The organism is Amycolatopsis sp. cmx-8-4 (assembly GCF_046548675.1).
In the GTDB taxonomy this organism is placed as follows: domain Bacteria; phylum Actinomycetota; class Actinomycetes; order Mycobacteriales; family Pseudonocardiaceae; genus Amycolatopsis.
This window is the reverse complement of the sequence record NZ_JAEBDZ010000001.1, coordinates 164,660-612,514: the sequence shown is the minus strand read 5'-3', so window position 1 is coordinate 612,514 and position 447,855 is coordinate 164,660. Positions and strand designations below refer to the sequence as shown.

The following is a 447,855-nucleotide window of genomic DNA, read 5'->3' as shown; positions in this document are numbered from 1 at the left end:
GATCGCGATCTTGACGCCGGCGCGGGCCAGGATGCCCGCGGACCGGAGCGTGCGGTTGCGCAGCTCGACCTTGGACTTCGTGGTGAACAGCGGCCCGAGGATGACCGGGACGTCGCGCTCGGCGAGCAGGTCCGCGATCAGGTGGCCTTCGGTGCCGTGGTTGATCACGAGCTTGTAGCCGAACTCGTCGGCGAGGCGGATCGCCGTCACGATGTCGTCCGCGCGGTGGACGTGCTGGTCCCAGTACAGCTCGCCGTCGAGGACCTTGGCCAGGACCTCCTGGGTCAGGTCGACCTCGTGCGGCTTGCCCTCGGCGGCCGCGTGGTCGCGCTTCGCCTGGTAGTTGCGGGCCTTCGTGAACGCCTCGCGCAGGATCGCGGCGACGCCCAGCCGGGTCGACGGCGTCTGCTTCTTGTCGCCGTACACGCGCTTCGGGTTCTCGCCGAGCGCGCTCTTCACGCTGACGCCCTCCGCGAAGACCATGTCGAGGATGCTGCGGCCCCAGGTCTTGACGCCGATGGTCTGGCCACCGATCGGGTTGCCCGACCCGGGCTTGATGACGACGCTCGTGACGCCGCCGGCCAGCGCGTCGTCGAAACCGGGCTCGTACGGGTCGATGCCGTCGATGGCGCGGAACCGGGCGCCGTTCGGGTCGGTCATCTCGTTGGTGTCGTTGCCGGCCCAGCCTTCGCCGTCCTCGTGGACGCCGAGGTGGGCGTGGGCGTCGATGAAGCCGGGCAGCACCCAGGTGCCGGCCGCGTCGACCAGTTCGGCGTCCTCCGGGATGTCGACGTCGGCCTGCGTGCCGACCGCGACGATCTTGCCGTCGTCGATCAGGACCGTGCCGCCGTCGATGGGATCACCGTCGATGGGGACGACATAGCCCCCGACAATTGCCTTCGCCATAGTTCGCCACGCTAACGAACTGGTCCGGGCCGGCGCGAGCCGGGCTCAGCTCGCCAGTAGATCGAACCCGAAACCCGCGACGACCAGCAAGACGCCGATGACGCGCAGCGACCGATCGGGCTGCGGCCCGCGCAGGAGCACCAGCGGCGGCCAGACGAACAAGCCGTAGACGACCAGGGGGAACGCCCGGGCCAGCAGATTCAAGCCGACCGAGATCCCGGCGAAGATGGCCCACAGCGAAAACGGGAGCGTCAGGACGACGAGCAGGATCGGCACCCACCAGTACCAGGGCAGGTCCGGATCGATCGACCGGCCGTCCCACGTCGAGCGGGCCCAGAAGAGCAGCGCGAGCAGCAGGGCCGACCAGATGACCACGATGGTGACCAGAATGCGCTTCACCCGGCGGGTCTCCGCGTCGAGTGGCTCGCGCTTCGGCTCGCCGGGCCGCCCTTCGATGCGCCGCTCCTTCATCTGCTTCGACCGGATGAAGTCGGCGATCAAGTCGCGGTAGGCGGCGCGGAAGATCGCGCGGCTGCGGCGCCGGGTTTCGGCGAGCGTCTGCCGCTGCGCCGCGATCGGCCTCGCCCGCAGCCGCTCGCCCCACCCCGTGATCCGGGCGACGCCCACGATGTCGATGATCGCCGCCAGCCCGCCGGTGAACTGGCCGAGCTTGCCGAACCGGCCCCACCACAGCACCGGCAGGCCCCACAGCCGGAAGCCCGCCACGGACTGGCCGTCGAACCACAGCCCCCAGGCCTGCCAGAACGAGACCGTCCGCACCGGAGCAGCCTACGGAACCCGAGCCTTCTCCAGGTGCACCAATTCGTGGTTGTTCTCGGGCGTCCGGTGCGTCTCGCGGTAGCCGTGCTTCGCGTACATCCCCAGCGGCCCGACGCTCTTCGACCCGGTGAACAGCCGGAACACCGTCACCGCCGCCGGGGCCGCCGCCTCGGCCGAGAGCAGCAGCCCGCTTCCCAGGCCGACACCCTGCCGATCGGGCGCGACGACCAGCCGCGTCACCAGGCCCACGTGACCGGTCACCGTCAGCCGCACCGACGCGAGCAGCCGGCCGTTCTCGCGGAACCCCCACGAGAGGCACGACTCCAACGCCGCCTGCGCCTCCGCAAGGGTCTCCAGCAGCGGTGGCAGGTCGAAGTCGTCGTGCGCGCGGGCTTCGGTGACGTACGCGGCGCGTTGCAGCGTCAGCACTTCACCCGCGTCGGCGACGCCCAGGCGAAGCGGCTTCACTTGACGCGGATGCCCCAGCTGCCGGACCACGACGCCGCCGGCTCCAGCTCGACCAGATCAGTGCCCGTGTTGAGCGCGTCAGCCGGGCAGGTCATCGGCTCGATCGCGACGGCGCGACCGCGGCCGACCAGGTCGTCCGGCGTGAACACCTGCGCCCAGTGGAAGTCCGGGCCGGTCCAGACCAGCAGCTGCTGGTCGCCGTGCGCGAGGACGAAGTGGTGCAGCCCGTCGTCGGCCGTCGTGAGACCGCCGAACGCCGTGTCCAGGTCCACGCCTTCGAGGACGCGCCCGCCGCGGAAGTCGAACTCGGTGCCTTCGACGTCCTGCTCCGGCGCGTACGGCATCTGTTCGTCGCCGAGGTAGGGCCGGACCCGGCTCGCGGGCAGGGTGAGGGTCAGCTCGTCGGTCGGGACGTCGCCGATCCGGAAGTACGGGTGCGTGCCGACGCCGACGCCGATCGGCTGCTCGCCCTCGTTGCGGATCTCGTGGGTGATGGTCAGCTCGCGCGGCGCGAGATCGTAGGTGATCGTCGCGCGCAGCGGCACCGGCCAGCCCGGCTGCACCTCGACGTCGACGGCCAGGGTGATCGACGACTCGGCGTGCTCCAGCAGCTCCCACTCGAGGTGGCGGGTCAGGCCGTGGATAGCGTTGCCGCGCGCCTCCTCGGTGATCTCGAGCTGCTGCTTCTCCCCCTGGAACGTCCACTGGCCGGCCTTGGTCCGGTTCGGCCAGGGCAGCAGCACCTGCCCGGCGCCCTTCGGCGGCTTCGCGTCTTCGGCGAACTCCTCGACGTACGGCACTCCGCCGACTTCGAACGCGCGCAGGCCCGCACCGATCTCGGTGACGACGGCGCGCGCGTTGCCGCGGGTGATCTCGAACTGCTGACCGGTCGGGTTGCCCATGCGGACGACCTTACCGAGGCCGCGGGACGACCTTGATGCCCAGCGCCGCCGCGTCCGCCAGCAGTTCGGCCAGCACCGCGCGTTCCTGCTCGGTCCAGGCCTGCTCGGCCACGTCGACGTCGAGCACCGGTGGAGTCGGCTCGGCGTGCACCGCCGCGGCCAGTGCGGTCAGGAAGTCGCCGGGCCCGTCGTCGAGGCCGAGCAGCGCGAGGACGATGCCGTCGAGTCCGGCGGGGATCCACAGCCGGGGCCCGAGTACCCGGACGAGTGTCCTGACCTGAGCCGAAACGACTACACTCCGTGTACCCAGGTCGCTCTCCCCGACCTCCAGCCCGAGCTCGGCGAGGGCGGCGCGGACGATCTCGACGTCGACCGGATCGGCGCCGTACCGCTCGGCGAACAGGTCTCGTCCGAGACTGCCCGGACCCGCGATGAGCTGGTCAGGGATTGACGAACGCCGACGCAGCATCAGCGTCACGGTGACGCGCCGCCGCGAGCCGGCGGCGGCCCGGGGCAGCGCTCGACGAGCACCACCCGGCAGTGCCACGAACTCGGACTCGCTCACGCTTAGTGATGCTGCTCCGCCGCTACCCGGTCAGACCAGCGACCTCACCCGGATGGCCGCAGCCGAACTTTTCAGCGTTACTCACTAGACCGGTCGTCATAGTTTGAGTTACGGTCGTCCCATGGTTCGCCGCACCGACACGCGGCAGCGGATGCTCGACACCGCTGCCGACCTGTTCCACTCGCAGGGTTACCACGCCACCGGCCTCACCCAGCTGACGACGGCCGGGGGCGCGCCGAAGGGGTCGCTCTACTTCCACTTCCCCGGCGGCAAAGAACAATTGGCCGCCGAAGCCGTCCGGCTGTCGAGCGAACGCACCGGCGGGCTGCTCCGCGCCGTCGTCGCCGACGCCCCGGACGTCGTGACCGCGATCGACCGGGTCGTCGACGCGCTCGCGAACTTCCTCACGGAGTCCGACTTCCAGCGCGGCTGTCCACTCGCGACAGTCGCGTTGGACGCCGCCGCCGAGAGCGAGCCGATCCGCGAAGCCTGCGCGGACGGTTACGCGGACTGGCACGACATCCTCACCGCGTACCTGACCACCCAGGGACTCGGGCAAGAGCGCGCGGACGAGCTGGGCACCATCGTGCTCGCCGCCGTCGAAGGCGGGCTGCTGCTGGCCCGCACCCGCCGCGACGTCGCCCCGCTGCGGGCCGTCGCCGCCCACCTGCACACCACCCTCGAACGGGAGTTCTCCTGATGCGCGTCCACCACCTGAACTGCGGGACCATGCGCCCGCTCGGCGGCCGGCTGGTCGACGGCCGGCCGGGCCTGTTCCGCCGCGCCACCATGGTCTGCCACTGCCTGCTCCTGGAGACGGCCACCGGGCTGGTGCTGGTCGAGACCGGCACCGGCACGCCGGCCGCCGTCGACCGCGAGGCCTGGCTCGGCGCCGGGTTCGTCCGGCAGTCGAACCCGGTCGCGGATCCGGCGCTGCCCGCGATCGCGCAGATCCGGGCGCTCGGCTTCGACCCGGCGGACGTCCGGGGCATCGTGCTGACCCACCTCGATCTCGACCACGCCGGCGGGCTCATCGACTTCCCGTGGGCGCGGGTGCACGTCTACGCCGAGGAGCTGCGCGCCCTGCAGTCGCCGCGTGACGCCGCGGAACGCGGGCGGTACCGGAGGATCCAGTTCAGTCACGGTCCACAATGGACGTCCTATCCGGACACCGGCGAACCGTGGTTCGGCTTCGGCGCCGTCCGGCAGCTGGCCGGCCTGACCGACGAGGTCCTGCTGATCCCGCTCGGCGGCCACACGCGCGGGCACGCCGGCGTCGCCGTCGACACCGGGAGCGGGTGGCTGCTCAACGCGGGCGACTCGTACTTCTTCCACGGCCAGGTCGACCCGGCCGCGCCGCACTGCCCGCCGGGCCTGCAGTGGTTCGAAGGCCGGATGGAGACGGTGAAGGGCGCCAGGCTGGACAATCACGCCCGCCTGCGACAGCTTGTTCAGGAGCACGGCGACGAGGTCACCGTCTTCGCCGCGCACGACGAGACCCAGTTCCTCCGGCTGAGCACCAGGAGCAGCGTATGAAGGTGCACCACTTCAACTGCGGCACGATGCGCCCGGCGGGCGGCAAGCTGCTCGACGGCGAGCCCGGGCTGCTGCGGCGGGCGGAGCTCGTCGCCCACTGCCTGCTGATCGAGACCGGCGACGGCCTGGTGCTGGTCGACACCGGGTTCGGCACCCAGGGTGTCGCCCAGCCCGGCAAGTGGCTGGGCCGGCCGTTCATGGCGATGGTCGGCGCCCGGCTCGCGGCGGCCGAGACGGCGGTCGCGCAGATCGAGGCGCTCGGCCTCGACCCGGCCGACGTCCGCCACATCGTGCCGACCCACCTCGACGTCGACCACGCCGGCGGGCTGGCGGACTTCCCGAACGCGGTGGTGCACGTCCGCGCCGAGGAGCAGCGCGCGGCGACGGCCCCGTCGAACGCGGCCGAGAAGAACCGCTACCGCGCGGCCCAGTTCGCCCACCGTCCACTGTGGAGCACCTACGACGAGACGGGCGAGCCCTGGTTCGGCTTCGACGCGGTCCGGTCGCTGAAGGGCCTGCCGGAGGAGATCCTGCTGGTCCCGCTGACGGGCCACACGCTCGGCCACAGCGGCGTCGCGATCGACACGGGCAACGGCTGGCTCCTGCACGCGGGCGACGCGTACTTCTTCCACGGCCAGCTCGACCCGGTCGCCCCGCACTGCCCGCCGGGCATGACGGCGTTCCAGAACATCGTCCAGACGAAGCGCGACGCCCGCCTGGCCAACCTGGCCCGGCTGCAGGAGCTGGTGAAGGCCCACCAGGACGAGGTGACGGTGTTCTCGGCTCACAGCCCGGTGGAGCTGGCCGCTCTGCGCCGTCGTGAGTGAGCGGGAACCGGATGATCGCCCGCCGCATCTGAGCCGTGGACTTCGGGAGGCTCGATGGCGGGGAAGACTCGGTGGGGCGTCGTGCTGCTCGTCCTGCTGGTGACGGCCTGCGGGAGCGGCCCGCCGCCCGCTCCCGCCGTCGCGCCGGTGGCCCCACCGCTCGATCTCTCCGGGGTGGTGCTGCTCCAGCGCAACCCCGGCCACGACGACGTCGTCTTCGCCGATCCCGCCACCGGCGCGGTGAAGACCACCTTGCCGCTGCCCGGGCGCGACACCTCGCCGACCCGGTTCGACGGGCCGGCCGGCAAGCTCGACCTCGTCTCCCCCGACGGGCAGTACGCCACCCTCGAGTCCGGCGGCGGCGTCGACGTCTTCAAGCTCGACCGCCGCGGGCGGCGCTACGAACGCACCGGCACCGTGGCGGGCTTCCGGAACCCGCGGTTCGGCCCGATGGGCACGAAGCTCTACTTCGACGACGGCAAAGCCGTCTACTCCACCGACTACACGCGGCTCGGCCAGAACACCGAGGAAGCCGGTCTCGTGCCGCCGGACGACCCGCTCGACCAGCGCCTCCAGGCCTGGTGGCCCGACGCGCAGGGCGGGGTGCTGACCTGGAAGGACGTCCGGCGCGCCGGCGGCCTGGCCTACCTGACCGACTCGTCGGGCGCGATCGGCTACGCGACCTACGACGACGCGGGCACGCGCTACTACTTCGTCACCGCGCTCGACGCCGTCACCGTGCTGCTGTACGCCGTCAGCGGCACCGACGCGCATGGCGCGCTCGCCCGGCTGAAGGTCGACGGCGGGGTTCCGCAGGTCACCAAGCTCGTCGACCTCGCGGAGCCGCGGATCGGCAAGGCGGCCGCCGCGCCGGACCGGGCCACCGTCCTCTACCAGACGACGCAGGGCGAGTGGTTCGACTCGCCCACCACGCCGGGCGCGATCACGCGGCCCGCGTTGAAACAGCTGCCGGCGGCCGGGCAGCGGCAGCTCGTCGGCTGGGCCTGAACCCGGAGCTTTCGGGGGTCCGGGTGGCGGAGCCCCCGGCCGGGGCGAAGCCCCGTCACAGCTCAGTTGCTGGCCGCGAGGGCGGCCTTGACCAGCGGCGCGAGCTGCTCCGGCGTCATCTTCGCCGGGCCGGTGTAGTTGATCAGCACCGGCGTCCCGGACACCAGCTCGGCCGCGGCGAGGGTGGCCGTCTTCTGCTCGTCGACGTAGTAGACCGCGCCGTCCGGGAACCCGGCGATGTCCTGGGCGCCCGCCTTGGCCTTCTTGATCGACGCGACCATGTCGGCGGGCTTGGCCTGGCGGCCGTCGTACCGCGTCACCGCGAGCGCGCCCGCGGCCTTGTCGTCGAGCTTGTACTCGCAGGTGCGGGCCTTGCCGCCGCTGGTCGCGTTGTCCTGCACCGGTCCCGGCACCGCCGTGAGGTTGTCCAGGAACAGCGCCTTCGACACGGCCGCGGCCGGCAGCAGCGCGCACGGGTCGAGCGCCGCCGCGGCGGCGTTCGTGCTCGGCTTGGGCGCGGGCGACGACGAGCTGGGCGCCGGCGCCGGCTTGTCCTCGGCGGAGCAGGCGGTCAAAGCGGCAAAAGCGACCAAAGCGACTGCGATACGCATACTTTGCACAGTAGCCGGAAGCGCCCTAAGCCGTCGGCGCCCGGTACCGCCAGAACGCCGGGAGCACCAGCATCGCGGCCAGGACCAGCACGATCACCAGCAATCCGCCGACGGTCGCCGTGACTTCGGTGCCGAACGCGGCGGCGCCCCAGCCGTGGGTGAGGTCGGCGATCCGCGGGCCACCGGCGACGACCACGGTGAACACGCCCTGGAGCCGGCCGCGCATCTCGTCGGTGGTGGCGGTCTGCAGGATCGCCATCCGGTAGACCGCGCTGACCATGTCCGCGGCGCCGGCCGCCGCCATGAAGAGGACCGCGAGCCACAGCGAGTGCGCGAGACCGAACCCGGCGACCGCGGCGCCCCACGCGCAGATCGAGATGACGACCGCGACGCCCTGGCGGTGGATGCGCGTCAGCCAGCCGGAGAACAGCCCGATCACCATCGCGCCCGCGGGCAGCGCGGCGTAGAGCCAGCCGAGCGCCGGGCCGCCGCCGGGCGGGTCGCCGAAGGTGCGTTCGGCCATCTCCGGGATCAGCGCGCGCGGCATGCCGAAGACCATCGCGATGATGTCGGCGACGAACGAGGCCAGCAGGATCTTCTGCCCGGCGAGGTACCGGAAGCCGTCGACGACGTCGCGGACACCGGCGCGCCGCGACGGCCCGTTCAGCGGCGGGATCGACGGCAGCCGCCAGACCGCGAAGAGCGTGATCGTCAGGGCGACGACGTCGATCAGGTAGAGCGTCGAGAGGCCGAGGACGGGGATCAGCGCGCCGGCCATCAGCGGGCCGAACACGGCGCCGAACGTCGACATCGTGCTGCTCAGCGCGTTCGCCGACGGCAGCAGCTCGGGCGGGACGAGCCGGGCGACGACCGCGCCGCGCGTCGGCATGTTGATCGCGAAGAACGCCTGGTTGACGGCCAGCAGGGCGAGCACCAGCCACACCGAGCCGAAGTTCAGGAACGCCTGCAGCCAGAGCAGCGCGGACGTGATCGCGACCCCGACGTTCGTGACGAACAGGAGTTTCCGCCGGTCGACGGCGTCGGCGATGGCGCCGCCCCAGAGCCCGAAGACCAGCAGCGGGACCAGCGCGACGAGCCCGGAAAGGCCGACGTACGCCGACGAGCCGGTGAGGTCGAAGACCTGCTTGGGCACGGCGACGGCGGTCAGCTGGGTGCCGACCGCGGTGACCACAGTGGACAGCCAGAGCCGGCGGAAGGCCGGGATCTTCAGCGGCCGGGTGTCGACGATGATGCGACCGAGGAGCCCGCGGATACCCGTGCGGGGCGGCAAGGTCCCCCGTTGATCACTCACAACCAATGAGCTTAGCTCGGCTAACTATCCCCGGTCGCGTGATTTTCGTCGCCGCGGCCGCGAGCACCCCCCGCCCTCTCCGGGGGTTCGGCCCCGCACCCAGTTTATCGGGGCCGGCCGACCGGAAGTGCGGAAAAGCCACAGCCGGGCCGGGTTGTCCACATCACGGCCCGGCTGTGTACAACCCGGTCAGGGGGCGACGCGCTCGATGTTCCAGCCGTCCTCGTGGCGCATGTAGCGGAGGCGGTCGTGCATGCGGTCTTCGCGGCCCTGCCAGAATTCGACGAGGTCCGGCCGGATCCGCCAGCCGCCCCAGTGCGGCGGGGCCGGGATCCGCTCGACGTCGGCGAAGCGCCGCTCGATGCCGTGCAGCGCGGTCTCCAGGGCGCGGCGCCCGTCGACGACGCGGGACTGCGGGGACGCCCAGGCGCCGAGCTGCGAGCCGCGCGGCCGCTGCGCCCAGTACTCCGCCGTCTCCTTGACGCCGACCTTCTCGACCTCGCCGCGGACGTGGACCTGGCGGTGCAGCGGGTACCAGGGGAAGGTCACCGACGCGTAGCGCGTCGCGGTCAGGTCGTGGCTCTTCGACGAGGTGTAGTTCGTGTAGAACACGACACCTCGTTCGTCGAGGCCCTTGCACAGCACGGTGCGGGACGACGGGCGGCCTTCGGCGTCCGCGGTCGCCAGCACCATCGCGTTGGGTTCGGCGATCCCGGCGGCGACGGCCTGGTTCAGCCAGCCCTGCAACTGGTCGGTCCACGTGGCCGCCAGCGCCGACTCGTCGAACGCGGCGCCGTCGTAGGCGACGCGCATCCCGGGCAGGCGTACCACGGCGTCTTCCACCTTGTCCTCGATCTCCGGCATCATCGCCAAACCTCCGTACCCGGTCGGGGCCCTGACACTTGGGTCCAGGTGACGTTAGGGCCTCGCGAGCTGCAGCGGAACCCACTGAACGGTGACTCCCGACACGACTTCGGCGCCATCAAGCCGTAACCACCCGTCAGCAAGCATTTACGCCCGCGTTACCTCCCGGACCGGGATCGATAAAGGGCGCGCCTATCTTTCGGCCCGTTCCCCACCACCCCCGGAGGCAGGCATGACCGAGATCCTGTCGAACGCCCCAGAAGGCACTCCCGAAACGGCCCCACCGAAACGCCAGTACGCACCACTCGCGGCGAATGAGAACCGCGAGGACTACTCACTGCGCTTCGCCGCTCATTCGTTCCGGAAATGGTCACCGTTCGTGGTCGCGACGACGGCGCTGGGCGGCATCGCCTACCTCGCCGACTTCGCGATCGGCGCCAGCATCGTGCTCTCCTACGGCTTCACCTCCGGGGTGCTGGCGATCCTCGCCGCCGCCGTCGTCATCTTCACGACCGGCGTGCCCATCGCGGCCGCCTGCGCGAAGTCCGGAGTGGACATGGACCTCCTGACCCGCGGAGCCGGCTTCGGCTACTTCGGGTCGACGCTCACTTCGCTCGTCTACGCCAGCTTCACGGTCATCTTCTTCTCGCTCGAAGGCTCGATCATGGGCCAGGCCTTCGAGCTCGCCCTCGGCATCCCGCTGGCCGTCGGCTACCTCCTGGCCACGCTGATCGTCCTGCCGTTCGCGCTCTACGGCATGGGCGCGGTGGCGAAGATGCAGACCTGGACGCAGCCATTGTGGCTCGCCGGCCTGGTGCTGCCGTTCATCGTCGTGCTGGTCCGCGAGCCGGGCCGCTTCGCCGACTTCGCGGCCTTCGGCGGCACGGATGGCGCCGGGTCCGGGTTCTCCGCGATCGGGTTCGGCTTCGGCATGGGTGTCGCCCTGTCGCTGATCGGGCAGATCGGCGAGCAGGCCGACTACCTGCGGTTCATGCCGGAGAAGACGGCGGAGAACAAGCGGGCCTGGTGGGCCGCGGTGCTCGCCGCCGGGCCCGGCTGGGTGATCCTCGGGGCCGCGAAGCAGATCGGGGGCGCGCTGCTGGCGTTCCTCGCACTCGGCGTCGTCGGCGAGACGGCCGCGCTCGAACCGATCGCGCCGTACGTCGAAGCGGTGAAACCGGCCCTCGGGCCGGTCGCGCTGACGTTCGCCGCGCTGTTCGTCGTCGTCTCGCAGATCAAGATCAACACGACCAACGCGTACTCGGGCTCGCTGTCGTTCGCGAACTTCTTCTCCCGCGTGCTGCACAAGCACCCGGGCCGCGTCTGGTACGTGCTGGTGAACTGCGGCATCGCGCTGGCGCTGATGGAGTTCGGCGCGTTCGGGTTCCTGAACAAGATCCTGGGCTTCTACTCGAACGTCGCGATCGCCTGGATCGGCGCGGTGTGCGCGGACCTCGTGATCGCGAAGCCGCTCGAGCTCTCGCCGAAGTACATCGAGTTCAAGCGGGCCTACCTGCACAAGATCAACCCGGTCGGGTTCGGCTCGATGCTCGTCGCCTCGACGGTGTCGATCGCGGCGTACTTCGGGGCCTTCGGGCCGTTCCTGGCCGCGTTCAGCCCGCTGCTGGCGCTGGTCATCGCGATCGTGCTGGTGCCGACGCTGGCCGTCGTGACGCGCGGGAAGTACTACCTGGCCCGGCCGAACACCGTGGCCGGGCCGGAGCAGGACGTCGACCTGCGGGCGACGTACACCTGCTCGGTCTGCGGTGATCCGTACGAACTGCCGGACGTCGCCGACTGCGCGAAGCAGAGCGGGCCGATCTGCTCGCTGTGCTGCACGCTCGACAACAGCTGCCACGACCTGTGCCAGACGACGGGTCCGGTTTCGCTGGGCATTCCCACCGCCCGCCAGGCGTAAAGTCCGTCAAGGCCCGCTCACCGCGTCCGCAGCGGTGAGCGGGCCTTCACGTTGGCCGGGTTCCCCCCGGATCCCCCTCCCGGCTCGACTGTTCCACGTCGGCCGCGGCGGCGCGGTTGCCCTCGATGTCCAAGATCTTTTCCGGCCGCATGATGGCCGACAGCATCATCGCGCGGAACTCCGCGCCGATCTCTTCGACCGGCAGCGGCGGGTCGTGCGCCTGCCATTCGCGCAGCAGCCCGGTGCCCGCCCCGACCAGCGCGATCGCCGTCAGCCGGTAGTCCCGCACGGGCACGACGCCGTGCTCCGCGGCGCGGTTCGCCTCGGCGGCGATGAAGTTCGCCCAGCGGTCGACCCACACCTGGTGCTGCGCCTCCAGCTCGGCACTGACGCCGACCGCTTCGACGTAGTTGAGGCGCGGCATCCGGGGATCCACGGTGACCGTCGCGATGAAGACGTCCAGCAGCTTCGAGATGCGGGTGAGCGCGTCGGCGTCGGCGACCTTGTCGAGCTCCGCGGTGACGTGCGCGAGCGCCAGGCTGTTGATCTGGTCGTGGAGGGTGCGGAGCACGTCCTCCTTGCTCGTGAACTCCTCGTAGAAGTTCCGCGTCGACACGCCGGCCCGCGCGCACACCTCGGTGATCTTGGTGTGCCGGAAACCGGTGGAGGTGAACAGCTCGAGCCCGGCCACGAGCAGCCGTTGACGGCGATCGGCACGACGTTGCTCGGGCGCGACCCCGCCGTACGTGCGAGCCACCGGTTCTCTCCTCCTTCCGAGGGATTGCCAGATCCTACCCGGGTGAGTAAATTGTGAAAATCTTCGTTACCAAAGATCCCGTGGATTCGGCCGCCGCATACGACGCCGAGCCTGCGCGCGCACGGTATCGAGAACGAGCGCATCGCGCTCGCGCAAACGCTTTCGCGGGACCCACGGACCAATCATTCGACAACTTCCGCTCGCCGGGGACGGCGCAGGGGGTCTTCCCCGGCGAGCGGCGGCACGTCCACCACGTTCACCCGAAACTGTCGGCGCCCTCCGTTAGCGTGGAAATCGGGGGCTGCTCAGAACGGCGCCAGCGCCGTGACAGCGTCCGGCGCGAGCGAGGTCGTGAGGGTGCCACCCGCGGCCAGCGGCGTGCGGGACCACCACTCACCGGAGGCCGCCGGAAGTTCCTGGCCACCCACTTCCAAGTCGGTGGCCAGGACCCGGCGGCCCGCCAGGTGGGCCAAGCTAGCGTCCAATGTGGAGTCGCCGATCGTCAGCGTCTGGCGCAGCACCGGCGTCACACCCCGCGTGACCTGCTGTGACGTCGTGAGCGTGCCCGGCTTCTCGTTCGCCCGGCCCAGCACCAGCACCTCGCGCGTGTGCAGATAAGCGTCGTCCGCCAGCGACGCCCGGAACACGGCGGTGTGCCGGGCGCGGGCCGTGATGACCGTCGGCTCCGGCAGGTACTCCAGCCGGCCGCCCTCGGCCACCAAAACCTCCACTGTGGACAGTGAGCCCTCGCCGTGCAGGCCCGGCAGCGCCAAGGTGGCCGCGACGCCGGAGAGCCGCAGGGACGCGCCCGGGCCGACGCGGATGGTCAGCCGGAGGTCGTCGCCGCCCAAGGGGGACGTCGCCGAGTTGACCAGGTGGACCACCGCCGTCCGGCCGCCGCCGCGGCGCGGGAACAGCGTCAACGGCGCCATCGAGCGCAGCTCGCGCAGGATCGTGCGCGAGCCGTCGAAGCACGCCGTCAGCCGGGCGTGGGCCTTCACCCGGCGCGGACCGGGAGCAGCGACCGGACCCAGTCCGCCACCGCCGGCGCATCCGGGGTGTCCACAAGGGACTGCGTGATGACCGGTAGCTCGCCGCGCATCCGGTGCGCGTCCGACGTCATCACGTCCATGTCCGCGCCGACCAGGTGCGCGAGGTCGATCTTGTTGATCACCAGCAGATCCGCCGTCGTGACGCCGGGGCCGCCCTTGCGCGGCACCTTGTCGCCGCCCGCGACGTCGACCACGAACACCTGGCTGTCGGCCAGCCCGCGGCTGAACACCGCGGTCAGGTTGTCGCCGCCGCTCTCGATGATCACCAGGTCCAGCCCGGCGAACTTCTCCTCCAGGCGCTCGACGGCGTCGAGGTTCGCGGTGATGTCGTCGCGGATCGCCGTGTGCGGGCACGCGCCGGTCTGCACCGCCTCGATCCGCTCCGGGTCCAACACCCCAGCCCGCCGCAGGAAGTCCGCGTCCTCGGTCGTGTAGATGTCGTTGGTGACGACGGCGAGGTTCACCTCGTCGCCCAGCGCCCGGCACAGCGCCGCGGTCAGCGCCGTCTTGCCCGAGCCGACCGGGCCGCCGATGCCGATCCGGTACGCGCGCCCGGCCGTCGGCGCGGGGTCGTAGTGGTCGGGTTCGGCGGCCGTCGGGTCGAAGTTGACCTCGTGGAAATGCCCGTGACCGTGGCCTTCAGCTGGCAAAGAGACGCACCTCTTCCTGGTGATGCCGGGCGTGCGCCTCGGCGAACAAATCCAACCCGGGTGACCCGGGAGCAGGCAGTGACGCCGGGTCGTCGCCGGCGACAGCGGCCGCGGTCTCGCACACCGACCGCAGGTCGAGCCGCGCGACGACGGCGTTGACGGCGAACGGGTCCAGCCCCAGCAACCGCACCGCCGCGCTGGCGGGCCCGCTGACCGCCAGGTAGGCCACGGCCATCGCGGCGTCGTAGGGCGCGCCGCCCGCGACGCCGACCAGCGCACCCAGCACGATCGGGTGGTGCGGCCGCGGGGTTTCCTTCACCAAGGCGACGAGCACCGGTGACGGCCAGGAGATCCGCCCGGCCCGCGCGGTCCCCCGCCCCTGCGCCCGCGACGCCTCGCGCTGCGCGAGCGACGGCGTCCGCGCGTCCAGCTCGGCGTCCAACCGGGACCAGTGTCCACTCGCGACGGACCGCGCGGCCGCATGGGCCGACGCCGCCGCGAACACCGCCGCCAGGAAGCCCGCCGTCCGCAACCGTCCGGAAAGGAATCCCGGCAGGTCCCTTTCGGACTTGATCAGTTTGCGCGCGACGGCTTCTTCGAGCCCGCCGCTGTGGACGTGCCCGCCGCCGGGAAAGCGCGAGTCCGCGAGGATGAGTGCCGAAAGGTCCATCAGAACAGGAAGTATCGTTGGGCCATCGGCAGTTCCGTCACCGGCTGCGGCTCGATCAGCTCGCCGTCGACGTGCACCGCGAAGCTGTCCGGCTCGACCCGGACGTCCGGCGTGGCGTCGTTGAGCACCATGTCCGCCTTGGTCCGCGCACGCATGTTCGAGACGGCGACCAGCGGCCGCGTGATCCGGAACGTCTCGCGCAGGTTGCTGTCGAGGGCCTCCGGCGCGACGAAGTGCAGGCTGAGCGCGGCGCCGATGTTGGCGCCGAACATCGGGCGCGCCATCACCGGCTGCGGCGTCGGGATGGACGCGTTCGCGTCGCCCATCGCCGCCCACGCCGGGAACCCGCCCTTCAGGACCACGTGCGGCCGGACACCGAAGAACTTCGGCTCCCACAGCACCAGGTCGGCCAGCTTGCCGACCTCGACCGAGCCGATCTCGGTCTCCATGCCGTGCGCGATGGCCGGGTTGATCGTGTACTTGGCGACGTAACGACGGGCGCGCAGGTTGTCGGCCGCGCCGTCGCCGGGCAGCGCGCCACGACGGCGTTTCATCACGTGCGCGGTCTGCCAGGTCCGGATGATCACCTCGCCGATCCGGCCCATCGCCTGCGAGTCCGAGCTCATCATCGAGATGGCGCCGAGGTCGTGCAGGACGTCCTCGGCCGCGATGGTCGTCGGCCGGATCCGGCTCTCGGCGAAGGCGAGGTCCTCGGGCACCGACGGGTTGAGGTGGTGGCAGACGACCAGCATGTCGAGGTGCTCGTCGAGGGTGTTCGCGGTGTGTGGCCGGGTCGGGTTGGTCGACGACGGCAGCACGTTCGGCAGCGAGACGACCTGGATGATGTCCGGCGCGTGCCCGCCGCCGGCGCCTTCGGTGTGGTACGCGTTGATCGAGCGCCCGCCAATGGCGTCCACAGTGGACTCCAGGAAGCCGGCCTCGTTCAAGGTGTCGGTGTGGATGGCCACCTGGACGCCGGACTCGTCGGCCACGGTGAGGCAGGCGTCGATCGCGGCGGGTGTCGTGCCCCAGTCCTCGTGCAGCTTGAACCCGCCCGCGCCGGCCGCCAGCTGCTCGCGCAGCGCCTCGTGCCGGACGGTGTTCCCCTTGCCCAGCAACAGGACGTTGACCGGGTAACCGTCCATAGCGGACAGCATCCGGCCGAGGTTCCACGCGCCGGGTGTCACGGTGGTGGCCTTCGTGCCCTCGTTCGGCCCGGTGCCGCCACCGACCAAAGTGGTCAGTCCGGCGGCCAGCGCGGTGTCGACGAGCTGCGGGCAGATGAAGTGGACGTGGCAGTCGATGCCGCCCGCGGTGAGGATCTTGCCGTTGCCGGACAGCACTTCCGTCGACGGGCCGATGACGAGCGCGGGGTCGACGCCGTCCATCGTGTCCGGGTTGCCCGCCTTGCCGATCCCGACGATCCGGCCGTCGCGGACGCCGACGTCGGCCTTGACGACACCCCAGTGGTCGAGGATGACGGCCCCGGTGATGATCAGGTCCGGCGCGCCCTCGGCGCGCGTCGCCGTCCCCTGGCCCATCGACTCGCGGATCACCTTGCCGCCGCCGAAGAGGACCTCGTCGCCGGAACCGCCGGGGCCCATCGAGCGGTCTTCGGTGACCTCGATCAGGAGGTCGGTGTCGGCGAGCCGGATCCGGTCGCCGGTGGTCGGGCCGAACAGTTCCGCGTAGCGCTCGCGGTCGATCTGCGGCATTTCAGGCAGCTCCTATGCGTTCTCGGCGGGAGGGAGTACCTCGAACGACCCCGAGAATTCGGACCGCAGCCCCGGCACGCGGCGCGCGCCGGCGAGCGGGACGAGATCGACTTCGCGTTCGACGCCCGGTTCGAACCGCACCGACGTGCCGGCCGGGACGTCGAGCCGGTGCCCGCGGGCGGCGTCATGGTCGAACTCGAGGCCCGGGTTCACGGCCGCGAAGTGGTAGTGCGAGCCGACCTGCACGGGCCGGTCGCCGAGGTTGCGCACGAGCAGCCGGACGCGCGCGCGACCCGGGTTCAGCTCGACCGGTTCGGCACCGGGGATGATCTCGCCTGGACGCATCCGGCTCTTCTCTCAAGTGGGGGTCGTGAGTGCGTAACAGTGTTAGAACACTGTTACGCACTCACGACCGGCGGGCGGTCAGACGATCGGGTCGTGCACGGTCACGAGCTTCGTGCCGTCCGGGAAAGTCGCCTCGACCTGCACGGAGTCGACCATCTCCGGCACGCCGTCGAGGACCTGGGCCCGGCCGAGCACGGTCCGGCCGCTGGCGACCAGCTCGCTGACCGTGCGGCCGTCGCGGGCGCCTTCGAGGACGTGGTCGGTGATCAGCGCGACCGCCTCCGGGTAGTTGAGCCGGACCCCGCGGTCCAGCCGCTTCCGCGCGACGTCCGCCGCCACGTGGATCAGCAGCTTGTCGCGCTCCTGGGGGCTGAGGTGCATCAGTCAGGTCTATCACCCGGACCACAGCCGCGCCCGGTTCGGAAACACAGGATTTACCTGGGGTTCGTCACAGTCCGTGGCGAAGAATTCTCCTGCCGGACGGCTTGGGTGACTGAATCGTTCTCGTAATCGTGACCGAAACCACCACATCTTTCGATTGCCCCCCGGCGATCGAGGGAGCAAGGTCTATCCATCCGTGCGATGGTGCGCGCTTTCCGTGCGTATCCCGTCAGCGCGACCAGCCGGGGAAGAAAGCGCACCGAAAGGTTTCGCGAAACAGTGACTACCTCCACGATCAGCAAGCCACAGCCGTCCGGCCAACCCGACGACGGCTTCCGACCGGGTCTGGAAGGCGTCGTCGCCTTCCACACCGAGATCGCCGAACCCGACCGGGACGGCGGTGCCCTGCGTTACCGCGGCGTCGACATCGAAGACCTCGCCGGGAAGGTGACCTTCGGCGACGTGTGGGGCCTTCTCGTGGACGGCCGGTTCGGCCACGGCCTCCCGCCCGCCGAGCCGTTCCCGCTGCCGGTGCACACCGGTGACGTCCGGGTGGACGTCCAGGCCGCGCTGGCCATGCTCGCCCCGATCTGGGGCTACCGCCCGCTGCTCGACATCACCGACGAAGAGGCCCGTGAGCAGCTGGCCCGCGCCTCGGTGATGGCGCTGTCCTACGTCGCGCAGTCGGCCCGCGGCATCGGCCAGCCGGCCGTCCCGCAGACCCGCGTCGACGAGGCCCACTCGATCACCGAGCGTTTCCTCATCCGCTGGCGCGGCGAGCCGGACCCGGCCCACGTCAAGGCCCTCGACGCCTACTGGGTGTCGGCCGCCGAGCACGGCCTCAACGCGTCCACCTTCACCGCCCGCGTCATCGCCTCGACCGGCGCCGATGTCGCGGCGGCCATGTCCGGCGCGATCGGCGCGATGTCCGGCCCGCTGCACGGCGGCGCTCCGGCCCGCGTGCTGCCGATGATCGAAGAGGTCGAACGCACCGGTGACGCCGCCGGCCTGGTCAAGGGCATCCTCGACCGCAAGGAACGGCTGATGGGCTTCGGCCACCGCGTCTACCGCGCGGAGGACCCGCGGGCCCGCGTGCTGCGGCGCACCTGCCAGGAGCTGGGCGCCGAGCGCTACGAGGTCGCCGCGGCGCTGGAGCAGGCCGCGTTGAAGGAGCTGCGCGAGCGCCGTCCGGATCACCCGATCGAGACGAACGTCGAGTTCTGGGCCGCCGTGATCCTGGACTTCGCGCAGGTCCCGCCGCACATGATGCCGTCGATGTTCAGCTCGGCGCGCACCGCCGGCTGGGCCGCGCACATCCTGGAGCAGAAGCGGACCGGCCGCCTGGTGCGGCCGTCGGCCAAGTACATCGGCCCGGCGCCGCGCACCCCGCAGGACGTCGAAGGCTGGGACCTGGTCACCCAGCACTGACCGCCGTTGTCCGTGAAGGACTCCTTACCGGCTCTTATGGCCGGGAAGGAGTCCTTCACGGCTTTGCGGTGACCTCGTGGGCGGCGGTGGCGGCGAGCATCGCGGTGAGCTGGTCGACGAGCCAGCCGTCCAGGGATTCTCGGGGCACGGTGCGTTCCTGGAGCCAGCTCAGCAGGGCGCCTTCGACGACAGCGGTCCAGCAGCGCAGGGTCAGCAGCGTCAGGGGCGACGGCTCCGTGACGCCGAGCGCGTCGAGGATCAGGGCGACCGCGCGGTTGCGGACCGCGTCGACGGCCGCGTTCGTCTCCGACGTCGCGATCACGGAACCACTGCGCAGCAAGGCGATGTAGCCCGCGCGGTAGTTGTCCGCGACGTCGACCAGGCCGCGGACGGCCGCGCGCAGCCGCGCCTCCGGCGGCCCCTCCTCGAGCCCGGCGAGGCCGTCGATCAGCCCGTCGGTGACCGTGCGCAGCGCCTCCACCTGCAGCTCGCGCAGGTTGGGGAAGTACCGGTAGAACAGCGGCCGCGACACCTCGGCCGCCGCGACGATGTCGTCCACCGTGACCAGTTCCGGCGGCCGCGATCCGAACAGGTCGAGCGCGGCGCGGATCAGGTCGTCGCGACGCGCCTGCGGCGACATCCGCCGCGGCCGGCGTTCGGTCAAGGGGTGACGTCCAGCTTCGCCGCCGCTCGCAGCAGCCCCGGCGTCAGTCGCGAAAGGACCAACGCGACCTTCGACTCCGGAGTGGACGGTGCGATGGCGGTGTCCTTTTCCACCGCTCGCAGGATGTCCTTCGCCACGCCCTCCGGGCCGAACCCGCGCCGCGCGTACAACTTCGAGCTTTCCTTCTGCCGCCGCTGTTGCTCCTCGTCGGACACCCCGACGAACCGCGTGGTGCTGGTGATGTTCGTCTTGACGATGCCCGGGCAGACGGCCGTGACGCCGATGTGGTGCTCGGCCAGCTCGGCGCGCAGGCAGACGCTGAGCGTCAGCACGGCGGACTTCGTGGTGGCGTAAGCGGAAAGGATCTTCGACGGCAGGTAGGCCGCGGCGGACGCCAGGTTGACGATCTGCCCGCCTTCGGCGCGCTCTGCGAGCATCGGCGCGAACGCGCGGCAGCCGTGGATGACACCCCAGAGGTTGACGTCGATGACGCGTTCCCAGTCCTCGACCGACGTGTCGAGGAACGGCCCGGACATGCCGATCCCGGCGTTGTTGACCACGATGTCCGGCACGCCGTGCTCGGCCTTGACCTGCTCGGCGAACCGGTGCACGGCGGGGCCGTCACTGGAGTCCACTGTGTACTCAGCGGCGTCGACCCCCTTGTCCTGCAGGAGTTTCACGGTCTCGGCGGCGGCGTGGGGATCGATGTCGGTGATGACGACGTCGGCGCCCTCGTCGGCGAACGCGAGCGCGGTGGCGCGGCCGATGCCGCTGCCCGCGCCGGTGACGACGACCAGCTGGTGGGCGAACCTGCCTTGTTTCGGTCCGACTTTCGCCTTGCGGAGCGCGCGGCTCTCGGCGCCGTTTTCGGTGTACTCGATCAGCTCGGCGGCCGCGTCCGCGATGACCTTCGGCTTGGCGCGGGTCACCCAGTGCGTCCCGACGATCCGGCGGACCCGCAGGTCAGGAACCCATTCGGCGATCTCGGTCTGCAGCGGCGTCGTGACGAAGGCGTCGCCGGTCGGGGCCAGCACCTGCACCGGGACGTCGGCTCCGCGCGGCACCGGACGGCTCAGCCGGGTGAACATGTTCGCGCGGTACAGCTCGAGGCCGTTGACGCCGTCCTTCGTGCTCGGCTTGGCGGCGCCGGGGTCCATCCGGGCGATCTGCGCGGGCATGATGCCGGTGCGCCAGAGCAGCGGCGGGAGGAACGGGAGCTGGAACGCGAGGATGTACCAGGAGTGCAGGAACTGGGCGAGCGCGTTCTTGATTTTCTTCGGCGACGGGCGGGTCAGCTGCGCGCGAAACCACGCGCCGGCGTGGTCGAGGCTCGGCCCGGAGATCGAGGTGTAGGACGCGACGCGCCCGCGCAGTCCCTCGCCGGTGACGGCGTGCCAAGTCTGGATGGAGCCCCAGTCGTGGGCGAGGAGGTGCACCTCGCCGCTCGGCTGGACGGCGTCGACGACGGCTTTGAGGTCATCGGCCAGCTGGTCCAGCCGGTAGGACGAGCGTCCCGACGGCCTGTCCGATCGCCCGGCACCCCGGACGTCGTAGGTGACGACGCGGTGTTTGCCGCGCAGCTCGGCCTTGACCGGGTCCCACATCGAGCTGTTGTCGGGGTAGCCGTGCACGAGCACAACAGTCGGCCCGTCGTCACGGCCGTCGATGTCGACGGAGAGGCGGACACCGTCGCTGGCGGTCACCCACTTGTGAGGCATTTCGTCATGTTAGACAACTTGTCAACAAGGACGCGACTGATCATTCACCCTTGCGGGGGCTACCGGATGGGCGCCGTTCGTGCATTTCCCTTGTATGACAGCGTTTTTGTGGTTCCACGGGAAACCTTGCACGATCTTGCAAGCCGCCGCGCCGGTTGAAGCGCGAGCGGCCCATCGGCACCACGCCCAGGCCCAGGCCAGAGGCCCAAAACCCAACCCGGCTGACGACTCTGTCCACCGATCGGTGGACAGCCGGATTCAGTCGCGCGTTGGGCGGAATCGACACCTCCGACCACCAAGCTGGACCCATGACCACAGCAGTGAGCGTGCGCGGCCTGCGCAAGCAGTACCCCGGTCACCTCGCGGTGGCCGGGCTGGATCTGGACATCGCCCAAGGTGAGGTGTTCTCCCTGCTCGGACCCAACGGTGCCGGGAAGACCACCACCGTCGAGATCCTCGAAGGCCACCGGCAGCGGACCGGTGGCGAGGTGACCGTGCTCGGTGAGGACCCCGGCAAGGCCGGGCGGGACTGGCGCTCGAAGATCGGCATCGTGCTGCAGACCGCGAACGATGCCGCCGAGCTGAGTGTCGCCGAGACCGTGCACCACTTCGCGAAGTACTACCCGAACCCGCGCGATCCGGACGAGGTGATCGAGAAGGTCGGGCTCACCGAGAAGGCCAAGTCGCGGGTCAAGTCGCTTTCCGGCGGGCAACGGCGGCGCGTCGACGTCGCGCTCGGGATCGTCGGGCGGCCCGAGCTGCTCTTCCTCGACGAGCCGACCACCGGGTTCGACCCCGAGGCTCGGCGGCAGTTCTGGGCGCTGATCAGCGACCTCGCCGGCGAAGGCACGACGATCCTGCTCACCACCCACTACCTCGACGAGGCCGAGGCGCTCGCCGATCGCGTCGCGGTGATCGCGCGTGGGGAGATCGTCGCCCAGGACACGCCGCAGAACCTCGGCGGCCGGGCGAGCGCCGAGGCCACCGTGCGGTGGACCGACGAACGCGGCGAGCACACCGAGCGCACGGCGTACCCGACCAAGCTCGTCAACCAGCTCTCCGCGGGCGGCCGCGAGCTGGGGAACCTCACCGTGACCAGGCCCAGCCTGGAGGACATCTACCTGGACCTGATCGGAGACAAGGCATGACCACCGCGCCCGCCACCCGGAGCCCTCGAACCCTCCCCGGCCCGCTCGCGCTCGGCCTGGCCCGCGGCGGCACCGAGCTGCGGCAGTTCTTCCGGCACAAGGAACAGGTGGTCTTCACCTTCTCCCTGCCCGCGGTGCTGATGATCCTGCTCGGCTCCATCCTGGACGGCCCGACCGCGCTGGCCGGCGTCACGTCGGGGCAGCTGCTCGCCGCCGGGATGATCGGGTCCGGCATCGTCTCGACGTCGTTCAACAGCATCGCCACCGGCGTCGCGGCCGACCGGGAGACCGGCGCGCTCAAGCGGCTGCGCGGCACGCCGATGCCCTCGGCGTCCTACTTCATCGGCAAGATGGTGCTGGTCGCGGTGTCCAGCCTGGCCCAGACCGTGCTGATGGTCGCCGTCAGCACGCTGCTGTTCGGGCTGAAGCTGCCGGCCGATCCGGCGAAGTGGCTGACGCTGCTGTGGGTGTTCGTGCTCGGCATCGTGTCCTGCACGCTGCTCGGGATCGCGCTCAGCTCGCTCGCGAAGTCGACCACCGGCGCGGTGGCCGTGGTGCAGATGCTGTACCTGGTGCTGCAGTTCATCTCCGGCGTGTTCGTCACGCCGATCACGAACCTGCCGAAGATCATGGTGGACATCGCGTCGTTCTTCCCGCTCAAATGGATCTGCCAGGGCTTCCGGTCGGTGTTCCTGCCGGACGGCGCGGTGGGAATGGAGATGGCCGGCTCATGGGAACTGCCTCGGGTGGCGCTGGTGCTGGGGATCTGGTGCGTGGCGGGCCTGGTGCTGGCGCGGCTGAGCTTCCGGTGGACCGACGGGAAGTGAACGACGCCTGGGACCGGTTCAACTGGCTCTGGGAGATCCTCTTCGCGGTCACCTACGTCGCCACGACGGTCCTGGTGCTGCTGGACGAGACCGACCCGGTCCGCGGCACCGTCGCCGTCGGGGCGCTCACCGCGCTCGCGCTGACGTACCTGCTCTGGGGCCGCGGGATCGTCCGGAACGACGAGCACGCGCGGCAGCGGTGGGCGTTCGCCGCCGTGGTCCTGGCCCTGGTCGCGACCGCGGTGCTCGCCAACACGACGGCCAGCTTCGTCCTGTTCATGGCGTGCCCGCTGCTGTTCATGACGCTCGAGTTCCGGCCGGCCGCGGTGCTCACCACGGCGGCGATCCTGCTGAGCCCCGCGTCGGCGATCGCCGACAACGGGCTGCGGGGCCCGGAGCTGCACATCCTGCTGCCGATGACCGCGATCCTCATCGTGTTCGGGGTGCTGGCCGGCAAGTTCATCCTGCACGTCATCGAGGAGAGCCGGGCGCGGGCCGACCTGATCGCCAAGCTCGAGGAGAGCCAGGCGGAAGTCGTGCGGCTGTCCCGGGCGGCGGCGACGGCGGCCGAGCGCGAGCGGCTGGCCCGGGAGATCCACGACACCCTCGCGCAGGGCTTCACCAGCATCGTCACCCTCGCGCAGGCCATCGAGTCCGAAGTGGACACCGACCCGGCGGCGGCGCGGCGGCACGCCGAGCTGGCCGCCCGCACCGCGCGGGAGAACCTCGCCGAAGCCCGCACGATGGTCGCCGCGCTCGCGCCGGACGACCTCACGTCGGGCTCCCTCGTCGACGCCGTCCGCCGGCTGACCGACCGGCTCGGCGACGAGACCGGGCTGACCGTCCGGTACGAAGTGGACAGTGACCTGCCCGCGCTGGCCATGGCCGCGGAGGTGGTCCTGCTGCGCGGGGCGCAGGAGGCGCTGAACAACGTCCGGCGGCACGCGACGGCGGCCGCGGTGCTCGTCCGGCTGTCCCTTGTGGACGACGCCGTCCGGCTGGACGTCCGGGACGACGGCGCCGGCTTCGACCCGGACCGCGCCGCCGGGTTCGGGTTGCGGGGCATGAGGTCCCGCGCGGAACAGGTGGGTGGCACGCTGAGCGTCCGCAGTGGCGCCGACGGCACCGAACTGACCCTGGAGGTCCCCGCGTGATCCGCATCATGCTCGTCGACGACCACCCCGTCGTCCGGGAAGGGCTGCGCGGCATGCTCGAAGCCGAGCCGGACCTGACGGTCGTCGGCGAGGCGGGCTCCGGTGACGAGGCGGTCGCGCTCGACCGCGTCGCGCAGCCGGACGTCGTGCTGATGGACCTGCGGATGCCCGGCCTGGACGGCGTCGGCGCGACCAAACGGATCCTGCGCGAGCAGCCCGGGCGCCGGATCGTCGTGCTGACGACGTACGAGACGGACGCGGACATCCTGCGCGCGGTCGAGGCCGGCGCGTCCGGTTACCTGCTGAAGGACGCGTCCCGCACGGAGCTGGCGAACGCGATCCGCGCGGCGTCGCGCGGTGAGACGGTGCTGGCGCCGTCGGTGGCGGGCAAGCTGGTCAACCGGGTCCGCAACCCGGGGCCCCAGTCGCTCTCGGCGCGCGAGGTGGAGGTGCTGCGCCTGGTCGCGAAGGGCGGCACGAACGCCGACATCGGCCGCGCGCTCCACATCAGCGAGGCGACGGTGAAGACGCACCTGCTGCGGACGTTCGGCAAGCTCGGCGTCTCGGACCGCACGGCCGCGGTGACCACGGCGATGGCCCGGAACCTGCTCACCTGAGCGGCGCGCGGCAGAATGCCAGCATGCTTGAGTCGACCGAACACGCACTGCTCCGCCGGATCGCCCACGAGCAGGCGGCCTGCCGGGCTCCGTCGCTGGTCGCCGCCGTGGTACGTGACGGGGAGATCGTCTGGTCCGGCGGGCGGGGGCGCGTCGGGGACGCGGTCCCCGGCACCGACACCCAGTACCGGCTGGGCTCGATCACCAAGACCCTCGTCGCCACCGCCGTCATGCGGCTGCGCGACGAGGGCCTGCTGGACCTCAACGACCCCCTCGAAAACCACCTCCCGGGCACGCCGTTCGGCGCCGCGACCGTGGCCCAGCTGCTCTCCCACACCTCCGGCCTGACCTCCGAATCGCCCGGCCTGTGGTGGGAACGCACCCCCGGCGCCGACTGGGACGCGCTCGTCGGCAGCCTCGCCGAGGGCGCCACCAAGCACCGCCCGGGCGCGAAGTTCCACTACTCGAACGTCGGGTACGGCGTGCTCGGCGAGCTCATCTCACGCCACCGCGGCAAGGACTGGCTGTCCGTTCTCGACGAGGAGATCCTCGGCCCGCTCGGGATGACCCGCACCACCCCGCACCCGGTCGGCGCGCACGCCGACGGCTTCGCCGTGCACCCCTTCGCCGACGTCCTGCTGCCCGAGCCGCACCCGGACGCCGGCGCGATGGCCCCGGCCGGGCAGCTGTGGTCGACGGTCACCGACCTCGGCCGCTGGACGGCGTTCCTCGGCGGTGACGACGGCGGTGTGCTCAGCCCGGACACCCTCGAGCAGATGCGCACGATGGTCACCGTCGACGACAGCGACGTCTGGACGACCGGCTTCGGGCTCGGCCTGATGCTCGTGCGCTACCGCGGCCGCCGGCTGGCCGGGCACACCGGCTCGATGCCCGGCTTCCTCGCCGTCACGCTGGTCGACCCGGCCACCCGGACCGGCGCGCTGGCGCTCACGAACTCGACGTCCGGGGTCGGCATCACCCAGCTCGCGCTGGACCTGATCACCACGACCGAAGAGCTGGAACCGCACCTGCCCGCGGAGTGGCAGCCGTCCACTGTGGACCCGGCGCTGCTGGCGCTGACCGGGCTCTGGCACTGGGGCCCGACGCCGTACCATCTGCGGATCCAGGGTGACGCGCTCCTGCTGGCCCCGGTCGAGGGGGCCGGCCGCGGCTCGCGCTTCCGCCCGGCCGGCGACGACACGTACGTCGGCCTCGACGGCTACTACTCCGGCGAGACGCTGAAGGTGGGCCGGGACGGCGAAGGCGTCGCGACCCACCTCGACCTCGCGACGTTCGTCTTCACGCGCACGCCGTACGACCCGGCCGCGCCGGTGCCGGGCGGCGTCGACGGCTGGCGCTGACCAGAGGCCCCGCTCACACCCCCAGCCGGGTGAGCGGGGCCTTCAGGCCAGCGCGACCGTCCCCGCGGAGAACGCGACGGCGGCCGCGAACCGGGTGGCGATGCGCTTGCCCTCGCCCCAGTCGAACAGGCCGAACTTCAGGTTGGTCAGGACGGTGAGCGTCGACCCGCCCGCGGCCGGCGTGACCGTCGCGGTGACCTCCTGGCCCCAGCTGAAGAGGGTCATCCCGGTGCGGAAGGACACGAAACCACGCTGGCCCTCGTAGTACGGGCCCTGGCCGCCGACGGCGGCGACGCCGGCGGGGAGTGCGTTCCACAGCACCTCGGGCGGCGCGGGGAAGCTGTGCTGCACAGTCGTCATGACGCGGCAAGGTAGCCCCGGTCAGGGCATCCGGTAACCGTGTTTTTACGGTCACGGCAGCGCGTCCCACTGCCCGGAACAGCGCCGATTCCACATTCCGGACACTCCATCCATGCCCCCGCCACCGCCCTCAACGGAGACGCTTCGCGTCACAGTATTGATTCCGAACCGCTTCGACCTGCTCCGTCCCGACCTGAGAGACTGGCCACATGACCGACGCTGAGTTGACCATCCCCGCAGATCTCAAGCCGGCCGACGGCCGCTTCGGCTGCGGACCGTCGAAGGTCCGCGCCGAGCAGCTGAGCGCCCTGGCGGAGTCCGGTTCCACCTACCTCGGTACGTCACACCGGCAGAAGCCGGTCAAGTCGCTCGTCGGACGCGTCCGGGCCGGGCTGTCCGAGCTGTTCTCGCTCCCCGAGGGCTACGAGGTGATCCTCGGCAACGGCGGTACCACGGCGTTCTGGGACGCGGCCGCGTTCGGCCTGGTGCGCGAGCGCTCGCAGCACTTCACCTACGGCGAGTTCTCCTCGAAGTTCGCCTCCGTCACCAAGGGCGCGCCGTTCCTGGCCGACCCGATCGTCGTCAAGGCCGAAGCGGGCAGCGCGCCCGAGATCGCCTACGAGGCCGGGGCCGACCTGGTCGGCTGGGCGCACAACGAGACGTCGACCGGTGTCGCCGTCCCGGTTCGCCGTCCCGAAGGTTCCGACGGCGCGCTGGTCGCGATCGACGCCACCTCCGGCGCCGGCGGCCTGCCCGTCAAGGCCGAGGACTTCGACGTCTACTACTTCGCGCCGCAGAAGTCGTTCGCCGCGGACGGCGGCCTGTGGATCGCGCTGGCCTCGCCCGCCGCGGTCGAGCGGATCGGCGAGATCGGCGGCGGCGACCGCTGGATCCCGGAGTTCCTGTCGCTGACCACCGCGCTGGACAACTCCCGCAAGGACCAGACGTACAACACCCCGGCCGTGGCCACGCTCTTCCTGCTCGCCGAGCAGATCGAGTGGATGAACGGCCAGGGCGGCCTCGAGTGGACGACCGCGCGCACGAAGGACTCGTCGTCGCGGCTCTACGAATGGGCCGAGACGACCAGCTACACGACGCCGTTCGTGAAGGACCCGGACCTGCGCTCGCAGGTCGTCGGCACGGTGGACTTCGCCGACGAGGTCGACGCCGCCGCGGTGGCGAAGGTGCTGCGCGCCAACGGGATCGTCGACACCGAGCCGTACCGCAAGCTGGGCCGCAACCAGCTGCGCGTCGGCCTGTTCCCGGCCATCGACCCGGACGACATCACGAAGCTCACCCAGAGCATCGAGTACGTCGTCGAGCGCCTGGGCAGCTGACCTAGACGTCCGTGAAGGCCTCCTTACCGGCTCTTACAGCCGGTAAGGAGGCCTTCACGGCTTTCAGGCGAGGTGCGGCGAAGGCCGCGAGGACCAGCAGGGCGAGGCCGAAGAGTTCGTAGGACTCCGTCGCCAGCCACCAGCCGGCCGAGGAGGCCGGGCGCGGGGCGAACCACATCGGCCCCCAGATGAACAGCGTCAGGCCGGCCACGACGACCGCGCCGGCCCACCACGTCACCGCGCGGTCGGTGCGCCAGGACCGGACGCCGTAGTACCCGGCCATGACCAGGATCGGCACGCACCACGTCCAGTGGTGCGTCCAGGAGATCGGCGACACCAGCAGCCCGCCGAGCGCGCACGCGGTCAGCCCGAGCACCGGCTCGGCCGCCCGGACGATCACCACCGCGACCACCGCCATCACGGCGAGCGCGGCCAGCAGCCACACCACGTTCCCGGCGGTTTCCGGCAGCCCCAGCCGCGTCACCAGGCCGCGCAGCGACTGGTTGCCGACGTAGTCGACGCCGCCGATGCGCCCCGCGTCGAAGACGAGCTTCGTCCAGTACGTGAAGGACGCCGACGGCCGGATCAGCCACAGCAGCGCGCCCGCCGCCACGAACCCGGCGACCACCCGCGCGGCCGACTTGAAGTCGCGGCGGAACAGGAAGTAGACGACGAACACCGCCGGCGTCAGCTTGATCGCCGCGGCCACGCCGATCAGCAGGCCCTTCGTCCGCCCGCGCTTGCCGGGCAGCAGGACGTCGAGCACCACCAGGACCATGAGCAGCGCGTTGATCTGCCCGAACCCCAGCGTCGAGCGCACCGGCTCGAGCAGCGCGCCGGCCAGCTGCGCCACGATCGCCACGAGCGCCGCCACCGCGCGGCCGTGGACCTTCGAGGCGTCGGTCAGCGAGCCGTTGAGCGTCGCGACGTAGAGGTAGGCGACGACGCCGGTCGCGAGGATCGAGGCGATGCTGACGAGCTTCATCGTCGCCGCGAACGGCAGCAGCGTGCCCGGCAGGAACACCGCGGCCGCGAACGGCGTGTAGGTGAACGGCAGCAGGATCTGGTGCGACGTCGGCACCCAGGCGTCGTACGGCGAGCCCTGCTGGGCCAGCGCCTTCGCGCCACCCAGGTAGACCTCCAGGTCGAGGCCGTCGAACCGCTTCAGCACGAGTACCAGTACCACGGCGGCGATCTCGAGGGCGACCAGCGCCCCCGCCAGCTTCCGCCCGGACCACTGTGACATCCGGGGCTTCGCCCCGGGCTGGGGGCTCCGCCACCCAGAGCCCCCGAACAGCCGCTCTGCCAGTGTCACGCGTCCCCCTCGAGCCCGGTCTTAGACCGGCCGAGATTACCGGGCGCTCAGCAGCAGCCCCGCACCGGCAAGCCCACTGACCTGCTGTTCGCGCTCGCCAGCGGCTGCTTCGCCGCCGTCTCGGCGTCCGCCAGCATCCGGGTCAGGCGTGCCCGGTCGAGCACGCGGCCGGCTGTGACGACGGTGTCGATCCGGCGGACCGCGCGGATGTCGGTGAGCGGGTTCGCGTCGAGCAGCACCACGTCGGCGACCTTGCCGGGGGTGATCGTGCCCGCGGTGGCCGACCGGCCGAGGAACCGCGCGGCGTCGCGCGTCACCGTCTGCAGCGCCTGCCGCGGCGACAGCCCGGCCTGGACCAGGTAGCCGAGCTCGTCGTGCAGGCTGAAGCCCGGGAAGACGTACGGGTTCAGGCAGTCGGTGCCGCCGAGGACGCCCAGCCCGGCGCGGTGCGCGGCGCCGACGAGCCGCAGCTGCGCCTCGAAGTACGCGTTCTGCTGGGCGATCTGCTCGGCCGTGACCGGCGTGAACATCGGGAGCCGGTCGGCCCAGTAGTCGACGATGTCCTGCGAGACGTACTTGAGCCGCGGGTCGTGCGCGTAGGTCTCGGTCGGGCTCGACATCACGCGGTTGACGGTGAACGTCGGGCTCACCCAGTTGTCCAGCGCCTTGAGCTGGGCGAAGTGGCGCTCCGCGGTGGCCGGGTCGTAGGTCTGGGCCGCCTGCCGGTCGAGGTCGCGGGCGAGGTTGAAGAAGTCGCGCTTCGCGTCCGGGTCGAACGGCGTCGCGTCGAGGCGGGCCAGGAACTCGTCCCGGCGCCGGGACGTGGCGATGGACAGGCCGAAGAGGTGCTCGAAGGTGCGCTGCCCGGCCCTCGCGGCCTCGACCTGGCGCAGCCGGTACGGCCAGTGCCCGGCGAACGGCAGGCCGACGCGGCGGCATTCGTCGGCGATCGCCAGGAACACGTCCTTCGGCAGGTAGAAGTAGACCTTGACGAAGTCGGAGCCCTGCTCGACGGCGGTCCGGACGGCCGCGCGCCCCTCTTCGGGGGTCGCCACCTGCGTGATCGGCGGGCCGAGCAGGGTGACCGGGCCGTCGAGGATCGAGCTGGCCAGCACGACCCGGGGGCCGAGCAGCTCGCCGCGCACGATCTTGTCGCGGGTGGCGCGGTTCTCGTCGTAGCCCTGCATCTCGCGGATGCCGGTGACGCCGTTGGCCAGGAACAGCGGCGGCCACATCTTTTCGTAGTCGATGCCGTGGGCGTGCATGTCCCAGAGACCGGGGACCAGGTACCGGCCGCGGCCGTCGACGATCCGCGCGCCGGCGCGGTGCGGCAGCTCGGCCGCCGGGCCGACCCAGGCGATCCGGTCCCCGACCAGCACGACCGCGGAGTTCGGCCGGGCCGGGGCGTCGGTGCCGTCGACGACGGTGGCGCCGAGCACGACGACGACGTCCGTGCCGGCCGCGGCGGCTTCCTGGGCGAAGAGGGCGGGCGCGACGCCCGCGGCGGCGAGCCCCGCGCCGGCCGTCGCCAGCCAGCGGAGGAAATCACGTCTGTTCGCCTCGACGCGCACCACGGCAGCCGCCCCTTCGATCAACGGATTTGATCGATATTCAACGCCGCGAGCCCGGTCGGGGAATCTTCCACCTTGCTCAATTCCGGTGTAGGGCACACGCGAAGGTGCGACCGAAGCGCCACTTTCGTACCAAAAGTGATCCGAAGACACTTTCGGTACGAAAGTGACGGCTCAGGCGAGCGCCCGCGTCGGGGCGAGCCGCGCCGCGCGGACCGCCGGGTACGCCCCGGCGACCGCCCCGACCAAGGCCGCGACGCCGACCCCGCCGGCCAGCGCGCCGACCGGCAGCACGGCCGGCCAGCCCTGGCTCAGCGCGTAGCCCGCGGTCACCAGTACCCCGGTCACGACGCCGGCCAGCCCGCCGAGCCCGGACAGCAGCACCGATTCGGCCAGGAACTGCCCGCGCACCTGGCGTTTCGTGGCCCCGAGCGCGCGGCGCAGGCCGATCTCGCGCCGCCGCTCCAGCACCGAGATGACCATCGTGTTCGCCACCCCGACGCCGCCGACGAGCAGCGCGACCCCGCCGAGGCCGAGGAACAACGCGCTGTAGGTGTTGTCGGTGAGCTTCTGCGCGGCGAGCGCGTCCGACGGGCGGCGGACCTCGACCTCGTTGGGCGCCTGCGGGTTCAGCGTCGCGCCCAGCACCGACCGCACACCGTCCACTTCGGACTCGTTCGCGCGGACGTACACCGTGGACGGGTGGCCGTCGAAGCCGAGGAGCCGCTCCGCGACGTCCCAGCCGACCAGCACCGACCGCTCGATCTCCGGCGCCAGCGGCATCGGCCCGAGGATCCCGATGACGGTGAACCACTGCGTGCCGATCAGTACCTGCGGCGGCCGTGCAGGGTCGACGTGGTCGATGCCGAGCCGCGCGGCGGCCTGCGCATCGAGCACCGTCACCGGGTAGTTCCGGTTGCCCGGGGCCAGGAACGCCCCCGAGCGGACCTTCCCGCCCAGCACCTCGAGCAGGTCCGGCCGCGCCGCGAAGACGCCGAGCCCGGACGTCTCGTCCACCGGGATCTTGTCGCTGCGCCGCACGCTGGCCGACGTCGTCCCGGTGCCGGTCGCGGCGGTCACCGGCGCGATCCGCTTGGCCATCGCGACGGCGTCGTCCGGCAGGGTCGCGTTGGCCCCGAACAACGTCTGCCCCGGCCCGGCGGTGAGCAGGTTGGTGCCGAGCGCGGCCAGCCGGTCGTGCAGGGCCTGCGCGCCGGACGCCGGGATCGCGAGCACCGCCACCATCGCCGCGACGCCGATCGCGATGCCCAGCGCGGAAAGCACCGCGCGCACGGGCCGCGTCCGCATGCCGTGGGCGCCGAGCGCGACGACGTCCGGTGGCTTGAGCCGGGCCGGCTCGGGCAGCTGGACCTCGGGTGGGGCGATCACCGCGCACCCACCAGACCGGTGTCGAGCCGCAGGTGCCCGTCGAGCAGCTCGATCCGCCGCGGCATGCCCGCGGCGATCTCCCGGTCGTGGGTGATCACCACGATCGTCGTGCCGTCGGCGGACAGCTCGCCGAGCAGCGCGAGCACGGCCGCGCCGGTGGCGGTGTCGAGGTTGCCGGTCGGCTCGTCGGCCAGCAGGATCGCCGGGTCGTTGACGACGGCCCTGGCGATCGCGACGCGCTGGCGTTCCCCGCCCGACAGCTCGCCGGGCCGGTGCCACGCCCGGTGTCCCAGCCCGACGCGGTCGAGGGCCTCCCGGGCCCGCGTGCGCCGCTGCCGCCGCGGCACCCCGGCGTAGAGCAGGCCGGTGCACACGTTGTCCACCGCACTCATCCCTTCGTCGAGGAAGAACTGCTGGAACACGAACCCGATCCAGCGCGACCGCAGCGCCGAGACCTTCCGGTCGGACAGCACGGCGACGTCGTGGCCGCGCAGCTCGACGCGGCCGGTGGACGGCCGGTCGAGCGTGCCCATCAGGTGCAGCAGCGTGGACTTCCCGGACCCGGACGGCCCGACGATCGCCACCATCTCGCCGTCTTCCAGGCTCAGCGAGACGCCGTCGAGCGCGGCGACGCCGCCGGGGTAGGCGCGCGTGACCTCGTGCACGCGCAGGACGGGCGTCACGACGTCGTCACCACCCGCATGCCCGCGGTCAGGCCGCTACCGCTGACCTCGACCTTGCCGCCGCTGAACAGTCCCGTTCGCACGGCGACGAGCCGCCGCTTCCCGTTCTCGTCGACCTCGACGGCGTAACCGCCTTCGGCGAGCGCGAGCAGCGCGCCGACCGGCACCGCGAGCACGCCGGAGTGGACGTCCTTGGTGAACCGGACGGTCGCCGGGGCCGAGTCGAGCGTGCCGGCCACGGCCGGGTCGTCCAGCTGGACGGTCACGGTGATCTTGGGCTTGCCGTCGTCCTGGCCCGCCCCGTCCTTGCCCTCGACCGCGGACTTCCCGACGTCGGTGATCGTGCCCTTCGACGTCTTCCCGTTGATCGTCACGGACGCCTTCGCGCCCTGCTGGGCGAGGTCCTGCTTGGCCGCGTCGAGCTTGACCTGCACCGAGCGGACGGTGCCGCTGGTCTTGAGCACCTCGCCCTGGGCCGGCGAGCCGAGCTTGGCCGACACCGCCGACACCCGCAGCTCACCCGCCGCGAGGACGACGTCGCCCTGGCCGAACGCGCCGGTCTGGTCCAGCCCCAGCGCCTTCTGCCACTTCTTCAGCGCGGCCGCCGTCGCCGACGTGAACTTCTTGTCCGGCGTGCCGAAACCGCCGTACCCGCACGCCTTGAGGTTCTCCTCGAGCTGCTTGACGTCGGCGCCGTCGGCCGCGCCCTGGGCGAGGTCGCGGTAGAACGGCAGCGTGCCGTAGAACAGCGGCACCGGCTTGGCGTCGACGCCGTACACCGCCTGGCAGCGGGTGAGGGTCGCGCCGGCGTCGGGCAGCGACGTGACGGTGCCGGGCTTGCGGCCGGCGACCGAGGACTCCTCGCCGTAGCCGAGGGTGCCGTCGGCCTCCTCTTCCTCGGCGAGGTCGGTCTTGGCCACCTCCGCCGTCTCGACGGGCGGTGGAGCGGCCTCCTGCACCGAGGTGGCGGAGGAGACGCGGGTGAGGATCACGGCGGAGCCGGTGCCCACCACCACGACGAGCACGGCCGCGGCGATGAACCAGCGCGCCCGGCCCCGGCGTCGCGGCCGGGATTCGATCGTCTCGGTCATCGGGCCGGTTCCGCGTGCATCGACATGCCGAGCCCGCACGCCTTCGCGGCGGCCTCGAACTTCGACGGGTCGTCGCCCGGGCCACCCATCCGGGTCGCGCCCTTGCCGCTCGGGTCGGGGTCGGGCATGTCGATGCCGTGGTCCCGCATGCACTTGGCGTCCTTGCGCATCTTGTCCAGCTCTTCGGCGCTGGGCGGCTTCATCTCGCCGCCGTTGGGCATGAGGCTCTTGCAGGCGCTCTGCGCCGCGTCGAGCTTCCCCGCGTCCTTGGCGTCACCCCCGAGCGTGACCGCCATCCCGCCGTCGCCGGCCGGCTTCGGGTCGGGCATGTCGACGCCGTGCTCGCGCATGCACTTGGCGAAGTCGCGCATCTTGTCTTCGTCGCTCTTGTTGTCGGCGGCCTTGGCCGGGGCCGACGAAGACGGCCCCGAGATCGAGGCCACCTTCGACGCGTCGTCCGGCTTGGCCCCGCACCCCGCGAGCAGCACCGCGGCGCCGATCGCCGCGATGAGCGTCAGGCGTGTTCGCATCGGCTCGCTCCCTTCTTCCGGTTCGGTGGCAAGGTCTACGGATCGGGGGATTCCGGCGCGCTAAGCGAAGTCGCTTATGCGGGGCTTATGGCCCGCCTGGGCAGACTGGGTGGGTGCGTGTGCTGGTGGTGGAGGACGAGCGGCTGCTCGCCGACTCGGTCGCGGAGGGGCTTCGCCGCTTCGCGATGGCCGTCGACGTCTGTTACGACGGCGAACAGGCCCTGGAGCGGGTCGGGGTGCACGGCTACGACGTCGTCGTCCTCGACCGCGACCTGCCGAAGGTGCACGGCGACGCGGTGTGCGCCGCCGTCGTCGCGGCGGGCGGCGAGGCGCGGGTGCTGATGCTGACCGCCGCCGCCGACGTCACCGACCGGGTCGCCGGGCTGGGCCTGGGCGCCGACGACTACCTGACCAAGCCGTTCGCGTTCGCCGAGCTGGTCGCCCGGGTGCAGGCGCTGTCCCGGCGCGCGCGGCCGGCGTTGCCGCCGGTGCTGCAGCGCGACGGCGTCGTGCTGGACCTGCCGCGGCACCAGGCCGCGCGCGACGGCCGGTTCCTGCAGCTCTCGCCGAAGGAGTTCGCCGTGCTGGAAGTGCTGATGCGGGCCGAGGGCACGGTGGTGAGCGCCGAGGACCTGCTGGACAAGGCGTGGGACGAGCACGCGGACCCGTTCACCAACGCGGTGCGCGTCGCGGTGATGACGTTGCGCCGCAAGCTCGGCGACCCGCCGGTGATCGAGACCGTGCCCGGCGCCGGCTACCGGTTCGGCACCCCGTGAACGCGCTGTCGGTCCGGACCAAGCTGACCGCCTGGTACGGCGGGCTGTTCCTGCTGGCCGGGCTGGTCCTGGTCGTCATCGACTACCTGCTGGTGCAGGGCACGCTGCCCGACCCGGCCCGGTTCGCGACGGCGTCGCTCGGGGCCGCCGACGCGGCGTACGGGATCCCGGACGACACGGTCCAGGCGCCCGCCGGGATGGCCATCCGGCTGGTCAGCGGGTCGCTGGACGAGTACCGCTCCTCGACGCTGTCCACCCTGGTCGTCAACTCGGCGATCGCGCTCGTGGCGACGACCGCGCTCGCCGTCCTGTTCGGCTGGCTGATGGCCGGGCGGGCGCTGCGGCCGCTGCACGACATCACCTCGGCCGCGCGGCGGCTCGAGGCGGGCAAGCTCGACCGGCGGATCAACCTCGAAGGCCCGCCCGACGAGCTGAAGGAGCTGGCCGACACCTTCGACGGCATGCTCGACCGGCTCGCGGAGTCGTTCGACAGCCAGAAGCGGTTCGTCGCGAACGCCTCCCACGAGCTGCGGACGCCGCTGGCCGTGCAGCGGACGTTGATCGAGGTCGCGATGGCGGACCCCGAAGTCGCGCCCGACCTGCGGAAGCTCGGCACGCACCTGCTGCACACCAACGAGCGCAGCGAGCGGATGATCGAGGGCCTGCTGATCCTGGCCCGCAGCGACCGCGGCCTGACCGCGCGCACGCCGGTCCGGCTCGACCAGGTCGTCGCGGCGGTCGTCCGGGCCACCGCGGCCCAGGCGGAGTCGGCGGGCGTCAAGGTGGAGACCCGCTTCCGCCCGCGCACGGTGGCGGGCGACCCGGTGCTGCTGGAGCGGCTGGTGACGAACCTGGTGGTCAACGCGATCACGTACAACACCCGCGGCGGCTGGGTGTACGTCGAGGTCCGCGGCGACCCGGCCCTGGAGGTCCGCAACTCGGGCCCGGTGGTCCCGCCGGAAGCCGTGCCGACGCTCTTCGAGCCGTTCCGCAGGATCAACGGCGCCGAGCGGACGGGCGACACGCGCAACGCGGGGCTCGGGCTCTCGATCGTCCGTTCGGTCGCCCACGCCCACGGCGGCACCGCCGAGGCCCAGCCGGGCAAGCGCGGCGGGCTCACCGTGACCGTCCGGCTGCCGTCCTGAGCGGGGAACCTCGCGACGTCCCACGCGTCCCAGTAGTCACACCAGTCCCAGAAACCACAGGGCCCAGCGGACTGGGCCAGTCGGAGGAGATTTTGCCGGAACACGCCGAGGCGATCCACTCGATCGTGACTTTGCGTGGTCGGCGTGTCACACGATCGCCGCTGACCTGGGCACGGATGATGCGAGAGTCACAAAGTGAACAGTGGTCCTTTGGGTGATGACTCGGCGCGCCTTGCACGTCAAGCCGACGCGCCGTTCTAACGTGGGCACCCACAACGGTGAAGCATCGGGGAAGGCGAACAATGCGCACGCTGCGAGTGGTCGGGTTGCACGAGGACGGTAAGTCCATCGTGTGCGAAGACCCGGCGAGCCGTACGCAATTCCTCCTCCCGGCCGATGAGAGACTGCGCGCGGCGGCGCGGGGTGACATCACCCGCCTCGGCCAGATCGAAATCGAGTTGGAGAGCCAGATGCGGCCACGCGAGATCCAGGCGCGAATCCGCGCCGGCGAGTCAGTCGAACAAGTCGCGAGCGGCTCCGGGATCCCGGAGCAGCGCGTCGAGCGCTACGCCTACCCCGTCCTGCTCGAGCGGTCGCGCACGGCCGAGCTCGCGCAGAGCGCGCACCCGGTCCGCGAAGACGGCCCGGACGTCCAGACGCTCGGCGAGGTCGTCGCGTACGGCTTCGGCGTGCGCGGGCACGACTACTCCCAGGCCACCTGGGACTCCTGGAAGGGCGACGACGGCCGCTGGGTCGTCGTGCTGCGCTGGAAGGCCGGCCGCTCGGACAACCGCGCGCACTGGGCGTTCGCCCCAGGAGCGCACGGCGGCACGGTGACGGCCCTGGACGAGAACGCCGAGGTCCTGCTCGACCCGAACGCCTACCGTCCGCCCCGGACGGTCCGCGCGCTCAACCCGGCCCGCGACGTGGAGTTCCAGCCGACGCTGGACTCGGTGCCGCCGGAGCACGCCGAGCTGCCGGCCGCCGAGCCGGACCCGGACGACGACACCCGCGAGATCCCCCGCGTCCCGGCCGACCCCGAAGAGGAGACGGCCACCGCGGAGGAACCGGCGCGGCCGAAGGTCAAAAAGAATCACCCGATCGTGCCGTCCTGGGAGGACGTGCTGCTCGGGGTCCGCTCGCAGCGCGGTTAGCCCCAAGCGCCCCAATGTGGCGTTGGGTGCATCCAGCGCACCCAACGCCACATTGGGTGCATCCAGCGCACCCAACGCCACATTGGGTGCATCCAACGCACCCAACGCCACATTGGGGCGTCAGTCGACCAGCGCGGCGAGCGACTTCGGCGCGACCAGGCGGTAGGCCTCGCGCACGATCCGGTCGATCTCGGCCCAGTCGACGTCGACGTCCAGCCGCACCCCCAGCCACCCGCGGTGCCCGACGTACGGCGGCCGGAAGAACCGCTCGGGCTCGGTGCGCACCAGCTCCTCCTGCACCCCGGCCGCCGCCGGGCACCAGAAGGCGAGCCGGCCGTCGGCGTGGTGGTGGTTCGCGAAGCTGACGAAGGTCTTCTTACCGCGCACGAACCACGTCGGCTCGCCGTGGCTGTCCCGCTCGGTCGCCTCCGGCAGCGCGAGACACAACTTCCGCAACGCGTCCAGCTGCTCCATCGCGCCAGTATCCCCGGTGTCAGGCGCCGCTGAAGACGATGACCAGCACGCCGACCCACGCGATCAGCACGCCGCCGGCCGCGCCGTAGGCGGCCCAGCGCAGGATCGGGGTGCGGCGGATCAGCCACAGCGACGGCGCGATCCCGGCCGTCACCACCACCGACGCCACCAGGGCGAGCCAGCTGCTGGTCTCGCGCGCCAGCGTCGTCGCCAGCGCCAGCATCGCCACCACGACCACGGCCGCGATGAACGCGGAGACGATCAGCCCGGTGATCCACGGGGTGGGCTCGCCGGGCGGCCCCGGCGGGCCGAGCACCGTCCGGACCAGCTTGCGGCCGGTTTCGGGCTGGCGCGGCGGCGGCTCGACGACGGTGTCGGCGCCGGTCACCGGGTCCACGAACCGCACGGCCGTGCCCATCACCGCGGCCAGCCGGCCGGCCAGCTGACGGCCGCGCTGCGAGACGACGGAGGCCGCCTCCGCACCTGGGTCGGCGGACACGGCGGAGGCCACCCGCGCCCACTCGTGCAGGGCCTGCGCCAGGTCCCCGCCGATCGCGAGCTTGTACGGATCCACCTCGCGCGCCTGGTCGCCACCGGGTCCGGCCAGCACCGCGCGCTCACCGCGGATCCGCAGCTCCATGGGGTCCTTTCGCGCCGACGGGGTCAGCCGAGAATAGAGATCGCCGTCACCTTAGTCACCCGAGACCAGTTCGTAGAACGCCACGGCGGCGGCCGTCGCGATATTGAGGGAGTCGACTCCGGCGGGCATGGGTATCCGGACCGCGTGATCAGCAGCCGCGAGCGCCGTCTCGGTCAGTCCGGGCCCTTCCGCGCCGAACAGCAGGGCGACCGGACCCGGCGCGTGCTCACGCAGCTCGCGCAGCGGGACCGAGCCCGGCCGCGGGGTGAACGCGGCGATGGCGAACCCACGCGCCCGCAGGTCGTGGAGCCCGCCCGGCCAGTCCGTCAGGTACCCGAAGGGGACGCGCAGGACGTGTCCCATGGACACGCGCACGCTGCGCCGGTACAGCGGGTCGGAGCAGCCAGGGCCGAGCAGCACGCCGTCGACGCCGAGCGCGGCCGCGTTGCGGAAGAGCGCGCCGAGGTTTTCGTGGTCCCCCACGCCTTCCAGCACGGCGATCGTGCCGGCCCCGGCCACGACGCCGGAAACCGTCAGCGGCGCGGGCCGGTCGGCGATCGCGAGGATGCCGCGGTTGAGGTGGAAGCCGACGACGTCGGCCATCACCTCGGCCGAAGTGACGTATTGGGGGGCGTCCGTCCCGGCCAGGTCGTCCGCCAGCTCGGCGAACCGCCGTTCGACGCCCAGCAGCGCGCGCACGGGGTACCGGGACGCCAGCAGCCGCGACACCACGACGGTGCCCTCGGCGATCACGAGTCCCTTGCCACCAGGGCGGTCCGGACGCCGGTCCGCAGTGGACAGGTCGCGGAAGTCGTCGAGTCGCGGGTCATCCCGGTCATCGGTGTGGATCACGGCCATCCGCCCAGTCTGTCATCCGCTTGCCGGGTCGCTCGCTGGTCCGAACGTCCACGCCACTCTGGTACGAACGGGTTCAATTTGCTGTCGGTTAACTCCCGGTGACGGAGAGCACCAGTTTGGCCGCTAGCACGGATTCAACCGCTGTGAAACGGTTATCCGCCGGGAACCTGAAACACGTACTAGTTCCACGCCGACGCGAAGCAGGGATGGTCATGGGGATGGACCTGGCGGCTCAACCGTTCAACACGCTCGATCGAGGACGGTACCGCCGCAAGGTGCAGCGCTGTCTCGACACCTTGGCCCGGATGCTCACCGACGGCAGTTTCTCCTTCCCCCGCAAGAACATCGGCCTCGAGGTGGAGCTGAACCTCGTCGACCGGGAACTGCGGCCGTCGATGACGAACACCGCGGTGCTGGAAGCGCTGGACGACCCGTCGTTCACCACCGAGCTGGGGCAGCACAACCTGGAGCTGAACGTGCCGCCGCGGCCGCTGGCCGGCGATTCCGCGCTCCAGCTGGAAGACGACCTCCGCGCGTACCTGAGCACGGCGTCGGCGAAAGCCGGGGACAACGGGTCGGCGCTGGCCATGATCGGCATCCTGCCGACGTTGAAGCACGAGCACTTCGACCAGAAATGGCTCACCAACAAATCCCGGTACGTCACGCTGAACGACCAGATCTTCGCGGCGCGCGGCGAACGGACCGTGCTGGCGATGGAGGGCGCACCGCTGCCGGGCCAGCAACCGGAACGCCTGCGCAGCTATGCGGAATCCATTCTTCCGGAAGCCGCGTGCACGAGCGTGCAGCTGCACTTGCAGGTGGCGCCGGAAGAGTTCGCCGCCCACTGGAACGCCGCGCAGTGCCTGGCCGGGCTGCAGATCGCGCTCGCCACGAACTCGCCGTTCCTGCTGGGCAAGGCGCTCTGGCAGGAGACGCGCATCCCGCTGTTCCTGCAGGCGACCGACACCCGCCCGGAAGAGCTGAAGAACCAGGGCGTCCGGCCGCGGGTGTGGTTCGGCGAGCGCTGGATCACGTCGATCTTCGACCTGTTCGAGGAGAACGTCCGCTACTTCCCCGGCCTGCTCCCGGAAACCGACGCCGAGGACCCGATCGAGGCGCTCGACGCCGGTCAGGCGCCGAAGCTCACCGAGCTGCGGATGCACAACGGCACCATCTGGCGCTGGAACCGCCCGGTGTACGACGTCGTCGACGGCCTGCCGCACCTGCGCATCGAGAACCGCATCCTGCCCGCCGGCCCGACGGTCGTCGACACCGTGGCGAACGCGGCGTTCTTCTACGGCGCCCAGCGCGCGCTCGCCGAGGCGGAACGCCCGGTGTGGAGCCAGATGTCATTCCAGGCGGCGGAGGAGAACCTGTACGCGGGCGCGCGCCGCGGCTTCGAGGCGCAGCTGTACTGGCCGGGCATCGGCTGGATCCCGCCGGACGAGCTCGCGCTGCGCGTGCTGCTGCCGCTGGCCCACGAGGGGCTGCGCGCCTCCGACGTCTCCGACGAGGCCCGCGAGCGTTATCTCGGGATCATCGAGCAGCGGTGCCTCGCGCGGCGGACCGGGGCGACCTGGCAGCGCGACTTCGTCGTGCACGCGCAGGAGCACGGGCTCGACCGGGAGGCGGCGCTGACCCGGATGCTCGGGCGCTACCTGGAGCTCTCGGAAGCGGGCGAGCCCGTGCACACGTGGCCCGTGGCCGATTAGCCTGGGCCGATGCCGAAGATTCTCGGTGGGTCGCTGGAGGCGCATCGCCGTGAAGTCCGCGCGCGCGTCTTCGACGTCCTGCGCGCCCAGCTGTACGAACGCGGCTTCGACGCGATCTCGCTCACCGGTGTCGCCGCGGCCGCCGGCGTCGGCCGGAGCGCGTTGTACAACCACTTCCCCGACAAGGAGAGCCTGCTCGTCGCCTTCGTCGAGGACGAGGCCGCCCGGTACGTCACCCGGCTGACCGACGCCGTCGAGGCCCAGGCCGACCCGGTGGACCAGCTCGCCACGTTCGTCCGGCTCCAGCTGCGGGTGCTGGCCGAGTACCACATGCCGCCGGGCACGGCGCTCGCGTCGGCGCTGGCTCCCGCGGCGTACCGGCGGATCAGCGCGCACGCCGACCCGATCACCGACCGGCTGCGCGCGATCCTCACCGGCGGCGTCGACCTGGGGCGCTGGCCGGCCGAGGACCCGGACGTCCTGATCGCCATGATCACCGCCGCGCTGGGCAACCGGGCCCTGGTCGAGGGGCCGCCGGAGCAGCGCGACGACGTCGTCGAAGCGGCCGTCCGGTTCGTGCTGCGAGCGGTCGGGACGGCGAAAATTTAGGGTAGCCTTACCGCTGGTTATGGCTTAGGCTCTTTCTGACAGTGTGTCAGATCGATCGCCGGGAGGCCTTCCATGTCGGTGACCACGGACCTCGACACCCGTCCGTTCTCGGCGAGCCTGCGCGCCTCGACGCTGCAGGTGCACGAGAAGGCGAACTACTCGACGTACATGCGCGCGCTGCTGGGCGGCGAGCTGTCCCAGGACGGCTACACCCAGCTGGCGATCCAGTACTACTTCATCTACCGCGCGATCGAGGCGGCCAGTGACCGGATGGCCGGCGACCCGGTCGGCGGCGAGTTCGTCTTCGACGCCCTCCGCCGGCTGCCGAGCCTGGAGCGCGACCTGGCGCACCTGGTCGGCCCGGACTGGCGCTCGACGATCACGCCCCTGGCGTCGACCCGGGCGTACGTCGCGCGCGTCGAAGAGGCGTCCGCGTGGGCCGGCGGCTACGTCGCCCACCACTACACGCGCTACCTGGGCGACATCGCGGGCGGCCAGGCCATCCGCCGCCTGCTGGAGAAGACGTACGACGTCGCCGACGCGGGCACGCTCTTCTACCACTTCGAGGGCATCGGCGGCGCCCCGAAGTTCCGCGACGGCTACCGCGCGAAGCTGGACAACGCGCCCTGGACCGACGCCGAGCGCGCCCGGGTGATCGACGAGACACTGGTGGCGTTCGAGTGCAACGTCGCGGTGTTCGACGAGCTGGCCCAGCGGCTGACCGAGTTCCGCACCGCCTGAATGATCGTCGTCACAGCACCTTGACCTCGACTTAAGTCCAGGTTGCAGGCTCGGTTTCGGGTGGTCCGCCCCCGGGTACGCCACTGTCGAACCGTCGTCCCACGCAGTAACAATCGGGGCTTCGCCCCGAGCCGGGGGCTCCGCCACCCGGACCCCCAAGGGGTGGGACGACGAGCCGCCCCCGCTCGCCGCGAGCGGCCGTGTGCTACTAGGTTCGATACCGGAAACTTGTCGAAGACAGAAGGAGGGCCAATGGCCCGCTACGAGCTCCCCGATCTCGACTACGACTACAGCGCCCTGGCGCCCCACATCTCCGGCGAGATCAACGAGCTGCACCACAGCAAGCACCACGCGACCTACGTCAAGGGCGCGAACGACACCCTCGACAAGATCGCGGAAGCCCGCGACGCCGGGGACTTCGGCGGCATCGTCGGTCTCGAGACGACGCTGGCCTTCAACCTGGCCGGCCACGCCAACCACGTCGTGTGGTGGAAGATCCTGTCGCCGGAAGGCGGCGACAAGCCGACCGGCGAGCTGGCCGCCGCGATCGACGAGGCCTTCGGCTCCTTCGACAAGTTCAAGGCGCAGTTCACCGCCGTGTCGACGACGATCCAGGGCAACGGCTGGGGCGCGCTCTCCTGGGACCCGATCGGCAAGACGCTGATCACCCAGCAGCTGCGCGACCACCACAACAACCTGATCCTGCCGACGGTGCCGATCCTGCTGGTCGACGTCTGGGAGCACGCGTTCTACCTGGACTACAAGAACGTGAAGCCGAAGTACGTCGAGGCCCTGTGGAACATCTTCAACTGGGGCGAGATCAGCAAGCGCTTCGACAACGCCGTCGCCGGCGGCAACGGCCTGCTGCTCGGCTGAGCACGCGGTGCGCGAGCGGGGCCCTCCACAGTGGAGGGCCCCGTTTCCGTTCCGGATGAATTCCCTTGACCTCGAGTGCGGTCGAGGTGTTTGGCTTGGAGCATGGACGTTGACGCGTATCTGGCCCGGCTGGGCGTCGCACGGCCCACGGCGGCCGACCTCGCGACGCTGCGCACCCTGCAGGAACGCCACCTGGCGGCGGTCCCCTTCGAAAACCTGAGCGTCCACCTCGGCGAGCCGATCGAGCTCGCCGAAGAGGCGCTGTTCGCCAAGATCGTCGAGCGGCGCCGCGGCGGGTTCTGCTACGAGCTCAACGGCCTGTTCGCCGCCCTGCTGCGCGAGCTCGGCTACGACGCTTCCCTGCGCGCGGCGCAGGTCTTCCGCCCGGACGGCTCACTCGGCCCGCCCCTTGACCACGCGGCGGTCGTCGTCGAGCTCGACGAGCCGTGGCTGCTCGACGTCGGCTTCGGCCGGTTCTCCCGGCACCCGCTGCGCCTGTCCGGAGTGGACGCGCAAAGCGACCCCGAAGGCGACTTCCTGCTGCTGGACGCGCCGTACGGCGACGTGGACGTGCTCATGGACGGGAAGCCGCAGTACCGCCTGGAACGCCGTCCGCGCCCGCTCGCGGACTTCGTGCCGATGGCCTGGTGGCAGTCGACGTCCCCGGAGTCGCACTTCACGCGTTCGCTGACGTGCTCCCGCCCGACGTCCCAGGGCCGCGTGACGCTCTCGGGCGCCAAGCTGATCGAGACGGTGGACGGCGTCCGCCACGAGGTCCCCCTGACCGGCGACGACGCGATCCGCGCGGCCTACCGGGTGTACTTCGGGATGGCGTTGCAGCGCCTGCCCACGCTCCCGGGTGAGAACCCCTTGACGAGCCCTTCGCTCAGCCCGACACTGCCGTGACCCGCACATGAACGGAGCCCCGGCCTGGGGTTCCCAGGGCCGGGGCTCCGTCCGTTCCCGAACTGACTGCCGCTCCCACCACGAAGCGGACGTGTATGAGGTTAGCCTAACCTCATCTCGCGAGGCAAGAGGTCTCCCAGGGAGACTCGAATCTCACTCGTACGGGTGAGATCCGGTGTGCGAAACCGACGGTTTCTGTCGGGTGCGTGCCCAGCGACGGAACTACTCAGCGAGTCGGGGCACTTACTCACCGTCGATGGCCATGCAGCACAATGCCTCGATGACCGCGCACGTATTCGTCGACGAGACCAAGCGGCCTCGTGTTGCCCGGCCAGCGGCGCCTGCACTTCACCCATGAAAGCGATGGTCGTCGCAAGCGAATCCTCGACGTCGTCGCCGAACTCGCGCCCGTGATCACGATCTACGATGGTTCCGCGTATCCCCGCCGACAGCAGCGCGAAGCATGTCTGGACGGTCTCGTCGCGGACCTGGCGTCAGAGGGAACTCGCATGCTCGTCATCGAGACCGATGAATCGGTCCTCGATCTCGACCGGCGGATCTTCTATCGCTCGTCCCGGCAGCACGGATGTCACGAAACCCTTGAATATCGCCACCATCGAGCACATGAAGAGCCGCTGCTTTCCATTCCGGACGCGATCGCCTGGTGCTGGCAACGCGGCGGGCAATGGAAGATGAGAGCGCGAGACTTCGTCCGGGAAGTGCGGATCGTGTAGCACTCTGGATGCGCGAAACCCGGCCCACCCACCGTCCGGAAGGCTGCCGGGTCCACTTCGCCCGTCTAATGACGAGTGCCCACCAAGTATACCCCAACTACTGCCCAGACGAAGATCGACCACCGGCTGCGCCAACTCGCCGAGAAGCTGATCCCGCCGCTGCTCGGCCGCTAGACCTTCGTCCGCTTCAGCACCCGCAGCCCGAATCCCCGCTGCACCGGCCAGGAGACCCCGCCCCGCCGGATGAGCACGATCGCGCAGACCACCGCGGCCAGCGCCGAGACCGCGCCACCGATGTAAAAGGGAGACCGGCCACCGAACGCCTGCGCCATCCAGCCGACCATCGGGCCGCCGATCGGGTTGCCGCCGATCAGGACCAGCACGTACAGGCCCATCACGCGGCCGCGCATCTCCGGGCTGACCGAGGTCTGCACCAGCGCGTTCGCCGTGTTGAGGAACGTCATCGTGGCGAAGCCGAGCGGGATCAGGCCGAGGCCGAACGTCAGGTAGTTCGGCATGAACGCCGTGATCAGCTCGAACACGCCCAGGAAGAACGCCGAGATCAGCATCAGCCGCACCCGCGGCCGGCCCTTCGTGCCGCGGCGGGCGGACATGATCGCGCCGGTGAAGGTGCCGACCGCGACCAGTGTCGAAAGGAGGCCGTAACCGTCGGCCGCGGTGTGGAAGACGTTGGCCGCGACGATCGGGAGCGAGCTGAAGTACGTGATGCCGAACGTGCTGACGAACAGCACCAGCACCATCACCGTCATCAGGTCCGACCGGCGGCGGACGTACCGCAGACCCTCGGCCAGCTGCCCCTTCTCGCGCGGCATGGCCGCGACGCGGAACAGCTTGTCCGGGTTCATCAGGATCAGCCCGGTGATGACCGCGACCGTGCTGGCCGCGTTGGCGATGAACAGCCAGCCGGTGCCGATCCAGGTGATCGCGAAGCCGGCGATCGCCGGGCCGACGATCCGGGCCATGTTGAAGATCGACGAGTTCAGCGCGACGGCGTTCGCGATCTGGTCCCGCCCGACCATCTCGGCGACGAACGACTGCCGCGTCGGCACTTCGAGCGCCGCCGTGATGCCGAGCGTGAAGCACAGGACGTAGACCTGCCACAGCGCCACGAGCCCGGTCAGGTCGAGCACGCCCAGCACGACGGCCTGGGAACACGCCGCGGCCTGGATCCAGGTCAGCAGCCGCCGTTTGTCGACGCGGTCGGCGAGGACCCCGGCCCAGAGCGAGAGGAACAGCGTCGGCGTGAACTGCAGCGCGACCGCGATGCCGAGGGCGATCGGGTTGTTGCCGCTGAGGGTGAACACCAGCCAGTCCTGGGCGATGCGCTGCATCCAGGTGCCGATGTTCGAGATGACCTGGCCGGTGAAGAACAGCCGGTAGTTGCGGACCCGCAGGGAGGCGAACATGCTGCCGCGGCGCTGGGGCACGGATTCGGACGGCGGTGACGAAGACGGCGGTGATGCCGTGTCCCGGGTAGCAGTGGTCTCGATCTGTCGTTCTGTTTCGCTACCCGTCGTGGTCACCGTGGTTAGTTCCCCGCCATCCTGTCGATGATTTCGGCGGCTTTCGAGAGCACTTCACGCTCTTCGTCACCGAGATCGGCCAATTGCCGGTCCAGCCACGCCTCCCGGACGGAGATGGCCCGCTGAACGTAGGCCAGCCCGCTCTCGGACAACTCGACGATGGCCTGCCGGCCGTCGGTCGGGTGCGGCCGCCGCTCGACGAACTTCATCTCCTCGAGCGCGGCGATCACCCTCGTCATCGAGGGCGGCTGGACGCCTTCCTTCGCGGCGAGCTGACCCGGGGTCAGCGCACCGCACTTGTGCAAGGTGGACAGCGCGGCGACCTGCGTCAACGTCAGATCGTCCCCGACGCGCTGGGCCCGCAGCCGGCGGTTGAGCCGGACCACCGCGAGACGCAGACGGCTCGCCAAGGAGCGTTCGTGCGTGTCGCCGGACATATAGTTAGCATACCTTACGAAACTTCCTTCCTTCAGGTGATCTCCGTCAACCCGCAACCCGGAAGACGGCCGCGCGTCCTTCCCGACGGAGGAACCTGGGGGTCGGATGAACAAGAAACTGGTGGGCACGGCCGTGGTCGGCGCGGCGATCCTGGCCATCGTGGTAGCGCAGTTCTGGAGCGGCGGCGGCGAAGCGCCGGCGGCCGCACCACCGCTGTCGACAGCGGCACCAAGCCCGTCCGCCCAGCCGTCCGTGGCGGAATACGCGTTCCCGGATGTGGCGGACGGCCGCGGCTGGGCGATCCGGATCCCGGTCCCGTCGGGCTGGGCCGTGACCCGTGACAAGGACCGCGCGAGCTACCGCAGCGGCGACCTCCTGCTGGAGACCGACAAGGTGCCGATCACGCAGGAAGACTCCCTGAGCGGGCTGAAGGCCATCGCCGCGAAGACCCACTACGACGGCTCGGTCGTCACGCCCGCCGAAGCCGGTGACATCCCGGACGCGGCGGAATGGGACTACACCTACCTCCGCGACGGCACGCCCGAGCGGGTCGCCGTCGTCGGGCTCGGCGCGGGCGACAGCCTCGTCACGATCCGCTTCGAGGCGCCGCCCGCCGAGTTCGACCGCAACCGCGGCGTCCTGGACGCCGCGATGAAGGTCAGCGCGCCGGGCTGATCAGCTGAACGCCGCCTGGATCGGGCCGACCGCGAAGTACGCGACGAACGCCACCGCGATCACCCACATCAGCGGGTGCACCTGGCGGGCCTTGCCGGTCGCCGCGCGGATCACGACGTAGCTGACGAAGCCGGCGCCGATGCCGTTCGCGATCGAGTACGTGAACGGCATGACGACGATGGTCAGGAACGCCGGCAGCGCGATCGCGTAGTCGGTGAAGTCGATGTCGCGCACCTGCGCCATCAGCATCGCGCCGACCACGACCAGCGCCGGCGCGGCCGCTTCGACCGGCACGACCTGGTAGAGCGGCGTCAGGAACATCGCGGCGATGAACAGCACGCCGGTGACGACGTTCGCCAGGCCCGTCCGGGCGCCTTCGGCGATACCGGCCGCCGATTCGACGAACACCGTGTTCGAGCTGGCCGAACCGAAACCACCGGCCGCGCCCGCGAGGCCCTCGACGAACAGCGCTTTGCCGACGTTGGGCAGCTGGCCGTCCTTCGTGATCAGCCCGGCTTCCTTGCCCAGGCCGGTCATGGTGCCCATGGCGTCGAAGAAGTCGGCCAGCACCAGCGTGAACACCAGCAGGCAGACGGTGATGATCGGCAGCCGCGTCCAGGCGCCGAACGAGACGTCGCCGACGAGCGAGAGGTTCGGCAGGCCGAGCACCTGGTCCGGCAGCGCCGGGTAGCCGAGGTTCCAGCCCTTCGGGTTCGTACCCTTCGACGGCCCGGCCTTGACGATCGCCTCGACCACGATGGCCAGCACCGTCGAGGACAGCACGCCGATCAGGATCGCGCCCTTGACCTTGCGCACCACCAGGATGCCGGTGACCAGCAGGCCGACGACGAACACCGCGGTCGGCCAGGACGCGATCGAGCCGTTGATGCCCAGGCCGACCGGGACGGTGGTGTGCGCGTCGTCCGGCAGCCGCCGGACGAACCCGGCGTCGACCAGGCCGATCAGGCAGATGAAGACGCCGATGCCGACGGCGATCGCGGACTTCAGCGACGCCGGCACCGCCTTGAACACCGCGGTGCGGAAGCCGGTGAGCACGAGCGCCACGATGATGACGCCCTCGATGACGACCAGGCCCATCGCTTCGGGCCAGGTCATCTGCGGGGCGATGGTGACCGCGACCAGGCTGTTGATGCCCAGGCCGGTGGCGATGGCGAACGGGTAGTTCGCGACCAGGCCCATCAGGATCGTCATGACCCCGGCGACCAGCGCGGTGACGGCGGCGACCTGCGGCACCGGCAGGATCCCGCCGAGCAGGTCCTTGTGCGCGGCCGCGTCGTCCGGCGCGAAACTGCCGATGATCAGCGGGTTCAGCACCACGATGTAAGCCATCGTGACGAACGTGACCAGGCCGCCGCGCAGTTCGCGCGGCACGGTCGACCCCCGCTCGGTGATCTTGAAGAACCGGTCCAGTGTGGACGTCCCGGTGCGGGTCGTCTCCTGCTCCGCCATTCGCCTGCCCATTCTCTCGCTGCTGCGGAGTACCCTGCACCTCGTGAGTGATCCGAGCAATCCACCGGAGGTTACGGGCTCGTTGCGGCACACGCCGGAACTGCCCAAGAGGCTGACCGACCTGACGCCGGTGGTGATCGTAGGCACCGCGATCTGGACTGTCGCGCTGGTGGTGCTCTTCTTCACGACTTCGGGGCTGTGGGTGCAGACGGCGCTGGCCGGGTTCGTGCTCGGCTTCGTCGGGCTGGCGATCATCCTGTGGCAGCGCGCCGCCGCCCGCCGCGGCTCGAAGTCGGCGCAGCGGGTCTGAGTTCTCCGGCGCTTACGCCAGCAACGTCCGCGGCGACGGGTCGTCGAGCAGCGCCGTGATGAGGTGCCGGTCCGGCCAGCGCTCGGTCGCCCAGGCGAACGCGCGGGCCAGGCCTTCCGACGTGTCGGCCGCGTGCAGCCGCCCGTCGGACCACCACTGGACGTCGTGCTCGGTGAGCTGGATCGACACGGTCAGCGGGTCGTGCACCAGCACGCCACCTTCCGGCAGCCGGATCCCGAGCTGGTCGGCGACGAGCTTGAGCGCGGGCAGCTCGGCCCACGGCGCGTACTCGCCTTCGGTGATGATCTCGGCGGGGGTGGTGCTCGCCGGCGGCAGGTCGAGCAGGTCCGCCAGCCGCTCGGGCTCGTCGGGCGCGACGACGTACTGGTCCGGTTCGAGCGCCCCGGCGACCCACGGCACGTCCAGGACCAGCGCGTCTTCGACGACGGACCCGTCCGCGGCCCGGACGGCGTCCGGCGGGCCGGGATCGAACCCGGACTCGACGACGGCGTCGTAGGCCCGCGTGGCCAGGCCGGCCGAGATCGTGCGGTCCGGGTCGCCGAGCCGGCGCAGGACGTCCGCCGCCTCGTCCACTGTGGACAGTGTGAGATCCTTGCGCACTCCGGCGATCCGGAGGAGGTCCTCGGTCAGGCCCACGTCGGGGATCTCGTCGTAGAGCCCGGCGAGGTCGGCGTCCGGCAGCCGCCACTCGTTCGGCGCCAGGCCGCCGAGCACGGCGTACTGCGCGATCCACCAGGCGGCGTGCCCGCCGGGCGTGCGCAGCGCGTGCCACGTCTCGGGCCGCGCCGCGAGCAGGCGCAGCGCCGCGGGCCAGGAGTCGTCGGCGACGAGGTCGAGGTCCCGGATCGCGACGAGCGTCGACGGCGGCTCGGCGCGCGCGTCCCACCAGGCTTCCTCGTCCGGCAGGTCGTGGTCGGGTTCGTGCGGCTCGTCGTCGGTCACCAGCGCGAACGAGTCGAGCACGCCGACGGCTTTCAGCGTCCCGTCCGGCCAGTCTTCGGCGAAGTCGTCGTCGAGGACTTCGAGCGTGCCGTCCTCCTCGAAGACCTCTTCGTCGAAGATGTCGATGAGCGGCGACGCCGGGAGCACGAGTTCGTCGGCGCGGCGCCAGGTGTCGGTGGCGGGCAACGCGAGCGCGCTGGTCCACTGTGGAGCGTCGTCCCCGCAGTCGGCGATCAGCCGGAGGACCGCACCGGCGAGCGTCGTCCCGTCCAAACCGGACCGGACGTCTTCGACACTGTGTTCGACGGCGTCGCGCAGCTGGTCGGCGTTGAGCAGCTCACGCGCGTCGGCGTGCTTGGCGCCCAGCCGTTCCAGCAACGGGTGCGACGCCGCGGGGTGCACCAGCCGCAGTCCCGGAATGTCCACATCGGACAGCAGGTCGAGGAGCTCGGCCGAACCGTCGACAAGGAGACTGCCCCGCGCACCGGGCAACGTACGGCCGTCGGAGAGCGGCACGGGCAGACCGTCGAGCCTCGCCGCGGCGAGCGCGTGGGATTCGACGGCGATGTTCAGTGCTTTGTAGACGTCGTGCCACCAGGACGGCTCCCGCGTGGCGCCGGTAAGCGTTTCCAGCACCTCTTCGATGCTGATCACTTGCACAGAAACAGCTTTGAGCGCACTGGCGGGCGGCGCTTCGGCGAGCAGATCGGGCACGACGTCGGTCAGCAACGCGGCCAGCCCGGGCACGTCGACGTCGATCACGCGCGCCTGACGGCCGGAGACCTCCCGGCCGTCCTGAGTGGACAACCACGGCTCGGTGGCGAGCTGCGCCAGCACGTCGTCACGCAGCTGCGCGTCCACAGTGGACTTCGGAAAACCGGGCACGGGCACGAGCGCGAACCGGTGTTCCGGCGGCAGCAGCCGGACCAGGTCGACGTACTCTTTCGCGGCCTTTTCCAGTGCCTGCTTGAGTTCTTCCCCGGGCAGCGCCCGCCGTCGCGACGGCTCGACCGGCACGGGCGCGAGCAGCCGGGCGGGCAGCGAAAGCCCGTCGTCGGTCGGCGTCGGTGCGTGCAGAACGTCTTCTTCGAGCGGAATCGGAGTTCCGTGGTCGTCGACCGGAACCGCCCAGACGACGTCACCGCGATGGGTCAGCCACCGGGTCTTCGTTTCGGGTCCACGAATCTCGACGAGATCGTCGTCCGCGTCGCGAGTCCAAACGCGACCGTCCACATCGGCTTCGGCCAGCCACGGCAGGGCGAGCAGAAGGTCACCGATGTCCTGGCCCAGCTCGTCGAGAAGGGCCTGCCCATCGACGTCGCTGCGCAGCGGCAGCCGGACTTCGGTGTCAAACCCCGCTGGGACAACGGCTTCCACCGGCCACGGCAGCCGCAGAACGGGAACGTCACCCTCGATCCCGGCGGCTTCGCGGGTACGTTCGGCGGAGAAGACGACCCCACCGGCGGTGCTGAGCACCTGCGGCTCATCGGAAACGGTCCGGACGGCGGAAAAGCCGACCCCGAACCGCCCGACGGTGTCCCCGGTCTTGCCGGACGCCCGCAGCGACGCGAGCGAGGCCACGCCCCGGGCGTCGAGCGGAGCACCGGTGTTGGCGAACCGAAGCTGACCGTCCACAAGAGACACTTTGACGCGCCCGGGCGTACCGGCGGCCATCGCGGCATCGGCGGCGTTCTGCGCGAGCTCGACGAAGAGCCGATCCCGATAGGCCCCGACACGCAGATCCCGCTCGACGTTGGTGTCCTCGATAAGCCGGGTGGGCGAGTCCCGCCAGGCGCGCAGGGTCGCCTCCCGAAGCCGCGCGGTACCGAACGGATCGGCACCGGACGGCTCAGCCGCGGGCCCGGTCACCGTTCGCTGCGGTGATCGGTCTCGGTGCCGTCGTGGTGCGCGGCTTCGGTTTCTGTGGCGTCAGCTGCTGCCTCGGTGCCTGCGCTCCCCGCTTCGGCACCCTCGGCCTGAGTCGGCTCGACGACAACCGCATAGGTCACTTCGGCCTGGGCGGGCTGAGCCTTCTGCGGCTCGGCGGTCTCGGTGACAACCGAGTCGGTCAGCACAGCTTCCGGCAGCTCGACCCCGGAACCGTCCGCCATCGGCCCGACAGCGGTGTCGGTCACCTCGGCCTCGGCGGCCACCGGCTCGCCGACCACCACGGACAGCTCGGCGACCGCGGCATCATCGGCCTCGGCCACCTGCGGCTCGGCAGCCACATCGGCCTGGGCCGATTCCGGCACGTCAGCCGCACCGGTCTCGCCCACCGCAGTTTCCTGAGCCTCGGGCGTGGCGTCCGGCAACTCGGCAACATCAACCCGGGCCGGCTCCTGCCCGGAAGCCGCTTCGGCTTCAGAGCCGGCAGCCACGGCCGGCTCGACCTCAGGCACAACCGCCTGAGGCTCGACAGCATGGACCGGCTCCGAAACCTCAGCCTGCTCGGCCACCGGCGCCTCGGGCCCGGCCGCCACGACCGGCTGCTCGTCGACCGCAACGCCTTCGGCCTCGGCCACCTGCGTCTCGGCAACCGCATCGGTCACCGCAGCCTCCGGCGCCTCAGCCTCAGGCGCCTCAGCCTCAGGCACAACCGACTGCGGCTCGGCAGTCGCTTCGGCCTGGATCGGCTCCGAAACCTCAGCCTCCGGCACGGCTTCCGCGACCACCGGCTCAGCTGCAGCCGACTCGGTCCCTGCGGTCACCGGCTCAACCGATTCGGCCTCCGCCGCGACCGGCTCAACCACAACCGGCTCGGCTTCCGCCGTCACCGGCTGTGTCGCCGCCGCCGCTGCGGCCTCGGCCTCCGCTACCTCCAGCTCCACCTCCGCCGGTGACAGGTCAGCCTCCGTCACCGCGGTCTCGGGCTCCGCCGCCGGGGACTCGACCACCTCCGTGGCCTCGACCACCGCGACCGCCTCGACCTCGGCCACCGTCGGGTCCGCGACCGTTCCCTCGGCCCGGTCCGCGGGCGCCGAAACCACCGGAGCGACCGGCGCTTCCGAGGACCCGGCAGCAGCCGGCGTGTCGAACTCCAGCAGCGAGTCGTCGTACACCAGTTCCGCTACCGGGATCGACGATGTCACCTCGACCTCGACCTCAGAGTGCGCTCCACAGCCGTACTCGACGTCGACCACGTGGCCGTCCGCCGGGGCTATGTCGTTCGTGCATGCTCCGAAGCCGCCGCGCAGCGAACCCGCCAGCGGGACGAAGAAACCGCACGTTCCGCACACTCCCGGCGCCGACCGGGCCATGTCCGAGCGGGGGCCGAACTCGCCGTCGTGCCAGCGGGTCGCCGCGTCTTCGCGGCCGAAGCGGGACAGGACGTGGATGCGGCCCAAGCCCGTCTCGCGGGCCACCTCCTCCACCGCCGGGTCGTCCGACTGGAGGTACGCCGGCGCGAGGCGGGGGTCGTTCTCGTCCGTCGGGAAGATGTCGCCGACGCCGAGGTCACCCGCGCGGACGCGGCGCTCCCACGGCACCCACGCCGGCGCGATGCGCGCCTCGGGGCCGGGCACCAGGACGACCTCGCTGACCGTCACCGGCTCGTCGTCGCCCGCCAAGGCGATCGTCACGCACCAGCGCCAGCCGCGGTAGCCGGGTACTTGCGCCTCGAACAGGTGACTCGCCGAGACCGCGTCCTCCCGGCCGGCGCCGACGTGGGCACCGATCTGCTCCTCGGGCGCTTCCGCCAGCACCGCGACACGCGCGAACTCCACCGCATCGGCGAGTTTGCGCTGCACGGAGCCGTCGTCCAGGGTCAGCAGCAGAGTCATGCGGCCAATTGTGCCGCACGCACCCGCGGCGCCCGTGCCAGGCTGTTCTACGTGCGCACGCCGATCCTCACCACGCTGCTGCTGGCCGCCGCGCTCGGCGGCTGCGCGGGCACTCCCGCCACGCCGTCCGGCCCGGAACAACTCACGGTCCAGGTCGTCTCGACGCTGCCGCACGACCCCGCCGCTTTCACCGAAGGCCTCGAGTTCGCGGGCGGCACGCTCTACGAAAGCACCGGCCTCGCCGGCCAGTCGCAGCTGACCGCCGGACCGGCCGGCGGTCCACCCGGCCAACGGGCCACGCTGCCGTCGCCCCTGTTCGGCGAGGGCGTCACGATCGTCGGCCCGACGCTCTGGCAGCTCACCTGGCAGGACGGCTTCGCGATCGAACGCGACACGAAGACGCTCGCCGAGCTGCGGCGGGTGCCGTTCCAGGGCGAGGGCTGGGGGCTGTGTCACCAGGACAACGGCCGGCTGGTGATGAGCAACGGCTCGTCGTGGCTGACCTTCCGCGACCCGCGGACCTTCGCCGTGACCGGCAGTGTCGACGTCGGCCGCGACCAGCTCAACGAACTCGAGTGCGTCGGCGACGACGTCTACGCAAACGTTTGGCACACCGACACCATCCTGCGGATCGACGCCGCCACCGGGCACGTCACCGCGACGATCGACGCAGGTCAGCTGCGTGCACAGGCGAGGGTGACCGACCCGGAAGCCGTGCTCAACGGGATCGCCGCCGTCCCGGGGACCGACGAGTTCCTGCTGGCCGGCAAGCAGTGGCCGGTGACGTTCCGGGTGAGGTTCGTCCCGCCAAAGCACGGATGAGCAGGCGGGACCGGCCTCGGGTAAGGCAGGATTGAGGTGTGGCACTCTTCGGCTCCCGCTCCGGCTCCGACGGCGCACGCACCGGCCGGTCGGATCAGCGCGGCCGGAAGAGCAAGCGACGCTGGACGCCGGAACCGGGCGCGGCCCAGGCCCGCTCCTGGCGGGAGGCCGCGCCGACGCGCGTAGATCGCCCGGCCGCCCCGCCCGCCAACCCCACCCGGGTCGACCGCCCCGCGGCACCGCCGGCGAACCCGACCCGCGTCGAACCCCAGTACGCGGAACGACCTCAGTCGCCTCGGCAAGAGGCACCTCGTCAGGCGCCGCCCCGGCGCGAGCCGCCGGGCGGGTACTACGACCAGGCACCCCGCGTCCCGGACGCGAACGAGGCCCCGACCGCCGCCGCGCCGACGGGGCACCGGCCGCCGCCGCCGCCGCGTGGCGCCCGGCCGTACCCGGCTCACGAGCCGAACCGCACCGACCCGAACCGCACCGAGCGGGTCCGCCGCGAGCCGGCCCCGCCGGGCAGCTTCTACCAGGGCGAACACCACCCCGGCAGCGGTGAGTACGAGCACTACGACACCGGCGGCTACGCGGGTGAGCCGCGCCCGCCCGAGCCCGAACCGGCACCCCGGGAAGAGCCGCGCACTCCCGGCGGCACGCCCAAGCTGCCGAAGAAGATCACCGTCACGCGCGTGGCGGCGATGCGCGGGCGGCAGCTGACCGGCCAGGCCGTCGGCGCCTTCCAGCGCGCGACGAAGGCCGACGGCGCCGAAAAATCCGGCCTCACCTCGCTGACCTACGCCGTGATGCTGAACTACGCCAGCGACGCGGCGATGGCGATCGCGCTGGCCAACACCCTGTTCTTCGCCGCGACCAGCGGCGAGAGCAAGGGCAAGGTGGCGCTCTACCTGCTCATCACGATCGCGCCGTTCGCGCTGGTCGCGCCAGTGATCGGGCCCGCGCTCGACAAGGTGCAGCGCGGCCGCCGGCTGGCGATGTGCGCGTCGTCGGTCGGCCAGGGCCTGATGGCCGTCGTGATGGCGCTGCACTTCGACGACTGGCTGCTCTACCCGGCCGCGCTCGGGATGATGGTGCTCTCGAAGTCGTTCACCGTGCTCAAGGCCGCCGTGACGCCCCGGGTGCTGCCGTCCGAGATCACGCTGTCCAAGACGAACGCCCGGCTGACCACGTTCGGCCTGATCGCCGCGGGCACGTTCGGCGCGCTGGCCAGCGGTATCAACGCCATCACCGGGTCGGCGGGCGCGCTGTGGTTCACCGCGCTGATCTGCGTCGCCGCGGCCGTGCAGTCGATGCGGATCCCGGCCTGGGTCGAGGCGACCGAGGGCGAGGTCCCGACGTCGCTTTCGGCGCACCCGACCGAGAAGAAACGACGTCAGCCGCTGGGCCGCCACATCGTCGTCGCGCTGTGGGGCAACGGCTCGGTGCGCGTGCTCACCGGCTTCCTGATGATGTTCGCCGCGTTCGCGGTGAAGGCCCAGACCGAGGGCACCGGGCACACCCCGTTCATGCAGCTGCTGCTGCTGGGCGTGATCGGCGTCGCGGCCGGGGCCGGCGGGTTCCTCGGCAACGCGCTGGGCTCGCGGCTGAGCTTCGGCTCGCCGGATCAGGTGATCGTCGCGTGCGTGGCGAGCTGTGTGCTGGCCGCGCTGGTGGCGACCGTGCTGCCCGGCCTGGCGACGGCGGCGATCGTCGGCCTGGTCGGCGCGACGGCCAGCGCGCTGGCGAAGATCAGCCTCGACGCCGTGATCCAGGAGGACCTGCCCGAGGAGTCGCGCGCGTCGGCGTTCGGCCGGTCGGAGACCGTGCTGCAGCTGGCGTGGTGCCTCGGTGGCGGCGCCGGCCTGCTGCTGCCGCCGACGTACTGGATCGGCTTCCTGGTGATCACGGTCGTCCTGGCCGTCGGCCTGACCCAGACCTACCTGGTGCGCCGCGGCGGTTCGCTCGTGCCGGGCCTGGGCGGCGACCGCCCGCTGCGCCCCGAGCCGACCGGCAGCTTCCCGGCCCAGGGCCTGCCCGGGGACCCGAGGGCCCGCCGGTAGGCTCCGGCGCATGCGACGTTCCCGGGTGGTGGCCCTGCTTGCGGCCGGTGGGTTCGCGGTGGCCGGCTGCTCGGCGCCCGGCCCGGCCGAGGTCACCTTCTACGCCGACGGCCACACCATCAACACCACGGCGGTGCTGACGTGCGACTACTCGCAGCAGCTCGCGCAGCCGTGCAGCGCCAAGGGCCCGACGCAGACGCTCCGCATCCGGCCGGGCAAGCCGGTGCAGGTCTCGGTGCCCGGCGAGGTCGCGGACGCGCCGTGGCAGATCGTCTACGAGTACGTGACCCCGCAGGGCGAGTTCAAGCAGAGCGACCCGATTCCGTTCACCTCACTGGACCGCTATGCGTACACGGTGACGCCGCCGACGCCCGCCGACCGCATCTCGGCGGTCGACGTCCAGCGGTACACGGCCGTGCTGCGCGCGGACACCGGCGAGTCGGGCCTGCTGCCCAGCGACGTCTGGGGCCTGCGGCTCGACCAGCCGCAGGCCTGATGCCGGCTCAGGGATCCAGGTCCCGGGCGACGGCGCGCATGATCTCGCCGATCTGCTTGGTGTTCTTCTTGTCCGGGTAGCGGTTGCGCCGCAGGTCCGGCTGCACCTTCAGCTCGATCAGCTTGATCATGTCCTCGATCAGGCCGTGCAGCTCCTCGGCCGGGCGGCGACGGGCCTCGGCGACGGACGGCGGCGGGTCGAGCAGCCGGACGGAGAGCGCCTGCGGCCCGCGACGGCCGTCGGCGACGCCGAACTCGAGCCGCTGTCCGGCCTTGAGCCCCTCGATGCCCTGCGGCAGCGCGGCCTTGCGGATGTAGACGTCGGCGCCACCGTCGTCCTGCGTGACGAAACCGAAGCCCTTCTCCACGTCGTACCACTTGACCTTGCCGGTCGGCACTTCCCTCACCAATCCTTCTGCTGTCCCGCTCACGACGAACGCGCCCGGTGGGCGTACCCAGGGCGCGCTCCTGAAAGGGTATCTCGCCACCTGCCCTGGGGAGAAGTCGATACTGTGCCATTGGTTACCAATCCGACGGCAGCCACGGCGTAAACCGGCGCCTCATGCAGATCGGCTGCGGACCGGATCCGCCTACTTTCGGTCGGATTGGCAACGGCGGATACCCTTTGCTCCATGACGACCGCGACAAAGGAGGCCGCCGTGTCCGCCCCCGGTAAACCGTTCCTCATGCGGATCGGCATCGGCCTCTTCGGCCTCGGCATGCTCGCCGTGCTGGCGGTGTTCATCATGTTCGCCGCCGGCCTGGAGAACCTGCCGGTGTGGCTGTCGGCCGCCGCCGGGATCATCACGCCGCTGGGCCTGCTGCTGGGCTTGATCGCGCTGGTCCGCGAGGCGCGCGCCAAGAAATAGGCGTCAGGGCACCACGCTCCCGGCGAAGGTCCGTTCGAACCACTCGGGGAACTCCGTCAGCGAGTCGAACACCACTTCGGCACCCTCGCGCAGCAGCAGGGCGCGGTCGCACGGACCCGTCGTGACGCCGACCGGGATCGCCCCGGCGGCGAGCGCGCCCCGGACGTCGCCGGCGTGATCTCCGACATACACGCGCGCGTCGTGCGTCAGCAGCGCCTCGGCCTTCCGCGTCGACCACAGCTCGCCGACGACCTCGTCGACGTCCAGGCCGAGCGCGTCCACGTGCAGCTGCGCGTTGGGCGCGTACTTGCCGGTGACGACGAGCGTGCGCCCGCCCGCGGCCCGGACCGCGCGCAGCGACTCGGCCGCGCCCGGCAGCGCGACCGTGCTCGGCACGACCATGTCCGGGTACAGCGCGCGGAACCGGTCGATCAGGCCCGGGATGCGTTCCTCGGGCGCCTCGAAGCCGCGCAGGGCGTCGTCGAGCGGCGGGCCGAGGTTGGCCGCGAACGCCGCGCCGTCCAGCGGCAGGCCGGCCTCGACGCCGAGCTTGTTCATCGCCGCCTCCATGCCCGGCCGCGCGTCGATCAGTGTCATGTCGAGGTCGAAGCCCACCGTGATACCCACACCCGCACGGTAACTGCCACCACCGACAAATTTACACAATGACTGATCATGTACAGCGTCTTGACAGTGGAACGATCTGTGTCAAGGTGAAGGTGTGACCAGCTTCACCGACCGGACCAAGGCGTCCCTCCGCGAAGCGCTGCTCGACGCGGCCGGGGACCTGCTGCCGGACCGGGGCTACGCGGCGCTGCGGATGGCCGACGTCGCGGCCCGGGCCGGGGTGAGCAGGCAGACCGTCTACAACGAGTTCGGCAACAAGGCGGCGCTGGCCCAGGCGGTGGCGCTGCGCACCGCGGCGGAGTTCCTCGACGGGATCCGGCAGCGGTTCGAGACGGCGGACGGCCTGCTGGCCGGCATCCACCGCGGCGTCGTCTACACGATCGAGCACGCACGGGAGAACCGCCTGGTCGCGGCGGCGCTCGGGACCGAAGCCGGCGAAGACCTGCTGCCGCTGCTGACCACCAAGGGCGAGCCGATCCTGACCGCGGCCGCCGAACTGGCGGCCGAGCACTACCTCGAACTGGAGCCGGGGCTGTCGGCCGAGTCCGCCGCCCTGCTCGCGGAGACCGTCGTGCGGCTTTCGCTGTCGCACCTCGTGCTCCCGACGCACACGGCGACGGAGGCGGCCGACGCCGTCACCGCCGTCATGGAACCCGCCATCCGGCATTTCGCCCCCTGATCGTCCACAATGGAGTGACACGATGACCGACACGCTCCCGGAGTTGCGGACCGGCTTCTCCTCGCTGCGCAAGGGCGGCCTGAACTGGGACTCGTTCCCGCTGCGGCTGTTCGTCAAGGGCAACAAGAAGTTCTGGAACCCGGCGGACCTCGACTTCAGCCGCGAGCGCGAAGGCTGGGACACGCTCAACCCCGAGCAGCAACGAAGCACGACGTACCTGGTCGCGCAGTTCATCGCGGGTGAGGAAGCCGTCACCGAGGACATCCAGCCGTTCATGCGGGCGATGTCGGCGACCGGCCGGTTCGGCGACGAGATGTACCTGACGCAGTTCTGCTTCGAGGAAGCCAAGCACACGGAAGTGTTCCGGCGCTGGATGGACGCCGTCGGGCTGACCGAGGACCTGCACCCGTACGTCGCCGAAAACCCGCACTACCGCAAGCTGTTCTACGAAGAGCTGCCGCAGTCGTTGCGAGCGCTCGAGGACGATCCCAGCCCGCTCAACCAGATCCGGGCGAGCGTGACGTACAACCACGTCATCGAGGGCAGCCTCGCGCTGACGGGGTACTACTCGTGGCAGCTGATCTGCACCCAGCAGAACATCCTGCCGGGCATGCAGGAACTGGTCCGCCGCATCGGCGACGACGAGCGCCGGCACATGGCGTGGGGCACGTTCACCTGCCGCCGCCACGTCGCCGCGGACGACTCGCTGTGGGACGCGGTGCAGCAGCGGATGGGCGAACTGCTCCCCCACGCGCTCGACATGATCCAGTGGGTGCAGGACCAGTTCGAAGAAGTGCCGTTCGACAACGACCCGGAGGAGATCATCCAGTACGCGGCCGACCGAGCGCAGCGACGGCTGGGCGCGATCGAGTCGGCGCGCGGGATGCCGGTGGAGCAGATCGACCTGGACTACTCGCCGGAGCAGCTGGAGGACACGTTCGGCGAAGAAGACGAGAAGGCGATCGCCGAGGCGGCGGCCGCCGTTTCCTGACGCGCGTGCCGTGAGGGGCACCTTCAGGGCTTATCTGTCCCTGAGGGTGCCCCTCACGGCTTTCAGGCGTGCTTGGCCGCCGCCGCGGACTCCAAGCCCAGCAACGTGATCGACTTCTCGCGCATCTCGACCTTGCGGACCTTGCCCGTCACCGTCATCGGGAACTCCTCGACGATGTGCACGTACCGCGGGATCTTGTAGCGCGCGAGCTTGCCTTCGCAGAACTCACGCACCTTTTCCGAGGTCAACGGCGAAGCGCCTTCGCGCATCTGGACCCACGCCATCAGCTCTTCGCCGTACTTCTCGTCCGGGACGCCGATGACCTGCGCGTCGAGGATGTCCGGGTGCGTGTAGAGGAACTCCTCGATCTCGCGCGGGTACAGGTTCTCGCCGCCGCGGATCACCATGTCCTTGATGCGGCCGGTGATGTTGACGTAGCCGTCGTCGTCCATGACCGCCAGGTCGCCGGTGTGCATCCAGCGGGCCGCGTCGATCGCCTCGGCCGTCTTGTCCGGCTGCTCCCAGTACCCGAGCATCACCGAATACCCGCGCGTGCACAGCTCACCCGGCACGCCGCGCGGCACCGTCAGCCCGGTCTCCGGGTCGACGACCTTGCTCTCCAGGTGCGGCCCGACCCGCCCGACCGTCGAGACGCGGCGCTCGACCGAGTCGTCCGAACGCGTCTGCGTCGACACCGGGGACGTCTCCGTCATGCCGTAGCAAATGGACACCTCGGCCATCCCCATCCGGTCGATGACCTGCTTCATCACCTCGACCGGACACGGCGAGCCCGCCATGATCCCAGTGCGCAGCGACGAGAGGTCGAAGCTCGCGAAGTCCGGGTGGTTCAGCTCGGCGATGAACATCGTCGGCACGCCGTAGAGCGACGTGCACTGCTCGGCGGCGACGGCTTCGAGCGTCGCCTTCGGGTCGAACGCCGGCGCCGGGATGACCATGCACGCGCCGTGGCTGGTGCAGGCCAGGTTGCCCATCACCATGCCGAAGCAGTGGTAGAAGGGAACACATATGCAAATACGATCACTGTGATCGTAGTCACACAACTCGCCGACGAAGAACCCGTTGTTCAGGATGTTGTGGTGGGACAGCGTGGCGCCTTTCGGGAAGCCCGTCGTCCCCGACGTGTACTGGATGTTGATCGGGTCGTCCGGGGACAGCGCCGCTTGCTTCTCGGCCAGTACCGCGGGGTCGCCCTGCCAACCGGCGTCGATCAGGGCCTGCCAGCTCTCGCCACCCAGGATCACGACGTGCTCCAACGCGGCGCATTTCTCCCGGACCTCCTCGACCATGGCCGGGTAGTCCGACGTCTTGAAGGCGTCCGACGCGACCAGCAGCTTCACCCCGGACTGGTTGAGCACGAACTCCAGCTCGTGCGACCGGTAGGCCGGGTTGATGTTGACCAGGATCGCGCCGATCTTCGCGGTGGCGTACTGGACGCAGGTCCACTCCCACCGGTTCGGCGACCAGATCCCCACCCGATCACCCTTGTCGATCCCCCGCGAGAGCAACCCGAGCGCGACGGCGTTCACCTCGGCCGCGAGATCCCGGTAAGTCCACCGGCGGCCGGCGTACCGGTCGACGAGCGCGTCCTGGTCCGGGAACGCGGCCACGGTGCGGTCGAAGTTGTCGCCGATCGTGTCACCCAGGAGCGGGGTGTCGGAGATCCCCGAGGTGTAGCTCGGCAGGGCGGGCGCGTCAGGCATGGTGCCTCCTGAAGTCGGCGATGACTACGGCCGAGTTTAGGAACCGGAGCCCGAAACAGCCAGCTCAGAGCCGGAGCCGACCCAACTCCGGCGCGCCGGCAGGCACGGGTTTCCGGTAGTCCGATCACGCGTACTCGCGACCCGATTGCCGCAACAGCCTCGGCCGTCTCAGGATCGCGGGTGCCCGGGCATGTCGGTCGAATCGTGTCGGTGGTGACCGCTACCTTGACCGCATGCAACTGGTCACCCTGACGGACGTTGACGAAACCGGACTCGAACGCGCGGTGGGAAGCACTTCGTACGCACGGGGGCTCCAGTACGCACAGCAGCGCGCGGTGGTCGCGATGCGCTGGGATACCTCGGAGAACGCGCTGTACGGGGCCGTGCAGGGAACCGGCGTCTATGAAACAACGGCCTATTTCTCCTCCGATGGAGGCTTCGCTCACGGCACGTGCGACTGTCCTGTCGGGTTCAACTGCAAGCATGTCGTGGCCCTCGTGCTCACTGCGGCGGACCCCGCGCGCGCACGGACCCGATCGATGCGGTCACCGACCACGGGCAGGAGCGCAACACCGCGAACGCCGGCCTGGGAGACATCTCTGGGTTCACTCGTGCAGACCCGGCAAGGGTCCACCACGAACCGGCCGAGCGGGACTCCGCTGGCCATTGAACTGACGCTGGCCTCCTCCGCGCGTCCCACGCTGGTGGCCCGGTTGGTGAAGCCGGGTAAGAACACCTGGATCGGCAGTGGCCTGAGCTGGACCAAACTGAGCTCACTGCGGCACCACGGTGACTACCTCACCGCACACGTCAGCCTGCTCCAAGAGCTGTACGTCCTCTACCAGTCGCGGGTAGACGCTTCGCGTCACTACTCCTACGGCGAGGTGAAATCCCTCGACCTGGCCGCATTCGAGAGCCGCCGGCTCTGGCCGTTGCTGGACGAGGCCGACGCGGTCGGCGTTCGGCTGGTGCACGGCAAGAAGCACCTCGGCGAAGTGGAGCGGTACGGCTCCGCCGAGCTCTGCCTGGACGTCACCCAGGGCGAGCGGCCCAAGTCACTCGAGGTCACCCCGGCGATCGGCGTGGACAGCGTCCGCCTCGACGCGGTGGCGATCCGGTTCATCGGCAGCGAGGGCCACGGCCTCGTCTACGTCGATCGCGCGGACGCCGAACGGACACCTGACCCGGGTGACTGGCACCTCCGGCTGGCGCGGCTCACCAACGCCGCACCTCCACAGCTCCAGCAGATGACGCTGGAAAACCAACGCCTGTCCATTCCTGGCACACAGGTGTCGCGCTTCCGCGACGAGTACTACCCGCGGCTGCGCCATCTGGCCACGGTGATCTCGTCGGACGGAGCCTTCACACCACCGGAGATTTCGGACCCCACGCTAGTCCTGCGCGCGTCGTACGGGCCTGGTCACGACCTCGATCTGAAGTGGGAATGGGCGTACGACGTCGGCGATTCCCGGCTACGCGCGCCCCTGCGCCCGGATCCGGCCGGCGGCGGCTACCGGGATCTCGAGCGAGAACGCGCCATCCTGGCCGATCTCGGCATCCCGTTCGATGGGCTCAACCCGATCCGCGCGGACGACAAGCCGACGGCGCCAGCCACCGGTCTGCCCACGCCGACAGCCCCGCACACCGCACTCGGCGGCGTCGACACGATGCGGTTCACCACGGAGATACTGCCGCTGCTGATCGACCGGCCCGCGGTCACCGTCGAGATCGACGGAGAACAGGCCGACTACCGGGAGGCCGGCGACTCGCTGACCATCGGCGTATCGGCCGAAGAAGTCGAGGGGGAACCCGACTGGTTCGGTCTCGGGGTCACGATCTCCGTGGAAGGACACCAGGTCCCGTTCACCGAAGTATTCCTCGCCCTGGCCGGGAACGATTCGCACATGCTGCTCCCCAGCGGTGCCTACTTCTCGCTGGAGAAGCCCGAGCTGCAAGCACTCCGGAAGCTGATCGAGGAGGCCCGGGCACTCCAGGACTCCCCCGGTGGCCCACTCAAGATCAGCCGATTCCAGGTCGGGCTGTGGGACGAACTTGCCGCGCTCGGTGTGGTCGAGCACCAGGCGAAAGCCTGGCGTCTGCAGCTCGCGGGACTACGCTCGATCAGCACGCTCGACTCCACCGAACCGCCGTCGACGCTTGAAGCACACTTGCGTCCCTACCAGCTGGACGGGTTCCGCTGGCTGACGTTTCTGTGGAAGTTCCAGTTGGGCGGCATCCTCGCCGACGACATGGGACTGGGCAAGACACTGCAGACACTGGCGCTGATCTGCCATGCCAAACACGACGATCCCACCATCGCACCGTTCCTCGTCGTCGCGCCGACCAGCGTCGTGTCGAACTGGACGAGCGAAGCCGCGCGCTTCGCCCCGGGGCTGAAAGTAGCGGCGATCTCGGAGACCCAGCGGCGGCGCGGCCAGCCCCTCGACGAAGTCATCGCGGACGCCGACGTCGTGGTCACCTCCTACACGCTGTTCCGGCTCGAGGTCGACGCGTATTCCGAACTGCCGTGGTCAGGGCTGGTTCTCGACGAAGCCCAGTTCACCAAGAACCATCATTCGAAGATCTACCAGTGCGCGCGGACACTTTCAGCGCCGTTCAAGCTCGCCATCACCGGTACACCGATGGAAAACAACCTGATGGAGCTGTGGTCGCTGTTGTCGATCACCGCACCGGGCCTGTTTCCCAATCCCACCCGCTTCGAGCACTACTACGCCCGCCCGATCGAAAAGCGAGGCGAGACCGAACTGCTCACACAATTCCGCCGACGGATCAAACCACTGGTCAAGCGGCGCAGCAAAGAACAGGTGGCCGCCGACCTGCCCGCCAAGCAGGAGCAGATACTCGAAGTGGAACTGCATCCGCGGCACCGGAAGATCTACGAGACTCATCTTCAGCGGGAGCGTCAGAAGATCCTGGGCCTGGTCGACGATCTCAACAAGAACCGGTTCACCATCTTCCGCTCGCTGACCCTGCTGCGCCAGTTGAGCCTGCACGCCGCACTCATCGACGAGAAACACCGGAAAGTCCCCTGCGCCAAAGTCGAAGCGCTGAGTGAACAGCTTCAGGACGTGATCGACGGCGGACATCGAGCCCTGATTTTCAGCCAGTTCACCGGCTTCCTCGACGTCGTGCGCCAGCACCTGGACGCCGAGGGCATCGAGTACTGCTATCTCGACGGCAACACGCGAAACCGGGCCGCCGTACTCGAACAGTTCAAAGACGGATCGGTCCCGGTGTTCCTGATCAGTCTCAAGGCCGGCGGGTTCGGCCTGAACCTGACCGAGGCGGACTACTGCTTCCTGCTGGACCCGTGGTGGAACCCCGCTACCGAAGCGCAGGCGATCGACCGGACCCACCGCATCGGCCAGTCTCGGAACGTCATGGTGTACCGCCTCATCGCCAAGGACACCATCGAGGAGAAAGTGATGGCCCTGAAGGCCAAGAAGGCCGCACTGGTCTCCAGTGTCATGGATGACGGCAACGCGTTCGGCACTACGCTGGACGCTGACGACATTCGCGGCCTGCTCGTCTGAGCATGCTTTCCTTTGATGGCGCGCTTCTGAGGTTTGTCGCGTTTTTTCGTCCTGTGGAACGAGTGTGGGCGTGGTCAGGTCCTGTGGGCTGGCGGGCGTGTGGCGAGGCACAGCTCCACGACGCGTTGCGGTGGTAGGGTCGCTCGCCCCTCATGCTCGAACCTCCTCGGCGACAATCGGAGCCCACCGTCCGGTTAATGAGACCGAAGCAGTGGTAGAAGGGCACCGGGATGCGGACTTTGTCGTATTCGGTGTAGTTGCAGAGCTCGCCGACGAAGTAGCCGTTGTTGAGGATGTTGTGGTGGCTGAGGGTGGCACCCTTCGGGAAGCCGGTCGTGCCCGACGTGTACTGGATGTTGATCGGGTCGTCGGCCGAGAGCGCGGCCTGCTTTGCGGCCAGCGCAGCCGGGTCGCCCCGCCGGCCGGCGTCCATCAGCGCCTGCCGGCTCTCGCCGCCGAGCAGCACGACGTGCTCCAGCCGCGCGCACTTCTCGCGCACTTCCTCGACCATCGCGGGGTAGTCGGACGTCTTGAACTTGTCGGACGCCACCAGCAGCCGGATCCCGGCCTGGTTGAGCACGTACTCCAGCTCGTGCGACCGGTAGGACGGGTTGATGTTGACCAGGATCGCACCGATCTTGGCCGTCGCGTACTGCAGGAACGTCCACTCGGCCCGGTTCGGCGACCAGATGCCGACCCGGTCGCCCTTGCCGATGCCCTGCGCCACCAGGCCCAGCGCCAGCGCGTTCACCTCGGCGGCCAGCTCGCGGTAGGTCCACCGGCGGCCGGCGAACCGGTCGACCAGGGCGTCCCGGTCGCCGTGCGCCGCCACCGTCCGATCGAAGTTGTCGCCGATGGTGTCCCCGAGCAGCGGGACCTCGGAGATCCCCGAGGCGTAGCTCGGCAGGGCGGGCGCGTCAGGCATGGTGCCTCCCGAAGTCTGCGGTGACTGCGACCGCAGTCTAGGAAACCCCAGCTCAGTGCGCCAACGCCGTCGCCTCCTACGCTCCGGGACATGAGCCCGACCCTCACCGGCGTCCACCACCTGAAGTTCCCGGCCGCCGACCTGGCCGCGACGCTCGCCTGGTTCCGCACCGCGCTGGGCGCGGAACGCCTGCCGGACTTCGACCACCGCGATCACGACGGCGTCCTGTTCGGGGTGATCGTGCGGCTGCCGGGTCTCGACGTCCCCGTCGAACTCCGGCAGTGGCCGGAGGCGGCCGAGGCGACCGCGGGGTACGACCCGGTCACGTTCGCCGTGGCCGACCGCGCCGCGCTCGACGTCTGGGTCCGGCACTTCGACGCCGCCGGCGTGACGCACTCGCCCGTCCTGGCCGGCTTCGCCGGTCACCTCGTCGAGCTGCGCACCCCGGACGGCCTGGCGATCCGGCTGTACACGCGGCTGCCGGACGACCCCGCGTCGATCGACATGGACCCGGCGCACACCGACCTCGGCAGCACGTGGCTCGGCAAGTGAGTCCACAGTAGACGGATTCGGCGGATGATCCGCTCCGGGCCCGGGCCGCGTGGGAGGGCCGGCGGATCGCGTTCGGCTACGGCCCGGACGGCGTCCAGGTGGCGCACGTCGACGGTCCCGGCCTGACGCCCGCCGAGGCCGAGCGGCTCGTGCTGTCCGTCGATGAGGCGTACGGCGCCGAGGTGCAGCGCGCGGTGCTCACGCGGCTGAAGGAGCGCGCGGCGCGGTCGGGCATGCGCGTCGAGTCGGAGCGGACCAACGCCGACCAGTCGATCAGCGTCACCCTGGCCGCCACGTCGTGACCGAGGTCAGGGTCGGGCTGATCGAGTTCGGCAAGGCGCTCAACGCCGGCGTCGCCCTGCCCGGCCTCGGCGAGCTGCCCGGCGGCCAGGTGAGCGCGGGCCGGGCGGTCCGCGGCGCCCGCGCGCGGGCGCGGCTGAAGCGGGCCGACCGGATCCTCGCGGACAACCTGCGCCTCGGGATCATGGTGCGGAAGAAGTTCTTCTCCAGCGACGTCGAGCCGGTGACCGACGCGGGGTTCCTGAAGGACGTCTTCGTCGCCGTCGGGCGCACCGACCTCGGGCCCGGCGACGCCCTGGAGCCGTACACGGACGACACGATCGGGCCGGACGCCAGCCGGCACGCGGGCGTCGCCGCGGTGCTCGCGCCGGCGTACGACCAGCTGACGGGCTTCCACGTCCAGGTGCGCCCGGAGCGTGGCGTGCTGCGTTTCGGTGCGTCGACCGGGTTGTTCCGCGGTGGGCGTCCGATGCGGGTGCTGGGCCTCTTCGGCCCGGCCGGGCCGCTGCCGGAGCTGGCGGCCGGGCAGGTGGGCACGGTGCTGCTGGGCTTCCAGTGCGACGTCCCGCCGATGGCCGGCGACGCGCTGACGGCGTACGAAGAGCCGTCTCACGACTACTTGGAACGTCGTGAAGGCACCGCGCACGTCCACGGCGTCAGCGACCTGGGCACCGGCTCGGTCGTGGCCGCGGTCGAGGTGCCGGACGGGCGGACGAACAACCTGCTGACGGTGGGCACGACTTTCAACGAGCGCAGCACGGTCGTTGCGACCGAACTGCGGATCCTGTCGGTGGCGAGGGGCGGCGTTGCGATGCGCACGGCGGCCGGGACGGGCGTGTTCACCCTGGGGCTGGCGACGCGCGAGGTGCGGCAGAACGACATCGTCGAGACGTACGTGCCGGTGGATGTGCCGGTTTTGGCGCCACCGCCGGCCGTTGCTCCGGTGCCGGTGCCGCTCGTGGACGTCGACACGGCGGCCGGGCCGGAGCTGGCGCGGCTCCCGGGGATGACGCCGGAACGGGTGAACGAGGCGCTGGAGCTGCGCCGGCGTCAGGGCGGTTTCGCGGACGTGGAGGCGTTCGGCGTGGCGGTGGGGCTGCGGCCGCACGAGATAGTCCGGCTGCGGGGGCGCGCGACGGCGGGTCAGGTGGCCGGCGTCGCGCAGCGCGAGACGGGCGTGCGGCAGCTGGACATCTGAGCGCCCGGTGGCGGTTCCGCTACGCTCGGCATCGTGCCGGAGGAATTCGCCCTGGGGCTGAACGAGGTCGACGTCGCGGTCCGGCGAACGGGCCTTCCGGCGAACTGGCACCCGTTCGAGATCCGCAGTGCCGGCCACACCCTCGAGGAAAACGCCCGCCTGGCGGCAGCTTCGTGGGACGCCCTTCGCGCTCGCGGGCTGGCGGGGCCGGACAAGCTGGACATCGAGGTCGAGCAGACGCTGCGGTCGTGGACCCAGCCGGAGATCCTGATCATCGTCCGGGCGGCGGAGATAGCGGACGGCAGGCAGGTCCTGTACCGAGCGACGATCGGCCACGGCCTGGGCGTCTACTCGGAACTGGTCACCGGCGGCGTCAACTTCGTCCAGATCCGCCCGGACCACCTGGTCGACGCCCTGATCGGCATCCTCCCCCGCTATAGCCCGGTCCCGTTGCCCCCGGTGACGATCACCCAGCGCACGGGCCAGGCACCGAGCACGCGGGACCGTGACGCGCTGGCCCCGTTCGCGACGTGGCCCCCGCACCGCCACGGCACGTTCGAGCTGTCCACCCGCCACGGCCAAGGCGCCCTCCGCCCCGCGGGAACGGTCACCTTCCTGGATTCGGACGGCGGCCGGTACTTGACCTTCACAGAGCAGTTACCGGGCGACGAAACCCGCCTGCGGTTCGTCCCTTCGGACGGCGGCCACCTGCGAGCGTGGCTGCACGAGCGAATCGCGGAGACGACGGGCCGGTGACCCGCGTCCTCGCGCGGCCGAGCGGCCTACCCGTAGTGTTCAGGTCGTGACCCGATCGAGCTTCGGACGTCGAGCCGCCCTCACCAGCCTGGTCCTGCTCACCCTCGTGGTGAGTGCCTGCGACAGCAAGGTGGGGGGCACCCCGCAGGCCGCGGACACGCCGACGAGCAGCGCACCCACGACCAGCGGCGGGAACAGCAACAACCCGTTCGGGGACATGAAGCCGTGCGCCACGCTTGACGAGCTGCTCCGCGGCCAGGGCTATCCGGCGTCCATTCCGACCGCGGCCGACTCGGCGCGCACCTGCACGACCGTCAAGAAGGTCGGCGACGATTCGATCAGGGTCAGCCTTTCCCTCCACGCCGGTCAGACGATCAACGAGAACATCGCCGATCCGAGCAAGGCATCGAGCGGCACGGTCAACGACCGCGCGGCCGTCCAAGAACGCGAGCCCATCGGCGCGAAGGGCCAGTGCGACGTCAAGATGGAGGTCAAGCCGAAGTCTCGCGCCATCGTCGCGGTGACGCTCGGGGTCGGCACGACGGACCAGGCCTGCACCGACGTGAACGACTTCGCCACCAAATTCGAGCCTATGCTGCCGAAGTAGCCCTGCTCAGAGCTGCAGATCGCGTCACAGCGGTACAGCAGCCAGTGACATGCGGCCCGGTCACTACTACAGTAGCGGTGCGACACAGAGGGTAATCTTGCGCAGCCGCGTCTAGGGAGGGACCGATGGCCACGGGAGCCCAGTTCGGAGGGCCACCTCCCACGCCCCCGGCCGGCGATGCCGGCAACAACTTCCTGTCCGGCCTCCTCGACGTCCCGGTGGACGCGGAGGGCGCGAAGCGGGTCAACGACGGCGCGCAGCAGTTCAAGGCACTCGCCCAGAACGGCGGGTTCGCCATCAACGAAGAAGGCTTGCAGCGCTACCGGACAGTGTGCGACACCTTCATCGACGGCTACAGCGACATCAAAGCCGACCTGCTCGCGCTCGGCCAAGCGGCGAAGATGGGCAACAGCGCCTACGCCAAGGAAGTCGCGACCTTCAACGTCAAGGTGGCCGTGAGCGATCCCGAGTCGCTCGTGCCCAACCTCGAGCTGCTCATCGACGGCTTCAAGCAGGTCAAAGAGGCCCTCACCATCGCTCGGAAGAACTACAGCGAGACCGAGGACGCCCACAGCCAGACCTTCGCCAAGCTTCGCGGGAGCGAGTGACCATGGCTCACGAGCACGCCGGGCATCGGCAGTACGAAAGCGACTTCTACGCCCAGACGCAGCAGAAGCTGCAGCAGAACGTGCACCACTTCGGCGCCGAAGACCAGGGCGACGCTCGGGACGGTGTCACGCCGCAGACGCAGAATCAGGCCGCGCAGTACTCCGTCGAGCAGGGTAAGCAGCTGCTGCACGACCGGGCCACTCGCGGGGATGCGCCCGCGCCGGGGCAGAACTACCCCGCGAGCAGTCATGAAGACCTCTACAACATGGTCCACGAGAACATGAATCCCGGGGATCTGGACGACCGGGGCCGGGTCGCCAACAAGCTCGGCAACTGGCTGGCCGACGTCTCCAACGCCGCGAACGACGCCGTGAACTCCAGCGAAGTGCAATGGCAGGGCTCGGGGGCCGCGCAGGCTCATGGGTTCTTCCAGAACACCGCCACCTACACCGCCGATACGGCCAACGCCGCTCAGCTCAGCTCCAACCGCTACTCGCAGCAGGCGGCCGCCGCTGATTATGCGCAGAAGAACATGCCTGAGCCCACGGGCTTCAACCAGCAGGCCGAGGTCGACAAAGCGACCAAGCAGTACCAGGCCGGTGATCTCATCGGCGGGGCCAACACGATGAACGGCGTCGCCGCGAAGCAGCAGCAGGCCGACGCCGCGCACCAGCAGGCCGTGCAGGTTCTCCAGGGCCTCGACGGCACCTACCACGAGACCGCCAGCACGCAGCCGACCTACTCGCCGCCGCCGCAGCTGGGGTCGAGTGACAGCACCACCGCCAGCGGGTTCCACGGGACCAGCAGCACCAGCTTCAGCGGCACCCCGACCATCGGCGGCTCAGGCGGCACCGGGGGCACCGGTGGCACTGGTGGGACAAGCGGGTTCAGCGGAGTCGGAGCCGGGGGCACCGGCGGGACCAGCGGCAGCTTCGCGCCCCCCGGAGGCACCACGCCTCCCGGGACGACGCCGCCGAGCACCTTCGTGCCGCCCGGGGCCACCAGCGGCACCGGGAACGCCGGTGGCTTCGGCGGCGGCAACTCCGGCTTCCGCGGCGCGCCCGCCGCGAGTGCGTTCCCTCGGATGGGACCCGACGGGCTCGCCATGCCAGGAGGGACGACCGGGGCAGGCGGGGCCGGTGGGGACATCACGCGCGGCAAGTCCGGAGCCGGGCGCGCCGGGAGCGGGTTCGCCGGGTCGCGGGTCTCCGGCGGCGGCGCCACCGGGGGGCCGAAGGAAACCGCGGGCGAAGGCGGCAAGACGGGCGCCAAGGGCACCGGTGAACGGCTCGAGCGCGGCGCGACCGCGGCCGCCGCGGCCAAGGGGAAGGCCGGGGGCGCCGGCGCGGCCGGGGCCGGCGCGGGCAAGAAGAAGGAAGACGACAAGGAACACAAGAACAAGATCCAGCTCGAGGAAGACATCTTCGACCTCAAGCCGGAACGCGGGCCGGACGGCGAGAAGATCGTCCGGCCGACCATCGGGGAGGCCTGACCCCTAAGGGGTTGCCCTGGTGACGCGAGAAAAGCGTCACCACACGGGCCCAAAGGCCCTGGATACAGTGGAAGCATGCGCTTCTTCATCGTCGACGCCTTCACCGGCAAGGCCTTCGCCGGGAACTCCGCCGGGGTCGTGCTCCTCGACGCGCCCGCCGAGCCCGCCTGGATGCAGGCCGTCGCCGCGGAGATGCGGCACTCCGAGACCGCTTTCGTCGTCGTTGGCGGAGACGAAGGCGGAGACACCGGCGAAGGGCCGAAGTCGTTGCGGTGGTTCACGCCGGCGGCCGAAGTCGCCCTGTGCGGGCACGCCACCGTCGCCACCACGCACGTCCTCGGCGGCGAGCAGGTCTACACCACCCTCAGCGGCGAGCTGCGCGCGAAGGCCGCCGACGGCTGGGTCGAGCTGGACTTCCCCTCCGACCCGCCCGCGCCGTCCGACGACGACCTGAGCGCGATCCTGCCCGGCGTCGAGATCGAGCGCACCGGACGCGGCGTCGAGAACCTCTTCGCCGTCCTCCCGGACGCCGAGGCCGTCCGCACCCTCGAGCCCGACCTGAAAGAGCTGAAGGCCACCTGGAAGGGCCGGCTGCTCGTCACGGCCGCGGGTGACGTCGACGGCATCGACTACGTCAGCCGGTTCTTCGGGCCCGGCGTCGGCGTCGACGAAGATCCCGTCACCGGCTCGGCGCACTGCGTCCTGTCGCCGTACTGGTCCGGGCGACTCAGCAAAACCGAGCTCACCGGCGCGCAGGTGTCGGCACGCGGCGGCATCGTCCGGACCCGCCAGGACGGCGACCGGGTCCACCTGTCCGGCCAGGCCGTGACGGTCGTGAGCGGGGAGCTGCACGTCTGATGCGCACGCTGCTGAACATCATCTGGCTCGTGCTGTGCGGCTTCTGGATGGCGCTGGGCTACCTGGCCGCGGGCGTGATCTGCTGCATCCTGATCGTCACGATCCCGTTCGGGCTCGCGTCGTTCCGGATCGCCCGCTACGCGCTCTGGCCGTTCGGCCGCACGGTCGTCGACCGGCGCGACGCGGGCTCGCCGTCCTTCGTCGGCAACGTGATCTGGTTCCTCTTCGCCGGGCTGTGGCTGGCGATCGGGCACGTGTTCACGGGCATCGCGCTGTGCGTCACGCTCATCGGCATCCCGCTGGGCGTGGCGAACTTCAAGATGATCCCGGTGTCCCTGATGCCGCTCGGCAAGGAGATCGTCGAGCTCCCCTGATCACGACTCCGGCTCGTACGGCAGCTTCACCACCAGGCACGGCCCGCCGACGAACAGCCCGCCGTCGACGCCGAGGGCCTTGCCGCCCGCGTAGAGGAACGGGCCCTCGATCTGCGTGGGGTGGATGCCCAGCTGGTCCGCGATGACGCTGTGCCCGTGGATGATGCGCGAGCCGCCCAGTGCGTCCATCAGCTTCTGGGCGTTGTCCTCGCCTTCCGGGCCGCGGAACGCGTAGCGCGTGGTCATGCGGCGCCAGACGTCCCACCACGACTCGATGTCCGAGCCCAGCAGGATCTCGCGGGCGGAGGCGTTGATCGCCTCGACCGAATCCCCCCAGTCGAGGTACTCCAGGGTGTCCGAGTGCAGGAGCAGGTGGTCGGCGGCGAGCGCGGCCAGGGGCCGGGCGGTCAGCCACTCGATGTGCTCCGGGGTCAGCCGGTCCTGGTCCGACAGCAGGCCGCCGTTGATCTCCCAGCTGCGGGCGAAGCTGCGCGGCCCGAAGTCGGACGGCACCGGCTGGTCGCCGAAGTGGTACATGCCCAGCGCGAGGATCTCGTGGTTGCCCAGCAGCGTCTGGACCTGGCCGCCGGCTTCCGCCGCCTGCGCTTCGAGCTGGATGACCAGGTCGATGGCGCCTACGCCGTCCGGCCCGCGGTCGACGAAGTCACCGAGGAACCACAGCTGGTCCTCGCCCCCTGACCAGTTGTCTTCGTCGTCCACCAACCCCTCGGCGCGCAGTGCTTCGGCCAGTTCGTCCCGGTGGCCATGCACGTCGCCCACCACAAATGTGGAGTTGCTCATCCGGTGACGATAAGCCCTGCTCGCGACGGGGTCTCGATCAGCCTTCCCCGAATGGGTCGGCCGTCTTCCCGATCAGGTCGGCGATGGAGTCGAGCACCAGAGTGGGCCGATACGGATAGCGTTCGGCCGACTCCCTGGTGGAGATGCCGGTGAGCACCAGAATCGTCTGCAGCCCGGCTTCGATGCCCGAGTGCACGTCCGTGTCCATCCGGTCGCCGATCATCAGCGTCGACTCCGAATGGGCACCCAATCGGCGCAACGCCGACCGCATCATCAACGGGTTCGGCTTGCCGACGTAGTACGGCGAACGCCCGGTGGCCTTCTCGATCAGTGCCGCGACGGAACCGGTGGCGGGCATCGAGCCCTCGACGCTCGGGCCGGTCGCGTCCGGGTTGGTCGCGATGAACTTCGCGCCGCCCTCGATCAGCCGGATCGCCCGCGTGATGGCGCTGAAGCTGTACGTGCGGGTCTCGCCCAGCACGACGTAGTCCGGGTCGCGCTCGGTCAGGACGTAGCCGACCTCGTGCAGCGCCGTCGTCAGGCCCGCTTCGCCGATGACGTACGCCGTGCCGTTGGGCCGCTGCGACGAGAGGAACTTCGCCGTCGCCAGCGCCGACGTCCAGATCGCCTCTTCGGGGATGTCGAGCCCGGTGCGCTCCAGGCGTGCCCGCAGGTCACGCGGGGTGTAGATCGAGTTGTTCGTCAGCACCAGGAAGCCGATGCCGTTCGCCTTCAGCTCGGCGAGGAACTCGTCGGCCCCGGGAACGAGGTGCTCCTCCTTCACCAGGACGCCGTCCATGTCGGAGAGATACGTCCACCGGCGCTCATCCATGGGCGAAACCTATCACGCGCGCGAGACACCTGCGTTCGCCGACGAAAAGGGTTACAGTGGGAATTGCCGGTATCGCGAGGGGAGTCGCGTACCCGGCCACCGAGGGGGTTCGGGGGAATTCATCGCACACGTCGTCGACGGAAACGTCGTGGCGCAATTCGTCCTGCCCCCGCACCGCGAGGGGGAGAAACGCATGACCGGAATCATCGAGCGCCCGGCGACGACCGGGCCGATCACCGCGCCGAACTGGGGACTCACCAAGTTCCTCGACCCACTGCGCGTTCCACCGGCGCTCCGGCCGCATTCCTGGCGCCACGACGCGATCACCATTCCGATGGTGACGAAGCACCAGCGGCTGCACTCACAATTGCCGCCCAGTACATTGTGGACGTACGCGGGACATTTCCCGGGTCCGACGATCGACGTGCGCACCGGCGAACAACTGCGGATTTCGTGGTCGAACGAAATCGACGGCGAGTTTCCGCTCGTCGCCGTTCAGGGTCCGGTGGCGGACGCGCCGACGAGCCGGCCCGGCCGCGAGCTGGACAAGCCCGGCTACTCGGTCATCGACGGCGTCGCCGACCTGCCGGCGTGGACCGTGGTGCACCTGCACGGCGCCCGGACCAACGCGGGCAACGACGGCTGGGCGCACAACGCCGGTCTGAAGGGCACTTCGCAGCTGACGGAGTACCAGAACGCCCAGCCCGCGATGCCGCTCTGGTACCACGACCACGCGATGGCGATCACGCGCTTCAACGTGCACACCGGCCTCGCCGGGATGTACCTCATCCGCGACGACGAGGAGGACGCGCTCGACCTGCCCCGTGGCGACCACGAGATCCCGCTGATCATCACCGACCGCAACCTCGACACCGACCCGGCGACCGGCGCGCTCACCGGGCAGCTGCTGTTCAAGGTCCCGGTCGTCCCGAACGGCCCGATGATCCCGTTCACCGGCCCGTTCACCCTGGTCAACGGCGTCATCTGGCCGCACCTGGACGTCGAGGCCCGGTGGTACCGCTTCCGGCTGCTCAACGCGGCCAACTCGCGGTTCTACACGCTGAACCTGGTCGACGAGGACAACCGGCCGGTGAATGACGCCGTCCGCCTGATCGGCACCGACGGCGGCCTGCTGCCGGTGCCCGCGGAACTGCCCGCGGCCGGCCTGACCGTCGCCCCGGCCGAGCGCTTCGACGTGCTGATCGACTTCAGCCGCTTCAAGGGCCGCAAGCTCAAGCTGCGCAACGCCGACCCGCGCCTCGGCACGGTCGAGCCGGACCTGATGGAGTTCCGGGTCGACGGCCGCGCGAAGCACGACCCGTTCCGGCTGCCGGCGACGATCTCGACGTCCTACACGCGGCTCGTGCACGGCTCGACGCTGCCGGCGGACCACGACCACGTCTGGGTCGCGCTGCTGCTCAACGCCGAGGGCCACCCCGAGATGTGGGACCTCGAGGAGCTGGCCACCCCCGACCCGGGTGGCGAGGGGATCATCCAGCTCGCCGACCCGGCCGGCCCGCTGCGGACGTTCCGGATGATCGGGAAGATCTTCGACGACACCACCGGCATCTTCATCGACCACGACCGGTGGGCGGTGTGGAACATCCTGCACGTCGCGAACGGCGGGCCCGCGCACCCGATCCACATCCACCTGACGGAGTTCCAGGCGCTCTTCCGGCGGGCCTTCACCACGACGTTCGACCAGGCGTCGGCCCGGACGACCGCGCCGCTCACCGGGTTCACCGACGTCCCGCTGGAGAAGTACGAAGAGGGCTGGAAGGACACGATCATCGTGAACCCGGGCCAGTGGGTGAGCGTGGCCGGGCGGTTCGGCGGTGGCACCGGCGAGTTCATGTACCACTGCCACATCCTCGACCACGAGGACGAAGGCATGATGCGGCCGTTCGTCGTGCACCCGCCGGAGGTGGCGAAGTTCCACGTCCACCCGGGCGGCGGCCACCACCACGACGGCTGACCCCGGCTCCACAGCGCCCCAATGTGGCGTTGGGTGCGTTGGACGCACCCAACGCCACATTGGGTGCGTCAGATGCACCCAACGCCACATTGGGGCGTTAGGTGGTCGCGGCCGGGTGCACGCTGACCGTGGCGGCCTTGACCGACAGCGTCACCGCTGTGCCGGGTTCCAGGGCCAGCTCGGCCACGGCGGCCGGGGTGAGGTCGGCGGTGAGGCCGTGCACCCAGCCGTCACCCTCGGCCCGGACGCGGATCACCGGCCCGTGCGGCTCCAGCGCGGCGACGACGGCGCCGGCGGTGTTGCGCGGGCTCCCCCGGTGCTCGCCGTCGCCGGAGTAGACGGCGACGGCGTTCGGCGGGAACACCGCGACCGCCGGCTCGCCCTGGACCACATCGGGCGCCGGGATGCCGGAGACGACGGCACCCGACGCGGTCCGCAGGCCGTCTTCGACCGCGGTGCCGGCGATCAGGTTGAGGCCGGCGATCCGCGCGGTGAACGCCGTTCGCGGGGCGGACAGCACGTCACGGGTCGGGCCGCGTTCGACGACGCGGCCGTCGTTCATCACCGCGACGTGGTCGGCGAGCGCGAGCGCGTCGAGCGGGTCGTGCGTGACCAGGACGGTCGTCGGCCCGGTCTTCAGCACGCGCCGCAGCAGGCCGCGGATCGCGGGCGCGGCGTCGACGTCGAGGGCGGCGAACGGCTCGTCGAGCAGCAGCAGGTCCGGCTGGGCGGCGAGCGCCCTGGCGATCGCGACGCGCTGGGCCTGCCCGCCGGACAGCTGGCCGGGGCGCCGGTCGGCCAGCTCGACGGCGTCCACTTCGGCCAGCCAGTAATAGGCGAGGTCGCGGGCGGCGCGGCGGTCGGTGCCGGTCGAGCGCGGCGAGAACGCGACGTTGTCCACTGCGGACAGGTGCGGGAAGAGCAGCGCGTCCTGCGAGAGCAGCCCGATGCCACGCCGGTGCGGCGCCAGCTCGGCCAGCGACCGCCCGGCCACGGTGATCTCCGCGGACCGCGGCGCGACCAGCCCGGCGAGGCAGCCGAGCACCGTCGACTTGCCGGAGCCGTTCGGGCCCAGCAGCGCCAGCACCGTCCCGGTGGGCACGTCGAGGTCCACGTCGAGCTCGAACGAACCGCGGACGACCTCGATCCGGGCGGTCAGGCTCATCGCAGCCCGCCTTCCCACGAGCGCGGGCGCGCGACGGCGATCACGACGACCGCCACCACGATCAGCAGCAGCGCGAGCGCCACCGCGCTGTCGACGTCCACTTCGGCCTGCTGGTAGACCTCGAGCGGCAGCGTGCGGGTGACGTCTTCGAGGCTGCCGGCGAAGGTGATCGTCGCGCCGAACTCGCCGAGCGCGCGGGCGAAGCTGAGGACGACGCCAGAGCCGAGCGAGGGCAGCAGCAGCGGCAGGGTGACCCGGCGGAAGACGGTCCACGGCCGCGCGCCGAGCGTCGCGGCGACCTGCTCGTAGCGGTCGCCGGACCCGCGCAGCGCCCCTTCGAGGCTGACCACGAGGAACGGCATCGCGACGAACGTCTGCGCGATGACCACCGCGGTCGTGGTGAACGGCACCGACTCCCCGGTCAGCGTGGTGATCAGCATGCCGAGGAAGCCCTTGCGGCCGAGCAGGTAGAGCAGCGCGAGCCCGCCGACGACCGGGGGCAGCACCAGCGGCAGCAGCACGATCGAGCGCAGCAGGCGGACGCCGGCGAACCGGGCGCGGGCGAGCACGACGGCCAGCGGCACGCCGAGCAGCACGCAGGCCACGGTGGACAGCGCGGCCGTGATCAGCGACAGCCGCAGCGCGTGCAGCGACGACGGCGTGACGATCAGCGCGGGGAACCGCGTGAGGTCGGAGCGCACCAGCAGCCCGACGACGGGGAGCACGACCAGCGCCAGCGCGAGCGTGGCGGGCACGGCGAGCACCCACGGAACCCGTGAACGGCCGGCCGGGGAGCGCCCCGGCCGGCCGTTCACGAGGTGCTCACGCCGCAGGGCCGAACCCGACCTTCGTCAGCTCCGCCTTGCCCTCCGCGCCGAGCACGAACTCGTCGAACTCCTTGGCCAGTGCGCTCTGGCCGCCCTTGACCACGGCGATCGGGTAGCTGTTGATCGCGCCGCTCGCCTCGGGGAAGTCGACCTTGTCGACCTTGCCCGCGGCGGAGGTGGCGTCGGTCACGTAGACCAGGCCCGCGTCGGCGTCCCCGGACTGGACCTTGGCCAGCACCTGCTTGACGTCCTGCTCCTCGCTCTTCGGCTTGAGCGTGACGCCGGTGCTCGTCTCGACCTTCTTCGTCGCCGAGCCGCACGGCACCTGCGGGGCGCAGACCACGACGTTCAGACCGGGCTTGTTCAGGTCTTGAAACGACTTGATGTTCTTGGAATTGCCGGGCGCGACGGCGATGGCGAGCTTGTTCGTGGCGAACACGGTCGGCTGGCCGTCGATCACCCCGCCCTGCACGGCCTTGTCCATGTTGGCCTGGTCGGCGGAGGCGAAGACGTCGGCCTTCGCGCCGTTGGTCAGCTGCTGGACCAGACCGGACGAACCGGCGAAGCTGAACTTCACGGTGACGCCGGAGTGCGCGGCTTCGAACTCCTTGCCGAGCGCGGTGAACGACTCGGTGAGGGACGCGGCGGCGAACACGGTCAGCGTGCCGCCGGCCTCGCCGGTGCCCTTGGGCGCGGGTGCGCTGACCGACGACCCGCCGGGCTGCGTGCTGGGCTCGTCCGAGCTGCTGCACGCGCCCGCGAACAAGGCGACGGCCGCGACGGCAAGAGCGAGGTTCTTCATCGACTTCCTTCCGGTGTCTCCACCACGACAGTGGTCGCCTTGACCACCGCGACCGCGAGCACCCCTGGGCGCAGGCCCAGCTCGCGTACGGCTTCCGTACTCATCAGGGACACCACGCGGTGTGCCCCGCACTGCAGCTCCACCTGGGCCATCACCTTGTCGGCGACGACCTCGGTGACCAGCCCGACGAACTTGTTGCGCGCGGAGCGGCCGACCGTCGACGGATCGTCGGGGCCGCTCGCCTGGGCGCGGGCGAACCCGGCCAGCTGGGCACCGTCCACGACCTTGCGGCCGGCGGCGTCGTCGATGGCGGTCAGCTGGCCCGCGCGCACCCAGCGGCGGACCGTGTCGTCACTGACCCCGAGCAGGCGCGCGGCCTCGGACAACCGAAATTGCGGCATAGCGCAGACATTATCGCCGCAGTTGAGGAAAAGCTACGCGGGGCGCGAATTGTCCATGATCTCGGCGCGCAGCTGTTCGAGCATGACATTCTGATAACGCTCGATGACTTTTCGCTCGGCCGGTGAGAACTGCGCGAGCATCTCGCGAAGCCCGTCGAAGGCCGACTGGAAGAGCGGCGCGTAGCGCTCGACGGCCCCGGGCACGACCTCGACGAGGACCTTGCGCCGGTCCTCCGGATCGCGGACGCGGCGGACCAGCCCGACCTTCTCCAGCCGGTCGATGACACCCGTGACCGCGCCGGTGGACAGCCCCGTGAGCTCGGCGATCCGGCCCGCGGTGAGCGGCCCGGCCGCCTGAGCGACCAGGTCGAGCGTCTTGTGGTCGGTACCGGACAGGCCCATCCGCTCGGCGATCCTGGCGTGCCGGAGTACGGTCAGCGTGCTGCTTTCGCGACCCAATTCCGCGAAGCGGAAGAGTTCCGCTTCCGGGACCTGGTACGGCTTTTCCGTCGTGCTCGACATCACGCGTCCTTCTCCCGGCGTACCGACCGGGGTAGTTCGGCCACTGAACCACTCACTCCGCGAAGTATCCTAGCGATCTCCGCACTTCGCGCGTTCCGGAGTTGGTCCATCCATGCCCCCGCCACCGCCCTCAATGGTGTCGCTTCGCTCCCGGCGTACTCTGGACGTAATGACGGCAGTGGATCTCGGGTTTCCTCGCGTCCCCGGTACACGAGGTTCCTCCCGTGTGCCCAGACCCGAGAACCCACGACTCATCGACACCTTCGGCCGGGTGGCCACCGATCTGCGGGTTTCCCTGACGGATCGGTGCAATCTGCGCTGCACCTACTGCATGCCCGCCGAAGGCCTCGACTGGATGCCGGACGAGGAAGTCCTGACCGACGACGAGCTGGTCCGGCTGATGCGGATCGCCGTCGAGATGCTGGGCGTCACCGACATCCGGCTCACCGGTGGTGAACCGCTGCTGCGGCCGGGCCTCGAGGACCTCGTCGCGCGGATCACGGCGCTCGAGCCGCGGCCCCGGCTGTCCATGACCACCAACGGGATCGGCCTGGCCAAGCGCGCGAAGGACCTCGCGGCCGCCGGCCTGGCCCGGATCAACGTCTCGCTCGACACCGTCGACCCCGCGACCTTCCTCGCGATCACCCGGCGCGACCGGCTCTCGCACGTGCTGGCCGGCATGGCCGCCGCGCGCGACGCCGGGATGACACCGGTCAAGGTCAACGCCGTGCTGATGCGGGGCGTCAACGACACCGAAGCCGTGGCGCTGCTGAAGTTCTGCCTCGCCGAGGGCTACCACCTGCGGTTCATCGAGCAGATGCCGCTGGACGCCCAGCACGGCTGGAACCGCGGCGAGATGATCACCGCGTCGGAGATCCTCGGGATGCTGGGCACGGAGTTCTCGCTGAGCCCGTTCCCGGTGTCGCGCGGCGGGGCGCCGGCCGAGCGCTGGCTGGTCGACGGCGGCCCCGGCGACGTCGGCGTGATCGCGTCGGTGACCCGGCCGTTCTGCTCGGCGTGCGAGCGGACGCGGCTGACCGCGGACGGCGCGGTGCGCTCCTGCCTGTTCAGCAACGACGAGACCGACCTGCGGGCCCTCGTGCGCGGGGGCGCGCGCGATGAAGAGGTCGCGGACGCCTGGCGGGCCACCATGTGGGGCAAGCTCGCGGGACACGAGATCAACGACGCCGGGTTCGCGCAGCCGATCCGGCCGATGAGCGCGATCGGCGGCTGAGATGAGCACCCTGACCATCGTGGTGCGGTACTTCGCGGCGGCGCGCGCCGCCGCCGGTGAAGAAGAGGAGAAGGTGCAGCTGCCTTCGAACGCTTCCGTCGCCGACGCCGTGGCCGAGCTGCGCCGCCTCCACCCGGAGCGGCTGCCGCGGGTCCTGGAGGCCGTCAGCTACCTGCTCGACGGCATCGCGGTCCGCGACCTCACCCGCCGCCTCGAGGACGGCGCCGAGCTGGACGTCCTCCCGCCCTTCGCCGGCGGCTGACCTTCTCCGCTACATAGGGCGCTCTCCTATACATAGGTGCGCCGGCGCTCCGGTACGCGAACCGCCCGTCCGGGCGAGCCACTTCCCCTCCCCCGATAACCGCCGACCGCTCGGGTACGGCAGCCGACCGCTCGCCGACGCGGGTCCGGCGCCCCGGCGTGGCGCCCCGCCGCGGCCGGGCGTTCGCGGGACGCTGAATCCGCGGTCGAACCCACTCCGTCCGGTGACCCGTCTCGCCTGGTCGGACACGGTCCGTCGCCCCCGTCGGCACCCACCGCCCGGACGGACGCCTCCGACCGTGCACGCAAACCCCTCGAACAGGTGGGGCCGGAGTTACTCATGGGGCACCAGAGGCCACTGTCAAGTCTGGCGAACCGCCGGGGGACTCCATAAGATGCGCCCCCCATTCGTGAACCAGGCGGCCCGAAAGGGCCATTCACTGCGCAAAACACGTGATGCAAGCCTCACGATCCGTGCTTTGTCTCGGCAAGGAAACGGACAGATAACGGACCCCTGACCTGCGTAGACACGCCCATCGACGGGGGTTGCGTGCCGTTACTGTGACGTAGGTCACGCCCCGAATAATTTCCGATCACGGTCATCGTTACGTACCGTCGCTAATCGGCTGGCCCCGACCAGTCACGCAACACCGGGAATCCGTAGCGCCTAGCCCTGTCCGACGGATACCCGGACCCATACCCCGAGCGAAAGCATTTCCGGACAGGGACGAGGGGACGAGGACGACGCGTCGTGCGTCGGAGCCGTCCGCCGGTCTGAGAGGGCCGGCGCCAGGACCCCGATCCTGACCCTCAGCACAAGTCTCGTAGGCGCAGGGAAGCCTGAGAAGCATTCAGATGTCTTACCGAGGCAAGCACCGCAAGATGTCCGCTGCCACCCGCACCGTCGCTCGCGTCGCCATCGCGGGCATCGCGGTCGGCGCCCCCCTCGCAATCGCCGCGACCCCCGCGTCGGCGACGAACTGGGACGCTATCGCGCAGTGTGAGAGCGGCGGCAACTGGAGCATCAGCACCGGCAACGGCTACTACGGCGGCCTGCAGTTCACGCAGAGCACCTGGAAGGCCTACGGCGGCACCGGCAGCGCCCAGGGCGCGTCGCGTGACCAGCAGATCGCCGTGGCCGAGCGCGTTCTACAGGGCCAGGGCATCGGCGCCTGGCCGGTCTGCGGCAAGAAGGGCGGCGGCGGTTCGTCGACGGCCCCGCGGACCGCGAAGACCACCACGCCCAAGAAGGTGACTCCCAAGAAGAGCACCCCGGTGGCCCCGAAGCAGGCCGCGGCCCCCAAGCAGGCCGCTGCCCCGTCGGCGACCGGCGTGAGCAGCTCGAACCCGGCCGGTGACTACACCGTCGTGGCGGGCGACACGCTGTCCAAGATCGCCAAGCAGTTCAGCGTCACCGGCGGCTACCAGAAGCTGCAGGACCTGAACGCGAAGTACATCCCGAACGCGGACATGATCCTCGTCGGGCAGAAGATCGCCACCAAGTGACGATCGCGCAGTGATGCGCGGGTCCGGCCTCGAGCCGTGACGCCGGGAACCCTCCACCGCCAATCCCCCGGGCGGTGGAGGGTTCTTGTCATTCGCCCCGGACCCGGCGCGCTTGCGCGAGCTGCAGCCGCTCGCCGCGGCGCAGCAGGTCGATGATGAACACCAGTTCTTCCGCGGAGTACCGCTCGAGCAGCTCACGCCCGGCCCGTTCGACCGGTGCGTAGACCTCTTCCAGCAGGTCCACCGCGTGCGGAGTCAGCTCCACCACCGCCCGGCGCCGATCCTCGGCGTCGGTTTTTCGCGTCAGGTGCCCGGCGTGGATCAGCCGCTGGATCGCCGTCGTCGTCGCGGCCGGGCTCAGTCCGGCCGCCGTGGCCAGCCCGCCGGCCGTCAGCGTGCCCGCCGTCATGACCAGGCCGATGATCCGCAGATCCGTCCGGTTGACGCCGAACGCCGCTGCGGCGGCCTCGTCGACCAGGTCGTCGGCCGCGCCGAAGTCGGCCGCGGCGCGGGTGGCCTCGGTGATCAGCTCGGCCCGGGACGGCAGTTGTTTCGACACTCGAAAGAGTCTACCTTGACGGACAACTCCTTCGATCGTCGAAAGGTTTGCTCTCGTGACGACCCTCCCCGGCTGGCTGCGGCCCGCCAACCGGCTCATCCGCCTGCTGACGCGGGCCGGGCTGCCCCTCGGCACCATCCACGTCCTGACGGTCCCGGGCCGCCGCTCGGGTGCGCCGCGGGCCACGCCGGTCTCCCCGCTGACCGTCGGCGGCCACCGCTACGTCATCGCCGGCCTGCCGGAGTCCGACTGGGCGCGCAACGCCCGCGCCGCGGGCCGCGGTGAGCTCGCGCGCGGCCGCCGGCAGCCGGTGACGCTCACCGAGGTCACCGACCCCGGCCTGCGCCGCGAGGTCGTGCGCGCTTTCCCGCGCGAGGTCCCGCACGGGGTGCCGATGTTCGTCAAGCTGGGCATCGCCTGCGAAGGCGGACCCGGACGAGTTCGCCGCGGCGGCCGACCGGGTCGCGGTCTTCCGGATCGCCCCCGCGGCGGGCTGACCGCACGTCAGGGCGAGTTGACCCACTCGTCCGTGCCGTCGGTGAAGTGCTGGTGCTTCCAGACCGGGAGGCGGGCCTTGACCTCGTCCACCAGCTCCGCGCACGCCGTGAACGCCTGGCCGCGGTGCTCGGCCGCCACCGCGATCGCCAGCGCGACGTCGCCGATCGTCAGCGCGCCGATGCGGTGGCTGACCGCGACCGCCCGGACGCCGGTCCAGCGGGCCGACAGGTCGGCCACGACGTCCGCGATGACCTGGCTCGCGCTCGGGTGCCCCTCGTAGGTCAGGTCGCGGACGCCCTTGCCGCCGTCGTGGTCGCGGACCACGCCGGCGAACGTCACCACCGCGCCCGCCGCGTCGTCCTCGACCAGGCGGGCGTGCTCCTCGGTCGAGAGCGGCTCCGCGGTCACCAGCGCCCGCGCGACGCGGACCGCCGGGCCCGCGGGAACCGCGCGCGGGTGGTCGCCACCGGCCAGCTGGTCGACGGCGTGGTCCAGGATGCCGTCGAGGACACCCAAACCGTCCTTGACGCCGCCGCTGGAGCCCGGGAGGTTCACGACGAGGGTCCTCCCCGCAACCCCGGCCACACCGCGTGAGAGGACCGCTGAGGGCACCTTGGGCAGGCCCGCCGCGCGGATCGCGTCCGCGACGCCCGGCAGCTCGTGGTCCAGGACCGTCTTCGTGACGTCCGGGGTGCGGTCGGTCGGCGAGATCCCGGTGCCGCCGGTGGTGAGCACGACGGCCACGCCGTCGGCCAGCGCGGCCCGCAGCGCCACCCCGACCGGGTCGCCGTCCTCGACCACGACCGGCGCCGGGACGTCGTACCCGCGATCGGCCAGCCAGGCGGCGATCACCGGGCCGGTCTTGTCCTCGTAGATCCCCTTCGCGGCGCGGTTGGACGCCACGATCACCCGCGCAGTGCGCTTCACGGCCGCTCCCAGGTCCCGGTCTTGCCGCCGTCCTTGCGGAGCAGGCGGACCTCGTCCAGCGTCGCCGCCGGATCGACGGCCTTGATCATGTCGTGCACGGTCAGCCCGGCCACGGCCACCGCGGTCAGCGCCTCCATCTCGACGCCGGTGACGTCGGTGGTCTTGGCGGTCGCGCGGATCCGGACCTCGGCCTCGCCCAGCTCGAACTCGACCTTGACCCCGGACAACGCGATCTGGTGGCACAGCGGGATCAGCTCGGGCACCCGCTTGGCGCCCATGATCCCGGCGATCCGCGCGGTGGCCAGCGCGTCACCCTTCGGCAGGCCGTCGGTGGCGAGCAGCCGGAGCACCTCGGCGGTGGTCCGCACGGTGCCGGCCGCGAGCGCGGTGCGCGCGGAGGCGGTCTTGCCGGAGACGTCGACCATCCGGGCGGCGCCGGTCTCGTCGACGTGGCTGAGTTCACTCACCAGCCGAGGCTACTTCCGGGGCCCCCGGCCGGGGGCCCCGGGACGTGCTCAGCGCTCGGCGCGGACGGCCTTGCGCACCGCCTCGGCGACCGCGGGCGCCACCGCGCTGTCGAACACGCTCGGCACGATGAACGACGCGTTGAGCTTGCCGTTGTCGACGACGTCGGCGATCGCGTCGGACGCGGCCAGCAGCATGTCGTCGTCGATGTTGTTGGCGTGCGCGTCGAGCAGGCCGCGGAAGACGCCCGGGAAAGCCAGCACGTTGTTGATCTGGTTCGGGAAGTCGCTGCGGCCGGTCGCGACGACGGCCGCGTGCTGCTGCGCCTCGAGCGGGTCGATCTCCGGGTCCGGGTTGGCCAGCGCGAAGACGACCGCGTCGTCCTTCATGGTCGCGACCTGCTCGGCGCCGAACAGGTTGGGCGCCGAGACGCCGATGAAGACGTCCGCGCCGACCAGGGCCTCGTGCAGGGTGCCGCTGACCTGCTCGGCGTTGGTGTGCGACGCGATCCAGGTCAGGTTGTCGTCGAGGTTGCCGCGCGCGGAGTGGACGATGCCGTCGATGTCCGCGGCGACGATGTCACCCGGGTTCTTGCGCAGCAGCAGCCGGATGATCGCCGAGCCGGCCGCGCCGACGCCGCTGACCACGATCTTGCAGTCCTCGATGTTCTTCTTGACCACGCGCAGCGCGTTGCGCAGCGCGGCGACGACCACGATCGCGGTGCCGTGCTGGTCGTCGTGGAACACCGGGATGTCGAGCTGCTCGCGCAGCCGCTTCTCGATCTCGAAGCAGCGCGGCGCGGCGATGTCCTCGAGGTTGATGCCCGCGTAGACCGGCGCGAGCGCCTTGACGATCATGATGATCTCTTCGGTGTCCTGGGTGTCCAGGCAGACCGGCCAGGCGTCGACGTCGGCGAACTTCTTGAACAGCGCCGCCTTGCCCTCCATCACCGGCAGCGCCGCGGCGGGGCCGATGTTGCCCAGGCCGAGCACGGCGGACCCGTCGGTGACCACCGCGACGGTGTTGCGCTTGATGGTCAGCCGCCGCGCGTCCTCGGGGTTCGCCGCGATCGCCTGGCAGACGCGCGCGACGCCCGGGGTGTAGGCGCGGGAGAGGTCGTCACGGTTGCGGAGCGCGACCTTGGGGGTGACCTCGATCTTGCCGCCGAGGTGGATCAGGAACGTCCGGTCGGAGACCTTGCGGACCTTGACGCCGGGCAGCGAGTCGAGCGTCTGGGTGATGTCGTTCGCGTGGTTCTCCGACAGCGCGTTGGCGCTGATGTCGACCACGATCGAGTCGGAGTGGGACTCCACGACGTCGAACGCGGTCAGCACGCCACCGACGCGCCCGACGGCGGTGGTGAGGTCACCGGCCGCGCTGGACGAGGCCGGGGCCTCGACCCGGACGGTGATCGAATATCCGGGACCGGGAACCGGCATGGCTTACTCCCGCGTGGGAAAGAGGGTTTGGGACGGGAGCGAACCTACTCCCGTGACCGCCCTCACGAGGCGCCGGAACCGGTACTGACCAGTAACGACAGGGTCAGCGGTTGATCTCGGTCTCGGGGTGCACGTAGGGCACCGTGTCGAGCGGGAACGTGAGGTCCCCGAACGGCGACAGCGCGCCCTGGCGGTCCGACGCCAGTTCGGTCACGGGGTGCTCACCGGCCTCGCCCGGCCAGGTCGGGTCGACACCCTTGTGCTTCTTCTCGCCCTTGGCCACAACGTCCTCCCACACAGCCGTACTCGATTCTCGGGGACAGTCTGCCCGAGCCGAGACAGGTCCGGCCAACCGCCCGGTACCCTGGTCCTTCTATGCCCGCGACCTCCTTGGCGGACTGGCTGCGTGCGGAGCCCGACGCCGCACTCGCAGAGCTGCTCCGCACGCGTCGCGACTTGTCGACGCCACCGCCCTCCGACAGCACGGTGCTGGCCACCCGCGCCGGCACCCCGGGCTCGGTCGCGCGCGCCTGCGAAGACCTCGACACGATCACCCTGGCCGTGCTCGAAGCGTGCCTGCTGACCGGCGCGGACCGCGACCCCGTGCCGGTCGAAGACGTCGCGAAGCTGGTCGGCGCCGACATCGCGGCGCCGCTGACCCGACTCCGCGCGCGGGCGCTGGTCTGGGGCTCGGACGACGCGCTGCGCGTGCCGCCCGCGGTCCGGGAGGCGCTCGGGCCGTTCCCGGCCGGGCTGGGCACGTCGTCGCCGGCGCTGGCCGGCGAAGACCTCGAGGCGCGGCTGGCCGAGCTGTCCGACGACGAACGCGGGGTGCTGAACGCGCTGGCCGCGGGCCCGCCGATCGGCCGCACCCGCGACGCGGGGATCGACCTCACGCTGAAGAAGGCCGAAACGCCGGTGCAGAAGCTGCTCGCCCGCGGGCTGCTGCTGCGGCGCGACGACCAGACCGTCGAGCTGCCGATGGAGCTCGGGGTCGCGGTGCGCGGCGGGGTGTTCGGACCGGGCACGCTCACCGAGCCCGAGCTGCCGGTGCACCCGCACCGGGCGTCCACTCTGGACGAAGCCGCGGCCGGTGAGGCGATGGAGTTCCTGCGCCACACCGAATCCCTGCTGCGCGGGTGGTCGGCGGCGCCGCCCCCGGTGCTCAAGTCGGGCGGCCTCGGCGTGCGCGAGCTGAAGAAGCTGGCCAAGGACCTCGAGATCGACGAGACGCAGGCGACGCTGCTGGCCGAGCTGGCCGTCGGGGCCGGGCTCGTCGCCGACAGCGAGGCGAGCGTGCCCGAATGGGTGCCGACGACGCTGACCGACTCCTGGCTCGCGTCGCCGACCGCGCAGCGCTGGATGACGCTCGCGCAGGCGTGGCTCGAGCTGCCGCGGCTGCCCGGGCTCGCCGGCGGCCGCGACGCCAAGGACAAGCCGGTCGCGCCGCTGTCCGAAGAGCTGCGGCGGCCGCTGGCGCCGGTCGCGCGCCGCCGCGTGCTGGCCACGCTGGCGGCCCTGCCCGAGGGCGCCGGGGTGAAGAGCGTCGACGAGCTGGTCGCGGTGCTCGCCTGGCGGGCCCCCCGCCGTGGCGGGCGGCTGCGGGACGAGACGGTGCGCTGGACCATGGCCGAGGCGAGCGCGCTCGGCCTGGTCGGGCTCGGCGGCGTCACGACGGCGACGCGGGCGCTGCTGGCCGACGACCGCCCGGCCGCCGTCGAAGCGATCCTGGACGCGCTGCCCGCGCCGGTGAACCACGTGCTGCTCCAAGCCGACCTCACGGTGGTCGCGCCGGGGCCGCTGGAGCCGGAGCTGGCCACCGAGATGGACGCGGTCGCCGACATCGAGTCGGCCGGCCACGCGACGGTCTACCGGATCACCGAGGGCTCGGTCCGGCGCGCGCTCGACACCGGCCGGACGGCCGACGAGCTGCACGCGCTGTTCAAGGCGAAGTCCGCGACGCCGGTGCCGCAGGGCCTGAGCTACCTGGTCGACGACGTCGCCCGGCGGCACGGCCGGCTGCGCGGCGGGGTCGCGGCGTCGTTCCTGCGGTGCGACGACGAGGCGCTGCTGGCCGAGGTGCTCGCCCACCCGATCGCGGCGGAGCACGACCTGCGGCTGATCGCGCCGACCGTCGTGATCAGCCCGGATCCCCTGCACGAGGTCCTGACCGGCCTGCGCGGCGCCGGGTTCGCCCCGGCCGCGGAGGGCCCGGACGGCCGGGTCGTCGACATCCGCCCCGGCGGCCGGCGGCTGCCGGCGAAGGCCCGCGCGCCCCGGCGCAACCCGGGCGAGCAGGCGGTGCTGACCGAGGACCAGGCGGAGCGGATCGTCTCCAACCTGCGCGCGGGCGACGCGGCCTCGGCGCGGCGCCGGGGTTCGACGGTCAAGGCGCCGGGCGGCGGCGGCGCGGACACGTCGGCGACGCTGGAGCTGCTGTCCCGGGCCACGCTCGAACGCCGTGAGGTCTGGATCGGCTTCGTCGACTCGCGCGGCACCGCCAGCCAGCGCGTCGTCCGCCCGATCCGCGTCGGCGGCGGGATCCTCGAAGGCGACAACAACGAGCGCTACTCCCTGCACCGCATCACCTCGGCGGCGCTGGTCGAGGACTGATCACCCGCGATCCGGTGAATCGGCACCGGACTGCGCGGACGTGGTAAGCCTGGGTCCTTCGGAAGTCAGGGGAGGGACCATGAAGCGAGGAACACGCGTGACCGCGGTGGCCGCGGCGGTGGTGGTCAGCGGGCTGGGGTTCGCCGGGCCGGCAAGCGCCGTCGGACCGCCGGTCTACACGAAGTACGCGGTCCAGGGCACCACGCACGTGGCGAAGCCGGACGCGGACGTGAAGCTCGGGCCGGGGACGGCCGAGATGTACACCGACATCGGGCCGTACACCTACTACGGGACGTTCACGCTGGGGCCGGTGCGGGTCACGAAGGGCGCGGTCAGCGCCACGGTGACGCTCGGCCCGGCCCGGATCGAAGGCTCGTCGTTCGGCGGGTTCACGGGCACCGCGACCTGGCCGGTGCGCGTCTCGGACGTCACGGTCGGCGGCGCCCCCTACGACGTCGGCCCCGCGTGCGGCACCGCGCAGCCGGTGACGACGGAGATCACGTCGGCCGACTTCACGCTCTCGACTGGCGGGCACCTGACGTCGACGTACGCGATCGGCGCCTTCGCGAACTGCGGTGCGGGCACGGCCCTGGTCAACGCGGCGGTCCCGGGGCCGGGCAACACGCTGGCCCTGACCCTCACGCCCTGAGCTACAGGGCCCGCAAGCCCGCCAGGACGCGTTCCATGAAGTCGCGGGACGAGCGGTCGCCCAGGATCAGCTCGGTGTGGTGGACCAGCACCAGCCCGATGTCGGCCATGTCGCCGACCAGCACCTTCACCACGCCCAGCGGCAGCCGCAGGTGCGCGGCGATCTCGGCGATCGACCGCGTGTCGAGGCACAGGTCGCAGATCCGGCGGTGCTCGACCGACCGGACACCGCGGTAGCGGCGGCCGTCGTCGGACGTCGAGACCAGGGCCTCGAGCGCCAGGTTGTGGTCGGACCGGGTACGGCCACCGGTGCGGGTGTAGGGGCGCACCCGCGAGCCGGCCGAAGCCACCGGGACCGGGTTCGCCACGCGTGCGGCGGGCTCGTTCCAGGGGGCCGGTTCGTCGTAGCCGTAGGGCTCGGGCGGCTGCGGGATCCAGCGGGTCTCCGGGTCCGGCGGCGGCGTCCACCCGGCGCGCGGGTCGACCGGCGGGGCCCACGACGGCGCGGGCGCCTGGGCCCGGGGCCGGGACGCGGGCGGGCGCGGGGCCGGCGGCCGGGGCGCGGGCGGGCGCGGGGCCGGGGCGCGGCCCGCGCCACGCGGCGGCGTCCAGGTTTCCAACGGCGGCGGCTCCGGCTCGTAGCGGGGCTCGTCCCGCCATTCCGGCCGGCCGGCGGCGTGACCGCCGTCGTCGTAACCGGAGTGGTAGCCGGAGTCGTAACCGTCGTCCTCGTAGCTGTCGTCCTCGTAGCCGTCGTCGGGGGTCGCCACCGCCGAGGAGCCCCATTCACGGGTGTCCTCGTCGGTGTAGCCCTGCGGGTCCGGCCGCGGCGGAGGCGGCGGCGTCTGCCGCGTCCGGCGCGGCATGATCGTCGACAACGTCGACATGTCGAACTTGCTCGGCGAATCGAAACCCTCGCGCTCGGTGCCGCGGTGCAGTGCGTCCCAGCCGGTGGAGTCCGGATCGTCGAATCCCGAAATCCTCATCGTGTCCTACCCACGCACGCCGCCCTGTAGCTGCGCGCGCAGCTCGGGGGTGATCTGCTGGCCGACCTGCTCGACGAGCAGGGTCATCTCGTACGCGACCGTGCCGATGTCACACGTCGGTGCGGCCAGCACCGCCAGCGACGAGCCGTCCGAAACGGACATCAGGAACAAGTAGCCGCGCTCCATCTCCACTACTGTCTGGTTGACACCGCCCGCCTCGAAACAGCGTGCGGCTCCGTGCGTCAGGCTGAGCAGTCCGGAGGCCACCGCGGACAGCTGCTCGGCGCGCTCCTGGGGCAGTCCCTCCGACGGCGCCAGCAGCAGGCCGTCGGCGGACACCAGCACGGCGTGGGCGGCGCCGGGTACCCGGCGCACGAACTCCGTCATGAGCCAGCCGAACGTGCCATGGCCGGATGCCGTCACCACTACCCCTCCTTGCTCGCGCCGCGCCGCGCGCCGCACACCGGAGTGGCCGGTCGACGGCGCCTCCCTCAAGCGTATTCGCACCGCCGGCGGTGTCGAGTCCGCGACCGGACGGCCGCTGCGCACCCTATGTGTACGCATGCTTGCGCACCGCATTGACCCGGACGGGTCCACGCGTTCGAGCGACACTCCGCGCCGCCGGCGACGATGCGTGGCGACGCGGTGTCCGCGCAGGTCAGCCGGGGTCCGGCCGGTCAAGCGAAACGACCCGGCCGTCGACGGTACCGAACGCGCCGCCCCGAGCACTGCTCCGGACGGCGGCCGCTGCCCCCGAGGTGGGTGAAGCACGTGGAGTTCACTCCAACGGCCGCATCCGGTTCGGGGCGTCATCGAGCTATCCCGCGCGCAACGCCGAATCGTGCGCGATCGCGTGCTGGACGACCGAGATCAGCACCTGCTTGGCGGAGTCGCGCTCGCGCGCGTCACACGCCATGATCGGAACCGACGGCGCGATGGTCAGCGCGTGCCGGACGTCCTCGATCTGGTGGTGCAGCAACCGGTCGAAGCAGTTGATGGCCACGACGTAGGGCAGCTTCCGGTTCTCGAAGAAGTCGATCGACGGGAACGCGTCGGCCAGCCGCCGCGTGTCCACGAGCACGACCGCGCCGATGGCCCCGACCGCCAGGTCGTCCCACATGAACCAGAACCGGTGCTGACCCGGCGTACCGAACACGTACAGCACCAGGTCCGAGTCCAGCGAGATGCGCCCGAAGTCCATCGCCACGGTAGTGGTGGTCTTGTTGGGCGTCGCCGAGGTGTCGTCGTGTCCGACGCTCGCCTCGGTCATCATGGCCTCGGTGGTCAGCGGGTCGATCTCCGAGATCGCCCCGACCATCGTTGTCTTCCCCGAACCGAACCCGCCGGCGACCACGATCTTGGCCGACGAGGTCGGACCCGTCACCTGCGGCGCGTTCGCGTCGGAGTCAAATTCTCCGAAGCCCACTGAGCACCCTTTCCATGAACTCGATACTCGGCCGGTCACCCACGGTCTGGCTGCTGGAGTGCACCAGCACCAGCCCGAGCCCCGCCACGTCACCAATCAACACCCGCACCACACCGAGCGGCAGCCGCAGCAGCGCCGCCACCTCGGCCACCGACCGGGTGTCGAAGCACAGGTCGCAGATCGACCGGTGTTCGGGCACCCGGACCCGGTCGAGCAACCGGCCCTGTTCGCTGGTCGAGATCAACGTCTCGATCGCCAGATCGAGTGTCGCCTTCGTCCGCCCGCGGGTCCGGAAGTACGGCCGGACCAGGCCCGACGTCTCCATCTCCGTCGGCGGCGGTGGCTCGTCGACGTACTCCTGGTGGGCCTGTCGCGGCAGCGCCGCGGCCAGCTCCCCGGAGTCCGGACCCGACGTGTAGTCGCGCTCGCGGTCGTTGCTGTACGCGGCGAAGTCCGCCGCGTCGTACAACGGCCCGCTCGCGCCGCCGAACAGCTCCGAGCCCGGACCGCCGAGCAACCGGTCGCGGTACCCGTTGCTGCCGGGCTCGATGGGCCGGATCGGCTCCTGCCCCGCGTTCGAGTCCGTCAGCCAGTTCGGCGGTTCCCGGACGGGGTCGCTGTCGGAACCCTGGACCCGCCGTTGCCGCCATTCACGGTCGACGCGTTCCCGGAACGACTGCCAGTCCTCCCGGCCGTCGTCCGGCCCCGGCTGCTCGGACCACCCGCCGGAGAAGTCGTCACCGAGCCGGCCATCGCCCCTCAAGCGCCCGTCGTCCACGGCTCTCTCCTCGGTTCCCCGGTCGTCAGCGGCGGACCGCTGCGCCCTGCAGTTGCGCCCGCATCTCCGGTGTCAGCTGCTGGCCGACCCGCTCCACCAGCAGGGTCATCTCGTAGACGACCAAGCCGATGTCACTTTCGGGTGACCCGAGCACCGCGAGACAGGAACCGTCGGAAACCGCCATGAGGAAGAGGAAGCCGTTGGCCATCTCGACCACGGTCTGCGCGACCGTGCCGCCCTCGAACACCTTGGCCGCACCCCGCGCGAGGCTGGTGAGCCCCGACGCGACGGCCGCCAGCTGGTCCGCCCGGTCCTTCGGAAGGCCGCGCGAGGCCGCCAGGAGCAGACCGTCCGCCGACACCACGACCGCGTGGGCCGCGCCGGGCACCCGGTGCACGAAATCCGTGATCAGCCAAGCGAAGCTGCCGGTATTACCCGCCTTGGCCTGCGCGGAGCCACCCGGCTGCGCGGAGCCACCCGGCTGCATTGCACCCGCCCGTGTCACTTTCACTCCTCACTGCTGTCTGTGGTGTTGCCATTCATCGGAAACACACCGTCTTCGTCCGTGCGTTCCTTCAACGCGTGCCGTCCGGACGTGTAGCCACGTTGGAAGCTTGCCATCCGGCTCCGCGCCGTGGACGCCGAGCGGGTGATCACACCCGTTCCGGGCCTCCCACCGGTGTTGTCCGCGAAGTTGTTCTGCGCCGGCGCGTCGGACGAAGGGCTGTTGATCGACCCGGGCACCAGGTAGGCGTTCGGGACGCGCTTGGGCAGCCCGGCCGGGGTGATCTCCTCGTCCTTCGCCTCCAGCAGCGACTGAGCCGCGTTCCAGCCCTCGTCGGAGGCACTGTGCCAGCCGTCGTCGGGCGGGAGCAGCGGGTGCCGCGTCGCCGCGGTCGGCTGCAGCTCGTCGACGCGCTCGGGCTCCGGCTCGCGGTCGCGAACGGGTTCGCGGTCGCGGACGGGCTCACGGTCACGAACGGGCTCCCGCTCGCGAACGGGCTCGCGCTCGGTTTCGTACCGCGGCGCGGGCTCGCGACGAGCCTCGTGCCGTGGCTCGTCGGCCAGCCCGTTGAGCGGCGGCAGCATCGGGTCGGCCGCGGCGTCGGCCTGAGCCGGCACCGGATCGGCCGCGCCCGCTTCGTCGCCCTCACTGAACCAGCGTGACAGCACCGACTGGTAGATGGGCAGCCGCCGGGTGGGTACATCGTCTTCGAGCGCCGACGAGCCGACGTCCGCCACGGGTGGTGGCGGGGGCGGCTCCTCCGGCGGGACGTACTTCGGCTCGCGCTTGGGCAGCACCAGCGGCTGGAACCGGGTGTCCGCGCTGTGGCTGGCCCCGTCGCCGTTCGGCGAAGGCGTCAGCGGCGCGAGGTCCTCGGCCGTCGGCCACGCGGGCGTCTCCGGCTTCGGCAGCTCCGGCGACAGGAACGGTCCTGCCGCACGCCCGCCGCTGACCAGGTCGTCCAGGCTGATCGGCTGGTCCAGCGGGACCAGCCCGCCCTGGTTCGCGACCGGCTCGTGCACCGGCGGGGCCGGTGGCGGCGGGGTGTGGTGGTGCGTCTGCGTCTGTTCGAAGTCGGGCATCGACGGCACCGGGATGCTCGGCATCGACATCGACGTCTCGGACCGGTTCTGCGGCGGCGGCGTCTGGGTCAGCTGCTGGCGCGGCATGCCCGGGCGGAGCTGGGTGAGCAGCTCGGCCGGGACGACGACGCGGGCGATGACGCCGCCTTCGATGTCCTCGTTCTCGCGCAGCCGGACCTCGATGCCGTGGCGCTTGGCGAGCCGCGACACCACGTAGAGGCCCATTCGCCGGGTCACCGACACGTCCAGGTCCGGCGGCTCGGCGAGCCGCGCGTTGACCTCGGCCAGCCGGTCCTCGCCCATCCCGACACCGTGGTCGGTGACCTGGATGGCGAGCGCCTTCCGCCGGGTGACGACGGCCCGCACGATGACCTTCGTCTCCGGCTCGGAGAAGTAGGTCGCGTTGTCGAGCAGCTCGGCGAGGACGTGCACGAGGTCGTGGATCGCGAGGCCCTGGACCGCGACGTCGGGCACGATGCCGACCTCGATCCGGGCGTACTGCTCGATCTCGGACACCGCGGCGCCGATGACGTCGGCGGCGGGCACCGGCTTCGGCACGGACTTGGCCAGGCCGGCGCCGGAAAGCACCAGCAGGGACTCACCGTTGCGCCGCAGCCGCGTGGCCAGGTGGTCGAGCTCGAACAGGCTGGCCAAGTGGTCCGGGTCCTGCTCGTCGGCCTCGAGCCGGTCGATGACGCCGAGCTGGCGTTCCACCAGCCGCTGCGACCGGCGCGAGAGGTTCACGAAGATGCCGTTGACGTTCTCGCGCAGGAGGGCCTGCTCGGCGGCCATCTTGACGGCTTGCTCGTGGACGATGTCGAACGAGCGCGCCACCTCGCCGATCTCGTCGCGCGAATCGACGGGCACGGGCTGGACGGCGCGTTTCGAGGCGCCGACCGGGTCCGGGTCGTCGAGGATGTTCTGCACGGTTTCGGGCAGCCGGGTGTACGCGATGTCCAGCGCGCTCTTCCGCAGCACCCGGAGCGGGCGCAGCATCAGGCGGGCGACGATGAGCATCAGCGCGATCGCGGCGGCCAGCGCGGCGAGCACGATGGCACCGCCGATCCAGGCGGAGTTGACGGCCGCGGTGGCCAGGTCGTCCGCGCGGGTCTTCAGCTGGGCGAGCAGGTTCGACTCGACGGCGTGCAGCTTGTCCGCCGAGACCGTGCTGTCCTTGCTGAGGGTCGAGGGCTCGATGCTCGGCGCCTCACCCAGCTGGGCGGAGGCGAACGCGCTGGTCTGGATCCGCCGGCGGTCGTCGACCTCCGGACCGGAGTAGGTGTCGTTGTAGAGCTGCCGCTGGTCGTCGTCGGCGTTCGCGAGGAACGAGATGACCGAGGCGTCCGCACTGGACGCCGCCGCACGCGTCTGGTCCAGGAGGTCACCGGGGAAGTTCGTGCGGTACGCCGCGATCTGCAGGTCGGCGTCCGCGCGGACGGTGAACTCCTTGGCCTCGCTGATCGCCTGCGTGCTGGTGCCGAGGCGCAGCACGTCCCGGTCGGTGACCGCGGTGGTCACCTCGCGGCCCAGCTCGATCAGCGCGTCGACGATGCCGGAGTACGCCGTCATGACGGTGATGTCCGGCAGGCCGTTCTGCGCGCCGTAGGCCGCACGCAGCGGGCGCAGCGCGTCGAGGCGCTGGATACCGCGGGCGTAGCGGTCGGTCGTGGCCTGGTCGTCGTTCTTCAACGTCGACGCGGCGCCCTTGAGGTCGGTGACCTCGCGGTCGACCTTGGCGATCTGCGCGTCCAGCCCCGTCTGCAGCAACTGGTTGGCGGACGAGATCCGCGCGACGGCCAGCGCACGCTCGTTCTGCAGCTCGTGCACCACCGTGGTGACCTTGACCGCGAACGCGACCTGGTCGGCGGTGCGCTGGAACTCCGCCGCCTGCTGGGCGTCGTCGACCACGCGCAGTGCCCCCAGCACCGACGCGGTCAGAGTAGGGATGATCAGGACCGCGACCAGCTTGGACCGCAGCCGCCAGTCACGCATGCCGGAGAAAAATCCGGACCTCTTCCCCGGATTCGCTCCGGGCGACTGCGCAGGGGTCCCTCCCACCCCCGCGGCGTCTTCGTTCGGCACCGCCGCACCACCATCATCGTTCGTGCTCGTAAAGCCCTGGTCGATCCAGCGCCCGCCGGGGCGCATCACGTTCTCCTCAGCCACTCGTACGCACGCTCCTGGCATACCGGCGCACCGGCCGGTCGGTCGGAGCCCAGCGCGAGACGGTACCCGTACGGGTGAAAAGATCGTCTTCGACGGGGGTGCCCGAACGCCGCCCTCGCGGGCGGAATCGGTTCAGCTGGAGCATCACGGTCGGGTCCCTGCGCTGATCTTGCATCGGTCTATGTCGGCCTATCCCACCGGCGCGGCGGCTCTGCCCGGCCTGGCTGTGGTCTCTACTGCGGGGGCGAATCTCTCAGGAAAAGCACAGCGTGTCCTGGTAGACCAATGTGAGTCTTCTTGATCGGCCATCCAGGGACTCTCTCTCACTACATCGGAGGTTGAAACCTCCCCGCAGGTGCAGAGGGTAGCGAACGGCCGGGGAAGATGTAACCCTCCCGACAACACGCGCAGGATGTTGCACAGCGTTCGCTCAGTCGACGCGCAACTGGTGATCCCTTTTTGCGGATCCGGGTCCTACGCTGGGTGTTCAGCTACGGCGAGTGGAGCAGCGGGTCTAGACCAGAGGCCCAAAGAGTGATGCGCACCACTCGTCCGGGTATTGCTTCTACCCGTTGTGAGCAGGCTGTCACGCTGTCTACAGTGGCCCGCGTGTCTCCGGACAATGAGTCACGCACTTTCACTGGATTCGGTACACCAACCGTCACCTTCGTCAAGGAGCAGGCCTTGCTTGGAAACGCCAGGAGCAGTGGCCGGGTTCGCACTCGCCGTGCCGCGCTCGGGCTCGCCCTCACCGCCGCCGCCGTGACAGCCGCCAGCGGCTGCAGCGCGCTCGGCTCGGACGACTCGAACGCCTCGTCGAACGGGGGTGGCCTGGAGAAGCCGAACATCACGGTTTCGATCCTGCCGACCACCGACCTGGGCCCGTTCTGGCTCGCCCAGGACGGCGGCTACTTCAAGGCCGAGGGCCTCAACGTCAAGTCCGTGATCGCGGCCAGTGGCCAGGCCTCGATGACCAAGTCGATCTCCGGCGAAGCCGACATCGCTCTCTCCACCTATACGCCGTTCTTCATCGCGAAGAGCACCGGTGCCGCCGACATGCAGCTCGTCGCCGACGGTTCCTCCGTGAACGCGAAGAGCAACGCCATCGTCACGGTCCCGAACTCGCCGGTGAAGACCGTCGCCGACCTCGCCGGCAAGCGGATCGCCATCACGGCCAAGAACACGGCTTCCGACCTGCTGACCAAGTCCGTGATGAAGGACCACGGCGTCCCCTCGGACAAGGTCCAGTGGGTCACGCTCGCGCTGCCGAACATCGCGGCCGCGCTGCAGCAGGGCCAGGTCGACGCCGCGTACCTGCCGGAGCCGTTCATCACCCAGGCCGCCAAGAACGTCGGCGCCACCCCGGTGATCGACATCAACACCGGTGCCAGCCAGGACTTCCCCCTGACCGGCTTCGGCGCCCCCAAGAAGTGGGTGCAGGACAACCCGAAGACCCTCGCGGCCTTCCAGCGCGCGATGCAGAAGGCGACCCGCGACGCGATCAACGACCGCTCGAAGATCGAGCCGCTGCTGGTCAAGTACGCGAAGATCGACGAAGACACCGCGAAGCTGCTGACGATCCCCGGTTACGGCTCGATCCTGGACGCCCGCCGCATGCAGCGCGTCCCCGACCTGCTGCTGCAGCTGGGTGCCATCACGACGGCCGTCGATGCCGCGTCGATGATCGCCCCCCAGGCGACTGCCAGCTGACATCGTGACCAGACTGCTCCGCAACCTGACCGGCCTGGTCGGCTTCCTCCTCCTCTGGGAGGTCGTCGTCCAGGTCGGCCTGGTCAGCAAGACGTTCATCCCGCCGCCCAGCGTCGTCCTCGTCACCGTCGGGGAACTGCTCGGCGACGCCTCCTTCATCCGCGACGTCATCGCGACGATGCTCGCCTGGCTGATCGCGATCCTGATCGCCGTGGCCGTCGGCGTGCCCGCCGGCCTGCTGCTGGGCAGCGTCCCGGTGCTGCGCAACGCCACCGCCGCGATCGTCGAGTTCCTCCGCCCGATCCCGGTCGCCGCGCTCATCCCCTTGGTGCTGCTGGTGATCGGCTCCGGCCCGGAGGCGAAGATCACCCTCGCGGTGTACGCCGCCCTGTGGCCGATCATGTTCAACACGATCTACGGGCTCAGCGAGATCGACCCGGTGCTGATGGAGACCGCGCGGGCGTCCGGGACCAGCCGGTTCCGGATCCTCACGTCGGTCGCGCTGCCGTTCACCGCGCCGTTCGTCTTCACCGGCATCCGGCTGTCGGCGACGATCGCGCTGATCGCCGTCGTCAGCACCGAGTTCCTGGCCGGCTCCGAAGTCGGGCTCGGCAACTTCATCCTGGTCTCCAGCACCGGCTCGACCCGGTTCGACCTCGTGCTGGCCGGCACCGTCGTGGCCGGCTTGCTGGGTTACCTCATCAACGAAGGGCTCGAGCAAGTGGGCAAGCGGCTGTTCCGCTGGAGCACCGTGGACCGGGAGGCGATCGCATGACCGCCGCGACCCTGTCCGGCCGCGTCGGCAGGCGCGCCGTCCGCGGCGCCACCGCGGTCCTGCGCAACTGGCTGCTCTTCGCGGTCCTCGTGGTGCTCTGGGAGTTCGCCGCCCGCGCGGGCGGCAGCAAGTTCTTCCCGCCGCCGTCGGAGATCGCGGTCCGCGCCGCGAACCTGTGGTTCACCGGGCCGGCCGACCACCTCTTCCTCACCGACGCGGTGTTCGACAACGTGTTCCCCAGCCTCGGTCACATGCTTGGCGGCTGGGCACTGGCGTCCGTGGTCGGTATCGTCCTCGGGGTGCTGGTCGGCCGGTCTCCGAAGGCGATGGACTACCTCGGGCCGCTGTTCGCCTTCTTCCGCTCGATCCCGCCGCCCACGCTGATCCCGGTGTTCGCGGTGCTGTTCGGGCTGAGCTCGGGCATGCAGGTCGGGTCGATCATCTTCGGCGCGATCTGGCCGGTGCTGCTCAACGCGGTCGACGGCGTCCGCTCGGTCGACCAGGTCAAGGTGGAGACGGCGCGGTCGTTCCGCACGCCCAAGGCGTACTGGATCAGCATGGTCGTGCTCCCCGCGGCGGCGCCGAAGATCTTCGCCGGGCTGCGGGTGAGCCTGTCGATCTCGCTGCTGCTCATGGTGGTCTCCGAGCTGGTGGGAGCCTCCTTCGGTATCGGGCGCTCGCTGCTGAACGCCCAGCAGGACTTCGACTTCCCGTCGATGTGGTCCTGGTTGGTGCTGCTCGGCATCCTCGGCTACGTCTTCAACACGATCTTCCTGGCCGCGGAGCGACGGGTACTGGCGTGGCAGCCGGCCCGCCTCGGCCGCGACTGACGGTGGAAAGGCCCTCAATGTCAACCATGCTCGAAGTGTCCGGTGTCAGTCACCGCTACGGCTCCGGCCCCAAAGCGCACACCGCCGTCGACAAGCTGTCGTTCACCGTCGAGGCCGGGCAGCTGGCCAGCATCGTCGGCCCGTCCGGCTGCGGCAAGTCGACGCTGCTGCGCTGCATCGCCGGGCTGACCCCGCCGACCGACGGCACGGTCAGCCTGCACGGCGACCGCGTCTCGGGCGTGCCGGACGACCTCGCCGTCGTTTTCCAGGACTACAGCCGGTCGCTGTTCCCGTGGCTTTCGGTGCAGAAGAACGTCGAGTTCCCGCTGCGGTGGCGCTCGATCTCCCGGGCCGAGCGCCGCAAGCGGGCCGCCGAGGCGCTGGAGCACGTCGGGCTGTCCGGCGTCGGCGGGAAGTACCCGTGGCAGCTGTCCGGCGGCATGCAGCAGCGGGTGTCGATCGCCCGCGCGCTGGCCAGCCGGCCGTCGCTGCTGCTCATGGACGAGCCGTTCGCCTCGGTCGACGCGCAGACGCGGTTCGAGCTCGAGGACCTGACCCGGCGGGTGCAGCGCGAGCAGGGCGCCACGATCCTCGTCGTCACGCACGACATCGACGAGAGCGTCTACCTGTCCGACCGCGTGCTGGTGCTGTCGAAGTCGCCGGCGTCGATCGTGGCGGACCTGAAGGTGGACCTGCCGGCCGACCGCGACCAGATCGCGACCCGCGAGTCGCTGGAGTTCGTGACGCTGCGCGGTGAAGTGGCGCGGCTGCTGAACGGCGGCACCCCGGAGGAAGCGGCCAAGGCCGCCTCCGACGCCGCCGAATGGGCGCTGGCCGAGCAGGCCAAGGAGCAGCGGGCCAAGGCCCGTCGCTGACCCGGTTTCCGGTCCGTGAATGTCACATCGAGGGACGCTGTGTCCCTCGATGTGACATTCACGGACTTCAGTAGATGGTGGAGTTCTCCGGCACGACCCGGACGTGGACCAGGGTCGGGCGGTCGTCGGCCAAGGCCGCCGTCAACGCCGGGGCCAGGGCGGCCGGCTCGGTGATCGCGATGCCCTGGCAGCCCATGCTCGCCGCCAGTGCCGAGAATTCGATCCCGCCCAGCTGCGTGCCCGGCAGCTTGGAGCCGCCGATCGCGTCGCCGAGGATGCGGACCGCCGCGTACTCGGTGTTGTCCAGGATCACGATCGTCACCGGCAGTTCCTGACGCGCGGCCGTCCAGAGCGCCTGGATGCCGTACATGCTGGAGCCGTCACCGATCACGCCGACGACCTTGCGGTCCGGCCGGGCGATGGCCGCGCCGACCGCGCCCGGGACGCCGTAGCCGAGACTGCCGCTGGCCATCGTGAGGAAGCCGGTGTCGGTCGAGGTGATCGACAGGTGGTCGTGCATCACGCCGCGGTGGCTGGGGGTCTCTTCGACGACGATTGCGTTGTCCGGCAGGACTTCCGCGAGCGTCGCGTAGAAGTACGCCCCGGTGAGCGTGCCGCCGTCCGGCTTCGCGGGCCGCTCACGCGGCGCGGGCGCGGGCCGGCTCGTCTCGCCGACAGCGTCGACGAGCGCGCGGATGCCGAGCTTCAAGGTGGCGCGGATACCGGTGCCTTCGAAGGCCCGCGCGAGGATCTGCTCGTCGTCGCTGACGATGAACAGCGACGGCAGCGGAGCTTCGCCACGGCCGCGCTCGACGTGGTAGGTGAAGGCCGGCGCGCCGAGCACGACGACGAGGTCGTGGGCGGCCAGCTTGTCCGAGATCGCGCCGCGCTCGGGGTCCAGGAACCCTTGGAACAGCGGGTGGTCCTCGGGGAACGAGCACCGGAACGACATCGGCGCGACCCACACACCGGCGTTGACGCGTTCGGCGAGCGCGACGGCCTCCTCGACGGCACCGTCCTGGTCGACAGCCCCGCCGACGACGATCGCGGGCCGTTCGGCGGCGGCGAACGCGGCGGCGAGTTCGGCGACGGCCTCGGGATCCGGCGCGAACCCGCGGATCCGCGGCCGGGAGATGATCGGGCGTTCGGTCGTGACGGTCCAGTCGTCGGCCGGGACGGACACGAAGACCGGACCGGACGGCGCCTGCGTCGCGACGTGATAGGCCCGCGCGAGCGCGGCCGGGACGTCCTCGGCCGTCGCGGGCTCGATCGACCACTTCACGTACGGCTTCGGGAACTCCGGCGCGTCCATCGCGCCGAGGAACGGATCGTGCGGCAACAACGACCGCACCTGCTGCCCGGCGACGATGATCAGCGGCGTCCGGTTCTTGTAGGCGGTGAAGATGCTGCCGAGGCCGTGCCCGACGCCGCCGGCGGAGTGCAGGTTGACCAGCGCGGCCTGACGCGTGGCCTGGGAGTAGGCGTCGGCCATCGCCACGACGGCGGACTCCTGCAGCCCCAGGACGTAGTCGAAGTCGTCCGGCCACTCCGTCAGGAACGGGACCTCGGTGGTGCCGGGGTTGCCGAACACCGTGGTGAGGCCGAGTTCTCGGAGGAGTTCGCGGGTGGCGTCCAGCACCGTGCGCTTGAGCATGCCCCCAGGCTAACCGTTAGCGCTGCGAAAGAAACCACCAAAAGCCGTGAAGGCCTCCTTACCGGCGCTAAGAGCCGGTAAGGAGGCCTTCACGGACCTGCCTGGGTCTACCTGGAGCCTCAGCCGATCAGGCCCGACAGGCCCGAGCCCTTGAACGAGCCCCAGCCGGTCACCTGGTCGTAGCCCGTGCCGGCGGTGAAGCCGGTGGTGCCGTGCAGGGTGTTGTTGCCCGTCGTCACGTCGTGGAAGCCCGTGCCGTACGAGGACCCGTTGCCGATCGAGTAGAACTTCGGGTTCAGGTTGCCCAGGCCGCCGCCGTGGACCTGGTTCTGCAGCGTCGCGAAGGCCGCCCACAGCGGGGCCGCGCCGGACGTGCCCCAGACCGTCTCCCAGGAACCCGCGGTGTAGATGTAGTAGCCCGAGCCGCTGGCCGCGTCCGCCGAGACGTCCGGGACCTTGCGCTTGGTCGTGCTCTGCGCGGACTGCCAGGACGGCGCCGTGAAGACCGTCGAGATGCCGCCGCCGGTCGAGCCGTTGGCCGCGCCGTCGTTCCACGCCTTCTCACTGCTGTAGGCGTTCGACGAGGTCACCGTCAGCTGCGTGCCGCCGACGCCCGTGACGTTCGGGCTGGACGCCGGGAAGTCCACGGCCTTGGCGGTGGAGCCGGTCTGGCGGTAGCAGTCGGTCGTGCCGTCGTCGCCCGCCGCCGCGAAGTACGAGATGCCCTCCGCGGTGCCGGTCGCGATCGCGTTGCTGACGCTGTTCGCCGCGCTCGAACCCTCGGCGGATTCGCAGGCGCCCCAAGAGATCGAGACGACGTTGACCGTGTGGTCCGACGCGATCTTCTGGTACATCGCCAGTTCGCCGGCGCTCGAGTTGGGTGCCTCGTAGACGTAGTCGTTGGCCGCCGCGGCCAGCGCGTGCACGACCTCGATGTCCAGCTCGACCTCGATCTCGCCGTCGCCGGGCGCGGAGTCGTAGTTCGCGCCGCTGACCGGGACCGTTGTCACCGAGCCCGCCGAGAGGCCGTACGTGCTGTCGTACTTGGTGACGTTCGCCTTCTTGTAGCCGTCGAACTCGACGAACCCGACCTTGACGCCGCTGCCGGTCGCCGAGAGACCGCTGGTGCCGTACGCGGTCTTGAGGATCGGCGGGGTGACGGACTTGACGACGTTCGGCTGGGCTTTCGACGCCTGGGACGAGTGCGTCCGCACGGCGTGGTCGTCGAGGCCGACGACGTTCGCCACGACGCCCGAGACGTCCGCGGAGACGGTCGGCGCGGAGTCGTTGGCGAAGAAGTTCCGGCCGGAGACGGTGTCGTGGTAGTTCCCGATCCGGGTGTGGAACGCCGCTTCGAGCTGCGCCGCCGAACCGTGGAACGTGACGGCCTGCCGGTTGCCGGAAACCTCGATCCCGGTGGCCCCCGCCTTCCCGAGGAATGAGACGGCCTTGTCGACGTCGACCTGCGTCGGGCCGAACTCGGCATTGAACTGCGCCGGTGTGAGGAAGTGGTGGTATTGCGGCGAGGCCGGGTTCTGCACATCGGCGAGGAACCTTTCCAGCGCCTGCTGGTTGTGCAGTTTCAGGGAGAGCGCCGCGGTGATCTGCTGGGCCGCGCCGACGTCGCCGGTGCGGGCGCTGTTGACCAGCGGGGCGGCGGAGTCGGCCAGTGTGACCAGGGGTTCCGTCGCCGCGGCGGCCGGGACGGCCACGGCGAGGCCGAGCAACGCCGGCAGCGGCACGGCGGCCGCGACGAGCTTGCGCAAGCGCATGGGAGAATTCCTCTCGGCGGTGGGGACCGGGCCTGCGCGGAATGCTCGCAGCAGGTTGCCAAGGAGCATAAGTCGGCAACCAACCTACTTTTGTTGGTCATTTCGCGGTTCCCATTTTCGTTTTCCGCACCGTTTACCACTTCATGGGAATCCAGTTATTGTCCGAAGTGTCGGGATACCACTCCCGGGCGCCGGCGCGGGTTCCGGCGAAGCCGTTCAAGCCGCCGTCAGGCGCGCCAAGCTCCGCCGGAACGGCCAACACGCCGCCGGGAGCGGCCAACACAGCGCCCGGAGCGGCCAACACGACACCCGGGGCCGCTCCGGCGCGCGTGTTGGCCACTCCGGTCGGCGTGTTGGCCACTCCGGCCCGCGTGTTGGCCACTCCGGCCGGCGTGTTGGCCACTTTGGGGGTTAACGCGGCAGTTCGTCGATCCGCTCGACGATCTCCTGTGCGTGCCCGTCGCCGGCGAACCGGCGGGCCGCCGCCGACAGCGTCCGCAGCCGCTGCCGGGTCCGCGGCGACCGCAGCGCGCCGGCCAGCTCGATGGCCTCCTGCCCGACGCTCGCGGCGACGTCGAGATCGCCGTCCAGCGCGTGCACGGTGGCCAGCCAGATCACCGTCAGGCCCCGGCTGCGCGTCATGTCCGGGCCGTAGCCGGCGATCGCGTCGGTGAGGGCGCGGATCCCGGCGCGGCCGTGCCGGACGTCGACCACCTGGGCCAGCTCGCCGTGCACCGTGCCGATCATCGCCGCCATGTCGTTGTCGCCGAAGAAGGCCGCCCACGGCGACACCTCGGTCTCGTGGGCGGCCGCGAACTCGGCCCGCGCGCGGCGCAGGTACGTCAGCGCGGCGGCGACGTCGGCCTTCTTCGCGTACGCCCACGCCTGGTTGGCCGACAGGATCGCCTGTGCCCGCTGGGACCGCGCCCGCAACGCCGCTTCGCGTCCGCGCGCGAACTCCGCCAAAGCCGCGTCGACCGCGCCGTAGTGCAGGTGCAGCCGTCCGGTGCGGTACCGGATGTTGGCCTGGAGGTCGTCGTTCCCGGCCTCGACGGCCAGTTCCATCGCCCGCGCGAAGGCGGCCAGCGCGGCCGCGGGCCGGTTCTCGTCGAAGCTCGTCCAGCCGGCGAGGTTGTACAGGTCGGCCACGACGGTGCAGAGCCGCACCAGAACGGCGTCCCGCATCGTGCCGGCCAGCAGGTCCGCCGCGGCCGGCAACCGCGCCGCGATCGCCTCGGCGCAGGACCCGCCGCCGTGGCGGTAGTCCCGGGCCCGGAGTTCCGCGACGGCTTCCTCCAGCCGTCGCACGTCGGTGAGACCCACGCGGGCACCGCGCGGGTCCTCCCGGCCGTCACTGCCGGTCATGGCAGCCCTCCGTCTTTCTGGAGAGCCACCGCCCGTGGCAGCTCCCGGTCATTCCCCTCCGGACCACGCCCCGGGTCGCTCCTTCGGGGGGTGGCCACCGGGGAGTACCCCGGTGGCGGTCAGCACCACACCCGTGGCGGTTTCCGCGATCTTGACGACGGCCAGAAGGCCGCCGAGGGCGAGCGAACTGCCGAGCCCCAGGTGGGCGAACTCGTCTTCGGACGTTCCGGTTCCGCGCTGCCGCGGGATCGCGCTGGTCACGATTCGACCTTCCGGGTAGTTCCGGACACACTGGTTCGATATTCGCGGGGAATCAGCCGACCCCAGGCGACGAACACCCACCAGATGGTCGTGTTCTTCGGTTCCTGCTGGCCTGGCCACGAGCTCGTCTTGAACTGAATACGCGCGCACACAGCGCTGCCTCCCGCACTGCAAAACGATTCTTGAACATCGGCCGGATCGCGAAATGCGGGACAACCGTAGCGAGTCGATCTGCTCGAAATCAGCCGCCAACCAGGTCAAAGCCGCGACCTGCGCGTGCAGCCGCACACGCAGGTGACACCCGGCTTTTGCAACGGCGAAATGCGATTTCACCGCGAAAGAACGTGTTTACCGCGCACGCCGGCGCACCCTGCGAATCCCGTAATCATGACTCACGTGACGCGCAGAATTCACAGTTCGATCAGGACTTGACGAGTTCGACCCACGTGCGAACCGATTCAGCGTCGACCGCGAACTGCCAGCCGCCGGGCCGGACCGCGCTGCCGACGTGGAACCCGCGCACGCCGCCCGCGCGCAGGAGGTGGACCTGCTGGGCGCGCAGGCCGCCGCCGACGAGCAGTTCCGGCCCGGTGTCGCGCTGCGCGAGGCGCTGCAGCACGGACAGCCCGCTGCCGACGCCGTTCGGGTGGCCCGCGGCGAGCACCGTGTCGCAGCCCAGCGCCGCGAGCTGGTCGTACGCGCGCAGCGGGTCGCGCGTACGGTCGATGGCACGGTGGAACGTCCAGGGCAGGCCGTCGATCTCCTTGATGAGTGCTTCGCACGCGTCGAGGTCGATTTCGCTGTCGACGTTCAGGAAGCCGAACACGAACTCGCGCGCGCCCGCCTCGATCAGCCGGGCCGTGTCCGCGCGCAGGCCCTCGATGTCCCCGGCGGCGAAGGAACCGTTGTCCCGCAGCATGACCCGGATCGGGAGATCGGTCGCCGACCGCACGTCACGCAGCGTCTCCAGCGAAGGCGTCAGGCCGTCCTGGGCCATGTCCGCGACCAGTTCGAGGCGGTCGGCCCCGCCCGCTTGCGCGCCTTCGGCGTCCGCCGCGTCGAGCGCGATCACTTCCAGCAGGGGCGTCTTCGAGCTCATGCCTCATCCGTTTCACTGGTTCCGGGTGTCTTCTCCCCTCGCGTGCCGCCCTCGCCGGAAGCCGCCCTGCAGGCTCGTCATCCGATCGCGCACCGCTTCCGGGGAAAGCGAGAGTATCGGCCGCTGCTCCGGCACCGCTCCCGGGCTGGCCGCGGCGTCGGCGGGCTGCAGGAACGGCCAGGTGTCCTCGGCGCCGTCCTCCTGCTCCAGCTCCGCGGGCGTCGGCCACTGGTACTCGGGCTCGATCGCGGCGGACGGCTGCGGGGGCACGACGGGCGGGGGCACCGGCGGGAACTGGGGATCGGTGTCCTCGTCGTCGGGGTTCGGCTCGGCGGCCACCGGCACCGGAGCGGGCGGCGGCGGGGGTGGCGGTGGCGGCGGGAGAACGGGCACGGCTTCGCGCGGCGGCAGCCCCGAGGCCAGCGCGTGCCGCGGCTCGGGTCCGTCGGGTCGGGGCTCTTCCGCGATCGGCCGCGGCTCGGCCGGGCGCCGCGGCACCTCGGGCGGCGCGGCGGCGTCGAACCAGCGGGACAGGACGTCGCGGTAGGCGGGCATCCGCTCGGTCGGGGCGTCGAAGTCCAGGTGCGGGTCGGCTTCCGCGGTGGGCCACTCCGGGGCGTGCTCGCGCGCCACCACCGGCGCGCGGCGCGGCGGGCCGGCCTCGATCGACGGCGGCGTCAGCTCTTCCGGCCCCTCGGGCTCCGGTTCCGGCTGCGTGAGCGGGGCCAGCGGCGCGAGCGGCTCGGGTTCCGGGGCGTGCTCGGGCTCGGCGGGCGGCGGGGGCGCGGGCAGGGGCGGCAGCTCGACGATCAGCCCGGTCGGCACCAGCACCGTCGCGACCAGCCCGCTGCCGTGGGCGGCGCTCAGCCGGACGTCGATCCGGTGCCGCTTGGCCAGCGTCGCGACCACGAACAGGCCCATCCGGCGCGACACCTCGACGTCGACGTCCGGTGGGTTCGCCAGGCGCGTGTTGGTGCGGTCGATCTCGGCCTGCGGCATGCCGGCGCCGTGGTCGGTGATCTCGATCTGCCAGTCGCCGTCGTGGGTTTCGGCGCTGGCGACGGTGACCGTGCCGCCGCCAGAGTAGCGCGTCGCGTTCTCCAGCAGCTCCGAAACGACGTGCACGAGGTCGTTGACGGCCTCGCCGCGGACCGCGACCTGCGGCGCCGGGCCGAGCTCGATGCGCTGGTAGTGCTCGACCTCCGAGAGCGCGGCGCCGATGATCTCGTCGGCCGCCACCGCGCCGGCGTCCTCCCGCGCGGAGTCGTGGCCCGACAGGACCAGCAGGTTCTCGCTGTTGCGCCGCATCCGCGTCGCGAGGTGGTCGAGCTCGAACAGCCCGGCGAGGGTGTCCGGGTCCTGCTCGTCGGCCTCCATCCGGTCGAGCACCGAAAGCTGCCGTTCGACGAGGTCCTGGCTCCGCTGCGAGAGGTTGACGAACATCGCGTTGACGTTCTCGCGCAGCATCGCCTGTTCGCCGGCCAGCCGGACGGCTTCGCCGTGCACCGCGTCGAACGCGCGGGCCACCTGGCCGACCTCTTCGCGCGTGAACACCGGGACCGGCGCGACGGCGAGCCGCTTGCGGAGGTTCTCCGGCGCGGGTTCGGGGTCGGTGAGCAGGCCCTGGACCGCAGCGGGCAGCCGGTGCTCGGCGACCTCCAGCGCCGTGCGGCGCAGGATCCGCAAGGGGCGCAACAGGGACCGCGCGATGACGACCGACAGGACGCCGGCGACGAGCAGCACGGCGAGCACCGCCCCGCCGTCCCAGATCGCCGCCGCGCGGGCCTGCGTCGCGAGGGTGTCCGTGCGTTCCTGCAACTGGACCAGCAGCGCCTGCTGCACCTGGTGGGCGAGGTTCACCGTGTGGGTCGCCGAAACGTCCCACTGGTTCGGGTCGAGGCCCGAGAGGTTCTGGCCGTTTTCGGTGCGGGTGAGCGCGGATTCGACCATGTCGTTGCCGATGTCGACGACCAGGCCGATCACCGTGTCGTCGAACATCCGTTGCTGGTCAGGGGTCGCGAAGGTGCGGTAGTCGTTGCGCGCGGCGGCGAGCTCGGCTTCGGCGCCGAGCAGCGCGCGCGTGCGGTCCCGGCTCAGCGTGCCCTCGGCGAGCGCCTCCGCCATCACCGCGCGCTTGACCGACAGCTGGTCCTTGATCCGGGCCAGTGCGTTGCCCGCCAAGCGCAACCGCGCGAGCTCGGGGTCCGAGACGTCGGCGGCGGCGGAGTCGCTGATGTCGAGCAGGCCGGAGATCAGCTCGCTGTAGGAGCGCAGCACGGCGTCGGCGGGGAACGCGGAATGCTCCGCCGAGAACCGGAGACCGCCGAGCACGCGCAGCCGGTCGTCGGTCTGCTGCAGGCTTTCCGCGGCTTTCGCGTCGAGGCGGGGCCGGCTGTCGGCCAGCGTCCGCTCGAACGTCCCGATCGCCTGGTCGACGCGTTTGCGCTGGCCGGCGAGGTCCGCCGTGTCCCCCAAGCGGTTCTGCGCGACGAACCGGACGGTGAGGTCACGCTCGCGCTGGAGCTCGTGGATGGCTTCGGCGACGGTGCTGTCGACGCGGCCGCGGGTCGCGAACTCCGCGAGCTGCTGCGCGTCACGCAGGTCCGTGCTGATCCGCAGGCCGACGAGCGCGATCACGGCCAGCGCGGGAATGAGCAGGACAGCGAAGAGCTTCGTGCCGAGGCGCCAGTTCCGCAATCGCCAGCGGCCGCCGGCCGGACGCGGATCCGCCGCTTCGCCACCCTTGCGGGGACGCTTGTCGCGACGGGTCACCTGGTTTCCTTTTCCACCGCGGGAGGAACCCGCGGACCTACCGACACCTCGAACCTACTGAACGGTAGCCCGCTCGATGAAGATCCGAAAGCCGCGCTGGTGCGATCCGGCCCTGCCCGCGATCGTATGGGGCGCGGACCATACGATCCAGCACGAGAATCAGATTCTCGCGGTAGGTGGCGGTTCATGATCAGACGCGGATGGACGATTCCGCTGGTAGCGGCGCTGCTGGCGACCGCGGGCTGCAGCCTGTTCAATTCCGGTTCGACGGCCGCGCCACCGCCATTGGAACGGACCACTCTGCGTGTCGGTGTGGGCAACGCCATCGACACGGCCCCGCTGCGCATCGCCGTGAACGCCGGGAAGTTCGGCTCGGCGGGCCTGAACGTGCAGCTGGTGGAGCTGGGCGCCGACGACGGGCTGGCCAAGGTCGCGGCCGGTGATCTCGACGTCACGTTCGCCAGTGACATCGCGATGTTCCGCGCCGCGGCGGGCGGGGCGGCGCTGCAGCTCCAGGGCGAGGCGTACACGTCCGGCCCGAACACCATGGCGTTGGTCACGTTGCCGGGTTCCGACTACACGGTGCCGACCGCCAAAAAGGCCCCGGAGATCGCGGTGAACGCACTCGACGACGTCGGCGCGCTCGCCGCGCGCTCGGTGCTGGGCACCGCCGGCGTCGACGTCGCCAAGATCAAGTTCAAGCAGGTGCCGTTCGACCGGATGCCGCAGACGCTCCAAGCGGGCGACGCGGACGCGGCGCTGATGATCGAGCCGTACATCACCCGCGCCGAGAAGGACCTGGGCGCGCACATCCTCGCCGACGGCGCCCGCGGCGCGACCCTCGGCTTCCCGCTGTCCGGCTACGCCGCCGCGAAGCCGTTCGCGCAGGCCAACCCGCGCACGCTCGCGGAGTTCCGCAAGGCCTTGAGCGCGGCCCAGCAGAGCGCGACCGACCCGGCGATCGTCCGCGACTCGCTCCCGAAGTTCTCCGACATCGACACGACGACGGCCGCGCTCATCTCGCTGGGCTCGTACCCGGCGTCGCTCAACGGCATCCGGCTGCAGCGCGTCGCGGACCTGATGCACAACTCGGGCCAGCTGGCCGACCGCCTCGACGTTCAGTCCCTGCTCCCCGACCAGAACACTTATTAGGTTTCGCCGAACTCTGCACTTGGTCTACTTTTGCACTCAGTCTACTTTAGGAGTGCCCATAGACGTCCTTGTGATCGGCGCCGGACCCGCCGGCCTGACGACCGCCGCCGAACTCGCGCTGGCCGGGGTTTCCGTCACGGTCCTGGACCGCCGCGACGGGCCGGGCCTGCCACGGCCGGTCGGCCTGCAGCCGCGGACCGCCGAGCTGCTGGACCTGCGTGGTCTGGACCCGGCCGACCGGACGCTCGAGGGCCCGAGCGGCCACTTCGCCGGGCTGCCGGTCGCGCTCGACCACAGCGTCTGGCGCACCCGCCACCCGCGGGTGCTCAACCGGAGCCAGGACGACGTCGAGGCGATGCTGGCCGAGCACGCCGTCAAGCACGGCGCGGTGCTCCGGCGCGGGTTCGAGGTGACCGCCGTCGAGGCCGACGACGACGGCGTCACCGTCGACGGGCTCCGCGCGCGCTGGCTGGTGGCCTGCGACGGCGCGCACAGCACCGTCCGCAAGCGGCTCGGGCTGCCGTTCCCCGGCCGCACCGAGACCTACGTCGCCACGCTCGCGCACATCCGGCTCGCGGCGGCGTCCGCCCTCGTCCCGCCACGGATGGCGCACTTCAGCGAGGTGACGCGGCAGGCGAACGGCCACTGGGCGATGCTCACCCCGCTCGGCGACGGCACCCACCGGTTCGTCTTCGGCACCACGACGACCCAGCCGGGCCGCGACGCGCCGGTGACCGGCGCTGAGGTCACCGAGGCCCTGACAGCCCTCTACGGCGACGAGACGCGCTTGGGCGAACTCCGCGGCGCATCACGGTTCAACGACGCCACACGGCAGCTGGAGCGCTATCGCCACGGCCGCGTGCTCTTCGCGGGCGACGCCGCGCACATCCACCCGCCGCTCGGCGGCCAGGGGCTCAACCTCGGCGTCCAGGACGCGATGAACCTCGGCTGGAAGCTGGCCGCGACCGTGCGCGGCACGGCGCCGGCCGGGCTGCTCGACAGCTACCACGACGAACGCCACCCGGCCGCGGCCCGGGTGCTGCGGCACACGGCCGCGCAGCGCGTCTTCACGACGCCGGACCGCGGCGAGAACGTCGAGGCGCTGCACGAGATCGTCGTCGACCTGATGCGGACGCCGGACGGGAACCGCTACTTCAGCGGGCTGATGTCCGGGCTCGCCCTGGGCTACCCGGGCGCGCACCGCGTCCCGGACCTCGACCTGACGACGGCGGCCGGCCCGACGCGGCTGTCGGCGCTGCTGCACCGCGGCCGCGGCCTGCTGCTCGACCTCGGCGACCACCCGGAACCGGCCGGCTTCACCGGGCAGGCCGACGTCGTGCACGCGACCACCGCCGACAGCGAGTACCGCGGCCGGCAGCTGCTCGTCCGGCCGGACGGGTACGCCGTCGATCCTGCCGAGCTGGGCCGGTGGTTCGGTTAGATGTTCTCGCCGGTCTGGCGCAGGCAGACGATCCGGCGCGGCGGACCGGTGTACTTCAGGGCCTTCTCGGCGTCGCCGCAGGCTTCTTCGGGGTCCGTGACGCCGTAGCCGGAGACGACCTCGGCGCGCAGCTGCGCCGTCGGGTCGGTGCAGCCGACTTTGGCGACCGCGGCGTCGTCGTCGATGTCGCGCAGGCAGTCGCCGGTGCTGACGTTCAACGCGAGGCAGAGGGTCCGGTCGGTGCCGGAGCCGCTGATCTGGAACCGCACGTAGTCGTCGCTCGCCCCGCAGCTGAACGTCCCGCGGTAGCTGTCGTCCACCTTGAACGTCGCGCTGTTCTCGCCGCAGCCGACGCGGTGGTAGGCGAGCTGCTCGCCGCTCTCGCGCGTCAGGTAGAGGCACTCGCCGTCCGACGGCGGCCCGGCCTGGTGGATCCAGACGATGCTCATCGCCCCCAGCGCGCCCAGCCCCAGCGCGGCGACGACGCACGCGATCAGCGTGATCCGCACCTTCACGCTGAACCAGTGCGGGATCCCCGGCCGCTGCGGCATTCCCGGCATCCCCGGCATTGGCATCCCCGGCATCGGTCCCCCGGGCATCGGGGCCGCCGGCATCGGCACGGACGGCGTCGCGTAGTCCGGCGTCCGGAACGGGTTGTCGTCGGACGGTGGTGTGGTCAACGTGCCCTCCAGTGATCCCCTCGGCATATCGTCCCACCGGCGGACCCGCGAACGGAGCGGGCCGGAGCGAGGCACGTATAACAGTAGTTGTGACTGATGGCCCGCTGATCGTCCAGTCCGACAAGACCGTGCTCCTGGAGGTCGACAACCCCCAGGCCGACGACGCGCGCGTCGCGATCGCGCCGTTCGCCGAGCTCGAACGCGCCCCGGAGCACGTCCACACCTACCGGATCACGCCGCTGGCCTTGTGGAACGCCCGCGCCGCGGGCCACGACGCCGAGCAGGTCGTCGACGCGCTGACGACGTACTCGCGCTTCCCCGTGCCCCAGCCGCTGCTGATCGACGTCGTCGACGTGATGGGCCGCTTCGGGCGGCTGCAGATCGCCAACCACCCCGCGCACGGGCTGGTGATGTCCACCACCGACCGCGCGGTGCTCACCGAGGTCTCGCGCAACAAGAAGATCAGCCCGATGCTGGGCGCGAAGATCGACGACGACACCGTGCTCGTGCACCCGTCCGAGCGCGGGCGGCTCAAGCAGGCGCTGCTCAAGGTCGGCTGGCCGGCCGAGGACCTCGCCGGCTACGTCGACGGCGAAGCGCACCCGATCGCGCTCGACGAGACGGACTGGCAGCTGCGCGACTACCAGCGGATGGCCGCCGAAGCCTTCTGGGCGGGCGGCTCCGGCGTCGTCGTGCTCCCCTGCGGCGCCGGCAAGACCCTGGTCGGCGCGGCCGCCATGGCGAAAGCGCAGGCCACGACGCTGATCCTGGTGACGAACACCGTCGCCGGGCGGCAGTGGAAGCGCGAGCTCATCGCGCGGACGTCGCTGACCGAAGAGGAGATCGGCGAGTACTCCGGCGAGAAGAAGGAAGTCCGGCCGGTCACCATCGCGACGTACCAGGTGGTCACCCGCAAGACCAAGGGCGAGTACCGGCACCTGGAGCTGTTCGACTCGCGCGACTGGGGCCTGGTCGTCTACGACGAGGTCCACCTGCTGCCCGCGCCGGTGTTCCGGATGACCGCGGACCTGCAGTCGCGCCGTCGCCTCGGGCTGACGGCGACGCTGGTGCGCGAAGACGGCCGCGAGGGCGACGTCTTCTCGCTGATCGGGCCGAAGCGCTACGACGTGCCGTGGCGCGACATCGAGGCGCAGGGCTGGATCGCGCCGGCGGAGTGCACCGAGGTTCGCGTGACGCTGACCGACGCCGAGCGCCTCGGCTACGCGACGGCCGAGGCCGACGAGCGCTACAAGCTGGCGGCGACGGCGATGACCAAGACGCCGGTGATCAAGTCGATCGTCGCGAAGCACGCGGGCGAGCCGACCCTGGTCATCGGTGCCTACCTCGACCAGCTGGAGATGCTCGGCGACGAGCTCGACGCGCCGGTGATCCAGGGCTCCACCCGGAACAAGGAGCGCGAGGAGCTGTTCGACAAGTTCCGCCGCGGCGAGATCCGCACGCTCGTCGTGTCGAAGGTGGCGAACTTCTCGATCGACCTGCCCGAGGCGTCGGTGGCGATCCAGATCTCGGGCACGTTCGGCTCCCGGCAGGAGGAAGCCCAGCGGCTCGGCCGGCTCCTGCGGCCCAAGGGCGACGGGCGGCAGGCGCACTTCTACTCGATCGTCTCGCGCGACACGGTCGACACGGAGTACGCGGCGCACCGGCAGCGGTTCCTGGCCGAGCAGGGGTACGCCTACCACATCGTCGACGCGGACGACCTGCTCCGGCCGCTCTGACGCTCAGGGGGCGACCGGAGCGGCGGCCCGCGCCGCCCGGTCCACCTCCGCACACCGCGCCGCCCAGAACGCCTGGTCGCGCCCGCTGTCCGCCGGCGGCGTGCCGTCCAGGTGCTCACGCAGGACGTCGGCGTGCCCGGCGTGCCGGCCGGTCTCGGTGAGCACGTGGACCAGGACGTTGAACAGCTTGACGTCCGGCCGCGGCCACCAGGGCACGTGGCCGGGCGCGTCGATGGGCAGCGCCGCGATCGTCGCGTCGGAGTGCGCCCAGACGCGCCGGTAGCGGCCGATGACGTCCGCGCGCGTCTCGTGCTCGGTCGCCCACATGTCGGTGCCGCGCCGCTCGAGGTCGTCCCACCGCGGGACGGCGTCGGGCGACGGCCGGCCGAAGACCTCGCCGAAGTACCGGGCCTCGCCCACCGCCAGGTGCTTGACCAGGCCGAGCAGGGTGGTCCCGGTGGCGGTCAGCGGGCGCCGGACGTCGTACTCGGACAGCCCGTCGAGCTTCCCGAGCATCTCCTCACGGATCTCTCGCAGGTCGCTGTGCAGGTAGTCCTTCGCGAAGTCGTCGATCACGGGTTCCAGCCTGCACCAACGGGCGCACCCCGCGCGTTCGGCGGTCGGCGCGTCCCCGTTCGGCCCAGTGGATCGTCACAGGAACAACTTCCGCCACAGACGTCTCACTCAGCGCCCTGACCTGCACTTTTCCGGATTCACCCGAACGGATGAGCGGGCCGGACGCTGGAAATTGTCAGACCCTCGAACTACTGTTCGACGAGTACAGCCGAACACAAGTTCGAGGGGACGTCATGACGATCGCACCGCTCCGCCCCGGTACGCCCGCGCCGCCGGTCCAGACCCTGCCACCGGGGGCGTGGCACGGCCGGCTGTGGGTGTCCGACCTGCCGCTGACCCGGCCCGAGCGTTATCTGGGCTGCGTGGCCGAGTTCGAGCGGTCCGGGCTGTGGCCGGTGCTGATCCCGCACGACCAGCGCTTCGCGGCCAACGGCGAGGACTGGATCGACGACCGCGGCCGGCTCGCCCCGGCCGGCCACCGGGTCGCCTCGGCCGACGCGTTGAGCGTGCTCGACCGCTGGTGGGACGGCTCCTGCTGTGACGGCGCCTGCCTGCGCCCCTTCAGCGCGAAGTTCCCCGGGCTGGCCAAGCGCAGCCCGCGCCGGTCCGACCCGCTGGCCGAGGCGGGCAACACGGGCTCGATCCTGGCCACCCGCGCCCCGCACCGGCTCGGCCTGGTCCAGACCGAGCGGCCCGCGGACATCCCGGCCCTGCTGGGCTGGACGGGCATGATCAAGTGCACCGACCAGGTCGCCGAGCTGTCGGCGGTGCTGCGCAGCTGGGAAGAGCGCTTCGGGGCGACGCTGGTGGTGCTGGGCTTCGACGCGATCGAACTGTCGGTGTCGGCCCCACCCCGCAACCAGGCGAGGGCGCTGTCGGTGGCGGCGGAGCACCGGGCGTTCAGCTTGCCGACGTTCGCGGCCCAGCCGGGCAACCTGCGCGAGTACGCGTCGGACCTGGTGCAGGCCCGGCACTGGCGGTTCTCCTGGGCGTGAAACCGAGCAGTGGCAACCGTTCCGGGCACCTCGCCGCCGGATCCTCGTCGCCGCGGCCCGCGCGCCGGGCACGCCCACGGCGGCCCGCGGCCCGCGGGCGCGGCGCGGGTGTCCGGCGTGGGGCGGCGCGATGAGCAAGCGCGTCAAAGGCCCGGTGAGACGGCCGTCCGCGAAGTTGGGTCAGCTGTCCCGGCCGGCGGTCCACCGGTCCGGACGGCGGCCGCAGGGGCGCGTTTGGGCGGCCCGGCGAACGGGCATCACGCACCGCGGGAAGGCGGTGAGAACGATCGCCGAAATCCGGATCGGGACATCGGGGTGGCGTTACCCGCCGTGGCGCGGCGACTTCTACCCGCCGGGCCTGGCGCAGCGCCGCGAGCTCGAATACCTGTCGCGGCAGCTGAACGCGGTCGAGCTCAACGGCTCGTTCTACTCGCTGCAGCGACCGGAGCGCTTCCGCGCGTGGTTCGACGAGACGCCGTCGGACTTCCTCTTCGCGGTGAAGGGCGGCCGCTTCATCACGCACATGAAGCAGCTGCGCGACGTCGAGACCTCGCTGGCCAACTTCTACGCGTCCGGTGTGCTCGCACTCGGCGCGAAGCTGGGGCCGTTCCTCTGGCAGCTACCACCACGGCTCACGTTCGACCCCGACCGCCTCGCGAACTTCTTCGCCCTCCTCCCACGCACCACAACGGACGCGGCCGAGCTGGCGGCGAAGCACGACGACAAGCTGAAGGCGAAGCCGTACTTGGAGCCGGGGAAGCGCAGGCCGTTGCGGCACGCGCTGGAGGTCCGCCACCCGAGCTTCGCGGAGCCCGCGGCGAAGAAGCTGCTGCGGGACCACGGGATCGCCCTGGTGGTCGCCGACACGGCGGGCAAGTGGCCGTTCCTCGAAGACCAGACCGCCGGCTTCGCCTACGTCCGCCTCCACGGCGCCGAGGAGCTGTACGTCAGCGGCTACTCGGACCGGGCCCTGCGCGAGTGGGCGGAGAAGATCCGCACCTGGCACGACGACGGCAAGCGAGACGTCCACGTCTACTTCGACAACGACGCCAAAGTGGAGGCGCCGCGCAACGCGCAGGCCCTCGCCGACCTGCTCGGCGTCGAGCCCGCGAACAAGACAGTGAGTGGACAGTGAGCGCCCCGGTCTTGGATGACAAAGCGGGCGGGACCGCCTCGCGTGCCGCGACTGGGGGTCAGCACGCGAGCGGTCCGCCCGCACGCGCGCAGCCATCCAGCTGACGCAACCGCCGGCACCATCGCGAACCGCGCCGAGCAGGTCCCCGCCGTGAGCAGCACAGCCCACGCCGCTTGCTGACCACTCGCCCTCGCACGGACTTCCGCACCACAGAACCTCGCCAGGCAGTGCCTCCCCCGCCAGGCAGGAGCCCGGTCCACCCGCGGAACTCGGCCGCGCAGTGGCCCCACGCGCAGACGTGCACCACCGTGGCCGAGGAGAACCCCGCCGAGCAGGTGAAGCCGGCCAAGAACTCCGCGCGACGCATCGATAGCGCACGGGCCGCGCCGCCACCGGCCACCGAGCCGCCGCCGCGACCACAGAACCCCGCCCAGCAGGCGACTCCCCGCCGGAAGCGCCTCAGCTCGAAGCGCCCACCAGCGCCGCCAGCTTGGCGCGTACGTCGTCCGCGTCCGGATGGCCCAGCTCCGTCAGCAGCCGCGCCGACCGCACCCAGCACTCCCGGGCCAGCGCCCCGTCCCCGTGCCGCAGGTGGATCGTGCCCAATTGGGACAGCACGTCCGCGGCCTCGTAGTGCTCACCCATGGTGAAGAACATCTCCACCGATTCGCTGATGCACGCGATGCCCTCGGCGAGCCGGCCGAGGCCGAGCAGGGCCAGGCCGCGCGTGTGCTGCGTGAACCGGGTGTCGACCGGGCGGCCGTCCGGGCCGGGGATCGCCAGTGCCGCGTCGGCCAGTTCCAGGGCCTGCTCGTGGTCGCCCATCGACGTGCAGATGTCGCCCAGTGCCCGCAGCACACTCGCCTCGAACGCGCCCATCCCCAGCTCGCGGACGATCTCCAGCGCCCGCATGCCGTGCTCGTACGCCCCGGCGTAGTCGTCCAGGTTGTGCGCCGCCAGCGCCAGGTTGTACTGCGCCCGCGCTTCGCCCTCCCGCGCACCGAGTTCGCGCTGGATCACCAGCACCCGTTCCAGGTAGTGCCGCGACTCGTCGTACTGCCGCACCACGCCGTTGACCACGCCGAGTCCACTGAGGATGCCCGCCTCGCCCGGCCGGTGGCCGCCGTCCCGCGCGGCTTCCAGCGCCACCCCGAACACCGAACGCCAGTCGTCCAGCCGCGAGCGCGTCCCGAAATAACTCTGCAGCAGCCAGGCGAGCTTCCAGCAGACGTCGTCTCGCCGCCGTCGCCGCGCCAGGTGCACCGCGGCGATCAGGTTGCCGGCCTCTTCGTCGAACCAGTCGAGCGCGTCGTGGTACTCGGCGAACGTCAAGCCGCCGAGACCGGCCGGCTCCAGCAGCCGGTAGTAGCGCTCGGGCCGCATCCGCCGGGACGCGTTGAACGCCGACGCCAGGTACCAGCCGAGCAGCCGGTCGAGCGCGGCGTCGCGCTCCTCCGCGGTGTCGACCTGCTCCGCGGCTTCACCCGCGTACGCACGGATCAGGTCGTGGAACTGGTAGCGGCCCGGCCGCGGCTGGGCGAGCAGGTGCGCGGCCGCCAGCGTCGTGAGCACCGGCCGGGTCCGCGTCAGGTCCAGACCGGCGACGGCGGCCGCCGCGGGCACGCTGAAGTCGACGCCGGTGGACAGCCCGAGCAGCCGCAGCAACCGCGCCGCCGACGGCTCGAGTGCCTGGTAGGAGTACGAAAACACCGAACGGATGTTGGTGCCGTCGCCGTCGGCGAGGTCGAACGAGCCGAGCAGGTCGTGCTCGCTTTCGAGGGAGTCGACGAACTCGTCGAGCGGCAGGCCGGGGAACTGCGCCGCCCGCACGGCGAGGATCCGGATCGCCAGCGGCAGCCCGCCGCAGTACCGCACGAACCGTTCGGTCGCCGCCGGGTCGCGCGCCACCCGTTCGAGGCCGATCGTGGACGCGAGCAGCTCGACCGCGTCCTCCGCGCCGAGCTCCGCCAGCGCGACGCGCCGGGCGCCGTGCGTCGCGACCAGAGCCCGCAGCTGCCAGCGGCTGGTGATCAGGACCAGGCAGCCCGGCCCGGGCAGCAGCGGCCGCACCTGTTCCGTGCGGTTGGCGTTGTCGAGGACGATCAGCAGCCGCCGCCCGGCGGTGTGCGTCCGCCAGCTCGCCGCGCGGCCGTCGAGGTCGGCCGGGATCTGCTCGCACGGGACGCCGAGCGCGGTGAGCATCGCCTCCAGCGCCGCCGCCGGCTCGACCGGCTCGCCGGGCCCGTACCCCCGCAGGTTGAGGTGGATCTGCCCGCCGGGGAAGCGGTCGGCGATCTCGTGCGCGAAGTGCACCGCGAGCGTCGTCTTGCCGATGCCGCCCATGCCTTCGACGGACGCGATGGGCGTCGACGCGTCGGCGTCGAGCGCCTCCGGCAGCAGCGCGTGCAACGCCTTGAGGTCGCTCTCGCGGCCGGCGAACGTCCGCGGGTCGGCGGGCAGCTGGTGCGGCACCAGCGGTTCGACGCCGAGGCGGTAGCGCGCGGGTTCGGCGGCGTCGGTGCCGGTCAGGATCGCCTGCCGGGTGCGCTGCAGCGACGGGCCGGGGTCCAGCCCGAGCTCATCGGCCAGCACCCCGCTGATCCGGCGGTGGACGTCCAGCGCCTCGGCCTGGCGGCCCGAGCGGTAGAGCGCGACCATCAGCTGTTCGTGCAGCCGCTCGCGCAGCGGGTTTTCCCTGGTCAGCCGGGTCAGTTCGAGGACGACGGTGCCGTATTCGCCGGCTTCGAGCAGCGCGTCGGCCCACAGTTCGCGCACGCGCAGGCGTTCTTCGGCGAGCTGGCCGGCTTCGTCGCGGTGCAGCGCGTCGGACTCGACGTTCAGCAGCGCCGGGCCGCGCCACTGCGCCAGCGCGTCGGCGAAGTGCGCCGCCGCCTGCCGGCTTTCGCCGCCGTCCAGCGCCGCCTGGCCCCGGGCGGCGAGGGCGCGGAACCGCGACAGGTCGAGCAGGTCGTCGTCGACCTCGATCAGGTAGCCGCCGCTCTCGGTGCGGATCGAGACCTGGTCACCGAGAGCGCGGCGCAGGCGCAGCACGTACGTCTGGAGCGCGCCCTTGGACCGGCGGCGGTCGTCGTTCCACAGCCACCGGCCCAGCTCGTCGACCGGCACGACGCGGTTGGCGCGCAGCAGCAGCCCGGCCAGCACGATCAGCGGCCGGCTCCCCCCGAGCGGCACCGGGCGGCCGTCGGCCGTGACCTCGGCCGGGCCCAGCAGGCGGAAATCGAGGACCACCGGCCCATTCTGTCCGGAAACGCGCAGATCGGCACCCGATCGCGAAACGCGGGACGGTGGCATGATCGGCGTTGATGAAGGTGTACGCGATTCCCCTGCGCAACCGCTTCCGCGGCATCACGGTCCGTGAGGGCGTCCTGCTGCCCGGCCCGGCGGGCTGGGGCGAGTTCTGCCCGTTCGCCGACTACTCGGACGCCGAGAGCCTGCCGTGGCTGCACGCGGCCGTCGAAGCAAGCGAAACGGGCTGGCCGGCGCCGGTCCGCGACCGCGTCGAGGTGAACACGACGGTGCCGGTGGTCGGTCCGGAGAAGGCGTACGAGCTGGTCAGCGCGTCCGGCTGCCGCACGGCCAAGGTGAAGGTCGCGGACCCCCGCTCGTCACTGGCGGACGACTGTGCCCGGGTGGAGGCGGTCCGCGACGCGCTCGGCCCGGGCGGCGCGATCCGCGTCGACGCCAACACGGCGTGGGACGTCGACACCGCGGTCCGCGCGATCGACGACCTCGACAAGGCGGCGGGCGGCCTGGAGTACGCGGAACAGCCGTGCCCGACGATCGACGACCTCGCCGCGGTCCGCCGCCGGGTGTCGGTCCGCATCGCCGCGGACGAGTCGATCCGCCGCGCGGAGGATCCGCTGAAGGTCGCGGTCGCCGGAGCGGCGGACATCGCGGTGCTGAAGGTCTCCCCCCTCGGCGGCGTCCGCCGGGCGCTGGAAGTCGCCGAGGCGTGCGGCTTGCCGTGCGTGGTGTCGTCGGCGGTGGAGACGAGCGTCGGCCTGGCCGCGGGCTTGGCCCTGGCCGGCGCCCTCCCGGAGCTGGAGTTCGCGTGCGGCCTGGGCACGATCTCGTTGCTGGAAGGCGACGTCTGCGCGAACCCGCTGTCCCCTGTGGACGGTTACCTCCCAGTGCCGCGCAGGCCGCCGGAGCCGACAGAGGCGTACGCGGCCTCGGCCGACGTCCAGGCCGCGTGGGAAGCCCGGCTGGCGAGGGTCCGCGGCTTGTCGTGAGTGTTTAGGGCGGTTAGAACCGCCCTAAACACTCACGACCGGTGACCCCGAGGCCGAGTTCAGGGTCGGGATCCGGGCCCTTCCCGATGTGGGCCGGGCCCCCGCCGGGCGAACATTGGTGCATGACGAACAGCGTGTACACCCCGGAAACCAAGAAGGTCCGCCGCAGCCGCACCGACAAGATGCTCACCGGCGTCTGCGGTGGCTGGTCCCAGTACCTCGGCATCGACGCGAACGTGCTGCGCATCGGGCTCGTCGCCGCCGTTTTCCTCTCCGTCGGGATCGCCATCCCGATCTACGTCGCCGCCGCGATTCTGACGCCCGAAGAAGACTCCTGACCGGGGCGGGCGCCGGTTCGCAGGGGGAACCGGTGCCCGCCGGACGATCACGGGGTGTGCCGCCGAACGGCCCGGACGCCAAGGGGACGTCTGCGTGTGCCGTTCGGCGTAGGCGGCTAGGCTGACCGGCCGAAATGCCCTCCGCGAACCCCGTTCGAGGGGTTAGGGTTCGCGGTCGTGGATCAAGGGAACACCGCCGGCCGGACGGCCGCGAAGGTCGTCGTCGGGGTCCTGGGTGGGCTCTACCTGCTCGCCGGACTGGGGCTGACCGCCTTCGCCGCCTTCTTCGCGCTCGCCTTCAACGACACCGGCAGCGCGACCGTCACCAGGACCGTGCTCTACACCGCCGCGGCGGCGGCGATCTGGATCCTGCTCACCGGGATCGGCGCGATCGTCGTCGCGCTGGAAGCGGAAGAAGCGAGCACCGCCTGGCTCGGGGGCCTCGGCGTGCTCGCGCTCGGCGTCGTGATCGTCGGCGCCTTCGCCGTCTGGTTCTTCACCAAGCCGTAGAGGCCATAAGAAAAGCCCGGCCCGCCGAAGCGGACCGGGCTTTCCCGGTGAAGCGACCGAACTCAGAAGTCCATGCCACCCATGCCACCGGACGGGTCGGCGGGAGCGGCCGAAGCCTTCTCCGGCTTGTCCGCCACGACGGCCTCGGTGGTCAGGAACAGCGCCGCGATGGACGCGGCGTTCTGCAGCGCGGAGCGGGTGACCTTCGTCGGGTCCGGCACGCCGGCGGCGAGCAGGTCCTCGTAGACACCCGTGGCGGCGTTCAGGCCGTGACCCTGCGGCAGACCCTTGACCTTCTCCACGACGACGCCGCCTTCGAGGCCGGCGTTGATCGCGATCTGCTTGAGCGGGGCCTCGACGGCCACCTTGACGATGTTGGCACCAGTGGCCTCGTCGCCCTCGAGCTTCAGACCGGCCCAGGCCGCCTCGGCAGCCTGGATGAGAGCGACGCCACCACCGGCGACGATGCCCTCTTCGACGGCGGCCTTGGCGTTGCGCACTGCGTCCTCGATGCGGTGCTTGCGCTCCTTCAGCTCGACCTCGGTCGCGGCGCCGGCCTTGATGACGGCCACGCCGCCGGCCAGCTTCGCCAGACGCTCCTGGAGCTTCTCGCGGTCGTAGTCCGAGTCCGAGTTCTCGATCTCGGCGCGGATCTGGTTGACGCGACCCTGGATCTGGTCGGCGTCGCCCGCACCCTCGACGATGGTCGTCTCGTCCTTGGTGATGACGGCCTTGCGCGCCTTGCCCAGCAGCGACAGGTCGGCGTTCTCCAGCTTGAGGCCGACGTCCTCGCTGATGACCTGGCCACCGGTCAGGATCGCGATGTCCTGCAGGATCGCCTTGCGGCGGTCACCGAAGCCCGGGGCCTTGACGGCGACGGACTTGAAGGTGCCGCGCATCTTGTTGACGATGAGGGTGGCCAGGGCCTCGCCCTCGACGTCCTCGGCGATGATCAGCAGCGGCTTGCCGGACTGGATGACCTTCTCCAGCAGCGGCAGGACGTCCTTGACCGTGGAGATCTTCGAGCCGAAGAGGAGGATGTAGGGGTCCTCCAGCTCGGCTTCCTGACGCTCCGGGTCGGTGACGAAGTAACCCGAGATGTAGCCCTTGTCGAAGCGCATGCCCTCGGTGAGCTCGAGCTCGAGACCGAAGGTGTTGCTCTCCTCGACGGTGACGACGCCTTCCTTGCCGACCTTGTCCAGCGCCTCGGCGATCAGCTCGCCGATGGTGCGGTCAGCGGCCGAGATCGAGGCGGTAGCAGCGATCTGCTCCTTGGTCTCGATCTGGACGGCCATCTTGTGCAGCTGCTCGGTGATGGCCTCGACGGCCGCTTCGATGCCGCGCTTCAGGCTGATCGGGTCGGCTCCGGCCGCGACGTTGCGCAGGCCTTCCTTGACCAGGGCCTGGGCGAGCACGGTGGCGGTGGTGGTGCCGTCACCCGCGACGTCGTCGGTCTTCTTCGCAACTTCCTTGACGAGCTCGGCCCCGATCTTCTCCCACGGGTCGTCGAGCTCGATCTCCTTGGCGATCGAGACGCCGTCGTTGGTGATGGTCGGCGCGCCCCACTTCTTCTCGAGCACGACGTTCCGGCCCCGCGGGCCGAGGGTCACCTTGACGGTGTCGGCGAGGATGTTCAAGCCACGCTCAAGACCGCGGCGGGCGTCCTCGTCGAACGCGATCAGTTTGGCCATTGCGGTGTGGTCCTCCGGTATTGGGCGCCACCGCCGCGCCGAATGCTTTGCAGCGGCGGCAGCAGGACTCTTCCTCGGCCAGGCTCGGTGCCCGCGACGGACGACTGGACCCGAGTGGGGTCAGCCTCACCGTCCCGACCTTCAAGCGCGCGATCGGTGACCGCACGCTTGGCACTCAACGGCGTCGAGTGCCAAGTCCGTGTTTAGCACTCTCGGGGGGAGAGTGCAAGAAGACCTGCTCAGCGCCGCACGATTTCAGGAGCTCGGCTTGATGGAGATCGACGACGGGGGCGCGTTGAGCGAGGACGTCGGGTTGCCCTGGGAGTTGCCCGGGCCGACCGGGATGTTCGGCGCGGTGGTCTGGCTGCCGCCGCCGCTGTCGCCGCCGGTGAACAGGATGATCGCCGTCACGATGACGCCGATCACCACGACCGCGCCGAGCACGATCCAGATCCACTTGGCGTTGCCGCTCTTGGCCTGGTGGAACGCGCCCGCTCCGCCCGCGGGCATCGGGGGGCGCAGGCGCATCGGGTCGCCGGGCGGGCCGTAGCCGGGCGGCGGCCCCTGCGGGGGCATGCCCTGCTGCTGGTAGCCGTACGGGCCCTGCGGCGGCATCCCCTGCGGCGGGCCCTGCTGCGGGTAGCCGTAGCCGGGGGGCGGGCCCTGCGGCGGGCCACCAAGGCCGCCGGGGCCCTGCGGTCCGGGCTGCTGCCCGTAACCGGGCTGCTGCTGTCCTCCGTACGGGTGCACGGGGGCCCCCTCTCCCTGCTGCGGTGCCGTGGTCTGGTGCGGTCCCTGTTGTACCTGACCAGGACGCTGCGGCGCGGGGATTCCACCCGGATTGGTCCCCAGGGACCCGGGCGGCCCGGGCGGGGTGTCCGACGCCGCCTGGGCGCCGAGCGCGCGGCGGGCGGCCGCGACCATCTCGACGCAGCTGGCGTAGCGGTCGGCCGGGCTCTTCGCCATGCCCTTGCGGATGACCTCGTCGATCGCCGGCGGCAGCGCGACGGCGCGGGAGATGGCGGGCGGTTCGCCGTTGAGGTGCCCCTTGATCACCGTCGGCACGTCGCCCTTGAACGGCGGGCTGCCGGTGAGGCAGGCGTAGAGGACGCACGTGAGCGCGTACTGGTCGGTGCGCCCGTCCAGCGGCTCGCCGCGCAGGTGCTCCGGCGCCGCGTACGTGGGCGAGCCGAGGAAGTCGCCGCCGCGGGTGCGGTGGCCGGTCGCGCCGCGGCGCGTCAGCCCGAAGTCGGCGACGTACACGTGCTCGCGCGAGGTCTCCTTCTTCGTCACGAGCACGTTGGCCGGCTTGACGTCCAGGTGGACCAGACCACGGTTGTGCAGGGTGTCGAGCGCGTCCGCGACCTGGTCGAGCATGGTCAGCGTGCGCGAAGGCGCGATCGGGCCGCCGGCGATCAGGCCGGCGAGGTCGCCGCCGTCGACCATGCGCATGGCGATGTAGAGCATCCCGTCGAGCTCGCCGAAGTCGTACAGCGGCACGACGTTGGCGTGGTCGATCGCGGACGTGTTGCGCGCCTCGTCGACGAACCGCTCGCGGAACTCGGCGTCGGTCCCGAGGTGGTCGCCGATGACCTTCAGCGCCACTTTCCGGCCCAGGCGCACGTCGGTGGCCTTGTAGGTCACGCTCATGCCGCCCTTGCCGAGCACTCCGTCGATGCGGTAGTTGCCCAGCCGGCGACCGGTGAGGTCCCCCGACACATCGCCTGTCACGCCCGGCAGCCTAACGCCCCTGGTTCGGCGGCTGCCGGGGGTTGGCCCAACAGGTCAACAGTGGTGGTTACGACACCTTCCGCACGTCGGCCGCCTGGCTTCTGCCGTCCCGGCCGGACTGCACTTCGAACTCGACCCGATCGCCTTCGTCCAAAGTGCGGAATCCGTCAGCCTGAATGGCGGAATAGTGCACGAAGACGTCCGGTCCTTCGGTCGATTCGATGAACCCGTAGCCCTTTTCCGAGTTGAACCATTTGACGGTGCCGACAGTCACGGCGCCCTCCCTCAGCACACAAGGATCCGCTGGCCCAGCGTAGGCCAGCGGCGCGAGTGACAATCACGCTACCGGAATTATTCCCCTCGGCAATGGGCAATTCGTCTGAAGATCACGCACCGGAAAGGCGCCGGTTGCGCGCATGCACGAGCACCGTCCCGGGACCCGCGAAGTCGACCGCCAGTCCTTCCCCGGTGCGCACCGACTGCGGGCCGCCCGGGTCCAGCGCGCGCAGCCGGCACTGCACGGTGTCGGGGTAGGCCAGCAGGTAGTCCGGCCGGACGGTGACCAGCTCGCCCTGGGCGAGCTCGAACGCGTCCACCGGCCCGGGCGCGGCCAGCACGAGCGGCCCGGTTCCACTGTAGTGCTCGAGGAACCCCGCGTCGGCGCCGAAGAGCTGCTGCAGCGGCGTCCAGCCGGGATCGTGGCGGACGGCCGAGGGCCGCACCAGCACGGCCTCGCGGTGCACGGACCAGCCCGTGCCGCCGCGCAGCTCCAGCGGGTAGACGTCGCCGGGGCGCAGCGGCGCGAAGTCGATCCAGCCGCCGTCGGACGGCGCCGTGTACACGGCCATCGTCGCCTTGCCCGCGCGGACGCCGCCGCGTCCCGCCGCCGTCTCGGTGACGCCGAAGCGGCTGGCGAGCAGCGTTTCGGGCACGGCCTGCACGGCCTCGCCCGGGTCGAGCAGCACGCGGGCGACGCCGAAGCCCGGCGTGTGCCGGGTCTGGACGCGCATCAGCGGGACGGGACGTGCGAGATGATCCAGCTGATCAGCGCGGACGGGTTGCGCGTCTGCGTCATGATCTGGCCGGGGCCGACGAAGTCGAAGACGAGGCCTTCACCACTCTTCATGGACTGGATGATGCCGGTCGCGACCTTCCGGATCTGGTATTGCACGGTGTCGGCGTACGCGACGACGTGCCCGGTGTCGACGGTGACCATCTCGCCCGGCTGCAGGGTCATGGTCTCGACCGCGCCGTAGCAGCTGACGAGCAGCTCGCCCTGACCGGTGGCGTGTGTCAAAAAGCCGCCTTCGCCGCCCATCAGGTTCTTCATCCCGCCCCACTTGGTCTCGGTCTGCACGCCGTGCGACGACGCGAGCCAGCAGCCGCGGGTGACGGCCCAGCCGGTGCGGCCGTCGAGCGTGATCGTCTGGATGTCGCCGGGCAGGTTGGCCGCGACGTCGACCCAGCCGCCGTTCTGCGGCGCGGTGAAGGTGGAGATGAAGAAGGACTCACCGGAGAGGAAGGCGCGGCCGAGGCCCTTCATGATGCCGCCCTGCGCCTGGGACTGGACCTGCACGCCGTAGCTGGTGGCCATCATCGCGCCGGACTCCACCTGGCACGGTTCCCCCGGCGCCAGCATCAGCCGGGCGACGGCGAAAGAGGGCTGGTTGCGGACTCGGACCTGCATTGCGTTCTCCCCTAAGCGTGCTCTCAGACGACGCAGAGTCTTGCACGCCGTTCACGAAGGGGGAGGATGGTCCGGTGATCTCCGTCGACGACTACCGGGAGCGGATCACCGCGCTCCTGGGCACCGCTCCCGCGACCGTCCTCCCGCTCGCCGACGCGGCCGGCCTCGTGCTGGCCGAGGACGTGCCGGCGCGGGTTTCCCTGCCACCGTTCGACAACTCCGCGATGGACGGCTACGCGGTCCGCGCCGCGGACGTCGCTTCGGTGCCGGTGACGCTGCCGGTCGCCGACGACATCCCGGCGGGCCGGGTCGACGTCGGCACCCTCGAGCCGGGCACCGCGCACCGGATCATGACCGGCGCGCCGCTGCCGCCGGGCGCGGACGCCGTCGTGATGGTGGAGGACACCGACGGTGGCACGGAGACCGTGACGATCACCGCCGAGGCCCGCGCGGGCGCGCACGTCCGGCGGCTCGGGGAAGACGTCGTCGCCGGGAGCCTCGCGCTGGCCGCCGGGACCGTGCTGGGGCACTCGCACCTGGGGCTGGCCGCTGCGGTCGGGCTGGCCGAGGTGCGCGTGCACCGGCCGCTGCGGGTGCTCGTCGCCTCCACCGGCACCGAGCTGGTCGACGCGCCGGCGCCGCTGCGCCACGGCCAGATCTACGAGTCCAACAGCGTCATGCTGGCGGCGGCGATCCGCGAGCTCGGCTGCGAGGTCGAGGTGGTCCGCAGCGTCGTCGACGACGTCGAGGAGTTCCGCAAGGTCATCGAGCCGAGGCTGGCCGGCGCCGACCTGCTGGTCACCTCCGGCGGTGTCAGCGCCGGCGCGTACGAAGTGGTGAAGGACGCGCTCACCGGGCAGGGCGTCGAGTTCCAGAAGGTCGCGATGCAGCCGGGCGGGCCGCAGGGCAACGGGCGCTGGCACGGCGTGCCGGTCGTGACGCTGCCCGGCAACCCGGTGAGCGTGCTGGTTTCGTTCGAGGCGTTCCTGCGCCCCGCACTGCTGGCCGCGCTCGGCCACACCGTCGTCTCCCGGCGGCGGGTGCGGGCCCGGCTGACCGAGGCGATGAGCTCGCCGCCCGGGCGCCGTCAGTTCCGCCGCGGCGTGTTCACGCTGTCGGAGCGGGAGGTCACCGGGGCCGTCGGGCCGCACGGCGGCCCGGGGTCGCACCTGCTGGCCGCGTTCACCCAGGCCAACTGCCTGATCGTGCTGCCGGAGGACGTCAGCTCGGCTGCGGTTGGCGACGAGGTGGACGTCCTGCTGCTGTGACCGGGAAGTCGCGCAGCTTCCGGAACGGCGCGAGGATCGGGAGCGCGGCGACCAGCACGACGGACGCCACCCACAGCGTCTCGCGGACGCCGATCACCTCGCCGAGCACCCCGCCGAGGACCCCGGCCAGCGGGATCGTCCCGTAGGCGGCGAGCGAGGCGCTCGAAGTGATCCGGCCGAACAGCTCGGGCGGGCAGTACCCCTGCCGGAACGTGGTGGTGAGCACGTTCGACGCGACGACGCCCGCGCAGACGCCGAACACGCCGACGACGAACAGCGACAGCCGCCAGCCCGGTCCGCTCAGGGGCCCGAACACCATCATCGGCGCCGCGGCCACCTCGCACAGCAGGAACGCGCGGGCGGTGCCGAAGCGCGCGCCGAGCCGTCCGGCCAGCGCCGCACCGAGGACCCCGCCCAGCCCGGCCAGCGCCAGGACCAGGCCGACCAGGCCGGGGCCGGCGCCGAGGGTGCGGGACAGGAAGACGATCTGGATGGAGCTGTAGCCGGTCAGCGCGAGGTTGGACACCGCGCCGAACACCATCAGCGAGCGCAGGTACCGGTCGCCGGCGACGAACCGCAGGCCTTCGGCGATCTGGCTGTGCAACGGCGTCCGCTCGACCGGGACGACCGTCTCGCGGACGCGGATCGCCCGCACGCACAGCACGGAGACGCCGAAGCTGACGGCGTCGGCCAGCACCCCGCTGACCGGGCCGAACGCCTGCGCCAGCAACCCCGCCAGGCCGGGCCCGCCGACCTGCGTCGCGGATTCGCTGCCCTGCAGCTTGGAGTTGGCTTCGAGCAGTTCGCCCGCACTGACCAGTGCCGGGAGGTAGGCCCGGTAGGCGAGGGTGAAGAACACCTTCGCGACCCCGCCGAGCAGCGCGGCCACCAGCAGGTACGGCATGGTCAGCACGCCGAGGACGGCGGCGAGGGGGACACTGCCGAACACCGCCATCGACACCGTGTTGCAGGCCAGCATCACCGGCCGCTTCGGCAGCCGGTCGACCCACGCGCCGGCGGGCAGGCCGATCAGCAGCCACGGCAGCCAGGCCACCGCCGTCAGCAGCGCGACCTGGAACGTGGACGCCCCCAGCGTGATCACCGCGACCAGCGGCAACGCCGTGCTCGCGACCATGCTGCCGAGCATGCTGGTGGTCTCGCCGGTCCACAGCAGCCGGAAGCCGCGGTTCCCCCAGAGCCCCTTCACGGCTTGCCCAGCGAAACCCGCGCGGCGAAGAAGACGGGACGGCGCTCGACGCCGTCACCCGGTTCGGTGCGGCTCTCGAACTCGGTCAGCAGCAGCAGGACCCGCTCGTTCAGCTCCTCGAGGTCCGTGACCGACAGCCGCATCCACGTGTCGGTGCTGAACGCCGAGCCGCGCCACGGCTCCGGGTAGGTCTCGCGGTTCGCGATCCACTCGCGCGCGATCGCCGTCTGGTGGTCGAGGGTCAGCACCTCGGCGGCCTCCGCGATCGGGTCGCCCGGGAAGTCCTCGGCCGCCCACCGGATGGTCTTCACCGTGCGCTTCCACCAACGTTCCCGCTGGTCACGGGCCAGTTCGGGCGCCTCCTCGACCAGCTTGGCCGCGGCCAGCACCTTCATGTGGTGGCTGATGTTGCCGACCGCCTGGCCGGTCTTGCCCGCCAGCATCGACGCCGTGGCCGGGCCGTCCAGGTGAAGCAGTTCCATCAGCCGCCGCCGCAGCGGGTGCGACACCGCCGCCAGCACCTTCGAATCCCGGATGTTCCGGACCTCATCGCTCATGACGCACAAGAGTAGTTGTACAAGATTTGTTGTGCAATAGCTCTTGTACGACTGCGCGCGTAAGCTCCCGGCATGGGTTTCGTCGCATGGGTCATCTTCGGCGCGCTCGTCGGCTGGGCGGCCAACCTGGTCGTCGGCGGCCGGGACCGGCGCCGGCAGGGTTGCCTGGTCAGCGTGCTGGTGGGCGTGGTCGGCGCGGCCCTGGGCGGGCTGATCTACCGGCTCGCGACCGGCCAGGCGAAGTCGTTCGACTTCGACTTCCCCAGCTTCGGTGTGGCCATCCTGGGCGCCGTCGTGCTGCTGGCGATCCTGCGGCTCGTCAGCGGGATCGGCCGGCGCTCGGGCGATCGTTCGTAACGTTTGCCGGACGAACCGCGGTCACCACGGCGTCCGCCACTAAAGTGTGTCCTTCGGTGCTTCTTTCAGGCCCTGATTCCGCGGCCGGGTGCATGCGCCGTCGGGGGGTGCATGCACCCGGCTTCGTCTCAGCGCTTCGATGACGACGTCCACCGCGTGGTCCGGGTCGACGAGCGACGGCATCGGCACCTCGGCGATGTCCCGGCGCCACGCGCCGAGCAGCTCGGTGAGCCGAGCATCGGCGGCTTCGCGGCGGTCGGTCATCGGTCCTCACAGGTCTGGCGGGGATGCGCGCGGCAGCGCCCCGAACGGCGTCAACTACCCAGAGTTATCGCAGACTTCGACCTTGCGTTACCGCGAAGCCGGCACTCCCACCCGTGCCGGGGACACCCTCACGGAGGAGCCCGGCGGTACCGGACCAGACCCCCACCAGGGGCAGCGGTAGCGTGGTGGCGCCCGTACGCGGCCGCCGGAACCCCGGCGTCACCCGCCCTCACGACACGAAACCAGGGGACCCGACCATGAGCGGCACCCGGGGAGAATCCGCCGGCAATCCCGTCGCCCACGCCCTCCAGCTCGCCCGCGAGACGCTGCCGCCGATGCACCCGGCCGGTCGCCCGTTCGTGGCGGGCGGCGCGGTCGCGACGCTGGTCGCCCGCCGGTTCTCCAAGCGCCTGGGCGTCCTCGGCGCGCTGACGACCGTGGCGATGGCCGCGTTCTTCCGCGAGCCGAAGCGGGTCCCGCCGTCGCGCGGCGGCGTCGCGCTGGCCTCGGCCGACGGTCTCGTCTCCCTGATCGAGGAAGCCGTCCCGCCCGCCGAGCTCGGCCTGCCCGCCGAGCCGCGGCTGCGCGTGTCGGTGTTCCTCTCGGTGTTCGACGTGCACGTCCAGCGCGTGCCGGCGAACGGCGTGATCGAGCGCGTCGCCTACCGGCCGGGCAAGTTCCTCTCCGCGGACCTGGACAAGGCGAGCGAGGACAACGAACGCAACTCCGTGCTGATGCGCACCGAAGACGGCCACGAGCTCGTCGTCGTGCAGATCGCCGGGCTGGTCGCGCGCCGCATCCTCTGCGAGATCCGCGAGGGCGACAAGGTCGGCGCCGCCGCGACGTACGGCATCATCCGCTTCGGCTCCCGGGTCGACCTCTACCTCCCGCCGGGTTCGCGGGTGCTGGTCGCGAAGGGCCAGCGCACGGTCGGCGGCGAGACGGTGATCGCGGAACTCCCTGCGGCTGTGTCCGATTCGAAGGGCTGACCCATGGTCCGCGTGACCACGACGACCCCCGGCGTGCGGCTGCTGCCGAACGCCATCACCGTGCTGGCGCTCTGCGCCGGCCTGTCGGCGGTGCAGTTCGCGCTGACGAAGAACTACTCGATGGCGATCGCGTCGATCGGCATCGCCGCGGTGCTCGACAGCCTGGACGGCCGGATCGCCCGCCTGCTCGACGCGACGTCGAAGATGGGCGCGGAGCTGGACTCGCTGTCCGACGGCATCTCGTTCGGCGTCGCGCCGGCGCTGGTCATCTACGTGTGGCAGGCCGGCGCCGACCGGATCGGCTGGGTGGCGTCGCTGATCTTCGCCGTCTGCATGATCCTGCGGCTGGCCCGGTTCAACACGCTGCTGGACGACACCGAGCAGCCGCCGTACTCGAGCGAGTTCTTCGTCGGCGTCCCGGCGCCCGCGGGCGGCCTGCTCGCGATGCTGCCGCTGGTCGCGTGGCTGCAGTGGGGCGAGGGCTGGTGGTCGTCGCAGTGGGTCGTGTGGGCGTGGACGATCGCCATCGCGGCCCTGCTGATCAGCCGCATCCCGACGCTGTCGCTGAAGACGGTCAAGGCCCCGGCGAAGGCGATCGCGCCGCTGCTGATCGGCGTCGCCCTGCTGGCGGCGGCGATCATCCAGTTCCCGCTGGTCGCGCTGCTCGTCGCGATGGTCCTGTACCTGGCGCACATCCCGTACTCGGTCTACCGCAGCCGCTGGCTGGCCGCGCACCCCGAGGCCTGGACGGTCCCGCCGCGCGAGCGCCGGGCGATCCGCCGGGCGCGGTCCCAGCGCCGCCTCGGCCTGCGTCCCCCGCTGCGCAGGCGCGTCGCGGGCGCGGCGATGCGCGCCGTCCGCCTCCCCCGCAACGGCGAGTACGTCCGCACCCCCCGAGGCCCCCGCGAGAACGGCTCCGCCAACGGCGACGGCCAGCGCCGCCGCTCCTGGCGCCAGATCGGCCTACGCCGCAAGTAACCGTGTCGTCCTCCCCATCACGCGTGTCGACCCTCCAATCACGCGTGTCGACTCCGCAATCACGTGAGCCGACCCTCCAGGTACGCGAGCCGACCACCCGGGTACGCGATCGCGTGTGATCGAGCGGCCGACACGCGTGATCTAAGGGTCGACACGCGTGATTGGGGCGTCGACACGAGGTGCTAGCCCGTCGAGCCGAGGCCGCCGATCAGCAGGTCCAGCTGGTACTCGAAGTCCTGGACGCAGTCGCCGGACTCCAGCGCGGGCAGGACCCGGTGCAGGCTCGGCAGCTCCGACGGCGTCGCCATCCGACGGAAGTACGCGCCCACCGGTTCCGCCCGTACTGCGGAGGTCCCGGCGCCGGTGCCGGCCGCACCCGTCAGGACCGAGCCGAACAGCATCCCCAGCAACGACCGGTACGCCCGGGCCGTGGCTTCCTCCGACAGGCCCGCGTCGAGCAGCGCGTGCAGCAGCGCGTCGATCACCTTCAACGCCCCCGCCGACCGCGGGTTCGCGTCCTGCGCCGCCAGCGCCCGGACGACGACCGGGTGCCGCGCGAAGCTCGCGTACAACCCGTCGGCCAGCAGCCGGACCCGCGACTCCCACGGCAACGCCGGATCCGGCACGTCCACTTCCTCGAAGACCCGCGCGGTGAGCCCGTCGAGCAGATCGCCCTTGTTCGAGACGTGGTTGTAGAGCGACATCGCCTCGACGCCCACCGCGGCCGCGACCTTGCGCATCGACAGCGCCGCCAGCCCCTGCTCGTCGGCCAGCCGCAGCGCCGCGTCAAGTACTTTCCCACGGTTCAGACCCACACTTACAGTGTAAGTATGGACGCCGAAACCGTGCTCACCACCACCCGATCCGTGCGCCGCAAGCTCGACCTCGACCGCGACGTGCCCCAGGACGTCCTCGACGGCTGCTTGGAGATCGCTCAGCAGGCCCCCGCCGCGGGCAGCATGGCCGCGCAGTTCCGCTGGCTGCTCGTGCGGGACGCGAAAACCAAGGCCGAGATCGCCGCGTACACCCGCGAAACCGCCGAGACGGCGTGGGCGAAGTACGGCCACCTCGTCGAGGAACGCGCCCTCACGTCGGCGCGGCACCTCGTCCGGAACCTCGAACGGGTGCCCGTGCTGGCGATCCCCTGCATGATCGGCCGCCCGCCGGCCGACGCGTTCACGCAGTCCGCGTACTTCGGCTCGGCCTACCCGGCGATCTGGAGCTTCCAGCTGGCGCTGCGCGCCCGCGGCCTCGGCAGCTCGATCTGCGGCTACCACCTGCAGGACCACGAAGCCGACGTCGCCGCCCTGCTCGGCATCCCGGACGGCGTCACACAGATCAGCCTGCTCGCCGTCGCGTACACGACCCAGCGCGACTTCCGCCCGGCGGCGCGACCGGCGGTCCGGGACATCACCTACTTCGACGCGTGGGAGCGCTCCGCATCGCTAGGGTGAACGGCGTGAGCCACCCCCAGATCACGCTGACCGTCCGGCACACGCCGTCCGCGCTGGACACCCGCCGCGGCGTCGTCCGGCTGCACCCCGAAGTCCTCGACGCGCTGGGCCTGCGGGCCTGGGACGCGGTGCACCTGACCGGCGCCCGCGTCAGCGCCGCGCTCGCGGCGCCCGCCGACGAGACCGGCGTGCCGGGGGTGCTGCTCACCGACGACGTCACGATGTCGAACCTCGGCGTCACCGAAGGCGCCGAGGTCGTCGTCGCGCCCGCCGACGTGTCGGCCGCGCGGACGGTGACGGTCGCGGGGTCGCGGCTGGCCAGCGCGTCGGTCAGCCCGCACGTGCTGCGGCTGGCGCTGATCGGCAAGGTCCTGACCATCGGCGACGCGGTTTCGCTGCTGCCGCAGGACCTCGCGCCGCAGCCGGGGTCGGACCCGGCCGGCCTGCGCGGCCAGCTGTCACGCGCCATCGGCGCGACCTGGACGAACGAGCTGCTGACCGTCACGGCGACCGAGCCCGCGGGCACTGTCGCGGTTGGACCGTCCACTGTGGTCGTCTGGCGTGACGGCGCCCGGCCCGCCGCCGAACCCGCCGCGCCGCGGACGGCGACCGCGCTCGTCCGCACCACCGCCGTCACCGCGGCTGAGGAGTGGATCGACGCCGAAATCGTCGAAGACGAGGTCGAGGCCGAGGAGCTCACCGAGCCGGCCGTGGCGGTGGCCGACCTGATCGGCGGCGAAGCGGCCGCGCGCAAGCTGTCCGAGTGGTTCGACCTGGCCTTCCACCGGCCCGAGCTGCTCGCGAAGCTGGGCGCGCCGGCCCACCTCGGCGTGCTGCTGTCCGGGCCGGAGGGCGTCGGCAAGGCGACGCTCGTGCGGTCGGTGGCGCAGGCCGAGAACGTCAAGGTCGTGCCGGTGGCCGCGCCCAACCTCGCGGTGCTGGACCCGAACGTCGCGGTGGCGCGGCTGCGCGAGGCGATCCGCGCCGCGTCCGGCCCGACCGTGCTGCTGATCACCGACGTCGACGCGCTGCTGCCCGCGACCACGCCGCCGCCGGTGGCCACGGTCGTGCTGGAGGAGCTGCGCGCGGCCCTGCGCCGCGACCGCCTCGCCGTGGTCGCGACGACGGCCCGCGCCGAGTCGGCCGACCCGCGGCTGCGGGCCGCGGACCTGCTGGACCGCGAGCTGGGCCTGGCCCTGCCGGACGCGAAGACCCGCCGTGAGCTGCTGAACGTCCTGCTCCGCGACGTCCCGCTGGAGCCGGGCATCGACTGCGGCGCGCTCGCCGAGCGGACGCCGGGGTTCGTCGCGGCGGACCTCATCGCGCTGCGGCGGGACGCGGCACTGCGAGCCGCGCTGCGCCAGCGGGAAGAGGACGAGCCGCGCGTCTCGCAGCAGGACCTGGTGGACGCGCTGGCGACCGTCCGGCCGGTCTCGATGTCCACTTCGGACAACCTGGCCACCGGCGGGCTGACGCTGGACGACGTCGGGAACATGGTCGACGTCAAGCAGTCCCTCACCGAGGCCGTGCTGTGGCCGCTGCGGTACCCGGACTCCTTCGCCCGGCTCGGCGTCGACCCGCCGCGCGGCGTGCTGCTCTACGGGCCGCCCGGTGGCGGCAAGACGTTCCTGGTGCGGGCGCTGGCCGGCACCGGCGCGCTCAACGTGTTCGCCGTCAAGGGCGCCGAGCTGATGGACAAGTGGGTCGGCGAGTCGGAGCGCGCGGTGCGGGAGCTGTTCCGCCGCGCCGCCGAGGCCGCGCCGTCGCTGATCTTCCTGGACGAGATCGACGCGCTGGCCCCGCGCCGCGGCCAGTCGTCGGACTCCGGCGTCGCCGACCGCGTGGTCGCGGCGCTGCTGACCGAGCTCGACGGCGTCGAGCCGATGCGCGAGGTCGTCGTGCTCGGCGCGACGAACCGGCCCGAGCTGGTCGACCCGGCGCTGCTGCGGCCGGGCCGGCTGGAGCGCCGCGTCTACGTGCCGCCGCCGGACGCCGAGGCCCGCACGGCGATCCTGACCGCGACCTCGAAGAACACCCCGCTGGCTTCCGATGTGGACCTGGCCGCGGTGGCGTCCACTCTGGACGGTTACTCGGCGGCCGACTGCGCGGCGCTGATCCGCGAAGCGGCGCTGACGGCGATGCGCGAGTCGCTGGAAGCCCACGAAGTCACCGCGGCCCACCTCGAAACGGCCCGCAAGACGGTCCGGCCGAGCCTGGACCCGGGCCAGCTCGCGGCCCTGGAGGCCTACGCCCACGCCCAGGCCGGGGACTGAAGCCGGAACTCGCGTGATCCGGCCCGGATCCCACGTGATCGGGGCCGGAACTCGTGAGTTCCGGCCCCGATCACGCGAGTTACGTGCTCAAGCACGCGAGTTACGGGTCAGCTGCCCTTGTGGCCTGACTCGTATTCCTTCGTCACGATGATGATCACGCCCGGGCTGGCGCTCTCGATCCCGGGGAAGCGGGGCTCGGCCTTGATCTGGAACTCCTGCGCGAGCTGCTTCGCCGCGGCTTCCTCGTCGGTGCCCGGGCGGTAGAACGCCGTGGTCACCGGGATCGTGCCCTGCGAGTAGTTGCCGACCTCGTTGACGGTCCAGCCGTCACCGCGGAAGTCGCTCGCGGCCCGCTCGGCGAGGTCCTTGATCAGGGAGTTGTTGAAGACCCGGACGGTCACCCACTTGTTGCCCGTCTGCTGGTCGCCGGGCTGACCCGGCTGCCCGGACGTCGGCTGCCCCGGTGTGGGCTGGCCGGGCGTCGGCGACGACGGCGTGGGTGACGTCGGAGGGGTCGTGGACGACGGCGGCGGTGTCGACGGCGAGGTCGGCGGCGACGTCCCGCCCGGCGGCGTGCCGGGCTGGGTGCTGGGCGTACCGCTCGGCCCGGCTTCGTTCGAACCGCCACCACTCAACGCGGAGATCCCGCCGATCACGGCGGCGACGATCGCCACGCCGATCAGCACGACGCCCGCGGCCTTCATCGGCCGGGACATTCCCGAAAACACGCTCATTTCAGCTCGATCCCCAGTCGCCTGGCCCCACGCTTGCGCTGGCGGGCGGCGCGCGTCTTGCGCAGCCGCTTCACCAGCATCGGGTCGGCCTCGATCGCCTCCGGCTTCTCCAGCAGCTTGTTCAGCAGCTGGTAGTAGCGCGTGCTGGAGACTTCGAAGCGCTCACGGATGGCGTTCTCCTTCGCACCGGCATGTCGCCACCACTGGCGCTCGAAAGCGAGGATCTCGACCTCGCGTTCGGTCAGGCCGGGTACGGGCTTCGGCGGCGACGGCTGCGGCTCAGCCATCGACTCCGCGGCGTCCATCCGAGTCCCTCTCAATCGGGCGACATGGTGATCCAGACCTACCTCTTCCGCGGGCGTCATTCAACCACGGATCAGCACGCCGACGTGGGCATCGACATCGGCGCGTCACGGTCTGATGCAGGTCTACCAGAAGGGTCCGACTAAACTGCCCGCTCGTGACCGTCCACGCCATCCGGATCGCCGGCGACCCCGTGCTGCACCACCCGACTCGGGAGATCACCGAGTTCGACGAGAAGCTGCGCGTCCTCACCGACGACATGTTCGAGACGATGTACGAAGCCGAGGGCGTCGGCCTGGCGGCCAACCAGATCGGCCTCGACCTGCGGGTGTTCGTCTACGACTGCCCGGACGACGAGGGCGTGCGCCACAAGGGCGTCGTCGTCAACCCGAAGCTCGAGACGTCGGCGATCCCGGAGACCATGCCGGACCCGGACGACGACTGGGAGGGCTGCCTCTCGGCGCCCGGCGAGTCGTACCCGACGGGCCGCGCGTCGTGGGCGAAGGTGACCGGCTCCGACATCGAAGGCAACCCGATCGAGGTCGAGGGCACCGGTTACTTCGCGCGCTGCCTGCAGCACGAGACCGACCACCTCGACGGCTACCTCTACCTCGACCGGCTCGTCGGGCGCCACGCCCGCGCCGCGAAGAAGATGCTGAAGTCCAACAAGTGGGGCGTCCCGGGCCTGTCGTGGCTGCCGCCACGCACCCCGGAAGACGACGGCGCCGTCATCTGACCCCGGCCCCGAGCGCCCCAATGTGGCGTTGGGTGCGTCCAACGCACCCAATGTGGCGTTCGGTGCGTCCAACGCACCCAACGCCACATTGGGGCGTTTGAGACTCAGCAGCCGAGGAAGTGGCAGCGGACCACGCGGGGCGTTTCGAGCACAGAGCCCGCCTTGACGTCCTGGGCCAGGCGGACGTACTGCGCGTGCGTCCAGGCCAGCGGCGTCGCCGAGGTGTTCGGCGTGCCGGCCGGGAACCCCGTCTGGCCCGACGGCGGGTTCTCGTCCCACACCTGCTCCGGCATGGTCTCCGCCGAGCTGCTCACCCGGCCGAGGTCACGCAGCCGCCGCGCGGCCGAAGACGGCTGGCCCAGCGTCAGTTCGTACTCACCGCGTTCGCCGGCCAGCAGCGGCCACAGCCGGCCGAACGTCGTGCGGCTCTCGGCCGGGAACGTGTAGTCCCACGGTGAGCCGTCCGCCTGCTCGCCGTAGCCGTCCTTCGTGTAGCGGTGCCAGAACTGACCGGTCGGCGTGGTGAACGAGATCTCCTTGTCGGTGACGCGCACGCTGTTGCGGATCACCGGGTCGTCGGCGCGGTAGATGCCGAGGCGCACCAGGTCGAGGAACCCGGCGTCGGTGACCGCGCGCTGGTCCATCGTCACGCTCGAGTTGCCGAGGTTGTACGTCGTCCCGGCGTTGGCGTTGCCGTCCTTGGTGAGCCGCACGAAGTACGGGTCCTTCGAAAGCGGCCCGTTCGTGGTGATCGTCTGCTTCGGCAGGTCGGCCTTGAACTTGTCCGCCGCGGCCAGGTACCTCTTGGCGTCGGCGGCCGCGCCGTTGTGCGACGCGATGTCCGCGGCGCACACCAGCCCGGCGATCACCGAGGCGATGGTCGACGGGGACCAGCCGTCCTGCTCCTCCCAGCGTTCCTGCTGCGTCCACGGCGCCGCCTGGCCGTCAGGACCCTTGTAGGACAACAGGAAATCGGCGGCCTTGCGCACGCCCGGCCAGACGTCGTTGCGGCCGAGCTGCTGGGCGAGCACGATCGGGAAAGCGGTTTCGTCGAGCTGGACCGACGTCCAGTACGGCACCCCGTCGACCCGGCTGTTCTGCGGCATGTGGCCGTCGGCCTGCTGCTGCGTGCCGAACATGTAGGTCACCGCGCGGCTGGCGGCCGCCGTGTCGCCGCCGGCGGCCAGGCCGGTCGCGATCTGGTAGAGGTCGCGCGGCCAGACCAGGTGGTAGGTGCCGGACGGCGACCACTCCGGGTCGTTGTTCCCGAACCGCCACGGCATGCTCGGCGACGCGATGAACGCGCCCGGGTGGTGCTTGTCCTCGCTCGCGGCCAGCGTCAGCATCGACGCTTTGTAGAGGTCGCGCTCGCTGTCGGTCTTCAGCGACGACGGCGGTTTGCTCACCCCGCGCAGGTACTGCTCCCAGCCGCGGTCGTAGGCGCGGGTGATGACGCCGAACCCGCGTCGCTGCGACGCCTGCGCGTTGCCGAGCGCGTCGGCCGCATTCGCGCCCATGCCGAGCGCGAGGGTGACGTGCCGGGTGCGCACGCCGTCGGCCGCGGTCTGCCCGGTGAGCACGACGTTGCCGTTGCCGGCGGTGTCGTAGGTCGCGAGCTTGAACGTCTTCGCGAGCTGGGTGCCGCCGTCGGACACGCCCGCGTAGCCGACGCTCGTGCGCGTGAAGCCGGGCTTCGCGGTGAGGGCGGCGGCGTTGGTGGCGTCCGCCGCGGTGAGCGCGTCCCCCTTGCGGGCGGCCGAGTCGTCGGAGCCGTCGTTGGTCAGGTCCGGGTCGGCGACCGCGTAGAGCTGGTACGGCCGGCCGGTGAGCGACTGGAAGTCGACGTCGACCAGCACGGTCGTCGCGGCCGGGTCGGTGACGTAGGTCTTGCGCAGCCGCCACCGGTGCTGGTCGTCGGTGATGGTCTGCTCGTAGGTCAGGCTGTCGTCGTCGGTCCGCCGGACCTGCTGCGACTTGGCCGTGTTGTCGGCGACGGCGAAGCTGCGGCCGTCGGTGACGACGAAGTTCATCGAGCGGACGCTGGGCGTGGACAGGTCCGGGTAGTAGACCTCGGACAGCTGCCCGCCCTGGAGCGTGAACCAGACGTTGCTGCCGCGATCGTGGGCCGTGCCGAAGCCGGTCTTGTTCGCGGGCAGCCAGCTGGGATGGGCGCCGGGTGCGCCGGGAGCCGTCCCCTGGGCCGCCGCGGTCGCCGGTATGAGTCCGGTGACCAGCAGCCCGGCGAGTGCCGGAACCATGAGTTTGCGCATATCAACCCCACAGTGATGTCGCTTCTGCACCGTTACAGAAGCGACAGGCAGTGTCTCGCCGATTCTTCACGGGCGCATGGTCCGAACCGGTGAACCACTGACCGTCACTGGTCCGGTCACGCCGCCGGTTCACCAGCAGCGAACGGACTTCCGGCCGTTCGCGGCGCACACTTGAAGTACCTGCAACGGTGTAATCGAGGTACTCCATGGACGAGGCGATGGACGCCTACTCGCGCGCGGTCAGCACGGTCGCCAAGACCGTCACCCCGCACGTCGCCGGGGTTCAGCTCGGGCGCGGCAGCGGCTCCGCGGTCGTCTTCGCCGACGACGGCTACCTGCTGACCAACGCCCACGTCGTCGACGGCGAACGCCACGGCGTCGCGACCTTCGCCGACGGCAGCGAAGCCCGCTTCGACGTCGTCGGCGCCGATCCGCTGTCCGATCTCGCCGTGCTGCGGGCGCGGGACGAGACGCCGTCCGCCGCCGTGCTCGGGGACGCCGACCACCTCGTCGTCGGGCAGCTCGTGGTGGCGATCGGCAGTCCGCTCGGGTTCTCCGGGTCGGTGACCGCCGGCGTCGTCAGCGCGCTCGGCCGGGCGCTCCCGGTGCGGCACGGGCGCGCCGGCCGGGTGATCGAGGACGTCATCCAGACCGACGCCGCGCTCAACCCGGGCAACTCCGGCGGCGCGCTCGCCGACTCCGCCTGCCGCGTCGTCGGGATCAACACCGCCGTCGCGGGCGTCGGGCTCGGGCTCGCCGTGCCGATCAACTCGACGACGCGCCGGATCATCGACACGCTCGTCGTCGAAGGCCGGGTGCGGCGGGCGTACCTCGGCGTCGTCGGCGTGCCCGCGCCGCTGCCCGACGACGTCGCCGAGCGCACCGGCCAGGAAGCCGGGCTGCGCGTGCGGGAAGTCGTCTCCGGCGGGCCCGCCGAACGCGCCGGGCTGCGAACGGGTGATCTCGTGCTGACCGTCGGGCGCGCCCGGGTGTCGGACGCGCAGGGCATCCAGCGGCAGCTGTTCGCCGAAGTGATCGGCACCGCACTGCCGATCACCGTGCTGCGCAACGGAGCCATGGTCGACGTCTACGCCACACCGGCCGAACTGGTCGGGTGAGGTGAGCGGACTTGAGTCTGGCGCCCCGGCGTGGCATGGTCGGTGGCACAACACCACAACGCGGGAGCTCGCGCCATGGCGGGCTGAGAGGGTGACTGGGGATTTGTCCCGGGTGTCACCGACCGCATGAACCTGACCGGGTAATGCCGGCGTAGGGAGTGAAAGTCGTTGACAACGCTGGAGAACTCTGCTGCCCAAAAGCGTGACGTCTCCGTCACGACCGGGCCCATCACGGGCTCACACAAGATCTACCACCAGACCGAGTCCGGACTGCGTGTTCCCGCGCGCCGGATCGACCTCTCGAACGGCGAACACTTCGACGTCTACGACACTTCGGGCCCGTACACCGACCCTGAAGCGAACATCGACGTCCACAGTGGACTGCACCGGCTGCGGGCCGGCTGGGCCGACGGCCGGGAGCACAACACGCAGCTCGGCTGGGCCAAACAAGGCGTCGTCACCAGGGAAATGGAGTACATCGCGGCTCGCGAGCGCGTCGAAGCGGAGTTCGTGCGCGCCGAGGTCGCGAGCGGCCGTGCGGTGATCCCGGTCAACCGGCGCCACCCCGAGTCCGAGCCGATGATCATCGGGAAGAACTTCCTGGTGAAGATCAACGCGAACATGGGCAACTCGGCCGTCTGGTCGTCGGTCGAGGAGGAGGTCGACAAGATGGTGTGGGCCACCCGCTGGGGCGCCGACACCATCATGGACCTCTCCACCGGCAAGCGGATCCACGAGACGCGCGAGTGGATCATCCGCAACTCGCCGGTGCCGGTCGGCACCGTGCCGATCTACCAGGCGCTGGAAAAGGTCGACGGGGAACCGGAAAAGCTGTCGTGGGAGGTCTACCGCGACACCATCGTCGAGCAGTGTGAGCAGGGCGTCGACTACGTCACGGTGCACGCCGGTGTGCTGCTGCGCTACATCCCGCTGACCGCGCGGCGCGTCACCGGCATCGTCAGCCGCGGCGGCTCGATCATGGCCGCGTGGTGCCTCGCGCACCACCAAGAGTCCTTTTTGTACACGCACTTCGAGGAACTCTGCGAGCTGTTGCGCCAGTACGACGTCACGTTCTCCCTCGGCGACGGCCTGCGCCCGGGCTCGATCGCCGACGCCAACGACCGCGCGCAGTTCGCCGAGCTGGAAACGCTCGGCGAACTGACGCACCTCGCGCGCTCGCACGACGTCCAGGTGATGATCGAGGGCCCCGGCCACGTGCCGATGCACAAGATCAAGGAGAACGTCGAGCTGGAGGAACGGCTCTGCGGCGAGGCGCCGTTCTACACCCTCGGTCCGCTCACGACGGACATCGCGCCGGCGTACGACCACATCACGTCGGCCATCGGCGCGGCGCAGATCGGCTGGTACGGCACGGCGATGCTGTGTTACGTCACGCCGAAGGAGCACCTCGGCCTGCCGAACCGCGACGACGTCAAGACCGGCGTGATCACGTACAAGATCGCCGCGCACGCCGCCGACCTGGCCAAGGGGCACCAGTACGCGCAGGAGTGGGACGACGAGCTGTCCAAGGCGCGCTTCGAGTTCCGCTGGAACGACCAGTTCAACCTGTCGCTCGACCCGGACACGGCGCGCGCGTTCCACGACGAGACCCTGCCCGCCGAGCCGGCCAAGACCGCGCACTTCTGCTCGATGTGCGGCCCGAAGTTCTGCTCGATGCGGATCACGCAGGACGTCCGCAAGTACGCCGAGGAGCATGGACTGTCCACTGTGGAGGCCATCGAAGCGGGCATGGCCTCGAAGTCGGCGGAGTTCACCGAGTCCGGCGGCCAGGTCTACCTGCCCGTGGTGCAACCGTGACTCCACCCACCGCCCTCACCATCGCCGGATCCGACTCCGGCGGTGGTGCGGGCATCCAGGCGGACCTGCGCACGTTCTTCGCTCATGGTGTCCACGGGCTCGTCGCACTGACCGCCGTAACCGTGCAGAACTCCTTGGGCGTCCAGGGTTTCACCGAGATCCCCGCCGACGTCGTGGCCGCGCAGATCAAGGCCGTGGCGACGGACATGGGCGTCAATGCGGCCAAGACGGGCATGCTGGCGACGGCGGAGATCATCCGAGCGGTGGCCAAAACCCTGGACGAGGTCGGCGGCGACACCCCGCTGGTGGTCGACCCGGTGGCGGCGTCGATGACGGGCCACGCGCTGCTGCGCGAGGACGCCCTGGAGGCGATCCGCACGGAGCTGTTCCCCCGCGCGACGCTGATCACCCCGAACCTGGACGAGGTCCGCCTGCTGACGGGCATCTCGGTGGTTTCTCCCGCATCCCAACGGGAGGCGGCCGAGGCACTACTGGCCTTCGGTTCGCAGTGGGTCCTGGTCAAGGGCGGCCACATGACGGGCAGCACCTGCGTAGACCTGCTGACCGACGGCGACTCGTTCCTGTCGTTGAGCGGCCCCCGCTACGAGACGGAGAACACCCACGGCGGCGGTGACACGTTGGCCTCGGCGATCACGTCGTCGCTGGCGAAGGGAGCCTCGGTCCCGGACGCGGTGACGGCGGGCAAGCGGTTCATCGAGCGCTGCGTCGCGGAGTCCTACCCACTGGGCGCGGGTGTGGGCCCGGTGTCGCCGTTCTGGGTGCTCGGCTCGTCGTGAGTGTTTAGGGCGGTTCTAACCGCCCTAAACACTCACGAGAGCCGCGGCAGACCCACTAACCGCGGGCGAGCACCTGCGGCAGCAGCGTCGTGAGCCCGGTCCAGTCGGACGTGATCACCGACGCGTGCTGCTGTTGAAGCCGCCGCCGGAGGTCGCCGTGACCGGGATGCTCGCCGCCGTCGCCGAACAGGGCTTGAGCCCGCTCGCGGTCGAGATCATCTGGGACGGCGACTCGCGGGGCTGGATCCCCACGCTGTGCGTCGTCGTGGCGCGTCCGGAGTACGAACTGGTCACCCTGGCCAGGTTCGCCGGTCACCTCGGCCGCACGCAGCCGACCGATGAAGAGGCGTCGGAGAAGGGCCAGTCGCTGGCGGCCGCGCTCGACGTTCCGTTCTACTTCCCGCTGCGCGACCGGCCTGACACCGACCAGCCGCACTGGTGGGACCGGCCCGGCGCGTGAACCGGCCCCACCCGTGCGCTCAGCGGGTCGTCAGGTGCGGGGCGTCGACCGCCCAGTACCAGTTGTTGCCCGCCGCGTAGAGGCGCCACGTGTAGCGGGCCGAACGAGCGCCCGCCGGGACCTGCACCGACGCCGTCGTCGGCTGGGACAGGATGTCGCCGCCCCGGTTCGCGGAAGAGGACTCCGGGCCGTACGCCAGGACCGGCTGCTCCGCGCCGCCGTCGAAGGACACCGTCAGGGCGCCGCGCTGGGTGCCGTCCTGGCGGTAGTGCGAGACGAAACCGACGTCCACTGTGGACTTACCGGTCACCGCAAGCGCCGGCGACACCAGCGAAGAGTCGAAGGTCCCCGAAGAAGACGGCGACCCCTTGTCGTCCCACTCGTCGGGGTCCGCCACCGCGAACACGCCCCGGGCGCGCACGTTCGCCTCCCGCTCCTGCCCGGGCGCGGTGCGCGTCCAGAAGTCGTCGTTCGTGAACGCCCAGCCCTGCCACTCCGTGACACCCGCGGGCATGGCCGACGCGTTGCGGACCGTCCAGCCCGACGGCGCGTCGTGCGTCCAGCCGAGCACCGACGCCGGGACGCCCGTTTCGTCCACCCGCGGCTTCAAGACCGCCGAGTCGAACGGATCCGCGGGAAGCGAGCCCAGCGCGTAGCCGTCCAGGGAAAGCGAGATTCCCAGGTGCCGCAACGCCGTCGGCGCGATGTCGACGATCTTCGGCGCCACCGCGGGCGTTCCGGCCGGCACCGCGCCGCCCGCCGCGACCACGAACGTCATGCGCTCCTCGGGGCTGTCGCCACCGTGGCCGCCGGGGCCGGTGTGGCCGTGGTCGGTCGTCAGCATGACCAGCCAGTCTTCGGTGGCGTACGAGGGTCGCGCGCTGATCGCTGCCAGCAGCCGGCCGAGGTACGCGTCGTCCGCGCGCAGGGTCGCCGCGTACTCCGGCGAGTCGGCGCCGTGCGCGTGGCCCGCCTCGTCCGTGTCTCCGAAGTAGACGAACGACGCGTCGGCCTTGTCCTGCTTCAGGTGCTTCTCGGCGTCCGCGGCGATCTGCGGGTCCGTGTTCTCGTAGCCGGCGCTGTCGCCGTCCAGGACGTACTTGCGGTCCTGACCGGTCCGCAGGATCTTGTCGCCGATCGGCTTCCAGTCGACGGCGGCGTACGTGTCGAGCGCTGGGTTCGCCGTCTCGGCGCGCGCCAGCCAGCTCGGGTAGGCGGCCAGGTTGTTGCCGGTGAACGCGTTGTCCTTGACCAGGTGCTTGTCGGGCCAGACGCCGGTGAGGATCGACGACCAGCCGGGCCCGCTGAGCGTCGGCGCCATCCCGCTGCCGTACAGCGAGCTCCGCGACGAGTACCCGCGCTGGACCAGCGCGTGCACGTTCGGCGTGTCGGCGGCGAGGAGCTTGTCGAACCGCGTGCCGTCGAGCCCGATCACCAGCACCTTGGGCGTCTTCGCCGCGCCCTCGGCTACGCCGGTGGCCAGCCCCGCGGCCGCCACCAACGCCGTGACCAGGCAGAACAGTCTCCGCATGAACCCTCCAGGAATTGGTTCGGATGAGTTACCCGGAGGTTAGGGAGTCACGAAGACGAAGAGGTGAACGCGCGGCGAAACCCGGTGAGCCATCAGCGGACCGGCTGCAGCTCCCGGCCGTCGTAGGACTCGCGGGCCGAGCGGATGCGGCCGAAGTTGGCCTGGGACCAGGCGCTCAGCGCGATCAGGTGCGCGCCGACCTCGGCGCCCATGTCCGTGAGCGCGTACTCCACCGATGGCGGTGTCGTCGGGTAGACCGTGCGCGTCAGGAAGCCGTCGCGCTCCAGCTGGCGGAGGTTCTGGGTCAGCATCTTCTGGCTGACGCCGTCGACCGCGCGGCGCAGCTCGCCGAAGCGGTGCGGGCCGCGGGCCAGCGCGCCCAGGACCAGGGCCGTCCACTTGTTGGCCAGCAGGTCCAGCACGTCACGGCACGGGCAGCTGCGGAGGTAGACGTCCCAGGGTCCGTCCTGGTCGCAGGTGGTTTCCATCGGGTACCTACTTTACGAAGAAGTGCCTTCTGGCGAAAAGTGCCTACCCGTCCGAGTATAGGAGCCGACCCCGGAAAGAAGGAGCGAACAGATGCGCATCGTGACCCAGCAGGCACTCGGCGGCCCGGAGGTGCTGACCGTCACCGAAGCACCGCGGCCGGCCCCCGGGCCCACGGAGGTCCTGGTGCGGGTGCACGCCGCCGGGATCAACCCGGTCGACTGGAAGGTGCGCGCCGGCGGCGGGTTCCTCGGCGAGCCGCCGTTCACCGTCGGCTGGGACGTCGCCGGCGTCGTCGAGGAGACCGGCTTCGGCGCCACCGGCGTCCGGCAGGGCGACGAAGTCCTCGGCATGCCCTGGTTCCCGCGCCCGGCCAACGCCTACGCGGAGTACGTCACCGCGCCCTCGCGCCACTTCGTGCGCAAGCCCGCCGGACTCTCGTTCGCCGAGGCCGCCGCGCTGCCGCTGGCCGGGCTGACCGCCTGGCAGGGCCTGGTCGACGTCGGGAACGTCCACAGCGGACAGCGGGTGTTCGTCGACGCCGCCGCGGGCGGGGTCGGGCACCTCGCCGTCCAGATCGCCAAGGCGCGCGGCGCGTACGTGCTCGGCACGGCCAGCGCGGGCAAGCACGACCTGCTGCGTGAACTCGGCGTCGACGAGCCGATCGACTACCACGACGAAGCCGCGACAGCGTCCGATGTGGACGTCTACTTCGGACTCGTCGGCGAGGAGAGCGACCTGCGCTGGCTGCCCGCGATCAAGGAAGGCGGACTGCTGATCGGCGTGCCCAGCGGCGTCGGCGACCGGGTCGAAAAGGCGGCTGCCGAACGGAAAGTGCGGACGGAACGAATCCTCGTCGAACCGGACCGCGGCGGGCTGACCGGCCTCGTCGAGCTGATCGAGGCCGGTCAGCTGAAGGTCCGCGTCGAGCAGACCTTCCCGCTGGAAGACGTGGCGAAGGCGCACGAGCTGGGTGAGTCCGGCCGGGTGGCCGGGAAGCTCGTGCTGACCGTCTAACCCCTGGCGAGCACCTGGGGCAGCACCGTCGTGAGCCCGGTCCAGTCGGACGTGATCACCGACGCGTGCTGCTTCGCCAGGTCGGCGACGCGCTGGTTGGCCTGCTCGACCGTCGGGTTGTGGGCGTCGATGGCCGGCGCGACGTTCTGGCCGTCGGTCATCACGACGTAGTAGTGGTTGGTGTCGTACCAGCCCGGCCCGGTCTGGGTGACCCACGCGTTCGCGTCGCCGTCGAAGACCACGAACCACGGCTTGAGGTCGGCGGTGTACTTGTCGCGCGGGTCACCGCCGGCCGCGCCGTGCACGGTCGGGAAGATGTAGGCGTCGCCGATCCGGCCGGCGTTCTTGAGCCCGACCAGGTAGCGGCCGTACTCGACGTCGGTCTTCAGCGTGTCGGTCGGGTTCTGCTCCTCCACCGTGCCCGGGATGATCTCGGTGATCACCCGGCCCCGCAACGCGTCCACGGACGGCCAGTTGTCCGCCTTGGCCGCGTCGTCGAGCGTGCCGTAGCCGCCGAGCAGCTCCCCCGGGCGGAAGGCGACGCTGCCGAGGTGCGAGCGGAACGTGGCGTCCAGCTCGTCCGGGCCCATGCCGGTGTTGTCCGAGAAGCCGGTCTTCATCTCGAGCTTGAGCGTGAGCGGCGTGTGCCCCGGGTGGGCCGCGAGCCAGATCCGGATGTCGTCGAGGCAGTACTCCAGGTTCTTGTTCTTCCCGCCGGTGTACAGCTGCGCCGCCGACGTCGCCGCGACGCAGTTGTTGCTGTTCCCCAACGGGTTCGAGTGGCTGACCTTCCACTCGTGGGTGAAGAAGTCGGGCCATACGTCGAGCTCGATCAGCGACGAGCCGGCGTCGAGCGCCCTGGCCAGGTAGTCGTAGGCCGCCGGGTCGTACGTGTTGTGCACGCCGACCGTCGTGACGTGGGAGAGCTTCGGGCCGTCCGCATTGGCGGCGGTCGCCCCGGAGAACGTGAGAGCGGCCGTGAGGAGTACCACCGAGAAGAGCTTCATCCAGGCTCCTTCGCCCATACAGTGCCGATGGTTACCAATCCGACAGCAGCCACGGCGGAAACCGGCGCCTCGTGCAGACCGGCTGCGGACCGTATCCGCCTACTTCCTGCCAGATTGGTAACTGGTGAGTAGCCCACACAATGTGCCACCGTGGTGGCCTGTTGATGAAGCAAAAGCGGCCGATTGGCCTAGACCAGAAGTCGGGAAGAGAATGACCACGAGCCCGCCCACCGCGTTGACCATCGCCGGTTCGGACTCCGGCGGCGCCGCCGGTCTGCAAGCGGATCTGCGCACGTTCCTGACCTGCGGCGTCCACGGCCTGGTCGCGGTCACCGCCGTCACGGTGCAGAACACCCTGGGCGTGCACGACCGCGCCGACCTGCCGCCGCACATCGTGGCCGGGCAGATCGAGGCCGTCGCGGCGGACATGGGTGTCGGCGCGGCCAAGACGGGCATGCTGGCGTCCGCGGCGATCATCGACGCCGTCGCGGCGGCGTGCGACAAGGCGGAGATCGGCCGCGACGAGAAGATCCCGTTCGTCGTCGACCCGGTCGCGGCCTCGATGCACGGCCACCCGCTGTTCGACGACGCCGGCCTGCGCGCCCTGCGCGACGAGCTCCTGCCGCGCGCGACGGTGCTCACCCCGAACCTCGACGAGGTCCGGCTGCTGACCGGGATGACGGTGAAGGACCGCGAGGGCATGCACACCGCGGCGGTGGTGCTACACCGGATGGGCCCGCGCTACGTCCTGGTCAAGAGCGGCCACCTGCAGGCGGACCCGGAGTGCGTCGACCTGCTCTTCGACGGCTCGACGTTCGTGGAGCTGCCGGGCGAGCGCTACCCGACCCAGCACACGCACGGCGCGGGCGACACGATGGCGTCGGCGCTGACGGCGGGCCTGGCGAAGGGCATGTCGGTGGTGGAAGCGGCCCGCTACGGCAAGTGGTTCGTGTCCCAGGCGGTCGAGCACGCCTACCCGATGGGCGCCAAGGTCGGGCCGGTCTCGGCCTTCTGGCGGCTGGCACCCGAAGAGCGCTGAGTACCGGCACGACTTGCGGCAACCTGCGCCCGAAGACCCGCCGGTCGCCGCCATTCGCGCACGAAACCCTGCGCTGGGGCGACCGAAACAGGCTGTCCGGCGGCCGGCCCCGAAGATCGCGGGTCACCCGCCGGACCCCGCCCACTCGCCCGGGCCGCGGCCGCGACCTTCCCGCGGTCCGGGCCCGACACCCGGGCAAACCGGTCGCCGGCGCCCGCGCGACACGGCACCGCGCGGGCGCCCGAACCACACCAGCCCCGGCCTTCTGGCGGCTGGCACCCGAAGAGCGCTGAGTACCCGTCCGGTTACCCTTTCCTCGTTTACTGATCCTTGACCACAACGGGGGACGGCCTTGACCGGGCGCGAGCGGGTGGCGAGGTTCCTCGAGGACCGCCGCTTCCAGAACTTCATCATCGCGGTGATCGTGTTCAACGCGGTCACCCTCGGCATGGAGACGTCGACGTCGCTGATCGACGGCTACGGCGGCCTCCTGCACACCCTCGACCACATCGCGCTCGGCATCTTCGTCGCCGAGCTGCTGGCGAAGTTCTACGCCTACCGCGGCGCGTTCTTCCGGGACAACTGGAACGTCTTCGACCTGCTGGTCGTCGGCATCGCGGTGATCCCGGCGACCGGGCCGTTCGCGGTGCTGCGGTCGCTGCGCGTGCTCCGGGTGCTGCGGCTGATCTCCGTCGTGCCGTCGATGCGCAAGGTCGTCTCCGGGCTGCTCGCGGCGATCCCCGGGATGGCGTCGATCGCCGCGCTGCTCGGGCTGATCATCTTCGTCGCGGGGGTGATGGCGACCAAGCTGTTCGGCGTGATCTCGCCGGAGAACTTCGGCGACCTCGGGACGTCGTTGTTCACGTTGTTCCAGGTGATGACCGGCGAGGCGTGGCCGGACATCGCGAAGGAGATCATGCAGCAGGCGCCGATGGCCTGGATCTTCTTCGTCGTCTACATCCTCGTGTCCAGCTTCGCGGTGCTGAACCTCTTCATCGCCGTCGTGGTCAGCGGCATGGAGGACGAGCTGCGCCAAGACATCCGCGAAGAAGAGGCGAAGCAGGCCGCGACGCAGGCCGAAGCGAACCGCGAGATCCTCGAAGAGCTCCGCGCCCTGCGCGCGGAGCTGGCCGAACTACGGCAGAAAGCCGCTTAGCGGTCTTCGTCGGCGATCAGCGCTTCGAGTGCTGGGAGCGCCGTGGTCAGTGCCTCGCGGTGTTCCGGCGACAGCTTGTCGAGCCGCCGGTTCAGCTCCTGGACACGCGTCGACCGGACGCCGGACACGAGCCGCTCGCCCTCTTCGGTGGCCTTCGCCAGCCACGCCCGCCGGTCGACCGGGTCGGACTCGCGGCTGACGTACCCGGCCTCGACCAGGGACGCGATGATCCGCGACATGGTCGCCGCCGCGACACCTTCCTTGGCGGCGAGGTCGCCGAGGCGCAGCTGACCGGCGTGGACCAGCGTCGCGAGCGCGGAGATCGCGCCGTGGCCGGGGCCCGGCACACCGGCCTGGCGCAGTGACCGGGACAGCCTGCCCACGGCGAGGTACAACCTGCCCGAGGTGTCCTGAACCGATGTGGTCACGGCTGGCTCCTTCTGCCCTCACCCGTGCGCGGGTGCGCCGGAAAGTTCCGTCTACCTTACGGGTTGGCGGTGCAGGTTCGGTGTTAAGGCGCTCCGGTTCACCGCGGCGGGCTCGACGCCTGCGCCCAGAAGCGCTGCGGCACCCGCCCAGCGCCGCGGGCCAGCCGCCCGGCGACGACGGCCGACCGCATCGCCGCGGCCATCCGCTCGGGATCACTGGCCCGGGTGACCGCAGTGGACAGCAGGACGGCGTCGCAGCCGAGCTCCATCGCCAGGGTGGCGTCCGACGCGGTGCCGATTCCGGCGTCGAGGATCACCGGGACGCCTGCTCGCGAGACGATCAGCTCGATGTTGTGCGGATTCCGGATCCCGAGGCCGGTGCCGATCGGCGCGCCCAGCGGCATCACGGCGGCGCAGCCGGCCTCCTCCAGGCGCAGCGCGAGCACCGGGTCGTCGTTCGTGTAGACGAACACGGTGAACCCGTCGGCGGCCAGCTGCTCGGCCGCGTCGAGGGTTTCGACGGGGTCCGGGAGCAGCGTCCGGTCGTCCGCGTGGACTTCGAGCTTGATCAGATCGGTACCGAGCGCCTCGCGCGCCAGCCGCGCGGTGAGCACGGCTTCGGCGGCCGTGCGGCAGCCCGCGGTGTTCGGCAGCAGCTCGATCCCGAGGCGCCGGAGCAGTTCCAGGACGCCGGAGCCGCCCTCGGCGTCGACGCGGCGCATGGCGACGGTCGTCAGCTCGGTGCCGGACGCGACCAGCGCCCGTTCGAGCACGGCGAGGTTCGCCGCGCCGCCGGTGCCGATGATCAGCCGTGACGACAGCTTGTGCGTGCCGATGACGAGCGGTGCTTCGTCCACTTCAGCCTCCCTGGACGGCGGTGAGCACGTCGAGCGCCGCGCCCTTGGGCACTGCGGCGGTGGTCCAGTCGCCGCGGCGGACGACGACGCCGTCTACCGCGACGGCGATCCCGGGCCGCTGCCCGCCGGCGGCGTCGAGGACGTCGGCGACGGTCGCGGCGTCCGGGAACTCCGTCCACTTGCCGTTGAGCTTGATCTCCATCACACGTGCTCCTTCTGGTGCAGGCGGGCGGGTGAAGCCGCTTCGACGCCTTCGGGCGGCTTATCGCCTTCGAGCCAGGCGACCACGGCGTCGGCGGTCACCGGGGCCAGCAGCAGGCCGTTGCGGTGGTGCCCGGTCGCGGCGTAGACGCCGTCGTCCAGGACGCCGAGGTACGGCAGCGCGTCACGGCTGCCGGCGCGCAGGCCCGCGGCCGTCTCGACCAGCTCGTACTCGGTGATCGCCGGGAAGACGCGCTCGGCGCCCTCGATCAGCTCGCGGACGCCGCGCGCGGTGACGGCCTGGTCGAAGCCCGCTTCGTACTGCGTCGCGCCGAGAACGAGCTCCTGGTCGCCGCGCGGGACGAGGTAGATCGGCCGGCCTTCGACGACGGCCCGGACGGTCCGCGTCGGCGGCGGCAGGCAGCCGCGGCGCGGTTTCAGCCGGAGGATCTCGCCCTTGAGCGGGCGGACGGCGTCGGCGAGCCGCGGGTGCAGCCGCCCGGTCCAGGCGCCGGCGGCGAGCACGACGGCGTCGGCGTCCGGGATCGTTTCGACGCGTTCGCGGACGAACCGGACTTGGTGGTTGACGCAGGCCGCGTACAGCGCGTTGAGCAGTTTCCGGTTGTCCACGGCCAGGTCGCCGGGTACGTGGAGTCCACTTCGGACGGACGCGACGCCGGGCTCGAGCCGCTTGGCCTCGCGCCCGGTGAGGCGTTCGGCCGCGCGGCCGAGGGAGTGCAGGTAGCCGGCGAGGATGTCGAGGTGCCCGGCGTCGGCGCTGTCGAAGGCGACGACCAGCGTCCCGTGCTCGGCGAGCCCGGGGTCGACGCCTTCTTGACTGAGGTCGCGCGCGAAGCCGGGCCACCGGCGGAGGGACTCTTCGCCGAGGGCGAGGACGTCTTCCTCACCCGGCCAGGCCTCGGTGACCGGGGCGAGCATGCCGCCGGCCAGCCAGGACGCCCCGCCGCGCACGGGTTCGGGGTCGTGGACGGTGACCGCGTGACCTTTCGCGGCCGCGCGCCACGCCGCGGACAGGCCGATCACGCCGGCGCCGACCACGGCCACGGTGTTCGTCATGGGATCACGCTCCCTGCGCCGGCATGACCCGGATCAGGTTCCACGGTCGGAGCGGCAGCTCCCTCTCAGCCCGTGCCTCGGGCTCCCGTGCGGACTCGGCCACCCTACTGTGCCGTTCGTTACCAGTCCAACCACAGTCACGGCCGGATGGCTTTGGTGGCAACGGCACGTACCGCTCGAGGGCCGGCCTGCTTTTGGCCGGACCGGTAACCGGCCAGGTACGGTCGCCGCTATGCCCGCCCTCTCCGGTGACAAGATCCGCGCCCGCCTCGACGCCGCGCGCCTGTACCTGTGCACGGACGCCCGAACGACCCGCGGCGACCTCGCCGCGTTCGCCGACGCGGCACTGTCCGGCGGCGTCGACATCATCCAGCTGCGGGACAAGACCGGCGCTTTGGAAGCCGCCGGCGAGATCGCGGCGCTGGAGGTGCTGGCGGAGGCGTGCGAGCGTCACGGAGCACTGCTCTCGGTGAACGACCGGGCGGACGTGGCGTTGGCGGTCGGCGCGGACGTCCTCCACCTGGGCCAGGACGACATCCCGGTCCCCCTGGCCCGCCGCATCGTGGGCGACGACGTGGTGATCGGCCGCTCGACGCACTCTCTCTCGCAGGCTGCGGCCGCTGCCTCCGAGCCGGGTGTGGACTACTTCTGCACGGGCCCCTGCTGGCCGACGCCGACCAAGCCGGGCCGCTCGGCACCGGGCCTGGACCTGGTCCGTTCCACGGCCGCCGCCGCGGTGTCCCGGCCGTGGTTCGCCATCGGCGGCATCGACGTCCCACGGTTGCCGGAAGTCCTGACGGCGGGGGCGTCGCGGATCGTGGTGGTCCGGGCGATCACGGAGGCGGAGGACCCAGCGGCCGCAGCCCGCGACTTGCGGTCCCACCTCGCCTGACGCTGAAGTCCGTGAAGGCCTCCTTACCGGCCATAAGAGCCGGTAAGGAGGCCTTCACGGCTTTACGGGGTCGGGGTGGCCGCCGCGCCCTGGCTGGTCGGGGGTGCGGCCGAGGTCGTCGGCTTCTGGGAGGTCGTGCTCGGCGTTGTCGGGGTCGTGGTCGGCGTGTCCGACGAGGTCGTCGGTGGGGTGTTCGACTGCGTCGTCGTCGACGACGTGTCCGTCGGTGAGTCCTGGGTGTCGTTCGTCGAGGTCGAGGGCGTCGTCGACGGGGTCGGGGTCGAAGGGCCCGAGCCGCTGCCGAAGATCTTGCCGATGCCCGCGCCCGTGCCGCCCGCCACCTTGCCGCCCGTGGCCGCGTCCACGCTGACCATCGCCAGGATCGCCACCGCGAAGGCCACCACGCTCGTGCCGATGATCAGCGGCCAGCGCAGTTTGCGCAGCCTGCCCGGCTCGTCGTCCGGACCGTCGGTGGGCAGGTCGTCCGGGCGCTTCAGCCGGACCGTGGGCTGCTCGGCCAAGGGCACCTCGACGCCGCCTCGGCGGCGGATCCCCGAAGTCGCCAGCTGCCGGGCCTTCAACGCGGCCGCGCGCGTGCGCTGCAGTGAGCGCAGGTAAACCTCGCCGCCGACCGTGGTGATCACGCTCGCCACGCCCGCGCCGGCCACCGTGCCCGCTACGCCGAGCGTCGACCCCAGCAGCGCCGCCGTCACCGCCGCGAGCGCCGCCGCCATCACCTGCGCGATGCGCAGTCCTGACTTTGCTTCCTTCGTTTCGGAAGTCGCTGCGTTCTCCTTGCTCATGATCCCGATCCGGTAGTAAGTCTTCTCCCCTGTCCAACGTGTAAGGCGCGCGGGAAACTCCCCTCGTTGCCGCAGCGTGAGGAGCGCCACTCCGACTGTCCACAATAGACAGTGCAAATCGCACGGTTTCTTGACATACTCGGCAGATGGAACTGGTGACGATCTCCGACATCGAGGCCGCCGCGAAGCGCGTCGAGGGTGTCGCCGTGCGCACGCCGCTGTTGCTCCAAACGTGGGACCCGCGCAAGTCCTTGTGGCTCAAACCCGAGAGCCTGCAACCGATCGGCGCGTTCAAGGTGCGCGGCGCGTTCAACGCGATCGGCACCCTCGACGACGCGACGCGCGCCCGCGGCGTCATCGCCTACTCGAGCGGCAACCACGCGCAGGCCGTCGCGTACGCGGCACAGTGGTACGGCGTGCCCGCGGTGATCGTCGTGCCGGACGTCGCGCCGCGGATCAAGGTCGAGGCCACCCGCTCGTACGGTGCCGAGGTGATCGAGGTGCCGATCGGCGAACACGAGGCCAAAGCGCACGAACTGGCCGCCGAACGCGGGCTGACCCTCGTCCCGCCCTACGACCACGCGGCGATCATCGCCGGGCAGGGCACCGCGGGCCTGGAGATCGCCGAAGACCTGCCGGACGTCGACGTCGTGCTGGTGCCGGTGAGCGGCGGCGGGCTCGCCGCCGGCGTCGGCACCGCGATCAAGGCGCGCTGCCCGCGGGCGCGGGTCATCGGCGTCGAGCCCGCGCTGGCCGGCGACGCGACCGAGGGCCTGCGGCTGGGCCGCCAGGTCGACTGGCCGATGGCCGACCGCGCCCGCACGATCGCCGACGGCCTGCGCGCGCAGCCGTCCGAGCTGACCTTCGCGCACCTCACGAAGGTCGTCGACGCCATGGTGACGGTCACCGAGGACGAGATCCGCGACGCCGTCCGAACACTTGCGCACAAGGCCCGCCTGGTCGCCGAGCCCAGCGGCGCGGTGACGACGGCGGCCTACCTGCACCACGCGGCCGAGCTGCCCGCCGGCCGCACGGTCGCGATCGTCTCCGGCGGCAACGTCGACCCGGCGCTGTTCGCGGAGATCCTGGCCTGACCCGCTCGGCCCGAGCGCCCCAATGTGGCGTTGGGTGCATCTGACGCACCGAACGCCACATTGGGTGCGTTGGACGCACCCAACGCCACATTGGGGCGCATGGGGCCCGTCAGGAGCCGGCGGCCGGGGCCCCTCGGCGCACGTGCGTCGGCGGGCCCTCGACGCCGCAGCTGAAGCACTCGCCCAGGTGGGGCGACTCGTCGGCGACCGGAGGTGCGGCCGGCGGCGCGGGCGTGGGGGTGGGGGTGGGCGGCGCGAGGACGCCGTTGTGGATGCCGAGCGCGATCAGCCCACCGGCGATGGCCAGGACCGCGCAGATGATCAACGCCGTCCGCCAGCCCGCGGTCAGCGCGACCGGGTCGTTGTACGCCTCGCCGGTCAGCCCGGCCGCGGCGGGTAGCACCGCCACCGCCAGCAGGCCGCCGGAGCGGGCGATCGCGTTGTTGACGCCCGACGCGACGCCGGCGTAGCGGTCCGGGGCCGCGGCGAGCACCGTCGCGGTCACCGGGGCCACCACGGTCGCCAGGCCCAGCCCGAACACGACGACGGCGGGCAGCACGGCCCCGAGGTAGGACGCGCCGGGCGCGATGCGCAGCATCAGCAGCATCCCGATGCCGACGACGATCGGCCCGACCACCAGCTGCGTCCGCGGGCCGATGCGCTGCGCGAGCGCGCCCGAGCGGCCCGAGAGCAGCAGCATGATCACCGTGAGCGGCAGCCCGGCCAGCCCGGCCGCGGTCGGCGAGTAGCCGAGCGAGACCTGCAGCTGCATGACCAGCAGCATCAGCACGCCGCCGAGCGCCGCGTACATGGCGAAGGTCAGCGCGTTGGACAGCGTGAACGTCCGGTCGCGGAACAGCGACGGCGGCACCAGCGGCTCCCGCGAGCGGTGCTGGACGAACACGAACGCGGCCAGCCCCGCGATCCCCAGCACGCCCGCGACCAGCACGATCGGGTCGCCGAGGCCGCGTCCCGGCGCCTCGACCAGCGCGCCGGTGATCCCGGCGAGGCCGATCGCGCCGAGCGCGGCGGCGCCGAAGTCCGGGTGCCCGGTCGCTTCCTCGTCCCGCGACTCGGGCACGAACTTGCGCGCCATGAAGACGACGGCGACCGCGATCGGCACGTTGATCAGGAACGCCAGCCGCCACGACCACAGCTGGACCAGCAGTCCGCCGAGCAGCGGCCCGGCGGCGGCCGCGATGCCGCCGAGGCCGGACCACGCGCCGATCGCGCGGGCGCGCGCGTCGTGCGCGAAGGACGACTGGAGGATCGCCAGCGACCCGGGCGTCAGGAGCGCGCCGCCGATGCCCTGCAGGATGCGCGTCGCGACGAGCATCTCGGTCGACGTCGCGGCGGCGCACAGCCCGGACGCGACGCCGAACCAGACGACGCCGATGAGGTACATGCGGCGCCGGCCGTACCGGTCGCCGAGCGAGCCGGCGACCAGGATGAGCGCGGCGAGCGCCAGCATGTAGCCGTCGAGGATCCACTGGAGCCCGGCGACGGACGCCCCCAGCTCGGTGCCGATGCGGGGCAGGGCGACGTTGACGATCGTGCCGTCGAGCATCGCCATGCCGGAGCCGAGGATGGTCGTGGCGAGCACGCCGCGCGCGGCGTGCGTCCCCCACCGGATCCCGGTGTCTTCGGTGGCTGTCACCAGCACACTCCACCGCGCCCGAAGACCCCCCGTCAACCTGGCCCTACGGCATCAGCGTCGTGACGAACTTGTAGCGGTCCCCCCGGTAGATCGCGCGGGCGAACTCCACCGGCTTGCCGTCGGTGGCGAACGAGTGCCGCGTCAGCATCAGCACCGGCATTCCGACGTCCGCCCCGAGCATCTCCGCTTCCTGCGGCCCGGCGAGCGACGTCTCGATCGTCTCCTCCGCGCGTTCCAGTTCGACGCCGTAGTGCTCGCGCAGAACGGCGTACAACGACGCGCCCGCCGAGACGTGCTTGCGCAAGCCGCGGAAGCGGCCGAGCGGCAGGTGCGTCGTCTCGAGCGCCATCGGCTGGGAATCCGCCAGTCGAAGCCGTCGAAGGCGAAGAATTTTCGCGCCGGTCCGGATTCCGAGCAGTTTCGCCAGATCGCCCTCGACCGGGAGCTCCTCGACTTCCAGGAGCTTGGACGACGGCTTCAGGCCCTGCTTGCGCATGTCCTCGGTGTAGGAGGACAGCTGCAGCCGCTGGGCGAGCTTCGGCTCGGCCGCGAAGGTGCCTTTTCCCTGCACACGGTGCAGCCGGCCCTCGGCGGTGAGGTCGGCCAGCGCCTGGCGCACGGTGGTGCGGGAGACCGTGAACTCCCCGGCGAGCGCGCGTTCCGTCGGGATCGGCGACCCGGGCGGCAGCACGTCGAGCAGGTCCAGCAGGTGCTGTTTCAGCGCCCAGTACTTGGGCTCTCGCTGACCGCGCATCCCGGCGACGGCACCCGCCTCGCCCGCGGTGGTGGTGTCCAACATGCCCGACTCCCTATGTCTTCCCTCATAACACGCCACGTCCCCGTAAGAAACGTACCCTTTTCCCCAAACGCGCCGCCCCACTAAGATTGGTCTAGACCTGACCGACGCCGCCTGAGTCCGGTACATAATGCCGGAGGTGGAGAGGAAAATGATGACCGAACAACGGCCCGGCGAGCACATGGCCGCGGAGATCGCCCAGCAGCCGGACGTCTTGGCCGGACTGGTCGAGCGTCAGGCGGAAATCGCCGGGGTGGCGGAAAAGATCTCACAACGCCCCCCGCGCTTCGCTTTGCTCGCCGCGCGTGGATCGAGTGACCACGCAGCGTTGTATGCGAAGTACCTGATCGAGGTAATGCTCGGCCTTCCGGCTGGTCTTGTCTCCCCGTCCACGGCGACGCTGTACGGCGCGCGGCCCGATTTGCGGGACGTGCTGTTCGTCACGGTCAGCCAGAGCGGTGGCTCACCTGACCTGATCGAGGTGACCGAGACGGCCCGGCGCCAGGGCGCGCTGACCGTGTCCGTCACCAACACGCCCGAGTCGCCGCTGCGCGCGGCGTCGGAGCTCGGCATCGACATCGGCGCCGGTGTCGAGAAGGCCGTCGCCGCGACCAAGACGTACTCCGCCACCCTGATGGCGCTGTACCTGCTGATCGACGCGGTGCGCGGCGGCAAGGCGGCCGACGCCGAGAAGATCGGCGAGCTGGCCCAGCAGACCCTCGACGGCTCCGTCGAGGACGTCCAGCGCGCGGTCGACCGGTACCGCTTCGTGGACCGCGTCCTCACGACCGGTCGCGGTTACTCCTACGCGTCCGCGCTCGAAGGCGCGCTCAAGCTCGCCGAGACCAGCTACCTCGCCGCCCGCGCGTACAGCGGCGCGGACCTGCTGCACGGCCCGGTCGCGGCGGTGAACGGCGAGACCGCCGTGCTCGCGGTGACCAGCGCCGGGCACGGCGGCCAGGCGATGCACGAGGTCCTCGAGGCCGTCGGCAAGCGCGGCGCGGACGTCCTCGCCGTCGGCTCGGCCGCCTCCGAGGTGCCCGCGGCGCTGCGCATCGACGTCGCGCCGACCGTCGAGGACCTGGCGCCGATCCTGGAGATCCTGCCGCTCCAGCGGCTCGCGCTCGGCCTGTCGCTGGCCCGCGGCGGCGACCCGGACAGCCCGCGCGGCCTGCTGAAGGTGACCAAGACCCGGTGACCTTCGCGGTCGGTGTGGACGCCGGCGGCACGTCGACCAGGGCCGCGCTGGTCGACGCCGCCGGCGTCGTGCTGGGTACCGGGCGCGGCGACGGCGCCAACCCCAACGCCCACGCGCCCGAGGTGGCCGCGGGCCGGATCGCCGACGCGATCACCGCGGCCCTCGGCGGGCGCGACCCCGGCGGCGTGCGCGCGTGCGTCGTCGGCATGGCCGGGGTCAGCAAGCTGAGCGATCCGGCGATCGCCGCGGTCTTCGAGGCCGCGTGGGCCCGGATCGGGCTCACCGGCGTCGTCCGTGCGGTCGCCGACGCCGAAGTGGCGTACGCGTCCGCGACCGCCGCGCCGGACGGGACCGTGCTCGTCGCCGGCACCGGCTCGATCGCGGGCCGGATCCGGAAGCGGCGGCTGGCCGGCACCGCGGGCGGCTACGGCTGGCTGCTCGGTGACGAGGGGTCGGCGTTCTGGCTCGGCCGCGAGGCCGTCCGGTCCACTTTGGAGGCACTCGGGCGTGGACTGTCACTCGACGGCCTTCCCTCGGCGGTGCTCGCCGCGGCGCTCGGACCGTCCGGTGTGGACGTCCGGACCGACGCCGAGCGGCTCGCCGCGTCCCGGGCGTTGATCACGAACGCCAACGCGGAGGCGCCGGTGCGGCTGGCCCGGTTCGCCCCCTTGGTGAGCGCGGCGCACGACGCCGGTGAGCCCGCGGCGGGCGACATCGTGGGCCGCGGGGCCGGGCTGCTGGTCGCGAACGCCCTCGCCGCGCGCGAGCCCGGCGAGTCGACTCCGGTCGTCCTCGTCGGCTCGGTGCTCACCGGGACCAGCCCGGTCGGGGCGCTCGTGCGGCGCGGATTGACCGGTCTCGAGGTGCTGACCAGCTCCGATGGGGTGCTCGGGGCGGCCTGGCTGGCCGCCGTCGACGCCTTCGGCGAGGGGACACCGAGACCGGCGCTCCTGGGAAAATGAGCAAAACGCGGCGCGAAGACGTGAAAACGTCGACTGAACCCGGGTAGTCCGGGTACCGTAGACAGTGGCCCCCGGACCCTCCCCCCTCGCCGGGGGCCGCCTTATGCCCCGGGTACGTCCTCCGGCCGGGTTTCGGGGGTCAAGCGCAGGCCGGGATGCTCCGGCGGCAACGCGCGGTAGAGCACCCAGCCACTGACCGCGACGGTCAGCGCGACCAGCGGCCAGGACAGCACCGTGCGGGCCACACCGAGCGCGATCACCTGGCCGGACCACCACAGCAGGCCGTAGACGACGACGCGCAGCACGTACTGGCCGAACACCCACACCCAGCTCGCCCTCGAGTAGGCCTTGAGCAGGACGGGGTCGCGGCGCCAGCGCGTCTTCTGGCCAAGCACCAGGCCCACGACGACGCCGAGCAGCGGCCAGCGGACCACGATGCTGGCCGCCCAGAGCAGCGCGCTGGCCACATTGGACATCAGCTGCAGCAGGAAGAAGTCCTGGGCGCGGCCGGTGTGCAGGGCGATCAGCGCGGCCGCGACGACGGCGGCGAGGCTGACCACGATCGCGCGGATCTTGCCGCCGCGGACGTACCGGAAGATCCCGAGCGCGAGGGCGACCGCGATGGCGGCGCCGGCCCCCCAGGCGATGGACTGGCCGGCCGCGAGCCAGCCCACGACGAAACCGACCGGCGGGATGCTGGCGTCGAGCGCCCCCCGGCGGCCGCCGAGGATCTGCGCGAGCGACTCGCGGGGTTGTTCGGACACGTGTCCAGCCTGCCGGATCAGCCTCGGAACGCCCCGGCCGGGGAGATCTTCGCCACATCGGGTGCCGGTTTTAACTTCGAGTGTGCTGTTTCACGACATACCGAAGGTGAAGACTGCGTAATACAGGAGCGCGGAAGGCCGACAAGATAAGACACTGTTACCGCCGGCTGAACCCGCGGTGGCGGTGGGCGCATCGTGGGGGTGCGGCCCGATTCGTTAGTTGGGGTGTACAACTATATGTCGGGGTGGTCGGTCGCAGGACGGGAAGGGGACCCAACGTGTACGGATTCGACAGCTATGTGGCGCTCGGTGACAGCTTCACCGAGGGGCTCAACGACGCGTTGCCGGACGGTTCGTTCCGGGGCTGGGCCGACCGGCTCGCCGAGATCCTGGCGGCCGGGCGGTCCGACTTCCGGTACGCGAACCTGTCCCTGCGGGGCAAGATGCTCGACGAGATCATGGACGAGCAGCTGCCGATCGCGCTCGAACTGAAGCCCGACCTGGTCACGCTCTGCGCCGGCGGCAACGACATCATCGTCCCGGGCGCCGACGTCGAAGCGGTCGTCGAGCGGTTCGAGGAGGGCGTCGCGAAGCTGCGCGAGGCCGGCATCCCGGTACTGATCTTCAACGGCCCGGACACCAAGGTGCTGTCGGTGATGTCGGTGCTGCGCGGCAAGGTGGCGATCTACAACACGCACCTGTGGGCGATCGCGGAGCGCCACGGCGCGCGCATGGTCGACCTGTGGACCATGGGCCCGCTGCACGACCGCCGAGCCTGGAGCGACGACCGTCTCCACTTCTCTCCGGAGGCTCACCGCCGCATCGCCCTGAAGTCGGCGGAGGTCCTGGGCATCCCGGTGGCCAGCGACTGGCGCGAGCCGTGGCCATCGGAGGACACCCCGAGCCGCTGGATCGACTCGCGCAGGTCGGACCTGGCGTGGACGAAGGTGCACCTGCTGCCGTGGATCCGCCGCCAGCTGCGCGGCGAGTCGATGGGTGACGGCTTGTCCCCGAAGCGGCCGCAGCTGGCACCGCTGGTGCCGATCGAGGTTCTGGAGGCGGCGGAGAACGCTCAGCAACAGCAGCAGGCCAGCTGAGGGTTGGGTTTCCGGGGGCCGCCCTCGGAACACCCGTGGCCTTCTTGTCGCCCGGCGGCTGGGTGCTGCGGGCCTGTGGCTTGTTCTGCTGCCTGCGGCTCTGCGGCCAGTCCTGTTGGCCTGCGGCTGATCTCGCTGCCGGTCTCGCGCCGGTCCTGGCGACGCAGCTCTGCAGGCGCCCGGCTCGGCCGGAACTCAGGCCGCCCACGCACATCAAGTCCGCCGAGCCGCCTGACGGCCGAAGGATCGCCTGGCTCCGAGCCCCTGCCGAACCCGACTTTCGGGCTCAAGAGCCACCAAGACTCAAGCGAGCTGCGCTGGAACATCAGTTCTCGACCGAACTGCGAGCGCAACCGACCAGCGCTTGCCCGCCCGCCGGTCCAGCTCGGCGCCCTGCGAGGTCGGCTGGCCGAGGTCCGTGGGGATCGGCAGCTCGACCCGGCCCACTGGATCTACCCGCCCGCTCCGCTCAGCTCACTTGCTCCGCCCCGCCCCGCGCAGTTCCGCTCACTCGCTCCGCCCGCCAGCTCCGCTGTACTCCACCAGGCTTAGCTCCGCCGCTGCGATCCGCCCGCCCGCTGCACCAGGCTCGCTCCGCTGCACCGGGCTCCGCCCACTCCGCCCACAGCTCCGCTGCGCAGCTCCGCCCGCTGCGCCAGGCTCTGCTCCCCCACTCGCTCCGCTGTAGTGCGCTGCTCCGCCCAGCTCACCTCCTCGCTCCGCTGCACTGCGCAGCTCCGCCCGTTGCGCTGCGCTCAGCTCCGCCCAGTTCCCGCACTCGCTCCGCTGCGCAGCTCCGCGCGTTGCGCTGCGCTCTGCTCCCCACTCGCTCCGCTCCGTTGCGCGACGCCGGGCTCCGCTCTCGCTCCGCTCCGCGACCACCAACCCCGCCGACCTGCGAAAACCGCCCCCTGGTGACCCAACAGACATACCCCACCACTCCCAAGGGGGGCCGCCCGTCTCCAGCGTAACGGGGGTATCCGACAGAACGTGTCCGGACGATCACCGCAACTCGAGTTGTCCACATGTCGACCCGGCTGGGGACAAACTGTGGACGGACGGCTCTCCCAGGTCGCCAAGCCGCCTCGCCCGGCTTACAGTCGCTTCATGTCCGGTGGGCGTGGCTGGATCCGGTTGATCCCGATCGCGGTGCTGGTCACGGCACTGCTGGCGGGGGTCGTGACCTGGGCGCAGGCCGGGAGCATCCAGCGCGACCTCATCACGAAGTCCCAGGACGCGCTCGCCGCCGCGGGGCTTCCCGCGGGCACCGTCAGCTTCGACGGCCGGGATGCCACCCTCAGCGGCTTCCCGCCCGACAAGGCCTTGCGCGCCCTCGAAGTCGTCCAGAACGTCGATGGCGTCCGGGCCGCGCAGATCTCCGGCGACGTCATCCCCGTGGCCCCCAGCCCCAGTCCCAGCCCGACAACGACAAAGACAACACAGCCAAGCTCACAACCAAGCACGACGCCGACCACCACCAGCCCAGCGCCGCCGCCCACGGACAAAGCCGGCGTGCAGGCCGAGATCGATCGGATGCTCGCCGAGGCGCCCATCGCCTTCGTGCCGAACACCGCCCGGCTCACGCCCGAAGGGGAGCAGGCCGCCCGGGGCGTCGCCGTCGCGCTCGCCAAGTCGCCCGCGACCTTCCGGTACCGCGTCACCGGGCACGTCGCCCGTGGTCCCGGCGGCGAGAGCGCCGCTCTGAAACTCTCCCGGGACCGCGCCCGGGCCGTCGCGCGGATCCTCACGTCGAACGGGCTGACGGCCGGCCGCGTGACGTCGCGGGGGCTGGGCGACACCCGGCCCGCCGCCGGCGGCGAAGAGGACCGGCGCGTCGAGATCACCGTCGTCTGAAGGGTGTGAGCAGGATGGTGTGGCTGTTCGGGCAGATCTGGCTGTGGCTGATCGTCGCCTTCGCCCTCGGCGCGCTCTCCGCGTGGCTCGTCCTGCGCACCCAGCACACCGCGCCGGAGCCCACCCGGGAACCCGAGCCCTACTACGAGCCCACGCCGGCCGAGCGGACGCAGTTCATCCCCGCCGCGAACTTCCAGCCGACGGAGGAGTCCCGCTACGACGAGGACACCCCCGAGCCCGCCGGGCACCGCGAAGGACACCTCCCGCTACCACCGCAACGCGGGGCGCAGGATGAGTACTGGCCCGCCGAAGAGGAACCGGTCTGGCCCGAAGCGGACGACCTGCCCGACGCCACCCACCAGTGGCCGCAGGCCCCGCACCAGCCTGGGCGCGGTGCCTGACACCCATCCTGGTAAATTCGGCTACGCACTGTGAGCGAGGCTGAGAAGGGGGTGGCGTGGCGCTCCCCCATTGGACGCCCCAGCAGGTTCTGCCGCCGGGCCGCCACGCCGGCGACCTCGCCGACGTCTACGAGCGCCTGGTCTTCGACGCCCCGCACCAGAACGAGCGCGAGATCCTCTTCAGCGCGCTCAACAGCTACCTCGGCGTGGCCCGCCGGATCATGCCGTCGGGGCGCGCGTGGATCGGCGGCGAGCTCGTCATGCGCACCGCGCACCCGCCGCGCGGCCTCGACGTCGTCCTCATCCCGGACGAGTGGGGCGCGCTGAAGCGGCTCGACGACGAAGGCCGGTCGGCGCTGTACGGCCTGCTGACCCTGCGCGGCGTGATCGTCGGGCAGCCCGCGATGTACCTGGACCAGGTGCAGCCGGTCGGGGGCATGCTGGACGGCTTCCTGTGCCGCCCCGGCGACGAGGACACCTGGGCCGAGGTCTGGGCCGCAGGCGGCAAGGGCTACCCGGAGATGATCTGGTGAGGAACGAGTTCCGGCGCATCGCCGACGAGATCCCGGGCGGCACCTGGCTGGACGACCTGGCGCGCGCGTCGGCGATGGCCGCGAACGCCAAGTTCGAGCGGACGTCCCGCTCGCCGCTGCTGCACGTGTCCGTGATCGGCGAGCAGCACATCGACGCCTACACCTTCTCCGACATCAGCCGGGCGCTGCAGGACGCGACGGCCAAGATCGGGCACATCATCCGGAACCCTTCGGGCGAGGTCACCATCGTCCAGCAGGCCGACCGGGACAAGGCGCCGCTGATCCAGCGCGGCCAGGCCGGCAACGCGATCTTCTTCGGCTTCCCGGAGCTCGACGTCGCCGACGACGCGCTGATCGTGGACGGCATCGAGACGCTGTCCGAGCGGGCCGTGAAGGAGCTGTGCGACTTCCTGCCGGCCAACGGCTCGGACGACGGCGCGCTCGACGCCGTGCTGCTGCAGCGCGACACCGTCCGCAACGCCGTGAGCGACATCGTCAACGCCGTCGCGAAGAACGCCGGCATCGGGATGGCGCTGACGCCGACCGCCGGCGAGCAGGTCACCCGCAGCATGACGACCGAGCAGGCGCGGATCCTGCAGGGCAGCCTCCGGGAGTCCCGCGAGGCGGTCGGCTACGAGACGGTGCGCGGGCGGCTCGACGGCGTCCGCACCCGGCGGCGGATCTTCTACCTCGACCGCGAGTCGGGCGGGACCATCCAGGGCGCGGTGGCCGAGGACCTGCTCGACGAGATCAAGGAGAACCTCGACCACCCGGTGACGGCCCGGCTGCGGGTCGTGCGGACGACCACGATCGACGGCCGCCGCGGCCGGCCGGTGTTCGAACTCCTCGAGATCACTCCCGAAGTGAGTCTTTTCGACTGAGAAGTCCGATATCCGGTCTGTCACTCCGCGACCGACCCGCCACTCGTCGTAGGCCTCACGGCGGTGCCGGGATGTTCGTACCGTGTTTACGATACCGGCCGTGAGGTCGCGAAAGACCGCATCGAACAGTGGGAACTCCGATATTCTTCCCATTGATCACCGGGCCACACCCTGAGCGCGAGGTCAGGAAATACCGATACCCGGCGCAAAATGGTGGGACAATGACTTTTTCCAGAATGTAACAATTTCGTTCTGGGCCACACTTATGGGTTAACGTCGTCGCACTCCCATCCGAAGGGGCAGGCATGATGACCGACCCGCAGTACCCGCCGACCACCGCGCGCCACGGCAGCAGGCCGGCGCCGCCGGTGACGGCCACTGAGCGTCGTCAAGCGAATGCGAAACCCGCCCGGAACATCCTGGCGATCGTCGGCCTGCTCCTCGGGATCGCGGCCCTGGCCGTCGCTTTCGTCCCGGACATCGGGTTCGTCGCGTGGCCCCTGGGCGCGATCGGGCTGGTCCTGGGCGTCCTCGGGCTGGTCCAGGTCAAGAAGGGCACCGTGGGCGGCCGCGGGCTGGCGATCACCGCCGTCATCGTCTCCGTCGTGGCGCTGCTCTCGACCGGCGGGATGCTGGTCTACTCGACCTTCCTCGGCGGCGGCACCTCCGGGCTGCACATGCCCGCGGCGGCCGGCGACAAGCACGCCGTGGTCTTCCAGGTGACCTCCGCCGGCGGCGCGACCGTGCGCTACGGCAGCCTCAGCGACCAGCGCACCGAAACCGCGCCCGCGAGCACCGACGCGTGGCAGGGCCAGGCTTCGTACAACAATGGTTCTTATCTTTTGACCCTCACCGCGGACACGCGCAATTCGAATTCCTACAACGATATCGCGTGCGCCATTCTCGTCGACGGCAAGAAGGTCGCGGAGAACAGCGGGACGAGCATCGCGCTCTGCACGGCCAACGTGGGCTGATCGGCGGCACCCGCCTGGCGACCGGCCGGCCTACCCCCATCTCGGCCGGCCGGGCCGCCACGAGCCGCTCCTGGCGGCTCCCGGCCCCGCCGGGGTTTCCCCCGTGCTCCTGATGGGGCCTGGCACCGGCTTCCCAGCCTGCCCCTCCCCAGGGCTCCACCGGCACCGCCGAACCTACGCGGACGGCGGACGCGGGCACTAAGAATCCACTAAGGATTCTCCGGTCGCCGGGCGGCCGTGACCCGTTCGCAACAGCCGGCCGAATCGTCACTGCAGTTCAGCGAGTTCGGCGCGGACTTCGCCGACGAGCTTCGGGTGGACGCGTTCGTGAATGCGCACGGACATCGCGAGCTGCTCACGGGCGCCGGCCGGATCGCCTTTCGCCCGCAGGACCCGGCCCAGGGTCAGCCGCAACGCGCCTTCGCGCGCGACGAACTCCCGGCTGATCGCGAGGTCGATCGCCTCGCGGACGTAGCGCTCGGCGGCCGGCTGGTCCCCGGCCCGCAGGCTCAGCGCGGCCAGGTCGTCCAGCGAGGCGACGACCCGGTCGTCGTCGCCCAGTTCTCGGTCGATCCGCAGCGCGGCGAGCTGGTGGGCGATCGCGTCGGGGAAGCGGCCCGCCCGCTGCTCCGCGGCCGCGCAGCTGCTGAGCGCCTGCCCGAGCAGCACGGGATCGCCGTCGGCCGCCGCGACGACCGTGCGCAGCCGCTCGACGGCCCGGTCGTGCTCGCCGAGCCGGCTCAGGGCGCGGCCGAGCTGCAGGTCGGCCGCGGTGGCGAGCCGGTCGTCGGCGAGCCCGGCGGCCAGCTCCCGCGCCCGCTCGGCGTCGGCGAGCCCGGCCCCCGGCAGCTCGAAGGTCAGCGCGATCTCGCACCGGGTGAGCCGCAGCCAGCACTGCCCGGCGACGTCCCCCGCGGCCACGGCGGCGGCGACGCCGAGCTCGGCCATCCGCGTCCACTCGTCGAGCAGCGGGCACGCGACGCGGTAGGTGTGCCCGAGCAGGGCCAGCCGCCAGACGTCGTCGTAGCGGCCCGCGGCGTACGCGGCGTCGAGTACCGCCAGCAGGTTCGGCCACTCGGCCGCGAACCAGTCCTGCGCCTCGGCGAAGCCCGGCAGCGGCGGCATCACGTCTTCGGCCAGCACGCCGGCGTAGTCGAGCGGATCGACGACACGGGCGAGCCGGCGCCGCGCCCGGTCGGCCACCGCCTGGTAGTAGCGGACCGTCCAGCCGAGCGTCTCGTCGCGCTCCTTCTCGTCGAGCTCCTGCTCCGCCAGCTCGCGCAGGTAGAGCCAGACGAGGTCGTGCGGGGCGAAGACGTCGCGGGCGGTCTCTTCGATGAGGTTGTGCGCGGCCAGCGCCCGCAACCGGCGGCGGGCCTCGGCCACCGGGATCTGCGCGACGGCGGCCATCAGGTGCGGCCCGACCATCACCCCGGGCACCCCGCCCAGCTGCAGGAACGTCTCGGCGATCTCGCCGGGCAGGCCGCGGAAGGAGACGTCGAAGGCCGCGCGCACCCCGTCCTCGGCGCCGTCGACCTGCAGCCCGGCCAGCCGCGTGCGCTCGTTGCCGAGCTCGTCGACGAGCTCCGCCGCGGTGCGCTGCGGGCTCGCCGACAGCCGGGCGCCGGCGATCCGCAGCGCGAGCGGGAGGTAACCGCAGAGCCGCGCCAGCGTGTGGTTGTGCTCGGCCGGGCCGGCCAGCTCCTCGATCAGCCGGACGGCGTCGCCGGGGGCCAGCGTGCCGAGCACGCGCTGCTTGGCCGCGTTCGACACGGCGAGCCCGTCGAGGCGCGACCGGCTCGTCACCACGGTCATCGTGCGCGCGCTCGGCGGCAGGAGCGGGCGCACCTGCTCGGCCGTGCGGGCGTCGTCGAGCAGCACGAGCATCCGGCGCCCGGCGATCAGCGACCGGTACAGCGCGACGCGCTCGTGCAGCAGCTCCGGGACCTGCGCGGTTTCGACGCCGAGGCCGAGCAGGAACTGCGTCAGCAGCTCGGCGGGCTCCAGCGGCGGGTGGTGCGGGTCGAAGCCGCGCAGCGAGGCGAACAGGACGCCGTCCGGGAACCGCGGCGCGACGCGGTGGGCCCACCAGACGACCAGCGTGCTCTTGCCGACGCCGGCGGTCCCGGTGACCACGGCGATCGTGGTCTCCCCGGCCTCGACGCGGGTGACCAGCGCGTCGAGCCAGTCGAGTTCGCCGGCGCGCCCGGCCAGGCTCGGCACCGCGGCGGGCAGCTGGGAAATCGCCTTCGCGGGCCCTTCCGCCGGCGCCGGGAGGTCGTCGTTGAGCACGCGCTCGTGGAGCCAGCGCAGCTCGGCACCGGGTTCGACGCCCAGGGTGCCGACGGTGGCGCGGGAGACGGTCCGGTACAGCTCGAGCGCGTCCCCGCGGCGCCCGGCGTGGTAGAGCGCCCGCATCAGCCGGCCCGCGGTCCGCTCCTCCAGGGGATCGGCGAGCGGGCTCAGTTCGACGATCAGCTCGGCGTGCCGGCCCAGGTTCAGGTCCGCGTCGACGCGGGCGCCGTGCACGGCCCGGCGCAGCTCCGCCAGCTCGGGCGCCCGCACGGACTCGGGCACCCCGCCGAGCACCGGGCCCTGCCACAACGCGAGCGCCTCGGCCAGTAGCGCGGCCGCCGTTTCGGGGTTCGCCACGGACGCGCGGTCCAGCAGCGTGCGCGCCCGGTGGGCGTCGATCTGCCCGGGCTCGGCCACCAGCCGGTAGCCGGGCGGGCTGGTGAGGATGGCGGCGTCGCTCTCGATGTCCCGCAGGACGCGCCGCAGGTGGGAGACGTTGCCGTGGATGATGGTCCGGGCCGTCGCGGGCGGGTCGTGACCCCAGAGCGCGTCGATGATGTCGTCGAGCGCGACGACCTTGCCGGGCTGGAGGGCCAGCAGCGCGAGCAGCCCGCGGACGCCGGGACCGCCGATGGGCACCGGGACGTCGCCGGCGAAGAGCTGGACGGGCCCGAGCAGCTGGAAGCGGGTTTCGGCCACGCTCGCGCCCACCTCCCCGGGGATCACGGTTGTCCGACGTCTCCCTCGTCGGAAAATCCAACTTACCGTGACGGCAGGCGGACCTGTACCACCCAGTCGGGACGGCCACAGGCCGGTCACCAGGAACTTCGTCACTCTGCGGATTCCGCTGCCGCGGCGCGAGCGGCTACGACTTCCTCCGGACGCAACACGACCCCGCACCATCGGTCCCGATCCGCTGGTGCGGGGTCGTGCGCACTGCGTCCGGCCGGGCCGCCAGGGGGCGCGGTCCGCCCGTCGTCGCCGTGAGCGACCGGGTGGGGTCTGCTCACCCCGAGCGAAGCACCCGCCGGTCGTCCGCGAAGACGTTTCTCGCGCGAGCCACACGCCCGCGCGGTGGCGACACGGTAACAAAGCGCACCGGATCAGTCACCGCCGGGCCGACGTGAATTCTCCGCACCGGCCCCGAAAAGCCGACACACACGCCGAAAGCGGCCAACACGCCAACCGGAATGGCCAACACACCGACCGGAGCGGCCAACACACGAGCCGGAGCGGCCAACACGCCGGCGGGTGTCCCACCGCTTCGCGTGTTGGCCGCTCCGGTCGTCATGTTGGCCGCTCCGGGTGCGCGTCAGCGCGAGATCGACGTCGTGTCGCGGCCGGCGATGAACGCCGGGCGCGGCCGGCTCGCGGCGTACGGCTCGGTCAAGGCGTTCTCCACGCTGTTGAACACCAGGAAGATGTTCGAGCGCGGGTACGGCGTGATGTTGTTCCCCGAGCCGTGCATGACGTTCGCGTCGAACCACAGGGCCGACCCGGCCTGGCCGGTGAACTGGTCGATGCCGTGCTCGGCCGCCATCCTGGTGATGTCGTCCTCGGTCGGCACGCCCACCCGCTGGTCCTCGAGCGAGGCCTTGTAGTTCTCGGCCGGCGTCTCGCCGGCGCACTGGACGAACGTCCGGTGCGAGCCCGGCATGATCATCAGGCCGCCGTTGAACGGGTAGTTGTCGGTCAGCGCGATGGAGCAGCTGACCGCGCGCGGGGCCGGCATGCCGTCCTCCGCGTGCCAGGTTTCGAAGTCCGAGTGCCAGTAGAACCCGGTGCCCTTGAACCCGGGCATGTAGTTCACCCGGCTCTGGTGGAGGTAGACGTCGGAGCCGAGCAGCTGACGGGCCCGGTCCAGCACGCGCGGGTCGCGCACCAGCTCCGAAATCAGGTCCGAGATGTCGTGGACGGCGAAGATCGACCGGACCTCGCCGGTCCGCGCCTCGGTGATCACGCGCTCGTCCCGCGCCGGCTCCCGGTTCGAGGACAGCCGCACCAGCTCATGCCAGTACGTCTGGACCTCGCCGACCGAGAGCAGGTCGTCGTCCACCGTGTAGCCGCGGGCCTCGTGGTTCGCCAGGGTCGCGGCGTCGATCGGACCATCGGCTTCGGTACCCCACACGGTGGGGTGCACGCGCGGCAGGTGCTCCGGCGTACCGGTGATCCGGGTCGGGTAGCCGTCGTCGACCCGGGTGTCCATCAGCGTCACGGGCTTCGCCTCCGGTGTTGCCGCTCCGGTTCTCTTACGCTTCCTCGGTGATCAGCGGGTACACGCCGTTTTCGTCGTGCACCTCGCGGCCGGTCACCGGGGGGTTGAACACGCACACGCACTTGATCTCGGTCCGCGGCCGGACCTGGTGCTTGTCGTGGTCGTTGAGCAGGTACAGCGTGCCGGGCTTGAGCTCGTGCACCTTGCCGGTGGCGAGGTCCTCGACCTCACCCTCGCCCGAGGTGATGAACACGGCCTCGATGTGGTTCGCGTACCAGAAGTCGTTGACGGTCCCGGCGTAGAGCGTGGTCTCGTGCACCGAGAAGCCGACACCCTCCTTCGCCAGGATGATGCGCTTGCTGCGCCAGTTGGGGGTCTTGATGTCGGCGTCGGTGTCGGTCACCTCGTCGAGCGTGCGAACGAGCACGTCGTACTCCTCTACTTGGTCAGGACGGCCTTGACGGACTCGTCGATGATGGACAGACCCTGCGTCAGCTCGTCGTCGGTCAGGGTCAGGGGCGGCAGCAGCTTCATGACTTCGCCGTCCGGACCGGACGTCTCCATGAGCAGGCCGCGGGCGAAGGCTTCGGCGCAGACGCGCCCGGCCAGGTCGCCGTTCTCGAACTCGAGCCCGCGCGCGAGGCCCCGGCCCTTGGCGAACAGCTTCGCGTCCGGGTAGGCCTCGACGAGCCCGGAGAACGCGGTGGCGATGCGCTCCCCGTTGGCCTTGGTCGACTTCTCCAGCTCGTCGTCGCGCCAGTAGGTGTTGATCGCCTCGGTGGCGGTGACGAACGCCGGGCTGATGCCGCGGAAGGTGCCGTTGTGCTCGCCGGGCTCCCAGACGTCGAGCTCCGGCTTGATCAGCGTCAGCGCCATCGGCAGGCCGTAGCCGCTGATGGACTTCGACAGGCAGACGATGTCCGGCGAGATCCCGGCGTCCTCGAAGCTGAAGAACGGGCCGGTGCGGCCGCAGCCCATCTGGACGTCGTCGAGGATCAGCAGGATGTTGTGGCGCTTGCAGAGGTCGTCGAGACCCTTCAGCCACTCCAGGCGCGCGGCGTTGATGCCGCCCTCGCCCTGGACGCCTTCGACGATCACCGCGGCCGGCTCGTTGAGCCCGCTGCCGGAGTCTTCGAGCAGCTTCTCGAAGTACAGGAAGTCCGGCATGGCGCCGTCGAAGTACCGGTCGTACGGCATCGGCGTGGCGTGCACCAGCGGGATGCCCGCGGCGCCGCGCTTCATCGAGTTGCCGGTGACCGACAGCGCGCCGAGCGTCATGCCGTGGAAGGCGTTGGTGAAGTTGATGACCGACTCCTTGCCGGTCACCTTCCGCGCGAGCTTCAGCGCGGCTTCGACGGCGTTCGCGCCACCCGGACCCGGGAACACGACCTTGTGGTTCAGGTTGCGCGGGTCGAGGATCCGGTCGCGGAAGGTCTGCAGGAAGTCGCGCTTGGCCACGGTGTACATGTCCAGCGCGTGCGTAACGCCGTCACGCTGGATGTAGTCGATCAGGGCCTGCTTCAGCACCGGGTTGTTGTGCCCGTAGTTGAGCGCCCCGGCCCCGGCGAAGAAGTCCAGGTACGGCTTGCCGCTTTCGTCGTGGAGCCAGCTCCCCTGCGCGCGGTCGAACACGACGGGCCAGCCGCGGCTGTAGCTGCGTACTTCGGATTCGAGCTCTTCGAAGATGCTCATGACGTTTCTTTTCTCCTACTCGCCCGGATCTGTGCGTACCGATAGCGGACCGATGCGGTAAAGCTCTTCGGCCAGGTGCCCGGCTTCGGGGAATTCGTCCCCGCCGAACAGCACGCTGGTTTCCATCGCGGTGTTCCAGCGCTTCGCGAACGACGTGAACAGCCCGATGGACGCTTCGTTGTCCGGGGTGATGGTGGTCTCGAGGTAGCGCACCCCCGCGCCGACCAGGCGCGTGTACAACGCGTCGAGCAGGGCCCCGGCCAGGCCCTTCCCTCGTTGCGACGCGTCGACCGCGACCTGCCAGACGAGCGCGGCCTCGGGCTCGTCGGGCCGGCGGTAGGCGATGACGAATCCGACCGCCTTGCCGTCCTCGCGCGCGACCACCGATGTCTCGGCGAAATCGCGGCACCACAGCATGTATGCGTACGGCGAGTTGAGATCGAGCTTGGCGGAATCACGCGCGATTCGCCACAGCTCCGCGCCGTCCGCCTTGGTCGGCGATTCGATCAAGTGCGTTACGGACATACTCAGGAAACGTAACAGAGAATTTTCCGCCCGCCAGCGACGCAGCTCACGACCCCGCGATGACCTGCGGCGACGTGGAGTACCCGGTGAGGAGGCCCACAAACGTGTTTGGCCGAAGAAGTTCCGGGGCACACGGCAGCTCAGGTCGCGTCCTCGTTGTCCGTGACCTACCCGCACCATGAACCCTCGGGCCGAAGATCGCAAGGCGCCGGGCCGAATCCGCCCGGGTCTTCTCAGGGGCGACGGCGGTGGCGGAGACGTCGCCAGGCGCCGCTGACCGGCATCACCGCCGCCGGGAGGATCAGCAGGCCGGAGACCACCAGCCACCACACCGCGCCGTCGCCGCGGCGCCAGCCGGCCACCACGTTGCCGAGCCAGCCGAAGAACGGCCTCGCGATCGGAGGCAGGAACGCCGCCAGCAGCAGCGCCGCCACCACCAGAGCGCCGAGTACCCCGACCAGCCGGCGTGGCGTGCGGCCCATCGTGAGCAGGGCCGTCGCCAGGTAGACGACCGCGCCGGCCAGCACCGGGAGGCCGATCCACTGCAGGATCGCGCCGCTGCTGTCGCCGATGACCAGGCCGGCCAGCAGCGCCAGCACGCCCGCCGCGAGCGAGCCGAGCGTGCCCAGCTTGGACGCGCTCTGCGAGACCTTCGCCGAGCTGCGGGCCACCGTCCGCAGGATGCCCGCCACCGTCTTCGGCCAGCCGCCGGGGAGCCGGAACGCGACGGTGCCGGCGTTGACCACGGCCGCGCCGAGCTTGACCAGGGTCCGCGTCAGCTGCGGCGTGCCCTGCTCGCCGGCGAGCTTCTCCGCCGAGACCTGGCAGGCCTGGAAGACGCGCTGGGCGGTGTCCGCGTCGCCGATCGGCCGTGCGCTCCGCGCCCGGAACGCCGCCGACGCCGCGCCGCTGCAGCCGCCGACCTCGACGTCGGCTTGGGCCTGCTCGGCGACCACCGGCAGCTCCTCCGCGGCGATCTGCGCCTGCCGCGTCCGCGCGAGCACCATGGCCGTCACCGGCATGCTGATCGGCGGGTCGTCCGAGAACTTCGCGACCGGCTTCAGCGCGCAGTCCAGCCCGAGGAACGCCAGTTCGGCGCTCAGCTGGTCCTTGAGCTGCCGCAGCTCGGCCGGCTCGGCGTTGTCGGCGGGGTCCGGCTCGCGCCAGAGCGGGCCCAGCGCCGCGACGAACTCGGCGCGGAACGCCTCGGGCCCGATCAGGTCGCGCAGCGTCGCCAGCCGGGCCGGGTCGAGCAGGCACTGGACCAGCCAGCCGGCGCCGTCGACGCGCCCCCACATCCAGTCGCTGGCCCGCCAGGACGCCTTGTAGAACGCGCCGAAGTCGTCGGCCTGCATCCCGGTCAGCTTGTCCCCCGACCGGCGCCGCTTGAGGTCCAGCAAAGTCCGGGAATCGGCGCTGACCTGCACGAGCTCGACGCGCTGGTCGACCGACGGCGCCTGCGCGAGCAGCCCGCGCGTCGCGACGTGCAGCCCCAGCAGCCTCGCTTGGACGACGTTGTCGGCGCCGTTCTCGAGGGCCAGCCAGTCCAGCAGGACCGAGACGGTGTCGGCCGTCTCGATGGCCGCGTTGGCGGACTCGAGAGCGCCGTTGGCGAGCGCCTGCGACGTCGGTGCCGTCGCGTTCCGCAGGGCCGCGTTGGCGAGCGTGCGCAACGTCGGTGTCGCCGCCCGCAACGCCGCCACGACCAGCGGCCAGGCCTCGACGACGGCGTCCGACCGGCCGAGCCCGGCCCACTCCTGGGCGAGCTCGCCGATCCACACCTCGAGGGTGCTGCTCGCGCCCGGCCCGTCGTGCGCGGCGATCCACTGCGCCAGCCGCACGCCGCGGGCCGACGTCTTGCGCGCCGCGTGCAGCCCCGCCCGCGCGTCGTTGAGCTCCTTGGCCTCCTTGGGGTCCGGCCCGAGCCGGAACCCGGCGTTGATCAGCTGCAGCCCGGTGGCCACGGCGTCGTCGAGCGCGCTCGTGCGGTAGCCGATCAGCTCGGGCACGGACATGCTCGTCGACGGCGGCGCCAGCGGGATGCCGGCGCTGAGCCCGCCGACGGCGACCGCGCGCAGCTGCTGCGACATCCCGGACGCCCACTCGCGATCCTCGGTGTCCACATCGGACAGTGCGTACCGGCGGCTGGCCACCTGCACCAGCTCGGCAGCGTCCTCGGCCGTCCGCCGGTCCAGGTACGCCGTGGCCAGCCGCTTGTCGATCAGCGCCTCCGGCCCGCCGCGCAGCCCGAGCGCGGCCAGCGAAACGCGGGTGTCGCGGGTCCGGACGACGGCGTCGTTGTGCCGGGTCAGCTCCTCCAGCTCGGCGCTGATCGACTGGCTCATCACCGTGGAGACGACCTTGCTCATCGCGTTCGCCAGCAACGGCGGGGCCGCCGGGTCGCAGGCGATCGCCGTCGTGTCCTTCTCGCCGGTGGGCACGACGTAGAGCAGCAGCCGCCGGACGTCCGCGTGGGACGGGCGCTCGAAGATCTCCCGCAGCGCCGGCCGCAGCGGCTTGTTGAGCAGCACCCCGCCGTCGGTCAGCCAGTGCGACCGGGTCAGGTCGGTGTAGGCCGTCATGTCGGGGTGCAGCTCGTCGGTGCCCTCGGTGCCGATCGGCAGCCGGGCCAGCTCGAACGCGCCGGGGAACGACGCGGTGGCGCGCGCGGCGAGCGCCAGCGGCCCCTGCACCCCTTCCGTCCACAGTGGACCTTCGAAGCGGAAGAGCATCCGGTGTTCGGTGTCGCGCACCAGGTTCCCCAGCGCGTCGTCGAACCGGGTCGTCTCGCCGTCGATCATCGTGCCGGTGAGCAGCACGGTGATGTCCGGCGGCTCGGCGGGCGGCGTGCCGGGGCCGGTGATCTCGTGCAGGGCCTGCGCCAGGTCACCGAGCAGCACGCGGTCGCCGTCCAGCACCGACCGCGGCTGCGCCTCCGCCGGATCGCGGATGAGGTTCTCCAGCGAGCCGATCCGGATCCAGGTGTCGCGCAGCACCTGCGGCGTCGAGCCGAACGCCTCCGCCAGCCCGAGGCAGGCCGCGTTGATCCCGCCGGCGCTGGTGCCGGTCAGCACGTCGATCGACACCGTGGCGCGCAGCAGGTCCAGCAGCCCACGGTAGAGCCCCGCCTCGGCGTCGCCCCGGGACTCCCGCAGCAGCTGGGAGGTCTCGGTGGCGACGCCGCCCATCCAGATGGCGAGGCTGGCGCCACCGACCATCGTCATGGCCAGGCGGATCTCCTGCTGCCACGGTTCCGCTTGCTCCGCCATGAGCTCCCCAAGCCGGTTCTCGTCCCTGCCCGACGCAGACTAGAGGCGGAAGGTTAGGCGCGGGATACGCGTGGGTGTACGGCCGTTCGGGTGGAGTTGATCGGCTTCTCAGCCGCCGACGGTGACCACCACCTTGCCGAACTGGCCGTTCGCTTCAAGGTACCGGTGCGACTCGGCGACGTCGAAGAGGTCGAACGTCCGGTCCACCCGGGGCCGGAAGGTGCCCGCGCGGACGCCGGCCCGGATGAAGTGGCCCGCCCGGACCAGCCGCTGCGGGTTCATGGTCAGGTCGAACGCGTTGAACATCCGCATGGTCGGCGGGGTCCACAGCGGGAACGGCGTCTCGGGAACGTCGAGCGCGCCGTAGACGACCAGCGTGCCGCCCTTCGCCGTCGCGTCGGACAGCGCGCGCACGCCCGGCCCGGCGACCGCGTCGAAGACGAAGTCCGCGCCGTGGCCCGCGGTGACCTCGCGGGTGCGGGTGACGACGTCCTCGTCGTCGGTCACGATCACGTGCGCCGCGCCCGCGTCCAGCAGCCGCTGCTTCTTCGCCGCGGTGCGCGTGGCGGCGAGCGGGATCGCGCCGAGGTGGTTGACGACGTCGATCGTCGCCAGGCCGACGCTGCTCGACGCCGCCGTGATCAGCACGAAGTCGCCCGGCCGCACGTGTCCTTCGTCGACGATCGCGCCGTACGCGGTGAGGAACGGCCCCCACAGCGCGACCGTCTCGATCGCGTCGAGCCCCTCCGGGCGGCGCAGCACCGCCGACGCGGGCACGACCGCCGCTTCGCCGTAGACGCCGTAGTTCCGCATCGAGAAGCCCGCGACCGTGCTGACCGGCTCCCCGACGGCGAACTCCGTGACGCCGTCGCCGAGCGCCTCGACGATCCCGGCCGCCGAGTAGCCGAGCTTCGCCGGGAACTCGTCCGGGCGCTCGAAGTACGTGCCCGCGCGGAACATCGCCTCGGCCCGGTTGAGCCCGATCGCCTCGACGCGCAGCCGCAGTTCGCCGGGGCCCGGCGCGCCGGGGTCGACGTCGGTCAGTTCCAGAACTTCCGGTCCGCCCTCGGCGGCGAACCGCACCGTCTTCGTCATTCCGATTCCTTTCGCTTGCCTCGGAATCGATCGTGGACCGGATGCGTTTGCGCTGGAAGACGGCACTTTCCTGGTACGACGGCACACGCCTGTTACGAACGAGGTCACAGCGATGGACAACGGCGAAACTCCCCCGGCCGACGCGTGCTCCCTGCGCGAGGTGCTGGATCTGGTGGGCGACAAGTGGGCGGTCCGCGTCCTCGTCCGGCTCGGCGACGGCCCGCGGCGGTTCAGCGAACTGGAGCGTGCGCTCGACGGCGTCTCCCGGCGGATGCTGTCCCTGACGCTGCGCGGCTTGGAGCGCAACGGCCTGGTGACGCGGAAGGTCTACCCCGAGGTCCCGCCCCGGGTGGAGTACACGATGACGGCCCACGCGGCGGAGCTGGACGAGCCACTGCACGCACTTTCGGCGTGGGCGGCCAAGCACCGCTCGAAGGTGGCCGAGGCGCGGAAGGCGTACGACTTCGCCTAAGCCGCCAGGTGTTCCAGCAGCAGGACCTGCGCCTCACCGACCGCGAAACCCAGTACCGCGCCCGTCGCGATGAGGATCCATTCGTCCTGCTCGAAGGCCGGGCGCAGCAGGCGCTCGAACTCGTGCGGGGACAGCTCCTTCATCTTCGTCACCAGGACGTTGCGGATGTCCATCGCGTCCGTCGCGTAGTCCTCGATGTAGCGCATCGTCTCCGGCAGGCGGTTCATGATCTGCTCGGCGATCGAGAGCTTCATGTCCTGGTACTTGCGGCTGCCCACGGCGAACACCACCAGCGGCCGCGCGACCCGGCCGAGCTCCGCGTCCAGCTGGCGCTGGATCAGCGCGAGGACGCGGTCGGACAGCGGGCCGTGCAGGATCGCCTCGATGACGTTGTGCGGCGTGATGATCTCCTTGGCGATCAGCTCGCCGTACGCCTCCGCGACCTCCTTGCGCCGCTTGAGGAACAGGCCCTGCCACTCGACGCCGAAGTACTTCTTGGGCTCGATCGGGAAGAAGATCATCCGCAGCGCGAGCCAGTCGGTGAACCAGCCGGTGAACAGGCCGAACACCGGCATGATCAGCGGGAACTTGAACAGCACCCAGGCGATCATCTGGATCACGCCGATCGCGCCGCCGAACACCAGGCCCGAGCGCGCGATGAACTTGAACTCCTGCGCGCCGGCCTCCTGGAAGATCCGGTTCAGCAGCCGCTTGTCCTTGACCAGGCTGGTGACCACCATGCCCTTGAGGTCGAACACACTGTCCACATCGGACTTGATCAGGTCGAGCACGGCGGCCACCATTCGCGGCGACTCGTGCTGGACGCGCTCGATCACCAGCTGCTGCACCCGCACCGGGAGCGACTCCCACAGGCCCGGCTGGTAGTGCCCGGCGACCTCGCGCACGATGTCCTCGACGCCCGCGAGCAGCGGTTTCTCGATCTCCTTCGCGATGCGACCGGCGTCGAGGCGCGCGACGACCTCGGCCGGCTTGATCAGCTGCTCGGTCATCGTGTCGCAGGCGATGCTCGCCATCCGCGCGGCGCGCTTGGGCACGATGCCCTGCCAGCCGAAGAACGGCTTGATGCCGATGAACTCGACCGGCTGGAACATCATCCGGATCGCGACGAGCTTGGTGCCATAGCCGATCAGGGCGGCGACGATCGGGATCGAGACGTACAGGGGCCAGTGCTGCGCGAAGTCGGCGACGATGCCGGCGAGGAACGACCCCACGGGTCAGCCGAGGCTGCGTGGGTCGAAAGAAGGGTCGCAGGCCTGCCAGAACTCCGCGCCGAGGCGCGAGACGTGGATCGTCCGTTTGACGAACTTCGCGCGCTTGACGTGCTTCTCGGCGTCGCGCACGGTCTCGTCCGTCATCAGGATCTCGTACTGCGTCTCCAGCGACGGCACCTCTTCGTCGAGGTCGACCAGGCCGAGCCCGATCAGCCGCGTGACGTAGCCGGGCACCTGGTCGGGCAGCGAGACCCCGGCGACCTTGCCGACGGTCGACGCGTTTCGCAGCACCAGCCGGCCGGCTCCACCGAGGCTGGTGCGCTCGGCGACGTCGATCGCGGGGAACGGCGAGCCGTCCGACAGCGCCGACAGGATGCGGGCCTCGTCCGGCGTCAGCTGGCGCAGGATGATCGCGTAGAAGTACTCGCGGGCCCGTGCGCGGCCGAAGCCGATGGAGTGATTGAGCAGCTCGGCCATCGCGGCACGCAGCGGCTCGGCGTGGTTGTCGCGTGCGGGCACGAGCGTGACGGTGGCTTCGATCGGCCGGGAGCCGGACGCCGCCGGGCGGTTCATCGCGGACGCCGCGGTGAGCGCCGCGTGGTACGGGTCGTCGACCTCGTCGAGCCGGCGCCGCAGCTCGCCCAGCAGCTGGCGTTCCACCTGCCGCACCCCGCGTTCGGCGGTCTCCACGCCGGGCAGCCGGCGGGTGAACGCGAAGCCGGTGCGCGCGGCCCAGCCGGCCAGCTGGCCGGCGCGGCGGGCCAGGTCGGCCACCTCGTCGCCGGTGCCCCGGCCGTTCGGTCGCTCTGCGTTCACGGGCGGACTCCCCTCTGCTTACGCGGTGATGCTACCTGCGAGTAGGCCGAATGGTGGTGTGACGACCAGCATCCTTCGGGGGCCCGGGTGGCGGAGCCCCCGGCTCGGGGCGAAGCCCCGGACAGCAGCGCATGATGTGCGACATGAATCCTTGGGGTCCGCCGATCGACGTCCTCCCGTACTTCGCGAAGGAGGAGCAGTCGTTGATGACGCTGCTCGGCGCGCTGACTCCCGAGGACTGGGAGCGGCCGACGATGTGCACCGGCTGGTCGGTCAAGGACATCGCGGCCCACCTGCTGGGCGACAAGGTCGGCCGGCTCTCGCGCGGCCGCGACGGCCACTCGGCCGATGGCCCGCGTCCCGGCGAGGCGTTCCCGCGGTTCATCGACCGGATCAACGAGGAGTGGGTCGTCGCCTGCCGCCGGCTCTCGACGGACGTCCTGCTCACGATGCTGTACGAGTTCATGGGCCAGATGACCGACTACTGGGCGAAGCTCGACCTCGACGTCCTGGGTGAGCCGGTGAGCTGGGCGGGTGACGCGCCGGCGCCGCGCTGGCTGGACGCGGCGCGCGACTATTCGGAGTTCTGGGTGCACCACGTGCAGCTGCGCGAGGCCCTGGAGCACACGCCGCTGGAGGCCGAGCACGCCGAGCCGATCGCCGACACGTTCGTCCGGGCGCTGCCGCACACCCTGCGCGACGTCGAGGCCCGCGTCGGCAAGCAGGTCGGCTACACGGTGACCGGCGCGGGCGGCGGCAAGTGGCACGCCCGCTCGGAGCGTGACGGCTGGGTCCTCGACCGCGGCGCCCCGCCGTCCCGCACGCCGCTGGCCACGGTGACGACGGACGCGGACACGTTCTGGCGCCTCTGCACCCGCAACACCCCGGACGTCAGCCGCGTGAAGACCTCAGGGGACGAAAGCGTTTGCGCGGTGGTCCTCGGAATGACGTCGATCATCGTCTGAGACGTCACTTTCATAGGGAAAGATGCGTTTGAAGGGCCCCTGGACGTATCTTTCCCTACGAAAGTGACGCCCTCAGCGGCGGCGGGCTTGCTTGCGCAGCTGCAGGATGCGGGCGCCGCCGATCAGCGCGACCAGCGCCGCGCCGCCCAGGGCCGAGAACAGCATCGCGATGGCCAGCGGCAGGCTGCCTTCGGCGCCGAAGAAGTGGACCGTCGCCGGGTCGAGGTTCTGCAGGATGAACACCAGCAGCACGGTCAGCACGAGCAGGCCGGCGATCACCGCGACCCAGGTGCCGCTGATCCGCGTCGGCCGGGCCTTGCCCTTGACCCGGCTCGTCGTCGACGTGCCGGCCCGGGTGGGTGCCGGGCGCACCGGCGTCGATTCCTCCGGGCCCGGCCGGACGTCGCCGACGCGCAGCTCGGCGGGCTCCAGCGCGCCTTCCGGCACCTCGGTTCCGGGCAGGTTCCCGGGCAGGTCGTGGTCTGCGGAGCCGGTGGGGTGGCCGGCCGCGTCCCCGCGCGCGTGCGTCATGTCTCCAGTGTCCGTCCAGCACGCGGGGACCGCTGCGTCAAACCCCCTAACGGGTGTACGCGTCGACGTCCCGGAGCACGCGGAGCGTGTTCTTCCCGGCCAGTTTCGCGCAGTCGTCGTCACTCCACCCCCGGTCGAGCAGCGCGGCGAACAACACCGGGTACTTGGACGTGTCCTCCAGCCCCTCCGGCAGCGTGCCGACGCCGTCGTAGTCGCCGCCGAGGCCGATGTGGTCGATCCCGGCCACCTCGCGGGCGTGCTCGACGTGCGCGACGACGTCGTCGACGGTCGCCTTCGGCTTGACCGGCGCGTCCCACTCCGCGACGAACTTCCCGCGCTGGGTGAGGTTGCGGTAGTCCTGTCCGGCCTCGGCCATGGCCGCCTTGAGCTGCTCGTCCCAGGCGGCGACCTTCGGCGAGATGAACGCGGGCACGAAGGTGACCATCGCGACGCCGCCGTTGCCGGGCAGCTTCGCGAGGACGTCGTCGGGGATGTTGCGCGGGTGGTCGTTGACCGCGACGCAGGAGGAGTGGCTGAAGATCACCGGCACCGAGCTGATCTCCATCGCCGCCCGCATCGTCGACGGCGCGACGTGCGAGAGGTCGACCATCATGCCGATCTTGTTCATCTCGCGCACGACGTCGCGGCCGAACTCGGTGAGCCCGCCGTGGGCCGGCTCGTCGGTGCCCGAGTCGGCCCATGTGGTGTTGAAGTTGTGCGTCAGCGTCATGTACCGGACGCCGAGGCGGCGCAGGATCCGCAGCACCCCGAGCGACTCGGCGATGCTGTGGCCGCCTTCGGCGCCGAGCAGCGACGCGATCCGGCCGTCGGCGAACGCGGCCTCGGCCTCGTCGGCGGTGTCGACCAGCCGGAGCCGGTCGGGGTAGCGCTCGGCGAGCTGGTGGACGACCTCGATCTGCTCCAGCACGGCGGTCACCGCGCTGTGGCCTTCGAACTCACACGGCACGTACACCGACCAGAACTGCATGCCCAGCTTCCCGTCGGCGAGCTTCGGGAAGTCGGTGTGGAGGGCGGGCTGCCGGACGGTCAGGTCGAGCGAGGCGACCGCCTCGACCGGGTTCGCGCCACCGTGTTGCCGCAGCTCCCACGGCAGGTCGTTGTGCCCGTCGGCGAGGATGACCCCGTCCAGCAGTTCGGTAGCACGCTGTAGTGCCTCGTTAGTCATCACCCGATCCTAGGGTGACGCCGTATACGCTCCGTACAATCGCTACGGCGCAAGCCACTTCGCCGCCGCGCGGACACCGTCCACAGTGACCTGATGGCCGCCGGGGTGACGATCCGTGACGACGTCGGCACCCCGCTCGCGCAGCAGCCGGATCAGTTCTTCCGTGGACGCCAGCGGCGCCATCGGGTCGTGTTCGCCGTTGGCCAGGAAGATCCGCGACGCGCTCAAGTCGTGTGACGGCGGGTCCGGCACCGGCGACATCGCCGCGAACAGCGCGGCTTCGCGCACGACCTCGGGCCGCAGCAGCGCGACGGCGGCCGCGATGTTGGCGCCGTTCGAGAAGCCCACGGCGATCAGCCGGCGGTCACCGAAGCCGTACTTCGCCCGCGCCTCGACGACGAAGTCGGCCAGCTCATGGGCCCTCTTGACGACGTCCTCGTAGTCGAACACGCCTTCCTCGAGCCGCCGGAACCAGCGCGCGGCGCCGTGCTCCGACACCGGCCCGGCGGGCGCCAGGGTCGTGGCGCCCGGGGCCAGCTCGCGCGCCAGGCCGAGCAGGTCGTCCGGGCCGCCGCCGGTGCCGTGCAGCAGGAGCAGCACCGGCGCGTCCAGTGCGCCCTCGACGTACTTGTGCGCCAGCGTCATGACAGCTCCGGGTTGTTCTCGGTGGGGAGGTTCAGCTTCGGGAGCATGTGCCGGATCTCGTCGCGGCGCGGCTCCAGCCACGGCGGCAGCTTGAGCGCGCGGCCCAGCTCCAGCAGCGGCTCGTCGATGGCGAACCCGGGCTCGTCGGTCGCGACCTCCAGCAGCGTGCCGCCCGGCTCGCGGAAGTAGATCGAGCGGAAGTACTGCCGGTCCAAAATGGACGTCACGGTGACGCCCTTGTCCACGAGCTCCTCACGCCACGTCTTCTGCGTCGCCTCGTCGGGCGCGCGCCAGGCCACGTGGTGCACGGTGCCCGCGGCGACCAGCCCGCGCGGCGCGTCCGGCGTCACGAGGACGTCGACCAGCGCGCCCGGCCCGCCGGCACCGGCGGCGAACCGCAGGCGGTTGCCGTCCTGGCCGGTGAAGCCGAGGCCGAGGCCGTCGGTGAGCATGCCCGCGGTGGCGTCCTCCTTGGTGACCGACAGCGTGACCGAGTGCAGGCCGCGGACGGCGTGCTCGGCGGGCACCAGCTCGGTGTCCCACGGGTCGCGCGGATCGCCCTGCGGGTGCGCGACGAGTGCGAGCTGCAGGCCGTCCGGGTCGCGGAAGGTCAGCGTGTCCTCGTCGTCGGCGTTGCGGACCTCACCCGTCTCGATCTTCTGCGCGTTCAGGTGCTGCTTCCACCAGCCGATGGACGCCTCGGGCACGGAGAACGACGTGGTCGTCGCCTGGCCGGTGCCGTGCCGGCCGCTCGGCGCGTCGGGCCACGGGAAGAACGTCATCAGCGAGCCCGGCTTGCCCGAGCTGTCGCCGTAGTAGAGGTGGTAGGTGCCCGGATCGTCGAAGTTCACGGTGGTCTTCACCAGCCGCAGTCCGAGGGTCCGGAGGTAGAAGTCGGCGTTGCGCTGCGGGTCGCCGCCGATGGCGGTGACGTGGTGCAGGCCGGACGTCTTGATCGACATGGAGTGCCTCCTCAGGCCAAGGTAACCGGAGAACCTCTCGCGCGCAAGATATATTCCGGTGAGCCTTCTCCGGTAGGCTGCGTCCCGTGACACCGGATCCGAAGACCGACGACGACGAGATCGTCACCTGGTGGGGCCTGGTCATCGAGGGTTACCTGGCCACCCAGGACAAGCTGATGGGCGAGATCGCGGAGCACTTCGGCCTCGCGCCCGCGTCGTTCGACATCCTGATGCGGCTGGTCCGCTCGCCCGAGCACCGGATGCCGATGACCCGCCTGGCGACCGAGGCCGCGCTGTCCAGCGGCGGCTTCACGAAGGTCGCGGACCGCCTGGTGGCGGCCGACCTGATCTGCCGCGTCCCGAGCCCGGACGACCGCCGCGTCACGTTCGCGTCGCTGACCGACCACGGCCTGGAGGTGGCGAACAAGGCCCGGGCGGCGGCCGCGAACATCCTGCGCCGCATCGTCCTGACCCCACTGGGCGACGACGCGGCCGGCCTCGCCGAGGCGATGCGGACCCTGCGGACGTTCAACGGCGAGTGAGCCGGTTCAGGAGGCGGCCGGCGCCGTCCACATCGCCAGCAGCTCCAGCGCCGACGCCGACGGACTGGCCGGTTCCGGGCTGAACGCCACCAGCCGCTGCCCGGTCTCCCCGGGCAGGTCGAAGTGCTCGAACCGCAGGGTCAGCTCGCCGACGACCGGGTGCCGGAAGCGCTTGCTCCCGTGCGTCCGCTGCTGGACGTCCCGCCCGGCCCACCACGTCCGGAACGGCTCGCTCTTCATCATCAGCTCGCCGAGCAACGTCGCGAGCGCGTCGTCGTCGTAGTGCCGGCTGGTCGCCAGGCGCAGCGCCCCGACGGTCGCCCGCGCGACCTCCGGCCAGTCGGCGAACCGCTCTTCGCCGGCCGCGTCGAGGAAAGCGAAGCGGGCGAGGTTGCGCTCGCGCGGCGTCACCGCGGCGAAGTCGAAGAACAGCTGAGCGGCCAGCGGGTTCCAGGCCAGGACGTCCATCCGGTGGTTGACGACCAGCGCCGGCACGCGATCCATCATGGCGAGCAGCTGCGTCAGCTCGGCGCGGACGCGCTCGGGCCGCGGCCGGCCCGAAGGCCGCGGGCGAGCAAGGCCGTCGAGGTAACGGCGCTCGTCGACGTCGAGGTGCAGCGCGCGGCCGATCGCGCCGAGCACGGCTTCCGACGGCCGGGACGCGCGCCCCTGCTCGAGCCGGACGTAGTACTCGACGCTGATCCCGGCGAGCGCGGCGACCTCCTCCCGCCGCAGCCCGGCGACACGACGGCGGGTGTCGGCCCGGCCGGGAGCGATCCGGGCCCGGCGCGACTTGAGGAACCGGCCCAGCTCGTTGTGCTCGCTCATCAGGCCAGTGTGCGACACCCGCGCGGTTCGAGCGTGGTCCTGCCAGTACCAGTAACGGCCGTCCGGGGTCACGCCGGGAGCTGGCTGGCCGGGTGCAGCGCCCCGAAACTGGTGCTCTGCGAAAGGACGAACATGTGTCACAGCACGGACAGCCGCCCGCCCGCCTTGCCGAACCCCGGCGTGATCGCCCGGAGCGGCGCGCTCGAACTCACCTCCGCTGACGGCACGGTGTTCTCGGCCATGGAGGCGATCCCGGCCGAGCCCAACGGCGTCCGGATCGTGCTCCTGCCGGACATCCGCGGCACGCACCCGTACTACCAAGCGCTCGCCGACCGCTTCGCGCAGGCGGGTTTCCCGACCGCGGCCGTCGACTACTACGGCCGCACCGCGGGTGTCGGCGTGCGCGACGACGAGTTCGAGTGGCGACGGCACCTGCCGTCGGTCCGGCCGGACGACGTCGCCGCCGACGTCGAAGCGGCGGCCGCGCACCTGGGCGAAGGACCGCTGTTCACGGTGGGCTTCTGCTTCGGCGGCGGCCAGTCCTGGCGCCTGGCCGCGAGCGACCTCGGCGTCAGCGGCGTGATCGGCTTCTACGGCCTGCCGCAGCCGGCCACCGAAGTCGTCGACGACATCTCGGCGCCGCTCCTGCTGCTGCTCGCCGGCGCCGACGTCGCGACGTCACCGGCGGAGTTCGACGCGTTCACGGCCCGGCTCGACCAGGCGGGGAAGCCGTACGAGAGGCGGGTGTACGAGGGCGCCCCGCACTCGTTCTTCGACGCGACCCACGAGGAGTGGCAGGACGCGTGCGACGACGCCTGGAGCCGGATGCTCGCGTTCATCGGGAAGTACCGTTGAAAAACCGGCGCTGGTCAGGGCCCTCGATCAGGCGCACGATGGGGTGAGCGACGTCTGGGGGCCATGGGGACGCCGGTGCGGCCCACGCCAGGGCCGAAGTGGCCGCACCGGCGCTCCCCGTGGTCAAGCGAGCGACGGCATCAGCTTGATCGCGTTGCCCGACAACACCCCGGTCAGCACGTCCTCGGGCCACCCCAGCCCGGCCAGCGACCGGACGTTCTTCGCCACCGACGGCACGCCCGGCCAGTCCGTCCCGAACACGAACTTCCCCGCCAGCCGCGCCAGGTCGAAGCGCTGGTAGTACTCCGGCAGCTTCTTCGGCGGCAGGCCCGCCAGGTCGAGCCAGACGTTGTCGCGGGCCAGCGCGAGGAACGCCGCCACGTCGTACCACCAGCCGCGGCCGCCGTGGGCGAACACGAACTGCAGGGCCGGAAAGTCCTCGACCACATCGGACAGCAGCTCGGGATTGCCGAAACTGGTGCGGGAACCGGGAAAGCTCGACGTTCCCGAGTGGAGGATCACCGGCACACCGCGCTCGAGGCACAACTGGTAGACCGGGTACAGCTCCTTGTCCGCCGGCGAGAACGCGCCGTGCACCGGGTGGAGCTTCAGCGCCACCGCACCCAGGTCCAGCTGCCGCTCGACCTCGGCCGCGGCCGGGTGGTGCAGGTACGGGTTGACGTTCGCGACCAGCCGGAACCGCTCCGGGTTGTACTCCACCAGCGGCAGGTTGTCCTCGATCGCCTGGATCCCGGTGGCCCGCGGGCTGTACTCGCAGAACAGCAGGACCCGGTCGACACCTTCCGACTCCATCAGGTCGTCCATCGCCGCCGGGACGACCGAGCCGTCGTCGGCGTACACCGAACGCCACGGGTACGCCCCGGCGAAGTCGTGCGCCCACTGCAGCCACGCGGGTTTGAGCGTCGGCAGGCGCGGGGTGTGCACGTGCGCGTCGACCACGAAGTGCCCGTCGATCACGGGCTGGGCACCACCAGCAGCGCGTCGCGGACCTGCTCGCGGATCACGTTGCGGCGGATCTTCCCGGTCGCTGTCTTCGGCAGCTCGGCCAGTTCGACCACCCCTCGGGGACGCTTGAACGCCGCGAGCCCTTCGCGGCAGAACTCGATCAGCTCTTCCGCGTCCACCGTAACCCCGGGAGCCGCCACCACGCACGCCACGGGCTTGTCGAGGCCGTCGGCGTCCGGCGCGGCGACGACCGCGACCTCGGCCACCGCCGGGTGCTGCCGCAGCCGTTCCTCCACTTCGGACGGTGACACCCAGATCCCGCCCGCCTTCAGCATGTCCCCGAAGCGGCCGAGACAGCTGTACGTGCCGTCTTCGTTGCGCACGTAGCTGTCGCCGGTGCGCAGCCAGTCGCCCTGGAACACGAGCTTCGTCGCGTCGTACCGCGCCCAGTACCCGGTCGCCGTCGACGGCCCCGACACGAACAGCTCGCCGGGCTTGCCGACGGCGTCGATCACCGCGCCCGCCTCGTCGCGGATCTGCACGGCGTAGCCGGGAACCGGGACGCCGGTGCTGCCGGGGCGCACCGAGCCCGGCAGGTTCGACAGGAAGATGTGCAGCGCCTCGGTCGATCCGATGCCGTCGAGGATCTCCAGGCCGAAGCGCGCGCGGAAGCGTTCGAACAGCGACGCGGGCAGCGGCTCGCCCGCCGAAACGGCGTACCGCACCGAAGCGAACGAGTCGTCCGGGACGTCGCTGGCGAGCAACGCCGCGTAGAATGTCGGGACGGCGAAGAACAACGTCGGCCGCTCCTCCCGCAAGCGTCGCGCGAACAACGCGGGTGTCGGGCGTGAAGGCTCCAGCAGCGTCGTCCCGCCCGCCGCGAGCGGGAAGAACGCCGAATTTCCCAGCCCGTAGGCGAAAAAGAGCTTCGGCACGGACAGGACCCGGTCGGTCGCGACGGTGCCCAGCACTTCGCGGCCGTAGGTCTCGCAGACCGCCCGGATGCTCGCGTGCCGGTGCATCGCGCCCTTCGGCTGCCCCGTCGTCCCCGACGTGTACAGCCACAACGCGGGCGAGTCCGCCCACGTCCGTCCACTTCGGAACTCGCCGCCCAGCTCGGACCACTTGTGCGTCCGGACGCCGAACCCGGTCGACTCGGCGCGGTCGAGCAGGACGTCGGTGACCTCGGGGGCGAGGCCGAGCGCGGTCACGGCCTGCTCGGCGAACTCACCCGAGACGCACAGCAGCCGTGCCCGCGAGTCGGCGAGCACCTTGCCCAGCTCCAGGCCGGTGACCATGGTCGACACCGGCACCGCGACGGCGCCCGCGAGCATCGCGCCGAGGATGCCGGTGAGCAGCTCGACGTCGTCGACCATGCAGAACATGACCCGCTCTTCGGGACGCACCCCCAGCCCGGTGAGCCCGGCGGCGACCCGGCGGGACTCCGCCGCCAGCTCGGCGTAGGTCAGCGAACGGCGGGGCGAGACGACCGCGATCGCGTCCGGCTGCCCGGCCGAGAGCAGGTACTCGGCCGCGTTGAACCCTGTCGCCACCCAGGCCTCCTACGTGAGGTACACGTACTCGTAGTCGAACGGCTTGCCGTTGATGCCCTGCCGGGGCGGCGCCACCCAGCTCGCGATCTTCCCCCGCTCGTACACCGGGTGCATGAGCGAGCGGACGAACGCGAGGTCCTCGGTCGTGGGCAGCCACTTGTCCTTGCCGGCCAGCCACGTCGCCTCGTCGACGATCGTCCCGTCGGGAGTGACGTGGTGGCCGGAGTTTATGCCCACATCCCGGTTGAAACCAGGGTGTGGCAACCGGAACGTGAAGTCGATCCCGGCCTCGCTGAGGATCTTGTTCCAGCGCTTCACGCCGGTCTGGCAGTCGGCGGTGTACTCGCCGCGCAGGTCGAGGTTCAGCAGCAGGATCGCCTGCAGCTCCTCGGACGTCCAGGTGCCGTCACCGGCCGGTTTGTCCAGCGTGCGGGCGTCCTCGGTGAGCTTGTGGTCGTCCTTGCGGCGGGTCTCCTGCCAGCGGCCCTTGAGCCCGGCGGTGTAGTAGTTCGCCGCGTTCGTCGACGTCTCGCTGCCGAACAGGTCGAGCGAGACGGTGTAGTGGAAGTTGATGTAGCGCTGGATCAGTTCCAGCGGGATCCCGCCGTGCGGGCCGATGTCGCGCGTGTCGTGCTCGCGGATCAGCTCGGCGCTGCGCATGACCACGCGGTCGACGCCGGTGGTGCCGACGAACATGTGGTGCGCCTCCTCCTTCAGCATGAACTCGCAGGTGCGCGAGAGCGGGTCGAAGGAGGACTCCTTGAGCGTGCCGAGCTGGTACTTCCCGTCGCGGTCGGTGAAGTAGGTGAACATGTAGAAGGCCAGCCAGTCGGCGGTCTCCTCGTTGAACGCGCCGAGGATGCGGGGCGCGTCCGGGCTGCCGGAGTTGCGCAGTAGCAGCCCTTCGGCCTCGTCCCGGCCTTCGCGGCCGAAGTAGGCGTGCAACAGGTAAACCATCGCCCACAGGTGGCGGCCCTCTTCGACGTTGACCTGGAACAGGTTCCGCAGGTCGTAGAGGCTCGGCGCGGTGAGGCCGAGGAGCTTCTGCTGCTCGACGGACGCCGGTTCGGTGTCGCCCTGGATGACGATCAGCCGTTGCAGGTCGGCGCGGTACTCGCCGGGCACCTGCTGCCACACGGGCTCGCCCTTGTGCTCGCCGAAGGAGATCCGCCGGTCGGGGTCGCGCTCGGCGAGGAAGATGCCCCAGCGGTAGTCCGGCACGTTCACGTGGTCGAAGTGCGCCCAGCCCTCGCGGCCCACGCTGATCGCGGTGCGCAGGTAGACGCCCTGGGTCTCGAGCGTCGGGCCCATCTCGCCCCACCAGTGCATGAACTTCGGCTGCCAGCCCTCCAGCGCGCGCTGCAGCCGGCGGTCGTCGGCGAGGCTGACGTTGTTGGGGATCTTGGCGTCGTAGTCGATTTTCTCGGGCATGGGCGCTAGACCCGCTTCCTGTCGAAGACGGCCTTCTGACCAGTACCGTATCGGCGCAGCGCGCCTTCCGGTCCGGATGCGTTCGGCCGGGTGAAAATCCAGTTCTGCCAAGCCGCCAAGCGGCCGAAGATCTTGGTCTCGATGGTCTCCGGGCCGACGAACCGGTGGTTGGCCTCCATGCCGGTCAGCGCGTCCGGGCTGAGCGACGCCCGGCCCTCCAGCGCGATCCGGATCTCGTCCTCCCAGTCGAGGTCGTCCGGCGCGTCGGTGACCAGACCGAGTTCGACGGCTTCCGCGGCGCTGAGGTCGTGGTTCTTCTCCCGCGCGAGCCAGGCGAGGTGGTCGTCGTCGCCGTAGAAGCGCGTCTGCAGCCGGGTCAGGCCGTTGCCCATGGGGAACGCGCCGAAGTTGGCCTCGGTCAGCCTGATCGACGCGCGGGCGTCGCTGTCTTCGTCGTCGATCGGCGGCCCGTCGAGGATGTACTGCCGGTCCGCGGCCAGGGCGACCTCCAGCAGCGCGCCGGCGAAGCAGCTGCCCGGCTCGATGAGCGCGATCAGGCTGCGGCTGGTGACGTCGAGGCGTTTGAGCGTGCGCTTGAAGTAGTGCGTGATCTCGTTGGCCAGCCAGTCCTTCCCGCCGAGGACGGCCTGCTCGTGCGCGACCACCTTCGCCGGGTCGCCCTGCGTCCGCAGGACCCAGGTACCGGCTTCGACCTCGTTGGTGCGCAGCCGCAGGATGGCGTCGTCCAGCTCGCGCGTCATGGCGAGGAACCAGCCGTTCGCACCCTCTTCGTGCAGGTCACCGGGGTCGCTCTCGGGCCCCTTGATGGTGATGGTGGCCTGGTCTTTTCCGACCGTGACGTCGACGTAGCGGTGTTCGAGCGGCGTCAGCTCGATGCCGCCCTCGCCGGTCCGGTCGGACTCGCGCGCGATCTCCCGGGCCCGCTGCAACACGGTCTCGCGGAACCCCTGACGCGGCACCAGCTCGTCGACCAGCCGCCAGTCGACGGCCGTCTTCCCCTTGACGCCGTCCGAGCGCGTCGCGAAGACGTCGGCGAGGTCGCGCCGGACGCGCCGCTTGTCCACCACGCGGGTCAGCCCGCCGGTGCCGGGCAGCACGCCCAGCAGCGGCACCTCCGGCAGCGCGACCGTCGAGGAGTTGTCGTCGATCAGCAGGATCTTTTCGCAGGCCAGCGCGATCTCGTAACCACCGCCGGCGCACGTCCCGTTCACCGCGGCGACGTAGGTCTGGCCGGAGTGCGCGGTCGCGTCCTCCATGCCGTTGCGGGTCTCGTTGGTGAACTTGCAGAAGTTCACCTTCCAGTGGTGCTCGGACGCGGCGAGCATCCGGATGTTCGCGCCGGCGCAGAACACCTTGTCCTTCGCGCTGGTCACGATGACCACGCGGACCTCGGGGTGCTCGAACCGCAGCCGCTGGGTGGCGTCGTACAGCTCGATGTCGACGCCCAGGTCGTAGGAGTTGAGCTTGAGCTCGTAACCCGGGACCAGCCCGCCCTGCTCGTCGACGTCCAGCTCGAGCCAGGCCACCTCCCCGTCGAGGCTGAGCCGCCAGTGGCGGTACTCGTCCGGACGGCGGCCGAAGTCAACCGGTGTGGTGGTGGTCACCCCTCCAATTGTCTACACGAATTCTGCGAACGTCAATGTTGTGTAGAAACTTGATCTCGCAAGGTCACCCGGTTGAGCGTGGCCCAGGCCCAGATGAGGAAGACCCAGAGCGCCAGGCCGGCCGCGGAGTCGGTGAAGATCGTGGCGAACCAGAACGCCGGGATCTGCGGCACGCCCGTCAGGAAATGGCCCAGGGTGATCATCCCGGCCAGCGAGTAGACGAGCAGGAACGCCAGCGCCCGCGGGTAGCGCCCCCGCGTGTAGGCGCGGTAGCCGAGGTAGCCGAACGTCGTGAAGAGCACCCAGCCGAACGCGACGACGACGCCCGCCACCACAGCCGGGATGCCGGGCAGCTGCGGGTAGTCCGCGACGCGGATCGTGTTGTGCGTGTAGTGCAGCGTGGTGCTGAGCAGGGAGAAGCCGAGGATCACGCGAAGCGGCGTCAGCCCCTTCTCCTGAAGAACGTCCATCACGGGCCCCCAGAGTCGACTAGATAGATCGCTCTAGCGAAGATACCGCGACCGGTCGTGAGTGGCAATGAGGGTTCTAACCCGCATTACCACTCACGACCCTTGGTCAGACCAGGTCGATGCGGTGCTGGGTGATCGGGTAGCCCGCCTTCGCGAAGGCCTTCGCCATCGGGATGTTGGGTACGTCGGTGGCCGCGACGATCCGGTCGGCGCCCTGCGCGACCAGGTCGTGCGTGGCCTCGACCAGCAGGTCGTACGCGTAACCGTGCCCCCGCTGCTCGGGCACCACGGCGATGTAGCCGACCACCGGGTCGTAGTGGTTGCGGCTCGGCAACGCGAAGCCGACCAAGTCGCCTTCGCGCGTGTACGCGAGCCGCCACCACTCCCGCGGCGCCGGCATCCACCGCATGATGTCGAGGTCCTCTTGCGCGGCGGCCTCGACGCCCTGCTCGGCCACCACGCGGCGGACGTGCGCGTCGAGGCTGTCCGCGTTGACCTTGCGGAAGACGTCGAGGATGACGTCGTCGTCCGGTTCGGGCCGGAACTCGAGCCGTCCGGGCCGCTCCGGCAGGCCGTTTTCCGGCGTCCAGCAGTACCGGTAGCGCTCGACGAGCTTGCGGTAGCCCGCCTTCTCCGCCGCTTCGACGCGGATGGTCACCTCGTGGGCGACGTCCGGGTCGTCCTGCCACGCGGGCGGCGTGGTCAGCGAGTACTCCGCCCGGAACGGCGCCGTCGTCAGCAGCCGCACGGCGGCGTCGAGGTCGGTGAAGTCGAACCAGTCGAGCGCGATCGGCTCTTCGTCGTCCGGCCCGGCCCACCAGGCGGCCCGCGCCACGACGACGCCGTCGCGCAGCGCGACCCACGACCAGCCGGGCCGGTACTCGCCTCGGAGCGCCATCTCGGCGTAGTCCTTGCCGAGCAGCTTGCGGCCGACGAGACCGCGGTCGGGCAGGGAGGTGAACAGTGTTTCTTCGCCCGCTTCGAGCGGGCGCACGACCAGATCGGTCATGGAAATCCTTCCGGGAGTACGCGCGCTCCCGGTCTACGGACTGGGCACCCTCGCGGCGAGGTGGGAGCGCGTGATCGGTTGCGTGATCATCGGACCCACCTCCTTTCGCTGGTCAAGGGTGCGAGGCAGAACCTACGGGCCGCCCGCTTCGGGCGTCAACGGATTTTCTGCAGCACGGTCCGCGTGCTCAGCCGGGGCTCGGCGTAGGAGTGCGACGCCTCGAGGACGTACTCGCCGGCGATGTGCTGCCAGCCGTCACGCCAGGTCGAGACCGAGCGCGGCGCGATCGCGATCTCGGCGTCCACGGCCTCGCCCGGGCCCGCCTCGACGCTCGCGAAGCCGGCGAGCCAGCGGTGCGGGCGGTCGCCGCGCTCGGTCGGGACCAGGTAGAGCTGGACGACTTCGCGGCCCTTGCGCGTCCCGGTGTTGCGGAGGCGGACGCGCACCTTCGCGCCGCCTTCGTCGTCCGGGAAGACGTCGAGCTCGTCGTAGGACCAGGTCGTGTAACCGCGGCCGTGGCCGAACCAGTAGGCGGGCTGCTTCCCGGAACGGGCCCACGCGCTGTAGCCGATGTAGACGCCTTCTTCGTACGGCAGCACGCTTTCCTCGGGCGTCACGCGGGTGACGGGGGCGTCTTCGAGCTTGGCCGGCCAGGTCGTCGGCAGCCTTCCGCCGGGCTCTTCGCGGCCGAAGAGGACGTCGGCGAGCGCGTCGCCGCCGGCCTGCCCGGGGAACCAGGTGAGCAGCACCGCGGCGACGTCGTCGCGCCACGGCAGCTCGACCGGCGAACCCGCGTTGACGACGACCACGGTGTTCGGGTTGGCCCGCGCGACCCGCGTGACGAGTTCGTCCTGCCTGCCCGGCAACGCCAGGGACGTCCGGTCGAACCCCTCGCTCTCGACCTCGGCGGTGGTGCCGACCACGACGATCGCGACGTCGGATTTCCCGGCCAGCGCAACGGCTTCGTCGAGCGCGGCGTCCGGGTCGAGCACCGGGCCGCGGTGCCCGAGCGCGAAGACGACCCAGGCGAACGTGCCGCGCGCGAACTCCGCCATCTCCGACGGGATCCAGTAGGTCAGGCTGACGTCGACCGGCTCGCCCGCGGTGAGCTCGACGTCCCGCCGCTGCTCGATGACCTGCATGATCGACGTGAAGACGTCACCGCCTTCGGGCAGGTTGACGCCGTCGAAGAGGGTCTGCCCGCCGACGACCAGGCGGAGGTCGCCGGGGCCGGTGAGGCCGAAGGTGTGCGTGCCGGTGGTCTCCGGGAAGAACGTGCCTTCGATCTCGACGCTCGCGAGCGTCGCCACGTCGAGGCCGGCCGGCAGCTCGCCGATCCAGTCGATTCTCGCCTCTCGCAACGGAAATTCAGCCAATCGGGTGCCATCGGCGGCTTTGGCGGTCGCGCGGAGCCGGAAATTGTCGGTGGCCGGCGGTAGCGTCGTTCGCGGATCGGCACCGATGGCGTAAGTCAGTTCGGTGCCAACGGGAACGGCCTTCCGGAGGCCGTCGAGAGGGGAGACGACGTGGTCGGGAAACACGGTGGCACTGCCGCCGCCGAGGATCTTCGGATCTGCGGCCAGCGCGCCGATCAGGGCGATGCTCGGCGTTTGCTTGAGGGGGAGAACGCCGGTTTCGTTGCTGAGCAACACGAACGATCGGTGCGCGATCTCGCGCGCGACCGCTTCACCGTCCATAGTGGAGTCTTGTCTTGCCGGGCTCTCGCCGAGCGCGCCGGTCCGGTGGGCCAGCAGGAGCACGCGGCGGACCATGTCGTCGACGACGTCCGGATCGACCTCGCCGCCGCGCACGGCTTCGGCGAGCCGGTCGCCGAACACGGTGCGCGGGCCCGGCATCGCGACGTCGAGCCCGCCGTTGGCGGACGCGACGGTGTCGCGCGCGGCCAGCCAGTCGGAGACGACGAAGCCGTCGAAGCCCCACTCGTCGCGCAGCACGCCGTTGAGCAGTCCGGCGTGCTGGGTCATCGTGATGCCGTTGACGCTGTTGTAGGCGGCCATGATCCCCCACGGCTTCGCCCGCCGGACGATGAGTTCGAACGGCGCGAGGTAGAGCTCGCGCAGCGCGCGTTCGCCGACGCGGACGTCGGCGGTGAAGCGTTCGGTCTCGAAGTCGTTGGCGACGAAGTGCTTGACCGTGACGGCCACCCCTCCGTCCTGCACGCCGGTGACGTAACCGGCGCCGACCAGCCCGGTGAGGAGGGGATCTTCGGAGTAGCACTCGAAGTGCCGGCCGCCCAGCGGTGAGCGCTGGAGGTTGACCGTGGGCGCGAGGAGCACGTGCACGCCCTTGCGGCGGGCTTCCTGCGCGAGCAGCCGCCCGGCGCGCACGGCCAAGCGCGGATCCCAGGCGGCGGCGAGCGCCGTCGGGCTGGGCAGGGTGACGGACGGGTCGTCCGGGCTCCACCGCACCCCGCGGACGCCGACCGGGCCGTCGGAGAGGACCAGGGACGCCAGGCCGATCTCCGGCCGGGCGGGCAGGCTCCAGACGTCCTGGCCGGCGAGCAGGCTCGCCTTGGCGTCCAGGTCGAGTTCGTCCAGCAGCGCGTCGACGTCGAAGCTCATGCCGCCCCTTCCGGAGGTCCTGCTGTCAGCCTACCTGGCACCGAGCAGTGAAAGTTACGCTTCCGTGACAGGTTGTCCCGTAGGCTCGGGATCATGACCCGGGCCAGGGGCGCCGACCGCCGCACGAGCATCGTCCGTGCCGCGTTCGACGTGATCGCCGAGCGCGGTTACCGGGCCACTTCCCTGGCCGCGGTGGCCGATCGGGTCGGGCTGACCCAGCAGGGGCTGATGCACTACTTCCCGACGAAGGAAGACCTGCTCACGGCGGTGCTGGAGACCCGCGACGAGTGGGACCTCCTGCACTTCGGCCGCGACTCGTCGGCCATGACGGTCAACCAGCTGGCCGACTTGGTCGACTACAACTCGACCCGCAAGGGAATAGTCCAGACGTACACGGTCCTGGCCGCGGACAGCGTCACGGACGGCCACCCGGCGAGGTCGTACTTCCAGGATCGCTACACCCGGGTCCGCGCCGGGATGACGGAGATGCTCGAGCGCCACCGCGACGAGCTACCCCCGGGATCAACGCCGGAACAGCTGGCCCCCTTGGCGATCGCGGTCCTGGACGGCCTGCAGCTGCAGTGGCTGCTGGCCCCGGAGGAAGTCGACATGTCGGCGGGCTTCCGCACGTTCCTGACCCTGCTGGGCATCAAGCCGGACTGACCCACACCCGGGGACCAAACGCCCCAATGTGGCGTTGGGTGCGTCCGACGCACCCAATGTGGCGTTCGGTGCGTCCAACGCACCCAACGCCACATTGGGGCGTATCCCCGAGCCGGTCGCCGCGGCGCCGCCCGGCCAGCGGCACTCCACCGGGGCAACCGTCCGCCACCCGTCGCCACCTCGCCCGTCGCGGCACATTCCGCCCGCCGCAACCTGCTCCCACACGTCGCGGCACAATTCCGCCCGGCCAAGCGAGCCACACCCCCAGCGCAGCTCGCCCGGCCGAACCCCTCACAACCGCGGCCGCACCGCCAGCTCCCGCAACCGCTGCAACGTCCGCAACGTCACCTCCAGGTCCTCCGGCGACACCTCCGCCGCCAGCTCCTCCGCCCACGCGACCTGCGCCGCGCCCAGCTCGGCCATCGCCGCCCTCGCTCGACGCGTCAACGACAGCAACGGCGCCCGCGCGTCCCCGGGATTCGGCGAGCGCTTCAGCATTCCGTTGCGCAACAAGCGGTTCACCGTCTCCTGCACACTCTGCCGTCGCAGTCCTCGCCGCCGCGCGACCTCCGCGGCGGTCGCCGCGCCGTCCTCCAGGAACCCCAGCACCTGCCACTGCGCCGCCGTCAGGCCGACCGGCGACGTCAGCGCGTCGCCCGCGGCCAGGAAGCCGCCGTTGCACGCGAAGACCGCGTCGATCACCCGGGTGAACGTCTCGGCTCGCGGGGAACGCATGCGTGCTAGCCTCGCACATCGACAGGCACCTGTCGAACGGAGGCGAACCATGGACCTGCCCACCCTCGGCCCCGCGCACGACGCCCTGAAGGCCTTCGTCGGCGACTGGACCGGCACCGAAGACCTCGCCGCGTCCCCGTGGGCGCCGGCCTCGACAGCACGCGCCGACTGCGAATACCGCTTGCAGCTCAACGGTTTCGTGCTGATCCAGCAATACCGCCAGCGCCGCGAAGACGGTACGGAGTTCCTGGGCCACAACGTCTTCACCGCGGACCCCCAGACCGGCGAGACACTCTGGTACGGCTTCGACAGCTACGGCTTCCCGCCCGAGTCCCCGGCCCGCGGCGGCTGGGACGGCGCGACGCTCGTCCTGGACAAGAAGACCGCCCGCGGCGTGGCCCGGCACCGGCTCACCCCGGACGGCGACACCCTCACGCACGAAATCGACGTGAAGATGGGCGAAGACCGCGAATTCGGCCCATTCCTGCGCGCCCGGTACACCCGCGAAAACGGGTAGTGGAAACAGGCGACGTCCCTCCCCCCGTACACGAGGACGTCACCTGTTTCCGGTCTCCACCACCACATCCGCGGACTCGCTCGAGACGAGCGGTCCGGCGGCGGGGCAATTACACAACGATTGTCAGTTATTCAGTCGTGCGCTTTCAGGCTATGCAGGGAGTGTGTCCTGGAAGCCGTGATCAGCCCAGAGAAAACGATTACTTTCACCCGGATGGCGGAACGCCGACTCCGAACCGTGTCCCCGAGGGCGGACGCCGGGCGCCCGGAATTGTCGTACCCCCGGAGTACACCTGAACACGTGCGCAGATCCGCCGGACCACCCCAGGACAGCCCGGACTCGCCCCCGCTGATCGGGGTCGAGAACATGAAGATGCCCGAATGGGCGCGGGTCGACGAACGCGTGGCCGGCGCCGGGTTCGGGCGGGCCGTGCGCGCGTTGCCCGCCGCGATCGCCGTCGTGCTGCGCCTGGCGTGGCGGACCTCGCCGCGGCTGACCCTGCTGGCCGGGGTGGTGCACGTCGTCTCCGGCTGCGTCACCGCGTTCGGGCTGCTCGCCACCGCGAACGTCTTCACCGCGCTCCTCCAACAAGGCCCGACCCCGGAGCGGGTCATGCAGTCGCTGCCCGCGATCGCCGTCGTCACCGGTTCGTACGCGGCGCGCGCGGTGCTCGACGCCGCCGTCGCCGCCGTCGAGGGTGCGCTGCGGCCGCAGGTCACCGCGGCGGCGGACGACGCGGTGACGGCGGCGGTCGTGCGCGTCGGGCTGATCGCGTTCGAAGACGCGGACTTCCGGGAACTGGCCCGGCAGGGCGCGCGCTACGGCGTCCGCGCGATCGAGACCAGCCTGCGCCGGGTGGCGGACCTGACGTCGTCGGCGATCTCGCTCGCGGCGGCGATGCTCACCGCCGGGCTGCTCAACCCGTGGCTGGCGCCGGTCCTGCTGCTCGCGGCGGCGGCCGACGGCTGGTCCGCGGCGCGCGTGGCCAAGCTGAACTACCGGCACTTCCTCGACACGGTCGGGCGCAACATCCGCAAGTCGATCGTCGAGGAGGTCGCCACCTGGCGTTCGATGGCCCTCGAACGCCACGCGCTCACGCTCCAGGAGCCGCTGCTCGGCGAGTACCGGCGCATCTCGCGCAGCCTGACGCGCGAGGAGATCCGGCTCGCGCACCGCAGCAACCTGGTCCGCACGAGCGGGCGCGCCGCGGCCGGCCTCGGCACCGCCGTCGCCTACCTGGTGCTCGGCTGGCTGCTCTACACCGGCGGGATGGAGCTGGCCCTGGCCGGCACCGCGGTGCTGGCGATGCGCACGGCGTCGACGGCGCTGTCCAACACCATGCGCGCGGTCAACTCGCTGTACGAGGACTCGTTCTACATCGGGTTCTACAACCAGCTGCTGCTGGAATCGGCGAAGCTGCGCCCGCCGCCGACCGCGCTGACCGCGCCCGCCGACCCGGCCGAGATCCGGCTCGAGGGCGTCACGTTCACCTACCCGGGGCAGCAGAAGCCGGCGCTGCAAGACATCTCCCTGACGATCCGGCGCGGCGAGGTGATCGCGCTCGTCGGCGAGAACGGCTCGGGCAAGACCACCCTCGGCAAACTGCTGACCGGGCTCTACCCACCGGACGAAGGCACCGTGCACTGGGACGACGTCGACCTCGCGCGGGCAGACCCGGAATCGGTGCACACGAACATCGCGGTGATCGCGCAGGAACCCGCGGAGTGGCCGATGACCGCGGCAAACAACATCACGGTCGGCCGCCTGGGGCGCCCCGACCCGGACCGCCGGGCGTGGCGCGAAGCGGTGGACCACTCCGGCGCCGGCGAGGTGATCGAATCGTTGCCACGCCAGGAAAACACGGTGCTGTCGAAGAAGTTCGACGAAGGCCACGACCTGTCCGGCGGCCAGTGGCAACGCATGGGCATCGCCCGCGGCATCTACCGCGACGCGTCGGTCCTGGTGGCCGACGAGCCGACGGCGGCCCTCGACGCCCGCGCCGAAGCGAAGGTGTTCGCGGGCCTGCAACACGCGAGCACGTCGAGCCACGGCCGCCGCACCACGGTCCTGGTGACCCACCGGCTGGCCAACATCAAGTCCGCGGACCGCATCCTGGTCCTGGAGAAGGGCAGGTTGATCGAGGAGGGAACGCACGACGACCTGATCCGCGTCGGCGGGGTCTACCACGAGCTGTACGAGATCCAGGCCCGCGCGTACCGCACCGGCTCGGGCGCGGCGGCCTCCCCCGCACCCTCCTAGCGGATTTACGCCCGTCACCCCGCCGGGCAGACTGGCCTGCCGAGTCCCCGAGGAGGCCCGATGCGCCAGCTCACCGCCCTGGACGTGCAGTTCCTCAACGCCGAGTCGACCACCACCACCGGGCACGTCGGCGGGCTGTCGATCCTCGATCCGGCCACCGCGCCGGGCAGCACCGTGACCGTCGACGATCTGCGGGCGCTCATCGGCTCGCGGCTGCACCTCGCCAAACCCCTGCGGTGGCGGCTGCTGCCGGTGCCGCTCGGGCTCGACCACCCCTACTGGATCGACGATCCCGAGTTCGACCTCGAGTACCACGTCCGCGAGATCGCGCTGCCCGCGCCGGGTGACGAACGGCAGCTCGCCGAGCAGATCGCGCGGCTCACCGCGCGGCCGCTCGACCGGCGGCGGCCGCTCTGGGAGGCCTACCTGGTGCAGGGCCTGCGCGACGGCAACGTCGCCGTCTACACGAAGGTGCACCACAGTGCGATCGACGGCGTCTCCGGGGCCGAGCTGATCGGCGTGCTCATGGACGTCACCCCCGAGCCGCGCCGGGTAGACCCGCCCGAGGAGCCACGAACAGACGACATCCCGACACCCGTCGAACTCGCGCTCAACGGCGTGAAACGGCTCGCGCTGCACCCCGTCAAGGCCGCGCTCCAGGTGCCGAAGCTGCTCCAGCACATCGACGAGGTGCCCGGCCTCGCCCGCTATCCCGGCATCGGGCTGCTCGCGAAGGCCGGCAGCGTGCTCAACCGCGTCACCCGTCAGGGCGCCGGACGCCACGAAGCCGACCGGCCGCGGCTGGTCGCGCCGGACACGCCGTTCAACGGCCCGATCGGCCCGCACCGCCGGTTCGCGTACGGCTCGCTGCCGCTCGACGAGGTCAAGCGGGTCAAGAACACCTTCGGCGTCACGGTGAACGACGTCGTGATGGCGCTGTGCGCGACCGTCATGCGCCGGTGGCTCGTCGACCACGACGCGCTGCCGGACCAGCCGCTCGTGACGCTGGTTCCGCTGTCGGTGCGCACACCCGAGCAGGCCAAGGACGCCGGGAACCAGGTGTCGGTGATGCTGGCGCCGCTGCCGACGCACCTCGCCGACCCCGCCGCGCGGCTGGCCGAGGTCACCAGCGCGATGGTCGCGGCGAAGCAGCGGTACCAGCCGCTGCCGGCGTCGTGGCTGGTCGACTTCAGCGGGATGCTCCCGGCCGCGCTCGGCGGGCTCGCCGCCCGCGCCACCATGAAGTACCTCGGCGCGACCACGCCGGTCGTCAACCTCGTCGTGTCGAACGTCCCGGGCGCACAAGTGCCGCTCTACCTGGCCGGCGCCCGGCTGCTCGCCAACTACCCGGTGTCCGCGATCACCGACGCGAGTGGCGGGCTGAACATCACCGTGATGTCCTATGACGGCAAGCTGGACTTCGGGCTCGTCGCGTGCCGCGAGCTGATCCCGGACGTCTGGGACCTGATCGACCACCTGCACGACGCGCTGGCCGAGCTCACCAAGCTGGCCGCCGAGCACACCCGGGAGGCCTGATGGCGGAGCGCGTCGCGGCGGTCAACGGCGTCGAGCTGTGCCACGAGACGTTCGGCGACGCGGGCGGGCGGCCGCTGCTGCTCGTGATGGGGCTCGGCGCGCCGATGATCTGGTGGGACGAGGAGTTCTGCGAATCCCTTGCCGCACAAGGCTTCCACGTGATCCGGTTCGACAACCGCGACTCCGGACGGTCGAGCCGGATGCGCGGCCAGGCCAACCTCGCGCAGGCGTACCTGCTGCGCAGCGCGCCATACTCGCTCGCCGACATGGCCGCCGACGCCGCCGGGCTGCTGGACTACCTCGGTGTCCCGGCCGCACACGTCGTCGGGGCGTCGATGGGCGGGATGATCGCGCAGACGCTGGCGATCCGGTACCCGTCGCGGGTGCTTTCGCTGACGTCGATCATGTCGACCACCGGGAGCCGGCTGGCCGGCCGCCCGAGCCCGAAGGCGATGTCGATGCTGCTCGGTGCCCGGCCGCGCGACCGCACCGAGTACGTCGAGCTGGCGGTCCGCACGTTTCGCGTGATCGGCTCGCCGGGCTACCCCTTCGACGAGGCCCGGATGCGCGAGCGGGCCGAGCGGACGTTCGACCGCGGCGTCCACCCGGGGGGCACGGTCCGCCAACTCGCGGCGATCGTGGCCGACCGCGACCGGACGCCGAAGCTGCGCAAGGTGCGCGTGCCGGCCCTGGTGGTGCACGGTTCGCGGGACCCGCTGGTCCACGTCTCCGGCGGCCGCGCGACGGCCCGCGCGATCCCGGGCGCCGACCTCGACATCGTCCCCGGCATGGGCCACGACCTGCCCCGCGCGGTCTGGCCCCGGGTGATCGCGGGCATCACCCGCGTCGCCAACCGAGCCAAAGTCACCACCTGACCCCGTACCCAGCCAGGTACGCGAGCCGACCCTTCGGGTACGCGAGTTCGCCGGGCCGGTTCGTGGGGGGCGACTCGGGGTCAGGCGGCGAGGGTTACCGAGCCCAGGTGGGAGAAGTGGGCGGCTACTCGGGAACCCGGGTTGAGCGGGACCGCGTCGGTCATGCCGCCTGTCAGGACCAGCCAGCCTGGTTCCAAGGCCAGGCCGCGGGTCGCCAGGGTGTTCGCTGCCAGGGCCAGCGCCTCCGCCGGGTGGCCTTGGACCGCCGCGCCCGTCGCCGTGTCGACGATCTGGCCGTTGACCTCCAGCAGGGCCGCTTCCAGGGAGAGGTCCAGGGAAGCCGGGGGCAGGCCGATCGGGCCCAGGGTGAAGTGGGACGACGAGCCGTTGTCCGCGACCGCGTCCGGGAGGGTGAAGCGGTAGTCCGCGTAGCGGCTATCGATGATCTCCATCCCGCCGTAGACCCGGTCGACGGCGGCCAGCGCCGTCGCCGCGGTGACGCCGGGGCCGGACAGCCGACGGTCCAGCACGAAAACCAGCTCCGGCTCCGCTCGCGGGTGGAGCAGAGAAGACGACGGCACCGGGACGCCCGCGGGCAGCACCATCGCGTCGGTCAGCCAGGCCAGCAACGGCGAGTCGATGCCCATCCGCTGCTGCTTCGCCCGGGACGTCAGGCCCAGCTTGACGCCGATCAGCGTCTCGCCGCGGGCCCGGCGCTGGCGCAGGGCCTCGTCCTGGATCGCGTACGCCGTGTCGACGTCGAGGTCGGGCCAGTCCGCCGAGAGCGGCGGGCGCTCCGACTCCGTGGCCAGCAGGGCGGCCGCCGCCTCGCGCACGTTCATGACCCCTCCGAAGAAAAGACCGCGGTGACGCTGCCGATGCCGGCGATGGTGGCGACGACCGTGTCGCCCGGCGACACCGGGATCGCGCGGGTCATCGAGCCCGGCAGCACAACGTGCCCGGGTTCGAGCGTGACGCCCAGCGGCCCCACCGTGTTCGCCAGCCACACCAGCGAGTTCAACGGCGACCCGAGCACCGCACCCCCCGCGCCGGTCGCCGCCACCGAACCGTTTTGGTAGAGCACACAACCGGCCAGCCGCAGATCCACCGAACCCAACGCCGTCGGGCTGCTGCCCAGCACCACGCCGCCGGACGACGCGTTGTCCGCGATCGTGTCGAAGAGCGTGATCTTCCAGTCCTGGATCCGCGAGTCGACGATCTCCAGCGACGGCAGCACAAATGACACAGCCCCCACCGCGTCGGCGACGGTGACGCCGGGGCCGCGCAACGCCGACCCGAGCACGAACGCGATCTCCGGCTCGATCCGCGGCTGCAGGAACGCCGACGTCGGGATCGGCTGGTGCTCGAGGTGGAACATGCTGCCGGTCAGGTGCCCGTAGTCGGGCTGGTCGACGCCCATCTGCCGCTGCATCGCCGCCGACGCCAGGCCGACCTTGTGCCCGCGGACGGCGTCACCCGCGGCCGTCCAGTGCCGCACCTGCTCCTGCTGGATCCGGTAGGCGTCCTCGACGGTCGCCTCCGGGAAGGTCTTGATCAGCGGCTCGATCGGCTCGCGCGTCGCGTAGGCCCCGGCCAGAACGGCGGCGGCCTCCTGCACTCTGCTGGCGTCCACGCTCGAGGACTCTGCCCGCGGCGGCAGCCGCACACAAGCCCAGGTGTTCCACCCAGCGGAAATCTCGCCAGACAACCTCTTGCGCGCGAGATAAATTGGGCGTACTTTGAACAGCACCACCAGGAAGGGACGTGAGGGACATGGCACCGACCCAGGCCGAGGTCACCAAGCTCGCCGAGGTCCGCGACGCACTGCGCGAGCGCCACCTGCGCCCGGCCGCCGAGCGGCCCGAGACGAACGGCCGCGGCATCCACCACACCGCGCTGATCTCCAGCGACGTCGAGCGGACCATCGGGTTCTACCAGGACATCCTCGGCTTTCCGCTCACCGAGCTGATCGAGAACCGCGACTACCCCGGCTCCAGCCACTTCTTCTTCGACGTCGGCAACGGCAACGCGGTCGCCTTCTTCGACCTGCCCGGCCTGGACCTCGGCCCGTACGCGGAGGTTCTCGGTGGACTGCACCACCTCGCGCTGTCCGTCACGCCGGAGCGGTGGAGCGTCATCAAGGACAAGCTCGACGAGGCCGGCGTGCAGTACCTGCTCGAGAGCGAGACGTCGATCTACCTGGCCGACCCGGACGGCGCCCGCGTCGAGCTGATCTCCGACCCGCTGGGCGAGATGTACGGCGAGAAGATCGGCTGAAAGCGTGGTCTGGACGTCGCGGGCGATCTACCCTGTCCGCGACGTCTGGAGGTTCGATGGCCGATTGGTCGCTTTCCCGCGCGAAGGCCCGGCTCGACCGCCGTGAGCACCTCGACGAGCTCACCGCCCGCACCCGGTTCGAGGTGCGGCTGCACCTGAACGAGCCCGCGGAGTACGGCAGCTACGACGACGTGGAAAGCATCTTCGCGATCGGTCACGGCGAGTGCGCCGCGTTGCTCGCGCACCGCCGCGTCCTCCCGCTGTGGGAACGGCTGCTGCTCGCCCGGTACGCCCGGCGGCTGCACGGCAAGGCGATCACGCGCAGTGTCGGCGCGGTCCCCAGCGGGGCGTCCGGGATCGCGCGCGCCTTCGGGGCCGAGATCCTCGAGCTCGCCCCCGACTCCGGAGACACCGGCGCCAAGTACGACCTGCAGGGCCGCGGCCTGCTGACGGTGTTCCGCATCGCCGTCGGCGCCAAGGGCGAGGCATGGCCGGACCGGCACGAGGTGTCGACGACGTCCGCGCGCAACATCCTGACCTGCTGCGCGACCTTTGCCCACCGGAAGCCGTGGCACGTGCTCTGGCCCGTCTACCGCGTTCGCGGCCTGCGGCTCTGGAAGCTTTGACGCACGCCGGACGTTCCACCAGCATGAACGCTGAAGAGATCCTGGCGAACGCGAAGACGATCGCGGTCGTCGGCCTGAGCCGCGACCCGGCCAAGGCCGCGCACGGCGTGCCGGCGGTGCTGCAGGCCCACGGCTTCCGCATCATCCCGGTCCACCCGACCGCGACCGAGCTGCTCGGCGAGAAGGTCTACCGGTCCTTGAAGGACATCCCGGAGCCGGTCGACCTGGTCGACGTCTTCCGCCCGTCCGCCGAGGCGCCGGGGATCGCGCGCGACGCCGTCGAGATCGGCGCCAAGGCGCTGTGGCTGCAGCAGGGCATCACCTCCGCCGAGGCGCGCCGCATCGCCGAGGAGGGCGGGCTGGAGTTCGTGCAGAACCGCTGCACCGCGGTGGTCCGCGCGACGGCGTCGATCTCGAAGGACTAGGCGCTGTAGCTGACGACGCGGTGATGACCGGCGTCCGTGACCCAGATCCCGCCGGCCGCGTCGACGGCCACGCCGACAGGGGAGCCGAGTGCGTCCGAGCCGAACTCCACGAGGTGCGGGCCGGTGGTGTGGAACCGCGTGATCCGGCCGTGGTCCGGCGACGTCACGTACACGTCGCCCGACGCGGTCACGGCGACGTCCGCCGCGCGGGACCGGCCGCACGCGATGGACCCGATCGCCTGACCGTCGGCGTTGTACCGCACGACCGCGACGTCGCCGTCCGCCGGGTGTCCGTTGTGGACGATCCAGGCACCGCCCGCGCCGTCACTGGTGATGCCCCGCGCTGAGCCGACGTGCCCGGCGATGTCGGTCAGCGCCGCGCCGGTGCGGGTGTCGAAGCGCGCGACGCGCTGGTGCCCGGGGTCGGCGACGAGCAGCCGGCCGGCCGCGTCGAGCGCGATGCCGCGCGGGTTGGCGAGCTCGCCGGTGCCGAACTCCCGGACGAACCCGCCCCACCACGCGTACTGCGCGACGCGGTGGTTGCCGGTGTCGGCGACGTAGACGTTGCCCGCCGCGTCGACCGCGACGGCTTCCGGCGCCTTGAGCCGCCCGGCCAGCACGCGCACGAGCTTGCCGTCGCGGGTGAACGCCTGGACGCGGTCGTTGCCGGGGTCGGCCACCCACAGCTGCCCGCGCGCATCGACGGTGATCCCGGCCGGGCCGGCGAACTGCCCCGGTCCGGGGCCGACGCGGCCGAACGCGCCGCGGTACTCCGGCGGCGGAGCCTGCTGGTCGGTGCGGGTCGCGATCATGGCCACGGCGTCAGGATCACCGACGCGGGGCCACGGTGACCAGCGCCGAAAGCAGTGTTCAGCAACTGTTCCGCCGTCGCTCACCGCCGGTCGACGAAGCTGTACGCGGGCAGCGGCCCGAGCCAGTCGGCGCCGTGCCCGGCGACCGCCTCCCGGACGACGAGCAGGTCGCCCAGGCCCACCAGGAACGCCCAGCGCTCGTCGGCGTGCTCCCCCGCCGGCAGCGACACCGAGTCGCGGGCCCGTTCCGCCACCTCCGCGAGCAGGCCCACCCCCGACACGGAGTCGCCGAACCGCAGGCAGACGTGCACCTCGGCCAGGCCGTCGAGGCGGGCGAGGTCGGCGCGGTACTCGTCGGCGGCCGGGGCGAGCACCTCGCGGCGGACGGCCTCTTCGTCTTCCGCGACCGCGCCGAACCGGGCGGGCAGCACCGGCCCGCCTTCGACGAGCGACGACACCACGGCCAGGTGCGCGGCCGGGTCCGGGTCGGCGGGCGCCTCGCCGACGACCATCGCGATGTCCTCCCACCGCACCGCCCGCGGCACCCTCGGATGACCGGCCCGGACCACCCCGAACAACTGCAGCGCCACGGTTCTCCGTTCTCGTTCGACAATTGCTCTCGACACCGCGGCGAAACTGCGGGAAATCGGCTCCTTCGCCGGCCGGACCGTCACCGTAGCAACGTCGGCGGCGCAGCACTAATGCCGTTCACCCAGTGGTTTTCACCGGCTCGACGGATTCACCACCCGGTTGGCGGCAACTGCGCCGAAGAGGTGATTCCGGTTAATTTCCACCGACCAGCCGATAACCGACCCCGCGGACGGTTTCGATGGTGTGGGTGCCGAACGGCACGTCGATCTTGCGGCGGAGGTAGCCGATGTAGACCTCGACGACGTTCTCGTCGCCGTCGTAGTGCGCGTCCCAGACGTGGCCGAGGATCTCGTTCTTCGTCAGCGCGGTGCCCGCCCGGCGCAGCAGGAACTCCAGCAGCCCGAACTCGCGCGCGGTCAGCTCGATCCGCTTTTGTCCTCTGTGGACGGTCCGTGCCGACGGGTCGAGCCGCAGGTCACCGGCCTCCAGCACGGCCGGACGGGCCGGGGCACCGCGCCGGAGCAGGGCCCGCAGCCGGGCGATGAGCACGACGAACGAGAACGGTTTCGACAGGTAGTCGTCGGCGCCGAGGTCGAACGCGTCGGCCTCGTCGTACTCGCCGTCCTTCGCGGTCAGCATCAGCACCGGCGTCCAGTTCTCGGCCGCCCGCAGGCGTTTGAGCACCTCGTAGCCGGACAGCTCGGGCAGCATGATGTCGAGCACGATGACGTCGTACTCCTGCTCGGTCGCCGACCACAGGCCGTCCTTGCCGGTGTGCGCGACGTCCACGGTGAAGCCCTCGGCGACCAGGCCGCGCCGGAGCGTCTCCGCGAACTCGCGCCCGTCCTCCACGATCAGCAGGCGCACGTCAGTCCTCCTCCTCTTCCGGCACGGCGATGACCGGCAGCTCGATCACGAACCGCGCGCCCGGCGCCCCCGGTTCCTCGGCCGCGGCGTAGCGCGCCCGGCCGCCGTGGCGCGCCGCGATGCCGGCGACGATCGGCAGGCCCAGCCCGGTGCCGCCGTGGCCGCGCTGGCGGGACGCGTCGAGCCGGACGAACCGCTCGAAGATCCGGTCGCGGTCGGCCTCGCCGACGCCGGGACCGTCGTCGCTCACCTCGACGACCGCGAGGTCGCCGTGCACCGAGCTGGCGACGCGGATCCGGTCCCGCGCGTGGCCGCGCGCGTTGTCGACGAGGTTGCGCACGGCGCGGCGCAGCTGGGCCTCGCTGCCGTAGACCTTCGCCGGGCCGGCCCGGACCTCGACGTCCAGCGCGCATTCGCCGCGCACGCGTTCGGCCTCGGCGCGGACGATGTCGTCGAGGTCGACCTCGGTGCGCGACGGCCGGTCGGTGGCGTCGTCGGTGCGGGCCAGCATCAGCAGGTCGTCGACCAGTTCGCGCAGCCGCGCGGTCTCGCGGGCGATCACCGGCACCAGCTCCTCGGTGCTCTCCGGGTGCCGCCCGGAGACGTCGAGCGCGGTGCTGATCGTCGAGAGCGGCGACCGGAGCTCGTGGCTGGCGTCCGCGACGAACCGGCGTTGCGCCGCCTGCGCGGACGCGAGCCGGCCGAGCATTTCGTTGAGCGTCACGGCGAGGCGGTGCACCTCGTCGCCGCCCGGCGGCAGCGGGACGCGGGCTTCGAGGTCGCGCGTCGAGATCTCGGCGACGGTCCGGCGCATCCGCTCGACCGGCCGCAGCGCGGAGCCGACCGCGCGGTAGACCGCGAGGCCGGCGATGGCCAGCAGCGGCACGGCGATCAGGCCGAGCAGCAGCGTCAGCCGCGTCGAGGCCTCGGTCACCGGTTCCAGCGAGCGCGCGGAGATCACCGTGAACGGCCCGCCCGGCCCGTTCACCTCCTGGGAGACGACGCGGTAGTCGTCGCCGTCGCCGTTGAGACCGAGCGGGAGCGTCTCGACGGTCTCGTGGCCGATCGTCGGCCGCGCGGACGTCAGCGGCGGGTGCCCGACGATCGCCGGGTCGCTCGCGATCGGCCGGCCCTGCGCGTTCAGCACCTGCGTGACGGCCTCGGTGTCACCGGTGCTCGCGACGTCGCTCGCGCTCAGGTCGCGCGCGCCTTCGCGGACGAGCTGGATCGCGACCTGGCGGCCGGTGCCGCGGGCACTCTCGGTGACGCTGCGGTCGAGCGACTCCTCCAGCAGCACCACGACGATCGCGAGCGCCGCCGCGATGGCCAGCGCGAGCGCGAACACCGCCACCGCGGTGGTGCGCATCCGGACGCCGGTCGCGGCGATCACCTTGCCCAGTTTCACCAACTCAGCGTAACCACCCGCTCTGGCCCCAAGCGCCCCAATGTGGCGTTGGGTGCATCTGACGCACCCAATGTGGCGTTCGGTGCGTCCAACGCACCCAACGCCACATTGGGGCGCTGGCGGGTGGTCAACAGCGGCAGGTGAGCGGGTCATGGAGACCTGCGGCGGCGCGAAGTGGTGAGCCGCTCGACGCGCAGCCGATCGACCTCGGGCACGGGCAACGCCGGCAGCGGGTGCCCGGCCGTCCAGGCGAGCAGCAGGTCCGCGAGCGCCGGGTTGCGGGCGAGCGCCGGGCCGTGCAGGTAGGTGCCGATGACCCGGTCGGTCACCGCGCCCTCGGTGCCGTCGCCGTTGCCGGTGCCCCGCACGACCTGGCCCAACGGGACGCTGTCGGCGCCGAGCTTGCTGACGCCCAAGTGGTTCTCGAAGCCGGTCAGCGGCGTGTTCCCCAGGAGCGCGGACGACGTCGCGACCAGCTCGGCGACCGACCGGCGCTCGCCGGGTTCGGTGGTGACGTCGAGCAGGCCGAGGCCGTCGTGGTCGACGCCGTCGAGGCCGCGGAAGCGGGTGCCGAGCACCTGGAGACCGGCGCAGACGCCGAACACCACGGCGCCCTGGGCCACCGCGCGCCGCAGTCCGGGGTACTTCCGCAGGTGCGCGGCGGCCAGCACCTGCGCGCCGTCCTCGCCGCCGCCGAGCAGGTAGAGGTCCAAAGTGGACGGCACCGGCACGCCGAGCCCGACCGGCACGACCTCGGCGTCGAACCCGCGCCACTGCAGCCGTTTGCACAGCACCTGCGCGTTGCCGGAATCGCCGTAGGTGCCGAGCACCTCGGGCAACAGCAGTCCGATGTGGACGATTGACTCAGCCACCGGGCAGCCTGCCCACCAGGTCGCGGAACGCGGTGTAGTTGGCGACCAGCTCGACCGCGCCGGGCGGCAGCGTGTCGATCGCGGCAACCGGGTCCGGCTCGGCCCAGTGCGCCACCTCGGCGTAGCAGAGCCGGACGGCGAGATCGGCGCACCGCTCGCCGGTGACGACGACCTGGCGTCCGCGCAGCCGTTCGAAGTGGACGTCCCAGAGCCACGACAGGTCGCGCCCGTCGGCTTCCTGGGCGTTGACCGCGACCACCACCGGGGTGTCCTCGTCCAGCACGCGCAGGGTTTCCACCCAGCCGGCCGGGTTCTTCGCCAGCATCAGCCGCACGGAATGGCGGGTGCGGCGGACCGTGCGGTACCGCCCGCCGATGTCGGTGATGGTCCGCAGCCGGGCCGCGGCGGTGTGCGGCGGCACGCCGAGCCGGTGCGCCGCGGCCAGCGCGAGCGCGGCGTTCCCGCGGTTCGCGTCGCCGGGCAGCCGCAGGTCGAGGTCGACCTGGCGGCCTCCGGGCGTGCGGACGAGGTCGCCTTCGAGCGTCCAGCTGGGTTCCGGGCGGCTCAGGCCGCAGCCGCAGCTCCAGTGCCGGTCGGTCTCGGCGATCAGGCCTTCGCAACGCGGGCACGCGGTCGCGTCACCGGTCCAGCGGCGGCCGGTGCTCACCCACACCGGCTTCGCGGCCGCGCTCGCGGCGGACGTCACGAGGACGTCGTCGCAGTTGGCGACGACCACCGTGCCGGGCAGCCCGGCGATCGCGGCGCGGAGGTCGCGTTCGGTCGCGCGGACCTCGCCGACCCGGTCGAGCTGGTCGCGGCTCAGGTTGAGCAGCACCAGGACCGCGGGCTGGACCTGGTCGGCGACCTGCGGGACGTAGGTCTCGTCGACTTCGAGGACCGCGTACGGCGCGTCCGGGCGGGCGGTGAGCGCGGCGAGGACGCCGTCGGGCATGTTGGCGCCGTCGCCGTTGGAGGCGACTTCGGCCAGCGCCTCCAGCGCGCGGGTGAGCATCAGCGACGTCGTCGTCTTGCCGTTGGTGCCGGTGACGAGCACGACGGTGCGTTCCCGGCCGAGGCGGCGCAGCGCCCGCGGGTCGAGCGCGAGGGTGACGCGCCCGCCGATCATCCCGCCCGAGCCGAGCCCGGCGCTGCGGGACAGCCACGCGGTCAGCCGGCCGGCGGCCACGGACGCGCGGGTACGCAGGACGGTCATGCCGCAGACGGTGCCCGGAAGGCGCTGTGAGTTTCCTGAGCGCGTGACGGCGGTCTCCGCACGGGTGACCAATGGTCACTCCGAATTGCCCACTCGTTCGGCCGAATGTTCACGGATATGAACGTGGGCCACCGCCTAGCGTGATGTGACCGCCGCCACAACCGCCTTAGGTAGGAAACCTAACCATCGGAGGTTGTACCAATTAGCCGAGCTAACATTCCGCGCTATTGCGAGTTATTCCAAGATCTTCCGTGCATACATCGGAGGTGTTACCGTCCAAACCCGCCCAGCGGAAATACGTACCGCTGAGCGGGAACGGAACGTCCAACGGAGGGCAACGTGGGACCGGAGCGCGGGCTGGAACAGAGCGGAACTCTCGAGCGCGGGCTCGCGGTGCTGGAGCACGTGGGTCGTCACCAGGAGATTTCCACCAACGCGATCGCGCGGCAACTGGGGCTTTCCCGCAGTGCCGCCTACCGCATCGTCGGCACCCTGAAGAACCTCGAATACCTCGAAGCCGACCAGGTCACCGGCCGCGTCCGGCTGGGGACCCGGCTCGTCGAACTGGGTGCCCGGGCGATGGCCGCGACCGATCTCCACCGGTGCGCGCCGCGGTACCTCGCGTCGCTCGCCGAACGCTCCGGCGAGACGACCTACCTGGCCGTGCCGGACAACGACACCATGGTCTACGTCGCCACCGAACGCAGCGCCAGCGCCGTCACCCTGGCCTGCCGCCTCGGCACGCGGCGCCCGCAGCACGCGACGTCGCTGGGCAAGGCCTGGCTCGCCGCGCTGCCGGAGCCCGACCGCGCCGAGCGCGTCCGGCGGATGAAGCTGGACTCCCTCACGCTCAAGACGATCATCGACCCGCACCGGCTGCTCGACGAGCTCGCGCGGACGTGCCGTCGTGGCTGGGCCATCGACGAGGTCGAGAACGAGCCGGACGTCGGCTGTGTCGCTGCCGCCGTCCGCGACCACTCGGGCCGGCCGATCGCCGCCATCAGCGTCGCCGGGCCGGCACCGCGGGTGCTGCGCCGGCTGGACGAACTGGGTGCCTCCGTGGCCGGGACCGCCGCCGCCCTGTCGCTGAGGCTCGGGTACGTGCGAGGGCAGAGGAGCTGACGTGACCTGGATCCAGGACTACCAGCCGGCGGGCGGACTGTGGGTGTCGGCCCTGCTGGCCGCGCTCCCGATCATCGTGCTGCTGGTGGCGCTCGGGGTGGTCCGCTTGTCGGCGCACCTGTCGGCGGCGCTCGCCCTGGTCACCGCGCTGGGCGTCGCCCTGCTGCTGTACGGGATGCCGGCCGGCCTGGCGTTCGACTCGGCGGCGATGGGCGTGGTGTTCGGCGTCTGGTCGGTGGCCTGGATCGCGTTCCACGCGGTGTACTTCCACAACGTCACGGTCGCGACCGGCCGGTTCGACTCGATCAAGCGGGTGCTGGCCGGGTTCAGCGAGGACCGGCGGCTGCAGGCGCTGCTGATCGCGTTCGGCTTCGGCGCGCTCCTGGAAGGCGTCGCGGGCGGTGGGTCGCCGATCGCGATCACCGCGGCGATGATGGCCGCGCTCGGCTTCCCGCCGGTGAAGGCCGTCGTGCTGGCGTTGCTGGCGAACACCGCGCCGGTGGCCTTCGGCGGCCTCGGCAACCCGCTGATCGTGCTGGGCCGGCTGACCGCGCCGATCATGCACTTGAAACCGGACCAAGCGACGGACGCGTTCTCGGCGATGGTCGGGCGTCAGGTCCCGGTGCTGGCGCTGATCATCCCGGCGTTCCTGGTCGTCGTGCTGGCGGGCTTCAAGCGCATGGTCGAGGTGTGGCCGGCGGTGCTGACGGCGGGTCTCGCGTTCGCGGCCATGCAGTTCGTGGCGTCGAACTACATCAGCGCCAGCCTGGTCGACGTCCTCGCCGCGCTCACCGCGATGGCCGCGCTGTGGATCCTGACCCGCTTCTGGCAGCCCGCGTCGGTGTGGCGCTTCGAAGGTGAGACGCCGGTTCCTGCGTCCTCGAGCCTCGGCGCGGCCAAGGCTTCGCGGGGTGCGCTCTACGCGTGGATGCCGTACATCATCCTGATCGCGGCGATCTTCCTGACCCGGATCGGCACGATCTTCAAGAACCTGCCGGTGTGGCTGGACCTGACGAAGCTGCTGCACAAAGCCGACTGGATCTTCGCCTGGCCGGGGCTGCACAACCACGTGATCCAGCACCCGCCGATCACCGCGAAGAACGCGCCGTACGCGGCGACGTTCACGGTGGACTTCCTGTTCTCGCCGGGCACGGTCGCGCTGATCGCGGCGGTGATCGCCGGGTTCGCGATGGGCGCGAAGCCGGGGCTGCTGCTTTCGACGTACCGCAAGACGCTGCACCAGATGCGCTGGGCGCTCGCGACGATCTTCATGATCCTGGCGATCGCGTTCGTGATGAACTACTCGGGTGCGACGCAGACCCTCGGCCTCGCCCTGGCGACGACCGGTGCGGTGTTTCCGCTGTTCTCGGCGTACATCGGCTGGCTGGGCGTGTTCCTGACCGGCTCTGACGCGTCGACGAACAGCCTGTTCGGCCCGATGCAGGTGATTTCGGCCCAGCAGCTGCACATCGACCCGATCCTGGCCGGCGCGACGAACACGTCGGGCGGCGTGATGGGCAAGATGATCTCGCCGCAGAACCTGTCGATCGGCGCGACGGCGATCGGGCAGACCGGCAAGGAGGGCTCGCTGCTGCGGCAGACGTTCCTGTGGTCGTTCGCGCTGACCGCGGTGGTGGGCGTGATTTCCCTCTTGCAGGCGACGATCCTGACGGCGATGATCCCGTCGCCCTAGGCGGTGTCCCGCAAGTCTGCTCGATGGGCTTCGTGATCCAGGTGGTTCCTGACGGTGCGGGCGGGTCACCCTCGTACTGGGCCGTACTCGGGTGATCCCGCCCGTGCCGTCAGGGGCCGCCTGGGCGCGAAGACCGCGAGCTTGACTTGCAGGACACCGCCTAGGCTGATGGGATGAGTGCTGACGCCTTGGCCGCTTTCGGTTACGAACTCGGGGTGCTGAAACGCATCCGGCGGTCGGGGTGGTGGCAGGCGGGCGTCCGCGACCCGGAGTCGGTCGGCGAGCACAGCCTGCGGGCGGCGCAGCTGGCCGCGTTGCTCGCGGCGGAGGAAGGCGCGTCCCCGGAACGGGCGGCGTTCTTGGCGCTGTGGCACGACACGCAGGAAACCCGCACCGGCGACCTGCCGCACACGGCCGTGGCGTACCTGCGTAAACCGGAACCGCGGGAGATCACCGCGGACCAGACGGCGGGGCTGCCGGTGTCTTCGCGAGACGTCGTGCGCGCGGCCGTCGACGAATACGAGTCACGGGAATCGCCCGAAGCGCTTTGCGCCAAGGACGCGGACAAGCTGGAGATGCTGCTGCAGGCGCTCGAGTACCAGCACGCCGGCATCCGGCCGGTCGGCGAGTGGATCGAATCCGGCCGAACGGGTCTCACCACGGAGACCGCCCGCAAGATCGCCGCGGCGGCGGTGGCGCTTTCCCCGCTTTCGTGGCGGGAAATCCGTTAACCGCGTCCGGCGGTATCGCGGTTGTTTCCACTGTGGTCACTGGTCTGTCCGGGTGGAAAAGCGAACGGATCAATGGCCGGGCGTCCTACCGTTGCCGTATGCCCATGACGCTGATCAAAGGTACGTTCCAGCTCGTCGGAGCCTCCCCGGACGGCGATTCCGTGCGGTTCTACCCGGACGATCCCGAGGCCACGAAGAAGGCCGGGCTGAAGGTCCGGCTCAATTCCCGCGGCGGCATGCAGCTGCGGCTCGACGCGATCGACGCGCTGGAGACGCACTACCGCCCGCACGGCGGCCCGATGCTGCACCAGCCGGTCGCCCTGGGCACGGCGGCCGCCGACCGGCTGGTCGCGGTGCTGGGATTCACCGACGTGACCCGCAAGGACGACGGCATCGTGACGTCGGCGACGCCGGACAAGGTGACCGGGCATATTCTCACCCGCTTCGCCGACAAGTACGGCCGCGCGGTCGCGTTCGCGTTCCCCGGGCAACGGCCGGGGCGTTCGGTCGACGGCAGCCTCGTGCACCTGGACGTCAAGCAGCTCAAGAACTCCGTCAACTTCCGGATGATCACCAAAGGCCTGGCGTACCCGACGTTCTATTCGCTGCTGTACCCGGATCTCCGCCAGGCGCTGTCGGACGCGGCGGTCGCGGCCCGCAAGGCAGGAAGCGGCGTGTGGGCTTCGGACGTCACGACGTCGGGCTTCAAGCTGAGCAAACGCGCCCAGCTCAGCGACGACCTGGTCTTGCTGCCGAAACTGTTCCGCAGGCTGGCCGACTACCTGGTCCTGGACGAAACGGGCGGCGCGTCCCTGTCGGGTTTCGCGCATTTCCTGGACACGAGGAACGACCGCCTGTTCACGGTCCCCGGCGGCCACGCGACGGAGCTCTCGACGCTCGTGGAGGTGAAACGGCAGAGCGTGAAGCTGACGGTGCCACCGGAACAGATCGTGTTCATCGAGGCGTGAGGTGGTCAGGCCCGGTCAACCATGGCGGCCGAGCTGATCGTCCCGTCCGCAATGCTGTGCGCGACCATGCTGTGGGCTTCGCGGACTTCGAGCACACGCGCGATCGTCCGGCCGCTCACCGGCCGCAAGACTGCCATAGGACCGTGGGGTCGCTGATCGAGCTGCTGCGGCGTGAGCCGGCGCAGGTAGGCGAGGCGCATGCGCTTCGGACGTCCCGGAAGCCAGGCAGCAGCGAAGCCGGCACGGCGCTAGCGACCGACCGCCGTCGCGCGGGCCAGGAGCAACGCTCGCTCGCGGGCGTTCTCCGTCATCTCCGCCGCGCGGCGGAACTCCTGCTCGGCCTCCTCCAGCCGACCAAGTTTGCGCAGCAGGTCGCCGCGGACGCTCGGCAGGAGGTGGTAGTCCTTCAGCGCCGGCTCGCCGGCCACCGCGTCGACGACCGCCAGGCCCTCCTCGGGGCCGTACGCCATCGCCACCGCGACGCCGCGGTTCAGCTCGACCACCGGGGACGGCTGGAGCTTGCCGAGTCCTTCGTAGAGCGCCGCGACGCGCGCCCAGTCCGTCTCGTCGGCCCGGCGGGCGCGCGCGTGGCAGGCCGCGATCGCCGCCTGGGCCGAGTACGGGCCGTACGCGCCTTCGGCGATCTGCTCCGACAGCGTCAGCGCGGCGAGGCCGTGCTGGATCAGCAGCCGGTCCCAGCGGGCGCGGTCCTGGTCCAGCAGCAGCACCGGCTCGCCGGCCGGGCCGGTGCGGGCCTTCGACCGGGACGACTGCAGTTCCATCAGCGCGACGAGGCCGTGCACCTCGGACTCGCCCGGCATCAGCCCGGCCAGCACGCGGCCGAGCCGCATGGCCTCCTCGCACAGCGCCGGGCGCATCCAGTCGTCGCCGCGGGTGGCCGAATAGCCCTCGTTGAACACCAGGTAGAGGACCTCGAGCACGGACGACACCCGGGCGACCCGCTCGTCGCCTTCGGGCACCTCGAACGGGACTTTCGCCGCCGCGAGGGCCTTCTTCGCGCGGACGATCCGCTGCGCGATCGTCGACTCGCGGACGAGGAAGGCGCGCGCGATCTCGTCGGTCGTCAGGCCGCCGAGCATCCGCAGCGTCAGCGCGACGCGCGCCTGGGTGTTGAGCACCGGGTGGCACGCGACGAACAGCAGCCGCAGCAGGTCGTCCTCGATGTGGTCGTCGAGCGCCGCGTCGAAGTCCGGCAGCACGCCCGCGCCGACCTGCTGGTCGCGGCCGACCTCCACGAGTTTCTCGGCGTACCGCTCGTTGCGGCGGAACTGGTCGACGGCGCGGCGCTTCGCGGTGGTCATCAGCCAGGCGCCGGGGTTGCGCGGCACGCCGGACTCCGGCCACTGCTCCAGCGCCGCGACGAGCGCGTCCTGCGCCAGCTCCTCGGCGAGCCCCACGTCGCCGCGGGCCATCCGGGCCAAGCCCGCGATGAGCCGCGGCGACTCGATCCGCCAAACCGCCTCGACCGTGCTCCGGGTGTCCGCTACCGTCACCCGGCCATCAGACAGGCTGCGCCCGCCCGGTGCAACCCGCTACTCGGCGATGGGGCGGATCTCGATCACGCCGCCCTGCTCCTCCGGGTTCGGCGCCCGCTTCATCAGCTCGACGACGTCGTCGAGCGATGCGCCGTTGAGCACCCACACCCCGGCGACCAGCTCCTTCGACTCCGCGAACGGCCCGTCGATGAGCTTCGGTTCCGCGTCGCCTTCGAACAGGATGCGCACGCCTTCCGCGCTGGCCGTGAGCCCCTCGGCCAGCACGATCCGGTCGTCGGCGAGCAGTTCCTCGTTGAACTTCGCCATCTCTTCGAGCAGGACGGCGCTCGGCGGCGCGCCCGTTTCCGACTCCGGGCTCGACTTGACCATCACCAGGAAGCGCATCAGGCCTCCCCGGACGTCTTCGCGCGCAGCTGCGCCTCGATCTCGGCGACCTCCGGGCTCAGGTTGTCGAAGTCGGACGCCTCGGCGACGCGCCGGATCTCGACCTCGTGGGTCGAGCCGTCGGTGTTCGGCATCCGCTTGATCCACTCGACCGCCTCTTCGCGGTTGCGGACCTGCAGGATCCAGAAGCCGCCGACGAGCTCCTTGGTCTCGGCGAACGGCCCGTCGACGACCTTGGGCTCTTCCTTGCCGGAGAACACGATGCGCGCGCCCTGCGAGCTCGGCGTGAGCCCCTCGCCGGCGAGCAGGATGCCGGCCTTCACCATCTCTTCGTTGAACTTCGCCATCTCTTCCAGCAGCTCGGCGCTGGGACCCTGCCCGCCCTCGAACTCCTCCGACGCCTTGACGATGACCATGAACCGCATCGCGGTCTCCTCTCGCTTCTGCCCACGCGTCGAACAGCGGGGCGCCGGATCGACGGGTGCGCCGGAAAACTTTTTCGCGCCCGGAAAGTAGCAGCTCAGGGTGCGTGGAGCCGGGACGATCCGGACAGGGGAGAATCAACGGCCGTGGCCGTACTCCCCGACGATCTCTCCGCCGCGCTCGACGACGAGCTGGCCAAGCATCATCTCCACCGGCTCACGCAGGCCTTCGACCGGCTCAGCACGCGCTACCGGCAAGGTGACGCGGCCGCGTCGCCGATCCTCGCCTCCGACGTCGACGTCGCGGCCTACGCCGGTTACCGCATGCCCGCGACCTACGCCGCCGTGCACGCTGTGCTCGCCGAAGCCGCTTCGCGTGCTCCCGGTTTCGAGCCGCGTACGCAGGTCGACGTCGGCGGGGGGACCGGCGCCGCTGTCTGGGCCGCCGCGGACGTCTGGCCTTCGCTCGAGAAGTGCGCCGTCGTGGAGCAGGTCGCCGGGGCCATCGGGCTGGGGAAACGGCTGGCCGCCGCGGCGCGGAAGCCCGCCGTCCGGGGCGTCGAGTGGCGACGCGGGCTCGTCGACCCGGCCGCGCCCGCGCCGGAAGCGGACCTCGTGACGCTGTCCTACGTCCTCGGCGAACTGCCGGAAGCGGACCGCGAAGACGTCGTCCTGTGGCTCGCCGCGAAAGCCGGGGCCGTCGCGGTGGTCGAGCCCGGCACGCCCGCCGGTTACGAGCGGATCCGGGCCGCGCGAGCCCAGCTCATCGGGCTCGGCCTGCAGGTCGTCGCGCCTTGTCCGCACGACGGCGACTGCCCGATCACGCCCGGCAAGGACTGGTGCCACTTCGCCGCGCGGCTGCCGCGGTCCAACCTGCACCGCCGGATGAAGACCGCCACGCTCGGGTTCGAGGACGAGAAGTTCGCCTACGTCGTCGCCGGGCGGTTCACGCCGTCGCGGCCGGACGCGCGGATCATCCGGCACCCGAAGAAGCACAAGGGCTGGGTCGCGCTCGACCTCTGCACCGCCGGCGACGGCCTCGAGGGCGGCGTCGCGGTGTCGAAGAAGCAGGGCCCCCGCTACCGCGCCGCCCGCGACGTCGAGTGGGGCGACGGCTGGTCGGCGACCTGACCCGGGCCGTGGCCCGGGCTCGTTCATGCTCGGGCGGTGGCTGTTCGATCGGCGCCGCGCGTCGACGGGAATGGGCTCCGCCGAGCCGGTCCACCGTGAGTAGGAAAGACCGCAGCGGTAACCGGCCAGTCGGGGGGCGTGCCGGCCGGTTACCGCCGCATGGAGGAAGAGGGCACCTCGCGTCAGGTATGACGCGCGCTCTCGTGCTTCACCCGATCGAGTGAGGCCGTGGCATTCGGCCCAGCGCCCCGAGGTGGCCTCGGGGCGCTCGGGACCGGTCAGGCCGGGTCGGCGAGGATGCCGTTCACGTAGGTGCCCGGGTGGGTCGCCGCGTCCTGGCGCAGGACCGGGAGGTCGGCCGGCCAGTCCGCGGTCAGCGGCTGGGTCTGGCCCGGCGGGATCGTCTTGAGCGACGTCGGCGTCCAGGACGCGCCGCCCTCCGACGGCGTCAGGACCGTGATCGTCGCCGACGCCGTGGTGCCCGCCGGGACCTCGTTGTACTTCACGCCGTTGTCCTCGCGCGGCAGGTGGTAGACCGGCCCGAACGTCGCGTCGTCCGGGCCGACCAGGTCGACGCCCGGGACGCCGTACAGGCCGCACGTGCGGTCCGAGGTGTTGCGGTAGGTCAGCGGCACGTCGAACTGGCCCGGCGCGTCGGTCTTCCCGGCCGGCTTGCCCAGCGAGACCGCCAGGTCGGCGGTGGTGCAGCGCGGCGTCGCGGTGGACGCGGCCGCTGCCGGCGCCACGGCGCCCCCGGCCGTCCCCGCGGCCCCCGCCGCGCCGGACGACGGCTGCGTCGCGGCCCCCGCCGCGCCACAAGCGGTCAACGCGGCCATCCCCGCCGCGGCCCCGATCCCCATCAAGATGCGCTTCATGACATTCCTCCCTGTGTCCGGAAAGCCGGCGAGACTCAGCTGCTGACGGGTGTCACCTGCACGGAGTCACCCTTGACCGGCGCACCCGCCGGCCAGTCGACGCTCACCGGCTGGCCGTACGGGCCGGTCGGCAGGTCGAACGTGACGGTCGTCGGCACGACCGGCGACGGCGTCGCGGCCGAGCGCTGCACGATCCGCGACACGGCCGGGTGGCCGGCACGCAGGTTCACCGGCAGCGCCTCGGCCCCGTCGACCGTGGTGGCGATCGGCAGCCGCTGCCCGTCGGCGACGAAGGTCAACGCCGTCGGCGCGCCCTGGAGCTTGCAGTTCGTGGTCGGCGAGGTCGCGGTGTAGGTCAGGACGTAGGCCTCGTGGCCCGCCGCGTTCGACGGGTCCTTCGCGACCGTCACGTGCACGTCGGACGCGCCGCACGGGGTGTCGCTCGGCATGGCGTTCGCGGCGCCGGCCGCCAGGAACAGGCCCCCGGCCACCAGGCCACCGACGGCGATCGCGGTAACAGTGCGCTTCATGGTGCTCTCCCTCGTTCCGTCAACAACTTTCGGACTCATGAGGAAGATGCCCAAGTGATCACCGAGGATGCGTCCCGATGGGGTCGATCACCCGAAAGCAACCCCGGCCCGGGTGAGACATCGAAAAGAAAGAGCTTCAGCTGCGGCCGAAGCACACGAACGGCATCAGCGGCTCGGCCTGGGCGGCGTCCGCCAGTGCGCGGGCCGGGGGTGTTCCCGATGCCAGGGCCCGGTGGTAGGCCAGCATCACGCCACCCGCCGTCCGGTCGTCGACGCGCGCCACGCTCGACACCACCGTCCGGCTGCCGCCGTAGAGCAGCGCCGCCGTGAAGCCCAGGACCTCGTCACCCGCGCGGACGACCGTCTGGCCGACGTCGCACGAGGACAGCACCACCTGCTCCGGCGCCGTCGAAAGCTGCTGGACGTCGTAGGCCATCAGCGGCCCGTCGGCCAGGTTGAGCCGGGAGAACAGCACGTTCTCCTGCTCGTGGTGGCCGTGCGCGGCGAAGTGCGCCAGGCGGCAGCTGTCGAACGCCTTGAGCGTCGCCGCGACCGTCGCGTCCGGGCCGGTCAGCACCGCGGCCTCCGGGTAGAGGGCGGCCAGCCGGGACACCTCGGCGTCGGCGTGGGTCAGGTCGGAGCCCGCGACCAGCAGCGGCGCCCCCGTCGCGCGCCGCGGCCGGCGGCCGGCGTCGAGCCAGGCCGACGACGACGGCGTCACGGTCACCGGGCGGCCGCGCAACGTCGGCAGCAGCCCCCACGGGATCGCGGACAGCGCGCCGGTCGGCACGACGACGACGTCGAGGTCGCCGAGCCGCGCGGCCAGCGGCTTCAGGAGGATCGCGTCGAGCGCCGTGACCTGGGTGCGCACCGAGCGGCGGATGACGTGGTCCAGCTGCGGCGGCAGCTGGCGGCCGCACAGGGCGTCGAGGTCGCTGTGCAGCCGCGCGACCGGCTCCGCGACCGCCGCCGCCGGGCCCAGCTCGATCAGCGCGACCCGGTGGTCGGCGATCACCTGCGCGCACAACGCGCCGTGGTCGGCGAGGAAGCACACCATCGCGCTGCCGCTCGCCGCGAGCTCGTCCCCGACCTCGCGCAGCTTCGCTTCCGGGTGGTCCTCGTCGGTGCCCTCGGCCTGCCAGCCCTTGGCGCGGATCTCGTGTTCCAGTGCGGCACAACGCTTCACGGCCTGCGCGTCCGGCTTCCCGGACAGCTCGCCGGCGCGGATCTGCATCGAGAGGTACCGCAGTTCGGCGACGGCGTCGACGGTCTGCGGGTGCGCGGGCGGGCGCACCGGCCGGAACCGGAACGCCTGGGCGCGCGACCGGTCGAGCCACCGGAACACCACCCCCGGCGACCGCTGGGCGAGCGCCGCGGCGAGGCCGGCGTCGGCGAGCTCCTTGCCCAGCGACGTCGTCCCGGTCTTCAGGTCGACGCTGCCGAACCGGCTGCGGTGGCGCTGCAGCTGCGTCAGCCCGGCCCGCGCGTTCGCGAACGTCACGCGCCGGTTGCCGGTCGCCGCCCCGAGCTCGGCCAGCGCCAGCCGCCGGAAGAGGCGGTTCTCCAGCGGCGCGGTGCGGCGGTCGCGCGCGGCGATGCCGGCGCGGGCGCCGTCGAGGTCGCCCAGCACGATCCGGGCCCGGGCGCCGAGCAGCGCGGCGATCTCCGCGTCGTTGCGCAGGCCCAGCGCGGTGAGCCGATCGGCCAGCGACGTCGCGTCGGCGGCGACGCGGGCGATCCGGCGCCCGGCGGCGAAGTCCGCGCGCAGCACCGTCAGCTGGGCGACCGCCGCCCAGGTTTCGTTGCCCCTTCGACGAAATCGACGCTCGGCGCGCCCGGCCCAGCTGCGCGCGGCCGACGTCTCCCCGCTCGCCAGCGCGGCCAGCGCGCGGGTCAGCTCGGCCTCGGCGTGTTCCTGGTTCATCCGCAGCCGCGGGAACTGTTCCAGCGCCGCACCGAGTTCGGCCGCGGCTTCGTTGGGCAGCCCGGCCGCGAGCAGCGCGCGCGCCTTGTCGACGGCCAGCACCGGCAGCATCCCGACGCTCTGCTCGGCGTAGAAGCCGCTGGCCGCGTCGAAGTCGCGCAGGGCGCCGGGGATGTCGCCGGTCAGCACGCGCGCCTGGCCGCGGCCGTGCGCCGCCTTCGCGAAGATCCTGGCCAGGCCCTCTTCTTCGGACTGGCCGGCGCCGATCTGCTCGCACTGGTCGAGGTCGGCCAGAGCGAGCCGGACGCGCCCGGCGTACTGGTGCAGCATCGCGCGGTTGAGCAGGGTCCGGGCCAGCACGACGAACTCGCCCGCCTGCCGCAGCAACGGGATCGCCTCGTCGAAACAGTCGAGGGCCTCGTCCATCCGGCCGATCAGGATGAGCACCAGACCCCGTTGCTGACGCAGGATCCCGCGCCCGGCGTCCGACACGAGGACGTCGGCCTCGTCGAGCAGCGCGAGTCCGCGGGTGCTGTTGCCGAGCGCCGTTTCGACGGCCGCGTAGGTGCCGAGGACGCGGGTGGCGAGGTCTGTCCACCCGGGCCAGCCGGGCGGCGCGGACGTCGCGGGCAGGCCGAGCAACCGAGCGGCGGCGCGGATCAGCCGCCCGCCGACCACCGGCTGGCCGTCGTTGGTCGCCGCGATCGCGCGCTTGTGCAGGTCGCGCACCCGGTCTTCGACCTTCGGCGAGGCGACCTCGGTGCGCACAGGCAGCCCTTCCGGCCGGGAACCGTTCCCCCGGCCGGATCCTACCTCGCGGCGCTCCCGTTCTTGAGCGCGCGCGAAGACCGGGTCACAACTCGATGGCCGGCGTGCTCACCGTCCTCGAGCGGCGCCCCGGCCCGCGCGGATCCTGCCCCGGCCGCGCGCCACCCCGAGGTCTCAAACGGACGGGGCGGAAGCCAGCCCCGCGGGGACGCTCCCGGTCTCCAAGAAGTGCCGCGCGACCCGCCGCACCTCGTCCATCGCCACTTCGCACCCGGCCGGGATTTCCCGCACATGCGCCATGTAGTCGTACGTGACGTATTCGGCTGGATCTCCGTCGCCTTGCGTCTGCACCGCCTCCGGCGTCATGAACACGACAAAACCTCTGTCCTGCCCGATGCCCATGTCGAATACGCCCTGCTTCGGATCTCCGGCAACACTGCATTCCACCATCGACGGCACCGGAACGTCTTTGGTGTCCGCCTGAACCTGCGCGATGAGGGCATCCAGTTCGGCCGCCGAACTCACGAGGATTGCCGGGTCACCGTCGGCATAGTCGTTGTCCGGCTCCTGGTTGTACCAGACCTCTAGCGTGACCACGGTTTCGCTCCTCCGGTGAACGTCTTGCGGTAGTTCGGGGCGTGCACCATTCGCGCGGCCGGTTTCTGTTCGACATCGGCCGTCGCGGCGAGGTGACCACGCGGAGGTATGCCGTGTTCGCGAAGCAGGCGGACGGCCTCGGCGGAGTCGTCCAAGCCGCTGACGATCTCGTGCGTCCGACCGTGCTCGTCCACCCAGCGGCCGTGCGTCTTGGCCCCGTGTTGCCGGTAGGGACTCACTGCGGGTTTGCCGGCGGCCGTCGAAGGCACGGGACCGACCGCGGTGCCCGCGCCCGCCGGTGGCGGCTCACTGACACCCAGCCTGTCCAAGTAGCCGGTCAACAGCCCCGCCGCGCAGTCGACAACCTGCCGAAGAGCGCTCGCGCCTGCTGCCACCCGCTCGAAGCCCGCCACCGCTTGCCGGACCTCGGACTGCTCGGAACCCAGCCGCGTGAGTGCCTGCCGGGCTTCGTCGGCAAGATCAGCAGCTCGTTCCAGGCCGCCGGGAGGCAGCTCGCGCAAAGCCTTCCGGACGGCCGACGACAAGTCGCCGGCTCCGGCCATGGTTGCTCCCGTGCACGTCATGGCTGCTCCACGAGCAGCCCACCGACGAACTTATGGCCGACAGGAGCGGGTCACAACTCGATGGCCGGCGTGCTCACCGTCTTCGACCGGCCGAGCGTGCGGACCAGGACCTGCACCATTCCGTGCGGCACACCGCAGACGGCGAACCGGCCTTCGGGGTCGGACGTCGTGGTCAGCGGGCCGCCGCTGGTGCGGACCTCGATCGGGTGCTCGGCCGGTGGGGTGAGCCAGCCGTCCAGGCGGATCGTGCCCGCCGGCTCGGGGCTGACGTTCACCATGATGGTCAGGCTTTCACTGTCGAACGTGATCAGCCTGCCCTGCTCGGCGGCGCTGCGGGCGGCGACGAGCCCCTCCTGTTCCCGGATCCGCATCACTTCCAGGTCGATGTCCTCCAGCTGGATCGCGAACCGGATCTGGTCCACCAGCGTGGCGGGCATCGGGTCGGCGTCTTCCCACAGCTCGCGCACCCCGGCCAGCAGCCGGAGGTCGAGCTCGTCCAAGGGCTCGTTCGCGCCTGCTGGTTCGACGGTGGTCACAGCCAATCTCCTTCGCCGTTGGCGAGTAGCTGCTCGCGCAGGCGCGCGAGACAACGTCCCCTGGTCGGGCCGATACTCCCCCTCGGCATGCCCAGCCGGACGCCGACTTCGGCGTAGTCCGGCCGGTGCACGAACGCGACGATCCGCAGCAGGCTGCGGCAGCGTTCGGGCAGCTGGTCGACCGCGCGCCACAACCGCGCGCGCTGGTCGTCGCGCAGCACCCCCTCCTCGGGTGCCGGTGATGCTTCGGCGAGCCGCTCCGGCAGTTCCGGCAGCGGCCGTTCGAGCCGGCGTTTTTCCCCGTTGCGCCAGGCTTCCCGCTTCGTGACGGTGATCAGCCAGCCGGTGAGCGCCACCGGCGAGCGGATCTCCGCGAACGAGCCGAGCAGGCGCAGCCACGCCGTCTGCACGACGTCCGACGCCTGATCGACGTCCAGGCCCTGATCCCGCGCCACCTGCCAGAGCAGCGGCGTGAGCAGGACGACGAGTTCGTCCAGCGCCGCGCGGTCCCCGTCCCGCGCGGCGCCGAACAGCGTGGCGACCCGTTCGTGGTCCGTCTTGGCCACGGTCACAGTGCGCCCAGCGCGGTCCAAGCCCGCTTGACGACGGTGTCGCGCTCGACCGTCGCGAGGTCGGCGCCCGCGGTCTTGAGCAGTGCCTTGCCGATCTCCGCGGCGGCGAGCGGCGCGGCGAACGACGTGCCGTCCCACACCGCGAAGCCGGCGCTGTAGTCGTCCGGGTCGAACGAGTTGCGGCCCTGGTCCGGCACTTCGTGGTCGGCCGACGCGGTGCCCCGGACGTCGTCCGGGTAGGTGCTGACGACACCCGCGCCGGTCGCCCAGCAACGGACCCACGGGCCCTCGTTGGAGAACAGCGCCTTGCTGGCGGTGCGGTCGGGGTTGAGCGCGCCGACGCTGATCACCGGCGGGCCGCCGTTCGGGCCCGGCGGCTGGTCGGCGAAGGCCGCCGGGTAGAAGCGGCGGGTGGTGGCGTCGTTGCCCGCCGCGGCGACGACGAGCACGCCGAGGTCGGTCAGCTCGGCGATCGCCGCGGCGAACTGGCCGGTGTAGGCGACGTCGACCGGGTTCTCCTCGTAGTAGCCCAGCGACAGCGAGACGATGTCGACCATGTCCTCGGGCCGGTTGTCCGCCTGCGCGCTCCGCACCCGGTCGGCCAGCAGGTGCAGCGCGAGCAGGACGTCACCTTCGTACGCGACGCCGTCGCTGTGCACGACGCGGATCGCGAGGGTGTCGGCTTCGGGGCAGGTCTGCCGGATGATGCCGGCGATGAACAGGCCGTGGCCGGTGTCTGTGTCGACGTCGCCGATCAGCGGCTGACCGGTCGTCGGCGCGTCCCAGTAGTCGCTGAGCAGCTGGGTCGGCACCGTGACGCCGGAGTCGGTCTCCGCCTGCAGGATCGCCGCCTGGATGTCCGGCGCGACGCGCAGCCCGCTGTCGGCGGGCGGCGGGCCGCTGCGGTCGGCCAGCCCGAACCACGGGTGCGGGCCGATGCCGGTGTCGAGCACCGCGACGACCGGACGCCGGTGCACGGGCTTGGCGCTGCGGTGGGGCGGGGCCGCCGACAGCGTCACCGGGATCCGGTTGGCGCCGCGCGTCCGGCCGTACGAGCTGCCGGCGCCGAACCCGCTGGTCTCCCACGGGGTTCCGCCGAGGCCGCTGGTCTCCCAGGGCACGCCGCCGAACACCGGCGTCGAGAACACCAGGTGCTCCACGGAAATCTTCGAAACGATCTCGGGGTCGATCTCCGGGTTCTCGCCCGCCGACGCGCCCCGCAGCAGCTGCACGGCCTTCCAGCAGTCGACGACGACCGGGTCGGAGTCCTCGCGCACGTGGAGCAGCGCCCGCACGGGCAGGTCTTCGAGCGCCCGGGCCCGGGCGCTCGCCTTGGTGTCGCCGCCGCGGTCGGCCGGCTCGGCGTAGATGCCGATGCGGGCGAGCACGCCGTTGACCGCGTCGAGGGTCCCCTGGTCGTGCAGGTAGCGGTTCGGCATGAGGAACACCCCCGGCCGGTACACGGTCGTGCGCGGCACCGGCCGGCCCGGCACCGCCGTCGACGTCGCCGGGTCGAGCACCCGCGCCCCGTGCCGGTCGAGCAGCTGCCTCGGCGGTGCCGGGAGCTCGTTGAGCGTGCCGGGATCCTCCTTCGGCGCTCCGGAGCCCTCGTCCCTCACGAACCTGACCACCATCGGGTCCACCCTCTCGTTCGCCCCCGCCATTGATCACGTGTGGTTACTCGGGAAAGACCGGGCAGCCGCACCCGGGATACGGCACGGACATCACGAATGCGTAACTACGACGGCAAACGGGTGACGACGTATCTGGCGTCGCCGACTCACCCACTTGGACCTCGGAAGTCACCGGTGGCGCACCCGCGCCGCCCGGCATTCGGGGAGATCGCCATGGCTCTGCTCCGGTCGAGCGTCCAGGACGCGGCCCAGCCCGCACGGGTCCGCGGGCTGGGCGGCGCCTTCACACCGGAACCCGCGACCGGGGGCGGGAGTTTCGCTGTCCCGCTCGACCTGCCGGCCGGCCCGGGCGGCATCGCGCCGGCACTGGCCCTGCGCTACGTCACCGGCGCGCCGAACGGCCCGTTCGGCGCGGGGTTCGCAGTGCCGCTGCCGAACGTCCGGCTGGACGACGGCCGCGCGCGGAGCCGGACGAACGGCCGGCTGGCCCGCCGCGGCGAGGGTTTCGTGCTCACCGCGCGGTCGGGCACCCGGCACTTCCTCGGCACCTCCGACGGCGGCCGGTCCGGCACCCACGCCTGGCACCTCGAGCGGACCGAGGACGCCTTGGGCAACACCACGGCCTTCGGCTGGGCGCACCACAGCGGGCAGGCGTACCTCGCGCGCATCTCCTACGGACCGTACGAAGTGGACTTCGCGTACGAGCCGCGGCCGGACGTCCTGCACGCCGACCACGCGACGACGGCGTTGCGCTGCTCCCGGATCGAGCTGCGGGTGCCGGCCGCCGCACGCCCGCTCGTCCGCCGCTGGACCCTCGGTTACGACGTCGACGACGGCGCTTCCGTGCTGACGTCCGTCGCGCTGACCGGCTTCGACGCGCGCGGCGCCGAAGCGGCCGCGCCGCTGCTGCGGCTCGCCTACGCCCGTGCGGAACCGCCGGCCGCACCACGGGTCCAGGTCCCGGCCCGCGCCCGCGCGAGCAGCGGCTCCGGGGTGCTGCTCCTCGACGCCGAGGACGAACCGCTGCCGTGGTACGCCCTCGAACCCGGCGACCTCGCGGGTGCCGGACGGCTGAGCGAGATCGACAACGGCATCGGCCTGCGCACCGCGATCGAGTACACGACGGTCGAGGCGGTCCCGGTGGTCTGGCGCGTCACGCACCGCGAGTCGGCGACCGGGCACGCGGGCGCAACCGAGTTCGAGTACCACGAACGGCGGTCCGGCGACGCCTTCACGGGCTTCGGCCGGGTCGTCCAGGACGACCTCGGCGACGAGCACGCGCCTACCCTGCGGACCGTGCGCTGGTTCGGCGACGACGGGCTCCTGCGGCAGGAGGAGACCTTCGGCCTCGACGACTCGCCGGACGCCGTCCGGCCGTACCGCCGGATCGAGCACAGTGGACGTCCACAGTGGACGAAATCGGTGACGACGGTGTTCGAGCGCCAGGAAAAACCGGTCTCGGTCACCACGACGGAGTCGGACCTGGACGCCGCCGGGAACCCGGTCCGGGTGGTGGAGACGACCGAACGGCCCGGCCACGAGCCCGCGGTGCGCGAGACGCGCACGACGTACGCGACCGATCCCGACCACCGCTTCGCCGCGCTGCCCGCCCGGGTCCGCGAGCTGGATGGCGCCGGGAAGGTGTTGTCGGACAGGCTGTTCCGCTACGACGAGTGTCCCGACGGGAGTGCGGGTTCGCAGGGGCTGCTCACCGCGCGGGAGGAGCTGGTGCTCCCCGACGCGCTCGTCGCCGACGTCTACGGCCCGATCCCGCCGGACCTCGGCCGCCACGGCTACCACCGCCGCGACGGCGAGCCGGGCTGGTGGACCACGACGTTCCACCGGCGGGTCGGCAGCGTCACCGGGCTGCGCACGACGACCACCGGACCGCGCGGCGACAGCCACGAGGTGCGGTATTCGGCGGACCGCTGCTTCCCCGAGGTGGCCACGGATCCGGTCGGGAACGTCACGGCGACGCGCTACGACGTCCGGACGGCACGGGTCTGCGAGGTGATCGACCCGGCGGGCGCGGTGACCACCGTGACGCACGATCCCTTGGGGCGCCCGGAAACCGTCGTGCGGCCGGGCGACTCGGCGGACCTGCCGACGCTGCGCCACCGCTACGACCACCACCACGGGCCGGCGCGGGTCACCACCGAGCAGCGCGCGGTGTCCGGCGAGGCGGAGGTGCTCGTGACGACGGAGGTGCGCGACGGCGCCGGGCGGCTGCTGCAGCGGCGGCACGCCGAGCTCCTCGGCGACGTCGTCGACGAGCACCACGAGTACTGCGCGCGGGGCCTGGTGTGCCGGACGTCGCGGGCGTTCCGGATCGGCGGCCGGCGCGCGCCGGCGACCGAGTACCGCTACGACGCGCTGGCCCGGCCGGTGCGGGTGACGGCCCCGGACGGCTCGGTCCGGACGTTCGAGCCCGCGTCGTCGGCTCCCGAAGCCGTCGAGCCGGTCCGCGACCTGCTCGGCCGGGTGCTGCGCGACACCGGCGGCGTCGTCCACGTGCGGGACGCGGCCGGGAACTCGGTCCAGGCGCGGACCACCGGCGGGCGCACGGTGTACCGCGTCCACGACGTGGCGGGCCGGGTGGCCGCGGTGCGGGTCGACGACCCGGCCGGGCCGCCGGTCACCACGTTCACCTACCACGACGGCGGGCTCCCGGTGCCGCTCGAAGCGGGCCCGCACAGCTGCGGGCGGCTGGTGCGCGTCACCGACGAATCGGGCGTCACGCTGCTCGGTTACGACGCGCTCGGGCACGCCGTCACGAAGCGGTGGCGCCCGGCGCACGTGGCCGTCGAGTACCGGCTCGACATCGTCCGCCGCGCCGACGGGCGGCTGTCGCAGGTGACCTACCCCGACGCCGGGGACGGCCGGCTGACCGTGCGGTACCAGTACGACGACGTGAGCAGGCTGGTGAGCGTGCCGGGCTTCGTCGACACCGTCCAGTACGACGTGCGCGGCCGGCGCACCGCGGTCCACTACGCGAACGGCGTCAGCGAGCACTTCGGCAACGGCCTGCACGTGGTCCGCGGCCCGGGCGGCCTGCTGCGCGAGATCCCGCCGCCGACGCCGGTCGAAGGCCTGGACCAGCCCGCCGGCATCGAGATCCGCGACGCGTTCGGCCGGCTGCGCGGGGTGCACGGCGACGACGGCGTCAACGAGCTGTACGGCTACGACCACGCCGGCCGGCAGGTCCGCACGCTGGTCACCCACGGCACCGACATCCACGAGACGCTGACCCCGGACGAGCTGTACGCGATCGAGGACGGCGAGCTGGTGGTCGTGGTCGCCGGGGCGGTCCGGCGGCACGCCGACGGGGCCCGGCGGTACCTGCACTTCGACGACCGGGACCGGATCGCGCTGGTCACGGACGAGAAGGGCGCGGTGGTGGACCTCGCGTGGTGACCGCCGCGGTCACTTGCGGTGCTTGCCCCCCTGCCGGTCACCGCCGGAGTTCTCGGTGCCCGAAGTGGTGTTGGCGTCACCGCTGTCTTTTTTCTCGTGCTTCCCCACGTCGACCCCTCCCCTTGCGCCGATACGCCTTATGGTAGCACCAGGTAGCGGACCAACTCCACAGCGTGCGCGCTCAGTCGAGCACCGCCAGGTCCAGCCGGTCGAGCCGGGCCGGGTCGGCGAGGATGTCGATCGCCACGATACGGCCGCCCGCGACCGTGAAGCCGAGCACCGAGAACGGCCGGCCCTCACGGGTCGCCACCACGCCGGCCGCGCCGTTGACCAGGGCGCGCCGGACCGTGCCGCCGCCCGCGCCGAGGCGGGAGAACGTCAGGGCCTGGTCGGCGACCGCCGCCGCGCCGGTGACCTCGATCGGGCCACCCCGCTCCGCGCCGCGGTCCGCGCGCAGGACGACGGCCGGGTCGAGCACCGAGACGAGCGCCTCGAAGTCGCCACCGCGGGCGGCGGCGAGGAACGCGTCGACGACCGCGCGCTGCCGGGCGACGTCCGGGTCCGGCGCCACCGGCGCGCCCTGCACCCGCCGGCGCGCGCGGCTCGCGAGCTGGCGGGTCGCGGTCTCGGAGCGCCCGACGATCGGCGCGATCTCCTCGAACGGCATGGCGAACATGTCGCGCAGCACGAACGCCAGCCGCTCGCCCGGGGTGAGCGTGTCGAGCACGACCAGCAGCGCGAGGCCGACGGAATCGGCCAGCAGCGCCGACTCCTCGGGGCCGTCGTCCTCGCGGGTGATGATCGGGTCCGGCACGAACTCCTCGCGCCGGGCCTTGCGCGAGCGCAGCATGTCGAGGCAGACGCGCCCGACGACGGTGGTGAGCCAGCCGGCCAGGTTCTCGACGTCGGAGGTGTCACTCCGGCTGAGCCGCAGCCACGACTCCTGCACGGCGTCGTCGGCCTCGCTCAACGAGCCCAGCATCCGGTAGGCGACGGCCCGCAGGTGCTCGCGGTGCGTCTCGAAGCGGTGCGCCAGCCAGTCGGCGTCGTTCACGGTTCTCGTCCTTCGCTCAGGTGCCCTCACCACCTTGACGGATCCCGTGCGCGAGATGTGACCGCTCAGTGCGTGAGTTCCCGCAGCACCCGCGCCGGATCGACGTCCACCGCGCGGCACGTGCCCGGGTGCTCGCTCGGCGCGCTCCACGCGGCCGACACCCACAGGTCGGCGTAGTCGCCGCGGTCGACGGCCGGGAGCTGCCAGGTGAGCCGCGCGCCTTCCCGCTCGACGGTGTCCTCGGTGAGCGACCCGGCCCAGTACGGCGGCACGTGCTGCCCGGCCCGCGCGCACTCGCGCAGCACCTCGACGCCGGGGCCGCCCACGGTGACCACGGCGTCGGCGTTCTCGGCCGTGAAACCGGCATCGGCCGGACTCACGTCTTCGGCGCCGACCAGCTCGGCCTGGACAGCGAACTCGCTCAGCGATTCCCGCGCCAGCACGCGGAAGATGGTGGTCTGCCGGGTGACGGCTGGGTAGCCGTCGGGCAGGTGCGGCGCGCTCGGCCCGGACAGCACGTCGAGCCGCACGGACCGGTGCCGCCACCGGCACAGCCACGCGCCGGAGTCCAGACCCCAGGTCAGCTCCGGCCGCGCCGGCACGTCCCACCCGTCGACGCGCACGGCGAACCGCACGGCACCCAGCGGCGTTTCGATGCCCAGCGTCCGCGGCCGTGCCGTCGACAGCACGTCGGTGTCCAGCATGCAGTCATCCTCACCCCACCCCGGGATCCGCGAAAACGCGCGGCACGAACGTCACCCGTCCGTGCAAGATCGGCCGCGAAGAGTCCGCTGTGGACGAACCGGCCAAATCGTCCACAGCGGACTCGTCGGTGGGAGATGCGTCAGAAGCCGCCGGTGCCGTTCGGCGTGCCCAGGCCGGTCGGGCCGTCGTAGCCGGCGCCCGCCGTGCAGAGGTACGTGCCGCCGCAGCTTCCGTTGTTACCCGACGTCACGTCGTTCAGGCTGCCGGTGTGGGCGTACGGGTACGACCCCGACGTCACCGCGGTGCCCGCCAGCGCGTACACGCTCGCGATCACCGGCGACGACAGGCTCGTGCCGCCGACCTGGACCCAGCCGTCGGCCCCCTGGGCGAGGCCCAACGCCAGCAGCAGGTCGCAGAACGACGAGCTGCCGCAACTGTTGTACGTGTCGTAGACGCCGAGCCCGGTGGCCGGGTCCGCGACCGCCGAGACGTCGGCGACGGTCCGCTTCGCACACGCCGTGTCGTGCTGCCACGCCGGCTTGGCCTCCAGCGCCGAACACCCGCTGCCGCTGCCCGACCACGTCGTCTCCGACCAGCCGCGCGTGGTGCCCGCGGCCTTCTTCAGCGTCGTGCCGCCGACCGCCGTGACGTACGGCGAGGACGCCGGCCAGCTCACGCCGTAACCGGAGTCGCCCGACGACGCCGTCACCGCGATGCCCGGGTGGTTCAGGTGCGCGTCGGCGGCGAGGATCGTCGAGTCCTCGGTGCCGCCGTAGCTGTTGGAGATGGCCACCACGCCCGGCGTCGCCGCGGCCGTGTCGACCGCCGTCATCAGCGGGTCGGTGTCCGCGGAGCTGGCTTCCACCAACAGGATGTGGCAGTCCGGGCAGGTCGCGGACACGGCGTCGAGGTCGAGGCTGATCTCCTCGGCCCAGCCGTAGTCGCCCGCCGGCAACGGGCTCGCGGCACCGTTCTGGTTGACCTTCTTGAAGCAGCCGTTGGCCGTCGTGCACGGCGAAAGTCCGCGCGCCGCACGGAACTTCGCCAGGTCGGCCTCCGCGGTCGGCGCGTCCATGGCGTCCACAATGGCCACTGTGCGGCCGTTCGCGTGCAGGCCGCCGAGGTTGTACGCGGCCTGGATCTCGGCCGGGCCGTAGCCGACCGGCGTCGACGTCAGCAGCGGGCCGGCGCCCTTCGGCGACCGGATGGCCTTACCGAGGCAGTGCATCTTTCCGGGCATCTTCCCGGACGTGGCACAACCGAAGCTGATCACGCCGCCGCTCGGCAACGGCGCGGCGTCGGCGGGGACGGCGGGGACGGCGGCGACCACGGGCGCCGCGACGAGAGCGAAGGCCACGAGGGCTCGGACGAGGGTTCTGCCACGCGATGATTCAGCCATACCTACTCCTCGGTAGGGGACCACGGTGTGGCACCGGATCGTCGCATGTCACACGTTCAGGGTCACTCGACCGATGGAGGTTTCTCGGTTCAGTCATTCGCCCACTACCGCGCAAATCGGGTCATCGATCACAGAACGCCTCACCCACCTGGATGATTGGTCCAGACAAGTGTTACCGATTCGTAATCGAAGCACCGCTGAGCGGGAGCTACTTTGTTGTGACTCGCAACAAATGCTCGTGGATCCCCAACGGCGGAGGTGTCACGGCGTGGCCCGGACCTTTGAAAAGATTCGACGACGCCGGCGTGGCGCCGTCGCGACGCTCGCCCTCACGGCGTCGACCCTGTTGCTCGGCGCCGGGGTGAACGCCCCGGCCGCACTGGCCGCGGACGACTACACGCAGAGCGTCACGCAGCTCAGCTCGACGCAGCTGCAGCTCAACTTCACCCCGACGACCCCCGCGGTGTACGTGGACGTCCACTACACCGGCGTGCCGGGCGTCGGGCAGCAGAACGTCCGGATGACCAACGCCTCCGGCACGTGGCACTCGACCGTCAACGGTCTGAGCAGCGGAAACACGCTCGACTACTGGTTCACCTACGAGAAGAGCGGGCCGCAGTACGACACCCCGCACTTCACCTTCACCGTGGGTGGCGGCGGCACGACGACCGTCGCGGCGCCGACGTTCAGCCCGCCCGGCGGGACGTACTCGGCGGCCCAGACCGTGACGATCAGCAGCGCCACCTCCGGTGCGACCATCCGGTACACAGTGGACGGTTCGACGCCCACCGCGTCGTCGCCGCAGTACACGGCGCCGATCAGCGTCCCGGGCTCGCGGACGGTCAACGCGATCGCGCTCAAGTCCGGTTCGACGACGTCGGCGGTGTCGAGCGCGACCTACACGATCGGCACCCAGGCGGGCTGCCCGACGCAGTCGGACACCCCGAACTTCGGGTCGAACGTGCGGATCTTCGACCCGAGCATGTCCGCGGCGACGATCCAGGCGCAGCTGGACACCGACTTCAACAACCAGAAGGACACGCTCACCGCGCAGTTCGCGGACCGGCGCGTCGCCCACCTGTTCAAGCCGGGCACCTACAACAACGTGCACGACAACGTCGGCTTCTACACCTCGGTGGCCGGCCTCGGCCAGAACCCCGGCGACGTCCTGATCAACGGCGACGTCACGGTGGACGCGTTCAACGCCTCCGACAACGGCGTCGCGCTGCAGAACTTCTGGCGCTCGGCCGAGAACATGGCGGTCAACCCCTCCGGTGGCCAGGAGCGCTGGGCGGTCGCGCAGGCCGCGCCGTTCCGCCGGATGGACGTCCGCGGCGGGCTGCAGCTGTACCCGGCGAGCTACGGCTACGCGAGCGGCGGCTACATCGCCGACACGAAGGTGGCCGGCCAGGCCGCGTCGATCTCGCAGCAGCAGTGGTACACCCGCGACTCGCAGCTCGGCAGCTGGAACGGCGGCGTCTGGAACATGGTCTTCTCCGGCACCAGCGGCGCGCCGGCGACCACGTTCCCGAACCCGCCGGAGACGACGCTGGCGACCACCCCGGTCTCCCGCGACGTGCCGTACCTCTACGTCGACGGCACCGGCAAGTACCGCGTGTTCCTGCCTTCGCTGCGCACCAACGCGTCCGGCCCGAGCTGGGCGAACGGCAGCACCCCGGGCACGTCGGCGCCGATGAGCCAGTTCTACGTCGTCAAGGCCGGCGACACGGCCTCGTCGATCAACAACGCGCTCGCGGCGGGCTGCAACCTGTTCTTCACGCCGGGCGTCTACCACCTCAACCAGACGCTCAACGTGACCAAGGCCGGCACGACGATCCTCGGCATCGGCTACCCGACGCTGGTGCCGGACAACGGCGTCAACGCGATGCAGGTGTCCGATGTGGACGGCGTGCGGCTCAAGGGCCTGCTGTTCGACGCCGGCACGACGAACTCGCAGGCGCTGCTCACGGTCGGCCAGTCCGGCTCGACGGCGTCCCACGCGGCGAACCCGACGACGGTCCAGGACGTGTTCTTCCGGATCGGCGGCGCGATCGCCGGCAAGGCGACCAACAGCCTGATCGTCAACAGCGCCAACACGATCATCGACCACATCTGGGCCTGGCGCGCCGACCACGGCAACGCGGGCACGGTCGGCTGGAACACGAACACGGCCGAGACGGGCTTGGTGGTGAACGGCGCGAACGTGCTGGCGACCGGCCTGTTCGTCGAGCACTACCAGAAGTACCAGGTGATCTGGAACGGCCAGGGCGGGAAGACGATCTTCTTCCAGAACGAGATGCCCTACGACGTGCCGAACCAGGCGTCGTGGAACGCGCCATCGGGTGTGGCGGGGTACGCCGCGTACAAGGTCGCGGCGGGGGTGACGTCCCATGAGGCCTGGGGTCTCGGGAGTTACTGCTTCTTCGACACGAACCCGGCGGTGTCCAGCTACCACGCGTTCGAGGTGCCGAACAACAGCGGCGTGAAGTTCCACAGCCTGCTGACGGTGTCGCTCAACTACCGCGGCACGATCACGCACGTCATCAACGACACGGGCGGTGTCACGCCTACGGGCACGGTGCCGGTCAACGTGGTGAGCTACCCGTAAACCGGGTAACGCAATGAAGGCCGCCTCACCGGACCCGACCCCGGTGGGGCGGCCTTCGTCGTCAGCGCACCGGCCACCACGCTGACCGGACCGGCCAACACAACGTCCGCAATGGCCAACACGCCGATGACCGAGCCTCCACCGGGCGTGTTGGCCGCTCCGGGCGCCATGTTGGCTGTTCCGGGCGCCATGTTGGCCACTCCGGGCAGAGTGTTGGCCACTCCGGGCGGCAAACAGGCCTCGGAGTCGGCTCCGGTCGGCTTTGCCAGACCCCGGGAGCAGGTCCGGCGACGGCGGCCTTCGTCGTCAGCGCTTGGGGTGCAGCGTGTCGTATTCGTGGGCCGCTTCGCGCTGGGTGCGCGTGGGAAGTGAGTGCTCGTCGTCTTCGGCGTCGAGATCGTTGAGGCCGAGCTGGACGGCCTGGCGGATCTGCTCGCGGTTGTCGCGGACGACCGTGGAGAAGAAGTCGTCGATCCGCGGGTCGAGCAGGACCTCCAGCAGCACGCGGAAGGACGTGTCGACGACCGTGCGCACGATCTCGTCGTGGAACGGCAGCCGCTTGAGCTTGCCCAGCTGCGGATCAGCGGCGATCTTCTCGGCGATGATCGTGCGCAGCTCGTCCTTGTTGGCGCCGAGCGACTTCGCGAGGTTCTCGGGGTAGTTGCCCGTCTCGAGGACCTTGACGACCTCGTCGAGCACGGCGATGGTCACCGGCTTCTTGATGGCCTTGACGATCGGCTCGGACAGTTTGTCGACAAGCCGATAAGTGAACTGCTCCCCGACGGCCCGGTCCGCGGCCCGCCCGATCCGGATCAGCAGCAGCACGACGCCGATGAACCTGTGCCCGGCGATGAAGGGGTGCGCGACGGGGATCATGGCGAACAGCTCGTACCAGTTGCGCACCAGGAACTTCTTGGCCCACTTGCGTTTGCGCCACCGCCACAGGAACTCGCCGAGGAAGATCGCGCAGATCCCGCAGTCGATGTAGAAGAGCACCAGGCCGACGTCCCGCGCGGGCGGACTGAGGAGCGTGAACCCCAGCAACCCGACCGAACCGGCGGCCAGGATGAGCATGATCCAGTCGTCGGCGCGCACGTTCCCGGGCAGAATCCCGCTGTTGAGCTCCGGCTCGCGGGCTTCGCGAAGGGTGGCCATGCCCGATGATGGCACGGACGGCGCTCCCGAGCCGGTCAGCAGCGCCGCCGGTAGTAGCTCCACGTCACCGCGGCCAGCAGCGGCGCCCACAGCAGTACCGGCAGGTAACACGCCACGAGCAGGACGTGCCCGGCCGGGTGGGAGAACGCGACGAGCCCGAAGTCCGGAAAGTCCCGGAAAGCGAAGCCCCAGATCACCGCGAGCGCGACGGCCCCGGCCGCCGCCGGCCCGATCGCGGCCCACGGCACCACGCGACGCCCACCCAGCAGCGGCACCCACCGCGGCACCCGCTCACCCCACGGCCGCACGAGCCCGAGGGTCAGCAGCGCGAGCGCCTCGGAAACCACACTGAGCCCGACGATGTAGGCCGCGTCCCCGCCGACATCGGCGTCCCCGACCCGAAGCCCGAGCGGCAGCCCGGCGACCAAGGCGATCCGCCACAGCCCGGACGGCAGCGTCACCACAGGCACCAGGTGCGCGGCGACCACGGCCCAGCGAGGAGGCGTTGTTGTCATGCGTCCGATCTTCGACGCGCGACCGGCGCGAGAACTCCCTCCCAGGGTTGAACCGGCCGGGACCCGCGAGGGAGCGCTCAGGTCCGGCGCTGCCGGCCCGTCCGGAACGCGACCAGCGCTGTGCACGCCGCCGCCGTCAGCAGGAGCGCACCCGCCGAAGCCAGCCACCACGGCCAGTCGTGGGTCCACAGGCTGTCCTGCGGCACGGCCGGTCCGGTCAGCTTGAGGTCCACGGTGGACGCTCCGGCCGCGTATCCCCACCGCGCCGGCGCCAGCCACGACAGCTCGGCCAGCACCGGCCGGCCGGTCACCGGGATCATCCCGCCGCACAGCACCAGCTGGGCCATCACCGTCACGACGAGCACCGGTGTCGTCTGCTCGATCGAGCGCACCAGCGCCGATCCCAGCAGGCTGAACAGGCACGACGCCAGCGTGGTCAGCCAGACGGCGGCCACGAGCTCGACCACCGGCCGGGGCAGCAGCACCGCGGCGACCGGCCCCGGCTTGACCGTGGTCACGACCCCGACGAGCAGCACCGACTGGACGGCGGACACGAGTGCGAAAACGCCCGCCTTCGCGAGCGCGTAGGACCCCGGCCGCAGCCCGACCGCGCGTTCCCGCAGGAAGATCGCGCGTTCGGCGACGGCTTCCCGCGCCGACGCGGCCGCGCCCATGAACGCCGCGCCGACGAACACCAGCACGAGCATCTGCGCCGCTTCCGTCGGGTGGTCCGGCACGGACCGCCGCAGCCCCTCGTGCCCGGGCACGGCCAGCGCGAGCACCGCGAGGACGACCGGGACGAGCAGCAGGAACAAGGCGTAGCCGCGGTCCGCGAGGATGAGGCGCAGGTGCCGGGAGACCAGCGTGCGGACCTGGTGCCACAGCCCGGCGTTGACCGGCGGCGGGTCCGCGGCCGGCTCCGGCGCGGCCGCCGGAGCGATCGGCGACGGCTGGTGCGGCGGGGCCGCACCCGAGACCACCCGGTCGAAGATCTCCGCCCAGTCCGCCGTGCCGAACCGGGCCCGCAGCTCCGCGGGCCGGCCGCTGAACACCGGGACGCCGCCGGGCGCCAGCAGCAGCACGAGGTCGCAGTCCTCGAGGTTGGTGACGTTGTGCGTGACGACGATGACCGTCCGGCCCGCGTCGGCGAGTTCGCGCAGCCGTCCCATGATCTGCTTGTCCAGCGCGGGATCCAGGCCGGAGGTCGGCTCGTCGAGCATCAGCAGCGACGGCGCGGTCAGCAGTTCCAGCGCGATCGAGACGCGCTTGCGCTGCCCGCCCGACAGCCGGTGGATGGGCGTCCGCGCGTGCTCGGTGAGCCCGACCTCCGACAGGGTCTCCGCCACCCGCTGCCGGAGCGCGGCCGCGCCGGTGTCCTCGGGCAGGCGCAGCCGCGCCGCGTAGGTCAGCGCACTGCGTGCGGTCAGTCGCGTGTGGACGACGTCGTCCTGCGGCACGACCCCGACGCGCCGGGCGACCGCCGAGCGCTGGCGGTGCATGTCGTAGCCGTCGTAGGTGATCCGGCCGCTGGTCGGCGCGACCTCCCCGGACAGGACGTTCAGCAACGTCGACTTGCCCGCGCCCGACGGGCCGACCACGGCGACCAGCTGCCCGGGGCGCAGGTCGAGGGAGATCCCCGACAGCAGGGACCGGCCGCCGACCGCGAACCCGGCGTCGTCGGCGACCAGCCGGGTCCGCTCCCCGCCCGTCGTGACCAGGTTGTCCCCGTCGACGCGCAGATCCGTGGCCCCGATGGTGATCCGGTCGCCGTCGGCCAGCGGCGCGCGGCCGGCGACCGGGAGGCCGTTGACCAGTGTCGGGTTGCGGCTACCGAGGTCGGTCAGCCGCCACGCCCCGCCGACGCGCTCCAGCCGGGCGTGCCGGCGGGAGACCTGCAGATCACCCAGCACGATGTCATTGTCGGACGCCCGGCCGATGGTGATCCGGACCCGGTTGCCGATCCACACGCCGGTCAGCCGGTCGTGGTCGGCGTGGAGGTCGGCACCTCACCGGGCAACCCGAGCAGCTCCGCGGTGCCGAGCACGAGGTAGTTGGTCGTGCAGCACTCAGCACCGGACACCGCTTCGTACTGGATCCGCAGCCGGAGGACTCCGCTGATGTCCAGGTCGATCGGTACCGGCGCACCGAAGGTGACGGGCTTGTTGAAGATCTCCCGGCCGTCCGCGAAGACCTCCAGCTGCATTTTCAGCGAGGAGTCACCAGCGTTGTCATCGATGCCCGCCGTCGCGGTGAATCGCCGGAATCCTTTGGAGATGTTGTACTCCACGGTTTCCGTCCGCGTGCCCGATCTCACGTCGCTGCCGAGCGCGTGCAGGTAGTTCTTGCCCGCGATATCGGTGTTGGTGACATTGCCCGACCACGAACCGCTCGCCGGGTGCACGGAGTCGAGGTAGACGAGTTCGGCCTGGCGGGCCACCGTGAGGGTCACCGTGTCGCCCATCGCGCCGCCGGGCTGCGGGTCCTGCGCGATCACCGTGCCGTCGTCGGCCGTGGCGTCGATCTTGTCCACTGTGGTCACCTGCACGCCAGGCAGTGCGTCCTGGGCCGCGGCGAGCTTCTTGCCCACCACGTTGGGCACGATCGTGGGCTTCGCCGTGGTCGTCGCCGACGGCGGGTCGGTGGTCGGCGCCGGACCGCTGTCCGGCGCGGATGTCGTCGGCGCGACGGAGTTCCCGGTCGCCGCGGGGGTGCTCTGCGGTGACCGCAGGGCGAACCAGCCGCCGCCGAGCAGGACAGCGAAGACGACGAGCAGGGTCAGCACGATCCGGCCGCGCCGGGACTTGCGGGGGCGCACGTTCCCTCCGGTGGGTATCGGTGGTGCGGTGGTGGTCGCCACCGGCCGGCGCGGCGGCGGCGCGGGGGTGCCGAACACGGTCTCCGTGCCGAGGCCCGTTTCGTTCAGCGGCACGGGTTTCGGCGGCGTGGTCAGCGGGAGCACGAGCGGCTGGCTCATCAGTTCCAGGACCAGCGCGTCGAGGATGGTGGCGACCTGCTGAGCCGATTCGGGCCGGTCTGCCGGCCGCTTGGCCATCAGCCAGCAGAGCACGTCCCACAGCTGGTCGGGGATCCCGGCCGGGCGGCCGGGCATCGCGCTCTCGTGCAGCCGGATCACGGCGAACGTCGACTGCCCGGCGAACGGCGTGACGCCGCAGCACAGTTCGTACAGCAGGATGCCGAGTGAGTACAGGTCCGACGCCGGAGTGGCTTCGAGGCCCTTGCCCAGTTCCGGGGCGAGGTACTGCGGCGTCCCGACCAGCAGCGAGCGGCGGCCGAGGTCGGTGGCGGTCGCCAGCCGGGAGATGCCGAAGTCCGTCAGGCGCGGCACGGTCCCGTCCATCAGGACGTTCTCCGGCTTGACGTCGCGGTGCACCACCCCGGCCTGGTGCACGGCCGCGAGCGCGGCCGCCACGCCGGCGCCGATGCGGGCGACTTCGGCCGGCAGCAACGTCTTTTCGGCGGTCAGGCGGGCCCGCAGGTCTCCGCCGCCGATCAGGTCCATGACGATCGCCACGGTCTCGCCTTCGACGACGAGGTCGTGCACCCCCACCAGGTTCGGGTGCCGCAGGCCGGTCAGGATGGACCGTTCCTGCAGGAACCGCGCGACCAGTTCGGGGTCCTCGACGAGCTCGTCCCGGAGAACCTTGAAGGCGTAGGTCTTTCCCTGCTCGTCGGAACCGGCGAAGACCCGCCCCATCGCACCCGCGCCCAGCTGGTCCCCCAGCCGGTACCGGCTCCCCAACGGCTTTTCCATGCGAAGACCTCCGCGCTGCATTTCGATTACCGACGCCCAGGGAAATCAACCCGATGACCCCTTTTGTTACGCATTAGGGCACCACCGATGTGAACCGTGATATTCCCCCGGAGAAAGACGACAAAAGCACGACAGGATCAGTCCTGCTCGGGTTTCTTCTTCCCGAAGAGGTCGTCGAGGTAGGGAAAGACCTGCCAGAGGAACTGCGGCAGGTTCATCAGCGCCCGGGTGACCCACGCGCGCGTCCGGAGGTCGGACCGCAGGCCGAGCGATTCGCTGATCCGTTGCTCCGCTTCGACGACGAGCGGGACCGCCTCGGCCTTGTGCCCGGTCAGCACGAGCGCGATCCCGAGGTCGAGCTGCGTCATCATGGTGTCGGGGTGGTGCGGCCCGATCGATTTCCGCTGACTTTCCAGCAGCGGTCGCAGGATTCCGATGACCTCGGCGTACTGCTTGAGCTGCGCGTGCGCCTGCCCGGTCGAATAACGCGACCAGTGGTACAGCGGGTGGTGTTCGCCGAACACTTTCCGGACGGCGGGATCGAGGTCCGCGAACTCCCGCAACGCCCGTTTCGGACGGCCGCGGGTAACGGACGTCCGGGCGCACCGGACGCCGGCGGCCAGGGTCAGCGGGCTGTCGGCGCCCAGCAACCCGGCGAGGCTCTCGCGGGCGGCCCGCAGGTGCGCTTCGAGGGCGTCCCAATCTTCGTCGTGCACCTTGAGCTCGGTGAGCTCCAGCGTCATTTCGGCTTCGGCGTGGACGCCGATCGCTTCGAGCCGCAGCGGGTGCCGTTCGTGGTCCGGTGTGTCGTGCTCGCGGATGATCGCCTCGGCGATCACCCGCGCTTCCTTGATGTCGCCGGTGATGATCCGCAGCCTGGCCAGTTCGAGCCGGGCCCGCGCATCGGGATCAGCCGGCTCGAGTAGTTCGAGTGCCTCGCGGAACCGCCCGCGCAGGCGCTCGGCGACGGCGAGGAACACCCGGGCTTCGCTGCTTTCCTTCGCCGGCAGGTCATCCGGAACGCCGTGCGGCCACAGCTCATCCGCGTCCGCGTACTGGCCCAGCTGGTCCAGGGCGCGAGCTGCCGTCAGCCGCGCACGGAAACCGTCGTGGCCTGCGGCGTTGACAAGCGGCTGGCAGACTTCGGCGGCCCTGGCGAAGTCGCCCGCCTCGACGAGTACGGCGGCCGCGGCAATCCGGTCGGCCGCCAACGTCCCCGCCAGAGTCAGGATCCGGTCCGCCGCGGCCCGCGCCGCGACGACGTCACCCTGGTGCCGGAACCAGTCGAGCCCGGCCCGCAGCAGCCGGGACCGGTCGCCGGGCGGCACGCACCCGTGCTCCGCGAGGGCCGCCGCGTGCTGGTGGACGTAACGGGTCTCCGGGGACAGTTCGAGCACGGCGGACGCGGCGCGGCGGGTGAGGTCGTCGTCGAGCCGGACGGTTTCGCGGACCAGCGCGTGCACGTCCCAGTCGGTCCCGAGGTGGGTCAGCAACCCGCGGTCGGTCAGCTGCTCGACCGCGGCGGCGACGTTCTCGCCGTCCAGCACCCGCTGCACCAGTGCGGACGAAACCGGCGCCGCCGACAGGGCCGCCGCGACCCGCAGGACCCGTTGCGCGGTTTCGGTGCACCGGCCGACCTCGTCCCGCAGCACGTCGACGACGTCGCCCTTGGCGCGGGCGAGCAGGTCGATCGCGGGCGCGTCGGCCGCACCCCGGCGGGCGCGCAGGGAGTTGAGGACGCTCACCAGCACCGTCGGATGACCGCCGGACCGCTCGACGAGCCGGCGCACGGCCGCGAGCTCACCGGGGTCCGCCGAGCCGACGATCTCCGTGTACAGCACCGAACCTTCGTCCTCGGACAGGCCACCGAGGTCGACGGTGGGCGCCGGCCACGCGGGATTGCCGGTCCTCGTGGTGACGACGGTCCGGATGAGCGACGTCGGCATGACGAGGTCGTCGAGCTCCTCGCGCGAGAGCCCGGACGGGACGTCGTCGAGGATCCACAGCTGCTCGGCTTCGACGCGCCGGGCGACCAGGGCGCGGACCTGGTCCGGCGGCAGGTCGGTGACGTCGGCGCCCAGTTCGGTGGCGATCCCGCGGACCTGCGCGTCGAACCGCCCGAGCGCGCCGGCCGGGTCGTCGTGGCCGAACAGGCTGAGCCACCGCACGCCACCGGGGAAGGCGTCGCGGAAGAGGAACGCGTACTGCTCGGCCAAGCTGGTCTTCCCGAGCCCGGCGAACCCGCGGACGACGGCGAGCGCCGTCGACGTCCGGGGCATGGCCGGCGGCAGCTCGCGGGTGTACAGGGCGGTGTGGATCGCCCAGAGCTGCCGGTACCGGCCGACGAACCGGCGTGGCCGGAGCAGCCGCGGCAACAGCGGCGCCGTGCTGCGCGCGGCACCCAGCGGGGTGCCGGCCGCGCGGACCACCTCGGCCACCCGCTCGGCGATCCGGGCCCGTCCACGGTCGTCGTGGGGTGCACTGACGTACGCGGCGTCCTGCAGCTCCACCGGGGCGATGTGGTCGCCGTCGTGCTCCGGGTTGACCACGAGCACGCGCTGCCGGGGATCCCCCAGGGCCTGGGCCGCGATGAACGCGGACGTCAGCTCCCACTGGCACGCGTACCTGGTCGGGAACCGGCGTGAGTAGAAGGCGAGCAGCACCTTCGACGTCGCCAAGGCCGCGTCGAGTCCCTCGGTGATGCCGTCGAACGGCCGGATCTCCTCACTGTCCCGGAAGACCCGCAGTCCGGCGGCCTTCAGCGCGCGCTCGAGCCGGAGCACCTCGGTGATGTCCGACCAGGTGAAGCTGAGGAAGACGTCGTAGGGCTGCGTCACGGGCACCCGCCGAGGTCGTCCAGCCTGCTGATCCGCGGGAAGCCGAACGCCTCGCAGGCGGCCCGCGGCAACGAGAACGCCTCGGCGGCCTCCGCGCGCAGGACCAGCTCCCCGCCGACGTTGCAGATCGACAGGGGCACGCTCACGCGTCCCGGTCGTTCGAGCGGCACTTCGAACCGGCAGCCGTCCCAGGTCGTCACCACGAGCGCGCCCGGATCGGCCGGTGTGGCCGCGGGGAAGACCGCGAGCACGACCAGCCGGGTGAGCAGCCGCACCTGTCGCAGGTCCGCGGCCACCGACCGGCGCCGGACCGCGAGGAACGGCGTCCGGGACGCCGGTGGAGCCGCGGTCCCGGGCCCGATGAGCGCGGATCGGCCGTCGGCCAGGTCGTAGGCGCAGACGAGTTCGACACCGCCCGCGGGAATCGCTTCGACGGTCAGCAGGCCGATCCCGCTCTGCAGGCGGTCCAGGGTCACGGCCGGCGTCTTCGGCCCGAGCAGCATCCGGGCGCCGGGGCGGGCCCGGACGACCAGCGGGCCGGTCCGTCGCGAGGGCGCTGGGCGCCGGGCGGACAGGGCCGCAGCGGGCCGGCCGGAAAGCTCCGGCGACGCGCCGGAAGGGGCCGAGGGCTCCGCGGACAGATCCAGCGAGGCGCCGGGAGAAACCGCCGGCCCGGCCGGCAGGTCCAGCGACAGCCCGGACGAAACCGGCGCCGCGACCCGGCGGCGCACCGGCGGCGTCGGAGCGAGCTCGCCGGACAGGTCCAGCAACCCGCCGGAGGGCACCGGAGGCGGCTCGACCGCGGGTGTGGTCCGGCGCCGGCGCCGGAGGAACCCGACGTCGACGCGGGGCACCGAGCGGGCAGGCGCCCCGAAGTCGAGGGTCATCGCGTGACCCCGTAGTCCTGGGCCAAGCCGGCGATGCCGGCCCGGTAGCCCTCGCCCAGCACCTTGAACTTCCAGCCGCCGTTGTGCCGGTAGACCTCGCCGAGGGCCAGCGCCGTCTCGCCGTCGAGTGTGGTCGCGAGGTTCTCCGAGCGGACCAGCTCCCGCTCGCCGCGCGGGTCCAGGGCCCGCACGGTCAGCTCCCGGAGCCGGCCCAGCGCACGGCGCAAGCCGTTGCCCTCGTTGACGTACAGCACGACGACGATCCGCGAGACCTCCTCGGGCACTTCGGCGAACACGACTTCGACCTGCTCGAGGTCGTCCCCGGTGACCTCCGCCGCCATGCCGACCGAGCCGCTGGGCTCGGTGAGCTGGTTGAAGAAGACGAAGTGCTCGCCGGACAGCGCCCGGCTCCCGCGGTCGCACAGGATCGCCGCCAGCACAACACTGTCGGCGAGCGCCCGTTCCGGGCCCGCGTCGCACCGGACGCCGAGGACGACGCCCGGCAGGTCCGGGATTTCCCGGGTGAGCTCGACGTTCGAGCCGCGTCTGAGAGAGGCCATCACAGGTCCAGATCGGAGTTCGAGAACTTGGTGCGGAGGAACTTCTCCTGCGTGCGCACGGCGTCCGCCGCTTTGGCGCGTTCGGCTTCCCGGAGCGAAACCACCTCGTCGAGCAGCGACTCGAGCTGGTCGAGCAGCGACGCGGCGGGGCCGGGCCCGGTGTTCCCCACGGTGAGGAACGTCTTCAGGGTCGTCGGCACGTGGTCGGTCAGCAAGCCGGTGACCGCGACGGAGGTGTAGCTGTCGAGCGGCCCGGCCAGCTCGGCCAGCACGTCGGTGATCTCCCGCGCGGTCACCACGGCCGCCGGCGGCAGCTGCCCCGACCGGGCGTTCACGTACCGGACCAGCGCCGCCAGCTCGGCCCGCAACGCCTCCGGGCCGAGGTCCGGCCGGCCCTCGGTCAAGGGCAGCAGCTCTCTGCGTCGCCAGGCCATCGGCTCAGCCCGCGCCTTCGTGCCGGCGGGTGCGTTCGAGGTAGGGCTTCGCGCGGTCGATCTGCCCCTCGAGCGCCGTGACCGTCTCCAGCATCGAATCCGCGGCCTGGGCCCGGAACGTGTCCAGGGCGTCCATGGTCGCGAAGATGTTGTCGAACGCGGACTGCAGCTTCGAGATGTCGATCGTCGACGAAGCCGCCTGCTGGTTGATCTCCGCGCCCTGCTGCCGGAGCTGCCGCGACGTCGCTTCGATCAGGTCCGACGTCGTCGTGTTGAGCGCCGTGACCTGCTGGAGCACGAGCTTCTGCCGGGCCAGCGCCTGCGAGACGACGACCGCGGTCCGCAACGCGGAGATGGTCGTCGTCTGCGCGCGGTCCACGCCCTTGATCAGTTCGATGTTGTTGCGGCGGACCAGGTCGAGGGCCATGTACCCCTGCACCGAGACCGCCATCTGGGTCAGGATGTCCTGCCGCCGCTGCCGGATCCCGAACAACGCGTCGGTCTTCAGCGTGTCCGCCTCCTGCACCCGCCCGACGGCTTCGAGGTCGCCGATCTTCCGCGCGACCTCGGCGTCGAGCGCGCCGGCGAGCTCGTTGTACTCGGTGAGCTTGCCCATCGTGGCCCAGAGGTTGGCTTTCTCGGTCTCGATGCTCGCGTTGTCCTTGCGCAGCTCGTCCTGCCCGGAGTCCAGCGACCGGATGATGGCGTTCAGGTGTGACTGCGCGGTCTGGTACTTGGCGAAGTAGCGCTCGATCCGGTCACCGCCCGGCAGGAACTTCAGCAGCTTGCGCACACCCTTGAGGTCCGCGCGGTTCGGGTCGAGGTCCGTGATCGTCGCGCGGAGGTCGATGAGCGTCGTGGACACGCGGGTCTGGGCGTCGTCGTGGTGCCGGCCCCGGCCGGGAAGGGCGGCGGCGGGGCGTTCGAGCATCCGGTTGGACATGCCCGCCGCCGCCCGCATGTCCCGGTCGCCCATGCTGGTGATGCCGGTGATCTTCTGGGTGTACGCCGGGGAATGGACGTCCAGTTCCGTCAGCTCCGCGACGAACTGCCGGGCCTTCCGCTGCAGCTCCTCCCGCTTGCCCGGAGCCAGCGGCACCGCACCGGCGGCCTCCTGCTGGGCGACGACCTGGACCGGGGCCGGTGGTACGAGGAAGAGCTCGTTCCCGGACGGCCCGGCCGCGGCCGGGGACGACGACGGCGGGCCGCCGAGTTCGAGATCGGACATCGGAACACCTCCTGGGTCTGGGTCGCCGATCGGGTCAGAGGTACCGGGACACCGCGGGCAGCAGGTCCCGGAACGTCTTGCCCAGGGCCGCCGCGCCGATGGCGGTCATCGACCAGCCGCTGCGGTCGCGCGTGAGCTTCGCCATGATCTGCGCGGTGTGCCGGCCGGACCCGGAAAGGTCGTAACGGGCGATCTCGCCTTCGTCCGACTCGTCCACGAGCCGGCAGTAGGCGTTCTCGATCTGCGAGAAGTCCTGGCCGGTGAAGGAGTTGACGGTGAAGACGATCGCGGTGACCTGGCCGGGGACCTTGGTGAGGTCGACGCGGATCGATTCGTCGTCGCCGTCGCCGTCCCCGGTGACGTTGTCGCCGGTGTGCCGGACCGCACCGTCGGTGCTGGTCAGCTGCTTGAACCAGACCTGATCGACGAGCCGGCCGCCGGCGTCGAAGAGCAGCGCGGAGGCGTCGAGGTCGATCGTCTGCGACCGGCTGCCGAACAGGCCGCGCTTCTTCATCGCGTCCCAGCCGAGGCCCATCCGGACCTGCGTCAGCGTGCCGCCGTCCGCTTTGGTCAACGAGACGCGCTCGCCTTTGCTCAGTGTCACAGTCATCTTCCGGTCCTTTCGTGGGTGGATTGCGTCCGCTCAGTGGGCGGAGGTCAGGCGGGCCGGGCCGGCGCCGACGTCGGTCACCGGCGGCGTGCCGCGGGACAGCCGGCGGTTCCGGACGACCGACGACAACAGCGCCGTGCCGATGAACCCGATGCCGATCAGGCCGGTGACGATCTCGGGCACTTCGTACCGGATGGTGCACAGCAGCAGCACGGCCAGCGCTCCGATCGCCCACTGCGCGCCGTGCTCGAGGTAGGCGTATTCGCTGAGCGTGCCGTTGCGGACGAGGAAGACCGTCAGCGCGCGGATGTAGGCGGCGCCGATACCCAGGCCGATCGCGATGACGACCGGGTCCGACGTGATGGCGAACGCCCCGATTACGCCGTCGAAGCTGAAGCTCGCGTCCATCACCTCGAGGTAGAGGAACAGGGCGAACGCGGCCTTGCCGGCCAGCGCCACCGGGCCACCCCGCGGCCGCGCCTCGGCCTCGGCCGGCTCGAACAGCTCACCCAGCCCGCTCACCAGCAGGTAGGTGATCAGCCCGAGGGCGCCGGAGACGAGCACGCTCACCGGCTTTCCCGACGGCGCCAGGAAGTCCGCGGTCAGCAGGAGCGCGCCGGCCGCGACGACCACCGAGAGCTGCTTCAGCCGGCCGATCCGGGCGAGCGGGCGTTCCAGCCACGACAGCCAGGTGAGCTCCCGCTCCTCGAAGATGTAGTTCAGGAACAGCATCAGGAGGAACACGCCGCCGAACGCGGCGATCGCCGGGTGCGCCTCGTGCAGGACGAAGGCGTAGGTGCCGGGGGTGTGGACGTCGCCGCCGGCCATGGCGAGGTGGTACGCACCGGCCGGCGACAGCTTCGCGGTCAGGCAGACCACGACGACCGGGAACAGCAGCCGCATCCCGACGACGGCCACGAGGATGCCGGCCGTCAGGAACAGCCGCTGCCACTTCTGGTTCATCCGCCCGAGCACGCTCGCGTTCACGACCGCGTTGTCGAACGAAAGCGAGATCTCGAGAACGGCGAGCACAGCGGCGACGGCGAGACCGAGCGTTCCGCCGTAGAGGAACGCCAGCGCCAGGCCGCCCACCGTGATCGCGAACGAGCCGCCGAATGTCTTCAGTACCATTTCACACCCACATCCGTGTGCGTTTCTCCCGGCGGTCCCCGACGCCTCAGACGGCGTTGATCCCGTAGTCCTTGGCGATTCCGGACAGGCCCGAGGTGTAGCCCTGGCCGACGGCGCGGAACTTCCAGTCGCCGCCGTTGCGGTAGAGCTCGCCGAAAACCATCGCGGTCTCGGTGGACGCGTCTTCCGAAAGGTCGTAACGCGCGAGCTCGACGCCGTCCGCCTGGTTCACGACCCGGATGAACGCGTTCCGGACCTGGCCGAAGGCCTGTCCGCGGGCATCGGCCTCGTAGATGGAAACCGGGAACACGATCTTGTCGATCCCGGCCGGCAGGCCCGCGAGGTCGACGGTGATCTGCTCGTCGTCCCCGTCACCACCGCCGGTCAGGTTGTCGCCGGTGTGCCGCACGGCACCGTCCGGTGTGGTCAGGTTGTTGAAGAAGACGAAGTGCTTGTCGGACAACGCGTTGCCGTCCGTCCCGAGCGCGATCGCGCTGGCGTCCAGGTCGAACTCCTGGCCGCTGGTCGTCCGCTCGTCCCAGCCGAGGCCGACCGTGACGGCACTGAGGCCCGGCGCCTCCTTGGTCAGTGAAACATTGCCACCCTTGCTCAGGCTCACGCCCATTTTTCCTCCTCGGAACACGACGAACAATCGACAATGCGTGCGAGCCGCCGGAAATGTCAGCGGCGACAGATACCACCCAGTCGCCGGAAACGGCCGTCGTGTTACCGGCCATCGCATTGTCACAACGCGATATCGGACGCCCTTGGACACGCCATGCGGAACTGTCGTGGTTTTGTCGTGTCTTCGACGGTCCGATCCGGACGCCGATGCGGCATTGTTATGCGGAGGCGTTCAGGGCAAGGAGGAGCATGACGCGTACACCGCGGAACCGGCTCACTTCGGCCTTCCCGGACGCCGGAGCAGCCGGACGCCGGACCACCGGGTCAGGACGCCGGCTGCCAGCCGACGCCGTACGACCTCGCGGGCTCGAGACCGTGGAACCCCGTGCGCACCTCGCCCGAGCTGTCGAGAAAGAGCGGCTTCCGTGCCGGCAGCGGGTCCTCCGCGTCCTTCGAGAAGTCACCGTCGATGCGCCAAAGCCGGGACGGCAAAGCTTCCCGATCGAACCGGACATTGAGGTCGAACCGCTCGCACGGGAATTCCGGGGTGCAGCAGTAGAAGGGCGCCGGCAGTTCCTCCAGCCGGATGCGGAAGAAGAACTCGTGCTGGTCGCCGGCGTCGAGCACCCGCGGGGGCCGCAGCCGGAACGCCACCCGGGTGGCGGAGACCATCCGCACGGAATGCACCTCACCCCCCGCGACGACGTCGATGCCGAGCCTGGAGAGGTCGGGGCGAGCGGTTGTGCTGGTGGGCCGGGCGAGGGAAACACCGTGGTCGATTTCGGCGAGGCCGGCGACGTGACTGATGATCCGGCGGGTTTCGAAGACTTCGGCGCCGGAAGGCGAAAGGGTCAGCTGCACCGCCAGCGTGGAGGTGTGCCACGGCCCCTTCTGGCCGAGGACCGGCGATCGCCCGTAGGCGGGCGGCGACTCGTACGCGGCTTCGGCGATGAGGTAGATGACGTCGTCGGCGCGGCGTTGCATCGTGCGCACGTTGCGGTCGGCCCCGCTGCCCAGCAGTTCGAGCCGCGCGGTGTAGCGCTCGTTCGCGCCGGTGCCGAAGCCCAGCACGATCCGGGCGGTTTCCCGCTGCGACTCCGACAGCTTCTCGATCAGCGTGCGAAGCGTGGTGACGACCTTGCCGCGGATCGTTCCCGGGGTGTCGTCCTCGCGGACGCCGCACACCTCGCGCAGCCGTTCGCCGACTGCGTCGGGCAGGGTCTTCGCCTGGACGCCCAGCCCTTTGCGAAGGGACCGCAGCTCCGCTGAGAGCGCGTTGATCTTCGCGTCGGCCGCCTCCTGAGCCAAGCCGCACCTCCGTCTTGGTCGTTGGCGGGGAGTCTACTCATCTTCCTTGACGACCACGACGTCGTCACCCGTTTCCTCGATGTTTCCCAATCTCGGGAAACGATGCAGGCCGGCCCGGCGCGTGGCGTTTCCCGGCCCGGAGGCAACGCGAAACGCCTGCCGAAAGCGAAATCCGCGAGTGAGGCTTGTGGCGTCGAAATCCTTCGGCGAACAAGGGAACTCGCGGCCCGGCAACGGCGGCGAGCGGACTCCGGAAAGGGTGAATGCGATGCACACGCACCTCATCATCGTGCTCAGCCAGCTCGTTTCACTGCTGGGCTGACCAGGTCGGAAGCCGGCGGGCCCGGGCCGCCGGCCGACCTTCCCAGATACGGCCGAGCACAGGATGATTGCCGAATGAAGGACTTTGGAGAGGAATTGCGACGACGGCGGATATCGGTCGGTATGTCACTGACCGGCCTGGCGGCCGCGGTACATTTCACCAAGGGCTACCTCAGCAAGGTGGAGAACGGCAAGTCCCGGGTGAACCGGGAGCTGGCCAAGGCCTGCGATCGCGCCCTCGGCGCCGACGGGGAACTGCTCGCGCTGGTCACCGAACCGGCGCTGCCCGCCCGCCGGAACGCCGGCGGGATTGTCGGCCTGCCGGACGGCGGCCGTTACTTCGTCGGCCGGGAAAGTGAGCTCGACGCGCTTTCCGCGCTGCTCGGGACCGCGGACGGCGCCCGGGTCGGCGTCGTGCACGGGATGGCCGGGGCCGGGAAGACGGCGCTGGCCGTCACCGCCGCGCGGCGGGCCGCGCCCGCGTTCCCGGACGGCTGCCTCTTCTTCGACCTCCGGGGGTTCACCCCCGGTGCGACCGAGCTTTCCCCCGCCGAGGCCCTGCGCCGGCTGCTGCGACTGCTGGACGTCTCGGCCGAGCAGGCGCCCGCCGACGACGACGGCCTGGCCAATCTGGTCCGCGACCAGCTGCGCGGGCGCCGGATGATCCTCGTGCTCGACAACGTGCGCTCGGCGGAGCAGATCCGGCCGATCGTCTCGGGCGACACGGCGTCCCGCATCCTCGTCACCAGCCGGGGCCGGCTCCCCGCGCTCGACGACGCGTGGCACTTCCCGGTGGACGTCCTGCCGCTCGGCGACGCGGTCCGCCTGTTCCGGTCCATCGCCGGCGGTCGCGCGCCGGCCGGCGAGGACCTGGCCACCGAGATCGTCCGGCACTGCGGGCGGCTCCCGCTGGCGATCCGGATCGCGGCCGCCCGGTTCGTCGCCGGCGGCTGGACGGCGGCGCGGCTGCGGGACCGGCTCGCCGACGAGAACACCCGGCTCGGCGCGCTGGACGACGGCGAGCGGAGCGTCGCCACGGTCTTCGCCGTGTCCTACGCGTCCTTGCCGCCCGACCAGCGGCGGCTGCTCGGCCTGCTCACCCTTCACCCGCCGACCGCGGCGGAAGCGGCGTCGGTGGAAGCGCTGGCCGGCCGCGGCCCCGCCGAAACGGACCGGCTGGTCGACCGGCTGCACGACGCCCACCTGGTCGTCCGCGACGAGCGGGGGTGCGTCGAAGTCCACGACCTGATGCGGATGTTCGCTTCGGAGCACGCGCTCCCCGAGATCGGTGCAGCGGACCAAGCGGTCGCGGCCGCCCGGTTGACCGAACACGCCGTGGCGACCACGCTCGCCGCCGACGAACTGGTGGAGCCCCATCGGTTCCGGCCGCCCACCGGGTTGGCGCCGCCGTCCTCGGTGCCGTTCACCGACGCGGACTCGGCGTTCGCGTGGCTGGGCGCGCAGTGGCCGACGCTGGTCGAGATCGTCGATTCCGCCGCTCGGCACCGGTTGTACGACCGCTGCTGGCAGCTGGCGTTCGTGCTCCGCGCGTACTTCTTCCGCGAGAAGCTGTTCGAGCCGTGGATCCGGACCCACCGCCGCGCGCTCGAAGCCGCGCGGACAGCCGGTGACCCGAGCGCGACCGGGATGATCCTCAACAACCTGGGCATGGCCCACGTCGAATCGGGCCGCGTCGACGAAGCCATCCGATGCCACCGGCAGGCGCAGGAGCAGTTCGCGCTGGCCGGCGACGACCGGGGAGCGATCGACGCGCTCTCCAGCCTGGCGTGGGCCCGGCTCTACCACGGTGAAGCCGAGACGACGCTGACCGACCTGACGACGGTGCTGGCCGTCTACCGCCGCACCGGGCGCACCCGCAACGTCGTCATCGCGCTTCGCGGGATCGCCTTGGCGGCGGCCGCGTTGGACCGGATCCCGGAGGCGCTCACCGCGGCGCGGGAAGCGCGTGAGCTCGCCCAGCTGCCGATCGACCGCGCGATGTCGGCCAACTGCGAGGCGTGGGTCCGGTTCCGCGACAGCCGCTGGGAGGACGCCGAGCGTTGCTACACCGACGCGGCCGAGCTGGCCGACGACGCGGGCAGCGAATACGAGCGGGCGCGGGCACTCACCGGACTGGGCAACGCGGCGGCCGCCCGCGGCAACCGGCGAGCGGCGGCTCGCTGGTGGGCGGAGGCCGCCGCGTACCGGGTGACCCTCGATCCCTCGGTGCTCGGTGAGGCCGAGAGCCGCCGGCGGCTGGCCGCCGTCGACACCCGCTGATCAGAAGACGATGAAGAAGATGAGCCGTTTCGCCTGCCAGGTCCAGATCCGCCACGCGTAGGAGGCGCTCAGCGCGCCCAGGGCGAGCCCGACGAGGCCGGGGAAGACCGACGCGTTCGACAGCAGGACGAAGCCACCGATCGTCAGCACGAGGGTCCAGGCCGTCCACAGCAGGCCGTAGCCCACCCGCTTCGCCTCGCTGTAGGGACGGACTGCGGTGGTCGGGCCCGGCACCGGGCCGGCGGGTGTCTGCGGTTCCGTACTCATGTTTTCTCCTTTCCGGGGATCGCCCTCTCACGCCGAGGCGAGGTGGGGATCCGGCACTTTGTCCTCCGAATGCGTCCGGTGCTGACCGGGAAACGAATGCCGCATTCCTGGTGCCCTGTCGCCTGCTCGGCCGAATGCGTTGCCACATCGCGGACATTGTCCCGATTATGTCGCGTTCAGTAACCACTCCAGCACTCGACAGTGGGGTTCTCACCGCCAAAAGGGGTCAAAAACACGACACTTCCCGCCCCGTCGCGCCACGAGGTAGCGAAGCCGGGGTGACCGCCGATCAACAGGTGCAGGTAGCCGCAATCCGTAGCGAGGAAGCCGTCATGACCACGCACTGAGTACCGCGCACCGAGGCGGCCGCCGACGTCGGTCCGGCGGCCGGCCCGCCGCACACCTCTCGACCGACCACCAGAAAACCCTTTACCGGCAACAGGAAACGCCTTGTCGGCACCGGATCAGAGCGCGCACCATCAAGGCAGTCCCGATTTCGCATCCACGTCGAAATCATCGAAATCCGGCTGGTCCGGGCAATTCGAGGAGTCCGCCATGATGGTTTTCTGTTCGTTTTCGTCGCTGGTGCGGGTCGCCCTGTGGCTCGTCGCCCTCGCCATGGTCGCCGGGCTGGCGCTCGCGGGGACCGCGTCGCCGGCCACCGCGCCGCACCCCGGTCCGGCGTCCACTTCGACGAGAACCGTGGCCACGCCCGAACCGGTCGAGCACTGACCGCCGGCGGTCATTCGTAAAGTGTCGGGCTGCCCCAGGCCAGGGCCGGAAGCTTGGGCGGCTGGGCCGTGACCACCAAGGCCGCCCTGGCCAACGGGCCGACGGTGGTCCCCGGCCGGTACGCCACGAGTTTCAGCCTGAGCACCCCGGTGAGATCGTGCCGAACCAACACCGGGTGCCCCATCCTGACCTCGACCTGTTCGCACGGCTCTCCGTCGAGGAACACTTGGAAACACCCGACCTGATCGGCGTCCAAGGCGTCGTCGAGCACCCCGGCGATCGCCTCGAACTTGGTGAACCGCCGACCCAGGTTGTACTCGACAGTGCCCTTGAGCTGGAGTGCGAACACCGATGACCGGTAGACGAGACTGTCCGCGTGGTGCATGCCGTCGATTTCCGCAACGGCCGCAACGATGTCGCGGCCGCGGCGGACTGGGGGCAGCGAGGTCAGCGGAGTCCGCGCAGGCCGGTTTCCTTCCCGGCGCTCGGCGGGGAGGCGGGCCAAGGCGGGCAGCTCGAAGCGGGGCACGCCGGTGAACGCGACCAGCAGGTCCGCGACACCCTCCAAGGTGAACGCGGAGATTTCGTAGCGGGTGGTGGAATGCGCGTTGAGGAACACCGGGATCTCGTCGACGGACCGGCCGGGCAGCACGACGGGCAGGAAGCGCCGGGTGGCGCTCGGCAGGTCCTTGGTGATGTTGTCCCGGATCATCGCGGCTTCGAACTGCGCGCCGCGCCCTTGGCCCGGCACCTCGGCGCCTTCCGCGCGCCGTTTGTAGTCCGGTGACGCGATCACAAGCACGAAGTCGGCCTTGTCGAGCTGCTCGATCGCCCAGAGCGACCAGTCGCGGCGGCCGTCGTCGGCCCACTGGTCGAGCCGGACGTCGATGCCCGACTCGTCGCGGAGGAAAGTGGCGAACTCCCGGACCTGTGCCTTGTGGCGTTCGCTGTCATGAGAGTACGTGATGAACACCCTGGGGGTCTTCCTCGCGCCCGGCTCCACTTCCTCGTGCTGTTCCAGCGTCATGACGTGTCCCTCGGCCGCCGCGGGTGGTTCACGTCGATTGAACCTCGTTGCGCCCGTAGGAAAAGCCGACCGGCCGCGATGTCCGGATATTGTCGCGTTTCACGCCGGCTCGTCCGGCAGGGCCGCCAGCCAGAGGGTCAGGCAGCGCTCCACCGCCAGCAGTTCCGTCACCGTGCAGTTCGACACCACCGCCTCCGGCAGGCGGGACAACGCCGCCCTCGCCGTCGCCACCCTGGCCGCGCCCGCTGGGGTGCACTCCACCAGGATGCGGCGGCGGTCCAGGCGATCTTTTCGGCGGTGGAGGTGGCCCGCTCGCTCCAGGCGGTCCAGCATTCCCGTCACCGCGCCCGTCGAGAGGTGCGTCTCCAGGGCGATGCGCCCCGCGGTCACCGGGCCGTCGGCGCCGCGGAGCGTCTCCAGGCACTGGTACTCGCGGAACGTCAGGCCCAGGCTGCGGGTCACCGCGTCGAGGCGCTCGCGCAACGCTGTTCCGAGGCGGCCGCCCAGGTCGGCGATGCGGCCCGGGTCCGGGGCCGTGCGCATCGCCGCCTCACTTCCGCAGCAACGAGGTGCTGTGCTGGCCCGCCCGGAACACCGGGTCGGCCAGGACTTCCTGCAGCAGCTCGCTCGTCGTGCTGATGCCGGGCCCCGCGATCCGGAACTCGGCGAGCGCGCGCCGCATGCGGGCGATCGCCTGGTCGCGGTCCGGGGCCCAGACGATCACCTTGGCCAGCAACGAGTCGTAGTACGGCGGGACGTGCCAGCCCGCGTACGCGTGCGTGTCCACCCGGACGAACTGGCCGCCCGGCGGGACGAACTCGCTCAGCAGGCCCGGGCACGGCGCGAAGTCGCGCCGCGGGTCCTCGGCGTTCACCCGGCACTCGATCGCGACGCCGTTGGGCCGCACCTCGTCCTGCGTCACCGACAGCGGCAGGCCCGCCGCGACGCGGATCTGCTCGCGGACCAGGTCGATCCCGGTGACCGCCTCCGTCACCGGGTGCTCCACCTGGATCCGGCAGTTCACCTCGATGAACGCCGCTTCGTCGCCGTCCACCAGGAACTCGAACGTCCCCGCGCCGGTGTAACCGACCGCCGCCGCGCCGCGGACGGCCGCTTCCGTCAGCCGCTCGCGCAAGGCCGGCGGGAGCAGCGGCGCCGGGCTCTCCTCGATCAGCTTCTGGTGCCGCCGCTGCACCGAGCAGTCGCGTTCGCCCAGGTGCAGCACCGTGCCGTGGTTGTCGGCCAGCACCTGGACCTCGATGTGCCGCGCGTTCTCCCAGTACCGCTCGAGGTAGACGCGGTCGTCGCCGAACACGCCGCGCGCGGTCGCCCGCGTCGTGCGGAACGTCGGGAGCAGCTCGTCCCACTCGCGGACCACCGCCATGCCGCGGCCACCGCCGCCCGCGGACGCCTTGATGATCACCGGCAGGCCGACGCGCTTGGTGGTCTCGACCAGCTCGGCCGGTGAGCCGATGGCCTCGGCCGACCCGGGCACCACCGGCAGGCCGGCCGCGGCCATCAGCTCACGCGCGGTCGCCTTGTCGCCGAGGCGCGCCATGACGTCCGGGTGCGGGCCGATGAACACGATGCCGTTCTTGTCGCAGATCTCGGCGAAGTCCGGGTCCTCCGACAGGAACCCGTACCCGGGATGGATCGCCTCCGCGCCGGTGCGCAGCGCGGCCTCGATGATCATCGCCGGGTACAGGTAACTCTTGCGCGGCGCCCCGGGCCCGATCTGCACCGCCTCGTCGGCCAGCCGGACGGCGGCCGAGTCGCGGTCGGCCGTCGAGTGCACGACGACCGTGCGGATCCCCATCTCGCGGCAGGTCCGCACGACGCGCAGCGCGATCTCGCCGCGGTTGGCGACGAGGATCTTGCGGAACGGCGGGTCAGACTGGGAAGTCACGCGCGTCACCCTTCGGTTCGCGGCCGGAGCAGCAGCAGCGGCTGGCCGTACTCGACGGACTCGGCGTCACCCGCGACGATCTCGGCGACGACGCCGGCCTCCTCGGCGAGGATCGGGTTCATCAGCTTCATCGCCTCGACGATGCCCACCTGCGTGCCGACCTCGATCTCATCGCCGACCTCGACGAACGGCCGCGCCCCCGGCTCGGGGCACCGGTAGAAGGTGCCGACCACCGGCGCCGCCACCGCCACCAGGTCCTCGGCCGGATCGGTCACCTCGGGCCGGGCCACGACGGCGACGCCCTCGGTGACCCGCACCCCCACCGGCCATTCGACCTCGATGCTGGCGCAGCCGAACCGCACCACGGCCCGGCTCGGCGGCTCCGGCGCCGCGCGGACGGCGTCGGCGAGGCTGCGGCCGAGGATCGCCATGGCGTCCTCCGCGTCGAGCCCGCCGAACGTCGAGGCCGGCAGCACCGAGTCCTCGTCGGTCGTCATCTCGGGATAAGTCCTGGTCATGACTCAGCTCCGTTCCCGCGCCGCTTCAAGGGTCCCGAACCGGCGGAACTTGGCCCGCCGGGCCGCGGCCAGGCCGGCGCCGTCCCGGCCGCGCAGCTCCCGCAACGCGCACACGACGGCGTCACGCACGAGCAGTCCCGCGCGCACCGGGTCGCGGTGCGCCCCACCGGGTGGCTCGGGCACCACCCCGTCGATGACGCCCAGTTCCAGCAACGACCTCGCGTCCACCCGCAGCGCCTCCGCGGCGACGCCCGCCGCCGCCGGGTCGCGCCACAGGATCGCGGCGCAGCCTTCGGGACTGATCACCGAGTAGGTCGCGTTCTCGCACAACAGCACCTGATCGCCGACGGCCAGCGCGAGCGCGCCGCCGCTGCCGCCCTCACCGGTGACGACGCTGACCACCGGCACCCGCAGCCCGCCGAGCACCCGCAGGCACTCCGCGATCGCGCCGGCCTGCCCGGCGCGTTCGGCGTCGAGACCGGGGTGCGCGCCCGGGGTGTCGATCAGGGTCACCACCGGCACGCCGAGCTTGCCCGCCAGCCGCATCAGCCGGGCGGCCTTGCGGTAGCCCGCGGGCGAGGGCATGCCGAAGTTGCGGCGCACCAGTTCGTCGGTCGCGTGGCCTTTCTGATGGCCGATCAGCATCACGGGCAGCCCGTCGATGGCGGCGAGGCCGCCGACGATGGCCGGGCAGTCCTCGCCCGCGCGGTCGCCGTGCAGCTCGACGAACCCGTCGAGCCAGCCGACGGCGTGGTCGAGGGTGGTCGGCCGGTCGGGGTGCCGGGCGAGCTCGACGGTCTGGCGGATGTCGCGGCGCTCCAGCGCGACGACGTCCCGGATCACCGGGTCGGTGTCGCTCTCACCCCAGTCCGGGTCGACCGGCCGGGTCGCGGTGAACAGCGACGCCAGCACGAACGGCAGCTCGGCGCGGGCGCGGACGTCGTCGACGAGTCCGTGCTCCAGCAGGAACTCCGAGGACTGGAAGCCTTCCGGCAGCCGCTGCCGGATGGTCTGCTCGATGACGCGCGGACCGGCGAAACCCATGCGGGCGCCCGGTTCCGCGACGATCACGTCGGCGAGCGTCGCGAACGACGCGGCGACCCCGCCGAACGTCGGGTCGGTGACGAGCGTGACGGTCAGCAGCCCGGCCTCGTCCAGCGCGGCCATCGCGTTGCTCGTCTTGGCCATCTGCACCAGCGACAGCACGCCTTCCTGCATCCGGGCGCCGCCGGAGGCGGTGACGACCAGCAGCGGGACGCGGTCGGCGAGCGCCGTCTCGGCGGCCGTCGTGATCGCCTCGCCCGCGGCCGTGCCGAGGCTGCCGCCCAGGAACCCGAAGTCCATCACCGCGACCACCACGGGCGCGCCCCGGATGGCCCCGCGGGCGACGAGCACCGCGTCCGACGTGCCGCTGTTCTCCCGTGCCTTGGCCAGCCGGCGTTCGTAAGGCTGCAGGTCGGTGAACTCCAGCGGGTCGTGCACGGTCGCGGCGGGCTCGACCAGCTCGGCCGACCCGGGGTCGAGCAGCAGGTCGAGCCGTTCGGCCGCGGTCAGCCGGAAGTACCGGCCGCACTCGTAGCAGACCTTGGCGCCGCGCTCGAGGCGCTTGCGGTAGAGCAGCGAGCGGCAGTCCGGACAGGACAGCCACTCCTCCTCCACCGGCCCGGCCGTGTCCGGCGGGCGGTTCGTCACCGAAGTCGTCATGACGCACCGTCTCCCTCTTGCGTCTCGGAATTGCTTTCGTCGGTTTGAAAGCCGGAGTCAGGGGCCGGGCTGAACGGCGGCTGCCCGGCCAGTGCGCCGCCGCATTCGATCAGCACGCCGAGCACGGCCCGGCCGGCCGTCCGCCACCGCGGTTCCGCCGTGAACTCGGGGCTCACGGCGCGTCCGGTCCCGAGCGGGTCGCGGCGACCCGGTAGACGGCGAACGGCCGCGCCAGCGACAGATCGCGGTAGGGCCGCAGCGGCGCCGTCTGGTCCTTGTGCCTGGCGCCCTGCTCCCAGGCGTCGAACGCGGCCAGGTCGGCCCAGGAGCTGACCACCACGAAGCCGTTCTCGGCGTGGACCGAGCGCAGCAGCTTGTTGCCGAGCAGGCCGGGCGTGCCCGCCAGCCGGTCGCCGGCCTCGTGGTAGGCCGCTTCGATGCCGGCGGCGTCGTCGGTCACGTGGTAGAGCAGGACGCGCACGCCGCCGTCGGTCACCGGGCCACCGCCCAGTCCGCGTGCGCGCGACCGGTTTCGGCATCTCCAAAGCTGGCACTGCCGGCCAGGTGGGCGACGACGTGCATGGTCGTCATCGAGCCGCCCGAACGGAACGGGTGCAGCTTCTGGCGGTGCTCCAGGTGCCGGTCGCTGGTCTCGAACTCGCGGAAGCGCGGCTCGTCGACCCAGTCGCTGACGATGTAGTAGACGCCGTCCTCGTCCGACCGCGACAGCCACTGCCCGAGGTTCGCCGGGTGCGACGTCACCGAGTCGCCGATCTCCGCCCAGACGCGCTCGAACTCGCCGCCGAGGCCGGGCTTGATCTCCATCCGCAGCATGACGCGGAACGCGGCGGCCATCAGGCGATCCCGCCATCGACCGAGACGACCGAGCCGGTGACGTACCGCGCGTAGTCACTGCTGAGCCAGGACACCGCGCCGGCGACCTCGTCGGGCGTGCCGAGGCGGCCGAGCGCCGTCTTGTCGCTGTAGCGCTGGATCATCAGCGCGCGCTGCTCTTCCGGCATCGCGTCGATGGCCTCGGTGTGGATCATGCCGAGGGACAGGATGTTGAAGCGGATACCTCGTGAACCCAGTTCACGGGCAACCGACCTGTGGAGTCCGTGCAACGCCGCTTTGGTGGTGGTGTAGTGCGCCCGCAGCGGGATGCCGACCTCGATCGACTTCGAACTCATGCTCATGACCGAACTTCCCTCGTGCAGCAGGGGAATCGCGCCCTGGATGACCAGGTGCACGGCCGTGACGTTGGTGTCGAGCGTCCGCTGCCAGTCCTCGAGCGACAGCTTTTCGTACGGCACGTGGTTGATGATCGCGGCGTTGTTGACGATGACGTCGAGCTGCCCGAAGCGCGTCCGGCATTCACCGAGCAGCTCGGTGATCTGCGCCGGGTCGGCCAGGTCGGCGCGCACGACGTGGTGGCTGCCGCCGATCTCCTTCAGTTCTCGCTCCAGCGAAAGGGCGGCTTCGCCCTCCTGCCGGTAGCACGTGACGACGTCGACGCCCTGGCGTGCCAGCGCGAGCACGACGCCGCGGCCGACCCCGCGCGTCCCGCCGGTCACGAGTGCCTTCTTGCCTGCCAAACCGAGATTCATCAGGTCCTCCGTGTTCTGGTGACGTGGGCGTCGCGGCTCACAGCGACAGGCCGAGCGCGAGGCAGTTGGCGAGCAGGGCGAGCACCGACAGCGCGGTGCGCGTCCGGTTCCACCGGCCCCACGCCGGCCGCGGGTCGCGACCGGCGAAGTCGGCGGGCAGGTCGTCCGGGTCGAGGGCCCGCACCCACTTGTTGACCGGGACGTTCTTGAGCAGGGAGATGGTGATCGTGGCCAGCGCGAGCAGGGTCGCGGCCAGGAACAGCGGCCGGGTGCCCGCCGCGTCCGCGACCAGCGCGAGCGTGACATCGCCGAGCACGGTCACGATCAGGCAGACCGGCATGAACGGGTCGTAGCGCGTGGCGAAGAAGGCGTGCGCGTGCACGTACTCCTCCGCCGGCAGGCTCCGCAGCAGCGGCCAGCCCCCGAGCTGGGTTCCCATCAGGACTCCCGCGGCGAGGCCGTTGGCCAGGATCACGAGCGGGACGAGCACCTGCAGCACCGCACACCTCCTTCACTGCTCGCTTCAGACGACGGCCCGCGCCGCCGCCTCGACCTTGTCCTTGATCAGCCGCATCTGGACCGGGGTGTTGGTGTTGAGCCGGTCCTGCATCGCCTGGTCGCCGACCGGCGCCTGCGGCTTCATCTCGAAGTCCTGCACCCAGCGCATCCGGGTGCCTTCGGGGACCGCGAAGTACTCCCAGTAGATCCACATGTACTTGAACGGGCCGGTCTCGACGCGCTGCGAGCGCACGGTGTGCGTGGCCTCGTCCGGCGTCCGCGCGGACACCCAGCTCCAGACCTTGCCGTTCTCGTCCGGGTGCAGCGCGAGGCGGAACCGGATCGTGCCGTCCTTTTCGGACAGTACGGTCGCCTCGGAGTACTCGCTGAACAACGTCGTCCACGTCGGGATGTCGTTGGTCATCGCCCAGACGAGCTCGAGCGGCGCGTCGATGACGATCTCGTTGTCGGTGTGCCCGGCCATCTCAGACGGCCGCCTTCGAGAGCAGGTCGTTGACGAACGCGACGGCGTCGCCGGGCGTGGTCGTCTCCGAGACGGCGTCGTCCGGCAGGCTCACGCCGTAGCGGCGCTCGACCTGGCTGCGCAGCTCCAGCATGGCCAGGGAGTCGTAACCGAGGTCCGCGAACTCGACGCCGGCGATGTCGCCGTCCAGTTCGACGCCCTCGTCGACGCCGGCGCTGGTCGTCATGATCTCCTTGAGCTCCAGCAGGGTGAACTCGCTCATGGGTTTCTCCGTTCTTCGGTGCTACGGGCGGCGCAAGACGAGTGCGGCGGTGAAGCCGCCGTGACCGCGGGCCAGTACGAGCGCGGTGCGCAGGTCGGCGTCACGCGGCCGGGTCACCAGGTCGAGGTCGCAGCCCGGGGCGAGCCGCTCCGGGCCGACGGTGTGCGGGACGATCCCGGCCCGCATCGCGAGCAGCGCGGTCGCGACGTCGAGCGCGGCGCCGCCGCCGTAGAGCCGGCCGGTCAGCGTCTTCGGCGCGGTGACCGGTACCGACCCTGGCCCGAACGTCTCGACGAGGGCTCGAGCCTCGATCAGGTCGGCGGCCGGCACGCCGGACGCGTCGGCGAACACGACGTCCACTTCGGACGGTGTGACGCCGGCGTCGGCGAGGGCCCGCGCGATGGTGCGCTGGAGCACCGGCGGCCGGTCGGAACCGGGCGGCGGGTCGAACCCGGCCGCGTACCCGGCGACGACGCCGTATGCCTCGACGCCCCGCTCGCGGGCGCTTTCGGCGCTCTCCGCGATCAGGATCGCGCCGCCCTCGCCGGGCAGGTGCCCGGACGCCTCGACGTCGAAGGGGAGGTACGCGCGGGCCGGATCGTCCACTGTGGACAAGCCACCGGCGGACAGCTGGGCCACGAGACCGTAGGGGCACAGCGACGCGTCGGTGCCGCCGCTGACGACGACCCGCGAGCCGCCGCGGATCAGCCGGCGCGCCTGGCCGAGGACGTCGAGCCCGCCCGCCTGTTCGCAGGCGAGCACGCCGCACGGGCCGCGCATGCCGTGCCGGATCGAGATCTGGCCGGTGGTAGCGGCGTAGAACCAGGCGATGGACTGGTACGCGCCGACCCACGACGGCCCGTTCTGGTACAGCCGCTCCATCTCGTGCTGCCCGAACTCGGTGCCGCCGGAGGAGCTCGAGGTGACGACGGCCATCTCGAACTCGGGCACGTCCGCCGGGTCGAGCGCGGCGTCGGCCAGCGCGTCGGCCGCGGCGGCGAGGCCGAGGTGCGTCCAGTGGTCGGTCTGCGGGATCAGCCGGCCAGGAATCCGCTCTCTCGCCGAGAACCCGGGCACCTGGCCGGCGTGCCGGACCGGGTAGCCGGAGGCGTCGAAGCGGTCGATGCGGGCGATGCCCGACTTGCCCGCCAGGACCGCCTCCCAGTGCGCCGTGGCGCCGATCCCGGTCGGCGCGACCACGCCGATCCCGGTGACGACCGTGCTCATCGATGCCCTCCACGCGAAAAGAATCCGAGACGGATAACGGCAAACGCTTTCCTGCTCACGCGATCCAGAATGCGGACCACCCCTACAACCCACCTAGGACGGGACTCGAAGTTTTGTCCCCACCCAGCGCCCCATGCGCCCCAATGTGGCGTTCGGTGCATGTGACGCACCGAACGCCACATTGGGTGCGTCCTACGCACCCAACGCCACATTGGGGCGCTCAGGCCGGGACCAATGCGACCGCGTTGACGACCACCGCGACCAGCGCCAACGCCGTCCGCAGCAGGTGGAAGCGGCGCCACAGCGGACGCGGGTCGCGCCAGTCCGGCGGAATGCGTTCCGGGTCGAGGGATTTCACGACGCGGTTGATCGGCACGTTGCAGAAGTGCGAGACGATCGAAACCGCCAGCAAAAGCACCGCGGCGATCGCGAACAACCCGTTCCCGGAATCCGCCGTGAACACCAGGACGACGTCGATCACCGTCGAGGAAAGCACGATGATCGGCATCGTCGGGTCCCAGCGCTGGCCGATCAGCTGGTGGGCGTAGACGTACCGGTCGGCCGGCATCGTGATCAGGGCGGGCAGCACGCTCAGCGCCACCGCGAACAACACCCCGGCCACGACACCGCTGCCGGCCAGCACCGCGACGGACAGCAGCCACGTGATCATGGCCGGACGGCCGCCCGGGACAGCTCGACGACCGCGGCCGCGTCGTCGTCGCCGCGGCCCGCGTCGAGCAGTTCCTCGAACCGCTCGGCCGCCCGGGACGTCAGCGGCAATGCAGCGCCGTGCCGCTCCGCCTCGGTCGTCGCGAGCCGGAGGTCCTTGTGCATCAACGTCGTCCGGAACGCGGCCGGGCGGTAGGAGCGGCGCCGCATGAAGTCCGCGCGGAACGCCAGCACCGGCGAGCGCCAGCCGCTGTTGTCGAACGCGTCCAGCAGCAGGTCGCGTTCCATGCCCATCGACTCGGCGAGCGCGACCGCCTCGGCCAGCCCGGCCGTCTGCACGCCGAGCAGCAGGTTGAACGCCAGCTTCAGCACACCCGCGCTGCCGGGCCCACCGAGGTAGCGGACGTCCCGGCCGAGCGCGGACAGCACGCCGGACACGTCGTCCGCCCACGCGCGTTCGCCGGCCACGAACACCCGCAGCTCACCGGTCGCGGCCATCTTCGGGTTCCCGATGACGCACGCCTCGACCCGCCGCACGCCGAGCGCGTCGAGCCGCTCGGTGATCTCCTGGGCGAAGGCGGGCGACACCGTCGAAGTGTCCACAATGGTCAGTCCGGGCCGCAGCTGCGGCGCGAGGCCGTCGAACACGACCTGCGTGACGGCGGCTTCGTCGGCCAGGCTGAGCAGCACGACGTCCGCGTCCGCCGCGGCTTCCGCCGGGGACGCGGCGATCCGCGCCCCCGCCTCCGCGAGCGGGGCGGCCTTCGCCGCGGTCCGGTTGTGGGCGGTGACCTCGAACCCGGCGGTGAGCAGGGCCCGGGCCATGCCCCCGCCCATCATCCCGAGGCCGATCACGCCGATGCGTGCCAGAGTCATGGCTCAGCTCCCCGCCGGGTGGGTCGCCACGGACAGCTGGGAGACGCAGCGCATGGTGGCGTTCCGGAAGTACTCGGCGAACCCGGCCGCGCTGTCGGTCTCGCGCCGCTCGGCGAGGTACGGCGCGAGCTCGTGCTCGACCGTGTGCACCCCGCTCTGGGCCGCCATGTGCTTGCCGACGGCCGCGAAGTCGCCTTCGAAGTGGATGAACCGCACAACGATGTCGTCCTTGACGAACACCGCCGTGCCGAGCAGCCGGCCCGCCGCGTCGCCGTCGTCGCCGCGGAAGTCCGGCGTGTCGACCCGCTTGAACCGCGCGAAGACGTCGGCGATCTCGTCCTCGAACCCGGGCTTGACCCGGTAGGTGATGGCCGCGTAGGGCATTACACGTGTCCTTTCTGGACATCGGCGACTTCGGTGACGTCGGCGACGAGCGCGTTGCCGAGCGTGCGGCGGGACAGCAGGAAGACGACGCCGATGAGGGCGGCCACCCCGCCGAGGGAGGCGTAGTAGACGGGCTCGCTCATGGCCGTGCTGAGCCGCACGAGCATGCTGCCGAGCCCGCCGCCGAGGGCGGCGAACAGCCACAGCATCCCGATGACGCGGCCGATGAACTCCGGCCCGAGCACGTCGGCGGCCGACGAGATCGCGACCGCCGCGATGATCACCTCACCGGCCGCGTGCAGCAGGTAGACCAGCGCGAGCCACAACAGTGACACTTGCTGGCCGTCTTCGGCGAGCGACGACCCGACGCACATCACGAGGAACCCGGTACCCACCATCACCAGGCCGACGCCGAGCTTCACGCCGACGCCGTCGACCGCGGGCAGCACCTTGGCGACCACCGGGGCGAGCACCAGGATGAACGCCGGCGTCGCCGCCTGCAGCCAGCTGGCCGGGATGCCCAGGCCGAACACCGTCAGGTCGGTGTGGTCCCGCGCGAACAGCGTCAGCAGCGACGCCGAGTGCGCGATGATGATCCAGAACAACGTGGCCCCGAGGCACACCGCGAGGTAGCCGCGCAGCCGGCGCCGTCGCCCCGCGGTGAGCGCCGGGTTCCGGTACAGCGTCACGTACCCCACGACCGGGAGCAGGATGCTGAGCACACTCGCGATCATGATCGCGGTGGTCGCGGACAGCCGGCCGGTCACGGCCAGCAGCGCGACGAGCACCACGGCGAGCCCGAGCACCAGGCCCGCCCCGCGCAGGGCCCGGCGCCGCTCGACCGGCGTGGCCGGCCGGCGCGGGCGCATCCCGGTGCCGCCGAACTGCCCGGCCGAGAAGGCCAGCAGCACCGCCGTCACCAGGACGGCCGCCGAAGCGACCGAGAACCCGAGGTGCCAGCTGACCTTCTCGCCGAGGTAGCCGGTGATCAGCGGCGCGGCCAGCGCGGAGATCTGGACGCCGACGTACATCAGCGAGATGCCCGACTCGCGGCCGCGGCGGCCGTCGAACATCAGGTTGATCAGCGCCTGGTGGTTCGGCTTGAACAACCCGCCACCCGCGGCGAGCAGGATCAGGCCGGCCGTGGTGGCCCAGCCGGTCGGCGCGGCCAGCGCCAGGTAGCCGGCGCCGCTGAGCACGCAGCCGCACAGCAGCCCGCGCCACTGCCCCAGCAGCCGGTCGCCGATCCAGCCGCCGGGCAGCGAGAGCAGGAACATCACGCTGATCCAGGCGCCGAACAACGCGGCCGCGTCGGCCGTGCGCAGGCCGAGGCCGCCCCGCTCCACCGGCGCGGCGGCGTACAGCACGAGGATCGCCTGCATGCCGTAGAACCCGAAGCGCTCCAACGTGTCCGTGACGAACAGCGTCGTGTACCAGCGCGGCATCCGTCTCAACGAGACGGTGCCGTCGAGCGCGACCCGGTCGATCTCCGGCGCGCTCATGCCACGCCCTCGGGGGGCAGGCCGCTGGCGCGGGTGAGCACGTCGGCGAGCACGGTGTCCTGGTCGGCGACCTTGCCGGCCGAGCGCCACGCGACGAAGGCGTCCGGCCGCACGAGCACCGCGCCGTCCGCCGAGACGCCGTAGGCCTTGGCCCAGTCGCGGTCGACGGCGGTGATCTCGCCGCCGTCGATCACCTGGACCTCCAGCGGCAGGCCGGTCTGCTTGGCGACGCGCTCGGCGGCCTCGACCCACCCGTTGGCACGCGAGCCGGTGAGCAGCACGAACTTGTCCCAGAACAGGTCTATTGTGGACAATCGCTGCTCGTTGCGCTCCAGCCAGACGTGCGGGGCCCGCGTGCCGGGCTCGCCGGCCAGCTCCAGGCCCGGGCTGAGCGTCGGGGCGTCCGCCTGACCGCCGGTGATCGCCTCGGAGTGGTAGCGGTACCCGAGGGTGATGATGACGTCGTCCACAAGGGACGCCCGGGTCTCTTCATCGGCGTAACCGTGCCGGATCCGGTTGCGCACCATGGCCTGGCGGGCCATCGCGCCGCCGACCCCGCGCCGCTCGGCGTCGTAGCTGTCGAGCAGCGCGTCACCGCCCGTGCCGGCCAGCACGGCGGCGATCTTCCACGCGAGGTTGTGCGCGTCGTGGATGCCGGTGTTGGCCCCGAACCCGCCGGCCGGCGGGTGCACGTGCGCCGCGTCACCGGCGAGGAAGACGCGCTCGCGGCGGAACGTGTCGGCCACCAGCTGCGCACCCTGCCAGGGCACCTTCGCGACGATCTCGACGTCCATGTCCGGCACGCCGGCGGCCGTGCGCACGATCTCGACACAGCGTTCGTCCGGGTAGTCGGCGGGCGTCTCGCCCTTCTCCGGGTAGTACAGCGGCGCGGCCAGCCACGGGTCGGCGCCGTGCAGCCGCGACAGACCCATCAGCGTGCCGGGCGCCGCGGTGGCGTAGCACAGGATGAACTTGCGGTCCTTGAGCACCGACGTCAGCTGCGGCGCGCGGAAGTACACGCTCAGCGCGTTGAACACGGTCCCGATGCCGCTGCGCTCGACACCGAGCGCCTTGCGGATCCGGCTGTTCGCGCCGTCCGCGCCGACCAGGTAGTCGGCCCGGACCGTGCTCTCCTCGCCGGTGGTGAGGTCCTTGATCTGCGCGGTGACGCCGTTCTCGTCCTGGGTGAACGACGTCAGCCGCGTCCCGAACCGGATGTCGGCGCCCGCGCCGCGGGCCAGGTCGGCCAGCACGCGCTCGTAGCGGTCCTGCCCGCAGCCCATCACGCGCTCGGGGCTGACGGTCGGGCCGTCCAGCGACGGCGACTCCAGCACCTCGGCGTCGTCGATCTCGGCGAAGGTGCGGACCTGGATGATGCCGCCTTCGAAGTACGGGTGGGAGTCGCCGACCTCGAGGGCGCGGATCTCCTGGTTCACCCCGGCGGCGCGGAACAGCTCCATGGTCCGGGCCTGCAGCCCGGGCGCCCGCGGCAGCGTGGACGTGCCGTCCCGCTGCTCCACGAGCAGGGGCCCGACGCCGTGGCGGGCCAGGAACAGCGCGGTCGAGATGCCGACCGGGCCGGCGCCCACGACGAGCACCGGCACTCGGATGTCAGTCATGCGTTTTCCTTTGCTCGCGGCCGGGTTAGAGGCAGACCTTGGCCAGCTCGTCGAGCTGGTCGACGTCGGACGTGCAGGGGAAGAGCAGGAGTTCGTCGCACCCGGCGGCGGCGTAGGCGTCGATCGCCTCGCGCAGCCGGGTCTCGTCGGAGATGACGCCGTTCGCCAGGAACTGCGCCTTCTCACCCATGTAGGAGTAGTAGTCGAGCAGGTAGCGGCCACCGGCCGCCTTGCGTTCCTCGCCGAGGGCGACGTAGGTGAGCGCGCCCATCTTCGGGACGTCCGTGCGGCCCGCCGCGGCGAACGCGTCGCGGACGAGGTCCGCCTGCTGCGGGTAGCGCGAAACCGGGCCGCCGCCGGACACCCAGCCGATGCCGTGCTGGGCGGCGCGGCGCACGAACGCGGGCCCGTTGCCGCCGGCCCAGATCGGGACGGCCTCGCCGTTCGACGGCTTCGGGCCGATGCCGGGCACCGGGCCCCGCCCCGCCCAGACCTCCTTCAGCTCGTCGAGCAACTGGTCGAGCCACTTGCCGCGGGTGTGGAAGTCGACGCCAGTGGCGAGGAAGTCGTCCTCGCGCCCGCCGGCCGCGACGCCGACCACCAGCCGCCCGCCGGAGAGCCGGTCGATGCTGGCCAGCTGCTTGGCCAGCAGCGCCGCGCTCGGCCAGTAGCCGGCCAGCAGGATGGTCGGGGCCAGGGTGATCCGGCTGGTGGCGGCGGCCGCCGCGGCCAGCGCCACCGTGGCGTCGTAGCTGTCGTACACCAGCCGGTCGAGCACGGCCAGCGTGCTGAACCCGAGCTCGTCCGCGCGGGCGGCGAACTCGATCAGCTGCCGGCCGTCCGTGCCGGGCACGGTGTTGGGCAGGCCCACTCCGATGTCCATAACTCCTCCTGTCTCTTCAGCCGGCCACGCGCGCCGGGAGCACCGACTCGTCGAAGTCGATCCGCTTGAGCGACCACTTCGCGACCTGCAGCGACATCGCGACGGCGTCCGTGGCGTACCCGAGCATTTCCGTCTGGTACCGCTCGGAAGCCAGCACCACCGGCTGCTCGCCGCGGTCGGCGGCGAGCAGTTCGCGGGTGAGCGTCGCGGCGTCGCGCAGCGCGGTGTTCGCGCCGACACCACCGGACGGCGGCATCGCGTGGACGGCGTCGCCGAGCGGGATGACCGGGCCGGGTTCCCACGGCTCGATCGGCGCGGTCGCCCGGACGGCCACCGGGAACGTCTCCTCGACGTCGGCGAACTCCATGATCGCCCGCAGGTGCGGGTGCCAGCCGGTGGTGCGGGCCTTCGCGAACTCCCACAGCTCGGCGCCGCTCATCGCGAGGAACTGCTCGTCCGGCATCCCGGTCGCCGTGCGGTGCATGGAGAACACCGACATGAAGTAGTCGTCGCACGGCTCGAAGGCCAGCTCCGGCCACAGTCTGGCCGAGGCCGTGGCCGGCTCGGTCCGGAAGACCATCGGCATCAGGCCGAGCTTGTGCTCGTCCGAGCCGATCACCCAGGTGAAGCGGTCCTGCAGGATCTCCGGCAGCTCCGCGCGCAGCCGCGCGGTCATCGGGATCCGGCCGAAGATCGTCCGGACGCCGAGGTCGCGCGGCTCGGCTCCGCCCCGCGCCCGCCGGATGCCGGAGTTCGCGCCGTCCGCGGCGACGAGGACGTCCCCGGTGTCGACGCTGCCGTCCGCGAACTGCACGGCGACCGTGCCGTCGGTGAGGACCTCGTGATGGGTGTAGCGCTTGCCGAAGTGGACGGCGTCGGTGAGCCCGGCCAGCAGGACCTTCCGCAGCGTGACGCGGTCGACGGCGTCGACCTTGTCCGCCTGCCCGGCCCGCGGGTCGCTCATCTCCGGAGTCCACTGTGGAGTGAGGTGCTCGTCGTAGTTCGCCATGCCGAAGCCGTAGCGGCTGTTCGCCGTCGCGGTCAGTAATGTCTGGACGCGCTCGGGCAGGCACTCCCGCAGCGCGCGTTCGCCGTCCTGGCTGATGTGCAGCCGGTAGCCCTGGTTGCGGCCGCGGATCGAGTCGTCGCGTTCGTGCACGGCGACGTCGACGCCGGCCTTGCGCAGCCCCTGGGCCAGGCACAACCCGCCGACGCCACCGCCGATGACGACGACCCGCAGGCCGCGCCGCGCGGTGGCCATCAGACCCCGCCGTCGACGTTGAGGGTGACCCCGCTGATGTACTTCGCCGTGTCACCGGCCAGGAACAGCACGGCGCCGGCGACGTCTTCGGGCTGGCAGATCCGGCCCAGCGCCGTCATCCCGACGATCCGCTCGACGGCGTGCGGCGGCAGGCCCGCGCCCGGCTCGGTCTCGGTGAGACCGGGGGCGACGGTGTTGACCCGGATGCCGCGCGGGCCGAGCTCCTTGCACAGGCCGCGGGTGAAGCCGATCAGCGCGGCCTTCGACGCGGTGTAGTGCACGCCGTTGACGCGGCCGCGCAGCGCGACCGACGAGCCGACGTTCACCACCGACGCGCCGTCGGTCAGCAGGTCCAGCACGGCCTGCGTGACCAGGTAGGCCGACGTCACGTTGTGGTCGATGAGCCGACCCCACTCGGTGTCGTCGATCTCCCCGAAGGGAACCCCGCCGTCGACGCCGACGTTGTTGACGACGACGTCGAGCCCACCCCAGTCGGCTCGCACCGTCTCCGCCAGCGCCGCGACGTCCGCGCGGCGCGTCACGTCCGCCTGCACCAGGCGGTGGTTCTCGCCGAGCGCCTTCAGTTCCCGCGCCAGGCTTTCCGCCGCCTCGTCACCGGTTCGGTGGCCGGCGAGCACCCAGGCTCCGGCCCGGGCGAAGGCGAGCGCCGTGGCCCGGCCGATCCCCTTGGTGCCACCGGTCACCAGTACTCGTTTGCCCCGCAGTCCTTGCTCCACCGGACGCCACCTTTCCCGTTCGACTTGGCCGTGAGCCTGACAAGCACCGCTGAACCGGAACTCGAACCCGGGTGGAGCCCGCCGGTTCCACGCCGGTTCGAGTTGCGCTCCACCCCGCGGTGGAACGGTGACGACAGATCCGGCCCGGTCAGTGGCCGCGCGAACTGTCGAGAAGGGAAGTCGGCACATGACGAGTACCGCACCGGATGTCAGCACCCCGGCGGGAATCATCAGGCTCTGCAACGCTTTCTGTGACGCCAAGGCGTTGCTCACCGCGGTGGAACTCGACCTGTTCACCAAGCTGCACTCGGGCTCGGCGACCGAGGAGCAGCTCCGGAAGAGCCTGGCGCTGCACGGCCGCGGCCTCGGCGACTTCCTGAACCTGCTGGTGGCGCTGGGCCTGCTGGAGAAGGAGGGTGACCGCTACCGCAACGCCGCCGGCGCCGACCGCTACCTGGTGACGAACCTCCCGACGTACGTCGGCGGCTTCATGCACCGCGCCAACAACAACCTGTACCCGGCGTGGGGCTTGCTCACCGAGGCGCTCAAGACCGGGAAGCCGCAGGCCGAGGGCGACTTCGAGCAGGTCATCGCGAACCCGAAGGTGCTGGGCCAGTTCATCCGGATGATGGACGCGCTCACGCAGGTGCTCGGGCCGCAGCTGATCGAGGCGTTCGAGTGGTCGGAGTTCAAGACCATGCTCGACATCGGCGGCTGCCGCGGCAACATGGCGAGCCAGATCGTCAAGGCGAACCCGGACCTCTACGGGCACGTCTTCGACCTGCCGCCGATGAAGCCGTTCTTCACCGAGCACATGGCGACGCTCGGCCTGACCGATCGCCTGGAGTTCCACGGCGGCAACGTCTTCCACGACGACCTGCCGTCGGCCGACCTGGTGGTGCTGGGCCACATCCTGCACGACTTCGACCGCGACCACCGCAAGCGCATCCTGCAGAAGGCCGCGGCGTCGGTCAACCCCGGCGGCACGCTGCTGGTGTACGACCGCATGCTGGACGAGGACCCCCGCCACGTCGAGAACCTGGTGATCAGCATCGACATGCTCCTGGTCAGCGACGGCGGCTCGGAGTACCCGGCTTCGGAGGTCCGCGAGCACGCCGCGGAGGTCGGCTTCACCGACTTCACGTCGAAGCCCCTGGGCGACTACGACACCCTGGTCGTCCTTCGCCGCCCCGCCTGAGTCCCGCTCACCCCAAGGGCCGTGAAGGCCTCCTTACCGGCTCTTACGGCCGGTAAGGAGGCCTTCACGGCTTTCGCTACCCCTGGGAGGCCGGCCGCGGGGTGAGCCGACCCTCCAGGTACGCGAGCCGACTCCCCAGGTACGCGAACCGACCCTCCGGGAACGAAGAACGGGCCGGGATCCGGGTGTCGGCGCGGGCCCGAGACGCGACGCGTGTCGACCTCGGAATCACGCGTGTCGACCCTTCAATCACGCGTGTCGACCCTGGGATCACGCGAGCCGACCCTCCAGACACCCGAACCGACTCCCCAGCTACGCGAACCGACCCTCCAAGCGCGTGAGCCGACCCTCCGGGGCCGGGCGGGGTCCGTGATCGAAGGGTCGACTCGCGTGATCAGGAAGCCGACACGCGTGATCAGAGGGTCGACACGGAGAACGGGCCGGGATCCGAAGATCCCGGCCCGTTCTCGTGTCGGCGGGTGCGGCTGGTGCGGCAGGTCAGGCGGGTACCGGGCTCCGGGGCACCGCGAACTGCGTGACGCACCGCAGCATGCTGTCCCGGAACGTCCGCACGAAACCCTCCACCGTCCCGGTGTCACGCGGGTTGTTCAGGTACGGCGCCAGCTTGCGCTCCACCTCCCGCACCCCCGGCTGGTTCGCCATGAAGCGGGCCACCGCGTCCAGGTCACCCTCGTACTCGATGAACCGGACCAGCGTCGCGTCGCGGATGAAGACCGCCGTCGCCAGGATGCGGCCGCCGTCCGGGACGACGTTCGACTTCGGCCGCTGGAAGTCCCCGAACACCTCGGCGACGTCGTCTTCGCAGCCGCTCTTGATGTCGTAGGTGATCGCCACGTACGGCATCAGCGGGCCTTCCGGCAGACGACGGCCGTCTCGAGGCCGTCGAACAGCGCCACCGTCGTGGTCGACTCGAAACCCGCGGCCGACGCGTACTCGCGGCAGTCGGCGACGGTGTACTCCGAGCCGCCCGGGGTGACGACCAGCAGGTTCAGGCAGCCGAGCAGGCCGACCTTGTTGACGCGGCGGTCGTCGTCGATCATCCGGTCGTAGATCACCACGATGCCGCCGGGGTTGACGGACTCGTACGCGCGCCGCACCAGCGTCGCGCGCTCCTCGTCGTTCCAGTCGTGCAGGATGTGCCCGAAGATCAGCACGTCCGCCGGCGGGATCGGCTCGGTGAAGAAGTCGCCGACGACGAACCCGACGCGCCCCGTGGTGCCCTTGGCCGCCATGTGCTCGTGGAACAGCTCGGCGATCTCCGGCCGGTCGAAGACGACGCCGTCCAGGTGCGGCTGGGCCTTCACCAGCGACGCCGAGAGGTTGCCGCGCGCGCCGCCGACGTCGACGAACGTCTTGTGCTCGGCCCAGTTGACGCCATCGGCCAGCTCGGTCGCGATGTGCGTGGTCCACGCGTCCATCGCGGCGATGAACGAGCGCCGCTCCTCCATGTCCTCGTACAGCCGCTCGAAGTAGTCCGCGGTGTCCCAGCCGATGAACGGCTTGCCCGAACGGAGGCTCTCGGTCAGCCCGCCCCAGGCGCGGAACAGGTGCTTGCTGGCCTGCCGCATCCAGCCGCCGAGGAAGGTCTCCTTGTGCTCGTCGAGGAAGTACCCCGTGGTCGCGGTGTTGCGGTAGAGCCCGTCCTCGCGCTCCAGCAGGTCGAGCGAGACGAGCGCGTCGAGGAAGTCCCGCGACGAGCGCGGGTGCAGGTCCAGCTTCGCCCGCAGCTGCTCCTCGCTCGCCGACCCGGCGCCCAGTTCGGTGAACAGGCCGATCTCGACGGCGGTCAGCAGCGTCTTGGCGGCCCAGAACGACGTCCCCAGCTCGATCAGCGGCCGGGCGTTGATCGCGGAAACCGTGCCCTGGTCAGCAGTGGTGGTCATGAACGGTCCTTCCTTGCGTGGTGTGATCAACAGGGGTCACCACTGCAGCGGCAGGGTGTCCGGTCGGGTGAACGCGCGGTTCGCGCTCCACTCGAGTTCGGCGGGCGGGACGGCGATGCGGAACTCGCCGAAGTGCTCGAGCATCCGGTCCAACGCGACCGTCAGCTCGACCCGGCCCAGGTGCGCGCCGAGGCAGTGGTGGATGCCGTGCCCGAAGGCGAGGTGCGGGTTGTGCGCGCGCGTCAGGTCGACCTCTTCGGCACCGGTGAAAACGCTTTCGTCGCGGTTCGCGGAGTTGATGCACGGCAGCACCGCGTCGCCCGCCTTGACCGTGACGCCGCCGATCTCCAAGTCCTCCAAGGCGATCCGGATCGGCCCGACCCCGCCGCCGGCCTGCGAGTACCGCAGCAGCTCGTCGACGGCGGCGGGCAGCTCGTCGCGGTGCTCGACGAGCCGCCGGACCGCGCCTGGCTGCTCGGTCAGCGTCAGCACGCCGTGCGCGATCTCGGACGTCGTCGCGTGGTAGCCGGCCATCAGCATCGTCTCGGCGAACGCGAGCAGCTCCTCGGTGCTGAGCGAGTCGTCCTCGTCCCGCGCGGTGATCAGCACGGCGAGCAGGTCGTCGGCCGGGTTCTTCTGCTTGGCCTCGATGAGGTCGTCGAGGTACTGCCGCAGCTTCCCGGCGGCCTCGCCGACCTGCCCGGACGACCGGTGCCCGACGCTCAGCATCACGTCGGTCCAGCCGCGGAACAGGTCGTGGTCGTCCTGCGGGACGCCGAGCATCTCGCAGATCACGGTGATCGGCAGCGGCTGCGCGAGGTGCTCGATCAGGTCGGCGCCCGGGCCGGCCTTGACCATCCCGGCCACCATCTCCTCGGCCAGCTCCTCGACGCGCGGGCGCAGGTTCTCCACCTGCCGCGTCGTGAACACGCGCCCGACGAGCTTGCGCAGCCGGGTGTGCTCGGGCGGGTCCATCACGAAGATCGACTTCGACCCGGCCGCGACCGGCAGCAGCCGGGGCGCGTCCGGGCGGGTGATGGCCTCGCGGCTGAACCGCGCGTCGGCCAGCACCTTGCGGACGTCGGCGTGCTTGGTGACCAGCCAGACGGCGTGGCCGTTGGGCAGCGTCGCCTTCGCGACCGGCTCCTCGGCGCGCAGCCGCGCGTACTCCTCGGGCGGCAGCAGCGGATGCTTGCTGGTGAACGGAAACCGCAGTGTGTCGACGGCTTCTTGGGTCATCTGCGTCTCCTATGGACAGTCCATTACGGATGGTTGAGGACCGGGCCGGTCAGGGTTTCCAGCGCGGCGGCGACCTTCGACGGCGACGGCTGCTCGCGCATCTCCGCCGCGACCTCCCGGGCCGCCGTCCGCTGCGGCGTGCCGGGGGCGATCAGCCGCACGATGTGGTCGTGCAGCACGTCGGCCGTCGCGTCGGCGATCCCCACGACCACGCCCGCCCCACGCGCCCCGGCCCGCGCCGAGTGCCCGGCGTGGTCGGGCAGCTGCGGCACCAGCAGCACCGGGACGCCTTCGTGCAACGACGTCAGCAGGCTGCTCGCGCCGCCGTGCCCGACCAGCAGGTCGCAGCCGGCCAGGATCGGCTGCAGGGGTTCGTCGACGAGCACGTGGACGTGGCCCGGCAGCGGCCCGAGCAGCGGGCGCTGGGCCGCGGACACCGCGAGCACGACGTCGACGTCGAGGTCCGCCGTCGCGGCGACGACCCGGTCGACGAGGAACCGCCGCGGGTCGACCTTCGCGATCGTGTGGCCCCAGCTGACGCAGACCCGCGGCCGGTCGCGGCCGACGCGGAACCCGCGCGGCGGCTTGGCCGGGCCGTTGACCGGGACGTACCGCACCGGCAGCCGCCGGTGCTCGCCCGGCACCTGCATGCTCGCCGGCACCGGGTCGATCGTCGCGGCGCCGGCGGCGTCGAAGGGCAGGCCGCCGAACCGGGCGGCCAGCGGCGCGAACGCCTCGGCGAGCACGCCGCTCACCCGCGAAAGCAGGTCGGCGCCGTACAAGTGGCGCACGGCGGGGACCCCGGCGGCCGCTGCGGCGAGCGGACCGGCCAGCGCCGTCGGGTCGTACACGACGAGGTCGGCGCGCCAGTCCCGGACCAGCTCGGCCAGATCGTCCACCATGGACTCGGCGTGCTCCAGCAACAACCGCACCGCACGGGGTTTGCCGCTCTTCGCCGGCGACGCGGCCCCGGGCACGGTCGGCAGCAGGTACTCCCGCACGATCCCCGCGGTGTCGACGTCGGCGCCGACCCGCGCCGCGGTCAGCCCGGCCCGCCGGATCTCGCCGGCCAGCCCGGGCTGGCTGGCGAACAGCACCTCGTGGCCGGCCGCCCGGCACGCCCAGGCCAGCGGCGCCAGCGCGTACAGGTGCGTCGGCCAGGCCCACGTCGTGAACACCACCCGCATGTCCGTTCCTCCTGTGCTTCTCGCCGACGGCCGTCTCGGCGACGACGGTGGCACCGCGTTCTGAAGCCTGACTCGAACACCACCCCACGACCGGTCCCCCTTGCGCCGACCGGAGTGGCCAACACACCGCCCGGAACGGCCAACTCACTGACCGGAACGGCCAACACGCCGCCGGTTCCCGCGTGTTGGCCGCTCCGGTCACCGTGTTGGCCGTTCCGGTCACCGTGTTGGCCGCTCCGGTCACCGTGTTGGCCGCTCCGGGCGGGTGTTGGCTGATCGGCACCCCAGCGCGGATCGAGCCGGGGCCGCGACCATCGCGGCGGAACGACCACCGACAGCGGAGGAACACCGTGGCCGCACAACGCACCGCCCTGATCACCGGGGCCAACCGGGGGCTCGGCCAGGCCGTCGCCGCCGAGCTGGCCGGCCGGGGGCTCGACGTCATCATGACCGCGCGGGACTTCGACGCCGCCGCGAAAGCCGCCGCCGAGATCGGCGCGCGGCCGTACGCCCTCGACGTCACCGATCCCGCGAGCGTGGCACGGGCCGCCGCCGAGCTGACCGAGGTGGACGTGCTGGTGTGCAACGCCGGCGTCCTGCTCGACGGCGGCCACGACCCGCTGACCGTGCCGCTCGAGCTCGTCGAGCAAACGCTTTCGGTGAACCTGCTCGGCGGCTGGCGCACCGCGCAGGCGTTCCTGCCCGCGATGGTGCGCCGCGGCTGGGGCCGCGTCGTGTTCCTCTCCAGCGCCACCGGGTCGTTCGAGCTGGGGCTGTGGCTGGGCGCGCCGGCGTACTCGCTGTCGAAGACCGCGGTGAACGGCCTGACCACCATGCTGGCGCGGGAGGTCGAGGGCACCGGCGTGCTGGTCAACGCCGTCAACCCCGGCCAGGTCCGCACGCGCATGGTGCCGAACGCGCAACGCAGTCCCGAAGACGCCGCCGTCGACATCGCCGACGTCGCGACCCTGCCCGACGACGGCCCGACAGGCGCGTTCCTGCGCTCGGGCAAGCGGATTCCGTGGTGAATTCGAGCCGGGCTACACCGGCAGCCCGGACCATGAAGCGTCCCGTACCACCACGTTGCCAGGAGGCGAGAACGTGCACCGCACCCTGATCGTCGCGAAGCTCAAGACCGACTCACCCGAACGGATCGCGGACGTCTTCGCCGAGTCCGACGCCACCGACCTGCCGCGCATGGTCGGTGTCTCGCGGCGGACCCTCTTCGACTTCCACGACCTGTACTTCCACCTCGTCGAGGCGGACCAGGACATCAACCCGAGCCTGTACAAGGCGCGCAGCACGGAGCTGTACAGCGACATCAACACGAAGCTCGCCGAGCTCGTCTCGCCGTACGACCCCGGCTGGAAGGAACCGAAGGACGCGATGGCGTCCCCGTTCTACGTCTGGACTCCCGAGGAAGGCCGCGTTCGATGACCACAGTGGACAGGGTGAAGGTCAACGTCGCCGAGGCGGCCCCGAACCAGCGCCGCGGCGGCGACATCCGGGTGACGCTCAGCCCGAAGACGGTCGGCTCGACGTCCGGCTTCGGCGGCTTCCTCATCCTCGGCGCGGGCGAGCACGTCACCGAGCACTACCACCCGTACTCCGAGGAGTTCCTGCACGTCGTCGAAGGTGAGCTGGAGATGACGCTCGACGGCGTCGCGGTGCGGCTCGGACCGGGTGACTCGCTGATGGTCCCGATCGGCGTGCGGCACCGGCTGGTCAACGTCGGCGACGTCGAGGCGCGGGGCGTGTTCCACCTGTCGCCGCTGGCGCCGCGGCCGGAACTCGGCCACGTCGACACCGAACAACCGCAGCGCCCGGACGCCCCGAACCCGGCGGTCGGGGGTGCTTCGTGACCCGGAGCGTCTCCATCACCGGGATCGGTGTGGTGGCGCCCGGCGGGGTCGGCCGGGAACCGTTCTGGGCACTGCTGAGCGCCGGGCGCACCGCGACCCGCCGGATCAGCCTGTTCGACGCCACCGGTTTCCGCTCGAAGATCGCGGCGGAGGTGGACTTCGACCCGCGGGCCGCGGGCCTGTCGGCGCAGCAGGTGCGGCGGATGGACCGGGCCGCGCAGTTCGCCACGGTGTGCACCCGCGAAGCGGTGGCCGACAGCGGCCTCGACCTCACGGGCCTGGACCCCGGGCGGATCGCGGTCAGCATCGGCAGCGCCGTCGGCTGCACGATGGGCCTGGAGGAGGAGTACGCCGTGCTCGCCGACGAGGGCAAGCACTGGCTGGTCGACCACACCTACGGCGTCCCGCACCTCTACGGCTACATGGTGCCGAGCACGCTGGCCGTCGAGGTCGCGTGGGAGGTGGCGGCCGAGGGCCCGACGGCGCTGGTGTCGACGGGCTGCACGTCGGGCCTCGACGCGGTCGGCCACGGCGTAGCGCTGATCGAGGAGGGCTCAGCGGACGTCGTGCTCGCCGGCGCCACGGACGCGCCGCTGTCGCCGATCACCTCGGCGTGCTTCGACGCGATCCGCGCGACGTCGGCGAACAACGACGACGCCGAGCACGCGTCGAGGCCGTTCGACGCGCGGCGCGACGGGTTCGTGCTCGGCGAGGGGTCCGCGGTGCTGGTGCTCGAGGAGACCTCGGCCGCGCTGCGGCGCGGGGCTCGCGAGTACGCGCGGATCGTCGGGTTCGCGGGGCGCAGCAACGCCTTCCACATGACCGGGCTCAAGCCGGACGGCCGGGAGATGGCGGAGGCGATCCGGGTCGCGCTCGACCACGCGCGGCTGGCGCCGGCGGACGTCGACTACATCAACGCCCACGGTTCGGGGACCAAGCAGAACGACCGCCACGAGACGGCGGCGTTCAAGCGCAGCCTCGGGCAGCGGGCGTACGAGGTCCCGGTCAGCTCCATCAAGTCGATGATCGGGCACTCGCTCGGCGCGATCGGCTCGCTGGAGGTGGCGGCGTGCGCCCTGGCGCTCGACCGCCAGGTGGTCCCGCCGACGGCGAACCTGCACGAGGCGGACCCGGAGTGCGACCTGGACTACGTCCCGCTGACCGCGCGCGAGCACGAGATGGACGTGGTTCTCACAGTCGGCAGCGGTTTCGGCGGCTTCCAGAGCGCGATGGTCCTGGCCCGGCCGGGAGCGGCCGGCGCCTGAGGGAGGAGAAGGAGCGGTGGTGCGGGTTCGCGGCGCCACCGCTCTTTCCCGTGCCCACGAACAAGTCGTGAGTGGTAAAGAGGGTTCTAACCCGCTTTACCACTCACGACCGGTTGTCACGATTTGTCGGGGTTCAGGTATTCGATCAAGCGCGCGAGCTGGTCGGCGTACTGCTTGACGAACTCCGGGGACTCCGGGTCCTGCTGCGCCACGCCCTCGATGACGTGCGGCAGGGTCACCGGCGCCATCGCCGCGGCCATCAGCATCACCGTCAGGCAGGCGGGATCCACCCACTCGGGGAGCTGGCCGGACTTCTGCAGCTCGGCCACCTGGTCCACCGTGCCGCCCAGCCGGGCCGACCGCGGCGCGTGGTCCGGGTCGGTGTCCGGGCCGCCGTACTCCAGGCCCGACCACGCCAGCAGGCGCATGCCGTCCCGGGACGTCAGGACCTCCAGGACGTAGCGGCGCAGCTGTTCCGACAGTGGGGTGCCGGGCGCCACCAGCTCGCTCTCACGCTGGCCCCAGCCCTCCGACATGGCCTGGTACAGGCCTTCCTTGCCGTCGAAGTAGTACGAGATGAGCTGCTGGTTCACGCCCGCGCGCGACGCGATCGCCGCGATGCGCGCGCCCGCGTACCCGTGCGCCGCGAACTCCGCGACGGCCGCTTCCAGGATCAGCCGGCGCGTGCGGTCGGGATCCCGCTGCCGCTCCTGCGGCTTCGGCGAACGGCGGGGCTTCGACGACGCGGTCACACCGGCGACTATACATGCGCGCAACCACCTCAACCGGCTGATCGACTTAATGAAACAGACGGTTGACACAGTGAGGCAAGTCCCTGACTATGGTGAGAGACACACCGGCAACACCGCCCACCCGGTACGGGAGCAACCGCTCACGGCCGGCCGTGGACAACCGAAGACAGCGCTTTCCCGCGTCCCCGTGAACCGTACCGGGACGCCCGTGAGCCGCTCCCGGAATTGCGCGGAAGCAGCCCCGGGAAACGAGTCGAGCGACCGCTCCGCGACCATTTCGCGTCGAGCATGAATCGCGTCGTCGAATTCATTCACGACCCCTCGGTAATACGCGCGCGCGTGCCGTTCCCGTCGCGGGAAAATCCGCTCGGCGGCCGACGGGAATTCCGCGGCCGGCCGCGGGCCGAAGTCGTACGCCTTGCTCACGATCTACGTCACCGCAGGTCAGAACGATGCGGGCCGATCAGGTGAATTTCACCGGAAGTATTGCATCCCGATCACCCCTTCTATCGTGCGCTCTTCGAGCAGAAAGTGACCGCCGGTCACTAGAATGCACCTGGAGCTACGAAAACCTTGCACGATAGGCTGACATTCCCAAGGCGGCGTCAGCGCTCTGCTAATGCTCGTCCAGCGGACCCGGCCATGGTGGGCAGAAGCCCGCACCCGACTAGTTCATACCCGGTTCGGGATGTGGGCAAACCTGGGGACTGGGGAGCGGTGTTATCCGACGGGGAGCGGACCACGCCGCATCGATACTTGGAGGATGCAGATGTTGTGCGTCAAGGTTCTCGGCCCGCTGGAGGTCGTACGCGACGGGGTGCCCATCACGCCGTCCGCGCCGAAGCTCCAGCGCGTGTTCAGCCTGCTCGCCGTGTCCGCTAACCACATCGTCCGGACCGAACAGCTCATCGAGGAACTCTGGGAGGAGAACCCGCCGACCAGCGTCAAGACGACCCTGCAGACCTACGTCTACCAGCTGCGGAAGCTGCTGGAGCTGGACCCGGCGCAGCGGCCGTCGGCGCGCGTCCGCCGCGACGACGGGCAGCCCGTGCTGCTCACCCTCTCCGGCGGCTACATGCTCGCGGTGGACCGCGACGCCCTGGACTCGAGCCACTTCGAGCGCCAGGCGACGCAGGGCTGGACCGAGCTCGACGCCGGGGACGCGGAGGCGGCCTTCCACACCCTGGACGGGGCGCTGCGGCTCTGGCGCGGCTCCGCGCTCGTCGACCTCAACCCCGGGCCGGTGCTGCAGGCCGAGGTGCTGCGGCTCGACGAGATGCGCAAGAACGCCCTGGAGCACCGCATCGACGCCGCGTTGCAGCTCGGCCGGCACCAGGAGGTGCTGGGCGAGCTCACCCGGCTGGCGGCGCAGCAGCCGACGCACGAGGGTTTCCAGGCCAAGCTGATGCTGGCGCTCTACCGCTCCGGCCGGCGCTCCGAAGCGCTGGGCGTCTATCAACGGACCCGCTCGGCCCTGGCCGACGAGCTGGGCCTCGACCCGGGCGCGGAGCTGCAGCGCGTCCACCGCGCGGTGCTGGCCGCCAACGGCAGCCTCGACGCCGTCCCGGCCCAGGTCCGGCGGCAGCCGGCGCGGCCGGAACCGCCGCGTCAGCTGCCACCCGCCGGGCCGGGGCTGGTCGGCCGGGACAGCGAGCTGCACACGGTGATCACCGCCGTCACGGCGCCGGACCGGCGCGGCCCGGCGGTCGTCACCGTCGACGGCCCGCCGGGATCGGGCAAGACGGCGCTGTGCGTGCACGCGGGCCACGACGTGCGGGAGAAGTTCCCGGACGGGCAGTTCCACGCGAGCCTGGCCGACGCCGCCGGGCAGCCGGTCGACCCGGGCACGGTGCTGGCCGGGTTCCTGCGCGCGATCGGCGTCCCGGGCGACCGGATCGCCGGCTCGGTCGCGGAACGCAGCACCCAGTTCCGCACCTGGACGGCCGACCGGCGGGTGCTGGTGGTGCTCGACGACGTGCTGGACGACCACCAGCTCGCGCCGCTGCTGCCCGCGGGCCGCGGGTGCGCGGTCGTCGTCGCGAGCCGGATGCAGCTGTCGGACCCTTCGGTGACGACGGTGGTGAGCCTGAGCCCGTTGAGCGGCGCGGACGGCGTCCGGATGCTGAGCGGGCTGGTCGGCCCGGAGCGGCTCGCTCAGGACCCGGACGGCACCCGCGCGCTGGTCGCCCGCTGCGACGGCCTGCCGCTGGCGCTGCACGCGGCGGCGACCCGGCTGCGGCACCGCCCGCACTGGCCGGTGCGGCGGGCGGCGGACTGGGCCGCCACGGGCGCGGACGACCCGTTCGACCTGCGCTCGAGCGTCTCGCTCAGCTACCGCGTCGCGACGCCGGAGGTGCGCTGGGCGTTCCGGACACTGAGCACCTCCGACGCCGGGAGCCTGTCGCTGGCGGCCGCGTCGGCGGTGCTGAACCTCGACGGCTGCCTGGCGGAGACCCTGCTGGACGACCTGGTGAACCTGCACCTGCTGGAGTTCGAGCACGCGGCCGACCACACGGAGGAACACCACTACCGCATGCTGCCGACCTTCCGCGACATCGGCCGCCGGCTGCACCTGGAGGCGGAGCTCCTGGGAGCGGCCCGCACCGAGCCGCAGCCGGCACTGGCCGTCACGACCGGCGACGCCTACCAGCCCCTGTGCCACGAGGCCGGGCGGGTGGCCGTCGCGCCGAACCGGGGTTGACCCCCAGCCTCCCCGGTGAAAGAGGATCGCGCACCGCACCGCTACCCCCCGGTGCGGTGCGCGACCCGTTACCCCACAACGAAATCCGCCATCCCCACGCGCGCCGCAAAGCCGTGAAGGCCTCCTTACCGGCCATAAGAGCCGGTAAGGAGGCCTTCACGGACCTTTCAGTACTCCCAGTCCAGGCGCATCGAGGCCTGGGCCATGCGGACCGACTCCGCGACGGCGGCCGCGCCGCGGCGGGTGACGTCCGCCTGGTAGCCCGCCAGGCCTTCGGCCAGCGAGCCCGGCATCGTCAGGACGCGGCACAACGCCGCCGCGTCCTGGGCCGCGACGTTCGCCCCGGCCCCGCCCGACAGCGGCATCGTGTGCGCCGCGTCGCCGAGCGGGACCACCGGGCCCTGGCCCCACGCCGGACCCGGCGCGGTCGCCCGCAGGGCCAGCGCGTGCGTCTCCGCCGGCTCCGCGTGCGTGAACACCCCGTGCAGGTCGGGGTGCCAGTCCGCGGTCCGGTTCAGCAGCACCTCCCGCAGGGCGGCCCCGGGCAAGCCGAACAGGACGTCGTCGGCGATCCCGAGGTGCACGCGGTGCATGTTGAACACCGCCGTGTAGTAGTCCTCGGCGTCGGCGCCCGGCCGGAACACCATGGGCAGCAACCCGAAGCTGACGCCGCCGGAGCTGACCACCGACGTGAACCGGTCGTGCATGAACTCCGGCAGCCCGCCCTTGATCGCCTTCGCCATCGGGATCCGCGAGACGATCGCGCGGACGCCGAGGTCGCGGGGTTCGTCCCCGGGCCGCCACGCCGCGCGCACCGCGGAGTCCGTCCCGTCCGCGGCGACCAGGACGTCACCGACGTCGGACGTGCCGTCGCGGAAGTACACGCGCACCCCGCCTGACGCCGTCAGCGCGTGGTGGTCGAACGACGAGCCGGACCGGACGACGTCGCCGAGCCCGGCCAGCAGCACCTCGCGCAGCGTCCGGTGGTCGACGGCGTCGACGCGGTCGAGGTTCCCGTCGTCCTCGTCGTGGTGTTCCCATTGCTGTACCAGGTGTTCGTCGTAGGCCGCCATGCCCTTCGTGTAACGCATGGACGTCGCGACGAACCGGTCCCGCACCGCCGGCGGCAGGCAGGCGCGGAACGCCCGCTCGCCGTCCGGCGTGATCCGCAGCCGGTGCCGCGGGGCCGGCGTCTCGTCGCGCTCGTGCACCACGACGTCGACGCCGGCCTGCCGCAACCCGTGCGCCAGGCAGAGCCCGCCGATCCCGGCCCCGACGACGAGGACCCGCCGGCTCATCGGACCGCGGGACCGGCGTACGCGCCGATGTTCGGGCGCACCGGCGGGACCGGGTAACCGAAGTAGTCCCGCACACCCGGGTTGGCCGCACCCGCCGACAGCGCCGGTGAACCGCCGCGCAGCCGGTAACCGGTGGCGTCCTGGCGGTCGGCCGCCAGGCCCGGCGCGGTGAACTTCGGGTCGGCGACGACGGCGTGCGCGTCCCCGGCCGGGACGGTCGTGACGTTCTGGTACAGGTTGTGGTCGTAGATCCCGTACGCGTCGCTGAACGCCGACCCGCCCGCGCGCCCGACGAAGATGTTGTCGGAGAACTCCAGCGGGTCGGTGGTGTAGTTCATCAGCAGCCGCTCGGCGTTCGGCGCGTAGATCGTGTTGCCGTACACCTGCACGCGCCCGGTCTCCAGGCAGATCACCGTGATGACGCCGACCGGGTCGGTGCCACCGTTGAAGTCCGGGTAGTAGCCGTTGGAGAAGTCGTTCTGGCTGATGTTGTAGCGGACCGTGGTGCGGTCCGTCGGCCGGCCGGCGTCGGCGCAGACCACCAGCATGCCGCCCTGGTTCTCGCGGCTGAGGTTGTGCTCGAACACCGTGTCGAGGTTCGCGTGCTCGGTCATGTACGCCGCCGAGGGCAGCGGGCCGGAGCCGTGGCCGTAGGAGACCTCGTTGTAGCGGAACACCGTGCCGTCGGCGTTGAACGCGCTGAGCGCGGCGGTGTAGGACGGCGCGCGCTCGGCCCAGCCGCGGAAGGTGTTGTACTCCACCACGGCGTTCGTCGCGTTGTAGACGCCGACCGCGTCACCGCCGATGTCCTCGCCGTAGTTGTGCGCGATGCGCAGCCGGGTGATCGGGACGTACGTCGTGCCGCGGCCGTCGGGGTACTGCGCGCGCTTCTCCCAGTCGGACGACGTCGCGATGCCCTGCCGGTCGACGTGCCGCAGCGTGTTGTTCTCGATGACGACGTCGTCGAAGCCGCTCGGCTCGGTCGTGCCGCCCGCCTTGACGACGATGGCGCCGCTGACGTCCGGGGTGTGCGGGTTGCGGCAGTCGCAGCCGTTGACATCGTGGACGTCGACGCCCGAGACGACGAGGTGGTGCGCGACGCCGAAGTCCTCGAGCTGGAGGAAGACGCCGACGCGCACGTCGTTGTCGCCCGGCGTCGGGCCCTGGTTGCTGACGTCGAGGTCGCGCACCTCCCAGCCCTCGACGTTGTGCAGCAGCACCGCGGCGAGCGCGCCGTGCGCGTCGATCTTCGGCTTGGCGCCCCAGCCGTAGGTGCCGGTGGTGATCGGCCGGCCGGCGGTGCCGGAGCCCTTCGGCGCGAACGTGCCGTCGCACGTCGTCCCGCGCTTGAACGTGATCCGGCTGCCCGGCTGGAACACGACGGAGTTCACCTTGGCCAGCGTCTTCCACGCCTGGCCGGCGCCGAGCCCGGACGCCGAGTCGTGGCCGTCGGCGCAGTCGACGTAGTACTGGGTCCCCCGCGCGTGCGAAGTGTCGGCGAGTGCGGCCGGGGTGCTGAGCCCGACGACGGTCAGCACCCCGGAGACGAGGGCGAGTCTGCGAATCCACGCAGCGGTCATCGTGGGTCCTTCCTGGTTTCGGCGGGGGTTCTGCGAACCCCCGGATGGTCACCACGCGCACTCGTGCGCAACTCGCGACGACCTGGATTCCCGCCGCGTCAGCCCGGTTCGAGCCAGGTTGGACAGCCCCCTGGCACGGTCAGCGGACCCTGACGAGGCGGCACCGGACGTCCGCCACCAGAAGGCAGGAAGTGATGAAGAGTCTTTCCGACGACGCCATCCACAGACAGGGCGGAGATCTCCGGGGCCTCGCCGGCGACACGTACCTGGACCTGGGCACCTGCGTGAACCGGTACGGGCCGCCGTCCGCGGTCCGCGTCGCGCTGCGGGAGCTGGACGTCCAGCGGCTGCGCGCCCACCCCTACGAAGCCGACTCGCTGTTCCGGGCCACCTACGCGAACTACCTGACGGTGGACCCCGAGCTGCTGGTCTCGGGCCGCGGGATCACCGAGTTCATCCGGGTGCTGGCGCGGCTGCTGCCGGCGGACCGGATCGCCGTGGTGACGCCGGACTACACCGACAGCATCCGCTGGTTCACCAACCACCTGCCGCCCGCGACCGGCGAGATCGACACCGTCGCGACGCGGCTCGCGCGGGTCGCCGAGGGCATGGCCCGCTACGGCTACGTCGTGCTGTCCAACCCGAACAACCCGCTGGGCCTGCACATCCCGCCCGGCGACCTGGCCGAGGTGTGCCGCGAGAACCCGGCGTCGACGCTGATCGTCGACGAGGCGTACGTCGACTTCCTCGGCGGCGGCACCCGGCGGTCGATGGCGTGGTCCGGACTGGCCAACGTGGTCGTGTTGTCGTCGCCGAACAAGCTGTTCGGCATCGCCGGTGCCCGCACCGGTGCCATGTGGACGGTCGACGAAGACCTGCGGACGGCCGTCGCCGCCCAGCGCCTCAACTGGCCGTTGTCCTATGTGGACTCCGTGGTGGCGATCGCGGCGCTGCGGGAGACGGCCTGGGCCGAACGCACCCGCGAGCGGCTGCTCGTCAACGCGGCGGCGATGGAGGCCCTGCTGGTCCGCCGTTATCCGGGCGTGGTCAAGGGTGCGCCGGTGCACTACCGGTTCGTCGCCTCCGAGGACCCGCAACGCGACTACGACGAGCTGGTCCGCGCGGGCGTGGTGGTCCGCGTCTTCGGCGACGACCAGGCGGGCCGCGTCCCGGGCCTGCGCATCACGGCCCCGACGGACGACGAGTTCCCGCTGCTGGCCGCGGCGCTCGCCGGTTAGGACCCCGGGTGCCGGGGCGTGTCCACCACCGCCCCGGCACCCGTCTCACCCACCCGTCGTGAGTGGTTAGGGCGGTTCTAACCGCCCTAACCACTCACGAGCGGGACGAGCGCAGCCGGGCCGCCGTCGCTTCGACGTGCGCCGCCATCGCCGCGCGGGCCGCGGGTGGGTCGCCCGCCAGGATCGCGTCGAGGATCCGCATGTGCTGGGCCTGCGAACGCTCCGGGTCCGGCGGGATCCCGTCGAGCCACCCGGCGAGCCGCATCCGGACGTCGGCGACGGCCGCGGTCAGCGAGCCGGACGCGGTGACCTCCGCGATCGCCAGGTGCAGCCGCGCGTCCCGGCGCCGGTGATCGGCCGGGCCGGCCATGACGTCGGCCGCGGCGAACGTCGTGACCAGGTGCCGCCGGTCCGCCGAGCTCAGCCGCCGCCCGGCCGCCAGCTCCGCCGCGCCCGTCTCCACGACGTGCCGCAGGCGCAGGACGTCGTCCAGCCCGGCTGCGTCGAGCCGCCCGGTCCGGGCCGGCGCGGGCAGCCGCTCGACGACGAACGTGCCGCCGTACCGGCCCCGCCGGGACTCGACGTACCCCTCGGAAGCGAGCGCCCGCAACGCTTCCCGCAGCGTTACGCGGCTGACGGCGAGCCGCTCGGCCAGCTCCCGTTCGGCCGGCAGCCGCGCGCCCGCGCCGACGACGCCGAGCCGCACCAGCTGCCGCAGCCGCTCGACCGTCTCCTCGACCGCCCGGCCCGCCCGCACCGGCCGGAACACGGCGTCGAGCTCCCCGGTCACGGCGGCACCGGGCGGCACCGCAGCAGCGCCACCTCGCCGTCGGTGACGGCGAACTCCGCGGCCACCGGGACGGCCAGCCGGCGTGCGGCCGCGATGGCGAGCGAACCGAGGTGCTGCACCGTCTTCACGCGCAGCGCCGGCGCGCGCCGGCGCAGCTCGGCGACCGTCGACGTCCGGCTGCCACCGGCCGCGGCGACCGTCGCCGTCGGCTTGTCCGCCACCCGGTACTCGCGGACGGCGAGCTCCGGGCCCGCCAGCACGATCAGGTCCGGGTGCAGCGGTTCGGACAGCTGCTCGGCGAGCCCCAGGAACGCCTGCACCCGGACGCGCTCGCCGTCGGGTGCCGCGTGGACGTGCGCGCTCGCCTCCGCCGCGGTGAACCGCTGCAGCGCGAACGCCAGCCGCGGGAACTCACGGGCGCCGTCTTCGGCGAGCGCCAGCAGCTCCAGCATCGCCTCGGCGACCGTGCCGGGGCCGAGGTTGTTGAACACCGGCCCGATCGGCAGGTCCGAGCGGCGCGGCCGGATCTGCCACGCCCGCACCGAAACCGGCTCTTCGACCAGCCCGGCGTACTCCGCGAACGGGTCGGCGGGCCGCTGCCGCACCCGGTCCCGCCAGTGCCGGACGGGCGCGGTCAGCACGATCGTCTCCGGCACCGGGACCAGGTCACCGACCCGGTGCAGGGCCCCGATCGCGGGGCCCGCGAACCCGTCGTCGCCGCAGCGCTCGTCCGTGACCGGCAGCCACCGCACCTCGTCCCGGCCGGCCGGATTCGACGGCCGGGCGGGTCCCCCTTCGCGCGTTGCACACAACTCGTGCTCCCAAGACGTGCTTGCCGAACCGGACCTGAGCCGACGAACCGTCCGGGCCGCGGGGATGGTCCCCCACGGCCCGGACGGCGTGCCGGCGAACTGATCAGCCTGCGCAGCGGCGATCCTCCTCGCGCAACGCGAGCACCCGGGCCAGCGCGGCCCGCAGCTCCTGCTCGGGGTGGCGGGGCAGCTGCCCGGCCCGCCAGGCGACGAACCCGTCCGGCCGCACGAGGACCGCGCCGCCGGCGGTGACGCCGTAGGCCGCGGCCCACCGGTCGTCCGGGTCGTCGAACTCGAAGCCCACGCGGTGGACGTCCACCGCGAGCCCGAGCGCCGCCGCGGCCGCCTTCGCCGCCGCGACCCAGCCGACCCCGGCCGGCCCGGCCAGCACCGTGAACGACCCGGTAAACAGGTCCAGTGTGGACAGTCCGGCGCCGCCCTGCTCCAGCCGCACGTGCGGCGCCCGCAGCCCGGGTTCGCCGCTGGGCGTGCGCGGGTCCTCGACGGGCCGGCCCGCGCCGGCCGTCCCGGCGAGGACCGCCGACGAGCGGTACCGGTACCCGAAGATCATGGCCAGGTCGTCGGCCTTCGTCTTGTCGCCCGCGCCTTCGTGGCGGTCGTGGAGCAGCTGCATCGCGCTTTCGAGCGTCAACCGGGCGACCGGCCGCCGTTCGTCCTCGTAGGTGTCGAGCAGCTCGTCACCGGCGCCGTCTTCGAGCACGGCGGCGAGCTTCCACGCGAGGTTGTGCGCGTCGGCGATGCCGGTGTTCGCGCCGTAGGAGCCCGACGGCGGCACGACGTGCGCCGCGTCGCCGGCGAAGAACACCCGCCCGGCCCGGTAGCGCCGGGCGACCCAGCCGCCGATGGTGGTGGTCGTGACGATCCGGTCGGACCCCGGCATCGACGGCACCAGCCGGATGTCGACGTCCGGCAGGCCGATCGCCTGCCGCGCCAGCTCCACGCAGTGCTCCCGCGTGAAGTCGGCGACGCTCTCGCCCAGCTCGGGCCGGTAGGGCACGGCGAGCGCCCACCGCCCGAACTCCCGCAGCGGGATCAGGGTCGAGCCCTTCGTCGGCCGGTCCAGGTAGGCGAGCAGGAACCGGCGGCCCTGCAGCGCGGCCCCGAGGTCGGCGTCGAACACGAAGTTCGCCACCTCCAGGAGCACACCCGGCCCGTCGGCGCCGACACCGAGCCGGTCGCGCAGCCCCGCGCGGTGCCCGTCGGCGGCGACGACGTAGTCGGCGTGGAGCCGGTGGTGGACCCCGGTTTCCAGGTCGCGCACGACCGCCGTGACGCCGTCGCCGGCGTCGGTCAGCGCGACCAGTTCGGTGCCGAACCGCACGTCCGCGCCGCTGGCTTCGGCGCGGGCGCGCACGATCCGTTCCAGTTCGTCCTGGTCGATCATCTCCCAGTCCGCCGGGCTGAGGGACGCCGGCGGCCGGGCCTGGGCGAGCACGTCGAACCGGAAGTACTCCCGCCCGGCCAGGGTGTCCGCGCCGATCATGTCCGGCATGTCGGTGAGGATCGACGTCCGGTCCCGGATGGCCTCGGCGAGCCCCAGCGCGCGGTAGATCTCCATGGAGCGCGGGTTGAACGCGCGCGCCTGGGGCAGCAGAGCCGTGGACGGGTGCCGTTCGACCAGGATCGGGCGAACCCCGAGCCTCGCGAGAAAGAGCGCCGTGGACAGGCCGGTGATGCCCCCGCCCACGATGAGCACCGCTGTCTCGTGGTTGCCCGGCCCGGTCATCGCGCCGAGGCCCCGGCCTTGTGCTCGTCGGCGGCCGCGGCCGGCCGGCCCGCGGCCTTCTTGCCCGGCAGGGCGGTCGTGAACAGCAACGCCAGCACCAGCACGCCGACGCTGACCGCGATCGCGCTGACCGTGGCGGACTCGAACCCGCTGCCCAGCCGCGAGAAGAACACCGTGCCGAACAACGCGATCCCGGTCGCGGTGCCGAGCTGGACGGTCGTGTTCACCAGCCCGGACGCGGCGCCCGCCTGCTGCATCTGGATCTCCGACATCGAGACGCCGAACAGCGAGTTCAGCACCGCGCCCATGCCGAGCCCGAAGCCGATGACCGGGGCCAGCAGCGCCCACACGTTCAGGTCGTGGCCCAGTTGCTGCACCAGGACCGCGATCGCGACCAGGCTGGCCAGCAGCACCACGATCGCCCCGGCGGTGAACGCCCGCCCCAGCTTCGGGGCCAGCTGCATGCCCAGGACGTTGCCCACGACGATGCCGATCGTCGACGGCGCGAACGTCAGCGCGGCCTGCAGCGGCGAGAACCCGAGCCCGAGCTGCAGGTGCAGCGTCAGGATGAAGAAGACGCCGACCGCGGTGTTGATGCAGAGCATGACGGCCTGGCCGCCCGAGAGGCTGCGGTACTTCAGCAGCGCCGGCGGCACCAGCGGCTCGCCGCCGCGCTTGGCCTTGATCCGCTGGTGCAGCGCGAAGATCGCGAGCAGCGGGATCGCGGCCGGCATCAGGTAGATCGACCACTTCGGCCAGCCCAGCTCACGGCCCTGCACCAGCGGGTAGAAGATCGCGAAGAGCCCCGCGGTCAGCAGCAGCAGGCCGCTGAAGTCCATGCGGTGCCGGAAGAACCCGGGCCGGCTCGGCATCGTGATCAGCGCGCCGACCAGCGCGAGCACGCCGATGGGCAGGTTGATCAGGAAGATCGCGCGCCAGCCGATGCCGAACAGATCGGCCTGGGTCAGCACGCCGCCCAGCAGCGGCCCGGCGAGGCCGCCGATCGGGAACGCGCCGGCGTAGTACGTCATCGCCTTGGGGCGTTCCTTCTCGTCGAACTCCGCGTGGATGAACGACAGGACCTGCGGCACCATCAGCCCGGACCCGACGCCCTGGATCACCCGCGCGGCGATCAGCACCTCGACGTGCCCGGCCAGGCCGGCGGCCAGCGACGCGCCCGTGAACACGACCATGCCGGCGAGGAACAGCTTCTTGGTGCCGTACCGGTCACCCAGCCGGCCACCGGTGATCAGGGTGAGCGCGAACCCCAGCGCGTACCCGGCCGAAATCCACTGCAGCGCGGAATCCCCCGTGCCCAGCTCCCGCTGGATGGTGGGCAGCGCCACCGCCACGATCTGGTTGTCGATCATGTCCACCAGGACGGCCAGAACCGCGACCGCCAGTGCCCACCACCTGAGCGGGTGCTTCTCCACGACGTACTCCTTTTCCCACAGTGAACTCTCGTCTGCACTCATAATCAACGAGACGACTCACAGTGTCAACTACTTGTTTGATTAAGTCGATCAAGAGGTTGGGCAGGTCATCCGCGGCTACAGCCGATGACCTGGTCAAGGCACAAAAAAAGCCGCTCGCACCGGCCGGCGGCCGGTGCGAGCGACAAGGGCCGGAGGCGACTGCTTCGTCGCGGGAACTGCCAGCGGGACCTACCAGACGACGGGGACCTCGTGCGCACCGTAGATCTGCATGTCGGTGCGCATCGGGATCTCCTCCAGCGGCACGGCCAGCCGCAGCCCCGGCAGCCGCTGCGCCAGCTTGGCGAACGCGATCCGCATCTCCATCCGGGCCAGCTCCTGCCCGAGGCACTGGTGCGCACCGAAGGCGAACCCGACGTGCCGCTTGGGCTTGCGGGTGACGTCGAACGCCTCGGGGTGCTCGAACTGCGCCGGGTCCCAGTTCGCCGACTCGGTCGAGAGCAGGATCGGGTCGCCGGCGCGAATCTGCTTGCCGCCGAGCTCGAGGTCCGTCTTCGCCGTGCGCGGCAGGCAGAACGGGCCGACCGTGAGGTAACGCAAGATCTCCTCGACCGCGCGTTCGGCCAGTTCCGGTTGCCGGCACAGGGTTTCCCACTGCTCGCGGTAGTGCAGCAGGGTCAGCGCGCCGAGCCCGATCATGTTCGCGGTGGTCTCGTAACCCGCGATCATCATCAGGTTCCCGATGGCCACCAGCTCGTCGTCGGTGAGCGGGACGCCGTCGTCGGGCACGGCTTCGATGAGGTTGCTCATCAGCCGGCCGTCCGGGTGCGCGCGCTTCTCGTGGACCAGCGCGCGCATGTCGTCGGACATCCCGGTCATGGCGTCGAGCAGGCCTTCCTTGGTCCGCTCGAGGCTCATGATGACGTGCGTGCGTTCCTGGAACAGCTTGCTGTCCTCGTACGGCATCCCGAGCAGCTCGCAGATGACCAGCGACGGCACCGGCGTCGCGAAGTCCGTGATCAGGTCGGCGGGCGAGCCGCCGGCGACCAGGACGTCCAGCTGGTCGTCGACGATCTTCTCGATCCGCGGCACCAGCGACTTCAGCCGCTTCACGGTGAACATCCCGGTCATCAGCTTGCGGTAGTGCGTGTGGTCCGGCGGGTCCATCCCGATGAACGACACGCCGAACCCGGACGCCAGGTACTCCTCGGGGCTGAGGGTGACCGACGTGACCGAGGTCTGGAACTTCCGCTGGGCGCTCACGTCGGGGTGCACCAGCACCGTCGTGACGTCTTCGAAGCGGGTGACCAGCCAGCCGGTGTTCCCGTCCGGCAGGGCCACCTCGCTGACCGGGGTCTCCTCGCGCAGCTGCGCGTACTCGTCGGGCGGGGCCAGCGGGCACCGCCGGGTCATCGGCACGGGCTTGGGCTGGGTCTGGGTCATCGGCTTGCTCCTTCCGCGGATCGCGGGTCGGACGGCGTGGTTCAGATGTCGAGGGTGATGCCGTAGTGCGTGAGCCAGGTGTTGAACTGCAGCGCCATCTCGACGTTCATCCGGCTCGGCCAGTCCTGCGAAACCCCCTTGGGGTGCCGGAAGACCTCGTCGACGGACGCCTGGTCCAGCAGCGGCCGGATCGGCGCGTTCGGGTCGGCGAGCGTCTCGGCGAGCAGCCCGTGCAGCGCTTCGGTGTAGGCCGGGTCCTGCGTGACGGGGTAGGGCGCCTTGCGCCGCTCGAACACCGACTCCGGCAGCAGGTCCTTCACGGCGGCGCGCAGGATGCTCTTCTCGCGGCCGTCGAACGACTGGAACGCCCACGGCGCGTTGTACATGTACTCGACGAGCCGGTGGTCCAGGAACGGCAGCCGCGCCTCGAGCCCGCACGCCGCCGCCAGCCGGTCCCCGCGTTCCAGCAGCATCGGCAGCCAGCGCATCAGCTTGACGTAGCGGACGTTCCGCATGATGCTCTCGAACTCGCTTTCGCCCTCCTGGTGCGGGGTTTCGCGCAACGCCTGGGCGTAGTTCTCGCGGTAGTAGCCGTCCATGTCGAGCTTCTTCAGGAAGCCGTCGTCGAACAAGCCGCGGCCCTGGCCCTTGACGCAACCCGGCACCCGCTTCTCGTTGGCGATCCAGGGGAACGTGCCCGAGCGCACGAGCTCGTCGTCGTGCATCCAGCGGAAGCCGCCGAACACCTCGTCGCCGACCTCGCCGGTCAGCGCGACGACCGAGTGCTCCCGGGTCGCGCGCATCATCAGCAGGTGCGACGCGTCCATGTCGCCGGCCGTGGTCGGCATGTCCTGCGCGACGAGCGCGGCCAGCCGGACCTCGGGGTCCATCAGGTCGCGGGTGTCGAGCACGAGGTGGATGTGCTCGGCCCCGACGTGCTGGGCGAGCTCGTCGGCGAACGGGCCGTCCGCGGTGTCGCGGGTGTCGTCCGGCTGGAAGTTCTCGCTGTACCCGACGTAGGTGGTCGTGACGCTGCGGACGCGTTCGCCGTTCTTCTTCAGCCAGCCGGCCGCGATCCCGGTGACGGCGCTGGAGTCGAGGCCGCCGGAGAGCAGCGTGCACAGCGGGACGTCGGCGGTCAGCTGGCCGAGGACGATGTCCTCCAGCAGCTGCCGGGTGTGCGAGATGGTGTTGTCCAGGTCGTCGGTGTGCGGCTTGGCTTCGAGCTCCCAGTACGTCCGGTCGACGACGCCGTTGCGGCCGATCGCGAGCGTGTGCCCGGGCCGCAGCTGGTCCTGGTCGCGGAACACGGCCTCGCCTGGCAGCTTCGCCGTCGAGAAGACCTCGCGCAGGCCGTCGATACCGACGACCGCCTTGGTCAGCGGGTGCGTCAGCAGCGCCTTCGGCTCGGACGAGAAGATGACGCCTTCGGGCTGCAGGCTGTAGAACAGCGGCTTGATGCCGAACCGGTCGCGCACGAGCAGCATCGTCTCGGTGCGCAGGTCCCAGACCCCGAAGGCGTACATGCCTTCGAGGTGCTTGCCGCAGTCGGCGCCCCACTCGAGGTAGGACCGCAGCACGACTTCGGTGTCGCTGCGGGTGCGGAAGTGGTGCCCCCGCCGTTCGAGCTCGCTGCGCAGCTCCTTGAAGTTGAAGACCTCCCCGGAGTACGTCAGCACGGCGATCGTGCGCCCGTCCTCCTCCGCGAACATCGGCTGAACGCCGCCGGCCAGGTCGATCACCGACGTCCTGGTGTGCCCGATCGCGACGTTCCGGGAGCACCAGACCCCGCGGGCGTTGGTGCCGCGGTGCTTCTGGGCCTCGTTCATCGCTTCGATCGTGGCGCGTTCCCCGGACAGGTCACGCCCGAAGTCCACCCAACCGGCGATACCACACATGCTGGCCTCCATCTGGTCGTTCGGCTGTGGCCGAGCCTGTCGACCACGGCTCGAACCCGCCTCGACAGCACCTCGGAACGACTTCCGAGGTGGACCGGATGTCCGTGAAGGACTCCTTCACGGCTCTTAAGGCAGGTAAGGAGTCCTTCACGGCTTTGCCCCGCTCAGGCGTGGTTGCGGAAGCCGAGCACTGTGCGCATGTAGATCGGCCAGAGGTACGGCGTCGCGTCGGTCTCCCCGCCGAGCAGTTCCTCGGCGTAGCACCGCGCGATCGGGTGGAACTCGAACCGCACCGGGCCCTCGTCCACCACGTCCTTCTGGATGCGCAGCAACCCGTGCCCGACGAGCCGGGCCAGCAGCGCCTCGGCCCGTTTCGGCGGGCAGTCGAGCCGCACCGCGACCTCGACCGCGGTGAACGAGCTCGCGCCGAGCGTCGGCAGCAGCCGGAACGCCGTCTGGGCGTGCGACGGCACCGACCGGTAGCTGCCGGCCAGCCGCGCCCGGACGTCGAGCTGGTTGAACTGCAACAGGTCCAGCGGCCGGTTGCTGGTCTCCAGGTGCTGCCGCATGTTCCGCACCGGCCACCCGGGCACCGACCGCAGCCGCGCGCCGATGCACCGCACCGCCAGCGGCAGGTACCCGCACAGCGCGACCAGGCTGCGCGCCTCGTCGCGCTCGGCGGCGACCCGGTCACGCCCGACGATCACGGCGAGCATCTCGAGGCTCTCCTCGCCGGTCAGCGGTTCGAGGTCGATGGTGTGCGTGCCGGCCAGGCCCTGCAGGCCGGAACACGCGGTGGCCACGGCGGCGCACCGCGGCCCGGCGGGCAGCAGCGGCTGGACGTCCGCGTCCGAGGTGACGTCGTCCAGCACGACCAGCACGTTGCGGTCGACGCTCCAGGTCCGGAACATCGTCGCGCGCTCGTCGACGCTGTCGGGCAGCCGCTCACCGGGGAACCCGATCGACCGCAGGAACTGGCCGAGCACCTCCTTCGGGCCGGCGCCGGCCGGGCCGCCGAGGTTCGCGTAGAACTGCCCGTCGCCGAACGCGGACCGCAGCCGGTGCGCGACGCGGACCGCGAACGTCGACTTGCCGACGCCGGGCATGCCCATCACCGACACGATCCGCAGCCCGTCGTCCGAGCGTTCGGCCGGGGAAAGCCACTGCACGGCCGAGCTGATCAGCTCGGCGCGTCCGGTGAAGTCGGCGATGTCGTTGGGCAGCTGCGCGGGCGCGACGAGCTGCACCCGCTCCGCCGGGACCTCGGGCGCCGGGCGGGCGTCGGCGGTCTCGGTCAGCAGCGAGCGGTGCAGCCGCTGCAGGTCGGGCGACGGTTCGAGGGCGAGCTCTTCGACGAGCCGGCCGCGGAAGCGCCGGTAGACGTCGAGGGCCTCGTCACGGCGCTGGCAGCGTTGCAGGGCGAGCATCAGCTGGCTGTGGAACCCCTCGTGGAGGGGCTGGGTCATGGTCAGTTCCTTGAGCTCGCTGACCAGGCCGCGGTGCCGGCCCAGCTGCAGGTCCGCCTCGATCCGGCCCTCCAGCGCGCGCAGCCGGCTCTCCTCGAGCCGGACGGCGTACGCGCTGAGCAGCTCGCCGGTCTCGACGTCGCTCATCGCGGGGCCGCGCCACAGCCGCAGCGCGTGCCGCAGCAGTTCGGTGGCCTCCCCGGGTTCGCCGCTCTCCAGCGCCGCGCTGCCCTGGTGCGCCAGGTGCTCGAACTGGATCTTGTCGACGGCCTCGGCGGCGATCTCGAGCCGGTACCCGTGCCACCCCGTGTGCAGCCCGGCGGGTTCGTGCCCGGATTCCTTGGGGAACAACGACTTCCGCAGCCGGTGGATGTAGGTCTGCACGGTCACGTGGGCGCTGCGGGGCGGGTCGGCGCCCCACACTTCGTCGACGAGATCGGTCGTCGACACGAACTGGTTCGCCCGCACGATCAGCAGCGCGAGGATTTCCCGGAGCTTGGGCGCACTCGGCGTGATGTCCCGGTCATCGGACAGCACGCACAACGGACCCAATAGTTTGAATTGCAGCAACACGCCGAACATCCCCCAGATGACGATTCCGTCAGCCCGGTTTCCCCGACGTCCGGAAATGTGTTGCGATCACCCACGAAAGCGAGTACGGAATCGGCACCTCCCCCAAGCCGCCGCACCGCACATCGTTGTTTATCGCAGGTAGTTTTTCCGCATCCGGAACAGCGTCCGGACACTCGAATTCCGCATAGACCACCACCCCAGGCGACACATTCGTAGATCGACTTGTGCCGAAAGCAGATTACCCGCCGTCGTTGCCCGAGGTCAACCCGCGTACGCTGCGCAGCGTACGCGAACAGACACACCGTCGAAACCCTCGAACGGCCGTCTTCAAGGGCGGATTCACGCGCCGGCAATAAGCCTGATATGCCTGGTTCACCTGGCGCGAGTGCTCACATTCCGACAAGTTCGAGGCGCGGCTTTGCGCCGTTCGGAGCACTGCCGGCCGGATGATCAAGCCCACGGCAATTCATGATCACCACCCCGGCACCCGAGAGCACCATAAGCATCTTCCGATCAGCCGAACCGCTTTCTCGGATTCCGCTCGAGCGCCACTCAGCCGAGAACCTCGCGCAGCCGCGCGGCGAAGGCCGCCGGCTGACCGGCATAGCCGAATTCGCCGCCGAGGAACCCGCCGTGGTGACTCGGGAACACGGTGGCCCGCTGCCCCAGCAACTCCGCGGTCGCCACAGCCGTCCGCCCGGTGAAGACGCTCAGCGATTCCTCACCGACGGCGATCACCACCCGCGTCGACGCCGCGGCGAGCGCGTCGACATCGGGCCGGTAGTCGCTGACGGCCCAGGACCGGTCGGACAACAGCGGATCGTCCCGCCGCCCGTCGTCATCGGCAGGTATCCCGAACTGCACGGGATCGGCGGCCGGCTGCGCGAAGTACGCATCGGTGTACTCGCCGGGCCACGACGTCATCCCGATGAAGGCGGCCATCCCGGCCCCGGACCCCTTGGCAAGATAGGCATCGGTCACGGCGTTCCGAGCCCGCTCGGCGGCCGCGGCATCGGGAACGACGGAGAGCAACGGCGGCTCGTGCGCCACGAGCGTCCGCACATCATCCGGATAAGCGGTCACGAGCGCGAGCGCGGTCACGGCACCCCCGCTGCTCCCGAAGAGATCGACAGGTCCGCCCCCGACCGCCCCGATGACGGCGTGCACATCCCGGGCTTGAACCTCGGGCTCAAGCTCGACCCGGCCGTCCTTCCGCACACTGCGCCCGATCCCCCGCGGGTCATAGGTGACCACGGTCCGCTCGGGAAAGAAGGAAGCAAGGGTCGCAAACCCGTCGGCGGCCATCGGCTGCCCGACCATGAAGAGCGGCGGCTGCGCACTGTCGGCAGGAGCGGGCCCGTGCACGTCGAAGACAAGATCGGCGTCGGCCGTCTCCAGCGTGTGCGTCGTGGCCATGGGAAATCCTCCTGCGTCGACGAACTGCCCGGACCCTATGTCAGCCGACGGTGCCGGCTAAACCACCCGGCCGCACCGGACGTGGTGAGCGTGATGGCCAACCCGGCGGACGGAGCACGATGATCAAGAAGATCCTGGCGGCGGCAGGCGCGGCGGCGATCGCCGTGACGGGTTTGACCCCCGCGGCGTCAGCGGAGGTCGCGGCGGCACCGGACTGCCAGCACGGCAGTTCCTACGGGATCGTCGTGGAGAAGGTGAACCTGACGATCGGCACGACCGTCATCGGGCGGATCGACCTCTGCCGCGACAGCGGCTACCAGTACTGGGGCTTCGTGCTCTTCAACAAGCCGGCGACGGCGAGCCAGTACGGGCAGGCGGCCATCGTCCGGTACGACCAGGTCGCCTACTTCAGCGACGTCGACTGCGACAGCCCGGGCGGCAATCAAAAGGTGATGCCGGGTCAGACCCGCTGCTGGACCCCGAAGTACGACGGCCGGGCCGGCCGCTGGAACTTCGCCGCGGTCGGGTACTTGACGAGCAGCCACACCGGCGACGTCCTCGCCGCCGAGACGACGATGATCCAGCGCTGAACCGGCGGCCGGGCCGCGCGGCCGCTGGGCAGGACGGTCCTTGGCGCGACCGAGCGGCCCCGGCAGAATTCGCCGGATGAGACGACGGCTCGGCTTGCCGGTCCTGCTGGCCGCACTGGCCGTGGCGACCAGCGGATGCGATCCGATCGACGTGGCGACCCCGTCGTCGTGGACACCGCGGCCCGCGCCGACCGTCTGGCCGTCGATCCGGGACCTGACGCACTACCTCCCGACCGAAGCCGACGGCCGGTTGTTCGGCTTCAGCCTGACCCGCGCCGGCCCGCTGGTTTCCGAGCCGCCGCCGGCGCTGCTGCGGGTCTGCGACCTCCCCCAGCCGTGGGACGCGCTGGTGCGCTACGGCGCGGCGCTCACCTGGCAAGCCGACGGCCACGAAGTCCGGCAGGTCATCATCGCCTACGGTCGTGTCTCCGCCCGGGAGGTGCTCGACGCGATCCGGGCCGCCCTGGAGTCCTGCGGCAGCTTCACCTACGAAGGCACCCGGTACCACCGGACGAGCACCATGGGAACCAGCGCCGCCGACGCGGCCGAGGCCCACGAGGTGTTCTGCGCCGACAGAGCCCCGAAAGCCCCGCCCGAACACTGTTTCGCCCTGCTGGCGAGCCACGACCGGCTGACGCAGCTCGCCGTCTCCGGAGCAGGCGAGGACTCCCGCGACCAGCTGGACGCACTCACGAAGGTCATCAGCCCGTTCGCGATCGCCGTCGCCCGGACCTGATCGAAACAAGAGGAGCCGCCAAGGGGGCTCGAACCCCTGACCTTCTGTTTACAAGACAGATGCTCTACCAGCTGAGCTATAGCGGCCTGGCGCCGCGGCGCCGCTCGCAGTCTACCGGGCCCGTGCCGCGCGCCCGGTACAGCCACCCCGGCCGGCCCGTCTCGAAGATCGGGACGACGGCGCCGCCCACCGCGAGCCGGACACGCCTCGAACTGCACCAATCCCCTGGTCAGGACAAGATGATCAGAACGTGGTGGACGCCACTCCATGATCCGTGCAACGGTCGGGGGACGGGCGTCGATGGTCCTCGGGAACGAGCGAGGAGGTGGATGGATCATGACGATCAACGAGCGCACCAACGGGGGCAAGGCGACCAGATGGCCCCTGCTGGAACCGCCCGCGCAGAGACCGCGCACTCACCGGCCGAACCTGTTGCGACGCCGTCCCTGGCACGTTCTCGAAGCGCCCACCGGGGAGTTCCCGGCGGTCGACGCCGAGGAGGCGATGGGGCCGCAGCTGCCCGACGACGCCACCGTCAACTTCGTGCTCGACCTCTCCCTCCGCCTCGGCGAGGTGCAGATGGCCAGCGGCGCCGGCGCCTCGGACGTCAGCGCGACGATCATCGCCATCACCGCCGCGCTCGGGCTGCCGCACTGCGAGGTCGACGTCATCTTCACGTCGATCACCGTGACCTGCCACCGCGGCACCGACCTCGCGCCGGTGACCGCGCTGCGCGTCGTGCGCAGCCGCAGCCTCGACTACACGCGGCTGACCGAGACCGAGAAGCTCATCCGCCGGATCGTCCGCGGGCACCTCGGCGCCGAGCAGGCGCAGACCGAGCTGGAGCGGATCTCGCGGGCGCCGCACCCGTACCCGCGCTGGGTCGCGACGCTGGCCTGGGGCGGGGTCGCCGCGTTCATCACCATCCTGCTCGGCGGCGGGCCCGACATCGCCGTCGTCGCGTTCGTCATCAGCGGCGTGATCGACCGGATCGGGCGGTTCGTCAACCGCTACTCGCTGCCGTTCTTCTTCCAGCAGGTGATCGGCGGCCTGGTCGCGACGCTGTCCGCGATGACGATCATGCGGACCCACGTCCTGACCACCGACAAACCGACGCTCGTCGTCGCGGCCGCGCTGACCGTGCTGCTGTCCGGGCTGTCGACGGTCTCGGCGGTGCAGGACGCCATCACCGGCTACAACGTCACCGCCGCCGGCCGCACCACGGAAGTGGTGCTGATGTCGGCCGGCCTGATCTCCGGGGTCGTGCTGGCCCTGCGGATCGCCGTGATGCTCGGGCTGCCGCCCACCCCGCTGCCCGACGTCCCCACCTCCACACCGCAGCACCTGCCGCTGGTCATCCTCGGCGGGGCCGGCGCCTCGGCCTGCTTCGCGCTCGCGTCCTACTCCAAGATGCGCGCGACGCTGGTCGCGATGGCCGCCGGCGCGATCGGCGCGGCCGTCTACGGCGGGCTCACGGTGATCCAGCTCGACGGCGTCAGCTCGTCCGCGATCGCCGCGACGCTGGTCGGGTTCTGCGGCGGCGTGCTCGCGCGACGACTGGGCGTCACGCCACTCGTCGTCGCCGTGTCCGGGATCACTCCCCTGCTCCCGGGCCTGTCCACCTATCGTGGTCTATACCAAATCGGGGTCGAGCCGAACGGCACTATCTCGACGCTCATGACGGCGGTCGCAATCGGGCTTGCGCTGGCAGCGGGCGTGGTACTCGGCGAATGGCTCGCTCAGCCGGTCCGCACCGGCTTGGGCAGGCTCGAACGCCGGTTCGCCGGACCACGCATGGCCGGTCCGCTCGAACCGGCCGATCGGCGCTTGGAGTAACCCGACGGTCACCGGCTGTTCATCGCTCACGCGATAGGGTTTCACTCTGGGGCCGCGACCCGGGACGCGAGGAGCGAGCACGTGACTGAAGCGACGAAGGAGAACTCGAACCAGGCGGATTTCGTCGTGGTGGCGAACCGGCTACCGGTGGACCTCGAACGCACGACCGACGGTGAACGCCGCTGGACGGCCAGCCCGGGCGGGCTGGTGTCGGCGCTCGAGCCGTTCCTCCGGTCGCGCAAGGGCGCGTGGGTCGGCTGGCCGGGCGTGCCCGACGTCGACGTCGAGGAGTTCGACGACGACGGCCTCGTGCTGCACCCCGTCTCGCTGAGCGCCGACGAGGTCCGCGACTACTACGAGGGCTTTTCCAACGCGACGCTCTGGCCGCTCTACCACGACGTCGTCGAGCGCCCGGTGTTCGACCGGGCGTGGTGGAACAGCTACGTGAAGGTGAACCAGCGGTTCGCGCAGGCCAGCGCCGAGGTCGCCGCCCAAGGCGCGACGGTCTGGATCCAGGACTACCAGCTGCAGCTGGTGCCGGCGATGCTGCGCGAGCTGAGACCGGACCTGCGCATCGGCTTCTTCCTGCACATCCCGTTCCCGCCGGTCGAGCTGTTCATGCAGATGCCGTGGCGCGCCGCGATCATCCGCGGCCTCACCGGCGCGGACCTCGTCGGCTTCCACCGCCCCGGCGGGGCGCAGAACTTCCTGTGGCTGTGCCGCCAGCTGATCGGCCTCGAGTCGACGCGCGGCGCGGTCGGCGTCCGGTCGCGGCCGGGCACCATGCAGGTCGGCGACCGGACCGTGCGGGTCGGCGCGTTCCCCATCTCCATCGACGCCGCCGGCCTCGACCAGCTGTCCCGCACGAAGGGCGTCCAGGAGCGGGCCGCGCAGCTGCGGCGCGACCTCGGCAACCCGAAGACCGTGCTGCTCGGCGTCGACCGCCTCGACTACACCAAGGGCATCGACCTGCGGCTGCAGGCGCTGCACGAGCTGCTGCACGAGGGCAGGCTCCAGCCGGACGACGTCACGTTCGTGCAGCTGGCCACGCCGAGCCGCGAGCGCGTCGAGCACTACCAGCGGATGCGCGGCGAGATCGAGCAGATGGTCGGGCGGATCAACGGCGAGTTCTCCCGCGTCGGTCACCCGGTCGTGCACTACCTGCACCAATCGGTCGATCGCACCGAGCTGGCCGCCTTCTTCTCCGCCGCGGACGTCATGGTCGTGACGCCGCTGCGTGACGGGATGAACCTCGTCTGCAAGGAGTACGTCGCCACGAGGCACGATCTGGGCGGCGCACTGGTGCTCAGCGAGTTCGCCGGCGCGGCCTCGGAACTCTCTAGCGCATTCCTCGTGAACCCCCACGACCTGGACGGGGTGAAGGATGCTCTGGTGGCTGCCATTACGCTCGACCCGGCTGAGGGCCGTCGCCGGATGCGCGCCATGCGTCGCCAGGTTCTCACTCACGACGTCGACCGTTGGGCGCGCTCGTTCTTACAAGCGTTGGGTGCCGAAGCGGTCGAGTGACCACACGACCACGCACGAGCTCCTGAGGAGGAGTGTTGACTGCCGAGGCCCTGCCCGCCGAGCTGCGGCGCGCGATCGTCCAGATCGCCCGTACTCCGCGACTGCTGGTCGCCTGCGACTACGACGGCACGCTGGCTCCCATCACGCTCAACCCGGACGAGGCCCGGCCGCTGCCGGAGTCCGTGGGCGCCCTCAGATCGCTCGCCGGTCTGCACGAGACGACCACCGCGGTCATCTCGGGCCGGGCCCTGCGCGACCTGGCCACGCTGTCGCGGCTGCCGTCCGAGGTGAACCTCGTCGGCAGCCACGGGTCGGAGTTCGACATCGGTTTCATCCACGCGCTGGACGACAAGGCGCGTGAGCTGCACCGACGTCTCGAAACCGAGCTCGAACAACTCGTGCTCGACGTGCCGGGGGTGTCGCTGGAGGTCAAGCCGGCCAGCATCGCGGTGCACGTGCGCCGCGCCGAGCACGAGGCCGGCCGCCGCGTGCTCGCGGCCGTCCACAACGGACCGTCGAAGTGGGACGGCGTCTCGACCACCGACGGCAAGGAGGTGGTGGAGCTCGCGGTCGTCCAGACGGACAAGGGCCACGCGCTCGACATCCTGCGCCACCAGGTGGGCGCGACCGCGGCGATCTTCCTCGGCGACGACGTCACCGACGAGAAGGCCTTCGCCCGGCTCTCCGGCCCCGACCTGGGCATCAAGGTCGGCGACGGCGAGACGCTGGCGGGCTACCACGTGCCGGACACCGTCGACGTCGCGCTGGTCCTCGGCTTCCTGCTGGAGGAGCGCCGCAACTGGCTGTACGGCGAGTCGGCGCCCCCGATCGAGCGGCTGTCGATGCTGGCCAACGAGCGCTCGGTCGCGCTCCTGACGCCGGACGCCAAGCTGACCTGGCTGTGCCACCCGGGCCCGGACGCGCCCGCGGTGTTCGCCGACCTGCTCGGCGGCGAGGGCGCGGGCCACTTCTCCATCAAGCCGCACCGCAACGGCCTCCCGCTCGGCCAGCGCTACCTGCCGAACACGATGACGGTCGAGACGCGCTGGTCGCGCCTGCTCGTCACCGACTACCTCGAGCCGGAGTGCGCGCCGCACCGGACGGACCTGGTCCGCGTCATCTCCGGTGAGGCGGCCGCGGCCGTGACGTTCGCGCCGCGGCCGGAGTTCGGCGGCGTGCCGGTGAGCCTGGAGATCACCGAGGGCGGCGTCAAGGTGCTCGGCACGTCGGAGCCGTTCGTGCTCTACGCGCCGGGCGTCGAGTGGACGATCACCTCGGACGGCCTGCACGACACGGCCACCGCGCTGGTGCAGCCGACGCCGACCCAGCCGGTCGTGCTGGAGCTGCGCTGCGGCACGCCGGACCTCGGGCCGCACGAACTGTCCGAAGTGGAGCGACGCGACCGCGCGGGCCGGTACTGGAGCGAGTGGACGTCGAAGCTGCAGCTGCCGAAGGTGCAGACCGACCTGGTGCTGCGCTCGGCGCTGACCCTGCGCGGCCTGGTCAACACCGACACCGGTGGCGTGCTGGCCGCGGCGACGTCGTCGCTGCCGGAGGAGATCGGCGGCGTCCGCAACTGGGACTACCGCTACTGCTGGATCCGCGACGCCGCGATGACCGTGCGGGAGCTCGTGCACCTGGGCTCGATCGAGGAGGCCGAAGGCTACCTCAAGTGGCTGCACGGCGTGCTCGCGACGCTGGCCGGCCCGGAGCGGCTCCACCCGCTGTACACGCTTTCGGGCAGCGTCATCGGCGCCGAAGCCGTCATCGAGTCGCTGCCCGGGTACGCGGGTTCGCGGCCGGTGCGCGTCGGCAACCTGGCCAACCACCAGGTGCAGCTGGACGTCTTCGGCCCGGTCGTCGAGCTGGTCGGCACGCTCGCCGCGGCGCGCGGCGAACTGCGTGACGAGGACTGGCAGATGGTGCGCGCGATGGCCGAAGCCGTCACGCGGCGCTGGAACGAGCCGGACCACGGGATCTGGGAGGAGCGGCACGTGCCGCGCCACCGGGTCTACTCGCGCGTCATGTGCTGGGTGACCATCGACCGCGCGGTCAAGCTCGGTGCGCAGTACGGCCGGGACGTGCCGGGCGCGTGGCCGCCGTTGCGCGACGCGATCGCCGCCGACGTGCTGGAGCACGGCTGGAACGACGAGGTCCAGGCGTTCACCACGGCCTACGACGGCACGGACCTGGACGCGGCGTCGCTGTTCGTCGGGCTCACCGGCCTGATCGACCCGGCCGACGAGCGCTTCCAGCAGACGGTGACCGCGATCGAGGCGGAGCTGCGCAGTGGGTCCACTGTGTACCGTTACCGCCGCGACGACGGCCTCCCCGGCGGGGAGGGCGGCTTCCACATCTGCGCGGCGTGGCTGATCGAGGCGTACCTGCTCACCGGACGGCGCAACGAGGCCCAGGAGCTGTTCGACCAGATCGTGGCGGCGGCCGGCCCGACGGGCCTGCTGCCGGAGCAGTACGACCCGATCGCCGAACGGTCCCTGGGCAACCACCCGCAGGCGTATTCGCACATCGGGCTCATCCGGTGCGCCAACTTGCTGGCGGCCAGTTAGCCCTTTCGGTCCGAACTGCCGTCAAGGCCACCTTGCAGGCGTCTCGCGCCCGTAAGGTGGCCTTGACGGCGTTCGGAGGTGATGCGGTGCAAGGAACGTTCGGGCAGGTCGAGTACGTGCCGCTGCCGCCCCGGTTCGCCGAGCGCGTGCGCTCGGGGTCGGTCGTCATCGGCTGCTCGATGATCGTCGGCACGGTCCTGCTGTTCGGCCTCACCACGTTCCTGCAGGGCATCATCCACGGCCACGCCTTCCCGGACTCGTTGCTGGGCAAAGCGGCGGCCGTGCTGCCCCCGCTGGCGGTGCTGGCGATGGCGGTACTGGTGCTGACGTGCCGCCGGTGCCTGCGCGGCGACTACCTCGTGATCGCGAGCGCCCAGTCGGCGCGCAACGCGTTCGTGGTCACCTACGTGCTGACGCTGATCCTCATCATCGGCGCGTGCGCGGTCCCGATCGTGTTCCACGTCTGGCACGAAACCCACGCGGCGCGAGCCCCGGACCTGCTCACGACGGTCGCGACGCTCGCCTTCGCCACCATGGGTTTCCTGGCGGGCATGTTCTACGTACGCCCCTCGATGCAGACGTTGCGGCGGTTCAGCGACCACCCGATCTGGTGAGCAATTCAGTCCACAGTGGACGGCTCAGGCCGCGTAGCCCTTCGGCGGGATGAGCGTCGCGAGCTGGTTGAACGTCAGCCAGTAGATCTGGTTGCCGCCGAAGCTGGCCGGGTCGGCGATCTTGACCGTCATGTCGGAGCTGTCGTAGCCGATCACCGTGAAGTAGTGGTAGATCGTGTAGTTCGGGTAGCCCGGCGGGTGGTTGTTCGCCGGGGCGACGATGTTCGCGACGATCGCGTAGCCGTTGTTGACGTCCAGGACGATGTCGCGCCACAGCAGGTCGCGCTGGGCCTGCGTCGGCGGGTCGTTCGGCATCTCCTTCGTCTCGTACCAGGAGGTGCCGAGGTCCTGGTTGAGGACGCCGGTGACCTGCCCGACCCAGTCGGTGCCGTTGGTGGTCGTGCCGAGCTGCGAGGCCAGCGTGGCCTGGCTCGGCACGTTCGACGTCCGGGCCGAGATGGCGATCCGGGTCGCGGCCGGTCCGCACCAGTAGCCGGTGTTCTGGACCTGGTACTGGACGTTCAGCACGGCCTCGGCCCGCTCGACGCCGTCGACGTGCGCGGGCGCGGCCATGGCGTCGACGAACCCGGGCGCCGGCACGACGTACTTCTGGGCCCCGGCCACCGCGGGCGCGGTGAGGAGCCCGGAAACGGCCATGAGCGTGACGAACCCCAGACGGAATCTGCGCATGACGATCCTTCCCCAGTTTTGACGCCGGTTGGCCAGCGCCGAACAAAGGGATGATCGCGACAAGAGCCGCCGTTTGTCTCGTACCGTCCCTGAACGGATCACGACGAAGGTAGGTTCGCCGTGAACGCCGGCGGCGCCTGCGGGCAACAGGGGGCATGCAGGTGATCCAAGAAGGTGCCGACGTCTGGGGGCACGACCGTCCCGACCTGGGCGGAGCCGACCCGGCACCGGTGTTCGCCAAGCTCTTCGACGCCCACGCCGGGCCGCTGCGGCACTACCTCGCCCGCCGGGCCGGCGCCGAAACGGCCAACGACCTCGTCGCCGAGACGTTCCTCGTCGCGCTCCGGCGCCGGGAGAGCTACCGGCCGGAACTGGGCACGGCCCGCTCGTGGCTCTACGGCATCGCGACCAACCTGCTGCGCCACCACGTGCGGTCCGAGCTGCGCGGCCTGCAGGCGACCGCGCGGCTGGCGCGCACCGGCGAGCTCAGCCACGCCGGGCACGACGGCCGCGTCGCCGAGCGGGTCGACGCCCAGGCCCGGGCGGCCCAGCTGGCCGGCGCGCTGGCGAAGCTCAACCCGGCCGACCGCGACACGTTGCTGCTCGTCTCGTGGGCCGGGCTCGACCCGGCCGAAGTGGCCGAAACCCTGGGCATCCCGCAGGGCACGGTGCGCTCCCGGCTGCACCGGATCCGCCGCTGGCTGAGAACCGCCGCCCTCACGACCACCACCGCCGCTCCCGCCGCGAAGGAGGCGTAGTCCCGTGACCGACGACAACATCCGGCAGATCTGGTCCGACGCCGAGCTGGACGCGGCGCTGGCCGACCTCCACGACGACGTCGGCGACGGTGATCTGACGTTCGCGCGCGCGTCGCTGCTGGCGGCGGCCGGCGCCGAGCCCGAAACGCCCCCCGCGCCGGCGGAGTCCCGCGGCGCGTGGCGGTGGATCGCGGTGGCGGCCGCCGTCGCCACGCTCACCGGCGGCCTGGTCGTCGCCACGCAGCTCGCCGACCGCGACCCCGCCCCGATCGCGCCGGCCGCCACCTTGCCCGGGCTCGACGACCTGCGTGGCGTGGACCTCCCGATCGGCCCCGGCGAGTTCCGGCTCACGACGTCGTCGTCGTGGATGGAGGCCGACAAAGGCTCGATCCCGAAGACCTACGTGGGGACGCAGACCGAGCTCTGGATCCCCGCCGACCCGGCCGGGGACTGGCACCTGCGCTCCACGCTCACGAACACCCCGGCCGGCCTGCAGGTCCCCACACCGCGGATGGAACCGGTACCGGTGCATATCACCGACACGACCGGCGCCGGCGGGATCTTCCCCGGGATGTACGGCGGCCCCGACTTCCTGGGTTCCTGGGACGCACCGACGGCGCTGTTCGTCACGAGCCTGCCCGCGGACGTCCAGGCGCTGCGCGCCCAGCTGATCGACGCCCAGCGTGGCTTGGGGACCCCGGTGCGCCGGGGCGAGGAGAACAGCCCCGGGGCGGCCGTCCAGATGGTGCGCAAGACGCTGGAGCTGGGCCTGGCCCGCGGTGACGTGCGGGTGGCGCTCTGGCGGGCGCTGGCCGGTGTCGACGGCATCGTGACCACCCCGGGCATGCCGGCCCCGGACGGCCGGATAGGCGTCGGCTTCACGGCGAAGGACGGCGGCTCGCTGATCGCCGACCAGGCCACGGCCCAGCTCATCGGCTACACGCTGCCGCTCAAGGAGCCGATCGGCGGGACGGGCATCCAGAGTTCGGAGGTGGTCCCGCCGGCCTCGTCGACGCCCAACGTGCCGAGGGCCCCGGACAGGACGGCGATCATGACCACGAATCTCCCGCCGCACTCGTCCCACCCGCCGGAGGAGCGGAACTCGATGGCGGAGAGCTACACGTACTCGATCACGAAGACCGACCACTGACCCGTGGTGGCCGGGCGCCCTGGGGGCGCCCGGCCATCGCGCCAACTCCGAAACGACCCGGCTCGGCCCGGCCCGGCCCGTCCTCGGGCCGGCGGCAGCACCAAGCCGGCCGCCGCCGAGGCGACGGCGTCAGCGAGCGTGGCTCGCCGCGTTCAGTGCGTCCGCTACGTTCGCCACCTCCAGCACCCGGATCCCGGCCGGTGGCTTGCCCGAGTCCGGGGGCACCAGCGCGTGCGTGAACCCCAGCCGCGCCGCCTCCGCCAGGCGGCGGCCGACGCTCGGCACGCGGCGGATCTCGCCCGCGAGCCCGACCTCGCCCACCGACACCAGCCGGGGCGACAGCGCCACGTCGCCGAACGAGGACGTCAGGGCCAGCACCAGCGCCAGGTCGGTGCCCGGTTCGGTGATCTTCATGCCCCCGACCGTCGCCACGTAGACGTCCTTGTCGGCGAGCTTCAGGCCGCCGCGCTTCTCCAGCACCGCCAGCACCATCGCCACCCGCGCCGAGTCGAGGCCGCTGACCGCGCGCCGCGGCTGGGGCGCCGACGTCGACGACACCAGTGCCTGGACCTCGCCCAGCAGCGGGCGCTTGCCTTCCATCGCGACCGTGATCGCCGTGCCCGGCACCGGCTCCGCCGTCTGGCTGATGAACAGCCCCGACGGATCCGGCACCCCGACGATGCCTTCTTCCACCAGCTCGAAGCAGCCGATCTCGTCGGCCGCGCCGAACCGGTTCTTGATGCCGCGGACCATGCGCAGCGTCGAGTGCTTGTCGCCCTCGAACTGCAGCACGACGTCCACCAGGTGCTCCAGCACACGCGGGCCGGCCACCGTGCCGTCCTTCGTGACGTGCCCCACCAGCACCACCGGCAGCCCGCGCTCCTTGGCCAGCGCGACCAGCCCGGACGTCACCGCCTTGACCTGGGTCACCCCGCCGGGTGAACCGTCCACCAGCGGGGACGCCATGGTCTGCACCGAGTCGACGATCAGCACGCCCGGCTTCACGTCGTCGACGTGCCCGAGGATGGCCGAGAGATCGCTTTCGGCGGCGAGGAACATCCGGTCGTGGACGTTGCCGGTCCGCTCCGCGCGCAACCGGACCTGGCCCGCGGACTCCTCGCCCGTGACGTACAGGGACCGGTCGACCGTTTTCGCCCATTGGTAGGCGACTTCGAGCAGCAGGGTCGACTTGCCGACACCCGGCTCACCCGCGAGCAGCACCACCGCGCCCGGCACCAGGCCGCCGCCGAGGACGCGGTCCAGCTCGGACACCCCGGTGCGGCGGGCGCGGGCGGTTTCGACGTCGACCTCGCCGATCGGCCGCGCGGGCGCGCTCGGCGCGCCGGCCGCGACGCGCTGGATCGCCGGTTTCCCGGCGGCCCCGCGTTCCGCGAACGAGCCCCATTCCTGGCACTCCGGACACCGGCCCAGCCACTTGGCCGCTTCGTAGCCGCAGCTCGCGCAGCGGTAGTTGACGCCTTTCTTCACCCCGCGAGGCTATCGGCGCCCACCGACAAAAACGGGGACCTATCCCTTGTCGTGCGCCGGCGCCGCCACGGGCAGCTCGACGGTGACCGGTCCGGCGTTCTTGAAGACGAACGTGACCTTCACGGTCTGACCGGGCCAGAGCGGCTGCTTCAGCGCGGGGAGCGTCACCGTGCCCTTGCCGACGGTCGCGGGGGCCGCGGTCGGCGTCGCACTGGTGGCGGGAGCCGCCGCGGAAGAGGAAGAAGAGGTAGCGGTACCCGTGGAGCCGGTCCCGGTCGCCGTCGGAGCTTCCGAAGAAGAGCTCGGCGTACCCGAGGAGGTGGGCTCCACCTGGTTGGTGGACTCGACCGCGTCGTCCGGGCCGATCACCAGGGAGTGCCCGGCGACGATGTCCTTCGAGCCGCCGACGGTCGCCTGCGTGCCGTCCTCGGTCGTCACCGAGACGAGCGAATCGTCCTGGGCGCCCTGGTTGACGATCGTCAGGGTCAGCGCCGGAGTCGCGCCGGCCGCGTAGCCCGGGCCGGACGTCGGGTACTGGACCGCCACGTCGCGCATCACGATGGTCTTGACCTGGGCGTGCGTGCCGTTGACGGCGGGCTGCTGCGTGTCGGTCTGGGTGATCTGGCCTGCCCCGCACCCGGCGAGCGCGAGCGCGGCACCGAGCGCCAGCACGCCCGCGCCGAGCACGCGACGATTCTGCAGCCTCACGTCGCAGTCCCTTCCCTTTTCACGGCCTCGTTCCTGCGAAGACTAGCCCGGAGCGATCTCCAGCGCGGAACCGGTCCGCGTTGTCCTCAAGATCAACCGTCCACAAAGGAATTCCCAATGGTCGCGCGGACCCTTCGCCATAACCTGCGTGAGCACGGGGATCCGACGTTTGTCAACCCCCGCCCAGGCCGCTGACCTGCGAGGACGAGTCCGGCCCGCTAGGTGGGCACTGGCGGACCGTGGTAGGATGGGGTCAGCGAAAGGGGCAGAGGACACATGGTTTTCAAGGTCGGAGAGACCGTCGTCTACCCGCACCACGGTGCCGCACTCATCGAAGCCATCGAGACCCGCGTGATCAAGGGCGAGGAGAAGAAGTACCTCGTCCTCAAAGTCGCGCAAGGGGATCTTACGGTTCGTGTGCCCGCTGACAACGCCGAGATCGTCGGTGTGCGTGATGTCGTCGGGCAAGAAGGACTGGACAAGGTTTTCGACGTACTGCGTGCTCCGCACACCGAAGAGCCCACGAACTGGTCTCGTCGGTACAAGGCCAACCTCGAGAAGCTCGCCTCCGGCGATGTGAACAAGGTAGCCGAAGTGGTGCGCGACCTCTGGCGACGAGAGAAGGACCGCGGACTTTCAGCCGGCGAGAAGCGCATGCTGGCGAAGGCGCGGCAAATTCTGGTCAGCGAGCTCGCGCTCGCGGAGGGCACCGACGAGGACAAGGCTGAAGTCCTCCTCGACGAAGTTCTGGAAACCGCGGCGGTCTGAGAATCTCATTCTGGTCAGGACGACGCTACGGACCGCAGGTGGCCTGCCTACGGTGACGTCGTGTCGGCCGACGGCTGAATAAGGTTCTCCAACCCCAGGGCGTCCTGCTCGACGGGCGAGCAGGTGCCTCTACGATCGCGAACCGATGAACGTCGCCGTGATCGTGACCGTCGCACACCACGCCTCCGACGGAGAGCTCGCTCTCACGCCGGTCCGTGGTGAAGCGCTACTCACGCACACCGTGCGGGGGCTGCTCGCAGTACCGGAGATCGATCTGGTTCTCGTGGCGGCCCCCCAGCGGTGTGCGCAAGTCTATTCACAGGTCCTCGAGGACCTCTCGTGCCGGGTCGTCCCCGGTTCGCTCCGGCAGGCCTTCGCCGTCGTCGAGCCCGAACTTTCCCGTAACTCCGTTCTACTCCTCCACGACGCCTTGCGGGCCTTCATTCCTGCGCAAACGGTGCGTGACGTGATCACCGCGGTCGGTGACGCGACTCCCGTCGTCGTCCCGGTGCTCCCGATGGCCGACACGGTGAAGGTGACCGACGCGGCCGAGCTGATCGTCGGCACCGAGGACCGCACCCGGCTGCGCACCGCCCAGACCCCGGTCGGCTACACCCTCGACGCCTTCCGCGTGGCGGACCTCGAGGCGGCCGTCCCCGAGGGCGCGGCGACCGTGCCGGGGCACCCGGACGCGATGCGCGTCACCACCGACTTCGAACTTTCCCTGGCCGAGGCGATCGCGGCGGCACCGAGCACGGAGGAGACGCTGTGAGGATCGGCAACGGGGTGGACGTCCACCCGATCGAGGCGGGCCGCGAGTGCTGGATCGCCGGGCTGAGCTGGCCGGGCGTCGACGGCTGCGCGGGCCACTCGGACGGCGACGTCGCGGCGCACGCCCTGTGCGACGCGCTGCTGTCCGCGGCCGGCCTCGGCGACCTCGGCGCGGTGTTCGGCACCGGCGACCCTCGGATGAACGGCGCCCACGGCGCCGACATGCTCGCCGAGGTCCGCGGCCTGATCGAGGCCGAGGGCTGGCGCGTCGCGAACGCGACGGTCCAGATCGTCGGCAACGCCCCCCGGGTGGGCAAGCGGCGCGACGAGGCGCAGAAGGTGCTCTCGGAGGCCGTCGGCGGCCCGGTGAGCGTCTCCGGCACCACATCCGACGGCTTGGGCCTCACCGGCCGCGGCGAAGGCATCGCGGCCTTCGCCACGGCACTGCTGCTGACGGCGGAATAGCCCCACGGGCCCACGCCGACCGGGTTGTCCACAGCCGGGCCGAGATGTGGACAACGAGGCCCCGCCTGTGACGTTTCCCGCTTTTCGTCGGAGGGTCCCGATACGCTGGAAGCGGGGCCGGTCCCCCGGAGAGGGCGGGGGTGCCTTCGGGCGGCGGCTTTGCCCGGCGGGGTCGTTCCGCAATGGCCGCGGCCTCGCAGCCGGCCCGCACGGCGGAATAGCCCCGCCGCCCGAGCACGTTCGGCGTGACATGGCCCTCACTCTCCCGGACGCCGTCCGCGCGCTCGTCGACGGCAAGAACTTCGCCACCGTCGCCACGCTCGACCCCGACGGCGGCCCGCAGACCTCCGTCGTCTGGATCGGCCTCGACGACGGCGACCTCGTGTTCAGCGCGACCGAAGACCGCCGGAAGGTCCGCAACCTGCGGCGCGACCCCCGCGTCGGCGTGTCGATCACCGACGCCGGCAACCCGTACCGGCACACCCAGCTGCGTGGCACGGTGACACTCATCCCCGACCCGGGCAAGACGCTGCCGAAGACCCTGAGCCACAAGTACCTCGGCGAGGACCCGCCCGCGGAGGGCGGCGACGTCGAACGGGTGATCGTCCGCCTGCGCGTCGCGAAAATCGCTGGCAACGTCAAATAGGGTCCGGACCATGGGTGTGACATTCAACGACGCGACCAAGGCGCTCCTCGACGGGAAGAACTACCCCGTCGTCGCCACCACCAACGCCGACGGCTCGCCGCAGAGCTCGGTCGTCTGGGCCCGCCGCGACGGCGACACCGTGGTCTTCGTGACCGTCCAGGGCCGCCGGAAGGAACGCAACATCCGCCGCGACCCCCGCGTGTCGCTCTCCGTCTTCGACCTGGCCGATCCGGAGAACTACGTCGAAATCCGCGGGCGGGCCGAGGTCACCGTCGACGGCGGCCGCGAGCTGAACGACGAGCTGGCCCACAAGTACACCGGCGAGGCCTTCCCGCCCGAGCCGGCCGACGTCGTGCGCGTGCTCGTCCGCGTTGTTCCCGAACACATCACAGGGCATTCGGCCTGACGATCCCGTTAGGCTGAAACCCATGACGATCAGGGCGGTGTTGTTCGACTACTCCGGCACGCTTTTCCGGCTCGAGCAGGACGAGACCTGGCTCACCGAACTGACCGACCACGCGGGCACGCCGCTCGACATCGAGGCCCAGGCCGAGCTGATGCGCCGGATGACGGCGCCGGTGGGCCAGGTCGTCGAGCTGGACGCCGACCACCAGCACGCCTGGCACCACCGCGACCGCGACCCCGTGCTGCACCGGAAGGTGTACCTGGAGGTCCTCAAGAAGTCCGGCGTGCCCCGGCCCGAGCAGGCCGTCGCGCTGTACGACCGGCTGATCGATCCCAGCCAGTGGACGCCCTACCCGGACACCGAGGCCGCGCTCAAGGCGGCGTCCGAGCAGGGGCTCAAGGTCGGCGTCCTGAGCAACATCGCCTTCGACATCCGGCCCGCGTTCACCGCCCGCGGCTGGGACGCCTACGTCGACGAGTTCGTCCTGTCCTTCGAGGTCGGGGCCATCAAGCCGGAGCTGGAGATCTTCCGCCGGGCCGTGCAGGCCCTCGGCGTCCCGGCCACCGAGACCCTGATGGTCGGCGACAGCGAGGAGGCCGACGGCGGGGCCCGCGCGCTCGGCTGCGAGTTCGCGCTGGTGGACCCGCTGCCGACGGCGCAGCGGCCGGATGCCCTGCTCACGGCGCTGAGCGCGTTCGGCGTCGGGCCGGACCCCAGCTAGCCGCCTGCGACCTCGCTCACGCCCACCCCGTACCCTTTCAGGGTGGCCCTACACCTTTTCGACACAGCGACCCGGAGCGTGCGGGAGTTCCAGCCCGCCCGTAGCGGAACGGCGTCGATCTACGTGTGTGGTGCCACCGTGCAGGGCGTGCCGCACATCGGGCACGTCCGCGGCGTCGTGGACTACGACGTCCTGCGCCGCTGGCTCGTCCACAGTGGACTGGACGTGCTGCTGGTCCGCAACGTCACCGACATCGACGACAAGATCCTGACCAAGGCCACCGAAGCCGGCCGGCCCTGGTGGGAATGGGGCGCGACGCACGAGCGCGCCTTCGAGACCGCGTACGAGCAGCTGGGCTGCCTCGCGCCGTCGGTCAGCCCGCGCGCGACCGGGCATGTCACCCAGATGGTCGAGCTGATGGAACGCCTCATCGAGAGCGGCCACGGCTACGTCGCGGATGGCGACGTCTACTTCTCGGTCAAGTCGTTCGACGACTACGGCAAGCTGTCCGGCCAGGTCCTCGAGGACGTCCAGCAGGGCGAGACGCCCACCCGCGGCAAGCGCGACCCGCGCGACTTCACCATGTGGAAGAGCGCGAAGCCGGGCGAGCCGTCGTGGCCGACGCCGTGGGGCGCCGGCCGGCCGGGCTGGCACCTGGAGTGCTCGGCGATGGCCACGGCCTACCTCGGCGCGGAGTTCGACATCCACGGCGGCGGCATCGACCTGGTCTTCCCGCACCACGAGAACGAGCGCGCCCAGTCGAACGCGGCCGGCGACGCCTTCGCGCGGTTCTGGCTGCACAACGCCTGGGTGACCATGTCCGGCGAGAAGATGTCGAAGTCGCTGGGCAACACCGTGTCGATCCCGGCGCTGCTGGAGCGCTACCGGGCCCCCGAGCTGCGGTACTACCTGGTCCAGCCGCACTACCGCTCGACCATCGAGTACTCCGACGGCGCGCTTTCGGAAGCCGCGCAGGGCTACCGGCGGATCGAGACGTTCCTGCGTCGCGCCGCTTCTTCCGGCGAGGTGGGGATCGGCACGATCCCGGCCGGGTTCGCCGCCGCGATGGACGACGACCTCGCCACCCCGCAGGCGTTCGCCGTGGTCCACACCACGGTGCGGGACGGTAACGCCGCCCTCGACGCGGGCGACACCTCCAAGGCACTCGAACTCGCCGCCGCCGTGCGCGCGATGACCGACGTGCTCGGCCTCGACCCGCTGTCCGCGCGCTGGTCCGAGGCGGGCGGTTCCGAAACGCCCACCAAACAGGCGCTGGCCGAACTCGTCGAAGGGCTGCTGGCCGAGCGCCAGCAGGCCCGGGCCGAGAAGGACTTCGCCCGCGCGGACGCCGCCCGTGACCGCCTCCAGCAGGCGGGCATCGTGGTGGAGGACACCCCTAACGGTCCACAGTGGACAGTCAAGTCCGACTGAGCCGTTCTCCATAACCGCAAGGACTTTTCAGCATGGCAGGCAACTCCCGGCGCCAGGGCGCCATCCGCAAGACGGGCACCAAGAAGGGTGCCGTCATCGGTTCCGGCGGTCAGCGCCGCAAGGCCCTCGAAGGCAAGGGCCCGACCCCGAAGGCGGAGGACCGTCCCGGGCACAAGGCCTACCGCCAGAACAACGCCCAGACCAAGCGCGACCAGGCGCGGCAGAAGAAGGCCGACAAGCCGGAACTGATCGCCGGGCGCAACCCGGTGGTCGAGGCGCTGCGCGCGGACGTCCCGGCGACCGCGCTGTACGTCGCGATCAACATCGAGATCGACGACCGCGTGAACGACGCCGTCCGGCTGGCCGGCGACAAGGGCATCTCGATCCTGGAGATCCCGCGCGAGGAGCTGGACCGCAAGACGAACCGGGCCGTGCACCAGGGCCTGGGCCTGCAGGTCCCGCCGTTCGAGTACGCCCACCCGGACGACCTGATGGCGGCGGCGCGCAACTCGGGCGAGGTGCCCCTGTTCGTCGCGCTCGACGGCGTCACCGACCCGCGCAACCTCGGCGCGGTGATCCGCTCGGCGGCCGCGTTCGGCGCCCACGGCGTGCTGCTGCCGGAGCGGCGCAGCGCGGGCATGACGGCGGTGGCGTGGCGCACGAGCGCGGGCACGGCGGCGAAGCTGCCGATCGCGGTCGCGACCAACCTCACGCGCCAGCTGAAGTCGTGGGCGAACGAGGGCCTGATGCTGGTCGGCCTGGACGCGGACGGCTCGGTCGAGATCGACGGGCTGGAGCTGGCGGCGGACCCGCTGGTCATCGTGCTGGGCTCGGAAGGCCGCGGCCTGTCGCGCTTGGTGCGCGAGACGTGCGACGCGACCGTGTCGATCCCGATGGCGGCGGGCGTGGAGTCGTTGAACGCGTCGGTGGCGGCCGGTGTGCTGCTGGCCGAGGTGGCGCGGCGCCGTCGTCTCGCCGGACGGATCTGAGCCCCACCTCCACGACCCACCTTCACGACGAGGAACCACCCACTCGGGTTAAGGTCACCATCGGATAAACCGAGGGGACCTGACCACCGATGTCATTCGTTTCGCCACTGTTCCTGTGGTACTTCATGCCGGCGGTGCTCATCGCCGTCCTGGTGTGCCCGCGGACCTGGCGCAACGGCATCATCGCGGTCGGCAGCCTGCTGTTCTACACGATCGGCGCCGGCCCGTTCGTGTTCCTGCTGCTCGGCTGCATGGTCGTCAACTTCATGGCCGGGCCGCTGCTGGAGGCGAGCCCGTGGGACGTCCAGGGCGTCCGGCGGCGGCGGATCCTCATCGCCGTCGTCTCGCTCGACGTCAGCGTCCTGCTGATCTGGAAGTACGCCGGGTTCGCGACGCAGCAGATCGCCGCCGTCTCGCACTGGTTCGGCGGCAGCCTGCCGGTCGCGAGCCTGGTGGTGCCGATCGGCATCTCGTTCTACACGTTCCACCACATCTCGTACGTGGTCGACATCTACCGCGGCGAGCGGCCGGCGCTGCGCAACCCGGTGTCGTTCGCCGCGTACATCGCGATGTTCCCGCAGCTGGTGGCCGGCCCGATCGTCCGCTACCGCGAGATCGCCGACCAGCTGCCCCAGCTGCGTTCGCACCGCCTGGACGACATCGCGGCGGGCTTCCCCCGGTTCGCGTTGGGCCTGTGCAAGAAGACGATCATCGCGGACTCCCTGAGCCCGCTGGTCGAGGCGTGTTTCAAGGTGCCGCCGGACCAGATGACGTTCGCGACGGCGTGGCTGGGCGCGATCGGCTACACGTTGCAGCTGTTCTTCGACTTCTCGGGCTATTCGGACATGGCGATCGGCCTGGGCCGCATGCTGGGCTTCCGCCTCCCGGAGAACTTCGCGCGGCCGTACTCGTCGGTGACGATCACGGAGTTCTGGCGCCGCTGGCACATGAGCCTGTCCCGCTGGTTCCGCGACTACGTCTACATCCCCCTGGGCGGCAACCGTCATGGAGCGGGCAAGACGTACCGCAACCTGTGCGTCGTGTTCGTCTTGACGGGCTTCTGGCACGGCGCCCAATGGACGTTCCTGGTGTGGGGCTGCTACCACGGAGCCCTGCTGGTGATCGAGCGCCGCTTCGGCCTGGACCTCAACCCGGCCAACCCCCGCCAGCGCTACCTCCGCAGAGCGCTGACCATGCTCCTGGTGGTGTTCGGCTGGGTCTTCTTCCGCTCGCAGGACATCGGCCACGCATTGGCGATGATCGGCCACATGCTGCTCCCCGACTTCGACGGCCTGGGCGCCGGAGTGGAACAGGCGTTCACCAACCAGCGCCTGGTCCTGCTACTGGCGGCCCTGGCGGTATTCGCACTACCAGCTCACCCGGTAACGGGCCCCCTGCTGGAGTCGTCCAGAAGCCGCCCGGCCACGGCACTGCGCATCGGCGTGATGACGGTGGGCCTGATCTACGCGGCCATCCTGATCGCGACGGGCACATTCAGCCCGTTCTTGTACTACCAGTTCTGAGCGGGAGCCCCGAACGATGACCGAGCCGACCGACCTGGCCAAGATCCCAGGTGTGATCCCCTACGTGGACCACCACACCGGACCAAGACGGCTGCTCACTCTGGAAATCCCCCACCTGGGCCACACCGTCCGCGCCTACGCCCCCATCGCCAGCGTCGACGGAAGACAGTACGTGGTCTCCTGGGGCTCGGTCACGTTCGAGATCCCCGCCGACCGCAACGTGCACGTCAGCGTCCACCTGCACACCAACAGCGGCCATGAGCACACGATCACGCCGTTCGCCTCGATCGTCCTGTCCGCCCACCCCGCGCCGCTGCGGCTGCTCGCCCAGTTCGCGCCGAGCCACGGCCCCCAGGGCTCGCTCGTGCCCCTCGGGTGAACCACGTGCTGGCTGCGCGCTACCTCCTCCTCACCCGGCACGGCGAAGCGACCCCCGACGAGGCCGGGCTCACCGAAGCCGGGCAGCAGCAGGCGGTTCTGCTCGGACGGCGGTTGCGCGAGCTGCCCGTCGCCGCCATCCACCACGGGCCGCTCGGGCGGGCCGCGCTCACCGCCGCCATCATCGGGGACCAGCTGCCCGGCGTTCCGCTCCACGTCGAAGCGGCGGCCGGCGACTTCGTGCCCTACCTGCCGAAGCGCGAGGAGCTGCCCGAGACGTCCGCCGACCGGCTGCTCGCCATCACCCGGCAGCTGCCGCCCGCCGACGAGGAGCTCGCCGCCGAGGCCGAACGGCGGTTCACCGGGCCCGTTCCCGGGAACGAGGCGCGGTTCGACCTCGTCGTCACGCACAACTACCTCATCTCCTGGCTCGTGCGCGCGTCGCAGGACGCGCCGCCGTGGCGGTGGCTCGCGCTCAACCACGGCAACGCGGCGCTCACCGTCATCCGCTACGTGCCGGGGCGGCCCGCCGCGCTGCTGGCGTACAACGACCAAGGTCATCTCCCGCCCGCACTGCGCTGGACGGGCTTCCCACCCGAGTTTTACCTTCCGTAACCGGTGAACGCGGAGCGTGTCCGGCACCGAAAACAGGTCTCGCCCGAATGGCCGAGCCTGTCACGATGGCCGGATGAGTTTCGTGCCTTCGCCCACGTCCGTTCGGCTGAGCGACTACCTCGCGGCCGACACCGTCATCGATCACGACCACCCGTCGATCCGGGAACGAGCCGACGCGCTCAGAACCCTGACGGACGGCCCGGCCGGGTACGCCGAAGCCGCGTTCCGGTTCGTGCGGGACGAGGTCGACCACGTCGTCGACGCCGTCGATCCGCGCGTCACCTGGCGGGCGTCGGACGTGCTGCACGAACGCGTCGGGATCTGCTACGCCAAGGCGCACCTGCTGGCCGCTTTGCTTCGGGCGCAAGGGATCCCGGCCGGGTTCTGCTACCAGGAGCTGTCCGCGCTGCACGGGCTGAATGCCGTTTACCTGCACGGCAGGTGGTCCCGACTCGACGCCCGCGGCAACCGCACGGGGGCCGGCGGGGAGTTCTCCCTCGACGTCGAACGGCTCGCCTGGCCCGTCGATCCCGCGCGCGGTGAACGCGACCACCCGGAGATCCACCCCGCGCCCGCACCGGCGGTCGTGGACTTCCTGATGACGGTCGTACCGGGAGCCGGCTGGTACGAAACCGGCCTGCCGGCCACGCTGGAACCCCAGGTTTAGCGGTATTTTCCGAAAACCCGGCAATTCAGTGAATTATTGCCGAGAGTGACGTCCCGGGCCAGCGCTTGTCCCCCGAATCTCTTATTTCGCGGTCCCCGAGACGCGCGTAAAGTGACTCCCCGCACTCGAACCGACACTTTACGCATTCGTCTGTTCGGGTGATTCGAGGGAGGTGAAGCACGTGGCCGCGGAAGGCGGACGCCTCCGCCGTACCCCACTGCAGGAGATCTTCTGGACCAGAACCAGCCTGCTGCTCACGGTACTCGTGGTGGTCGCCGGTCTCAGCCTGTGGCTGGCCGGCTTGATGGAACCCGGCACCGGGAAGAACCTGGTGACGTCGCTGGGCACCGGCACCCTGATCTCCGCGATCGTGGGGTTCGGCACCAGCCTGATCACCGCCAGCGCCTCGCAGCGGGCGCTGGTGACTCCGGTGATCGAAGAGAGCAGGCGCGCGCTGGAGGACCTCAGCGCCGAATACCGCGCGCTGAACAAGGAGTTCTTCCCCACCGACGTGTTCGAGGCGACGACCGATCCCGACCCCGCGTTCAACCGCGCGCTGATGGCCGACCTCGACGCGACCCGGCAGTACTTCTTCCGCGGCTTCTCCGGGCGGCACGCCGCCGCCCGCCTGTTGCTTTCCCGCACGGAACGCGAACTGCGGGCCGTGATCGCCGATCCGCGTGACGCGAGCTCGATCAGCGGGCGCGCCCGCTACCTGCTCCGCCGCGAGGCGGGCGACGTCGACTACGAACAGATCCAGACCCGGCTCGACGAAGAGATCCGGATCGGGCTGGTCGGCCTCTTCCTGGCGCGCAGCCGCTGCGCGCAGGTCGACATCACCGTGGTCGCCGACCCGCCGCTGGACCGGCTCGAGATGTTCGACGACAGCGTGTGGATGTCGCTCTACAGCGACGTACGCGGCGCCACGAAGCTGTACCCGCGGTCCCTGCGGTTCACCGAGGGTTCCTTCCTCTACAACATGGAGCGCGCCGAGTTCGTGCGCGTCTCGCAGTCCCGGACCGGCCGCCACTTCCGCATCACGTCCGCGACGACGCGGGCGGATTTCCTGGCGCTGTTCGAAAAGATCACCGGATCCCCGTTGTCCGAGGAGCAGTTCCGCGAGCTGGAAAGCAAGTTCCACGCCTTCCGCACGGAGTTCTCCGAAGTCGCCGAGCTAGGGAGCTGACCTTGCTCACCCGCCTGTCCCCGCTCACCGAACTGGCCACGCGCCTGCGCACGGCCGGGTTCCCGCTCGCCGTCGACTGGCGCACGGTCGACACCTGGTTCCGGTCGTGGGCCGACCACCCCGAGCTGCGGGAGGAGCTGCGCTCGCAGCTCCGCTCACTGTCCGCCGCGCAGGCCGCGAAACTGCTGCGCTCGTCCCGGGAAACCACGACCCATTTCGCGTGGTGCCTGCTCGATTCGCCGACCGACCCGTTTTCCTTCTGGCTGCACGAATACAAGCCGCAGCAGGACTGGCGGGAGGGGTACGCGGATTCCGTGCACAACCACAGGTACCACTTCTGCACCACCATTCTCCGGGGCAGCTACCTCCACGAAAGGTACGAGACGACCCACGACCCCGGCACCGGCCTGATCGACTCCGCGCACCTGCGTCGCCGGACGTTGTGCCAGGCCGGGGCCTGCGCCACCATGCTGGCCGACGAATACCACCGGATTCCCGAAGCGGCCCCCGGCACGATGACCTTCCTCGTGAAATCACGTCCGGTGAGCACGTTCAGCCTTTCCTACGATCCGACCAGCGGAATCGGCCATCGTCACGTTCCGGTCGAGGTCCGATTGGGGGAATTGGCGGACCGCATCTAGCTACACACCGGCGTCAGCGGCGCTTACCATTACTCCACCCGTCTGAATACCACGGCCGGGATCGGAGAGGTGTATGCGTACGCAGGAAAGCACGATCGACAACGTGACTCTCGACGCCGTCGAAAACCGGGTGCACCGGCTGTGCCGGCAGTACGCCGAGCGGCTGCCGTTCCACGGCTGGCACCACGTCAGCTTCGTCCGCGCGAAGGCGGCCGGCTTCGCCCAGCACAACGGCGCCGACCGCACCGTGGTGGAGGTGGCCGCGCTGGTGCACGACGTCAACTACCTGGTGCTCCGCAATTCGCCGGCCGCCGCCGGCAGCGGTCTCCGCGGGGAGATCCTCGCGGAGTGCGGCGTCGCGGACGGCGTGGCGAGCTGGATCGACGAGATCGTCGACGAAGCCGAGATGGCCACCCGCGGCCGCGACATTTCGCTGGAGGCACAGGCCTTGAGCGACGCGGACACGCTGTTCAAGGCGCTGCCGGTGACGCCGGTGGTGCTCGCGCACCGCTACCTGCGCGAGAACGGCCTGAGCCTGCGGGAATTGGCGGACAAGATCGTCGGCGAGCAGTGCGACGTCCACGACGAGGGGTACTACTTCTACAACCCCGAAGCGGCGGCGACGTACTCGCGCTGGGCGATGGCGAACCTCCAGCTGTGGCAGTGCATCAAGGAAGCGGTCGACGACCCGACGGTCGTGGAGCTGCTGGACGCGGTGCACGCGGTCGACGCGCTGGCGTCCTAACGCTGGCCGTAGCCCCGCAACCGGTCGACGACGTTCGCGACCTCGGGCGGCGGCAGCAGGCTCGGCCGGCCGGCGCTCTGCGCGAGCAGCCACACGCGGCACGCCCACTCGAGCTGCTGGGCGCGGTGGTAAGCGGCCTCGAGGCCGTCGCCGAAGGTGAGGGTGCCGTGGTTGGCCATCAGGCAGCCACGGCGCCCTTCGAGTGCTTCCAGAACGGCGGAGGCGAGCTCGGGCGTGCCGTAGGTGGCGTAGCGCGCGACGCGCACGGAAGGGCCGATGGTGGCGATGATGTAGTGGATCGGCGGCACCTCCCGCACGAGCGTCGACACGGCGGTGGCGTGCGGCGAGTGCGTGTGCACGACGGCGGTCACCGGCTCGTCGTCGGGATCGCGCGCGTCCCAGTAGACGGACAGGTGCATCGGCAGCTCACTGGTCGGCTGCAGCTCGCCGTCGATGACCTCCCCGCCGAGATCGACCACGGGGATGTCGGCGGGGGTCATCGCGGAGTAGGCGACGCCGGTGGGCGTGACGGCGACGAGGTTCCCGGCGCGCACGGAGACGTTCCCCGAGGTCCCGACGACGAGGCCGTCACCGACCATCCGCCGGGCATAAGCGCAGACGGCGGCCCGCTCGGGCTCGAGGATCATGCGCGGGTCCCGTCTCGTGAGCTCACGCCCACCACTCTGGCCCACGCGCAGCCCCCACCACTCCCTGGGGGGCGTCCCCTGTCCAGTCTATCGGTCCTGACCTGCAAAAACGGGGTCTCCGGAAATCTGTGGACAACCGGACCCGATGTGGATAACTACGCCTTCGCGGCCGGCGCGGGAGCCGGAGCCTTGGCAGCGGGCGCCGGAGCCTCAGCCTGGGGCTTGGCAGCGGGCGTCGAGGCGAGGGCAGGCGCCGGAGCAGGCTTGCGGTCCCCGTTCGCCGGAGCCGAAGCCGGGGCATCCTCCGCCGGGGCCAGCAGCTTCATCGCCTCGCGCACCGCCACATCCGTCGCCGCGATCCGCTCCGCGACCTTCGTCCGCAGGTCCAACGCCAGCTTCCGGTTCCGGTCCGCCTCCGCCTGGCGGTCACGCGCCTGCGCCAGCGCCGCCTCGGTCTCCTGCTTCTTGCGCGCGATCTCCTGCTCGAAGGCCTGCTTCTTCTTCGCCAGCTCCTCGGACGCCACCCGGTCCGCGTCAGAACGCTTCGCAGCCGCCGCGGTCTCCGCCTTCGCGTCGGCCTCCTTGCGGGTCCGCTCGGCCGCCGCCGCCAGCTCCACCCGCTTGGCGCCCGCCGCCGCGGTCAGCTTGTCGATCTCGATCTTCGCGTCCTTCATCAGGCGCGTGCGCTCTTCCTCCGCGTCCTTCGCCAGCTTGTCGGCCGTGCGGTGGGTCTCGTGCGCGTACTTGTCGGCCTGGTCGCGCGTCGAAGCCGCGTCGGCGTCCGCGGCGGAGCGCAGGTCGGCGATCTCCTCCTCCGCGAGCTGCATCATCGTGCGGACGCGCTCGGCCATCGCGCCGGCCCCGGACGGGCTGGAGCTCATCCGCGCGAGGGCGGCCTTCGTCTCGGCCAGCTCCTTCTGCGCGTACGCGAGCGCCTTCGTGAGATCCGACGCGGTCGCGACGGCGTCGTCGCGGTTGCGGGCGGTCTCGCGGAACTCCTTGGTCAGCTCGGCGATGCGGGCGTCGACCTGACGCTGGTTGTAGCCGCGGAGGCCCACGGCGAACTGGGCGGTCTTCGGGGTGGGTTGGGGCTTCTCAGGCGCGACCATCGGGCCACCTTAATGATCCGGGGTCCGTTCGTCTGTACCGCCAAACGGATGCATCACGAATTTGGGAACCCCCGGTCACCCATGGCATTCTGACCTCTGTTGACCAGCGGTTGACGCGGGGAGGCCACTTTGGACACATCGGCGATCCTCGCGGACATCGGCGCCCACTGGCACGTGTACCTCACGATGCCGTTCATCGCGGCGTTGATCGGCTACGTCACCAAGCGCGTCGCCATCGAGATGATGTTCCGGCCGCTCGAGTTCACCGGGATCAAGCCGTTCCTCGGCTGGCAGGGCGTCATCCCGGCGAACTCGCGGCGGATGGCCACCACCGCCGTCGATCTGCTGACCCGCAACCTCGTCGACCCGCAGGAGATCTTCGCCCGGCTCGACCCGGAAGAAATGCTCAAAGAGCTCGAAGCACCGCTGCTCAAGGCCGTCGAAGACGTCACGCGGGAAGTCATGGAGACCTACCAGCCGCGGCTGTGGGAGATGCTGCCGTCGCGGGCGCAGCGGCTGCTCGTCGACCAGGTCCGCGCGCAGGCGCCGGACGTCGTCAAGCGGCTCCTGCGCGAGGTCTCGACCAACATCGACGACGTCCTCGACGTCAACGACATGCTCATCGGCGCCATGGTCCGCGACAAGTCGCTGACCTGCCGGCTGATCCGCGAGGTCGCCGCGCCCGAGTTCAAGTTCATCGCGCGGTCGGGCATTTACTTCGGCTTCGTGATCGGGCTCGTCCAGTTCGTCGCCTGGGCGCTGACGAAGGAACCGCTGATCATGCCGATCTTCGGTTTCGTCACGGGCTTCGTCACGGACTGGCTGGCCCTCAAGATGATCTTCTACCCGCGCGAGCCGCGCGGCTTCGGGTTCTTCCGCTGGCAGGGGATGTTCCAGAAACGCCGTCAGGAGGTCGCCGCCGACTACGGCGCGCTGATCGCCGACGAGGTGCTGACCGTGCGGAACGTCATGGAGGCCGTGCTCACCGGCCCCCGCGCGGATCGGCTGTTCGCGCTGATCACCCGCGAGGTGCAACGCACGATCGACGCGCAGGCGAGCATCGCCAAACCGCTGGTCGCGCTGACCATGGGCGGCAAGCAGTACCAGGAGATGAAACGCGCGGCCGCCGAGAAGGCCATCGCCTACCTCCCCGAAACGGTGAAACACGTCGAGAGCTACGCCACCGGTGCCCTCGACGTCCGCAACACGATCGTCGAAAAGATGCGGCAGCTGACGCCGATCGAGTTCGAGGGGATCCTGCGTCCGGCCTTCAAGCAGGACGAATGGAAGCTCATCGCGGTCGGCGCGGTCATCGGCGGGCTCGTGGGTGAACTGCAGGTCCTGCTCCTGCTGCACTGACACCGGGCGCTAGCGTGCGGACGTGGACTTCGGCACGCACTGGCAGGTGTACGTCACCACGGGAGTTCATCGCGGCGCTGATCGGGTACGTCACCAAGCGCGTCGCCATCGAGATGATGTTCCGGCCGCTCGAGTTCACCGGCGTCAGACCGTTCCTCGGCTGGCAGGGCGTGCTGCCGGCGAACGCGGAGCGCATGGCCACGACCGCCACCGAGATGCTGACGACGAACCTCGTCGACCCGAAGGAGATCTTCGCCCGGCTCGACCCGGAGCAGGTGGCGAAGGAGATCGAACAGCCGCTGCTACGGGTCGTCGAGGACGTCACCCGCGACGTCATGGAGACCTACCAGCCGCGGCTGTGGGAGGTGCTGCCGAACTCCGCGCAGCAGGTGCTGCTCAAGCGCGTGCAGGCCGAAGCGCCGAGGGCGATCACCAAGATCATGCGCGAGATCGCCGACAACATCGAGGACGTCCTCGACCTCAAGCACATGGTCGTGACGAACCTGGTGCGCGACAAGGCGTTGCTGAACCGGCTGATCCGCGACATCTCGCGCCCGGAGATGCGGTTCATCGCCCGCTCCGGGATCGGCTTCGGGTTCATCCTCGGCTGCGTGCAGCTCGTCGTCTGGGCGCTGACGAAGTCGCCGATCGTGCTGCCGCTGTTCGGCATCGGCATCGGCTGGCTCACCGACTGGCTGGCCCTCAAGATGATCTTCCTGCCGCGCGAGCCGCGCCGGTTCTTCGGGATCTACACCTGGCAGGGCGTGTTCCAGAAGCGCCGCGACGTCGTGGCCGCCGACTACGGCGACATGATCGCGCGCGAGATCATCACCATCCCGAACCTGCTCGAAGCCGTGCTGCGCGGGCCGAAGTCGGACAGGCTCTTCGCGATGATCACGCGTGAGGTGCAGAAGACGATCGACGCGCAGGCGAGCGTCGTCAAGCCGTTCGTCGCCATCGCCGTCGGCACCAGGCGGTTCCAGGAGATGAAGCAGACAGCGGCGACGAAGGCGGCGGAGCGCGTCCCGGAGACGATCCGGTACGCCGAGAACTACGCGGTCAACGCGCTCGACGTCCGCAACACGATCGTGGACCGGATGCGGAAGCTGAGCGCGCTGGAGTTCGAGCAGCTCCTGCGGCCGGCGTTCCGCCAGGACGAGTGGAAGCTGATCGCGGTGGGCGCGGTGATCGGCGGTCTCGTCGGCGAACTGCAGGTGCTCGCGCTGCTCGGCTAGCCGGTACGGTTTCGTTCTCGGCACGGCGAGGGAGGTCGGATGGACACTGTCCTGGCCGACCTCGCGCTGCATTGGCCGCTGTACGCGGCGATGCCGTTCATCGCCGCGCTGATCGGGTACGTCACCAAGCGCGTCGCGATCGAGATGATGTTCCGGCCGTTGGAGTTCCTCGGGATCCCGCCGCTGCTCGGCTGGCAGGGCGTCGTCCCGAAGCACGGCGGCCGGATGGCGGCCGTCGCGACCGAGCTGCTGACCGCGAACCTGCTCGACCTGAAAGAGGTCTTCGGCCGGATCGACCCGGTGATCATCACGCACGAGCTGGAGCAGCCGCTGCTGCGCGCGGTCGACCACATCGCGCGCGAGGTGCTCGCCGAGCACCACCCGCGGCTGTGGGAGGTCATGCCGACGCTGGCCCAGGAGATGCTGATCAAGCAGGTCCAGGCGTCGGCGCCGCGGCTGGTGCGGGAGTTCCTCGACGACGTCCGCGAGAACCTCGACGAGGTGCTCGACGTCCAGCACATGACGGTCCAGCGGCTCACCCGCGACAAGGCACTGCTGGTGCGGCTGATCCGCGAGACGTCCCGGCCGGAGATGGCGTTCATCGCGCGGATGGGCATCTACTTCGGCTTCGGGCTGGGCCTGGTGCAGACGATTGTCTGGGCGTTCACGCGCGAGCCGTGGGTGCTGCCGGTGTTCGGCGGCGTGATCGGGCTGTGCACGGACTGGCTGGCGATCAAGCTGATCTTCGTCCCCCGCGAGCCGGTCCGTGTCGGCCGGGTGATCTTCCAGGGCAAGTTCCAGCGGCGCCGCGCCGAGGTCGCCCGGCAGTACGGCGAGCTGATCGCCACCGAGGTCCTCACCGTCCAGAACCTGCTGGACGCCCTCCTGCGCGGCCCGCGCTCGGATCGCTTGGCCGCGATGGTGGAGCAGATGGTGTCGTCGGCGGTCGACACACAGGTGTCGGCCTCGGTGCTGACGCTGACGGTGGGCGGCCCCCGGCTGCGCGAGATGAAGCACGCGGCCGCGACGAAGGCGTTGGCGCAGCTGCCGGACACGGCGCGCTACGCCGAGGGCTACCTGACCGAGGCGATGGACGTCGCGAAGATGATCGAGCAGCGGATGCTGGCGCTGACACCGCTGGAGTTCGAGGGCCTGCTGCGCCCGGCGTTCCGCCAAGACGAGTGGAAGCTGATCGCGGTCGGCGGGGTGATCGGGTTCCTGGTCGGGGAGCTGCAGGTCCTGCTGATGCTGGGCTGACGTTTGCATCCGCACAGTCACTTTCGGTAGGAAAGATACGTCCAGGGGTGCCTCAAGCGCATCTTTCCCAGCGAAAGTGACGAGTTCAGGCCACCGGGGTCAGCTCGGCCGCCGAGGTCACCGCGCGCACCCGCGTCCGGCGGTCGCGCCGCCAGGCGATCAGCCGGCACACCACGTAGATCAAGAACGAGATCGCCGTGACGAACGCGCTCACCGGCAGGCCCGGGGCCAGCGACAGCACGATTCCGCCCAGCGCCGACACCTCCGCGAAGACGATCGCCAGCACCGTCGCCTTCCAGGGGGACGCCGTCACGCGCGCCGCCGCCGCAGCCGGTGTCACCATCAGCGCCACCACCAGCAGCGAGCCGACGACCTTCACGCTCAGCGCCGTCGAGATGCCCACCAGCAGCGCGAACACCACCGTCAGCGTCTTCACCGGGACGCCGCGCGCGATCGCCACGTTGCGGTCGACCGACGCGAACAGCAGCGGCCGGTAGACCAGCGCCAGCACGGCCAGCACCACCACCGACGACACCACGAACAACGTCAGGTTCGTCGAGTCGATCGTGATGATCTGGCCGGTCAGGATGCCGAACTTGTTGCCCGACCGTCCTTTGTAGAACGACAGGAACAGCACGCCCATGCCGAGGCCGAACGAGAGGATCACGCCGATCACCGAGTCGCGGTCGGCGTCTCGCGCGCCCAGGATGCCCAGCAGCAGCGCCGCGACGACCGCGCCGATCAACGCGCCGTACTCGACGCCGATGCCCAGCAGCAACGCCGCCGCGCCGCCCGTGAAGGCCAGCTCGGACGTGCCGTGCACGGCGAACGACATGCGGCGCATCACGATCAGCGGGCCCAGCACCCCGGCCACCAGCCCGAGGATCGCGGCCGCCAGCAACGCCGTCTGGACGCCTTCGAGCTCGGTGATCAGCTCCCAGGTCTTGCCGAAGTCGAACAGATCCAAGACTCAGCCCACTTGTTCCTCGACGTCGTGTTCGTGGTGGTGCGGCTCTTCCTCGCACAGCGAGCTCTGCGAGCCCGCGATGTGGATCTGGCCGCCGACCTCGAGCACCTCGACCCGCGCGCCGTACAGCTGCGACAGCGTCTCGGTGTTCATCACCTCGTCCGGCTTGCCGATCCGGAAGGAGCCGTTGACCAGGTACAACACCCGGTCGACGAAGGGCAGCACCGGGTTGATCTCGTGCGTCACGAACAGCACCGCAGTACCGGACGTGCTCCGCCGCTCGTCGATCAGCTCGCTGATCGCGCGCTGGTGCGCCAAGTCGAGGGACAGCAGTGGCTCGTCGCAGAGCAGCACCTCGGGGTCGCCGACCAGGGCCTGCGCGACCCGCAGCCGCTGCTGCTCGCCGCCGGATAGCCGGCCGACGGGCTGCTTCGCGTACCGCGTCGCGCCCACCGCTTCGATGGCTTCGGCGACTCGACGGCGCCGGGCGGCCATGCCGAACAGGCCCGGGCCCCAGCGGTGGCCGTCGAGGCCCAGCCCGACCAGGTCGACGCCGCGCAGCGTGAGCGATTCGTCGATCGCGCGCTGCTGCGGGATGTAGCCGACCTTGCGGTTCGCGCCGCCCGGGCGGCCGCCGGCGATCTCGACCGTGCCCGCGGACAGGCCCTGCATGCCGAGCAACGCCTTGAGCAGGCTGCTCTTGCCGGAGCCGTTCGGGCCGAGCACGGCGAGGAACTCCCCGGGCTCGACGACGAGGTCGAGACCCGACCAGAGCGTCCGGGGACCGAACGCGAGACCCGCGCCGCGGACCCGGACCGCGGGGCGTACGTCGTCGGAGACTGGGGACATACTCAGCTCAACGCTTTCGCGAGTGCATCGACTTCCCCGGTCATCCAGCCAATGTAGTCCGTCACACCCTGGGGCAGCGTTTCGGTCACGTCCACGACGCCGATCCCGGCGGCCTTCGCCTGGCCGACGACGTCCTGGGTCAGCGGCGTCACCGTCTGGGCGTTGTTGATCAGCGCCTTGACCTGCTTGGTGGCGATGAGCTGCTTGTACTCGTTCACCGCGCCCGCCGGGACGTCCGTGTCGTTCTCCACCGCGTCCGAAAACGCCTTGGGTGTCGCGTCCGTCAGCTTCGCGCTCCGGAGCAGGTAGTGCGCGACCGGCTCGGTGACGACGACCTTCACGCCCGGGTGCGACGCGCCCAGCTCGCCGAGGCGCTTCTCCAGCGCGTCGACCTTCGCCTTGAACGCCGTCGCATTGTCGGTGAAGAGCTGCTTCGACGCCGGCTGCAGCTCGCCGAGCTGCGCGGCGACCTGGTCGGCCACCTTGTCGACGCCCGGCAGGTCGTACCAGACGTGCTCGTTCTCGTCGCCGGTCGCGGCGATGTCGTAGGCGACGAGCTTCTTCGCGTCACCCGCCTGGTCGGTGAGCTTGCCGAAGAACTCGTCGTAACCGCCGCCGTTGGACAGCAGCAGCTGCGCGTCCTTGGCCGCCAGCGCGTCTTCGGCCGTCGTCTCGTAGGAGTGCGGGTCGGCCGACGGGTCGTGGATGACCGACTTGACCTCGACCTTGTCGCCGCCGACGGCACCGGCCACGCTGCCCCAGACGTCGGTCGAAGCGACGACCTTGATCTTGCCGTCACCGCCGGACTGGCCGCCGCCGTCGGCGCCGGACGACCCGCCGCCGGAGCACGCGGCGAGCGCGAAGAGGGACAGGGCCGAAGCGGCGGCGAGCGCGCTCCTAGTGCGGCGGGAACTCATCGGGGACTCCTGCGAGAGATGCACGACTGCTAATGGAAACCGTTGTCAGATTCACTTTACCCCATCCGGATGACACCCTGGCAATCCGATCGTGGCTGGTGTATGCGCCGACGTGCATACGGATCGAGACATCGACCACGCGGGGTGTCTCTTCAGGAAAACGATCTGAACCGTTACGGTTTGCTGATGGGACGTCCTATTCGCACCCGGAGGCAGGCGACACTGGCGTCGCTCGCGGCGGAGCTCGGTGTGTCCAGGACCACGGTGTCCAACGCCTACAACCGGCCGGACCAGTTGTCCCCGGAACTGCGCCGCCGGGTCCTCGAGACCGCGCGGCGCCTCGGTTACCCCGGTCCTGACCCCGTCGCCCGCTCGCTGCGCACCCGCAGGGCCGGCGCCGTCGGGCTGCTGCTCACCGAAAACCTCTCCTACGCCTTCCGCGACCCCGCCGCCGTCGGCGTGCTCGAAGGACTGGCCCTGGCCTGCGAAGACGCCAGCGTCGGCCTCCACCTGGTGCCGGCCAGCCCGGGCCGGGAGGACGTCGCCGCGGTGCACCGCGCGGGCGTCGACGGCTTCGTCGTCTACTCCGTGCCGGACGACGACCCGCACCTGGCCGCCGTGCTGGAGCGGCCGGTGCCGACGGTGATCATCGACCAGCCGAGCATCGAGGGGATCGACCGCGTCGGCCCGGACGACGCGGCGGCGGTCGGCAAGATCGCCGAGCACCTCGTCGGCCTCGGCCACCGGCAGGTCGGCGTCATCTGCATGCGGCTGGCCCGCGAGCGCAACGACGACTTCGTCTCCCCGGCGCGCCAGAGCGGCGCGCACTTCCACGTCCAGCGCACCCGGCTCGAAGCGCTCGCAGTGGCCTTCTCCGGCGCCGGTGTCGACTGGGCGGGCGTCCCGGTGGTCGAGCGGTTCGACCACACGGTGGACGACGGCGCGTCCGCCGCCCGGCAGCTGCTCGACGCGTACCCGCAGATCACGGCCGTGATCTGCACCTCCGACATCCTCGCGCTCGGCGCCATGGCCGAAGCCGAACGCCGTGGGCTGCGCGTGCCGCAGGACCTCACCGTCACCGGTTTCGACGGCATCGCCGAAGCCGAGCGGATCGGGCTCACCACCGTGCACCAGCCGGTGCTCGAGAAGGGCAAGGCGGCCGGACGGCTGCTGCTCAGCTCGGGCGAGCGGAGCGCGCCGAAGGTGATCACGCTGCCGACCGAGCTGCGCATCGGCCGGACGTCGGCGCCGCCGCGGACCGTCGAGGAGCCCTGGTTCGGGGGCTGAGCACCGGCTTTCGCCGTGACTTTGCTCGTATCCCGTTGCCTGATCGAGCACCGGCCGGTCCAATGGTGGGGTACTCCCGCGCCGCGGGGCCACTGGCCGGAAGGTGACCGATGACCTCGATCGACGTACTGCTCAAGCGGAACCAAGAACTCGGCGAAGTCACGCCCGGCGACCGTTCGTCGCCGAAGCCGTCGCTCCAGGTGGCCGTCCTGACCTGCATGGACGCCCGCATCCGGGTGTTCGAGCTCTTCGGCCTGCTCCAGGGCGAATCGCACGTCCTGCGCAACGCCGGTGGCGTGGTGACCGACGACATGATCCGGTCGCTGGCCCTGTCGCAGCGCAAGCTCGGCACCCGCGAGGTCCTGATCGTCCAGCACACCGAGTGCGGCCTCTCGATGGTCACCGAGGACGACTTCAAGGACGAGCTCGAGAGCGACACCGGACTGCGCCCGACCTGGGCGGTCGAGGCGTTCCGCAACGTCGAGAACAGCGTGCGGACGTCGGTGGAGCGCGTGCGCCGCAGCGACTTCCTGCCGCACACCGACAACGTCCGCGGCTTCGTCTACGACGTCAAGACCGGGCGGCTTTCCGAAGTCGAGTAGCTCGCCATCGCGGCGCGGGAGGCCGGGCACGAGGTGCACTTCGCGGCCGGCGAGAACGTGCACGCGCCGCTGGTCCGGAACGGGCTCCGGCCCTTCCGGCCGGCGGATTCGTTCTACGAGATCTACGCCGAAGACCTCGAACCGGAGCTGACGCGGCTGCGACCGGATCTCGTGGTGCACGGCTGGGGTGCGCCAGAGGCGGCCGTCGCCGCGCTACGCGCCGGGATCCCCGCCCTCTGGCACGGGTTCGGCCGCATGTTCCCGGACGGGATCGGGTTCGAGCGCCCGCGCGGCGGGGTCCACCTGGACATCTGCCCGCCGTCCCTGCAGGACGCGGACTTCCTCGCGACGGCCGAGCGGATCGCCCTGCGTCCGGTGCCGTACTCCGAACCCGGCCCCTTCGAGCGGCCGCCGCGACCGCTGATCTACCTGACGCTCGGCACCGTGTTCGGCACCGCCGAGGTGCTCACCACGGCGATCCGGGGCCTGGCCCGCCTGGACGCGCACGTGGTCGTCGCCTCCGGCCGGGTGCGTCCGGACGACCTTGGCGAACTACCGGCCGACGTCACGGTCCGGGCCTGGGTGCCGCAGGCCGACGTGGTGGCGCACGCCGACCTGGTGGTGCACCACGGCGGCAGCGGCACCACGCTCGGCGCGCTCGCCGAGGGCGTCCCGCAGCTGGTCCTGCCCCAGGGCGCCGACCAGTTCGCCAACGCGGAAGCGCTCGTCACCGCGGGTGCGGCGCTGCGCCTCCTCCCGGCCGAACTGAGCGCGGACGCCGTCACCGAACAGGCGCGGAAGCTGCCGTCCTGCCGTGACGCGGCGCGCGCGATCGCCGCGGAGATCGCCACCATGCCGTCGCCGGACGAGGTCGCTCGCGAGCTGCCGAAGCACGCGAAGTAGCCTCCCGGCGTGGCTGTGGACGCTGACGTACTGCTCGACTGGTTCTCCGCGCACGGCCGGGACCTGCCCTGGCGCGAGCCCGAATGCTCGGCCTGGGGCGTCCTGGTCAGCGAAATCATGCTGCAGCAGACGCCGGTCGCGCGCGTCGAGCCGATCTGGCACGAGTGGCTGGCGCGCTGGCCGGTGCCCTCGGCGCTGGCCGCGTCGTCCCAGGGCGAGGTCGTGCGGGCCTGGGGCAAACTCGGTTACCCGCGCCGCGCGCTGCGGCTGCACCAGGCGGCGGGCGTGATCGCGGCCGAGCACGGCGACGTCGTCCCGTCCGATGTGGACACCCTGCTCGCGCTGCCGGGGATCGGCGCCTACACCGCGCGGGCCGTCGCCGCGTTCGCCTACGGGCGGCGCGCGCCGGTCGTGGACACCAACGTGCGGCGGGTCGTCGCGCGGGCGGTGCACGGCGCCGGCGACGCCGGGCCCGCGTCGAACACCCGCGACATGGCCGACGTCGAGGCGCTGCTGCCCGCCGAGGACGCGCCGGCGGCCCGGTTTTCGGCCGCGATCATGGAACTCGGCGCGCTGATCTGCACCGCGCGCGCCCCGCGCTGCGCGGACTGCCCGGTGTACGACGAGTGCGCGTGGCAGCACGCCGGCCGGCCCGAGTACGCGGGCCCGGCCAAGCCGGTGCAGAAGTTCGCGGGCACCGACCGGCAGGTCCGCGGGCGGCTGCTCGACGTCCTGCGCGGCACCGAGGGCCCGGTCGAAAAAGCGAAGCTGGACCTGGTCTGGCACGACGACGGCCAGCGTGATCGTTGCCTGGACTCCCTGCTGGTCGACGGCCTGCTGGAGCAGACCCGCGACGGCCTGTTCGCACTTCCGGGCGAACACTAACGCGCTACAACAAAAGTTGGTCAATAGTTGTCAACGGCGCGTTCCGGAGCTACCTTCTGCTGACTGCATTCCGGCGGAAGGTTCTCGCAATGGCGGACTTTGACCGCCGTGCCCTGCTGAAGGCGGGATTCACGGCGACCGCGGTCGGAACACTGGGGCTGGCTGGGGTCAGAACAGCGGCAGCAGCTGCCGTACCCACGCCGACCATCCACGGCACCGCGGAGTGGAACGCGCGGGCCGCGACCGGCGCGATCGTGGTCGAGAACCACAAGCCGACGTACATCGTCGTGCACCACACCGTGGATCCGGGGAACGTCACCGACTACTCGCTGGCCCACGCGCTCCAGATCTCGCGGGACATCCAGAACTTCCACATGGACACGCGCGGCTGGATCGACACCGGCCAGCAGTTCACGAACAGCCGCGGCGGCTTCGTCACCGAGGGCAGGCACCGCAGCCTGGAGATCCTGCGCGGCGGCACCCAGCACGTGCAGGGCGCCAACGTCGGCAACCACAACAGCGAGTGCATCGGCATCGAGAACGAAGGCCTGTACAGCACGGTCGACGTCCCGGTGGCGCTGTGGAACTCGCTGGTCGGCCTGGTCGCCTACATCGCGCACCAGTACGGCATCACGCCCGAGTTCATCAAGGGCCACCGCGACTTCAACTCGACGGAGTGCTGCGGCCAGGTCCTCTACGACCGGCTGCCGGAGCTGCGGACGGCGGTGGGCCGCGTCCTCGGCGTCTCGGTCGCGCGATCGGACGTCGCGGAGTGGCCGCTGCTGAAGCCGGGTGACACGGGCCGGCGGGTCCAGCTGGCGCAGCAGTTCCTGCGCGCGGCCGGCGCCGACGTGCCGACCGACGGTGTCTTCGGAGCGTCCACAAAGGACGCCGTGGCCGCGCTGGCGGCCCGGGCCTCACTGCCGCGCGACACGTGCACGGCGGCGAAGGCGGCCGACGAGACGGGCTTCCTCGGCTCGGACGTCTGGCCGCTGATCGTCCCGGCGGACCGCTCCACCGCGGCTTGGAGATCCGACCTGTCCCGCAGCTAACCCCCGACGCCTTCCACCTTCCGGGTGACAAAAACGCATCTTTCCCTATGAAAGTGGCGCACTAGCGATTCAAGACGTCGGACAGGAAGGCCTCGACGGCGCCCCGGTAGGTCTCCGGGGCTTCGTCGTGGGGCAGGTGGGCCGAACCGGGGACGACCAGGTGTTTCGCGCCCGGCACCCGGGCGGCGACCAGAGCCTGCTGGCCCGGCGGCATGGCTGTGTGCTCGCCCTCGACCACCAGCAGCGGGCAGCGGATTCCGTCCACAGTGGACCAGTAGTCGACGCGGCCCCATTCGGCGGCGATGACGTAGAGGTCCTCCAGGCCGGCGACCAGGTGGTAGCCGTCGGGACGCTCCTCGACGCAGTCGGTGAAGTACTCGCCCGCGTCGCCGAAGAACTCCCGGACGTGGTCGAGCGACTTGAACGGCACCGGCCAGCTCTCGAAGTAACCACGCCAGGTCTCCACGGTCCGGCCGCGCTGGTCCGGCGCGAAGTCCTCGGAGACCACCGCGCGCACCAGCTCCGGGTGCCGCGCGGCCGTCGCCCACGCGTGCAGGCCGCCCATCGAGTGGCCGATCAGCACCGCCGGGCCGGCGTCGAGGGTGCGCAGCGCATCGGCGACGTCGTCGGCGAACCGCTCGGTCGTCCACGGCCCGACCCGCGGCGCGCTGCCGTGGCCGCGCGCGTCGAGGCCGTAGACCGCGCCGTAGGGCCGGAGCCACTCCGCGACCCGCCGCCACGTCCGCGCCCGGCCCATCAGGCCGTGGAGCAGAACGATCGGCACGCCGCTGCCGCCGAAACAGAGCACGCGGCCACCTAACCACAGATCCGCAGGTGCGGAACGTGACCGAGTGGTCGCGCACGATGACCTAGGCTGGGTCGCATGCGCCGCCGACTCACCGCCCTCGCCCTCTGCAGTGTGGTGATCTCCGCCGCGGCCTGCAGCGGTGACGCCGTCCCGGCGCCGCCACCACCGCCGCCCATGCACCCGGTGCCCGGAGCGTCCGGCGCCGGTGATCCGTATTACCCGGACGACGGCAACGGCGGTTACGACGCCCTGCACTACGACGTTGACGCGACCTACGACCCGCCGAGCGGCCGGCTCGACGGCGACACGACCGTCACGGCCAAGGCGACCCAGGACCTCAGCCGGTTCGACCTCGACCTGCGCGGGCTCGACGTCGCCGGCGTCGAGGTCGACGGGCAGCCGGTGAAGTTCAGCCGGGAGAAGGCGTACGAACTGGTCGTTACGCCGGCGGCGCCGATCCGCGCCGGGACGACGTTCCGCACGCGCGTCCGATACGGCGGTGACCCGGCGAAGACCCCGCACGGCGGCGGCAGCGAGAACGGCTGGCAGCACTCGGCCGACGGCGGCGCGTTCATGGTCGGCGAGCCGCACTCGGCCGCGTTCTGGTACCCGGTCAACGAGACCCCGCGCGACAAGGCCACCTTCACGCTCACCGCGCACGTCCCGGACGGCTGGACGGTGATCTCGAACGGCCGTGAGCTGCCGCCGGTGCACGCCGGCGGCAAGACCACGACGACGTGGACCGAGACGAACCCGGTGGCGAGCTACCTGACGACCGTCGCGATCGACAGGTTCAGCGTCGACCGCTCGACGCTGCCGGACGGCACCCCGGTCGTCTCCGCGTACGCGCCCGGTGCCGAGGCCCACCGCGCGACCGGCGACCGGCTGCCCGAGATCCTCACCTTCCTGACCGGCAAGTTCGGGCCGTACCCGCAGTCGGCGGCCGGCGGGATCTACCTGAACGAGGACATCCACTTCTCGCTGGAGACGCAGACCCGGCCGACGTACGCGAAGTGGGCCGAGCTGCTGACGCTGGTGCACGAGAACGCCCACCAGTGGTTCGGCGACTCGGTGTCGGTGGCCGACTGGTCCGACGCCTGCCTGAACGAGTGCTTCGCGTCGTACGCGCAGTGGCTGTGGGGCGAGCGCGAGGGCCAGAACCTCGACGACCGCTACCGCGCGGCGATCGAGCTGACCCGCGGCAGCACCGACTTCTGGAGCCGCAAGCTGGTCGGCATGGGCGCCGGCCACGAGTTCGAAGGCGTCTACGACAAGGGCATCCTCGCCCTGCACGCGCTGCGCCGCAAGATCGGCGACCCGGCGTTCGACCGCCTCCTGCACGAGTGGCCGGCCCGCTACCGCCACGCGAACGCGACCTGGACCGACTTCGAGAAGCTGGCCGGCAGCATCGCGGGCCAAGACCTCCACGCCTTCTTCACCGACTGGTTCCACGGCACAGCCTTACCGGCGGACGCCGACCTCTTCCCGGGCTCCCTACGCAGCTGACCCGAACGGTCGGCTCACGTACCTGCAGGGTCGGCTCACGTACCTGGACGGTCGGCTCACGAATCGACCCTCTGGGTACGCGAGCCGACTCCCTGGGTACGCGAGCCGACCCTCTGGGTACGGGTGTTCGCCGTGGCGCGGATCATCGGGCCGGTGGCGCCGGCGTCAGTAGGCTGGGGTCATGAGTGTTGTGAAGATCAACGCGATCGAGGTTCCCGAAGGTGCCGGCGCCGAGCTGGAGAAGCGGTTCGGCGCGCGGCTGCACGCCGTCGACCAGCAGCCTGGCTTCCTCGGCTTCGAGCTGCTGCGGCCGGTTTCCGGCGAGACTCGCTACTTCGTCTACACGAAGTGGGAGACGGAGGAGGCCTACCAGGCCTGGGCGACCGGTGGCGCCGCCGCGGCCGCGCACGCCGGCGAGCGAGCCAAGCCCGTGTCGAGCGGTGCCAGCCTGCTGGAGTTCGAGGTCGTCCTCGGCTCGCAGCCGGGTGAGTGACCTCGCCCGCGCCGCGGAACTGCTCGACGGCGCCGGTGCGCTCCTGATCTGCGCCGGCGCCGGGATGGGAGTCGACTCCGGGCTGCCGGACTTCCGGGGCGGCGAAGGGTTCTGGCGCGCGTACCCGCCGTACGCCCGCCTCGGCCTGCGGTTCGAGGAGATCGCCGATCCGCGCCACTTCGCCGAGGATCCCGAGCTGGCCTGGGGGTTCTACGGCCACCGGCTGGACCTGTACCGCAAGACGGTGCCCCACCGCGGTTTCGGCCTGCTGCGCGAACTCCGGCCGGCCGGCGGCGTCCGCGTCTTCACGTCCAATGTGGATGGCCAGTTCCAGGAGGCGGGCTTCGAGCACGTCGCCGAGGCGCACGGGTCGATCCACCACCTGCAGTGCCTGTCCGGCTGCACCACGGAGATCTGGCCGGCCGACGTCGACGTGCCCGTCGACACCGAGACGATGCGCGCGGTGCCACCGCTGCCGTCGTGCCCGCGCTGCGGCGGCTTGGCCCGCCCCAACATCCTGATGTTCGGCGACTACGAGTGGGTGCCGGACCGCAGCCAGGCCCAGCTGGACGAGCTGACGGCGTGGCGCCGCACGGCGCGCGACCTCGTGGTGGTGGAGCTGGGGGCGGGTCAGGCGGTCCCGACGGTCCGCCGCTACAGCGAATTCGCCAGCGCCGCGACGGGCGCGTTGATCCGCGTCAACCCGCGCGAACCCCAGATCCGCCACAACCGCGGCGTGTCCATCGCGGCCGGTGCGCTGGAGACGCTCGAACAGCTCGTGAGTGTTTAGGGCGGTTCTAACCGCCCTAAACACTCACGACGGGCGTGCTCACGGCAGTTGCACCTCGGCGAAGACCGCGCGGTGGTCGCTGCCCGGGACGTCGAACACGCCGTAGTCCCGGACCGCGGCGCGGTTGTCCACCACGACGTGGTCGATCGTCACCAGTGGCAGCGACGACGGCCACGTCGGCGTCAGCCCCGAGCCGTGCTGCTCGGCCGCGTCGTTGTAGCCGCGGGACAGCACCGTGCGGAACGCCGCGTGGTCCAGGGTCGCGTTGAAGTCGCCCGCGAGGATCCGGAGGCCGTGCTCGCCCGCCGCGCGGGAGAGGTCCTTGGTCTCGCGCTCCCACTGCGGGGTGTCGACGTCCGGGGAGATCGGGTGGACGGCGACGATCTCCACCACCACGCCGTCGCCGAGGTCGGCCTGGGCGCCCGGCTGCTTGGCCGCGGAATCACCCGTCAGGTTGACCTCCGTCAGGGGGAACCGCGACACGATCCCCGAGCCGAACGCGCCGGGCGCGGGGTGCAGGACGCGGTACGGCAGCGTCTGGAACAGCCCGGCCGCGGTCAGGCCGTCGACCACGCGGGGCGTCATCTCGACCAGGTTCAGCACGTCGATCCGCTGCGCGCGCACCAGGTCGACGACGGCTTTCGGGTCCGCCTGGCCGTAGAGCAGGTTCGAGGAGAGCACGCGCAGTGTCTTGCCGTGCACGTCGCGCTGGTCGCTCGCCGACAGTCGCGGCACGACCAGGACGGCCAGCACGATCGCCAGCGGCAGCGCGATCCCGCCGACCCACCAGCGCCGGCACGCCAGCGCCAGGCCGCCGGCCAGCACGCCGTACAGCACCGCGTACGGCGTCAACGACAGCGCGACCAGGACGTACCAGTCGCCGTCGAAGCCGACCAGGCGCAGCACGACCAGCACCGCCAGCGGCACCACCGGTACCACCAGCAGGGCCGTGACCAGCGGGTTCTTCCGCCGCACCCGCGTCTCTTCCGTTGTCACCATGCAGCCGAGTATGCCGAGGTCGCCGCCGGACGGCCCGGGCGGCGGCCACACCTCCACAACATCTCCACCGGCGCTGCCAGCGCCGGACAGCCGCTGTCAGCGCGCTGTGCGCGGCCTGCCAGCCCGGACGTCCACTGTAGTCCTCACAGCGACCAGCGAAGGAGGACGCCCATGTCGCACGCGATCCAGGCCGAAGGCCTGGTCAAGCATTTCGGGGAAACCAAGGCGCTGGACGGGGTGGACCTCGAGGTCCCCTACGGCCAGGTGGTGGGGGTGCTCGGGCCGAACGGCGCGGGCAAGACGACCGCGATCCGCATTCTGGCCACGTTGATGAAACCCGACTCCGGGAGAGCCACGGTCGGGGGCTACGACGTGGTCTCCGACCCGGTCCGGGTCCGCAGCCTGATCGGGCTGACCGGGCAGTACGCGTCGGTCGACGAGGACCTCAACGGCATCGAGAACCTGATGCTCATCGGCCGGCTGTACGGCCTGCCCCGGGCCCAGGCCCGCAAGCGGGCCACCGAGCTGATCGAGCGGTTCGAGCTGACCGGCGCGGCCAAGCGGGCGATCCGGACGTTCTCGGGCGGCATGCGGCGCCGGATCGACCTGGCCGCCAGCCTCGTCGGCGGCCCCGAGGTGCTCTACCTCGACGAACCGACCACCGGGCTCGACCCGCACGCCCGCAACGAGGTCTGGGACGTCGTCCGCAACCTCGTCGCCGACGGCGCGACGGTGCTGCTGACCACGCAGTACCTGGAGGAGGCCGACCAGCTGGCCGACAAGATCACCGTGTTCGACCACGGCCGTGTCGTCGCCGACGGCCGGGCCGACGAGCTGAAGCGCCGCGTCGGCGGGCAGACGCTGCAGGTACGCCCGACCCAGCTGTCCGACATGGACGCCGTCAACCGGATCCTCGGCGACCTCAGCGGCGTCCGGCCGATCCGGGACGACGCCTCCGGGCTGCTCACCGCGCCGGTCAACGACCCGGTACTGCTGTCCACATTGGTCCGCAAGCTCGACGAGGCCGGGATCACCGCGGACGAGCTGGCGCTGCGGCTGCCCAGCCTCGACGAGGTGTTCCTCGCCCTGACCGGGCACGCCGCCGATGAACCCAAGAAGGACACCCGCGACCTCGAAGGGAGCCTGGCATGACGACCTTGGCACTCGACCGCCCGGCCCCGCCGCGGCACATCAGCCCGGGAAAGGGCTTCCAGCACGCGCTTTCACTGGCGTGGCGCGGCGTGCTGAAGATCCGCAAGAACCCGGAGCAGCTGGCCGACGTCACGCTGATGCCGATCATCTTCCTGGTCATGTTCGTCTACCTGTTCGGTGGCGCGCTGTCCGGATCGACCGACGCGTACCTCCAGATGGTCGTGCCGGGCATCATGGTGATGAACATCCTGCAGGCCTGTCTCACCGTCGGCACGAACCTCAACACCGACATCACCAAGGGCGTGTTCGACCGGTTCCGCAGCATGCCGATCGCCCGGTCGGCACCCCTGATCGGGGCGGTGCTGGCGGACATCGTGCGGTACGTGGTCTGCCTGGTCGTGCTGATGGTCGTCGCGACGATCATGGGCTACCGGATCGCGACCAGCCCCGGCGAGTTCGCCGTGGCGATCCTGCTGGCGCTGGCGTTCGGGCTCTGCTTCTGCTGGGGCTCGGTGTTCGTCGGCATGATCATGAAGTCGCCGGGCGCGGCGCAGGCGCTGATGTTCGTCTTCATCATGCCGCTGACGTTCGGCAGCAACGTGTTCGTCAGCACGGCCACGATGCCGGGCTGGCTGAAGGCGTGGGCGGACATCAGCCCGGTGAGCCTGATGGCCAACGCGTTGCGCGGCCTGATGAACGGCGGCGCCGTCGCCGGTCCGCTGGCCGGGGCCCTGGCCTGGATGGCAGGCGCGGTCATCGTGTTCTTCCCGCTGGCCACCTGGGCCTACCGCCGGCGGGTCTGAGGGCGCGGGTGCACGGGGGTGACCCACGCCGGTAGCTGAAGGGGACGTTCGCGGGGGCGAGCGTCCCCTTCAGCTTTTGACGGCTTCCAGCTGCGCCAGCAGCCAGGCGATCGTGTCCTCTTTGGACATCGCCCGGGCCTGCTCGTACAGCTGCTCGTAACCGGGCAACGCTTCGCTCAGCTCGGCGCGCAGGTCCCGGAGCTCGGGGCTGCCGAGGTCGAGCCGGCCGCGGATGACGGCGGACGCGGCGAGCGCCCGGGTCGCGATCTCGAACCGCTCCTGCTGCGCGCGGATCAGCGCCAGCAGCTCGACGGTCCCGGCCAGGTCGGGCATGTCGCCCCGCAGGTACGTGGACCGGATCGCCGTGGCGGCGAAGGCTTCCGCTTCGCCGGGGCGGCCGAGGGCCAGCCTGAAGCGCGCCTCGGCCGCGCTGACCCACTCCTCGCCCATCCCGCCGGGGAACGCCGCCTCCCGCGCCAGCGCCGCGACGCGGTCGAGCTGCACCCGGGCTTCGGTCAGCCGGCCCGTGCGCACCAGCAGCTCCAGCCGGCCGAACATCAGGACGATCTTCTGCTGCGGGTTCGTGATGCTCGCGCCGTAGCGCTCGGCGGCCTCCTGGTCACGCCAGGCGCCTTCGAAGTCCCCCGCGCGGGCCCGCTCCACGGCCAGCCGCCACCAGTGCTGGACGGCGTCGTCGTGCGAGCGCAGTTCCATCGACAGCGCCAGCCCCTGCTGGTAGCACTCGATCGCCCGGTCGCTTTCGCCCGCCTGCGAAAGCGCGTACGCCTGGAAACTCAACGTCATCGCGGTGCCCCAGCGGTCGCCGACCTCGACGAACCCGGCGTGCGCCAGCTCCCGCGCCCGGTCCGCGCCCTCGACGTCCCCCTCGTCGTCGAGCACGAAGCTCTCCACCCAGTGCCCGCCGGCGCGGGTCCACGGGTCCGTGCTCCCCGCCGCCCGCCGCACCTCGCGGAGCGCGATGTCGCGGTCGCCGCCGAGGAAGGCCAGCATCGGCAGGGCCACCGCGAGCCCGGCGTAGCGGTCCATCGCGCCGGTGTCGACGCACTCGTCGACCAGCGGCACGATGTCGGCGTTCTCGCTGCGCATCGGCACGGAGTCCATCAGGTACAGGATCGCCCGGTAGGCCGCGGAGGCGGCCGGGGGCAGCCGGTCGCCGAAGGTGAGCGTCTCGCGGACCAGCCCGCCGACCCGGCTGCCCTGACCCAGGATGGTCAGGTACCAGAACAACCCGTCCAGCAGGCCGACCGCGTTGTCCACATCGGACATCTCGATCGCGCCGCGCAGGGCCGTGATCATGTTGGCGTTCTCGGCTTCGTACCGCTCGATCGCGGGCAGCTGGTCGCGGGTGCGCAGCACCGGCTCCAGCCCGGCCGCCAGCTCGGCGTAGTAGGCCGCCATCGCGCGGCGCGTCGCGTCCAGCTCGCCGGACTCCGCCAGCCGTTCGGTGGCGTACGCCCGCAGCGTCTCCAGCATCCGGTACCGCGGCTCGCCGTTCCCGCCGGTCACGACGTCCACAATGGACTTCTCGACCAGGCTGCCGAGCACGTACGGCACGTCGGCGGCGGACAGCGACTCGTCGGCGCAGACGGCCTCAACGGTCTCCAGTTCGGCCCCGCCGGCGAACACCGAGAGCCGGCGGGCCAGCACCAGCTCGGCGTCGGTCAGCAGGTCCCAGCTCCACTCGACGACCGCGCGCAGCGTGCGCTGACGCGGCAACGCCGTGCGGCTGCCCGAGGTGAGCAGCCGGAACCGGTCGCCGAGGCGGCCGGCGATCTGGGCGACGGTCATGGACCGCAGCCGCGCCGCGGCCAGCTCCAGGGCCAGCGGCATCCCGTCGAGCCGGCGGCAGATCTCACCGACGCTGTCCACAGTGGACTCGTCGAGCGCGAAGTCGGGGCGGACGGCGGCCGCCCGGTCGAGGAACAGCCGCGTCGAGTCCAGTTCGGCGGCCTCGGCGGGCGCGGCGCGTTCCGCGGGCACCGGCAACGGCCCGAGCGGGCAGAGCGCCTCGCCGGTGATCGCCAGCGGCTCCCGGCTGGTGGCCAGGACCCGCAGCCGCGGCACCCGGTGCAGCAGGTCGTCCGCCAGCCGCGCGGCGGCGTCGACGACGTGCTCGCAGTTGTCCAGCACCAGCAGCGTGTCCCCGCCGCCGAGCACCTCGACGGCCTGCTCCAGCGGATCCGCCGCGCGGCGCCGGACCTCGGTCTCGGTGCTGCGCATGTCACGGACGCCCAGCGCGCCCAGCAGTGCGCCGGGGACGTCGTCGGCGTCGCGGACGCCGGCCAGCGCGACGAACCAGACGCGCCCCTGCTGGTGGACCGGGTGCCGGGACGCCGCTTCGGTGGCCAGCCGGGTCTTGCCGGCCCCACCGGGCCCGGTCAGCGTGACCAGCCGGGCCCCGCCGAGCAGCTCGGCCAGCAGCTTGAGCTCGTCGTCGCGCCCGACGAACGTCGTCAACCGCATCGGCAGCCGGTCGGCCACCGGGGACGGCGGCGCGAACTCGCCCCGCAGCGCGGCCAGCTGGATCTCCTGCAGCTCGGCGGACGGGTCGACGCCGAGCTGGTCGGCCAGCGTGCGGCGCAGGCCGGAGTAGACGGTCAGCGCCTCGGACTGCCGCCCGGCGGCGCAGAGCGCGCGGATCCGCAGGCCGGCGAGCCGTTCGCGCAGCGGGTCGGCCTCGGCCGCGGCGGCCAGGTCGGGCAGGACGGCGGTGTGCTCGCCCAGGCGGATGAGCGCGTCGAAGCGGTCTTCGGCCGCCTCCGCGCGCAGGTCGGTCAGCCGCCGGGCCGGAGCTTGCGCGAACGGCGCGTCGAGGACGTCGGCGAGCGCGCCGCCCTGCCACAGCGCGAGCGCCTCGGCGAGCAGCTCGGCCGCGTGGGCGGCACGGCCGGCGGCGAGCTCACGGCGGCCGTCGGCGGCCAGCCGCTCGAAGCGCTCGGCGTCGACGTCTTCCCGGGCGACGGCGAGCCGGTAGCCGCCGGGGCCGGACTCGATCGCCACCGGCAGCGCCTTCCGCAGCCGCGAGACCAGCGACTGGAGGGCGTTCGGCGCGTCGGCGGGCGGCTCGGCACCCCAGAGTCCGTCGATCAGCGCGTCGGCCGGGACGGCCCGGCCGGCGTCCAGCGCCAGCCTGGCCAAGAGCATGCGGAGGCGGGCGCCGCCGATGTCGATCGGGGTGCCGTCGTCTTCCGCCGCCCGCAGCGGGCCCAGCAGCGCAACGCGCATGCACCCAGCTTTCCAGACCCGTGCTGAGGGCCGGGGGCGGATGCCCGGAGCGGCACCGACGGAAGGGTTGATTTTCCGGACAAATACGACTTCGACCCGGCCCGGCACGCGGCCGTGGCGCTACGTTGCGGGTTCACGCACCCCAGACGGACAGGAGCGTTCATGAGGGGCAAGAAACCGGTCGTGCTCGCGGCGGCCCTGCTCACCGGCATCTGCCTGAGCTCGGGCGTCGCCGCCGCCGGGAACGACTGGGGCGCCGCGAAGCCGGGCAGCGACGGCGCCGGCGACAGCTACTACCCCCAGGACGGCAACGGCGGCTACGACGTCGCCGACTACAACCTGAAGGTCACCTACGACACGGCGTCGCACCAGCTCATCGGGCTGCAGGACATCACCGCGCGGGCGACGCAGGCACTCAGCTCGTTCAACCTGGACCTGCGCGGGCTGACCGTCGACAACGTCCGGGTCGACGGGCGGGACGCGAAGTTCGGCCGCAGTGGCGACCACGAGCTGACGATCACGCCGTCGCGGCCCCTGCGGCGCGGCCAGGACTTCGACGTCAAGATCGGCTACCACGGCGTGCCCGCGGCGATCAGCGACCCGTCGCTCGGCGACAACGGCTGGCAGTACGCCCAGGCGGGCGGCGCGTTCGTCGCCGGCGAGCCGAAGTCGGCGACCACCTGGTACCCGGTCAACGACACCCCGCTCGACAAGGCCACGTTCCACCTCGCGATCACCGTGCCCGACGAGTGGGGCGTGATCGCCAACGGCCGCGAGCGCGGCACCTTCCCGGCCCCCGGCGGCACGACGCACGTCTGGGCCGAGGAAACGCCGATCGTGCCGTACATGACCACGGTCGCGATCGACAAGTGGACGTTCGACAAGCAGAAGCGCACGGACGGCACGCCGATCATCAGCGCGTTCGCCCCGGGCACGCCCGACTCGACGAAGCAGGCCGAGGCGAAGCTGCCGGAGATCCTCGACTTCCTCGAGTCGAAGTTCGGCAAGTACCCGATCGACGCCGCGGGCGGCATCTTCCTCAACGAGCAGATCGGCTTCTCGCTGGAGACGATGAGCCGGCCGATCTACTCCGCGGGCTGGGCCGGCACGGTCCCGACGATCGTCCACGAGAACGCCCACCAGTGGTACGGCGACTCGGTGGCCGTCGACCACTGGCGTGACGTCTGCATGAACGAGTGCTTCGCCTCCTACGCCGAGTGGCTCTGGGACGAGGCCAAGAACGGCGTCGACCTGAACAAGCAGTACGCGGACGACGTCAAGAAGGCGTCGACGGCGTTCTGGAACGGCAAGCTCTACGACATGGGCGCCGGCAACGAGTTCACGTACGTGTACTCGAAGGGCCCGGTCATGCTGCACGCGCTGCGCAACTACATCGGGCAGAGCGCGTTCGACCGGGTGCTCAAGACCTGGCCGTCGCTGCACCGCGGCGGCAACGCGAGCATGCAGGACTTCCAGCGCTACACCGAAAGCGTCGCGCACAAGAACCTCAAGGGCTTCTTCGACGCGTGGATCTACGGCACCGGCAAGCCGGCCGACCAGTACCTCTACCCAGGCGGCCTCAAGCCCGCCGCCTGAGCTTCAAGTCCGTGCATGCCACATCGAGGGACGTAGGGTCTCTTGATATGGCATTCACGGACTTCGGGGAGGGAACCATGGCCAGGGTGCTGATGACGGGGTTCGCGCCGTTCGGCGGGGAGCCGGTGAACCCGTCGTGGCAGGCGGTGTCGGCGCTCGGGGCGCGGCGGGACGACCTCGCCGTCGTCGAGCTGCCGGTCGAGTTCGCGGCGTCGCTGCCCGCGCTGCGGCGAGCGCTCACCGAGCACCGGCCGGAGCTGGTCGTGTGCGTCGGGCAGGCCGGCGGCCGGGCCGAGGTGACGCCGGAGCGTGTCGCGATCAACCTGGTCGACGCCCGCATCCCGGACAACGCGGGTGCCCAGCCGGTCGACGTCCCGGTCGTCGAAGACGGCCCGGCGGCGTACTTCACGACGCTCCCGGTGAAGGCCTGCGTCGCGGCGATCCGCGCGGCGGGCGTCCCGGCGTCGGTGTCCCACACGGCCGGGACGTACGTCTGCAACCAGGTCTTCTACGGCCTGATGCACCTGCTGGCCACGGACTTCCCCGGCGTGCGCGGCGGTTTCGTGCACGTGCCGTTCAGCCCCGAGCAGGTCGCGGCGTCGGGCAAGACCGCGCCGTCGCTGGACGTCGACCGGATCACCGACGCGCTGGAAGCGTTGGCGGACACGGCGTCGCGGCTCACGGAGGACATCGCGGTCAGCGCGGGCGCGGAGCACTGAAACCCGGGCGGTGCTCGCGGCCGTCGTCCCCCGTGACGTGAGGCACACCCGGACGGGGGATGTGAAGAACTCTCACTATCGGTTGGCCGAACGGTGCTTTCATGGTCGAAGCACGCTGCCGACGAAGAGGTGAGTGATGATCGGATTCGAGACCGACCTGCAGGACCTGCGGGACTCGGCCGGTGCCCTGCAGCAGGCCGCGGGCGCCGCGGAAACCGCGTCCACCGGGCTGCGCGGCACCGACGTCCCGGTCTCCTCCAGCGGTGGTGGCCTGCTCGACATCACCGGGATGTTCCCCACCCAGAACGCTTTCGGCCGCACGCTGGGCATGCCGGCCGTCGCGAAGGCCTACAACGACCACCTGGCGAAGATCCAGCACCTGGTCGCACGGCTGCACGAGACCACTTCGGACACCGGCCACGCGCTGCTGCGCGTCGCGGAACTGTACGAAAAGGCCGATGAGGACGCGAAACAGCACGTCAACCGCGCGGCCGCGGGCCTGGAAGCGAACTGAGGCGACCATGAACGGCTACTTCGACACGGGCCTCGACGCCGAGCCGATGTCCAGCGGCGCCGACCGCCGCGCCGAGCTCATGGACGGCATCTCCGCCGACCTGACCGACGGCGCCACCGACGCGCTGGACGCCCTCGACGTCCTGCGAATGACCGCGCTCTGGATGTTCGGCTTCGACGACTCCAGCGACCAGTTCCGGAAGATGCAGGACGAGACGGCCGGGATCTACCGCGAGTTCTCCGACGCCGACATCGACCACGATTCGGCCGACGGCCTGCAGCACCTGATCATGCGGCACGACGCCGTCTGGAAACAGCTGCAGCGCGACTCGGGGCCGAAGCTGGACGACGCCCGGCAGTTCCTCGACGTGTGGCGCGGTTCCGCGGCCAACGCCGTCAAGGCGTACCTGAACGAGCTGGCCGACGCCTTCACCGAGGTGGCCACGAAGATCACCGTGCTGGAGAGCGACCTCGTCGCCGCGCGAGAAGCGATCGCGTCCGCCCGGCAGGACCTGAACAACCTGGGCAGCACGTTCCTGGAGACGGCGAAGAAGTTCAAGGACGACCAGTCCCGCATGCACGAAGCCGCGCTGTCCAAGGTGCTGGCGGCCACGTTCGCGGGCGCGGTCGCCGGGATGCTGACCGTCGCCAGCGCCGGGGTCGCCGCGCCGGCGGGCGCCGCGCTCTTCACCGCGGCCAACGGCGCGCTCGTCGCCGGGAACGCCGCGGGCGGCGCGATCAGCGCGGTGGTGGCGAACCAGACCGAGATCACCGGCGACAACGTGTTCGACCTGTACCAGAGCTTCCTCGACAGCGCGGGCAAGATCCGCGACGGCATGGGCGACACGTCGACCACGCTCGCCGGCCGCATCCACGACGAGGCCGTCGACCTGCCGAAGATCCCGGACTCGCCGGACGTCAGCCCGGGCGCCAGCTTCGACCCCGACAACTTCGAGACCGACCACACCACGCGTCAGACCGAGAAGAACGTCCGCGACGCGCACGTCGACATCCGGCCCGACGGCGAGGTGGCCGGCGACGGCGGCAGCAGCCTGGGGAAGCTGAATGGCTGACCAGGCCCCGAAAGCCGACCTCGAAGCCCTGCTGAGTGAGCTGTCCGCGCTGTCGGCGACGGCGACGTCCGCCGACGGCACGGTCTCGCTGTCGGTCAACACCGACGGCGTCATGACCGGGCTGCGGCTCACCGACGCCGTCTCGCGGATGTCGCCGGCCGAGATCGCGGACGCCGTGCTGCGGACCTACGCCGAGGCGCAGCGGGACTCGGCCCAGCGGACCGGGCAGCTGCTGGCGCCGTTGGGCAACGGCGGTTACCTGATGGACCGGCTGCGCTGGCGGCTGCGGTACGAGCCCGCGCCGCCTCCGGCCCCGGCGCCGAAGCCGGTCGAACGGGACGACGCCGTGCTCAAGGACCGCTCCGAGGAAAACCCCGCTGTGACACCGAAATCCGGGCCGGAGCCCGACGACGTCTGGTACGGCAAGGGCGTGCGGTTCGAGCAGACCTGGTGAGTCAGGCCGGCTTGAGGTCGCTGGTGAAGTACGTGACGAGGTCTTCGGTGCGGCGGTCGCGGTCCGTGAAGTCGATCGAGACGTAGAGCCCGGCCGCCTCGCGGCCGTCCGCGCCGAAGAGCACGATCCCGGCGACGGTCAGGCCCTGGTAGTAGGTGACGGCACTGCTCTTGCCGGACCCGCCCGGGAAACCGCAGGTGACGGCGGTCTGCGCGGGCACGATCCTGGCCACGCTGTCGGACTGCCGGCACGCGGCGCGGTCCGGCACCGACCCGGCGAGCGACCGCAGGCAGCCGGTGAACCCGGCCTGGTCGCGCTGCACCGTGCTCGTGCAGTCCACTGTGGACTCGGCGGCGTCGGTCCGGGTCGCGAGCAGGACCACGGTCACCACGATCGCGACGACGACGAGCAGCGCGGCCGCGACGAGCAGCGGTTTCTTCCTGCTCGGCTCGGGTTTCGGTGGTGGCTGCGGCGGGCGGAAGGCCTGCTGCGGCCAGGGTCGCGGGCGCGGCGGGGCCGCGGGCGGGCGGACCGGCGCGAACGCGGGCACGGTGAGGTTCGGGTCGCTCGTTCCGAGCGGCACGTGGTGCAGCCCGAACGCGACGGCCGTCTCGGGCTGGTCCTGCGTGGTCGGCACGATGCCGAGCTGGCGGCCGAGCAGCCCGGCCAGCAACGGCATCCGGCTCGGCCCGCCGACCAGGTAGACGCCGGCGAGCTGCCCGGGGTTCAGGCCGGCGCGGTGGATGGTCGCGGCGAGCAGTTCGGCGCTGCGCAGCAGGCTCGGCCGCACGAGCGCCTCGAGCTCCTCACGGCTGACGAGGACGTCCCCGAACGGCTCGGGCATCGGCACGTCGGTCTGCGGGTGACGGGAGAGGCTTTCCTTGGCGTCACGGACATCCTGGAGCAGCGCGCGCCGCAGGCGGCGGTCGGCCGTCGTCTGCGGGCGCAGCAGGCGTTGCCACTGCGCCGGATCGGCGTGCGACACCGAGCGGCCGATGTGGACGAGCAGCGCCTGGTCGATGTCGAGACTGCCCAGGTCGGGCAGGCCGTCCTCGGCGAGCACGGCGAAGCCTTGCGCGGACATGCCGACGACGGCGCAGTCGAAGGTGCCGGCCCCGAGGTCGTAGACCCCGATCGGCCCGGTGCCGCGGTTGCCGAGACTCCCGTAGTGCGCCGCGGCGGCGACCGGCTCGGGGATCAGCCGCACGTCGACGAGCCCGGCGTCGGCGGCGGCGGTCCGCAAGGTCTCCTGCCGCGTCGCACCCCACCCGGCGGGGTGCGAAATCCGCGTCTGCCCGGGCAGCCGTCCCAGCTGCCGCCCGGCTTCCTCGCCCATCCGCCGCAGGACCGCGGCGAAGGCGTCGGTGATCCGGACGGTGGTGCCGCCGAGCTGAAGGACGCCTTCGTCGATCCGCCGCTTGGGATTCGCCTCGAACCGGCTGGGGTCGAGCCGCGCACCACGTTCGGCGTCCTGCCCGACGATGAGCAGGCCGTCATCGTTGAGGAAGACCGCGGAGGACATGGTGACGGACCCGTCGACCTCGATGGCCCGCGGCCCCCGCCCGAACGCGGAGAGCACCCCGACCGTGCTGGAAGTCCCGAAGTCGATCGACAACACGTCCACGCGGCGTCCCCTCCCAAGGCCCGCGGGCATCGTCTCACGCGCCCCGATGGGGCGTTGGTTGCGTCCGACGCGCCCCACACCGAGCCCGCACATGCGAGAAGGGCGGCTCCCCAACGGGAACCGCCCTTCCGGCGTACTACACGACCTTCAAGCGTTCAGGCGATCACTCGCCTTCGGCTTCGCCGCCGTTCTCTTCGTGACCGGCGCCGATGCTGACCGGCGGGGCGTCCGGGATCGAGGACGGCCGGCGCTCACCGCGGAAGGTGAACTTGGCCTGGTCGTCCTTGTCCTCGGGGTTGCCGCTCCAGCCTTCGACGTCGACCAGGATGATCTGGCCGGCCTCGACCTCGCCGAAGAGGATCTTCTCCGACAGCTGGTCCTCGATCTCGCGCTGGATGGTGCGGCGCAGCGGCCGGGCACCCAGCACCGGGTCGAAGCCGCGCTTCGCGAGCAAGGACTTCGCCTTCTCGGTCAGCTCCAGCTCCATGTCCTTGGCCTTGAGCTGCTTCTCCACGCGGCCGATCATCAGATCGACCATCATGATGATCTGTTCCTTGGTCAGCTGGTGGAACACGATGATGTCATCGATCCGGTTCAGGAACTCCGGGCGGAAATGCTTCTTCATTTCCTCGTTGACCTTTTGCTTCATCTTCTCGTACTTCGTGCTGACGTCGTTGCCGCCGGCGAACCCGAGCGAGACGGACTTCGAGATGTCCGAAGTGCCCAGGTTGGACGTGAAGATGAGGACCGTGTTCTTGAAGTCGACCGTGCGGCCCTGACCGTCGGTCAGGCGGCCGTCTTCCAGCACCTGCAGGAGCGTGTTGTAGATCTCTTGGTGCGCCTTCTCGATCTCGTCGAAGAGGACCACCGAGAACGGCTTGCGCCGCACCTTCTCGGTCAGCTGGCCACCCTCTTCGTAGCCGACGTAGCCCGGAGGGGCACCGAAGAGCCGCGACGCGGTGTAGCGGTCGTGGAACTCGCCCATGTCGATCTGGATGAGCGCGTCGTCCTCGCCGAACAGGAACGCCGCCAGCGCCTTCGAGAGCTCGGTCTTACCGACACCGGACGGGCCGGCGAAGATGAACGAGCCCGACGGGCGCTTCGGGTCCTTCAGGCCGGCACGCGTACGACGGATCGCCTGCGAGACGGCCTTGACCGCGTCCTCCTGGCCGATGATGCGCTTGTGGAGCTCTTCCTCCATGCGCAGCAGCCGGGTGGTCTCCTCCTCGGTCAGCTTGAACACCGGGATGCCGGTCCAGTTGGCCAGCACCTCCGCGATCTGCTCGTCGTCGACCTCGGCGACGACGTCGAGGTCGCCGTCCTTCCACTGCTTCTCCCGCTCGCCCTTCTGGCCGAGGAGGGTCTTCTCCTCGTCACGCAGGCGGGCGGCCCGCTCGAAGTCCTGCGCGTCGATCGCGGACTCCTTGTCGCGACGGACGTTCGCGATCTTCTCGTCGAACTCGCGCAGGTCCGGCGGCGCGGTCATCCGGCGGATGCGCATCCGGGCGCCGGCCTCGTCGATCAGGTCGATCGCCTTGTCCGGGAGGAACCGGTCGTTGATGTACCGGTCCGCCAGGGTCGCGGCGGCGACCAGCGCCGAGTCGGTGATCGAGACGCGGTGGTGCGCCTCGTACCGGTCACGCAGGCCCTTGAGGATCTCGATGGTGTGCTCCAGCGACGGCTCGCCGACCTGGATCGGCTGGAACCGGCGCTCGAGGGCGGCGTCCTTCTCGATGTACTTGCGGTACTCCTCGAGGGTGGTCGCGCCGATCGTCTGCAGCTCACCGCGGGCGAGCATCGGCTTCAGGATCGAAGCCGCGTCGATCGCACCCTCGGCGGCACCCGCCCCGACCAGCGTGTGCAGCTCGTCGATGAACAGGATGATGTCGCCGCGGGTCTTGATCTCCTTGAGCACCTTCTTCAGGCGCTCTTCGAAGTCACCGCGGTAGCGGGAGCCGGCGACCAGGGAGCCCAGGTCAAGCGTGTAGAGCTGCTTGTCCTTGAGCGTCTCGGGCACCTCGCCCTTGACGATGCTCTGCGCGAGGCCCTCGACGACGGCGGTCTTGCCGACGCCGGGCTCGCCGATGAGCACCGGGTTGTTCTTGGTCCGGCGGGACAGGACCTGCATGACCCGCTCGATCTCCTTGCCGCGCCCGATGACCGGGTCGAGCTTGCCCTCGCGGGCGAGCACGGTCATGTTGCGGCCGAACTGGTCCAGCACCAGCGACGACGACGGGGTGCCTTCACCGCGACCGCCGGAACCGGTTTCGGTGGACTCCTTGCCCTGGTAGCCCGAGAGCAGCTGCAGGACCTGCTGGCGGACGCGGTTCAGGTCCGCACCCAGCTTGACCAGCACCTGCGCGGCGACGCCTTCGCCCTCGCGGATCAGGCCCAGCAGGATGTGCTCGGTACCGATGTAGTTGTGGCCGAGCTGCAGCGCTTCGCGCAGCGACAGCTCCAGCACCTTCTTCGCCCGCGGCGTGAACGGGATGTGCCCGCTCGGCGCCTGCTGGCCCTGGCCGATGATCTCTTCGACCTGCTGGCGCACGCCCTCCAGGGCGATGCCCAGCGACTCCAGCGCCTTGGCGGCGACACCCTCACCCTCGTGGATCAGACCCAGGAGGATGTGCTCGGTGCCGATGTAGTTGTGGTTGAGCATCCTGGCTTCTTCTTGAGCCAGAACGACCACCCGCCTCGCGCGGTCGGTGAACCTCTCAAACATGTGCACTCCCTCGACTGCTGCGCCGGCGGCCCGTTATCCATCCGTGCTTTCACCGCGATGGATTCAGCACCGTGAGACCACTCTAGTAGCCAACTGGTAGCGCTGGCGTACCACTACGGCTGTTCGCGGTCTTTTTCGCACCCGGACGTGGAGCTCTCCGGGCGCATCCCATCATCAGGTTGCCCTGCACCTTTACGTCAACCCCAACGTGCGGACGGCCACCCGGATTCCGCCATCCGCGCGGTGTCCGCTCAACGCGAACAGGTCCGCAACTTGGGAGACCCGTGAGAGCGGCCACCCGATTGGCGCAGCTCCGGAAAGCCTGTAAGGTTAGGCAGGCCTAATCCCCCCGGCGCTAGGAGGGCCCCGGTTGAACCAGCAGCGGTCCTTCCGTGACGCACGCGAGGTCGGCGACGGCCTCGCGTCGTCGCTCCTGCGGGTCTCCGGCCTGCAGGAACGCAACGAACTGCGGCGTGACGTCCCGGTGGGCTGGATCCGCTGTTCGGAGCTGCTGGAGACGCCGGCGTACTTCGACGAGTGGCGCGGCCTGCTGGGCGACTGGCTGCTGCGCGAGCACGACGCCGCGCCCGCGCAGACCACGGCCGGCTACGTGATGACCTGGTACCTGCACGTCCCGGCGTACGTCGGCGCGCTGCTGCTGCACCACGAGCGCCGGGTGCCCTCGCTGAAGCCCGACGAGCTGGCGTTCCGGCTGTCCGACGACCGGCCGCACCCGGACGGCATGGCCGTGCTCGGCGACGACTTCTACTGCCTCCCGACGGACCCGGGATCGGCCCGCCCGGAGGCGACGGTCGTCCGCGACGAGCGGACCCTCGCCGCGGTGCTGCGGGCCCACTACCTGGCCCACGCGGCCAAGTTCGTCCAGGCGTACGCGCCGGTCAGCAGGCTGGGCCGCCGCATGCTCTGGGCCGCGGCGACCGACGCGCTGGAGAACTCGCTCTGGTGGGCGGGCCGCCAGGGCGGCACCGCGGAGGCCGAAGGCGCGGGCGTCGCCGACGCGGCCCTGGTCCTCGACACCGTCTACCCGCCGCTGACGTCGGCATCGACCCTGCGACTGGCAGAGGGCGCCGACGGCCACCGCGAGTGGACCCGCCGCCGCGAGAGCTGCTGCTTCTCGTACCTGCTGCCGGCCGAGTCCGAGTGCGACGGCTGCCCCCGCACCTGCGCCCGCTAGCTCCCGGCAACGTCGAGTTCCAGCGTTCCCAACCCGCGCCACGCTTCTCCCGGAATGGCCAACACGACGACGGGAGCGGCCAACACGGCCCGCGGCGCCGGCAGCGAACCCGTTGTCGATGTGTTGGCCGCTCCCGGCGGTGTGTTGGCCGCTCCCGTCGTCGTGTTGGCCATTCCGGTCAGCGTGTGGGCCGCTCCGGGCAGTGTTGGCCGTTGCCGTTTCCCCACCCGTACCCGTGCCACCGAGGCGATGCTGCTCCGGCCCTCCGCCGCCTGACGGCGGCCCCCACCCGTCCCGGGGGGCGTCCCCGACCCAGTTTATCGGCCGGGTCGGACGGAACTCCCGAATCGCCGCCCGGACGCCGGAGTTGTCCACATCCGGGCCGGGCTGTGGACAACGCTCCGGGCGGCCAGGACCGCGGACAACGCGCAGGGCCGACGCTCAGCGGCTCCAGGACGGGTCGCGGCCCGCCGCGCCCAGTGCGCGGTCCAGCAAAGCCGCGTCCGCCGGAACCGGTACCTCCGGGCCGTAGACGCCCATCGCGCGCGCCTGCTCGCCCATCGCCCGCGCGGACTCCAGGACCACAGTCGCCGCAGAGGGCGCGCAGCGCAGCGAGCGGCCGCTCGCCCGGGCCAGGTCCCAGCCGTGCAGGACGAACTCGCCCAGGACCATGTCGCCGAGCACGGTTGCGGGCAGCTCGGCCGTGCCCAGCTTCGTCGTGCCGGTCCACGCCGGCGCCGTCTCGAAGATCTCCACCAGCGTCTCCGTCTGCTTCTCCAGCGCGGCCGCCCAGCCGGCCGTCACGAGCCCCGCGCCGGCCTCGCCCGCCCCGGGCGACGGCGGCTCCTCTCGCCGTCCCGCGGCGATCAGCCACGGGCCCCAGTAAAGAAGGTGGTTCAGCAGTCCGGAGACGTCGTAGCCGGCACACGGCGTCGGGGCGCTCAGGTCGTCCACGGCGTGCGCGACGCTCAGGAACTCGGCCGCGGCGGGGCGCATCAACTCGGCAGTCATGCCCGAGATCAAACGGCCCCGCCGCGGCGCCGTCTTGAAAGAACGCGACAGTTACCGTTGAGCGGTGGTGGAACACCGGATCCCGCAGGGCATCGTGGCCGAGGCCACCGCCCGCACGATGTTCACCTTGACCCGGCACCCGCCGGCGCCCGAACTGGCGGAATGCGTCGACTACCACTGGGTGCTGCACTGGGACCGGCGCGGCAAACCGCCGCACGAGCAGCGCGTACTGCCGAACCTCGCGGTGCACGCGACGTTCTTCCCCACCGCTTCCGGGGTGTACGGACCAGGTCGTGAAGTCTTTTCACATCGACTGTAAGGCCGGGTGCAGGGCCTCGGCGTGCGATTCCGGCCGGGGTGCTTCCGCGCGTTCCTCGACGGCCCGGTGAGTGACATCGCCGATCGCGCTGTCCCGCTCACGGACGTTTTCGGCGCGAAGGCCCGCGAAGCCGCGGAATCGGTGCGGACCGCGCCGGATGACGCGCAAATGGTCGGTGCGATCGACAACTTGCTGATCGCAAATGCAGTAGTACTCCGACCGGCGGCACGAGAGGCCGCGGCGGCAGTCGAATCAATCGCGCGGGATCCGGGAATTACCCGGGTGGCACAGCTGTGCACCGATACTGGACTAACCACCCGCTCACTGCAACGACTGTTCGCCGAACACGTCGGATGCGCACCCAAGTGGGCGATCCGGATATACCGGCTCAACGACGCCGCGCACCGGATCGCCACCGAAGGACCAGTGGATTACGCCGGACTGGCGGCTCGGCTGGGCTATAGCGACCAGTCGCACTTCATCCGTGATTTCGCGGCGGTGACCGGCCAGTCGCCCGGCGAGTACGCCCGAACGGCCCGGACCGACCCCGGACCGGTGCCGGACAGTCACCGGACATGAAGAAAGCCGCCGGGCGAATTCGCCCGGCGGCCCCAGTCCCGCAAACCCCGCGTCAGTTCTTCTTGTGGTAGGCCTCGACGACCTCGGAGGGGATCCGGCCCCGGTCCGAAACCGCGTACCCGTTCTTGCGCGCCCAGGACCGAATGGCCTGGTTCTGCTCACGGTCGACCGCGGCCGGGCGAGCGGAGCCCTTGCCACCCGCGACCGGACGCACGGAAGCGCGCTTGCGACCACCGGCACGGCGGGCGTGCTCGACATACTGGGCGAGCGCGTCCCGAAGCTCCTCGGCGTTTTCCGAGGAGAGGTCGATCTGGTAGCTGATGCCGTCCAAACCGAACTCGACGGTCTCTTCCGCCTCACTGCCGTCGAGGTCGTCGACCAGCGAGACGAGCACCTTCTGTGCCATCTGTTTCCTCCTGCGGGGGCTTACTCAATGATCTGGTTACGGGGCGTGCCCCGCACAGAAGACTTTGTCTGTACATTAGTACCCGCTTCCGGGTGACAGCGCAAATCTCATTGAGATAACCAGTAGACAACTCACACGGCCGGGTTATTCGGGCCGGGTGAGCGGGAAGAGGATCGTCTCCCGGATACCGAGACCGGTCAGCGCCATCAGCAGCCGGTCGATCCCCATTCCGACCCCGCCGCTCGGTGGCATTCCGTACTCAAGTGCCCGGAGGAAATCTTCATCCAGCCGCATGGCTTCGCTATCGCCCTGCGCCGCCAGCCGGGACTGTTCGGTGAGCCGTTCCCGTTCGACGACCGGATCGACCAGCTCGGAGTATCCGGTGGCGAGTTCGAATCCGCGCACGTAGAGGTCCCACTTCTCGGCCACACCGGCCCGCGAGCGGTGCTGCCTGGTCAATGGCGACGTCTCCAGCGGAAAATCACGCACAAACGTCGGGGCGTGCAGGTGATCTCCGACGAGGTGTTCCCACAGTTCTTCGACCAGCTTGCCGTGCGTGAGCTTCGGATCCACTTCCAGGCCCCTGGCCTGCGCGAATCCGTGCAGTTTGGCGGCGGGGGTCTCCGGCGTCACCTCTTCACCGAGGGAATCGGACAACGACTCGTACATTCCGAGTGTGGTCCATTCGCCGGAGAGGTCGTACTCCGAACCGTCGGGCAGGGTGACGACCTGGGTGTCCAAGACCGCCTGCGCGGCTTCCTGGATCAGCTCGCGGGTCATCACGGCATTGGTGTCGTACGTGGCGTACGCCTCGTAGTACTCCAGCATCGCGAACTCCGGCGAGTGCGACGAGTCGCTGCCCTCGTTCCGGAAGTTGCGATTGATCTCGAAAACCTTCTCGATGCCGCCGACGACGCAGCGCTTGAGGTAGAGCTCCGGCGCGATCCGCAGGAAGAGCTCCAGGTCGAAAGCGTTCGAATGCGTGACGAACGGGCGGGCCGCGGCGCCACCGTGCAGCGTCTGCAGCATCGGCGTCTCGACCTCGGTGTACCCGCGCCGGTGGAACGACTCCCGCAGCGACCGGACGACGCCGGCGCGCGTGCGCACGACGTCCCGCGCGCGCGGACGCAGGATGAGGTCGACGTAGCGCTGCCGGATCCGCGTTTCCTCGGCGAGCTCCTTGTGGGCCACCGGGAGCGGGCGCAGCGACTTCGACGTGAGCCGCCAGCTGTCGGCCATCACCGAAAGCTCGCCGCGCTTGGAGGTGATGACCTCACCGTGCACGAAGACGTGGTCGCCCAGGTCGACGTCGGACTTCCACGCCGCGAGCGCGTCTTCGCCGACCTTCGCCAGGCTGATCATCGCCTGCAGTTCGGTGCCGTCGCCCTCGCGAAGGCTCGCGAAGCACAGTTTGCCCGTATTGCGCAGGAACATCACCCGGCCGGTGACGCCGACCAGATCGCCGGTGGCGGTGTCGGCCGGCAGGTCGGAATGCGACGCGCGCACCTCGGCGAGCGAGTGCGTGCGGGGCACCTCCACCGGGTACGGATCGATCCCTTCGGCGATGATCCGGTCGCGCTTCTCCCGGCGCACCCGCATCTGCTCGGGCAGTTCGTCTTCGGCGGGGTCGCTGGTGGAAGCGGGGTTTGCGGTCATGGCCCATAGGGTACGAACCTCACCAGGCGCTACGCCAACCGGATTACCTTTCCTTTCCGTCCATTAACCTGGGCCGGTGAGTGATCCCACAGCGGACATCCGCGCCCGGCAAGCCGCTTCCTTCGGTTCGCGCGCCGGCGCGTACGCCGAGCACCGGCCCGACTACTCGCGGGAAGCGATCGAGTGGGGGCTCGCCGGGGCGGACGGCACCCCCCGGCGGGTGCTCGATCTCGGCGCCGGAACCGGCAAGGTCACGGCGAGCCTGTTCGGCCTCGGCCTCGACGTCATCGCCGTCGAACCCGACCCGGAAATGCTGGCCGAGCTGTCCCGCCTGCTGCCGGCGGTGACGGCGCTGGACGGCAGCGCGGAACGGATCCCGCTGCCCGACGCGGCCGTCGACGCGGTTTTCGTCGGCCAGGCGTTCCACTGGTTCGACGTCGGGCCCGCGATGACCGAAATGGCGCGCGTGCTGCGCCCGGGCGGGGTGTTCGTGCCGATGTGGAACTACGAAGACGAATCGGTGCCGTGGGTGGCGGAGTTCATCGAAACCGCGAGCATGGGGTGGCGCCGCCCGGACACCGACGGCGACCGGCAGCCGGCCACCCACCCGGCGTTCACCCCGTTCGAGAGCGGCCGCTTCCGGCACGCCCACCGGCGGACGGCGGAGAGCCTGCTCGAAACGCTGCAGACCTATTCACGCGTGATCATCTCGGACCCGGCGGAGTCCGCGCCGCTGGTCGCCCGCGTCCGCCACTTCCTGGAGACGAATCCCGCGACGGCGTCCGGCGAATTCGACCTGCCGCTGATCACCTGGACGTTCCGCAGCCGGCGCCGCTGAAGCCACCGCCTTGACCTCCAGCAGACTGGAGGTTTCAGACTGAACCCCATGCGTACCAAATCCTGGGGCCGGGCACTGATCTCCCTGACGTCGCTCGTGACCGCGGCCGGCCCCTACCGGGCCGACTGGAACGAGACCCACGTGAAGAACCCGGCCTGGCCGCCGCACGCGAAGTTCCACAACGGCCAGACGATGAGCCTCGGACTAGCGCTCGGCGTCACGAGCCTGTGGCAGCTCTGGCGGGCGCCTTCGTCCCGGGAGGGGCTCGACGCGGGCGCCGCGCTGGCTTCGCTGTACTGGCTGACGCAGATCTCGGCGCTGGCCTACCCGGGCTCGAAGGCCGTCGACCCGCCGGGGACGGCGAAGTTCCCACAGGCGGTGGTGGCGTTCCCGGCGCTGGCCGTGACGGCACTGGGCTACGTTCTCGAACGCCGGCGCCTGGCGCGGGGCTAAGGGCGGATGTTGCGCTCGTAGACCAGGCGCAGCCCGAGCAGGGTCAGGTCCGGGACGTGGTCCGTGATCGTCTCCGACTCGCCGATCACCAGCGGCGCCAGGCCGCCGGTGGCGAGCACCGCCACCGGTTCCCGCCCGCCCGGCGACAGCTCGCGGACGATCCGGCGGACCAGGCCGTCGACCTGGCCCGCGAAGCCGTACAGGATGCCCGACTGCAGGCACTCCACCGTGTTCTTGCCGATCACCGACCGCGGCGGCACCAGCTCGACCTTCCGCAGCGCCGCCGCGCGCGCGGCCAGCGCGTCCACCGAGATCTCGATCCCGGGGGCGAACGCGCCGCCCAGGAACTCACCGCGGGCCGAGATCGCGTCCACGTTGGTCGACGTGCCGAAGTCGACGACGACGCACGCCGTGTCGTGGAGGTGGTGCGCGGCCAGCGTGTTCACCAGCCGGTCCGCGCCCACTTCCTTCGGGTTGTCGACGAGCAGGGCGACGCCCGTGCGCACGCCCGGCTCGACGACGATCTTCGGCACCTTCGCGTAGTAGCGCGAAAGCATCACGCGCAGTTCGCGCAGCACCGCCGGCACCGTCGACAACGCGCTGATCCCCGTGACGTCGCCGGCGTGCGGGCCGAGGAGCCCGCGCACGGTCAGCGCGAGCTCGTCGGCGGTCATCCGCGCGTCGGTGCGCATGCGCCAGTCGCCCACGAGCTCGGTGCCGGAATAGAGCCCCAGCACGATGTTCGTGTTGCCGACGTCGACGGTGAGCAGCAAGCGGGTCAGCTTTCCGCGTGCAGCAACGCGTCGAGCCGGCGGGCGTCCGCCGTCTCGGCCACCGGGAAGATCGCCGTCTCCTCCTCCGGCAGGGTCACCGTGCCGCTGAGCAGCCCGGAACCCTCCGGCGCGTGGCCGGGATCGGTGTGCCGGTGGACGATCCGGTTGTCAGCGTCGACGAACACCACGCGCGGTTCGTACATCGCGGCCTCGGCGTCCTCCATCTGGCCGTACGAGATCAGGATGACCAGGTCACCGGGGTGCACCAGGTGGGCCGCGGCGCCGTTGATGCCGAGCACGCCGCTGCCGCGTTCCCCCTTGATGACGTAGGTCTCCAGCCGCGAGCCGTTGGTGACGTCCACAATGGACACCTGTTCCCCCGGCAGCAGGTCCGCGGCCTCCATCAGGTCCTCGTCGACGGTGACCGAGCCGACGTAGTGCAGGTCGGCCTGGGTGACGGTGACCCGGTGGATCTTCGACTTGAGCATGGTGCGGTACATCGTGGACTCCTATTCCCCTGCGTCCCGCTCCGGCTGCGCTGGGTGATCTACCGCGGCACCGAGCAACACCGGGACGTTGTCGATCAGCCGGGTACTCCCCACCCGGGCCGCGATCAACAGTCGTGCTTCACCATCGACGGGCGCGGGCCCGAGGTCGGTTCCCCTCAACTCCAGGTAATCCACCTCGACCGCGGGTCGCGCGGCGAGGGTCTTCCACGCGGTCTCGAGGACCGCGTCCGCCCCGTCCCGGCCGACGAACGCCCCCGCGGTGAGGGCGGCCGACAGGACGATGGCGTCCTCACGCTGCTCAGGCGTGAGGTAGACGTTGCGCGACGACAGCGCGAGCCCGTCGCGTTCACGCACGGTCGGCACGCCGATCACGTGCGTGCCGATGTTCAGGTCGCGCACCATCCGCTTGATCAGGACCAGTTGCTGGTAGTCCTTTTCGCCGAAGAGCGCGTAGTCCGGACGGAGCAGGTTGAACAGCTTCGCCACGACGGTCAGCACGCCGGCGAAGTGGCCGGGCCGGACGACGCCTTCGAGCTCGTCGCCGAGCGGACCGGGGTGCACGGTGACGGCGGCGCCCTCGGCGTACAGCGCGTCGGCGGCCGGGGTGAAGGCGATTTCGACGCCGTCCTCGTCCAGCACGGCCAGGTCGGCCTCCAGCGGACGCGGGTAGGCCTCGAAGTCCTCGCCCTCGCCGAACTGCAGCGGGTTGACGAAGATCGAGGTGGCCACGACGTTGTTCGGCAGCCGCTTGGCGCGGCGGATCAGCTCGCGGTGCCCCGCGTGCAGCGCGCCCATGGTCGGCACGAGCGCCAGCTTGCGCCCGACGCCGTGCAGGGCCCGGCTGACCTGGCTCATCTGCTCGGGCGAGGCGAAGGTGTTCAGGGTGCCGCGGCTGAATTTCGGTGTGGTCACTGGTCTGGATGCCCTTCGGCGGGATCGTCGAGGAGGTCGGTGAGTTCCTTGGCGGCCGCGGTGTCGAGCAGCCCGGCGGCCACGGAACGCTCCGCCGTGCGCTTGGCCAGCGCGCGGTAGGCCGGTGCGACGTCCGGCGCCCGGTCCCCCAGCACCTCGAGGTGCTTGCGGACGGTGCCGATGTCGCCACGGGCGACCGGGCCGGTGAGCGCGCGGTCGCCGTGTCGGAGCACATTATCCAACGCGGCCGAAAGCAGTGGTGCGACCAGGCGTTCGGAATGCCCGATTCCCGCTTCGCGCAAGACTTCCGCGCAGTCCGCGACCAGCGTCATCAGGTGGTTCGCGCCGTGGGTCAACGCAGCGTGGTAGAGCGCTCGCGCGGAGTCGGGGATGCGCACCGGCTCGGCGCCCATCTCGACGGCCAGCGCCTCGCCGACGTTCCACGCCGCTTCGTCGTCGGCCATCGCCGTGACGCCGATGCTGCACGCCGCCAGCCGCTCGAGGTCCTCCTCGCGGCCGGTGAACGTCATCACCGGGTGCAGGGCCAGCGGGAGCGCCCCGGCTTCGGCCGCGGGCGCCAGGACGTCGATGCCCTGCGCGCCGGAGGTGTGCACGACGATCTGGCCCGGCCGCAGCGACTTGGTGGCGACCAGGCCGCGGACCATGCCGGCCAGCGCGTCGTCGGGGAGAGCGAGCACGACCAGGTCCGCCCGGCGGACGGTTTCGTCGGGCGGCAGGATGGGCACGTCGGGGAGGAGGCGTTCGGCGCGGGCCAGCGACGCGGCGGACAGGCCGGACGCGGCGACCACCGTGTGTCCCGCCCGGGCCAGGGCAGCACCGAGCACACTGCCCACCCGGCCGGCGGAAACGACCCCGACCGCGAGGCGAGCAGGTCTCATCATGGCGTGCGCCTGTGGACGCTCATGGTTTGCAGACTCCCTCTGCTCTCGTTCCAGTCCCGCTCCGGGTACCGGACGACGGCGCGAGACTAACTCGGCTGAGCGTGGACCGTTGAGCCCGGGTGACAAGCTTCACCCGGACCGGTTCACCCGTGTGGCGCTTCCTGGGCGAGCCGGGTGGCTTCGGCGCGGGCGGCCTTGAGCGTGCGGAGCAGCTCCTGCTGGCGTTGCCGGTCGACCGCGCTGTGGAGCTCTTGGCGGTCCAGGAACGCGAGCTCCGTGACGCTGGCCTGGTACACGGCGACGGCCTTCGCGGCCTGCTTGCCGGACTGGCGTTTCGCCTGACGGCGCCAAGCGCGGCGGCCGGGCAGGCTGGCCAGCAGCTCGACCTCCGACGGCGCGATCCACCGCGCCGCGGCCATGTGCGGCAGGGCGGCTTCGATGATCCGCTGCTCCCGCCGTCGTTGCAGGATGACCAGGTAGACCACGCCGAGGAACAGCGGCAGCATGATCAGGAAGTACACGGTCAGGAACTTCGACCCGCCCAGCAGCGCGGCGCTGTTCCACAGCGCGTGCAGGCAGACCGCGGCCAGGTACCCGGCGACCGGCGCGATGATCCGCAGCGCCTTGGTCGTCGTCCGGGCCGCGATGCCGATCCCGATGCCGGTGAGCACCGCGAACAGCGGGTGCGTGAACGGCGCGAGCACGCCGCGCAGGAAGAACGCCGTGATGACGCCCTGGCTGTGCCCGTCGCCGAAGCCGTAGTCGTAGAAGGCCCGGCCGAAGTAGTAGATGTTCTCGGTGAAGGCGAACCCGGCCGCGCTGAACCCGGCGTAGACGACGCCGTCCACGACACCGTCGAACTCGCTGCGGCGGCGCCACAGGATGAGGACCACGAAGAGCGCCTTCGCGGCCTCCTCGACGACCGGCGCGGACACCAGCGCGGCGACGGTGTTGCCGCTGCCCTTGCCGAGCAGCTCGTCACCGACCGCCTCGGCGGTGGTGTTGATGAGCAGCGCGGTGATCGTCGCGATGCAGGCGCCCCAGGCGAACGCCAGCAGCAGGAACTTCGCCGGCTCGGGCTCCCAGCGGTCGACCCACAGGAAGCCTGCCACCACCCCGGCGACCGGCACCAGGGCGGCCAGCACGCCGATGGTGACGGCCAGCGGGCCGACCCGCGCCGTCGCCAGGCCGAACAGGAACAGGCCGCACAGGGCGACCACGATCAGCCCGAGCACCGGCAGCAGCACGGTGATCCGGCGAGGCCGCCGTCCGCGATCGAGTCCCGTCGCGGGCGAGAGGGTTCCGCTCACAGCGGGTCACCCTACGCAGACCAGACACGGACCGGAATGCGAACCCCGGGTGTGGCCCGACGAGGCCGCCGGGGCCGCCGTCCGGCTCGCTCCGGGCACGCCTCAGTCCTCGGCACGCCGCCTGCGCCGCGGGGTCGAACCGGTGCCGCCGTTCGCCGCCAGCAGCTCGCTGACCGACCGGCCGGTGTTGTGCGACCCGCTGCCCGGCACCTCGGTGGAACGGTGGCCGTTGCGCGGGGCCTGGCCGTCGCCGTTCCCGTTGCTGTGGCCGTTCTGGCCGTTCCCGTTCTGGCCGTTGCCGTTCTGGCCGTTGCCGTGTTGCCCGGTGCCGTTGCGCTCGAGGTCGGCCGGGTCGACCGGCGTCATGTTGCGCCGCGACATGGACGCGCGCTCGGCGACCATGCCTTCCCAGGCCGGCGGTTCGCCGTCCGGACGGCGCCGGCGGCCACCCGATGGCTCGGGCGGCGGCGGGGGCACAGCGGGCATCACCTGTGAGTCGTCCGGCTTCCGGCGGCGACCACCGCCGGTGGAACGGCCCTGGAAGCTGCGCATCGACTCCGGCAGCGTCGGGTTCACCGGCGCCTCGGCCTGGGCCGCCGCCTCCGTGGGAGCGCGGTGCGAACCGTGCGAACCGTGCCGGGACGGCGGCTCGTCGAGGATCGGCGACATGTCGGCCCGCGAGAACTGCTCGAGGCGCGACGGACGGCGGCCGTCGGCGGCCGGCACCGGCGTGGTCGGCGGCACGACGGGCGGCAGGTTGGTCCGCGACGGCGGGCCGGCGCTGGGCACCGGCATCGTCATCGGGACGACCGGGAGGTCGGTCCGGGACCCGGCCGGGTCCCGGCGCGCGACGGCGGGCAGGTCGGTGCGCGAGCCGGCCGGATCGCGCCGCGGCACGGCCGGCAGGTCGGTCCGCGAGCCGGCCGGATCCCGCCTGGGCACCGCCGGCAGGTCGGTGCGCGATGCCGTGGCGTCCCGCGGCATCGGCGGCTTGCGGTCGGCGGGTTTCGGCTCCGGCGGCTTCGGCCGGTTGGGCCGCTGCCGCTCGGCGAAGTCGTCGCGGTTCTGGAACGCCGCGCTCAGGTCGGCCACCGGGCGCTCGACCGGCCGGATGTCCGACCGGGACATCTCGGACGGCTTCGGCGGCGGCACGCTGGCCGCCGGACGGCCCTGGAGCGGCCGCGCGGGCGGCTCGGGCGCCTTCCGCGGATCGGGGCGCGCGCCGTTCGGCTTGGGGACGCGCGGCAGGTCCGGCCGGGACATCTCGGCGGGCCGCATCTCCTGGCGCGACCGCTCGGCGGGCCGCTGCCGCTCGACGCGGGGCAGGTCGGACCGCGACATCTCCACACGCGGGATGTCCGGACGCGACATCTCCACACGGGGGATGTCGGGGCGGGACATCTCGGCGGGCCGCATCTCCGAGCGCGAGATCTCCGCGCGGCGCGCGGGCGGCGGCTCGGGACGGCGGATCTCCGTCGGCGGCTCCGGGCGGCGGACCTCGGCACTGGGGTCGGGGGTCCGCGGCATCTCCCGGCGCGTCGGCTCGGCGGGGGCTTCGGGACGGCGCTCGGGCTGCTTGGCGACCTCGGCCGGGTCCGGCAGCCGCATCGGCTGCGACTCGGCCTGGCGGCGGGCCGCCTCGGCGCGCAGCTCGGCGGCCTTCAGCTCGCGCTGCGCGGCGTTCAGCGCCGGGTCGACCTCCGGCACGGGCGGACGGCGGTCGCTCAGCGGCTTCGGCCGGGCGATCTGCTGGGTGCTCTGGGCGTTGACGTTGGCCGGGGCCTTCGGGCCGGTGCCCGGCTTGCCGCCGAACCCCTTGCCCTTGCCGCCGAACCCCTTGCCGTTCGCGGGCTTGCCGTTCGACGCCTTGCGGCGGCGCTCGTCGAGCACGCGGTCGATCAGCTCGGTCGGCCGCTCGCCGCCCTCGGGAACGGGCTTCTTCGCGGCCATCAGCTGCGCCGGCTTCTTCTTCGGGGCGCCGTCGGGGATCATCCGGTTGTCGTCGGACACCTTGCGCATGCGGGTGGCCTGCGCGGTCAGCGCGACGCGTTCGAGCAGCACCTCACCGCCGAACAGCGACTGGAGGCTGTCACGCAGCGCGGAGACTTCGACGCGCAGCGCCTCGAGCTCCTCGCGGCCGCGGGCGTCGGCCGTAGTGCGGTTCTCCGCCTCCACCTCCAGTTCGTACTCGCGCCGGGCCGCGATCTCGCGTTCCAGCTCCAACTCGTACACAGCCTGCGCCTCGGAGACCGCGTCCTCGCTCTGTGCCGCGTGCTTGCGGTACTTCACGGCGAGGAACGCGCCGATCAGGGCAGCCCAGAGGGCGGCGACGATCCCGAGTCTGAGGTACTTGAGATCGTTGCTGAGCACCAGTGCGAGGGTGGCTCCGATGGCGAGGACGAATCCGACAACAAGCCACGGCCTACCCAGAAGGCGGCCGCGCGAGTCGTCACCCACGCCGGTCATGACTGACACCGTACCTGCTCGTAATCCGAACGAGACCTACTCGGTCCAGCGAGCGGTGGGATTCGAGCGCTAACCGGTCGTCCCCCGGGTGCGTTCACGGGGCTGGTCGCGCGGGGTCCGGCAGCAGTGTTCGAGCCACAAACCCGCTGCTACCAGCAGTGCCGCGGAAACCACGCCGACCACCGCGGCCCGGGTGTCGAGAACCGCGGCGACGAGTTCGTCACGTCGGGGAAAAAGGTAGGCGAGCGCCGCGAGCCAAGCGCCCGTCATGAACGCGCCTGCGAGTGACGAAGCCTTCGCCAGGGCCACCGATCGGGCGATCCCGATAGCGGCAACGACGCGGCCGTTCCTGATCCGGGAGCGAACCCGGAACGCGAGCACGGCCTCGATCACGGCGAGCACCGCGAACGTGACGCCGGCGAGCAGCGGCAACTGGGGCAGTGAGCCGTAGGCCACCTGGAAGAGCAGGTAGCCGAGGACCAGGCCGAGTACCCCGGCCACCACCAGGTCGCGAGGCCGGGTGAAGTGCATGCCACAACCGTACCGTGCGACGCTTGACTCTCCACCGACTGGAGAGTTCAGGATGCGTCTTGTGGGTACCACCGCGATCTTCACCATCGGCGAGCTGGCCAGGCGCACGGGCCTGCCGGTCAAGACCATCCGGTTCTACTCGGACGAGGGCCTGCTGCCCCCGACCGACCGGACGGACGCCGGCTACCGGCTCTACGACGCCACGGCCATGGCCCGGCTGGAGCTGGTCCGCACCCTGCGCGAGCTCGGCCTCGGCCTCGCCGACGTCGAAGCCGCCCTGTCGCGCTCCGCGACGGTCGGCGAGCTGGCGAACCGGCACGTCGAGGCGCTCGACGAGCAGATCCGGCGGCTCCGGCTGCGCCGGGCGGTGCTGCGCGCGGTGGCCAAGCGTGATTCCGAGCTGGAGGAAGTGAACCTGATGAACCGTCTCGCGTCGATGTCCGACGAGGAGCGCAAGCGGCTGGTCGACGAGTTCTGGGACGAGATGGTCTCGGGACTGGAGATCGACCCGCAGTTCTACGCGCGGATGCGCGCCGGGAAGCCCGAGCTGCCGGACGACCCGTCGCCCGAGCAGCTGGAGGCGTGGATCGAGTTCGCCGAGCTCGTCCAGGACCCGTCGTTCCGCACCTTGATCCGCGAGCTGAGCGAAACCCAGGCCCAGCAGATCGCGGACGGCGAGTTCCACCCGCCCGCGGACGCCTGGCAGCAGAACTGGCCGGGCTGGGTCTCCCGCGCCGAAGCGGCCGTGACGGCCGGAGAGCCGCCGACGTCTGAGGCGGGGCAAACGCTTGCGGCCGACATCGCGACGGCCACCGCCCGCCCCGGCCAGGACGCGAAGTCGCCGGAGTTCCGCACGGAGATGGCGGACCGCTTCGCCGCGAGCGGCGACGCCCGGGCCGAGCGCTACTGGCAGCTGCTGGCCACCATCAACGGCTGGCCCCCGGTCCCGACGACCCAGCCCGCGGTGCAGTTCATGATCGCGGCTCTGCGCGGCTGACCGCACGAGGACCGCAGTTCGGCGACGAACCGGGGGTGGCCGGTAACGGACACCCCCGGTTCACCGATCTTTTATACCTTCAAGTCGAGATCGGTCCGCCGGACCGAGCCGACGTCCGACGCCGGACGCGCGGCCAGCAAGGTGGCCAGCGGGCCGTGCCCGGGCAGGACCGCGTCCGGCTCGATCTCCAGCCACGGGATCAGCACGCTCGCGCGTTCCGGGGTCCCCGGGTGCGGCAACAGCAGCTCGGGGTCGGCGGAGGTGACGCCGTCCACCGTGACGACGTCGACGTCCAGTGTCCGCGGCCCCCACCGCAGCTCGCGCACGCGCCCGGCCGCCTGCTCGGCGGCCTGGCCGGTGCGCAGCCACGCCCAGTGGTCGCGGCCCGGGTCGTCCACGACGCAGACGGCGTTGAGGAAGTCCGGCTGGTCCTCGACGCCCCACGCCTTCGTCTCGTACACGCTCGACACCGCGACCAGCGCGGGCCGGACGGCGTTCAGCGCGAGCTTCAGGAAGCCGAGCCGGTCGCCGAGGTTGGAGCCGAGCGAAAGGACGGCGCGGCTCACCGGTCGCGCCGGACCGTGACGGCCACGTCGTCGAAGGTCAGCGGGATCGGCGCCGACGGCTTGTGCACCGTCACCTCGACCGCGTCGAGCCGCTCGTCCCGCATGACCGCGTCGGCGATCGTGCCGGCGACCTTCTCGATGAGGTCGTACGGCTCACCGGCGACGATCCCGGCGACCAGCTCGGCCAGCTCGCCGTAGTGCAGCGTCTTGGTCAGGTCGTCCGACGCGGCGGCCGGCCCGAGGTCGAGCCACACCGTGACGTCGATGACGAACTCCTGGCCGTCCCGCTTCTCGTGCTCGAACACGCCGTGGTGGCCGAACACGCGCAAGCCGGTCAACGTGATCCGGTCAGACATCCGGAGAACCCTTCCACCACGCCGCGGCCACGGCGACCGCGTCCAGCGACGCCCCGACCTCGTGCACCCGCACACCCCAGGCCCCGGCGGCCGCGGCCAGGGCCGAGATGGCCGCGGTCGCGTCCTCCCGGCCGTCCGGCGGCCGCGGCGTACCGTCCTTTTCGGACAAAAGCCGGCCGAGAAACCGCTTGCGCGAAGCGCCGACGAGCACCGGGAAACCCAGCGAAAGCACCGAGTCCAGCCCCCGCAGCAACGCCCAGTCGTGCTCGGCGTTCTTCGCGAAGCCGAGCCCGGGATCGAGCACGATCGCGCTCTCGGCCACGCCGGCCGCGAGCGCGTCGTCCACCCGGGACAGCAGCTCGGAGCGGACCTCGGCGACGACGTCTTCGTATTTCGCGAGGGCCTGCATGTCCTCGCTGTGACCCCGCCAGTGCATCAGCACCCACGGCGCCCCGGACTCGGCCGCGACCCGCGCCATGTCCGGATCGGCCAGCCCACCCGAGACGTCGTTGACGACGTGCGCCCCGGCCTCGAGCGCCGCGGCGGCGACGGCCGCACGCGTGGTGTCGACCGACACGGCCACGCCTTCACCGGCGAGCGTCCGGATCACCGGGAGAACCCGAGCCAGCTCGGTTTCGGCGTCCACCCGCAACGCCCCGGGCCGCGTCGACTCCCCGCCGACGTCGATCAGGTCGGCCCCTCGCGTCCACATCGCCCGGGCGTGCTCCAGCGCCTGGTCGACGTCGAGGTAGCGGCCACCGTCCGAAAAGGAATCCGGCGTCACGTTCAGCACGCCCATCACGACACACCGCCCCGGCGCGGGAAGGTTCGTGCTCACCGACGCGCCCTGATGAGGTCGAGCGCCTCCGCCCGTGACGAAGCGGAGGTCTTGAGCAGCCCCCGCACGGCCGAGGTGGTCGTGCGGGCGCCGGGCTTCCGGATGCCGCGCATGGCCATGCACAGGTGCTCGGCCTCGATCACGACGATGACCCCCCGCGGCTCGAGCTTGCGCACGAGCGCGTCGGCGACCTGCGAGGTGAGACGTTCCTGAACCTGGGGCCGCTTGGCGTAAAGGTCGACGAGCCGCGCGAGCTTGGAGAGCCCGGTGACCTTTCCGCCCGCGTTCGGGATGTACCCGACGTGCGCAACACCGTGGAAGGGCACGAGGTGGTGTTCACAGTTGTGCGTTAAATGTCCCGCAATCAAGAATGTCGGATGCGGATCGCATCTGAAACTGTAAACAGTGTAGGGCTTCGTGCCCGACGCGGTCACCGGTGTCACCGACTCGACCTGCACGTACTCCGACTCGATCAGATCGGTCGCATAGTCGTCCTGCGGGAAGCCGTGCTTCCGGAACCAGCTGTCGGCGACGTACAACCGCGATGCGGCACCGCCGGTGTTCGCGGTGAACCGGGCACCGATCACGGTGGCCAGATCCTCCAGGAACGGCGTATTCGCGCTCGCGATGATCCGCCCCGCCGAATGCTTGCTCCGGTGTCCGTCTCCGTCGACGTAACCGTCGAGGAAGCCGTTGAAGGTCGACAAGTCGTTGAGGACCACCATCGGGAACCGCTGACGCTGGTGGTGGGCGTCGCCGCCCACGTACTGCCGCATCAGGTCCGCGAGGAACGAAGACACGACCCGGACCCGGAAGCCGGGGAGGTCGCGACCCAGGTAGCCCGACGGCCGTGAGGTCGGCTCGACCTTCGCGTCGATACCGAACGCGCGGTGCAGGGACTCGGCGAACTTCTTCGCATAGTCCCGGTCGTTCACCACGAGCGAGACGTACCGGTCGGCGACCGTTCCGTCAGCACAGACGGTTCCGACGACATAGCCGAAGTCGTACCCGAGGCTCGGCCGCCAGCGATCGCGGCAGAGCTTCTTCGCGTGCGTCCACTCGATGAACGAACCCTCGACGTCCTTCGCTTCCTTCCAACCCTCGGGCGTCGCCAAAGGGTGGTCGGGAGTGACGAGGAACTTGCCGACCGAGGTCTTCACCTCGACCAGCTCACGCGTCTGATGCGAGCTGATCTCGGTGACCTCGGTCTCCTCGACGTTGCCGCCGACGAGGGTCCACAGCTTGTCGCCCACCCGCACGTCGGCCGCCTGCTTGCGGCCGCCGACGGCGTTCACGGTCTGCTTGCTGGGCACGCATTGGCTGTACATCGGGATGTCCGTGACGAGCACCAGTTCTTCGTGGGACTCGTCGAACGTCTTGTCCAGCACCGAGTCGGGCTCGGTGTACAGGCCGGCGAACATCTCCTTGTACGCGCGGGCGACCCGGGCCGGGGTGTCCTTCAGGCCGTCCCGGTCCGGGTTTTCGCCGCAGGCCAGCAGAAGCTCGAGGATCGCCTTCTCCGCCCGGTCTTGGTCGAAGACCGGGCGGCCGGCGTCACTGGGGCTTTTCTGGTCCGTCCACGTCACGACGTTCCCCCTCGCTCTGCTGCTGGTTGCCGCCCGCTTGATCGGCGAACCAGCCGTGCTCGCGAGAACGATCTTCACCACCGGGCCGCCACGACTGGCCCGGCTGGCCGCCGGGGGAGGTCGCGGGGGTCCAGCCCGGAGGGGCACCGTAGTTCGGCGGGCCGCTCTGGCCCGCCGGGCCGCCGCCGCCCGTCTGGCCGGTGTAGCTCTGCGGCCAGTGGGACGAGCCGTTCGGGCCACCGTTGGGACCGCCGTAGGGGCGGCCGCCGTTCGGGTAGGCGCCCGGCGGCGGCGGGGCGTACGGGTTGGCGTTCGGGTCCGGTGCCGACGCCGGGTACGGCGGGCCACCGGGCAGGTCACCCGCGCCCTGGGCGGTGCCGACCGGGGTCGGCTCCGGCTTCAGGACCGGCTTCTCCTTCTCCGGCGGGGGCCACGGCTCGCCGCGCTCGATCGCCAGCTCGCCCGGGGTCTTGATGGGCGGCTTGTCGGACGGCGTGCGCTCGCCGAACTCGTTGAACACGGTGATGTGCGGGCGCTTCTCGACCGTCGCGAAGATCCGCTCGAGGTCCTTGCGGGTCAGCGTCTCCTTCTCGAGGAGTTCGATGACCAGCTCGTCGAGCACGTCGCGGTAAGTGTTGAGCACGTGCCACGCCTCGGTGTGCGCGGTCTCGATGAGCTTGCGCACCTCCTCGTCGATCTCGTGCGCCACCTCGAGCGAGTAGTCCGCCTGACGGCCGGCCGAGCGGCCCAGGAACGGGTCGCCCTGCTCCTGGCCGTACTTGACCGCGCCCAGGCGGGCGCTCATGCCGTACTCGGTGACCATCGCGCGGGCGATCTTCGTCGCCTGCTCGATGTCCGAGGACGCGCCGGTGGTGGGCTCGTGGAAGACGAGCTCCTCCGCCGTGCGGCCACCCATCGCGAAGACCAGCCGCCCGATCATCTCGGAGCGGGTCATCAGGTCCTTGTCGTCCTCCGGGACGAGCAGCGCGTGCCCGCCCGTGCGGCCGCGCGGCAGGATGGTCAGCTTGTAGACCGGTTCGATGTCCGGCATCGCCCACGCGGCGAGCGCGTGCCCGCCCTCGTGGTAGGCCGTGATCTTCTTCTCCTTCTCGGAGATGATCCGGCTCTTGCGGGCAGGGCCGCCGACGACGCGGTCGACGGACTCCTCGAGCTCGACGTCGCTGATCACGTGCCCGTTCTTGCGGGCGGTGAGCAGCGCGGCCTCGTTCAGCACGTTGGCCAGGTCGGCGCCGGACATGCCGACGGTCCGCTTGGCCAGGCTGCCCATGTCGGTGCCCTGCGCGATCGGCTTGCCCTTGGAGTGCACCTCGAGGATCGCGCGACGGCCACGCATGTCGGGCGCGGAGACCGGGATCTGCCGGTCGAAGCGGCCCGGGCGCAGCAGCGCGGGGTCGAGGATGTCGGGCCGGTTGGTGGCCGCGATCAGGATGATGCCGCCGCGGGCGTCGAAGCCGTCCATCTCGACGAGCAGCTGGTTCAGCGTCTGCTCGCGCTCGTCGTGGCCGCCGCCGAGGCCGGCGCCGCGCTGGCGGCCGACCGCGTCGATCTCGTCCACGAAGATGATGCACGGCGCGTTCTGCTTGGCCTGTTCGAACAGGTCACGCACCCGCGAGGCGCCGACACCGACGAACATCTCGACGAAGTCCGAGCCCGAGATCGTGTAGAACGGCACGCCCGCTTCACCCGCGACAGCTCGCGCGAGCAGCGTCTTGCCGGTACCGGGTGGCCCGTAGAGCAGGACGCCCTTCGGGATCTTCGCGCCGAGCGCCTGATATCGCGCCGGGTTCTGGAGGAAGTCCTTGATCTCGTACAGCTCTTCGACGGCCTCGTCGGCGCCCGCGACGTCCCCGAAGGTCGTCTTGGGCATGTCCTTGTTCAGCTGCTTGGCCTTGGACTTGCCGAAGTTGAGGACGCGGTTGCCGCCGCCCTGGGCGTTGTTCATCATCCACATCAGCAGGCCCAGCACGAGGGCCAGCGGGATGGCGAAGATGAGGATCTGGGTCAGTACACCCTGCTGGGTGACCTTGGTGGTGAACTTGACTCCGCCATCGCCGTTCTTCGCGGCCAGCAGCTTGTCGTAAATCTCAAGCGACGCGTTGGCCGGGTACTGCGCGATGATCTGGGTGGTCTGCTGGCCATCGACGTCGACGGACTTGTTCAGCAGGAGTTTGACCTGCTGTTCCTTGTCCTCGAGGCTGGCTTCCTTGACGTTGTTCGTGGTGATCTGGGAGTTCGCCACCGAGATGGGTGCTTGGGTGTACCCACGATCGCTGTCGAAGATCGTGTTGTACGCGAACAACGCCAGCAACCCCGCGACGATCCACAGCAGTGGGTTCCTGAGCACGCTCTTCCGGTTCATACGACTCGGCCCTGGTGGCCTCGACCCTCCCTGGTTGGGCGGCTCCTGTGATACCCGCCATCACGATCTTGACAACCCATGGTGCCTGGACACCCGTCCCAACAGGGTACCGTCCGCTGCCGCGTTCATCCCCTGTGAGCCTCTCGCAGGTCAACGGGCGATACCGCGTCCTGGTTCCCGTTCGGCCCGCACCCTTGTCACGCTATCGCGTGCCGTCGGACACACCACTCACCATCTCGCCCAGCCGGGTCCGCAGTGTCGGCGGGTCCGCCGGGGCCACCGTGACCCACTCCCGACCGTCTGTACCTGCACGGGAGAGGCTCAGGTAGCGCCCGGTGGCCGTGTCGAACCAGGCCAGCACCCGGGACCGCTGCTTGGCCCCGACCGGGGACCGGCTGTTCGCTGCCAGCTGACCGCCGCACAGCCGGGGCTGCCCGGCGAGCCGCCCGTAGGCCTCGCGCGGGTCGGCGACGACCCGCTCGCTCAGCGGCGTCCGGCGTTTGCTCTTGTTCTCTTCCTCACCGGAGTTCGCCGGCAGCGACACGGGCACCCGGATGGGGGCCGTGTGCAGGGCTTCGTCGAGCGGGAGTGTGACGGATGCCTCGGTCCCGCGCGGCCCGGCGGGCAGCACGCCGATGACGGCGGAGACCAGCGCGTCCGGCGGGACGTCCCGCAGCCAGATGCCGTCGGCGTCCTGGACCGCGAGCACGCCCTTGGTGTCGTCGGCCGCCGCCAGCACCCCGACCGTCGGGGTCTCGAACCGCGGGATGTGCAGCGCGTCGATGGTCAGGGGCGCGAAGGCCAGCAGCTCCAGCGCGTCTTCGATCGGTGGCGTCAGCCGGCCCCGCGGTTCGCGGATGCCGCGCGCCTTCAGCTCGACGTCGGTGCGGTGGCGCAGCGAAACCCGCTCGTCCTCGGTCGCGCCGTGCGACCGGACGTGCAGCGGGTAGGGCAGCTCACCGACCCCCGCCGACTCCCACAGGAAGTCGAACGCCAGCGGCGAGAAGAACTCTTGCATCACTACTCTCCCGGATCGGATTCTCGCTCAGCGTAGCCCGCACCACCGACAGAACGGGACCGTTCCCGTTGCCGGTTGGGCACGCTCGGAGAACCCGGGGCCGATCTTGGCAGAGATCGCGTGGGACCCGCGTTCACGGTGTCCGGAATCAGCCGTTCGCGAGGCCGCGCCGGGGTGCGGGCACGAGTCAAGCCGGGTGCGGGCGGCCGGGGTCAGACCGAGCTGGTCGCCGACGCTCCCGCGAGCAGCTCGCCGAGCCGGTGGCGCAGCGTCGCCGCGTCGGCGGGGGCGATCGTGATCCAGTCGCGGCCGTCGTGACCCTTGGACGCCTGGGTGAAGTAGCGGCCCGTCTCGGTGTCGAACCAGCTCAGCACCGGGGTGCGGCTGCGCGCGCCCATCCGGGTGCGGGCGTTCGCCGCGATCTGGCCGCCGCGCAGGCGGGGCTGGGCGTGCAGGCGGGCGAGGGCCTTGCGGTCGTCGTCGGCGCTGCTGCGGTCCTCGGGGTTGCCGCGGCGCTGCAGGAAGTCGACGCCGTGCGCGCCGACCAGCTGCTCCAGCGGCACCGTGATCGACTTCTCGCTGCCGCGCGGAGCGGCGGGCAGCAGCGAGACGATCGCGCTCGCCAGGCCGTCCACCGGGCACGGCTGCAGGTGCAGGCCGCGGGTGTCCTGGACGGCCAGCAGCCCCTGGCCGCCCAGTACGCCGGCGATCGCGAGCAGCGGCTCGGCGTCCGGGGCGATCAGCTGGACGGCGTCCAAGCTCAGTTCGGGGGTGGCCAGCACGCCGAAGTAGTCCTCGACGTGCGGTTCGGGGCGGCCGCGGCCGTCCGCGAGCCCGCGCGCCGCCAGCCCCTCCAGCGTCCGCTGACGCAGCAGCGACCGCTCGTCGAGCGTCTCGCCGTGCGACCGGACGCGCAGCGGGTACGGCAGCTCACCCAGCCCGGCCGACTCCCACAGGAAGTCCACCTCGGCCGGGGTCAGCAGCTCAGCGTTCGGCATCGAGCCACCCCCCAGAGATGTGAAAGCGGGCCGGACGCGCGGGAAGCGCGTCCGGCCCGATCAAGATCAGCGGTCTTCGTCGTCCTCGGACCACGCGCCGATGACCGGCGGCGGGGTCGCCTGGTTGGCGCCGAAGGCCTCGTCCGGGTCGGCTTCGATGAGGAACGACGCGTGCGTGTGCTCCTCGTCCTGCTCGCCCTGGGCTCCGTGCGGGGCCATTCCGCCACCCATGCCGCCCATGCCGGGCGGCGGCGGGGTCTGGCCGCCGATGGTGCCGGCCGACGACACGAGACCCTGCTGCGGCGCCTGGGCCGAGGCGGCGCTCTGCGCCTGGCCGTCCGCCGACGCCAGGGACGTCTCGTTCTCCGACTTCGCCCCGGAGCGGTTGCCCTTGCCCAGCGCGCGGGAAGCCAGGGCGCCGAGACCGCCGGCGGCACCGCCGATGCCCAGGCCCATGCCGATCTTGCCGAGCGGGTTGCTGCTGCCGCCGCCGGTCTGCGCGCCACCGGGCACCTGGCCGGCACCCGTGGTGGTGCCGCCGGTCGTCCCGGCCGCGGTGCCACCGGGCACGTCGCTGCCGAGCGCCGCCGCCGCTTCGTGGCCGCCGAAACCGCCGGTCCCGCCGACGCCGCCGTGGGCCGCGTTCGGGGCGAACGCCGAGTGCTGCGCGTCGAACGCGCCGCCGTGGCCGCCGAAGCCCCCGCCGCTCGAGGCGAAGACCGCGTTGCCCGCGCCGCCGAGGCCGTGGACCGGGCCGGTGGCGCCGACGCTGCTGATGCCGTTGAACGAGATCGAGTTGTGCGACCCCGTCGGCTTCATGCCGAGCGACTCCGGGCCGAAGCTCGGGGTCGAGCTGTCGACGTCGCTCATCGACTTGGTGTAGGCGTTGAAGAACGCGACCTGCTGCGTCTTGACGTCGTTGGCCGCGTCCGCCTGGGCCTTCTGGTCGGCGACCAGCGCCGCCGGGCCGCCGGCCAGTGCCGCCGCCATCGACTGCTTCGGGTCGTAGTCCTTGGGGGCCGGCATCTTCTTGACCTCGGCGGCCGCCGCTGCCTGCCGGGCGAGCCGGTCCGACATCGTGTGCGCGGCCTCGGAGGCCTGCGAGCCCGAGTTGGCGATGGCCACCAGCGCGCCCTGGGCACCCGCGGCACCGCGGCCGACCCAGGCGTTGCCCAGCTCGGAGATCGCGTTGTACAGGTGGTCGGAGGCCTGCTTCAGCTCGCTGCCGTGGTGCGACCAGGCCTGCCCGGTCGCCTCGGCCGTGCCGGGGTCGTTGTTGTTGACCGCGCCGTCGTAGAGCTGCTGGCTGGCCTGCGCGTTCCAGTTCGGCGGGTTCGCGATCGCGCGGTCGCTGCCCATGTCGAAGCCGTCGGAACGGCCGCGGGCGTCCGCGACGATGTTCTGGGCCGACGCGTTGTCGCCGAGCGGGACCAGCGAGCCCGGGTCAGTGGTGGCGGTCGACGGCTGGTCGCTGTGGTTCGGAGCCATGACTTCGAGTCCCCCTCTGGGCTCAGGCGTTGCGGAACGGGTCGGCCGCGGCCTGGTCGATCTCGTGGTACCGGGACATCGCCGTGACGATGCCCTCCTCGGCGGCGGAGTACTGGTCGAGCAGGTTCTGCAGGGCGGCGGCGTACGAGTCGCCCCCGCCGTCCGCGCGCTGCACGAACTTCGCCGCCATCGCGTTGCCGACCGGGTTGTCCCCGAGCTTCGGCGGCTGGGCGAGCGTGCCCGCACCGCTGAGCAGGGCCTCGACGGCGTCCTTGCCGGTGCGGATCTTGTTCAGCACGGTCTGCGCGGCGTCGGGGTCGATCCCGACCTGACCAGCCGCGGCGGCCGCCTTGAAGGCGTTCGCGTCGGCAGCGCTGCTGTTCGCCATCAGAACTCTCTCCCGTTCCCCCGACCCGGTCACCGCGGGCACGACAATGTCTTCGCATAGGTTAACGCACGTGATCAGAGCGTATGACGCGATCGGCGGCGCCGGGGTTCCGCGAAACCGGTAATTGCGGTGAACGGTCGGTGAACTCCGCCGGTGCCTACGCGGTGTAGACCTTCGGGTCCAGCGTCCCGATGTAGGGCAGGTCCCGGTAGCGCTCGGCGTAGTCCAGGCCGTAGCCGACGACGAACTCGTTCGGGATGTCGAAGCCGATGTACTTCACCGGGACGTCGACCTTGACCGCGTCCGGCTTGCGCAGCAGCGAAACCACCTCGAGCGAGGCCGGGTTGCGGCTGGCCAGGTTCTTCAGCAGCCACGAGAGCGTGAGGCCGGAGTCGACGATGTCCTCGACGATCAGCACGTCGCGGCCCGCGATGTCGCGGTCGAGGTCCTTGAGGATGCGGACGACACCGGACGACGACGTCGCCGAGCCGTAGGAAGAGACGGCCATGAATTCCAGCTGCGTCGGCAGCGGCAGCGCACGGGCGAAGTCGGTCATGAACATGACCGCGCCCTTCAGGACACCCACCAGCAGGAGTTCACCCTGCCCGTTGGCCGGATAGTCGGCGGCGATCTGCGCCGACAGCTCCGTGATCTTGTCCTGGATCTGCTGCTCGGTGACGAGCACGGAGGCGATTTCGCCCTCGTACACGGGTCAGTCCCCTCGGGTGGTGGGTTGGGAGATGACGCAGAGCCTGCCACGGCACCGTCGTGCTTCCAAGTTGCCGGGTAACCAGACGCCGCCCTGACCACGCCACCGGGCGACGAGCGCGTCGACCGCCCGGAGGTGCCCGTCGGTGAGCTCGCGCACCCCCGACTCCAGCAGCCACCTGCGGAGAACCCGCCGCCGCAGGGCCGCGGGCTCGCCTTCGAGGACTGCGACATCCAGCCCTTCGACGCCGCCCGCACGGGTGAAGATCCTGTCCGCCGATGTGTCCAACGCCTCGCTGTCCTCCCGCAGCTGCGCGGCCGTGCGGGCGAGTGCGGCCGCCACCCCGCCGTTGAGGACGTCCTCCAGGAGCGGCAGGACCTCGGTGCGCAGCCGGACCCGGGTGAAGCGTGCTTCGGCGTTGTGCGGGTCCTCCCACGGCTCGACGCCGAGCTCGGCGCACGCCGCCCGGGTGGTCGCGCGCGGCACCGCCAGCAGCGGCCGGCCCCACGGCGGGTCGTGCGGGCGCATCCCGGAGACGCTGCGCGGGCCGGAGCCGCGGCCGAGCCCGAGCAGGACGGTTTCGGCCTGGTCGTCGAGGGTGTGGCCGAGCAGGACGAGGTCGTGGCCGGCGAGCGCGCGGTAGCGGGCCTTGCGCGCGGCCGCCTCGGGCCCGCCCGGCCCGGTGACGTCGACCCGGCGCACCTCGGCTTCGTCGGCGCCCAGTGACTTCGCCGCCGCGACGGCGTCGCGCGCGATCTTCGCCGAACCCTCCTGGAGGCCGTGGTCGACGACCAGCGCGCGGACGCGGTGGCCGCGGTGGCGCCCGACGTACGCCGTGGCCTCGGCCAGCGCGAGGGAGTCGGCGCCGCCGGAGACCGCGACGCACAGTTCGGCGGGTGCCTCGACGCTCTCCAGGAACCCGCGGACGGCCCGCCGGACGGCCGCGACGGCCGGCCCGGTCATCCGTGCAGGCGCCGGACCCAGGCGGCCGGATCGGCGATCTCGGCGCGCGACGGCAGGGTGTTCGGCGAGCGCCAGACGGCGTTGAAGCCCTCCATGCCAACGGCGTCCACGACGTACTTCGTGAACTTCGCGCCTTCTTCGTACTGACGGATCTTCGCGTCGACGCCGAGCAGCGCGCGCAGCAGCCGGTCGAAGACGCCGCCGCCCTTGCGCCGGGCGGAGAACCGCGCGCGGATGGTGTCGACGCTCGGCACGACCTGCGGGCCGACGGCGTCCATCACGTAGTCGGCGTGGCCTTCCAGCAACGTCGAGAGCGCGAGCAGCCGGTCGAACACCGCGCGTTCCTTCGGCGACTGGAGCAGCTCGGCGAGGTTCAGCTTCGGGCCCTGCTTGATCGCCTCGGGCAGCCGGCCGACCAGGTCGGCGAGGCTGTCGTTGCTGCCGCCGGCCAGGCCGGAGACGAGCCGTTCGACCTCGTCGGCGAAGTAGTCGCGCAGCCAGGTGACGGCGGTGAACTGGAGCCGGTGGGTGCATTCGTGCAGGCAGACCCAGAGCCGGAAGTCGCGCCCGGGCACCTTCATCGCGCGTTCCGCGGCGACGACGTTCGGCGCGACCAGCAGCAGCTGGCCTTGGCGCTCGGGGCCGCCGAAGGGGTCGTACTGACCGAGCACGCGGCTGGCGAGGAACGCGAGCACCAGGCCGGTCTGGACGCCGGCGCCGCCGGCCAGGATCGGCCCGAACGGCCCGCCCTGCTGCGGCAGCGCGCGCCCGGTGAGCGCGTCGAGGCCCGCGGCGGCGGACCGGACCCAGCCCGGGCGGTCGACGACCTCGCCGGGCAGCAGCGGCAGGTCGAGCCCGAGGTTCGTCAGCTGCCGGACGTGCCCCTCGGCCGCCATCGTCAGCTCACGCAGGTCGGTGACGGCGGCCTCGGCCTCGTCGCGCGGGACCTGGGGGCCGCCGCGCACGAGCAGCGCCCCCGTCTGCGCGGCGAGCGACCAGTCGACCATGGGCCGGGTGTCGGTTTCCTGACTCACCCTTTCGACGCTACCTGCCCGGAGCGGGTTTCCGGCCACGACTTCCGCACGCTTCGCACACGGACCGGTACGCGATCAGCCGCAGCCGCACTTCCGGAGGCCCGTCGCGAGGACGTCCAGGGCGTCCCGGCCGGCGTCGGTGTCCGAGCCGTTGGACATGAACGCGAACACCAGCACCCGGCCGTCCTGGTCGAGCACCACCCCGGCGAGGGTGTTGACGCCGGTGAGCGTGCCCGTCTTGGCCCGCACCCAGCCGCGGCCGGCCTGGGAGCCCGCCGTGTCGAACCGCTTGTCGGCGAGGGTGCCCGACGCACCGGCCACGGGCAGGCCGGCCAGCAGCGCGCGCAGCTTGGCGGTGTCCGGGTGCTTGCCCTCCGGACCCGCCGCGGCCGCGAGGACCTGCGACAGCAGCTTCGCCGGGATCTTGTTCTGGTCCGAGATGCCACTGCCGTCGGACAGCTGGACGCCGGTCGTGTCGAAGCCGTGGTCCTTCAGCACCTTGAGCGTCGCGGCGGCACCGCCGGCGAAGCTGGCTTCCTGGCCGTTGGCCATGGCCACCTGGCGGGCGAGGGCTTCGGCGAGGACGTCGTCGGACAGCTCCATGGTGTCGGAGACCAGCTCGGTCAGCGGGGCCGACTTGACCTCGGCGAGGACCTTGGCGTCCTTGGGCGCGGTCGCCTGGCCGCCGGCCGAGGCGCTGAGCTTCGACGCGATCGTCCCCGCGAGCGCGCTGCCCGCGTTGGGCACGCGCTGGGAGTTGTTGTTCTTCGGGTCCAGGCGGCCGGCGTCGGCCATCACCGACGAGATCTGGGTGGCGAACGTCGACGGCGCGTCGCCCGCGGCCCAGCCCGGCGCGGTCGTCGCGCCCTTGAACAGGCTCAGGTCGACCTGCACCTTCTTGACGCCCGGGTTGGCCTTCTTGACCTGCGCGACGAGGTCGTCGACGTGGGCGGCGCTCGGGTAGAGCGGCGACTCGGTGCCCTGCGGCAGCGAGGTGAGGGTGGGGTCGCCGCCGCCGACCAGGATCACCGTGCCCGGGTCGGCGCCCTGCACGATCTTCGTCGACAGCCGCGTGTTCGGGTCCATCGAGAGCAACGCGGCCGCGGAGGTGAGCACCTTCGTCGTCGACGCGGGCGTGACGGGCGAAGCCGCGTTGCGGTTCCACAGCTCGGTGCCGCTGACCGGGTCGACGACGCTGCCGGTGAGCTGGCCGAGCGCGCTGTTGCCGGCCGCACCGGCCAGGGCCGACTTGACGCCGTTGGCGGTCGGCGTCTGCCCGGAGGTGTTCGGCCCCTGCAGCACGCGGCTGGCCGCGACGGGGTCGGGGCTGTCGCCCTTCGGCGCGTTCGGCGCCCACGGCAGACCCAGCCGGTTGGACACCTTCGGCATGGCCGCGGCGACCCCGAGGCCGACGAGCACCACCAGCACGATGGCGCCGATCGCGATCAGCTTGCCCTTGCGCTTCTTCTTCGGCGGCTCCGCGGCGGTCGCGGCCTCGGCAGCGGGTGGCGCCGGTGCCGGGGGCTCGGGCTGCGACTGCGGCTCGTTGCGGGGCTGCTCGTTGCGGGGCTGCTCGTTGCGGGACTGGGGCTGCTGCTGGAAGGCGCCGGGGAACTGGGCGGGCCGCTCGATCCCGACGGTCGCCTCGGCGTCGAACTGCCGCCCGTCCGGCTCGATCCGCTTCGGCCGGGCCAGCGAGCCGGCCGACGCCGACGGGACGACCCCGCGCGGCGGCTCGGGCGGCAGGCCGGGACGGCGTTCGCCGGGCTCGGCGGGCCGGTCGCCGCGGTGTTCCCGCAGGTCGATCCGCTGCGCCCAGGGGGCGTCCGGGTTCGGCCGCGACGACGTCTCGTCACGACGTTGCTGCTGGTCCTGGGGTCGCTGCTGGTCCGGCGGCCGCTGTTGCTGCTGGTGCGTCTCGCCGCGCTGCTGCGTCTCGCGCCAGTGCTGCAGCTCTTCGCGCCACGGCTGCTGCGGCTCGTCCGGCTTCTTCGGCTCGCCCTGCTCCGGCTTCCCGCCGGGCCAGACGTTCCGCTCGACCGGCACCCACGGCGCCTTCTCCGGCTTCTCCTGCTTCTCGACCTTGATCTGCCGGGTGCTCTCGGGGTCCCACTTCGGCTCCGCGGCCTTCGGCTCGGCGGGCTCCGGCTCGGCCTCGACCGGCTCGGCGGCTTCGGCCGGCTCCGGCTCGGCGGGCTTCGGCTCCGGCAGCTTCGGCTTAGGAGGGCCGCCGAGGCGGTCGGCGAGGTCCTGCTTGACCGCGGGCGGCGGCTCGGGCGGCTCCGGCGGCTCGACCGGCGCGTTCAAGCCGGGCACCGGCTCCGGCTCGACGTTCGGCGCGAACCACGAGCCCTTCGGCGCCTCACTGCCTGTGACCTTCGGCACGCTCACCCGTCCGGCTGACGCCGATGGGGTGTCCGGCAGCGACATCGGAGTGGTCTTGCCCGCACCCGACGACGAGCGGTCTTCGTCCGACGAAGGCCACATCGGCTGGTCGTTTTCCGGCACCCACCACTCCTTCTCACCTGCCCCGGAAGGGGCCAAGCTCACATGCCTCCCGGCCGACATCGATGCGACCGCCGGGCAGGCCGTAGTCCACACTAGGAGACGTCAAGACAGTCGCTGAGGTTGCCGCCCGCGACGTGCGGGCACGCCCGGATCTAAAAGAAGCAGTGAGGACGCCGTGGAGTTCGACGTCACGATCGAAATCCCCAAAGGGGAGCGCAACAAGTACGAGGTCGACCACAAGACCGGCCGCATCAAGCTGGACCGGACGCTGTTCACGGCCACGCAGTACCCGGCCGACTACGGCTTCATCGACGACACCCTCGGCCAGGACGGCGACCCCCTGGACGTGATGGTGCTCGTCCAGGAGCCCACCTTCCCGGGCTGCCTGATCCGCTGCCGCGCGATCGGCATGTTCCGGATGACCGACGAGAAGGGCCCGGACGACAAGGTCATCGCCGTTCCGTCGAACGACCCGCGCCTCGAGCACCTGCGCGACATCCACCACATGAACGAGTTCCACCGCCTGGAGATCCAGCACTTCTTCGAGGTGTACAAGGACCTCGAGCCCGGCAAGAGCGTCGAGGGCTCGTCCTGGGTCGGCCGCACGGAGGCCGAGGCCGAGATCGGCCGCTCGTACGAGCGCGAGACCGACCGCCTGGCCAAGGAGAAAGCCGACGGCGGCGCCGCCCACTGACACTGAAAGCCGTGAAGGCCTCCTTACCGGCTCTTATGGCCGGTAAGGAGGCCTTCACGGCTTTTCGCCAGGCCGTGGCGTCAGTGCGCCAGGGCCAGGGCGGGAGTGCCCTCTTCCTCGGCCTCCGCGCGCTGCTCCATCGCCGACTTGTCCGAGAGCGGCTTCTCCTTGAGGAACCACACCAGGGCGAAGCCGACGGTCAGCACGATCCCGCCGACCAGGAACACCGTGCTCATCGAGTCGGCGAAGCCCTGCAGGATCGGCCGGGCCAGCGTCGGGTCGAGCGAGGACAGGAACGACGTGTCGTTGACGTCCAGGCCGCTCTTCAGCTGCTGCGCGAACTCCGGGTGCTGGGCCAGCGCCGCGGCGTAGGCCGGGGTGCTGATCGCCGAGCGGACGGCGCCGGCGATCTTGTCGCCGACCGTGCCGAACAGGATCGACAGGAACACCGCGGTGCCCGCCGTGCCGCCGATCTGCCGGAAGAACGTCGCCGCCGAGGTGGCGACGCCGATGTCCTGCGGGCGGACGTCGTTGGTCGCGGCCAGCACCAGCGTCTGCATCGAGGCGCCGAGGCCGAGGCCGATCACGAAGGCGATCACCATGACCAGGTTGAGCGAGGTGTCGACGGTGATCGTCGACAGCGCGAACAGCGCCGCCGCCATCAGGCCGATTCCGGCCACCGCGAACATCTTGTAGCGCCCGGTCTTCGAGATCAGCCGGCCGCTGGTCAGGCTGGCGACCATGATGCCCAGCGTCAGCGGGAGCATCTGCAGGCCGGCCTGGGTCGGCGTCGCGCCCTTGACGATCTGCAGGTACAGCGGCAGCGACATCATCGCGCCGAACATCCCGGCGCCCTGCACGACGGTGACCAGCGTGGCCATCCGGAAGACGGGGCGGTTGAACAGGCGCAGCGGCAGCAGCGCGGCGTCGCCCATCCGGCGTTCCTGCCAGATGAAGGCCACGACACCCAGCCCGCCGATGACGTACATCGCGATCGACGCGGCCGAACCCCAGCCCCACTCGCGGCCCTGCTCGGCGACGATCAGCAGCGGCACCAGCCCGACGGCCAGCGTCACGGCGCCCCAGTAGTCGACCTTCTGCTCAACGCGGGTGTGCGGGAGGTTGAGGACCTTGCTGACGACGGCCAGCGCGGCGAGCGCGATCGGGACGTTGACCAGGAACACCCAGCGCCAGCCGGTGATGCCGGCGAAGGAGTCGATGCCGGCGAAGAAGCCGCCGACGACCGGGCCCGCGACGCTCGAGATGCCGAACACCGCCATGAAGTAGCCCTGGTACTTGCTGCGCTCACGCGGCGCGGTGATGTCGGTGATGATCGCCAGCGCCAGGGACATCAGGCCACCGGCACCGAGGCCCTGGAACGCGCGGAACGCGGCCAGCTCGTACATCGAGGTCGCCATGCCGCTGGCCAGCGAGCCGACCAGGAACAGCGAGATCGCCGTCAGGTACATGGGCTTGCGGCCGTAGAGGTCGGACAGCTTGCCGTAGAGCGGCGTCGAAAGCGTGGCGGTGATGAGGTACGCCGTGGTGGCCCAGGCCTGCAGCGACAGGCCGTGGAGCTCGTCGGCGATGGTGCGCATCGACGACGACACGATGGTCTGGTCGAGCGCGGCGAGGAACATCCCGAGCATCAGCCCGGACAGGATGGTCAGGATCTGACGGTGCGATAGCCGGCCTTTCGTAGCGGCTGCTCCTTCCGCCGTGGTGGTGTCGCTCATGGTGGTCTCCCTCGGATGAAGCCTTCGTCGTAGTTGCTTGTAGCTGTCAACTACTTGCTTCGGCCAACTATTCCGCTGAAGCTTGTATCGTGCAATCAAATATCCTGTGACCCTGGTCTCCCGCCCCGCTTGACGGCCCGCGCGACCACCGTGACCTCGGCGGACGGCACGTCGAGGCCGGTGACGAACGCGTAGAGGCCGGCCAGGTCACGGCACCAGACGGCGGCCATCAGGTTGGTCACGCCGGTCGTGGCGAGGGTGCCGTGGACCATCGGGTGCCGCGCGAGCACGCGCCCGACATCGTCGAGCCGGCCGGGCGGGACGGTCATCCAGACGTTGGCGTCGACCGTCAGACCGAGCGCCGTGACGTCGATGTTCGCGTAGGTCCGGATGCGTGCTCGACGAGGTCGCCGCGGTCCGGAACCTCGGCCCGACGTCGTGGCAGGTCGCCGACGTCGCCGCCGGCCGCCTGGACGTCTTCTGGCAGTACGGCCGCGACGCGACGAACCTCGTCGGCGCGGCCCTGATCGCCTGCGAGGCCGGCGCGGTGGTCACCACCGCCGACGGCGCCCCGTGGACCCCCGCGTCGCCGAGCTTCCTCGCCGCCACCCCCACCCTGCACCCGCTCGCCTTGGCCGCCCTGGCCCAAAAGCCGTGAAGGCCTCCTTCCCGGCTCTTATGGCCGGTAAGGAGGCCTTCACGGCTTTCAACTCAGGCGGAGTAACCCGGGATCGGGAACGGCGCCAGGAACTCGCGGATCTCGGCGGCGATCGTGTCCAAAGAGGACTCGTTCTGCGCGGCGGCCGCGGTGACCGTGCGGTCGATCCAGTCCGCCACCTGCGTCTGGTGCTCCGGCCGCAGGCCGCGGGTGGTGATCGCGGACGTGCCGAGCCGGATGCCGGACGGGTCGAACGGCTTGCGCGGGTCGAACGGCACCGTGTTGTAGTTCAGCTCGATACCCGCGCGGTCGAGGGCCTGCGCGGCCGGCTTGCCCGCGACGGCCTTGTTCGTCAGGTCGATCAGCAGCAGGTGGTTGTCCGTGCCGCCGGACACGAGGTCGTAACCGCGAGCCAGCAGCGCGTCGGCCAGCGCGCGGGCGTTGGCGACGATGCTGTGCGCGTAGTCGCTGAACGACGGCTGCTGCGCCTCCCCGAGAGCGACCGCGATCGCCGCTGTCGTGTGGTTGTGCGGGCCGCCCTGCAGGCCGGGGAACACGGCCTTGTCGACGGCCTTCGCGTGCTCGGCGTCGGACAGGATCATCGCGCCACGCGGACCGCGCAACGTCTTGTGCGTCGTCGTGGTGATGACCTGCGCGTGCCCGACCGGCGAGGGGTGCGCACCACCGGCGACCAGCCCGGCGATGTGCGCGATGTCGGCGACGAGCACCGCGTCCACCTCGGCGGCGATCTCGGCGAACGCCGGGAAGTCGATGGTGCGCGGGATCGCCGTGCCACCGGCGAAGATCAGCTTCGGCCGGTGCTCGCGGGCCAGGTCGCGAACCTGGTCGAGGTCGACGCGGCCGGTCTCCTTGGTGACGCCGTAGCGCACCGGCGTGAACCACTTGCCGGTCGCGGAGACGCTCCAGCCGTGGGTCAGGTGGCCGCCGTCCGGCAGCGCCATGCCGAGCACGGTGTCCCCGGGCTTCGCGAAGGCGAGGTACACGGCCAGGTTCGCCGGAGACCCGGAGTAGGGCTGGACGTTGGCGTGGTCCGCGCCGAAGACGGCCTTCGCGCGCTCGATGGCGAGCAGCTCGACCTGGTCGATGAACTGCTGGCCCTCGTAGTACCGCTTGCCCGCGTAACCCTCGGAGTACTTGTTGGTGAGCACGGTCCCGGTGGCTTCGAGCACGGCCTGCGAGACGTAGTTCTCCGACGCGATCAAGCGGATCTTGTCGTGCTGGCGCTTGGCTTCGTCTTCGACGAGCCCGGCGATGGCGGGGTCGGCGGCGGCGAGCGCGTTCAGTCTCGGCTGGTGGGTCATGGGCGTACTCCGGCTCTGGAGTGGCCTTCACCCAGGCGCGCGGTGCCGGCCTCGTCGTCGCTTCCCGGTGGTGCTCCACCTCGATGGCGCCAGTCGCTGCTGCGGGGACAGACTAGTGCACCCCGCTCGAGGCCCGGCCGTGTTCGGCACACCATTTGCGCGTGCAGCCGGAAGTGCGGTCGCAGAACGGTCGGGCGCAGGTCGCGCAGCGCTTCACACGCCGCCACTCACGAGTTCCGCGAGCCCGGCCGCCCCCGCGGCCGCTTGTCGTCCGGAAGCCGCGCGACGATGCCGCTCAGCTCGGGGTTTCCCCGGCGCAGCAACCGTTCCGCCACCCTGAGCTCGGGGTCCAGCGCGTGGAACGGCGGCACGACCGCGTGCTTGCGCACCTCAGTCGACGACCGCGACACCCATGGACCGGGCCGTGCCGGCGATCGTGCGCATCGCCATCTCGACGTCGGACGTGTTCAGGTCCGGCAGCTTGCGCTCGGCGATCTCGCGCAGCTGCTCCGTCGTGATCTTGCCCGCCACCTCGTGCCCCGGCCGCGAGGACCCCTTGTCCCCCAGCGCCTTCTTGATCAGGAACGCCGTCGGCGGGGACTTGAGGCGGAGCGCGAACGAGCGGTCCTCGAAGACCGAGACGACCACCGGCACGATGTCGCCGCGCTGGCCGGCGGTCGCCGCGTCGTAGGTCCTCTTGATCTCGACCAGGTTGACCCCGGTCTGCCCCAGCATCTTGCCGAGGTCGACGACCGGGGCGTTGCCCGCGGCGAGTTCGAGGGTGACCTGGTGGGTGAGTTTCTTCGGAGCCATGATCCGAAGCTAGAGTCTCCAGTTACTGGAGAGTCAACCTCAATCGATCGGCTTCGTGCCGGCGCGGTGACGGCGGGCCAGCTCCTGGTAGATCGCGGCGTTGTGGTCGACCCACATCCGCGCCGAATCGGTCAGCGGGACGAACTTCTTCGCCGGGCTGCCCATCGCGATGACCTCCTCGGGCACCTCGGTCGCCGGGGTGACCGTCGCGCCCGCCGCGACCAGCGCCCGCGCGCCGATCTTCGCCTTGTCGAGCACCGTCGAGCCGTTGCCGATCAGCGCCTGCTCCCCGATGGTGCAGTCGTGCACCAGGCACTGGTGGCCGACGGTAACGTTCTTGCCGACCTCGCAGACGCCGTCGTTGACGTGGATCACCGAGTTGTCCTGGATGTTGGCACCCTCCCGGATGACGATCCGGCCGAAGTCGGCCCGGACCACCACGCCGTACCAGATCGAGGCGTCCTTCTCGACGACGACGTCGCCGATGAGGGTGGCGGTGGGCGCGATCCAGGCGTCCGGGTGGACCTGCGGGCTGAGCCCTTCGAACGAGAACAGAGGCATGTCCGCACCCTAGACGAGCGGTTTCCTCAGCCCTGCCTGCTGTAGAGCCGGAGCGTGACCGGGCCACGGGCGAGTTCGACGCGGCACTGCCTGCGGCCTGGCTCGCCGCCGCGATCCTCGGGCTCCTGCACACGGCCGCCGCGACGTCGCGGCCGGACGCGTCACCACCGACGAGGCCGAGAGGATGTGCATGGAGAGCGCGCTACGCCTCTGCCGTCAGCCGTAGTTGGCGAAGCAGAGCGCCTCGATGTCGGCGCGCAGGGTCGCGAACGACCGCGGCCGCACCCGCTGCTGGACGACCGTGCCCAGCAGGTACGACAGCAGCGCGCGGGCCCGGGCGCGCGGGTCGTCGACGTCCAGGGGCGCCAGCAGCTCGGCGAGGAGCTCGGTGAGCGACGTGAGCATCACGTCGATGGCCTGCGGGTGCTGCGCCCGGCCGGCGGCGATCCAGTACTCGAACCAGAGGAACGCGGCGTTCGGGTTCGCGGCGAACACGCTCAGGTACTCCTCGACCACGGCGAACAGCCGCTTGCGCGGGTCGGCGTGCTTCGCGCCGACGTCGCGCAGGCCGGCGGCGAACGCGGTGATGTGCGCGGCCATGGCCCGGTCGATGAGGACGTCGATGTCGGCGAAGTAGTAGTGGATCGCGCTCTTGGTGAGCGGTCCGGCGTCCGCGATGGCGCGGACGGTGCAGCCCGCGAGGCCGTCGCGGGCCAGCACGACGCGGGCGGCCTCGACGATCTGTTCCTGCTTGGCCAGCTGGTTGGGAGAGAGCCGGTCACTGCGACCGGGGACGGCGCTCACGGTGATTCTCGTTACCTTCTTCCTGGACGACGGCCCCAAATCCTAGGGCAGACGTCCTGCGAGTGGCCGCCGGGTGAAAAACCGGATTGGCCACCCCGGTCCGCGCGGCGGACAATGCGCGGCATGGTGATCTCAGGGGACAAGGGGCTCAGCCCGGCTGCGCGCAGCCAGCTGGAGAAGGAAATCGCGAACCTGCGCGCGCAACGCGAAGCTCTCGCACCGCAACCCGGCGAGCAGGAGCGAACGGGCGACGCGGCGGACCAGGCGGACGTGATCGATCGAGCGGAGGCCGCGGCGCGGCTCGACCGCCAGATCGCGGACCTGGCCGCGAAGATGGAACACGGCGGCTACGGCAACGCCCAGCTTCCGGACGGCACAACGGTCACCCTCCGCTTCTCGGACGGCGACGAAGAGACGTTCCAAGTGGTGACGGTCCCGGGCGAAGACTCCGACGCGATCACCTCGGACAGTCCCCTGGGCCTGGCCCTGGTCGGCCGCAAAGCGGGCGACGAGATCACCTACCGCACCCCCCGAGGCGACGCCAAGGCCAGCGTGGTCAAGGTAGCCCCGCCGAAGTAACCCCTGCTCACCTCGAAGGCCCCCGCTCACAAAGCGGGGGCCTTCGCTTGCTTCAAGCCCGAAACTTGACCCACAAGGGTGGTTCCCCAGAAGAAAATTCCAAGCCGCACCCCACAAAACACGCGAGACAAGCCAACAGGCCGCGCTCTGTGCGAGCACGGGCCTTCCAGGTCTTGTCGAGCCGCCTAGGGGAATCGAACCCCTGACCTATTCATTACGAGCGGAATTCGCCACTTGTTGACCTTGGTCGCAGGTCTCTGACCTGCACATTCGAAGTCTCCAGGCGTCCGTGGACGTCCGCCGCTTGCCACCCTGATTGACACTCGCTTCGACACTTAGCGAACGCCAACGCTGCCGGGCCGCGAAGGCTCGCTCCAGCGCGGCAGCACACGGCACGAGCCGTAGCCGGGTTTCAGACCTTGTTCGGCGACGAGGCCCCGATATGCCTGCCCGCGGGCGGGCCCCCGATCGGCCGTGACCTGCTGCGGGTGGACCCGGCGGACGGGTCGACCCACCGGCTGACCACCGACCTGCCGCTGAACCGCCCGATCGACGTGGCGTTCGGTCCGGACGGCGCGCTGTACGTCCTGGACTTCGGCGAGTTCGAGATGTCCGACGACGGGGTGGTCGCCCATGCCGGTTCGGGGTGCCTGTGGCGTTGGGACCACTGGGCCGCCTCTCCGCACGTTCGCCCGCGAAATCGGCATCGGCGGAGAAGACGGCTGCCGGTCGTGGCGGGACCATGGGTTCTGCCGTATAGAGGAGGAACTGTGACGACAGACTCGAGTGCGCCCACCGCCACGGACACCGACGAGTTCTACCAGTTGAGCAACAAGGTCGTCCTCGACGTGTGGGGCGAGAACTTCCACCAGGGCTACTGGGAGTCCGAGGAGGACCAGACCCCGATCCAGGAGGCGACCGAGCGGCTGACCGACCTGGTCATCGAGAAGTCCGGCCTCGGCAGCGGCCGTCTGCTCGACATCGGCTGCGGCGTCGGACTGCCCGCGTTCCGGCTGGCGCAGACCTCGCCCGCGGAGATCGTCGGCATCTCCAACAACCAGGAGCAGATCGACGACGCCAACCAGCGCGCCGCCGACAAGGGGCTGGGGGAGCGCGTCCGGTTCGAGTACGCCGACGCCGCGAGCCTGCCGTTCCCCGACGGCTCCTTCGACGTGGTCTGGATCTTCGAGTCGCTGATGCACATGGACCGGCTGCGCGTGCTCCGCGAGTCCTCGCGGGTGCTGCGCCCCGGCGGCCGGATCGTGGTCACCGACCAGCTGCAGCTCGCCCCGATGTCCGAGGAGAACGCGCGGCTGGTGCAGGAGCACCTGGACGCCATGCACGCGAGCCCGCTGCTCTACGCCGACGCCTACCGCGAGCTGGTGGCCGAGTCGGGGCTGGAGCTGGTGGAGTTCCACGACATCAGCAAGCACGTCCAGCTGACCGGCTTCCGTGTGCTCGAGACCGTCGAACGGCGCTACGACGAGTTGTTGGCGCGGTACGGCGAGGCCGTCATCCCGATCCTCGACCTGTTCCGCGACCCCGCCGGTCTGGTGCCGGAACTGGGTTACCTGCTCTTCGTAGGCCGCAGGCCGGAATCTTTGTGAATTCCTCACGTCGGGCGGAGTCGTTCCGCACCAACGATGGACCGGAGGTAGCGTGGTCCGGACGCATCGGGTTGAATACGCGCGTAACCAACGCCGATTCTCGGGAGCTGTCTCATGCGCAAGGTCGTCGCCTGGCTTTTCTACACCCTGGACGGAGTCGTCGAGTCGCCGAACGTGTGGCAGTTCGACTACGACGACGAAATGGGCGCGGATCTGGCCGCGAAACAGGAATCACAGGACGCGGTGCTGCTCGGCCGCACGACCTATGAGGAGTGGGTCGGCTACTGGCCGACCGCCGACGACGGCATCGGGTTCAAGAAGTTCATCAACAGTACGCCGAAGTACGTCGTGTCCACCACCCTCGACAAGGTCGAGTGGGAGAACAGCACGCTGATCAACACCGATGTCGCAGGCGAGATCACGAAGCTGAAGAACCAGCCCGGCAAGGACATCGGGGTCTACGGGAGCCCGGGCCTGGTCCGCTCGCTGATCGCCGACGGCCTGCTCGACGTGCTCACGATCCTGGTCCACCCGGTGTTCGCGGGCTCGGGCAAGAAGCGCTTGATCCCCGAGGAAGACCAGCTGCGGCGCCTGGAACTGCTTGACGTCACGCGCGGCTCCAGCGGCACCATGATCCTCAGCTACCGCCCGGTCTGAGGACTCCGCACGTTCGAAGAAGACGGGCTCGACGGCACTCGGGGAACGCAGCCGACCCTCGCTTCTTCGCTTGGACGGATCTGGTGCCCGTCTAGCTCAGAGCGGCTCGGAATCCTCTGCCGTGCCGTCGGGGCGACCTCTGGAAGTGGCTTGTAGCCGGTCTCCGCAACGGGTCATCCACACCGCCGCTCAGGTCTGCGTGCCCGAACGTACGGAACGTCACGACGCGGATTCCGCGTCGAAAGTAGTTACACGCCCTGCTTTCTCATCTTCAGGCGCGGGGGTCCAGAGCCGGCGTGTCGACCCATTGGAGAATCTCCATTATTGAACATTTGTTCGAGATTTCCTTGCTTGGCAAAGATAAGCTCTCGCTCCGCTTTCCTTCCTTGCCCGAGCACTTCGGCATTCTGGTCAATACCCTCTACGAGTGACGCACCAAGGGCCAAGGCTCCACCCGGCCGCGCGAAGACCAAGAAGGCCAGGGCTCGGTCCCTGACGATCGAGGAGCTGTTCGACCTCCTGGACAGGCTCGACACCGACAATGAAGCGATCGCGGCGGACCTCTCGGACTTCGACGGGCACGCCAAGGAGCTTCAGGTCAGTAGCAGCCTGATCCAGGCGCGTGCCGGGGCGCGATCAAGAACGACGGGAAGACCACGAACGCGGAACGGGGCATCCCGCTTCCGGACTGGTACGTGGTGATGCTCGTCGACCGGCGCGACCGGCTCCGGGCGCCGAACCCGACCGGCCCGATCACCTGCAACAGCCGGGGCGGGTACCTGAGCTTCCAGAACCTGACCAACCGGCAATGGCTGCCATTCCGCCGGCGGGCCGGGTGCGAGTGGGTCGCCTTCAAGACCCTGCGCAAACGCTCACCACCTTGCTCGACGACGCCGGGCTCACCGCCCGCCAGATCGCCGCTCGGGCTTGGGGTACGCCGATCCAGGTGATCTCGCGGTTGGTCGAGCACAGCAGCATCGCCGTGACGAAGCTGGTCCATCGGGAAGCAAGATCCACCCGGCAGCCGTCGGGCGCGATCGCAACGGACTGGACTTCCCCCGTGATGGGTGAACCTGCGGAACTTTCTCCGCCCACCGGCCAGGCGTCTTAGACACTCACTTAGACACCCACAAGACGAGTCAGGCCCCACCCGAGATGCCTCGGATGGGGCCTGACCTGCGGAGCCGCCTAGGGGAATCGAACCCCTGACCTATTCATTACGAGTGAATCGCTCTGGCCGACTGAGCTAAGGCGGCATGTCTCCGGCTCGCGCTGGCGACGGGAACCAGTGTAGCGGAGGCTGTGAGCGTCACTTTCCCGGGGCACCGTCGTTAGGGCCCTATGACGTCGATCTCACACCACGATCGACCTACCTGGAGGCACTGGCACATGCGGCGAAGACTGCCCCGTTCGGCGGCCCTGCCGGCGGCCGCGGCGTTGCTCCTGCTCAGCGCGGCGCCGGCGATGGCCGACCCGACTTATCCGACCACGCCGATCCCGCAGCCGGCGAGTTCCGGGCAGGCGCCCATCTCGGCGCCGATCGGGCCGCAGCCGCTGGGGCAGGCCGTCGGGGACGCCGGGACCGCGCTCGGCATCGTGCGGTTGCTGCCCAACGCCGTGCCGACCAGCACGATTCTGCCCGGCTTCGGGGCGACGCTGCCGAAGCAGTCGGCGCTCGAGGCCGGGATGGGCCTGTCCAGCGCGTCCGCGAACTCCGACGCCTACCTGAGCTACGAGAAGGCCGTCGCGCAGGCGTCGCCGCTCGGGCTGTCGGTGGGCGGGAACGCGCCGCAGACACCGGGCAGCGTGGTGCAGACCGCGTTGCCGGACAACCCGCAGCCGATCACCGGCGGGCTCAACGCGCCGTCCAACCCGCTGCTGAACGTCGGGCTGCTGAACGGCTCCGCGCACGCGCGCTGGAGCCCGACGCTCGGCCCGTGCGTCGACACGATCGCCGACGCCAGCACGTCCGTCGCGAGCCTGTCGCTCCTGAACGTCATCCCGTCGCTGCCGAACCTCGGCCTCGACAAGCTGGCGCTCGACCCGTCGACGCTCGCGAAGGGCTTCGACCTGACCAAGGGCCTGCAGAGCCTCGGCGGCCTGCTGCAGGGCGGCGGGCAGACCGCGGCCAGCGGCACTGGGTCGCTGCTGAGCCTGCCGAACGCGCTGTCGTCGCGCTCGCAGGTGAAGCTCGTCGACATCCCCGGTTCGAAGAACAAGGCCGTGCAGTCGACGTCGACGCTGCAGGGCGCGGACATCGAGATCCTCAAGGGCACGCCGCTGGCGCTGAGCATCAAGGTGGCCAGCCAGCCGACGCTGAAGGTGACCTCCACCGGCGACGCGAAGACGTCCAAAGTGGAGTACACCGCGCCGGTGCTGACCATCGAAGCAGGCGGCAAGGTGCTCTACACGCTGGACGCCGCGCACCCGACCAAGGACATCCCGATCGGGCTGCCGCTGGCCGGGCTGAGCGACCAGTTCGGGCAGCTCAACGACATCCCGGTGGTCGGCGGCCTGGTTTCGACGCTCACCAAGGGCATCCAGCAGGTCGGCAACACCGCGGGCACCGTGCTCGACCTGGGCGTGCTGCGGCTGAGCATCGCCGGGCTCGACCAGAAGAGCGCGGCGATGACGACGCCGTTCAAGGGCTTCCAGCTCGGCGCTTCGGCGCGGATGTTCGACCTGCAGCTGCTGCCCACGACGAAGCTGAAGAGCCTGCTGCCCGGCGACGCGGCGAGCAACCTGCCGTCCTCGCTGGCGCAGCTGTCGATCGGTGAGCAGATCGCGCGGGCCTACGCGCCGACCGACGGCGTGGTCTGCGGGAGCACGACGACACCGCCGCCCGCGGGCGGGGAGGCGCCCAAGGGCCCGGTGAAGAACCTCGCTTACACCGGCGGCGCGTACGACACGGTGCCGCTGTTCTGGTCGGGCACCGCGATGCTCCTGCTCGGCGTGGTCATGGTGGCCGCGATGCCGGGCACGCGTCGTCGTCCGCTGCCAATCTTGGCCGAGGAGAAGCCGTTCAAGCCGTCACCGCGGCCGCGCGAGTGACCTGAGACCGCCCCGGGGACAGTGAAGAACCCCGTCAGGAGCCAGGCTCCTGACGGGGTTTCTTTTGTCCTCAGCCCTGGCGAAGCGTCGTGACCATCGCCTCGACGGCGATGCGGGGCTTCACGTTCAGATCGATCGCCTCGCGGCATTCCAGCACCGCTTCGAGACGGCGCAGCGCCGACTCCGGGGTCCACGCCGTCGCGGCTTCGGCGATCTGGTCGAAGTGGTCGGGGTGGTTGAGCGTCGCGCCGGAGCGGGTCGTCGTCACCAGGACGTCGCGGTAGAAGCCCGCGAGGTCGATCAGCGCCAGGTCCAGCGTGTCGCGCTGGGTGCGGGTGGCGCGGGACTTCTGCTTCTTCTCCAGCTGCTTCACCGCGGCTTCCGCGGCCCGCTTGGCGCCCGCGACGCCCTTGCCGACGCCGTCGCCGCCCATCGCCGTGCGCAGTTCGTTGCGCTCGTCCTCGTCGCGACCCTTGCTCGCCTCGCCCGCGTCGGCTTCCGCCGCGCTGATCAGCTGGTCGGCGCAGGTGAAGACGTCGCTGGGGCGGCGCAGGCCGAGCGGGATCCGCAGGACCGTGGCGCGACGCTGGCGCGCGGCCTCGTCGGTGGCGAGCCGGCGCGCGCGGCCGACGTGGCCGCCGCAGACCGCGGCGGCCCACCGCGCCTGGTCCGGGTCGACGTGGTCCCGGCGCATGAGCACGTCGGCGATCGCCTCCGGCGGCGGCGTCCGCAGGTTCACCAGGCGGCAGCGCGAACGGATCGTCACGGAGATGTCCTCGGGGTGGTCCGAGGGCGCGCAGAGCAGGAACACCGTGCGGTCCGGCGGTTCTTCGACAGCCTTCAGCAGCGCGTTCGACGCGCCTTCGGTGAGCCGGTCGGCGTCCTCGATGATCACGACCTGCCAGCTGCCGGTGGTCGGGCGGCGCGCCGCGGCCTGGACCAGCGCGCGCATCTCGGCGACCGAGATCGACAGGCCTTCCGGCACCACGAGCCGGACGTCGGCGTGGGTGCCCGCCATCGTCGTGTGGCAGCCGGGGCAGGCGTCACAACCGGTGCCGGTGCTGCACTGCAGGCCCGCGGCGAACGTCCGGGCGGCCACCGAGCGGCCGGACCCGGCCGGGCCGGTGATCAGCCAGGCGTGTGTCATCGCGCCGGGCGGCGCGGGCTCCCCGGCGACGATCTTCGCCGCGGCGGACGCGGCCGCCGTCAGGGTTTCGACCGCGGGCTCCTGGCCGACCAGCTGGTTCCAGACGCCGATGCGTTCGGTCGTCGTCACTTCGCCTCCACGCGAGACGCGTCCGCGGTCTCGACGGGCAGGGTCTCCTCGGCCGGCGGCTCGTCGACGTCGAGTGGCCGGGTCACCGGCTGCTCCGGTGTGGACGCAGCCGGGGCCAGCGCGGAAAGGCGGCCGACGAACACGGCGCGCAGGGCGGTCCGGATCCGCGCGGCGACCTCGGTGTCGGTGCCGTCGGCGTCGATCACGACGTAGCGTTCCGGGTCCGCGGCGGCCATCTCGACGAGCAGGTGCTGGACGCGCCACTGGTCGTTCATCGTGGCCGCCCGGTCGCGCGGCGCCCCGGGCGGAGCGGCGTCGAGCAGGACGGTCAGGTCCGGCCGCAGCCGTCCGGTCGCCCAGTCGGCGAGGCCTTCGAGCTCGTCGCTGTCGAGGCCCGCGACGGCGGACAGGTGCGCCAGCGGCGAATCGACGAACCGCTCCATCACCACGACCGAACCGGCGTCGAGCGCCGGCTGGACGTGCCGCTCGACGATGTCGGCCCGCACCGCGGCGGCGGCCAGCGCCTGGGCGCGCGCGCCGGTCAGCGACGCGCCGGAAACCAGCGCCGTCAAGCGTTTGTCGTCGAGCGCCGGGTCGGCGGCGACCACGACCGGCCGGGTCCCGCCGCGCATCCAGTCGGCGAGGTTGACGGCCTGGATCGCGGTGTTGATCGCGGTGGTGCCCTCGACGGCGATGAGGAAGCCGTTGACCCGCCGCGGCGTGCGGCGCAGCGCGTTGCGCAGGTCGGAAAGAATCGGCTCGGTGCGCTTGTCGTCCATCTGCCGGTAGGCGAAGAAGCCGGCGATCAGGGCGAGCGCGGCGCCGACGAGCATGATCGGCCGGGTGCCGTCGATCGTGACCGGGCTGCCCCAGACGTTGATGGTGTGCGGCGCCACGACACCGACCAGGACCGGGACGGTGACCGTGGTGCCGAACAGCACGAGCTTCATCATCAGCTGGTAGATCGCGTTGATCCGGCCGCGGATGGCGTCTTCGACGCGGGAGCCGATGATCGTGACACCGGTGAGGAACGCCGTCCCGGCCCAGAATCCCACCAGGACCACGGTGATCAGCGAGACCGACAGGTGCGGCGACAACGCGACCAGCGCGAGCGAGAGCCCGGCCGCGATGATGGAGACGCCGAACAGCCGGTCGTGCGGGAGCCGCCGGGAAAGCTTGGGCGCGAAGGCCATGCCGGAGGCGAGGCCGAGGAAGATGGCCAGCACCAGGAGGCTGAACGCCGAGTCACCGGCCAGCAGGCTCGAGGAGTACGGCTTGGCCGAGCCGATGACGGCACCGCCCGCCGCGAAGGCGCCGAACGCGCCGACCAGCAGCCCGCGCACGAGCGGCGTACTGCGGATGAAGCGGAAGCCGTCGGCGATCATCGTGCCGATGCCGGGCTTCGCCTCGTCAGCCTGCTTGGCCTTCTGCTCCGGCAGCTCGTGGACGTTGCGCAGCGACAGCTCGGGGATGCGGGTGGCGATGAGGATCGCGCTGGCCAGGTAGAGCAGGCCGGTGATGATGACGACCAGCTTCGCGATGCTGAGGCTCGCGCTCTCCCCCGGGAAGAGGTGGAAGGTCGTGTTGACGCCGGTGATGATCGCGTTCGCGCCGGCCGCGGTGATGACGGCGAGGCCGTAGGTCATCACCATGCCGAGCTGGTTGGCCGTCTCGACCTGGTCGGGGCGGCGAAGCAGGTTCGGGACCGCCGCCTCTTTCGAGGGGATCCACATGCTCGCCGCGCTGCCGACCAGGAAGTTGCCGACCAGCAGCCACCACGGCGCGCTGACGAAGGCGATGGACAGCAGGAACCCGCAGCGCAGGAGGTCGGCGACCACCATCACCTTGCGGCGGTCGAACCGGTCCGCGAGCAGGCCGCCGACCGGGGCGAACAGCAGCCCCGGCGCCAGTCCGGTCAGCACGACGCCGACGAAGGCGAAGTTCTGCGCGAAGTAGTTGTTCGTCAGCTTCGTGGCCAGGCCGGTGAGAGCCAGGATGTTCAGCCAGTCGGCCACGCTGCACAGGTACGTGACGCCCCAGAGGCGCCGGAATGGTTTGATCGCCAGCACCCGCCGGACCCGGCTGATCGTGGACGCCTCGGCGCCCGACGACCCGCCCGGGCCGGACCCGGGTACCGATCGCACGCCCTCGCTGATACGCCCACCCCACTAGTCACCGCGGTGCCGGGCACCCTCGTGAGTTAGCCCGACCGTGTAGCCAGGGTAGCCCGATCGGCCTCTGGCACGCGGACGACCCCGAGGTCCCAGTGGGGTGGGGATCAGCTGGTGAACGTCAGTCGAACAACCCCGTCACACTGCTGACCAGGCTCGAGACCATCTCGATGGCGACGACCCCGAACACGATCAGCAGCACCACCGCGAGTATCACGCCCGACGCGCTCGACGACGGCTTGCCGATCGCCGGCATCGACACCGCGGGCAGCTTCGGCAGCTTGCGCCGCTTGACGGGCACGACCTCGAGGTCATCGTCGAAGTCGTCCTCGGCGGGCGGCGGCAGCTGCCGGACGGGCCGGAGCATCTGTGGTGCCCGCTTCGGCCAGGTCCGTTGCCGGTTGCGTTGCCGTGGCAGCACCCCGAGCGGCGGCATCACGTCCTCGCCGAGCGTGCCCGTGGTGCCGGCGGGCGGGATCGCTTCCGGGGCTCGGGCCCCGGTCACGCCGTCTTCGCGGAGGGTTTCCTCCACCATCCGGCGTACGACCTCCTCGTCGTGCGGCACGGGCCCGGCGACCGAGATGGCGGCGGGCTCGTGGCCGTTCGGCATCGCGGTGCGGGGCTCGGGGTCCGTGGTGACCAGTCCGGAGACCGGGTCCGCGAACATCTCGCCTGGTGTTTCGGACAGTGTGCCGTCGCGCTGAGTGAGCTCGGGGGCACTGAAGAAGGGAGCCTCACCGTTCGCGCTCATGGTGACCACCTCACTACTGAATGTCCTCGCCTTTCCAGGGTAGCGACCAAGGCGGATAACGCATCCGCCCAATGGCTCTGTCTCCACAGGAGGGTTCGTCACGCAGCGCAAGCCCACGCCCGAACCCCCAGCAGTGTCCAATCCGCCGAGGCTCCGGTCGACCGCCAATGGTGACGGATCGTAGTGAAGCCCATCACAGTCACTGACAGCGACCGCCCGCAACCGGTCATACCCAGGGTGTCAAGGTGACCAGTTTCGCGCGTGGCGGTCGAGCCCGGATGGAGCAGCCCTGGCGTCGCCGGCGTCGCCGACAGATCAGGAAACCTCCTCCTGCCCGAGGTCGATCATCTTCCGGCACCAGTCGCGCAGCATTTCGCGGCTGAACGGGCTCAGCACCAGCTGGCGACGGCCGTCACCGCGGTCCAGGGCCGCCAGCGCGAAGCGGCCGAGGTCCGTGTCGACCAGGACGAAGCCGTGGTCGGGGAACTCCGCGCACAGCCCGCCGAACGCGAGCATGTCCAGTACCGCCGTGCCCGAGCGAGGCCGGGCCAGGACCTCGCGCATCGCGCCGACGTCGTCGTCCTGGCCGTCGTGGACCAAGCCGTCGTCGTCCACCGTGACCCAGATCGCGCGGCGCGGGCTGCCGAACGGCACCTCCGGCAGCTCCGCCACCAGCATCTCGGGGAGCTCCTCGAAGTCGGCCAGGTGGATCGCCGTGCGGCCGGGCAGCGAGCCCATCATGAAGGCCCGCTCGCCGTCGGCGTAGCACCGGATGTCCGCGGTCTCCGGTCCCTCGTCGAACACGCCGCACAGCGCCGCGCGGACGGAACCGCGCAGCATCAGCGACACGACTTCGAAGCCGACGTCGTTGAGCTCGCCGTCTTCGCCGAACGGCGTGCCGTCGATCCAGGCGGCCCACGCCACGTGCCGCTCGACCTCCTCGGCCAGGTCCGCCGGGTCGTCGGAGACCGGGCCGTGCACGAGGATGTCGTGGTCGCTGACGTCCGGGTTGTACAGCCGGTCCACGGGCTCGCGGTCCGGCATCGCCGCCAGCACCGGCCCGGCCGCCAGCTCCAGCAGCTCGCGCGCCGCCGTCCGCTCAGGCATGGCGTCGCACCTCGCCCTCCACGTCACTCCGCTCGACCGGCGGCCCGACCGGGGGCCCGCCAGAGCCCTCGCCCGAGCCCTCGCCCGAGCCGGAGCCGGAGCCGACCGGCGGCTCGCCGGCGGCGGCCGCGCCCCGCCACTCCGGCACGCCGCTGTTCTCCTCGACCGCGGCGAGGATCGCGTCGCGCATCGTGAGGTCCCTCCGAGCGGCCGGCTCAGGCATGGCTCTGCACCGCCTCGACGATCCACTGCTCGGCCGTGCTCCGCGACGCCGGACCCCACGTGACCGTCCAGCGCCCGGTCCGGCCCACGGCCGCGCTGAACTGGTAGCGGCCGAGGTCGTTGTCGACCAGGCCGAACGCGCCGTGCGGGTACTCGGCCAGTATCGAGTCGCGCACCGCGAGGTCGACCAGCACCGTGCCCAGCCGCGGCCGCGCCGCGCACTCCCGGATCAGCTCGACGGCCTCCTCGCACCGCCGCGGGATCAGGCCGCCCTCGTCGGTCTCGATGCGCACCTGCCGGCCCGGGCCCGGCGGCCGGTCCGGCAGGCCGTCGAACACCCAGCCCGGCAGCTCGCTGAGGAACCCGGACCGCAGCCGCGCGCGGTTGCCCAGCTTGTGCAGCACCGTGGTGTAGTCCTCGTCGCCGAAGAACCGGACCTCCCACGGCTCGCGCCGGGCCGGGAAGACCCCGGTGACGACGCCGCGGATGAAGCCGCCGCGCAACGCCCGGTACAGCCCGACGGCTTCCGCCGTGACCTCGCCGCCCGGCGCCAGGCCGATCGCGGCCATCCCGGCGACGAACCGGGTGTACTGCTCGACCTCGTCGGCCAGGGTTCGCGGCCGGCCCGCCCGGCGCGAGAACCGGGGTTCGGTGTCCGCGAGCACCGGCGGGATCTCGAACTCGGGGTCGTAGAACTCCATCACGGAGGGCCGCTCCGGGACCTCGGCCGAGAGCGGGGCGATGACCTCGTCGATGACGTCGAAGACCGCGACTGAGTTGTTCACCCCTGGATTGAACACCCTGGCACCGACAATTTCTCGCACATACGTTCGAACAGGCGAGATGAGTCGCCGAACGGTCGACACCGGGCCGAAACGCCGTGAAGGCCTCCTTACCGGCCATAAGAGCCGGCAAGGAGGCCTTCACGGACTTCCTGAGAGTGCTACTTCGCCTTGGTGGCCGTGGTGCGCTTCGGGGCGGTCTTCGTCGCGGTGGACTTCGTGGCCGCGGCCTTGGCGGTCTTGCTCGTGCCCGCCTTGACCGTCTTCGCCGTCGTCGACGCGGGCTTGCGCGCCGGCGCCTTGCGCTTCGGCGCCGGGCCCTTCGCCCGCTTCTCCGCCAGCAGTTCGGACGCGCGTTCGGTGGTGAGCTCCTCGATCTCGTCACCCTTGCGCAGCGTCGCGTTGTACTCGCCGTCGGTCACGTACGGGCCGAACCGGCCGTCCTTGACCACCATCGGCTTCTTCGACACCGGGTCCTCGCCGAGCTCCTTGAGCGGCGGCTTCGCCGTGGCCGACCGGCCGCGCTGCTTCGGCTCGGCGTAGATCTTCAGCGCCTCTTCGACGGTGATCGAGAACAGCTGGTCCTCGGTCGCGAGCGAACGCGAGTCCGTGCCCTTCTTCAGGTACGGCCCGTAGCGCCCGTTCTGCGCCGTGATCTCGTCGCCGGACTCCGGGTCCTTGCCGACCACGCGCGGCAGCGAAAGCAGCTTCAGCGCGTCTTCGAGCGTCACCGTCTCGATGTCCATCGACTTGAACAGCGAACCGGTACGCGGCTTCGGCTGCTTCGCCTTCGCGGCCTTCTTCTGCGCGGCCGTCGCGGTCTCGGGCAGCGGCTCGGCCTCCGGCAGCACCTCGGTCACGTACGGCCCGAAGCGGCCTTCCTTCGCGACGATGTCGTGCCCGCTCACCGGGTCGGCGCCCAGCGTGCGGCCCTCCTGCGGGGTCGCGAACAGCTTCTCCGCCAGCTCCAGGGACAGCTCGTCCGGCGGCAGGTCCTCGGGCAGGTTCGCGCGCTGCGAGTTCCCGTCGACCTCGCGCTCCAGGTACGGCCCGTAGCGGCCGACGCGGACCACGACCTTGTGCCCTTCGGAGTCGTTGAACAGCGGGATCGAGTTGATCTCCCGCGCGTCGATGTCCTCGACACTGCCCTCGACCAGCTTCTTCAGCCCGCCGAGGCGGCCGATCGAGCCGTCGACGCCCATGTCGCCGCCGAAGTAGAACTTCGACAGCCACTGCCCGCGCTGCTCGTCGCCGTTGGCGATGCGGTCGAGCTCGTCCTCCATGCCGGCGGTGAAGTCGTAGTCGACCAGCCGCTCGAAGTGCCGTTCCATCAGGCCGATCACGGCGAACGCGACCCACGACGGAACGAGCGCGGAGCCCTTCTTCCAGACGTAGCCGCGGTCCTGGATGGTCTTGATGATCGACGCGTACGTCGACGGGCGGCCGATGCCCAGCTCTTCCAGCTTGCTGACCAGGCTCGGCTCGGAGTACCGGGCCGGCGGCGACGTCGTGTGCCCGTCCGGGCTCAGCTCGGTCGCGGTGAGGTCCTGGTCCTTCTCGAGCACCGGCAGGCGGCTCTGCTTGTCGTCGGCGTCGCCACCGGTCTCGGTGTCGACCGCTTCGACGTACGCCTTCAGGAAGCCCGCGAAGGTGATCGTGCGGCCCGAAGCCGCGAAGGTGCACTCCTCGCCCGACGTCGCATTGCCGACGATGCGCACCGACATCGTGGTGCCCTTGGCGTCGGTCATCTGCGAGGCGATCGTGCGCTGCCAGATCATCTCGTAGAGGCGGTACTCGTCGGTGTCCAGCTCGCTCGCGACCTGGCCCGGCGTGCGGAAGACCTCGCCTGAGGGCCGGATCGCCTCGTGCGCTTCCTGCGCGTTCTTCACCTTGCGGGTGTACTGGCGCGGCGACGGCGAGACGTACTCCTTGCCGTACAGCTGCGTGGCCTGGCTGCGCGCCGCCGAGATCGCCGACTCCGACAGGGTCGTCGAGTCGGTACGCATATAAGTGATGTAACCGTTCTCGTACAGCTTCTGCGCGATCCGCATGGTGCGCTCGGAGGTGAACCGCATCTTGCGGCCCGCCTCCTGCTGCAGCGTCGAGGTCATGAACGGCGCGTACGGCTTCCGCGTGTACGGCTTCTCCTCGACGCTCGAGACCTTGAAGTCACGCTGCTTGAGCGCGTCGGCCAAGCGCCGCGCGTCGGCCTCGGCCAGCACGCGGATCTCGTTGTTCGAGGACTTGAGCTGCCCGTCCGAGCCGAAGTCGCGGCCGGTGGCCAGGCGTGCGCCGTCCACGGCGACCAGGCGAGCCGGGAAGTTCCGCGGCGAAGCCTCTTCACCAGCGTCCATCGTCGCCGAGATGTCCCAGTAGGACGCCGAGGTGAAGCGCATCCGCTCGCGTTCGCGCTCGACCACGATCCGGGTCGCCACCGACTGCACGCGGCCCGCCGAAAGTTTCGGCATGACCTTCTTCCACAGCACCGGCGAGACCTCGTAGCCGTAGAGGCGGTCGAGGATGCGGCGGGTCTCCTGGGCGTCGACGAGGTCGACGTCCAGCTCGCGGGTCGAGTCGGCGGCCGCGAGGATCGCCTGCTCGGTGACCTCGTGGAAGACCATCCGGCGGACCGGGACCTTCGGCTTCAGCGTCTCGAGCAGGTGCCACGCGATGGCTTCGCCCTCGCGGTCGGGGTCCGTCGCGAGGTAGAGCTCGTCGACGTCCTTCAGCAGCCCCTTGAGCTCGGTGACCTTGGACTTCTTGTCCGGGGTCACCACGTAGAGGGCCTTGAAGTCGTTGTCGACGTCGACACCGAGCCGGGCCCACGACTCGCCCTTGTACTGGGCGGGGACGTCGGCGGCGCCGCGCGGCAGGTCGCGGATGTGCCCGACGGAGGACTCGACGACGTAACCGCCGCCGAGATAGGGGGCGATCTTGCGGGCCTTGGTCGGTGACTCGACGATCACGAGCCGCCGGTGCCCGGCGCCGTTGTCCGCCCCGGCTCCGTTCTTCTTGGTCCCTGCTCCTGCCACGCTGTCCTGCTCTCCGCTCATCTCGTCCCGCCGCCGCGGGACTGCACCACGTCCGGACCCCTGACGGAGGGCCCGAGCCCGCGTCTCGGCCTGTCAGTGTGCACGCTCTCCCAGCCCGGACGGCGTGGAGGTGGCCCAACACGCCGCTGGGCCCGTGTCCACCGCATCGCCGCTGACCTCGGCGATGTTTCCTCTCTACACCGGGCACGTGATTTCGGCCACGTGCCGCGCAGCCTAGCGCGTGACCGTCCGGATACCCTCCGTTCGACGGTGGTGGGCGCGTGGAGGTGACCGCTTCACTGGATTCCCCGTCCAGCCGAAAGGAACCGCCATGACCCGACGCCTGCTCGGCGCCCTGCTCACCGCCGTGACCGCCACCGTATTACTGGGAGTCACTCCGGCGAACGCGGCGGCGGCGAACTTCGCCGGCACCGTGGCGCTGTCCAACTGCTCGGGCTCCGTGGTCAAGCCGGCCGCCACGCCGGACACCGCGCCCGCCCTCGTCATGTCCAACGGCCACTGCCTCGAAAGCGGCTTCCCCGGCCCCGGCCAGGTGATCACGAACCAGACCTCGAACCGGACGTTCACGCTGCTCACGGCCAGCGGGAGCAACAAGGCCACGCTCCGCGCGAAGAAGATCGTCTACGGCACGATGACCGACACCGACGTGTCGCTCTACCAGCTCACCACCACCTACGCGCAGATCAAGTCGAACTACGGGATCTCGCCGCTCGAGCTGTCGAACGCGCACCCGACCGCCGGCTCCGCGATCGACGTCGTCTCCGGCTACTGGAAGCGCGTCTACTCCTGCAACATCGACGGGTTCGTCTACCGGCTCAAGGAGGGCAGCTGGACCTGGAAGGACTCGATCCGCTACACCTCCGCGTGCCAGACCATCGGCGGGACCTCGGGCTCGCCGATCATCTCCGGCGGCAAGGTCGTCGGCGTCAACAACACCGGCAACGAAGACGGCCAGCGCTGCACGGAGAACAACCCGTGCGAGGTCGACCAGGCCGGCAACGTCACCGTGCACCACCTGACGAACTACGGCGAAGAGACCTACGGCATCCCGGCCTGCCTCACCGCGGCCAACGAGATCGCGCTCACCCAGGCCGGCTGCACCCTGCCCCGGCCCTGACGCGGCGACCGCACCCGGTCAGGCCGTGCTCGTCACGGCCACCGGGTGCGGTTCCACCTCCGCCGGCACCGCCCCGGGCCACGCCGCTTCGGCGCCCGGCGGCGGCTCGCCGATCAGCTCCAGCAGCGCCTCCAACCGGCGTTTCCCGATGACCTTCACGGCCGGGACCTCGGCTTTCGGGCCGGTCAGCTTGGCCAGGACGCCCAGCGGCGTCAGCGCGTCGACCAGCCGCTCGTGCATGCCGGGCGCCAGCGGGTCGACGGCCAGCAGGTAGCCCTGCGTGCCGGGCCGCCCGCCGGCCAGCGCCCACATCCGCAGCATCGCCCCGCTCAGCCGGAAGCCGTCCGGCACCGCCTTGCCCGAGTCGTCCTCGACCGGGCCGGCGCAGCCCGTACGCAGCCATTTCACCGCCATCGGGAGCAGGTCCACCCGGAACGACGTCCGGACCTGCGGGTTGCCGCAGTCGGCCTTGGAGACCTGGGCGTCCGCGCCGCGCTGCCGCAGCTCACGCGCGAGGATGTGCGCCCGCCACGGCTCCTCGACGACCACCGAAAGCCGCGCGGCGGTGCGCCCGAACCCGGTGATCTGACCGTGGCAGCACAAGAGCCCGGCCAGGTCGCCCAGGCCGGGCCCGCTGGCCTCCGCGGAGAAGAGCGAGATCGTCCGATCCACCGCGCCATACTAGAACACAAGTTCGATTCGTGGCGAGGGTCACGGGATCTTTCAGCGTGGCGGCTCGTCGAGCTGACGGCAGCCGGGGGCCCGCTGCTGCGCCGCCTCCAGGGCCGGGACGTCCTTGAGGCCCTTGAGGTAGTCGAGAGCGTCGATGCGGTCCAGCGTGGCTCTGGCCTCGCCGAGGGCCTCCTTGGTCGCCGCCGCGTCGCCGCGGACCGCGTCGATGCGCTGACGCGCGTTCTCGGCCTGCGTGCGGATCTCGGTGAACTGCCCGATGACGTCCTCGCGGCCGCCGTCGGCGGCGGGCACAGGTGGCGCGCCGAGCGCGGTCAGCCCGGCCAGGCTCCGGTCGAGCCCGCCGACCACCGACGAGAGCAGCTCGCTCGACGTCCGGGACGCCTGCTGCGGCGTGCTCGGATCGACCGCCGGGAGCGACGCCAGGGTGCGGACCAGGCCGCCCACCGCGCCGCAGTAGGCGTCCGCCCATCTCGCCGCGGGATCGGCCTGCGGCACCACGGTCGTCACCGACAGACCCTGGTCCCGCGCCAGCGACTGCGTGGCGGCTTGCTGCCCGCAGCCGGCGAGGCCGATCGTGATCGTCGTGGTCAGAGCGGCTAAGACGGTTGACCGCGGCCGCACCTGCACACCTCCTGCTCGACGACGTCCCGGAGAGCCCGACGGTACCGACTCGGTGCCGCTTCGCAACTCGCCGGCGCGGCGTGGGATGCCCCGGCACGCCACGGGCCCGGCACGCGACGCTGCGTGCCGGGCCCGGGAACGGGTACCGCGAGGATCAGGCCTTGATCTCCGTCGGGGTGTCCGTGAGGACCGTTCCCCGCCGCTTCGAGACCACGATCGCCGCCACGATCACGGCGACCGCGACCAGCGAGATGATGATGCGCACCGCGGTGTTCTGGTCCGGGCCGATCGAGAACTGCACGATGGCGGGCGCGATCAGCACGGAAACCAGGTTCATCACCTTGATCAGCGGGTTGATCGCCGGGCCGGCGGTGTCCTTGAACGGGTCACCCACGGTGTCACCGATGATGGTGGCCTCGTGCGCGGACGAGCCCTTGCCACCGTGGTTGCCGTCCTCCACGAGCTTCTTCGCGTTGTCCCACGCGCCACCGGAGTTGGCGAGGAAGATCGCCATCAGGGTGCCGCACGCGATCGCGCCGGCCAGGTAACCGGCGAGCGCGCCGGTGCCCAGGCCGAAACCGACCGCGATCGGGGCGAAGACCGCCAGCAGACCCGGGGTGGTCAGCTCACGCAGCGAGTCGCGCGTGACGATGTCGACGACCCGGCCGTACTCGGGACGGGTGGTGCCCTCCATGATCCCGGGGATGTCGCGGAACTGGCGACGGACCTCGTAGACCACCGCGCCGGCGGCGCGGGAGACCGCGTTGACGGCGAGACCGGAGAACATGAACACCACGGCCGCGCCGACGATGACGCCGACGAGGGTGTTCGGGCTGACGATCGTGTTGACGAACGAGTTCGCCCCGGAGATGCCGTCGGCCACACCGGCGCCCATGCCGGTCAGCGTCTTCGCGATCGCGTCCGAGTAGGAGCCGAACAGCGCCGTCGCCGCGAGCACCGCCGTGGCGATCGCGATGCCCTTGGTGATCGCCTTGGTGGTGTTGCCGACCGCGTCCAGCTCGGTGAGGATCTGCGCGGCCTTCTCGTCGACGTCGCCCGACATCTCGGCGATGCCCTGCGCGTTGTCCGAAACCGGGCCGAAGGTGTCCATCGCGACGATGACGCCGACGGTGGTCAGCAGGCCGGTACCGGCGAGCGCCACGGCGAACAGCGCGACGCCGCCGCCCAGGAGGTACGCGCCGAACACGGCCGCGGCGATCACCAGCGCGGTGTACACAGCGGACTCGAAACCGACCGAGATGCCGGAGAGGATGACGGTCGCGCCACCGGTCTCCGACGTCTGCGCGACGTCCTTCACCGGCTTGTACTCGGTGCCCGTGTAGTAACCGGTCAGCTTCAGGATGACCGCGGCGAGCACGATGCCGATGATCACCGCGATGGTCGCGATGACCGCCGGGTTGCCCGAGTTTTCGAAGCCCGCACCGAAGTCCGAGAAGCTGCTCGGCAGGTACACGAACGCCGCGATCGCCGACAGCACCGCGGAAATGACCGCGGAGATGTAGAAGGAGCGGTTGATCGTGACGAGACCGGGCTCGCCGACGCGCGCCTTCGTGATGTAGACACCGATCACCGCGGTGATCACGCCGATGGCCGGCACGATCAGCGGGAAGATCAGGCCGTGCACACCGAAAGCGGTGCTGCCCAGGATCAGGGCGGCGACGAGCATGACGGCGTAGGACTCGAAGAGGTCCGCCGCCATGCCGGCGCAGTCACCCACGTTGTCACCGACGTTGTCCGCGATGGTCGCGGCGTTGCGGGGGTCGTCCTCCGGGATGCCCTGCTCGACCTTGCCGACCAGGTCCGCGCCGACGTCGGCGGCCTTGGTGAAGATACCGCCGCCGACACGCATGAACATGGCGATCAGCGCGGCGCCGAAACCGAAGCCTTCGAGGACCTTGGGCGCCTGGCCGGTGTACACCAGCACGACGACCGCGGCACCGAACAGGCCGAGGCCGACGGTGATCATGCCGACCACACCACCGGTGCGGAAGGCCACGCGCATAGCGGTCTCGCGGCCGCCTTCCTCACGCGACGCGGCGGCCACGCGCAGGTTCGCCTGCGTCGCCAGCCACATGCCGAGGTAACCGATCGCGAACGAGAAGCCGGCGCCGACCAGGAAGAAGAGCGAGCGGCCGATCTTCTCGTTCCAGTCGTCGGCGGGAAGTGCGAAGAGCAGGAGGAACACGATCGCGCCGAAAATGGCGAGAGTGTTCCGCTGCCGCTTGAGGTAAGCGGCCGCACCTTCCTGCACCGCCTTGGCGATGTCCTGCATCTTGGCGGTGCCCTGGCCCGCGGCCAGCACCTCCTTGAGCAAGACGTAGCCGATGACGAGTGCGGCAAGCGCGACCACGGCGACTACACCGACGATCGTGTAGCCACCTCCGGAGAGCGTGATGTTGCCGCCCTCCGCGAGGAACTGCCGTGCCATTCGTCCTCCAGGAGACGTCGACATGCGCCAGCGTCGACGGCAGGCCGAGGTTCGACACGGCCGACGCTGGCTTGGACCCTGTACCGAGCGACACGCTAGCCGGGCAGCAACGCACGTCTCACATGACGCTCACCACAGAGAGTGTGGATTGCGGGAGTGTATTGGTACTGCAACCAGGCCCGACAAGCCGTCCCAGGGTCGGTACAATCCGTTACCTTGTGAGCCTCCTCACTTGATCGATCACTCTGCCGCCGATCCGTTGGCCCCGCTGGGATGCGCCGGAACTGTCGGACCCCTGTGCCAAGCTCGGCGAGTGGACGATTCACGTGGGCGGCGGCTGCTGGGGCGGGTGACCGCGGGCATCCCGGCGCGCGAAGACCCGATCACGCACGTCGCGGACCTGCCGGGCCGCGCGGCGCGCTTCTCGCCGTGGCCGTCATGGGCGGATCCGGCGGTCGTGAACGCGCTGCGTGACTGCGGCGTCCCGGCGCCGTGGGCGCACCAGGCGGAGGCGGCGTCGCACGCGTACGAGGGTCGTCATGTCGTGATTTCGACCGGCACGGCGTCCGGCAAGTCGCTCGCCTACCAGCTGCCGGTGCTGTCCCGGCTGGCCGCGGGTGAGAAGACGACGGCGCTGTACCTGTCCCCGACCAAGGCGCTGGGCGCGGACCAGCTGCGGTCGGTGTCCTCTTTGGACGTGCCCGGCGCCCGGGCGGCGGCGTTCGACGGGGACACGCCGATGGTCGAACGCGACTGGGTGCGCGCGCACGCGAACTGGGTCTTCACCAACCCGGACATGCTGCACCGCGGAATCCTCTCGGCGCACGGGCGGTGGGCGCCGTTCTTCCGGCGGCTCGGCTGCGTGGTCGTCGACGAGTGCCACAGCTATCGCGGAGTCTTCGGGTCGCACGTGGCCCTGTTGCTACGCCGGCTTCGGCGGGTGGCGGAGCACTACGGCGCTTCGCCGGTGTTCGTACTGGCTTCCGCGACAACGGCTTCGCCGGCTTCTTTTGCTTCGCGGCTGACCGGGGTTCCGTGTGTCGCCGTCACCGATGACGCGTCACCGCGCGGCGCTCGCACGGTGGCGTTGTGGGAGCCGCCGCTGCTGGAGGAGCTGACGGGTGAGAACGGCGCACCGGTCCGGCGGTCGGCCGGCGCGGAGGCGTCGCGAATCCTCGCCGACCTGGTCGTCGAGGGCGCGCGGTCGCTGGCCTTCATCCGCTCGCGCCGGGGCGCGGAGCTGGCCGCGCTGGGTGCGCGTCGCATACTGTCCGAAGTGGACCCGCGCTTGGCGGGAACCGTTGCGGCGTACAGATCTGGCTACCTGCCGGAGGAGCGCCGGGCCCTCGAGGCGGCGTTGCTGTCGGGCCGGTTGCTGGGCGTCGCGACGACCAACGCGCTGGAGCTGGGCGTCGACATCGCGGGGCTGGACGCGGTGGTGCTGGCCGGCTACCCGGGCACGCTCGCGTCGTTCTGGCAGCAGGCCGGCCGGGCGGGTCGTTCCGGCGACTCGGCGCTGGTGGTGTTCGTCGCGCGCGACGACCCGCTGGACACGTACCTGGTGCACCACTCGGCGGCGTTGCTCGAGAGGCCGGTGGAGTCGGCGGTGCTCGACCCGTCGAACCCGTACGTGCTGGCGCCGCAGCTCGCGTGCGCCGTCGCCGAGCTGCCGCTGACGGTCCCGGAGCTGGAGATGTTCGGCGGCGCGGCCGCCCAGGAGGTGCTGGCCGAACTGGCGGAGCAGAAACTGCTGCGACGCCGATCGAGCGGCTGGTACTGGATATCCCGCGACCGCCCCCACGCCGACGTCGGCATCCGCGGAACGGGCGGCGAGCAGATAGCGGTGGTCGAGTCGGACTCCGGCCGGATGCTGGGCACGGTCGACCCGGGCTCGGCGTGCTTCGCCGTCCACCCCGGCGCGGTTTATCTGCACCAGGGATCGTCGTACGTCGTGGACGAGCTGGACCTGGAGCAAGGTCTGGCGCTGGTGCACGCGGAGAACCCGGACTGGACGACGACCCCGCGCGAGATCGTGGACATCTCGGTGCTGAGCACCCAGGAGAAGCAGGACTTCGGCGGAGTGAGCATCTGCCTGGGCGAGGTCGCGGTCACGTCCCAAGTGGTGGGCTACCTGCGACGACGTCCGTCGGGTGAGGTGCTGGACTCGACGCCGCTGGACCTGCCGGAGCAGAGCCTCCGCACACGGGCGGTCTGGTACACGATCTCGTCGCACCTGCTCGGCCCCACCGAGCCGCCACGCGCAGCGGCCCGGGACTCGGGCGACTGCGGCACGGCCGAGCGGCACTCGGGCGGCGCGGATTCGGGCGACCGGAATCCGGCCGATCGCGAGTCGGGCGAACGTGGCGCGGCCAATCGGGATCCGGGCGACCACGGGCCCGCCGGGCGAGACTCGGGCGACCGCGGGCCGACCATGCGGGATTCGGCTGGGGATGGTGTGGCCGACCAGGATTCGAGCGATCGTGCGGCGGCAGATGGGGATTCGAGCGCCCGCAGGCCGGCCGGGCGGGATTCGGCCGGCAGCGTCGCGGCCGACCAGGACTCAGAAGGCCGGAATCCGGCCGACCGCGAGACCGTCGTCGGCGGGCTGGTGGCGACCGGCTCGGTTGAGGTCGTCCGCGGATCTGGGGCCGATGGCGAGGCGGGGACCGGGGGCCATCGGGTGGGGACCGAATCCGCGGGGACGGTGGGGACCGGGGAGGAAACCCTGGCGAACGGTCGGGGGCCCGTTCGCGAGGGTGGCAGGACACCGGGGGGTGCCGGATTGGTTCCGGCACGGGTCCCCGGTGCCCTGCATGCCGCCGAGCACGCGGCGATCGGCCTGCTACCGCTTTTTGCTACGTGCGACCGATGGGACATCGGCGGGGTGAGTACCGCGTGGCACGAAGACACCGGGGAGGCAACGGTGTTCGTGCACGACGGCCATCCCGGGGGTGCGGGATTTGCCGAGCGCGGTTATGCCGCGATTGTCCCGTGGCTGGTCGCAACGCGGGAGGCGATCGTCTCCTGCGAGTGCCCGACGGGTTGCCCGTCCTGCGTTCAGTCGCCGAAGTGCGGGAACGGCAACGAACCGCTGGACAAGGCGGGAGCGGTGGCAGTTCTCGGAACCGTGCTCGGGGCATTGCGTCAACACAGCGCCTAGAACGGCCACTCAGTGGTACATGGAATTGTGTCCTGCTCCGCCTCGGCCGGGCTGGGACCGGCCTGGGCGGTGGTTGGGAGTGACTCAGGCCGCGGTGGTCTGAACCAGCAGGGCGGCGTCGGCGCCGGCCAGCGCACGGACGAGCACGTCGTGCACCTCGGTGGCGTCCGGCAGCTGCCAGCCGCAGACCTCGGGCTTGACGCGCCAGTGCACGACACCGTGCTGGAACGGCGAGGGAGGCAGCGGGATCCAGCTGTCCTTGCCGTGCCACTGGATCGTGGCGCGGGAGGCGAGCTCCGCCGGGATGCTGTCGGCGGCGGTGGTGAGGAAGAGCCAGCGGCCGTTCGGCAGCGCGATGATGGGCGCGGGGTGGCCGAGGGCACGGAGCAGGCGGCAGGCGCGCTTGCCGAGTTCGTCGTCGACCTCGATGGCGTCGAGGACGGTGCCGGTCGCGACGAGCAGGCTGTGGGTGCGGTCGGAGAACCAGGTGGCGACCTCGTGAGCGTGGGTGCCGATCTGCTCGCGCCAGTCGTCACTGGCCGGAACGGGACGGCGCCAGGTGAGGTCGTCGCCCTCGGTGAGCGGCGCGGGGTTGACGCCCGGCAGCACCGGCCAGCCACGCCAGGCGAGACCGATCGCCTCCGCCCGCAGTTCGATGCGGAAGGCGCCGCGCCAGCTGTCCGGCCAATTCACGTCCAACATGTCTTTCCTGCCTGTGAGGTCTGGTTCGTCGCGACCCCCCGAGACCCTGCCGTGGTGTCGCACGTCTCACTTAACGGCAAGTTGCACATTGCCCGGAACCCCCACGCGACAACCGGTGGTTACGGGGCGATGAGCGCCCAGTAGTCCCTACCGCCGGACCGAACGGACTGGCGGGCCTTCGACGGTGAACGGCAGGCAAACAAAGACCGTTCGTCGCGGTGAACCCCAGGATCAGCACCCGCCGGAGGCCTCACAGAGCCCACACACGCCAACCGTCAGCGCAGGTGGGAGGTGGTTTTGACCGCTCACCGTGCACTGATGACCGCTGCGCGTGACCAACCACCGCTCATCGCGCGGCCCGGCCGCCCCGCCGGTCACCCCCGCATACCGACCGGTCGGCGTCCGCCGGTCGACCGCACCGGCAGGTCAGCCAGGTGGAAGGCGAGCGGCGATTCCGGGTGGCACGTTGCCGGTGCGGTGGGTCCCGGGTGGTGGGCGCCTTGGTGAACGGCCACTCACTCGGCGCCCACCAGCCGCCGCAGCTGTTCACCCCATGTGACACGGGCCGAGTCTCTCGCTCGCCGAGCGCGGGCGGTGGCCAGCGGTCGCCATGGACAGGAGTCGGGCTTGGCCAGGCCGCCGCCGATCGAGTGCTCGGTCCACCGCTGGCGGGGCACAGTGGTTGACCGACGAGGCTGGCCGGCCCCTGCGGTTGGTCGCCGAAAGGGGCCGGCCGGCGGGGTTCGGGTCAGGGGGGTTCGTCGACGGGGCCTGCTCGGGCGTGCGCTGACGGGGCGGGTAGTCCGGCGAACTTCGAGCTTGGGGCTTCGACCTCGATGAGGGCGTCCAGTCTTTGCCAGCGGCAAGTCAGGAGTGTGACTCCCATGCGGTCGGTCACCCAGCGGGCGCGGCCGCAGGCTCTGTCCGGCCCCTCCGACGCGTGCGATGCCGCTGCGAGGGCTCCCAGGTCGGCTGCCGATTCGACCTGGTGCCGGGCGATGGTCACCGCGCCCAGCAAGAAGCCGAGCACTGCAATGCCCGTTATCGCCGCGACTGCCACTGCTGTCCAGATCGTGGCCACTCCGCTGTCCGCCTCCGGGGTGGAGCCGGCTCGGCGGCTACGCATCCGCGCGGTTGCCGCTGTGCTGGATGTGCGGGGCGCGGCCCTGGGGCGTCGCGTCTTGGCGTCAGGGCGGCCGCTGGTGCGCGGCCTGTGTTGTGGTCGGGCCCTTTGGTTGTCAGCGTGATGCATTGGGGGCCTCTGTGCCTGGCTCGGCCAGGGCGTACGCCGTCGCCTTCAGGTTGATCGCCGGAAGGAGGGTGTCGGCTGGGTTGGCTGCCACCCTGACCGTGATTTCTTCGCCTGTGTGCTGGACGTCGAGTGTTGCTCCCGGTGGAGCGATCTGGCGGACCGCCGCCTCGGCTTGGGCGGGTTGGCCTCTGGCCAGGAGGCGCGCTGCCTCGCGGGCCGCGTCTGTGCAGTGCAGCTGGGCTGTCACGATCGTCATCGCCGCCAGCAGCAACAGCGCCAGCACCGTGAGGCCGGCCAGCCCGAGTGCTGCTTCGACCGTGACCGAGCCGTCGTCGCGGCGGGTCATGACGGGACCGACAGGGCCTTCATGACCAGGCTTGTCAGCCACGAGACGACCGAGTCGCCCGTGAGCAGGGTGTAGAGGACGGCCGCGAAAGCCGCTACCGCGACCGTGACGATGGCGTACTCGACCGTCGTGGAGCCGTCGTCGTCGGCGGGACGTCGGTGGGGCGTGTTCATGGGGATTCCCTTCGATGAGAGGTCAGAAGAGGGGGCCGAGACGGCCGGCCAGGCCCAGGACGACCGGCAGGACGCCCAGGCAGAAGAAGGCGGGCAGGAAGAGCAGACCCACCGGCAGGGCCAGCGCCACTCCGGCTCGTTCGGCGCGTTCCTCGGCCTCGGTGGCCAGCTCCTCGCGGAACCGCTCGGCGAGGTCGGCGGCGGCCATGGCGAACGCCGCGCCTGAACGGGAGGTGCGGATCGCCGCGACCGCCAGTTCGTCGAGGCCCGCGAGCGCCTGCACCGGCGCCCAGGCCTCGCCGGGCTCCGAGCCGAGGGCGAGCAGGGCCGCTACTGATCGCAACGCCGCGGCTGCCTCGGCGGGTGCGGCGCCGGAGACCGCGTCAAGCGCCGTCGGGACCGGGAGACCCGCTCGCAGACAGGCCGCCAGGAGGTCGAGCGTGCCCGCGAGCCGGAGTCTGGTGGCGATGTCGGCCGCGGGTGCGCGCGGTCGCCGGGAACGGCCGATCGCCCACCAGCCGGCGGCGGTCACGAGCGCACCCACGACGATCCCGGCCAGGCCGCCGACGAGTACCGCCAGCGAGACGCCGCCCAAGGTCGTCGCGATGTGCGGGACTGCGCCCGGCCACTTGCGAACGGGCTCGGGTCTTCGGGCGGCCCTCAGCCAGGCGAACCGCCGGGCCGCGGCGGCGTCGGCCGGCCAGCTGACGACCGCGCCGGCGAACAGCAGTAGTGCCGCCGCGTTCATCGGAGCCGCACTCGGCCGGTCAGGGCGCGGCACCAGGCCGTTCCCGCCCAGAGGAGAACGCTGCCCAGGACCAGGAGGAGCTGCCCGGACGTGCTTTCGGTCAACACCGACAGGGGCGACGCGCCCATCGCCTGCCCGAGGAGCACGCACAGCACCGGGAGGCCGGTGAGCACCGCCGCGCTCGAGCGTGGGCCGGCCAGTTTCGCGCGCATCCGGCGGGCGTACGCCAGGGCGGCTTCGGCGTCGCGGCGGGCGGCGTCCAGGACGTCGGCCATCGGCAGGCCGTAGCGCCTGCCCAACGTCCACGCCGTGGCCAGTTCCGGGATGGCCTGCGCTCGCAGCTCGCCGTCCAGGCGGGCCGCGGCCGCCAAGGCTCGCAAGTCCGCCGAGACCGCGGGGACGACTTCGGCGGCGGCCTCCGCCGCGGTCACCGGGTGGGCTCCGGCGCGCAGCTCGGCGACCATCGTCCGCAACGCGGTCGCCGTGTGCGCGGCCATCGCGAGGTCCCGGTTCGCGCGACGGTGGGCTTGCCATTCCTGGCGCCACGCCAGCGTCAGCACCCCGACGGCCACGGCGCCGCCGACTCCGGCGAGCAGACCGGCCAGCGCGGCGGGGAGCAGCCAGCGGACGACCGGCCACAGCTCGGACAGACGGATGCGGGACTTCGCCGCCGGATGTTCCACCACGGCCTGCAGCCGGTCCGGCGCCGAGGGCCAGCACGCCAGGGCCGCGCCGACGCACAGAGGGAGCCACGCGGTGATCATCGACCTCTCCTTCGAGGGTGCGGGAAACGTTGTCGGGAAAGGAAAGTCAGCACGCGAGGGATCCCGTCGTCACGAAGAGGTGGCGGTCGACCGTCCAGCGGCCCGCGCGCCACACCGGCACCACCCGCGCGCGGCCGTGCTCGCCGCGGAGCACGCCGACCTCGGCGAGACGGCGTCGGCCGCCTGGCTCGCGTCGCATGTGGAGCACGACGCGGACCGCCGCGACGAGCTGGCTGTGCACGGCGTCACGGCCCAGCCCGCCGAGTGCGGCCAGCGCCTCGATGCGGGCGGGCACTTCGGCCGGGGAGTTGGCGTGGAGCGTGCAGGCGCCGCCGTCGTGGCCGGTGTTCAGGGCGGTGAGCAGGGCGCCGACCTCGGCGCCGCGGACCTCGCCGACGACCAGCCGGTCGGGGCGCATGCGCAAGGCCTGGCGCACCAGCTCGGGCAGGCCGACGGCGCCCGCACCCTCCACATTGGCCGGCCGGGCGACGAGGCCGACGAACTGCGGGTGCGCGGGCTGCAGCTCACCGGCGTCCTCGACGCAGACGATCCGCTCGCCAGGGTCGACCGCGCCGAGCAGCGCGGCCAGCAGGGTGGTCTTGCCCGCGCCGGTGCCGCCGGTGACGAGGAACGCCATTCGCCGCGACACGACGTGCTGCAGCAGCTTCGCGCCGCCCGCGTCGAACGCGCCGAGCTCTTGCAGGGCGGCGAGGTCGTGTGTGGCCGGGCGGAGGACGCGCAGGGACAGGCAGGTGCCGTTGGCCGCGACCGGCGGGAGGACGGCGTGCACGCGGATGCGGCCGTGCGGGCCGGATCCGGGGAGCCAGCCGTCCACATAGGGCTGTGCGTCGTCGAGGCGGCGGCCGGCCGCCAGCGCGAGGCGCTGGGCCAGGCGGCGGACGGATTCCTCGCCTTCGAAGCGGATTTCGGTGCGGGTGAGGCCGTGCGGGCCGTCCGTCCAGACCTCGTCCGGGCCGGTGACGAGGACGTCGGTGGTCGCCGGGTTGTCGAGGAGCGGGGCCAGCGGGCCGGCGCCGACGAACTCGTCGCGGGCCTGGCGGACGGCGTCGAGCACGGCGTCATGGCCGAGGGCGCCGCCCGCTTCGGCACGGACCGCGGTCGCGACGGCGACCGGGTCGGCTTGGCGGCGGTCGCCGGCGAGGCGGTTGCGGACGCGGTCCACGAAGTCGGTCGTCATGGGTTCACCGCCTTGGGCTGGGAGGATGGCCGGGGCGGGGAGCTTCGGGGCGGGAACAGCTCCAGGAACTGCTTCACGCTCGCCGTGTTGCGGCCGGCCAGGGTCAGGATCGTCGGGAGCAGGAGGTCGCCCACTCGGGTCGGGGATGTCGGCAAACCTGACGTCATCGGGTCGCCGCCCGGGCTTCGCGGCGGGCTACGGACAGGACGTCCGCCGCCGCTGTGGACAAGGGCCCTGTCTGTTTGGCCGGGAATTCGCCGCGCTCCACGGCGGCCGGCAGGCCTCGCTCCAGGGGCATCGAGGCAAGCAAGGGCGGCCCGAGGAGGCCGGCCGTCTGGGCGGGTGAGACTCCGGAGCGGGACCGTCCACACGCGACCACCCCCAGGCGGGCCGTCAGCTCCGACAGCCTGCGCAGCACCTGCTTCGCCGCCATGCACGCGCGGAACTCGACCGGGACCACGAGCACCACCAGGTCGGCCACCGTGACCGCTTCCGCCGCCGCGTCACCCAAGGTGCGCGGGAGGTCGCAGACCACCGTGCGGCCCGCGCGGCGGCCCGCGGCGAGGACCGCCGACAGCGACTCCACCCCCGGGCCCTCACCTTCCCGGCCGCACGCCAGCACCGGCAAGCTGCCACCTCGATGACGGCGCTGGGGCAGCGCGGCGGCCAGCGCCGGTACCGACACCCGGCCGCTCAGCCGGACCTCGGACCAGCGCGGGCCTGGCGTCTTCTCCAAGCCGAGCAACAGATCCAGACCGCCGCCCAGCGGGTCGCAGTCCACGAGCAGCGCGCCGCCGGGGTCGCGGTCGGCCGCCAGCGCGAGGGTCGCGGCGAAGACGGACGCACCCGCGCCGCCGCGGCCGCCGACCACGCCGAGCACCAGCCCGGCCTGCTCGGCCGGCGTCTCGACGACGTCCGCGAACGCTCCCGCGAGCTCGGTCTCCTCCTCCGGCAACGAGATCACGCGCTCGACGCCGACACGGAACGCGTGCTCCCACGTCCTCGGCTCCGGGGCGCCCTTGCAGACCAGGAGGATGCCGCCACGCCGGGGCAGCGAGGGTGGCCGCAACGCCGTTTCCTCGTCGAGGACCACCAGCGGCGCCCGGGCCCACTGCCCGCCGGCCGCGGTCAGGTCCGGGGCGCGGTCGAGCTCGCAGCCCGCCACCGCGGCCACGCGCAGAATCTCGTCGAGCACGGTTTCGTCCGTGGCGACCACGAGCGGTCGTTCCCCCGCCATGTGTTCCTCCCCCGTCGTCGGTGCGGGCCTCGGATGGCCCGGGTTCCACCGTCGCGGCGGGGGGCGTGGGGGCACAACGGGTCGAGGGCCGGGCTGTGGACAACCGGGGTGATGTGGACAACTGCCGCCGGGGAACGGCTCACGCGCCGGTTCTGTCGGTGGGGCGTGGCAAGATCGCGCCGGCACCCGCGTCGGAATGGACCGGACACGGGAAAAGATTTCCGGAAAGGCGAATGGCGCGACAGAACCGTCCGGCGATTCGGAACCCGGGCTCGCGAAAGGCGAGCGGGAGGTTAAGAAGGCGGCCCCCGCCAGGGGGGAGGGACGGGGGCCGCCAAGGGTTCAGCCCCGGGGGGTCGGACTGAACCGGCCCGGTTGGACACCGGGCTCCCTCACTGTAACTCCGCCGGACGCCCGGGAGCCCAGCGGTCGAGGCACACAGTTCGGTAACGGCATCGCGCGTCGAAAGTCCCTTCCTGTCATGGATTTTCCGGCGACACGACGCGCTTGTGGTGGATCAACGGGACGCGTCGCGATCAAGCTCTTATCCTGGACACGTGGCCGAACCGATCAGCGCGCCGACGCGCATCCGGAAGCCGGGCCCGGAGCACGCGGTGGCCGCGTTCTTCGACCTGGACAAGACGATCATCGCTTCCTCGAGCGCGCTGGCGTTCAGCAAACCATTGCTGAAGGAGGGACTGATCAACCGTCGCGCCGCGTTGCGCAGCGCCTACGCGCAGCTGGTGTTCTCGCTCGCCGGCGCGGACGAGAACAAGACCGAGCGGATGCGCGCGGAGGTCTCCGCGCTGTGCACCGGCTGGGACGTCGCGCAGGTTTCGGCGATCGTGCGGGAAACCCTGCACGACGTCGTCGACCCGCTCGTGTACGCGGAGGCGACGGAGCTGATCGCGCAGCACCGCGAAGACGGCCACGACGTCATCGTGCTCTCGGCGACCGGCGAGGAGGTCGTCGCGCCCGTCGCGGAAATGCTCGGGGCGACCCGGAGCGTGGCGACGCGGATGCAGATCGTCAACGGCCGCTACTCCGGCGAGGTCGACTTCTACTGCTACGGCGCCAACAAAGCCGTCGCCGCGAAGCAGCTCGCCGCGACCCACGGCTACGACCTCGCCGAGTGTTTCGCCTACACCGATTCGAGCACCGACATCCCGCTCCTCGAGGTCGTCGGGCACCCGCACGCGGTCAACCCGGACAAGCTGCTGCGACGGGAGGCGCTCGACCGCGGCTGGCCGATCCTGGCGTTCGACCGGCCCATGTCGCTGCGCAGCCGGATCCCGACCCGGTCGGCCGGCATGGTGGCCCTCGGCGTCGGGGCGATGGCCGCCGGGGCGACCTGGTACGGCCTCAGCCGGCGCCGCCGGACCCGGTAGCGGCGGCCGGGCCACCCATACGGCCGTACAACTTCCGCTTTGCTTGGCCCAGCCCCGAATTGTCCGTCGCTGAGGGTGCCCGTGTCACCCGATCCAGCCTCTGTACCGGTGCACCCATCCGCGCACTTGAAGTGACCGGGCTCACGGCGTAGAAAGAAGGTGCGGACGTTCGGTCGGCCAGGGAACAGGTAGAAGAGAAGCCTGTTCCACCCCGGCGAATCTCCGTGCGCGGACTCCGGGAACCCACGCGCAGCGCGCCGCGGGAGGCTCGTCGTCTAGGGACTGCGTAGTGGGACGCCACACGCCGAGTCCATGTAGGTACGACCAGAGTTGCACGCTTGGTCGCCCGAGATGTTCGCGCTTTGCAGGCGGCGCCCGTTGGCCTTCGGCCACGGGCGCCGCCTCGTCATGTGGGTAGCCCGAGCTCGCGGTATCGGCCGCTCGGAGGAGCCGCCGACGCCGAACGAGCACCCCTGGCACGCGGGAGCCGAGCCGCCGGCGGTGGAACGAAGCCGTGCGAGGCGCGCTGGGCCGTTCGGGTCACCCATCCCACCAGTCCGTTCGGGTGAGCCGCATCTTGCGAACGGCGAATTTCCTACCGATCCGGGTACGAACTCGACCGTTGCTGCGGTCGGTCGATGGACATCGAAGGATTCGGTGAGTAGCTTCCCGATATTGGCGCCTCTGAGTGGACTTCTCACGTCACACCGGGCGCCCGCAACTTTCTGGGAGGCTGGTCGTGACGACCCGAAATCGGAGGTTCCATGCGTTCGCGCTGCCCGTCGCGGGGCTGCTCGCCCTCACCGGTGTGGGTGTCGCGACCGCGGCCAGCGCACCGGCGGTGAGCGCGGACGCGCAGGCCGACGCCGCGGCGACGCAGGCGCTTCGGGGACTGACGCTCGAGCAGAAGGTCGGGCAGCTGTTCGTCACCTGGGTGAACGGCAAGTCCGCGGACGAGGTCAACCCGAAGAACCAGACCGACTTCGGCGTCGACACCCCGGCGCAGGTCGTCCAGAAGTACCACCTGGGCGGCGTCATCTACTTCAACAACGACAGCCGCGACAACTTCGACGACCCCGTCCAGGTCGCGAAGCTGTCCAACGGCCTCCAGAAGGCCGCCGTCTCGAGCGGGGCGCACATCCCGCTGCAGGTCGGCGCCGACCAGGAGGGTGGCACGGTCACCCGGATGGGCGCGCCCGCCACGGAGTTCCCGAACTCGATGGCCGTCTCGGCCGGGCGGGACACCGGCCGGGCGACGAAGGCCGCGACGGTCCTCGGGCACGAGCTGCGCGCGGTCGGCATCAACCAGGACTTCGCGCCCGATTCGGACGTCAACTCGAACCCGGCGAACCCGGTCATCGGCGTCCGCTCCTTCGCCGGGCAGCCCGGCCTCGCGAGCCAGTTCGTCACGGCCGAGGTGAAGGGTTACCAGAACTCGGACTTCCCGACGAAGACCGTCTCCGCGACGGCCAAGCACTTCCCCGGCCACGGTGACGCGGCCACCGACAGCCACACCGGCCTGCCCCGGATCGACCGCACCGAGCAGCAGTGGCGCGCCATCGACGTGCCGCCGTTCAAGGCCGCGATCGCGGCGGGCATCGACTCGATCATGAGCGCGCACATCCAGTTCCCGAGCCTCGACCCGTCGCTCGAGCCGGCGACGCTGTCGCAGCCGATCATCACCGGCAAGCTGCGCAACGAACTCGGTTACAACGGCGTGGTCATCACCGACTCACTGGAAATGCAGGGTGTGCGCGAGATGCACAGCGACGCCGAGATCCCGGTGCTCGCGCTGAAGGCGGGCATCGACCAGCTGCTCATGCCGGTGCACCTGGACGTCGCGATCAACGCGGTGCTCAACGCCGTGAAGACCGGCGACCTGTCGATGCAGCGGATCGACCAGAGCGTGCTGCGCGTGCTGAAGCTGAAGCTCAAGCGCGGCATCCTGTTCTCGCCGTTCGTCGACGCGAACCGGGTGATGAAGACCGTCGGTACGCCGGCCAACCTCAAGACCGCGCAGGACATCGCCGACCGCGGCATCACGGCCATCGCCAACGACGCCGGCGTCCTGCCGCTCAAGCAGAAGCCCGCGACGGCGCTCGTCACCGGCTGGGGCGTCTCGACGACGGCGATGCTGGCCCAGAAACTGACCGCGCACGGCACGGCGGCGACCGCGTACCAGACCGGGCAGGCCCCGACCGACGCCCAGATCGCGCAAGCCGCCGCGAGCGCCAAGAACGTCGACCTCGTGGTCGTGCTGACCAACAACATCGGCGGCTTCCCGCTGCAGACCAAGCTCCTCCAAGCCCTGCAGGCCACCGGCAAGCCGGTCGTCGCGGTCGCCGCGCAGATCCCGTACGACGCGGGCTACGCGAACGCCGTGCCGACCTGGCTGGCGACCTACGGCTACATCAACCCGACGCTGGAGGCGCTGACCAAGGTCATCCTCGGCGAGGCGAAGCCGGTCGGGAAGCTGCCGGTCGACATCCCGGCGGGCGCCGACCCGCAGACCGTGAAGTACCCGTTCGGCCACGGGCTCACCTGGTGAACCTGAACCGGCGCCACTTCCTCGGCGCGAGCGCGGGCGCACTCGCGGTCCCGGTCCTGGCGGGCGGCTCGGCCAGGGCACAGACAGCACAGTCGGAGCCGGCCGAGGCGCAGAGCCACGGCCGGGTGCTGACCGGCGCGGAGCAGCTGGCCGCGCAGGGCTGGCAGGCCCTCAAGGGCCGCAAGCTCGGCGTGCTGTCGAACCCGACCGGGGTCCTGCTGAACGGGGACCACATCGTCGACTCGATGGTCGCGGCCGGCGTCAAGCCGGTCGCGGCCTTCGGGCCCGAGCACGGCTTCCGCGGCAGCGCGCAGGCCGGCGGCTCCGAAGGCGACTACACGGACCCACGCACCGGCGTGCCCGTGTACGACGCGTACGGCGCCGACGCGACGAAGCTCGCTTCGCTGTTCACCAAGGCGGGCGTCGACACCGTCGTGTTCGACATCGCGGACGTCGGCGCGCGCTTCTACACCTACATCTGGTCGCTCTACACGGCGATGGTGGCGGCCGCGAAGGTCGGCGCGGCCTTCGTCGTGCTCGACCGCCCGAACCCCATCGGCGGCCGGCTCGCCGGGCCGGTGCTCGACCCGAAGTTCGCCTCCGGGATCGGGAAGAAGCCGATCGCCCAGCAGCACGGCATGACCGTCGGCGAGCTCGCGCACTTCTTCGCCGAAGAGTTCCTGCCGGGCGAAGGCGTGAAGCTCGCGAAGCTGGAAGTCGTCCAGGTACGCGGTTGGCAGCGTGACGTCCAGTTCGCGCAGACCGGGCTGAACTGGGTGATGCCGAGCCCGAATATGCCGACGCCGGACACGGCGCTCGTCTACCCCGGCACCGGCATGTTCGAAGGCACGGTGTTCTCCGAGGGCCGCGGGACGACACGGCCGTTCGAGATCATCGGCGCGCCCGGGCTCGATTGGCGCTGGCGGGAGAAGCTCGAGGAGCTCCACCTGCCCGGCGCGAAGTTCCGGGAGATCTACTTCGTGCCGACGTTCAGCAAGTTCGTCAACGAGACCTGCGGCGGTGTCCAGGTGAGCGTCAGCGATCCGCGGGCCTTCGACGCGATCCGGACCGCGGTCGCGATGCTCGTCACGGCGAAGGCGCTGCACCCGGACAAGTTCGCCTGGCGCCCCGACAACTACATCGACAAGCTCTCCGGGTCCGACCGGCTCCGGACGATGGTCGACGCCGGTGCCGACGTCGACGAGGTCACCGGCGCCTGGCGGGCCGAGCTGGCCGAGTTCGACCGCAGACGTCGTCGTCACCTGCTCTACCGCTGAGAGGAAGAGTCGTGCGTGCTAGGAAGGTCATCGCCGCGGCCACCGGAGTGCTGGTCGCGCTGACCACGTTGACCTCGGGAGCCAGTGCCATCGCCACCCCCGCCGGACGCCACGATGACGCCGGCCGGTTCGACCGGCCGCAGCAGGGGTTCGCCCCGTCGTGGACGACCCTGCGCGACGGGCCGCCGAAGGACGTCAACCTCGACCCGGCGCCGATCAAGTCGGCCGAGGACTTCCTGGCGAGCTGGACGAAGCCGGACGCCACCGGGCACCCGCACTTCTCCGGCGCGGTCGGGCTGCTGGCGCACGACGGCGTCGTCGTCGACCGGTACGCGGTCGGCGGCGCAGTGCGGTACGCCGACGCCGCGGGCACCGAACTGCCCGCCGAACAGCAGGTCCCGATGCGGAACGACACCATCTTCGACATGGCGTCGATCTCGAAGCTGTTTACCTCGATCGCCGTGCTGCAGCTCATCGAACGCGGGCAGCTGACCGTCGACACCCCGGTGTCCCGCTTCTTCCCGGAGTTCGCGACCGGCGACAAGGCCGCCATCACGATCAAGATGCTGCTCACGCACGTCTCCGGGTTCGACGCCGACCCGATCCCCTCGCTGTGGGCCGGCTACCCGGACATCCCGTCGCGCCGGCAGGCCGTGCTCGACAGCCCGCTGAAGAACAAGCCGGGCACGACGTACCTCTACTCCGACATCAACCTGCTCACCCTCGGCTTCATCGTCGAGAAGCTGACCGGGCAGCCGCTGGACAAGGTGGTGCACGACCGGATCACCGGGCCACTGGGCATGGCCGACACGGGGTACAACCCGCCCGCGTCGAAGCTGAACCGGATCGCCGCGACGGAGTTCGAGGCGAACCCGCCACGCGGGATGGTGCGCGGCAGCGTGCACGACGAGAACGCGTGGTCGCTCGGCGGCGTCGCCGGGCACGCCGGGGTGTTCAGCACGGCGGGCGACATGGCCGTGCTGGCCCAGACGATCCTCAACGGCGGCAGCTACCGCGGGCACCGGGTCCTGAGCCCGGACACCGTGCGTCTGATGCTCACCAACTACAACCAGCAGTTCCCGGACGACTCGCACGGCCTCGGCTTCGAGCTGGACCAGCCCTGGTACATGGGTGCGCTGGCCTCGCCGGTCACCGCCGGGCACACCGGTTTCACCGGAACGACGCTGGTCATCGACCCGGAGTCGCGCTCGTTCGCGATCTTGCTGACGAACCGGGTGCACCCGAGCCGCAACTGGGGCTCGATCAACACCGCCCGTCAGGTGTGGGCGACGTCGCTCGCGCGCGCGATGGCCGTCGAACCGGCCGCCGGGAAGGACGCCTGGACGAGCACGCTGGGTAACAACGCCGTCGCCACGCTGAGTACCCGCCCCATTACTACGCAAAGTGATCAAGCACGCGTGTCCTTCTACGCCTTCGTGGACACCGAGGGAAGCACCGATCCACTACAGCTGCAGACCAGCACCGACGGGGTGAACTGGCAACCGATCGCGCTATCGGTATCCGGGCCGGGTGCACCGTCCGGAGACGTGACGTCGCTCTCCGGACACGGGCACCGTGCCTGGTGGAAGGTGACGGCCAAGCTGCCCCAAGCCGCCGGGATCAGCCTCAGGTGGCGTTACGGCACCGATCCGAACTACACGGGCCGCGGAGTTTCGGTCGACGGTGTGAAAGTCACCGAACGCGGCCGAGCACTCCTCGACGGTGAGCAAGAATCGTCTGCTTTCACCGCTGAAGGTTTCCAGTTGAGCGCACGGTGACCGTTCGGTCGCCGAACGCCGACATCCGGGTACCGCTGAGCGGTACCAAGCCGTTTGCGTCGCGACACTAAGTTGCCAAGTCGTTAGCTTGACCTCGTTAACAAGGTCGACCCTGTTGGCGACTTTCTGGTCAACGATTAATCGCAAATCGAGATCCGCAGACACGGACGGGTTGCGATCGTACCGAAGGGTGTGGGTAACCTTGTCGCAAATGCCAACGGTTAGTAACTTTCCGACGGTGACTGACACCGAATCCGTAGTCGGAACGGCACCGTCCGAAGCCGTACCGGTCCAGACGGCCGTACGGGACGCCGACGCCAGCCCGCTGGTCCGGATCCGGTCGCTGCTCCCCGGCCTGGCCCGCGCCGAGCAGCGCGTGGCCAAGGTGGTGCTGGAGGATCCCGCGCACGTCGCGAGACGCAGCATCACCGAGGTGGCCCTGGCCGCCAACACGAGCGAGACGACGGTGACGCGGTTCTGCAAGGCCGTCGGCGTCGGCGGCTACCCGCAGCTGCGCATCGCGCTGGCCGCGGACACCGCGCGCACCGAGGCGCGCAGCTCGCGCAACCTCGGTGGCGAGATCGGCCCGGACGACGACCTGGCCGCCGTGATCAGCAAGGTCAGCTTCGCCGACGCGCGCGCCGTCGAAGAGACGGCCGAGCAGCTCGACGTCGCTACGATGCAGCGCGTCATCGAGGTCGTCGCCAACGCCGGCCGCTCCGACGTCTACGGCGTGGGCGCCAGCGCGTTCGTCGCCGCGGACCTGCAGCAGAAGCTGCACCGCATCGGCCGTGTGTGCTTCGCGTGGTCGGACACGCACATCATGCTCACCTCGGCCGCGGTGCTGAGCCCCGGTGACGTCGCCATCGGCGTCTCGCACACCGGCGCGACCACCGACACCGTCGAGGCGCTGCGGGTGGCCCGGGAGCACGGCGCGATCACCATCGCCGTGACGAACTTCCCGCGCTCCCCGATCACCGAGGTCGCCGACTACGTTTTGACGACGGCCGCCCGGGAAACCACCTTCCGTTCGGGGGCCACGGCGAGCCGCATCGCCCAGCTCACCGTCATCGACTGCCTGTTCATCGGCGTCGCGCAGCGGCACATGGACGCGTCGGTCAACGCCCTGGACGCCACCAGGGACGCGGTCGGCTCGCACCGCCTGGGAGTCAGGCCGGACGGTCGTCGCCGTCCTCGGGAAACCGGCAAGTAGATGACCGGAGAAAATGTGAGGCGCATGATGACCGTCCCCACGCAGGCGGTGCACGTCGATTCGCCGACCGAGACCCGCAACCCCCGCACCACGGACATCGACCTGATGTCCACCGCGGGGATCCTGGGCGCGATCAACGCCGAGGACCGCACGGTCGCCGGCGCGGTCGCCGCGGTGCTGCCGCAGGTGGCACGGGCGGTGGACTACGCGGTGGAGGCACTGCGGGCCGGCGGCCGGGTGCACTACGTCGGCGCGGGGACCTCGGGTCGTCTCGCCACGCTGGACGCGGCCGAGCTGGTGCCGACGTTCAACGTGCCGGGTGACTGGTTCATCGCGCACCACGCCGGCGGCGAGCGCGCCCTGCGCCAGGCCGTCGAAAACGCGGAGGACGACGACGGGGCCGGCGCGGCCGAGATGGCCGCCATGGTCCAGCCGGGCGACTTCGTACTGGGGCTGACGGCGTCGGGCAGGACGCCGTACGTCTTGGGCGCGCTGCTCGCGGCGTCGCGTCAGGGGGCCCGCACCGGCCTGGTGTCGGGCAACGCGAAGGCCGCCAAGCCGCCGGGCGTCGACGTGCTCATCGCCGTAGACACCGGGCCGGAGGCGATCGCCGGCTCGACCCGGATGAAGGCGGGCACGGCGCAGAAGATGATCCTCACGTCGTTCTCGACGGCGACGATGATCAAGCTGGGCCGGACCTACTCCAACCTGATGGTCAGCATGCGGGCCACCAACGCGAAGCTGCGCGGCCGCACGATCCGGATCCTGCAGGAAGCCACCGGCATGACGATGGCGGACTGCTCCGACGCGCTCACCGAGGCCGGGGGCGACCTCAAGGTGGCGCTGGTGCACCTGCTGTCCGGGGTGGACGTCACGAGCGCGGCGAAGGCGCTCCACACGTCCGGCGGGCACGTCCGCAAGGCACTGGACTTGGTGCGAGCGCGCGCCAGCTAGCACGCGGTTAGGGGGTTCCGGGTGGCGGAGCCCCCGGCCCGAGGCGAAGCCTCGGCTGTCACAGACTGATTGCCCATCATCTGTTCACCTGTCTAACCTCTCAGATGAGAGGGAAGGCGGGTGGCGACGATGGGCGTGCTCGAAGCGACCGGTTCACGGCTTTCACGCCGTGAATGGGTCTCCGTGGGCGGGATGGCCGGGTTCATCCTGCTGCTGAACGTCGTGGGCTGGGTGGTGCTGGCGGCTTTCGTCGCACCCCAGCACTACGCGTTGGGCACCTCCGGCGTGTTCGGGATCGGGCTGGGCGTCACGGCGTTCACGCTCGGCATGCGGCACGCCTTCGACGCCGATCACATCGCGGCGATCGACAACACCACCCGCAAGCTGATGGCCGACGGCCAGCGGCCACTGTCGGTCGGCTTCTGGTTCTCCCTCGGGCATTCGACGATCGTCTTCGTGCTGTGCCTCCTGCTCTCCCTCGGCGTCCGCGCCCTGGCCGGGCAGGTCGAGGACGGCTCCTCGACGCTGCACCGGACCACCGGCCTCATCGGGACGTCGGTGTCCGGCGTGTTCCTGTACGTGATCGCGATCCTCAACCTCGTGGTGCTCGTCGGGATCCTGCGGGTGTTCAAGAGGATGCGCCGCGGCGAGTTCGACGAAGCCGCGCTGGAGCACCAGCTGGACAACCGGGGCCTGATGAACCGGCTGCTGCGCGGGGCGACGAAGGCCGTGCGCAAGCCGTGGCACATCTACCCGGTCGGCCTGCTCTTCGGACTGGGCTTCGACACCGCGACGGAGATCGGCCTGCTGGTGCTGGCCGCGGGCGCCGCGACGTTCGCCCTGCCCTGGTACGCGATCCTCGTGCTGCCGATCCTGTTCGCCGCGGGGATGAGCCTGTTCGACACCGTGGACGGCTGCTTCATGAACTTCGCCTACGGCTGGGCGTTCGCGAAGCCGGTGCGCAAGATCTTCTACAACCTCACGGTGACGGCGCTGTCGGTCGCCGTCGCGCTGCTGATCGGCACGATCGAGCTGGTGTCGATCCTCGCCGAGAAGCTCGACATCACGTCCGGGCCGCTGGCCGCGATCGCGTCGGTCGACCTGGACTACGTCGGGTTCGCCATCGTCGGGTTGTTCGTGCTCACCTGGGTGATCGCACTGGCGGTGTGGCGCTTCGGGCGGATCGAGGAGAAGTGGTCCGCGAAGCTGGGTTGACGCCGAGCGCGAGGGCGGCCAGGGCGGCGAGCGCGCCGGCCGGCCCGACCCACGCCGGGCCCGCGTCGGCGAGCACGACGCCGCCGAGCACCGAGCCGAGCGCGCCACCGACGTAGATCGCCGAGCCGTTCACGCCCAGCGCGACGGTCGGGACGTCCGGCGCGATCGTGAAGAGCCGGTGCTGCTGCGGGACCATCAGCATCCCGCCGAACCCCCCGGCGAACAGCGCGAACAGCAGCGCTCCGGGCAGGGACAGCACGGCGACGTCCACGACCGCGAGCACGACCGCCGTGCCCGCCAGCGAAAACGCGAGGACCCGGGCCGGGCCGAGACGGTCGGTGGCGCGGCCGGTGAACGTCGTCCCGGCGAGCTGGCCGAGCCCGAACCCGACCAGCACCCACGACAGCACGGCGCCGCTCGCGACCGGCGCGACCAGCACCGGCAGGTAGACGAACACGGTGAACGCGGCGAGGGTGCCGAAGACGGTCACCACCAGGACGCGGGCGACCGCCGGCCGGGCGACGACGGCGAGGCGCTCGCGCAGCCCGGCCGCGGGCACGCGGACCTCGGGGATGATCGGGATCAGCGCCGCGACGACGACCGCGACCACCCCGATCCCCCACATCACCGCGCGCCAGCCGAACCAGTGCCCGGCGAGCACGCCGATCGGGACGCCGAGCACCATCGACACGCTCATTCCGGCGGCGACCGTCGACAGGGCCCGCCCGCGGCGTTCTTCGGACGAGAGCGCCCCGGCGAGGACGTAGGCGTTGGACTGGAAGGCGGCGGCGCCGACGGCGGCGAGCAGCCGGGCCGCGGCGACCACCGCGAACGACGTCCCGAGCGCCTGCCCGGCCATTCCGACGGTGAACAGCGCCATGCCGCCGGCGAGCAGCAGGCGGCGGTCCCAGCCGCCGGTGAACGCGGCGATGAGCGGCGACGCGACCGCGTACGTCAGGGCGAAGACGGTGGTGAGCTGGCCCGCGACGGACTCCGTGACGTGCAGGTCGGCGGCGATGGTTGGCAGCAGGCCGTTGAGCACGAACCCGTCGGTGCCGACGGTGAACGTGCCCACCGCGAGGACGAGCAGGATCCCCAGCCGATCATTAGATGATCGTCGAATCGTCATACGGTCATGATGGAGCTACACTTCGATTATTGTCAAACAATCTAACTGTTGGGAGGACCGTGACCCGGACACTGCCCCAGCCCGCGCGCGAGGCGATCGAGATCGTGACGGTGCTGCAGGCGCTCGCCGACCCCGTGCGGCTGGAGCTGATGCGGGAGCTGTCGAAGGTGACCGAACCGCGCAGCTGCGCGCACAGCGAGTACGACCTCGACATCACCGCGCCGACGCTCTCGCACCACTGGCGCGTCCTGCGCGAAGCGGGGTTGACGACGACGTTCGTCGAAGGCCGGACGCGCTGGGTGGAACTACGGCGTGACGACCTGCAGGCGCGGTTCCCCGGCCTGCTGGACGCCGTGCTCAGCTAGGAAGCCGCGTCCGAGATGCTCTTCGCCTCGCGCGCACCGGCTTCGAACGCTTCGCAGTTGAAGAGCAGCCACGCGCGGACGCCTTCCGACGTCCCGCTCGCGAACCCTTCCGCCGCTTCGAGATAACGCGGCACCCGGCGGAAGAACGCGACCTCCGGAATGCTCAGCGCCTTCGGGTCCAGGCCCGTCGCGATCATCGTCAGCCGCGCCGCGGCGCGCGCCACGACGCCGTCCGCGCTGCCGAAAGGCTTGAGCGCCAAAAGTTCCCCGTGCACGACGGCCGCCAGGACCGGCCCCGGAACCGACGTCGCGCCGGTCACCAGCTGCGCCAGCAGCTCCAGCCGGCCACCGCCGGAATGCGGGCGCCCCAACGCATCCGGGTCGCTGACGAGGTCCGCCGCGGCGAGAACGTGCATGCGGGCCAACGCTTGCATGGGCGCGCGGCGCCACGTCGGCAGCAGCGTCTCCAACGTCTCGGCGACGCGCAGGGCGCCCGCCAGCACCGGGTCGGCCACCGCGCCGTCGGCCGGCAGTTCCGGGTTGGCGCCTTCGATTCCGGCCGACGCGCGCGCCGCGCGGACCGAGGCTTCGCTCGCGGTCGCCGCACCCCCGCGCAGGTTCGCCGGGAGGCGGTGCACCGCGAACACGGCGTCCTGCGCGGACTTCGCCGCCGCGGCCACGCCTTCGAGGTCGAGCAGGGGCTTAAGCGGGTCACTCATGCGCACACCTCGCTGACGCTCGGTGCGGCCTGAGCGGCAAACGCAGTGTTGAATGATTCGTTCGCAAGCTCACTCATGCGTCGAGCACCTGTCCTTCGCGCTTGACCACGGGCGGCAGCACCGACCACGGGAAGTTGATCCACTTGTCGGTGTGGCGCCAGACGTACTCGCACTTCACGGTGGAGTGCGGCTTTTCGTAGACGACGGCCGAGCGCACCTCGGCGACGTGGTCGAGGCAGTAGTCGCGGACGAGCTTGAGGGTGGCGCCGGTGTCGGCGACGTCGTCGGCGATCAGCACCTTCTTGCTCGTGAGGTCGACGGCGTTCGGCACCGGCGGCAGCATCACCGGCAGGTCGAGGCGCTGGTCGACGCCGGTGTAGAACTCGACGTTCATCACGTGCAGGTTCTTCACGTCGAGCGCGTAGCCGAGCGAGCCGGCGACGAACAGGCCGCCGCGGGCGATGGACAGGATGAGGTCGGGCGCGAAGCCGTCGTCGGCGATGGTGTGAGCCAGTTCACGCGCCGCCGTGCCGAACAGCTCCCAGCTCAGCTCTTCCCGCTCTTCGGCCATCGTTCTCGCCCTTCGGTCGTGGTCGGCCGAGCATAGGCAACGCCAAAGTGGTCTCTGGAATTGCTCCGAAATTGGCTATCACGAACAGCCACTGGCCACCTTACGGTGGTCCTGTGAGTGACTGGAGCACCCTGCCGACCCTGACCGGCGAGCACGTCCGGCTGGAGCCGTTGACGCCCGACCACGCCAAGGGCCTGTTCGAGGCCGGCGCCGACCCGGGCATCTGGGCCTGGCTCAGCGTCCGGCAGCCGCTGGATGTCCCGGCCGCCGAACGGATGATCTCGGACGCGCTTTCCGACCCCGCCCGGCGGCCCTTCGCGCAGCTCGACGTCGCCTCCGGCCGGGTCGCCGGGACGACGTCGTACTACCAGGTCGTGGCGCAGCACCGGATCCTCTCGATCGGGCACACGTGGATCGGCGCGGACTGGCAGCGCACCGGGCTGAACACCGAGTCGAAACTGCTGCTGCTCACGCACGCGTTCGAAACCCTTGACGCGCAACGGGTCGCGTGGGAGACGGACATCCGCAACCTGCGCTCACAACGCGCCATCGAACGACTTGGCGCGCTTCGCGAAGGCGTCCTGCGCGCGCACCGGATCCGGCCGGACGGGTCGTCGCGCGACACCGTCACCTACTCGATGCTCGCGCCGGAGTGGCCGGCCGCGAAAGCCCGGCTGACTGAACGCTTAGTCACCGGCGCTCGCCTGCCTCGGTGAAACCCCGGGGCAACGTGGGTGCAACCTTTTACAAGGCGGACTAACGTCGCTAGCGTGCCGCTAGCCGGTGATCGGCGCACTACAGGAGGCCTTGCAACCATGACCGAGCAGTCCCCAGCCCTGGACAACCTGCTCACCGAGAGCCGTACTTTCCCGCCCAGTGACGATTTCGCTGCTCAGGCCAACGCGCAGGCCGATCTCTACGCCGAGGCGGACGCCGATCGCGAGGCCTTCTGGGCGAAGCAGGCGGAGCGGCTGACGTGGGACACGAAGTGGACCACGGTACTGGACTGGACCAATGCGCCCTTCGCGAAGTGGTTCGTCGGCGGCAAGCTGAACGTCGCGTACAACTGCGTCGACCGGCACGTCGAGTCCGGCCACGGCGAGCAGGTCGCGATCCACTGGGTCGGCGAGCCGGGTGACACCCGGGACATCACCTACGCCGAGCTGAAGACCGAGGTCTCCCGGGCCGCCAACGCCCTCCTGTCCCTCGGCGTCACCGCCGGCGACGTCGTGGCGATCCAGCTGCAGATGATCCCCGAGGCCATCTTCGCGATGCTCGCGTGCGCCCGGATCGGCGCGCTGCACAGCGTCGTCTTCGGCGGCTTCTCCCCGACCGCGCTGCGCGCCCGCGTCGACGACGCCGCCGCGAAGATCGTGATCACCTCGGACGGCCAGTTCCGCCGCGGCAAGGCCGCGCCGATGAAGGCCAACGTCGACGAAGCGCTCGAAGGCGCCGACAGCGTCGAGAAGGTCATCGTCGTGCAGCGCACCGGCGACCAGCTCGAGGGCGACGTCCCGTGGACCGACGGCCGCGACCTGTGGTGGCACGAGCTCGTCGGCGGACAGTCCGAAGAGCACACTCCCGAGGCGTTCGACAGCGAGCACCCGCTGTTCATCCTCTACACCTCCGGCACCACCGGGAAGCCGAAGGGCATCCTGCACACCTCCGGCGGCTACCTGACGCAGACGGCGTACACGCACCACAACGTCTTCGACCACAAGGCCGGCGAAGACGTCTACTGGTGCACCGCGGACATCGGCTGGATCACCGGCCACAGCTACATCGTCTACGGCCCGCTCGCGAACCGCGTCACGCAGGTCGTCTACGAAGGCACGCCGAACACCCCGCACGAGGGCCGGCACTGGGAGATCATCCAGAAGCACAAGGTCTCCATCTACTACACCGCGCCGACGCTGATCCGCACGTTCATGAAGTGGGGCGCGGAAATCCCGGAGAAGTACGACCTGTCGTCGCTGCGGGTGCTGGGCTCGGTCGGCGAGCCGATCAACCCCGAGGCGTGGATCTGGTACCGCGAGAACATCGGCGCGGGCAAGGCGCCGATCGTCGACACGTGGTGGCAGACCGAAACCGGCGCGATCATGATCTCGCCGCTGCCGGGCGTCACCTCGACCAAGCCGGGTTCGGCGCAGAAGGCGCTGCCGGGCATCTCGGCGAAGGTCGTCGACGACAGCGCCACCGAGGTCCCGCACGGCGGCGGCGGGTACCTGGTGCTCGACCAGCCGTGGCCGTCGATGCTGCGCGGCATCTGGGGCGACAACGAGCGCTACGAGGAGACGTACTGGTCGCGGTTCAAGGACCAGGGCTTCTACTTCGCCGGCGACGGCGCGAAGTACGACAACGACGGCGACATCTGGCTGCTCGGCCGCGTCGACGACGTGATGAACGTGTCCGGCCACCGCATCTCGACGACCGAGGTCGAGTCGGCACTGGTCTCGCACCCGACGGTCGCCGAGGCGGCGGTCGTCGGCGCGTCCGACCCGACGACCGGGCAGGGCATCGTCGCGTTCGTCATCCTGCGCGGCAACGCCGACAGTGACGCTGCCGGTGGCGCGGAGGCCATCCAGGCGCTGCGCAACCACGTCGCGAAGGAGATCGGGCCGATCGCGAAGCCGCGGCAGATCATGGTCGTGCCGGAACTGCCGAAGACGCGCTCGGGCAAGATCATGCGCCGTCTCCTGCGCGACGTCGCGGAGAACCGGCAGGTCGGCGACGTCACCACGCTGGCCGACTCGACGGTGATGGACCTGATCTCGTCGGGCCTGCAGACGGGCAAGTCCGAGGAGTGAGCTAGCGTCTTGCGTGTCAGAGCCCTTCCGGCTTCGCGCCGGGAGGGCTCTTTCATGAACCCCCCGAGCGGCACACTTCGAACGCATGTTCTACACTGTGCCGCGAACCACACCCCCTTCCCGGGCAAGGAGACGACACGACGATGACCGTGGATGTCCTGACGCACGACGAGGAAACGGCTTCGGCGACCCATGAGGCGCCCGCCGTTGCCACTGACGAGGCGACGACCGTCACCGAGTCCGCGTCCACCTCTTCGGAGGGCGCTGCTTCTTCGGAGGCTGCTGCTCCTTCGGAGGACTCTGCTTCCGCTGAGCCCGCCGCCGAAGAGGCACCGAAGCCGAAGCGAGGCCGCCCGAAGGGTGCGGCGACCGCGTCGACGGCGAAGAAGACCCGCACGGTCGAGCTGATCCTGACCGTCACCGGCACCGCCGATGGCGAGTGGCAGGCCGAGCTGAAGAACGGCTCGAAGTGGGTCGCGAAGGGTCTGGAGATCCCCGCCGCCGCGGTGTCGCGCGCGGCGAAGGAGCTGCACGCCGACCTGTCCGGCCCGATCGACGAGGTGATCAACCAGGCCCGCGAGGCGCAGGCCGCGAAGGTCGCCGCGCTGGAGGCCGAGCTCGAGAAGGCCAAGCAGGCCCTCGCCGAGCTGGACGCCTGAGTTTCAGCTTTCTCTCCAGGAAGCGCCCGGTTCCGCATTGGCGGGGCCGGGCGTTTCCGCTTTTCCGGACGGCGGGGCGGCTCGCCGCGGCCCGAGCAGTGCTTCACCTCGACACCTGCTTTTGCACGAATTGGGCGCGGCCTCAACGCCCGAACGGCGCCCCCCGCCCTTCCCTTGGGGGGCGTCCCCAGTCCCAGTCTACCGGTCCCCACCTGCGAAAACGGCCACTCGGCGATCTGTGGACAACTCGCGGGACTGTGGATGGGCGTTTGCGCAGCGATCCGAATTCCGCTAATGGCAAGCGCTCGGCACGGCTGGATATCCAGGCGAGTACCCGGACAGTCGACTCGCGTACCCAGACAGTCGGCTCGTGTGCCTGGAGGGTCGGCTCGTGTGCCTGACGGCCGACACACGTACCTGGACAGTCGGCTCGCGTACCTGAGGAGTCGGCTCGCGTGACTGGACAGTCGACTCGCGTGATTGAAGGGTCGACACGCGTGATCAGGGAGTCGACACGCGTGATTGGAGGGTCGGCTCGCGTGATCAGGGGGGTCGGGACGGGAGCTGGGCCAGTGGGGTTAGGCGATCGGGGGGCGGGCCGGCAGCGGGGACTTGAACTCCACCCACATGGAGTCCGTCAGGGCCTCCACCTGGTGCGGAACCCCGCGAGGGTGCACCGCCGAGTCTCCCGGCTCCAGGACCGACTCCACTCCGTCCACCACACCACGCAGGCGGCCCGACAGGACGTACACGATCGAGTCGTGGTCGTGCGCATGCGCAGGTGAACCCACCCCGGCCGGGTAGTGGATCAGGTACGCCAAGCCCGAGTCCGCGCTCTCCAGCAGCCGGAACCGGCCCTCGCCGCCCCGGAGCGGCAGGCCCTCGACCGTGAGCAGGGGCTGCCACACTTGCTCGTCCATGCCCCCCATCATGACCGAATGTCCCGCTGAGCGAGAAGTCCACTGAGGACTCTCTCAGGAACGTCTTTCGTGTTTCACTTGCCGGGTGATCGAAACGCACCCCCACGAGCCGCACGAAGGTGTCGGCGGGAAGCTGAACTGGCTCCGGGCCGGGGTTCTCGGGGCGAACGACGGGATCGTGTCCGTCGCGGGCATCGTCGTCGGGGTGGCCGGCGCGACCGCCGAACGCACCACGATCCTCACCGCCGGCATCGCCGGGCTGGTCGCCGGGGCCTTCTCCATGGCCGGCGGCGAGTACGTCTCGGTGAGCACCCAGCGCGACACCGAGCAGGCCCTGATCCGGCTGGAAAAACAGGAACTCATGACCATGCCGGAGGCCGAGGAGCACGAGCTCGCCGACATCTACCGGCAGAAGGGCCTCTCGCCCGAGCTGGCGCGGCAGGTCGCCCGGGAACTGACCGAAAAGGACGCGCTGCAGGCGCACGCGGAAGCCGAGCTCGGCATCGACCCGGGGAACCTGACCAGCCCGTGGCAGGCGGCGTGGGCGTCGCTGATCGCGTTCTCCGTCGGCGCGCTGCTGCCGCTGCTGGCCATCGCCTGGACCGGCGTCTCGCTGCGGGTGTGGGCGTGCGCGGCGGCGGTCGTCGTCGGCCTCACGCTGACCGGGTGGGTCAGCGCGAGGCTCGGCGACGCGCACGTGGGGCGCGCGATCCTCCGGAACGTCGGCGTCGGCGCCCTCACCATGGTGGTGACCTACTTCGTCGGGGTGCTGTTCGGCGTCACGATCGGTTAGTGCACGCCCTTCATCATCCGGCGGATGAACGGCGACGCCGCGAACAGCAGGACGCCGATGACGATGGCGACGCCGCCGACCGTGCCGAAGTACGCGCCTTCGTGCTCGGGTGAGTAGAACTCGGCGAGCTTGCCCGACATCGCCGTGCCGAACGAGATCGACAGGAAGTTCAGCGCGACCATCTGGGTGCGGAAGGCGTTCGGCGCCAGCTTCGTGGCCAGCGCCAGCCCGACCGGGGACAAGCCCAGCTCGCCGAGGGTGAACACGGCCAGCACGCCGACCATCGCGATCAGCGGGGTGCCGTTCTGGCCGGTGCCGGTGAACGGCAGGAACAGCAGGAACGCGACGCCCATGATGATCGTGCTGATGACGAACTTGATCGGCGACGACGGCTGCCGCGTCCCGAGTTTCGTCCACAGCAGCGCGAACAGCGGCGAGAACAGGATGACGAACACCGGGCCGACCGAGCCGACCCACGGGATCGGCATCTCCCAGCCGAAGATCCGCCGGTCGAGGCGGGTGTCGGCGTAGGTCGCGAGCACCGTGAAGATCTGCTGGTACAGCGAGAAGAACGCGGCGCTGGCGATGAACATCGGGATGAACGAGTACACCCGGCTGCGCTCGTCGGCGTCGATCTTGCGGCTGGAGAGGATCACCGCGAAGTAGACGATCGAGATCCCGCCGACCGCCCAGAGCACGACGTCGGCGAGGTTGTCCGCCCGGACGACGCCGGTGAGCAGCAGCAAGACGATCAGGGCGAGGACGACGACCACGCCGGCGACGACCAGCAGGCGGTTCGACGACGGCAGCGGGTTCGGCACCTCGTTCGCCTTGTCCGGCAGGTTGCGCCGGCCCAGCGTGTACTGGACCAGGCCCAGCGCCATGCCGATCGCGGCCAGGCCGAAGCCGAAGTGGAAACCCGCCTGGTCCCAGACCAGGCCGGTGAGGATCTGCCCGACGAACGCGCCGAGGTTGATGCCCATGTAGAAGATCGTGAAGCCGGCGTCACGGCGTTCGTCGTCCGGCGCGTAGAGCGTGCCGACGATGCCGGTGGCGTTCGCCTTGAGCCCGCCACTGCCGATCGCGACGCAGGCGAGGCCGACGCCGAGACCCGCGACGCCCGGGATCACGGCCAGGCTGATGTGGCCGACCATGATCAGCACGGCGCTGAAGAACAACGTCCGTTCGGAGCCGAGCAGCCGGTCCGCGACCCACGACCCGAGCACGGTCGCGAGGTAGACCAGGCCGCCGTACGCGCCGACGATGCCGAGCGCCGGCGCCTTGGGCAGCGCGAGCCCGCCCTGGTCGATCGCGTAGTACAGGTAGAACGGCAGGATGCCGAGCATCCCGTAGTAGGAGAAGCGCTCCCACATCTCGACGCCGAAGAGGTTAGCCAGCCCTCGTGGGTGCCCGAAGAACCTCTTGTCCTGCTGGACCTCGGTGGAGGTGCTCACAGCTGAGTCATCCTTTGTCTGGACTTCGTTGTCCGTTCGCATGCTATGAGGCCACCGTGTGACCCACCACCGGCACGAGGTGTGGTCCCCGCCATAACGGTCGGTGACGAACGGCATTAAAATTCCGTCAAGGTGCGCCGGGAAGTCTGGTCGGCAACAGTGATCAGCGACCCCAGGAGCCGCCCGTGTCCCGCCCGTTGAGCGAATTCGCGCGTTACCTGCGCACCGAAACCACCGGCGGGATCATCCTGCTCGGCGCGACGGCGCTCGCCCTGGTCTGGGCCAACTCCCCGCTGCGCGACAGCTACCACGCGCTGCGCGACCTCCGGCTCGGCCCGGAACTGCTCCACCTGAACCTCACCATCGGTGACTGGGCGAAGGACGGCCTGCTCGCGCTGTTCTTCTTCGTCGCCGGGCTGGAGCTCAAGCGCGAGCTCGTCATCGGCGAGCTGTCGCGGTTCAAGCAGGCCGTGCTGCCGATCGCCGCCGCGATCGGCGGGATGATCGTGCCCGCGCTGGTCGCGCTGAGCGTCGGCTGGGGGACGCCGGGGATCGACCGGGCGTGGGCGATCCCGGTCGCGACGGACATCGCGTTCGCGCTCGGCGTCCTCGCGCTGACGGCGTCGAACCTGCCCTCGAGCGCGCGGGTGTTCCTGCTGTCGCTGGCCGTGGTGGACGACCTCGGCGCGATCATCGTCATCGCCGTGCTCTTCACGACCGGCTTCGACCTGGTCGCGGTGGCCGTCGCCGTCGTGGCTCTCGCGCTCTACGCCTTCCTGCAGCACAAGCGCGTCCGGACGGCGTGGATCTACGTCCCGCTCGCGCTCGTCACCTGGGTCGCGGTGCACTCGGCGGGCGTCCACGCGACGATCGCCGGCGTCGCGCTGGGCCTGCTCACCCGCGTCCGGGCCGACGACGGCGAGGCCGAGGCACCGGCGTTGCGGCTGGAGCACCGGCTGCAGCCGTGGTCGGCGGCCGTCGCCGTGCCGCTCTTCGCGCTGTTCGCGGCCGGGATCTCGGTCAGCGGCGACTCGCTCGGCCGGGTGTTCACGACGGCGTTGCCGCTCGCGGTGCTCGCCGGGCTGCTCGGCGGCAAGGTCGTCGGGATCTTCGGCGCGAGCTTTCTGGCGGTGAAGCTGAAGCTCGCCGAGAAACCGAGCGGCATGGGCTGGCGTGACATCGGCGCGTTGTCGCTGCTCGGCGGCGTGGGCTTCACGGTCAGCCTGCTGATCGCGGAACTCGCGCTGCCCGCGGAGGCGAGCGAATTGGCCAAGGCTGCGGTGCTGATCGCGTCCGGGATCGCGTCCCTGCTGGCCGCGGTGATGCTCCTGCGGCGGAGCAAGGTCCACGCCGAGATGGATTGATCCTCGACACTCGGACAGTCCGCCGCGCCCGCGCAGGAGCGTCATGGCACGATGACCCGGTGAGCAGCCCCAAACACGAACGCACCGGCCCCGACGGCGTGGGGGCCGTGCCTTACCTCCCGCTGTCCTCCGACACCGACGTCCCCGGCGACCAGTCCCTCGGCCGCCTGGTCGGCGACGCGACCCAGCACATCTCCACCCTGGTCAGGGCCGAGATGGAGCTGGCGAAGTCCGAGCTGGTCGGCGAGGTGAAGAAGGGCCTCAAGGGCGCCGTCTACTTCTTGATCGCGCTGACGGTCTTCCTGTACAGCACGTTCTTCCTGTTCTTCTTCGCGGCCGAAGGCCTGGCGGAGTGGGTGCGCTACCGCTGGATCGCGTTCGGCATCGTGTTCTTCCTGATGCTGCTGGTCGCGGGCGTGGCCGGGTTCCTCGGCTACCGCAAGGTGAAGAAGTTCAAGGCACCGGAGCGGACCATCGCCAGCGTCAAGGAGACCGCCGCCGCACTCAAGCCGCAGAAGGCGCCCGAAGCCGACTTGACCACCACGCGCGACTGAGTTCGTTGCACGCGTCCCCCGATCCGTCGATCGTCCGCATCGACGGATCGTGGGCGCACCGCGACGTCTCCGCGAACGGCATCCGGCTGCACATCGCCGAGCTCGGCGAGGGTCCCGTCGTGGTGCTGCTGCACGGGTTCGCCGAGTTCTGGTGGACCTGGCACCACCAGCTGAAGGCGCTCGCCGACGCCGGGTACCGCGCGGTCGCCGTCGACCTGCGCGGGTACGGCGACTCGGACAAGCCA

Annotated in this window: 424 protein-coding genes, 2 tRNA genes, 6 pseudogenes and 2 riboswitches (2 of these 434 only partly in view); of the genes and pseudogenes, 181 read left to right on the top strand and 251 right to left on the bottom strand. The window is 71.1% G+C overall.

Annotated features, from left to right (window positions below):
• The 5 genes in view from ACLJQZ_RS03015 to ACLJQZ_RS02995 are tightly spaced (at most 45 nt apart) and all read right to left on the bottom strand, a layout consistent with a single transcriptional unit that may run on beyond the window.
• Nucleotides 1-906 carry the 5' portion of an amidohydrolase gene (locus ACLJQZ_RS03015; protein WP_410618420.1) on the bottom strand. 312 nt of this gene lie to the left of the window's left edge, so the window shows 906 of its 1,218 coding nt (coding positions 1-906); the start codon lies at nt 904-906; the stop codon falls past the left edge of the window.
• Between the two features lie 45 nt (nt 907-951).
• Nucleotides 952-1,686: a hypothetical protein gene (locus ACLJQZ_RS03010; protein WP_410618419.1), complete on the bottom strand. Its 735-nt coding sequence runs from the start codon at nt 1,684-1,686 to the stop codon at nt 952-954.
• Nucleotides 1,687-1,695: 9 nt separating this feature from the next.
• Nucleotides 1,696-2,184 (bottom strand): GNAT family N-acetyltransferase, encoded by a 489-nt coding sequence (locus ACLJQZ_RS03005; RefSeq protein WP_410618417.1) that lies wholly within the window; start codon nt 2,182-2,184, stop codon nt 1,696-1,698.
• Nucleotides 2,151-3,056 (bottom strand): aldose 1-epimerase family protein, encoded by a 906-nt coding sequence (locus tag ACLJQZ_RS03000; protein WP_410618416.1) that lies wholly within the window; start codon nt 3,054-3,056, stop codon nt 2,151-2,153. Before ACLJQZ_RS03000 ends, ACLJQZ_RS03005 begins: the two co-directional genes overlap by 34 nt.
• A 10-nt stretch (nt 3,057-3,066) precedes the next feature.
• On the bottom strand, nt 3,067-3,621 hold the full coding sequence (locus ACLJQZ_RS02995; protein WP_410618415.1) for a hypothetical protein: 555 nt from the start codon (nt 3,619-3,621) through the stop codon (nt 3,067-3,069).
• A gap of 121 nt (nt 3,622-3,742) precedes the next feature.
• On the opposite strand from ACLJQZ_RS02995, the gene ACLJQZ_RS02990 reads away from it, so the two are divergent.
• From ACLJQZ_RS02990 to ACLJQZ_RS02975, 4 genes are read left to right on the top strand one after another with little or no spacing between them, the layout of a single operon-like run.
• Complete coding sequence (locus ACLJQZ_RS02990) at nt 3,743-4,321, top strand: TetR/AcrR family transcriptional regulator (RefSeq protein WP_410618414.1); 579 nt, start codon at nt 3,743-3,745, stop codon at nt 4,319-4,321.
• Complete coding sequence (locus tag ACLJQZ_RS02985) at nt 4,321-5,157, top strand: MBL fold metallo-hydrolase (protein ID WP_410618413.1); 837 nt, start codon at nt 4,321-4,323, stop codon at nt 5,155-5,157. The genes ACLJQZ_RS02990 and ACLJQZ_RS02985 overlap by 1 nt, the downstream gene beginning before the upstream one ends.
• Entirely contained in the window at nt 5,154-5,984 is an 831-nt protein-coding gene (locus ACLJQZ_RS02980) for an MBL fold metallo-hydrolase (protein ID WP_410618412.1), read from the top strand. The genes ACLJQZ_RS02985 and ACLJQZ_RS02980 overlap by 4 nt, the downstream gene beginning before the upstream one ends.
• Nucleotides 5,985-6,038: 54 nt before the next feature.
• Nucleotides 6,039-6,992, top strand: a complete 954-nt coding sequence (locus ACLJQZ_RS02975; protein ID WP_410618411.1) for a hypothetical protein — start codon at nt 6,039-6,041, stop codon at nt 6,990-6,992.
• A 62-nt stretch (nt 6,993-7,054) separates the two neighbouring features.
• On the opposite strand, the gene ACLJQZ_RS02970 is transcribed toward ACLJQZ_RS02975, so the two are convergent.
• From ACLJQZ_RS02970 to pdxH, 3 genes are all read right to left on the bottom strand, one after another.
• Nucleotides 7,055-7,603, bottom strand: coding sequence for a DUF3558 family protein (locus ACLJQZ_RS02970; RefSeq protein ID WP_410618410.1), 549 nt, complete (start codon nt 7,601-7,603; stop codon nt 7,055-7,057).
• 25 nt (nt 7,604-7,628) lie between these two features.
• Nucleotides 7,629-8,894: an MFS transporter gene (locus ACLJQZ_RS02965; RefSeq protein ID WP_410618591.1), complete on the bottom strand. Its 1,266-nt coding sequence runs from the start codon at nt 8,892-8,894 to the stop codon at nt 7,629-7,631.
• A gap of 210 nt (nt 8,895-9,104) precedes the next feature.
• The gene (gene pdxH / locus ACLJQZ_RS02960) at nt 9,105-9,782 is read right to left on the bottom strand and encodes a pyridoxamine 5'-phosphate oxidase (RefSeq protein ID WP_247058377.1); all 678 of its coding nucleotides are present in this window, start codon (nt 9,780-9,782) and stop codon (nt 9,105-9,107) included.
• A 229-nt stretch (nt 9,783-10,011) separates the two neighbouring features.
• Here pdxH and ACLJQZ_RS02955 point away from each other — a divergent pair, with 229 nt between their 5' ends.
• Nucleotides 10,012-11,697, top strand: coding sequence for a purine-cytosine permease family protein (locus ACLJQZ_RS02955; protein ID WP_410618409.1), 1,686 nt, complete (start codon nt 10,012-10,014; stop codon nt 11,695-11,697).
• Between the two features lie 46 nt (nt 11,698-11,743).
• On the opposite strand, the gene ACLJQZ_RS02950 is transcribed toward ACLJQZ_RS02955, so the two are convergent.
• From ACLJQZ_RS02950 to ACLJQZ_RS02920, 7 genes are all read right to left on the bottom strand, one after another.
• Nucleotides 11,744-12,454 (bottom strand): TetR/AcrR family transcriptional regulator, encoded by a 711-nt coding sequence (locus ACLJQZ_RS02950; RefSeq protein WP_410618408.1) that lies wholly within the window; start codon nt 12,452-12,454, stop codon nt 11,744-11,746.
• Nucleotides 12,455-12,759: 305 nt separating this feature from the next.
• Complete coding sequence (locus ACLJQZ_RS02945; RefSeq protein WP_410618406.1) at nt 12,760-13,455, bottom strand: urease accessory protein UreD; 696 nt, start codon at nt 13,453-13,455, stop codon at nt 12,760-12,762.
• Entirely contained in the window at nt 13,452-14,156 is a 705-nt protein-coding gene (gene ureG / locus ACLJQZ_RS02940) for an urease accessory protein UreG (protein ID WP_247058385.1), read from the bottom strand. Before ureG ends, ACLJQZ_RS02945 begins: the two co-directional genes overlap by 4 nt.
• Nucleotides 14,146-14,826: an urease accessory protein UreF gene (locus ACLJQZ_RS02935; RefSeq protein WP_410618404.1), complete on the bottom strand. Its 681-nt coding sequence runs from the start codon at nt 14,824-14,826 to the stop codon at nt 14,146-14,148. The genes ureG and ACLJQZ_RS02935 overlap by 11 nt, the downstream gene beginning before the upstream one ends.
• The gene (locus tag ACLJQZ_RS02930; RefSeq protein WP_410618403.1) at nt 14,826-16,541 is read right to left on the bottom strand and encodes an urease subunit alpha; all 1,716 of its coding nucleotides are present in this window, start codon (nt 16,539-16,541) and stop codon (nt 14,826-14,828) included. The genes ACLJQZ_RS02935 and ACLJQZ_RS02930 overlap by 1 nt, the downstream gene beginning before the upstream one ends.
• Before the next feature lie 12 nt (nt 16,542-16,553).
• Nucleotides 16,554-16,886: an urease subunit beta gene (locus tag ACLJQZ_RS02925; protein WP_410618402.1), complete on the bottom strand. Its 333-nt coding sequence runs from the start codon at nt 16,884-16,886 to the stop codon at nt 16,554-16,556.
• Between the two features lie 78 nt (nt 16,887-16,964).
• Nucleotides 16,965-17,267, bottom strand: coding sequence for an urease subunit gamma (locus tag ACLJQZ_RS02920; RefSeq protein WP_328448361.1), 303 nt, complete (start codon nt 17,265-17,267; stop codon nt 16,965-16,967).
• A 279-nt stretch (nt 17,268-17,546) separates the two neighbouring features.
• Between ACLJQZ_RS02920 and ACLJQZ_RS02915 the strand changes: the two genes are divergently transcribed.
• A complete protein-coding gene (locus tag ACLJQZ_RS02915; protein ID WP_410618401.1) occupies nt 17,547-18,695 on the top strand; it encodes a citrate synthase 2 in 1,149 nt (382 codons plus the stop codon).
• Between the two features lie 55 nt (nt 18,696-18,750).
• Here the strand turns inward: ACLJQZ_RS02915 and ACLJQZ_RS02910 are convergent, their stop codons facing one another.
• The gene (locus ACLJQZ_RS02910; protein ID WP_410618590.1) at nt 18,751-19,335 is read right to left on the bottom strand and encodes a TetR/AcrR family transcriptional regulator; all 585 of its coding nucleotides are present in this window, start codon (nt 19,333-19,335) and stop codon (nt 18,751-18,753) included.
• Nucleotides 19,336-19,355: 20 nt separating this feature from the next.
• A complete protein-coding gene (locus tag ACLJQZ_RS02905) occupies nt 19,356-21,062 on the bottom strand; it encodes an SDR family oxidoreductase (protein ID WP_410618589.1) in 1,707 nt (568 codons plus the stop codon).
• 323 nt (nt 21,063-21,385) lie between these two features.
• On the opposite strand from ACLJQZ_RS02905, the gene ACLJQZ_RS02900 reads away from it, so the two are divergent.
• The 5 genes from ACLJQZ_RS02900 to ACLJQZ_RS02880 are packed head-to-tail and all read left to right on the top strand — an operon-like array spanning nt 21,386 to nt 26,184.
• Nucleotides 21,386-22,225, top strand: coding sequence for an ABC transporter ATP-binding protein (locus ACLJQZ_RS02900; RefSeq protein ID WP_410618400.1), 840 nt, complete (start codon nt 21,386-21,388; stop codon nt 22,223-22,225).
• Nucleotides 22,222-23,052, top strand: coding sequence for an ABC transporter permease (locus tag ACLJQZ_RS02895; RefSeq protein WP_410618399.1), 831 nt, complete (start codon nt 22,222-22,224; stop codon nt 23,050-23,052). Before ACLJQZ_RS02900 ends, ACLJQZ_RS02895 begins: the two co-directional genes overlap by 4 nt.
• Complete coding sequence (locus ACLJQZ_RS02890) at nt 23,049-24,206, top strand: sensor histidine kinase (RefSeq protein ID WP_410618398.1); 1,158 nt, start codon at nt 23,049-23,051, stop codon at nt 24,204-24,206. Before ACLJQZ_RS02895 ends, ACLJQZ_RS02890 begins: the two co-directional genes overlap by 4 nt.
• The gene (locus tag ACLJQZ_RS02885) at nt 24,203-24,823 is read left to right on the top strand and encodes a response regulator transcription factor (protein WP_326944672.1); all 621 of its coding nucleotides are present in this window, start codon (nt 24,203-24,205) and stop codon (nt 24,821-24,823) included. Before ACLJQZ_RS02890 ends, ACLJQZ_RS02885 begins: the two co-directional genes overlap by 4 nt.
• A 23-nt stretch (nt 24,824-24,846) precedes the next feature.
• A complete protein-coding gene (locus ACLJQZ_RS02880) occupies nt 24,847-26,184 on the top strand; it encodes a serine hydrolase domain-containing protein (protein ID WP_410618397.1) in 1,338 nt (445 codons plus the stop codon).
• 42 nt (nt 26,185-26,226) lie between these two features.
• Here the strand turns inward: ACLJQZ_RS02880 and ACLJQZ_RS02875 are convergent, their stop codons facing one another.
• Complete coding sequence (locus ACLJQZ_RS02875) at nt 26,227-26,544, bottom strand: hypothetical protein (protein WP_326957339.1); 318 nt, start codon at nt 26,542-26,544, stop codon at nt 26,227-26,229.
• Nucleotides 26,545-26,753: 209 nt separating this feature from the next.
• Between ACLJQZ_RS02875 and serC the strand changes: the two genes are divergently transcribed.
• Nucleotides 26,754-27,881 (top strand): phosphoserine transaminase, encoded by a 1,128-nt coding sequence (serC, locus tag ACLJQZ_RS02870; protein ID WP_410618396.1) that lies wholly within the window; start codon nt 26,754-26,756, stop codon nt 27,879-27,881.
• A 1-nt stretch (nt 27,882) separates the two neighbouring features.
• Here the strand turns inward: serC and ACLJQZ_RS02865 are convergent, their stop codons facing one another.
• From ACLJQZ_RS02865 to ACLJQZ_RS02840, 6 genes are all read right to left on the bottom strand, one after another.
• Entirely contained in the window at nt 27,883-29,127 is a 1,245-nt protein-coding gene (locus ACLJQZ_RS02865) for a glycosyltransferase 87 family protein (RefSeq protein ID WP_410618395.1), read from the bottom strand.
• A 116-nt stretch (nt 29,128-29,243) separates the two neighbouring features.
• Entirely contained in the window at nt 29,244-30,770 is a 1,527-nt protein-coding gene (locus ACLJQZ_RS02860; RefSeq protein WP_410618394.1) for an amidohydrolase family protein, read from the bottom strand.
• Nucleotides 30,771-30,941: 171 nt separating this feature from the next.
• The gene (locus ACLJQZ_RS02855) at nt 30,942-32,075 is read right to left on the bottom strand and encodes an ABC transporter permease (RefSeq protein ID WP_410618588.1); all 1,134 of its coding nucleotides are present in this window, start codon (nt 32,073-32,075) and stop codon (nt 30,942-30,944) included.
• A gap of 77 nt (nt 32,076-32,152) precedes the next feature.
• A complete protein-coding gene (locus ACLJQZ_RS02850) occupies nt 32,153-32,839 on the bottom strand; it encodes an ABC transporter ATP-binding protein (RefSeq protein WP_410618393.1) in 687 nt (228 codons plus the stop codon).
• Nucleotides 32,836-33,930 carry a peptidoglycan-binding protein gene (locus tag ACLJQZ_RS02845; protein ID WP_410618392.1) on the bottom strand — a complete coding sequence of 365 codons (1,095 nt, stop codon included), beginning with the start codon at nt 33,928-33,930 and terminating at the stop codon, nt 32,836-32,838. The genes ACLJQZ_RS02850 and ACLJQZ_RS02845 overlap by 4 nt, the downstream gene beginning before the upstream one ends.
• Nucleotides 33,927-34,460 (bottom strand): hypothetical protein, encoded by a 534-nt coding sequence (locus ACLJQZ_RS02840; protein WP_410618391.1) that lies wholly within the window; start codon nt 34,458-34,460, stop codon nt 33,927-33,929. The genes ACLJQZ_RS02845 and ACLJQZ_RS02840 overlap by 4 nt, the downstream gene beginning before the upstream one ends.
• A gap of 113 nt (nt 34,461-34,573) precedes the next feature.
• Between ACLJQZ_RS02840 and ACLJQZ_RS02835 the strand changes: the two genes are divergently transcribed.
• From ACLJQZ_RS02835 to sepH, 3 genes are all read left to right on the top strand, one after another.
• Entirely contained in the window at nt 34,574-35,236 is a 663-nt protein-coding gene (locus ACLJQZ_RS02835) for a response regulator transcription factor (protein ID WP_410618389.1), read from the top strand.
• Complete coding sequence (locus ACLJQZ_RS02830; RefSeq protein WP_410618388.1) at nt 35,233-36,381, top strand: ATP-binding protein; 1,149 nt, start codon at nt 35,233-35,235, stop codon at nt 36,379-36,381. The genes ACLJQZ_RS02835 and ACLJQZ_RS02830 overlap by 4 nt, the downstream gene beginning before the upstream one ends.
• Nucleotides 36,382-36,683: 302 nt before the next feature.
• The gene (sepH, locus tag ACLJQZ_RS02825; RefSeq protein WP_410618387.1) at nt 36,684-37,535 is read left to right on the top strand and encodes a septation protein SepH; all 852 of its coding nucleotides are present in this window, start codon (nt 36,684-36,686) and stop codon (nt 37,533-37,535) included.
• Between the two features lie 120 nt (nt 37,536-37,655).
• Here the strand turns inward: sepH and ACLJQZ_RS02820 are convergent, their stop codons facing one another.
• Genes ACLJQZ_RS02820 through ACLJQZ_RS02810 form a run of 3 tightly spaced genes read right to left on the bottom strand, consistent with a single transcriptional unit; the run spans nt 37,656 to nt 39,507 of the window.
• Nucleotides 37,656-38,009 (bottom strand): MmcQ/YjbR family DNA-binding protein, encoded by a 354-nt coding sequence (locus tag ACLJQZ_RS02820; RefSeq protein WP_410618386.1) that lies wholly within the window; start codon nt 38,007-38,009, stop codon nt 37,656-37,658.
• Nucleotides 38,010-38,028: 19 nt separating this feature from the next.
• Nucleotides 38,029-38,649: a DUF2537 domain-containing protein gene (locus tag ACLJQZ_RS02815; protein WP_410618385.1), complete on the bottom strand. Its 621-nt coding sequence runs from the start codon at nt 38,647-38,649 to the stop codon at nt 38,029-38,031.
• Nucleotides 38,650-38,700: 51 nt separating this feature from the next.
• Nucleotides 38,701-39,507, bottom strand: a complete 807-nt coding sequence (locus ACLJQZ_RS02810) for a TrmH family RNA methyltransferase (RefSeq protein WP_410618384.1) — start codon at nt 39,505-39,507, stop codon at nt 38,701-38,703.
• Between the two features lie 212 nt (nt 39,508-39,719).
• On the opposite strand from ACLJQZ_RS02810, the gene ACLJQZ_RS02805 reads away from it, so the two are divergent.
• From ACLJQZ_RS02805 to ACLJQZ_RS02780, 6 genes are all read left to right on the top strand, one after another.
• Nucleotides 39,720-41,219 carry a glutamate-cysteine ligase family protein gene (locus ACLJQZ_RS02805; protein WP_247058435.1) on the top strand — a complete coding sequence of 500 codons (1,500 nt, stop codon included), beginning with the start codon at nt 39,720-39,722 and terminating at the stop codon, nt 41,217-41,219.
• Nucleotides 41,220-41,228: 9 nt separating this feature from the next.
• A complete protein-coding gene (locus tag ACLJQZ_RS02800) occupies nt 41,229-41,828 on the top strand; it encodes a TetR/AcrR family transcriptional regulator (RefSeq protein WP_410618383.1) in 600 nt (199 codons plus the stop codon).
• A gap of 72 nt (nt 41,829-41,900) precedes the next feature.
• Nucleotides 41,901-42,569 carry a heme oxygenase (biliverdin-producing) gene (locus ACLJQZ_RS02795; protein WP_410618382.1) on the top strand — a complete coding sequence of 223 codons (669 nt, stop codon included), beginning with the start codon at nt 41,901-41,903 and terminating at the stop codon, nt 42,567-42,569.
• A gap of 252 nt (nt 42,570-42,821) precedes the next feature.
• Nucleotides 42,822-43,445: a superoxide dismutase gene (locus ACLJQZ_RS02790; RefSeq protein ID WP_410618381.1), complete on the top strand. Its 624-nt coding sequence runs from the start codon at nt 42,822-42,824 to the stop codon at nt 43,443-43,445.
• A gap of 102 nt (nt 43,446-43,547) precedes the next feature.
• Nucleotides 43,548-44,351, top strand: a complete 804-nt coding sequence (locus tag ACLJQZ_RS02785) for an arylamine N-acetyltransferase family protein (protein ID WP_410618379.1) — start codon at nt 43,548-43,550, stop codon at nt 44,349-44,351.
• A 320-nt stretch (nt 44,352-44,671) separates the two neighbouring features.
• Nucleotides 44,672-45,085, top strand: coding sequence for a hypothetical protein (locus tag ACLJQZ_RS02780; protein ID WP_410618378.1), 414 nt, complete (start codon nt 44,672-44,674; stop codon nt 45,083-45,085).
• 170 nt (nt 45,086-45,255) lie between these two features.
• On the opposite strand, the gene ACLJQZ_RS02775 is transcribed toward ACLJQZ_RS02780, so the two are convergent.
• Both ACLJQZ_RS02775 and ACLJQZ_RS02770 read right to left on the bottom strand, forming a co-directional pair.
• A complete protein-coding gene (locus tag ACLJQZ_RS02775; protein ID WP_247063719.1) occupies nt 45,256-46,512 on the bottom strand; it encodes an MFS transporter in 1,257 nt (418 codons plus the stop codon).
• A 122-nt stretch (nt 46,513-46,634) separates the two neighbouring features.
• Entirely contained in the window at nt 46,635-47,066 is a 432-nt protein-coding gene (locus ACLJQZ_RS02770) for a MarR family winged helix-turn-helix transcriptional regulator (RefSeq protein WP_247058446.1), read from the bottom strand.
• Between the two features lie 106 nt (nt 47,067-47,172).
• Between ACLJQZ_RS02770 and ACLJQZ_RS02765 the strand changes: the two genes are divergently transcribed.
• Nucleotides 47,173-47,742 carry a hypothetical protein gene (locus ACLJQZ_RS02765; RefSeq protein WP_410618377.1) on the top strand — a complete coding sequence of 190 codons (570 nt, stop codon included), beginning with the start codon at nt 47,173-47,175 and terminating at the stop codon, nt 47,740-47,742.
• Here the strand turns inward: ACLJQZ_RS02765 and ACLJQZ_RS02760 are convergent, their stop codons facing one another.
• Nucleotides 47,743-49,212, bottom strand: coding sequence for an NCS2 family permease (locus ACLJQZ_RS02760; RefSeq protein ID WP_410618586.1), 1,470 nt, complete (start codon nt 49,210-49,212; stop codon nt 47,743-47,745).
• A gap of 82 nt (nt 49,213-49,294) precedes the next feature.
• Here ACLJQZ_RS02760 and ACLJQZ_RS02755 point away from each other — a divergent pair, with 82 nt between their 5' ends.
• A complete protein-coding gene (locus ACLJQZ_RS02755; RefSeq protein ID WP_328459180.1) occupies nt 49,295-49,522 on the top strand; it encodes a DUF2530 domain-containing protein in 228 nt (75 codons plus the stop codon).
• Nucleotides 49,523-49,534: 12 nt separating this feature from the next.
• On the opposite strand, the gene ACLJQZ_RS02750 is transcribed toward ACLJQZ_RS02755, so the two are convergent.
• Nucleotides 49,535-52,354, bottom strand: a complete 2,820-nt coding sequence (locus ACLJQZ_RS02750; RefSeq protein WP_410618376.1) for a sacsin N-terminal ATP-binding-like domain-containing protein — start codon at nt 52,352-52,354, stop codon at nt 49,535-49,537.
• Complete coding sequence (locus ACLJQZ_RS02745) at nt 52,351-54,264, bottom strand: DUF3027 domain-containing protein (protein WP_410618375.1); 1,914 nt, start codon at nt 54,262-54,264, stop codon at nt 52,351-52,353. The genes ACLJQZ_RS02750 and ACLJQZ_RS02745 overlap by 4 nt, the downstream gene beginning before the upstream one ends.
• A gap of 51 nt (nt 54,265-54,315) precedes the next feature.
• On the opposite strand from ACLJQZ_RS02745, the gene ACLJQZ_RS02740 reads away from it, so the two are divergent.
• From ACLJQZ_RS02740 to ACLJQZ_RS02730, 3 genes are read left to right on the top strand one after another with little or no spacing between them, the layout of a single operon-like run.
• A complete protein-coding gene (locus tag ACLJQZ_RS02740) occupies nt 54,316-55,086 on the top strand; it encodes a glutaminyl-peptide cyclotransferase (RefSeq protein ID WP_410618374.1) in 771 nt (256 codons plus the stop codon).
• Between the two features lie 38 nt (nt 55,087-55,124).
• The gene (locus ACLJQZ_RS02735; protein ID WP_410618373.1) at nt 55,125-57,146 is read left to right on the top strand and encodes an MFS transporter; all 2,022 of its coding nucleotides are present in this window, start codon (nt 55,125-55,127) and stop codon (nt 57,144-57,146) included.
• A gap of 10 nt (nt 57,147-57,156) precedes the next feature.
• Nucleotides 57,157-57,642 (top strand): DUF2771 family protein, encoded by a 486-nt coding sequence (locus tag ACLJQZ_RS02730; RefSeq protein ID WP_410618372.1) that lies wholly within the window; start codon nt 57,157-57,159, stop codon nt 57,640-57,642.
• 7 nt (nt 57,643-57,649) lie between these two features.
• Here the strand turns inward: ACLJQZ_RS02730 and ACLJQZ_RS02725 are convergent, their stop codons facing one another.
• Nucleotides 57,650-58,039, bottom strand: a complete 390-nt coding sequence (locus ACLJQZ_RS02725) for a cold-shock protein (RefSeq protein WP_326951683.1) — start codon at nt 58,037-58,039, stop codon at nt 57,650-57,652.
• A gap of 234 nt (nt 58,040-58,273) precedes the next feature.
• On the opposite strand from ACLJQZ_RS02725, the gene ACLJQZ_RS02720 reads away from it, so the two are divergent.
• A complete protein-coding gene (locus ACLJQZ_RS02720) occupies nt 58,274-58,510 on the top strand; it encodes a hypothetical protein (RefSeq protein ID WP_410618371.1) in 237 nt (78 codons plus the stop codon).
• Between the two features lie 3 nt (nt 58,511-58,513).
• Here the strand turns inward: ACLJQZ_RS02720 and ACLJQZ_RS02715 are convergent, their stop codons facing one another.
• Nucleotides 58,514-59,137 carry an HAD family hydrolase gene (locus tag ACLJQZ_RS02715; RefSeq protein ID WP_410618370.1) on the bottom strand — a complete coding sequence of 208 codons (624 nt, stop codon included), beginning with the start codon at nt 59,135-59,137 and terminating at the stop codon, nt 58,514-58,516.
• Between the two features lie 94 nt (nt 59,138-59,231).
• On the opposite strand from ACLJQZ_RS02715, the gene ACLJQZ_RS02710 reads away from it, so the two are divergent.
• Together ACLJQZ_RS02710 and ACLJQZ_RS02705 are read left to right on the top strand one after the other, a co-directional pair.
• Nucleotides 59,232-59,816 carry a TetR/AcrR family transcriptional regulator gene (locus tag ACLJQZ_RS02710; protein WP_410618369.1) on the top strand — a complete coding sequence of 195 codons (585 nt, stop codon included), beginning with the start codon at nt 59,232-59,234 and terminating at the stop codon, nt 59,814-59,816.
• Nucleotides 59,817-59,838: 22 nt separating this feature from the next.
• Nucleotides 59,839-60,807 (top strand): R2-like ligand-binding oxidase, encoded by a 969-nt coding sequence (locus tag ACLJQZ_RS02705; protein ID WP_247058467.1) that lies wholly within the window; start codon nt 59,839-59,841, stop codon nt 60,805-60,807.
• Between the two features lie 62 nt (nt 60,808-60,869).
• Here ACLJQZ_RS02705 and ACLJQZ_RS02700 read toward each other — a convergent pair whose 3' ends face one another.
• A complete protein-coding gene (locus ACLJQZ_RS02700) occupies nt 60,870-62,528 on the bottom strand; it encodes an AMP-binding protein (RefSeq protein WP_410618368.1) in 1,659 nt (552 codons plus the stop codon).
• A gap of 233 nt (nt 62,529-62,761) precedes the next feature.
• Between ACLJQZ_RS02700 and ACLJQZ_RS02695 the strand changes: the two genes are divergently transcribed.
• Nucleotides 62,762-66,082, top strand: coding sequence for an SNF2-related protein (locus ACLJQZ_RS02695; protein WP_410618367.1), 3,321 nt, complete (start codon nt 62,762-62,764; stop codon nt 66,080-66,082).
• A gap of 196 nt (nt 66,083-66,278) precedes the next feature.
• Here the strand turns inward: ACLJQZ_RS02695 and ACLJQZ_RS02690 are convergent.
• A pseudogene (locus ACLJQZ_RS02690) lies at nt 66,279-67,007 on the bottom strand (AMP-binding protein); the annotation flags it as partial.
• A 90-nt stretch (nt 67,008-67,097) separates the two neighbouring features.
• On the opposite strand from ACLJQZ_RS02690, the gene ACLJQZ_RS02685 reads away from it, so the two are divergent.
• From ACLJQZ_RS02685 to ACLJQZ_RS02645, 9 genes are all read left to right on the top strand, one after another.
• Nucleotides 67,098-67,559, top strand: a complete 462-nt coding sequence (locus ACLJQZ_RS02685; RefSeq protein WP_410618366.1) for a VOC family protein — start codon at nt 67,098-67,100, stop codon at nt 67,557-67,559.
• A 98-nt stretch (nt 67,560-67,657) separates the two neighbouring features.
• A complete protein-coding gene (locus ACLJQZ_RS02680) occupies nt 67,658-67,861 on the top strand; it encodes a hypothetical protein (protein ID WP_410618365.1) in 204 nt (67 codons plus the stop codon).
• Nucleotides 67,858-69,057 (top strand): hypothetical protein, encoded by a 1,200-nt coding sequence (locus tag ACLJQZ_RS02675; protein ID WP_410618364.1) that lies wholly within the window; start codon nt 67,858-67,860, stop codon nt 69,055-69,057. The genes ACLJQZ_RS02680 and ACLJQZ_RS02675 overlap by 4 nt, the downstream gene beginning before the upstream one ends.
• 33 nt (nt 69,058-69,090) lie before the next feature.
• Entirely contained in the window at nt 69,091-69,813 is a 723-nt protein-coding gene (locus tag ACLJQZ_RS02670) for an ESX secretion-associated protein EspG (protein WP_410618363.1), read from the top strand.
• Between the two features lie 46 nt (nt 69,814-69,859).
• A complete protein-coding gene (locus ACLJQZ_RS02665; protein ID WP_410618362.1) occupies nt 69,860-70,420 on the top strand; it encodes a hypothetical protein in 561 nt (186 codons plus the stop codon).
• A gap of 125 nt (nt 70,421-70,545) precedes the next feature.
• Nucleotides 70,546-71,028 carry a hypothetical protein gene (locus tag ACLJQZ_RS02660; RefSeq protein WP_410618361.1) on the top strand — a complete coding sequence of 161 codons (483 nt, stop codon included), beginning with the start codon at nt 70,546-70,548 and terminating at the stop codon, nt 71,026-71,028.
• 2 nt (nt 71,029-71,030) lie between these two features.
• Nucleotides 71,031-72,521 (top strand): hypothetical protein, encoded by a 1,491-nt coding sequence (locus ACLJQZ_RS02655; RefSeq protein ID WP_410618360.1) that lies wholly within the window; start codon nt 71,031-71,033, stop codon nt 72,519-72,521.
• A 75-nt stretch (nt 72,522-72,596) separates the two neighbouring features.
• A complete protein-coding gene (locus tag ACLJQZ_RS02650; protein ID WP_410618358.1) occupies nt 72,597-73,379 on the top strand; it encodes a PhzF family phenazine biosynthesis protein in 783 nt (260 codons plus the stop codon).
• Nucleotides 73,379-73,753: a YccF domain-containing protein gene (locus ACLJQZ_RS02645; protein ID WP_410618357.1), complete on the top strand. Its 375-nt coding sequence runs from the start codon at nt 73,379-73,381 to the stop codon at nt 73,751-73,753. Before ACLJQZ_RS02650 ends, ACLJQZ_RS02645 begins: the two co-directional genes overlap by 1 nt.
• Here the strand turns inward: ACLJQZ_RS02645 and ACLJQZ_RS02640 are convergent, their stop codons facing one another.
• On the bottom strand, nt 73,754-74,554 hold the full coding sequence (locus tag ACLJQZ_RS02640; RefSeq protein WP_247058493.1) for a metallophosphoesterase: 801 nt from the start codon (nt 74,552-74,554) through the stop codon (nt 73,754-73,756). It lies immediately after the preceding gene.
• A 37-nt stretch (nt 74,555-74,591) separates the two neighbouring features.
• Nucleotides 74,592-75,386, bottom strand: a complete 795-nt coding sequence (locus ACLJQZ_RS02635; protein WP_410618356.1) for an HAD-IIA family hydrolase — start codon at nt 75,384-75,386, stop codon at nt 74,592-74,594.
• Between the two features lie 193 nt (nt 75,387-75,579).
• Here ACLJQZ_RS02635 and ACLJQZ_RS02630 point away from each other — a divergent pair, with 193 nt between their 5' ends.
• Nucleotides 75,580-77,361, top strand: a complete 1,782-nt coding sequence (locus ACLJQZ_RS02630; RefSeq protein ID WP_410618355.1) for a multicopper oxidase family protein — start codon at nt 75,580-75,582, stop codon at nt 77,359-77,361.
• A 97-nt stretch (nt 77,362-77,458) separates the two neighbouring features.
• Here the strand turns inward: ACLJQZ_RS02630 and ACLJQZ_RS02625 are convergent, their stop codons facing one another.
• From ACLJQZ_RS02625 to ACLJQZ_RS02605, 5 genes are read right to left on the bottom strand one after another with little or no spacing between them, the layout of a single operon-like run.
• Nucleotides 77,459-78,526, bottom strand: coding sequence for a sulfate/molybdate ABC transporter ATP-binding protein (locus ACLJQZ_RS02625; RefSeq protein ID WP_410618354.1), 1,068 nt, complete (start codon nt 78,524-78,526; stop codon nt 77,459-77,461).
• Nucleotides 78,523-79,290, bottom strand: a complete 768-nt coding sequence (locus ACLJQZ_RS02620) for an ABC transporter permease (protein WP_410618353.1) — start codon at nt 79,288-79,290, stop codon at nt 78,523-78,525. The genes ACLJQZ_RS02625 and ACLJQZ_RS02620 overlap by 4 nt, the downstream gene beginning before the upstream one ends.
• 58 nt (nt 79,291-79,348) lie before the next feature.
• A complete protein-coding gene (modA, locus tag ACLJQZ_RS02615) occupies nt 79,349-80,155 on the bottom strand; it encodes a molybdate ABC transporter substrate-binding protein (RefSeq protein ID WP_410618351.1) in 807 nt (268 codons plus the stop codon).
• Entirely contained in the window at nt 80,152-80,556 is a 405-nt protein-coding gene (locus tag ACLJQZ_RS02610) for a TOBE domain-containing protein (RefSeq protein ID WP_410618350.1), read from the bottom strand. Before ACLJQZ_RS02610 ends, modA begins: the two co-directional genes overlap by 4 nt.
• A 33-nt stretch (nt 80,557-80,589) precedes the next feature.
• Entirely contained in the window at nt 80,590-81,078 is a 489-nt protein-coding gene (locus ACLJQZ_RS02605; RefSeq protein WP_410618349.1) for a MarR family winged helix-turn-helix transcriptional regulator, read from the bottom strand.
• A gap of 226 nt (nt 81,079-81,304) precedes the next feature.
• Here ACLJQZ_RS02605 and moaA point away from each other — a divergent pair, with 226 nt between their 5' ends.
• The 3 genes from moaA (at nt 81,305) to ACLJQZ_RS02590 (ending at nt 84,079) form a co-directional block, all read left to right on the top strand.
• Entirely contained in the window at nt 81,305-82,312 is a 1,008-nt protein-coding gene (moaA, locus tag ACLJQZ_RS02600) for a GTP 3',8-cyclase MoaA (protein ID WP_410618348.1), read from the top strand.
• A 1-nt stretch (nt 82,313) separates the two neighbouring features.
• Entirely contained in the window at nt 82,314-82,574 is a 261-nt protein-coding gene (locus tag ACLJQZ_RS02595) for a MoaD/ThiS family protein (RefSeq protein WP_410618347.1), read from the top strand.
• A gap of 854 nt (nt 82,575-83,428) precedes the next feature.
• Entirely contained in the window at nt 83,429-84,079 is a 651-nt protein-coding gene (locus tag ACLJQZ_RS02590; protein WP_410618346.1) for a transglycosylase family protein, read from the top strand.
• A gap of 88 nt (nt 84,080-84,167) precedes the next feature.
• Here ACLJQZ_RS02590 and ACLJQZ_RS02585 read toward each other — a convergent pair whose 3' ends face one another.
• Complete coding sequence (locus ACLJQZ_RS02585) at nt 84,168-84,638, bottom strand: MarR family winged helix-turn-helix transcriptional regulator (protein WP_410618345.1); 471 nt, start codon at nt 84,636-84,638, stop codon at nt 84,168-84,170.
• Between the two features lie 55 nt (nt 84,639-84,693).
• On the opposite strand from ACLJQZ_RS02585, the pseudogene ACLJQZ_RS02580 reads away from it, so the two are divergent.
• Nucleotides 84,694-84,918: pseudogene (locus ACLJQZ_RS02580) on the top strand (nitroreductase/quinone reductase family protein); the annotation flags it as partial.
• A 224-nt stretch (nt 84,919-85,142) separates the two neighbouring features.
• Here ACLJQZ_RS02580 and ACLJQZ_RS02575 read toward each other — a convergent pair.
• The 4 genes from ACLJQZ_RS02575 to ACLJQZ_RS02560 form a co-directional block, all read right to left on the bottom strand.
• Entirely contained in the window at nt 85,143-86,063 is a 921-nt protein-coding gene (locus ACLJQZ_RS02575) for a molybdenum cofactor biosynthesis protein MoaE (RefSeq protein ID WP_410618344.1), read from the bottom strand.
• Nucleotides 86,060-86,530: a cyclic pyranopterin monophosphate synthase MoaC gene (gene moaC, locus ACLJQZ_RS02570; RefSeq protein ID WP_247058521.1), complete on the bottom strand. Its 471-nt coding sequence runs from the start codon at nt 86,528-86,530 to the stop codon at nt 86,060-86,062. The genes ACLJQZ_RS02575 and moaC overlap by 4 nt, the downstream gene beginning before the upstream one ends.
• Nucleotides 86,531-86,578: 48 nt before the next feature.
• The gene (locus tag ACLJQZ_RS02565) at nt 86,579-87,967 is read right to left on the bottom strand and encodes an NAD-dependent malic enzyme (protein WP_247058523.1); all 1,389 of its coding nucleotides are present in this window, start codon (nt 87,965-87,967) and stop codon (nt 86,579-86,581) included.
• 103 nt (nt 87,968-88,070) lie between these two features.
• Complete coding sequence (locus tag ACLJQZ_RS02560) at nt 88,071-88,250, bottom strand: hypothetical protein (RefSeq protein ID WP_247058525.1); 180 nt, start codon at nt 88,248-88,250, stop codon at nt 88,071-88,073.
• 92 nt (nt 88,251-88,342) lie between these two features.
• Between ACLJQZ_RS02560 and ACLJQZ_RS02555 the strand changes: the two genes are divergently transcribed.
• The gene (locus ACLJQZ_RS02555) at nt 88,343-90,580 is read left to right on the top strand and encodes a helicase-associated domain-containing protein (protein WP_410618343.1); all 2,238 of its coding nucleotides are present in this window, start codon (nt 88,343-88,345) and stop codon (nt 90,578-90,580) included.
• Nucleotides 90,581-90,659: 79 nt separating this feature from the next.
• Complete coding sequence (locus ACLJQZ_RS02550) at nt 90,660-91,229, top strand: hypothetical protein (protein ID WP_410618342.1); 570 nt, start codon at nt 90,660-90,662, stop codon at nt 91,227-91,229.
• 1 nt (nt 91,230) lies between these two features.
• Here the strand turns inward: ACLJQZ_RS02550 and ACLJQZ_RS02545 are convergent, their stop codons facing one another.
• The 6 genes from ACLJQZ_RS02545 to ACLJQZ_RS02520 all read right to left on the bottom strand — a co-directional run bounded on the left by ACLJQZ_RS02545 (nt 91,231) and on the right by ACLJQZ_RS02520 (nt 98,153).
• Nucleotides 91,231-92,214 (bottom strand): DUF742 domain-containing protein, encoded by a 984-nt coding sequence (locus ACLJQZ_RS02545; protein ID WP_410618341.1) that lies wholly within the window; start codon nt 92,212-92,214, stop codon nt 91,231-91,233.
• A 6-nt stretch (nt 92,215-92,220) separates the two neighbouring features.
• Nucleotides 92,221-92,637 (bottom strand): roadblock/LC7 domain-containing protein, encoded by a 417-nt coding sequence (locus ACLJQZ_RS02540; protein ID WP_410618584.1) that lies wholly within the window; start codon nt 92,635-92,637, stop codon nt 92,221-92,223.
• Nucleotides 92,638-93,031: 394 nt separating this feature from the next.
• On the bottom strand, nt 93,032-93,640 hold the full coding sequence (locus ACLJQZ_RS02535; protein WP_247017872.1) for a GTP-binding protein: 609 nt from the start codon (nt 93,638-93,640) through the stop codon (nt 93,032-93,034).
• Entirely contained in the window at nt 93,621-94,418 is a 798-nt protein-coding gene (locus tag ACLJQZ_RS02530; RefSeq protein WP_326944717.1) for a DUF742 domain-containing protein, read from the bottom strand. The genes ACLJQZ_RS02535 and ACLJQZ_RS02530 overlap by 20 nt, the downstream gene beginning before the upstream one ends.
• 25 nt (nt 94,419-94,443) lie before the next feature.
• Nucleotides 94,444-94,905, bottom strand: a complete 462-nt coding sequence (locus ACLJQZ_RS02525) for a roadblock/LC7 domain-containing protein (protein ID WP_247063745.1) — start codon at nt 94,903-94,905, stop codon at nt 94,444-94,446.
• A 20-nt stretch (nt 94,906-94,925) separates the two neighbouring features.
• Nucleotides 94,926-98,153: a nitrate- and nitrite sensing domain-containing protein gene (locus ACLJQZ_RS02520; RefSeq protein ID WP_410618583.1), complete on the bottom strand. Its 3,228-nt coding sequence runs from the start codon at nt 98,151-98,153 to the stop codon at nt 94,926-94,928.
• A 702-nt stretch (nt 98,154-98,855) separates the two neighbouring features.
• Between ACLJQZ_RS02520 and ACLJQZ_RS02515 the strand changes: the two genes are divergently transcribed.
• From ACLJQZ_RS02515 to ACLJQZ_RS02500, 4 genes are read left to right on the top strand one after another with little or no spacing between them, the layout of a single operon-like run.
• Nucleotides 98,856-99,881 carry an ABC transporter substrate-binding protein gene (locus ACLJQZ_RS02515; RefSeq protein WP_410618340.1) on the top strand — a complete coding sequence of 342 codons (1,026 nt, stop codon included), beginning with the start codon at nt 98,856-98,858 and terminating at the stop codon, nt 99,879-99,881.
• 4 nt (nt 99,882-99,885) lie between these two features.
• Nucleotides 99,886-100,656 (top strand): ABC transporter permease, encoded by a 771-nt coding sequence (locus tag ACLJQZ_RS02510; RefSeq protein ID WP_247058536.1) that lies wholly within the window; start codon nt 99,886-99,888, stop codon nt 100,654-100,656.
• Nucleotides 100,653-101,486: an ABC transporter permease gene (locus ACLJQZ_RS02505; protein ID WP_247058538.1), complete on the top strand. Its 834-nt coding sequence runs from the start codon at nt 100,653-100,655 to the stop codon at nt 101,484-101,486. The genes ACLJQZ_RS02510 and ACLJQZ_RS02505 overlap by 4 nt, the downstream gene beginning before the upstream one ends.
• A gap of 17 nt (nt 101,487-101,503) precedes the next feature.
• Complete coding sequence (locus ACLJQZ_RS02500; RefSeq protein ID WP_410618339.1) at nt 101,504-102,361, top strand: ABC transporter ATP-binding protein; 858 nt, start codon at nt 101,504-101,506, stop codon at nt 102,359-102,361.
• A gap of 67 nt (nt 102,362-102,428) precedes the next feature.
• Here the strand turns inward: ACLJQZ_RS02500 and mdlC are convergent, their stop codons facing one another.
• From mdlC to ACLJQZ_RS02470, 6 genes are all read right to left on the bottom strand, one after another.
• Nucleotides 102,429-104,015, bottom strand: coding sequence for a benzoylformate decarboxylase (gene mdlC / locus ACLJQZ_RS02495; protein WP_410618338.1), 1,587 nt, complete (start codon nt 104,013-104,015; stop codon nt 102,429-102,431).
• Nucleotides 104,016-104,134: 119 nt separating this feature from the next.
• A complete protein-coding gene (locus ACLJQZ_RS02490) occupies nt 104,135-105,787 on the bottom strand; it encodes a protease pro-enzyme activation domain-containing protein (protein WP_410618336.1) in 1,653 nt (550 codons plus the stop codon).
• Between the two features lie 411 nt (nt 105,788-106,198).
• The gene (locus ACLJQZ_RS02485; RefSeq protein ID WP_410618335.1) at nt 106,199-107,152 is read right to left on the bottom strand and encodes a hypothetical protein; all 954 of its coding nucleotides are present in this window, start codon (nt 107,150-107,152) and stop codon (nt 106,199-106,201) included.
• Between the two features lie 48 nt (nt 107,153-107,200).
• Nucleotides 107,201-107,413, bottom strand: coding sequence for a hypothetical protein (locus ACLJQZ_RS02480; RefSeq protein ID WP_247058548.1), 213 nt, complete (start codon nt 107,411-107,413; stop codon nt 107,201-107,203).
• A gap of 421 nt (nt 107,414-107,834) precedes the next feature.
• Entirely contained in the window at nt 107,835-108,512 is a 678-nt protein-coding gene (locus tag ACLJQZ_RS02475; protein ID WP_410618334.1) for a copper homeostasis protein CutC, read from the bottom strand.
• Nucleotides 108,513-108,524: 12 nt separating this feature from the next.
• Nucleotides 108,525-111,284, bottom strand: coding sequence for a nitrate- and nitrite sensing domain-containing protein (locus tag ACLJQZ_RS02470; protein ID WP_410618333.1), 2,760 nt, complete (start codon nt 111,282-111,284; stop codon nt 108,525-108,527).
• A gap of 186 nt (nt 111,285-111,470) precedes the next feature.
• Between ACLJQZ_RS02470 and ACLJQZ_RS02465 the strand changes: the two genes are divergently transcribed.
• Entirely contained in the window at nt 111,471-112,436 is a 966-nt protein-coding gene (locus tag ACLJQZ_RS02465; protein ID WP_410618332.1) for an ABC transporter substrate-binding protein, read from the top strand.
• Between the two features lie 52 nt (nt 112,437-112,488).
• Complete coding sequence (locus tag ACLJQZ_RS02460; RefSeq protein WP_410618331.1) at nt 112,489-113,877, top strand: FAD-dependent oxidoreductase; 1,389 nt, start codon at nt 112,489-112,491, stop codon at nt 113,875-113,877.
• On the opposite strand, the gene ACLJQZ_RS02455 is transcribed toward ACLJQZ_RS02460, so the two are convergent.
• Nucleotides 113,874-114,557: a hypothetical protein gene (locus ACLJQZ_RS02455; protein ID WP_410618330.1), complete on the bottom strand. Its 684-nt coding sequence runs from the start codon at nt 114,555-114,557 to the stop codon at nt 113,874-113,876. The two genes, ACLJQZ_RS02460 and ACLJQZ_RS02455, sit on opposite strands and share 4 nt — an antisense overlap.
• A gap of 89 nt (nt 114,558-114,646) precedes the next feature.
• On the opposite strand from ACLJQZ_RS02455, the gene ACLJQZ_RS02450 reads away from it, so the two are divergent.
• On the top strand, nt 114,647-116,293 hold the full coding sequence (locus ACLJQZ_RS02450) for a DNA repair helicase XPB (protein WP_247058562.1): 1,647 nt from the start codon (nt 114,647-114,649) through the stop codon (nt 116,291-116,293).
• Between the two features lie 3 nt (nt 116,294-116,296).
• Here the strand turns inward: ACLJQZ_RS02450 and ACLJQZ_RS02445 are convergent, their stop codons facing one another.
• On the bottom strand, nt 116,297-116,869 hold the full coding sequence (locus ACLJQZ_RS02445) for a DinB family protein (RefSeq protein ID WP_410618329.1): 573 nt from the start codon (nt 116,867-116,869) through the stop codon (nt 116,297-116,299).
• A gap of 233 nt (nt 116,870-117,102) precedes the next feature.
• Here ACLJQZ_RS02445 and ACLJQZ_RS02440 point away from each other — a divergent pair, with 233 nt between their 5' ends.
• Both ACLJQZ_RS02440 and ACLJQZ_RS02435 read left to right on the top strand, forming a co-directional pair.
• The gene (locus ACLJQZ_RS02440) at nt 117,103-117,864 is read left to right on the top strand and encodes a DUF4253 domain-containing protein (RefSeq protein WP_326957235.1); all 762 of its coding nucleotides are present in this window, start codon (nt 117,103-117,105) and stop codon (nt 117,862-117,864) included.
• A 277-nt stretch (nt 117,865-118,141) separates the two neighbouring features.
• Nucleotides 118,142-118,999, top strand: a complete 858-nt coding sequence (locus ACLJQZ_RS02435) for a DUF72 domain-containing protein (RefSeq protein WP_410618328.1) — start codon at nt 118,142-118,144, stop codon at nt 118,997-118,999.
• A 459-nt stretch (nt 119,000-119,458) separates the two neighbouring features.
• Here the strand turns inward: ACLJQZ_RS02435 and ACLJQZ_RS02430 are convergent, their stop codons facing one another.
• The gene (locus tag ACLJQZ_RS02430; RefSeq protein ID WP_410618327.1) at nt 119,459-122,248 is read right to left on the bottom strand and encodes an AfsR/SARP family transcriptional regulator; all 2,790 of its coding nucleotides are present in this window, start codon (nt 122,246-122,248) and stop codon (nt 119,459-119,461) included.
• A gap of 74 nt (nt 122,249-122,322) precedes the next feature.
• Between ACLJQZ_RS02430 and ACLJQZ_RS02425 the strand changes: the two genes are divergently transcribed.
• From ACLJQZ_RS02425 to ACLJQZ_RS02415, 3 genes are all read left to right on the top strand, one after another.
• The gene (locus tag ACLJQZ_RS02425; RefSeq protein WP_410618326.1) at nt 122,323-123,252 is read left to right on the top strand and encodes an o-succinylbenzoate synthase; all 930 of its coding nucleotides are present in this window, start codon (nt 122,323-122,325) and stop codon (nt 123,250-123,252) included.
• A gap of 122 nt (nt 123,253-123,374) precedes the next feature.
• Nucleotides 123,375-123,590 carry a PspC domain-containing protein gene (locus ACLJQZ_RS02420; RefSeq protein WP_247058574.1) on the top strand — a complete coding sequence of 72 codons (216 nt, stop codon included), beginning with the start codon at nt 123,375-123,377 and terminating at the stop codon, nt 123,588-123,590.
• A 177-nt stretch (nt 123,591-123,767) separates the two neighbouring features.
• Nucleotides 123,768-124,100, top strand: coding sequence for a hypothetical protein (locus tag ACLJQZ_RS02415; protein ID WP_410618325.1), 333 nt, complete (start codon nt 123,768-123,770; stop codon nt 124,098-124,100).
• Nucleotides 124,101-124,162: 62 nt separating this feature from the next.
• Here the strand turns inward: ACLJQZ_RS02415 and groL are convergent, their stop codons facing one another.
• The 5 genes from groL to ACLJQZ_RS02390 all read right to left on the bottom strand — a co-directional run bounded on the left by groL (nt 124,163) and on the right by ACLJQZ_RS02390 (nt 129,209).
• The gene (gene groL, locus ACLJQZ_RS02410; RefSeq protein ID WP_410618324.1) at nt 124,163-125,791 is read right to left on the bottom strand and encodes a chaperonin GroEL; all 1,629 of its coding nucleotides are present in this window, start codon (nt 125,789-125,791) and stop codon (nt 124,163-124,165) included.
• 255 nt (nt 125,792-126,046) lie between these two features.
• The gene (locus ACLJQZ_RS02405; protein WP_410618323.1) at nt 126,047-127,522 is read right to left on the bottom strand and encodes a serine/threonine-protein kinase; all 1,476 of its coding nucleotides are present in this window, start codon (nt 127,520-127,522) and stop codon (nt 126,047-126,049) included.
• A gap of 67 nt (nt 127,523-127,589) precedes the next feature.
• Nucleotides 127,590-127,796 (bottom strand): cold-shock protein, encoded by a 207-nt coding sequence (locus ACLJQZ_RS02400; RefSeq protein ID WP_247058582.1) that lies wholly within the window; start codon nt 127,794-127,796, stop codon nt 127,590-127,592.
• Between the two features lie 112 nt (nt 127,797-127,908).
• Nucleotides 127,909-128,532 (bottom strand): AIM24 family protein, encoded by a 624-nt coding sequence (locus ACLJQZ_RS02395; protein ID WP_410618322.1) that lies wholly within the window; start codon nt 128,530-128,532, stop codon nt 127,909-127,911.
• Entirely contained in the window at nt 128,532-129,209 is a 678-nt protein-coding gene (locus ACLJQZ_RS02390) for a TIGR00266 family protein (RefSeq protein WP_247058586.1), read from the bottom strand. The genes ACLJQZ_RS02395 and ACLJQZ_RS02390 overlap by 1 nt, the downstream gene beginning before the upstream one ends.
• 74 nt (nt 129,210-129,283) lie before the next feature.
• Between ACLJQZ_RS02390 and glp the strand changes: the two genes are divergently transcribed.
• Complete coding sequence (gene glp / locus ACLJQZ_RS02385) at nt 129,284-130,477, top strand: gephyrin-like molybdotransferase Glp (RefSeq protein WP_410618321.1); 1,194 nt, start codon at nt 129,284-129,286, stop codon at nt 130,475-130,477.
• Here the strand turns inward: glp and ACLJQZ_RS02380 are convergent.
• Nucleotides 130,431-131,684 carry an MFS transporter gene (locus ACLJQZ_RS02380; protein ID WP_410618319.1) on the bottom strand — a complete coding sequence of 418 codons (1,254 nt, stop codon included), beginning with the start codon at nt 131,682-131,684 and terminating at the stop codon, nt 130,431-130,433. The genes glp and ACLJQZ_RS02380 overlap by 47 nt on opposite strands.
• A complete protein-coding gene (locus tag ACLJQZ_RS02375; RefSeq protein ID WP_410618318.1) occupies nt 131,681-132,241 on the bottom strand; it encodes a helix-turn-helix domain-containing protein in 561 nt (186 codons plus the stop codon). Before ACLJQZ_RS02375 ends, ACLJQZ_RS02380 begins: the two co-directional genes overlap by 4 nt.
• Before the next feature lie 72 nt (nt 132,242-132,313).
• On the opposite strand from ACLJQZ_RS02375, the gene ACLJQZ_RS02370 reads away from it, so the two are divergent.
• The gene (locus tag ACLJQZ_RS02370) at nt 132,314-132,598 is read left to right on the top strand and encodes a GlsB/YeaQ/YmgE family stress response membrane protein (RefSeq protein WP_326944740.1); all 285 of its coding nucleotides are present in this window, start codon (nt 132,314-132,316) and stop codon (nt 132,596-132,598) included.
• A 39-nt stretch (nt 132,599-132,637) separates the two neighbouring features.
• On the opposite strand, the gene ACLJQZ_RS02365 is transcribed toward ACLJQZ_RS02370, so the two are convergent.
• Nucleotides 132,638-132,862 (bottom strand): hypothetical protein, encoded by a 225-nt coding sequence (locus tag ACLJQZ_RS02365; RefSeq protein ID WP_328645053.1) that lies wholly within the window; start codon nt 132,860-132,862, stop codon nt 132,638-132,640.
• A 257-nt stretch (nt 132,863-133,119) separates the two neighbouring features.
• Here ACLJQZ_RS02365 and ACLJQZ_RS02360 point away from each other — a divergent pair, with 257 nt between their 5' ends.
• Both ACLJQZ_RS02360 and pssA read left to right on the top strand, forming a co-directional pair.
• A complete protein-coding gene (locus ACLJQZ_RS02360; protein ID WP_410618317.1) occupies nt 133,120-133,851 on the top strand; it encodes a phosphatidylserine decarboxylase in 732 nt (243 codons plus the stop codon).
• 3 nt (nt 133,852-133,854) lie between these two features.
• On the top strand, nt 133,855-134,829 hold the full coding sequence (gene pssA / locus ACLJQZ_RS02355) for a CDP-diacylglycerol--serine O-phosphatidyltransferase (protein ID WP_410618316.1): 975 nt from the start codon (nt 133,855-133,857) through the stop codon (nt 134,827-134,829).
• Between the two features lie 182 nt (nt 134,830-135,011).
• On the opposite strand, the gene ACLJQZ_RS02350 is transcribed toward pssA, so the two are convergent.
• Nucleotides 135,012-135,644 carry a TetR/AcrR family transcriptional regulator gene (locus tag ACLJQZ_RS02350; RefSeq protein WP_410618315.1) on the bottom strand — a complete coding sequence of 211 codons (633 nt, stop codon included), beginning with the start codon at nt 135,642-135,644 and terminating at the stop codon, nt 135,012-135,014.
• 15 nt (nt 135,645-135,659) lie between these two features.
• Between ACLJQZ_RS02350 and ACLJQZ_RS02345 the strand changes: the two genes are divergently transcribed.
• On the top strand, nt 135,660-136,283 hold the full coding sequence (locus tag ACLJQZ_RS02345) for a nitroreductase family protein (RefSeq protein WP_328645055.1): 624 nt from the start codon (nt 135,660-135,662) through the stop codon (nt 136,281-136,283).
• A gap of 5 nt (nt 136,284-136,288) precedes the next feature.
• Entirely contained in the window at nt 136,289-138,556 is a 2,268-nt protein-coding gene (locus ACLJQZ_RS02340; protein WP_410618314.1) for an AAA family ATPase, read from the top strand.
• Nucleotides 138,557-138,663: 107 nt separating this feature from the next.
• Here ACLJQZ_RS02340 and ACLJQZ_RS02335 read toward each other — a convergent pair whose 3' ends face one another.
• Together ACLJQZ_RS02335 and ACLJQZ_RS02330 are read right to left on the bottom strand one after the other, a co-directional pair.
• Entirely contained in the window at nt 138,664-139,290 is a 627-nt protein-coding gene (locus ACLJQZ_RS02335; RefSeq protein ID WP_326944746.1) for a LytR C-terminal domain-containing protein, read from the bottom strand.
• Complete coding sequence (locus ACLJQZ_RS02330) at nt 139,287-139,595, bottom strand: DUF3263 domain-containing protein (RefSeq protein ID WP_247058599.1); 309 nt, start codon at nt 139,593-139,595, stop codon at nt 139,287-139,289. The genes ACLJQZ_RS02335 and ACLJQZ_RS02330 overlap by 4 nt, the downstream gene beginning before the upstream one ends.
• Before the next feature lie 155 nt (nt 139,596-139,750).
• On the opposite strand from ACLJQZ_RS02330, the gene ACLJQZ_RS02325 reads away from it, so the two are divergent.
• Nucleotides 139,751-140,329 carry a peptide deformylase gene (locus tag ACLJQZ_RS02325; RefSeq protein WP_410618313.1) on the top strand — a complete coding sequence of 193 codons (579 nt, stop codon included), beginning with the start codon at nt 139,751-139,753 and terminating at the stop codon, nt 140,327-140,329.
• 104 nt (nt 140,330-140,433) lie between these two features.
• On the opposite strand, the gene ACLJQZ_RS02320 is transcribed toward ACLJQZ_RS02325, so the two are convergent.
• Nucleotides 140,434-142,599: a glycoside hydrolase family 15 protein gene (locus ACLJQZ_RS02320; RefSeq protein WP_410618312.1), complete on the bottom strand. Its 2,166-nt coding sequence runs from the start codon at nt 142,597-142,599 to the stop codon at nt 140,434-140,436.
• 206 nt (nt 142,600-142,805) lie between these two features.
• Between ACLJQZ_RS02320 and ACLJQZ_RS02315 the strand changes: the two genes are divergently transcribed.
• The 4 genes from ACLJQZ_RS02315 to ACLJQZ_RS02300 all read left to right on the top strand — a co-directional run bounded on the left by ACLJQZ_RS02315 (nt 142,806) and on the right by ACLJQZ_RS02300 (nt 146,792).
• Nucleotides 142,806-143,717, top strand: a complete 912-nt coding sequence (locus tag ACLJQZ_RS02315) for a S1C family serine protease (RefSeq protein ID WP_247058602.1) — start codon at nt 142,806-142,808, stop codon at nt 143,715-143,717.
• A gap of 50 nt (nt 143,718-143,767) precedes the next feature.
• Nucleotides 143,768-143,892: riboswitch (TPP riboswitch) on the top strand.
• The gene (gene thiC / locus ACLJQZ_RS02310; RefSeq protein ID WP_410618311.1) at nt 143,886-145,535 is read left to right on the top strand and encodes a phosphomethylpyrimidine synthase ThiC; all 1,650 of its coding nucleotides are present in this window, start codon (nt 143,886-143,888) and stop codon (nt 145,533-145,535) included. (Overlaps the previous riboswitch by 7 nt.)
• Nucleotides 145,532-146,332, top strand: coding sequence for a bifunctional hydroxymethylpyrimidine kinase/phosphomethylpyrimidine kinase (thiD, locus tag ACLJQZ_RS02305; RefSeq protein ID WP_410618310.1), 801 nt, complete (start codon nt 145,532-145,534; stop codon nt 146,330-146,332). Before thiC ends, thiD (ACLJQZ_RS02305) begins: the two co-directional genes overlap by 4 nt.
• Before the next feature lie 124 nt (nt 146,333-146,456).
• Entirely contained in the window at nt 146,457-146,792 is a 336-nt protein-coding gene (locus ACLJQZ_RS02300) for a hypothetical protein (RefSeq protein ID WP_410618309.1), read from the top strand.
• A gap of 19 nt (nt 146,793-146,811) precedes the next feature.
• Here ACLJQZ_RS02300 and ACLJQZ_RS02295 read toward each other — a convergent pair whose 3' ends face one another.
• Entirely contained in the window at nt 146,812-148,323 is a 1,512-nt protein-coding gene (locus ACLJQZ_RS02295; RefSeq protein WP_410618308.1) for an alkaline phosphatase family protein, read from the bottom strand.
• A gap of 92 nt (nt 148,324-148,415) precedes the next feature.
• Complete coding sequence (locus ACLJQZ_RS02290; RefSeq protein ID WP_247058605.1) at nt 148,416-148,811, bottom strand: winged helix-turn-helix transcriptional regulator; 396 nt, start codon at nt 148,809-148,811, stop codon at nt 148,416-148,418.
• A 91-nt stretch (nt 148,812-148,902) separates the two neighbouring features.
• On the opposite strand from ACLJQZ_RS02290, the gene ACLJQZ_RS02285 reads away from it, so the two are divergent.
• Nucleotides 148,903-149,826: an NADP-dependent oxidoreductase gene (locus tag ACLJQZ_RS02285; RefSeq protein ID WP_410618307.1), complete on the top strand. Its 924-nt coding sequence runs from the start codon at nt 148,903-148,905 to the stop codon at nt 149,824-149,826.
• Here the strand turns inward: ACLJQZ_RS02285 and ACLJQZ_RS02280 are convergent.
• A complete protein-coding gene (locus tag ACLJQZ_RS02280) occupies nt 149,823-150,833 on the bottom strand; it encodes a phosphatidylinositol-specific phospholipase C domain-containing protein (protein ID WP_410618305.1) in 1,011 nt (336 codons plus the stop codon). The genes ACLJQZ_RS02285 and ACLJQZ_RS02280 overlap by 4 nt on opposite strands.
• Before the next feature lie 211 nt (nt 150,834-151,044).
• Here ACLJQZ_RS02280 and thiD (ACLJQZ_RS02275) point away from each other — a divergent pair, with 211 nt between their 5' ends.
• Together thiD (ACLJQZ_RS02275) and ACLJQZ_RS02270 are read left to right on the top strand one after the other, a co-directional pair.
• Nucleotides 151,045-151,872, top strand: a complete 828-nt coding sequence (gene thiD / locus ACLJQZ_RS02275; RefSeq protein WP_410618304.1) for a bifunctional hydroxymethylpyrimidine kinase/phosphomethylpyrimidine kinase — start codon at nt 151,045-151,047, stop codon at nt 151,870-151,872.
• 352 nt (nt 151,873-152,224) lie between these two features.
• Nucleotides 152,225-153,028, top strand: coding sequence for an ion transporter (locus tag ACLJQZ_RS02270; protein WP_410618303.1), 804 nt, complete (start codon nt 152,225-152,227; stop codon nt 153,026-153,028).
• On the opposite strand, the gene ACLJQZ_RS02265 is transcribed toward ACLJQZ_RS02270, so the two are convergent.
• From ACLJQZ_RS02265 to thiO, 4 genes are all read right to left on the bottom strand, one after another.
• Nucleotides 153,025-153,456 (bottom strand): MarR family winged helix-turn-helix transcriptional regulator, encoded by a 432-nt coding sequence (locus ACLJQZ_RS02265; protein WP_247058610.1) that lies wholly within the window; start codon nt 153,454-153,456, stop codon nt 153,025-153,027. The two genes, ACLJQZ_RS02270 and ACLJQZ_RS02265, sit on opposite strands and share 4 nt — an antisense overlap.
• Nucleotides 153,457-153,554: 98 nt before the next feature.
• Entirely contained in the window at nt 153,555-154,313 is a 759-nt protein-coding gene (locus ACLJQZ_RS02260; protein WP_410618302.1) for a thiazole synthase, read from the bottom strand.
• Nucleotide 154,314: 1 nt separating this feature from the next.
• Nucleotides 154,315-154,515 carry a sulfur carrier protein ThiS gene (gene thiS / locus ACLJQZ_RS02255; RefSeq protein WP_410618301.1) on the bottom strand — a complete coding sequence of 67 codons (201 nt, stop codon included), beginning with the start codon at nt 154,513-154,515 and terminating at the stop codon, nt 154,315-154,317.
• Entirely contained in the window at nt 154,515-155,591 is a 1,077-nt protein-coding gene (gene thiO / locus ACLJQZ_RS02250) for a glycine oxidase ThiO (protein ID WP_410618300.1), read from the bottom strand. The genes thiS and thiO overlap by 1 nt, the downstream gene beginning before the upstream one ends.
• Nucleotides 155,585-155,690: riboswitch (TPP riboswitch) on the bottom strand. Its footprint overlaps the gene before it by 7 nt.
• A gap of 133 nt (nt 155,691-155,823) precedes the next feature.
• Here thiO and thiE point away from each other — a divergent pair.
• Nucleotides 155,824-156,483 (top strand): thiamine phosphate synthase, encoded by a 660-nt coding sequence (gene thiE, locus ACLJQZ_RS02245; RefSeq protein ID WP_410618299.1) that lies wholly within the window; start codon nt 155,824-155,826, stop codon nt 156,481-156,483.
• Nucleotides 156,484-156,545: 62 nt separating this feature from the next.
• Here the strand turns inward: thiE and ACLJQZ_RS02240 are convergent, their stop codons facing one another.
• Nucleotides 156,546-157,286: a hypothetical protein gene (locus ACLJQZ_RS02240; RefSeq protein ID WP_410618297.1), complete on the bottom strand. Its 741-nt coding sequence runs from the start codon at nt 157,284-157,286 to the stop codon at nt 156,546-156,548.
• A 146-nt stretch (nt 157,287-157,432) separates the two neighbouring features.
• On the opposite strand from ACLJQZ_RS02240, the gene ACLJQZ_RS02235 reads away from it, so the two are divergent.
• Nucleotides 157,433-158,380 carry a threonine/serine dehydratase gene (locus ACLJQZ_RS02235; RefSeq protein ID WP_410618296.1) on the top strand — a complete coding sequence of 316 codons (948 nt, stop codon included), beginning with the start codon at nt 157,433-157,435 and terminating at the stop codon, nt 158,378-158,380.
• A gap of 109 nt (nt 158,381-158,489) precedes the next feature.
• Here ACLJQZ_RS02235 and ACLJQZ_RS02230 read toward each other — a convergent pair whose 3' ends face one another.
• Nucleotides 158,490-160,037, bottom strand: coding sequence for an MFS transporter (locus ACLJQZ_RS02230; protein ID WP_410618295.1), 1,548 nt, complete (start codon nt 160,035-160,037; stop codon nt 158,490-158,492).
• Nucleotides 160,038-160,080: 43 nt separating this feature from the next.
• Nucleotides 160,081-160,836 (bottom strand): GntR family transcriptional regulator, encoded by a 756-nt coding sequence (locus tag ACLJQZ_RS02225; protein WP_247058618.1) that lies wholly within the window; start codon nt 160,834-160,836, stop codon nt 160,081-160,083.
• A 148-nt stretch (nt 160,837-160,984) separates the two neighbouring features.
• Here ACLJQZ_RS02225 and ACLJQZ_RS02220 point away from each other — a divergent pair, with 148 nt between their 5' ends.
• Together ACLJQZ_RS02220 and ACLJQZ_RS02215 are read left to right on the top strand one after the other, a co-directional pair.
• Nucleotides 160,985-162,031, top strand: a complete 1,047-nt coding sequence (locus ACLJQZ_RS02220) for an SIS domain-containing protein (protein WP_410618582.1) — start codon at nt 160,985-160,987, stop codon at nt 162,029-162,031.
• Nucleotides 162,028-162,993, top strand: a complete 966-nt coding sequence (locus ACLJQZ_RS02215; RefSeq protein ID WP_410618293.1) for an N-acetylglucosamine kinase — start codon at nt 162,028-162,030, stop codon at nt 162,991-162,993. The genes ACLJQZ_RS02220 and ACLJQZ_RS02215 overlap by 4 nt, the downstream gene beginning before the upstream one ends.
• A gap of 101 nt (nt 162,994-163,094) precedes the next feature.
• On the opposite strand, the gene ACLJQZ_RS02210 is transcribed toward ACLJQZ_RS02215, so the two are convergent.
• A complete protein-coding gene (locus ACLJQZ_RS02210; protein WP_410618292.1) occupies nt 163,095-163,757 on the bottom strand; it encodes a DUF3159 domain-containing protein in 663 nt (220 codons plus the stop codon).
• Between the two features lie 278 nt (nt 163,758-164,035).
• Between ACLJQZ_RS02210 and ACLJQZ_RS02205 the strand changes: the two genes are divergently transcribed.
• The 6 genes from ACLJQZ_RS02205 (at nt 164,036) to ACLJQZ_RS02180 (ending at nt 169,497) form a co-directional block, all read left to right on the top strand.
• A complete protein-coding gene (locus ACLJQZ_RS02205; protein ID WP_247058621.1) occupies nt 164,036-164,854 on the top strand; it encodes an SGNH/GDSL hydrolase family protein in 819 nt (272 codons plus the stop codon).
• Between the two features lie 1,107 nt (nt 164,855-165,961).
• Entirely contained in the window at nt 165,962-166,708 is a 747-nt protein-coding gene (locus tag ACLJQZ_RS02200; RefSeq protein WP_410618291.1) for an OmpA family protein, read from the top strand.
• 14 nt (nt 166,709-166,722) lie between these two features.
• On the top strand, nt 166,723-167,109 hold the full coding sequence (locus ACLJQZ_RS02195) for a hypothetical protein (RefSeq protein WP_410618581.1): 387 nt from the start codon (nt 166,723-166,725) through the stop codon (nt 167,107-167,109).
• A gap of 56 nt (nt 167,110-167,165) precedes the next feature.
• A complete protein-coding gene (locus ACLJQZ_RS02190) occupies nt 167,166-167,642 on the top strand; it encodes a DUF6932 family protein (RefSeq protein ID WP_326944764.1) in 477 nt (158 codons plus the stop codon).
• The gene (locus tag ACLJQZ_RS02185) at nt 167,639-168,523 is read left to right on the top strand and encodes a hypothetical protein (RefSeq protein WP_247058625.1); all 885 of its coding nucleotides are present in this window, start codon (nt 167,639-167,641) and stop codon (nt 168,521-168,523) included. The genes ACLJQZ_RS02190 and ACLJQZ_RS02185 overlap by 4 nt, the downstream gene beginning before the upstream one ends.
• Before the next feature lie 305 nt (nt 168,524-168,828).
• Nucleotides 168,829-169,497, top strand: a complete 669-nt coding sequence (locus tag ACLJQZ_RS02180; protein ID WP_410618290.1) for a DUF4190 domain-containing protein — start codon at nt 168,829-168,831, stop codon at nt 169,495-169,497.
• Between the two features lie 267 nt (nt 169,498-169,764).
• On the opposite strand, the gene ACLJQZ_RS02175 is transcribed toward ACLJQZ_RS02180, so the two are convergent.
• The 7 genes from ACLJQZ_RS02175 to ACLJQZ_RS02145 all read right to left on the bottom strand — a co-directional run bounded on the left by ACLJQZ_RS02175 (nt 169,765) and on the right by ACLJQZ_RS02145 (nt 180,588).
• A complete protein-coding gene (locus ACLJQZ_RS02175) occupies nt 169,765-172,491 on the bottom strand; it encodes a BTAD domain-containing putative transcriptional regulator (RefSeq protein WP_410618289.1) in 2,727 nt (908 codons plus the stop codon).
• Between the two features lie 613 nt (nt 172,492-173,104).
• A complete protein-coding gene (thpD, locus tag ACLJQZ_RS02170) occupies nt 173,105-174,007 on the bottom strand; it encodes an ectoine hydroxylase (protein ID WP_410618288.1) in 903 nt (300 codons plus the stop codon).
• A gap of 34 nt (nt 174,008-174,041) precedes the next feature.
• Entirely contained in the window at nt 174,042-174,434 is a 393-nt protein-coding gene (locus ACLJQZ_RS02165; RefSeq protein ID WP_326957169.1) for an ectoine synthase, read from the bottom strand.
• Between the two features lie 11 nt (nt 174,435-174,445).
• Complete coding sequence (gene ectB, locus ACLJQZ_RS02160) at nt 174,446-175,699, bottom strand: diaminobutyrate--2-oxoglutarate transaminase (protein WP_410618287.1); 1,254 nt, start codon at nt 175,697-175,699, stop codon at nt 174,446-174,448.
• Nucleotides 175,700-175,714: 15 nt separating this feature from the next.
• On the bottom strand, nt 175,715-176,224 hold the full coding sequence (ectA, locus tag ACLJQZ_RS02155; RefSeq protein ID WP_410618286.1) for a diaminobutyrate acetyltransferase: 510 nt from the start codon (nt 176,222-176,224) through the stop codon (nt 175,715-175,717).
• 233 nt (nt 176,225-176,457) lie between these two features.
• On the bottom strand, nt 176,458-179,493 hold the full coding sequence (locus tag ACLJQZ_RS02150; RefSeq protein ID WP_410618285.1) for a patatin-like protein: 3,036 nt from the start codon (nt 179,491-179,493) through the stop codon (nt 176,458-176,460).
• A 108-nt stretch (nt 179,494-179,601) separates the two neighbouring features.
• Entirely contained in the window at nt 179,602-180,588 is a 987-nt protein-coding gene (locus ACLJQZ_RS02145; protein WP_410618283.1) for a zinc-dependent alcohol dehydrogenase family protein, read from the bottom strand.
• Between the two features lie 112 nt (nt 180,589-180,700).
• On the opposite strand from ACLJQZ_RS02145, the gene ACLJQZ_RS02140 reads away from it, so the two are divergent.
• The gene (locus tag ACLJQZ_RS02140) at nt 180,701-181,060 is read left to right on the top strand and encodes a winged helix-turn-helix transcriptional regulator (RefSeq protein WP_410618282.1); all 360 of its coding nucleotides are present in this window, start codon (nt 180,701-180,703) and stop codon (nt 181,058-181,060) included.
• Here the strand turns inward: ACLJQZ_RS02140 and ACLJQZ_RS02135 are convergent.
• Both ACLJQZ_RS02135 and ACLJQZ_RS02130 read right to left on the bottom strand, forming a co-directional pair.
• On the bottom strand, nt 181,057-182,292 hold the full coding sequence (locus tag ACLJQZ_RS02135; RefSeq protein ID WP_410618281.1) for a DUF445 domain-containing protein: 1,236 nt from the start codon (nt 182,290-182,292) through the stop codon (nt 181,057-181,059). The genes ACLJQZ_RS02140 and ACLJQZ_RS02135 overlap by 4 nt on opposite strands.
• Before the next feature lie 3 nt (nt 182,293-182,295).
• On the bottom strand, nt 182,296-183,108 hold the full coding sequence (locus ACLJQZ_RS02130) for an Abi-alpha family protein (RefSeq protein WP_410618280.1): 813 nt from the start codon (nt 183,106-183,108) through the stop codon (nt 182,296-182,298).
• A 143-nt stretch (nt 183,109-183,251) separates the two neighbouring features.
• Between ACLJQZ_RS02130 and ACLJQZ_RS02125 the strand changes: the two genes are divergently transcribed.
• On the top strand, nt 183,252-184,073 hold the full coding sequence (locus ACLJQZ_RS02125) for a maleylpyruvate isomerase family mycothiol-dependent enzyme (RefSeq protein WP_410618279.1): 822 nt from the start codon (nt 183,252-183,254) through the stop codon (nt 184,071-184,073).
• Between the two features lie 72 nt (nt 184,074-184,145).
• On the opposite strand, the gene ACLJQZ_RS02120 is transcribed toward ACLJQZ_RS02125, so the two are convergent.
• The 4 genes from ACLJQZ_RS02120 to ACLJQZ_RS02105 are packed head-to-tail and all read right to left on the bottom strand — an operon-like array spanning nt 184,146 to nt 187,397.
• Nucleotides 184,146-184,604 carry a lipopolysaccharide assembly LapA domain-containing protein gene (locus ACLJQZ_RS02120; RefSeq protein WP_410618278.1) on the bottom strand — a complete coding sequence of 153 codons (459 nt, stop codon included), beginning with the start codon at nt 184,602-184,604 and terminating at the stop codon, nt 184,146-184,148.
• Between the two features lie 46 nt (nt 184,605-184,650).
• Nucleotides 184,651-185,790, bottom strand: a complete 1,140-nt coding sequence (locus tag ACLJQZ_RS02115) for a dipeptidase (RefSeq protein WP_410618277.1) — start codon at nt 185,788-185,790, stop codon at nt 184,651-184,653.
• 42 nt (nt 185,791-185,832) lie between these two features.
• Nucleotides 185,833-186,435: an alpha/beta hydrolase gene (locus ACLJQZ_RS02110; protein WP_410618275.1), complete on the bottom strand. Its 603-nt coding sequence runs from the start codon at nt 186,433-186,435 to the stop codon at nt 185,833-185,835.
• Nucleotides 186,432-187,397 carry a ring-cleaving dioxygenase gene (locus ACLJQZ_RS02105; protein ID WP_410618273.1) on the bottom strand — a complete coding sequence of 322 codons (966 nt, stop codon included), beginning with the start codon at nt 187,395-187,397 and terminating at the stop codon, nt 186,432-186,434. Before ACLJQZ_RS02105 ends, ACLJQZ_RS02110 begins: the two co-directional genes overlap by 4 nt.
• Nucleotides 187,398-187,483: 86 nt before the next feature.
• On the opposite strand from ACLJQZ_RS02105, the gene ACLJQZ_RS02100 reads away from it, so the two are divergent.
• A complete protein-coding gene (locus ACLJQZ_RS02100; protein ID WP_410618272.1) occupies nt 187,484-187,939 on the top strand; it encodes a MarR family winged helix-turn-helix transcriptional regulator in 456 nt (151 codons plus the stop codon).
• Nucleotides 187,940-187,945: 6 nt separating this feature from the next.
• On the opposite strand, the gene ACLJQZ_RS02095 is transcribed toward ACLJQZ_RS02100, so the two are convergent.
• Nucleotides 187,946-188,767, bottom strand: a complete 822-nt coding sequence (locus tag ACLJQZ_RS02095) for a helix-turn-helix transcriptional regulator (protein ID WP_410618270.1) — start codon at nt 188,765-188,767, stop codon at nt 187,946-187,948.
• 132 nt (nt 188,768-188,899) lie between these two features.
• Between ACLJQZ_RS02095 and ACLJQZ_RS02090 the strand changes: the two genes are divergently transcribed.
• A complete protein-coding gene (locus ACLJQZ_RS02090; protein ID WP_410618269.1) occupies nt 188,900-189,622 on the top strand; it encodes a dienelactone hydrolase family protein in 723 nt (240 codons plus the stop codon).
• A 123-nt stretch (nt 189,623-189,745) separates the two neighbouring features.
• On the opposite strand, the gene ACLJQZ_RS02085 is transcribed toward ACLJQZ_RS02090, so the two are convergent.
• The 7 genes from ACLJQZ_RS02085 to ACLJQZ_RS02055 all read right to left on the bottom strand — a co-directional run bounded on the left by ACLJQZ_RS02085 (nt 189,746) and on the right by ACLJQZ_RS02055 (nt 199,258).
• Nucleotides 189,746-190,600: an amidohydrolase family protein gene (locus ACLJQZ_RS02085; RefSeq protein ID WP_410618268.1), complete on the bottom strand. Its 855-nt coding sequence runs from the start codon at nt 190,598-190,600 to the stop codon at nt 189,746-189,748.
• Nucleotides 190,597-192,141 (bottom strand): benzoate-CoA ligase family protein, encoded by a 1,545-nt coding sequence (locus ACLJQZ_RS02080; protein WP_410618267.1) that lies wholly within the window; start codon nt 192,139-192,141, stop codon nt 190,597-190,599. Before ACLJQZ_RS02080 ends, ACLJQZ_RS02085 begins: the two co-directional genes overlap by 4 nt.
• A gap of 9 nt (nt 192,142-192,150) precedes the next feature.
• Nucleotides 192,151-193,572 carry a benzoyl-CoA 2,3-epoxidase subunit BoxB gene (gene boxB / locus ACLJQZ_RS02075; RefSeq protein ID WP_410618266.1) on the bottom strand — a complete coding sequence of 474 codons (1,422 nt, stop codon included), beginning with the start codon at nt 193,570-193,572 and terminating at the stop codon, nt 192,151-192,153.
• Between the two features lie 5 nt (nt 193,573-193,577).
• The gene (gene boxC / locus ACLJQZ_RS02070; RefSeq protein WP_410618265.1) at nt 193,578-195,197 is read right to left on the bottom strand and encodes a 2,3-epoxybenzoyl-CoA dihydrolase; all 1,620 of its coding nucleotides are present in this window, start codon (nt 195,195-195,197) and stop codon (nt 193,578-193,580) included.
• A gap of 32 nt (nt 195,198-195,229) precedes the next feature.
• Nucleotides 195,230-195,667 (bottom strand): hypothetical protein, encoded by a 438-nt coding sequence (locus ACLJQZ_RS02065; RefSeq protein WP_326944786.1) that lies wholly within the window; start codon nt 195,665-195,667, stop codon nt 195,230-195,232.
• Between the two features lie 106 nt (nt 195,668-195,773).
• Nucleotides 195,774-196,676: a GNAT family N-acetyltransferase gene (locus ACLJQZ_RS02060; RefSeq protein ID WP_410618264.1), complete on the bottom strand. Its 903-nt coding sequence runs from the start codon at nt 196,674-196,676 to the stop codon at nt 195,774-195,776.
• Nucleotides 196,677-196,831: 155 nt separating this feature from the next.
• Nucleotides 196,832-199,258: a beta-glucosidase H gene (locus tag ACLJQZ_RS02055; protein WP_410618262.1), complete on the bottom strand. Its 2,427-nt coding sequence runs from the start codon at nt 199,256-199,258 to the stop codon at nt 196,832-196,834.
• Nucleotides 199,259-199,351: 93 nt separating this feature from the next.
• Here ACLJQZ_RS02055 and ACLJQZ_RS02050 point away from each other — a divergent pair, with 93 nt between their 5' ends.
• The gene (locus ACLJQZ_RS02050) at nt 199,352-199,921 is read left to right on the top strand and encodes a TetR/AcrR family transcriptional regulator (protein WP_410618260.1); all 570 of its coding nucleotides are present in this window, start codon (nt 199,352-199,354) and stop codon (nt 199,919-199,921) included.
• A 291-nt stretch (nt 199,922-200,212) separates the two neighbouring features.
• Here the strand turns inward: ACLJQZ_RS02050 and ACLJQZ_RS02045 are convergent, their stop codons facing one another.
• Nucleotides 200,213-200,656 carry a MarR family winged helix-turn-helix transcriptional regulator gene (locus ACLJQZ_RS02045; protein WP_410618258.1) on the bottom strand — a complete coding sequence of 148 codons (444 nt, stop codon included), beginning with the start codon at nt 200,654-200,656 and terminating at the stop codon, nt 200,213-200,215.
• A 49-nt stretch (nt 200,657-200,705) separates the two neighbouring features.
• On the opposite strand from ACLJQZ_RS02045, the gene ACLJQZ_RS02040 reads away from it, so the two are divergent.
• The 4 genes from ACLJQZ_RS02040 (at nt 200,706) to ACLJQZ_RS02025 (ending at nt 205,843) form a co-directional block, all read left to right on the top strand.
• Nucleotides 200,706-201,173: a DUF1579 family protein gene (locus tag ACLJQZ_RS02040; protein WP_410618256.1), complete on the top strand. Its 468-nt coding sequence runs from the start codon at nt 200,706-200,708 to the stop codon at nt 201,171-201,173.
• Nucleotides 201,174-201,539: 366 nt separating this feature from the next.
• Entirely contained in the window at nt 201,540-203,432 is a 1,893-nt protein-coding gene (locus ACLJQZ_RS02035) for an ABC transporter ATP-binding protein (protein ID WP_410618580.1), read from the top strand.
• Nucleotides 203,433-203,492: 60 nt separating this feature from the next.
• The gene (locus tag ACLJQZ_RS02030; RefSeq protein ID WP_410618255.1) at nt 203,493-204,968 is read left to right on the top strand and encodes a WS/DGAT/MGAT family O-acyltransferase; all 1,476 of its coding nucleotides are present in this window, start codon (nt 203,493-203,495) and stop codon (nt 204,966-204,968) included.
• Nucleotides 204,968-205,843, top strand: a complete 876-nt coding sequence (locus tag ACLJQZ_RS02025) for an alpha/beta fold hydrolase (protein WP_410618253.1) — start codon at nt 204,968-204,970, stop codon at nt 205,841-205,843. The genes ACLJQZ_RS02030 and ACLJQZ_RS02025 overlap by 1 nt, the downstream gene beginning before the upstream one ends.
• Before the next feature lie 80 nt (nt 205,844-205,923).
• Here the strand turns inward: ACLJQZ_RS02025 and ACLJQZ_RS02020 are convergent, their stop codons facing one another.
• Nucleotides 205,924-206,685, bottom strand: a complete 762-nt coding sequence (locus ACLJQZ_RS02020; RefSeq protein ID WP_410618252.1) for a 2-keto-4-pentenoate hydratase — start codon at nt 206,683-206,685, stop codon at nt 205,924-205,926.
• A complete protein-coding gene (locus tag ACLJQZ_RS02015) occupies nt 206,682-207,476 on the bottom strand; it encodes a 2-keto-4-pentenoate hydratase (RefSeq protein WP_410618251.1) in 795 nt (264 codons plus the stop codon). Before ACLJQZ_RS02015 ends, ACLJQZ_RS02020 begins: the two co-directional genes overlap by 4 nt.
• A 140-nt stretch (nt 207,477-207,616) precedes the next feature.
• On the opposite strand from ACLJQZ_RS02015, the gene ACLJQZ_RS02010 reads away from it, so the two are divergent.
• The 3 genes from ACLJQZ_RS02010 to ACLJQZ_RS02000 are packed head-to-tail and all read left to right on the top strand — an operon-like array spanning nt 207,617 to nt 209,171.
• Nucleotides 207,617-208,120, top strand: a complete 504-nt coding sequence (locus tag ACLJQZ_RS02010; RefSeq protein ID WP_410618250.1) for a VOC family protein — start codon at nt 207,617-207,619, stop codon at nt 208,118-208,120.
• A gap of 56 nt (nt 208,121-208,176) precedes the next feature.
• Nucleotides 208,177-208,746, top strand: a complete 570-nt coding sequence (locus ACLJQZ_RS02005) for a hypothetical protein (RefSeq protein ID WP_410618248.1) — start codon at nt 208,177-208,179, stop codon at nt 208,744-208,746.
• 23 nt (nt 208,747-208,769) lie between these two features.
• A complete protein-coding gene (locus ACLJQZ_RS02000; RefSeq protein ID WP_410618247.1) occupies nt 208,770-209,171 on the top strand; it encodes a CoA-binding protein in 402 nt (133 codons plus the stop codon).
• Here the strand turns inward: ACLJQZ_RS02000 and ACLJQZ_RS01995 are convergent.
• The 6 genes from ACLJQZ_RS01995 to ACLJQZ_RS01970 all read right to left on the bottom strand — a co-directional run bounded on the left by ACLJQZ_RS01995 (nt 209,168) and on the right by ACLJQZ_RS01970 (nt 214,931).
• Entirely contained in the window at nt 209,168-209,983 is an 816-nt protein-coding gene (locus ACLJQZ_RS01995; RefSeq protein ID WP_410618579.1) for an NHL repeat-containing protein, read from the bottom strand. The genes ACLJQZ_RS02000 and ACLJQZ_RS01995 overlap by 4 nt on opposite strands.
• An 80-nt stretch (nt 209,984-210,063) precedes the next feature.
• Entirely contained in the window at nt 210,064-210,573 is a 510-nt protein-coding gene (locus ACLJQZ_RS01990) for a GvpL/GvpF family gas vesicle protein (protein WP_247058662.1), read from the bottom strand.
• A gap of 193 nt (nt 210,574-210,766) precedes the next feature.
• Entirely contained in the window at nt 210,767-211,441 is a 675-nt protein-coding gene (locus ACLJQZ_RS01985; protein ID WP_410618246.1) for a response regulator transcription factor, read from the bottom strand.
• A gap of 1 nt (nt 211,442) precedes the next feature.
• Complete coding sequence (locus tag ACLJQZ_RS01980) at nt 211,443-212,846, bottom strand: sensor histidine kinase (protein WP_410618245.1); 1,404 nt, start codon at nt 212,844-212,846, stop codon at nt 211,443-211,445.
• A 149-nt stretch (nt 212,847-212,995) separates the two neighbouring features.
• The gene (locus tag ACLJQZ_RS01975; RefSeq protein WP_410618244.1) at nt 212,996-213,718 is read right to left on the bottom strand and encodes a type 1 glutamine amidotransferase; all 723 of its coding nucleotides are present in this window, start codon (nt 213,716-213,718) and stop codon (nt 212,996-212,998) included.
• Nucleotides 213,711-214,931 (bottom strand): MurT ligase domain-containing protein, encoded by a 1,221-nt coding sequence (locus tag ACLJQZ_RS01970; protein WP_410618243.1) that lies wholly within the window; start codon nt 214,929-214,931, stop codon nt 213,711-213,713. The genes ACLJQZ_RS01975 and ACLJQZ_RS01970 overlap by 8 nt, the downstream gene beginning before the upstream one ends.
• Nucleotides 214,932-215,270: 339 nt before the next feature.
• Between ACLJQZ_RS01970 and ACLJQZ_RS01965 the strand changes: the two genes are divergently transcribed.
• The 4 genes from ACLJQZ_RS01965 (at nt 215,271) to ACLJQZ_RS01950 (ending at nt 219,445) form a co-directional block, all read left to right on the top strand.
• Nucleotides 215,271-216,053 (top strand): IclR family transcriptional regulator, encoded by a 783-nt coding sequence (locus ACLJQZ_RS01965; RefSeq protein ID WP_247058667.1) that lies wholly within the window; start codon nt 215,271-215,273, stop codon nt 216,051-216,053.
• 1 nt (nt 216,054) lies between these two features.
• Nucleotides 216,055-217,746: an L-lactate permease gene (locus ACLJQZ_RS01960; protein ID WP_410618242.1), complete on the top strand. Its 1,692-nt coding sequence runs from the start codon at nt 216,055-216,057 to the stop codon at nt 217,744-217,746.
• 173 nt (nt 217,747-217,919) lie between these two features.
• Nucleotides 217,920-218,477, top strand: a complete 558-nt coding sequence (locus ACLJQZ_RS01955; protein WP_410618240.1) for an HD domain-containing protein — start codon at nt 217,920-217,922, stop codon at nt 218,475-218,477.
• 104 nt (nt 218,478-218,581) lie between these two features.
• Nucleotides 218,582-219,445 (top strand): thermonuclease family protein, encoded by an 864-nt coding sequence (locus tag ACLJQZ_RS01950; RefSeq protein ID WP_410618239.1) that lies wholly within the window; start codon nt 218,582-218,584, stop codon nt 219,443-219,445.
• Nucleotides 219,446-219,450: 5 nt separating this feature from the next.
• Here the strand turns inward: ACLJQZ_RS01950 and ACLJQZ_RS01945 are convergent, their stop codons facing one another.
• Genes ACLJQZ_RS01945 through ACLJQZ_RS01930 form a run of 4 tightly spaced genes read right to left on the bottom strand, consistent with a single transcriptional unit; the run spans nt 219,451 to nt 221,771 of the window.
• Nucleotides 219,451-219,645 carry a hypothetical protein gene (locus ACLJQZ_RS01945; RefSeq protein WP_410618238.1) on the bottom strand — a complete coding sequence of 65 codons (195 nt, stop codon included), beginning with the start codon at nt 219,643-219,645 and terminating at the stop codon, nt 219,451-219,453.
• A 48-nt stretch (nt 219,646-219,693) separates the two neighbouring features.
• Nucleotides 219,694-220,959: an RNA polymerase sigma factor gene (locus tag ACLJQZ_RS01940; protein ID WP_410618237.1), complete on the bottom strand. Its 1,266-nt coding sequence runs from the start codon at nt 220,957-220,959 to the stop codon at nt 219,694-219,696.
• 39 nt (nt 220,960-220,998) lie between these two features.
• Complete coding sequence (locus ACLJQZ_RS01935; protein WP_410618236.1) at nt 220,999-221,346, bottom strand: YciI family protein; 348 nt, start codon at nt 221,344-221,346, stop codon at nt 220,999-221,001.
• Nucleotides 221,346-221,771 (bottom strand): YciI family protein, encoded by a 426-nt coding sequence (locus tag ACLJQZ_RS01930; RefSeq protein ID WP_410618235.1) that lies wholly within the window; start codon nt 221,769-221,771, stop codon nt 221,346-221,348. The genes ACLJQZ_RS01935 and ACLJQZ_RS01930 overlap by 1 nt, the downstream gene beginning before the upstream one ends.
• A gap of 144 nt (nt 221,772-221,915) precedes the next feature.
• Here ACLJQZ_RS01930 and ACLJQZ_RS01925 point away from each other — a divergent pair, with 144 nt between their 5' ends.
• Nucleotides 221,916-222,899, top strand: a complete 984-nt coding sequence (locus tag ACLJQZ_RS01925; RefSeq protein ID WP_410618233.1) for a small ribosomal subunit Rsm22 family protein — start codon at nt 221,916-221,918, stop codon at nt 222,897-222,899.
• A 278-nt stretch (nt 222,900-223,177) separates the two neighbouring features.
• Here ACLJQZ_RS01925 and ACLJQZ_RS01920 read toward each other — a convergent pair whose 3' ends face one another.
• The 8 genes from ACLJQZ_RS01920 to ACLJQZ_RS01885 form a co-directional block, all read right to left on the bottom strand.
• Complete coding sequence (locus tag ACLJQZ_RS01920; RefSeq protein WP_410618232.1) at nt 223,178-223,774, bottom strand: DUF4232 domain-containing protein; 597 nt, start codon at nt 223,772-223,774, stop codon at nt 223,178-223,180.
• A 35-nt stretch (nt 223,775-223,809) separates the two neighbouring features.
• On the bottom strand, nt 223,810-224,304 hold the full coding sequence (locus tag ACLJQZ_RS01915) for a DUF4232 domain-containing protein (protein ID WP_326944809.1): 495 nt from the start codon (nt 224,302-224,304) through the stop codon (nt 223,810-223,812).
• Between the two features lie 136 nt (nt 224,305-224,440).
• Nucleotides 224,441-226,996, bottom strand: a complete 2,556-nt coding sequence (locus ACLJQZ_RS01910) for a CHAT domain-containing protein (protein WP_410618231.1) — start codon at nt 226,994-226,996, stop codon at nt 224,441-224,443.
• Between the two features lie 174 nt (nt 226,997-227,170).
• Nucleotides 227,171-227,593 carry an Imm1 family immunity protein gene (locus ACLJQZ_RS01905; protein WP_247058678.1) on the bottom strand — a complete coding sequence of 141 codons (423 nt, stop codon included), beginning with the start codon at nt 227,591-227,593 and terminating at the stop codon, nt 227,171-227,173.
• Nucleotides 227,581-228,156 (bottom strand): DddA-like double-stranded DNA deaminase toxin, encoded by a 576-nt coding sequence (locus tag ACLJQZ_RS01900; protein ID WP_410618229.1) that lies wholly within the window; start codon nt 228,154-228,156, stop codon nt 227,581-227,583. The genes ACLJQZ_RS01905 and ACLJQZ_RS01900 overlap by 13 nt, the downstream gene beginning before the upstream one ends.
• A 71-nt stretch (nt 228,157-228,227) precedes the next feature.
• Nucleotides 228,228-228,713: a hypothetical protein gene (locus ACLJQZ_RS01895; RefSeq protein ID WP_410618228.1), complete on the bottom strand. Its 486-nt coding sequence runs from the start codon at nt 228,711-228,713 to the stop codon at nt 228,228-228,230.
• Entirely contained in the window at nt 228,710-229,285 is a 576-nt protein-coding gene (locus ACLJQZ_RS01890; protein WP_410618227.1) for an RNA polymerase sigma factor, read from the bottom strand. Before ACLJQZ_RS01890 ends, ACLJQZ_RS01895 begins: the two co-directional genes overlap by 4 nt.
• Nucleotides 229,282-230,919 carry a S8 family peptidase gene (locus ACLJQZ_RS01885; protein WP_410618226.1) on the bottom strand — a complete coding sequence of 546 codons (1,638 nt, stop codon included), beginning with the start codon at nt 230,917-230,919 and terminating at the stop codon, nt 229,282-229,284. Before ACLJQZ_RS01885 ends, ACLJQZ_RS01890 begins: the two co-directional genes overlap by 4 nt.
• 213 nt (nt 230,920-231,132) lie before the next feature.
• Between ACLJQZ_RS01885 and ACLJQZ_RS01880 the strand changes: the two genes are divergently transcribed.
• A complete protein-coding gene (locus ACLJQZ_RS01880) occupies nt 231,133-234,333 on the top strand; it encodes an RHS repeat domain-containing protein (RefSeq protein ID WP_410618225.1) in 3,201 nt (1,066 codons plus the stop codon).
• A 181-nt stretch (nt 234,334-234,514) separates the two neighbouring features.
• Here the strand turns inward: ACLJQZ_RS01880 and ACLJQZ_RS01875 are convergent, their stop codons facing one another.
• The 3 genes from ACLJQZ_RS01875 to ACLJQZ_RS01865 all read right to left on the bottom strand — a co-directional run bounded on the left by ACLJQZ_RS01875 (nt 234,515) and on the right by ACLJQZ_RS01865 (nt 237,491).
• Complete coding sequence (locus tag ACLJQZ_RS01875) at nt 234,515-235,387, bottom strand: sigma-70 family RNA polymerase sigma factor (protein WP_410618224.1); 873 nt, start codon at nt 235,385-235,387, stop codon at nt 234,515-234,517.
• Nucleotides 235,388-235,452: 65 nt separating this feature from the next.
• Complete coding sequence (locus ACLJQZ_RS01870) at nt 235,453-236,091, bottom strand: hypothetical protein (RefSeq protein WP_410618223.1); 639 nt, start codon at nt 236,089-236,091, stop codon at nt 235,453-235,455.
• A gap of 140 nt (nt 236,092-236,231) precedes the next feature.
• The gene (locus ACLJQZ_RS01865) at nt 236,232-237,491 is read right to left on the bottom strand and encodes a peptidase S8 (protein WP_410618222.1); all 1,260 of its coding nucleotides are present in this window, start codon (nt 237,489-237,491) and stop codon (nt 236,232-236,234) included.
• 268 nt (nt 237,492-237,759) lie between these two features.
• Between ACLJQZ_RS01865 and ACLJQZ_RS01860 the strand changes: the two genes are divergently transcribed.
• Nucleotides 237,760-240,099: a chitobiase/beta-hexosaminidase C-terminal domain-containing protein gene (locus ACLJQZ_RS01860; RefSeq protein WP_410618221.1), complete on the top strand. Its 2,340-nt coding sequence runs from the start codon at nt 237,760-237,762 to the stop codon at nt 240,097-240,099.
• A gap of 306 nt (nt 240,100-240,405) precedes the next feature.
• Here ACLJQZ_RS01860 and ACLJQZ_RS01855 read toward each other — a convergent pair whose 3' ends face one another.
• The 14 genes from ACLJQZ_RS01855 to ACLJQZ_RS01790 form a co-directional block, all read right to left on the bottom strand.
• Nucleotides 240,406-241,254, bottom strand: coding sequence for an ion transporter (locus ACLJQZ_RS01855; protein ID WP_326944821.1), 849 nt, complete (start codon nt 241,252-241,254; stop codon nt 240,406-240,408).
• A 35-nt stretch (nt 241,255-241,289) separates the two neighbouring features.
• A complete protein-coding gene (locus tag ACLJQZ_RS01850) occupies nt 241,290-241,769 on the bottom strand; it encodes a hypothetical protein (RefSeq protein ID WP_410618220.1) in 480 nt (159 codons plus the stop codon).
• A gap of 77 nt (nt 241,770-241,846) precedes the next feature.
• Nucleotides 241,847-243,736 carry an ATP-binding cassette domain-containing protein gene (locus ACLJQZ_RS01845; RefSeq protein ID WP_410618219.1) on the bottom strand — a complete coding sequence of 630 codons (1,890 nt, stop codon included), beginning with the start codon at nt 243,734-243,736 and terminating at the stop codon, nt 241,847-241,849.
• Between the two features lie 5 nt (nt 243,737-243,741).
• Nucleotides 243,742-245,541 (bottom strand): protein kinase domain-containing protein, encoded by a 1,800-nt coding sequence (locus ACLJQZ_RS01840; RefSeq protein WP_410618218.1) that lies wholly within the window; start codon nt 245,539-245,541, stop codon nt 243,742-243,744.
• A 137-nt stretch (nt 245,542-245,678) separates the two neighbouring features.
• Nucleotides 245,679-248,378 (bottom strand): TIR domain-containing protein, encoded by a 2,700-nt coding sequence (locus ACLJQZ_RS01835; RefSeq protein ID WP_410618217.1) that lies wholly within the window; start codon nt 248,376-248,378, stop codon nt 245,679-245,681.
• Entirely contained in the window at nt 248,375-249,265 is an 891-nt protein-coding gene (locus ACLJQZ_RS01830; protein WP_410618216.1) for a hypothetical protein, read from the bottom strand. The genes ACLJQZ_RS01835 and ACLJQZ_RS01830 overlap by 4 nt, the downstream gene beginning before the upstream one ends.
• A complete protein-coding gene (locus ACLJQZ_RS01825; protein ID WP_410618215.1) occupies nt 249,262-249,825 on the bottom strand; it encodes a TerD family protein in 564 nt (187 codons plus the stop codon). The genes ACLJQZ_RS01830 and ACLJQZ_RS01825 overlap by 4 nt, the downstream gene beginning before the upstream one ends.
• On the bottom strand, nt 249,825-250,259 hold the full coding sequence (locus tag ACLJQZ_RS01820; RefSeq protein ID WP_410618214.1) for a hypothetical protein: 435 nt from the start codon (nt 250,257-250,259) through the stop codon (nt 249,825-249,827). Before ACLJQZ_RS01820 ends, ACLJQZ_RS01825 begins: the two co-directional genes overlap by 1 nt.
• Before the next feature lie 4 nt (nt 250,260-250,263).
• Nucleotides 250,264-251,487 carry a toxic anion resistance protein gene (locus ACLJQZ_RS01815; RefSeq protein ID WP_410618213.1) on the bottom strand — a complete coding sequence of 408 codons (1,224 nt, stop codon included), beginning with the start codon at nt 251,485-251,487 and terminating at the stop codon, nt 250,264-250,266.
• Between the two features lie 34 nt (nt 251,488-251,521).
• A complete protein-coding gene (locus tag ACLJQZ_RS01810; RefSeq protein ID WP_410618212.1) occupies nt 251,522-252,097 on the bottom strand; it encodes a TerD family protein in 576 nt (191 codons plus the stop codon).
• A gap of 33 nt (nt 252,098-252,130) precedes the next feature.
• Nucleotides 252,131-253,228, bottom strand: coding sequence for a DUF475 domain-containing protein (locus ACLJQZ_RS01805; RefSeq protein WP_410618211.1), 1,098 nt, complete (start codon nt 253,226-253,228; stop codon nt 252,131-252,133).
• A gap of 46 nt (nt 253,229-253,274) precedes the next feature.
• A complete protein-coding gene (locus tag ACLJQZ_RS01800) occupies nt 253,275-253,853 on the bottom strand; it encodes a TerD family protein (protein WP_410618210.1) in 579 nt (192 codons plus the stop codon).
• A 323-nt stretch (nt 253,854-254,176) separates the two neighbouring features.
• Nucleotides 254,177-255,160 carry a hypothetical protein gene (locus tag ACLJQZ_RS01795; protein WP_410618209.1) on the bottom strand — a complete coding sequence of 328 codons (984 nt, stop codon included), beginning with the start codon at nt 255,158-255,160 and terminating at the stop codon, nt 254,177-254,179.
• Between the two features lie 33 nt (nt 255,161-255,193).
• Nucleotides 255,194-255,436, bottom strand: coding sequence for a hypothetical protein (locus ACLJQZ_RS01790; protein ID WP_410618207.1), 243 nt, complete (start codon nt 255,434-255,436; stop codon nt 255,194-255,196).
• 120 nt (nt 255,437-255,556) lie between these two features.
• Between ACLJQZ_RS01790 and ACLJQZ_RS01785 the strand changes: the two genes are divergently transcribed.
• Nucleotides 255,557-257,761, top strand: a complete 2,205-nt coding sequence (locus ACLJQZ_RS01785; protein ID WP_410618206.1) for a helix-turn-helix domain-containing protein — start codon at nt 255,557-255,559, stop codon at nt 257,759-257,761.
• Here ACLJQZ_RS01785 and ACLJQZ_RS01780 read toward each other — a convergent pair whose 3' ends face one another.
• Nucleotides 257,762-258,028 carry a hypothetical protein gene (locus ACLJQZ_RS01780; RefSeq protein ID WP_410618205.1) on the bottom strand — a complete coding sequence of 89 codons (267 nt, stop codon included), beginning with the start codon at nt 258,026-258,028 and terminating at the stop codon, nt 257,762-257,764.
• Between the two features lie 555 nt (nt 258,029-258,583).
• On the opposite strand from ACLJQZ_RS01780, the gene ACLJQZ_RS01775 reads away from it, so the two are divergent.
• Nucleotides 258,584-258,760 (top strand): hypothetical protein, encoded by a 177-nt coding sequence (locus tag ACLJQZ_RS01775; RefSeq protein WP_410618204.1) that lies wholly within the window; start codon nt 258,584-258,586, stop codon nt 258,758-258,760.
• Nucleotides 258,761-258,770: 10 nt separating this feature from the next.
• On the opposite strand, the gene ACLJQZ_RS01770 is transcribed toward ACLJQZ_RS01775, so the two are convergent.
• From ACLJQZ_RS01770 to ACLJQZ_RS01670, 21 genes are all read right to left on the bottom strand, one after another.
• Entirely contained in the window at nt 258,771-259,787 is a 1,017-nt protein-coding gene (locus ACLJQZ_RS01770) for an SEFIR domain-containing protein (protein WP_410618202.1), read from the bottom strand.
• A gap of 99 nt (nt 259,788-259,886) precedes the next feature.
• Nucleotides 259,887-260,330 (bottom strand): MarR family winged helix-turn-helix transcriptional regulator, encoded by a 444-nt coding sequence (locus ACLJQZ_RS01765; protein WP_410618201.1) that lies wholly within the window; start codon nt 260,328-260,330, stop codon nt 259,887-259,889.
• A gap of 7 nt (nt 260,331-260,337) precedes the next feature.
• Complete coding sequence (locus ACLJQZ_RS01760) at nt 260,338-261,693, bottom strand: acetyl/propionyl/methylcrotonyl-CoA carboxylase subunit alpha (protein WP_410618200.1); 1,356 nt, start codon at nt 261,691-261,693, stop codon at nt 260,338-260,340.
• A gap of 5 nt (nt 261,694-261,698) precedes the next feature.
• Complete coding sequence (locus tag ACLJQZ_RS01755) at nt 261,699-262,211, bottom strand: acetyl-CoA carboxylase biotin carboxyl carrier protein (protein WP_410618199.1); 513 nt, start codon at nt 262,209-262,211, stop codon at nt 261,699-261,701.
• A 3-nt stretch (nt 262,212-262,214) separates the two neighbouring features.
• Entirely contained in the window at nt 262,215-263,915 is a 1,701-nt protein-coding gene (gene accA, locus ACLJQZ_RS01750; protein WP_410618198.1) for an acetyl-CoA carboxylase carboxyl transferase subunit alpha, read from the bottom strand.
• Complete coding sequence (locus tag ACLJQZ_RS01745) at nt 263,912-264,091, bottom strand: hypothetical protein (protein WP_410618197.1); 180 nt, start codon at nt 264,089-264,091, stop codon at nt 263,912-263,914. Before ACLJQZ_RS01745 ends, accA begins: the two co-directional genes overlap by 4 nt.
• Nucleotides 264,088-264,411 carry an antibiotic biosynthesis monooxygenase family protein gene (locus ACLJQZ_RS01740; RefSeq protein WP_410618195.1) on the bottom strand — a complete coding sequence of 108 codons (324 nt, stop codon included), beginning with the start codon at nt 264,409-264,411 and terminating at the stop codon, nt 264,088-264,090. Before ACLJQZ_RS01740 ends, ACLJQZ_RS01745 begins: the two co-directional genes overlap by 4 nt.
• The gene (locus ACLJQZ_RS01735; RefSeq protein ID WP_410618193.1) at nt 264,408-264,770 is read right to left on the bottom strand and encodes an antibiotic biosynthesis monooxygenase family protein; all 363 of its coding nucleotides are present in this window, start codon (nt 264,768-264,770) and stop codon (nt 264,408-264,410) included. Before ACLJQZ_RS01735 ends, ACLJQZ_RS01740 begins: the two co-directional genes overlap by 4 nt.
• Nucleotides 264,770-265,522: an SDR family NAD(P)-dependent oxidoreductase gene (locus ACLJQZ_RS01730; RefSeq protein WP_410618192.1), complete on the bottom strand. Its 753-nt coding sequence runs from the start codon at nt 265,520-265,522 to the stop codon at nt 264,770-264,772. The genes ACLJQZ_RS01735 and ACLJQZ_RS01730 overlap by 1 nt, the downstream gene beginning before the upstream one ends.
• 37 nt (nt 265,523-265,559) lie before the next feature.
• Complete coding sequence (locus ACLJQZ_RS01725; protein WP_410618190.1) at nt 265,560-266,021, bottom strand: anthrone oxygenase family protein; 462 nt, start codon at nt 266,019-266,021, stop codon at nt 265,560-265,562.
• Nucleotides 266,022-266,045: 24 nt separating this feature from the next.
• Nucleotides 266,046-266,504, bottom strand: coding sequence for an SRPBCC family protein (locus tag ACLJQZ_RS01720; protein WP_410618188.1), 459 nt, complete (start codon nt 266,502-266,504; stop codon nt 266,046-266,048).
• A gap of 1 nt (nt 266,505) precedes the next feature.
• Nucleotides 266,506-266,766, bottom strand: a complete 261-nt coding sequence (locus tag ACLJQZ_RS01715; RefSeq protein ID WP_247058700.1) for an acyl carrier protein — start codon at nt 266,764-266,766, stop codon at nt 266,506-266,508.
• Between the two features lie 21 nt (nt 266,767-266,787).
• Nucleotides 266,788-267,993: a ketosynthase chain-length factor gene (locus ACLJQZ_RS01710; RefSeq protein ID WP_410618186.1), complete on the bottom strand. Its 1,206-nt coding sequence runs from the start codon at nt 267,991-267,993 to the stop codon at nt 266,788-266,790.
• Between the two features lie 220 nt (nt 267,994-268,213).
• Complete coding sequence (locus tag ACLJQZ_RS01705) at nt 268,214-268,663, bottom strand: anthrone oxygenase family protein (RefSeq protein ID WP_410618184.1); 450 nt, start codon at nt 268,661-268,663, stop codon at nt 268,214-268,216.
• Nucleotides 268,660-269,538 carry an NAD(P)-dependent oxidoreductase gene (locus tag ACLJQZ_RS01700; RefSeq protein WP_410618182.1) on the bottom strand — a complete coding sequence of 293 codons (879 nt, stop codon included), beginning with the start codon at nt 269,536-269,538 and terminating at the stop codon, nt 268,660-268,662. Before ACLJQZ_RS01700 ends, ACLJQZ_RS01705 begins: the two co-directional genes overlap by 4 nt.
• A gap of 3 nt (nt 269,539-269,541) precedes the next feature.
• Nucleotides 269,542-269,922, bottom strand: a complete 381-nt coding sequence (locus ACLJQZ_RS01695) for a SchA/CurD-like domain-containing protein (protein ID WP_410618181.1) — start codon at nt 269,920-269,922, stop codon at nt 269,542-269,544.
• Entirely contained in the window at nt 269,922-271,424 is a 1,503-nt protein-coding gene (locus ACLJQZ_RS01690; protein WP_410618180.1) for a peptide MFS transporter, read from the bottom strand. Before ACLJQZ_RS01690 ends, ACLJQZ_RS01695 begins: the two co-directional genes overlap by 1 nt.
• Entirely contained in the window at nt 271,421-273,043 is a 1,623-nt protein-coding gene (locus tag ACLJQZ_RS01685; protein ID WP_410618178.1) for an FAD-dependent oxidoreductase, read from the bottom strand. The genes ACLJQZ_RS01690 and ACLJQZ_RS01685 overlap by 4 nt, the downstream gene beginning before the upstream one ends.
• A gap of 25 nt (nt 273,044-273,068) precedes the next feature.
• Nucleotides 273,069-273,926: an LLM class flavin-dependent oxidoreductase gene (locus tag ACLJQZ_RS01680; protein WP_410618176.1), complete on the bottom strand. Its 858-nt coding sequence runs from the start codon at nt 273,924-273,926 to the stop codon at nt 273,069-273,071.
• A 16-nt stretch (nt 273,927-273,942) separates the two neighbouring features.
• A complete protein-coding gene (locus ACLJQZ_RS01675; protein WP_410618175.1) occupies nt 273,943-275,187 on the bottom strand; it encodes an FAD-dependent oxidoreductase in 1,245 nt (414 codons plus the stop codon).
• Nucleotides 275,187-275,924 carry an SDR family NAD(P)-dependent oxidoreductase gene (locus ACLJQZ_RS01670; protein ID WP_410618173.1) on the bottom strand — a complete coding sequence of 246 codons (738 nt, stop codon included), beginning with the start codon at nt 275,922-275,924 and terminating at the stop codon, nt 275,187-275,189. The genes ACLJQZ_RS01675 and ACLJQZ_RS01670 overlap by 1 nt, the downstream gene beginning before the upstream one ends.
• 187 nt (nt 275,925-276,111) lie before the next feature.
• On the opposite strand from ACLJQZ_RS01670, the gene ACLJQZ_RS01665 reads away from it, so the two are divergent.
• Nucleotides 276,112-277,122: a methyltransferase gene (locus tag ACLJQZ_RS01665; protein ID WP_326957043.1), complete on the top strand. Its 1,011-nt coding sequence runs from the start codon at nt 276,112-276,114 to the stop codon at nt 277,120-277,122.
• 498 nt (nt 277,123-277,620) lie between these two features.
• Here the strand turns inward: ACLJQZ_RS01665 and ACLJQZ_RS01660 are convergent, their stop codons facing one another.
• From ACLJQZ_RS01660 to ACLJQZ_RS01645, 4 genes are read right to left on the bottom strand one after another with little or no spacing between them, the layout of a single operon-like run.
• Complete coding sequence (locus tag ACLJQZ_RS01660) at nt 277,621-277,986, bottom strand: SchA/CurD-like domain-containing protein (RefSeq protein ID WP_410618172.1); 366 nt, start codon at nt 277,984-277,986, stop codon at nt 277,621-277,623.
• The gene (locus ACLJQZ_RS01655) at nt 277,986-279,026 is read right to left on the bottom strand and encodes a methyltransferase (RefSeq protein WP_410618171.1); all 1,041 of its coding nucleotides are present in this window, start codon (nt 279,024-279,026) and stop codon (nt 277,986-277,988) included. Before ACLJQZ_RS01655 ends, ACLJQZ_RS01660 begins: the two co-directional genes overlap by 1 nt.
• A gap of 36 nt (nt 279,027-279,062) precedes the next feature.
• Nucleotides 279,063-280,265 carry a cytochrome P450 gene (locus ACLJQZ_RS01650; RefSeq protein WP_410618169.1) on the bottom strand — a complete coding sequence of 401 codons (1,203 nt, stop codon included), beginning with the start codon at nt 280,263-280,265 and terminating at the stop codon, nt 279,063-279,065.
• Between the two features lie 23 nt (nt 280,266-280,288).
• On the bottom strand, nt 280,289-281,452 hold the full coding sequence (locus ACLJQZ_RS01645; protein ID WP_410618168.1) for a nucleotide disphospho-sugar-binding domain-containing protein: 1,164 nt from the start codon (nt 281,450-281,452) through the stop codon (nt 280,289-280,291).
• 350 nt (nt 281,453-281,802) lie between these two features.
• On the opposite strand from ACLJQZ_RS01645, the gene ACLJQZ_RS01640 reads away from it, so the two are divergent.
• From ACLJQZ_RS01640 to ACLJQZ_RS01625, 4 genes are all read left to right on the top strand, one after another.
• The gene (locus ACLJQZ_RS01640; RefSeq protein WP_410618167.1) at nt 281,803-282,480 is read left to right on the top strand and encodes an SDR family NAD(P)-dependent oxidoreductase; all 678 of its coding nucleotides are present in this window, start codon (nt 281,803-281,805) and stop codon (nt 282,478-282,480) included.
• A 73-nt stretch (nt 282,481-282,553) separates the two neighbouring features.
• Nucleotides 282,554-282,889: a TcmI family type II polyketide cyclase gene (locus ACLJQZ_RS01635; RefSeq protein WP_410618166.1), complete on the top strand. Its 336-nt coding sequence runs from the start codon at nt 282,554-282,556 to the stop codon at nt 282,887-282,889.
• Entirely contained in the window at nt 282,886-283,314 is a 429-nt protein-coding gene (locus tag ACLJQZ_RS01630; protein WP_328645129.1) for a cupin domain-containing protein, read from the top strand. The genes ACLJQZ_RS01635 and ACLJQZ_RS01630 overlap by 4 nt, the downstream gene beginning before the upstream one ends.
• Nucleotides 283,311-284,579: a beta-ketoacyl-[acyl-carrier-protein] synthase family protein gene (locus ACLJQZ_RS01625; protein WP_410618165.1), complete on the top strand. Its 1,269-nt coding sequence runs from the start codon at nt 283,311-283,313 to the stop codon at nt 284,577-284,579. Before ACLJQZ_RS01630 ends, ACLJQZ_RS01625 begins: the two co-directional genes overlap by 4 nt.
• A 116-nt stretch (nt 284,580-284,695) precedes the next feature.
• On the opposite strand, the gene ACLJQZ_RS01620 is transcribed toward ACLJQZ_RS01625, so the two are convergent.
• Nucleotides 284,696-285,331 carry a TetR/AcrR family transcriptional regulator gene (locus ACLJQZ_RS01620; RefSeq protein WP_247058719.1) on the bottom strand — a complete coding sequence of 212 codons (636 nt, stop codon included), beginning with the start codon at nt 285,329-285,331 and terminating at the stop codon, nt 284,696-284,698.
• Between the two features lie 763 nt (nt 285,332-286,094).
• Here ACLJQZ_RS01620 and ACLJQZ_RS01615 point away from each other — a divergent pair.
• A complete protein-coding gene (locus ACLJQZ_RS01615; protein WP_410618164.1) occupies nt 286,095-288,032 on the top strand; it encodes a BTAD domain-containing putative transcriptional regulator in 1,938 nt (645 codons plus the stop codon).
• A 167-nt stretch (nt 288,033-288,199) separates the two neighbouring features.
• Here ACLJQZ_RS01615 and ACLJQZ_RS01610 read toward each other — a convergent pair whose 3' ends face one another.
• Nucleotides 288,200-289,330: an FAD-dependent oxidoreductase gene (locus ACLJQZ_RS01610; RefSeq protein WP_410618163.1), complete on the bottom strand. Its 1,131-nt coding sequence runs from the start codon at nt 289,328-289,330 to the stop codon at nt 288,200-288,202.
• The gene (locus ACLJQZ_RS01605) at nt 289,327-290,910 is read right to left on the bottom strand and encodes a hypothetical protein (RefSeq protein ID WP_410618162.1); all 1,584 of its coding nucleotides are present in this window, start codon (nt 290,908-290,910) and stop codon (nt 289,327-289,329) included. The genes ACLJQZ_RS01610 and ACLJQZ_RS01605 overlap by 4 nt, the downstream gene beginning before the upstream one ends.
• 194 nt (nt 290,911-291,104) lie before the next feature.
• Here ACLJQZ_RS01605 and ACLJQZ_RS01600 point away from each other — a divergent pair, with 194 nt between their 5' ends.
• Nucleotides 291,105-292,148 carry an aminotransferase class I/II-fold pyridoxal phosphate-dependent enzyme gene (locus tag ACLJQZ_RS01600; protein ID WP_410618161.1) on the top strand — a complete coding sequence of 348 codons (1,044 nt, stop codon included), beginning with the start codon at nt 291,105-291,107 and terminating at the stop codon, nt 292,146-292,148.
• Between the two features lie 94 nt (nt 292,149-292,242).
• Here ACLJQZ_RS01600 and ACLJQZ_RS01595 read toward each other — a convergent pair whose 3' ends face one another.
• The 8 genes from ACLJQZ_RS01595 to ACLJQZ_RS01560 form a co-directional block, all read right to left on the bottom strand.
• Nucleotides 292,243-292,938 carry a FadR/GntR family transcriptional regulator gene (locus ACLJQZ_RS01595; RefSeq protein WP_410618160.1) on the bottom strand — a complete coding sequence of 232 codons (696 nt, stop codon included), beginning with the start codon at nt 292,936-292,938 and terminating at the stop codon, nt 292,243-292,245.
• A complete protein-coding gene (locus ACLJQZ_RS01590) occupies nt 292,935-293,690 on the bottom strand; it encodes a PEP/pyruvate-binding domain-containing protein (RefSeq protein WP_410618159.1) in 756 nt (251 codons plus the stop codon). The genes ACLJQZ_RS01595 and ACLJQZ_RS01590 overlap by 4 nt, the downstream gene beginning before the upstream one ends.
• Before the next feature lie 163 nt (nt 293,691-293,853).
• Entirely contained in the window at nt 293,854-295,497 is a 1,644-nt protein-coding gene (locus ACLJQZ_RS01585; protein WP_410618158.1) for an FAD-dependent oxidoreductase, read from the bottom strand.
• Nucleotides 295,494-296,930 carry an MFS transporter gene (locus ACLJQZ_RS01580; protein ID WP_410618157.1) on the bottom strand — a complete coding sequence of 479 codons (1,437 nt, stop codon included), beginning with the start codon at nt 296,928-296,930 and terminating at the stop codon, nt 295,494-295,496. Before ACLJQZ_RS01580 ends, ACLJQZ_RS01585 begins: the two co-directional genes overlap by 4 nt.
• Nucleotides 296,931-297,161: 231 nt before the next feature.
• Nucleotides 297,162-298,373, bottom strand: a complete 1,212-nt coding sequence (locus ACLJQZ_RS01575) for a cytochrome P450 (RefSeq protein WP_410618156.1) — start codon at nt 298,371-298,373, stop codon at nt 297,162-297,164.
• Nucleotides 298,374-298,414: 41 nt separating this feature from the next.
• Nucleotides 298,415-300,271 (bottom strand): asparagine synthase (glutamine-hydrolyzing), encoded by a 1,857-nt coding sequence (gene asnB / locus ACLJQZ_RS01570; RefSeq protein ID WP_410618155.1) that lies wholly within the window; start codon nt 300,269-300,271, stop codon nt 298,415-298,417.
• A 164-nt stretch (nt 300,272-300,435) separates the two neighbouring features.
• Entirely contained in the window at nt 300,436-302,310 is a 1,875-nt protein-coding gene (locus ACLJQZ_RS01565; protein WP_410618153.1) for a BTAD domain-containing putative transcriptional regulator, read from the bottom strand.
• A gap of 552 nt (nt 302,311-302,862) precedes the next feature.
• Entirely contained in the window at nt 302,863-303,726 is an 864-nt protein-coding gene (locus ACLJQZ_RS01560) for an alpha/beta fold hydrolase (protein ID WP_410618152.1), read from the bottom strand.
• Nucleotides 303,727-303,845: 119 nt separating this feature from the next.
• On the opposite strand from ACLJQZ_RS01560, the gene ACLJQZ_RS01555 reads away from it, so the two are divergent.
• Nucleotides 303,846-304,316, top strand: coding sequence for a hypothetical protein (locus ACLJQZ_RS01555; RefSeq protein WP_410618151.1), 471 nt, complete (start codon nt 303,846-303,848; stop codon nt 304,314-304,316).
• A 76-nt stretch (nt 304,317-304,392) separates the two neighbouring features.
• On the top strand, nt 304,393-305,052 hold the full coding sequence (locus ACLJQZ_RS01550; protein WP_410618150.1) for a hypothetical protein: 660 nt from the start codon (nt 304,393-304,395) through the stop codon (nt 305,050-305,052).
• Nucleotides 305,053-305,065: 13 nt separating this feature from the next.
• On the opposite strand, the gene ACLJQZ_RS01545 is transcribed toward ACLJQZ_RS01550, so the two are convergent.
• Nucleotides 305,066-305,138: transfer RNA gene (locus ACLJQZ_RS01545), tRNA-Thr, on the bottom strand.
• Nucleotides 305,139-305,388: 250 nt separating this feature from the next.
• Between ACLJQZ_RS01545 and ACLJQZ_RS01540 the strand changes: the two genes are divergently transcribed.
• From ACLJQZ_RS01540 to ACLJQZ_RS01525, 4 genes are all read left to right on the top strand, one after another.
• Entirely contained in the window at nt 305,389-306,888 is a 1,500-nt protein-coding gene (locus tag ACLJQZ_RS01540) for a threonine/serine exporter ThrE family protein (protein WP_410618149.1), read from the top strand.
• Between the two features lie 81 nt (nt 306,889-306,969).
• Nucleotides 306,970-308,415, top strand: a complete 1,446-nt coding sequence (locus ACLJQZ_RS01535; protein WP_410618148.1) for a trehalose-6-phosphate synthase — start codon at nt 306,970-306,972, stop codon at nt 308,413-308,415.
• A 32-nt stretch (nt 308,416-308,447) separates the two neighbouring features.
• Nucleotides 308,448-310,982: a trehalose-phosphatase gene (gene otsB, locus ACLJQZ_RS01530; RefSeq protein WP_410618147.1), complete on the top strand. Its 2,535-nt coding sequence runs from the start codon at nt 308,448-308,450 to the stop codon at nt 310,980-310,982.
• Nucleotides 310,983-311,068: 86 nt separating this feature from the next.
• Entirely contained in the window at nt 311,069-311,596 is a 528-nt protein-coding gene (locus ACLJQZ_RS01525; protein WP_410618145.1) for a hypothetical protein, read from the top strand.
• 24 nt (nt 311,597-311,620) lie between these two features.
• Here the strand turns inward: ACLJQZ_RS01525 and ACLJQZ_RS01520 are convergent, their stop codons facing one another.
• Entirely contained in the window at nt 311,621-312,286 is a 666-nt protein-coding gene (locus ACLJQZ_RS01520; RefSeq protein ID WP_410618144.1) for a C39 family peptidase, read from the bottom strand.
• Between the two features lie 155 nt (nt 312,287-312,441).
• Between ACLJQZ_RS01520 and ACLJQZ_RS01515 the strand changes: the two genes are divergently transcribed.
• On the top strand, nt 312,442-313,044 hold the full coding sequence (locus tag ACLJQZ_RS01515; protein ID WP_410618143.1) for an RNA polymerase sigma factor: 603 nt from the start codon (nt 312,442-312,444) through the stop codon (nt 313,042-313,044).
• 4 nt (nt 313,045-313,048) lie between these two features.
• Nucleotides 313,049-314,194, top strand: a complete 1,146-nt coding sequence (locus ACLJQZ_RS01510; protein ID WP_410618142.1) for a hypothetical protein — start codon at nt 313,049-313,051, stop codon at nt 314,192-314,194.
• A gap of 129 nt (nt 314,195-314,323) precedes the next feature.
• On the opposite strand, the gene radA is transcribed toward ACLJQZ_RS01510, so the two are convergent.
• Nucleotides 314,324-315,682, bottom strand: coding sequence for a DNA repair protein RadA (gene radA / locus ACLJQZ_RS01505; RefSeq protein ID WP_410618141.1), 1,359 nt, complete (start codon nt 315,680-315,682; stop codon nt 314,324-314,326).
• Nucleotides 315,683-315,721: 39 nt separating this feature from the next.
• On the bottom strand, nt 315,722-316,390 hold the full coding sequence (locus ACLJQZ_RS01500; protein ID WP_410618140.1) for a hypothetical protein: 669 nt from the start codon (nt 316,388-316,390) through the stop codon (nt 315,722-315,724).
• 276 nt (nt 316,391-316,666) lie between these two features.
• On the opposite strand from ACLJQZ_RS01500, the gene ACLJQZ_RS01495 reads away from it, so the two are divergent.
• The 15 genes from ACLJQZ_RS01495 to ACLJQZ_RS01425 all read left to right on the top strand — a co-directional run bounded on the left by ACLJQZ_RS01495 (nt 316,667) and on the right by ACLJQZ_RS01425 (nt 328,342).
• Nucleotides 316,667-317,158, top strand: a complete 492-nt coding sequence (locus ACLJQZ_RS01495) for a CarD family transcriptional regulator (RefSeq protein ID WP_005165253.1) — start codon at nt 316,667-316,669, stop codon at nt 317,156-317,158.
• Nucleotides 317,159-317,303: 145 nt separating this feature from the next.
• Nucleotides 317,304-317,930 (top strand): 2-C-methyl-D-erythritol 4-phosphate cytidylyltransferase, encoded by a 627-nt coding sequence (locus ACLJQZ_RS01490; RefSeq protein ID WP_410618139.1) that lies wholly within the window; start codon nt 317,304-317,306, stop codon nt 317,928-317,930.
• Nucleotides 317,927-318,394, top strand: a complete 468-nt coding sequence (gene ispF / locus ACLJQZ_RS01485; protein WP_410618138.1) for a 2-C-methyl-D-erythritol 2,4-cyclodiphosphate synthase — start codon at nt 317,927-317,929, stop codon at nt 318,392-318,394. Before ACLJQZ_RS01490 ends, ispF begins: the two co-directional genes overlap by 4 nt.
• Before the next feature lie 250 nt (nt 318,395-318,644).
• Nucleotides 318,645-319,040 carry a PPOX class F420-dependent oxidoreductase gene (locus tag ACLJQZ_RS01480; protein WP_410618137.1) on the top strand — a complete coding sequence of 132 codons (396 nt, stop codon included), beginning with the start codon at nt 318,645-318,647 and terminating at the stop codon, nt 319,038-319,040.
• A gap of 10 nt (nt 319,041-319,050) precedes the next feature.
• Complete coding sequence (locus ACLJQZ_RS01475) at nt 319,051-319,446, top strand: PPOX class F420-dependent oxidoreductase (RefSeq protein ID WP_410618136.1); 396 nt, start codon at nt 319,051-319,053, stop codon at nt 319,444-319,446.
• 22 nt (nt 319,447-319,468) lie between these two features.
• Entirely contained in the window at nt 319,469-320,167 is a 699-nt protein-coding gene (locus tag ACLJQZ_RS01470; RefSeq protein ID WP_410618135.1) for an HAD family hydrolase, read from the top strand.
• Between the two features lie 42 nt (nt 320,168-320,209).
• Nucleotides 320,210-321,598 carry a cysteine--tRNA ligase gene (cysS, locus tag ACLJQZ_RS01465; RefSeq protein ID WP_410618134.1) on the top strand — a complete coding sequence of 463 codons (1,389 nt, stop codon included), beginning with the start codon at nt 320,210-320,212 and terminating at the stop codon, nt 321,596-321,598.
• 32 nt (nt 321,599-321,630) lie between these two features.
• Nucleotides 321,631-322,587, top strand: a complete 957-nt coding sequence (gene rlmB / locus ACLJQZ_RS01460; protein WP_410618133.1) for a 23S rRNA (guanosine(2251)-2'-O)-methyltransferase RlmB — start codon at nt 321,631-321,633, stop codon at nt 322,585-322,587.
• Between the two features lie 89 nt (nt 322,588-322,676).
• Nucleotides 322,677-324,110, top strand: coding sequence for an MBOAT family O-acyltransferase (locus ACLJQZ_RS01455; protein ID WP_410618132.1), 1,434 nt, complete (start codon nt 322,677-322,679; stop codon nt 324,108-324,110).
• A gap of 16 nt (nt 324,111-324,126) precedes the next feature.
• The gene (locus tag ACLJQZ_RS01450) at nt 324,127-324,489 is read left to right on the top strand and encodes a hypothetical protein (RefSeq protein WP_410618130.1); all 363 of its coding nucleotides are present in this window, start codon (nt 324,127-324,129) and stop codon (nt 324,487-324,489) included.
• Between the two features lie 5 nt (nt 324,490-324,494).
• Nucleotides 324,495-325,103, top strand: coding sequence for a histidine phosphatase family protein (locus tag ACLJQZ_RS01445; RefSeq protein WP_410618129.1), 609 nt, complete (start codon nt 324,495-324,497; stop codon nt 325,101-325,103).
• 73 nt (nt 325,104-325,176) lie between these two features.
• On the top strand, nt 325,177-325,770 hold the full coding sequence (locus tag ACLJQZ_RS01440) for a transglutaminase domain-containing protein (RefSeq protein ID WP_410618127.1): 594 nt from the start codon (nt 325,177-325,179) through the stop codon (nt 325,768-325,770).
• A 172-nt stretch (nt 325,771-325,942) separates the two neighbouring features.
• Nucleotides 325,943-326,956 carry a hypothetical protein gene (locus ACLJQZ_RS01435; RefSeq protein ID WP_247058760.1) on the top strand — a complete coding sequence of 338 codons (1,014 nt, stop codon included), beginning with the start codon at nt 325,943-325,945 and terminating at the stop codon, nt 326,954-326,956.
• A 2-nt stretch (nt 326,957-326,958) separates the two neighbouring features.
• Nucleotides 326,959-327,597, top strand: coding sequence for a hypothetical protein (locus ACLJQZ_RS01430; RefSeq protein ID WP_410618125.1), 639 nt, complete (start codon nt 326,959-326,961; stop codon nt 327,595-327,597).
• Nucleotides 327,598-327,670: 73 nt separating this feature from the next.
• Nucleotides 327,671-328,342, top strand: a complete 672-nt coding sequence (locus tag ACLJQZ_RS01425; RefSeq protein WP_410618124.1) for an HD family phosphohydrolase — start codon at nt 327,671-327,673, stop codon at nt 328,340-328,342.
• Here ACLJQZ_RS01425 and ACLJQZ_RS01420 read toward each other — a convergent pair.
• Together ACLJQZ_RS01420 and ACLJQZ_RS01415 are read right to left on the bottom strand one after the other, a co-directional pair.
• A complete protein-coding gene (locus ACLJQZ_RS01420) occupies nt 328,339-328,989 on the bottom strand; it encodes a class II aldolase/adducin family protein (protein WP_410618123.1) in 651 nt (216 codons plus the stop codon). The two genes, ACLJQZ_RS01425 and ACLJQZ_RS01420, sit on opposite strands and share 4 nt — an antisense overlap.
• Before the next feature lie 155 nt (nt 328,990-329,144).
• A complete protein-coding gene (locus tag ACLJQZ_RS01415; RefSeq protein ID WP_410618122.1) occupies nt 329,145-330,098 on the bottom strand; it encodes a hypothetical protein in 954 nt (317 codons plus the stop codon).
• Nucleotides 330,099-330,227: 129 nt separating this feature from the next.
• Between ACLJQZ_RS01415 and ACLJQZ_RS01410 the strand changes: the two genes are divergently transcribed.
• The 3 genes and pseudogenes from ACLJQZ_RS01410 to ACLJQZ_RS01400 all read left to right on the top strand — a co-directional run bounded on the left by ACLJQZ_RS01410 (nt 330,228) and on the right by ACLJQZ_RS01400 (nt 333,949).
• Nucleotides 330,228-331,457 (top strand): DUF445 family protein, encoded by a 1,230-nt coding sequence (locus ACLJQZ_RS01410; protein ID WP_410618121.1) that lies wholly within the window; start codon nt 330,228-330,230, stop codon nt 331,455-331,457.
• 22 nt (nt 331,458-331,479) lie between these two features.
• Nucleotides 331,480-332,692, top strand: a pseudogene (locus tag ACLJQZ_RS01405) (DUF445 domain-containing protein).
• A gap of 39 nt (nt 332,693-332,731) precedes the next feature.
• Nucleotides 332,732-333,949 (top strand): DUF445 domain-containing protein, encoded by a 1,218-nt coding sequence (locus ACLJQZ_RS01400; RefSeq protein WP_410618120.1) that lies wholly within the window; start codon nt 332,732-332,734, stop codon nt 333,947-333,949.
• An 85-nt stretch (nt 333,950-334,034) separates the two neighbouring features.
• On the opposite strand, the gene ACLJQZ_RS01395 is transcribed toward ACLJQZ_RS01400, so the two are convergent.
• From ACLJQZ_RS01395 to ACLJQZ_RS01385, 3 genes are read right to left on the bottom strand one after another with little or no spacing between them, the layout of a single operon-like run.
• A complete protein-coding gene (locus ACLJQZ_RS01395; protein WP_247058767.1) occupies nt 334,035-334,916 on the bottom strand; it encodes a metal ABC transporter permease in 882 nt (293 codons plus the stop codon).
• A gap of 3 nt (nt 334,917-334,919) precedes the next feature.
• Nucleotides 334,920-335,765, bottom strand: a complete 846-nt coding sequence (locus tag ACLJQZ_RS01390; RefSeq protein WP_326944902.1) for a metal ABC transporter ATP-binding protein — start codon at nt 335,763-335,765, stop codon at nt 334,920-334,922.
• Nucleotides 335,766-335,767: 2 nt separating this feature from the next.
• Nucleotides 335,768-336,682: a metal ABC transporter solute-binding protein, Zn/Mn family gene (locus tag ACLJQZ_RS01385; RefSeq protein ID WP_410618119.1), complete on the bottom strand. Its 915-nt coding sequence runs from the start codon at nt 336,680-336,682 to the stop codon at nt 335,768-335,770.
• 186 nt (nt 336,683-336,868) lie between these two features.
• On the opposite strand from ACLJQZ_RS01385, the gene ACLJQZ_RS01380 reads away from it, so the two are divergent.
• The 5 genes from ACLJQZ_RS01380 (at nt 336,869) to ACLJQZ_RS01360 (ending at nt 341,411) form a co-directional block, all read left to right on the top strand.
• Nucleotides 336,869-337,969, top strand: coding sequence for a LacI family DNA-binding transcriptional regulator (locus ACLJQZ_RS01380; protein ID WP_247058770.1), 1,101 nt, complete (start codon nt 336,869-336,871; stop codon nt 337,967-337,969).
• A 110-nt stretch (nt 337,970-338,079) separates the two neighbouring features.
• Entirely contained in the window at nt 338,080-338,571 is a 492-nt protein-coding gene (locus tag ACLJQZ_RS01375; protein WP_247058771.1) for a beta-class carbonic anhydrase, read from the top strand.
• 33 nt (nt 338,572-338,604) lie between these two features.
• The gene (locus ACLJQZ_RS01370; RefSeq protein ID WP_410618118.1) at nt 338,605-339,474 is read left to right on the top strand and encodes a glycosyltransferase; all 870 of its coding nucleotides are present in this window, start codon (nt 338,605-338,607) and stop codon (nt 339,472-339,474) included.
• Nucleotides 339,475-339,483: 9 nt separating this feature from the next.
• Nucleotides 339,484-340,359 carry an A/G-specific adenine glycosylase gene (locus ACLJQZ_RS01365; RefSeq protein WP_410618117.1) on the top strand — a complete coding sequence of 292 codons (876 nt, stop codon included), beginning with the start codon at nt 339,484-339,486 and terminating at the stop codon, nt 340,357-340,359.
• Between the two features lie 89 nt (nt 340,360-340,448).
• Nucleotides 340,449-341,411 carry an N-acetylmuramoyl-L-alanine amidase gene (locus tag ACLJQZ_RS01360; RefSeq protein WP_410618116.1) on the top strand — a complete coding sequence of 321 codons (963 nt, stop codon included), beginning with the start codon at nt 340,449-340,451 and terminating at the stop codon, nt 341,409-341,411.
• 61 nt (nt 341,412-341,472) lie between these two features.
• On the opposite strand, the gene ACLJQZ_RS01355 is transcribed toward ACLJQZ_RS01360, so the two are convergent.
• Nucleotides 341,473-342,219, bottom strand: a complete 747-nt coding sequence (locus ACLJQZ_RS01355; protein ID WP_410618115.1) for an alpha/beta fold hydrolase — start codon at nt 342,217-342,219, stop codon at nt 341,473-341,475.
• A 75-nt stretch (nt 342,220-342,294) separates the two neighbouring features.
• On the opposite strand from ACLJQZ_RS01355, the gene ACLJQZ_RS01350 reads away from it, so the two are divergent.
• The 3 genes from ACLJQZ_RS01350 (at nt 342,295) to ACLJQZ_RS01340 (ending at nt 345,008) form a co-directional block, all read left to right on the top strand.
• Nucleotides 342,295-343,725, top strand: coding sequence for a M1 family metallopeptidase (locus tag ACLJQZ_RS01350; RefSeq protein WP_410618114.1), 1,431 nt, complete (start codon nt 342,295-342,297; stop codon nt 343,723-343,725).
• 181 nt (nt 343,726-343,906) lie between these two features.
• Complete coding sequence (locus tag ACLJQZ_RS01345) at nt 343,907-344,218, top strand: antibiotic biosynthesis monooxygenase family protein (protein ID WP_410618113.1); 312 nt, start codon at nt 343,907-343,909, stop codon at nt 344,216-344,218.
• Nucleotides 344,211-345,008: an SIR2 family NAD-dependent protein deacylase gene (locus tag ACLJQZ_RS01340; protein WP_410618112.1), complete on the top strand. Its 798-nt coding sequence runs from the start codon at nt 344,211-344,213 to the stop codon at nt 345,006-345,008. Before ACLJQZ_RS01345 ends, ACLJQZ_RS01340 begins: the two co-directional genes overlap by 8 nt.
• A 39-nt stretch (nt 345,009-345,047) precedes the next feature.
• Here the strand turns inward: ACLJQZ_RS01340 and ACLJQZ_RS01335 are convergent, their stop codons facing one another.
• Nucleotides 345,048-346,007, bottom strand: a complete 960-nt coding sequence (locus ACLJQZ_RS01335; RefSeq protein ID WP_410618110.1) for an endonuclease/exonuclease/phosphatase family protein — start codon at nt 346,005-346,007, stop codon at nt 345,048-345,050.
• A gap of 171 nt (nt 346,008-346,178) precedes the next feature.
• On the opposite strand from ACLJQZ_RS01335, the gene ACLJQZ_RS01330 reads away from it, so the two are divergent.
• Complete coding sequence (locus tag ACLJQZ_RS01330) at nt 346,179-347,159, top strand: ATP-binding cassette domain-containing protein (protein ID WP_328645170.1); 981 nt, start codon at nt 346,179-346,181, stop codon at nt 347,157-347,159.
• A complete protein-coding gene (locus ACLJQZ_RS01325; protein WP_326944912.1) occupies nt 347,156-347,962 on the top strand; it encodes an ABC transporter permease in 807 nt (268 codons plus the stop codon). Before ACLJQZ_RS01330 ends, ACLJQZ_RS01325 begins: the two co-directional genes overlap by 4 nt.
• A gap of 69 nt (nt 347,963-348,031) precedes the next feature.
• Here ACLJQZ_RS01325 and ACLJQZ_RS01320 read toward each other — a convergent pair whose 3' ends face one another.
• Nucleotides 348,032-351,208, bottom strand: a complete 3,177-nt coding sequence (locus ACLJQZ_RS01320; protein ID WP_410618108.1) for a BTAD domain-containing putative transcriptional regulator — start codon at nt 351,206-351,208, stop codon at nt 348,032-348,034.
• 162 nt (nt 351,209-351,370) lie between these two features.
• Here ACLJQZ_RS01320 and ACLJQZ_RS01315 point away from each other — a divergent pair, with 162 nt between their 5' ends.
• The 5 genes from ACLJQZ_RS01315 to ACLJQZ_RS01295 all read left to right on the top strand — a co-directional run bounded on the left by ACLJQZ_RS01315 (nt 351,371) and on the right by ACLJQZ_RS01295 (nt 355,563).
• Nucleotides 351,371-352,804, top strand: coding sequence for a M1 family metallopeptidase (locus ACLJQZ_RS01315; RefSeq protein WP_410618107.1), 1,434 nt, complete (start codon nt 351,371-351,373; stop codon nt 352,802-352,804).
• 77 nt (nt 352,805-352,881) lie between these two features.
• A complete protein-coding gene (pcp, locus tag ACLJQZ_RS01310) occupies nt 352,882-353,523 on the top strand; it encodes a pyroglutamyl-peptidase I (RefSeq protein WP_410618106.1) in 642 nt (213 codons plus the stop codon).
• 136 nt (nt 353,524-353,659) lie between these two features.
• Nucleotides 353,660-354,037: a hypothetical protein gene (locus ACLJQZ_RS01305; RefSeq protein ID WP_410618105.1), complete on the top strand. Its 378-nt coding sequence runs from the start codon at nt 353,660-353,662 to the stop codon at nt 354,035-354,037.
• A 7-nt stretch (nt 354,038-354,044) separates the two neighbouring features.
• Nucleotides 354,045-355,109: a hypothetical protein gene (locus ACLJQZ_RS01300; protein ID WP_410618104.1), complete on the top strand. Its 1,065-nt coding sequence runs from the start codon at nt 354,045-354,047 to the stop codon at nt 355,107-355,109.
• The gene (locus ACLJQZ_RS01295; RefSeq protein ID WP_410618103.1) at nt 355,102-355,563 is read left to right on the top strand and encodes a YbaB/EbfC family nucleoid-associated protein; all 462 of its coding nucleotides are present in this window, start codon (nt 355,102-355,104) and stop codon (nt 355,561-355,563) included. The genes ACLJQZ_RS01300 and ACLJQZ_RS01295 overlap by 8 nt, the downstream gene beginning before the upstream one ends.
• Before the next feature lies 1 nt (nt 355,564).
• Here ACLJQZ_RS01295 and ACLJQZ_RS01290 read toward each other — a convergent pair whose 3' ends face one another.
• Both ACLJQZ_RS01290 and ACLJQZ_RS01285 read right to left on the bottom strand, forming a co-directional pair.
• Entirely contained in the window at nt 355,565-357,187 is a 1,623-nt protein-coding gene (locus tag ACLJQZ_RS01290; RefSeq protein ID WP_410618102.1) for an Hsp70 family protein, read from the bottom strand.
• Between the two features lie 163 nt (nt 357,188-357,350).
• Nucleotides 357,351-359,909 (bottom strand): ATP-dependent Clp protease ATP-binding subunit, encoded by a 2,559-nt coding sequence (locus tag ACLJQZ_RS01285; protein ID WP_247058787.1) that lies wholly within the window; start codon nt 359,907-359,909, stop codon nt 357,351-357,353.
• Nucleotides 359,910-360,279: 370 nt separating this feature from the next.
• On the opposite strand from ACLJQZ_RS01285, the gene ACLJQZ_RS01280 reads away from it, so the two are divergent.
• Nucleotides 360,280-361,104, top strand: a complete 825-nt coding sequence (locus ACLJQZ_RS01280; protein ID WP_410618101.1) for a (2Fe-2S)-binding protein — start codon at nt 360,280-360,282, stop codon at nt 361,102-361,104.
• A 441-nt stretch (nt 361,105-361,545) separates the two neighbouring features.
• On the opposite strand, the gene ACLJQZ_RS01275 is transcribed toward ACLJQZ_RS01280, so the two are convergent.
• Nucleotides 361,546-362,115 carry a TIGR03086 family metal-binding protein gene (locus tag ACLJQZ_RS01275; RefSeq protein WP_410618100.1) on the bottom strand — a complete coding sequence of 190 codons (570 nt, stop codon included), beginning with the start codon at nt 362,113-362,115 and terminating at the stop codon, nt 361,546-361,548.
• 64 nt (nt 362,116-362,179) lie between these two features.
• Here ACLJQZ_RS01275 and ACLJQZ_RS01270 point away from each other — a divergent pair, with 64 nt between their 5' ends.
• Nucleotides 362,180-362,434 carry a DUF6597 domain-containing transcriptional factor gene (locus tag ACLJQZ_RS01270; protein WP_410618099.1) on the top strand — a complete coding sequence of 85 codons (255 nt, stop codon included), beginning with the start codon at nt 362,180-362,182 and terminating at the stop codon, nt 362,432-362,434.
• A 6-nt stretch (nt 362,435-362,440) separates the two neighbouring features.
• A complete protein-coding gene (locus ACLJQZ_RS01265) occupies nt 362,441-363,013 on the top strand; it encodes a helix-turn-helix domain-containing protein (protein WP_410618098.1) in 573 nt (190 codons plus the stop codon).
• Between the two features lie 52 nt (nt 363,014-363,065).
• On the opposite strand, the gene ACLJQZ_RS01260 is transcribed toward ACLJQZ_RS01265, so the two are convergent.
• Both ACLJQZ_RS01260 and lysS read right to left on the bottom strand, forming a co-directional pair.
• Complete coding sequence (locus tag ACLJQZ_RS01260) at nt 363,066-363,419, bottom strand: histone-like nucleoid-structuring protein Lsr2 (protein WP_247058791.1); 354 nt, start codon at nt 363,417-363,419, stop codon at nt 363,066-363,068.
• Between the two features lie 144 nt (nt 363,420-363,563).
• Nucleotides 363,564-365,075, bottom strand: a complete 1,512-nt coding sequence (gene lysS / locus ACLJQZ_RS01255; protein ID WP_410618097.1) for a lysine--tRNA ligase — start codon at nt 365,073-365,075, stop codon at nt 363,564-363,566.
• Nucleotides 365,076-365,151: 76 nt separating this feature from the next.
• On the opposite strand from lysS, the gene ACLJQZ_RS01250 reads away from it, so the two are divergent.
• Both ACLJQZ_RS01250 and ACLJQZ_RS01245 read left to right on the top strand, forming a co-directional pair.
• Nucleotides 365,152-365,913 (top strand): class I SAM-dependent methyltransferase, encoded by a 762-nt coding sequence (locus ACLJQZ_RS01250; protein WP_410618096.1) that lies wholly within the window; start codon nt 365,152-365,154, stop codon nt 365,911-365,913.
• A gap of 48 nt (nt 365,914-365,961) precedes the next feature.
• Nucleotides 365,962-366,366 carry a DUF6640 family protein gene (locus ACLJQZ_RS01245; RefSeq protein WP_410618095.1) on the top strand — a complete coding sequence of 135 codons (405 nt, stop codon included), beginning with the start codon at nt 365,962-365,964 and terminating at the stop codon, nt 366,364-366,366.
• Here the strand turns inward: ACLJQZ_RS01245 and ACLJQZ_RS01240 are convergent.
• From ACLJQZ_RS01240 to ACLJQZ_RS01210, 7 genes are all read right to left on the bottom strand, one after another.
• Complete coding sequence (locus ACLJQZ_RS01240) at nt 366,363-367,139, bottom strand: type III pantothenate kinase (RefSeq protein ID WP_410618094.1); 777 nt, start codon at nt 367,137-367,139, stop codon at nt 366,363-366,365. The genes ACLJQZ_RS01245 and ACLJQZ_RS01240 overlap by 4 nt on opposite strands.
• Nucleotides 367,140-367,144: 5 nt before the next feature.
• Nucleotides 367,145-367,639, bottom strand: a complete 495-nt coding sequence (gene panD / locus ACLJQZ_RS01235) for an aspartate 1-decarboxylase (protein WP_410618093.1) — start codon at nt 367,637-367,639, stop codon at nt 367,145-367,147.
• Between the two features lie 9 nt (nt 367,640-367,648).
• The gene (gene panC / locus ACLJQZ_RS01230; protein ID WP_410618091.1) at nt 367,649-368,560 is read right to left on the bottom strand and encodes a pantoate--beta-alanine ligase; all 912 of its coding nucleotides are present in this window, start codon (nt 368,558-368,560) and stop codon (nt 367,649-367,651) included.
• Nucleotides 368,557-369,516: a Rossmann-like and DUF2520 domain-containing protein gene (locus ACLJQZ_RS01225; RefSeq protein WP_410618578.1), complete on the bottom strand. Its 960-nt coding sequence runs from the start codon at nt 369,514-369,516 to the stop codon at nt 368,557-368,559. The genes panC and ACLJQZ_RS01225 overlap by 4 nt, the downstream gene beginning before the upstream one ends.
• 89 nt (nt 369,517-369,605) lie before the next feature.
• Nucleotides 369,606-370,709, bottom strand: a complete 1,104-nt coding sequence (locus tag ACLJQZ_RS01220) for a PrsW family intramembrane metalloprotease (RefSeq protein WP_410618577.1) — start codon at nt 370,707-370,709, stop codon at nt 369,606-369,608.
• Between the two features lie 165 nt (nt 370,710-370,874).
• On the bottom strand, nt 370,875-373,238 hold the full coding sequence (locus ACLJQZ_RS01215; RefSeq protein ID WP_410618090.1) for a DUF6779 domain-containing protein: 2,364 nt from the start codon (nt 373,236-373,238) through the stop codon (nt 370,875-370,877).
• 69 nt (nt 373,239-373,307) lie between these two features.
• Nucleotides 373,308-373,769 carry a DUF3180 domain-containing protein gene (locus tag ACLJQZ_RS01210; protein ID WP_410618088.1) on the bottom strand — a complete coding sequence of 154 codons (462 nt, stop codon included), beginning with the start codon at nt 373,767-373,769 and terminating at the stop codon, nt 373,308-373,310.
• 61 nt (nt 373,770-373,830) lie between these two features.
• On the opposite strand from ACLJQZ_RS01210, the gene ACLJQZ_RS01205 reads away from it, so the two are divergent.
• Nucleotides 373,831-374,766, top strand: a complete 936-nt coding sequence (locus ACLJQZ_RS01205) for a MerR family transcriptional regulator (RefSeq protein ID WP_410618086.1) — start codon at nt 373,831-373,833, stop codon at nt 374,764-374,766.
• A gap of 71 nt (nt 374,767-374,837) precedes the next feature.
• Here ACLJQZ_RS01205 and folK read toward each other — a convergent pair whose 3' ends face one another.
• The 14 genes and pseudogenes from folK to dacB form a co-directional block, all read right to left on the bottom strand.
• Complete coding sequence (folK, locus tag ACLJQZ_RS01200; RefSeq protein ID WP_410618085.1) at nt 374,838-375,332, bottom strand: 2-amino-4-hydroxy-6-hydroxymethyldihydropteridine diphosphokinase; 495 nt, start codon at nt 375,330-375,332, stop codon at nt 374,838-374,840.
• Nucleotides 375,329-375,688 (bottom strand): dihydroneopterin aldolase, encoded by a 360-nt coding sequence (folB, locus tag ACLJQZ_RS01195; RefSeq protein ID WP_410618084.1) that lies wholly within the window; start codon nt 375,686-375,688, stop codon nt 375,329-375,331. The genes folK and folB overlap by 4 nt, the downstream gene beginning before the upstream one ends.
• Nucleotides 375,681-376,487, bottom strand: coding sequence for a dihydropteroate synthase (gene folP / locus ACLJQZ_RS01190; protein ID WP_410618576.1), 807 nt, complete (start codon nt 376,485-376,487; stop codon nt 375,681-375,683). The genes folB and folP overlap by 8 nt, the downstream gene beginning before the upstream one ends.
• Nucleotides 376,488-376,522: 35 nt before the next feature.
• Nucleotides 376,523-376,867, bottom strand: a pseudogene (gene folE / locus ACLJQZ_RS01185) (GTP cyclohydrolase I); the annotation flags it as partial.
• A gap of 972 nt (nt 376,868-377,839) precedes the next feature.
• A pseudogene (locus ACLJQZ_RS01180) lies at nt 377,840-378,112 on the bottom strand (GTP cyclohydrolase I); the annotation flags it as partial.
• Nucleotides 378,081-380,492 (bottom strand): ATP-dependent zinc metalloprotease FtsH, encoded by a 2,412-nt coding sequence (ftsH, locus tag ACLJQZ_RS01175; RefSeq protein WP_410618083.1) that lies wholly within the window; start codon nt 380,490-380,492, stop codon nt 378,081-378,083. The pseudogene ACLJQZ_RS01180 and the gene ftsH, both read right to left, overlap by 32 nt.
• Before the next feature lie 202 nt (nt 380,493-380,694).
• Nucleotides 380,695-381,513, bottom strand: a complete 819-nt coding sequence (locus tag ACLJQZ_RS01170) for an ESX secretion-associated protein EspG (RefSeq protein WP_410618082.1) — start codon at nt 381,511-381,513, stop codon at nt 380,695-380,697.
• A 209-nt stretch (nt 381,514-381,722) separates the two neighbouring features.
• Nucleotides 381,723-382,508: an ESX secretion-associated protein EspG gene (locus ACLJQZ_RS01165; protein ID WP_410618081.1), complete on the bottom strand. Its 786-nt coding sequence runs from the start codon at nt 382,506-382,508 to the stop codon at nt 381,723-381,725.
• A 66-nt stretch (nt 382,509-382,574) separates the two neighbouring features.
• Nucleotides 382,575-383,996, bottom strand: coding sequence for a hypothetical protein (locus tag ACLJQZ_RS01160; RefSeq protein WP_410618080.1), 1,422 nt, complete (start codon nt 383,994-383,996; stop codon nt 382,575-382,577).
• Between the two features lie 22 nt (nt 383,997-384,018).
• Entirely contained in the window at nt 384,019-384,384 is a 366-nt protein-coding gene (locus tag ACLJQZ_RS01155; RefSeq protein ID WP_247058808.1) for a hypothetical protein, read from the bottom strand.
• A gap of 157 nt (nt 384,385-384,541) precedes the next feature.
• Nucleotides 384,542-385,093, bottom strand: a complete 552-nt coding sequence (hpt, locus tag ACLJQZ_RS01150) for a hypoxanthine phosphoribosyltransferase (protein ID WP_410618078.1) — start codon at nt 385,091-385,093, stop codon at nt 384,542-384,544.
• Nucleotides 385,094-385,096: 3 nt separating this feature from the next.
• Complete coding sequence (gene tilS, locus ACLJQZ_RS01145; protein WP_410618077.1) at nt 385,097-386,056, bottom strand: tRNA lysidine(34) synthetase TilS; 960 nt, start codon at nt 386,054-386,056, stop codon at nt 385,097-385,099.
• Nucleotides 386,053-387,063, bottom strand: a complete 1,011-nt coding sequence (locus ACLJQZ_RS01140; protein ID WP_326951693.1) for a zinc-dependent metalloprotease — start codon at nt 387,061-387,063, stop codon at nt 386,053-386,055. Before ACLJQZ_RS01140 ends, tilS begins: the two co-directional genes overlap by 4 nt.
• Nucleotides 387,064-387,165: 102 nt before the next feature.
• Nucleotides 387,166-389,598, bottom strand: a complete 2,433-nt coding sequence (gene dacB, locus ACLJQZ_RS01135; RefSeq protein WP_410618075.1) for a D-alanyl-D-alanine carboxypeptidase/D-alanyl-D-alanine-endopeptidase — start codon at nt 389,596-389,598, stop codon at nt 387,166-387,168.
• 175 nt (nt 389,599-389,773) lie between these two features.
• Here dacB and ACLJQZ_RS01130 point away from each other — a divergent pair, with 175 nt between their 5' ends.
• Entirely contained in the window at nt 389,774-390,292 is a 519-nt protein-coding gene (locus tag ACLJQZ_RS01130) for an inorganic diphosphatase (protein WP_360666903.1), read from the top strand.
• A gap of 80 nt (nt 390,293-390,372) precedes the next feature.
• Here ACLJQZ_RS01130 and ACLJQZ_RS01125 read toward each other — a convergent pair whose 3' ends face one another.
• Nucleotides 390,373-392,028: an MDR family MFS transporter gene (locus tag ACLJQZ_RS01125; RefSeq protein ID WP_247058813.1), complete on the bottom strand. Its 1,656-nt coding sequence runs from the start codon at nt 392,026-392,028 to the stop codon at nt 390,373-390,375.
• A 95-nt stretch (nt 392,029-392,123) separates the two neighbouring features.
• Nucleotides 392,124-392,357: an Lrp/AsnC ligand binding domain-containing protein gene (locus tag ACLJQZ_RS01120; protein WP_410618073.1), complete on the bottom strand. Its 234-nt coding sequence runs from the start codon at nt 392,355-392,357 to the stop codon at nt 392,124-392,126.
• Between the two features lie 65 nt (nt 392,358-392,422).
• On the opposite strand from ACLJQZ_RS01120, the gene ACLJQZ_RS01115 reads away from it, so the two are divergent.
• Nucleotides 392,423-392,686 (top strand): inositol monophosphatase family protein, encoded by a 264-nt coding sequence (locus ACLJQZ_RS01115; protein ID WP_410618072.1) that lies wholly within the window; start codon nt 392,423-392,425, stop codon nt 392,684-392,686.
• 53 nt (nt 392,687-392,739) lie between these two features.
• Here ACLJQZ_RS01115 and glyA read toward each other — a convergent pair whose 3' ends face one another.
• The 5 genes from glyA to ACLJQZ_RS01090 all read right to left on the bottom strand — a co-directional run bounded on the left by glyA (nt 392,740) and on the right by ACLJQZ_RS01090 (nt 396,186).
• The gene (gene glyA / locus ACLJQZ_RS01110) at nt 392,740-394,008 is read right to left on the bottom strand and encodes a serine hydroxymethyltransferase (protein WP_410618071.1); all 1,269 of its coding nucleotides are present in this window, start codon (nt 394,006-394,008) and stop codon (nt 392,740-392,742) included.
• Between the two features lie 227 nt (nt 394,009-394,235).
• On the bottom strand, nt 394,236-394,397 hold the full coding sequence (locus ACLJQZ_RS01105; protein WP_410618070.1) for a hypothetical protein: 162 nt from the start codon (nt 394,395-394,397) through the stop codon (nt 394,236-394,238).
• Between the two features lies 1 nt (nt 394,398).
• Nucleotides 394,399-394,821 (bottom strand): uL11 family ribosomal protein, encoded by a 423-nt coding sequence (locus ACLJQZ_RS01100; RefSeq protein WP_410618068.1) that lies wholly within the window; start codon nt 394,819-394,821, stop codon nt 394,399-394,401.
• Nucleotides 394,822-394,860: 39 nt separating this feature from the next.
• On the bottom strand, nt 394,861-395,382 hold the full coding sequence (locus ACLJQZ_RS01095; protein WP_326944942.1) for a gamma carbonic anhydrase family protein: 522 nt from the start codon (nt 395,380-395,382) through the stop codon (nt 394,861-394,863).
• 216 nt (nt 395,383-395,598) lie between these two features.
• Nucleotides 395,599-396,186 (bottom strand): TetR/AcrR family transcriptional regulator, encoded by a 588-nt coding sequence (locus ACLJQZ_RS01090; RefSeq protein ID WP_247058822.1) that lies wholly within the window; start codon nt 396,184-396,186, stop codon nt 395,599-395,601.
• 123 nt (nt 396,187-396,309) lie between these two features.
• On the opposite strand from ACLJQZ_RS01090, the gene ACLJQZ_RS01085 reads away from it, so the two are divergent.
• From ACLJQZ_RS01085 to ACLJQZ_RS01070, 4 genes and pseudogenes are all read left to right on the top strand, one after another.
• A complete protein-coding gene (locus ACLJQZ_RS01085; RefSeq protein ID WP_247058823.1) occupies nt 396,310-396,765 on the top strand; it encodes a GreA/GreB family elongation factor in 456 nt (151 codons plus the stop codon).
• Nucleotides 396,766-397,373: 608 nt separating this feature from the next.
• Nucleotides 397,374-398,222 (top strand): annotated as a pseudogene (locus tag ACLJQZ_RS01080) (methyltransferase domain-containing protein); the annotation flags it as partial.
• 264 nt (nt 398,223-398,486) lie between these two features.
• Nucleotides 398,487-399,029 carry a dihydrofolate reductase family protein gene (locus ACLJQZ_RS01075; protein ID WP_410618066.1) on the top strand — a complete coding sequence of 181 codons (543 nt, stop codon included), beginning with the start codon at nt 398,487-398,489 and terminating at the stop codon, nt 399,027-399,029.
• 880 nt (nt 399,030-399,909) lie between these two features.
• Nucleotides 399,910-400,140: a hypothetical protein gene (locus ACLJQZ_RS01070; protein ID WP_410618065.1), complete on the top strand. Its 231-nt coding sequence runs from the start codon at nt 399,910-399,912 to the stop codon at nt 400,138-400,140.
• Between the two features lie 71 nt (nt 400,141-400,211).
• Here ACLJQZ_RS01070 and ACLJQZ_RS01065 read toward each other — a convergent pair.
• Nucleotides 400,212-400,285, bottom strand: a tRNA-Thr gene (locus ACLJQZ_RS01065).
• A gap of 133 nt (nt 400,286-400,418) precedes the next feature.
• Here ACLJQZ_RS01065 and ACLJQZ_RS01060 point away from each other — a divergent pair.
• Nucleotides 400,419-402,080 (top strand): hypothetical protein, encoded by a 1,662-nt coding sequence (locus ACLJQZ_RS01060; RefSeq protein WP_410618064.1) that lies wholly within the window; start codon nt 400,419-400,421, stop codon nt 402,078-402,080.
• 70 nt (nt 402,081-402,150) lie between these two features.
• On the opposite strand, the gene ACLJQZ_RS01055 is transcribed toward ACLJQZ_RS01060, so the two are convergent.
• From ACLJQZ_RS01055 to topA, 7 genes are all read right to left on the bottom strand, one after another.
• Nucleotides 402,151-403,356, bottom strand: coding sequence for a DNA polymerase III subunit delta' (locus ACLJQZ_RS01055; RefSeq protein WP_410618063.1), 1,206 nt, complete (start codon nt 403,354-403,356; stop codon nt 402,151-402,153).
• Nucleotides 403,353-405,500, bottom strand: coding sequence for a bifunctional MFS transporter/dTMP kinase (locus ACLJQZ_RS01050; protein WP_410618061.1), 2,148 nt, complete (start codon nt 405,498-405,500; stop codon nt 403,353-403,355). The genes ACLJQZ_RS01055 and ACLJQZ_RS01050 overlap by 4 nt, the downstream gene beginning before the upstream one ends.
• Before the next feature lie 148 nt (nt 405,501-405,648).
• Nucleotides 405,649-406,278 carry a hypothetical protein gene (locus ACLJQZ_RS01045; RefSeq protein ID WP_410618059.1) on the bottom strand — a complete coding sequence of 210 codons (630 nt, stop codon included), beginning with the start codon at nt 406,276-406,278 and terminating at the stop codon, nt 405,649-405,651.
• Nucleotides 406,279-406,593: 315 nt separating this feature from the next.
• Complete coding sequence (locus tag ACLJQZ_RS01040; protein ID WP_410618058.1) at nt 406,594-407,385, bottom strand: hypothetical protein; 792 nt, start codon at nt 407,383-407,385, stop codon at nt 406,594-406,596.
• Entirely contained in the window at nt 407,378-407,608 is a 231-nt protein-coding gene (locus tag ACLJQZ_RS01035; protein WP_410618057.1) for a hypothetical protein, read from the bottom strand. Before ACLJQZ_RS01035 ends, ACLJQZ_RS01040 begins: the two co-directional genes overlap by 8 nt.
• A complete protein-coding gene (locus ACLJQZ_RS01030) occupies nt 407,601-408,392 on the bottom strand; it encodes an ESX secretion-associated protein EspG (RefSeq protein WP_410618056.1) in 792 nt (263 codons plus the stop codon). The genes ACLJQZ_RS01035 and ACLJQZ_RS01030 overlap by 8 nt, the downstream gene beginning before the upstream one ends.
• A gap of 158 nt (nt 408,393-408,550) precedes the next feature.
• Nucleotides 408,551-411,442, bottom strand: coding sequence for a type I DNA topoisomerase (topA, locus tag ACLJQZ_RS01025; protein ID WP_410618055.1), 2,892 nt, complete (start codon nt 411,440-411,442; stop codon nt 408,551-408,553).
• A gap of 310 nt (nt 411,443-411,752) precedes the next feature.
• Here topA and ACLJQZ_RS01020 point away from each other — a divergent pair, with 310 nt between their 5' ends.
• A complete protein-coding gene (locus ACLJQZ_RS01020) occupies nt 411,753-412,559 on the top strand; it encodes a serine protease (protein ID WP_410618054.1) in 807 nt (268 codons plus the stop codon).
• Nucleotides 412,560-412,577: 18 nt separating this feature from the next.
• Here ACLJQZ_RS01020 and ACLJQZ_RS01015 read toward each other — a convergent pair whose 3' ends face one another.
• From ACLJQZ_RS01015 to ACLJQZ_RS01005, 3 genes are all read right to left on the bottom strand, one after another.
• Entirely contained in the window at nt 412,578-413,231 is a 654-nt protein-coding gene (locus ACLJQZ_RS01015) for a hypothetical protein (protein WP_410618053.1), read from the bottom strand.
• A gap of 51 nt (nt 413,232-413,282) precedes the next feature.
• On the bottom strand, nt 413,283-413,873 hold the full coding sequence (locus ACLJQZ_RS01010) for a hypothetical protein (RefSeq protein WP_410618052.1): 591 nt from the start codon (nt 413,871-413,873) through the stop codon (nt 413,283-413,285).
• Nucleotides 413,874-414,027: 154 nt separating this feature from the next.
• On the bottom strand, nt 414,028-416,322 hold the full coding sequence (locus ACLJQZ_RS01005; protein ID WP_410618050.1) for a sodium-translocating pyrophosphatase: 2,295 nt from the start codon (nt 416,320-416,322) through the stop codon (nt 414,028-414,030).
• Between the two features lie 349 nt (nt 416,323-416,671).
• On the opposite strand from ACLJQZ_RS01005, the gene ACLJQZ_RS01000 reads away from it, so the two are divergent.
• Nucleotides 416,672-419,482, top strand: coding sequence for a DEAD/DEAH box helicase (locus tag ACLJQZ_RS01000; RefSeq protein ID WP_410618575.1), 2,811 nt, complete (start codon nt 416,672-416,674; stop codon nt 419,480-419,482).
• 84 nt (nt 419,483-419,566) lie between these two features.
• Here ACLJQZ_RS01000 and ACLJQZ_RS00995 read toward each other — a convergent pair whose 3' ends face one another.
• From ACLJQZ_RS00995 to ssd, 8 genes are all read right to left on the bottom strand, one after another.
• Entirely contained in the window at nt 419,567-420,184 is a 618-nt protein-coding gene (locus ACLJQZ_RS00995) for a bifunctional DNA primase/polymerase (RefSeq protein WP_410618048.1), read from the bottom strand.
• Between the two features lie 748 nt (nt 420,185-420,932).
• Nucleotides 420,933-421,310, bottom strand: coding sequence for an Rv3654c family TadE-like protein (locus ACLJQZ_RS00990; protein WP_410618046.1), 378 nt, complete (start codon nt 421,308-421,310; stop codon nt 420,933-420,935).
• A 112-nt stretch (nt 421,311-421,422) separates the two neighbouring features.
• Entirely contained in the window at nt 421,423-421,782 is a 360-nt protein-coding gene (locus tag ACLJQZ_RS00985; protein WP_410618044.1) for a TadE family type IV pilus minor pilin, read from the bottom strand.
• Nucleotides 421,779-421,955, bottom strand: a complete 177-nt coding sequence (locus tag ACLJQZ_RS00980) for a DUF4244 domain-containing protein (RefSeq protein WP_410618042.1) — start codon at nt 421,953-421,955, stop codon at nt 421,779-421,781. The genes ACLJQZ_RS00985 and ACLJQZ_RS00980 overlap by 4 nt, the downstream gene beginning before the upstream one ends.
• A gap of 22 nt (nt 421,956-421,977) precedes the next feature.
• Nucleotides 421,978-422,703, bottom strand: a complete 726-nt coding sequence (locus ACLJQZ_RS00975; protein ID WP_410618040.1) for a type II secretion system F family protein — start codon at nt 422,701-422,703, stop codon at nt 421,978-421,980.
• A complete protein-coding gene (locus tag ACLJQZ_RS00970) occupies nt 422,700-423,467 on the bottom strand; it encodes a type II secretion system F family protein (RefSeq protein ID WP_410618039.1) in 768 nt (255 codons plus the stop codon). Before ACLJQZ_RS00970 ends, ACLJQZ_RS00975 begins: the two co-directional genes overlap by 4 nt.
• Before the next feature lie 46 nt (nt 423,468-423,513).
• The gene (locus ACLJQZ_RS00965) at nt 423,514-424,665 is read right to left on the bottom strand and encodes a TadA family conjugal transfer-associated ATPase (protein WP_410618038.1); all 1,152 of its coding nucleotides are present in this window, start codon (nt 424,663-424,665) and stop codon (nt 423,514-423,516) included.
• Nucleotides 424,666-424,828: 163 nt separating this feature from the next.
• Nucleotides 424,829-425,902, bottom strand: a complete 1,074-nt coding sequence (gene ssd, locus ACLJQZ_RS00960) for a septum site-determining protein Ssd (protein WP_410618037.1) — start codon at nt 425,900-425,902, stop codon at nt 424,829-424,831.
• 557 nt (nt 425,903-426,459) lie between these two features.
• Between ssd and ACLJQZ_RS00955 the strand changes: the two genes are divergently transcribed.
• The 7 genes from ACLJQZ_RS00955 to ACLJQZ_RS00925 all read left to right on the top strand — a co-directional run bounded on the left by ACLJQZ_RS00955 (nt 426,460) and on the right by ACLJQZ_RS00925 (nt 436,275).
• A complete protein-coding gene (locus ACLJQZ_RS00955; protein ID WP_410618035.1) occupies nt 426,460-427,290 on the top strand; it encodes an HAD family hydrolase in 831 nt (276 codons plus the stop codon).
• Nucleotides 427,291-428,080: 790 nt separating this feature from the next.
• On the top strand, nt 428,081-429,838 hold the full coding sequence (locus ACLJQZ_RS00950) for a glycoside hydrolase family 3 protein (RefSeq protein ID WP_410618574.1): 1,758 nt from the start codon (nt 428,081-428,083) through the stop codon (nt 429,836-429,838).
• On the top strand, nt 429,835-431,115 hold the full coding sequence (locus ACLJQZ_RS00945; RefSeq protein WP_410618033.1) for an exo-beta-N-acetylmuramidase NamZ domain-containing protein: 1,281 nt from the start codon (nt 429,835-429,837) through the stop codon (nt 431,113-431,115). Before ACLJQZ_RS00950 ends, ACLJQZ_RS00945 begins: the two co-directional genes overlap by 4 nt.
• 47 nt (nt 431,116-431,162) lie before the next feature.
• Entirely contained in the window at nt 431,163-432,893 is a 1,731-nt protein-coding gene (locus tag ACLJQZ_RS00940) for a serine hydrolase (RefSeq protein ID WP_410618573.1), read from the top strand.
• A 211-nt stretch (nt 432,894-433,104) separates the two neighbouring features.
• The gene (locus ACLJQZ_RS00935; RefSeq protein ID WP_371827597.1) at nt 433,105-434,106 is read left to right on the top strand and encodes a MurR/RpiR family transcriptional regulator; all 1,002 of its coding nucleotides are present in this window, start codon (nt 433,105-433,107) and stop codon (nt 434,104-434,106) included.
• A 24-nt stretch (nt 434,107-434,130) separates the two neighbouring features.
• The gene (locus ACLJQZ_RS00930) at nt 434,131-435,060 is read left to right on the top strand and encodes an N-acetylmuramic acid 6-phosphate etherase (RefSeq protein WP_328645232.1); all 930 of its coding nucleotides are present in this window, start codon (nt 434,131-434,133) and stop codon (nt 435,058-435,060) included.
• Nucleotides 435,061-435,189: 129 nt separating this feature from the next.
• A complete protein-coding gene (locus ACLJQZ_RS00925; protein WP_410618572.1) occupies nt 435,190-436,275 on the top strand; it encodes a HoxN/HupN/NixA family nickel/cobalt transporter in 1,086 nt (361 codons plus the stop codon).
• On the opposite strand, the gene ACLJQZ_RS00920 is transcribed toward ACLJQZ_RS00925, so the two are convergent.
• Entirely contained in the window at nt 436,202-437,404 is a 1,203-nt protein-coding gene (locus ACLJQZ_RS00920; protein ID WP_410618032.1) for an MFS transporter, read from the bottom strand. The two genes, ACLJQZ_RS00925 and ACLJQZ_RS00920, sit on opposite strands and share 74 nt — an antisense overlap.
• Before the next feature lie 59 nt (nt 437,405-437,463).
• Between ACLJQZ_RS00920 and ACLJQZ_RS00915 the strand changes: the two genes are divergently transcribed.
• Nucleotides 437,464-437,769 (top strand): ArsR/SmtB family transcription factor, encoded by a 306-nt coding sequence (locus ACLJQZ_RS00915; RefSeq protein WP_410618031.1) that lies wholly within the window; start codon nt 437,464-437,466, stop codon nt 437,767-437,769.
• Here the strand turns inward: ACLJQZ_RS00915 and ACLJQZ_RS00910 are convergent.
• On the bottom strand, nt 437,766-438,488 hold the full coding sequence (locus ACLJQZ_RS00910; protein WP_410618030.1) for an oxidoreductase: 723 nt from the start codon (nt 438,486-438,488) through the stop codon (nt 437,766-437,768). The genes ACLJQZ_RS00915 and ACLJQZ_RS00910 overlap by 4 nt on opposite strands.
• Before the next feature lie 73 nt (nt 438,489-438,561).
• Nucleotides 438,562-439,059 carry a phosphoribosyltransferase gene (locus ACLJQZ_RS00905; RefSeq protein WP_326944973.1) on the bottom strand — a complete coding sequence of 166 codons (498 nt, stop codon included), beginning with the start codon at nt 439,057-439,059 and terminating at the stop codon, nt 438,562-438,564.
• A 113-nt stretch (nt 439,060-439,172) separates the two neighbouring features.
• Here ACLJQZ_RS00905 and ACLJQZ_RS00900 point away from each other — a divergent pair, with 113 nt between their 5' ends.
• The 3 genes from ACLJQZ_RS00900 to ACLJQZ_RS00890 all read left to right on the top strand — a co-directional run bounded on the left by ACLJQZ_RS00900 (nt 439,173) and on the right by ACLJQZ_RS00890 (nt 442,525).
• Nucleotides 439,173-439,775, top strand: a complete 603-nt coding sequence (locus ACLJQZ_RS00900; protein WP_410618029.1) for a GNAT family N-acetyltransferase — start codon at nt 439,173-439,175, stop codon at nt 439,773-439,775.
• Nucleotides 439,776-439,874: 99 nt separating this feature from the next.
• Nucleotides 439,875-441,866 (top strand): acetate--CoA ligase, encoded by a 1,992-nt coding sequence (acs, locus tag ACLJQZ_RS00895; protein WP_410618027.1) that lies wholly within the window; start codon nt 439,875-439,877, stop codon nt 441,864-441,866.
• Between the two features lie 143 nt (nt 441,867-442,009).
• Complete coding sequence (locus ACLJQZ_RS00890; RefSeq protein ID WP_410618025.1) at nt 442,010-442,525, top strand: DUF6319 family protein; 516 nt, start codon at nt 442,010-442,012, stop codon at nt 442,523-442,525.
• Nucleotides 442,526-443,103: 578 nt separating this feature from the next.
• Here ACLJQZ_RS00890 and ACLJQZ_RS00885 read toward each other — a convergent pair.
• Nucleotides 443,104-443,457, bottom strand: coding sequence for a cupin domain-containing protein (locus ACLJQZ_RS00885; RefSeq protein WP_410618024.1), 354 nt, complete (start codon nt 443,455-443,457; stop codon nt 443,104-443,106).
• Between the two features lie 73 nt (nt 443,458-443,530).
• On the opposite strand from ACLJQZ_RS00885, the gene ACLJQZ_RS00880 reads away from it, so the two are divergent.
• The gene (locus ACLJQZ_RS00880) at nt 443,531-444,238 is read left to right on the top strand and encodes a VIT family protein (RefSeq protein WP_410618023.1); all 708 of its coding nucleotides are present in this window, start codon (nt 443,531-443,533) and stop codon (nt 444,236-444,238) included.
• Here the strand turns inward: ACLJQZ_RS00880 and ACLJQZ_RS00875 are convergent.
• Complete coding sequence (locus ACLJQZ_RS00875) at nt 444,235-445,692, bottom strand: peptide MFS transporter (RefSeq protein ID WP_410618022.1); 1,458 nt, start codon at nt 445,690-445,692, stop codon at nt 444,235-444,237. The two genes, ACLJQZ_RS00880 and ACLJQZ_RS00875, sit on opposite strands and share 4 nt — an antisense overlap.
• A 185-nt stretch (nt 445,693-445,877) precedes the next feature.
• Between ACLJQZ_RS00875 and nhaA the strand changes: the two genes are divergently transcribed.
• The 3 genes in view from nhaA to ACLJQZ_RS00860 are tightly spaced (at most 59 nt apart) and all read left to right on the top strand, a layout consistent with a single transcriptional unit that may run on beyond the window.
• On the top strand, nt 445,878-447,056 hold the full coding sequence (gene nhaA, locus ACLJQZ_RS00870) for a Na+/H+ antiporter NhaA (RefSeq protein ID WP_410618021.1): 1,179 nt from the start codon (nt 445,878-445,880) through the stop codon (nt 447,054-447,056).
• Nucleotides 447,057-447,115: 59 nt separating this feature from the next.
• Nucleotides 447,116-447,610, top strand: coding sequence for a phage holin family protein (locus tag ACLJQZ_RS00865; RefSeq protein WP_326944981.1), 495 nt, complete (start codon nt 447,116-447,118; stop codon nt 447,608-447,610).
• A 5-nt stretch (nt 447,611-447,615) separates the two neighbouring features.
• On the top strand, nt 447,616-447,855 hold the 5' end (the start) of the coding sequence (locus tag ACLJQZ_RS00860) for an alpha/beta fold hydrolase (RefSeq protein ID WP_410618019.1). It continues 690 nt past the right edge of the window; 240 of the gene's 930 nt are visible here — the first part of the coding sequence; the start codon lies at nt 447,616-447,618; the stop codon falls past the right edge of the window.

Excerpts from the sequence above, each read along its gene's own strand:
- ACLJQZ_RS00990 (WP_410618046.1), bottom strand. The coding sequence starts at position 421,310 with ATGCGTAGCCGCCGAGCCGGCTCCACCCCGGAGGCGGACAGCGGAGTG.
- ACLJQZ_RS01475 (WP_410618136.1), top strand. The coding sequence starts at position 319,051 with ATGGGTGTGACATTCAACGACGCGACCAAGGCGCTCCTCGACGGGAAG.
- ACLJQZ_RS02025 (WP_410618253.1), top strand. The coding sequence starts at position 204,968 with ATGGCGGAGCGCGTCGCGGCGGTCAACGGCGTCGAGCTGTGCCACGAG.
- ACLJQZ_RS01360 (WP_410618116.1), top strand. The coding sequence starts at position 340,449 with ATGGCGGACTTTGACCGCCGTGCCCTGCTGAAGGCGGGATTCACGGCG.
- ACLJQZ_RS01390 (WP_326944902.1), bottom strand. The coding sequence starts at position 335,765 with ATGTCCCCAGTCTCCGACGACGTACGCCCCGCGGTCCGGGTCCGCGGC.
- ACLJQZ_RS01550 (WP_410618150.1), top strand. The coding sequence starts at position 304,393 with ATGAGACGACGGCTCGGCTTGCCGGTCCTGCTGGCCGCACTGGCCGTG.
- ACLJQZ_RS01950 (WP_410618239.1), top strand. The coding sequence starts at position 218,582 with ATGACGCTGATCAAAGGTACGTTCCAGCTCGTCGGAGCCTCCCCGGAC.
- ACLJQZ_RS02970 (WP_410618410.1), bottom strand. The coding sequence starts at position 7,603 with ATGCGTATCGCAGTCGCTTTGGTCGCTTTTGCCGCTTTGACCGCCTGC.
- ACLJQZ_RS03000 (WP_410618416.1), bottom strand. The coding sequence starts at position 3,056 with ATGGGCAACCCGACCGGTCAGCAGTTCGAGATCACCCGCGGCAACGCG.
- ACLJQZ_RS02500 (WP_410618339.1), top strand. The coding sequence starts at position 101,504 with ATGTCAACCATGCTCGAAGTGTCCGGTGTCAGTCACCGCTACGGCTCC.
- ACLJQZ_RS02335 (WP_326944746.1), bottom strand. The coding sequence starts at position 139,290 with ATGAGCGTGTTTTCGGGAATGTCCCGGCCGATGAAGGCCGCGGGCGTC.
- ACLJQZ_RS02895 (WP_410618399.1), top strand. The coding sequence starts at position 22,222 with ATGACCACCGCGCCCGCCACCCGGAGCCCTCGAACCCTCCCCGGCCCG.
- folB (WP_410618084.1), bottom strand. The coding sequence starts at position 375,688 with ATGTCTGACCGGATCACGTTGACCGGCTTGCGCGTGTTCGGCCACCAC.
- ACLJQZ_RS01375 (WP_247058771.1), top strand. The coding sequence starts at position 338,080 with ATGACCTCGATCGACGTACTGCTCAAGCGGAACCAAGAACTCGGCGAA.
- ACLJQZ_RS01380 (WP_247058770.1), top strand. The coding sequence starts at position 336,869 with ATGGGACGTCCTATTCGCACCCGGAGGCAGGCGACACTGGCGTCGCTC.
- acs (WP_410618027.1), top strand. The coding sequence starts at position 439,875 with ATGACCGAGCAGTCCCCAGCCCTGGACAACCTGCTCACCGAGAGCCGT.
- ACLJQZ_RS02910 (WP_410618590.1), bottom strand. The coding sequence starts at position 19,335 with ATGTCGCCGCAGGCGCGTCGCGACGACCTGATCCGCGCCGCGCTCGAC.
- ACLJQZ_RS02660 (WP_410618361.1), top strand. The coding sequence starts at position 70,546 with ATGGCCACGGGAGCCCAGTTCGGAGGGCCACCTCCCACGCCCCCGGCC.
- ACLJQZ_RS00925 (WP_410618572.1), top strand. The coding sequence starts at position 435,190 with ATGGGCGTGCTCGAAGCGACCGGTTCACGGCTTTCACGCCGTGAATGG.
- ACLJQZ_RS02695 (WP_410618367.1), top strand. The coding sequence starts at position 62,762 with ATGCAACTGGTCACCCTGACGGACGTTGACGAAACCGGACTCGAACGC.
- ACLJQZ_RS01820 (WP_410618214.1), bottom strand. The coding sequence starts at position 250,259 with ATGGCCTGGCGACGCAGAGAGCTGCTGCCCTTGACCGAGGGCCGGCCG.
- ACLJQZ_RS02545 (WP_410618341.1), bottom strand. The coding sequence starts at position 92,214 with ATGAGGATTTCGGGATTCGACGATCCGGACTCCACCGGCTGGGACGCA.
- ACLJQZ_RS01005 (WP_410618050.1), bottom strand. The coding sequence starts at position 416,322 with ATGGCACGGCAGTTCCTCGCGGAGGGCGGCAACATCACGCTCTCCGGA.
- ACLJQZ_RS01915 (WP_326944809.1), bottom strand. The coding sequence starts at position 224,304 with ATGAAGCGCACTGTTACCGCGATCGCCGTCGGTGGCCTGGTGGCCGGG.
- ACLJQZ_RS01705 (WP_410618184.1), bottom strand. The coding sequence starts at position 268,663 with ATGATCACGTGGCTGCTGTCCGTCGCGGTGCTGGCCGGCAGCGGTGTC.
- ACLJQZ_RS02290 (WP_247058605.1), bottom strand. The coding sequence starts at position 148,811 with ATGGAAACCACCTGCGACCAGGACGGACCCTGGGACGTCTACCTCCGC.
- ACLJQZ_RS02095 (WP_410618270.1), bottom strand. The coding sequence starts at position 188,767 with ATGAGCGAGCACAACGAGCTGGGCCGGTTCCTCAAGTCGCGCCGGGCC.
- ACLJQZ_RS02645 (WP_410618357.1), top strand. The coding sequence starts at position 73,379 with ATGCGCACGCTGCTGAACATCATCTGGCTCGTGCTGTGCGGCTTCTGG.
- ACLJQZ_RS02920 (WP_328448361.1), bottom strand. The coding sequence starts at position 17,267 with ATGCACCTCAGCCCCCAGGAGCGCGACAAGCTGCTGATCCACGTGGCG.
- ACLJQZ_RS01335 (WP_410618110.1), bottom strand. The coding sequence starts at position 346,007 with ATGGTGACAACGGAAGAGACGCGGGTGCGGCGGAAGAACCCGCTGGTC.
- ACLJQZ_RS02590 (WP_410618346.1), top strand. The coding sequence starts at position 83,429 with ATGTCTTACCGAGGCAAGCACCGCAAGATGTCCGCTGCCACCCGCACC.
- rlmB (WP_410618133.1), top strand. The coding sequence starts at position 321,631 with ATGGCAGGCAACTCCCGGCGCCAGGGCGCCATCCGCAAGACGGGCACC.
- ACLJQZ_RS02555 (WP_410618343.1), top strand. The coding sequence starts at position 88,343 with ATGCCCGCGACCTCCTTGGCGGACTGGCTGCGTGCGGAGCCCGACGCC.
- ACLJQZ_RS02655 (WP_410618360.1), top strand. The coding sequence starts at position 71,031 with ATGGCTCACGAGCACGCCGGGCATCGGCAGTACGAAAGCGACTTCTAC.
- ACLJQZ_RS02120 (WP_410618278.1), bottom strand. The coding sequence starts at position 184,604 with ATGACGCACGCGCGCGGGGACGCGGCCGGCCACCCCACCGGCTCCGCA.
- ACLJQZ_RS00890 (WP_410618025.1), top strand. The coding sequence starts at position 442,010 with ATGACCGTGGATGTCCTGACGCACGACGAGGAAACGGCTTCGGCGACC.
- ACLJQZ_RS01870 (WP_410618223.1), bottom strand. The coding sequence starts at position 236,091 with ATGCTGGACACCGACGTGCTGTCGACGGCACGGCCGCGGACGCTGGGC.
- ACLJQZ_RS02980 (WP_410618412.1), top strand. The coding sequence starts at position 5,154 with ATGAAGGTGCACCACTTCAACTGCGGCACGATGCGCCCGGCGGGCGGC.
- ACLJQZ_RS01655 (WP_410618171.1), bottom strand. The coding sequence starts at position 279,026 with ATGACCACCACTGCTGACCAGGGCACGGTTTCCGCGATCAACGCCCGG.
- ACLJQZ_RS02345 (WP_328645055.1), top strand. The coding sequence starts at position 135,660 with ATGGACGCCGAAACCGTGCTCACCACCACCCGATCCGTGCGCCGCAAG.
- ACLJQZ_RS01320 (WP_410618108.1), bottom strand. The coding sequence starts at position 351,208 with ATGCGCGTTGCGCTGCTGGGCCCGCTGCGGGCGGCGGAAGACGACGGC.
- ACLJQZ_RS02790 (WP_410618381.1), top strand. The coding sequence starts at position 42,822 with ATGGCCCGCTACGAGCTCCCCGATCTCGACTACGACTACAGCGCCCTG.
- ACLJQZ_RS01215 (WP_410618090.1), bottom strand. The coding sequence starts at position 373,238 with ATGACCGGCGTGGGTGACGACTCGCGCGGCCGCCTTCTGGGTAGGCCG.
- ACLJQZ_RS02650 (WP_410618358.1), top strand. The coding sequence starts at position 72,597 with ATGCGCTTCTTCATCGTCGACGCCTTCACCGGCAAGGCCTTCGCCGGG.
- glyA (WP_410618071.1), bottom strand. The coding sequence starts at position 394,008 with ATGACCCACCAGCCGAGACTGAACGCGCTCGCCGCCGCCGACCCCGCC.
- ACLJQZ_RS02060 (WP_410618264.1), bottom strand. The coding sequence starts at position 196,676 with ATGACCGATCTGGTCGTGCGCCCGCTCGAAGCGGGCGAAGAAACACTG.
- ACLJQZ_RS01140 (WP_326951693.1), bottom strand. The coding sequence starts at position 387,063 with ATGGTCGACTGGTCGCTCGCCGCGCAGACGGGGGCGCTGCTCGTGCGC.
- ACLJQZ_RS01850 (WP_410618220.1), bottom strand. The coding sequence starts at position 241,769 with ATGACAACAACGCCTCCTCGCTGGGCCGTGGTCGCCGCGCACCTGGTG.
- ACLJQZ_RS02295 (WP_410618308.1), bottom strand. The coding sequence starts at position 148,323 with ATGCGGAGACTGTTCTGCCTGGTCACGGCGTTGGTGGCGGCCGCGGGG.
- ACLJQZ_RS02225 (WP_247058618.1), bottom strand. The coding sequence starts at position 160,836 with ATGTTGGACACCACCACCGCGGGCGAGGCGGGTGCCGTCGCCGGGATG.
- ACLJQZ_RS02055 (WP_410618262.1), bottom strand. The coding sequence starts at position 199,258 with ATGAGCTTCGACGTCGACGCGCTGCTGGACGAACTCGACCTGGACGCC.
- ACLJQZ_RS02880 (WP_410618397.1), top strand. The coding sequence starts at position 24,847 with ATGCTTGAGTCGACCGAACACGCACTGCTCCGCCGGATCGCCCACGAG.
- ACLJQZ_RS02595 (WP_410618347.1), top strand. The coding sequence starts at position 82,314 with ATGAGCACCCTGACCATCGTGGTGCGGTACTTCGCGGCGGCGCGCGCC.
- ACLJQZ_RS01305 (WP_410618105.1), top strand. The coding sequence starts at position 353,660 with ATGATCGGATTCGAGACCGACCTGCAGGACCTGCGGGACTCGGCCGGT.
- ACLJQZ_RS01755 (WP_410618199.1), bottom strand. The coding sequence starts at position 262,211 with ATGACCAGGACTTATCCCGAGATGACGACCGACGAGGACTCGGTGCTG.
- ACLJQZ_RS02330 (WP_247058599.1), bottom strand. The coding sequence starts at position 139,595 with ATGGACGCCGCGGAGTCGATGGCTGAGCCGCAGCCGTCGCCGCCGAAG.
- ACLJQZ_RS01450 (WP_410618130.1), top strand. The coding sequence starts at position 324,127 with ATGACCGAGCCGACCGACCTGGCCAAGATCCCAGGTGTGATCCCCTAC.
- ACLJQZ_RS02770 (WP_247058446.1), bottom strand. The coding sequence starts at position 47,066 with ATGTCCGGCGACACGCACGAACGCTCCTTGGCGAGCCGTCTGCGTCTC.
- ACLJQZ_RS00905 (WP_326944973.1), bottom strand. The coding sequence starts at position 439,059 with ATGGCCGAAGAGCGGGAAGAGCTGAGCTGGGAGCTGTTCGGCACGGCG.
- ACLJQZ_RS01560 (WP_410618152.1), bottom strand. The coding sequence starts at position 303,726 with ATGGCCACGACGCACACGCTGGAGACGGCCGACGCCGATCTTGTCTTC.
- ACLJQZ_RS01695 (WP_410618181.1), bottom strand. The coding sequence starts at position 269,922 with ATGCCCTACGCGGCCATCACCTACCGGGTCAAGCCCGGGTTCGAGGAC.
- ACLJQZ_RS01020 (WP_410618054.1), top strand. The coding sequence starts at position 411,753 with ATGACCCGACGCCTGCTCGGCGCCCTGCTCACCGCCGTGACCGCCACC.
- ACLJQZ_RS02990 (WP_410618414.1), top strand. The coding sequence starts at position 3,743 with ATGGTTCGCCGCACCGACACGCGGCAGCGGATGCTCGACACCGCTGCC.
- ACLJQZ_RS01690 (WP_410618180.1), bottom strand. The coding sequence starts at position 271,424 with ATGAGCGCGCCGGAGATCGACCGGGTCGCGCTCGACGGCACCGTCTCG.
- ACLJQZ_RS02720 (WP_410618371.1), top strand. The coding sequence starts at position 58,274 with ATGACGACCGCGACAAAGGAGGCCGCCGTGTCCGCCCCCGGTAAACCG.
- ACLJQZ_RS01495 (WP_005165253.1), top strand. The coding sequence starts at position 316,667 with ATGGTTTTCAAGGTCGGAGAGACCGTCGTCTACCCGCACCACGGTGCC.
- groL (WP_410618324.1), bottom strand. The coding sequence starts at position 125,791 with ATGGCCAAACTGATCGCGTTCGACGAGGACGCCCGCCGCGGTCTTGAG.
- asnB (WP_410618155.1), bottom strand. The coding sequence starts at position 300,271 with ATGTGTGGTATCGCCGGTTGGGTGGACTTCGGGCGTGACCTGTCCGGG.
- ACLJQZ_RS01680 (WP_410618176.1), bottom strand. The coding sequence starts at position 273,926 with ATGGACATCGGAGTGGGCCTGCCCAACACCGTGCCCGGCACGGACGGC.
- folP (WP_410618576.1), bottom strand. The coding sequence starts at position 376,487 with ATGGGCGTGCTGAACGTGACGCCGGATTCCTTTTCGGACGGTGGCCGC.
- ACLJQZ_RS01675 (WP_410618175.1), bottom strand. The coding sequence starts at position 275,187 with ATGGCCACCGCGCGGCGCGGCCTGCGGGTCGTCGTCATCGGCGGTGGC.
- ACLJQZ_RS02930 (WP_410618403.1), bottom strand. The coding sequence starts at position 16,541 with ATGCCGCAGATCGACCGCGAGCGCTACGCGGAACTGTTCGGCCCGACC.
- ACLJQZ_RS00935 (WP_371827597.1), top strand. The coding sequence starts at position 433,105 with ATGCCAACGGTTAGTAACTTTCCGACGGTGACTGACACCGAATCCGTA.
- ACLJQZ_RS01300 (WP_410618104.1), top strand. The coding sequence starts at position 354,045 with ATGAACGGCTACTTCGACACGGGCCTCGACGCCGAGCCGATGTCCAGC.
- ACLJQZ_RS01260 (WP_247058791.1), bottom strand. The coding sequence starts at position 363,419 with ATGGCACAGAAGGTGCTCGTCTCGCTGGTCGACGACCTCGACGGCAGT.
- ACLJQZ_RS02145 (WP_410618283.1), bottom strand. The coding sequence starts at position 180,588 with ATGACGAAGACGGTGCGGTTCGCCGCCGAGGGCGGACCGGAAGTTCTG.
- ACLJQZ_RS01840 (WP_410618218.1), bottom strand. The coding sequence starts at position 245,541 with ATGGAAAAGCCGTTGGGGAGCCGGTACCGGCTGGGGGACCAGCTGGGC.
- ACLJQZ_RS02105 (WP_410618273.1), bottom strand. The coding sequence starts at position 187,397 with ATGTCGATCAAGACGTCCGGCCTGCACCACGTCACCGCCATCGGCGGC.
- ACLJQZ_RS01825 (WP_410618215.1), bottom strand. The coding sequence starts at position 249,825 with ATGGCCTCTCTCAGACGCGGCTCGAACGTCGAGCTCACCCGGGAAATC.
- ACLJQZ_RS02365 (WP_328645053.1), bottom strand. The coding sequence starts at position 132,862 with ATGACCGACCGCCGCGAAGCCGCCGATGCTCGGCTCACCGAGCTGCTC.
- ACLJQZ_RS01345 (WP_410618113.1), top strand. The coding sequence starts at position 343,907 with ATGAGTGTTGTGAAGATCAACGCGATCGAGGTTCCCGAAGGTGCCGGC.
- ACLJQZ_RS02050 (WP_410618260.1), top strand. The coding sequence starts at position 199,352 with ATGACCCGGGCCAGGGGCGCCGACCGCCGCACGAGCATCGTCCGTGCC.
- ACLJQZ_RS01440 (WP_410618127.1), top strand. The coding sequence starts at position 325,177 with ATGAGTTTCGTGCCTTCGCCCACGTCCGTTCGGCTGAGCGACTACCTC.
- accA (WP_410618198.1), bottom strand. The coding sequence starts at position 263,915 with ATGACGACTTCGGTGACGAACCGCCCGCCGGACACGGCCGGGCCGGTG.
- ACLJQZ_RS01385 (WP_410618119.1), bottom strand. The coding sequence starts at position 336,682 with ATGAGTTCCCGCCGCACTAGGAGCGCGCTCGCCGCCGCTTCGGCCCTG.
- ACLJQZ_RS01045 (WP_410618059.1), bottom strand. The coding sequence starts at position 406,278 with ATGAGCGCGAACGGTGAGGCTCCCTTCTTCAGTGCCCCCGAGCTCACT.
- ACLJQZ_RS02730 (WP_410618372.1), top strand. The coding sequence starts at position 57,157 with ATGCGACGTTCCCGGGTGGTGGCCCTGCTTGCGGCCGGTGGGTTCGCG.
- ACLJQZ_RS02180 (WP_410618290.1), top strand. The coding sequence starts at position 168,829 with ATGATGACCGACCCGCAGTACCCGCCGACCACCGCGCGCCACGGCAGC.
- ACLJQZ_RS01765 (WP_410618201.1), bottom strand. The coding sequence starts at position 260,330 with ATGCGCACGGCCCCGGACCCGGGCCGCATCGCCGACCTGGGCGGCCGC.
- ACLJQZ_RS02440 (WP_326957235.1), top strand. The coding sequence starts at position 117,103 with ATGACGATCGCACCGCTCCGCCCCGGTACGCCCGCGCCGCCGGTCCAG.
- ACLJQZ_RS01085 (WP_247058823.1), top strand. The coding sequence starts at position 396,310 with ATGGTGATCTCAGGGGACAAGGGGCTCAGCCCGGCTGCGCGCAGCCAG.
- ACLJQZ_RS02855 (WP_410618588.1), bottom strand. The coding sequence starts at position 32,075 with ATGCGGACGCGGCCCGTGCGCGCGGTGCTTTCCGCGCTGGGCATCGCG.
- ACLJQZ_RS01075 (WP_410618066.1), top strand. The coding sequence starts at position 398,487 with ATGCGCAAGGTCGTCGCCTGGCTTTTCTACACCCTGGACGGAGTCGTC.
- boxB (WP_410618266.1), bottom strand. The coding sequence starts at position 193,572 with ATGCCCGAGAAAATCGACTACGACGCCAAGATCCCCAACAACGTCAGC.
- ACLJQZ_RS01665 (WP_326957043.1), top strand. The coding sequence starts at position 276,112 with ATGACGAGTACCGCACCGGATGTCAGCACCCCGGCGGGAATCATCAGG.
- ACLJQZ_RS01555 (WP_410618151.1), top strand. The coding sequence starts at position 303,846 with ATGATCAAGAAGATCCTGGCGGCGGCAGGCGCGGCGGCGATCGCCGTG.
- ACLJQZ_RS01350 (WP_410618114.1), top strand. The coding sequence starts at position 342,295 with ATGCGCCGCCGACTCACCGCCCTCGCCCTCTGCAGTGTGGTGATCTCC.
- ACLJQZ_RS02795 (WP_410618382.1), top strand. The coding sequence starts at position 41,901 with ATGTCGGTGACCACGGACCTCGACACCCGTCCGTTCTCGGCGAGCCTG.
- ACLJQZ_RS02090 (WP_410618269.1), top strand. The coding sequence starts at position 188,900 with ATGTGTCACAGCACGGACAGCCGCCCGCCCGCCTTGCCGAACCCCGGC.
- ACLJQZ_RS02520 (WP_410618583.1), bottom strand. The coding sequence starts at position 98,153 with ATGCGCCCCGGCGGGCGCTGGATCGACCAGGGCTTTACGAGCACGAAC.
- ACLJQZ_RS02000 (WP_410618247.1), top strand. The coding sequence starts at position 208,770 with ATGAACGCTGAAGAGATCCTGGCGAACGCGAAGACGATCGCGGTCGTC.
- ACLJQZ_RS01470 (WP_410618135.1), top strand. The coding sequence starts at position 319,469 with ATGACGATCAGGGCGGTGTTGTTCGACTACTCCGGCACGCTTTTCCGG.
- pcp (WP_410618106.1), top strand. The coding sequence starts at position 352,882 with ATGGCCAGGGTGCTGATGACGGGGTTCGCGCCGTTCGGCGGGGAGCCG.
- ACLJQZ_RS02395 (WP_410618322.1), bottom strand. The coding sequence starts at position 128,532 with ATGCGCGTCCAGACCCGGCACACGCCGGGCTTCGGCGTCGCCCGCGTG.
- ACLJQZ_RS02285 (WP_410618307.1), top strand. The coding sequence starts at position 148,903 with ATGCGCATCGTGACCCAGCAGGCACTCGGCGGCCCGGAGGTGCTGACC.
- ACLJQZ_RS01645 (WP_410618168.1), bottom strand. The coding sequence starts at position 281,452 with ATGCGGGTGGTGTTCACGACGTGGGCCTGGCCGACGCACCTGTACGCG.
- ACLJQZ_RS02005 (WP_410618248.1), top strand. The coding sequence starts at position 208,177 with ATGGCCGATTGGTCGCTTTCCCGCGCGAAGGCCCGGCTCGACCGCCGT.
- ACLJQZ_RS00985 (WP_410618044.1), bottom strand. The coding sequence starts at position 421,782 with ATGACCCGCCGCGACGACGGCTCGGTCACGGTCGAAGCAGCACTCGGG.
- ACLJQZ_RS02125 (WP_410618279.1), top strand. The coding sequence starts at position 183,252 with ATGAATCCTTGGGGTCCGCCGATCGACGTCCTCCCGTACTTCGCGAAG.
- ACLJQZ_RS01125 (WP_247058813.1), bottom strand. The coding sequence starts at position 392,028 with ATGAGCGACACCACCACGGCGGAAGGAGCAGCCGCTACGAAAGGCCGG.
- ACLJQZ_RS02765 (WP_410618377.1), top strand. The coding sequence starts at position 47,173 with ATGAACAAGAAACTGGTGGGCACGGCCGTGGTCGGCGCGGCGATCCTG.
- mdlC (WP_410618338.1), bottom strand. The coding sequence starts at position 104,015 with ATGCTCAAGCGCACGGTGCTGGACGCCACCCGCGAACTCCTCCGAGAA.
- ACLJQZ_RS02810 (WP_410618384.1), bottom strand. The coding sequence starts at position 39,507 with ATGGCCGTGATCCACACCGATGACCGGGATGACCCGCGACTCGACGAC.
- ACLJQZ_RS02635 (WP_410618356.1), bottom strand. The coding sequence starts at position 75,386 with ATGGATGAGCGCCGGTGGACGTATCTCTCCGACATGGACGGCGTCCTG.
- ACLJQZ_RS02955 (WP_410618409.1), top strand. The coding sequence starts at position 10,012 with ATGACCGAGATCCTGTCGAACGCCCCAGAAGGCACTCCCGAAACGGCC.
- ACLJQZ_RS02465 (WP_410618332.1), top strand. The coding sequence starts at position 111,471 with ATGATCAGACGCGGATGGACGATTCCGCTGGTAGCGGCGCTGCTGGCG.
- ACLJQZ_RS02220 (WP_410618582.1), top strand. The coding sequence starts at position 160,985 with ATGATGACCGAACAACGGCCCGGCGAGCACATGGCCGCGGAGATCGCC.
- ACLJQZ_RS01400 (WP_410618120.1), top strand. The coding sequence starts at position 332,732 with ATGGACACTGTCCTGGCCGACCTCGCGCTGCATTGGCCGCTGTACGCG.
- ACLJQZ_RS01160 (WP_410618080.1), bottom strand. The coding sequence starts at position 383,996 with ATGGCTCCGAACCACAGCGACCAGCCGTCGACCGCCACCACTGACCCG.
- ACLJQZ_RS02195 (WP_410618581.1), top strand. The coding sequence starts at position 166,723 with ATGGTGTGGCTGTTCGGGCAGATCTGGCTGTGGCTGATCGTCGCCTTC.
- ACLJQZ_RS00995 (WP_410618048.1), bottom strand. The coding sequence starts at position 420,184 with ATGTTGGACGTGAATTGGCCGGACAGCTGGCGCGGCGCCTTCCGCATC.
- ACLJQZ_RS02140 (WP_410618282.1), top strand. The coding sequence starts at position 180,701 with ATGGACAACGGCGAAACTCCCCCGGCCGACGCGTGCTCCCTGCGCGAG.
- ACLJQZ_RS02375 (WP_410618318.1), bottom strand. The coding sequence starts at position 132,241 with ATGAGCGATGAGGTCCGGAACATCCGGGATTCGAAGGTGCTGGCGGCG.
- ACLJQZ_RS02200 (WP_410618291.1), top strand. The coding sequence starts at position 165,962 with ATGTCCGGTGGGCGTGGCTGGATCCGGTTGATCCCGATCGCGGTGCTG.
- ACLJQZ_RS02820 (WP_410618386.1), bottom strand. The coding sequence starts at position 38,009 with ATGGAGCAGCTGGACGCGTTGCGGAAGTTGTGTCTCGCGCTGCCGGAG.
- ACLJQZ_RS02360 (WP_410618317.1), top strand. The coding sequence starts at position 133,120 with ATGAGCGGCACCCGGGGAGAATCCGCCGGCAATCCCGTCGCCCACGCC.
- ACLJQZ_RS02605 (WP_410618349.1), bottom strand. The coding sequence starts at position 81,078 with ATGTCGAGCACGACGGAAAAGCCGTACCAGGTCCCGGAAGCGGAACTC.
- ACLJQZ_RS01830 (WP_410618216.1), bottom strand. The coding sequence starts at position 249,265 with ATGACCCTCGACTTCGGGGCGCCTGCCCGCTCGGTGCCCCGCGTCGAC.
- ACLJQZ_RS01275 (WP_410618100.1), bottom strand. The coding sequence starts at position 362,115 with ATGACTGCCGAGTTGATGCGCCCCGCCGCGGCCGAGTTCCTGAGCGTC.
- pssA (WP_410618316.1), top strand. The coding sequence starts at position 133,855 with ATGGTCCGCGTGACCACGACGACCCCCGGCGTGCGGCTGCTGCCGAAC.
- ACLJQZ_RS01810 (WP_410618212.1), bottom strand. The coding sequence starts at position 252,097 with ATGACTGTGACACTGAGCAAAGGCGAGCGCGTCTCGTTGACCAAAGCG.
- lysS (WP_410618097.1), bottom strand. The coding sequence starts at position 365,075 with ATGACCGCAAACCCCGCTTCCACCAGCGACCCCGCCGAAGACGAACTG.
- ACLJQZ_RS02925 (WP_410618402.1), bottom strand. The coding sequence starts at position 16,886 with ATGCGTCCAGGCGAGATCATCCCCGGTGCCGAACCGGTCGAGCTGAAC.
- ACLJQZ_RS01775 (WP_410618204.1), top strand. The coding sequence starts at position 258,584 with ATGATGGTTTTCTGTTCGTTTTCGTCGCTGGTGCGGGTCGCCCTGTGG.
- ACLJQZ_RS01650 (WP_410618169.1), bottom strand. The coding sequence starts at position 280,265 with ATGACCCAAGAAGCCGTCGACACACTGCGGTTTCCGTTCACCAGCAAG.
- ACLJQZ_RS01945 (WP_410618238.1), bottom strand. The coding sequence starts at position 219,645 with ATGCGCCTCGCCTACCTGCGCCGGCTCACGCCGCAGCAGCTCGATCAG.
- ACLJQZ_RS01325 (WP_326944912.1), top strand. The coding sequence starts at position 347,156 with ATGACGACCTTGGCACTCGACCGCCCGGCCCCGCCGCGGCACATCAGC.
- ftsH (WP_410618083.1), bottom strand. The coding sequence starts at position 380,492 with ATGAACCGGAAGAGCGTGCTCAGGAACCCACTGCTGTGGATCGTCGCG.
- ACLJQZ_RS01815 (WP_410618213.1), bottom strand. The coding sequence starts at position 251,487 with ATGTCCGATCTCGAACTCGGCGGCCCGCCGTCGTCGTCCCCGGCCGCG.
- ectA (WP_410618286.1), bottom strand. The coding sequence starts at position 176,224 with ATGTCCGTAACGCACTTGATCGAATCGCCGACCAAGGCGGACGGCGCG.
- serC (WP_410618396.1), top strand. The coding sequence starts at position 26,754 with ATGACCGACGCTGAGTTGACCATCCCCGCAGATCTCAAGCCGGCCGAC.
- ACLJQZ_RS01805 (WP_410618211.1), bottom strand. The coding sequence starts at position 253,228 with ATGGTACTGAAGACATTCGGCGGCTCGTTCGCGATCACGGTGGGCGGC.
- ACLJQZ_RS01120 (WP_410618073.1), bottom strand. The coding sequence starts at position 392,357 with ATGACCGTCCCGCCCGGCCGGCTCGACGATGTCGGGCGCGTGCTCGCG.
- ACLJQZ_RS01420 (WP_410618123.1), bottom strand. The coding sequence starts at position 328,989 with ATGATCCTCGAGCCCGAGCGGGCCGCCGTCTGCGCTTATGCCCGGCGG.
- ACLJQZ_RS02030 (WP_410618255.1), top strand. The coding sequence starts at position 203,493 with ATGCGCCAGCTCACCGCCCTGGACGTGCAGTTCCTCAACGCCGAGTCG.
- thiD (WP_410618304.1), top strand. The coding sequence starts at position 151,045 with ATGACCACGAGCCCGCCCACCGCGTTGACCATCGCCGGTTCGGACTCC.
- tilS (WP_410618077.1), bottom strand. The coding sequence starts at position 386,056 with ATGACCGGGCCGGCCGTCGCGGCCGTCCGGCGGGCCGTCCGCGGGTTC.
- ACLJQZ_RS01880 (WP_410618225.1), top strand. The coding sequence starts at position 231,133 with ATGGCTCTGCTCCGGTCGAGCGTCCAGGACGCGGCCCAGCCCGCACGG.
- ACLJQZ_RS01155 (WP_247058808.1), bottom strand. The coding sequence starts at position 384,384 with ATGGCGAACAGCAGCGCTGCCGACGCGAACGCCTTCAAGGCGGCCGCC.
- ACLJQZ_RS01425 (WP_410618124.1), top strand. The coding sequence starts at position 327,671 with ATGCGTACGCAGGAAAGCACGATCGACAACGTGACTCTCGACGCCGTC.
- ACLJQZ_RS01520 (WP_410618144.1), bottom strand. The coding sequence starts at position 312,286 with ATGCGCAGATTCCGTCTGGGGTTCGTCACGCTCATGGCCGTTTCCGGG.
- ACLJQZ_RS01600 (WP_410618161.1), top strand. The coding sequence starts at position 291,105 with ATGAAGAGTCTTTCCGACGACGCCATCCACAGACAGGGCGGAGATCTC.
- ACLJQZ_RS02020 (WP_410618252.1), bottom strand. The coding sequence starts at position 206,685 with ATGAACGTGCGCGAGGCGGCGGCCGCCCTGCTGGCCACGGAGTCGGAG.
- ACLJQZ_RS02315 (WP_247058602.1), top strand. The coding sequence starts at position 142,806 with ATGGACGAGGCGATGGACGCCTACTCGCGCGCGGTCAGCACGGTCGCC.
- ACLJQZ_RS01605 (WP_410618162.1), bottom strand. The coding sequence starts at position 290,910 with ATGACCGCTGCGTGGATTCGCAGACTCGCCCTCGTCTCCGGGGTGCTG.
- ACLJQZ_RS01710 (WP_410618186.1), bottom strand. The coding sequence starts at position 267,993 with ATGAGCACGGTCGTCACCGGGATCGGCGTGGTCGCGCCGACCGGGATC.
- ACLJQZ_RS01685 (WP_410618178.1), bottom strand. The coding sequence starts at position 273,043 with ATGACTGACATCCGAGTGCCGGTGCTCGTCGTGGGCGCCGGCCCGGTC.
- ACLJQZ_RS01735 (WP_410618193.1), bottom strand. The coding sequence starts at position 264,770 with ATGGCCGCCGCGTTCCGCGTCATGCTGCGGATGGAGATCAAGCCCGGC.
- ACLJQZ_RS01540 (WP_410618149.1), top strand. The coding sequence starts at position 305,389 with ATGACGATCAACGAGCGCACCAACGGGGGCAAGGCGACCAGATGGCCC.
- ACLJQZ_RS01210 (WP_410618088.1), bottom strand. The coding sequence starts at position 373,769 with ATGCACTTCACCCGGCCTCGCGACCTGGTGGTGGCCGGGGTACTCGGC.
- ACLJQZ_RS02485 (WP_410618335.1), bottom strand. The coding sequence starts at position 107,152 with ATGACCGGCAGTGACGGCCGGGAGGACCCGCGCGGTGCCCGCGTGGGT.
- ACLJQZ_RS02490 (WP_410618336.1), bottom strand. The coding sequence starts at position 105,787 with ATGCGCTTGCGCAAGCTCGTCGCGGCCGCCGTGCCGCTGCCGGCGTTG.
- thiS (WP_410618301.1), bottom strand. The coding sequence starts at position 154,515 with ATGGAGATCAAGCTCAACGGCAAGTGGACGGAGTTCCCGGACGCCGCG.
- ACLJQZ_RS02760 (WP_410618586.1), bottom strand. The coding sequence starts at position 49,212 with ATGGCGGAGCAGGAGACGACCCGCACCGGGACGTCCACACTGGACCGG.
- ACLJQZ_RS01315 (WP_410618107.1), top strand. The coding sequence starts at position 351,371 with ATGAGGGGCAAGAAACCGGTCGTGCTCGCGGCGGCCCTGCTCACCGGC.
- ACLJQZ_RS01330 (WP_328645170.1), top strand. The coding sequence starts at position 346,179 with ATGTCGCACGCGATCCAGGCCGAAGGCCTGGTCAAGCATTTCGGGGAA.
- ACLJQZ_RS02525 (WP_247063745.1), bottom strand. The coding sequence starts at position 94,905 with ATGCAGCCGGGTGGCTCCGCGCAGCCGGGTGGCTCCGCGCAGGCCAAG.
- ACLJQZ_RS01480 (WP_410618137.1), top strand. The coding sequence starts at position 318,645 with ATGGCCCTCACTCTCCCGGACGCCGTCCGCGCGCTCGTCGACGGCAAG.
- ACLJQZ_RS01490 (WP_410618139.1), top strand. The coding sequence starts at position 317,304 with ATGAACGTCGCCGTGATCGTGACCGTCGCACACCACGCCTCCGACGGA.
- ACLJQZ_RS01610 (WP_410618163.1), bottom strand. The coding sequence starts at position 289,330 with ATGAGCCGGCGGGTCCTCGTCGTCGGGGCCGGGATCGGCGGGCTCTGC.
- ACLJQZ_RS02745 (WP_410618375.1), bottom strand. The coding sequence starts at position 54,264 with ATGACTCTGCTGCTGACCCTGGACGACGGCTCCGTGCAGCGCAAACTC.
- ACLJQZ_RS02280 (WP_410618305.1), bottom strand. The coding sequence starts at position 150,833 with ATGAAGCTCTTCTCGGTGGTACTCCTCACGGCCGCTCTCACGTTCTCC.
- ACLJQZ_RS02865 (WP_410618395.1), bottom strand. The coding sequence starts at position 29,127 with ATGTCACAGTGGTCCGGGCGGAAGCTGGCGGGGGCGCTGGTCGCCCTC.
- ACLJQZ_RS01955 (WP_410618240.1), top strand. The coding sequence starts at position 217,920 with ATGAGTGCTGACGCCTTGGCCGCTTTCGGTTACGAACTCGGGGTGCTG.
- ACLJQZ_RS01885 (WP_410618226.1), bottom strand. The coding sequence starts at position 230,919 with ATGGTGGTCAGGTTCGTGAGGGACGAGGGCTCCGGAGCGCCGAAGGAG.
- topA (WP_410618055.1), bottom strand. The coding sequence starts at position 411,442 with ATGAGCGGAGAGCAGGACAGCGTGGCAGGAGCAGGGACCAAGAAGAAC.
- ACLJQZ_RS02685 (WP_410618366.1), top strand. The coding sequence starts at position 67,098 with ATGAGCCCGACCCTCACCGGCGTCCACCACCTGAAGTTCCCGGCCGCC.
- ACLJQZ_RS02845 (WP_410618392.1), bottom strand. The coding sequence starts at position 33,930 with ATGACCGAGACGATCGAATCCCGGCCGCGACGCCGGGGCCGGGCGCGC.
- ACLJQZ_RS01455 (WP_410618132.1), top strand. The coding sequence starts at position 322,677 with ATGTCATTCGTTTCGCCACTGTTCCTGTGGTACTTCATGCCGGCGGTG.
- ACLJQZ_RS01585 (WP_410618158.1), bottom strand. The coding sequence starts at position 295,497 with ATGACCGGGCCGGGCAACCACGAGACAGCGGTGCTCATCGTGGGCGGG.
- ACLJQZ_RS01575 (WP_410618156.1), bottom strand. The coding sequence starts at position 298,373 with ATGACCCAGACCCAGCCCAAGCCCGTGCCGATGACCCGGCGGTGCCCG.
- thiO (WP_410618300.1), bottom strand. The coding sequence starts at position 155,591 with ATGACGAACACCGTGGCCGTGGTCGGCGCCGGCGTGATCGGCCTGTCC.
- ACLJQZ_RS02985 (WP_410618413.1), top strand. The coding sequence starts at position 4,321 with ATGCGCGTCCACCACCTGAACTGCGGGACCATGCGCCCGCTCGGCGGC.
- ectB (WP_410618287.1), bottom strand. The coding sequence starts at position 175,699 with ATGAGCATCTTCGAAGAGCTCGAATCCGAAGTACGCAGCTACAGCCGC.
- panD (WP_410618093.1), bottom strand. The coding sequence starts at position 367,639 with ATGTACCGCACCATGCTCAAGTCGAAGATCCACCGGGTCACCGTCACC.
- ACLJQZ_RS02800 (WP_410618383.1), top strand. The coding sequence starts at position 41,229 with ATGCCGAAGATTCTCGGTGGGTCGCTGGAGGCGCATCGCCGTGAAGTC.
- ACLJQZ_RS01780 (WP_410618205.1), bottom strand. The coding sequence starts at position 258,028 with ATGAGTACGGAACCGCAGACACCCGCCGGCCCGGTGCCGGGCCCGACC.
- ACLJQZ_RS02700 (WP_410618368.1), bottom strand. The coding sequence starts at position 62,528 with ATGCCTGACGCGCCCGCCCTGCCGAGCTACACCTCGGGGATCTCCGAC.
- ACLJQZ_RS01295 (WP_410618103.1), top strand. The coding sequence starts at position 355,102 with ATGGCTGACCAGGCCCCGAAAGCCGACCTCGAAGCCCTGCTGAGTGAG.
- ACLJQZ_RS00965 (WP_410618038.1), bottom strand. The coding sequence starts at position 424,665 with ATGACGACCGACTTCGTGGACCGCGTCCGCAACCGCCTCGCCGGCGAC.
- ACLJQZ_RS02935 (WP_410618404.1), bottom strand. The coding sequence starts at position 14,826 with ATGGACCTTTCGGCACTCATCCTCGCGGACTCGCGCTTTCCCGGCGGC.
- ACLJQZ_RS01800 (WP_410618210.1), bottom strand. The coding sequence starts at position 253,853 with ATGGGCGTGAGCCTGAGCAAGGGTGGCAATGTTTCACTGACCAAGGAG.
- ACLJQZ_RS01855 (WP_326944821.1), bottom strand. The coding sequence starts at position 241,254 with ATGGCCACCCTTCGCGAAGCCCGCGAGCCGGAGCTCAACAGCGGGATT.
- ACLJQZ_RS01785 (WP_410618206.1), top strand. The coding sequence starts at position 255,557 with ATGAAGGACTTTGGAGAGGAATTGCGACGACGGCGGATATCGGTCGGT.
- ACLJQZ_RS02010 (WP_410618250.1), top strand. The coding sequence starts at position 207,617 with ATGGCACCGACCCAGGCCGAGGTCACCAAGCTCGCCGAGGTCCGCGAC.
- ssd (WP_410618037.1), bottom strand. The coding sequence starts at position 425,902 with ATGGCGGGGGAACGACCGCTCGTGGTCGCCACGGACGAAACCGTGCTC.
- modA (WP_410618351.1), bottom strand. The coding sequence starts at position 80,155 with ATGAAGAACCTCGCTCTTGCCGTCGCGGCCGTCGCCTTGTTCGCGGGC.
- ACLJQZ_RS01040 (WP_410618058.1), bottom strand. The coding sequence starts at position 407,385 with ATGCCTGAGCGGACGGCGGCGCGCGAGCTGCTGGAGCTGGCGGCCGGG.
- ACLJQZ_RS02370 (WP_326944740.1), top strand. The coding sequence starts at position 132,314 with ATGGGTTTCGTCGCATGGGTCATCTTCGGCGCGCTCGTCGGCTGGGCG.
- ACLJQZ_RS01660 (WP_410618172.1), bottom strand. The coding sequence starts at position 277,986 with ATGCCGTACGTGGCGATCACCTACGACATCAAGAGCGGCTGCGAAGAC.
- ACLJQZ_RS02425 (WP_410618326.1), top strand. The coding sequence starts at position 122,323 with ATGAAGGTGTACGCGATTCCCCTGCGCAACCGCTTCCGCGGCATCACG.
- ACLJQZ_RS02625 (WP_410618354.1), bottom strand. The coding sequence starts at position 78,526 with ATGAGCCTGACCGCCCGGATCGAGGTCGTCCGCGGTTCGTTCGAGCTC.
- ACLJQZ_RS01700 (WP_410618182.1), bottom strand. The coding sequence starts at position 269,538 with ATGACTCTGGCACGCATCGGCGTGATCGGCCTCGGGATGATGGGCGGG.
- ACLJQZ_RS02705 (WP_247058467.1), top strand. The coding sequence starts at position 59,839 with ATGACCGACACGCTCCCGGAGTTGCGGACCGGCTTCTCCTCGCTGCGC.
- ACLJQZ_RS02045 (WP_410618258.1), bottom strand. The coding sequence starts at position 200,656 with ATGCGTTCCCCGCGAGCCGAGACGTTCACCCGGGTGATCGACGCGGTC.
- ACLJQZ_RS01060 (WP_410618064.1), top strand. The coding sequence starts at position 400,419 with ATGCGGCGAAGACTGCCCCGTTCGGCGGCCCTGCCGGCGGCCGCGGCG.
- ACLJQZ_RS00910 (WP_410618030.1), bottom strand. The coding sequence starts at position 438,488 with ATGAGTGACCCGCTTAAGCCCCTGCTCGACCTCGAAGGCGTGGCCGCG.
- ACLJQZ_RS02115 (WP_410618277.1), bottom strand. The coding sequence starts at position 185,790 with ATGACTAACGAGGCACTACAGCGTGCTACCGAACTGCTGGACGGGGTC.
- ACLJQZ_RS01165 (WP_410618081.1), bottom strand. The coding sequence starts at position 382,508 with ATGCCGAACGCTGAGCTGCTGACCCCGGCCGAGGTGGACTTCCTGTGG.
- ACLJQZ_RS01995 (WP_410618579.1), bottom strand. The coding sequence starts at position 209,983 with ATGATCGCGACCCGCACCGACCAGCAGGCTCCGCCGCCGGAGTACCGC.
- ACLJQZ_RS02505 (WP_247058538.1), top strand. The coding sequence starts at position 100,653 with ATGACCGCCGCGACCCTGTCCGGCCGCGTCGGCAGGCGCGCCGTCCGC.
- thiE (WP_410618299.1), top strand. The coding sequence starts at position 155,824 with ATGCCCGCCCTCTCCGGTGACAAGATCCGCGCCCGCCTCGACGCCGCG.
- ACLJQZ_RS02565 (WP_247058523.1), bottom strand. The coding sequence starts at position 87,967 with ATGCCGGTTCCCGGTCCCGGATATTCGATCACCGTCCGGGTCGAGGCC.
- ACLJQZ_RS01035 (WP_410618057.1), bottom strand. The coding sequence starts at position 407,608 with ATGCCTGAGCCGGCCGCTCGGAGGGACCTCACGATGCGCGACGCGATC.
- ACLJQZ_RS01415 (WP_410618122.1), bottom strand. The coding sequence starts at position 330,098 with ATGGTCGCGCCTGAGAAGCCCCAACCCACCCCGAAGACCGCCCAGTTC.
- ACLJQZ_RS02640 (WP_247058493.1), bottom strand. The coding sequence starts at position 74,554 with ATGAGCAACTCCACATTTGTGGTGGGCGACGTGCATGGCCACCGGGAC.
- ACLJQZ_RS01865 (WP_410618222.1), bottom strand. The coding sequence starts at position 237,491 with ATGGCTGAATCATCGCGTGGCAGAACCCTCGTCCGAGCCCTCGTGGCC.
- ACLJQZ_RS02785 (WP_410618379.1), top strand. The coding sequence starts at position 43,548 with ATGGACGTTGACGCGTATCTGGCCCGGCTGGGCGTCGCACGGCCCACG.
- ACLJQZ_RS02815 (WP_410618385.1), bottom strand. The coding sequence starts at position 38,649 with ATGGAGCTGCGGATCCGCGGTGAGCGCGCGGTGCTGGCCGGACCCGGT.
- ACLJQZ_RS02320 (WP_410618312.1), bottom strand. The coding sequence starts at position 142,599 with ATGCGCAAACTCATGGTTCCGGCACTCGCCGGGCTGCTGGTCACCGGA.
- ACLJQZ_RS01900 (WP_410618229.1), bottom strand. The coding sequence starts at position 228,156 with ATGGCCGGAGCCGGCGACTTGTCGTCGGCCGTCCGGAAGGCTTTGCGC.
- ACLJQZ_RS02630 (WP_410618355.1), top strand. The coding sequence starts at position 75,580 with ATGACCGGAATCATCGAGCGCCCGGCGACGACCGGGCCGATCACCGCG.
- ACLJQZ_RS01920 (WP_410618232.1), bottom strand. The coding sequence starts at position 223,774 with ATGAAGCGCATCTTGATGGGGATCGGGGCCGCGGCGGGGATGGCCGCG.
- ACLJQZ_RS02975 (WP_410618411.1), top strand. The coding sequence starts at position 6,039 with ATGGCGGGGAAGACTCGGTGGGGCGTCGTGCTGCTCGTCCTGCTGGTG.
- pdxH (WP_247058377.1), bottom strand. The coding sequence starts at position 9,782 with ATGATGCCGGAGATCGAGGACAAGGTGGAAGACGCCGTGGTACGCCTG.
- ACLJQZ_RS00975 (WP_410618040.1), bottom strand. The coding sequence starts at position 422,703 with ATGAACGCGGCGGCACTACTGCTGTTCGCCGGCGCGGTCGTCAGCTGG.
- ACLJQZ_RS01630 (WP_328645129.1), top strand. The coding sequence starts at position 282,886 with ATGACCACAGTGGACAGGGTGAAGGTCAACGTCGCCGAGGCGGCCCCG.
- ACLJQZ_RS01935 (WP_410618236.1), bottom strand. The coding sequence starts at position 221,346 with ATGCGCTTCCTGGTGATGGTCAAGTCGAGCCCGGAGTCGGAAACGGGC.
- ACLJQZ_RS01930 (WP_410618235.1), bottom strand. The coding sequence starts at position 221,771 with ATGCGGTTCATGGTCATCGTCAAGGCGTCGGAGGAGTTCGAGGGCGGG.
- ACLJQZ_RS02475 (WP_410618334.1), bottom strand. The coding sequence starts at position 108,512 with ATGAGCTCGAAGACGCCCCTGCTGGAAGTGATCGCGCTCGACGCGGCG.
- ACLJQZ_RS02840 (WP_410618391.1), bottom strand. The coding sequence starts at position 34,460 with ATGCGAACACGCCTGACGCTCATCGCGGCGATCGGCGCCGCGGTGCTG.
- ACLJQZ_RS02875 (WP_326957339.1), bottom strand. The coding sequence starts at position 26,544 with ATGACGACTGTGCAGCACAGCTTCCCCGCGCCGCCCGAGGTGCTGTGG.
- ACLJQZ_RS01770 (WP_410618202.1), bottom strand. The coding sequence starts at position 259,787 with ATGACGCTGGAACAGCACGAGGAAGTGGAGCCGGGCGCGAGGAAGACC.
- ACLJQZ_RS00920 (WP_410618032.1), bottom strand. The coding sequence starts at position 437,404 with ATGACGATTCGACGATCATCTAATGATCGGCTGGGGATCCTGCTCGTC.
- ACLJQZ_RS01095 (WP_326944942.1), bottom strand. The coding sequence starts at position 395,382 with ATGCCTCTGTTCTCGTTCGAAGGGCTCAGCCCGCAGGTCCACCCGGAC.
- sepH (WP_410618387.1), top strand. The coding sequence starts at position 36,684 with ATGCGCACGCTGCGAGTGGTCGGGTTGCACGAGGACGGTAAGTCCATC.
- ACLJQZ_RS00970 (WP_410618039.1), bottom strand. The coding sequence starts at position 423,467 with ATGATCACCGCGTGGCTCCCTCTGTGCGTCGGCGCGGCCCTGGCGTGC.
- ACLJQZ_RS00980 (WP_410618042.1), bottom strand. The coding sequence starts at position 421,955 with ATGAACACGCCCCACCGACGTCCCGCCGACGACGACGGCTCCACGACG.
- ACLJQZ_RS02040 (WP_410618256.1), top strand. The coding sequence starts at position 200,706 with ATGGACCTGCCCACCCTCGGCCCCGCGCACGACGCCCTGAAGGCCTTC.
- ACLJQZ_RS01615 (WP_410618164.1), top strand. The coding sequence starts at position 286,095 with ATGCAGATGTTGTGCGTCAAGGTTCTCGGCCCGCTGGAGGTCGTACGC.
- ACLJQZ_RS02065 (WP_326944786.1), bottom strand. The coding sequence starts at position 195,667 with ATGGACGTTCTTCAGGAGAAGGGGCTGACGCCGCTTCGCGTGATCCTC.
- ACLJQZ_RS00930 (WP_328645232.1), top strand. The coding sequence starts at position 434,131 with ATGATGACCGTCCCCACGCAGGCGGTGCACGTCGATTCGCCGACCGAG.
- ACLJQZ_RS01245 (WP_410618095.1), top strand. The coding sequence starts at position 365,962 with ATGCGTACCAAATCCTGGGGCCGGGCACTGATCTCCCTGACGTCGCTC.
- ACLJQZ_RS01285 (WP_247058787.1), bottom strand. The coding sequence starts at position 359,909 with ATGTTTGAGAGGTTCACCGACCGCGCGAGGCGGGTGGTCGTTCTGGCT.
- ACLJQZ_RS02390 (WP_247058586.1), bottom strand. The coding sequence starts at position 129,209 with ATGCAGGTCCGAGTCCGCAACCAGCCCTCTTTCGCCGTCGCCCGGCTG.
- ACLJQZ_RS01970 (WP_410618243.1), bottom strand. The coding sequence starts at position 214,931 with ATGACCGTCCTGCGTACCCGCGCGTCCGTGGCCGCCGGCCGGCTGACC.
- ACLJQZ_RS01100 (WP_410618068.1), bottom strand. The coding sequence starts at position 394,821 with ATGGCTCCGAAGAAACTCACCCACCAGGTCACCCTCGAACTCGCCGCG.
- ACLJQZ_RS01720 (WP_410618188.1), bottom strand. The coding sequence starts at position 266,504 with ATGGCCGGGCACACCGACAACGAGATCGTCATCGACGCGCCGCTCGAG.
- ACLJQZ_RS02240 (WP_410618297.1), bottom strand. The coding sequence starts at position 157,286 with ATGAGCAAGGAGAACGCAGCGACTTCCGAAACGAAGGAAGCAAAGTCA.
- ACLJQZ_RS02420 (WP_247058574.1), top strand. The coding sequence starts at position 123,375 with ATGACGAACAGCGTGTACACCCCGGAAACCAAGAAGGTCCGCCGCAGC.
- ACLJQZ_RS02035 (WP_410618580.1), top strand. The coding sequence starts at position 201,540 with ATGAAGATGCCCGAATGGGCGCGGGTCGACGAACGCGTGGCCGGCGCC.
- ACLJQZ_RS02805 (WP_247058435.1), top strand. The coding sequence starts at position 39,720 with ATGGGGATGGACCTGGCGGCTCAACCGTTCAACACGCTCGATCGAGGA.
- ACLJQZ_RS02150 (WP_410618285.1), bottom strand. The coding sequence starts at position 179,493 with ATGGCGGAGCAAGCGGAACCGTGGCAGCAGGAGATCCGCCTGGCCATG.
- ACLJQZ_RS02775 (WP_247063719.1), bottom strand. The coding sequence starts at position 46,512 with ATGTTCGCCTCCCTGCGGGTCCGCAACTACCGGCTGTTCTTCACCGGC.
- ACLJQZ_RS02900 (WP_410618400.1), top strand. The coding sequence starts at position 21,386 with ATGACCACAGCAGTGAGCGTGCGCGGCCTGCGCAAGCAGTACCCCGGT.
- ACLJQZ_RS01730 (WP_410618192.1), bottom strand. The coding sequence starts at position 265,522 with ATGAATCTCGGTTTGGCAGGCAAGAAGGCACTCGTGACCGGCGGGACG.
- ACLJQZ_RS01515 (WP_410618143.1), top strand. The coding sequence starts at position 312,442 with ATGCAGGTGATCCAAGAAGGTGCCGACGTCTGGGGGCACGACCGTCCC.
- ACLJQZ_RS00885 (WP_410618024.1), bottom strand. The coding sequence starts at position 443,457 with ATGATGGGGGGCATGGACGAGCAAGTGTGGCAGCCCCTGCTCACGGTC.
- ACLJQZ_RS02610 (WP_410618350.1), bottom strand. The coding sequence starts at position 80,556 with ATGCCGCAATTTCGGTTGTCCGAGGCCGCGCGCCTGCTCGGGGTCAGT.
- ACLJQZ_RS01715 (WP_247058700.1), bottom strand. The coding sequence starts at position 266,766 with ATGAGCGAGTTCACCCTGCTGGAGCTCAAGGAGATCATGACGACCAGC.
- ACLJQZ_RS02110 (WP_410618275.1), bottom strand. The coding sequence starts at position 186,435 with ATGACGCTGGCGCACAAGTACGTCGAGGGCGCACTGGACGCGCCGGTG.
- ACLJQZ_RS02235 (WP_410618296.1), top strand. The coding sequence starts at position 157,433 with ATGGAACTGGTGACGATCTCCGACATCGAGGCCGCCGCGAAGCGCGTC.
- ACLJQZ_RS02550 (WP_410618342.1), top strand. The coding sequence starts at position 90,660 with ATGAAGCGAGGAACACGCGTGACCGCGGTGGCCGCGGCGGTGGTGGTC.